The following is a 461,373-nucleotide window of genomic DNA, read 5'->3' as shown; positions in this document are numbered from 1 at the left end:
GATCGTCGCCGCGCCGGTGGCCGTCGCGGTTGTACACGTGAATGCCGTCGGCGCTGATCTGCACACGAAAATTCGGATCACGCACGCTGCGCGCCAGTTCGTCGATCTCTTGCGCGCTGTACGGAAACGGGCGTTTCGCGTGGACGGTCGCGAGTTCGGTGCTGATGCCCTTCGGCAGCACCTGTGCCGCGCGCGCCGCATGCATCACGCGGCGCGCGACATCGGCTTCGCGCAGCGCGCGCCGCGCATGCAGACTCACCGACGTCGTGAGCACCGCGCTGACGTGCAGTTCGGCCGCCATGCCGAGCAGCACCGCGTTGATGCCGCTCGTGTCAGCCTCGGTCAGCTCGGTCACGTTGCCGATGCCCATCATGATCGCGATGTCGGGATAGCGCTCCCGCAAGCGGACGTAGCGCGCAATCGACGCGGCCAGCCCGAACGGAATCGGATCGAGAATAGGATCGGCGAGAAACGCCCGGCCGCGCGCGCGAAGCGCGTCGATCGCGGCGTCGAGCGAGGCCGGATCAGCGGGTTCGCGCGCGACGAGGATCGGCGTCGACGGCACTTCGTCGGCGATCCACAGCGTGTCGAGGTTCAGGCTCATCAGATAGTCGGCGCCCGCGCGGCCGCCGCGCAGCAGTTCGTCGTCGCGCATGGAATCGACGCTCACCCGATACCCTTCGGCCTTCAGCCGCCGCACCGCGTCTTCGAGATGCGCAAACGGCGTATCCGGCAGACAGCCGATGTCGATGACGTCCGCGCCCTGGGCCGCATACTCGCGCGCGCGGGCGGCGATGCCGTCGAGGTCGAGCCGCGGCGCATCGACGATCTCGGCGAAAATCTCGGTGTCGTAGCGACGCAGATCGAACGGCTGCGCCTTGCGGCCGAAAAACTGCGGCAAGTCCTTGACTTCCTCGGGACCGCGTTCGAACGGCACGCCGTAGTGCGCGCTCAGCGCGTCGAGATCGCCGCGGCAGCGGCCCGGCACGATCACGCGCTGCGCGGCGAGCGGCGCGCTCACGCGGCGCTGGATCATCTCGGCGGTCATCAATGCGGCGACCTGCAAGCCGATCTCGCGCACCTCCCAACTGAACGGCGTCGGCGCCATGCCGTCGAGCACGCGCCGCAGGCTCGGTTCGGCAAGCCGGCCGGTCAGGAAGAGGAGGTGGTCCATGCGAGATCGAGCGTCGCGAGGCGTTGGGCGAGGGCGGCTTCGAGTTCGTCGAGCGAGCGCACGAGCGTCGTGTATTCGAAGCGCGCCAGACGCTCGACATTGTCGAGCTCGATCGCGCGTGGCCGCAGTTCGACCCACTCGTCCGGGCTATGCGTGATCACGCTCGGTTCGGTGTCGCATGCAAAGACGATGCCGGCGATGCATTGCTTGCCGGCCTGCGCGTACATATTGGTCGGCAGCGTATCGGAGATGCCGCAAGCGCATTTGGCGACCGTGTTGCTGGTGGCGGGCGCGATCACGACCGTGTGATAGATGCCGTGATACAGCATGCCGACCGGCACGCCGCTCGCGCTGTTGTCGCGCAGCACGCGGAAATGTTCGCGCAGCTTGTCGAGCGGCCAGCCGTAGAGCGGCAGCACTTCCTCGGCCGCCGCGGAGAGAAACAGATCGACGCGCGGCAAGCGCCGCGCGAGCGCGATCGATTCCTCGAGCATGTGTCCGGAGCCGGTCACGCACCACGCGAAGCGCGCGTCCGGTTTGAACTCGGCGAGATCGCGGGCGCCCTTGCGGGCCGGCTCGCTGGCGGACCCGGGGGACCGGGGGGACGACTCGGTCATGCGTCGAGATCGAGCGGCATGCCGTCGGGCGGCGAGCCTTCGTGCGACAGCCGGATATGCAGCCGGCGCATCTTGCGGTACAGCGTGTTGCGGCTGATGCCGAGCGCCTTGGCGACGTTGCTGACGTTCCAGCGATGCTCGTCGAGCAGCGACAGCACCGTTTCGCGCTCGTTCAGCTGGATCGCGTTCAGCGACGAGATGTCGGCCTCGTCGGCGAGCTGCCCGTCCATGTCCGCGTTCGCAAGGCGCAACGCGGTGGGCAGGTCGAGCACCGACGCGCGTTGCGTGACCTCGGGCGGCAGATGCTCGCAACGGATCGGCTCACCGTCTGACAGTGCGACCGCCATTTGCAACACATGACGCAGTTGACGGATGTTGCCGGGCCACGCGTAGGTCAGCAGCGCGTGTTCGGCTTCCGGCGTCAGGTCGGGCGGATCGTCGGTTTCGTTCGCGAGCAGATGATGGATCAGCGGGAGTTTGTCGACGCGCTCGCGCAGCGCCGGCAGATTCAGTTCGACCCCCTTGAGCCGGTAGTACAGATCCTCGCGAAACTGGCCGGTCTGCACGAGTTCGAGCAGATTGCGGTGGCTCGCGCTGATCAGCTGGAAATTGACCTTGACGGTGGTTTCGGCGCCGAGCGGCGTGACCTCGTGTTCCTCGATCACGCGCAGCAGACGCGCCTGTAGCACGAGCGGCATGTCGCCGATCTCGTCGAGAAACAGCGTGCCGCCATTGGCCTGCACGATTTTGCCGCGCCGCCCTTCGCGCTGCGCGCCGGTGAATGCGCCCGCGCGATAGCCGAACAGTTCGCTCTCGATCAGATTCTCCGGCAGCGACGCGCAGTTGACCGGCACGAACGGACCGTCGGCGTGCGGGCTGATGCTATGCAGCGCCTGCGCGAACACTTCCTTGCCGGTGCCGGTCTGGCCGCGCAGCACGATCGGAATCTTGCGCTGGATCACGCGCGCGGCCAACTGGATCTGCGAGGCCATGCGCGGGTCGCCGAATTCGAGGTGAGCGATTTCGTCGAGCTTCGGCGCGGGCGCGCGCTTTTCGTGTTTTTCCGGTGCGCTGCTGCGCACCGCGGAGTCGGAGACGAGCACGCGCGTCATGCGCCCGCTGGCGTTTTGCGGCGTCTGCGCGACGAGGAAAAAGCGGTTGGTCGCGTTCGCGCTGTAGACGGTGACCGGATGGAACGAACCGCGAATGCTGCGCGCGATCATGTCTTCGAGCGACGCATTGAACGCTTCCTCGATGCGCCGGCCGCGCAGTTCGGCGAGCGAGCGGAAGCCGAGCTGGAACAGCGCGCTGCGATTCGCGGCGAGCACGGTGCTGTCGTCGCCGACGGCGAGCTTGCCGCCGTGCAGCGTGCCGACGAATTCCGGGCGGCTGTGGAAATGGATCATATTGGCGTGCCGGTAGCGCGCATCGAGCAGACGGTTCTCGATCATCTGCCGCGACATGCCGACGAGCACCAGCGAGTGCTGCTGCAGCAGCTTCGAGCGGCTCGTGACGTCGAGCACGCCGGCGATTTCACCGCCGTCGTCGAAGATCGGCGCGGCCGAGCACGTGAGCGACGTATAGCGCGGATAGAAGTGCTCGTGCTGACAGACCGCGATGCAGTCGCGCTCCGCGAGACAGGTGCCCATGCCGTTGGTGCCGGCTTCGCGTTCACTCCACAGCGCGCCGACGCGAAAGCCGTCGCCGGCGACCGCCTCGGCGAACGGCACGGACGACACCTGATGCACGATCACGCCGCCCGAATCGACGAGCACGACCGCGAGTTCGGGGTCGGCCAGTTGCTGATAGAGCGTCGTCATCTCGAGCTTCGAACACGCGATCAGATCGCCGAGCGCCTCGCGGCGGGCGCTGAGCTCGTACTCGGTGAGCACCGGTGGCGGTACGAAACGGGCGGGGTCCAGCTGGAATTCGTTGATGCAGCGCGTCCACGATTGAGCGACGGATTCGCTTGTCGGTCGGGTGGTCAACTGGTGGTTGACGACGTTTAGAACTTCCCGGACGTGCGTATTGCTATCAGCAAGCAACGACATGGGATCTGTCTCCGTTGCGTCATTTCGCACGCGTGAGTGCTTCGCACGCCGCGAATGCCGCTTTATCAAGCCTGTGTGTCTTCGGTGCGGCGAAATCTCGGTTCGCTTGCGCGCTCGCGACCGGCCCTGCTACCAGGCGGGTATTTAAAACTGTACGCCCGATACAACATCGGTTCAACAGAAAGTCACATTGGGTTTACCTCACTGTGCCCGGAATTTGCTTTTCTCGCTGCGTGACCGCCTGAGTGACCGCGTTATCCGGTTTGCACGTTGCATGCCTGTCGCAGCTTCGACACAGAGTGTGTCGCGCGCCGTTCAGTTCTACTGTTCTACTGTCCCGTTCTTCATCACAAGCTGTTCAATCATGGGCCGCGCCGCGGCGGAGACCATCATGGATCGTATCGATACTGTTCGCCTTGCCGCATTGTCCAGCCTCGGCGCGAATCCCGGCTCGCATGCCGGTGCGTTGCCCGAGCGGCTCGACATCGTATTCATCGAGAATTTCATCGGCCAGACGGTCGTCGGTATCGACAGCAGCGAGTTGCACGTTGCGCAACCGGTGCGCGTGAACCTCGCGATTGGCGTGCCCGCGATCCGCGCATGCACTACGGACCGCATCGAAGATACGGTCAACTACGCCGCCGTGCGCGAGGCGCTGCTCGCGTTATTCGCGTCGCATCGCGTGCGGCTGCTGGAGGCGCTCGCCGAGACGATCGCGCAACTGCTGATCGCCGACTTCGGCGCGCACTGGGTGCGCGTATCGCTCGCGAAACCGGCCAAGTTCGCCGACCTTGCGGCCGTCGGCGTGCAGATCGAGCGGCGTCGCGGCGATGGCTCGGCGGCGGGCGTGGGGCTCGCGCGTTACGCGTCGCTAGGCGAGGGGCTGGTGCCGAATTGAAAGGGGGCGCCTAGCTGGGGGCGCCTAGCCGGGCGCCCGGCGCGGTTCAGCCACCGTTCATTTCGCCACCGTCGAAGCTTTCTGCGGACCGAGTCCGCACGCCTGATACGCGCTGGTTTGCAGCGCGCGGAATCGTTTCGTTTGCGCCTTCGCGTGATCGACGCGGAACTCCGCGCCGCCTTCGCCGCCGAGCGTCGCGTACTTCGAGAAGGTGGACTGGTCGACGAATTCGTCATACGGCAACGACGCGGCCATCTTGTCGATCACGCACGAGCACTTGTAGACGTTCGCGAAATCGTGGCCGTTATCGTCCATGCAACTGAGCACGTACTCGACGCGGCCCTCGGTCGGATAGTTGTAGCCGTCCGCCCACGCGAGCGGCGCGGCGAGCACGAGCGACGTAAAGGCGAGAAGCGCGCGACATCTGTTGGTCATTGAATGCCTCTGCGAAAAGCATTGAAGCGGCTTCGCGAACCGCTGCGCGAGGTGCGTGTCTGGCGGCCGCGAGGCCCCGGGATGCGCGAGGAGACGGGGCCGGCAATGACGCCGCGAATAGCATCGCTAACGCCGCCGCTAACGGCGCCACGTCCCCTGCGCGAGCATGCGCGGTCAGTTCGGCGCGAACGGATGCGCGACGCTGCCCTTCTTCGCCACCACGTCGGCCGCGCTCGGGTCGCCGCTGACCGCGCGCTTGATCGCCTCGCGCGTCGCCTGGTAGTTGAACTGCTGGATCTTTTTGTCGTCCTCCGCCTGCCAGTGAATGAACACGCCGACGCAGAGGAACAGATCGTCGGCTTCTTCTTGCGGAATCGTGCCGTCCTCGACGCTGTCGGCCACCGCGAGCGCGACCGCGTGCTGCGCGGGCCCGAACATCTGCACGGCCTGCTTGGCGCCTTTGATCGTCACCTTGTTGAACAGGATCGTATTGGGCTTCGTGATGAGATTGGGCGCGACGACCGCGAGCAGCGACGTGAAGCCGTCCTTGTTGTTGGTGAGCGCGTGGCAGAACGCGGTTTCCGCAGCCGAACCTCGCGGTCCGATCAGCAAGTCGATGTGCGCGACCTCGTTGCCGTCTCCGACGAGCGACTCGCCGATCATGACGCGGTTGATCTTGGCCATTCTGTTCCTCCAATGAGTAGGTATGGACCTGCCGACGAGGCGCCGCCCGCGATCGTCCGGATAAGCATCGCGAGAGCGGTGCGGGATGCACGGCGGTACTAACTAACAGGTTCCGTGCCAGTCGTGTCCGGCCGGTGCGATCGAGGGCTCACCGCGCCCGCGATACAGCGCGCGACGAACAGCGTGGCCACCGCGAGATCGGCGCTCGTGCCGGGATTGATCGCCTGTGCCTTCAGTTTGGCGTCCCAGGCATCGAGCTGCGGATCGCTTGCCGAGCGGCGCGCGGCCGGCGGAGTGTGGTGCCAGCGCGCGTGCTGCTCGCGTGCCATCAACGTGACACTCTGCGCCAGCGCGAGCCCGTGCTTGCGCACAATGTGAGAGTCGGGCCAGCCGCCGAGGAACGCGAGAAACACGTTGAGCATCGCGCGTTCGGCTGGATTTCCGGGCGCAGTTTCGTGCGCCCGCGGCAAGGCTTCCTGATACGCGGCGAGGCCGGTGTCGAACAGGTCCGCGAAACCGTTCGCGTATTGCCGCGCGATGCTGTCGCGCTCGCTGGCGAGCCGCATCGCTTCGCGCAGGCCGACCGTCGGCGGCGCGTGGACTGACTGCTCGGGCGCGTCGCCGAGGCCGCCGGGGTTGGCGAGCGCGATCGCGCGGTAGGCCAGCCGTGCGTCGTCGAGGTCGAGGCTGCTCAGCACGTCGTCCGTGGCGGCACGCCACGTTTGCGCGGATAACGGCCGGTCGCCGGTTGCGTCGAGGGCCGCGGCGAGCGGCGCGACGAGCAGCACGATGCCGAGGTTGGTATTGCAGCCGACCGCCGCGCGGGTGCGCGTGACCGCGTCGAGAATGCGCTGCCCGACTTTGGCGCCGCGCGCGAATAGCGCGTCGAGCGACGCGTCCGCGCTGGCCAGGAACTGCGCCGCGTCCATGCCGTGTCCGGGGCTTTGCGTGCTGACGTTGCCGGGTTTCGGCGTGGTGACGTCGAGCGCGCAGGCTTCGAGGAAGGCCGCGCGCGCATGCTCGAAGGGGATCGCGCGAGTCTCGGGCATGGCACTCAAGCCCGGCGCGCCGCCGACTGCTCAGGCAATCCCGCGCTAGCGGCTGGCTCGGCCGGCTCGTTCGCGCGCCGCTGCGCGGCAAGCTTGCGATCGAGCAGATCGTCGACGAGCGCCGCCGCGACATCGAGCGGCACCACCGACTGCAACCCGCGCCACGCGGCCACGCCGTTGACTTCGAGCACGAGCGGCAGCGCGGCGTCGTCGGGGTTGGGGATCAGGTCCACGCCCGCGTAGTCGAGCCCGAGCGCGGCGGTTGCGCGTACGGCGGTCTGCGCAAGCGGGACCGTCAGTTCGGCGCTCTCGCAGCGCGCGCCTTGCGCGACGTTGTGGATCCAGCCCTTGCCGCCGCTGCGCCGCATCGCCGCAACGGCCTTGCCGCCGATCACCAGCACGCGCCAGTCGAAACCGGGCCGGCCGCTCGCGACGAAGCGCTGCAAGTAGGCCACCTGCCGATAGCGCGCGAGCGACGGCAACGGCGCGAGCAGCCCGCCGCGCGCGCCGAGCCGTTTGAGCCCGTGACCTTGCGAGCCGAACAGCGGCTTGAGCACGACCTGGCGGCCGGCGGCGGCTTCGCGCATCAGTACGCGTTGCGCGAACGCGGCGGATTCGACGGCCCAGGTGGCCGGTGTCGGTACGCCGGCGCGATGCAGCAGGAAGCTCGTCATCGACTTGTCGACGCTGCGTTCGATCGCGCGCGCGTCGTTGTAGACCGGTACGCCCGATTCGCGCAGCGCGTGCAGGATGCCGAGCCGCAGCGTCACCTGTTCGAAGGTGCCGCCGGCGATGCCGCGCACGAACACCGCGTCCGGCAGCGTGCGGCCGAAGCCCGGCACCACGAGGCCGTGCGGCAGCCACGTGGTGTCGATCCGGCAATCCGCGAGATCGACGCAACGCGCTTCGGCGCCGCGCGCGCGGAACGCTTTTTTCAGCCGGCCGGTGTGCCAGCCGGTTTCGTCGGTCATGATCGCGATGCGCAGGCCTGGCGTGATCATCGGCGCGCGACGGACTCGCCGCCCCACTGTTTGTGCAACAGGCCGGCGTCGACGCGGCCGCCATGATAGGTCGCGCCGCTTTCGAGGCTGCTGATCCACACCTCGGCCGGCGCGAACAGCGCGGGATCGATCTGGTAGAAGTCGAAGTTGACGGCCGTGAAGACGTCCGCGAACGGCCGGCCGTAGTCGCGCGAGTTGGCGGAGGGCAGGCTCTCGGCGAGACGTCGCGCGATCTCGTCGTGCACGACGCTCAGATGCACGCGGCCGCCGTACAGAATCGCGTCGTTGGTGCGGCCCATCGCCTGAATGCCGTCGGGCGCGGGCGGCGGCAGCGGCGCCGAGCCCGTGCCCGCGACGATCTCGTCGAGCGGCACGCCGAGCACGTGCACTTTGTGCAGCGCAACTTCGACGACCCGCGCGACCACCTGTACTGTTCCCGCGACAGAGTGTGTCGGCGTGACGATCAGCGTCAGGTGCTCGGGCGCGAGGCCGCAGTCGTGCAGCACCTTGTCGATCACCACCGGCGGCGGCAGGCGGTCCACTTCGAGCACCAACGCGCCGCGTTCGTGGCGGTCGCGATAGCCGAGCTCCTCGAATAGCGGCTCCTTGACCGCGAGCGCGCGCGCGGGCCCCGAGCCGAGCGAAAAGAACTTCTTGCCGCCCGTCTGCTCCCTGGTTGCCGACAGACTCCAGCCCGCGTACTGGCTGCCGAGACAGGCCAGCACCGGCGCTGACGTGCTGACCTCGAGCATCGTCGGCCACAACGGCGCGGCGTCGAAGTTCGCGCGTACCGCGACGCGGCCGAGACCGCCCATGCAGATGCGCGCGATCAGCACGCCCGCGTCGAGGCTGCCGCGTGCGTCCACACCGGCGTCGGCGATGACGGTGCCGTCGGCCGTGCGGGTGAGCGCGACGCCGAGTTGCGCCGCGTGATCGACGAGCCGTGCGACGAGGCGCTCGCTCAACGCGTTCACGCTCGGCAACGCGGCGGGCGGCGAGCCGTCAGTAATGGGCGTCGAGGCAGGCATGGTCGGTTTCATCGCAGGTTTCGATTCGTTGGACGACGCGTTCGTGCTGCGCATCGAGCGCGGCGCGCACCGCGTCCACCGATGCCGCTCGCACGTGCAGCGTACACACCGGCTGCCCTGCGTCGATGCGGGTGCCCGGCATCGGCACGTCGCGGCATTGCGGATCGCGCAGGCAGGCGTCGGAGAACGCCGCCGACACGCTGAACGGCCGCTGGGCGAACAGCACCCGCTGGCCGGCGCGCCAGCGCGGCTCGCGGGCGAGCGCGAGGCTCGCGGCCGACGGCGCGCGAGCGTGGCGGCATGCGTCGAGGTGGCAGGCGAGCAGGCCGGCTGGCCAGGCATCGGGCGACGCGGTTTCGTACAGCGTCATCGTCGATGAGGGGCGCGCGTTGATTTCGAGCACGTCGAACGAGGCACCGTCGGATAGGAAGTCGCAGCTGTTGATGCCGACGAGGCCGGTGCGCGCGCATAGCGCGTCGAGTGCTTGCTGCGCGTGCGCGATGAACGCTGGCGGCAGGTCGATCGGCCCGAGCGAGCCCGCGTGCACGAAGCGCAGATCGCCGATCGCGCAGATCAGTTGCTCGGCGAAACCAATCAGATGCGCACGGCCGCGCACGCCGATGAAAAGCGCCGAGAGCGGGCGGCCTTGGCCGATCCGCTGAAAGTAGCCGCGCGTCGAATCGGTCGCGGCGTCCAAGCGTAAAGCCGGTTTGATATGCGTGCCGCCGCAGCCATCCGCCCGCTTGAACAGCCAGCCCTCGGCCGTCGCGGGCCGCTCGAACGACACAGCCGGATGCGCAATGCGCAACGCGTCGAGCAGCGCGAAGAAACGCCGCGGCTCGCGCACGGCCGCGATCGCCTCGGCATCGTTGCCGAGAAAGCGCGGCAAGCCGGATTCGCGGCACAAGCGCGGCATCAAAGGTTCGAGCCCGCTGCCGCCGATCCAGCCGAGCAAACCGGGCAGACGCGCGACGCGCGCAAGCGTATCGACGAGCCGCGCGCGATCGAGCGCGAGCGCGCCATCACCGGCGCCAACGTCGAACCATAGCTCGGCGGCCTCGCGCGTGTCGCGGTCGCCGAAGATATCGAGCGCGGCGACGCGCAGGCCGGCGCGCGCCGCCGACTGCGCGAGCCAACGCGCGGACAAGCCGGCGAGCGCGACGAACGGCGCATGCGTGAGCGGGCGGTGCGACTTCATCATGGCCGCCTCAGCCCAGACCGGACGCGACCGCGCGGGCCTCGTCGTACGCTTGCGGGAAGCCGAGGTAGACCGGCTTGCCGCCCGTGCGCATGCGCATGAACAGGCGATGCTCGACCTGGTACTTGACGTTGCCGATCGCCAGCGCGCCGATGCCGATCGCACCCGCGTTCGGCACGCCGTCGATCGGCTTGCCGTCGTTCATCACGTTCACCCCGGCGATGCCCTCGGGCGGCACCGCGTTCACGTCGGCGGCGACGAGCAGGCGTTTCGCATGCGCGAGGTCCTCGCTGCGGACCACCTGCACGCCCGCGATCGCGGTGGCGAGTACGATTTCCGCGTCGGCGAGCGCGCCGCGCAGTTCGTCCGGCGTCGTGGTGCCGATGCCGTTGGTGACGATGCCGAAACGCTGGTTGAGCTCGGCCGACGCACCTAACGCGCGATTGCGGTCGTGATGACTCGCGATCGTCACGTCGGCGCCACGCGACGCGGCGATCGCCGCCGCGATGCGCCCGACCGCGCCGGTGCCGCCGAGAATCAGCACGCGCTTGCCGCCCAGCTCCACGCCGTGCTGCTTGCCGAGATGCCGCTCGACCAACGCGACGAGCGCGGCGGCCGTCGTGTACGAGCCGCTCGGATCGGCGAACACCGAGACTTCGAACGGCGGCACCATCGCCTTGCGTGCCGTGTCGAGCATATCGGCGGCCTGCATCACGTCGCGGCCGCCGATGAAGATGCCGGTGCGCGACACCCCCTTCGGGCCGCGCGAGAAGATCGCGTCCTGCGTCAGATTGGCAACCATTCCCGCTTCGACGTTGCAATACGGCACGATGACCTGATAGCCGGCGTCGGCGGCCATATTGACGTCGAACGGACTCATCTGCGGCGTGGCCGTGAACATGTGCAGGACATAGGGCCTTTCAATGGTTTCTGACATGGCAGGGGCTCGTTTCAGTGGCAATCTCGGGGACGGCGCAAGACCAGGCAATGTGCCGCGCGTGGCCGCGCGATGCGGGAGCGGCGGCGGGGGCGCGGCCGCGCATCATGCGGCGTCGATGCGCGGCGCGCGCGCCTCGGCGCCGCTGATCGCCGCGCCGCGATTGCGGCCCGCGACGACGCTGCATTCGATATGCGGCATCGCGCTCGTCACCGCGCGCGCGGTCGCGAGGGCGCGTTCGGCCTCGCGCGCGCTCGCGAGCACCGCGAAGCCGGTCGGTCCCCACGAGGTCTGGCCGATGCCGGCGGTGCGCTCGGCGGCGACCGCGCGCAGCACGTGCTCGACGTCGGGACTGGCGAACACGCCGCCTTGCACGCTCGCGAAGTATCCGCCGATGGTCTGCTGCAGTTCGGTGAGGCCGTGCGCGAACGGCGCGAAATTGTGCTCGGCGGCGCCGGGCAGGATCTGCATCAGCACCAGATGGCACAGATGCGCGGCGAGCCGCTGCGGGAACGGCGCGAGCGACGCGAGCGCGCTGCGTTCGTCGGCGCCGTGCAAGCCCTCGCGGCTGTTGTCGCTGACGAGCAGCACGCGCCACTGCTGCGGAAACGGCTGACGCGACAGCAGCGGCGGCACGCTCTGGCGCAGATCGCCGGGCGGGCCGCCATCGAGCAGCAGGCCGCCGCATTCGAAGCCGAGAATGCCGACGCCGGAGCGCGCGCCGCGCCCGAGCAGGCTGGCGAGCTCGGCGCTGGTCGCCGGCTGGCCGACGAGGCGCGTAAACGCGGTGCCCACGGCCAGCGCGAGTTGCGTGCCCGAACCGAGGCCGGTGTGAGCACGCGGCGCCTCCAGCACGTCGATCGCGAGCGTGGCGGGTCCGTAGGCAGCCTGGAGTCGCGCGAGACTCACCGCGATGCGCTCGCGCTCTGCCTCGCTCACCGCACCGCTGATTTGCTCGCGTTCGGCGAGCCGCGCTTCGATCCGCGTGCCGTGCGCATCGATGACGAGTCCCAGGCTGCCGAACGCGCGTCCGAGCGACGCGTTCGGATCGAGAAAGCCAAGATGCAGCCGCGCGGGCGCATCGATCGTGATGGGGGCGCGTGGCGGCAGGCGGCGGAGCTGAAGCGGCATCTCGAGTGTCCTCAGGTGTCCTTGCGGGTGCGCGAGACCGGGTTGGGCGAAGCGGCCCTGCAGATCCCGGCGGCAGCGCGCCCGGCGAGATCACGCGAAAGCCGTGCCAGACGCGCGCAACGGTTGCCGCAACCGGCTCGGCCCGCTGCAATCTTCAGGATGACCGGCCGCGCGCGGCGCGGTTTCGCTGCTGCGTGGACGCTGTGTGACGCCGAAGGCGCACTGTGTCACGCGCTGTTTCATCGGGCGACACGCGCCCGCATCAACTGCCTTGCGCGGGTTTCGGCGCGTCGTACTTGATATAGCGGAAGCGCTGATCGCCGGAGGGTGTGCCCTCGAGCGGGCCGTCTTCGAGGCCGGGCTGCCAGTGGACCACCGATTCGATCTTCGTCGCGAGCGCGAGGTCCTTGTCGGTGATGCCCTTCGCGCTGTGCGTCTTCAGCTTGACGGTCACGAAGGCGTACGAGACCGTCAGGTCCGGATGGTGCCATGCGGCTTCCGCCAGGTGGCCGACGGTGTTGACCACCATCAGCGTTCCCTTCCAGCCCTCGGTGCGGTATTTGCGCCGCAGCCAGCCATCTTCCAGATACCAGTGTTGCAGCGGGCCGACGAGACGCTGCTGGATCTCTTCGTCGGTATAGACGTGCTCGGTGCTTGCCATGGTGGTGGCTCCTCGAATGCGCGAATCGTTCGCCGAACGAAGCATCGTTGCAGGGGGACTGGCCCGTGCCGCGGCGGGTGACTCGCAAAGGACACGATTCGTATCACGCAAGTGACACAGTATGTGCCGCATCGCGTGACGCAACCCCTTCAGCTTACCGCCGTGCAAGGATTCGCGCGACGCCCGCGCGCCGCGCGTGCCTGAGCGTGCCGGGTCGCCGGGCTCGCACGGCCACCGGCGGCAAGCGTCGCTGCTATTCCGGCATGGAATATGCGTCGGCCGTTCATGCGTCGCGAAGCCCGACATCGAATCGGGATAGGGCGTTAATCGTTACCTGCACTCGAGAAGGCGCGTCGATGCGATGAGGTAGCGTGGGTCATTCGTGAGTTGAACGCAGGACAATTCTGGAGGAGACATGAACTTACGCACTGTGGTTCTTGGGCTCGCGATCCTCGCATCCGCAGCCTTTAGCTCTCTGGCTGCGCAGGCCGATTCGCAGCTCGACGGACTGATGAAAAATCCATCCAACTGGGCGGCCCAGGCGGGCGATTATGCGAATCACCGCTACAGCCCGCTCAAGCAGATCAACGAGAACAACGTCGGCAAACTGCAGGTCGCATGGACCATGTCGACCGGCGTGCTACGCGGCCATGAAGGCGCGCCGCTCGTGATCGGCGACACGATGTATGTCCACTCGCCATTCCCGAACAAGGTCATTGCGGTCAACCTGAAGGATCAGACGTTCCTCTGGCAGTACCAGCCGAAGCAGGATGAGCAGGTCGTTTCCGTGATGTGCTGCGACACCGTCAATCGCGGTCTCGCCTACGGCGACGGCAAGATCTTCCTGCAGCAGGCCGACACCAAGCTCGTCGCGCTGAACGCGAAGACGGGCGAGGTGGTATGGAGCGCGCAGAACGGCAATCCGAAAGCCGGTGAAACCAACACCAACGCGCCGCACGTATTCGGCGACAAGGTGCTGACCGGCATCTCGGGCGGCGAGTTCGGCGTGCGCGGCCGTCTGATCGCGTACGACATCAAGACCGGCAAACCGGCTTGGACCGCGTACAGCACGGGCCCCGACAACGACATGCTGATCGACCCGCAAAAGACGATGACGTACACCAACGGTCAGATGGTGCCGGTGGGCGCGGATTCGTCGATCAAGTCGTGGAAGGGCGATCAGTGGAAGCTCGGCGGCGGCACCACGTGGGGCTGGTATGCGTGGGATCCGAAACTCAACCTTGTCTACTACGGTACTGGCAATCCGGGCACATGGAATCCGACGCAACGTCCGGGCGACAACAAATGGTCGATGTCGATCTTCGCGCGCGACCTGAATACCGGCACGGCCAAATGGGTCTACCAGATGACGCCGCACGACGAATGGGACTATGACGGCGTCAACGAAATGATCCTGTCCGATCTGACGATCAACGGCAAGCAGGTGCCCGCGATCGTGCACTTCGACCGGAACGGCTTCGGCTATACGCTCAATCGCGAAACCGGACAGCTGCTGGTCGCACAGAAGTACGACCCGGCGGTGAACTGGGCCGACCGCGTCGATCTGCAAAGCGGCCTGCCGATTCGCAACGCGGCGTACTCGACGCAGGCGGCCGGGTCCGATCACAACGTGAAGGGCATCTGCCCGGCGGCACTCGGTTCGAAGGACCAGCAACCGGCGGCATACGATCCGAACTCGCATCTGTTCCTCGTGCCGACCAACCACGTGTGTATGGACTATGAGCCGTTCGATGTCGACTACGTGTCGGGACAGCCGTATGTCGGCGCCACGCTGTCGATGTATCCGGGCCCGAACGAGGGCAACGCGATGGGCAACTTCATCGCGTGGGACGCGAGCAAGGGCAAGATCGTCTACTCGAAGCCGGAGAAGTTCTCGGTGTGGTCGGGCGTGCTGGCGACCGCGGGCGGCATCGCGTTCTACGGCACGCTGGAAGGCTACCTGAAGGCGGTGCGCATCAAGGACGGCAAGGAACTGTGGCGCTTCAAGACGCCGTCGGGAATCATCGGCAACGTCTTCACGTATGAGTATCAGGGCAAGCAGTACGTCGGCGTGTACTCGGGTATCGGCGGCTGGGCCGGCATCGGCATGGCGGCGGGCCTGGAAAAGTCGACTGAAGGTCTGGGTGCGGTCGGCGGCTATCGCGAGCTCGCCAAGTACACCGCGCTCGGCGGCACGCTGTTCGTGTTCGCGATTCCTGGCGAAAAGAGCTGAACCAACGGCTGCAATGAACGGCTGGACGAGCGGGGCGGCCATCAACCGGCATGGCCGCCCCGCCAGCCTGGCAGCAGCAGTGAATCACCCCCGACCGTGCCCGTTTGGTGGATGCGCTGATCAAGCGCATCGGGCGCGGCTTATCTAAGATGGAGACATGTGCATGAAAGGCCGATCTATCCTGTTACTCACCGTGTTGCCCGCAGCGCTCGTGGTGCTGCCCGTCGGATACGCGCAGAACAATCCTTCGATTGCGCAGGTCGCGTATAAGGTGGTCGATGGCAGCAAGGTCGACAGTAATACGCTGCAGGGCTGGAAGACGTGGCGCGCGCTCGCGTGCGAACGCTGCCACGGCGCGCAGCAGCAGGGCATGGTCGGACCGTCGCTGATCGACGCGTTCAAGACGCTGGATAAGACCGAGTTTCATCGCACGGTGTTCGGCGGCCGGGTGGACAAGGGCATGCCCGATTTCAGCACGAGCCAGATGATGCAGAAGAACTGGGAAAACCTCTACGCGTATCTGAAGGGACGCTCCGATGGACAGATCAAGCCGGGCGATCTGCAGGCCATCGACGCAAAATAACGCCGCGCCGTCATTCTTACGGAGGCTCACGATGCGTGATAAGAGAAGCATGTCCGTGCATGTCGGCATCATCGCCGCCGCGCTATGCGGCGCGGCGCTCGCGAGCGCCGCGGTCCGGGCGGACGGCCCGGAGCTGCCGAACAACGACGGCGCGGACGGCGTGCTGAGAGTGTGCGCGGACCCGAACAACATGCCGTTGTCCAACGACAAGGGCGAGGGCTACGAGAACCGCATCGCGGCCCAGATGGCGAGCGATTTCGGCTACAAGCTCGAATACACGTACTTTCCGCAGCGCATGGGCTTCGTGCGCCACACCTTGCGCGAGAAAGAGGGCGGCAGCGACCGCTATCGCTGCGACCTGATCATCGGCGTGCCGAAGGGCTATGACATGACGTCGACGACGCAGCCCTATCTGCACTCGACCTACGCGATGGTGCTGCCTAACCGTCCCGAGTTCGCGAGCATCAAGACCCCCGACGACCTGCTCAAGCTGCCGCCCGAGCAACTCCACAAGCTGCGCTTCGGCATTTTTTCGCAGACGCCCGCGGTGGACTGGCTGCTCGGCCACAACCTGATCGACCAGGCGGTGTCGTACCAGGTGCAAAGCGGCGATCCGGCCGTGTACCCGGGGCAGATGATCGAACAGGACCTGCGCGCGGGCAACGTCGACGTGGTGTTCCTGTGGGGGCCGATCGCCGGTTACTTCGCGAAGCGCGCCGGCGACTCGGTCAAGCTCGTGCCGTTCCCGCCGGGGCCCGGTATCCGTTTCGACTACACGATTTCGATGGGTGTGCGTTACGGCGAGAAGGCATGGAAGGACAAGGTGGATCAATGGATCGGCGCGAATCACGACAAGATCGACAGCATCCTCGCGACCTACCAGGTGCCGATGCTCAAACCGATCGACGTGCCGGCGGCGAAGCCTGGCGACGCATCGCCATGACGCGCGCGCGCGGCGCATGGTTGCGCGCGGCACGCGCCGCGCTGATCGGGACGCTGTGCGTGCTATGCCTCGCGCCGGCCGCCGCGCGCGCGGCGAGCCCGGCCTCGGCACCGGGCAGCGACGACATCACGCCGGCCGAGCGGCTGATTTTTCTGACCGATCACCTGCACGGCGTCGCCGCGCAGACCGAGCTCGACTACGCGCTGATCGATTCCGGGCAGCCGTCGCGCAGCAACGATCTGGTCAAGGTGCTGGTGCTGAGCGAGAACAACGCAAAAGGCGATGCGCAGGTTTCCGACCATAGCGGCAGCGTGAACCTGCCTATCGGCGGCCTGCAGTGCAATCCGGCGATCATCTATTTTCTCGAACACGACATCGCGGAGATGCAGGGTCTCACCGGCGGACAGCGCCGCTATTTCCAGCAGCGTCTGCGTCTCGCGCTCGCCGCGGGGCCGCACATCGACAGCGTGCCGAGCGAGGTCGGCGGCAAACCGGTCAGTGCGCGGCGCATTGTCGTGCAGCCCTATCTGAACGATCCGAACGCGGAGCGCTTTGCGCAATACACCGGCAAGCGCTACACGTTCCTGCTCGCCGACGGTGTGCCGGGTCAGGTCGTGCAGATTCGCACCGACGTGCCGGGACCCAACAACGACTTCACGCATCCGGCGCATACCGAGTCGTTGAGCTTTCAATCCGCACTGAACAAGTTGCCGTCGCCGGGCAAGCTGCCGGCGAAACCGTCGAACGCGCCGCGGGCGAGTCGCTGAATTCCAATGCAGAACGCGACTTATGCGGCGAACCGGGTCAAGCTGAATTTCGTTCGCACGCTGACCCTGAGGCAGTTGCAGATCTTCGTCGTGGCGAGCCGCTATACGAGTTTCGCGCGCGCGGCCGAGGAACTGCATCTGACCCAGCCGGCGGTGTCGATGCAGATTCATCAGCTCGAAGATGCGGTCGGCCTACGCCTGTTCGAGCGCGTCGCGCGCAAGCTGACGCTGACCGAAGCGGGCGAGGTACTGACCCATCACGCGAGCCGCATTCTCGGCGAAATCAAGGATACCGAAGACGCGATGATGTCGCTCAAGCAGGCCGACAGCGGCTCGATCAACGTCGGCATCGTCAGTTCGGCGACCTACTTCGCGCCGAAACTGCTGGCGATGTACTCGCATCTCTATCCGAAGGTCGACGTGCACTTCTCGGTCGGCAATCGCGACGCGTTGCTGCGTTTGCTGCAGGACAACGCGATCGATCTCGCGATCATGGGCCGCCCGCCCCCCGAACTCGATACGACGGCCGAGCCGCTCGCGAACCATCCCCAGGTGGTGATCGCGCCGCTGAATCATCCGTTGTGCGGCGCGCGCCGCTTCGATTTGCAGGAATTGCGCCGCGACACCTTCCTGCTGCGCGAACCGGGCTCGGGTACCCGCATGGCTGCCGAGGTGATGTTCCGGCAGCATCTGTTCACGCCCGTGAAAACCATCACGCTCGGCAGCAACGAAACGATCAAGCAGGCGGTGATGGCGGGCATGGGCGTGAGTCTGATCTCGCTGCATACGTTGCAGCTGGAGTTGCGTACCGGCGAGATCGCGCTACTCGACGTGAACGGCACGCCGATCGAGCGCACGTGGCAGATCGTGCATCTGCGCTCGAAGCAGCTTTCGCCGACCAGCGTGATGTTCCGGCAGTTTCTGCTCGACCATGCGGCGCTGCATCTGGAGCAGGAATATGCGGCGTTTGCCGGGGTGTTTGCGAAACCGCCGGTCGGCGCGAAGCGCTAGCTAGCCTTCTATCTGCGCGACCGTCGATGGCACAGTCTGTACCCGGCTGCCGTGACAGGCTGCCAACTTTTCGGATTCAATTCAACGCTTGCGTCCCGTTGGCGTGACCGGCATAAACCGTGCTTGAACGGAAGGCTGGCGAGTCGGGAAACGCGCCGACCTTGGGGCGTCGTGCCAAGCAACGCCAGTCACCACGGAAGGGGATCGCAGCGATGGTTTCCGGCGAGCAGCTTCAGGACTGGCGTTCTCACGCCCAGCAGATCGAAGACGAAGTCGCGAGGGTCGTCGTCGGCCAGCAGCAAACGCTGAGGCTCATCAACGTCGCGCTGTTCGCCCGCGGCCACGTGCTGCTCGAAGGCGGCGTCGGCGTCGGCAAGACGACTGTGTTGCGGGCGTTCGCGCGCGTGGTCGGCGGCGACTTCGAGCGCGTCGAAGGCACGATCGATCTGATGCCGGGCGACCTCGTCTATCACACCTACGTCGATGCCGACGGCAAGCCGCGGATCGAGCCGGGCCCGCTGCTGCGCCACGGCGAGCAACTGACCACCTTCTTCTTCAACGAGATCAATCGCGCGCGCCCGCAGGTGCAATCGCTTTTGCTGCGCGCGATGGCCGAGCGCTCCGTGTGGGCGTTCGGCCGCGAACACCGCTTTCCGCACATGACCGTGTACGCCGACCGCAACAAGGTCGAGAAGGAAGAGACCTTCGAACTCGCGTCGGCGGCGCGCGACCGCTTCCTGTTCGAGCTGAATATGCCGACGCCGGCCGATGTGGACGCGCGGCGCAGCCTCGTGTTCGACACGATGTTCCATGACGTCGACGGCCTGCTGGCGCAACTGACGCCGTCGATCGTGCCGTGGGAACAGTTGAACCGGATCGGCGCCGCCATCCAGCAGGTTGTGCAGGCGAGCGAGACGATCGAGCGCTACGTGCTCGATATCTGGCAGGCGACGGAGACGCCGCTGCGGTTCGGCATCGCGCTCGACGGCGTCGACATGCAGCAGTTGATTCTCGCGGGCGCGAGTCCGCGCGGCATGAGCGCGCTGCTGCGGGCCGCGCGCGTGGTCGCGTGGCTCGCGGGCCGCACGCATCTGATTCCGGAGGACATCCACGAAGTGCTGCTGCCGGCGCTCGGGCATCGCGTGTTCTTCACGCCGATCTACGAGCTGCGCCGCCAGCAATTGGCCGAAGCGCTGATCGCGCGGATCGTCGCGAACGTCGCCGTGCCTCGCTGAACGCCCGCGCGCGCACCACGATGAACGGCACCGCGGAATTCCACTACCGTCTGCCGATGCGCGCGGCCGGCGCGCGGCCCGGCTCGCATCCGGGCTCGAGCTTCGGCTCGGGTCAGCAGTTCGCGATGCACGGCCGGCTGTTCGACTATCCGGACCCGCGCCGTCTCGATCTGCGCGCGAGCTTGCGCGCCGCGCGCGATGAGTGGCTCGTGCGCGTGCATTTGCAGCGCGTCGCGGTGCCGGTGTTCGTGATCGTCGACGTGTCGGGCTCGATGCGGTTCGGCAGCCGTCAAACGAAGCTGCAGGTCGCCGCCGATTTCGTCGAGGCGCTCGGCCATAGCGCGTTTCGGGTCGGCGACCGGCTCGGCATGCTGGCCTTCGATAGCGGCGAGCGCGACGATCTGTTCATGCCGGCGCGCACCGGCCGAGGCACCGGCACGCTGCTCGCGAGCATGTTGCGCGAATGCGCGAGTGATGCGGCGGATCGTCGGACGGGTGGTGAGGCCGATGGTCAGCCCGACGGTCAGGCCGACCGTCAGCCCGGGCGCGCGGCGGTCGAGGGCTTGCGGCGTTGCGCGATCCGTATCGCTGGACGCCAGGCGCTCGTGTTCGTCGTGTCCGACTTCCACTGGCCGCTCGCGCAACTGTCGCCGGTACTCGACATGCTGGTGCATGCGTGCGTGGTGCCGATGGTCGTGTGGGACGCGGCCGAGATCACGCCGCCGCAGCACGCGTCGCTGCTCGCCGTCAACGATGCCGAGTCCGGCGAGGAGCGTCGCGTATGGCTCTCCCGAGGCGTGCGCGAACGCTGGCGCGAAGGCGTCGCGCGCCGTCGCGACGAACTCGACGCCGGGTTCGATGCGCGTGGCATCCGGCCGTTTTATGTCGAAGGCGGGTTCGATCCGGAAGCAATGTCGCGCTACTTTCTGGAGATGACGGCGTGAGCGCGCGCGGCATGAGCAGTGGTGTCGCGCGGCGGGCGGCGATGCGCGTGCTGATTGCGTCGCTATGCGGCGCCGCGTGCGCGACGGCCAGTGCCGCCGCGGTGACCGCGCTGGTTCAGGAGCCGCGCGCGTTCGGTTATGTGCTCGGCGATGTGCTGACGCAGCGGGTGTTGCTGGAGGCCAACGGTCGCGACGTGGGCGCCGTCACGCCGCCTTCGGTCGGGCGCACGGGCGTGTGGCTCGAACGCCGGCCCGCGACGCTCGAAACCGACGACCACGGCCGCAAGTGGATGGTGATCGCGTATCAGGTGGTCAACGCGCCGCAGACGCTCACGCAGATCACCTTGCCCGCGTTGAGCCTGACGTCCGCGGCGGGCACGCAACTGCAGGTCGCCGAATGGCCGGCGAGCATCGGACCGTTGACGCCGCAAACGGCGTTCGCCGCGGGGGACTTGCAGCCGCTGCGGCCCGATCGTCAGGCGCCGATGCTGGATACGGCCGGCTGGCGTCGGCAGATCGCATGGGCGCTCGGCCTGCTGCTCGCGACGCTGCTCGCGTGGGCCTGCTGGTGGTGGGCGCGCAACCGGCGCGAATCGGCGCGGCTGCCGTTCGCGCGTGCGTGGCGGCGGATGCAACGGCTGCCGGAGGCGCCCGCCGCCGCATCGAGCGAGGCGTGGGTGTGCCTGCATCGCGCGCTGAACGAAACCGCCGGCCAGGTCGTGCATGCCGGCTCGCTATCCGCGTTGCTCGCGCGCGCGCCGTATCTGCAACCGCTGCGCGCGCAGCTCGAACGTTTCTATCACGCATCGTCCGAGCGCTTTTTCAGGCCCGCGCCGAATGCCTTCGAGAATCCCGGCGAGCTGTCATTGCACGGGCTGTGCCGTGCGTTGTATCGGGCGGAGAGGCGCCATCAGCGATGACCATCGGCCTCGACTTCGCCTTTCCGTGGATGCTGGTTCTGCTGCCGCTCGCCGCGCTGCCGCTGCTGCGGCGACGCAGCGACACGCTGGTGTTTTCGAGCGTCGCGTGGCTGCCCGCCGACGAACTCGGCCGCGTGGCCGGTTGGCTCGCGCGCGGCGGCGCGGCGCTGGCGATCGCCGCGATCGTCGTCGGGCTGGCGGGGCCGGGGCGCTCGCAGTTGCAGGTGCTGCGCACAGGCAGCGGCGCGCAGATCCTGATCCTGATGGACCGCAGCGCGAGCATGGACGAGCCGATGGGCAGCAAGGGCGTCGAGTCGCCGCGCGGCGACTCCAAGAACCACGTGGCGCGCGCGGCGTTGACGCGCTTCGTCGAGCAGCGGCCGAACGACCGGCTCGCGTTCATGATGTTCGGCACCAACCCCGTGCTGGCGATGCCGTTCACGTACGACCATCGTGTGATCGAGGCCGCGGTCGCGGCCACGGCGATTGGCCGCGGCATGCCGGACACCGAGCTCGATCGCGGCATGCTCGCGGCGATCGGGCAGTTCGACGGGCGCCTGTCGTCGGGGCGCCGCGCGATCGTGCTGGTCTCAGATGGCGGCGCGCTGCTCGACGAACCGATGCGCCGGCGCATCGAGTCGGGGCTGCGACGCAACCAGATCGCGCTGTACTTCATCTACCTGCGCAGCAGCGTCTTCAGTCCCGATCTGAACGCGAGGCTGCCCGTCAGCGCAAGCTCGGCCGAAGCGCAACTGCATCGTTTCTTTCTGACGCTCAGGACGCCCTACCGGTTATTCCAGGCCGAAGACCCGAAGGGGATGATGGCGGCGATCGCGGAGATCAACCGACAGCAGAACGCGACGACCACGTTCGTCGAGCATCTGCCTCGCCAGGACCTGAGTCCGTACTGTTTCGCGCTCGCGTTGTTCTGTTCGGCGCTGCTGGTGGTGCTGCACCAGTTGCAGCTCAGGAGCTGGGCATGAGGCGCACGTTGATCCACTCGCTGTTCGGCACCGCGGCGATCTGCTGCGCCGCGTGGGCCGCTTATGGCTTCGTTCGTCTGCAACACGCGCAGCGGATCGATCAGGCCATTGTCGCGACGAACGCCGCTTCGCGCGAGCAGCATGCCGGCGACGACGCGCGCGAGGTTCAGCTGGCCCGCGCGATCGCGCTGTCGAAAGCGGGCGCCTACGACGCGGCGGCGCGGCTTTACAACGGCCTGATCCCTGACGGAAGGCCGCCCGACGAAGTGGGCCGCGCCGCGCTGTTCGATCTCGGCAACCTGTACCTACGCGAGGGCGGCGGCGACACCGCGCAGGCGGTCAGGTCTGTCGCGATGCTCGGCGAGGCGAAGGCGCGCTACCGGCTTGCGCTGCGCGCGGCGCCCGACGATTGGGATGCGCGCTACAACCTCGAGCGTGCGCTGTGGCTTGCGCCGGAAACGCCGTCCACGCTCGCCGGTCCCGATGTGAAAGAGCAGCACAACGTCACACTGCGCGACCCGCAGAGCCAGGACTTGCCATGAGCCGCGTCTCGCGCAAGCGCGGCTTCGCAAGATGGCGGCACGCGTTGACGCCGCTTGCGCTGGTCGCGTTGATCGCGGCGGTCGCGATGCCGGAGGTCACGTTGCCGCGCAACACGTTCCACTACATCGTGACGTTCGATATCACGCAAAGCATGGACGTCGAGGACATGGTGCTCGACGGCGCCCCGGTCAGCCGGCTCAAATTCGCCCAGGCCGCGATGCGCGACGCGCTCGGGCGCTTGCCGTGCGGCTCGAAGGTAGGTTGGAGCGTCTTCACCGGGCAGCGGGTGCTGCTGCTGATGTCGCCGGTCGAAGTCTGCGGCAACTACGACGCGTTGCTCGTGTCGCTCGACGGCATCGACGGGCGCATGCGCTGGACCAACTGGAGCCGCATTGCCGAGGGCGGCGTCTATTCGGCCGTGCGCGTCGCGCAGCAGGTGAGCGGCGGCGCGGCCATCGCGTTCGTCACCGATGGGCAGGAGGCGCCGCCGGTGTCGGCGTCGCGCCCGCTGATGGAGGGCATCAACGCCGCGCGGATCAGGGGCTGGCTGATCGGCGTGGGCGGCGACCAGCCCGCCGCCATTCCGAAGACCGACGCGGGCGGCAACCGGATCGGCTTCTGGCAGGCCGACGATGTGATCCAGGCCCCGCCTGCGCCAGGCTCCGGTGGGCAGGCGCAAGCGCACGAGGAGTTGTCGGAATTGCGAGGCGAGTATCTGGCGTCGGTGGCGGGGCAGACTGGCCTCGATTATCGGCGCCTGCTGAACGTGACTTCGTTCGGCGATGCGCTGCTCGATGCGCGCTTCGCCCGACGCGAACCGGTGCCGACCGATCTGCGCTGGTGTCCCGCGCTACTCGCGTTGCTGCTGCTGGTCGCGCGCTTCATGCCCGATGCCGTTTTCGCATGGCCGCGCGGCTGGCCAAAGCGCATTCGAACCATCGTTTCGCTCGTTGCGCCGGCATTCAATGGCCGGCCCACGCGGGTCGACTGACTCCCGCAAGCGCGACCGTTGATGCTGCAACGGTTGAAGAGGCAGGCATCCAATCGAACCGCATGATCGCTTCGCGCACCTCGCAAGAGTTGCCGGGAGCGTTCGGCTCGCGCGGCTCGCGCCAGTCGCTTTTGCCGGTCTTGGGTGGCTGACAGCGCTGTCACGCATCGCCTCGCACATTGACCTACCGGTCCGCGAATGACTGACTACAATGTCTGAATGCAAGCGACGCTGTAAGACGCGCGGTTCGACCTGAGCGCCGAGTCATGTGACGTTTCAATTCCTTCACGGAGGCATGGATGACGTGCCAAAACGAGAGGGTTGTCGGAGCGATATTCATCGTGATGAGCGGCTACGCGTTTGCGGGCGGCCCCACCGGCGATGCGCCCGAACCAATGATGATGATGATGGCCAACATCGTCGCGTCGCCCGTCGAAGTCGTGCCGCCGATTCCCGAGCCTCGGCACTACTTCGAGCAGCAGCGCTATGCGATGGAGTATCAGGGCGATCAGGGCGAGCCGTTCTATCCGCAAATGCAGAACTTTTATAGCGTGGACGTGACGCGCGATGTCCAGCTCGGTACCGCGAAGGCGCTGGCGTCGTCAGGACCGGAGTTCGCACCGGTGTCCGAACCCGGTGCGCGGACTGCCGCGCAGGATGCTTCGAATCCTTTGCACCTGGGCCCATCGACCGCGCCGCAAGTGTCCATCGTTCAGATGAACAGCTCAGTATTGTCGATCGGTGCGTCACCGCAGCGACGCTTATCTTTGACGATCAACGACTGGGTGTTCTCCGGCACCGCGCGCGTGGCGATTCTGCATTCGCACGATACGGGCGCGACGCTCATCGTCAAACATCGCTTCTAAGCGATGTCGAGCGGGCGTGCTTCGCGCGCCCGCCGAGGACGTCACGTCGACGAAAAACGCTCGCGATACACCTGCGGCGCCACGCGCAGCTGACGCACGAAGCTGCAGCGCATGGTTTCCTCGCTGCCGAATCCACATCGCGTCGCGATCCGTTTAATCGACCAGGACGTTTCGCTCAGCAAGCGCTGTGCCGTTTCGATGCGCAGCTGCTCGACCGCGCGGGCGGGCGTGCGGCCCGTTTGCGCCTTGTAGTGGCGCATGAAGCTGCGCTCGCTCATATGAAGCCGTCGCGCGAGCGCGGGGACCGACAGGTCGGACGCGAGATGCGATGTCATCCAAGCATGCAATTCGCCGAAACGGTCGTCGGCATGTTGCAGCGAGAGCGTCGCGCTGAATTGCGACTGACCACCCGGCCGCTTCAGAAACACGACGAGTTCGCGCGCGACCTCGAGCGCCAACGCGCGTCCGTGATCTTCTTCGAGCATGGCCAGCGCGAGGTCGATACCGGCCGTGACGCCCGCCGATGTCCAGATCGCGCCGTCGCGAATGAAGATCGGATCGGCTTCGACATGCAGTTGCGGATACGCCTGCGCGAGTTCGTCGCAACGCCCCCAATGCGTGGCGACGCGCCGGCCGTCGAGTAGCCCCGCCTCGGCCAGCAGGAACGCGCCCGAGCAGACCGAGGCGACGCGTCTGCAATGCGGCGCCTGGCGCTGCGTCCAGCGGATCAGACGACGATCGGCCAATGCCTCGCGAATGCCCCAGCCGCCGGGAACGATCAGCGTATCGACCGGCGCCTTCACCGAACGTAGCGAACCGGCAAGCACCGCGAGGCCTGACGACGACGTGACGGGCCCGCCTTCGGCTGCCACGACGTGTGGCGCGTAGAGCGTGTCGAGCCCGCGCTGCGTGACGAGTTCATTGGCGGAAGCGAATACCTGCAGTGGACCGCTGACGTCCAGCAATTGCATGTTGGGGAACGCGAGCAGCACGATGGAGCGGGGAGGGCTGGACATATCGTGTAGGTAGTGCTGGGAAAGAGAGCGCGCGTGCCTGGCAGAAACCAAGGGGTGAATGGCAGTCTTGCCAAAGACTACCCGCATAGAATCGATCCGTCCATCTGGAAACAGTGGCCAATGACGTGTTTCGATCTCTCTTCGATTAAGGCATCGCTATGAACCTGCAAATCGGTTTTCTGGTGTTTCCGAAAGTACAGCAACTCGATCTGACCGGCCCGCATGACGTGCTCGCATCGTTGCCGGGCGCCACGATGCATCTGGTCTGGAAGACGCGGGACCCCGTAGTGTCGAGCAACGGGCTCGTGCTGACGCCGAGCACGACTTACGAAAGCTGCCCGCCGCTCGACGTGATTTGTGTGCCGGGCGGAAGCGGCGTGACCGACCTGTTGCAAGACGCGCAAACGATCGACTTCGTACGCCGCCAGGCCGCGAGCGCGCGCTACGTGACGTCGGTGTGCACCGGTGCGTTGCTGCTTGGCGCGGCCGGTTTGCTGCGCGGGCGGCGCGCGACGACTCACTGGGCATTCCACTCGCTGCTGGAGCCGCTCGGCGCAATACCGACGCATGCACGCGTGGTTCGCGACGGCAATCTGATTACCGGCGGCGGCGTGACGGCGGGCATCGATTTCGGCTTGACCGTGGCGGCCGAACTGGCGGGCGTCGAAGAGGCACAGGCGATTCAGCTCGAACTCGAATACGCGCCGGCGCCGCCGTTCGATGCGGGCGATCCGGCGTTGGCGCCGCAAGCGGTGGTCGAGCTGGTCCGGCAACGGTCGGCTGAAGGCCTGGCCGCGCGGCGTCGGATCGTGATGGAAATCGCGCGGAGACAGGCTACCTGATCGCGAGCCCTGCATACGGTTGGTGCGGGCCTTCCATTAAACTGTATGGCTCTACCCCTTGTCCGACAGCCGGATCGATGCGATGAAGTCCTGCAAATTTGCCCGGGAGCCCTCCCGATGCGCGTAGGCAAGCCCGTCAAGGCACTGCCGCAGCCGTCATGCGACTACTGCGGCAACCGTGCATTGCTCGCGCGTTACGGCGACGAGTCGTACCCGTATCGCAGCGATCAAGGGCCGCTGTGGATCTGCACCGCATGTCAGGCGTGGATCGGCGTTTATTCGCGCAGCAAGCACAACCTGCCGCTCGGCCGCCTCGCCGACGCAACGTTGCGCGAGGCGAAGAGCAAGCTGCACGATGCGCTGGAACCGCTCGTTGCGGGGAAGGTGCGCCGCGATGGCGTCAACGCGTTCGAAGCCCGCGCGAAGGCGATCCGGTGGGTGGCAACCGAGCTTGGCTTCGATCCTGTCCCAGCAAGCATTCACGCGTTCACGCCCGAGCAGTGCGAGCAGGCGTTGCGTTATGTCGAGGGTTTTATCGAGGCTCGGCGTGCGCGATAGCTAGCGCGACGTCCCCAGCCGATCAGTTCCTTCCGTTCCTTCCGATATCCGCGTCATTCCGCCTTCCCCGCGGCTTTCCACCGCCACCAAAAAGTGCCATTGAATCTACTTTTTGTGTAGGGACGCCTGTCCCAACCTCTCCTATTCTTACGCCATCGAGACGACACGTCCTACGCTGCGACCCGTATCCCGCAGCGCGCGACGATCAATCCACAGGAGAGGATGTTGACCAAGAAAGTCCCGCTCAAGATCGCGATCGCTGAGCATCCGCACACGTCGGCCATTCGTAACCGGTCCATCCCTATCGAAGGCGTCGACGCCGAGTTCGTCACCGTCAAGCCGCAAATCGGCGCGTTCCGCCGCATGGTGCGCGACGTCGAATTCGACGTTTGCGAACTCGCGCCGACCACCTACATCATCGCGCGCGCTTATGGCGCGCCGTTCGTCGGCTTGCCGATCTTCGTCGTGCGGCGTTTTCATCACGGCGGTCTGCTGGTGCGTCCGGACGCGGGCATCAATACGCCGAAGGACCTCGAAGGCAAAAAGGTCGGCGTGCGCGCCTATTCGGTCACGACCGGCGTGTGGACACGTCAGGTGCTCATCGATGAGTTCGGTCTCGACTCGTCGAAGGTCACGTGGGTCGTCGACGACGAAGAGCACGTGACGCAACTGAAGCTGCCGTCGAACGTCGTGCACGCGCCGCAAGGCAGCTCGCTCGCGCAGATGATGGCGTCGGGCGAACTGTCGGCCGGAGTTGCCGCAGCCGCCGGTATCGGCCGCACCGGCGCGCCGACGGGTGGCTGGCAGGAAGTCGAGGCCGATTACCCGGATCTGCTGCCGAACGCGACCGAACTCGAAACCGAGTACTACGCGCGCACCGGCGTGTATCCGATGCACGGCACGATCGTCGTCAAGGACTCGGTGCTCGCTGCGCATCCGTGGATCGCGAAATCGCTGTTCGATGCGTTCGCGCAGGCGAAAAAAGAATGGCTCGAGGGTCTCGATGCGGGTGAGGCGACGAGCGCAAGCGACAAGAAGTATCTCGAACTGCGCAAGATCGTCGGTCACGATCCGCTGCCGTACGGTCTGCATGAAAACCTGCAGACGATCGAAACCCTCGAAGCAACCGCGTTCAAGCAGGGTCTCACGCCGCGCCGCATGTCGATCGACGAGCTGTTCGTCGACCCGCTCGCCCGCTAAGGCGCAACACCACTTATCGCCGACCCGGCGATTCGAACGGAGACACCATGATTATCGATTGCCACGGTCATTTCACGACCGTCCCGGCTTCCTTTCGCGCCTGGCGCGCCAAACAGGTCCAGTTTGCGAACGACCCGGCCAATGCGCCCTCGCGTGATGGCGCCTATGTCAGCGACGACGAGATTCGCGAAGCGATCGGCAACGGCCAGCTCAAACTGCAGCGCGAGCGCGGCAGCGACCTGACGCTGTTCTCGCCGATCGCGGGGCTGATGAGCCACCATCTCGGCAACGAACGCACGAGCCTCGAGTGGGCCGAAGTGTCGAATGACCTCGTGTACCGCGTGACCGAACTCTACCAGGACAACTTCGCACCGGTCTGCCAACTGCCGCAATCGCCGGGCGTCGCGCCCGCGAATTCGATCGCCGAATTGCGCCGCTGCGTCGAGCAACTCGGTTTCGTCGGCTGCAATCTGAACCCGGACCCGAGCGGCGGCTACTGGACGGGCAAGCCGATGACCGACCGCGAGTGGTACCCGCTGTACGAAGCGCTGGTCGATCTCGACGTACCGGCGATGATTCACGTCGCCGCGTCGTGCAATCCGTGTTTCCACGGCACTGGCGCGCACTATCTGAATGCGGACACGTCAGTGTTCATGCAGATCCTGCAATCGGACCTGTTCAAGGATTTCCCGACGCTGCGTCTCGTGATTCCGCACGGCGGCGGCGCGGTGCCGTATCACTGGGGCCGTTATCGCGGCATGTCGCTCGAAATGCGCGAGCGTCCTCTGGAAGGTTTGCTGAACAATATTTTCTTCGACTCGTGCGTCTATCACCAGCCGGGCGTCGAGCTGCTGACCAAGGTGGTTCCCGCGGACAACGTGCTGTTCGGCTCGGAGATGATCGGCGCGGTGCGCGGCAAGGATCCGGCAACCGGACATTACTTCGACGACACGAAGCGCTATATCGACGGCTGCGCGGCGCTGAGCGACCAGGATCGCCACAAGATCTTCGAAGGCAACGCACGGCGGGTTTATCCGCGCCTCGATGCGCGTCTGAAAGCGCGCGGCAAATAAGCTCGAGCGCAGCACGTTTCGCGGCGCAAGCCGCATGCAATGAGCAAGATACCGAGGCATTCATGACTTCCTCAATCGTTGATATTCACCCGCACATCATTTCCGACGACGAGACCCGCTATCCACCCGCGCCGCTGTTCGGCAAGCGCTCGGAGTGGTCGAAGGAACGGCCGACCACGGTCGAAACGCTGATCGCAGCGATGGATGCGGCCGGCGTCGCCAAAGCAGCGGTGGTTCACTCGTCGACCACGTACGGTTTCGACAACAGCTACGTGGTCGACGGCTGTGCAAAATACGCGGACCGTCTGGTCGCGGTCGGCTCGGTCGACGTGCTGGACCCCGATGCGCCGGCACGCATCCGCGCATGGGTCCAGCGCGGTCTTGCGGGCCTGCGTCTGTTCACCGGCGGCAGCACGAAGGAGTTCGATCCGAGCGAGCTCGACGATCCGCGATCGTTTCCCGCGTGGGAGCTCTGCGGCGAGCTTGGCCTGCCAATGTGCATCCAGACCGGACCGATCGGCTTGCCGCAGGTCACCGCGCTCGCACGGCGCTTCGCTAACGTGCGCATCGTCCTCGATCATCTCGGGCGTCCCGAGGTCGCGGACGGCGCCCCCTATGCGAAGGCGCAGAGCCTGTTCGACCTTGCGTCGCTGGAGAACATCTATCTGAAGCTGACGCCGCGCATTTTCGGCGACGTAAAGAAGGAGAAGGCGAGCGCCGAGACCTTCTTCCCGCGCGTGGTCGAAGCATTCGGCGCGCAACGGATGGCGTGGGGCTCGAATTATCCGACCTCGCCGGGCACGCTCGCGGACATTCTCGCGACCGCGCAAGCCGGCCTCGCAACGCTCGACGATGAGGACCGCGAGTGGATTTTCGGCAAGACCGCGCAGCAGCTTTATCCGGCGCTCGCCTGAGATTCGGCGCTATCCGGGCCGGCCGCCCGTGAAGGGGTGCATGGTTCGCGGCGGCATGCATGCAGCATTCAATCAAACTGAAGAGAACAAACAGATGGAGACGGGCAAACCTGAACGACGAGGAATCACGAACCGCTGGGCGGTGCTTGCGCTTCTTGCAATCGGCGTGCTGATTTCGTTTGTCGATCGCACCAGCATTTCGTCGACGCTGGCGGACGCGAATTTCATTCGGCACTTCGCGCTGACAGACGTCGATCGCGGTTGGATCAACGCGGCGTTCTTCTGGTCGTACGGGCTGTTTCAGGTGCCGATGGGTTGGGTCGCCGACCGCTACGGCGTCAAATGGCCGTATGCGATCAGCTTCACGCTGTGGTGCATCGCCACGACGATGATGGGCCTCGTGACCACACTCGGCGCACTCGTGCTGATGCGGCTGATTATCGGCGTGGCCGAGGCGATCGTGATACCCGCCAGCTATCGATGGATTCGCAATAACTTCGACGAACGACAAAACGGTCTCGCCGTCGGCCTGCTAGCCATGGGTAATAAGTTCGGCCCCGCGCTCGGTGCGCCGATCGCAGCCTGGATCATCGTCACTTACTCGTGGAAGCTGATGTTCATCGTGACGGGTCTCGCCGGCTTGATCTGGCTCGCGCCATGGCTGCTGCTGGTGCGCAACGATCTGCCGACCAAAGCGGACCTCGCGCAGGCAAATCGCCGCGCTCGCACCGTGACCTTCGGCAACATCCTGTCGAGTCCGGTCGTGTGGGGCGGCATGATCACGAACTTCTGCTATGGCTACTTCACGTTCTACTGCATGACGTGGATGCCGGCCTATCTGGTCGAGCAACGCGGTCTGTCGATTTCGCGCTCGGGGCTCTTCACGTTTTTCAGCTTCGCTGGAATCGCGATCGTCGCGGCTCTCGCGGGCTCCGCTGCCGATCTGATCATTGCCCGCGGCAAGGATCCGATCCTGGTCCGCAAGATCTTCACCGTGACCGGGTTCGTTGGTGGCTGCAGCGTACTGCTCGGTGCGTATGCGCCGACGCTGCAGATGGCGCTGTTCTGGAATGTGTTTTCCCTCTCGCTGCTCGGTTTCGTCACGGCGAACAATCTGGTGCTGTCGCGCCTGACCTTGATTCCGAGGCAGGCAATCGGGCTCGTCACCGGGGTTCAGCAACTCGCGACCAGTCTTGCGGGCGGCGTGGCGGCGAGCCTGTCGGGCTGGCTGCTGCACGTGAGCGGCAGCTACGACCTGCCGATGATGGTGATCCTCGGATTCCTGCTTGTCGGCGCGATGGCGACGATCGTCCTGTACCGCCCTGAATGGTCACCCAAGGTGACCGAGGCACCGAGCAGGTTGCGGCAGGCCTAACACTCGTAGCAGGGCCGGCATATGGCGGCCTCTGGACATATTCATTTTTTGAGAAACGCACATGGCGAAGATCGTATTCGGGATGGCGGTGCCGCACAGCGGCATGCTGGGCCAGGCCCCGGAAGACTGGCTCAAGAACGGGGAGCGCGACCGCAACAACCCGGAACTGTGGTATCGCAATCGCACGTGGACGTACCCCGAGCTCGAAGCGCATCGCGAAGCCGCGTTCGAGCAGTACCTGACGCTCGAAGAGCGCACCGCGCGCGCCGCCCGCTGCCGTAGCGCGCTCGACACGATGGCGGCCGCGTATCGCGAAGCGAACGTCGACGTTGCGATCATTCTCGGCAAGGACCAGAAGGAGATCTTCACCGCTTTCTCCCCGTCGATCGCGATCTATAGCGGCGCGCAAGTGCACAACGGTCCGCCACAACGTTCGGTCTATGCACCCGATCATCATGTGACGCACGACTGCCATCCGAAGCTCGCGACTTACCTGATCGGGTACTTCCAGAATGAGGGCTTCGATCTGACCGATCTGTTCGCGTGGCCCGACAACGTGTGGATGAAGCCGTTGCCCGAGTACCCGGTGGTACCGCACGCTTACAGCTTCGTGTATCACCAGATCATGGGCGACAACCCGCCGCCGCACGTGCCGGTCATCATGAATTGCTTCTATCCGCCGACGCAACCGTCGATGTCGCGTTGCATCGAATTCGGCCGCGTGTTGCGCGACGCGATCCATGCATGGCCTGACGACGTACGGGTGGGCATCTTCGCGTCGGGCGGCCTGTCGCACTTCGTCAACGACGAAGAGTTCGATCACCGCATCATGAAGATGCTGGCCGACTACGACTATGACGGCCTCGCGGCGGTGGACAACCGTTCGTACCAGTCGGGCACCTCCGAGATCAAGCTGTACGTCAGCGTGATGAAGGCGGTACAGGAGACCGGCGCTGAAATGACGCTGGTCGACTATGTGCCGTGCTGGCGCACGCCCGCCGGCACCGGCGAAGGCATGGGCTTCATGTACTGGAAAGCCGCCGACTGATCTGGCTTCACCTTCTAATTCTCGCGTTCACCAGAGAGCAACATCATGAGCGAAAACCGTCTCAACGGCATCATTCGCGCGTTCGAATCCGGCAAGCCCGCATTCACCGCATTTTCGAAACTCGACAAGCAGACCGCGATCGACATGAGCGACGCGCCTTATGACGGCATCGTGTTCGAGATGGAGCACAACCCGTACGACGTGTCGGCGCTGGGCGACGCTTTGCAGTACATGCTCAATCGCAAGGCGATCGTCGAAGCCGGTTCGGTCGCGCCGCGCGTCACGCCGATCGCGCGGATTCCGGCCAATGGCGCCGAGATGAATCAGGCGTTCGCCAAGCAGGTGCTCGATCGCGGCGTCTACGGCGTGGTGTGGCCGCATGTCGCGACGGTCGAACAGGCTTATAACGCGGTCGCGTCGTGCCGTTATGCGCGGCCGAAAAACGCGCCGCTGTACGAGCCGAAAGGCGTGCGCGGCGACGGTCCCGCAACCGCCGCGCGCTACTGGGGCTTGAGCATGGCCGACTACTACCGGAAGGCCGACGTGTGGCCGCTCGCGCCGGAAGGCGAAATCCTCGTCGGACTGATGTGCGAAAGCACCGAGGCGATCGAGAATCTCGACGACATTCTGTCGAACGTGCCGGGCATCGGTTTCATTCTGATCGGCGAGGGCGACCTGAGCCAGGAGCTCGGCCATCCGCGCGATTACGAACACCCGATCGTGGTCGACGCGATGCGCAAGATCGTCGACACCTGCCACAAGCACGATGTGGTGGTCGGCAATCCGCACGTGAACGCGAAGAACCACAAGCGGTTGATCGAAGAGGGCTACCGCTTTCTGATGTCGGCGCCGCTGCGCAGCTATGGCGTGGTCGGCATGGCGCGCGAGATGGCGGGGTATTGAATGAACGGAGCCGAAAGCCTCGTCGATACGCTGACGGATCACGGCGTCGACATCTGTTTCGCGAATCCCGGCACCTCGGAGATGCACTTTCTGAAGGCGCTCGACAATCCGCGCATGCGCAGCGTGTTGTGTCTTTTCGAAGGCGTCTGCACGGGCGCCGCCGACGGCTATTACCGGATGAAGGACACGCCCGCATCGACGCTGCTGCATCTCGGACCTGGTCTCGCGAATGGGCTGGCCAATATTCACAATGCCAAGCGCGCGTCGTCCGGCATGGTCAATATCGTCGGTGAGCATTCGGCCGCGCATCTGAAATACGATCCGCCGTTGATGTCCGATATCGAAGGCCTCGCGCGGCCGCTCAGTCACTGGGTGCGTCGCGTCGAATCGCCGCGCGCGGTCGCGTGGGACGTGGCCGCGGCGGTGAGCAAGGCGAGCGGGTATCCGGGGCAAATCGCCACGCTGATTCTGCCCGGCGATGCGTCGTGGCAGGACGCGGGCGAAACAGTCTCACTGCCGAAGCTGCCGGTCGCGCAGCCAGGCAAGCCCGAGGCCGCGCGCGTCGAGCACATCGCGCAGGTGCTGCGCTCGGGCGAGCCCGCGCTGATCGTGCTGGCCGGCCGTGCAACGCGCGGCCGCGCGCTCGAACTCGCGGGCAGGCTGAAGGCGGCGAGCGGCTGCCGTCTGGCGACGCAGTTTTTCAGCACGCGCATCGAACGCGGCGCGGGGCGAGTGATGCTCGAACGGATTCCATACGCGGTAAACGCGGCGGTCGACTACCTGAAGGGCTTTCGCCACATCATCACGGTCGAGACGACCGAGCCGATCGCCTTCTTTAGTTACCCGGACAAGCCGAGTCTGCTGAAGTCGGCCGGCACCAGCGTGCATGCGCTGGCGGAAGTGGGCGAGGACGGCACGGCCGCGCTCGACATGCTGGTCGAGGCACTCGGCGCGACCAGCACGCAAGCCGTGTTGCAGCAGCGCGCGAACGCCGACGCGCCCACCGGCGCACTGAGTCCCACGAGCATCGCGCAAGCGCTTGCCGCGGCGTTGCCGGAAGACTGCATCCTCGTCGACGAATCGCTGACCACCGGCCGCGAGACGATGGGCCTGACCGTCGGCGCTGCGCGTCACGACCTGATCAACAACATGGGCGGCTCGATCGGCTACGGCACGCCGGTAGCAACCGGCGCCGCGCTGGCGTGCCCGGAGCGCCGCGTGTTCTGCATGGTCGGCGATGGCAGCGCGATGTATACGATCCAGTCGCTGTGGACCCAGGCACGCGAGAGCCTGAACATCACGACGATCATCTTCGCCAACAACAGCTACGCGATCCTCAAGGCCGAGTACGCCAACATGGGCGCTGGCGCGCCGGGCGAGCGCGCGCTCGCGATGATCGACATCGACCGTCCGCGCATCGGCTGGCTCGCGATGGCGAAGAGCATGGGTGTACCGGCCGTCGCCGTCGACACGGCGGAAACTTTCCACAAGGCCATCGCCGATTCCGTGCATGCGGCCGGCCCGTGTCTCATCGAGGTGAGACTGTAATTTCGTTCAAGCATAAGGACCGACATTCATGACGACGACGCAAACGGCGGTGCCGACGCTGCGCACCAATCTGGCCGACTATCCGGTAACGAAGGCAATCAGAGACGGGCGCGTGAGCTCGAACATCGTCACGCTCGACTTCTGCGGACCGACGCCCGCGCATAACGGCTTCAAGGCGATGGTGCGCGAAAACGCGTTCGATGCGGGCGAACTCGCGATCGTCACGTTCCTGCAGGCGAAAGCCTACGGCAAGCCCTATGTGCTGCTGCCGACGCCGATCTCGGGCCGCTTTCAGCATCATTGCGCGGGCTTCAACATCGACTTCGGCCATCTCGATCCGAAGGACATCGAAGGCAAGAAGGTCGGCGTGCGGACCTATACGCAGACCACCGCGCTGTGGATTCGCGGCATTCTGCGCCACGAATACGGCGTCGATCTCGACAAGGTCACGTGGATGACGCTCGGCGACGGCCACCTCGCCGAGTATCGCGATCCGAACCACTGCGTGCGCCTGCCCGCCGGTTCGTCGATCCCGCAGATGATGATGAACGGCGAGCTCGCCGCGGCGCTGCTCGGCGAAGACATGCCGAAGGACGAGCGTGTGCGCACGCTGGTGCCCGATGCGCAGAACGCCGCGAAAGCGTGGTTCGCGCGGGAGGGCGTGGTGCCGGTCAATCACATGTTCGTCGTCCATCAGGATCTGTCGAAGCAGCGCCCGGAGGTCGTGCGCGAGTTGTACCGGATGATCGTCGAGAGCCGCACACAAACCGAAGGCGGCACGCCTGCGGTGTTTCCGCCCATCGGTCTCGAGCAGAACCGCAAGGGGTTGCAATTGGCCATCGACTGGGCGCTCGATCAGAAGATCCTGCCGCATCGTTTGTCGGTCGATGAATTGTTCGACGATGTGACGGGCAGCCTCGGCTGACGATCGTATTCGGCGACGCCGATCAGAAGCCGCATGACGACCAGTGCGGCCAGTGTCGTCACCATGCCGGTCGCGGCCGCGGCGACGCACCACAGCACGAAGCAGATGGCGTACGGCCATTTGACGCCGTAGCGGTCAACGATCCAACCCATCGGCATCTGCACGAGGCCGTAAGACCAGAACACCGCCGAGTTGAGCCCGCCTCGCTCGACGCTCGTCAGCGCAAACTCGCGCACGAAATGTTAGTCCGCAAGCGCCGCGGACAGACTCGTTCGATCGATAAAGGAAATGAGCAGGCCGAGCGCGAGCAGCACGAGAATGGCCCACGGGTTTTCGCGGGCGCACGGTGGCCTTGATATGTCTTCCATGTTTCGTTCTCTTGCCAAGTCGATTCGGGTCGGAAAAACCCGATGAGAATGTACGCGATGCACGCGTGAATGCCTTTACACAAAAATGATGTTCGCTGGCACTTTTTAATTAGAGAGGGACGGTGGTCGCAGCCGTTGCCTGCGTGCATCGCCAGAAAAAAAATGCCAGTGAATCTGACTTTTGTGTAAGGACGCGGTGCATGGCATCCCATATTCTTGGCTCCGGCAGCGGGCTATCGCTGCTTCGCTCGTGTAGGTACGCCAACAAAATGATTTAGATAAAAGCATCGGTATTCCGATGTGTATAAAAATGGAGACGTCGCATGAAAAGATTGATCACTCTCGCATCGGGCGCAGTCCTGTTTTGCGGTTCCGCTTCCGCCGTGTTCGCGCAGTCGTCGGTCACGCTCTATGGCGTGCTCGACAATGGCCTGGCCTATCAGAGTTCGAGCGGCAAAGGTTCGACGATCCGCGCGGTACCCGGCGGCCTTTTCTCGACGCGCTTCGGCTTGAAGGGCAGTGAGGATATCGGCGGCGGACTTCACGTCAATTTCCAGTTGGAGCAGGCCTTTTCCGGTCAGACGGGTGCAGCGACAGACCCGACGAAGGCCTTCAATCGTCTGGCCTTCGTCGGCCTGTCCGGTGGCTTCGGAGAAGTGCGCTTCGGCTTGCAAAACTCGCCGCAATACGACGTGCTGCAGGCGGCAATGGATCCGTCCTGGGTTAAGAGCATTGCTTCGCCGATGAATAACTTCAACGCGCTGATCATCCGCGCAAACAACGGTATTTCGTACTACACCCCAACGTTCGGCGGGCTGAATGCCAAGTTCATGGTGGCATTGCGCGATCCAGCGACCGGAGGGGGCAATGGGATTGGCTTCTACAACGCAGTCGTCCAGTACGGCAACGGACCGTTGAACGTCGCGGCCGGCTACGAACGAGGCGACGAACCAGCCATCGGAGGGGGGGGGAGCTATGCGCTGGCGGGCGGTGCTGCCGCGGGTCCTGGCGCGGTACTGAGCGTGTTCAACGCGGGCGCTTCGTATGCGATCGGCGCCAACCGCGTCTGGCTGGCCTACCACACGGAGAATCTGACCCATACGCCGAAATACATGCAGCACGACGTCTATCAGATTTCCGACTCATACCAGATCGACCCATTTGCGCTGGTTTCGCTGATGTACGGTTACTTGCACGATCGCACGGGGAAGGGCAACAATGCGCAGCAATTAGGTCTGCTTTTCGAGTACGCCCTGTCCAAATCGACCGAGCTCTATACAGCGGCCGGCTTTCTGCAGAACCGGAATCAGGCGGCATACACGCTGTCGGGCACCGCGTATTCGGGCCTTGCGGTCACTCCCGGCACCGACACGCGCGGCGTCGGCGTCGGCCTCGTACACAAGTTCTGAGGCCACCGCGTAAAGTCGCCGGCTCGATGTATGGCTGGAAATGCCTGGAAAAATTCGCCCGTTTCCGCGAGTCTTTCCACAGTGCTAGGATGATGCCCGAAGGCTGGGGCGGTTTTCTTGGTGACCAGGTAAATACTTTGCCGCGTTGGCAAATCATCGAGCAGACAACCGCTCCGGCCTCGGCACCTCTTACAAGCACTGCATGCCGAGCGCCGCAGCGGTTCTGTCGCGTCTCGGCGGCCGCCGATTTTCCGCAGCGGGCCGCGATTGCCATGAAGGCCGCGAGCGCGAGCGAATCGGCCGTCAAGGAGACTGTATGACACACAGCGCCGCGGCAAAACACCAGCCCAGAGCGATCGCGAAGGCGAAACGGACCACCGTGCCCAAGGTCCGCTTATACGTGGAGCGTCCCGAAGCGAAGAACTGGTTCGTGCACGTCGGACACGTAACCGACCGTGGCCGCTGGCGCACCGAGCCGCACGCGCATCCCGCTTACGGTCAGGTGATTTTCGTGCGGAGCGGACGCGGCGTGATGAATCTCGAAGGCGAGAGCGTACCGTTCGAGGGCCCGTGCGCGTTGCTGCTACCCACCGAATGCGTGCACGGTCTCGACTACGAAGTCGACGCTGACCGCTGGGTCGTGACGATCGAGGTCGCGTATCTGACGCAGATCAACGCGAAGCTGCGCGAGTTCATCGCGCTGTGGGAGGCACCGCGCGTGATTCCGCTCGCCGGGTCCAGCGATGCGGGCATGGCGTTCTACAGCCTCGTCGATAGCCTCAAACTGGAAGCCGAATCCGATGCGCTCGGCCACGTGGTCGGCACCGAAGCGCTGCTGACCACGCTGCTGCTGAAACTCGCGCGCGCAACGCCGCTCGAGCAGGCCGCGAACGAAAGCGCGACGCGCAACGACATGCGCCAGGTGGACCGCTTCCGCAAACTGATCGACGAGCATTACCGCGAGAATCTGACGCTGCAGGACTATGCGTCGATGATGGCCGTCTCGCTCGTGCAATTGCGCGCGGCCTGCGCGTCCGCATCGGAGCAAAGTCCGACCAAGATGATTCACGCGCGCATCATCGCGGAGGCCAAGCGCAACCTGATTTTCGGCGACATGTCGGTCGAGCAGATCGCGTTCGGGCTCGGCTTCGCGGACGCCGCGTACTTCACGCGTTTCTTCCGCAGGGAAGTGGGCCAGGCGCCGAGCCAGTTTCGCGTCGCGGCGCGGCAGCAGCCGAACCGTTAGCGCGTGGCGACGAGCTCGCGCCAAAGTCGTTTTCGATAAGTCCAGGCGAATCGACTTTTTGTGCAGGGACGACCAACGGCGATTCGACTACGCTTGGTCGATCGCTCACATCGCCTGCGTCTTGACGTTCATCGAATATGACCCGGTCGTTCCAGCAGAATCACGCCGCGCGGCACGCGCTGACGACGGCGTGCGCCGCGCTGACTTTGTCGGCGGGCATGGTCGGCGCACCGCTGCGCGCCGCGAAGGTACCGGCGCCCGCGCAAACTGAATTCGTTTATATCGGCACGCTGCACAAGCAGATCAGCGCGCTGCGCTTCGATGCCTCCACCGGCGCACTGACCGCGCTCGGAGCCGTTGCGGAAGGGCCGAAATCGACGTGGGTCTCGGCGTCGCCGCACGCACCGGTGCTGTATGCCGTCGACGACGACAGCGCTAAAGAAGGCAGCATCACCGCGTACGCGGTCGATCAGCACAACGGTTCGCTGAGCCCGCTCGGCGTGGTGCCGACGGGCGGACGCGGCACCACCTTCCTGCGCTTCGACGCACCGTCGATGACCTTGCTCGGGGCGAATTACAACAGCGGCTCGGTATCGAGCGTCGCGGTCAATGCGGACGGCAGCGTCGGCCCGCTCGTCTCGACGCTCGCGGAGACTGGCGACGGCCCGAACCGCCGCCAGGCGAGCGCGCATGCACACGGTGTCGCAATCGATCCATCCGGGCGCTACGCGCTGGTTGCCGATCTCGGCGCGGACCGCGTGTTCGTCTATCGCTTCGATCGCGCGACGCATGCGCTGTCGCAGGACGATGGCACGCGCGCGGCCACCTTCGTCGCGCCGCCCGGCAGCGGGCCGCGCCACCTCGAATTCTCCGCGAACGGACAGTTCGTTTATCTCCTGACCGAGTTGAGCGCGGAAGTGATGGTGTTGCGCTGGGATGCGACGCAAGGCACGCTGACGCACGTGCAATCGCTGCCAATCAGCAGTGATGGATTCGACGGCGTGAAAAGCGGCGCGGAAATCACGCTCGGTCGTGACGGGCGTTTCGTGTATGTCGAGAATCGCGGGGAAAACGCGCTGGTCGTCTATCGTGTGAAGGCGGACACGGGCAAGCTTTCGCTCGTGCAGCGTATCGCGTCGGGCGGCGACAAGCCGTGGGGCTTCGGCATCGATGCGTCCGGGCGATGGCTGCTCGTCGCGAATCAACGCAGCGGCAAGGTCAACGTCTTCAGCATCGATGCGGCGTCGGGCAGGTTGGCGGACACCGGAGAATCGGCTGATGTCACCGACCCGTCGAGCGTTGCGTTCGTCAAGTAGCCGGCTAGCTCTGCAGCAGTACCTCCCACGGCGCGGTCAACCACCACGGTCCATCGAAAAGACAGCACCCCCCGACGCGTTACAACATCGGGTTTATCACTCCGGCAGATAACCGTATAGCATTTCCTTCGTTGGCAGCGCGCGCGCGGGCCGGTACATTCGTCGCACTGACCGCGCCATTAGGCGCCCGCTGAAGAGTTTCGACGAAGAGAGTCCTGTAATGACTACCGGTGATGCTGTCGCCCCTGCCGCGCAATCCTTCGAGATCCGCGCGTTCGATGCGCCGCTCGGCGCGGAAGTGGTCGGACTGGATCTCGGCCAGCCGCTCCGCGACGACGATTTCGCGCGAATCCACCGCGCGCATCTGGACTATCACGTTGTCGTGTTTCGCGACCAGCGCATCACGCCGGAACAGCAGATCGCGTTCAGCCGCCGCTTCGGCCCGCTGCAGATTCACGTGCTGCATCAGTTCGGTCTGCCCGGCTATCCCGAGGTGCTGGTCGTCTCGAACGTCATCGAGAACGGCAAGCCGATCGGTCTTGGCGACGCCGGCCACTACTGGCATTCCGACCTGTCGTACAAGGACAAGCCGAGCCTCGGCTCGTTGCTGCACGCGCAGGAACTGCCGGCCGAGGGCGGCGATACCGTGTTCGCGAACATGCATCTGGCGTGGGACACGTTGCCCGCGCATCTGCGCAGCGCAGTCGAAGGGCGCAGCGCGGAGCACACCTATCTGGCCAAATACGCGGAGTTGCAACAACGCAGCCCGTGGCGGCCAAATCTGTCGGCCGAGCAGATCGCGCAGGTGAAACCGGTCGTGCATCCGATCGTGCGCACGCATCCGGAGACGGGGCGCCGCGCGCTGTTCGTCAGCGAGCACTTCACGACGCGCGTGATCGGTTTGCCGGAAGACGAGAGCAAGGCCTTGCTCGACGAACTCTTCGCGCACAGCGTGCGGCCCGAGCATCTGTACCGGCATCGATGGGCCGAGCACGACATGGTGTTCTGGGACAACCGCTCGGTGATGCATCTCGCCGCCGGCACGCCCGATCATCTGCGCCGCAAGCTGTATCGCACCACGATCGAGGGCGACGTGCCGTTCTGAGCGCGACGTTTTCGATCACCACGACACCCATCACACCGCACGCCGACTGGAGTTTCAATGCCGAGCCGATTTCGCCCGACCGCCGCACGGCCGTCGTTTGTCCGCCGTTTGACGGCATGCCTGCTGAGTCTGTCGATCGGTGCGGCGGGCGTCGCCGTCACGGCTTCCGCGCATGCCGAGGGCGAGCTTCGCGTGGCCGAGCAATTCGGCATCGTGTATCTGCTGCTGAACGTGGCGCGCGATCAGCGTTTGATCGAAAGCGAAGGGCGCAAGCAGGGGCTCGACATCAAGGTCGACTGGATCAAGCTGTCGGGCGGCGCGGCGGTCAACGATGCGTTGCTGTCGGGCGCGGTCGATGTCGCCGGCGGGGGCGTCGGCCCGCTGCTGACGATCTGGGATCGCACGCATGGCAAGCAGAACGTGAAGGGTGTCGCGTCGCTCGGCAATCTGCCGTACTACCTGGTGAGCAACAATCCCGACGTGAAGACCATCGCGGACTTCACGCAGAAAGACCGCATCGCGTTGCCGGCGGTCAATGTGTCGGTGCAATCGCGAGTGCTGCAATACGCGGCCGCGAAGCGCTGGGGCGACAAGGAATATGACCGGCTCGACAAGTTCACCCAGGCCTTGCCGCATCCCGACGCGGCCGCGGCGATCATCGCGGGCCGCACGGAAATCACCGGGCATTTCGGCAATCCGCCGTTCCAGGAGCAGGAACTGGCCGCTAATCCTCATGCGCATATCGTGCTCAATTCGTACGATGTACTGGGCGGACCGAGTTCGGCGACGGTTCTCTATGCGACCGAAAAATTCCGCCACGACAACCCGAAGACGTATCGCGCGTTCGTCGATGCGCTCGCCGATGCGGCGAAGTACGTCAACGCGAGTCCGCAGGGCGCGGCCGATATCTATATCCGCGCCAATCAGTCGAAGATCGATCGCAACCTGCTCGTGAAGATCATCACGAACCCGCAGGTGCAGTTCAAGATCGTGCCGCAGAACACGTTCGGGCTTGCGCAGTTCATGTATCGCGTCGGCGCGATCAGGAACGAACCGTCGTCGTGGCGGGACTATTTCTTCGACGATCCGGCGACGGCGGCGGGGAGCTGAGCATGACGCAAGCTAACTGGGCGGGAGCGCTTTGATGGTGGCCAATCCCACGATGGTGTTTCCGCATCACGGCGCAGAGAAAGCCGCGGCAACCAGCGGCAAGCTGCTCGCGGTCGAGAACGTGAACCTCGAATACCGCACGCGCGAGCGGATCGTGCGCGCGACGCACGACGTGAGCTTCGACGTCTACGGCGGCGACCGCTTCGTGCTGTTGGGCCCGTCGGGTTGCGGCAAGTCGACGCTGCTGAAGGCGGTGGCCGGTTTCATCGAGCCGCGCGCGGGCAGCATTTCGCTCGACGGTGAGCGCGTGCGCGGACCGGGCGCCGATCGCATCGTCGTGTTTCAGGAGTTCGACCAGTTGCCGCCGTGGAAGACGGTCGTGCAGAACGTCGCGTTTCCGCTGCGCGTCGCAAAGAAGCTGTCGAAAGCCGAAGCCCACCAACGCGCGCTGCACTACCTCGACAAGGTCGGGCTCGCCGCGTTTGCGAATGCGTATCCGCACACGCTGTCGGGCGGCATGAAGCAGCGCGTCGCGATTGCGCGTGCGCTCGCGATGCAGCCGCGCGTGCTGCTGATGGACGAACCGTTCGCCGCGCTCGACGCGCTGACGCGCCGCAAGATGCAGGAAGAACTGCTGCGGCTATGGGAAGAAGTGAATTTCACGCTGCTGTTCGTCACGCATTCGATCGAGGAGGCGCTGATAGTCGGCAACCGGGTTCTGCTGCTGTCACCGCATCCGGGCCGCGTGCGCGCGGAGCTGAACAGCCATCAATATTCGCGAGACAGTTTCGGACGCGCTGATTTTCAGCGCAGCGTCGCGCGGATTCATCACCTGCTGTTCGACCAGACGGACGCCGTGCAATGAGTACGCCCGCCCGCTTGCGGCCGCCGGTGCGCGACGAATACGAACGCCCGCTCGAAGCGCCCGGCGAGCTCGCGACCGAAGCGCCGTTGCCGATGGCCAGGCGGGTCTTCGCGCACGGCTGGCTGCGCAAGACGCTGATCGCGTTGGTGCTGATCGTCGTGTGGGAAATCGCCGCGCGCGTGATCAACAACGATCTGCTGCTGCCGACGTTCGGAGCGACCTTGACCGCGTTCGTGCAAGGCGTGTGGTCCGGCGAGCTGCTCGCGAAGACGGCGGTATCGATGTCCGTGCTGCTGCGCGGCTACGTGCTCGGCGCCGGGTGCGCGTTCGTGCTGACCTCGCTCGCGGTCTCGACACGCGTGGGCCGCGATCTGCTGTCGATGCTCACCGCGATGTTCAACCCGCTGCCGTCCATCGCATTGCTGCCGCTCGCGCTGCTGTGGTTCGGGCTCGGCACCGGCAGCCTGCTTTTCGTGCTCGTGCATGCGGTGCTGTGGCCGCTCGCGCTCAATACCTATTCGGGTTTTCAGTCGGTGCCCGCGACGCTGAAGATGACCGGGCGCAATTATGGTCTGACGGGTCTGCGTCATGTGTTGCTGATCCTCGTGCCGGCGGCGTTGCCGTCGATCCTGGCCGGCCTGCGCGTGGGCTGGGCGTTTGCATGGCGCACGCTGATCGCCGCGGAACTCGTGTTCGGCGCGAGTTCGGGCAGCGGCGGGCTCGGCTGGTACATCTTCCAGAATCGCAACGAGCTGTATACGGATCGCGTTTTCGCGGGGCTTGCCGCGGTGATCGTGATCGGTCTGCTGGTCGAACATCTGGTGTTCGATACGCTCGAACGCGTCACCGTGCGGCGCTGGGGCACGCAACAGTAGCGCATTGCGGCGGCGCAAATTTCCGGTTGCGTCCGTCGCTGGCGTGGACTACAAATTTAAGGTTACGCGCTGGCTCGATTGCTGGCGGGCCGGGCTTCCGTTCAGAACCGTTCAGAACGACAGGGAGAGTGCCGTCATGGGAATGCGCCCCGATCCTACCTTTCATGCATCGCCGAAGCTCGCGATGGATGCGCCGGCGGAAGAATACGCGTACACGGTGCTGCTGAGTCCGGATTTTTCTCAGCCCGACGCGCTCGCCGTGATCGACGTGAAACCCGGTTCGCCGACCTATAGCCAGGTGGTCCACACGGTGCCGGTGCCGAACAAGGGTGACGAGTTCCATCACTTCGGCTGGAATGCATGCTCGTCCGCGCTATCGCCGTTGACGGGCCACGCGTTCCTTGAACGACGCTATCTGATCGTTCCGGGCATGCGCTCGTCGCGCATCTACATCGTCGACACGAAACCGCATCCGACCCAGGCGAAGATTCACAAGATCATCGAGCCCGAGGAAATCTTCCGCAAGACCGGCTATTCGCGTCCGCACACCGTGCATTGCGGACCGGAGGGCATCTACGTGAGCACGCTCGGCGGTGGCGGCAAAGACGGCACCGACGGGCCACCCGGCATCTTCATCATCGACTGCCAGACATTCGAGGTGCTGGGCCGCTGGGAGATCGAGCGCGGCGCGCAGGAAAAGCATTACGACTTCTGGTGGAATCTGCCGCGCGATTACATGGTGTCGACAGAATGGGCGCTGCCGCCGCAATTCGAAAACGGCATCGTGCCCGAAGACCTGCTCGCGAACCAATACGGCCACCGCGTGCACTTCTGGGATTTGCGCGCGAGGCGCAACGTGCAAACGCTCGACCTCGGCGCGAATCATCAGATGGCGCTCGAAGTGCGGCCCGCGCACGATCCGAGCCGCGAATACGGCTTTATCGGCGTGGTGGTCGATACCACCAATCTGGAAGGGTCGATCTGGACCTGGTGGCGCGAAGACGGCCGCTTCCACATCGAAAAAACCGCGACCATTGCGCCCGAGCCGGCGCACGCCGACGAATTGCCGCCGCTGCTGCAAGGTTTCGGCGCCGTGCCGCCGCTCGTCACCGACATCGATCTGTCGATCGACGATAAATTCCTCTACGTCTCCTGTTGGGGCACCGGCGAGATGCGCCAGTACGATGTGACCGAACCGCGCAAGCCGAGATTGACGGGCTCGGTGCGCATCGGCGGCATCGAACGTTGCACGCCGCATCCGAACGGCAAAGCTTTCACCGGCGGTCCGCAGATGGTCGAGATCAGCCGCGACGGCAAGCGCATCTACTGGACCAACTCGCTCTACTCGACGTGGGACGACCAGTTCTATCCGGACGGTGTGCCCGGCGTGCAAGTGATGGCGCATGCCGACCCCGATGGCGGTCTGACGCTCGCCGAAGATTACTTCGTCGAGTTTCCGGCCGGCTACCGCGCGCACCAGATCCGCCTCGAAGGTGGCGACTGCTCGACCGATTCGTTCTGCTATCCGTCGGTGGGCGTTTGAACGGCGCGGTGTCGCCGCAAGCGGTACTGTGGCTGGCCGTGCTCGCAAGCGGTGTGTATCACGGGCTTAATCCGGCGATGGGATGGCCCCTCGCGGTGTCGAACGCGCTGATGCAGCGGCGCTCGCAAGCGCTGTTTGTGGCGCTGTGTTACCTCGCGGCGGGGCACGCGCTCGCCATCCTGCTGATGATGCTGCCGTTCGCGATGCTCGCGAGCGTGCTTGCATGGCAGCGCCAGATGCAGATTGGTGCGAGCCTGCTGGTGATCGGCTTCGGCCTGGTGTTGCTGATGCGCCGGCGTCATCCGCGTGTGCTGGCGAGAATTCCGCCGTCGCGGCTCGCGTTATGGTCGTTTGCGGTGGCGATCGCGCATGGCGCGGGCTTGATGCTGGTGCCGATCTACCTCGGTCTGTGCCGCGCGGACGACATCGACAGCGCGCACAAAGCCGCCCAAACGCTGATCGAAACGAGTCTGCGCATGGCGCTGTCGGTCTCCGCCGCGCATGCGGCTGCGATGACGATCGCGGGCGGCGTGCTCGCATGGCTCGTTTATCGCTACCTCGGGCTTAGGTTCGTGTCGCGCAGCTGGTTCAATCTCGATGCGCTGTGGGCGTCGAGTCTGATTCTGGTCGGGGGCGTGTCGCTGGCGTTGAATGCGGCGGCGGCGGGTTTTTCCGGGTGATCTGGAGGCGGCCGATGCGGTCGCGGGCACACCGTATGCTGCGGAGTGCAGGTGCAGGAACGCGAGTGCGTGCGGGTCCTGATTTTTCCTGTCGTCACCTAACCCGGAGAAGATCATGCCGCTGAAGAGAGGTACCTCGAAAGAGACCGTGTCGCACAACATCAAGACTGAGTCGAAGCATGGCAAGCCGCACAAACAGGCTGTCGCGATCGCATTGAATCAGGCGCGCAAGTCGGGCGCGAAGATTCCGAAGAAGAGCGGCAAATAAGCCGCTTCAGCACGCGCGGTCGCACCCATGACCGACAGGCCGCCGAAAAAGCGCGCGCAGGGCGACGCGCAATCGGAGCAACCGGATGTCGAACCCGATCAGCATCCGGCGAAGCTCGACGATTGCCGCCGTTGCGCGCTCTGGCGCAACGCGACGCAGGCCGTACCCGGTGAAGGGCGGCGGCATGCGTCGATCGTGCTGGTTGGCGAGCAGCCCGGCGACATGGAAGATCTGCAGGGCAAGCCCTTCGTCGGGCCGGCCGGCGCGTTGCTCGACAAAGCGCTCGAAGAGGCGGGCGTGAAGCGTACTGACGTGTACGTGACGAACGCGGTCAAGCACTTCAAGTGGATTGCGCGCGGCAAGCGTCGCTTGCACAAAACGCCCGCGCAGCGCGAACTCGATGCGTGCAGCTATTGGCTCGACCAGGAACTCGACATGCCGGATGTGCGGGTGGTCGTCGCACTGGGCGCGACTGCATTGAAAGCGGTTCTCGACGATTCGCACGCGCGCTTGCAGGACGCGTTCGACAAGACGCTCGAGCGTGGCGAGCAACACGTGGTCGCGACCTACCATCCGTCGTTTGCGCTGCGCGCGCCGGACCCTGAAACGCGTCGCGAGGTGTACGAGCGAATCGTCGCGGCGCTGCGCACCGCACAGAAGCTGGCTCACGGCGGCAAGCGCTCGGGCTCAGGTTAGCGCCGGCGCTTGCGTCGCTTGTAATCCGAGGTCGCTCATCAGTCGTTGCGCGTCGAAGGGCGCGCGCGCTTTGACATCGTTGTCGAAATAGCAATAGACGTCTCGCGCCGCTCGGCGACGTGGCGCGCGTTGCGGCGCGATCAACCGCGCGTCGGGCGGCTGCGAGCCGCTGCGCCATGCATCGAGCCGCTCGGACCATCGTTGCAAGGCTTCGTCGCCATATGAGCCGGAGTATTTGGCTTCGCTGCCGTGCAGGCGGATATAGACGAAGTCGGCCGTCAGATCTTCGGCGAACGGCCAAGGTTCGGTGGAATCGGAAACGACGAGCGCGACGCCGTATTGCCGAAGCAAGGTCACGAACGCCGGATCGACGAAGCTCGCGTGGCGCACTTCGACCGCGTGACGCAACGTGCGCTTGCGATCGATCTCGACGTAAGGCGTCTTGACGCGCTGATCGTGCTGCTTCGCGAGCGCCGATGCGCTCGCGGTGTCGGGCGGCAATTCGCGCAGAAAGCGCTCCATTGCCGCGGGCTCGAAGCGGAAGGACGGCGGAAATTGCCACAGGATAGGACCGAGCTTTTCGTTGAGCGCGAGTAGCCCTTGTGCAAAGAAGTTCGCGATGCCAACGCGCGCGCTCGCGTCGCGAAACCGCAGCATATGCGTCAGATAACGCGCGCCTTTGATGCCAAACACGAAACCGTCGGGCGTTTGCGCATACCAGCGCTGCCAGCTATCGAGCGATTGAAGGCTGTAGTGTGTGCCATTGATTTCGATCGTGCCAAATAGCGCCGACGCGTACTCTAATTCCGCTGCATGTTTGAGATCCTTGGGGTAAAAGCTGCCGCGCCACCCTTGATAGCGCCAGCCGGAAATGCCGATACGCACGTTGCCGGTTTTCTTCATTCGCGCGTCGACTCGGGCGGAATGGGGTTCTTGTCCTGCGCGGACTCGAGCGCGTTCTCCGACCCGGCATGCTTTTGCCGTTCTTTCTCGTCGTTTCTGCTTTGCTCCGTGTCCGTCGGCGTGGCGACGCGTTTGCGCGGGCTCGAAGGTTCGTCTTTCGTGCCAGAGCCGCGGGAATCTTTTGAAGTGCTTTCCATGATGTTCTCCTGCACTGTCCGGTTCCGAAGCAACGGCTCGCTGCGTCATTGAATACGCGCGATTTCCTTCGCGACCGCGGCCGGGCTGTCGAAATTGTGGTCGGGCAGACGGCCGACCAGATCGATGATGTCGGTATTCGCCTGATTCTTGCGCGCCTGCTCGACCAGCTTTTCGCGCGTGGTCGGGTAATTGGCGCCACTGAGTGCTTTTTCGACGTCAGCGGGATTCGGCTGGCCGGGGTGACGATGATCCTGCGAATGGGCGGGGTGCTGTGACATGGTTCCTCCTTGAATGAGTACATCACGACTGCGCGCCTACCGGTAGATGTCGCATATGTCGTGCCTCGGCGCATGCGTTGAACCGCTGATAGCCTTCGGCGTCTTTTCCAGCGGCAAACGGTGAGGAACGCGGCTTGCGCGCAGCCGGCAGGTAGCGCCGCTGACACGCGGTCTTTCAAGGAGGCCATCATGAGCACGATGCTCGCTTATCGCATTCACAGCTTCGGGGGTCCGGAGGTGCTCAAGGCCGAGAAGATCGATATCCCCGAACCTGGCGCCGGCGAAGTGCTGGTGCGCGTGCGCGCGGCCAGCGCCAATCCGGTCGACCTGAAGACGCGCTCGGGCCAGTACCCGTTGATCCGCGAAGACAAGCTGCCCTATACGCTGGGGCGCGATTTCTCCGGTGTGGTCGAACGCGTCGGCCCGGGCGTCGCGCAATGGCGCGGTGGCGAGCAGGTGTATGGCTTCGTTGGCCAGGGGCAGGGCGCCTACGCGGAATTCGTCGTCGTGCCCGCGAGCGCGCTAGCGCGTGCGCCGGAAAAGCTCGATGCGGTGAGCGCGGGCGCCGTGCCGCTCGCCGCGTTGACCGCATGGCAGGGCCTGTTCGATCACGGCTGCCTCGAAGCCGGCGGCCGCGTGCTGATTCATGCGGGCGCGGGCGGCGTGGGTCATTTCGCCGTGCAGTTCGCCAAGCAGAAGGGCGCGGAAGTGTTCGCGACGGCGTCTGGCGACGGCATCGCGTTCGTGCGCTCGCTCGGCGCGGATCGCGTGATCGACTATCACGTGCAGCGCTTCGAAGACGTCGCGCGCGACATGGACCTCGTGTTCGATCTGATCGGCGGCGACACGCAGCGCCGCTCGTGGTTGGCCGTGGCGGCGGGTGGCGCGCTGATCTCGACGCTCAACGAGCCGTCGCAGACCGAGGCGTCGAACCACGGCGCACGGGCTGCGCGTTATACCGCTCGACCCGACGGCCGGCAATTGACCGAGATCGCGGCGTTGCTCGACAAAGGCAGCGTGCGTGTCGCGCTCGCCGAACGGTTTGCGTTCGATGCGACGGCCAAGGCGCTGGAACGGCTCGCGAAAGGCCACGTGCGCGGCAAGATCGTGGTGGACGTGGCGTCGTAGCGCGCAGAGCGCTCGGTGCTAGTTCGAATTCGCGTCGTCGCTCGCACTGCGCAGCGGCGCGCGGCTCTGGTCGTTATTCAGATGCACGAACTTTCTCAACAGCCTCAATAGCTCTCGCGCATCCTCGTCTCCCATGCCGTCGAGCAAACCGTGATTGAGTGCGTTAACGCCGGGAACCAACTCATCGAGCAACTGTTCTCCAGCCGGCGTCAGCAATAGACGACGCTGACGGCGCGGCAGAACTTCGCGCACGATCCAGCCTTTCGCTTCGAGCCGCACCGCGATATCGGCGGTGGTCGACGTGTCGAGACCGACCCGCTGCGCGAGCGTGACCTGATCGAGGCCGGGCAATTCCTGCAGCATCCGGAGCACCGCATACTGCACGGGCGTCACCTCCCGCCCGATCAGATCATGAAACATGGACACGGAAATCTGATGCGCGCGACGGATCAGATGGCCAGGCTGGTCGTACAGATCGATGCTGATCGCGGAAGTGCTGGTATCGGTTGAAGTGGCCATATTGATTCGGAAGACCGCGCGCCTTTTCGCTGCGAATGGAAACGGCGAAGCGGCCTTCGTGTTACCTGATTGAAAGTTCGTCTAGGGGAAAACCTTCATTTAAGCATTAAAGGCGCATTGAGTACACTGAATCGCAATGAGTGTACTGAATGAATGCGCGGATCGATAAGGAGTGAAGCCGACATGTTCCCGAGGAATGCGTGGTACGTCGCATGTATGCCCGACGAAGTCGCGGATAAGCCGCTGGGCCGGCAGATTTGCGGCGAGCCGATGGTTTTTTATCGCAACGCGGACGGCGCCGCGGTGGCGCTCGAAGACTTCTGTCCGCATCGCGGCGCGCCGCTGTCGCTCGGTTTCGTGCGCGGCGGCACGCTCGTGTGCGGTTATCACGGCCTCGAAATGGGCTGTCAGGGCAAGGCGACCGGCATGCCGGGGCAACGCGTCAACGGCTTTCCGTCGATCCGCAGCTATCCGGTGATCGAGCGTTACGGCTTCGTCTGGGTGTGGCCCGGCGATGCGGCGCAGGCCGATGCGGCCAAACTGCATCACCTGGAGTGGGCGGAGAGTGCCGAATGGGCGTATGGCGGCGGCCTTTATCACATCCGCTGCGACTACCGCCTGATGATCGACAACCTGATGGATCTGACGCACGAGACCTATGTGCATGCGAACAGCATCGGGCAAAAAGAAATCGACGAAGCCGCGCCGAAAACCGTGGCCGAAGGGGACGTGGTGCGCACCAGCCGTTTCATGGAAAACGTCGCGGCGCCGCCGTTCTGGAAAATGGCATTGCGCGGCAATGGTCTCGCCGACGACGTGCCGGTCGACCGCTGGCAGATCTGCCAGTTCACGCCGCCGAGTCATGTGCTGATCGAGGTGGGCGTCGCGCATGCCGGGCATGGCGGCTATCATGCGCCGGCCGATAAAAAAGCGTCGTCGATCGTGGTCGATTTCATCACGCCGGAAACCGAAACGTCGATCTGGTATTTCTGGGGCATGGCGCGCAATTTCCGTCCCGACGATGCTGCGCTGACAGCAAACATCCGCGAAGGGCAGGGAAAGATCTTCAGCGAAGATCTGGAGATGCTCGAACGTCAGCAGCAAAACCTGTTGCGCTGGCCCGAGCGCAAACTGCTGAAACTCAATATCGATGCGGGCGGTGTGATGTCGCGTCGCGTGATCGATCGTCTGGTCGCGCAGGAACGCGCGGAGACGGGCGTGCCCCACGCTGAAGCGACGCATGTCATGCCGGTGCGGACGGCCACATGAACCATCCTGTGCTGAATGTAGTGGTCGCGCGCCGGCGCAATGAAGCGCCCGGTATCGCGAGCTTCGAACTGGCGAGCGAAAACGGTCAAGCGTTGCCCGCTTTCGAGGCCGGCTCGCACGTCGACGTGCATTTGCCCAATGGGCTCGTGCGTCAGTACTCGTTGTGCAACGATCCGCGCGAGACGCATCGCTACCTGATCGCGGTTCTGCGCGACGAAACGGGACGCGGCGGATCGAAAGCGGTGCACGATCGGCTCCGCGAAGGCGATCGCCTGCGGATCAGCGCACCGCGCAATCGTTTCGCGCTCGCTGACGATGCAGCGCATCACCTGCTGCTCGCGGGCGGTATCGGCGTGACGCCGATTCTTTGCATGGCGGAGCGGCTTGCCGCGAACGGCGCTTCGTTCGACATGCACTATTGCACGCGCTCGAAGGAACGCACGGCATTCGCCGAGCGTCTCGCGCAGGCTGGGTTTGCGAAGTCGGTCCAGCTTCATCACGATGACCATCCGGGCGGCTCGACGTTCAATATCGATCAGACGCTGAGCCATGCGCCGAACGGCACGCATCTCTATGTGTGCGGCCCGCGCGGCTTCATGGACTTCGTGCTCGAGCGCGCGCGGGCCAAGGGCTGGCCGGAACACAGGCTGCACTACGAGTTCTTCGGCGCGCCCGCGAATCCGGCGGCGACAGGCGGCAGTTTCCAGGTGCGCATCGCGAGCACCGGCGCGACGATCGACGTGCCGCCGCAATGCACGGTCGTGCAGGCGCTGGCCGCGCATGGCGTGGAAGTCATCACGTCGTGCGAGCAGGGCGTGTGCGGGACCTGTCTGACGCGCGTGTTGTCCGGCGAGCCGGATCATCAAGATTCCTATCTGACCGACGAGGAACGAGCGGCGAACGATCAGTTCCTGCCGTGCTGCTCGCGCGCGAAATCGCCGCTGCTGGTGCTGGATCTATGACCTTTTGCGGTACCACGCGCGTGCCGCCCGTCGTACCGCTTATTGCGCCTTCCCCTTCCCATCTGACGAACTCAGCGTGTGGACACTCAACGCTGGATCGTGCGCAATCGATTCTTCGGAGAACGGGATCAGCGCCCATTGTTGGGCTGCGTAATCGCGCGTGCCGTCGGCATAGTGCGGCGACGCCGGATCGTCCGATTCGGATGGCGCGAGCAGCGTGCGGGCGATCACCCCATCCTTGGCGAACCACACGATCTGAAGATACGTGTCGCCCATTGGCTTGACGTTCATTGAATAGCCGCTCGCATCGAATGGATGAGCGGCACACGCCGCGGTGAAATAGCCGCCCGTGTCGCAACCCCCGAATAGCGGAATGCGTTCGTGGTCGCGTTGCACATAGAGTGCCGCACTGCGCGGCGCATCGATCGCGATGCCGGCGCGTTGCAGTGCCGCGAGCGCGTCATGCAGCGCGGCGGCGAGCTTCGCCGGATCGGCGGCGATGCCCGCGGGCGTGGTCAACGGCTTCGCGCGATCGAACGGCACCGCGTATAGCTGCGCAGGCGGAATAGTCAGCAGACGTCGCCACAGTTCATCCCACAAGGTGGCACCCACCGCGCCGGCCGCGGCCGTATCGTCCCATGCGGCGAGTACTTTGCACGCGGCGCGCTGTTGGTCGGCGTTCGGATCGGCCGGCAGCGCCGCGAGCGCGTCGCTACTGCACACACGGTCGAGCACCGGCTGCTTGAACAGCAACGCCGACATCGAGCGGCTGTCGAGCGCGGCGCGGCCGAGCGCATCGGCGCTCACGCCATGTGGATCGTTCTGCAATTGCGCGGCAATCATATGGCCGAGCCGTGTGCGCAACGACTGCGGCGTGCCGGTCGGACCGATGATCTTCGCGTAGCCGGTCATCGGCTCGGCCGGGTTGCTGAGCCAGTAACTGTCGTTGAAATTGCCGAGATAGTCGCGCCGAAGCAGCGACGGCATCTGCGTGACCGGCAACGCGCGATGCAATACCGCTCCCGGCTCGTCGCGCCAGTCGCAGTCGCTGCGCGAAGCGTCCAGGACCGGCACGCCGGGCAAGGCCTGCGCCATTGCCTTACCGACCGGCGGCGTGCAGCGCTGCGCGAGTTCGTCGGGCACGTCAGGAATCGCGCCGATATCCGCGTACGAGACGCGCGGATCGTCGCGGCCGATCGCGAGCGTGTCGACCCACGGCATAGCCGCGTTCTTCTTCTGGATACGGATGAAATCGTCGAGCGAACTCGCCTGATTCCATTCGAGGAAGTTTTCGAGCACGCGGAAGTTGTCCGTGTTGATATCGCGCAGCGCGAACGCCTGCTGCGCATTCCACGCGAGCGCGGGCGACATCGGGCCGAGATTGACGAGCGGGCCGAAGCGCGAGCGGTACATCGTGCGTGACACCGTATGCAGCGAACCGTCGGGCGCGAGCACGTCGACGTTCACGCGCGTCGGCGTCATCGCTTCGCTGCTGCCGTCGACCTGATACCGGGTCGGCGCGCCAGGCACGAGCGTCAGCTTGAAGAGACCGAAGCGCTTCGCGGTGGACACGGTATGCGTCCACGCGATGTTGTCGTTGAAGCCGATCATGATCAGGGGCACGCCCAGAAACGACACGCCACTGACGTTCAGCTTGCCCGGAATAGTGAGTTGAGCCTGGTAGAAGCGATCGGGGCCGGTCCAGAACCAGTGCGGATTGCCAAGCAGCAGCGCGCTGCCCGTATGCGTCGCGTCCGCGCCGAACGCGAGCGCGTTGCTGCCGATGCCCGCCTGCCCGCCGAATTCGGCAAGCGGTGCGTCGACGGGGACGACGTCATCGTGCAACGCGCTTTGCGGCGGCACCGGTACGGCCTGCGGCGGTCGTGCGGTCGCGATCGCATTGATGAAGCGCGCCTCGCCGCCTGCCAGATTGGCCGCGTACTGTCGCCGATAGACGTCCGCGATGTTGATCTTGCCGAGCCACGGCGCCGTGCGACAGGCCGTATGCGCGCCCGGAAAATCGCCGTGCTCCAGATCGACGACGTAGCGGTTATAGCCGGCGACGAAGCCGTCGATCAGCGCGCGAATCTCGTCGGTCTGGCTTTTGCGGTAACGCGCGATGGCCGCGTCGTCGACGATGAAACGGAAGAAAAAATCCGAGTTCAGATTGTCGGGCTGGCCGAATGTCGCGCCGAGCGTGGGACGCGCGTCGGCGCCGAAAAAGCGCGAGCGTTCGCCGCGATAGGTAACGAAGCTCTCGGCCATCGTGCACAGATTGTCTTGCGCCTGCGCGTAGCCATATCCGTAGCCGAGGCTGTCCCAGTCGTCGGCTTTGATGTGCGGGATGCCGAGCGCGGTGCGGCGGATGTCGGCGCGATAGGGGCCGGTGTGCGCGACGTTGTCCGTATCCGGGCTCGCGCAGCTTTGCAAGGCGACCGCGACGGGAAGGACGATGAGCGGGGCGACGAGGCGGCGGAGCAGGGAGACGTTCGAACGCATGGGCCTTTTTTTCCGGTCGGCGGACGTTGAGCGGTGACGGGCGTGCGAAGAAGATTGTGAATCATCGCCGTTTAGGCGTGCTCTGATTTCTTTCGAACCGTCAGTTAGCTATTAATGTCGTGTGGCTAGAAGCAGTGGTGCTGCATGCCGGTCATAGTCATCGACGAACGTTGAATCTACAGCGAGAAGCTATACCGTGCCTGATGAAATTTTTGTCTGCAAGATCAAGACGTCGCGGTCGGTTCCCGCCAGGCTGATTATCGTCACCCTGACTGTGATTCTCGCGCTGGCGGCGCTCGGCTATCGAACCGCGGCCAAGCAGATGACAGAAGCCACTTTTCATGATCAGAGATCGGATGACGGGAAATACATCGCCCGGTATGCATACCTGCCCGCGACCGCATTGCCTTGAGGCTCTACCGGCCTGCTACGAAGGAATTGCTTGCCGAGCGAGTTTATCGATATCCGGAGCGAATCAGGCTTTTCTGGACAGAGGACTCTTTGATATACGACACGTCGGCGGAAGGCGACGATGGAAAAATTGAGCTACCGCCGCCGTGGTGGGACCGTGTCAAGGCAAAGCTAAGCTAGCCGAGCGAAGCCCGCTGGGCGGCGGGCTTCGGGGAATCTTTTGGTGCTGACGCAGCGACTATTTCCACCGGAGATGGCTAGTCGCCAACTTTTCGCTGACCGCGCTTCATGCACCACCGGAAAACCAGCACGACTGCCGCGAACCCTAGCACGATAGCGGCCGACGACATGAAGAATGCCAAGTCGGATTCCTGATATGCCGTCGTGACCCCGTACATGCGAACCGCCCATTTCCATATCGGATTCGAAAAATTCAACGGCGCTTCTGGATACATCATCCACCACAGCGCATTGACAACGATTGCGAACAGTAAGTTCAAGCCGACCGAGACGCAGATGAGGAATTTTTTCATCTCACAATCACTTCACCGTACGCTTTAAGTTCCGATCCAGGCACGGATACTTTCGGCGTGTTGATAAATATAGAACGTATATGATGCCAGTCTGCGAGTTGGTCGATAGTGATGCAGCCCTCGCTTTTCCCCAATCGTCCCTTCGGATGCAATCGGAATTGGCCACGAATGATGCCGTCGCATAAGAGTTTGTCGTCGTCAATATGGCCGTCGATAGCGTACAGCGCGAACCATTCGCTCTTGTTATTGCGATTCAGATTAAGCCGCTCTTTCCACGGGCCGAGAGCGCCTCCGGATCTTCTGTCAAAAATATAATACGTGCCCGCGGGGATAGCACCATACGTCGGCGTGCACGTTCCCGCCGCTTTATTGATATAACTCCCTTGTCCAGAGTATGCAGGAAACGATAGGGCGCCAATCCGAAATTCACTCATTGGCTTGCCATTTAATTCGAACGAGCATTGAAACATCAGTCCTCCAGATCGACCGATAAAAGTCAACTAATGGATAATCAAGTTGTGCCGAGCGCGCATTTTAAAGGCGATTTATTTTGAGAAGGCTAATATCAAAATAAAAACTTGCGGCAGCAATCCACGTCTCTGCAACGACTGGTTGACGCATTCCGATAACCGAGCGAATGCGCCCTTCTGCTGACATGCCGCAGTCAGCGCGAACCTGCCCCCGCACCCGCGCTATTCGCGGCCTGATTTTTGCTGACCTGCTTGGGCGTCGCTTCGGTCGCAGGAGACGACGCGTGTTGAAAGCTCATCACGATCAGCGGGGTCCTCAGTGACAGCAGCGGCAGCATCCGGAACGTCAAGGCGGCGCATCACGCGCGGCAGCGTCACGTGGTTACCAGCGCTGGCTGTCGCTTCCGCGCACGCCGCCCACGCGAACCCGGTGGCGCCGCTGAACTACTTTCTGCACGCGGCAGGCCCGGCGGCCCGTCCGACGCTGTACCTGGGCTGGGTCTTCACCGCGATCGTCATACTGGTCACGCTGATCGTCGCCGGCCTGTTGATCGGCGCGATGGTCCGCAAGCGTCCCGCGGCGCAACCGGACGCGCTGAGCGCCGAGCCGGGCGGCATCCGCTGGGTGTTCATCGGCACCGCCGTGTCGTCGGTCGTGCTGCTGGCGATGCTGACGTATGCACTCATCACGCTCGAATCGGTCGCGTCGCCGGCGTCGTATCCACACTTGACGATCACGGTGACCGCTTACGACTGGTGGTGGAGAGCCGATTACAGCGGCGATCCGAATCCGGCCCGCAACTTCACGACCGCGAACGAGATTCATATTCCGGTCGGTGAGCCAGTGAAGATTCAGCTCAAAAGCGCGGACGTCGTGCACGCGTTCTGGGTGCCGCAACTCGCGGGCAAGACGGAAGCGATTCCCGGGCAAACCAACGAGCAGTGGATTCAGGCGGACGGTCCAGGCATTTATCGTGGGCAATGCTCGCAGTTCTGCGGCGCGCAGCACGCGCATATGGCATTCGAAGTGATCGCGCAGGACGCCGCCGCGTTCAACGCCTGGCGCGACGCACAGGGACGCGCGGCCAGCGTGCCCACGGCGGACGCAGCGGTGTCGGCGGGCCAGCATCTGTTCGAAGAGCGCTGCGCGGGTTGCCACACGATTCGCGGCACCAAGGCCACCGGCCTGCAGGCGCCCGATCTGACGCATCTCGGCTCGCGTCGCATGATCGCGGCGGGCGCACTGAGCAATACACCCGACCATCTGCTCGACTGGATCGAGCACGCGCAGCGGATCAAACCCGACGCATTGATGCCCAGTATCGCGCTGACCACGCGCGAGGCCGCCGCGTTGTCGGCGTATCTCGCGACGCTGCATTGAAGCGCACAGCAATCGAGGAGCCCGTTCAATGTCCGATCATCCCGCTTCCTCTTCGATGCCCGCACTGACCCGCACGCCGCGGCGCGGCCGCGTGGTGCCCGGCAGCGAGCAGGAAAAGCGCCTGCGCGAAATCTGGGAGTCGCGACCCGGCTGGCGCGGCTGGTTCTCGACGGTCGACCACAAGACCATCGGCCTGCGCTACCTCGTGACCGCATTCGTGTTTCTGCTGATGGGCGGCGTCGAAGCGCTGATCATGCGCATCCAACTCGCGCGTCCCAACGCGACGGTGCTCACGCCTGAACAGTACAACCAACTGTTCACGATGCACGGACTGACGATGATCTTTCTGTACGCACTGCCTGTTCTGTCGGGCTTCTCGAACTATCTCTGGCCGCTCGTGCTCGGCGCGCGCGACATGGCTTTTCCGCGCTTGAACGCGCTGTCGTACTGGGTGTTCCTGTTCGCCGGCATCTTCCTGTATGCGAGTTTTCCGACCGGCCAGGCGCCGGACGCGGGCTGGTTCAACTACGTGCCGCTGTCAGGCCTCGAGTACAGCAACGGCCCGAACATCGACGTGTACGCGCTCGGCATGGTGCTGCTCGGCATTTCCACGACGGTCGGCGCGATGAACTTCGTCGTCACGCTGCTGAGGATGCGCGCGCCGGGCATGTCGCTCGATCGCGTGCCGGTGCTGGTGTGGGGCACGCTGACCGCGTCGGGCGGCAATCTGCTGGCGGTGCCGTCGGTGAGCCTCGCGTTTCTGATGCTGTGGATGGACCGCCGCATCGGCACGCATTTCTTTGACGTGCTCAATAGCGGGCGGCCCTTGCTATGGCAGCACCTGTTCTGGATTTTCGCGCACCCGTGGGTCTACGTGGTCGTGTTGCCGGCCATGGGGATCGTGTCGGACGCTTTGCCGGTCTTTTGCCGCCGGCCGCTGGTGGGGTATGGGCCGGTCGCGTTGGCGACGGTCGCGACGATGGTGATCGGCTTTGCCGTGTGGATTCACCATATGTTCGCGACCGGTATCCCCGCGCTTGCGTTGTCGTTCTTCGGCTCGGCCAGCATGATCATCGCGGTGCCGAGCGCGGTCGCGACGTTCGCCTGGGTGGCGACGATCTGGACCGGCCGGCCCGTGTATCGCGTGCCGTTCCTGTTTTTCGCGGGCTTCGTGCTGCTGTTCGTGATCGGCGGTGTCTCCGGCGTAATGACGGCCGCCGTGCCGTTCGACTGGCAACTCACCGACACGTATTTCGTCGTGGCGCATCTGCACTATGTGCTGCTCGGCATCAACGTGTTTCCGGTGATCGGCGGCATCTACTTCTGGTTTCCGAAATTCACCGGCAAGATGACGAACGAGCGTCTCGGCAAGCTCGCGTTCTGGGTGCTGTTCATCGGCTTCAACGTCGCGTTCTTCCCGATGCATATCGCGGGGCTGCTCGGCATGCCGCGCCGCATGTACACATATCCCGCCGACATGGGCTGGAACACGGTGAATCTCGTCACGTCGCTCGGTTCGTTCGTGTTTGCGGCCGGCGTGCTGCTGTTTCTGATCGATATCGCGGTGAGCCTGAAACGCGGCAAGCTCGCCGGCAATAATCCGTGGGATGCGCCGACGCTCGAATGGTCGGTCAGCTCGCCGCCGCCGCCGTATAACTTCGCGGTGGTGCCGACGCTCGCGAGCCGGCACCCGCTGTGGGAGGGCCGAATCGAGGAGCCGGGCGCCGCGAATCAGACGCGCTCGCAGCTCGACGAAGGCTATCTGCTCGCGCAAGGTCGAGAAGCGCTGGGCACGACCGCACTCGAGGCGAGTCCCGACGTGATCCTGAAGATGCCCGAAGATTCGTACGCGCCGTTCTGGCTCGCGGTCTTCGCCGCGCTGCTGTTCGCGGGGCTGGCGTTGACCGCCTGGGTTTTCGTGGGTGCGATGCTGGCCGGCTGCGCGGTCTCGATCATCGCGTGGCTGTGGCCCGAGCGCGCGCTGATCCAGCGCGAGCCGGTCGCGGTCGAGGATGCGGGAGGCTGACATGAGCGATGCGCTGGATCTGAATCGCTCGTCGAGCGAACCGGACGAAACCACGCGTCCGTTGCCGGTCGGCAGCGCGGGCGAGCGATCGAGCGGCTGGTGGGGCTGCTTCACGCTGATTACGACCGAAGGGGCGCTGTTCGGCTATCTGATCTTCTCGTATCTGTATCTGGCGTCGCAGAGCCAGCAGCATTGGCCGCCCGAGGGCTTGCCCAAGCTCGGGCTCGGCGGCGCGAATACGATCATTCTGCTATCGAGCAGCGTGTTCGTCTGGTTCTGCGAGCGCTGCGTGCGTCGGCGGCGGTTGCGGCTGGGTGTCGCGTCGATGGCGGTCGGCATCGTGCTGGGGTGCATCTTCATGGGCATCCAGTTGCGCGAATGGCACAACCATCCGTATGGCCTGACCTCGCATCTCTATGGCTCGTTGTACTTCACGATTACCGGCTTTCATATGGCGCACGTGCTGGTCGGCATCGTCGTGCTGACGCTTTTGCTGATCTGGACCGCGCTCGGCTATTTCGACGACAAGCGCTGCGCGGCGCTGTCGATCGGCGGGCTGTATTGGCACTTCGTCGATGTCGTGTGGCTGTTCATTTTCAGCACGCTCTATCTCACGCCCTATCTGTTCCGGGAGTGGTCATGACGACGGTGCACAGGGACTCGCGCATCTCGATGCCTTACGTGCTGATCGGTCTGTTCGCGGCGCCGTTCGCGTGGATGTTGCAGATGATGTTCGCGGAAACGCTCGCCGCACAGGCCTGCTATCCGTACAACCATCCGCTCGGCGCACCGCTGGTGCCGTGGATGCGTCCTGCGATCGTCGCGCTCGGCGCGCTGTGTCTGATCGCGGGCGCCTTCGGCACGTGGCTCGCGTGGCGCAATCTTCGCCGCGTCGGGCCGCTGCAACTGGGCGCGCTGAACCGCGAGCGCCGCACGCGTGCCGAACTCGACTGGTTTCTGACGCGCGTCGCGGTGATGTGCAGCGCGCTGTTTCTGTTCGCATTGATCGCCACGGACATCGCGATCGCGATCGTGTCGCCGTGCAGGTGGTGGTGATGAAGCACGACCTGTTCCACTCGGTCAGCTTCGCGATCGCCGCCGCATGCGCGCTGGCGATAACCGCGACGGCAAACGCGGCCGCGGGCGACGCCACCGCGAACACCGCAAGCGCATCCACGGACGCCGCGCAGGTCGCGCGCGGCGCATACCTCGCCAAAGCCGCCGATTGCGCCGGCTGCCACACGGCCGCGCCTCGCGTCGCGCATCCGGGCGCGGCGCCAGTCGCTACGCCGCCGTTTGCGGGGGGCCTCGGCATCGGATCACCGTTCGGCACCATCTATACGTCGAACATCACGCCAGACCCGCAATACGGCATCGGCCGTTATAGCTATGACGACTTCGCGCGCGCGGTGCGCGAAGGCATTGCGCCCGGTGGCAAGCGGCTTTATCCGGCGATGCCGTACCCGTCGTTCGCGAAGATTACCGATGACGACATGCACGCGCTGTATGCGTACTTCATGCACGGCGTGCAGCCGGTCGCCGTGCCGGCCCCGCCAACGCGCTTGCCGTTTCCGTTCAACCAGCGCTGGGTGTTGATGTTCTGGGACTGGGTGTTCGCGCCGAAAAGCCAGTTCAAAGCCGATCCGAAACGCGATGCGCAATGGAATCGCGGCGCGTATCTGGTGCAATCGCTCGGCCATTGCGGCGCCTGCCACACGCCGCGCGGACCCGGCTATGAAGAGCGCGGCTATGACGGGTCGGCGTCGGCCTATCTGACCGGGGGCACCAACGATCACTGGTTCGCGGCGAACCTGACCGGCGACGAGGGCTCGGGGCTCGGCCGCAGTTCCGCGACCGACATCGTCGCGTTCCTTCGAAACGGCCACGGTGACGGACTCATCCCGTTCGGCAGCATGGTGCAAGTCGTCGAAGACAGCACGCAGTACCTGAACGACGACGATCTCGCCGCGATCGCCGCGTATCTGAAGAGCCTGCCGCCACGCGCGCCAAGCGGCTATTTCAATGCGCGCTCGAGCGCCGCGCAACAAACCGTGCAGGCGCTGAAAACGGGGGATGTCGAAAGACCCGGCGCGGGCATTTACGCGTCATATTGCGCGCGCTGTCATCAGATGGATGGGGCCGGGGTGCCGCAAAAGTATCCGCGCCTCGCGGGCAACCCCGCGGTGTTGTCGGCGTCGAGCGTGTCACTGGTGCGCTTGCTGGTCGAAGGGGGGAGCAGTCCTCATACCGAGTCGGGACCGAAGCCGCGCAAGATGCCGTCTTTCGCCGGCAAGCTGACGGATACCGAAATGGCGCGCGTGCTCACGTTTGTTCGAAATACATGGGGAAATACGGCTCGACCGGTGACGCGAAACGACGTGTCGAGCGTGCGCGACGCATTGCATAAATAAGCGCCGACTGGCCTGGTTATGCGGGGTTGCGCCGCATCCCACGCGGCGCCGTTCCCGTTAGCCCATGTGCAGACCGCCGTTCAGCGAGAAATCCGCCCCGGTCGCAAAGCCCGCCTCATCGGACGCGATCCACGCGACGATCGACGCGATTTCATCCGGCGTGCCGAGACGCCGCACCGGAATCGTCGCGACGATTTTTTCCAGCACCTCCGGGCGGATGGCCTTGACCATGTCGGTGCCGATGTAGCCCGGCGACACGGTGTTGACGGTCACGTTCTTGGTGGCCACTTCCTGCGCGAGCGACATCGTGAAGCCGTGAATGCCGGCCTTGGCCGTGGAGTAGTTGGTTTGCCCGAACTGGCCTTTCTGACCGTTGACCGACGAGATATTGACAATGCGCCCAAAGCCTCGTTCGACCATGCCCTCGATGACCTGCTTGGTCACGTTGAACAGGCTCGTGAGATTGGTGTCGATCACCGCTTGCCAGTCTTCGTACGTCATCTTGCGGAACATGCCGTCGCGCGTGATGCCCGCGTTGTTGACGAGCACGTCGACTTCACCGACCTCATTCTTGACCTTCTCGAACGCTTTCGTGGTGGATTCCCAATCGGCGACGTTACCTTCCGATGCGACGAAGTTGTAGCCGAGCGCTTTCTGTTCTTCCAGCCATCGGGCTTTGCGCGTCGAGTTCGGGCCGCAGCCCGCGATGACGGTGTAGTTCTCTTTATGCAAGCGCTGGCAGATGGCGGTTCCGATACCACCCATCCCGCCGGTTACATATGCAATTCGATTTGCCATAAGTCCTCCTTGTTTAGCGTGAGTTGGAGCGAATTTGATTGGAGGATGAAGCTATTATTGGCAGCCGCCAACGAGCGGCACGATGGGCATTTTCACCTAGGGGTTAACTGCCGAATCAGGAGGGTGGAATCGTTGCTTGACGGCGCAATGATTTGCGTTGATTGCGGCATGAGCGCTTTGCGAACTCCGCGCGGCCCGATCCCGCCGGCCGGCCTGCTGTCCTTGCCTGCGCGCCGTCTTCCTCTTACCCTTGGCGTTGGCCTTAAGTAGGTGCCCCGGACACAGTGCAAGAGACTGCCTGCACGATCGCCGATTCGGGGCGCATAGCCGTCCATCGTTCCTGCGTCTATTTGCGTGATCATCAGAGGCACATCGGGATGACTGATTATCTTGCTGACATCGATCCCGGCGGATTGAACTTCGTCGGGATCTTCGGGCTGTTGATCGGCGGCCTCGCGCTGTTTCTTCTCGGTCTGGAGTTCCTGACCGGCGGCCTGAAGGCGATCGCGGGATCGAGACTGCAGTCGCTGATCGGCGTGCTGACCGCGAACCGGTTTCGCGGCGTGGTGGCGGGCGCCGTGGTGACCGCGCTGCTGAACTCGTCGACCATCACGACGGTACTGATGGTCGGCTTCGTGTCCGCCGGCCTGATGACGCTGGCCCAGGCGGTGCCGATGATCATGGGCGCGAACATCGGCTCGACCATCACCGCGCAGATCATCGCCTTCGACGTTTCGCGTCTGACGCCATTCATGCTGGCGATCGGCTTCGTGCTGCACGCGTTCGGTCCGCGCGAGCTGCTGCGGGAGATCGGCCGGGTCGTGATGGGGCTAGGGCTGCTGTTCATGGGCATTCAGCTGATGGGGGAGGCTACGCATCCGCTGCGCACGTACCAGCCGTTCATCGACGCGATGCAGGACATGCGCAATCCGCTCGTCGGCGTCTTCGTGGGAGCGGTCTTCACCGCGATCGTGCAAAGCTCGGCGGCGACGCTCGCGATCGTCATTGCGTTGAGCGGCCAGGGCTTGATGCCGCTCGAAGCCGCCATCACGCTGATTCTCGGCGCGAATGTCGGCACCTGCGGCACCGCGTTGCTCGCCTCGATCGGTAAGCCGCCGGAGGCGGTGCAGGTTGGCGTCGTGCATCTGGTGTTCAATGTGCTTGGCGTAGTGATCGCGCTATTGCTCATTCCGCAGATGGCGGAGTTCGTGCGCTGGATATCGCCGTCGCATCCGGAACTGCAAGGTCTCGCGCGGCTGTCGGCCGAGGCGCCGCGCCAGGTCGCCAACGTGCATACGCTTTTCAGTGTGGCGAACACGCTGCTGCTGATCTGGTTTACCGGCCCGATCGCGCGGCTCGCGCAATGGGTCGTGCCGAAACGAGCGAAGCCGGCCCAACCCGCGGGCGACCCGCGGTATCTCGACGAGTCGTCGTTGACGGTGCCGGCGCTCGGACTGCAACGCGTGCGTATCGAATTGACGCGGCTCGGCGCGCAGGTGCTCGAGGTCGTGCAACGCGGCTCGCAGATGGTGTCGACCGGCACGATGGAAGAGATCAATCAGATGCTCGATCAGGACAAGGAAAGCGACCGGCTCGCCTTCGAGATTCTTCAATATATCGGCCGCTTATCGCAGGGGCAGCACTCGGAGGACGAAGGTCAGCAGATCGTCGGCTATACGCAGGTCACGAGCCATCTGGAGAGCATCAGCGGCATTGTCGGCACCACGTTGATGACGGTCGTGCAGCAGCGAATGGCGCAGCAGATCGACCTGCTGCGCCTGCGCGATGCGGCGACCACGCAGTTTTCCGAGGCGGTCCTTCGCAATCTCGAGCAGGCGATCGGCACGATCCAGGCGCCCGATCCGGAGGCGATCGCGCGGGTGATCGACGCGAAAGCCGGCATCGACAAACTCGCCGCGACCGCGCGGCAGGTCGTGCTCGCGAAGCTTCAGCTGGCGGACAAAGCGGACGTGGTCACGTTCCGGGTGGCCATGGACCTGATCGAGCAGGGCCGGCAGATCGCGCAGTTTGCGCGGGCCATTGCGAAAAACGTCGCGGCGTTTCAGTAGCTTCTATCGGGCGCCGGGATCATCGATCGATAGATTCACGCGGAAGTGATCGCCAGCACACGGACGTTCGCGTTGCGCGAGCGCTAAAGTTTCTACGTGTCATCCTCGTGACAGGCTTTCACGGAGAGTGGGATTGCCCGCCTGCTGTGCGGGCTTTTTTTCGCTTCGCGCGCATTGTGGTATCGGTAGTGAATTAACACACATCGCGTCCGGAATTTGATAGCCTGTTTCGCAGCAGAGCACTGAACTCAAGGAGGGATTCACGATGATCAGGTGGCTTGCTAACTGGGCTTCACAACATGCTCCTACTCCCGAGAAACAGGCCGAACGCGCGCTGAACAACTTGCGCATGGAACTGTTTCAGGCCGAACAGCTCGTGCTCGACGCACATCTGCGTGCCGATTACTACCGGGCTCGGCTGACCTTTCTCGAAGAGGTCACGAGAAAGGGCATCGAACAGGTATCGGACGAACGCAAGGCGCCTCAAGAGCCTCCCCAGCCGTTGCGGCCGGGACTCAAGCTCACTGCGGCCCAATAGCCGCGTGATTGCATCGCAATGTGTTCCGTCACCCACGTTTCGACACGTGGGTTGACGGCGCTTCGCTCACAGCGAAACGCCTGCTTCGTCCTGCTTAACTTGCCAGATCGGGCGGCAGCTTGCCGCCGTTTGCCGCGAGCGCCTGCATCACCTGCTTGTGCAGCCAGATGTTCATGCTCGCCGAGTCGTTCATGTCGCCGCTGTACTTCAATTCCTGCGCAAGTTGCTTGCGGTGGTCGAGACTGCTGTCGACGCCGAGCGCTTTCATCGTGTCGACAATCGACGTGCGCCAGTTCAACGTCTGTCCGCTTTCGCTGACGAGTTGATCCATCACGGCGGCCACGTCGACGTCGGTCAGCGGTGCAGGCGCAGCGGGAGCATTGGGCGTCGCGGCTTGTGCGGCGGCCGGGTCGGGGGTCGGCTCCGTCGCGGGGGCAGGTTGGTCCGGCTTCGCTTTGCCGAACAGCTTGTGCACGATGTCACCAAAAATACTCATTTCCGAAATCTCCGCGGTTGAATGACGAATGCGAGTGGGGGCACTCGCAGGACATAGCCCTACTATGCTACGCGATGTACCGCGGTGAAAAACGTAATATTTTGTCAAACGTGACCTGAAGGGCGGCTTCACCCTTCAGGCCATTCGCGAATACTTGTCGAATCAGAAGTGCGTATGCAAGCCGACGCGTGCGATCGCCTGGATCTGGCCGCTCGACGCGCCGTTCGCGCTGTTCATGCCGTTGATCTGCGCGAAGCCGCCCGAGCTTGCGCGCTGATAGAGACCCATCAGATAAACACTGGTCCGCTTCGACAGCGAGTAGTCGACGATCGCCGCGAGCTGGTGAGCATGATTATTGTCGACGACCGAATTGCCCTTCATGTACATATACGACGCGCCCGTGGCCAGCGCCGGTGTGAACCGGTACTGCGCACCGACCGAGCCTTCATAGACCGAGCCGCCATTCGCCGAGTTGTGCACGGTCGTGAACAGCGCGTTGGTGAACCACGCGCCGAATCGGTAGTGCGCGCCGAGACCCCAGTTGCGCACGCTGACCTGCGGCGAGCCCGCGGTGTAGTACTTCACGTTCGTATAGGCGGCGTTGGCGCCGAAAGAATTCGCCGCATAGGGAATTGCCCGTTGTTCAACTGGTACTGGTTCACGAGTTCGAAAATGGCCTTGGTGCCACCACCGAGATCTTCCGAACCTCTGATGCCCCACAGGTTCGGGCCGTTGACGCCGTCATCCATCTTGACGTTGCTTTTGCCTCCCTGGTTGCTCACATACGTCACTCCGGTATCCATGAGGCCGAAGAGCGTGACGCTGCTTTGCGCATGCGCCGCAGTCGACATCAAGGTACTCGCGAGAACGGCGAGCGCGATCTGCGTCTTCTTCATCGAAACGATCTCCTTTTATATTTAGTTTTGCCAAACGAAGCCGTATAGCTGTGCCGCCTTGGTGGATCACGAAGGTCTCAGTTGGTCTTCGTGATGCAAAACAAGCCGGGCACCGGTGAACGGGGCTCAATATAGTCGGCGCGATGTTCATGAGGAAGTGGCGCGGCCGCTCCGAAAAGCGCAACTGATCGAACAGTAGGCTGTCAGCCATCGCGGGGTTTACGCGAACTCGAACAGCGGCGCGCTGATTGCATCATTTCCTGGTATGTGTCGTAGTTCATTGAAAGTAAAAAGTTTTATGTTTGCGTCGGATCAACGCGACGTTTACTAGTCGCCACGCAAAAAGAATAAAAGGCGAAAGAATTGCAATGATCACGACGACGGGCCGATAAGCAAAACAGAAGGCTCTTTGCGTTGATTCGCAAAGCGAGCGGACATAGCGGTTGGTTCACGCCACAACATGGCACTACCCGCGATCGACGTCTCGTTCTTCTCTACATGAGCCCACGCACGGATGATCGGGTTGTCGTTGCAAGGGGATTACAGAAGTACTCGAAAATCTCGGCGCGACTCATCGCGATCCAATGCATTTCAATCTGTTTCTTTTCGCATCTAAAAAAGTTATGGCGGGCGGTCGCTCAAGATGTCGACGCACGGTCGAGTCGGCTCGCGTCGCTGTGCGTCAGTCCTTGTGTCATCGGCTCGAGCGGGTGCCGAGCATCGTCTGGATCGACGAGCCGGCGTATCGGAGAGCCGCCGATATCGCTGATCCTTGTGGTTAACCCGCGATTTCTTGTCATTCACCGTCTGGCTAACTTCGCGACGAAGACGTTTCTGAGCGCCGAAGTACTAAAAAGAGGAGATGTGAATCCATGAAGGTGAAGACATGCGTCGCTCATCGCGAATGCGTGATGCGCATCGCGAGCACACGCACCGGTCCAGTAGCGGACCGCGACAACCACGCAGGAGAACAAATATGAGAACGCTGCAATCCCTGAAGTTGCTGTCGGGTATCAAGGCGCGCAGCGTTTCTGTGCTGACGTTGATCGCGGTTTGCGCGACTGCCGCGATCGTCGCCGCATGCGGCGGCGGAAGCAGCGGCGGCGCGCTCACCTACACGCCGCTGTCGGTCGTTCAGCCCGTCGTCGATTGCTCGAAGCTCACTTCGATCGATATCACCGACATCGGCGGTGCGGGCAGTTCGATTAGCTCGGCGAGCGTGACCAACGCAACGGTCAACGGCGCGACGGTCGCGTTCTGTACCGTTAAGGGCACGCTCGCTCCGTCGAATGCATTCGAAGTCGCGCTGCCGGTCAGCACATGGACGCAGCGTTTCGCGGAACTCGGTTGCGGCGGTTTGTGCGGCAACCTGAGCGATCCGACCCAGCAAAGCTCGTTCAGCTTCTCGTATCAGTGCCCGCTGGTGCAGCAAGGCGGCTTCGTGACGGCGGCGACCGACATGGGTCACACAGGCCAGGATTCGAGCTGGACGACGGACCCGCAAAAGCAGGCCGACTTCGCGTATCGCGGCCAGCACATCACGACGCTAGCCGCGAAAAAGCTGATCAGGGCTTATTACGGACAGACGCAGAAGTACTCGTACTTCATCGGCTGCTCGGACGGTGGCCGCGAAGCGCTGATGGCCGCCCAACGCTACCCGACCGACTACAACGGTATCGTCGCGGGCGCACCGGCCGCGCACTTCCAGATCCAGAACTCGCTGTATCACGGCTGGAGCGTGAAGTCGCAGAGCACGACCGGCACCAGCGCCGGCAATGCGATTTTGTATGCCGACAAGGCCACGCTGCTGCACAAAGCCGTCGCTGCTGCATGCGGCGGCGGCAGCGGTGCGGCCGACGGCCTGATCGCCGATCCGCGTACCTGCCATTTCGACCCTGCGACGATCCAGTGCGCGAGCGGCGCGACGAGCACCAGCAACTGCCTGACCACTGCTGAAGTCACGACCGCGAAGGCGATCTACAACGGCCCGACCGATGCGACGACCGGCGAGTACATGCTGGCGGGTTCGCCGCTGTATGGCTCCGAAGCGAACTGGATCGGCGTCGAAGTGCCGGCGACGAACTCGACGGATGCACCGGTTTCGGTGACGAAGCTGTTCAGCTATTCGATCGTGACGGGCGCATACAACCTGATCTTCACCGGCTCGCCGACAATGCCCACCATCGACACCTTCGGCTATCAGGACGCCAGCTTCTACACGACTTACCTGAAGGCGAACCATTCGTTCATCGACGCGACGAGCCCGGACCTGTCCGCGTTCAATGCTGCCGGCGGCAAGCTGATCCTGTGGCACGGCTGGGCTGACCAGCACATCTCGCCGCTGTTCACGATCCAGTACTACGAGGCGATGCAGAACGCGATGGGCGCGTCTGCCGTCGACCAGTTCGCGCGTCTGTATCTGGTGCCGGGTGTCGGTCACTGCGGCGGTGGCGAAGGCAACCCGAATATCGACCTCGTGTCGAAGATCACCGGTTGGGTCGAAGAAGCCAAGGTGCCGACTTCCGTGATGACGTATCAGACCGATTCATCGAGCAACGTGACGGCGTCGCGCCCGGTCTATCCCTACCCGGCGGTCGCGAAGTACACCGGTTCGGGCGACTGGCACAACGGCGCGAACTACACGCAAGGCGCACCGCTCTACACGGCATCGTCGCGTACGTGGGCCGGCTCGAGCTTCTACGCGCCCTATACGCCGACGACACGCGGTGTCGCGGCACCCTGAGCCGAGTAGCCATTCCATGCGAGTTCGTTCCCGGCTCATCTGTTCTGTTTATCGCGGTGCCCGCAAAGCGCGATTCGGCAAGCCCGCGCCCAAGGGCCTTGGATTTAGCTCGAGCTCTTGCCCAACGGGCCTTTGCGCAAATCGCCCCAGCTTCGCCGGCGCTATGCGGAACGGCGAAAACGCGGATACTCGCCTCGACCTGTGGTTAACCCGCGCTTTGGCGCGCGAAAGACGAAACGTACCGTCACGGCAGCAACTTGAGTAACGCGTGCAAGGAGCCATCGTCACGATGGTTGCAGGGCCGACGTAGTTTGCGGAGCAGCCCGCTTCGGGCGCGCGACGAGACCAATGAAGGAGACAGGAGATTTCTGATGACGAGTACTACCCGCGGTAACAGGATCGATATCAAGGCGTTCATCGACGAACGGTCTATTTCGCCCTACCAGTGGCTATTGGTCGTGCTGTGCTTTCTGATCGTGACCGCCGACGGCATGGACGTCGCGATCATGGGTTTCGTCGCGCCGTCCATCATTCATGAATGGGCGATTTCGCGCCCGGAATTCGGGCTCGTCATGAGCGCGGCGCCGATCGGTCTCGTGATCGGCGCATTGTTCGCGGGGCCCGCGTCGGACCGCATCGGCCGCAAGCGGGTGCTGATCACGTCGGTGTTTCTGTTCGGCGTGTTCACGATCGCGACTGCGTTCACGCAATCGCCGTTTTCAATGGCGGCGCTGCGTCTGCTGAGCGGTATCGGCCTCGGCGCCGCCATGCCGAACTCGACGACGCTGCTGTCCGAGTACGCGCCGCAACGCAAACGCGCGCTGCTGATCACCGTGATGTTCACGGGCTTCAATCTCGGCTCCGCATTGATCGGCTTCGCAGCCGGCTGGCTGATTCCGACTCACGGCTGGCGCTCCGTGCTGATTTTCGGCGGCGCGCTACCGCTCGTGCTGATTCCGTTCCAGGTCTGGCTGCTGCCTGAGTCGGCCCGTCTGCTCGCGGTGCGCGGCGCGCCTGCGCAGCGCATCGGCAAAGTGCTTGGCCGGGTGTGCGGCGCGCACTTCGCGGGCAATGAAGTGTTCGTGTCGAACGAACCGCCGCTGCCGACTCGCAAGCCGATCGGCGTACTGTTCTCGCAAGGTTATGGCTCGATGACGATCGCGCTGTGGGTCACGTATTTCATGGGTCTGCTCGTGATCTATCTGCTGACCGGCTGGCTGCCGACGCTGATGAAGGATGCGGGCCTGTCCGTCACGACCGCGGCCAACGTCACGGCGATGTTCCAGATCGGCGGCACGATCGGCGCGATCCTCGTCGGCTGGATCATGGACAAGGCACGTCCGGCGCCGGTCATCAGTGCCGCATATATCGGCGGCGCACTGTGCGTGCTCGGGCTCGGCTACATCGGCGCGCTGTCGTCGTCGCTCGCACTGCTCGTGTTTGCCGCGGGCTTCTGCATGAGCGGCGCGCAAACCGGCCTGAACGCCTTTGCGCCCGGCCGCTACCCGACCGTTGCGCGGGCGACCGGTGTGAGCTGGATGCTCGGCATGGGCCGCTTCGGCAGCATCTTCGGCTCGGCGATCGGCGGCGCGCTGCTCGGCCTCGGCTGGCAGTTCGGCGCGATCCTGGCGATGCTCGCGATCCCCGCTACCCTGGCCGCGATCGGCATCCTGGTGAGCCAGCGCGTAGCCGGCGAGGAAACGGTGGCGCAGCCGAATATCGCGCATTGACGCAGGCACGAACGCGGCGCGCGAGCGTTCGGCGTGCGCCGCCGGTCTAATTCATCTACTGAGGAATCATGGTGATCATCGACATTCACGGCCACTACACCACCGCGCCCAAAGCGTTGGAGGCGTGGCGCAACCGCCAGATCGCAGGCATCGGAAATCCGTCCGGAATGCCCATGGTGTCGGAATTGGAGATTAGCGACGACGAGCTGCGCGAGTCGATCGAACGCAACCAGTTGAAGCTGATGCGCGAGCGCGGCCTCGATCTGACGATCTTCAGTCCGCGCGCGAGTTTTATGGCGCACCACGTCGGCGACTTCGAGATCTCGAGCACGTGGGCCGCGATCTGCAATGAACTGTGCTATCGCGTAAGCCAGCTGTTTCCCGAGAACTTCGTGCCGGCCGCGATGCTGCCGCAAAGTCCGGGTGTCGATATCGCCACCTGTATTCCTGAACTGGTCAAATGCGTCGAGCAGTATGGCAATGTCGCGATCAATCTGAATCCCGATCCGTCGGGCGGTCACTGGACCAGCCCGCCGCTGTCGGAGCGCTACTGGTACCCGATCTACGAGAAGATGGTCGAATACGACATTCCCGCGATGATTCACGTGAGCACGAGCTGCAATGCGTGCTTTCACACCACGGGTTCGCACTACCTGAATGCGGATACCACCGCGTTCATGCAATGCCTGACCTCGGACCTGTTCCGCGATTTCCCGACGCTGCGTTTCGTGATTCCGCACGGCGGCGGCGCGGTGCCGTATCACTGGGGCCGTTTCCGGGGCCTCGCGCAGGAACTGAAAAAGCCCTTGCTGAAGGACCATCTGCTGAACAACGTGTTTTTCGACACCTGTGTCTATCATCAGCCGGGCATCGATCTGCTCACGCGCGTGATCCCCGCGGACAACATCCTATTCGCGAGTGAGATGATCGGCGCCGTGCGTGGCATCGATCCGGAAACCGGTCACTATTTCGACGACACGAAGCGCTATATCGAAGCGGCGCATGTCGACGTAGAAGCGCGTCACAAGATCTACGAAGGTAATGCGCGGCGGGTCTATCCGCGTCTCGATACTTTGCTGAAAGCGAAGGGGCTGTAACCATGTATGAAATCGGAGTCGTCTATCGCAACGTCCAGCGCGCGGATGCGGACGTTGCCGCGAAACTCGGCACGCTCGGTTCGGCCACTGTGCACGAAGCGATGGGCCGCACGGGCCTGCTCAAACCATATATGCGGCCGATCTACGCCGGCGCGCGCGCGAGCGGCACGGCCGTCACGGTGCTGCTGCAACCGGGCGACAACTGGATGCTGCACGTCGCGGCCGAACAGATCCGCCCCGGCGACGTCGTTGTCGCGGGCGTCACCGCGGAGAGCACCGACGGTTACTTTGGCGATTTGCTCGCAACCAGCTTCAAGGCACGCGGCGCGCATGCGTTGATCATCGACGCTGGCGTGCGCGACATCAGCGTACTGACCGAAATGAACTTCCCGGTCTGGAGCAAGGCGATTTCAGCGAAGGGCACGGTCAAGGCGACGCTCGGCTCGGTGAATATTCCGGTGGTCTGCGCGGGCGCACTCGTTACGCCGGGCGACGTCGTCGTCGCCGATGACGATGGCGTGGTCGTGGTGCCGGCGGCCGCCGCGCAAGCGGTGTTGGACAAGGCCGCGGCGCGCGAGGCCAACGAAGCCGGGAAGCGCGCGAAACTCGCCTGCGGCGTGCTCGGTCTCGACATGTACAACATGCGCGGGCCGCTCGAGCAGGCCGGGCTGCGTTACAAGGACTGACAGGCGTGGTGGCAGTGTTCAACGCTCGAGCCGCGCGCGCGCCGATCACCGGCATTTCGTCGATGGCCACGCGCGAGGTGCTGGCCGAACTCGCGGCGTCATACGAGCGGCGCACCGGGCAGCGCGTCGCGATCGAATCGGTCGGCGGCGTCGAAGCGGCGCGCCGTGTCGAGGATGACGAAATATTCGATGTCGTCGTGCTCGCGGCGGACGCGATCGAGCGGCTCGTGGTGGCGGGCTGCGTCGATGCGACGAGCCGGGTCGGGTTGGCGCGCTCGGGCATCGCGGTCGCGGTCGCGGCCGGAGAAACGCGCCCGGACATCGCGACCGAAGCGGCGCTGCGAGACGCAATTCTCGGTGCGCGCAGCATCGGTTATTCGACGGGGCCGAGCGGCACGCATCTGCTGAAGCTGTTCGAACGCTGGGGCATCGCCGGGCAAATTGCGTCACGCCTCGTGAGGGCGCCGTCCGGCGTACCGGTCGGCAGGCTCGTCGCGCGCGGAGAAGTGGCGCTTGGCTTTCAACAGATGAGCGAATTGATTCACGTGCCGGGCATCGACGTGCTCGGCGAGCTCCCGGCCGCCGTCCAGCTCATGACGACTTTCACCGCCGCGCTCTGCACGGCGGCGCGCCAGCGTCAGGCGGCGCAGGCGCTGCTGGCGTTTCTGGCATCGCGCGAGGCCGACGGCGCTAAGCTGCAAAACGGCATGTCGCCGGCTTGATGGCTCCCGGCGCTCGCCGCGCGGTGAACCGATCTACGAATGCGCGCCCGCTCAGGCGAGCAGCTTGCCCCACTGGTAATCGACGCTGTCTGGCGTGAAGGGCAGCACGCCCGCGCCGGGCGTAAACGTCAGCTCGCCGAAATAAACGCGATCGTCCGGCGCATACAGATCGACGCGCACGTAGTCGAAGTCTTCGCACAGGCGGGCCGCGACGTCGAGTACGGCCTGTAGATGCCGTGGGCGCGGAGCGGGCGCCGCGCTGCGCTTGTAGTCGCCGATCGCGATATCGAGGTGATTCCAGTCGATGTCGTACACGTCGCCGTGCGTCGCGTTACCGAATCGATCCGAGATCACGAGGATGTAGATGATCGGCCGACCGGGACGGCCGCCGAAGCAGTGCAGCTTGAAATCCGCCGGAATCTGGCCGCGCTGATCGAGCAGCAGTTGCTCGAAGAAAACGCGTGCCTTGATCTGCCGATAGTGCCGCTCGCGCCCTACGTAATAGAATTCGGCGCGCAGCCATTGGTCGGCGAGCTTCTTCAGCTTCTCGAACGAGGTCTCCGATTTGTTTCTCACCAGTTCGACGTAGCTGCTACCGTGATTGGCTTTCATCACGAAAGCATCGGGGAGCGCATCGAACACGTCAGGCGTGAATGCATCGGGCGCTGCGATCAGCGGTATCAAATGCTTGTCGCCGATCTTGCGGGCAACGTATTCGCGCACCAGCAGCTTGTCGGTCAGATCGATATAGCGCGGATCAGGATGAAGATTGCGCTGCAGGATCTTCTCATTGAACGTCACGGGACGAATCAGGTTCGGATAGCGGCCAATGCATTTGTGATGTAACAGGCTTAGAAAAAGGGCGTCCGGCAACAGCGTTTTCGCCGCTTCCTTGAGCTTTCTTACGGTGGAGGGCGATTGCCGGTGCAATGAATGCGCGCCGCCGTGCAACCCCGGCCGTTCGCCGGGCGCAGCTGAGGCGATATCGCCGCTCCGTAGGGCGGCCATGTTGTCCTGGGTGACGGCCGTGTCATTGGTGGCCAGCTCGGCGGATTTTATGATCGTCATGTTGTTATCCTTTGCGATCGAGTCGACGGGTCGTTCCCGGAGTAACCGGCAACCGAAAATTAAAGCGTCAGCGGCGCCTGCCGCAACATCTCCGTCGCGGCGCTCCAGCTTTCCTCCGGCGTCAGCCAACGTTCGTCCGCATCCACATGCTGTTGCGCGCGGAATTGCGTCGGCGACATGCCGTAGCGTTCCTTGAATAGCCGGCCGAGTCGATTGCCGTCGCCCATTCCGCAGCGGCGCGCGATCTTGTCGACCGGCAAATCGGTGTTCTTCAGCATCGAGCGAACGATCTCGAAGCGTGTGCGCAGCAGATATTCGAGCGGCGTCATGCCGAACTCGCATTTAAAGCGACGCTGGAAGTTGCGCTTGCTCATTGCCACCGATTCGGCGGCCTGCGCAACCGAAATAGCCTTGCTGTAGTTCTCCTTGATCCAGCGCGCCGCTTCGCGAATCTTCTCCGTCGTCGTCGTGATGTTGCCGTCGTCGAATTCCGAGCGGTTTTTCTCGGCGTAGCCGGTTTGCAGGATGCGGCCGATCTTGCGGGCCGTGTCGGTATTGATATCGCGTTCGATCTGCGCGAGCGCGAGATCGGTCGGCGTCACGTTGCTTTGCGTGCGCGCGGCGTCACCGCTGTCATCGAACAGAAATATCGGCACGATCGATTGCAGTGGATCGTTGCAGACGACTGCAAGATTGGCGCCCTGTTGCATGCCGAAGGATGCGATCGAGCCTTGCAGCGAGATCCACGACAGAAAGCGGTCGTTGGATTCCGCCACTTCCGTGACGTCCCGGCACGCGACGAAGAACGCGTGGAAATCGGCGAGGCAGTAACGTTCGAGTCCTTGCGTCCAGATCGATATGCCCGAGGAACTGGTGACGAGACCGCCGCCGTCGGACACCACGGTAAACCGGTATGGCGCCTCTTCGCCGGCCGTTCTCTTGCACTCGTTGGCAAGCCTGAACGCGTCGCCGATCGCGCCGGTACTTGCCATCGAACAATCCTGAAAGACGAATAGACCAATGTGCTTCATCACGCGAGCTTCTCCAGTCAGGAAAATCTACGCATTGAGATTAGCGCAATGAATTGGGCGAGACGAGCTTGGCCGGCAGGCGCGGGTGTTTTGGCGTAATCGTCAGGATCGCAGAAATTCTTACCTCGCTATTCGCTCGAATGCGTGCTACCAATTAACGTTGCGCGGCATTTTTTTCTCGATCTATTAGCCCGATTCTTGCAAGCGAAAAGCACCGGGATCAGCGGAATGCGCCGAGTGGCATGGATTCGGCGCAATTAGCGGGTTAATAGCGCCATTCCTTGCACGTCGACCGTGCAATTCGCGTTCTGTCGCGATGAACGGCGGCTGCCGTATAACTCTGTTACAGCAATTGCAGATCGCAACAAGCCTTTCTGGCTTCTGTTTCATTTGTAAAAGGCTCAACGTTATCGGCCAATAGCACCCTACTTTGGGCCGCCGGCGAATGCGTCGATCCTTTGCGGACTATGCTTCACCGCAACATCGAGAGAGAAATTGTCAATCGCGGATTACGTGAATGGCGGGCTTCGCGTTCCCTGATTCGTGAGAAGAACAATCGGCAATGCCACGGTGGATAAGCAATAGGTGTATAGCTTTCCGTGCTTCGAGAGGTCCCGAACGCGGCTCCCCGACCTAACCCGACACAGCACGTCGCCTCGCCGTGCTGCCAGCCAATCGAGGGCCAATCCGCCCGGCGGCATAAATGGCGACGTGGCGACGCAAAGCGATTGCCGATCGTTTTGTTTCATCAACCTGCAAGGATCAGACCGGTGGATTACTATCCGCAAAACTCGCTCTATCCCGCTGTTGATACCGAGCGCAGACAACTCAGTGTCAGCGGAATGCTCACGCTAATGCGCGACCACGTCTGGGAGATCGTGGTGACGACGGTCGTCGTCCTCACGCTCGCTGTCGCGTATCTACTGATTGCCACGCCTATCTATTCCGCCGACGTAATCGTTCGCGTGGACCCGCCTGAACCGAACGCGCTCGGCCTCGCGTTGCAGAACCAGGAACTATTGCCGCCGCCGACGCCGTCGTCGGTCACTGAAATGGCGGTGATGGAAAGCCGGTCGGTCTTGCAGCCGGTCATCGACCAGTTCCGTTTCGACATTTCGGTGAAGCCGCACAAGTTTCCGGTGCTGGGCGACATTGCCGAAAAATTCGCTACGCCGGGGCAGCCTGCCGCCCCGTGGCTGGGGCTGAAATCGTTTGCCTGGGGCGGCGAGCGCCTGCAGATCGCCGCGCTGGACGTACCGCGCGAACTGGAGGAAGAGAAGCTGACCTTGACCGCGCTCGAGAACGGCGCTTACGAACTGCACGGCCCGTCCGGCGAGTTGCTGGCGACCGGCACGGTCGGCGTACCGCTCAAACAGAACGGCGTGTCGATGCTCGTAAAGGAACTCGACGCGCGGCCGGGCACGAAATTCGAAGTGATCCGCTGGAACGAGCTGGACGCCATCAAGCGCTTTTCAGGTCTGATCAAGATCGGCGACAAGGTGAAGGATTCCGGGCTGATGCAAATACAGTACCGCGACAAGAGTCCGGACAAGGCCGCGGCCGTCGCCAATGCATTGGGACAGCAATACCTCGCATCGGCAGTGGCGAGCCGGCAAGCGAACGACACGCAGACGCTCGCGTTTATTAACGGCGAACTTCCGCGCCTACTCGGTGATCTGCGAAAAGCCGAGGAAGCGCTGAAGAACTACCGCTCTCGCTCGCAATCGATGCAGCCGACCAACGAGGCGCAAGCCTATTTGCAGGGCGGTCTCGATCTCGACAAGCAGATCGCGGCGCTGCAATTGCAGCGCACGCAACTGCTGGAGCGCTATACGGCGCAGAGCCGATGGGTACAGAACGTCGACGAGCAACTGACGCAACTGAAAGAAGCGAAAGCGAAATTCTCGGATCATTTCAACGGCATGCCGGCGTCGGAGCGCGCGAGCGTCGATCTGATCCGCGCGCAGAAGGTCGCGGAGACGGTTTACCTCGGCATGGTGCAGAAGGCCGAGCAACTGCAGGTGCGCCGCGCCAGCACGACCGGGGGCGCGCATATTCTCGACCAGGCGATCAGACCGCATATGCCGGTCATGCCGCAGCCGATTCTCGTGCTCGGCGGTGGCTTGGTACTCGGTATCGTGTCCGGCGTCGTGCTGGTCTTCATGCGCCGCCACGTGATGATCGGCGTGACGGATCCGCGCTACGTCGAGCGTCAGATGAGCGTGCCGATGTTTGGCGAAATTCTATTCAGCCATCAGCAACTTCTGCTCGATCGCGATGCGACGGCGGGACGCAAATCGCTGCCGGCGATGGCCGGGCGCGCGCATCCGCCGGCGCCAAGGGGCGCGCACGAGATTCTGCTCGATGCCGGCGGGCAGAGCAGGATTCTCGCCGCGCGCTTTCCGCACGACACGTCGGTCGAAGCGCTGCGCAGCGTACGGACCGCCGTCGCGCGCGATCTCGCGCATGCGCGCAACAACATCGTGATGATCATCGGACCCACGCCGTCCGCCGGCAAGAGCTTCGTCGCCGCGAACCTGGCGATCCTGCACGCGGAAATCGGCTCGCGCGTGGTACTGATCGATGCCGATATGCGGCGCGGTCATCTCGCCTCGCTATTCAACGAGAGCAATCGTGGCGGTCTTTCGGAAGTGCTGTCGGAACGCTTGCCGCTGCGCAATGCGTTGCGCGCGACGCCGATCGACGGACTGACGTTCCTGTCGTGCGGCGTGCGCCCGGAGAACCCCGCCGCGCTGTTGATGAAGCCGCGCCTGAAGGACGTGCTCGAGCGGCTGTCGAGCCAGTTCGATCTGGTGATCATCGATACGCCGCCTTTCCTGGCGGTCACCGACGCATCGATCGTCGCGAACGAGGCGGGTGCGTCGCTGCTCGTGTTGCGCTCGGGCATGCAAAGCGAGGAAGAGATCGCCGACACGATCAGAAAGGTGGAGCGCGCCGAAGGGCGCATCGCGGGCGCGGTGTTCAACGGCATTCCGCTGCGTCGAAGCACCAAGAATTACGGCTATGAAACCAACTATGCCAGCGATTTCGGCGAAAACGACGTCGCGCCGCCAGCGCCGCGCGGCGCTTGAGCTTGTGAAAACTTCAACGCGGTAAAGGGCATTCGCGATGGCGTAAAACGGAGAACCAGATGGCCTTTGCAATCAACGGCAAGTTTACTTCGCAGCCCGTCACGGGGGTTCAACGCGTTGCGTATGAGCTGACGAGGGCCATGCAGATGCGCGCCGCGCCCGGTGACGAACCCGAGGTGTTCGTGCCGCAAAACGCGGTCGAGCCGGGGGCGCTGCTCAAACCGCAACGGCGCTTTCCGTGGCTGCGCGGTACGTTGTGGGAGCAGATCACGCTGCCCATCGCCGCACGCGGGCTCACGCTGCTGAGTCTGTGCAATACGAATCCACTATTCAAGCACGGTCAGATCGTGATGGTTCACGACATGGCCGTCTATGACGTACCGCAAGGCTTCTCGAGGAAATTCCGGCTCTGGTATCGCATCTGTTTCGCGCTATTGCCGCGCACGCATCCCATCGTTCTGACGGTGTCGACGTTTTCGAAAATGCGTATCTGCCATCACCTGAAGATCGACGAATCGCGTGTGAAAGTGGTGGCGCCCGGCGCGGATCATCTTGATCGGATCGTCGCCGACCCCTCGGTGCTGCAACGGCTCGAATTGAACAAGGACGCTTATTGCGTGATCGTCGGCAGTCTCGACCCGCGCAAGAATCTGCGCGGCGTGCTCGAGGCGATCGCGCGCCTGGGGCATCTGAGCGACGTCAAATTCGTCATTGTGGGAAACAAGAATCCGCGCATCTTCAGCAGCGCTGGCGTGGAGCACCCTGTTCATTCGCGCCAGGTCGTGTGGGCCGGTTTCGTGTCGGATGCGCAGCTGAAGGCACTGTACGAGAGCGCTGGGTGCCTCGTGTTTCCGTCGCTGTATGAAGGGTTCGGGCTGCCGCCGCTGGAAGCGATGTATTGCGGCTGTCCGGTCATCGCGTCCGCGCGCACGTCGATACCGGAAGCGTGCGGGGACGCCGCGATGTACTGCGACGCGACGTCCGCCGACGACATCGCCGCAAAGATCGCGCAGATGATGACCGACGCCGATCTTCGCCAACGTTACCGTAGCGCAGGGCTGCGACATGCGCGGGAGTTTCGCTGGGAGCGCGCGGCGCAAAAGGTGCTCGAAATCCTCGATGTCAAGACCGGCGAGCGGCTGGCCGAACTGACGCCGCGCGCGTCGGCGAGCTAGCGACGGGTGGCCACCAACATGGATCGCGCGAAGACTCGTCCCGGTAGAAGACGCGCATTGCACACGCTCGCCGCGTTGGCGGCGGGTGCGGCCGCGCCGTTATCGACTATCAGGCCCGCTCTCGCATTGATGCCCGACGCGGCGCCCGCCAAGGCGCGCGCTCGCATGATGACCGATCTGATCGGCACCAACGGCTGGGCCGGATCGGCCGCCGACATCGAGATGTGGCGAGCGATGGGCATCAGCTGGGGGCGCGACACGGTCGGCCCTGGTCAACGTGATGGGCCGGGCATGCCGATGCGCATCGACAAAACCAGCTCGGCGTTCGATAGCGATCTGCCGTCGGCGTTGTTACGAAATGAGCGCAATGGAATCGGTTCGCTGCTGATGCTCGGCTTCACGCCGAGATGGAATGCAAGTGTGCCGGGCGACAGCAATTCGGCACCGCGCGACGTGGACGCGTGGAAGCGGTATGTCGACGCGGTAGTGCGCAAGTATTCGGCGCCCCCTTATAACCTGCGCTATTTCCAGATCTGGAACGAGGCCGCCGGCAAATTGTCCGGCGGCTTGCCGCAGTCGGTGTTCTGGCACGGTCCGGAATTCAGCAAAGACGAAAAGCGCTCGAAACCGTATGAGCGCGCGATGCAGGATTACGTCGAGCGCATTCATATTCCGGCGGCACGCATCATTCGCAGTTATCGCGCGTATGTGGTCTATGGCGGCTGGCCGGACCAGGGCGGCCTCGATAACTTCCACCGCTGGCTCGAATACCGCAGCCCGGTACTGAAAGAGCGCATGCTCGATTGGGTCGACTACATCGACACGCATTATTTGCCGGTCGCCGATATGGAATCGCTGTATCAGCAGTACGTGAAGAACGGTCCCGCGCGCGGCATCTGGCAAACGGAGATCGGCAACGAGTACATGAAAGACCCGCATTACTTGCCGCGTTATTTCTTCGACTTCGCGGTGTGGGCGCTCGGCAGGAATTGGGACGATCCGGACAAGTACCTGTCGATGATCTATCACTGGGACGGTTATGAACCGTTTCGTCTCACGCATCCCGGTCCACCTGAACGAACCTACAACGTTTCGGGTCGAAGCTTGATCGTGTTGCATCAAACCGCGGGTGGGCCTCTGGCGAGTTTTTCGAAGCCGCTGCAATGCGGTCCGGGTGTTGCTGCGAACGCCTTGCTTTCCGGCAAGGACCTCGTGATTCAAGTGAGCAGCAGCGCGGGCTGGCAGAGCATTTCCATCGGCGGGTTGCAGGCGCTGCGCGCGCGCCCGGTACAGGCCGATTTCATCGATGCGCTGAGCGGCGAGGCGAGCGCATCGGGCAATGTTGCATTGAGTTGGGACAACGCTTTGATGAACGTGCGATTCAAGGTGCCCGACCAGGTGAACGGGGCGGGTAATAACCCGCCCAAACATCTGGCTTACCTCGTGGTGCGTCGCGCGACGCAGACAGTGGCGTAGCGATATTTCGCGAGCTTGACGGCCGCCGGGAACCGGCGGAGCGAACCTGACGGATAGCGTTGACACATCATGAAACAAGTCACCATTGCGATTTGCAATTACAACTACGAGCGCTATCTGGCCGCGGCGATCGACTCGGCGCTCGCACAGGATTATCCGGCGACCACGGTCATGGTCGTGGACGATGGCTCGACCGACGGTTCGCGCGCAATCATCGGAAGCTACGGCGATCGCGTGCTGTCGCTGTGCAAGAAAAATGGCGGACAGGTGTCCGCCTACAACCATGCAATCGCATCGCTCACCACCGAATACGTGATCTTTCTCGATTCCGACGACGTGCTGTACCCATCCGCGGTCACCGAGGTCATGCGCTTTTTCGACAGCGGCGAGTGGGCCAAGGTGCAATTCCGGCTCGATGTGATGGACAACCAGGGCGCATTGACGGGGGCCTACGTGCCGAACAGCGAGCCGCCACACGACTGCGGCAGGCTGTTGCGCCGCGGTTGGCTGTATCCGTCGCCGCCCGCGTCTGGCAACGCTTACCGGGTGAGTGCGCTCAAGCAGATCTTTCCGGTTCCCGAAGAGGGCGTGAATCGCTATGGCGCCGACTTTTACGCAATCTATGGCGTCGCGCTGGCGGGACGAATCGCCACCGTGTCGAAGTCGCTGGGCGGCTACCGGGTGCATAACGCGGGCAGTGAAACCGTGTCGTTCGCGAACTCCGAACAGCTGACGAAAGCGCCGCGCGCGTTCAACATGCGCTGGGCCATCCTGCGCAATATTGCCAAAGTCCGGCTCGACATAGAACTACCGGCAACGTTTCTCGACTTCTCGCACGAGAAAGCGACATTTTGCTCTTCCGTTTATCGGGCCACGCTATTCACGCGCTGGCACTGGATGCTGCGCAATTCGCGCGGCTATCTGCATACGATCATCGCCAATCCATTCTGGAGCCTGAAGAAGAAGCTCGGCACGCTCGCACTGTCGAGTCTATGTCTCGTGCCTTACTCGCCGCTATCGGATTTCGCGGTGCGTTATATCGCGAACCCGCTTGCGCGTCGTCGCGTCGCCGGACGCTGAGGCGAAGGAGGACGGCATGGATAGACGGGCGAGCGCAAATGTAATCGCGTTTATGTACGGCGGCTACCTGGTGAGGTATGCGTATCTTCTCATCGTCGTGCCGTTCTATGGAAGAGTTCTGGGTGTGGCGGAGTATGGCCGGGTGCTCGCGTCGATGTCGCTGTCGAACGTGATATGGATGCTCGTCAGCTTCGGCTTCACCTTCGTCGGCATGCGCGAAGTGGCGAAAGCGCAGACGCCGCAGGAATCCAATGCGATTTACTCGCTGCATGTCAGCGCGCGCCTGGTGCTCGCGGTGATCGGCGCGGGCATCGGCATCGTGGCGACGTGGAGCTCGCCGGTATTGTCGGAGCAGCCTCTGATCGGGCTGCTCGCGACCTTGCTCGGCATCGTGCAGGCACTCAATCTCGGCTGGCTCTATCAGGGGCGGCATTACTTTCGCACGCCGATCATGATCGAAGTGTTCGGCTTCGCGCTGAGTCTCGCGCTGGTGCTGACGCTCGTCAAAGGACCGGACGACGCCGTATGGGTGCTGGCGAGTTTGCTGATCGCGGCGATCGCGTCGGCGATCGTTTCTTATGGTTTGGCGACATGGCAAATCGGTTTGCCGCGTCTCAGGTTTTCCGGCGTCGTGCCGCTCGTGCGCAACTCGACGATGCTGTTCTGCTATTCGTCCGGCTCGGTCGTGCTGACGGCATCGTCGACCTATTTGCTGACCTTGTTTTCGACTCCCGCGCAGGTCGGCTATTTCGGCGCGGCGGAGCGTTTCGCGACGATCGGATTGGGCCTGATGTCCCCCGCAGCGCAAGTCTTTATTCCGACGATAACGCGGCAACTCGCGCAGGGCGACAAGGCAGGCGCGCATGTCACGACGCGGCGTGGCGCCATGCTGCTGATCGGCTATGGCGTACTCGTGTTGTGCGGCGCGTTGACGCTTTCGCCCTTCGTGTTGCCGCTGATTCTCGGCGCTGCGTTCGAGCCGAGCGTGCACGTGTTGCAGGTATTTGCCTGGATGTTCCCGTTCGCCGCCTTCAATGAGTTGGTCGCGTTCTATGTATTCGTGCCGCGCAGGAAAGACCGGGTGCTCGCGATTGCCGGGGTCGCCGCGGCGCTCGTCAATCTCGCGTCGGCACTGGTGCTTGCGCCGCGTTTCGGCGCGACTGGCATGGCGTCTGCTCGGGTGATCGGCGAAGCGGCGCTGTCGGTGACGCTGCTGAGCGTCCTGATTCGCCTCGAACTGATCAGCCTGCTGCCCGGCGCCGAGAAGGCACTAGCGCGGGTGCGGGTAGTGTGTGGGTTTCGTACGCAGGCGGGCGGCGCAAAGGACGACTGAAGTAGCGCGTGGGTGTGCGGGAGTCTGGTTGGTTTGTCACGAGGAGGTCGAAGTGAAAGTCGCTATTGTTCACGATTGGCTGGTAGTGTCCGGCGGCGCCGAGAAAGTATTGAAGAACATCATCGAGTGCTTCCCGGATGCGGACGTCTTTTCGATTGTCGATTTTCTCGAAGACCGCGAATGCGTGAAAGGGAAGTCCGTCAACACGTCGTTCATCCAGAAGATGCCATTTGCGCGAAGACGATACCGCGCCTATCTTCCATTGATGCCGATCGCTATCGAGCAGGTGGATCTGTCTGGCTACGATCTCGTCATTTCGAGCTCGCACGCGGTCGCCAAAGGCGTGTTGACCGGGCCGAACCAGGTGCATATCAGCTACATCCATTCGCCGATCCGCTATGCATGGGATCTGCAACACCAGTACCTGCGCGAATCTCATCTCGACAGAGGTCTGCGTTCGGCCTTGGCGCGCGTGCTGCTTCATTACATTCGAGGCTGGGATTCGCGTTCCGCGAACGGCGTCGATCATCTCGTCGCGAATTCTCAGTTCATCGCGCGGCGCATAAGAAAAGCCTATCAGCGCGAAGCGACCGTGATCTATCCGCCGGTCGATCTGGCGAATATGCCTATTGGTACGGAGAAAGAGGATTTCTACGTAACGGCGTCGCGCATGGTGCCTTATAAGCGCATCGATCTGATCGTTCAGGCCTTCTCGCAAACCCCTGAACGCAAGCTGGTCGTGATCGGCGACGGTCCCGAGATGAAGAAGATCAAATCGGTGGCCGGCGACAACGTCGAGATTCTCGGCCATCAGCCGTCCGGCGTGCTGGTCGATCATTTGCGGCGTGCGCGCGCATTCGTGTTCGCGGCGGAAGAAGATTTCGGCATTTCCGTGGTCGAAGCGCAGGCATGCGGCACGCCGGTGATCGCCTTCGGCCGCGGCGGCGCGCTTGAATCGGTGGTGGGATTGCCGCTAGAACGGCCCACCGGGGTTTTCTTCGGTGAGCAAACCAGTGCGTCCTTGCTCGAAGCCGTTACCCGGTTCGAGAGCAACGCAGCATTATTCGACGCACGCGTGTGCCGCAAGAATGCCGAGCGCTTTTCGTCGGAGAACTTCAAGAAGGCGCTGATGGGCTTCGTCGACGCGCGGCTTCCGTACGCTTGCGTCGAACAGTTTCTTCCGTATGCGCCGAGTCAGTCGCTGCCGGCCGAAGAGCGTCACCTTGCCGACGTTACGCCCTGAGTCGGGCGCTGGGGCACGGGCTGGGGCTGTGTAGCTCGCGTACCCACGATGCCCGCTTCGCGCGCGCCGCGCGCGCCGGGCCTGAATGCGCTGAGCGCCAGCGGACGCGCGGCGAGCAGCAGCGAGATCACCAGAGAAAGAATCAATACATTCGACGGCGTGACCAGCCGATGCTCGGTTGCCGACATGACCAGCAGGCAAACCGAGGAAATCTCGACGAAGCGGAACGCCGCGAACTGACGGCCGCCCTCGACCAACGCGGCATACGCCGCCCCCTGCTTGCTCCACTCGATCAGCCTCCAGAAGAACGCGAGGATCAGCGTCAAGCCCACCACGCCGAGCTCGGCGAGGATATTCAGGTACGAGTTGTGAGCATGCGAGTCGCTGTGCTCGATCACCATGTCGGACGGCACCGCGAACAGATGGAAGTACGAAGTGAGGCTGCCGATATGGTCGTCGAAGGAGCCGAAGCCGAGACCGACGAGCGGACTTTGTTCGAAATACGCGAGGGCTCGCGGCCATAACCACTCATAGCGAATGTTGAGGTTGTTGACCTTGGCGTCATTCGCGTGAATCGCGAACGTATAGCCCATGTAGTCGACGTTCGACTCGGTATGGTAGATCGCGATTGCGAGCGAGGCGAGCAGCAGCGCGGCGATGAGCGTGCCGAGAATCCAGCGCTTGCGGCCAAAGTACAGATAGGGCAGAACGGCCGCCGCGCCGAGCAGCGAGCCGCGGCTATAGGTCGAAAACAGCATCAGCGCATTCAACGCGAGCAGCGCGATCAGCAGCTTGCTGCGTTTTTGCAGGTAGCAGGCTACGCCGAGACAGAACAGCATCGCCAGAAAGCCGCCGGCCGCGTTGCGGGCGATGAAGTAGCTGCCGAAACTGTCGGCGGGGTGAGCGAAGATGCTGAATAGTCCGTTGTCGGCGATGTAGTAGGCGTACATCGGCAAATTGATGGCGACGGCGAAAATGAACAGCGCGCGCATCACTTTGTTCAGATCCCAGCGGTGCGCATACACGCAACCGGCAAAAATGGGCGCATAGGAGACGAAAAAATTGCCGTCGCGTCGATAGAATTCGAAATCGACGAAAGAGTGCGGATCATAGAGCAGCGTCGAGACGATCGCGAGCACCGTGAAAGCGATGAGCGGCGTGATGAACGCGGGGTAGCTGCGGCCATAAAAGCGCCATGCGAGCAATAGCAGCGGGACAAAGCCGATCGCACAGATGGGCACGAAGTTCGTGACCGTCATGAAAAGTGCGAGTAGCGAAATATAGGCCATTGCAACTCCAGAAAGCGGATGGCACGCCGGTTGGGGTTGTACCCATGGCTCGATGATGGCGAGATTTGGGAGAAGCGGAAAACTCACAGTACGGCCGCGCGGAATCACACCGTTTTATCTTTGACATGAATGCCACGGGACGTTCATTAAACGGTAGCACGTGTCAGCGCTTATTTCCAATCGTGCACTTCCCCTGCAATAGAAGTGCAAGCTCGTTCGCAGGTTTGCTAAATGCGGTCCGCGAGCGCCGCCAAAACTTCCGCGCTTCGCGCCAGATGCGGTGCGTCGCAATGCGGCCTAACTATGATGAATTCATCGGGGCACGATGTCGACCAGATTCGATGACGTCGTTGCCGCATTCGTTCTTTCGGGTTCACTCGCTTTCCGGTCGTCGTTGTCGAGCAGACCACTGCGCTCCGGCCAGTCAGCTTCCGTACTTCCGATCGAGCCGGATTCGCCGTCGGCGCTGCGTCTTTTCGCTGCGAACCGGACTGCTGGTTCGGTCCGGTCGACGCGGACGCTCTGTCAATACATCACATGAGACGGTATTTGCGTGGATCGCGGCGCACTGCGTTATGCGGTGTCGTCCGGGGAGAGACGTTCCCGAGCCGGTTTCAATGCGAAGGAGTTAGCGATGGGCAAGCTTACCGCGGCAGCAGCTGCGACCGATGTCGAAACGATAGCGCAGGATTTTGCCGAGGCGGAGTGCCCGACGCTCGTGCAGGTGATTCTCGCCGGTGGTTCCGGCACCCGGTTGTGGCCGGTGTCGCGCGAACAGTTTCCAAAGCAGCTGATCGACCTGATCGGAAATCAGACTTTGCTGCAAGCGACCATGGGGCGCATGGCGGGCTTCGATGGGGCATGGAACATCGCGGCCAATCCCGTGATCGTCTGCGGCACCGAGCATTATTTCGCTACTTATGAACAGGCCCGCGAAATCGGCGTGAACGCGCGGATCGTAGTCGAGCCCGCGCGTCGCGACACGGCACCGGCACTGACGCTTGCGGCGCTGACGGCATGCGCGCAAGACGAAGACGCGATTCTCGTCGCAATGCCCGCCGACCATGCGATCGCGCATCTCGATGCGCTTCATCATGCGCTCGACATCGCCGCGACGCATGCGCGCGACGGCGCCATCGTCACGCTAGGCGTGCCGCCAGAGCGGCCCGACACGGGCTTTGGCTATATCCGACTCGGCGATGCGCTGCCCGACGGCGCACGCCGCATCGAGCGCTTCGTCGAGAAGCCCGCGGCGGAACTCGCGGCCCAGTACATCGCGTCGGGCAGTTACTGGTGGAATAGCGGCATCTTCGTCGTGCGCGCGTCGGTGTGGCTATCGATGATCGAGCAGTTTCAGCCGGACATGCATGCGGCCTGCGCTCAGGCGTGCCGCGACGCGAAGAAAACTGAAGAATGCGTGATGCCGGACGCCGACGCGTTTCTGCGTTCTCCGTCCGACTCGATCGACTATGCGGTGATGGAACAGCTTGGCAAACCGGAGTCGGCGTTTCGCGGCGTGGTGGTGCCGCTCGTAGCGGGTTGGTCCGATCTCGGCTCGTGGGATGCGGTATGGCAAGCGATGGACAAAGACGACTGCGGCAACGCCGCGAGCGGCCGCGTGCTGTTCGAAGGGGCCACCGCGACATATGCGCGCTCGCAAGGGGGCAGGCTTCTCGCCTGCGTCGGCACCCACAACATGATCGTGATCGAAACCGACGACGCGGTGCTCGTTGCGGATCGATCGCATGTGCAGGACATCAAAGGACTCGTGTCGCGGATCAGACGCGAGAAATCTCCTGAAGCCGATGCGCACAGAAAGGTCCGTCGCCCGTGGGGCTTTTACGACTCGATCGATCATGGCGAGCGCTTTCAGGTGAAGCGCATCGTCGTGATGCCGGGCGGCCGACTGTCGTTGCAGATGCATCATCATCGCGCCGAGCATTGGGTGGTGGTCTGCGGAACGGCACTCGTCACGCGCGGAGAAGAACAGTTTCTTCTCGGCGAAAACGAATCGACCTACATCCCGTTGGGCGTTCGCCATCGGCTAGAAAATCCGGGCCGCGTGCCGCTGCAGATCATCGAGGTGCAGTCAGGTACGTATCTCGGCGAAGACGACATCGTCCGTTTCGACGACAAGTACGGACGCTGCGGCTGATGGTGCGACGAAGTCGACCTGATACGTGCTATGAGGGGGCTGTGATGCGATTGCTAACCGGTCTGCTGGCGAGAATATTCGATGTCGCGATGATCGTGGGGGGCGCTTTCGCGGCCTCGCAGATCCGCTTCGACGGCGGCTCGCAACGTAGCTTCTACTTCGCGTTCGTCGCTTTCGCCGCGGCGTTCGCTCTCGCGGTTTTTCCGGTGCTCGGTGTCTACGAGTCGTGGCGCGGCCGCTCGAAGCGAGCGCTTGCGAGCCACGTGGCGCTCGGTTGGTTGGTCGTGCAGGCTTGCGCGATGGCGTTGATGTTCTCGCTGCACCGGATCGACTTCGTGTCGCGGCTCTGGTTCGTGTACTGGACCGGCATCTCCGGCGCGGCGATGATGGCCGGCCGGATGGTTACGCATGCGCTGCTCGGCCGCATGCGCCACGCCGGGATAAATTTGCAACAGGTCGCGGTGGCAGCGTGCGGCGAACACTGCGATGAGATCATTCGAAAGATCGAGATGTCCCCTGCCGCCGGCTTTCGCGCGAACGCGCTGTATAACCTCCATCCTGGCTGCTGCATTCCGCCGCGCGCGTCGGTCCCGGTTTTCGAAGAGCAGGGCGAGTTCGCTCGCTACGTGCGGGAACAGCAGATCGGCGAGGTGTGGCTGGCGCTGCCGCTCACCGAAGAGCGCGCGATTCTCAAACTGGCCGCGGAGTTTCGCAACGATCTGATCAATGTGCGCTTTATGCCCGACGTGCGCACGCTTGCGCTATTCGAAGGCAGCATGACGGAGTTGCTCGGCTTGCCGACGATCAATCTTGCCGCGTCGCCGCTGCCGCCGAATGCGCTGGTGCAGAAAGAACTGTTCGACCGTCTGTTCGCGCTCGTCGCGTTGATCGCGATCTCGCCGATTCTGCTGGGCTGTGCGCTTGCCGTCAAATTGACCTCGCGCGGGCCGGTATTTTTCAGGCAGCGCCGCAAAGGCGCCGACGGCCGCGTATTTACGATTTACAAGTTCCGTACGATGCGCTTGCACGAGCAGAAGCCGGGCGTTCTCGAACAGGCCACGCGCGACGATCCACGCATCACGACCGTCGGCGCGTTCCTGCGCCGCACGAGTCTCGACGAATTGCCGCAGTTTTTCAACGTGCTGCGCGGCGATATGTCGGTGGTGGGTCCGCGTCCGCATGCGCTCGAACACGACGATCTGTATCGGGACATCGTATCGGGCTATATCCACCGTTATCGGATCAAACCCGGCATCACCGGCTGGGCGCAGATCAACGGATATCGCGGCGAGACCGATCGCCTCGAAAAAATGGAAGGCCGTGTCGCACACGATCTGTACTACCTGCGCAACTGGTCGTTCTGGCTCGACGTGAAAATCATTCTGGCCACTATATTCAAGGGGCTTCATCATCCAAACGCATACTGAGCATGATGCTATCTGGGGTTGAGAATGTGGTGAGACGATCGGTGAAGCGGGTCTCGCTGTACCGCTTTCACCATGATCACGATTTGCAGGCGCGAAAAATTCTGCAGCGACTCGAAAGCAGATACGGCAAGACCGATCCGAATAACCTGCGGCTCGCCGACGCGTATGCGCGAGACGTGTTCGGCGACCCGGTCTATGCACCCTGGCTGCGTGTTTATGCGGCGTTTTGCGGTACGTTCAAGGAAGGCTGGATCCCGGACAACTACTACGGCATCGTCGTCGTGCCGCATATGCAAGGCTGGTACGGCAAGATTTCGAGCCTGAAGCCGATTTCGCGGCTGATTTTCGACGACGACGAATTGCCGGACGTCGCGTACTTTGCCAATGGCCTGTTCTTTACGGACCAGAGCGTCGTGGTGCCCGAGCGTGATCTGAAAGACGTCGTGTTCGAGCATGCCGAGCGCGTCGTATTCAAGCTCGACGGCTCGGGACAGGGTAAGGGCGTCTATTTCTTCGACCGCTCCAACTTCGACCCCGCGGTCATCCGGTCGCTCGGCAATGGCGTGATTCAGACGTTCATCGTCCAGCACAGTCTATTCACTGCATTTGCTTCGAAGCCCGTGGCGACGTTGCGGTTCACCACCGTGGTGGACGACGCCGGTCGCATTTCCATTCGGGCCTGCTACCTGCGGCTCGGCCGAGCGGACGATACGCATGTGCTGAGCGATCGCGAGATCTGCGTGCCGGTCAAGCTCGAAACGGGCGAACTGTGCGACGACGGGTATATGAGTGACTGGGGCGCGGTGGACGCGCATCCGGACTCGGGCGTGCGCTTTGCGGGCGTGAAGATCCCATGTTTCGAGAATTGCATGGCCACGGTGCTACGCCTGCACAGGAGGATTCCGTTTGTGCGCTGCATCGGCTGGGATGTCACGGTCGATGCGAACGACCAGGTCAAGGTGATGGAGTGGAATGGCAAGCACAACGACGTCAAATTCAGTGAGGCTACGCAAGGTCCGTGCTTCGCGGATCTGAAGTGGGAACGGCTCAGGTCGGAACCTGAGTGTGCACGGGTGCCACCGGGCTGAGCAGGCAGGCCAACATAACGCAGCGGGAGACGCGACGTGAGCGAACAGTTATGGTGCGTCCACATCGAAGGACTGAACGACTTCATTGCCGTCGATTCAGAGGAATCGGCGCGCTACGAGGCATCGGAGATCAATGCGTATATCGATCGTGCCGACAGAAGCTCGCGTGCCGCCAGCTTGCGCGCGGTGGCGCTCGAATGGCCGTTTAGCGCCGACGCTCACGCAACGGCGCTCGATAACGACTGGCACGATTTGCAACGTATGCCACACCGCCAGCAGACCCTGGCGCGCTCAGGTGGCGGACTGTCGAATCTCGCGCGACGCTTGGGAGAACTGCTGGGCGTCACGCGCGCGGGCAAGGACGATGCATGAAGCGAGGCTAACGCAAACCGCGTTATGCGGGCAGAGGCACCTCTTCTATCAGATCCGAGCCCGCCCCAGTGATGGTGGCGGGCTCGGGTCACGGTTTGCGTGGCAGCGGCGCGAAATGTTCTCCGTCACGCCGATTGGTGACGACATAGCCATCTCGCTTGCGTAACTTCATAAAGAAGAGCACCGGCGCCGTATTCGGATCGCCGCCGCATTCGGGCGTATGTTTCTCGTGAACGGCGACCATGAAATAGCTCTTCTCGTCTGATACGTCGAACAACAGGCATTGGGTGCGGTTGGAGGATAGGTGGTGAGTTTGGGCAACTTCCGCTGCCCGGTCCGCTGCCTGATCCGCCGTTGAGATCGCCCGCTCGGATGCCATCGCATGCGCGCTGGCGAGCAGCAGGCCGAAGGTCACTAATCGTGCTCTCATATGGCTCCTGAAAACCCCACAACGGGGCCACCAAGCTACACTCGACAGTCAACGGTCGTCTATGGGCCGAGGATGAAAGCGATAACCCCCGGTGATCGCTGTATCCAAACAATTCATTAGTCAACTATCACCCGGCTTCTGATAATGTGCGCACAAAACAGCTCATAGCGGACGCCAACGTCGGAGCATCGGCGCCGGCTCGCACAACAATCCGGAGGAGACGATGCTGCGACCCAAGGTCAGCCGGGCGATTCTCGCGCTCATGTGCGCGATGTCGTTCATCTTGTATCTCGATCGCGTCAATCTGTCGGCTGCGGCCGGACTGATCCGCGACGATCTGCATCTGAGCAACACCAACGTCGGCCTCGTGTTCGGCGCTTTCGCGTACACCTACGCGCTGTGCCAAGTGATTGGCGGCTGGGTCAGCGACCGCTTCGGCGCGAAACGCACGCTCGTGACCTGCGCGAGCATCTGGATTGTCGCGACGGTCGCGACCGGCTTCGCGGGCGGGCTCATGTCGCTGTTCGGCGCGCGGCTGCTGCTCGGCATCGGCGAAGGCGCGGCGCTGCCCGCGCAGGCGCGGGCACTGACCAACTGGTTTCCTTCGAACCGACGCGGCTTCGTGCAAGGCCTCACGCATTCGTTCTCGCGGCTCGGCAATGCGATCACGCCGCCGCTGATCGCGCTGCTGGTCGCATATTCGTCGTGGCGTGTGTCGTTTTTCGCGGTGGGCGCGCTGACCTTCGTGTGGGTCGTGGTCTACGCATGGTATTTCACCGACGACCCGCGCAAGCATCGCCACATGACCGCGGAGCAGGAATCGCAATTGCCGCCGGTGCGCCAATCCGCGGTCGACGCGACCCGCGAGCCGACGCCGTGGCGGCGTCTGCTGAAACGCATCGCACCGACGATGCTGGTCTACTTCTGCTACGGCTGGACCGGCTGGCTGTTCTTCACCTGGCTGCCCACGTTCTTCATGCACGGCCGCGGCCTCGATCTGAAAAGCTCGGCGATGTTTTCCGCGGGCGTGTTTCTGTCCGGTGTGGTCGGCAATACCGCGGGCGGTGTACTGAGCGACCGCGTGCTCAAGCGCACGGGCAACGTCGTCGCCGCGCGCCGCAACGTGATCATCTGCGCGTTTCTCGGCGCCCTGGTGTTCCTCGCGCCGGTGATGGTCGTGAAGTCGCTGCCGGTCATGGCCGCGTGCATGAGCCTGTCGTTCTTCTTCCTCGAAATGACGATCGGGCCGGTCTGGGCCGTGCCGATGGACATCACGCCGCGGCACGTCGGTGTCGCGAGCGGGCTCGTGAATGCGGGCTCGGCGGTTGCGGGAATTTTCACGCCGATTGTGTTCGGTGTGATCGTGGACCGCACGGGCAGCTGGACACTGCCGTTCGCGGGCTCGCTCGGATTGCTCGCGCTCGGCATCGTCGCGACCTTCTTCATGCGGCCGGACATTGCGCTCGACACCGCAGCCGCTCAAACGGACATGAACGCGAGCGGCGAGCTGCGCTTCGCCGAAAACCTCACGCCGCGCGAATCGAATCGATGACCAGCTGCATCGCTGGCGTGATGCGCCGGTTCCTGCGCAGAATCAGCCCATACGGTGCGAGCCGGCCGCGCAACGGCGTGGCGATCGCGGCGATCGCATCGAGCGCGACGTAGTATTGCGCGACCGAACTCGGCAGCACCGCGAGCATGTCCGAATCGCGCAGCAACGACAGCGTGGTCAGAATCGACGACGTCTCGACGGTGCTGACCGGCGGCGCGACGCGCGACTCGCGAAAGGTTTGATCGATGATCTGGCGCATTGGGCTCGGATGCGGCTGGATGATCCACGGATAACCCGCGAGTTGCGCGAGCTTCGGCCGCCTGCTCATTTGCGCGGCCGGATGATCGGGCCGCACGACGATCGACAGCGCCTCTTCCGCCAACGTCTCGAAGCTCAGGTCGAGCGCCGGAAAACCGTCGGGAATGCGGCCAATCACGATATCGAGCTGATCCTGTTGCAGCGACTGCACCAGCACGTCGCTGGTGTCGATCGTGACCGCCATCTGCAGGCGTGGATGCGCTTCCTTCAGCTTGACGATCGTTTGCGTCAGCAATTCGGGCGACGGCGCCATTACCGCGCCGATCCGAACCTTGCCGATGTCGCCGGCCTCGATGCCGGCCAGCTCCTCGCGCAACTCGTCGAGATCTTCAAACACGACGCGCGCATAGCGCATCACGGCCTCGCCGAAGATCGTCGGCTCCATGCCGCGCGCGTGGCGCACGAACAGCGAGACGCCGAGCGTGTCTTCCAGTTCCTGCAAGGCCTTGGTCGCGGCGGGTTGGGTCATCGCGAGGTCGTCGGCGGCGCGCCGCAGCGATGCCATCTCCGACAGTGCGACCATCAGTTGCAGATGACGCAGGCGCAAGCGTTTGCGAATGGTGGAGGCGGGCGGGATCATGAGCGATAACTTTAGCGAATCGGCCGATTCGAATTATTCAGTGGTCAGTTATCGGATAGTTTCGCACACTAGCGGTTATCGCACGACGGCGATCGCAACGCCGTTCGGCTCGACAAGACAAAACTGGAGACGACGCATGACGATGACCGCGAGCCCCGCGCTCGATAGCGCAATTGCCAAAGCGCGCACGAGGCTGCTGCCTTTTCTGATCCTGATGTACGTGCTGGCGTTCATCGACCGCGCCAACGTCGGCTTCGCGAAGAACGTGCTGCAGGCCGACACCGGCCTGAGCGATGCCGCGTTCGCCTTCGGCGCCGGCATTTTCTTCGTCGGCTACGCGCTGTTCGAAGTGCCGAGCAATCTGCTGATGTACCGCTTTGGCGCGCGCGTCTGGATGAGCCGCATCATGGTCACGTGGGGCATCGTGTCCGCGTGCACCGCATTCGTCGACAGCGCAACGAGCTTCTATGTGCTGCGCACGCTGCTGGGCATCGCTGAAGCGGGTTTCTTCCCCGGCATCATCCTGTTCCTGTCGAACTGGTTTCCCGCCAAAACGCGCTCGCAGACGATGGGTATGTTCTATTTCGGCTTTCCGCTCGCGCTGCTGCTCGGCAGTCCGATCTCGGGTCTGCTGCTCGATGCGGGCAACCCGTTCGGTATGCATCCGTGGCAATGGCTGTTCGTCGTCGAAGGTCTGGCGGCGTCGGTGGTGGGTGTCGTCGCTTACTTCTATCTGACCGACCGGCCCGTGCAGGCGCGGTGGCTTGATGCCGAACAGCGTGACGCACTCGATCACGCGTTGCGCCAGGAAGACCGCCAGAAGCTCGCGCATGGTCCGGCTTCGGTGCTCGCAGCGCTGCGCGATTCGCGCGTGCTGTTCTGCGGGCTGATCTACTTCGCGGTTCAGATGAGCGTGTACGGCGTCGTGTTCTATCTGCCGACGCGCATCGCCGGGCTCACGAGCGGCCACGTCGGCGTCGAGGTGGGACTGCTGAGCGCGATCCCGTGGATCGCGGCGATCGTCGGTACGTTCTGCGTGACGCGCTACGCCGACCGCCACGGTCATCACCGGATCTGGGCCGCGGCGATGCTCGCGCTCGCGGCGTTCGGGATTGCGGCTTCGGCGATGACCTCGTCGGTCGCGCTGGCGATTGCCGCGTTCTGCTTGGCGGCTATCGGGTTCGTGTGCGTGCAGCCGCTGTTCTGGACGTTGCCGACCGGTTACCTGGGCGGCGCCGCCGCCGCCGGCGGCATCGCGTTGATCAATTCGATCGGCAATCTCGGCGGTTTCGTCGCGCCGAATCTGAAAGGGCTGGCCGAGCGCGTCACGGGCTCGTCGCAGGCAGGCATGTTCTCGCTCGCGGTAGTGGGACTGATCGGCGCATTACTGCTGCTGAGCTTCCGCTTCACTCGTGCCGCCCATTCCGTCTCTCATCGCAAGGGCCCGCTCGGCGAACGCACGGGCCACTGACTCACCGACTCTCTGAAGGAAATCGTCGAACATGAAAATCAAGCATATCCGTACGCGCGTTTTCGAGTGGAAAGGCAAGGTCGTGCCGCCGCAATCGCATTTCTGCACGAACGCGGTCGATATTCTCTACGAGCGCGGCGATGCGATGGGTTCATTCCGCTTTCACGGCTGGCTCGTCGTCGAAGTCGAATGCGACGACGGCACCGTGGGTATCGGCAATTGCGCGCTCGCGCCGCGCATCGCGAAACAGATCATCGACGAATACCTCGCGCCGATCGCGATCGGCGAAGACCCGTTCGACAACGAATACATCTGGCAGAAGATGTATCGCCGCACGCTCGCATGGGGCCGCAAGGGCATCGGCATGGCGGCGATCTCCGCGCTCGATATCGCGCTGTGGGACATCATGGGCAAGGCCGTGAACAAGCCGGTGTTCAAGCTGCTGGGCGGGCGCACCAAAGAAAAGATCGGGTGCTATGCATCGAAGCTCTATAACAACGACGATCGCGATGCCTTCCTCGGCGAAGCGCAAGGCTATCTCGACAGCGGCTTCACCGCGATGAAGATGCGCTTCGGCTACGGTCCGAAAGACGGCCCGAAAGGCATGGCGAAAAACATCGAACAGGTGCGCCTGTTGCGCGAGCTGGTCGGCGACGAAGTCGACATCATGCTCGAATGCTATATGGGCTGGACGCTCGAATACGCGCGCAGAATGCTGCCGCGCCTCACCGAATTCAATCCGCGCTGGATCGAGGAACCGGTGATCGGCGACGACATCGAAGGCTATCAGGAACTCAAGAAGATGAATCTGATGCCGGTGTCGGGCGGCGAGCACGAGTTCACGAGCTATGGCTTCAAGGATCTGCTCGAACGCCGCGCGATCGACGTGATCCAGTACGACACGAACCGCGTGGGCGGCATCACGGCGGCGCGCAAGATCAATGCGATGGCCGAAGCGTGGTCGGTGCCGGTGATTCCGCACGCGGGACAAATGCATAACTATCACCTGACGATGGCGAGTACCGCGAGCCCGATGTCGGAGTTCTTCCCGGTGTTCGACGTCGAAGTGGGCAACGAATTGTTCTACTACATCTTCGAGGGCGAGCCGCAGCCGGAAAATGGCTATCTGCAACTGTCGGACGACGTGCCAGGCCTTGGCATCACGCTGAGCGACAAGTACCTCGCCGATTTCAACATCGTCGAATGAGCGGACAGACCCGAGGAAAGCACATGAAGCCACGCATCGCAGTACTTCTTGGCGACCCCGCCGGCATCGGCCCCGAGCTGATCGCACGTCTGTTCGCGCAGCAGGCGAACCGGGCGCGCGCGGAGCTGTTGATCATCGGCGACCGGCGCGAGCTGGAGACCGGCATGAAGATCGCGCAGCAGCGTTTCGATTACGACGTGGTCGAGGATGCGCAGGCCGCGTTTGAAGGCGACGGCGTGCCGTCGCTGCTCGATTTCCGGCTGCCCGGCGAGCAGCCGTTCGAACGCGCGGTGGCGACCGAGCGCGGCGGCCGCTACAGTCTCGCCGCCTTCAAACAGGCGCTCGCGCTAACGCAAAGCAACTTCACGCAAGGCATGCTGTTCGCGCCGGTCAACAAGACCTCGCTGCATCTGGCCGGCATGGAAACCGGCGACGAGATGGAATGGTTCGCGAAGCAGCTCGGCTACACAGGCGGCTTCTGCGAGTTCAACGTGCTCGACGAGCTGTGGACGTCGCGCGTGACCTCGCATATCGCGTTGAAGGACGTCAGCGCGAAGTTGTCGGAGGAGCGCATCGTGGGTGCGGTGCAGCTGATTCACGACGGCCTGAAGCGCGCGGGCCATCCGTATCCGCGTATCGCGGTGTGTGGTTTCAATCCGCACAACGGCGACAACGGCGCGTTCGGTCGCGAGGAGATCGACGTGATCGCGCCGGCCGTTGAAGCCGCACGCAAGCTCGGCTACGACGCGCAGGGACCGTTTCCGGCCGACACGATCTTCGTGCGCGCGCGGGACCAGAAGGCGTTCGACGGCGTCGTCACGATGTATCACGACCAAGGCCAGATTGCGATGAAGCTGATGGGTTTCTGGCGCGGCGTGACCGTGCATGGAGGCTTGCCGATTCCGATCGCGACGCCCGCGCACGGCACCGCTTTCGACATTCACGGTCAGGGCAAGGCCGACGTCGGCGCGACGCAGAAGGCGTTCGACATCGTCACGCGCATGGCGACGCAGCGCGTGAGCTAACGCATTACCGCTTCTTGCGCGGTCCCGTCGATGCGCGCACGACGAGCTCGGGCGGCGGCCCGAGCACCATCGACGGCTGCCGCTGCGGCGTCTGGATCAAACGGATCAGACTCTCGATCGATAACTGCGCGACAGCCGCGGTTTGAATGGCTACCGTCGTCAGCGCGGGATGCACCTGATGCGCGAGTTGAATGTCGGTGATGCCGATCACCGACACATCGTCGGGCACCGAACGGCCGAGCGTGATCAACGCCTGGATCGCGCCGATCGCGAGCAGGTCGTTGGTCGCGAAGATCGCGCTCAGTTGCGGGCGGTTCGCCATCAGCTCCATGCAGGCGGCGAAGCCGGCGTCAATCGAATCGCGAATCTGCAGCACCGCGGCCGCGTCGGCTTCGATGCCGGCCGCGCGCATCGCCGCGCGAAAACCGTTCGAGCGCGCGTCCTGCAAACCGCCGCAGCCGTCTCCGATCAGCAAGCCGATCTCGCGATGGCCGAGTCCGAGCAGATGCCGCGCGGCCAGCTCGCCCGCGCGCGCGAAGTCGACCGCGATGCACGGTAGCGCGGGCGGCGACTCCGGGTGCTCCCACATGGCGAGCAGAATCGGCGCGCTATGCGTGGCCGACGCGCACAGGTCGTTGATCGTGATGTCGGTGTTCATCACGAGCACGCCGTCGGCGAGCGTGCCGGCAATCTGGTTCAGATACGCGCGGCCGATTTCCGCATCGTCGTCGGTATTGCAAACCATCAGGAAATGGCCGGTCTTGCGTGCCGTGCGCTCGGCGGCCAGCACGAACTCCGGGTAAAACGGGTTCGAGATATTCGACAGCATCAGCGCGAGCGTCGACGAACGCCCTTCGGCGAGCGCGCGCGCATTCAGGTTCGGCCGATAGCCGAGCTCGGCGATGGCCTGCAGCACACGCTCTGCCGTTTCCGGGCGGACTTTCTCGCGATTGCGAAGCACGTTGGAGACGGTGGCGGCGGTAACCTGCGCGCGTTTCGCGACTTCGGACAACGTGACCATGTCGGTTATCCCATATTGAGGGAGGATGCTTCAAATGTTGCAAATGGCCTGCGACGTTGCTAACTTTCTGGAAAACCTAACGGAGACACCGCCATGACTTTTTCCGTCGAACCCGAATTTAAGCGATTAAATAGCTGCGGCGCAAGGCCCGGACGTTTTATTTCGGCGAAAATTTAAGCGGTTAAATCAAGGTGGCGCAGCATGGCGACGATTCGTTTGAGTGATGTGCAAAAAGCCTACGGCGATCATCCGCCGGTGGTCCGACGCGTAAATCTGGAAATCGAACAGCACGAGTTTTGCGTGTTTCTTGGCCCCTCGGGCTGCGGCAAGTCGACGTTACTACGGATGATCGCCGGTCTCGAAGACCTGAGTGAAGGCGAACTGCATATCGGCGGGCGACTGGTCAACGATGTCCCGGCCGCCGAGCGCGGCGTCGCGATGGTGTTCCAGAGCTACGCGCTGTTTCCGCACATGACCGTGTTCGACAACATGGCATTCGGATTGAAGCTCGCGAAGCAGCCGAAGGACGTGATCGAACGCAAGGTGCGCGAAGCCGCGCGGATTCTGCAACTGGACGGTCTGCTCGAGCGTCATCCGAAAGCGCTGTCGGGCGGGCAGCGGCAGCGCGTCGCGATCGGCCGCGCGATCGTGCGCGAGCCGGGCGTGTTTCTGTTCGACGAGCCGCTATCGAATCTCGATGCCGCGCTGCGCGGCCAGACGCGCGTCGAAATCGCGCGTCTGCATCAGCGCTTCGCGAACGCGAGCGTCGTCTATGTGACGCACGACCAGGTCGAAGCGATGACGCTCGCCGATCGCATCGTGCTGCTGCATGCGGGCGCGGATGCGGAGCGCTTCGGCAGCATCGCGCAGAGCGGTGCGCCGCTCGAGCTGTATCACCATCCGACGTCGCGCTTCGTCGCGGGCTTTATCGGCTCGCCGCGGATGAACTTCATCGAGGCGACTGTCGAATCGATCGAGCCGGCACGCGTAACGGTGGCGCTTGCGGCGGGCGCGGACAAGCTGGTCGCGCACGTCGATGGGCAACGGTTGCAACGCGGCCAGCGCGTCACGCTCGGCGTGCGCCCCGAGCATCTGCGGCTCGACGGCGAAGAGCAGTTCATTCAGTGTTCAACCGTGCTGTCGGAGAGGCTGGGCGAGCACAGCTATATTCATGCGGACCATGCGGGCGGCACCTTGATCGCGAAGGCGCCCGGCGATACGCCGCTCGGCGCGGGCGCGCGCATCCGCGTGCATGTTCCGCCGGCTGCTTGCCATCTGTTCGACGAACAGGGACTCGCGCTGCGGCGTAGCACGTTCGAACCGGAACGCGTGGCCGCCTGATCGATCGTCGACGGCGGACCTGCGTCGATGGTTCGCCTCACTGAATTCCGCCATAGAGCGGGTTACATCGCCGGCCACGCTGCGTTGCCGGTCAACAAGGTAGACAAGGAGACATAGATGATCGCTCTTCGCCTTCGCCGTTTTGCACAGGTGTCGATCGCCGCGGCCGTGGTGGCCGGCGCGCTCGGCAGCGCCGCAGTCGACGCGGCCACGCTGAACGTCAACGTATCGGCGCGTGGTAATCAGCGCTCGACCTGGCAGGACGCATTCGACCAGTTCAAGAAAGCCAATCCCGACATCGACCTGAAAATCACCTACGTGACGGAGGAAGCGTACAAGGTGCAGATGGGCGGCTGGCTCGCCACCGATCCGCCTGACGTCGTGTCGTGGCACGACGGCGAACGGATGGCCTATTACGCGCAACGCGGTCTGCTCGAGGATCTGAGCTCGGACTGGGCGAAGAACGGCTGGTCGCAGCAGTATGCGTCGGTCAAGGAAGCGTCGACGTACAAGGGCAAGCAGTATGCGGCGCCGCTTGGCTATGACGCGTACGGCTTCTTCTATCGCAAGGATCTGTTCGAGAAGGCCGGCATCAAGAGCGAGCCTAAAACGTGGGACGAACTGCTCGAAGCGAACAAGAAGCTGAAGGCGATCGGCGTCGCGCCGATCGCGGTGGCCGCGCGCGATAGCTGGACGCTGGCCGCCTGGTTCGACTATCTCGATCTGCGCATCAACGGCAACGAATTCCACCAGAAGCTGATGGCCGGCGAAATTCCATACACCGATCCGCGCGTGAAGAAGGTCTACACGACGTGGAAGACCCTGCTCGACAATCACGACTTCATCGAGAACGCGCTGTCGTACGACGTCGATTCGATCGGCCCGATCCTCAACAACGGCAAAGCCGCGATGATGCTGATGGGCACCTTCTTTTCGGCGAGCTTCCCGCCGTCGATTAAAGATCAGATCGGCTTTTTCCGCTTCCCGGTGATCGACGCAAATGTGCCGATGGCCGAGGATGGTCCCGTCAACGTACTGCTGGTTCCGGCAAAGGCAAAGAACAAGGCCGACGCGCGCAAGCTGCTAGCGTTCATGGAGACGCCGAAGATCAACGCCGAACTTGCGAAGGGCTGGGGAACCTTGCCGTCGAACAGCCAGGCGGCGCCGCCTGAAGATGCGATTTCGAAGGTCGGCTTCCAGACGCTCGCGAACACGAAGGGCGGCATCGCGCAGTTCTACGATCGCGATATGCAAAAGGAAATGGCCGACGAAGGCATGAAGGGCATGCAGCAGTTCTATAGCGATCCGTCGCAACTCGACAGCGTGCTCGCTCGTCTCGAAGCGACGCGCAAGCGCATCTACCAGAAGTAAGTCCCGCCGCGCCGGCCGCGTGATCGCGGCCGGTTTCAGGGCCCAGATTCCGCCTTCGATTTCCGACGAGGCCGTTCCATGTCTCATACCGCAGTGCGCCGCCTGCCCGCGGCGCGGCACCGTCGCGTCTCGACGACGCGCCGTCATCAGCATCGCGCCGCGTTTTTCTTTCTGCTGCCGGGCTGCGCGTTATTCGCGCTGTGCGTGATCTATCCGATCATCAGCAGCATTTCGCTGAGCTTCTACCACTGGGACGGCATGACGCCGAAGACCTTCGCGGGTCTCGCCAATTACGTCGAGCTGTTCCAGTCCGATACCTTCTACACGGCGCTGAAGAACAATCTGATCTGGCTCGCGCTGTTTCTGCTCGCGCCGCCTTTGGGTCTGCTGTTCGCGCTTTATCTGAACCAGCATGTGCGCGGCATGCGTGTCGTGAAGTCGCTGTTTTTCGCGCCCTTCGTGTTGTCGGGTGTCGTGGTGGGTCTCGTCTTCAGCTGGTTCTACGACCCGACGTTCGGGCTGCTGCGCTTGATCGTCGGCCGTGGCATTCCGGTGCTCGGTGATCCCCACACGGTCACGTTCGGCATCATCTTCGCCGCGCTGTGGCCGCAGGCGCCGTTCTGCATGATCCTGTATCTGACCGGGCTCACCGGTATCAATCCCGAAGTGGTCGAGGCCGCGCGCATGGAAGGCGCGCAAGGGCTACGACTGCTGTGGCACGTGATCCTGCCGCAATTGCGGCCTGCCACCTTCATGGCGGTGGTGCTGACCGTGATCGGCGCGCTGCGCAGCTTCGATCTGATCGCGGTGATGAGTGGCGGCGGTCCGTTCGACAGTTCCACCGTGCTCGCCTATTTCATGTACGACCAGGCGATCAAGTATTACCGCGAAGGCTATTCCGCCGCGATTGCGGTCGTGCTGTTCGCGATCATGCTCGTCTATATCGTGTTCCATCTGCGCCGCATGCTGCGCGAGGAACGCTGATTCCCTGAACGTCAGGAGTACAAGGTCATGTATCCGCTTCCCGTCGAACGCTGGAAACCGCTGAATCGCACCCTTTACAAGGCCTCGCTGCCGCTCGCGCTGTTTATCTGGCTGCTGCCGATGCTCGCCGTGCTGTTGACGTCGATCCGCTCGACCGACGAGTTGTCGCAAGGCGATTACTGGACGTGGCCGAAACACTTCGCGCTACTGGAGAACTACGGCACCGCGCTCACGCAAACGCCGATGCTGCATTACTTCGCCAATAGCGTGCTGATCACGGTGCCGTCTGTAGTCGGCGCGATCGTGCTGGCGTCGATGGCGGGCTTCGCGTTGGCGACGTACCGCTTTCCGGGCAACACGGCCGTGCTGTTCGCGTTCGTCGCCGGCAATTTCGTGCCGATCCAGATCCTGATGATTCCGGTCCGCGACATGGCGCTGAAGTTCGGCCTGTTCAACACCGTATGGGCGCTGGTGATCTTTCATGTGTCGTTTCAAACCGGCTTTTGCACCTTGTTTCTACGCAACTTCATCAAGCAACTTCCGTTCGAGATGATCGAGGCCGCGCGTGTGGAAGGCGCGGGCGAGTGGACGATCTATCTGCGTATCGTGCTGCCGCTGATCCGCCCCGCACTCGCCGCGCTCGCGATCCTCGTATTCACGTTCGTGTGGAACGACTACTTTTGGGCGCTGTGCCTCACGCAAGGCGACGAGGCCGCGCCGATCACGGTGGGCGTCGCGGCGCTGAAAGGGCAATGGACGACCGCGTGGAACCTCGTCGCGGCGGGCTCGGTGCTGGCTGCATTGCCTTCGGTGCTGATGTTCTTCGGAATGCAAAGGCACTTCGTCGCCGGACTGACCTTCGGGGCGAGCAAGGGATAAACGGCGCTTGAAACACGATTGAAACACGATTGAAACGACGGTTCGACGTCAACTCACCACGAGACTCTCACATGCAATTTGGTGTCTGCTACTACCCGGAACAATGGCCGCGCGCGATGTGGGCCGACGACGCGCAACGTATGGTCGAACTCGGCATCACGCATGTGCGGATCGCCGAATTCGCGTGGAGCCGCATGGAGCCGCGCGCCGGCGAATACGACTGGCAATGGCTCGACGAAGCCGTCGAAACGCTCGCGAAAGCGGGCCTGAAACTCGTGCTCGGCACGCCGACCGCTGCGCCGCCGAAGTGGCTCGTCGATGCGCATCCGGACGTGTTGCCGGTGCGCTCGGACGGCACGCGCTGGAATTTCGGCTCGCGGCGTCACTACGATATGTCGAGCGCCACGTACCGGCGTGAATGCGTGCGCATCGTCACCGCGATGGCCAGGCGCTATGGACGGCATCCGTCGATCGTCGCATGGCAGACCGATAACGAACTCGGCTGCCACGACACGGTGCCGAGCTATTCGGCCGCGGCGTTGCAGCGCTTTCACGCGTGGCTGGCGCGGCGCTACGAAACGATCGGCGCGTTGAACGACGCGTGGGGCAACGTGTTCTGGAGCATGGAGTACCCGTCGTTCGACGCGATCGGCCTGCCGACGCTGACGCCCACCGACGCCAATCCGATCCATCTGCTCGACTTTCGCCGCTTCATGTCCGACGAGGTGGCGAGCTTCCATCGCGAGCAGATCGACGTGTTGCGCGAGCACGCGCCGAATGCAGACATGTTGCACAACTTCATGGGCTTTTTCACGACCTTCGATCACTATCGCTTCGCCGCCGACAACGCGATCGACGTCGCCGCATGGGACAGCTATCCGATCGCGCGCACCGAATCGATCGGGTTGCCGCTGGAGCAGAAGGCGCGCTTCGCGCGCACCGGGCATCCCGATGTATCGGCGTTCGATCACGACCGCTACCGGGGCATTGGCGGTGGCCGCTTCTGGGTGATGGAGCAGCAGGCCGGTCCGGTGAACTGGGCGTCGTGGAATCCGGTGCCCGCGCCGGGCATGGTGCGGCTGTGGGCATACGAGGCGTTCGCGCATGGCGCGGAGCTGGTGTCGTATTTCCGTTGGCGCCAGTGCCCGTATGCGCAGGAGCAGATGCACTCCGGGCTCAATCTGCCCAACAACGAACTGTCGCCCGGTGGCCTCGAGGTGCAACGGGCCGCGCGTGAAATCGCGGGCAGTGCCGTTCTCTCGACGCTCGCCGCGCCCGCGCCCGCGGCGACCGCGCTGGTATTCGACTACGACACGCAGTGGATGTTCGACATCCAGCGCCATGGCAAGAGCTTCGACTATCAGACGCTCGCGTTCGACTACTACGAGTCGCTGCGCGAACTCGGACTGGATGTCGATATCGTGTCGAGCCGCGCCGATCTGTCGGGCTACCAGCTAGTCGTCGTGCCGAGTCTTGCGGTGATCGACGCCGCGCTCGTCGAGCGGATCGCGCGTTCGAACGCGAAATGGGTGTTCGGTCCGCGCAGCGGCTCGAAGACCGACGCGTTCGCAATTCCCGGCAATCTGCCGCCCGGCGCGTTGCAGCGCGTGCTGCCGATGCAGGTGCTCGAAGTCGAGACGCTGCGGCCGACGCTGGCGCCCGCGCTGTCGATCGACGGCACGGAGGGTCACGCGCTGAACTGGCGCGAGCATGTGCGCGCCAATGGCGAGACCCGCATTGCCGCGCGCTTCGACGATGCGTGGCCTGCGTTGCTGACGCACGGCAACGTGCGCTACGTGGCCGGCTGGCTGTCGCATGAACTGCATCGCACGGTGTTGCGGCAGGCGGCGCACGAGGCGGGCCTCGATACGCAACTGCTCGCCGACGGGCTGCGGCTTCGCCGCCGCGGCGGCCTGACCTTCGCATTCAATTTCGGCGCGCAACCGGTGCAGGCGCCTGCGCCGCGCCATGCGACGTTCGTGCTCGGCGAGCCCCGGCTGAATACCGGCGACGTATGCGTGTGGAAGGACGCGTGACGCGGCGTGGTTTTCACGTCGGGAACTCAACCAGGGAGGAAGTGGCAGAAACAGCCTGAAAACTCGCAGTTCAAGACTCGTAGGTTGCAACGGACGCATCAAACCAGGACCAGGCGGCGCGCACAGAGCCGCCATTCAATCGATGGAGGATGACGGATGAACCGAAGAGAAATGCTGGGATGGCTGGCGGGCGCCGCAGCGGCGGCGGGTGTCGGTGCGACGCTCGGCGCGCCCGCTGTTGCAGGGGAACAAGCGGAGGTACCCGCAAACGCCCCCGCGCAGGACGCCGCCGCGCGCGCGAACCGTTTCGCGATGGGCGCGGATGTCTCGACGTTGCTCGAACTCGAAGCGAATGGCGCGAAGTACTACGAGCATGGCGAGGCGCACGACTGCCTGCAGATTCTGAAAAGTCACGGCGTCGATTCGATCCGTATCAAGGTGTGGAATGACCCCGGCAATCCCGACTTCTTTCCGGCCAATCAGAGTCCCGCGGCCGGCTGGAACAACGCCGGGCACGTACCCACCCTCGCGCGCCGCGCCGCCGCGCTCGGCCTGCGCATTCTGATCGACTTCCATTACAGCGACTGGTGGGCCGATCCGGGCAAGCAGTACCCGCCGCACGCCTGGGCCGGCAAGGACATCACCGAGACCTGCGCGTTGTTGTCGGCGTACACGTCGAATGTGTTGCAGATGCTTGAGCGCGACGGCGTGCATCCCGAGTGGGTGCAGATCGGCAACGAGATTACCGGCGGCATGCTGTGGCCGCTTGGCAAGTACGATCAGCTCGATAACCTCGCGGCACTGCTGAAGGCCGGGCACGATGCGGTCAAATCCGTCGATGGACGCATCAAGGTGATGCTGCATATCGACAGCGGCGGCAACAACGCGACGAGCCGCTGGTGGTTCGACAGCATGACGCAGCGCGGCGTCACATTCGACGTGATCGGCTTGTCGTACTACCCGCAGTGGCAGGGCTCGTTCAGCGACCTGCAGGGCAACGTGAACGACCTCGCGACGCGCTACGACAAGGACGTGATCGTGGTCGAGACCGCGTATCCGTGGACCACCAGCGACGGCGATTCGGAGCCGGACTCGATGACCAATGTCGGCACCTCGCCGTACCCGCAGACGCCCGCCGGGCAGGCGCAGTTTCTCGGCGCGGTGACCGACATCGTGAAGGCGATCCCCGACGGCCACGGCAAGGGCGTGTTCTGGTGGGAGCCCGAATGGATTCCGACGCCGAACGTCGGCTGGAAAGTCGGCGCCGGCGATCAGTGGGACAACAACACGCTGTTCGATTTCCACGGCAATGCGTTGTCGTCGCTGGATGCGTTCCGGCGGCCCTAGCGTTGGTCACACGCCGGCATCACGGTGCCGGCGCAGCCTGCCCCTTGTGCCGACTCACGCACGCCGACGTGATCGCCATGCTCGCCTGATCGGGCGTCATGTGCGGCGCGTCGGGGCGGTAGAGCTTTTCGATGATCGCGTCGACGGCCGCGCGATCGGACGGGTCTGTGTAGTAGCGGGCGGCCTGATCGAGCGCCTGGGCTTTGGTCTTCTTGTGGGTGCGCCACGACGCGACCTGACCGGCGATGTCGCCGAGCGCGAAACATTGATCGCTGACGCTCTGCGCGACGGCCGGAGCGGCCGGCAGCGCGACGCACAACGCGACGAGCGCGGATATGACTACGCGTTTCATTACCTGAATCCTGAGATGAGACGGCGGCGGGCGCGGGAACGGCGGTGGCCGCCGGTGCCGGGCTGCGCGCGGATGAATAGCTGCGTAGTGTATCGGCAAGCGCCGCGCGGTGCATTTTGCAGGCGTGGATCACCGTGCCGCAGGAGCCAAACAGAAAAGCCGCGCTGCGAATCGCAGCGCGGCTTGGGATCACCACTCGATCGAACCCGTTATCGGTCCGTTAGCGCGCACGCGCCATCGCCCGCTCAGTGCCCGAACGACTCCGCTTTCGACGCACCCGCTTCGGCCACGTGGGGCCGTGCGGCCTGCTTGATCAGCAGCGCGACGCACGACAGCAGACCCGCGACCGCGATCGTCGCGAAGATGCCGCCGAACGAAAAGTGGCGGCGCGCCAGTTCGGCGACGAGGAAAGAGCCCGCGATGCCGCCGAAGCGGCCGACGCCGAGCATCCACGCGACGCCCGTGCCACGGCCCGCGGTCGGGTAAAACGCGGCGGCGAGCGCCGGCATCGACGATTGCGCGGTGTTCATCAGCACCCCGGCGACAAACACGATCAGCACGAGCGCGCCCACGTTGCCGGCCGCCTGACCGATGAAGTACACGCTGACGGCGGTCAGTGCATAGCAGACCGCGATGACGCGGTTCGCGTTGAAGCGGTCCATCAGCACGCCGGCCAGCACCGCGCCGACGCCGCCGAGCGGGAACAGCGCGGAGATCAGCGTCGCGCGTTGCGGCGTGAGGCCGGCGTCCTTCAGCAGGATCGGCATCCAGTTAATCGACGCGTAGAAGATCACGAGGCCCATGAAGTACGCGAGCCACAGCATCACCGAGCCGACGATGTACGAGCGCGACAGCACGACGCCGAGACCCTTGCCGCCGGTTTGCGGCGCGGTTTCGGTCATGATGAAACCGGCGGCTTGCACCGCGTCGCCCGAAATGCGCGCGAGTGCCGCGCGAATCCGTTCGGCCGGCTTGTTATTCGCAACCATGTAGCGGACCGACTCCGGCATCCTGGCGAGCAACAGCAGCAACAGCAGCAGCGGCGTGACACCGCCGAGGATCAGCACGCTGCGCCAGCCGAGATGCGGAATCATCCACGCGGCGAGAAAACCGCCGAACGCGGCGCCGAGCGGAAAGCCGCAGAACATCAGGTTGATCACGGTGGCGCGGCGTTTGTCCGGGCAGTACTCGCCCATCATCGTCACCGCGTTCGGCATCGCGGCGCCGAGGCCGACGCCGGTGATGAAGCGCAGCACGGTCAGTTGGTCGATGCCGGTCGAGAACGCCGACGCGAGGCAGGCGACGCCGAATAGCAGCACCGAGCCGATCAGCATCGAGCGACGCCCGAGACGGTCGGACAGCGGCCCCGAGCCGAGCGCACCGCATGCTAGGCCGAACAGCGCGGCGCTCAGTACCGGCGCGAGCGCGGGCTTGTCGATACCCCATTCGGTGATCAGCGAAGGCGCGATGAAGCCGATCGCAGCGGTGTCAAAACCGTCCAGCAGGACGATGATGAAGCACATGAAAAAAATCAGCCACTGGAACGGCGAAAACGGATGCTCGTTGATGAAGGTTTGAACGTTCACAGCGGGGCTGCGGTTCATGATGGTCTCCTGACAGCGAAAGGCACGCCACGACGAGCTATTCTTGTTAAGACTGTACGCCGTCTGACGGCGGCGCATGATGCCTGCGCCCGGGCAAACGGGCTCTGCTTCGGCAATGAATCATACCCGGACGGATCGGCTTGACGGAACCGCGCCGGGCGGGGCATTTGTTCGCATATAGAACGGTGATTCTTCTTGCGAACGCGCGCCACTGTAAATAACGAGATGGATTGGGTCAACGGGGGAATACCCGGCATACGCAAAGCCGGCGCTGGCGGAAGGCTTCGATCGGACGCGCCTGATCAGCGCGCGCGCGCTCGCATCGCCCAATACCGGTTGCCGAGAAAGCCGACGATGACGTAGACGGGAATGCCGCACAGTTGAGCGAAGTACGGCGCATGTGTGAGATGCAACACCGAAACCATCGTGGCGAGGTTGGCCAGATAGGAGATCAGCACGACGATCAGAAAGCGGATGGCGGTGTGCCGCGTTGCCGCCGTCTTGAACGTGTACTTGCTGTTGAGCGCGAAGCTCAATGACACTCCGATGGCGTAGCCGACTATATTGGCGACCACGGGAATAGCGCCCGCCGCTTGCACGATGAAGATAATCACGGCCGAGATCGCCGTATTCAGGCCGCCAACCAGCAGATACTTGATGAACTGGCGAACGGGTTCGGTACGCGGGGCGGTCGTGCGCAGATCGTTCATTGAAACACCGCCTTCATGCGGCACTCGCGTAGACCGCGTATTGCGCGCCGAGCGGAACGTGGGTCAGATATTTTTCGAGCGGACGAAGTTTCGCCAGCAGGTGAGGAAAGAAAATCCGGAAGCGCACGACGACGTCGGAAAAGCCGGCATCGAGGCACGCCTGTTTCATGTTGCGCGCGGTGATCAGTTTCGCGTTCACGTCGAACTCGCAGGTGTTGACTGCCCTGACGGTTAGCGGGTTCAGCGGATTGTGCTCGAAGATGACGACCGTGCCCCGCGGACCCACGACGCGCTTCAGCTCGCCTAGCAAATGAACATGCTCGGCGTGATCGATGTGATGGAACACGCACATCGCATAGGCGAGATTGAATTCGCCCTGCTCGAAAGGCAGCGTGTGGCCGTCGAAGTGGACGAAGCGCGACGAACCGGGGAAGCGGCTTTGCGCGACTTCCAATGAACGCTCCGATACGTCCGCGCAGGTAAGCTGTGCGCTTGGCAAATAGCGCTTCACCCACGGAATCGACGTGCCTACGCCCGATCCGAAATCGAGCATGCGCGCGGGCAGCGCATCGCGTCGCGCCATCTCCTCGGCGATATCGCGAATCTTGTACTCGGCGAAAAATTCCGGCCCTTCTCCGGATGCCGCGATGTTACGGGCGTGCAGCGAAAGATATTCGTCAGCAAAGCTGTCGAACTCGGCTTTGTCCATGTTGTTCATCCTCACCGCAAAACATCGGTTGCAAAGGCCAGTGGGGAAACGATCGGGCGTGACGGTTCATCTATTGCCTATTGCCGCCACGACACAATCATACGGGACCGTGAGAACAATCGCATTTCCTTGCATATCGATCATGGTCGGTTGACGATGGGTCAGTAAAAAATGGGGGTCGTATTTCCCGCGTGGTAATTCCGTCGCGGCTCCAATTTGACCTTTTCCGATCGCTTAGTGTTTTTCGGACAAACAGGTCCTTATCCTTGCCTGTGATCGGCGATGCGTACTAATGTCCAAACAGGTTAAACGCCGGACTCTGCGCCTGACTCTGGGTCGAGCCAGCTACAGAATGGGGATTTGCCTATGACGACGATGAATCTCGTCGTACCGTGCTACAACGAAGAAGAGGTACTTTTCGAGACGAGTAAGCGGCTTCTGGCACTTCTGGAGCGATTGATCGAAGCCGGCGACATCAGTAACGAAAGCCGCATCACGTTCATCGACGACGGTTCCCGCGACCGGACCTGGTCAATCATTGAAGCGCTGCATGCGCAGAACGCCCGCTGCGGCGGCATCAAACTGTCGCGCAATCGCGGCCATCAGAATGCGCTGCTTGCCGGCCTGATGACGGCTCAGGGCGATGTGCTCGTCAGCCTCGACGCCGATCTTCAGGACGATATCGAAGCCATTCCGCGCATGCTCGCGGAATATCGGTCGGGCGCGGAAATCGTCTTCGGGGTGCGTCACAAGCGGACGACGGATACGTTCTTCAAGCGCGTCACCGCGCGCAACTACTACAAGCTGCTCAGAACGTTCGGCGTCGAGATCCTGCCGGGCCACGCGGATTTCCGGCTGATGAGCCGCAAGACCGTGGAAGCGTTGCGCCAGTTTCAGGAAGTCAATCTTTTCCTGCGCGGCATTATTCCGCTGCTCGGATTCAAGACGGCGATCGTCGAATACGAGCGCGCTCCGCGCTTTGCGGGCGAGAGCAAATACCCGCTTAGCAAAATGCTCGTTCTCGCGCTCGACGGCATCACGTCGTTCTCCGCGGTCCCCCTGCAATGGAGTACGCGCATCGGCGCATTGCTGGCGATCGGTTCGCTGGGCTTCGGCGCATGGGCCGCGTATGCGCGCATCTTCACCAACCTCACCGTGCCCGGTTGGGCTTCGACGGTGATTCCGATGTATTTTCTCGGCGGTATCCAGTTGCTCTTCCTCGGGGTGATCGGCGGCTACATCTCGAAGACATACGCCGAAACCAAGCAGCGTCCTCGTTTCATCATCGAGCAAACCTTATGAATTCTCCCGTCGATCGTTCCGCGCCGGCGAGTGCCGGTGTCGACGCGGCGTCCGCAGGCGCGCTGTTTTCGCGCTCCGGCCGACTCGCCGCAATTCTCCCGCGCGTGCTTTTCATCGTTACCGTGCTGTATGGCGGAGCCTTGTTCTGGATCGCACCGCGTCCGCCGTTGGTCGACTTGCCGCAACACGCGGGACAGGTGATGTTGCTGCGCGATCTGCTCGAGCATACGTCGCCCTGGCAAAACCTCGTGCAGCTCAATTTGCTAACGCCGTACCTCGTCGGCTACGGCCTTGCGCTGCCGCTCACGTATCTGATGCCGATCGGCGCCGCGCTCAATGGCGTGCTGATGCTCGCGTACTTTGCGTTCGTGGCGTCGTGCGTCGGCTTTCGCCGGTATCTGGGCGGCGATCCACGGCTCGACTGGCTGTTCGTGCCGGGATTTTTCGGCTTCGCCTTCGTGTGGGGCTTCTATACGTTTCTGGTCGCGACACCGTTGGGCATTCTGTTCATGTGGCTCTCGCACGACTATGCGAAGGCGTCGTCCGTCAGGAAGGGCGTATGGATGTTCGTTGCGGGCACCGCGCTGTTCTTCTGTCACGGGCTCGTGTTTCTGTTCTCGATGGTGATCGGCGCGGGCTTCGTGCTCTTCAAACAGAAGACCCTCGCGCGCAAGATACTCGCGCTCGCGCCGTTCGTACCGCTCGGCGTGCTGTGCCTCGCGTATATGTGGTGGAGCCGCGCGACCGATCCGCTACTCGGGCAGACGGTGCCCGGCGTAGACGTCTTCAAATGGGGCTTCGACCTGGCGCGGGTGCTCTCGCTGCCCGTCTACGTGTGGGGCATGAACAAAAGCGTGGCCGCGTATTTGCCGCTCGTCGCGCTGATGTTCGCCGCGCCGTGGCTGTGGCGCAACAGGATCAATCCGGATCGCTCGGTCATCGTGCCGATGCTCGCGGTGGCGTTTGTGTGGTTCCTCGTGCCCGGCACGGCGCTGAAGACGGCGTACCTGTATCACCGTTTCGCGGTGTTTCTGCTGCCCGCCTATGCGTTCATGTTCTGCGCGCCGCAAACCTCCGCGAGCGACGCTCGCCGTGCGTCGTCCGGTTCGGCCGGGGGCGCGCTGCTTGGCGTCGGCGTGCAAGCGCTGATCATCGCCGGGTGCTGGATCTTTTTTGCGGATCAGACGATTCGCTTGCATCGTTTCGCCGTCGAAAATGCGCCGCTGGACGAGCTGCTGTCGCGGACCGAACCGAATCAACGCGCGCTGAGCCTGATTTTCGATCGCGCGAGTCCCGCATACCGGAGTCCGGTTGCGTACGAGCACCAGTCGCTGTGGTATCAGGCGGAGAAACACGGTTTCGTCGATCCGAACTTCGCGACTTACGTGCCGCAGATCGCGCGCTTCAGGCCGGGCATGATGCCCATCGCCCCCCTGACGCTCGAACACGATCCGGGACGTTTCGACTGGACCAGGGACAATGGCCGGCAGTACCGCTATTTCTTCGTTCGCAAGGAAGGGCCATTGCCGAATAATTTCTTCGCCAATAGCGAATGCGATGTCGAGCTGGTGACGCACGAGGCCGAATGGTCGCTCTACGAGCGGCGCAACTGTCGCTAACGGCGCATCAGGGTTACGCCGTCATCACTTCGCGTCGAAACGATTACTGCGCGGGCAGTCGCCTCGCGCGTTGGGGGGCCTTCCCCTCCCTTCAGCGTCGCTTCGATCGCCTTCAGGATCGCGTCGTGCGCTTCGCGCGCTTTCCAGTCAGATGGGCGACGGCCCAAAATGAACTGCATCGCGCTTCAAGTAAGGCGAGCGGTGGTAAATTTGTTTGCCTCTGGGGCGGCGAGCAAGTTGTCAATCGCTGTCACCGGGGCATTTATTTCTTGGGAGATAAGATGGCAGCAGATACCCCGCGCGCAAACGACGCAATGAAGATGAGCGCTGAAGGTTACGCCGCACTCAGGGTCAACGAGGGCGTGGTCATGCACTACTACAACGATGCGCCCGTCAACGGAAACTGCACATGGGGCGTGGGAACGCTGGCGCACCTCGGGCCCTGCACGCCTGGGGAGTTGCAGCGCGCGGTCTTGCCGGAACAGGTGAACGCTATCTTAACGGCCCGCGTTCACGACGCCGAGCGGCTCGTTAGGGCAACGGTCACCGAGCACCCGCTGACACAAGCGCAGTTCGACGCGGCGGTCTCTTTCGCATATAACTCGACAAATCGGAATACGCGAGAGACGTTGGACCCTGCAAATCGGGGCGATATGGAGGGTGTCGCGCACCATATGTCACTCAATGTAATGGTGACCCCGCGCGATCGGCGAGGGCGCCCGATTGGGCCGCCGCGCAGGAGTCGGGGACTCGCGAATCGGCGAGTGCGTGAATCGGCGCCTTTCAGGATGCAGCGGCCGTGACGCTCAAACCACTATATCTAGCGCTGATCATTTGCTTGACTGCGACCACCTGCTTCGCGACCGAGCCGACGGCCACCCCCTCATCATTCAATGGAAAATGGACCGTTACCGATGTGGTTGGATACAGCGATGTTTCCGGAGGCATACCGGAGGCAAAAAAGCTGCTTGGCGCCGTCTTGAGCATATCGACCGGTCAGATGGAATTTGCGGGCGAGCGCTGCCGTCCGCACAACGGTTTCAGCGTTCGCACGGTCGATACCGCGCCGAAGCTGAAAGACTATTACGGCATCAACCTCGAAGATACCGGCTTGCCCGCGAAGACCCTACTGCTCGACAGCGACAATTGCGCGGCCATATTCCGTATGGATGCGCATCGCGTCGTGTTCGGCTGGAACGGCGTGATCGTACGAGCAGTCAGACCGTAATCATCTCGGACGAAAGGGCTAGCAAAGCTTTTCGATCGTCTATCGCGAGGCGTCCCGATCCGGCGTTCCGGCGCAGCGCTTCAGACCCCGCCCCAAGCCTAACGCCCCGAATTCAGCTTGCGCCACAACGTCGTCTTGCTGATGCCCAACGCGGCGCAAGCCGCATCGCGATCGCCGTCGTGAACCGCGAGCACCGCGCGGATTTCATCGGCTTCGATATGACGGCTGCGCTCGCGCAGCGTCAGCGCCGCCGGCTTCGCGCTCGCGATGGGCTCGACGATCTCCGGCGCGATTGCACGCAGCATGTCGCGCGTGACGAGCGCCGCGCTTGCATCCGTATCCGCATCGCTATCCGCCAGCTCGACCGCGATCCGCTCGATCACGTTCTGCAACTCGCGCACATTGCCCGGCCACGCATAGCGCCGCAATGCCGCGCCCAAACCCTCGAGCATGCGCGCGGCGGTAGCCGCGTCGGGCACGCGTGCAGCCAGCCTCCGCTCGCGCGCAGCCGCCTGGCGCAACAGCTCGGCGGCGAGCGGCAGCAGGTCGTTCGGCCGTTCGCGCAGCGGCGGCAACGCGATGCTGAGAATGTTGAGCCGGTAATACAGATCGGCGCGGAAACTGCCGGCGGCAACGCTGTCGGTTAGCGCGCGATGCGTCGCCGCGACGACGCGGATATCGACGCGCATCGGCTCCGTCGAACCGAGCCGCACCACCTCGCGCTCCTGTAATACGCGCAACAGACGGCTTTGCAACGGCAATGGCATCTCGCCGATCTCGTCGAGAAACAGCGTGCCGCGATGCGCGACTTCGATCAGCCCCGCCTTGCCGCCCTTGCGCGCGCCGGTGAACGCGCCTTCCTCGTAGCCGAACAGCTCGCTTTCGAGCAACGCCTCCGGAAACGCGCCGCAGTTGATCGCGACGAACGCGAAGTCGCGCCGCGCGCTCAGTTGATGCATGCTCTGCGCGACCATCTCCTTGCCGGTGCCGCTCTCGCCGAGAATCAGCACGGTCGCGTCCGACCTCGCATAACGCGTGACCAGCGCGCGCACCCGTTCGATCGATGCCGACGCGCCGACGATATCGTCGAGCCGGTAACGCGCGGTGAACTGCTGCACGCGTTGACGCGCACGCAGCGTGCGATCGAGCCGCTCGACCGCGCGCGATTCCTGAAACGTCAGCACGGTGCCCGCCGCCGCGCCGGCGCTCGCGAGCGGCCCCCGATGCACGACATAGCTCGCGCCGCGCACCGTGCAGAAGCTGTCGCCGTCGGCATCCGGCAGACTGCCCGCGAGGTCCGGCGCGAGATCGTGCAGCGCGCGGCCGGCCGCCTTCGCAGCGTCGATGCCGAGTACGCTCGCGAGACGCTGGTTCATAACCTCGACGCGGCCTTGCGCATCGAGCGCGACCACGCCGTCGCGCAGATGTTGCAGCAGCGTGTCGAGCCGCTGACGTCGCACGGTTTCGCGGCGCGTCGCCTGCGCGACTTCGAGTGCGGTGTCGAAGCCGGCGCGCACCGACGCGCGCGAGTACAGAAATACCGCCCCCATACCCGCGCTCGCGGCGATGTCGGTGACCAACCCAGGTCCGACCACGACGTCGATGCCGCGATCGCTGAGATCGAGCACGACGCTCTCGGCGTCCTGCGCCGACTGATACGACGCGAACGTGACGTCGAGCGCGTATGCGGCGGCGAAGCGATGCACTTCGTCGGGCGTGTCGCCGTGCGTGACGAGCGCGACGCGCGCGCCTTCGCGACGCGCGCGCGCGAGCGCATGCATCACGTCGTAGCCGGTCGGGTTGATCCGCACGACCGGCACCGACACCCGCGTCTTCAGATACGCGCCGTTCGAGCCGCCCGCGAGCACGACGTCGGGACGCGCGGCGCCCGCGGCTTCGATTTCGCGCACGGCGTCTTCGAAGGCGTGCGACACGATGCGAACATCCGCGCGTTCCACATATTCGCCGGCGATGTCGAAGAACAGATCGCGTAGGCGGCTGATGCTGAGCGCCCAGACGCGGGGACGCTGCGGCGGTTCGTAAAGAGGCGTGCTCACGGTCGGCGGCTCGCGGCGGGGTAGGGTAGGTGTCTATTATGCGGGTATTCATTGCCGGATTGAAATCCGCAATTTCATTTATGAAATGCGATGTGCGGCGTCTGGCACGATCGTTTGGCGAGACCGGCGTCAAATCATGCACTTAGCCGGCGGTCCGCGGCATGGCCCATTCTTTGCTCACAAGGTGGTCCAGTTGAAACAGTGGCCACATTCCAACCCGTTCCGGAGACGATCAATGAGCGAAGCAGACAACAGCACGCCGAACGCAGGCGCTTTCAAGCCGAAAAAATCCGTCGCACTGTCCGGTGTGACCGCGGGCAACACCGCGCTGTGCACGGTCGGCAAGACCGGCAACGATCTGCACTATCGCGGCTACGACATTCTCGATATCGCTAGCGCGTGCGAGTTCGAGGAAGTCGCGCATCTGCTGGTGCACGGCAAGCTGCCGACCCAGGTCGAACTGGGCGCGTACAAGACCAAGCTGAAGTCGATGCGCGGGCTGCCCGCCAACGTGAAGGCCGCGCTCGAATGGATTCCCGCCGCCGCGCATCCGATGGACGTGATGCGCACCGGCGTGTCGGTGCTCGGCACCGTGCTGCCGGAGAAGGACGATCACAACCTGCCCGGCGCGCGCGACATCGCCGACAAGCTGATGGCCTCGCTCGGCTCGATGCTGCTGTACTGGTATCACTACTCGCACAACGGCAAGCGCATCGAAGTCGAAACCGACGACGATTCGATCGGCGGCCACTTCCTGCATCTGCTGCATGGCGTCGCGCCGTCGAAGGCGTGGGTCGACGCGATGCATGTGTCGCTGAACCTGTATGCGGAGCACGAGTTCAACGCGTCGACGTTCACCGGCCGCGTGATCGCGGGCACGGGCTCGGACATCTACTCGGCGATCACCGGCGCGATCGGCGCGCTGCGCGGCCCGAAACACGGTGGCGCCAATGAAGCCGCGTTCGAGATCCAGTCGCGCTACCAGACGCCCGACGAGGCCGAAGCCGACATCCGCCGCCGCGTCGGGAACAGGGAAGTCGTGATCGGCTTCGGCCATCCGGTGTACACGATCTCGGACCCGCGCAACAAGGTGATCAAGGAAGTCGCGAAAAAGCTGTCGAAGGAAGCCGGCAATCTGAAGCTGTTCTCGATCGCCGAGCGGCTCGAATCGGTGATGTGGGACGCGAAGAAGATGTTCCCGAACCTGGACTGGTTCAGCGCGGTGTCGTATCACATGATGGGCGTGCCGACCGCGATGTTCACGCCGCTGTTCGTGATCTCGCGTACGGCGGGATGGAGCGCGCACATCATCGAGCAGCGCGTCGACAACAAGATCATCCGGCCGAGCGCGAATTACACCGGACCGGACGATCTGCCGTTCGTGCCGCTGGCGAAGCGCGTTTGAGCTGAGCTGCGAGCTAAACTACCCGCACTATCCGGCCGGCCGCGCGAGTGAAGCGCCGCCCGACGCCGCCGGCATACTGTCCGGCGGCCGCTAACCGTCCTGTCCCTACGTCATGAATACTGCCAACCGCAAACGCCTTCCGGGCACCGAGCTCGACTTCTTCGATACGCGTGCCGCGGTCGATGCGATCGAGCCCGGCGCCTACGACAGGCTGCCGTACACGTCGCGCGTGCTCGCCGAAAACCTGGTACGCCGCTGCGATCCGGTGACGCTGATCGCTTCGCTGAAACAGATCATCGAGCGCAAACGGGAGCTCGATTTTCCATGGTTCCCGGCGCGCGTCGTGTGTCACGACATTCTCGGCCAGACCGCGCTCGTCGATCTGGCGGGTCTGCGCGATGCGATCGCCGCGCAAGGCGGCGATCCGGCGCTCGTGAATCCGGTGGTGCCGACGCAGCTGGTCGTCGATCACTCGTTGGCGGTTGAATGCGGCGGTTTTGATCCCGACGCGTTCGCGAAGAATCGCGCGATCGAAGATCGCCGCAACGAAGACCGCTTCCATTTCATCAACTGGACCAAGCGCGCGTTTCGCAACGTCGACGTGATTCCGCCGGGCAACGGCATCCTGCATCAGATCAACCTCGAGCGCATGAGCCCGGTCGTGCAGGTGAAGGACGGCGTCGCGTTTCCCGACACACTCGTCGGCACCGACTCGCATACGCCGATGGTCGACGCGCTCGGCGTGATCGCGATCGGCGTCGGCGGGCTCGAAGCGGAGAGCGTGATGCTCGGCCGCGCGTCGTACATGCGACTGCCCGACATCGTCGGCGTGGAGCTGAGCGGCAAGCCAGGCGAGGGCATCACCGCGACCGACGTGGTGTTGTCGTTGACCGAATTTTTGCGCAAGCAGAAGGTGGTCGGCGCGTACCTCGAGTTTTACGGCGAAGGCGCCGCGAACCTGACCCTGGGCGATCGCGCGACGATCGCGAATATGGCGCCCGAGTTCGGTGCCACCGCCGCGATGTTCTACATCGACGAGCAGACTATCCGCTACCTGAAGCTGACCGGCCGCGACGACGAGCTCGTCCGACTCGTCGAAACCTATGCGAAGCAAACCGGCCTGTGGGCCGATACGCTGAACCACGCCGAGTACGAGCGCGTGCTGAAGTTCGATCTGTCGAGCGTGGTGCGCACGCTCGCCGGGCCGTCGAATCCGCATCGCCGCTTGCCGGTGTCGGAGCTGGCCGCGCGCGGCGTCAGCGGCAAGGTCGAGAACGAGCCGGGTCTGATGCCGGACGGCGCGGTGATCATCGCGGCGATCACGAGCTGCACCAATACGAACAATCCGCGCAACATGATCGCGGCCGGCCTCGTGGCACGCAACGCGAACCGGCGCGGACTCGTGCGTAAGCCGTGGGTCAAGAGCTCGCTCGCGCCTGGCTCGAAAGCGGTCACGCTGTATCTGGAAGAGGCGGGGCTGCTGCCCGAACTCGAACAGCTGGGCTTCGGCGTGGTCGCGTATGCGTGCACGTCGTGCAACGGCATGTCCGGCGCGTTGGACCCGGTGATCCAGAAGGAAGTGATCGAGCGCGATCTGTATGCGACCGCCGTGCTGTCGGGCAACCGCAACTTCGACGGCCGGATCCATCCGTACGCGAAGCAGGCGTTTCTCGCCTCGCCGCCGCTCGTGGTCGCCTATGCGATCGCGGGCACGATCCGCTTCGACATCGAGAAGGACGTGCTCGGCGTCGATGCCGACGGTCATGCGGTCACGCTGAAAGATCTCTGGCCGTCGGATGCGGAGGTCGATGCGATCGTCGCGGCGAGCGTGAAGCCGGAGCAGTTTCGCAAGGTGTATGAACCGATGTTCGCGCTCTCCGCCGACACTGGCGCGCAAGCCGATCCGCTGTACGACTGGCGCGAAGAAAGCACTTATATTCGCCGTCCGCCGTACTGGGAAGGCGCGCTCGCCGGCGAGCGCACGCTGAAGGGCATGCGCGCGTTGGCCGTGCTCGGCGACAACATCACGACGGATCACCTGTCGCCCTCGAATGCGATTCTGCCCGACAGTGCGGCCGGCGAATACCTGACGAAAATGGGCTTGCCCGAAGAGGACTTCAACTCGTATGCGACGCACCGCGGCGATCACCTGACCGCGCAGCGCGCGACCTTCGCAAATCCGACGCTGAAGAACGAGATGGTGCTCGAGAACGGCCAGGTGAAGGCCGGTTCGCTCGCCCGCATCGAGCCCGAGGGCAAGGTCACGCGCATGTGGGAAGCGATCGAAACGTATATGGAGCGCAAGCAGCCGCTGATCGTGATCGCGGGCGCCGACTATGGCCAGGGTTCGTCGCGCGACTGGGCAGCGAAGGGCGTGCGGCTGGCGGGCACCGAAGCGATCGTCGCGGAAGGCTTCGAGCGGATTCACCGCACGAACCTCGTCGGCATGGGCGTGTTGCCGCTCGAATTCAAGCCCGGCGTGAATCGTCTGACGCTCGGCATCGACGGCACCGAGACGTTCGAGGTGATCGGCGAGCGCAAGCCGCGCGCCGACCTGACGCTGGTGATTCATCGCCGCAATGGCGAGCGCGTCGAAGTGCCGGTGACCTGCCGGCTCGATACGGCCGAAGAAGTATCGATCTACGAAGCCGGCGGCGTGCTGCAGCGTTTCGCACAGGACTTTCTCGAGTCGACCAAGGCAGCAGCCTGAACAAAGCAGGGGGATGCGGCTCGACGCGCCGCATCCCTCTTCATCAAAGAACACGTCACCTCAGGACACTTTCATGGCGCAGCTTCCCCAGATCAAGATTCCGGCCACCTATATGCGCGGCGGCACCAGCAAGGGCGTGTTTTTCCGTCTGCAGGATCTGCCCGAGGCCGCGCAACGACCCGGCGCCGCGCGCGACGCGCTGCTGATGCGCGTGATCGGCAGTCCTGATCCGTACGGCAAGCAGATCGACGGCATGGGCGGCGCGACGTCGAGCACCAGCAAGACCGTGATCATTTCGCGCAGCAGCCGGCCAGATCACGACGTCGACTATCTATTCGGGCAGGTGTCGATCGATCAGGCGTTCGTCGACTGGAGCGGCAATTGCGGCAACCTGTCGGCCGCGGTGGGACCGTTCGCGATCAGCGCCGGCCTGCTCGATGCGAGTCGCGTGCCGCGCGACGGCATCGCGATCGTGCGCATCTGGCAGGCCAATATCGGCAAGACGATCATCGCGCACGTGCCGATGATGAACGGCGCGGTGCAGGAAACCGGCGACTTCGAGCTCGACGGCGTGACCTTTCCGGCCGCCGAAGTGCCGCTCGAATTCATCGATCCGGCCGCCGACGAGGAAGGCGCGGGCGGCGCGATGTTCCCGACCGGCAACCTCGTCGACGACCTCGAGGTGCCCGGCGTCGGCACATTGAAGGCGACGATGATCAACGCGGGCATCCCGACGATCTTCGTCGACGCCGAAGCAATCGGCTACAAGGGCACCGAGTTGCAGAACGCGATCAATGGCGACGCGAAGGCGCTCGCGATGTTCGAGACGATTCGCGCGCACGGCGCGCTGCGCATGGGGCTCATCGAACATCTCGACGAGATCGCGACGCGGCAGCACACGCCGAAGGTCGCGTTCGTCGCGAAGCCGGTCGATTATGTCGCGTCGAGCGGCAAGCCGGTGCGCGCGGGCGACGTTGACCTGCTGGTTCGCGCGATGTCGATGGGCAAGCTGCATCACGCGATGATGGGCACGGCCGCGGTCGCGATCGGCACCGCGGCGGCGATCGCGGGCACGCTCGTCAATCAGGCGGCGGGCGGCGGCGCGCGCGAGTCGGTGCGCTTCGGACATCCGTCGGGCACGTTGCGGGTCGGCGCGCAGGCGAGTCTCAAGGACGGCGAGTGGGTCGTCACGAAGGCGATGATGAGCCGTAGCGCGCGCGTGTTGATGGAGGGGTGGGTCAGGGTGCCGCCGCTCGGCTGAGCGACGTCGATGTCGGCCAACGTCAGCGGCACCGAAGGCTACGCGCAGCAGGCCGAAACGCTGATCGGACGATGGCGGACGCTGTCGTTTGCGGACCGGCATGGGCCGATTCTCGAGTGGATACCGCAGGCGCCGTCGCGAATCGTCGATATCGGCGCGGGCATCGGCACGGACGCGGCCGCGCTCGCGGCGATGGGGCATACGGTGGTCGCGGTCGAACCGGTCGACGCATTGCGCAACGCGGCACGCCAGATGCATCCGTCCACGCGCATCGAGTGGCTCGACGATAGCCTGCCCGAGCTGGCGGTGCTGCTAGCGAAGCGCGCCAGCTTCGACGTGGTCATGCTCACTGCCGTCTGGATGCACCTCGACGCGTGTCAACGCCAACGCGCGATGCCGCACATTGCGTCGCTGCTGCGCGACGGCGGCGTGCTGATCATGTCGCTGCGGCATGGACCGGTCCCCGCCGGTCGCCGCATGTTCGACGTCGCGCCCGAAGAGACGATCCGGCTTGCGAGCGCGCAAGGCCTGCGACTCGTGCGCGAGTTGCGCACCTCGTCGGTTCAACAGGTCAACCGCCTTAGCGGCGTGACGTGGACGCGGTTAGTGTTCCGGTAATCCGCGATCCAGGCGCTTCGCATCCACCGCATTCGCCGATGCGAAGCGTCCTCTACAATGGCCGCTCGACACCGGCGCCGCTCCCCATCCACTGCTGGCGGCCGGCTTGGAACCGTCGCCCAGGAGGCACCATGCAGAACGGGCTGGACGCCGACGCAACGAATTCCGGCGACGCGGCGCGAGAGCGCGCGCGCGCCAAACGCGCGGTGCTCGTGATCGCGATTGCGCAGCTGCTCGGTACGTCGTTGTGGTTCAGCGCGAACGGCGCGATGCGCGATCTGCAGATTGCCTGGCACCTGAGCGCGTCCGGTATCGGCTGGCTGACCAATGCGGTGCAGGCCGGCTTCATTGTCGGGACCTTGCTGTCGGCGACCACCGGACTCGCGGATCGCGTGTCGGCGAGCAAGGTGTTCGCCGTCTGCGGCGTGCTCGGCGCGACCTTGAATGCGCTGTTCGCCCTGTGCAGCGGCGGGCTCGCGTCGGCGCTCGTGTTTCGCTTCGGCGTGGGCGTCGCGCTCGCGGGCATTTATCCGCTCGGAATGAAGCTGCTCGTCACCTGGGACCCCCGTCGCGCCGCACAAACGCTCGCGTTGCTCGTCGCGATGCTGACGCTCGGCACGGCGTCGGTGCATGCGATTCGCGCGTTGCTGTCGGGCGTGCCGTGGCAAACCGTGGTGCTCACCTCGTCGGTGCTCGCGGTGATCGGCGCGGTGCTGGTGTTCGCGCTCGGCGAGGGGCCGCACGCTCGGCGCTCGGGCAACCGCCGCTTCGGTTTGTCGGCGGGCGTCGGCCAGGTCGTGCGCATCAGCGAGTTTCGCGCGGCCGCGCTCGGCTATTTCGGTCACATGTGGGAGTTGTACGCGTTCTGGACGCTGACGCCGCTGCTCGTGCAGCGCGCGTTTGCGAGCGGCGCGCCCGCGGCACCGGGCACCGTCGCATTGTGGTCGTTCCTGATCATCGCGATCGGTGCGCTCGGCTGCCTGTTGGGCGGCAAGCTGAGCAAATCGGTCGGCAGCGCGCGTACCGCCGCTTTCGCGTTGACGATCTCGGGCACGCTGTGCGCGATTTATCCGCTGACCACCGCGCTCGGCACCGCCGTGCAGCTCGCACTGCTGCTCGTGTGGGGCATCAGTGTGATCGCCGATTCGCCGCAGTTTTCGGCGCTGTCCGTCAAGGCTTGTCCCGCCGACAAGATCGGCGGCGCGTTGACGCTGCAAAACAGCTGCGGCTTTTTCCTGTCCGCATGCTCGATCCTATGGTCGACGAGCGTGTTTCATGCGCTCGACGTGCGCGTCGCGTGGCTGCTGCTGCCAGGGCCGATCATCGGTCTGATCGCGATGACGCCGCTGTTGCGCAAGCAGCCACGCTGGTGATGCTCGCGGTGCGTTACTTGCCGCCGTGCTTCGCCTGCCAGCGCTGCATGAACGCGATCTCCTCATGCTGAGCCTTGATGATATTGCGCGCGAGCCGCTTGATCTCCGGGTCTTTGCCGTATTTCAATTCCGCCTGCGCCATGTCGATCGCGCCCTGATGATGCGGGATCATGTGCGCGACGAAATCCCGGTCGGCGTCGCCGGTGTATTCGGGGGCGCTCATGTCATGCATCATGCGCTCGTCTGCGGCCTTGAAGGCTTGCGTCGATGCGCCCGCGTCCGCCTGCGCCGAATTCGCCATGTTCATGCCGGGCATGCCCTGAGCTTGCGCGTGAGCGGGCAGAGCCGCCGCCGCGCATGCCAAACCGCCAAATACACAGAGAGCGCGCAACGCGCGAAGGTTTTTCATATTGGTTTTCCGTTGATGAAGAGGGGGCGACGTGCTCCGCGCGATTCTAACGGGCACGTCGAAGATCGTGGCGCTTCCCACCGTGGTAAGGTCAAGCGAAGCAAAGCCATGCACGCCTATAATCAGACGCAACCGCATGACCCATCGAGCATCATTGGCCGCATCACTTACGCAACGAGGTTGACGGCATGTACATCGCGATGAACCGCTTCAAGGTGGCGCCCGGCTCCGAGGACGCCTTCGAACATTTGTGGACCACGCGCGACACCCATCTGAAAGAGGTGCCGGGCTTCGTCGAATTCCATTTGCTGAAGGGCCCCCGCAAGGACGATCACGTGCTCTATTCGAGCCATACGATCTGGCGCGACTATGCATCGTTCGAGGCATGGACGAGGTCCGACGCGTTTCGCGCCGCGCATCGCAGCGCCGGCAACGAAAACCGGGTGCTGTATCTCGGCCACCCGGAATTCGAAGGCTTCGAAGTCATCCAAACCGTCAAGTAGCGCGATAGTCGCGCCGCGCATGCGTGCCACTCATCGAGGAACGAAACATGAAAGCCATCCGAATCGGTTCGCCCGCCACCGTCGATAGCCTCCAACTCGTCGATCTTGCCGATCCCGGTCAGCCCGAGGCCGGGCAAATTCGCGTGCGCATTCGCGCGAGTTCGTTGAACTACCACGACTACGGCGTCGTCTGCGGCAACCTGCCGGCCGAAGCGGGACGCATTCCAATGGCCGATGGCGCGGGCGTCGTCGAAGCGGTCGGCGCAGGCGTGCGCGAATTCAAGGCCGGCGATCACGTGGTGTCGTGCTTCTTCCCGCACTGGGAAAACGGTTCGCCCGCGATCGGCGATTTTTCGACCACCCCCGGCGACGGCGTCGACGGTTACGCGCGCGAAGTCGTCGTGGTGCCGAGCCACTACTTCACGCATGCGCCGGCCGGCTACAGCCACGCCGAAGCGGCGACGCTGACCACGGCGGGGTTGACCGCGTGGCGCGCGCTGGTCGTCGATGGTCAGTTGAAGGCGGGCAGCAGCGTGCTCGTGCTCGGCACCGGCGGCGTGTCGATCTTCGCGTTGCAGATGGCGAAGGCGATGGGGGCGTCGGTGATCGCGACGTCGTCGTCGGATGCGAAGCTCGCGAGGTTGCGCGAACTAGGCGCCGACCATGCGATCAACTATCGCGACAATCCCGAGTGGGGCAAAGAGGTGCGTCACCTGACGAATGGGCGCGGCGTCGACCACGTGATCGAAGTGGGCGGTCCCGGCACGCTGCCGCAGTCGATCACCGCCTGCCGCATCGGCGGGCATATCGCGCTGATCGGCGTGCTGACCGGCCGCGCGGGTGAGGTGCCGACCGCGCATCTGATGGCGCGGCAGCAGCGCTTGCAAGGGTTGATCGTCGGCAGCCGGCACGATCAGATAGACATGGTGCGCGCGCTGGAGACGACCGGCGTCAAGCCGGTGATCGACAGCACGTTCGAGCTCGACAGGCTCGCCGATGCGTTCCGGCACGAGGCATCGGGTGCGCATTTCGGCAAGATCGGCGTGACGATCTGAGCATCGAACACTCGCGCGCGGCCCCGCATGGCGCGCGCGACGGTTCTAGCTCAAATGTCCGTCGCGAGGTCCGCGAAACCGACACGCGTCGCTTCGCAAGCCTGCGTGAATCCTTCGTCGTAACTCGTGAAGAACACCGTGTGCGTCGTGCCGAGCGTTCTGAACAGCTCGGCGAGCACCGCGCGCGCGGACGCGTCGAGTCCGCCGGCCGGTTCAATCGTTGCGTTGATCGGCCCGGATATTCACTAGACGGGCGACGCTGGCCGGGACCGTTCCCGGCATCATCCAGATGCAGCGCGCATATCTGTCAATTGTTGACAGATTTTCAGTCGCATCTGATAGATGATATGTCATCGCCGGTGTGACACTGAGAAGCTTCAGAAAGCACGTTCCGATACGGAAGGTCCGCGGCGCACGTCATGGTTCTTTCGCGGATCTTGATAAGTTGTGCGTATAAAGAATGAACTAGAATATTTTCAGGCTGGTCTACAGCCGGTTGCGGGGCATGCTGGTTGCGGTTGCTGAAACCGCTAGTGCATCGGGCAGGATGGACTCGGGCGAAACCACCGGCCAGCGTCCGGCGCATCGTATTTCACTGCTCATCTCGTTGTTCCCGATGCGTCATGCGGCGTTTGCCGCACTGATCGTCTCTGGCGCGTCGGCTTCGCTCGTTGAGGCGCAGGTGGTCGGCGCGGGCGCGCATGCGCCCACTGTCATCCAGACGCAGAATGGCCTGCCCCAGGTCAACATCAACAAGGCGTCGAATGCGGGTGTTTCGGTAAATACGTATTCGCAGTTCGATGTGCAGAAAAACGGCGCAATCCTGAACAACTCGCCCGTTATCACGAACACGCAACTCGCAGGACAGATAAGTGGTAACCCGAATCTTTCGCCGGGCCAGTCCGCGCGGATCATTCTCAACCAGGTCAACAGCAATTCGCCCAGCCAGATGCGCGGCTATCTCGAAGTGGCGGGCAACCGGGCCGAAGTCGTCGTGGCAAACGGTTCGGGGATCGTGGTCGATGGCGGCGGCTTCATCAATACCACGCGCGGCATTCTCACCACCGGGACACCTATCCTCGGCGCGGACGGCAACCTGAACGGTTTTAACGTGACAGGTGGCAACATTACTGTCCAGGGTGCGGGCCTGAATGCAACAAACGTCGATCAGGTGGACCTGATTGCGCGTGCAGTGCAGGCGAATGCTGCGATCTACGCGAATAACCTGAATGTCATCACCGGCGCGAATCAGGTCAGTCACGACACGCTCGCAGCGACCCCGATTGCCGGCGATGGTGCCGCGCCAGGCGTGTCCATCGACGTGAGCCAGCTTGGCGGCATGTACGCGAATCGTATCGTGCTGGTCAGCAATGAACACGGTGTCGGGGTGTCCAATGCAGGCGTGATCGCCGCCCAGGCGGGTGACCTGACGCTCTCGACGCAGGGCAAGCTGGTTCTGGCCGGCAAGACAAGCGCGAGCGGCAATCTTGCGGTGTCAGCGGCGGGCGATGTAGACAGCAGCGGTTCGACCTACGCGCAGCGGAACCTGACCATCAGTGCGGGGAACGTCACGTCAACCGGCACGCTCGGCGCGGGGATCAATGCGAATGGCAGCGTTGGCCAGGACGGCGATCTGAACCTGAACGCGGCAGATACCCTTTCCGCAACAGGCCAGAACATCGCGGGTGGCAATGCCACGTTTCAGGGCAACAGCGTAACGCTTACGGGCAGCCAGAGCACTGCTAACGGCGCGCTCACCGTTTCCGCCGCACAGACGCTCGACACCAGTGCGGCGACGCTGAACGCGACGCAGCTGTCGCTGGCGGCAGCGAACCTCACCAACCACGGCGGCACGCTCACGCAGACCGGCACCGGGCCGACAACCGTCAATGTATCCGGTACGTTCGACAACACGAACGGATCGCTGGCGACGAACAGTTCCAGCCTCACGCTCGCGCCCGCTGCGCTCATCAACGACGGCGGCAGGATGACGGATTCCGGGACCGGCACCCTGTCCATTGCCACCGGTTCGCTGTCGAACAACGCGGGCACCATCGCCACGAATGGCTCGCTGGATGTCCACGGGGGCGTGGTATCGAACCGGGGCGGGACGCTCGCGGGGCAATCGTCCGCGACCTTTCAGGTGGCCTCGCTCGATAACGGCGCAGGCGGCTATGTCGGCGCACGCGACGTATCGATAACCGGCACGGGCACGCTGAACAACGTGGGCGGCACCGTGCAGGCCGACGACGTGCTCGGCGTGTCAGCGCAGAGCGTTGCGAACGATGGCGGCACGATTGCGAACGGCGGCACCGGGGCTACGACGGTGAGCGCCAGCGGCGCACTCACGAACACCGGCAACGGACTGATCGGCGGCAACGGTGATGTGTCCGTCGCGGGAGGCAGCGTCAACAATGCGGGCGGTACGCTCACCGCATCCGGCGCGACGACCATCCGGTCCGGCAGCATGCTCGACAATTCAGCGGGTCTGATCCAGGGCAACGGCAGCGTATTGGCCTCGGCATCGGGCGCGCTCGTCAATGCCGGTGGCCAGATCGAATCGGACGGCGCGGCTACGATATTGCGGGTGTCGGGCGCATCGGTGGACAACACGAATGGCCGTATCGCCAATGTCGGCACAGGCGCGACGACCATTAGCGCGGCAACCATCACGAACGCCAACACGGGCGGCTTGAGCGGCGCTGGTACGATCGGCGGCAACGGTGACGTGACTGTGAACGCGCAGACGCTGTCGAACACGGACGGCGCACAGATCCTGTCAGGTCACGACCTGACGCTGAACGCGACGCAGTCGGTGAGTAACACCGGCGGCACACTCGCGGGTGCGAATCACCTCACGCTCGACCAGGCTGGCGCGACGCTCGTGAACCAGAATGGTTCGATCCACGCCAACGGTGCGCTCGGTCTGAACGTGGCGACGCTCGACAACACGTCGGGACGGATCGGCAATGACACCGGTAGCGGCGGCACCGTTGCCATCACGGCTGGCACGCTGGCGAACCAGGGCGGCGCAATCGGCAGTGACCAGGACCTGAGTGTCACGACGAACCAGCTGACCGGTGATGGCCGCATCGTGGCGGGCCGTGACGGCGCAGTCACCATCAATGGCGACTACACGCTCGACACCGCCACCCTGATCCAGGCGAATCACGATCTGAGCTTCACCACAGCAGGCAGCTTCACGAACCGGGGGACGCTCGGCGCGGTCAACGCGCTCACGGTGAACGCCGCGAACGTGGACAACCAGGCGGGCGCGGACCTCAATTCGGCCAGCACCACCGTCAATGCGGCGAACGCGATCACCAATGAAGGCCGCATCGAGGGCGACACCGTTACGACGAATAGCGCGACTCTGACCAACGCCGCCACCATCATCGGCAACACGGTCACGCTGAACGGCAGCCAGTCTATTGTCAACACCGGGGCCGCCGCCGTCATGGCCGCCGCTTCGCAACTGAACCTGTACTCGCCCGGCGATATCTCGAACACCGGCGGCGCGAACCTGTTCAGCCTGAGCGAGATCAACATCGCCGCCGACGCGACGCGCGACGGTAACGGTCTGCTCGCGAACCGTAGTCATTCAGTCGCCAACGACCAGTCCACCATCGAGGCGCAGGGCAATATCGAGGTCGCGACGCAGACGCTGACGAACTCGCGGCCCGCGCCCACGGTTGAGACAGTGACAACCGATGTTGAGACTGAACACCAGACCAAGCGCGACAAGTACATCATCTGTCCGACCGGTGGTCCGATTCCGGCCTGCTCCAATCCCACCTGGAGCGATGGCTACAGGAATCCGCTCGACGCAACGTTCAGCGCCTCGCAGATCATGTCGCAGACCTCGGGGCCGAATGCGACCGACAACGTGCTGGTCGTCAACGTCAACGGCCAGCAACAGACGATCTGGTACAACACACTGACGAAGAACGCTGACGGTTCGGTCACCGTCAACTACTGGGACGACTACAACCCGAACCTCAACTACCTGCCATCGACCGAATACCCGACGTTTAGCGGTGGACATAATGGCTATCAGGTCGTCGAGGTCGCGAGAGACACGACGACCACCACGCAGCAGGACCAGGTAACCGGTCCGCAGGCCCAGCAGGCGCAACTGCTGGCGGGCGGCAACATGACGCTGGCGAACGTCGGTACGCTCAACAACAGCTACAGTGCTATCGCAGCGGGCGGCTCGATCCAGATCGGCGCCAGCCGGCAGGACGGCGAGATTGCCAACGGCAGCGGCAATTACGGCGGCACGCTGGTGAACAACGCCGGGCAGACGCTGTACCAGTACCAGCGCCAGGACATCGTTTCCACCTTTGCGTGGAACCTGGACACCAGCCAGGACCGGCAGACGGTGACGGAACCCTCCATCGTCCTGACGCCTGTGGCGATCGGTGGCACGGGCGGCACGATCATCGCGAATAACACGGTCCGGATCAGCGGCACGGACATCAACAACACGAACGTGGCGGCGGCGAACTCCGCGACCGGGGCCACCGGTGGCACGCTGGGCGCTAACCAGGTTCTGACAGGCCCGCACGTCAAGGCCCCGCAGACGGTCGCGAGCAGCACCGGCAAGCTGAACATCACGTTGCCAAAGAGTGCTCTCTACACGTATCAGACTGCGCCCGGCGCGTCGTACCTGGTCGTCACCGACCCGCGCCTGACCAGTTATACGAATTTCATCTCATCGGACTACATGCTCGGCCAGCTTGGGCTGAACCCGCAGAGCGTCGAGAAGCGCCTTGGCGACGGCATGTACGAGGAACAGCTTGTCCGCGAGCAGATCACGCAACTGACAGGCCGCGTCTATCTGCAAGGCTATACGAACAACCTGGACGAGTATCAGGCGCTGATGACGAACGGCGTAAACGTTGCGCAACAGTTCGGGCTTGAGCCCGGTATCGCGCTGACGGCCGCGCAGATGGACGCGCTGACGAGCGATATCGTGTGGCTGGTCAGTCAGACCGTCACGCTGCCCGATGGCAGCACGCAGCAGGTGCTCGCGCCCGTTGTCTATCTCGCGCAGACCCACGCGAACGACCTGCAACCGACCGGCGCACTGATTTCGGCCGATGACGTCGAGATTCATGCAACCGGCAGCACCACGAACAGCGGCGTGATCAAAGGCGGTACGCAGACGGTCGTGAGCGCCACCGATATCCTGAACCGTGGCGGCACCATCGGCAGCAGTGGGACGAACGGCACCACGGTCGTAGCCGCGACGAACGATGTGGTCAATGCGTCCGGGATGATCAGCGGCAACCGCGTTGCGGTGCTGGCGGGCAACAACATCATCAATACGACGCTGGTCGACACCGTGGGCGTGAGCAACGCGGCCAGCGACAGCAGGATGAGCACCACGCTGCTCGGCGCGCAGGGCACGATTGCGTCGAGCGGCGACATGGTGATCGCAGCGGGCAATGACCTGACCACGCACGGCGCGAATATCACCGCAGGCGGTGACGCGCAGATCACGGCAGGACATGACATCACGGTTGACGCGGTGCAGTCCACAACGTCGCAGTCCGGGATGCAGAACGCGCAGCACCATTGGGATGCCAGCAGCACGGTCAACGAGACGAGCGCGGTCACGGCGGACGGCAGTCTTGCGATGCAGAGCGGCAACGACACGACGCTCAGGGGCGCGACCGTTGCGGCGGGCGGCGACCTGGCGGTGGTCGCGGGCGGCAACCTGACGGCTACCACGGTGACGGACACCGCCACTTTCAACAACGTTGCCACCGACGGTCCCTCCCGCAAGGAGGTTGACCATGCGTACGACGAGCGGGCGGTGGGCACGACCTTTACCGCAGGCGGCAATGCGACGCTTGGCGCAGTCAGCACCGACGCCAGCAAGGGCAATGTGACGCTGACCGGCTCGACGCTCACGACGGGCGTAACGAACGGCATGGATAACGGCACAGGTGCGGCGACCATCGCGGCCACCGGTAACGTGACGCTCAATCAGGCCCGCGAAGAACACGACAGCTATCAGGCGGTCCAGTCGAAGCGCGGCAGTATCGTTAGCGGTTCGACCACCGACACGATGCAGGCCACGCAGGCCAATATTGGCGTCGCGAGCACCGTGTCGGGCGATACCGTGACGGTGCAGGCGGGGCGCGACCTGACCATTCAGGGCAGCAACGTGGTCGGGACAAACGATGTGAAGCTTGGCGCGGCGGGCAACGTCAATATCACGGCATCGCAGGACACGCAGCAATCGCAGAGCGACTATAGCAAGCGGGAATACGGTTTCCTGTCGGGCCTGAATCCGCTGAACCAGCTTGACGGCGGCTTGCAGGGCTACACCATTGGCACGCGCACCACCACCGATGCGCAGCAGGCGACGCAGGTCGCGAACAATGGCAGCATGATCGGCTCGCTGAACGGCAACGTCACCGTCACGTCCGGCAATGACCTGCATGTGACGGGCAGTACGCTGCACGCAGGCAACGACCTGAATCTCGCGGGCAAGACCGTGACGATCGATGCCGCGCAGGATACCGCGACGCAGAACGAACAGCAGTCATTCAAGCAGACGGCGATATCTGCGGGCGTGAGCAACCCGGTCATTGCGGCGGTGCAGACCGCGAACCAGATGCGCAAGGATGTGAAGCAGACGAACGGCGACGCGCGGCTCGATGCCCTCGCCGCTGCGACGACAGGGCTTGCAGCGAAGAACGCCTATGACGCCGTGATGAGCGATCCGACAGCGGTCGGCGGTGTGGGTATCAATGTGTCGCTCGGCACCAGCCACAGCAACAGCAACTCGGCGGCATCGTCCGCTACGGCGCTGGGCAGCACCATATCGGCAGGACACAACCTGAATATCGCGGCCGGTGGTGCAGGAGCCGATAGCAACATCAATGTCACCGGCAGCAACCTCACCGCAGGCAATAACGCGACGCTCAATGCCGAAGGCGCCATCAACCTTCAGTCCGCACAGAACACCAACAGCCAGCAGAGTACCAACAGCGGATCGAGCGCGAGTATCGGCGTGACGTTCGGCGTCGGCAAATCGAACGGCATCTCGTTCCAGGCAGGTGTCTCGGGTACGAAGGGCAATGGTAACGGCAGCGATACGACGTGGACCAACACACACGTCAACGCAGGCAACACGCTCACGCTGCAATCGGGCGGCGATACGAACCTGAAGGGCGCGGTGGCTGATGGGCAGCAGGTGATTGCCAATGTGGGCGGGAACCTGAACATCGAGAGCTTGCAGGACACGAGCACGTACAACTCGAAGCAGCAGAGCGGCGGAGTGTCGGTGAGCGTGTGCGTGCCGCCGATCTGCTATGGCGCATCGAGCGTGGCCGGCAACATCAGCCAGCAGAAGATGAACAGCGACTATGCGAGCGTGACTGAACAGTCGGGCATCAGCGCAGGCGACGGCGGCTTCCAGATCGATGTGAAGGGCAATACGGATCTCAAGGGTGCCGTGATTGCCAGCAGCGATGCAGCCGTTCAGAGCGGCGTCAATAGCCTGACGACGGCGACGCTCACGCACAGCGACATCGAGAACACCGCTGAATACAGTGCGCTGTCGGTTGGCATCAGTGGAGGCTATGGCGGCGACATCGGCAAGAGCCAGGCCGGCAAGGCGGATAACACCAATCCGGTGCCCGGCACAACGTTGCCGAAGAGTGGTGGTCTTTCGATGGCGCCCCCGATTGTCATGAGCGCGTCGGGTGACGCGAGCGGGACGACGAAAAGCGCGATCAGCGGCGGTACCATCACGGTCACCGATGGCGCGAAACAGCAGCAGCTGACCGGGCAAACGGCTGAGGAAGCGGTTGCGGGCATCAGCCGGGATACGTCGGATACGCTGGGGTCGGTCGCGCCGATCTTCGACAAGAACAAGATCGAGGCCGGCTTCGATATCACCAGCCAGTTCATCAATCAGGTTGGCACGTTCGTGAACAACCGGGCGAAGGAAGCGGATGCCGCGAAGGCAGCGGCCAGTGATCCTAACCTGACGCCGGAACAGCGCGCGGCGGCGCAGCAGCAGGCCGACCAGCTCACCGCCGAATGGGGGCCGGGCGGGAGCTATCGGCAGGTGCTGACCGCGCTGACGGTGGCGGCGGGCGGCAACGTGACGGGAAGTGCAGGCCAGTTCGCGCAGAGCGCGACGGTGGCGTATCTGCAGGAGCTTGGCGCGAACGGGGTCAAGCAGATCGCGGACTATCTGGACAAGGACAGCACGGCCGCTGGTGAATCGGCACGCGCGGCACTCCATGCCATTGTCGGATGCGCGGGGGCAGCGGCGAGCAGCCAGAGTTGCGGCGCGGGCGCGATGGGGGCGGCGACAAGTTCGCTGCTCGGTACGTTGCTGGCACCGACCGATGGAATGTCAGCGGAAGACCGCCAGGCGCGGGAGAATCTGGTGACGAGTTTGGTAGCCGGGATCGCGGCTGCTGGCGGCGTCAACGCGGCGACGGCGACCGGCGCGGGACAGATCGAAGGGGAGAACAACCAGTTTTCCGTTGCGGTGCCTGCGGCGAGTTCGGCATTGCCGGGGTGGCTGGTGGCACTTGGCAAGCTGCCTGGCTTCAAGGGGGAAACGGCCAGCAAGGGCGATGGTGTGATCGCCGATCCTGCCACCGAGCTTGATCCGACGATCAAGGCGGATACGCCGATGACGACGCCTTCGGGGTCGGGGGTGATCGACGACATATTCAAGATGCCGCCGGTTGTGGATGTGGCTAAGGGGCTGGTTGACTATGTTATTACGGCGGTCGGTGGGTCGGATTCGGGTAAAGCCACAAACACGGATAACAATTCGCTTTTGGACCCGAAAGCAGAAAACCATGTGCTTTACGGGGACGGGCCTACGTCTGGCGGACACCTCTCCGGCGTTGGCAATCCCGGCAAGTCAGAATTTCCTGCAACATGGACGCCGCAGGACATTACAAACGCAATCTCGGATATTGCTACAGACCCGAGCACAGCCTGGTCGAAGCCTGCGCCGGGGAATGGTTACGTAACAGGCACTGGTACGATCAACGGCGTTGACATTAAAGTCGTCGTCGACCCCGCTAAAGGTCGAATCGTGACAGGCTATCCGACAAACTTGCCGAGGAACCCGAAATGAACTCGCTCTCTAACAATGCGTTGATTGAACACAATCTGACTTTCATTCTCAGCGAGATGAAGGCTCAGCCGGAAGTTGCTCAACACTATCCCCCGAATGGATTGACCTATGACGAACATTTGTCCCAGATCCACGAGTTCATCGCTGACGCTGGGGAGTATGGCCTCGCCTACGAATACGTCGTGGGAGCGCTGGAAAGCATTCCGTTCAGATTAACCGGCGCGGCAGCGGTAAAGCTCCTGGAGATCGGATTGCTAATGGGGTTTAAGTCCGAGCACGAAATAGACAAGCGCTTTGATAGGCGTCCGTAGAGATAGGTTTTGATACGGAGCGGTGATTGGCAGTCTGCTGGCACCGACCGATGGAATGTCAGCGGAAGACCGCCAGGCGCGGGAGAATCTGGTGACAAGTCTGGTAGCCGGGATCGCGGCTGCTGGCGGCGTCAACGCGGCGACGGCGACCGGCGCGGGACAGATCGAAGGGGAGAACAACCAGTTTTCCGTTGCGGTGCCTGCGGCGAGTTCGGCATTGCCGGGGTGGCTGGTGGCACTTGGCAAGCTGCCTGGCTTCAAGGGGGAAACGGCCAGCAAGGGCGATGGTGTGATCGCCGATCCTGCCACCGAGCTTGATCCGACGATCAAGGCGGGTACGCCGATGACGACGCCTTCGGGGTCGGGGGTGATCGACGACATATTCAAGATGCCGCCGGTTGTGGATGTGGCTAAGGGCTGGTTGACTATGTCATAACTGCGGTGGGCGGTGACGGTGACAGCACTCGCCAGTCGAATCCAACCAAGGCCGATAGTCCCGTATGGCAGGACTTGCAACCTGCTGGGAACGGCGTCAAAACGGACGGCAGCCGGTTTTACGAGTGGGACTACACTCACAACGACATCGAAGTCTATGACAAACGAGGACGTCACTTAGGGTCAGCAGACCCTGTTACTGGTGACCTGAATAAACCTGCTGTCCCCGGCAGGAAATTGAATCGGTGAGCAATTGGAAAAACGTGACCTGCTTGATGATCTGATCGCCCGTCGGCTAACGCCTGACGAGGCAGAGCAAGTCTATGACTGGTACATGGACAAGCTAACCGCAGCCGATCCTCCCGTCGTTGAGATGTTGGGATTTTCAAAGAAGGAGTGGACTGCGCACGCGCATGGGGCGCCCTTCGAGGTGATAGCTACGTGGCGAGCACATGGCTGGCCGGACCGATGCTTTCGATGCGGCAGAGAAATCGTGCCGGAAAACTATGGGTGGTTTCCACGCGAACATGAAGGTGTATATGGACTAAGGCACATTGTTTGTCCAACGAAAGATGAAACGAGCTGACTGGATATTCGCTTTGCAGCCCAACGACAATTCACCGTGCGACGGTGACGAACGCGGCGCAGATCGAAGTAGAGAACAATCAGGTTTCGATTCTTGCACCGAAGAAGAATCCGCTGAGCACAGATCTGGTGAAGACGTTCTGTGCAACAGGTAAACGTTTCAAAGATTCCAATTGATGTAATGCGAGCTCTCGGATTCAAAGGAAAGTAAATGCTATCTGGAAACCCTGACACGTTTGCAATTTGGTGCGATGCGGTTGATCCATGGTCAACGCCTGACTTCGCAAACGGGTGCTTCGGCTACTTCATGGGAGGTGGGCTAATTTGGTCTGGTCGATCAACATTGGGAGTTGATCTGAGCATGCTTTCCCGATTGCATTGCATGAAAAATTCTGTTGAAGACGCAGATCTTTTTCATCGATCACAGCAGGACGCCTATCGCGAGCTTTGTGCGCGTGCATTTCCATCAATGGATTCCGATGCGGCAGACAGTGACTTCAATCATCTTGTGTCAGCAGAAAGTCTTTCGGACGATGGAAATTATGTTTTCCTGATTGAGTATGCTGGTTTGGCAAAGCTGATTTACGGATTCCAAGAAAATTCAAGCGAAATTGGCGAAGTCATCTTGGCGCGGTGAATTTCAGTCCGTGGTTCGCGATGTACTTACAAAATGCCCTAAAGAATTCAACGCTGGGGGGTGCTAGCCTTTCGTTAGTTCGGGGTATGGGGCTGGGAATGCGATCTTTAATAGTGGAAACAACGATGCCGGTTCCAGTACATCGAACGAAGGTAACAGCAGTGGCAACGCGGGCTTCGAAACTTCTAATCTTGAGAACAAGCTAAAAGGCTATCTGTTAGGGGAGTGTCAGAATTTCCGTGTTCAAGGCGGGTTGAGAATCACACGAATGGATCCGGTGATGAGCAATTACTGCGTTGAAATATTTAAACATATCCTGATAGACGGTGATTAATTGAAAGAATATGCAAGTGTGCGGTATGGCCTTTCTGGACTTGTAGCATTACTTATGGCTGGCTGCTCGATAAATCAACCCGTAAATGAGAGATATTCTGTATCAAAGATATCTACTCCCGACATTGGGATGGGAATCGTATTTGGCAAGCGTTGCGAGGGAGGATTTTTTTCAGTAAAAAATGTTAAAACAGGTGAGGAGACGGGATATACGGGTAGCTACCCTGACAGGGACTCAGTTTTCGCGATGCAACTTCCGGCGGGAGAGTATGTAATTCAACAGATCTCAACCGGCGCATACCGACCTATGATTTCAAACAATCCAGTTCGGTTTATGGTGTCGGCTGGAAAGACGGTTTACATCGGAACGCTGATCAAAAGCTGGTCCATTTTTAACAACTCTTTTCTCAACAAGGTTCCAGAAAAATATAAATGTGACGGCGAAAAGCAGTATGTTGTTTATGAGGCGAAATATCATATCCCCCCAAGCGCTTTTTGGATGGGGCTAAAAAATGATACGACACCGGATTGGGCTTCAGTATATGTTTCTAATTACGTGAAAGGAGTTTTGCCGGAGATTCATACGAAATTTCCAGATCTGGATTTGTCACAATTCGAAGTGAGACTTATGAAATAAAGAGCAAAGTGTTTAGTTCAAACACCATAGATCGGTAATTGTCGGATTGAGGGAGAGAACAACCAGTTTTCCGTTGCGGTGCCTGCGGCGAGTTTGATGCTAAGTTGATATATGGCTTCAACGATGACCTTTCAAGTGTTCGAGAGATTTCGCCAAAGCGGGGAGAGTTTCAGCCGTTGCACTCGACGCAGCCAGAAAGTGGCATAACCCATAGTAATCGGAACAAAACAGATTTTTCAACGCCGCAGGGGCTTGCCTAGTCCGCTGGCGCGTGAAGCGCAGAATCGGGATTTGAACAACCAATGAAAATGAGAAAAAGGCTGGCGGCCCTGCCGCTCACGGCCCTGGCATCGCTCGCCTTCGCGCAGCAAACGCCGACGCCCACACCAGCGGACAAAGCAGCCGCGGCACGCGCCAGCGCCGAGCAGAACCAGCAGGTTGAGCAGCAACGCAATGCGCAGGAACGAAACGCGACTGTCAACGCGCCTTCGGTGCGTTCGACGGTTGAGCGCGCCTCTGTCTGGCCCGAACTACCGGCTGAAACGCCGTGCTTCCGCATTGACTCGTTCGTACTCGACGTGCCCGCAACGCTGCCGGATGCAGTACGCAAACAGGGCGCATCCGCGTTGCCGCTCGACCGCTTCGCGTTCGCCCGCGAATGGCTCGACCATTACACGGGGCAATGCGTCGGCAAGGCAGGGCTCGAAACGCTCACCAAGGGATTGCAGCAGGCTATCCTGAGTCGCGGCTACATCACGACGCGCGTGCTGCTGCCCGAACAGGACCTGTCCTCCGGCACGCTCAAGTTTGCACTGGTGCCCGGTGTCGTGCGTGCGATCCGCTTCGCCGACCCCGCCGTGCGCGGCACATGGAAAACCGCCTTCCCGGCCCGCGAGGGTGACATGCTGAACCTGCGTGACCTCGAACAGGGACTCGAACAGATGAAGCGCGTCAGCAGCCAGGACGTGGACATGAAAATCGAACCCACTGACGTACCTGGCGAAAGCGATGTGGTCGTGACGGTAAAGCGCGCGAAGCCGTGGACGGTGGTCGCGTCGGTGGACAACTCAGGCACGCGCGCGACCGGCAAGCTGCAAGGCAACCTGAGCCTTGGCCTCGACAACCCGTTCGGGCTGAACGACATTTTCAACGTGGGTGTGAGTCAGGACCTCGAATTCGGCGACAAAGGTCTCGGTTCGCACGGCTGGAACGGTTCCTATTCGATTCCGTGGGGCTACTGGACCGGTACGCTGTCGGCCTATACGAACACGTATTACCAGCAGATCGCAGGCGCGAACCAGACGTTCGTTTCAAGCGGCAATGCACAGACGGTGGACTTCAGGCTACAACGCGTACTCATGCGCAGCCAGAACAACGTACTCGGCGCGCAGTTCAGGCTCACGAAGCGCTTCGGTGAAAGCTTCATTGAAGACACCGATATCCCGCAGCAGCGGCGCAACAACACGTTCATCGAGGCGGGGCTTACCGATCGCCACTACTTCGGCGCATCGCAGTTCGACGGCAGTCTCGCTTACCGTCAGGGTGTGGGCGGCCTCGGGGCGACACCGGACTTCTATGAGAACGGCCCGACTTACCGCTTCCGCATGGCCGTCCTCGACGCGAACCTGTCGGTGCCGTTCAGGATCGCAAGCCAGCCATTGCGTTACGTGACGAGCGTGCACGGGCAGTTCACGAACGACACGCTGAACTATATCGATGACCTGACCATTGGCAGCCGCTACACGGTGCGCGGCTTCGACGGCGAAACGATGCTCGCGGCCGAACGCGGCTTCTTCTGGCGCAACGAGGTGCAGCTACCGGTTGGATCGACGGGGCAGTCACTTTACGCAGGTATCGACTACGGCCGTGTGTTCGGCCCGAGCGCGGCGTATCTCGCCGGTACGCAACTGGCGGGCGCAGTCATTGGCGTAAAGGGCAGCGTATCGGCCAAAGCCGGCGCGCTCGCCTATGACCTGTTCGCCGGGACGCCGATCTACAAGCCGTCGGACTTCCCCACTGCGCGCGTGACGGTCGGTTTCCAGTTGACTGCGCAGTTCTGATCACGCTTTCACGTGGACTGTACTGGCTGTCGTCTGCCCGGCCAGAGTCATTCCAAAAAAAGGAAGCGCCATCACTTCCTGTACATCGAACCCGTACCGCTTGCACAGATCGTCAAACGTACTGCCTGACAAATCACGGTGCAGCAGATCGGCCAGGGCAGGGCAGCCGACCGCGTGGGCAAGAGCAGCTTATGACCGCGCGACTCGCAGCCCGACGACTATGCACGATGAGGAGTGGTCCTTTTCGTCTTCCGCGCCGTTACGCCGACGCCGACGTCTGCAGCAAAAACTCCACCATCCGATCGCACACGCGTTCGAACATCTGCTCTCCCGTCACAGTCGGGCAGCCGCGCGCGCGCGCCGCTTCGGTCAGTGGCGTGAGCGGCGGTTTCGTTACGACGTCGCCGACAAAAGTCGTGGCCGGCAAACGCGCGACGTCGATCGGCAACGGATCGCTCGCACGCATGCCGAGCGGCGACGCGTTGATGACCACGTCGTACGTCGTCCAGTCGAGGTCGGTAACCGCGCCCCGCGCCGCGCCGCGGCCAAGCGCATTGAGCCGCGCGGTCAGCGACCCGGTGCGTTCGACGTCGCTGTCGCGCACAGCGAGCGAGCCGACGCCGCGCTGAATCAGCGCATGCCCGATCGCCGAACCCGCGCCGCCCGCGCCGACCAGCAGCGCACGTCTGCCCTCTAGGTCGCAGCCCGCGGCGACGAGCGCGGCGACGAAGCCGGTGCCGTCGAACATGCCGCCGTGCCAGCCGCCATCGGCGTTGCGGCGCAGCGTGTTGACCGCGCCGAGGAACGCGGCTTCTTCGGTGAGCGTCGCGCAATAGCTCGTGGCGCTGAATTTGTGCGGCACTGTGACGATCGCGCCGTCGACGTTGCGCATCGGCGCGATGCCCGCGACAAACGCGGGCAGATCGGCGGGCGCGACGTGCGCGGGCACCACCAGTGCATCGCGGCCGGCCGCGCGCAATGCGGCGGTGACGCCCGACGGCGAGCGCACCTGCGCAATCGGATCGCCGACGATGAAATACACGCGCGTCGCGCCACTCAGACCGGCATCGAGCGACGCCGCGAACGCAGAGGTTTCAAGCTGTTGCGTAGTCGAATCGCCTGAAATGGGCGCCCTTTGCATATTCCCGCGTTAACCGTTCGCTATTTTTCACATCATTGCTTCTGTCTAAATCGACTTTGTTGAGTAATTCTGACTGATTTTAATTGGGGTGCGGTTAGATATAGACATTTAAAAATAGGTAGCGCTTTTTACGCTGATAAACTGTGCGCCGGAGCCAATGCTGCGACGCCTCGCGCGCGTTCGCCGCGTCACCGTTCCGGCGTGTCGACGGCCGGATAGACGGTAAAAGCAGGCTTTCTCCGCGAATTGACAGACGCGCACCGCCGGCATACTGCCATCGGCCAACGCGGCTCACCGGGACGCACTTGCTGTCGTCCTTCTGGATTGTCCTCTACGCCGCGTTCGTGCGGCGCTTCGCCTGAGCCGATTTACCGCAGACTCCGCCTTCCGATTTCGACAGGTAATTGACAGACAGCTTGACTACGTAAGGGCTTGTTCAAGTCCGCATTTTGGAAATGACTCATGAAGCCGGGAAATAATTCGCTTGTCAAAAGACGCGCACGCAAATTCGCGGTGGCGGCTGTGGCGGTGCTGCTTGCGGTGCTGGTCGGTTGGGGCGTCTGGTATGCCCAGCATCGCACCGAGCCGCAGGCGCCGGCGTTGAGCGGCGTCGCGAGCCAGATGCGTCAGGACGCGTCCGCGTGGACGCACGAAGAGAAAGACGCATCGACGATGCTGCGCGACATTCGCGCCGCCAACGTTGCGGCGATCGGCGTGAGTCCCAACGCGATTCTCGTGTCGCTGCGCGACGGTTCAAAGTACTTCGTCACCGATCACAACGCGACCTTCTCGCACGCGCTGCTGTTGGGCGAGCGCTCCGATGCCGCTGCGTATCAGCTGGTGTGGCTGCCCGACGTCGACATCCACAACGACGGCGCGCGCTGGACCCTGCTGTTCGAGCAGTTGCGCGACGCGTTGAGCGTACTGCTGCCGCTCGTGTTGATCGGCGGCATGGCGTGGTTCATGAGACGCGAGATGAAGGGCGGCGCGAAGCTGCTCAGCGAAACGCCGACGCTGCGTTTCGACGATGTGATCGGCGCGAACGAAGCGAAGGCCGCGCTCTCCGACATTCGCGGTTACCTGTCCGATCCGAAGCAATTCTCGGCGCTGGGCGTGCGCGCGCCGTGCGGCATCCTGATGGTCGGCGCGCCCGGCGTCGGCAAGACACGGCTCGCGCAGGCACTGGCCGGCGAATGCGGCGCGAACTTCATTTCGATCACCGGCAGCTATTTCAGCGCCAAATACTACGGCGTCGGCATCCAGAAGGTTCGGCACCTGTTCGAACTCGCGCGCAAGAACGCGCCGACGGTCATCTTCATCGACGAAGCGGATGGTCTTGCGAAACGCACCGACACCGGCGGTGGTCCGGTCGAAGCCGAAAGCAACCGGATCATCAATCAGTTGCTCGCGGAGATGGACGGTTTCGAATCGAACGAGGGTGTGATCGTCGTGGCCGCGACCAACCATCCCGACAATCTCGACGAAGCGTTGCGCCGCCCCGGCCGTTTCGATCGCACGGTGCAGGTGCGTCTGCCGGATCGCGAAGACCGCGCGAAGATTTTCCGTTTCTACGCGCAGCGGCTCAAGTCGAAAGCGGCGGATATCGACTACGACCAGCTCGCGCGTTTGACGACTGGACTGTCGCCCGCCACCGTCGCGATGGTCGTGAATCAGGCGGGGCTGATCGCGCGCAAGGCGGGCGATAACGAAATCGCCGCGAAGCACTTCATGGAAGCGATCAAGATCGCGCGCATCGGCGACGTGAGCGGCGCGGAGCGCGCGCTCACCGAGGACGAGCGCAGGCGCATCGCGGTGCATGAGGCAGGGCACGGCCTGGTCGCCGCGCTGCTGGGCACCGGCGTGCTCGAGGAAGTGACGATCCTGCCGCGTGGCGGCGCGCTTGGCGTCGCGCTGATCACGAAGGCGCAGGACAAGCACCTGTACCGCGAAACGGAAATTCGTAACGAGATCCAGGTGCTGCTCGGCGGACGCAACGCGGAGGTTCTGATGTTTTCCGAAGCATCGAGCGGCGCCGCGTCGGATTTGCAGGAGGCCTCACGTATCAGCCTCGACATGGTGTCGAAGTTCGGCTTCAACCGCGACGGCGATCTGTTCAGTCTCGCGGCGCTGCCGTCGCAGTACGCGGGCCTGCAAATGAAGAGCGCGATCGAGCATGCGAACGTGCTGCTCAAGGAACTCAACGAACTTTGCTACGGGCTACTGCACGCGTACGAGCCGGTACTGCGCGACATTTCAGACCAGTTGCTCGAGCACGAGACCGTGCCTGGGGAAACGGTCTATCGGCTCATCACCGAGCACAAGAGCACGCTGGTGGAGATCGTGCATGAGCCCGCGGCGGCTTGACGGACGTTTCAACGCGCTACGCGAAGTCTGAGAGCCCCGGGTCGGCTACGCCCGGCGGCGCCACCTCGCGTCTGTACCGCGAGAGATCGAGCGACTGCAGGCTCGCCCCGAGGATGCCGTTCAGGCGACCTCGGAAGTCACCTTCTGCGCCGCTTTCAATACCGGTTCGCTGCGCGCCTTGAGCCGCAGAATCGGCGCTTCGATCAACCGCCACGACAGCAATGCGATGCCAAGCGAAATCGCAAACGACGCGACGACACCGAGCGCATGTGCCCACGTCGGCACGGTGCCACCAAACCACGCTTCGGCATGACGGTTACGCGTCAGATCGGGGATCAGGTTGTGATACAGGTAGAAGCCGTAACTGATACGCCCAAGACCGGCGAGCCAACGCGTCTGCAGCAGACCGATCACAGCGGCATTGCGGCAACATGCGATCGAAGTCACGAGCGCCGCAATACCGAGCCCGTACGTTGCGCTGATCGCCGTAAACGACAACGGATTGTCGAGCATGTTCCATCTCGGCTCCGCCGCGCACAAACCGATCACGACCAGACTCAGCGTGAACAACGTCACGCCATGACCGAGCCAGGCACGCACGCGGCCGCGGTCGTCCGCGATCACCTGACCACCGACGCCGCCTAACGCGAGCAACCAGACATTGCTCAACGGGTGCGTGTAGATCGTGATCTCGTCCCAGTGCGCGGCGCGCATCGCGAACAACGCAGCGAGGCCGAGCGCCACGATCGCCCAACATGCCGCTCGATGTCGCCTCGTCGCGAGCAGCAGTAACAGCGGCGCGACCACGAGATAGAACTGCTCCTCGATCGCGAGGCTCCACAAGTGCGAATAGCGGCCTGGCCAGTAGCGCAGCACCGAGCCGATCCAGATGTTCGACAGGTACGCGAAGTGAAACGGCATGCCGCTCGCGAGTTCCGGATTCGCGAGGCCGAAGGCCATCAGCCCGCACATCACGACGAGCATCAGGTAATAAATCGGAAAGATGCGCACCGTGCGACGAAAAAGAAAGCGCCTGAGTTCAACGCCGAAGCGGCTGTCGCCCGATTCGATGCGCGCGCGCTGCGACGACAGGATGCCGATGATCAGAAAGCCGCTCAGCGCAAAGAAGATCCAGACGCCGAGATGCCCGATCTCGCCGATGCCGCCGAATAGCCGGTGCTGCAGAAACACCATCAACACAGCGATCGCGCGCAATCCATCGAATCCGGCAATTCTGTTTTTCATAAACCCCTATTCGCAAAGCGGCGGAAAAGCACGAAAACATCGTACGGGGAAAAAAGAGCGAAAAAAATCGCACCGCGTGCCCGATGATTTATTTTCGCATCTCACGTCCGCCCATCAATACGGGCGTCCCGGTTTCGTGCATGAAAAGCCGCAAAACTTGCCGCGCTTTCGTTAAGGACGCACCGAGTCTTACCAGTCGCCGACGTCTCGATTTCAGATTGCCGTGGCGAAAGCGAACATCAAAGGCGACTTGTCAGCGCCCTGGCCCGCGGCATACGTGATGGTTGGGAACGGTCTAGTCTTTGTGGTGCGCCCAGGTTTGGGCCGCTGATGCGTGGCCATTCACGCCTTTGCGTGCCGCCGGCGCGCATCCTTCTGGAAGACGAATGGAAAATCCTGGCCACGGTCGTGGACGATCGGTCGAAGTCGATTTCTTTCGCGGTGTCGTGCTCATCGTCATCGTGCTCGATCACATTCCCGGCAGCACGCTCTCGCACCTGATGCTGCACGCGTACGCGTTGTGTGATTCGGCCGAGGTGTTCGTCTTTCTCGGCGGCTATGCATCGGCGGCGGCGTACACGGCGGTGCTTGCGCATCGCGGCGAAAAGGCGGCGCAGCGGCGCTTCGTCAAACGCAGTTGGGAGATTTATCGCGCGTATTTGCTGACGGCGATGCTGACGCTCGTGTCCGGCGCGATTCTCGCGCTGCTCGATCTGAATCGGCCGATGGTAGAAATGACCGGCTGGCTGCCGTTTGCATCGCAGCCGTGGCGCGAGGCATTCGATATCGCGCTGTTGCGCCGGCAACCGTACTTGTCTAGCGTGCTGCCGATGTACGTGCTCTTCGCGCTCTGTGTGCCCGTGATGGTGCCGCTCGCGCGTCGCTCGGCATCGCTTGCGCTTGCCGTGAGCCTCACGGTGTGGGCAGTCGCGCGTCCGCTTGCCGCGTTATTCAGCATTGACGATGTCGCCGGCTGGGCTTTTAATCCGTTTGCGTGGCAGCTGATGTTCGTGTTCGGCATTCTGTGCCGCGTGCAGCCGGCTAGCGAACGTTTTCATGCGAGCCACACCGCGCAGTGGTTCACGCGCGTTGCGGTCGTCGCGGTGCTTGCCTTCGCGATCGTCAAACTTTTCGTGCTGACGCAGCCTTTGCCCGGCACGCACAAGCAGAATCTTTCCGTGGAACGTGTGATCAACTTCATCTTCATCGCGTGGCTCGCCGCCCAGTTCGTGCGGATGGGCAGCATCGCGTGGCTCGCGAGACGGCTGCCCGCGGTGGTGACGGTCGGGCGCACCGGGCTCGTGTGCTTCGTGACCGGCACGCTGGTGTCGTTGATCATCGACACGGCGATGCCGCATTCGTTTCATGGTTTTCGCGGCGTGCTGGCCGGGCTCGGCGGCGACCTCGCGGCAATCGGCGCGCTGCTGATGATCGCGCGCGGCTGGAGCGGCCGGAAGGGGCAGCAGCCGGGCGCGCATGCGAACAGCGCGGGTTACGGATGACACGGCGCGAGCGCGTCGCGCGCATCACGACCACGATGCGCACGACGGGCAGGCTCGTTGGGCTCGCAACCGTGATGAGCGTCGCAGCGCTCGCGTGGCTCGCGATGCATCGCACGGCCGCGATAGCCAAACAAACACCGTTCGCGATGCACTGCGCGGAGTTCGCCGGCATGTGGCTGTCGCCCGACCTGATCGAGATGCCGACGGCCGGCGCGCTGGTCGAAACTGCGGCGATGGTCGAGGCGAGCGCGCCGGGCAATCAGCAAGGCGGCGAGTATTGCCGTATCACGGGCCGCATCAAGGCACTGAATCCAACGACGCCCGATATCCGCTTCGACCTGAATCTGCCGCGTCGCTGGAATGGCCGCGCGTTGCAGATCGGCGGCGGCGGGTACGACGGCGTGATCGTCAGCGGCATCGGCGTGATGCCGTTCTCGCCGGATCGCGCGCCGCTCGCGCAAGGCTATGCAACCTTCGGCGACGACTCAGGGCACGTCGGCGATTCGTCGCTCGCGCAGTTTGGTCTCGTCGATGAAGCGGTGACGAATTTCGGCTACGCGCATCTGAAGAAGACGCACGACGTCGCGCTCGCGTTGATCGCGCGCGCGTACGGCGGGCCGCCGCAACGCATGTATTTCGCCGGTGGCTCGACGGGCGGCCGCGAAGGCTACACGGTGATGCAGCGCTTCCCTGACGACTACGACGGCGTGATCGCGAATTCGCCCTCGCTGAATTTCTCCGGCGTGCGACTGATCGGCGTGAAGCTCGGCCAGGCCGAATACGGCAGACCCGGCGGCTTCGTGCCCCCGGCGCTGCTCGAACGCGTCTATCAACGAACGCTCGAGGTATGTGACCGGCTCGATGGCACGGCGGACGGCATCGTCAGCGACGTCGAAGCGTGTCGCGCGCACGAATCGCAAATCATCGATTCACTGCGTTGCGCGCTGCACACCTCATCGCACGATGCGTGTCTGACCGACGCGCAAATGGCCACCTTGCTGGTGATGCGCGATGGGCTGTCGCTGCCGTATCGGCTCGCGTGGGACGTGAGCGGCTATCGCGGCTATAACGTGTTCCAGGGCACCCGGCTGACGGGCGCGCTCGGGCTCGCGCATCAACCGCAGCGTCAAGCGGCGTTGAGCTTCTATGCGAACGGCTATCTGTTCGCGCAAGGCGACGGCTACCTGCGCTTCTTCGTCGCGCGCGATGCGCATTTCGACTCGTTGACGTTCGATCCGCAACGGCCCGGCAAATATCGCGCGCAACTGCTCGGGCTGTCGGCCACGATCGGCTCGATGAACCCGGACCTGTCGCGCTATATCGCGCACGGCGGCAAGCTGCTCACGCTCCAGGGTCTCGCCGACGAAGTGATCAGCCCGAATCAGACAATCGCGTATCACCACGCGCTGGTCGCGCGCAACGGCCAGGACGCGGTCGATCGATTCATGCGGCTCTACATGGTGCCGGGTTTTCAGCATGGCAACGGCGCGTTCATTCCATCGGTCGATCTGCTCGGCGCGCTCGACGCGTGGGTGACGCGCGGCGTCGCGCCCGAGACGCTGACGGCCACCGACCTCGCCGCGGCGACGAATGGACGCTCGCGGCCGCTGTGCCGCTATCCGACGTTCCCCCGCTATGTCGGCAAAGGCAATGTAAATCTGGCGAGTAGTTTTATCTGTGCGCAGCCTTGACGTGTGAGTCGTCGCAGCACCGGTGCGGACCAGCGAACCGCGCAAGAAGGCAAGAAGACGGCGACGCGGCAACTCCCGATGCCGCGTCGCCTTGGCGAAGCTCGACCGCCGTTACTGCCCGTTCTGCATCGTGCCGTTGTTCATGCCGTTGCCGGTCCCGCTGCGCGTGCCGTTGTTCATGCCATGGCCCGTGCCGCTCGTCGAACGATTGGTCGTTGCGCCGTTCGGCGTTGCGCCGGTGCCGGTGCCCATGCCGCCGCCGGTGCCGGTCACACCCGGCGAACCATAGCCGGAGCCGGTGTTGCCCGGGGTGCGCACCGAGTTGGGTCCGACGCCTGGTGTGGCCGTGCCGCCCGCGCCGCCCGTCGTGCCGCCGCCGGCGCCGATGCCGGTGCCGCCCCCGCCGCCGGCCCCGCCGCTCATGCCGCCGGCAGCGCCGCCGCCGGCGCCTCCCGCACTACCGCCAGCACCGCCACCCGCGCCGCCGCCCGCCTGCGCGTAGACGCCGCCCGACAGGGCCATCACGAGCGCGGAAGCAAAAATCGTTCTGGTCATGCGTTTCATGATTCACCTCCACAAATAGGGTTGATGTCACGCAAGCGCCTGGTCGCTCGCATGACTGAAGCCGCAAGGGATGTGCCTCGGGCGTGCTTCGAGGTCGCTGAAGAACCGCTTGCGCGCGCTGCACGCTTTGGCACTTTCCATTACATTGCGGTTGCGGCGCGCCCGTTCGCGCCGTTTCCTGCCATTCAACAGCGGTGTTTGCCATCGTCGAGTCCATGCAGCCAATCGTTTCGGTCACGAATCTGTCGAAAACCTATGCCAGCGGTTTTCAGGCACTGAAGAACATCAATCTGGCGATCAACCGTGGAGAAATCTTCGCGCTGCTCGGGCCCAATGGCGCGGGCAAGACCACGCTGATCAGCATCGTCTGCGGCATCGTCAACGCGAGCGCAGGCAGCGTGACGGTGGACGGCCACGACATCGGCGCCGACTACCGCGCGGCGCGCTCGCTGATCGGCCTCGTGCCGCAGGAGCTGACCACCGACGCGTTCGAAACCGTCTGGGCCACCGTGTCGTTCAGCCGCGGCCTGTTCGGCAAGCGGGAGAACCCTGCTTACATCGAGAAAGTCCTGCGCGACTTGTCGCTATGGGACAAGCGCAACAACAAGATCATCACGCTGTCGGGCGGCATGAAGCGGCGCGTGCTGATCGCGAAGGCGCTGTCGCATGAGCCGCGCGTGCTGTTTCTCGACGAACCGACCGCCGGCGTCGACGTCGAGCTGCGGCGCGACATGTGGAAGCTCGTGCGCTCGCTCGCCGCGAGCGGCGTGACGATCATCCTGACCACGCATTACATCGACGAAGCCGAGGAGATGGCCGACCGCATCGGCGTAATCAACGCGGGCGAGATCATGCTGGTCGAAGAGAAGACCGAGCTGATGCGCAAGCTCGGCAAGAAGCAGTTGACGCTGCAACTGGACAGCCCGCTCGACGAGGTGCCGGCTTCGCTCGCCGGCTACGGGCTTGCGGTCGCGAACGGCGGCAACGAACTGACCTACACCTATGAAGGCGAGGGCGGCCGCACCGACATCATCGCGCTGCTGAAATCGCTCGACGACACGGGCATCCGCTTCAAGGACCTGCACACCACGCAGAGTTCGCTCGAAGACATTTTCGTCAGCCTGCTGCGAGGGGACCAATGAACATCTACGCAATGCGCGCAATCTACAAGTTCGAAATGGCGCGCACGTGGCGCACGCTGATGCAAAGCATCATCGCGCCGGTGATTTCCACTTCGCTTTACTTCGTCGTGTTCGGTTCGGCGATCGGCTCGCGTATCAAGGAAGTCGAGGGCATCAGCTACGGCGCGTTCATCGTGCCGGGGCTGATCATGCTGTCGCTGCTGTCGCAAAGCATCGCCAATGCGTCGTTCGGGATTTATTTTCCGCGTTTCACCGGCACGATCTACGAGCTGCTGTCGGCGCCCGTATCGTATCTGGAGATCGTCGTCAGCTATGTGGGCGCGGCCGCCACCAAGTCGATTCTGCTCGGGCTGATCATTCTGGCGACCGCTGCGCTGTTCGTGCCGTTGCAGATCATGCATCCATTCTGGATGGTGCTGTTTCTCGTGCTGACGGCCGTCACGTTCAGTCTGCTCGGCTTCATCATCGGCATCTGGGCCGACAGCTTCGAAAAGCTGCAACTGGTGCCGCTCCTGATCGTCACGCCGCTCACGTTCCTCGGCGGCGCCTTTTACTCGGTGAACATGCTGCCGCCGTTCTGGCACGGCGTCACGCTGTTCAATCCGATCGTCTATCTGGTTAGCGGCTTTCGCTGGAGCTTCTACGAGCTGGGCGACGTCGACGTCGGCCTCAGTCTCGCCATGACACTGCTTTTCCTCGCCGTGTTCCTCGTGATCGTCGGCTGGATCTTCAGGACCGGCTATCGCTTGAAAAGCTGATAAGACCGCGCGATCGGCAGAGGGCGCGACAGCGAACAGCCGTCGCGCCCTCTTGATCGATGCGCGGTGACGCCAGCTACGACAGATACGCCTGCGCGACATTGATCAACTGCACGCGGTTGCGCACATTGAACAGTTGCCGCAAGCGCCGCAGATGGTAATCGACGTTATGCGGTGACAGCCCGAGGAAATACGCGATTTCCTTGTCACGCTGTCCCTGCACGACCGCCTTCAGCACCGCATGCTGCAGCTTGCTCAGCGCGACGCGCTGCTGCTGCGTGGGCGCGATGCCAATCACGCTTTTCGCGTGCATCAAGATGAACTCGTGAATCGTATGCGCGAACATCAGCGTTTCCGCAACGATCGATTCGGTCATCCAGCGCGGGTTGCCGATCTCCGAGTTGAAGCACAGGCTCGCGCTCAGCTCCGGCTCGGGCAGCGGCATCTGCGTGAGAATGCCGCTTTTGCGCCCGGTCGCCTCCAGCATGTCGATCAGGGCGCCGAGCCGCTCACTGCGCAACTGCGCGCGCGGCAGGTCGGCGCGCAGATCGGCGGTATTCCACAGAAACGGCATGCCGGTCGGCGACGCGAGCGTGACGCGCGGGTCGAGTTCGAAATAGCGCTCGCGGAAATAGCGCGCGAGCCACGCCTGCGACTCGTAGCTCGTCAACACGAACATCGTCTTGTGATGCGACGACGTGCGCGTGGCGGTATAGCTGAACGAGTCGAAGCCCAGCTGCCTGATGCGCTGGCGCACGAACTCCATGCGGTCCTGCGCGCTGCCGAACCGTCCCAGCGGACTGATCAGCGGCGCGGCCCGGCGCGCCGCGGGCGACGGCGTGCCGATCTCCTCCTCGGTGAACAGAGTCAGGAAGCCACTGCGCGTCGCACCATTCGCGGCGCGCACAGACGTCTTCGATGCTTCAGCCGCGTGGGCTGAATTGGCGGCGTGCCGCGCGCCGGCCGGGTAAGCCGGTTGGGCGGACGCCGCTCTCGGGTTTGCTGCCGACGCGTGCCCGGCTTCGCCTTGCGGCGAGCCGGTCAGCCATTGCGGCAGCGTATCGCATTCATGTTCCATGAAACGGTAGCTCCGGCGTTCTAAACGCGTGAAAGACGACAACCTCAATGATTAGCGATTTCGTGAAATGTCGGTAGCCGGTTCCTTGCTATCATTTTTGCGATCTTGCGCTGACAGTGGACCGGCAATACAGGTACGGCGGCGCTTCTCCTTCCATACGGCACCTCCTTCGAAGGGATGTGATGGCACGAATTCCCCAACTCACGACGACGCTCGCCTACGATCGCTACATGGCCGGCCAGCGACTCGTGTCGAGCGTGGATCGCGAGTGGCGGCATCTGGTGCTGCGCTCGTATCTCGAGCCGGCGCGGCAAGACCTGCTCGAAGCGCCCGGTTTGCGCGACTTCACGCTGATGACGCTCGCGAGCGGCGCCGAGCATCTCGAACGCAACCTCGGCGGGCGCTGGCAAAGCGCCGATATGCGCGTGAACGACCTGTGGTTCGTGCCGCCCGCGCCAATCTCGTGGCGCTGGCATTCGCTGAGCGACGAGCCATTGTCTACGCTGCACGTGCACATCGAGCGCGATTTGATCGACAGCGTCGCGCAACAGCTGGGGCTCGACGCGTCGCGCGAACTGTCGCTCGGCGACGCGATGCGCTTCAACGATCCGCTGATCGCCGCGCTGCTTGCCGCGCTGCATCGCGCCGCCCGCGATCCGGCCGATTCGCGTCTGTATGTCGATACGCTGGTTCATGCTCTCGCCGCGCACCTGCTGCAGCACTATTCGGGCGGCAACGGCGCGCGACGCGGCAGCGCGACGTGGACCGAACGGCTGGTGCCGCGCCGGATTCGGCGAGTGACCGACTACATCCGAGCCAATCTCGCCGAAGATCTGGCGATCGCCGAACTGGCCGAGCAGGCCGGCCTAAGCAGTTTTCATTTTGCTCGGGTGTTTCGCCGCGAAACCGGGGAGACGCCGCATCAGTTCGTCACGCGCTTGCGGCTCGAGGAAGCTGCCAGGCTGCTGCGCGCGACGGATCGAACCGTGCTGCAAATTGCGCTCGAAGTTGGCTTCGAGAATGCCAGTCATTTTTCCGTGCAGTTCAAACGTGGCTATGGCGCGACGCCGCTCGCCTACCGACTGCGCGGCTGATACGCACGCCGGCTGCGACGGCGAGCCCTTGTTCCAATCGGAATCACGCACTTGCGCAGTGTGCGTTGCATTGCGCAGCTTGCAAACTACGAACTTTCGTGGCGGCGCGTCGTGAAAACTGGCATGGCCGCTCGCGCAAGCCTTTGCCGCTGGGCCGGCCGTCCGCAACCGATCTGGTCTAACTGGCCTGACCGGCGCGCGGGCAACTGTACCTGTCGAATGCTTGCATCGGACGACAGAATCGAATCGCCTTTCGGACCTCACACACAGGATGACACGCTCGATGACCCGACTCAAAATGACCGCCTGCGGCCACACCTTTATCGCCGAAACGCACCCCGATGCGCCCCAGACCGTGGCCGCGTTCCTGGCGCTTCTGCCGTATCGGCAGAAGCTGATCCATGTGCGCTGGAGCGGCGAGGGTTGCTGGGTGCCGCTCGGCGAATTCCGGCTCGAAACCGACGGTGTCGCGGTCGGCTTTGAGAATCACACGAGCCATCCATCGGTCGGCGACATCCTGTTCTATCCGGGCGGCTATAGCGAGACCGAGATCATCCTCGCGTATGGCTCGTGCTGCTTCGCGAGCAAGCTGGGGCAGCTTGCGGGCAATCATTTTCTGACGATCGTCGAAGGCAAGGAAAAACTGCGCGAACTCGGCACCAAGGTACTCTGGGAAGGCGCGCAGGAAGTGGTGTTCGAGAGGCTTTGAGCCGGGCGGCATCTCTTTGCTGGGCATAGGCGATGCTGGTTCGAAGAGCTGCGTGCGATCCGGCACCGATCACGCGCGCGACGTACTCGACACCGTCTGGACCGCCCGGCGAGGAGCAGCAAATGCGAGGAATAAATGACAAGGTATGCGCTGTAGTTTTTGCCATATCGACCACGTTGCTCGCGGCCTGTGGCGGGGGCGGCAACGGCGGTGGCGGGCCGGGTAGCGGCAGCAGCACGACGAGCGGGCCGGCCGGTGGCGTCAAGCTGCAGGTGGTGTCGTTCGGCGACAGCCTATCGGACGTCGGCACCTATGCACCGCTCGCGAGCGCCGTGAACGGCGGGCGATTCACGACCAATCCCGGCCAGATCTGGGCTCAGGACGTCGCGCAATATTACGGCGATACGCTCAGCGCGGCGTTCACGATCGATCTCACGCACAAGCTGAGTGCGCAAAGCGGCTTCGGTTATGCGGAAGGCGGCTCGACGGTGGCGACACCGGCGAACCAGTACGAATATCTGAGCGACGTCATCGGCGACATCGAAATGCCTGTGAATCAGCAGCTGTCGAGCTATCTGAGCGCTCACGGCAGCTTCAACGCCAATCAGCTCGTGCTCGTATGGGCGGGCGCGAACGATGTGCTTCGCGCCGGCAACCTGCCCGCCGCGGCGCCGATCGTGCAGGCGGCGGCCACGACGCTCGCCCAGCTCGTCGGACAGATCGTGCAGAACGGCGGCGCGCATGTGGTGGTGATCAATCTGCCGAATATCGGGCTATCGCCGAAGGGGCTCGCTTCGGCCGATGGTGGCGCGAACCTCACGCAGTTGTCGCAGCTTTTCAACGGCACGTTGAATACCGCGCTGCAAAGCGATGGGCTGCAGTCGAAGGTGATCGAGGTCGATTCGTACACGTGGACGAATCAGGTCATCGGAGATTTTCAGGCGAACGGTTTTTCGGTGTCGAACACGGGGCAGGCCTGCGATCCGAGGAAAACGCCCGATGACACCGCGCTGCTATGCTCGCCGGCGACCTATGTGACGGCCAATGCGGATCAAACGTACATGTTCGCCGATGACCTTCATCCGACGACGCATATGCACGCTTTGTTCGCGCAGTTCGTCGAGCAGCAGATCGCGCGTAGTGGGTTGGGGCGGTGACGGGGGGCGGTGAGACTAGCGACGCGGCACGCTATCTGCACCCCGCCCTCAACCAGGCCGGGGTGCGCATGACATCAGATCATCACTTGAACAACTTCGTCGCCTGCGACAACGTATTGATCACGCCCCACGCAAGCGGAATCATCACGTACAGCCAGAACACCACCAGCTTCGCCTTGCTAGTCGGATGGACGGTTTGAACGGTCGACATACGGATCTCCTCACGCGCCTTTGGCGACTTGTGCATCGGTCATGTGGTGCTTTGCATCCACGCGCTTGACCAGCAGGTTGCAGATAAAGCCGATCACCAGCAGCACCGCCATGATGTGCACGGTCATCGTGTACGCGTCCGCTTTCGCGACGCCGTTCGCGACTTCATACGCGCGGATGTAGTTGACGAGCACCGGACCCGCGACGCCCGCCGCGGCCCACGCTGTCAACAGACGCCCATGAATGCCACCGACGAACGTCGTGCCGAACATGTCGGCGAGATAGGCCGGCACCGTCGAGAAGCCGCCGCCATACATCGACAGGATGATGCAGTACGTCAGCACGAACAGCGCAATCTGCCCGTTCGTGGCAAAGCTGGGCACGAGGTAGTACAGCACCGCGCCGAGTACGAAAAAGATGTAATACGTGTTCTTGCGACCGACCCAGTCCGACGCCGACGCCCAAACGAAACGCCCACCCATGTTGAACAGCGACAGCAGCCCGACGAAGCCGGCAGCCGCCGCCGGCGTCACCGTGTTCTTGAAGCTCTCCTGGATCATCACCGAGGCCTGGCCGAGAATACCGATGCCAGCCGTCACGTTCAGGAACAGCACGAGCCAGATCAGATAGAACTGCGGTGTCTTCAGCGCCTGATCGATATGCACGTGGTTGAGCGAGATCAACCGGTTCTGCTTGGCCGCGGGCGGTGTCCAGCCGGCCGGCTTCCAGTCGGCGGGCGGCACGCGGATCGCGAGCGCGCCGATCGTCATCGAGATGAAGTAGACGATGCCGAGCACGACGAAGGTCTCCGCGACGCCGACGCTCGTCGCGCTATGAAAGCGGTTCATCAGCGCAACGGACAACGGCGCTGCGATCATCGCACCGCCGCCGAAGCCCATGATCGCCATGCCGGTCGCCATGCCGCGGCGGTCCGGAAACCAGCGGATCAGCGTCGATACCGGCGATACGTAACCGAGCCCCAGCCCGATGCCGCCGATCACGCCGTAGCCGAGGTACAGCAGCACGATCTGATGCAGATACACGCCGAGCGCGGAGACGAGGAAGCCGCCGCCGAAACAGCATGCGGCCGTGAACATGGTGCGGCGCGGGCCGACGTGTTCGAGCCATTTGCCCGCGAATGCGGCCGACAAACCGAGGAACACGATCGCAAGCGAAAAGATCCAGCCGAGCGCGGTCAGCGACCAGTCATCGGGCGCGGACTGCGTAATACCGATCACTTTGGTCAGCGGTCCGTTGAACACCGAGAACGCGTAGGCCTGACCGATGCATAGATGCACGGCGAGCGCGGCGGGCGGGACCATCCAGCGCGAAAAACCGGGCTGCGCGATCGTGGCCTGCTTGGAAAAGAATGGGGCCGAGCCTCGTTGGCCGCCCGGTTCGCTGATACTGCTCATAGTGGGTCTCCTTCCTTCCGGTTGTTCTGTTGACGGCGCGCCGTGGCCCATTTTCCGGGGCGGCGCAGTGTAACGCGCCGAAGCCGTCTCGTCATCGCTATATGTATTTATATTTCATATGACGCGTGCTCACACACCCGAAGTCGCGCCTGGCTCGACAATAGGACGTGGACGACGGCTTCGCAATATGAACTGCGCAGTCATAAGGTGCGATCCTGGGGAAGTACGGGGCCGAACGTGAAGCGCAAGTCGCGATGCAAAGCGAGCGGGCCGGCGCGGCCTGTTCGCCGCGCCGGCCCGTCGCTCGTCGACGGCGAATTCCGCCGGTGTCAGTCGATGTTGCGTCCGGTCTTCATGCGTGCTGCGACGAGCACCGAAATCAGACAGCCGATGGCCAGATACGCGGCTACCGGATGCCACGAGCCGCCCGCGAAGCTGACCAGCGCGACCGCGATGAAGGGCGTGAAGCCGCCGCCGACCACGCTCGCCACCTGATAGCCGACGCCCGCGCCGCTATAGCGGTACTCGGTGCCGAACAGCTCGGTGAACATCGGCTGCTGAACGCTGACGACCATGTCGTGCGCGATGTTGGCGAGCATCACCGCGAATACGACGATCCATACGGTCGAACGCGCTTCGAGCGCGACGAAGAAAGGTACCGCGCTGAACACGCCGACCAGCGCGCCGATCATATAGATGCGACGGCGACCGAAGCGGTCCGCGAGCCACGCGAAGCACGGAATCGTCACGCAGCTGAGTGCGCCGACGACGAAGCCGATCGTCAGGAAGAACTCGCGCGGCATGTGCAGGTTCGCGGTCGAGTAGCTCAGCGCAAACGCGGTCACGATGTACATCGTGAACAGCTCGGCGAGCCGCAGCGCAATGATCAGCAGAAACGCCTTCGGATGGCGCAGCAGCGCTTCGACGATCGGCAGGCGCACGCGGCGCTCGCCATGCTGGCCGACTTTCTCGACGAACTCTTGCGACTCCTCCATGCTCGAGCGGATCCACAGCGCGATCAGCACCAGCACGACGCTGAACAGGAACGGTAGACGCCAGCCCCAGCTGAGGAATGCGGCGTTGTCCATCGAGCGGCTGATCAGCGCGACGAGTCCCGTCGACAGCACGAGCCCGACGCCGTAGCCGACCTGCACGCCGCTGCTGTAAAAGGCCTTCTTTTTCTCGGGCGCGCTTTCGACGGCCATCAACGCCGCGCCGCCCCATTCGCCGCCGACCGCGAAGCCCTGGATCGCGCGCAACGTGACGAGCAGCACCGGCGCTACCCAGCCGATCGTCGAAAACGCCGGCAGCAGACCGATCGCGGCCGTCGACAGACCCATCATCATCACAGTGAGCACGAGCATGCGCTTGCGTCCGAGCCGGTCGCCGTAGTGACCGAACACGAAGCCGCCGAGCGGGCGAAACAGGAAGCCGACGCCGAAGGTCGCGAACGCGGCGAGCGTGCCCATCGCCGGGCTAACCTTGGGGAAGAATTCGGCGTTGAACACGAGCGCGGCGACGATGCCATATAGCAGGAAGTCGTACCAGTCGACCACGGCGCCGATGAAGCTGCCGAGTGCGGCCTTGCGAGCCTGACTGCGCGAGTTGCGGTGAGTGGCCACGGCGGCCTGCGGATGGGTCGTGCTCATTAGGTCTCCTCGGATTTGCGGTATTCGAACGGTTCGCGCCGCGTTGCCAATGGGTTTGAACGTCCGGGAAGGTTAATGACCCGATGCGAATTCCACAATCCGCGCGATCGTAAAGTGCGCGGTTATCGCACGCGGCTGCGCGCATAGCGCGCGTTTTGCGCGTTAACACCGACCGCTTTGGAGCTTCGCGATGAGTTGTGCCGGCGGATCCACCGGAGTCTGCGCGGCGTGCTAACGTTGCATGTAGTCTCCGAACAACGCGCATTGATATACTACATACCGAATATTGAAAAATGCGGCGCCGCAGCATATGATTGAGGATCTATTTTTCAATCGTCTGGAGTTACACGTGGAATTCGTGCACCTCGCGCTGTTCGCCGTTGCTGTCGTTGGGTTGGGCTGTGCCGCCACCGTTGTGCTGACCGACTGGATCCCCGAATCGGTTGCGGCGCTTGCATCGCAACATGGCCGCTTCGTGGGGCTGAGCGAGCAGCGCGGCAAAACAGCGGCGCCGAATCGCGCGCGTGTTCAAGCAGAGGCGATGAATGTCGTCAGAATTTCCAACTGAAACAGTGGCCACCCCGTTGACCCTGTCGCTGCAGCCAATCGGCGCGAGTGCGAGCTTGCGCGACCAGGCGTATGCGATGCTGCGCCAGGCCATCGCCGACGCGGACATATACCAGAATCGCGAAGAAATCCGTCTCGACGAGCGCGTGCTCAGCGAATCGCTCGGCGTGAGCCGCACGCCGGTGCGCGAGGCGATGACACTGCTCGAACAGGAGGGTTTCCTGCGCATGGTGCCGCGGCGCGGCATCTACATCGTGCGCAAGAGCAAGCGCGAAATCGTCGAGATGATCCAGATGTGGGCTGCGCTCGAAAGCATGGCCGCGCGCCTCGCCACGCTGCACGCGACCGACGAGGAAATCGGCCGCTTGCGCCATATGTTCGACAATTTCCGCGATACGACGCCGGCCGAGCATATCGCCGAGTATTCGGACGCGAACATCGCGTTCCATCAGGCCATCGTCGAGCTGTCGAAGTCGCAGATCATCCTCGACACGATCAAGAACATCTTCATCCACGTGCGCGCGATCCGGCGCATGACCATCTCGCAGAGCGACCGGGCCGCGCGCTCGATCGTCGATCATCTGCGCATCATCGAGGCGCTCGAGAAGCGCGATACCGAACTCGCCGAGCGGCTCACGCGCCAGCATTCGCTCGACCTCGCCGCGTTCGTCGAAGCCAATTGCGATTTCCTCGATTGATGGCGGCGTAGACGCCTGATTACCTGCGGATTCAACAAGCCCGTGGTGTTCATTCACTGCGGGCTTTTTTACGTGCGCGCGCCTCGCGCGTCTCGCTGGCTGCTGCGGCGGCGCATGAAGGACAAGGGCGCGCTCGCCGCACTGCGGGATAAACCGCGCTTGACGGCGTCAAAAATATGGTATGTGATATATCAACACTACCATTGCGTACCTGACTGACGAGGAGACGACCATGTCCGCAGTTGTTTCAACCCTGAGTCCGGCCACGGCCACCACCACTGCCGACGACACGCTGAAGCAAAAGGCCCGCGACGCGGGCGTCGTGTCGGGTGGCCACCTGGTCGCGAAGGCGCTGAAACACGAGGGCGTCGACACGATCTTCACGCTGTGCGGCGGCCACATCATCGATATCTACGACGGTTGCGTCGACGAAGGCATCCGCATCATCGACGTGCGTCACGAGCAGGTCGCCGCGCATGCGGCCGACGGCTACGCGCGCCAGACCGGCAAGCTCGGCTGCGTGGTGACGACCGCCGGTCCCGGGTGCACGAACGCGGTGACCGGCATCGCCACCGCGTTCCGCTCGGAAAGCCCGATCCTGCACATCGGCGGGCAGGGCGCGCTCACGCAACACAAAATGGGCTCGCTGCAGGACCTGCCGCACGTCGACATCATGGCGCCGATCACGAAGTTCGCCGCGAGCGTGTCGAGCACCGAGCGCGTCGCGGACATGATCTCGATGGCTGCGCGCGAGTGCTTCAACGGCGCACCCGGTCCCGCCTACCTGGAAATTCCGCGCGACGTGCTCGACCGCGAAGTCGACGCGGCGCGCGCGATCGTGCCGCAGCCGGGCCGCTATCGCGCGTCGACGAAATCGATCGGCGATCCGCGCGACATCGAGAAACTCGCGGACCTGCTGGTCGATGCCGAACGGCCTGCGATCCTGTACGGTCAGCAGGTGTGGACCGCGCGCGGTCACGAGGAAGCGATCGCGCTGCTGCGCGGCGTCGAGATTCCCGGCTATTTCAACGGCGCGAGCCGCGGGCTGCTGCCGCCCGGCGATCCGCATCACTTCGATCGCACGCGTTCGCAGGCGTTTGCGAATGCCGACGTGCTGATCGTGGTCGGCACGCCGTTCGATTTCCGCATGGGCTACGGTCGACGTATCAGCAAGGAATTGACGCTCGTCCAGATCGATATGGACTATCGGACGGTCGGCAAGAATCGCGATATCGATCTGGGCCTCGTCGGCGATCCGGGCGCGATTCTCGCCGCGGTGCTGCAAGCCGCGAGCGGTCGACTCAAGGACGACAAGCGCCAGGCGCGCCGCAAATGGATGGCGCAGTTGCGCGACGCCGAGGCGAGCGCGACCGAAAAACTGATGCCGCTATTCCGCTCGAACAGCACGCCGATTCATCCGTATCGCGTCGCGTACGAACTCAACGAGTTCCTGTCCGACGACACCGTCTATATCGGCGACGGCGGCGACGTCGTAACGATCTCCGCGCAAGCGGTGCGGCCGCGCCGCCCGGGGCAGTGGATGGACCCGGGCGCGCTCGGCTCGCTCGGCGTCGGTACCGGCTTCGCGCTCGCCGCGAAGCTCGCGCATCCGCACAAGGAAGTGCTCTGCTATTACGGCGACGGCTCGTTCGGTATGACAGCGTTCGACATGGAAACCGCGAACCGCTTCGGCGCACCGTATCTCGCGGTCATCGGCAACAACTCGGCGATGAATCAGATCCGCTACGGCCAGCTTGCCAAGTACGGCGAAGAACGCGGCAACGTCGGCAATCTGCTCGGCGACGTGCCGTTCAGCAAATTCGCCGAAATGCTCGGCGGCTATGGCGAGGAAGTGCGCGATCCCGCGCAGATCGCGAGCGCGCTACAGCGTGCGCGCGAAGCGATTCATCGCACCGGCCGCTCGGCGGTAGTCAACATCTGGGTCGACCCGCGCGAATACGCACCGGGCACGAAGAACCAGACCATGTACAAATAACCCTCATCGTTCAGGAGATACGACATGGCCAAGGCACTCGACGGTGTGCGCATCCTCGATTTCACGCATGTGCAATCGGGGCCGACCTGCACGCAATTGCTCGCATGGTTCGGCGCGGACGTGATCAAGGTGGAACGGGCAGGCGCGGGCGACATCACGCGCGAGCAGCTGCGCGATATCCCCGACGTGGATAGCCTGTACTTCACGATGCTCAATCACAACAAGCGCTCGATCACGATCGATACCAAGCACCCGGAAGGCAAGCAGGTGCTCGAAGCGTTGATCCGGAAATGCGATGTACTGGTCGAAAACTTCGCACCGGGCGCGCTCGACAGGATGGGCTTCAGCTGGGAGCGGATTCAGGAATTGAACCCGCGCATGATCGTCGCGTCGGTGAAGGGTTTCGGCCCCGGTCCTTACGAGGACTGCAAAGTGTATGAAAACGTCGCGCAATGCGCGGGCGGCGCGGCGTCGACCACCGGCTTCGACGACGGGCCGCCGGTCGTGACCGGCGCGCAGATCGGCGATAGCGGCACGGGTCTGCATCTCGCGCTGGGTATCGTCACCGCGCTTTATCAACGCACGCACACCGGACGCGGCCAGCGCGTGCTCGCGGCCATGCAGGACGGCGTGCTCAATCTGTGCCGCGTCAAACTACGCGATCAGCAGCGGCTCGACCGCACCGGCGTGATGAAAGAGTATCCGCAATACCCGAACGGCACGTTCGGCGAGGCGGTGCCGCGCGCGGGCAATGCGTCGGGCGGTGGGCAGCCTGGCTGGATTCTGAAGTGCAAGGGGTGGGAGACCGACCCTAACGCCTACATCTACTTCATCACGCAGGCGCCCGTGTGGGCGAAGATCTGTAACGTGATCGGCAAGGAGGAGTGGGCCACGGACCCCGCCTATGCGACGGCCCCTGCGCGTCTGCCGCGATTGAAGGAAATCTTCGCCGAGATCGAACGCTGGACGATGACGAAGACCAAGTTCGAGGCGATGCAGATCCTGAACAAACACGACATTCCCTGCGGCCCGATCCTGTCGATGAAGGAAATTGCCGAGGAGCCGTCGCTGCGCAAGACCGGCACGATCGTCGAAGTCGATCATCCGAAGCGCGGCAAGTATCTGAGCGTGGGCAATCCTATCAAGCTGTCCGACAGCCCGACCGACGTCAAGCGCTCGCCGCTGCTTGGCGAACATACCGATGAAGTCATGGCGGAGCTCGGTTATTCGACCGAGCAGATCACGGCGCTGCGCACGGCTGGCGCGATCTAGGAGCGAGGCATGCAGACGTGGATGCGGTTCATGTCGGGCGATGGCGGCATCGTGTTCGGTCGTGTCGAAGGCGCCTATCTGCACGAGTACGAAAGTCTCGCGCAGCCGGTGGCGACCGGCGCGGTACTGTCACTGCGTGCATTGACGCCACTGGCGCCGTGCGCGCCCGGCAAGATCGTCGCGCTGTGGAACAACTATCACGCGCTCGCGGCGAAGCTCGACAAACCCGTGCCGACGCATCCGCTGTTTCTGCTGAAACCGGCGGCGTCGGTGATCGGCGCGGGCGAGCCGATCCGCCGGCCGCGTCACTACGCGGGAAAAATCGTCTACGAAGGCGAGCTCGGCATCGTGATCGGCAAGCGTTGTCGCGATGTGGATATGCAGCAAGCGGAGGCGGCGATCTTCGGCTACACGCTCGTCAACGACGTCACCGCCGCTGATTTGCTCAACGAGAATCCGCATTTTCCGCAGTGGTGTCGCGCGAAGGGTTTCGATACGTTCTGCTGTGTGGGTCCGGCCATCGTCTCCGGTTTCGACTGGCGGGCGGCGCGCTTGTTGACGACGCTCGATGGCGTCGAGCGTCAGAACTATCCGCTTGCCGATATGGTCTTTTCGCCGGCCGAGCAGGTGAGTCTGATCTCGCAGGATCTGACGCTCGAACCCGGCGACGTGATCGCGTGTGGCACCTCGGTGGGCGTGGGGTCCATCAGGGACGGTGCAACGGTGTCGATCACCATCGATGGGATCGGCACGCTGACCAATACCTTGAGCGCGGCGAAGCGTGACGAGCCACAGCGATTGGGCGATACCGCGAAGGTCGTTTGACGAAGAACGGGCCGCGCAGCCGTGCGCTGGTGCCGTTCGCATCACGGAGGATCACGCATGCCGCAAGCCTGTGGGAGTGCCGTGTGGATGGATCTGTCGTTGCTGCTCGCCGTGGCCGTCAGCATTGCGTTGGTCGCGGTGCTGACGCGCAGCAGGCCCCGGATGGTTGCATTGCTGGGCGGCGGCATGGGTTTGGCGGTCATGTCGACAGGTTTCACGCGCTATCTGTCGGCAGCGGCGTGTGAGAACACCGAGCGCATCGAACTATTTGCCGCCGTATCGATTGGCGCGCTGATCTTCGCAACCTCCGCGATTACGCTCTGCAGGTTGCACGGCGTGTTGCAACTCGATGCAGTCGCACGGCCGGGACATCACGTCGTCAATCTGTTTTCGCTGCTGTTGTGCGGATGGCTCGGCTACGGCTTCATCACCGAACACGCGCAGCCGGATGGACTCGCGGCCTTGCTCGCAGCGGGCGCGCTGGCGATGGCAATGGGCGCGCATCTGATGCTGAGCCGGGAGTACTCGGTCGATCCCCCTCACAGGGCGGGACGCGACGGGTGCGCACTGCGCACGCATTCCTTCGCCGCGCGCAGCGATGGCGTGACGATCGGCAAGCCGGGCCTGCTCGCGAACATCGAGTGGCATGGCGGCGACGAGCAGAGGTGGGCGCTTCGCGAGGTCGTGCCGTCGACGATGGGTGTGAGCACCTACGCAGATCGAAGAGGAGGGCGGGACGGTAGACGCGGCAATGGCCGGCAGCGCGACTGTGCCCGCAAATGTACGCACAAGCGGCCTGCTCATTTCACTACGCGCGCTGATCAATGATGATGCATGCGACGCTGACGGAGCGAATTGCCAGTAGCGAAGACGGCGGGACGATGATCCCGCCGCCCGAGTCTTCGGCAGTGCTTTTATTCACCGACTGCCGGCGCGAATTCGCTATAGTACTGCGTCTTCCTGTGCAGAATCAGTTGCGCGAGAAAGTCGGCATCGTACGCGCGATGCAGGTGACTGTGATAGCGCTCGATATAAGCGGTGATTCGCGCCAACTCGCCGTTGAACTCTTTGAGCATGTCGAATGTGGCGCGATCCCACCGAAACCTCAGCCCAAGGTCACTGAAGGCAGCATTGTAGGCGCTCAGATGCGCATCGTCGGGATGGTCTTCGTGGTCCGCCGCGGCTGTGCGAGCGTTGCGTGTGGTGATGCGGGATTCAACCGGAGCGTGGTTCATGATCGGCCTCCTCGGCTCGCAAGTGAAAGAACTCGCTTGCAGCATAGAAGTCGCGATCGATTTGCAATAGTTAAAGTTTTATTGGCTTTCCATAGCTTACGGCTTATGCACGGTCAATTCCTTCACGCGCGTGATCTTTTCGATCAGAGCGGCGCCTTCTTCCATCAGGAAGCGTTTGAAGGCGACGGCAACCGGCGGCAGACGTTTATTCTTCCTATGCACGACGTACCAATTGAGCATGACCGGGAAGCTCTCGACGTCGAGCACGACCAGATGCCCCAGTTGCAACTCGAGGCTGATCGTATGGGCGGACAGAAACGCGATGCCCATTCCGGCAATGACCGCCTGCTTGATCGTCTCGGTGCTCTTGATCTCCATGGCAATCTTCAGATTGGACAGGCGGCCGGCGAAACCTTCTTCCATCGAATTCCAGGTATCGGAGCCGCGTTCGCGCACGATGAACGCTTCGTTCGCGAGTTGACTGAAGCGGATATTGCGCTTGTGAGCAAGCGGGTGGGTGGGCGCCGCGACGATCACGTAGGGATGCGGCGCGAACGGTTCATTGGTCGCGTCGGTCTCGTGCGGAGGACGCACCATCACAGCCAGGTCGGTCTGATTGGTCGCCAGTTGATGCAGCAATTCTTCGCGGTTGTGCACCGCGAGATTCAGATCCACACCGGAATAGCGACGCGTGAATTCGGCGAGAAGCCGCGGGAAAAAATAGTCGCCGGCGCTGATGACAGCGACATTCAGCTTTCCGCCGGAGACGCCCTTCAACTGACTCATCGCTTCGTCGACTTCATGGAACTGCTGCATGATCGCGCGGCTGTAATGGAGCATTTCGGTGCCGGCCGGCGTCAGATAGATCTTTTTGCCGAGTTGCTCGAACAGAGGCAGCCCCGCATGTTCCTCGAGTTGCCGAACCTGGGTGGAGACGGCCGGCTGAGTCAGATGCAATTCCTCGGCAGCGCGCGAAAAACTCAGGTGGCGTGCCACCGTTTCAAAGACCTTCAGCTGCCGCAGCGTTGCGTTGCGCATCGTCATGGTCAATGTATAAGGAACTGTGAATCGACATAATAACAAACTTTAATTATGCGTAATTCAGCAATGACCCTAGCATGAAACGTATAAGAAGCCGAATTGCCGCTACTGTAATGCGAGGGTTAACGCATAGATATGGGGTTGGCGGATTCAAAAGCTGGGAATAAGCTGCAATGCTTACCGCGTGAAACGTCGTTCTGGTCCGAAAAAAGCAAAAACTTGATCGAAGAGGAATTCGGGCGCTCGCGGAAAAGCACCAAAAGCATCAAGTCATATCTTCCCCGAATAGCGAGCTTTCGGGTCATAACGATAAGGCGGGACGCATCCAGCGCGGCGCGTAGCCGGCTGCACTAAATATATAGTGGAGACAAGGCTCATGGACGATATCACCCAGCAATCGACGACCCGCAATTCCTGGCGTAACCGATGGTGGCAACTCGTCATCGGCATGGTGTGCATGGCGCTGGTGGCGAATCTGCAATATGCGTGGACGTTATTCGTGGCTCCCATGCATGCGCGGCATCACTGGAGCGAGGCGTCGATCCAGCTCGCGTTTTCGATCTTCATTCTGACGGAGACGTGGCTCGTGCCGTTCGAGGGTTGGCTCGTCGATCGATTCGGGCCCCGCCCGGTGGTGGCAGCCGGCGCCGTATGCGCGGGTTTGTCGTGGATTCTCAATTCGCATGCGACGACACTTGGCATGTTGTATTTCGCCGCGGTGATTGGCGGGATAGGCGCGGGCGGTGTGTACGGAACATGCGTCGGCAATGCGCTCAAATGGTTTCCCGACCGGCGCGGTCTCGCGGCGGGTTTGACGGCGGCGGGCTTTGGCGCAGGCGCGGCGCTGACGGTGATTCCGATTGCGAACATGATTACGCGCCGCGGCTATGAAGACACGTTCCTGTTCTTCGGCATCGTGCAAGGCGTCAGCATTCTGCTGCTCGCAATGCTCCTGACCCGGCCGATCCTGCGTCAGCAAGGGGCACGCAAGAGCCGCTTCGCGGTCTCGAAAGTCGATTTCACCTCGCGCCAGATGATCAAAACGCCGGTGTTCTGGGTGATCTATGCGTCGTTCGTCGCGGTCGCGGCGGGCGGTTTGATGGCGACCGCGCAGATCGGACCGATCGCGAAAGACTGGGGCATAGCGCGCATTCCGATGTCGGTCTTCGGCGCGACGTTGCCGCTGCTGACTCTCACGCTGTCGATCGACAATATCTTCAACGGCTTGACGCGTCCGTTGTCCGGCTTCATTTCCGACAAGATCGGCCGTGAAAACACGATGTTCGTGATCTTCATCGGCGAGGGGCTCGCGTTGCTCGGCATGATGCAGTTCGGCACCAATCCGTATGCGTTCATGGTCTTTGCCGCGCTGATCTTCCTGTTCTGGGGCGAGATCTTCTCGATCTTCCCGGCGACTTGTGCCGATACGTTCGGCAGCAAGTACGCGGCCGCCAATGCGGGCACGTTGTACACGGCGAAGGGCACGGCATCGTTGCTGGTGCCGATCGCGTCGGTACTCGCGGCGACGGGCGGCTGGAACCTCGTCTTCATCGTCTCGGCCGTCATCACGATCACAGCCGGCGTTTGCGCGAAGTTCATACTCGAGCCGATGCGCAGGCGTTGGATCGAATCGCACAATCAACCTCCTCAGGGCGCGCTGGCCGTCGCGGGACACGGCAATGGCAACGCGTCGCGAATGAGTCACTGGCCCGAGCAGACCGGCGAATAAGGTGAGCGTCGCGCACCCGGAACCGACCTCATGAATGTTTCGCTGCAGCAGCTCAAGGTATTCGTCGCAGTCGCGCGCGAGCGGAGTTTCACGCGCGCGGCGCGCGAGTTCGATCTGACGCAGTCGGCCGTGAGCCGTTGCGTGCGCGAACTGGAGGATGCGGTTGAACTGAAACTGTTCGATCGCACGACACGCCAGGTCGAGCTGACGAATGCGGGCGCGAGCCTCGAGAGAAGAATTGGCCGGTTGCTCGATGAAATCGAATTGACGCTGGTGGAGGAGCGCGCTGCTTATGACGGACACACGGGCGTCGTCGTATTCGCGAGTAGTCCGGTGTTGTCATCGAGCTGGGTGCCGCGGGCTTTGGCGCAGTGTGCGTCGATCTTTCCCGAGCTGATCGTGTCGGTCAGGGATCAGCCTCAAAGCAGCGTGCTGGCTAGCGTCGAGCAGGGCGAAGTGGATTTCGGCGCGGTCTGCGTGACCGAATCCATGGATAGTCCTCTATTACATGCTCAAGTACTTTTCACTACGCCACTGCACGCGGTGCTTCCCGCCACGCATCCGCTGGCGCGGCACGACAGCATCGGCTGGCGCGGGTTGCGCGAATGTCCGCTGATCACGCTGAATGCGGATACGGGCGTGCGCGCCGCGCTCGGACCGGTACTCGCCGCGAACGAATTGACACGCCGGCCATTGCAGGAACTCGGACATGTCGCGGCGGTAGCGCGCATGGTCGAATTGGGTCTTGGTGTCGGCGTATTGCCTGTCGATCCGCATTGGCCTTCGCCGGGCGCTTCACTGGTGAGTCGTCCACTGGTGCCCGAAACGACGTTGACGACCGTCCTCGTGCACCGCCGGAATCGCTCGCTTCGTCCCAATGCGGCGGCTGCGTGGGCGCAGTTCGTCGCGTCGACGACTGATCTGCGCGCAGCCAGGCCCGTTGCCGGAAGCGTAGATGGAGCGCCGGCCGAAACGCTTGCGTAACGCGCGGCATTCGATCGATGCGCCGAGCGTCAGCCACCTAACGTCCTACTCAAGGAGCTTCATAATGGAAATCCAGACCGACCTCAGGCAACATGACCTGCTGATCGACGGCAAGCGGGTGCCGCCAGGCACCGGGGAATATTCCGTCGATATCAATCCCGCGACCGAGGAGCCGATTGCACGGGTCGCGCAAGGCAGCGCCGCCGACGTCGATGCCGCGGTGCGCGCCGCGCGCGGCGCATTGAAGGTATGGAATTCGATTCGGGCCGCCGAACGCGGCCGCATCCTCCAGCGGCTCGCGGGCCTGATGCGCGACAACTTGGAAGAACTCGCCGCGCTCGAAAGTCTCGACGGCGGCAAGCCGATTGCCGCGGTAATGCGTCAGGACGTGCCCGCCGCGATCGATACGGTCGAATACTACGCAGGATGGTGCGACAAGATCAACGGTCAGGTGGTGCCTACACGTCCCGATGCATTGACCTATACGCTGCGCGAACCCGTCGGCGTGGTCGCCGCAATCGTGCCCTGGAATTTTCCGCTGATGATCGGCATGTGGAAGATCGCGCCCGCGCTCGCATGCGGCTGCACGCTCATCGTCAAGCCAGCCGAGATCACGCCGCTCACTGCGCTGCGCATCGGCGAGCTGGCGCTCGAAGCGGGCGTGCCGCCGGGCGTGCTCAATATCGTCACCGGCAAGGGCAGCGTGGTGGGCGACGCGCTGGTCTCGCATCCCGGCATCGACAAGGTCACATTCACCGGCTCGCCTGCGGTCGGGCGAGGCATCCTGCAGGGCGCGGCGGGCAACTTCAAACGTGTGACGCTGGAGCTCGGCGGCAAGTCAGCCAACCTGATCTTTGCCGACGCGAATCTCGACAATGCGGTGCGAGCCGCGGCCTCCGGCGTGTTCTTCAACACGGGGCAAGTGTGTTCTGCCGGATCGCGGATACTCGCGCATCGCGACGTGTATGACGAAGTGGTCGAGCGTTTGACCAAGCGCGCGAAGTCGATCAAGGTGGGCGATCCATCGCTGCGTGAAACGTCGATGGGGCCGCTGATCTCCGCCGCGCAGATGAAGACCGTATTGGGCTATGTCGAGACAGGGCGTTCGGAAGGCGCGTCGCTCGTGACCGGCGGCGCGCGCGTCGGCGATCGCGGCTTCTTCGTCGAGCCGACCGTGTTCGCGAATGTCGAACACGAGATGCGCATTTCGCAGGAAGAAATCTTCGGGCCCGTGGCGAGCGTGATCCGTTTCAATGACGAAGCGGACGCGATCCGAATCGCCAATGGCACATCGTATAGTCTCGCGGCCGGCGTGTGGAGCGCGGACCTGAGCCGCGTGCATCGCGTGGCGCGTGACCTGAGGGCGGGCACGGTGTGGGTCAACACCTACGGCTATACGGACGTGCGTTTGCCGTGGGGCGGTGCTGGCGATTCAGGCTTTGGTCGCGAGCATGGCGACGTCGCGATCGAAAACTTTACGGAACCGAAGGCGGTGTGGGTGGCGATCGATCAATAACGTCTGAAGCAAAAAAGGATCGGGTGCATCGCATCCGATCCTGTGGGTCGTGCTGAAGACGAAAAGAAGAAGATCGCATACCCGCTCAATTGCCCTGTAAGGCCATCTTCTCGCGCAGCTTGATCAGTGCGAGGACGACGTCGATGGTCGGCGTCGGTTCCGCCACGAGTCGGCCCATTTCCTGGACGACGGTCAACAGAGGATCGATTTCCATCGGCCGACGGTTCTCGAGATCGACGAGCGTCGATGTCTTGTGTGCACCGACCGCGCCCGCGCCATCAATACGCTTTTCCACGTCGACACGAAAGTGCACACCGAATTGATCCGCAATGCGCTTCGCTTCGAGCATCATCGTGCGGGAAACCGCCCGGGTGCCAGGGTCGCTCGTGAGTACATCGAGCGTTGCGTGCGTCAAAGCGCTAATCGGGTTGAAGCACAGATTACCCCATAGCTTGAGCCAGATTTCGTCACGGATGTTGTCGCGGATTGGCGCTTCGAATCCGGCCGCCTGCATGATCTCGTGCAATTGCTCGATGCGCGAAGTACGCTCGCCACTCGGTTCGCCAATGGGAAACTTTTTGCCGTACACATGTTTGATCACCCCCGGTTCGACGATTTCGGCCGCCGGATAGAGTACGCAGCCGATCGCGCGCTCGGGTCCGAGCTTCGTCCATTGCGAACCATCGGGGTCGACGCTGGCGAGGCGAGTGCCGGCAAAGCGTCCACCGTGTTGATAGAAGTACCAATACGGAATGCCGTTGACGCCGGTAACGATGGCCGTGTGTTGGCCGAGCAGCGGTTGCATCGCATCGACCACGCCAGGCAGCGAATGCGCCTTGAGCGTGACGATCACGAAGTCCTGGACGCCGAGTTCGCGCGGATCGGACGTGCAGCGCACCGGCGCGCTGAAGGTTTCGCCATCCATGATGAGGCGCGCGCCGCGTTCACGCATGGCCGCGAGATGCGGACCGCGCGCAATGAAACTAACGTCCGCGCCGGCGCGTGCCAATTGCACGCCCATTAAACCGCCAATCGCTCCCGCTCCGAAGATGCAGATCTTCATGATGTCGCTCCGTGACGATGAAAAAGCCGTCTGCCCAATGCCGCATTGCAGTGCTTCGCGGCCGGTCCCGGTTCGAGCATAAGGCGGAGCGACGAATGCTGATAGTTAAAGTTTGTCCGTCGATGTATTAGCTATTCGTTATGACAAAGGCCGCGAGACGAATGCTGCTTCGACTCCCGGAGAGCCTCGATACCCTAGCCGCGCCGAACCAGCAGAAAGCTCATGCCGATCGCCGCGAGAAAGCCGCCGCAGCAGCGATTGAACCAGCGGCGGATCTTCGCGCGCATGAGCCATTTGCCAAGATACATGCCGGCCCACGAATACAAGGCAATCGCGACCCATTCGAGTACCAGAAAGCTCGCGCCGAGCACGGCGAATTGCGGCAGTATCGGCTGCGCGACGTCGACGAATTGCGGCAGGAACGCCGTAAAGACCAGGATCGCCTTCGGATTGCCCGCTGCCACGAAGAACTCGTGCCGCGCAATTCGCGTGAGCGCGGCGTCCTGGGGTTGCGACGTATCGATTGCGGGGGCGTCGCTGCGCCACAACTGGATCGCGAGCCAGATCAGATAGGCGGCACCCGCGACTTTGATCGCGAGGAAGATCCACTCGGACGCGTGCAGCACGACCGCGAGACCGGCCGCGGCGAGCGCGAGCATCACCGCGAAGGCGAGCAGCCGGCCGGTACCGCCGACGAATGCCTTGGTGAAGCCATGACGCGCTGCCACGTTGATCGAAAGCAGGTTGTTGGGCCCGGGTGCGATATTGATGGCGAAGCAGGCGGGCAAAAAGAATAGCCAGGCGGTAAGGGACATGACGGCTTGGATTCCGAACGGGAGATCACGATGAATCGCTCGCGATGCGTTACCCGGATTGTAGCGAATCCGCACCGCGCGTTCAGTTCACCGCCTTGATAAAGCCGGGATCGCCGATCAATGTAGCGACGCTGAGCTTCACCGTGTCTTCGATCGCGATCGTGTTGCTGGTGAATTTCGGTGATTTCTGCTTTACGGTGCGCGTGGCCGTGTACATGACTTTCCGGGTCGCCGCATCGATGACCACATAGCGCATCCGCAGCGTCCACAGCGCCGGTGAGCGCGTGTCGTCCGCCGTGAAGGCTTCGATGCTGCCGCTGAGCACACGTTTGTTGTCGTCGATACGAAAACCGGCCACACGCAGGCTATTCGCGACGCCATTGCGCACGACAAGGCTGATGTCGTCCTTCAGCACGAGCCCGCTCACCGCGGTATTTTCGATGCGGTTCGGCGAGATACGACCGTCGCGCGCGGGCAGATACGCGAACTCGCGCGCGGCGGCGACGCTGAGCGATCCGGTGCCGTGGGACTTTGCATGCATCGCGCCGGCGCTGCTGTTCAGGCCGAACCATGACCACGAGCACGCTGACAGCAGTGTGGGCAGCAGTACGGCGCCGCAGCCTTTGAGCACGGCGGATCTCAACGGCGAACCCGCAGTGGCCATGCGTGAGAAAGCGGCGGTCGAAGTCAGAGGAGGTGCCCTTTTAAGTGGAGTCATCCCGGTGGAGAACAGCATGGTAGCAGTGAACCGGAGCGTCGAGCTTCGGACGCGCCCCGCGGCATAGCTTGCCGATCCGGGCAGCGAGCCACGCATCGGGGCCGGCGAGCCCGCCATCATACCGGGCCGCGGTGGCGGTGGACATCGCGGCTGCGCCCAAGGCGCACCGAGCCGCTCAGAAGAAGCCCGCCTTTCCCTGCGTGATATCGATCAGCATTCGGCGTGCATCGTCGAGAGCATTGGCGGGCACGCGCATCGTCATCTTCACCAGCATGCCGTAGGCGCTGTCCGCGAGCGCATAGCCTTCGGCGTCCATCCATCGGCGTACTTTGGCTTCGTCGGCATAACTCACTTCGACGCCCAGCGAAACCTGAGCAATCCTCTCGACGCGCGGCGCGTCGAGCAGCGCCGATGCGATCGCATCGGTGTACGCGCGCACCAGACCGCCCGCACCGAGCTTGACACCGCCGTAATAGCGCACGACGGCCGCGAGCACGCCGTCGAGATCGTGATGCCGCAGCACTTCGAGAATCGGCCGGCCCGCGGTGCCGGAGGGCTCGCCGTCATCGGACATGCCCGCTTGGCCGCCCGCAAGCAGTGCCCAGCACACATGCGTCGCGGCGCGATGCTCGTCGCGCAGACGCTGCAGTTCGGCCATCGCGGCATCGCGATCGGCGACCGGTATCGCATACGCGATGAAGCGGCTCTTGCGAATCTCGAGTTCCGCGCTCAGCGGCGCGGGCAGGGTATAGGTGGGCAAGGCGGAAACGTCGGTGATTGAAAAGAAGCACGCGGTACGCGGCGCGATCTCCGTCATGGTAACGGATCGTCCGTGCCAGCGAGGCGCGCACGGAACGTGCGCGGGTTCGTCTACAATGGTCCGCTAAGTGCGCGTCCACCATTTCGATGCCGCGCGGCGCAAGGAGACGACATGCTTGACTTATCCACGCTGGGGACTTTCGTTGCCGTCGTGCTCGGGCTCTTTCTGATTCCCGGTCCCGCCGTGCTGCTGGTGTTGACGCGCACCATGCATGGCGGCCGCAAAGCCGGCATTCTGACCGGCCTCGGTATCGCAGCCGGCGATTTCGTGCATACGCTGGGCGCCGCAATCGGCCTCTCCGCGCTGCTGATGACGTCCGCGTTGGCCTTCAATGCGGTGAAATTGGTCGGTGCCGCGTATCTCGTCTATCTGGGCATTCGCGCATTGCGCGAAAAGCAGGCCAGTGCGCATCTGCCGGTCGTCGCGCCGGTGTCGGGATCGAAGGCGTTCTTGCAGGCGATTCCCGCCGAGGTGCTGAACCCCAAGACCGCGCTGTTTTTCCTCGCATTTCTGCCGCAATTCGTGCGTCCCGAACATGGCTCGACGTTTGTGCAGTTCGCGACGCTCGGGCTGATTTTCGTTGCCATGAGCGCGCTTTATACGACGCTGATCGTCCTGACGATGCGGCCGTTGGGCAAACTCGTGAAGCGGTTGACGTGGTTGACGCGCTGGCAGAACAAGATCATCGGCGTGATGTTCATCTCACTCGGCCTGCGCGTCGCGGTGCAGACCCGCTGAGTGCCGGGAGGCGGCGATGAATGACGATGCGGCTTCGACGGCGCGCGCAGTCGAGTTCTGGTTCGACTTCGGCAGCAACTACAGCTATCTGAGCATGATGCGTATCGAAGCGTTGGCGGCGGCACGCAACGTGACGATCGTCTGGCGGCCGTTTCTGCTGGGCCCGGTATTTCGCCAGCTCGGATTCGAGAATTCGCCCTTTGTATTGCAGAAAGAAAAAGGCGCGTATGTGTGGAAAGACATGGAGCGTCAATGCCGCAAATACGGCATTGCACTCACGCGTCCCAGCACGTTTCCGCGCGCGGCGCTTCTGGCGATGCGCATCGCGCTGCTGGGTGCGAACGAACCGTGGATCGGCGCCTGGTGTCGCCGGATCATGCAGTTGAATTTCGTCGACGATCGCGACATCGGTTCGATGGATGTCGTCAGCGACGCGCTCGACTCTGTCGGCTTACCCGTGCACAGTGTGATCGACGCCGCGCAAAGCGACTCGAATAAGCTCCGTCTGCGGGAGCAGACCGAACTAGCCATCAATAAGGGGATCTTCGGCGCGCCGACGTTTTTTGTCGGCGATGAGATGTTCTGGGGTAATGACAGGCTGGAGGACGCGTTGGACTACTGCGACGCGATCGCGGCGCGCCATTGAACGTCAGATAGCGCGCTCAATCAGCTTGCTGACAGAAGCGCCGGCCCGGTACATGAGAGACCACGGCCTGAGCAATTTCGAGTGGAGTACTTTCGGCGGGAACGACACGACGGCTCGATTCGGGCGCGTGCTTCATCGTCCATTCGACGAGCCGGTATGAACGGCCCCAAGGCGGTTGCAGCGGATCGGAGACCTTGCAGGAATGAATCTGGCGAGTCCATTCATGGCCGGGCATCGCACGCAGGTGTTCGACTACCATCTCTTCAACCATGACGTACCTCCTTCTTATCGTGCGGCCGACTGTTTTTGGCCGCGTTTTTGGCACCCCTGAAGAAAAAGCGCCGCCGATGATCTGGCGGCTCAACAGGGGATGAGCGCCATGGTTGCAGGGAACAATTAAGCGAAACTTAAGAACCGCAATCATTACGCAAGCGGGTCTCACTGCGTGTAAGCGAGTGCAAGTGAATGCAAGCGCGAACCGACAAGACGCGCGCGAACGCTCGCATGCCGGCCAACGCGTCGCGAGGCTGCCCTCAAGACCCGGACCGACCGGCCGTTATCAGGAGGGTTGGGGCGTCGACCCGCTACGCCTTCAGGGCCGCCCTGCTGATACCGTGACGAATCTCGCCCCAACGCCGCTTTCAGAACGTCGAGATGCGTTTGATCGGCGCGCAGGACTTCGCGGCCGCAATCGCGTCGAGGCACAGGTCGAGGATGCGGGCGACGAGCAGCGCTGAGCGCTTGCGACGGGCACTATGCTTCAAACCCCCGCTGCATCCGGCGGCACGCCAAGCAGCTGCAACGCGCCACCCATCACGCCGCTGAACACGGGCGCCGCCACCGTACCGCCATAGAACGCCTTGCCCGCCGGGTCGTCGATCATCACGGCGACGATCAGGCGTGGATCGCTCATCGGCGCCATGCCGACAAACAACGCGCGGTGGCGGTTCTTCGCGTAGCCCGCGCCGATCTGCTTGCGCGCGGTGCCGGTTTTACCGCCGACGCGGTAGCCCGCGACCGTCGCCGCACGTCCGGTGCCGCCTTTGCCCGTGGCCATTTCGAGCATGTTGCGGATCGCGCGTGCGGTGCCGGGTGTCGTGACCGGCACGGTGCGATCGACGAACGACGCGGGGTCGTCCGCATCGAGCGGCTCGCGCAGCAGGCTCACTCGTTGCAGCGTGCCGTCGCCCGCATAGGCGGTGTAGACCTGCGCGATTTGCAGCAACGACACCGACAACCCGTAGCCATACGCCATCGTCGCCTGCTCGATCGGGCGCCAGCGTTTATACGGGCGCAGCTTGCCGGCGGCCACACCCGGGAAGGGCAGCTCAGGCTTGATGCCGAGCCCGTATTGTCGATACTTGGTCCAGATCGTCTCGGCCGGCAGGTTCAGCGCGAGCTTCGCGAGCGCGATATTGCTCGACTTCTGCAACGCCTGGGCGACCGTCATCGCACCGTGATTCGACGTGTCGTGAATCACGGCGGGGCCGATCCGATACCAGCCCGGCGCGGTATCAATGATGCTTTGCGGCCTGACTTTGCCTTCGTCGATCGATAGCGCGACGACGAGCGGCTTGATCGTCGAGCCCGGTTCGAACGTGTCGATCACCGCGCGGTTGCGCAGTTGCTGGCCGGAGAGGCGCGTGCGGTCATTCGGATCGAAGCTCGGGTAGTTGGCGAGCGCGAGGATTTCGCCGTTGCGCGCATCGAGCACGACCACGCTGCCCGCTTCGGCGCGGTGCTGCGCGATCGCGGCTTTGAGTTGCGTGTACGCGAGTTGCTGGATGCGCCGGTCGATCGTCAGCTGGATCGTCGCGCCGTTGCGCGCGGGCACGAGCGGCCGCGTCTCCGAGATCACGCGGCCGAGCCGGTCGCGGATCACTTCACGCTGGCCGGGCACGCCTTGCAGCTGCGCGTTGGCGGCGAGTTCGACGCCTTCCTGGCCGTTGTCCTCGATGTCGGTGAAGCCGACCACGTGCGCGGCCGACTCGCCTTCCGGATAAAAGCGTTTGGTGTCGGCGATCTGCGTGATGCCGGCGAGTCCGAGACGCGACAGATGCGCGGCGGAGTCGGCATCGACCTGGCGCTTGAGCAGCACGAAGCTGCGCTCGCCGCCCAGACGCCGGTGCAGTTCCGCGAGCGGCAGATCGAGCAGCTTTGCGAGCGGCGCGAACGCGCTTTCGTCGACGAGCTTCGGCGAGGCCCAGATTTCGTAGGTGGCGAGGCTGACCGCGAGCATCGAACCATTGCGATCGACGATCCGGCCGCGCGTCGCGTCGAGTTCGAGGACGCGCTGATAGCGCTTCTGCCCTTGGTCGACATAGAAGTCCTGAGTGACGACCTGCACCCAGAACGCGCGGACCGCGAGCGTCGCGAACCCGACGAACACCAGCAGCACGATCAACTTCGATCGCCACGCGGGCAGTCGCGCGTCGAGCAGCGGGTTCTTCGCGGCTACAGCGTAAGGATCGTGCGACGACGGTTTTTTCTGGCGGATCATGGGCGGCGAGCGGTGCGGGCGATACGTTGCTTCGATTGAACGAGGCCGCCAGAACGTCGAGGCCTGGCGGCAAAGATTGTCGCCAGGCCGATTGTAATTAAAACGTAATTTGAATGCGAGGATCGCGAAAGGCGTCGCGTTTGGATCGGAGTCAGCGCGAGCCGCGGCGAAGCCGAAAATGAAAAACCGCGCGGACTTGCAAAATCCGCGCGGCTGATCGATTCGATTCAACCTCAAGCCGGCAACGCGAAACTCGCAATCGCGTCGCGCAACGCGCCGACCTGGTCCTTTAGCGAATGCGCGGCGGCGGCGGCCTCTTCGACCAGTGCCGCGTTCTGCTGCGTGACCTGATCCATCTCGCCGACCGCGCGATTGACCTGCTCGATACCCGCGCTCTGCTCGCGCGACGCGTGACTAATTTCTTCGAGAATCTCGTTGACTCGCCGCACCGACTGCACGATCTCGCCCATCGTCGCGCCGGCGTTGGCGACCAGCGACGCGCCGGTCTCGACGGTATCGGTCGAGGTTTCGATCAGCGCCTTGATCTCCTTGGCGGCCGTCGCCGAGCGCTGCGCGAGGCTGCGCACCTCGGCCGCGACCACCGCGAAGCCACGGCCCTGCTCGCCGGCGCGAGCCGCCTCGACGGCTGCATTCAGCGCGAGGATGTTGGTCTGAAACGCGATGCCGTCGATCACGCCGATGATGTCGCCGATCTGCCGCGAACTCGCGGTGATTTCGGCCATCGTGCGCACCACGTCGTCGACCACGCGGCTGCCGCGCGTCGCGACGTTGGCGGCGTCGCCCGCGAGTTGCGCGGCCTGGGTTGCGCTGTCCGCGTTCTGCTTCACGTTGACCGTCATCTGATCCATGCTCGACGCGGTTTGGACGAGCGCCGCCGCCTGCTCCTCGGTGCGCTGCGACAGGTCGGTGTTGCCCGCGGCGATTTCGTTCGCGCCGACGTTGATGTTCTCGGTGCCCTGACGCACGCGCGAGACCGTGTCGACGAGTCCCGCCTGCATCGTGCGCAGCGCATGCAGCAGGCTGCGGTCGTCGTGCGGTTCGACCGGCACCGGCGTCGCGAGATTGCCTTGCGCCATGAGCCGCGCGTGCTCGACCGCCACTTCGAGATCACCGCCGAGCGAGCGGCGGATGCTGCGCAGCACGACCAGCATGACGACCGTGGCGAGCGCGCCGAGCGTCACCGTGATCGCGAGCCAGCGCAGCAGGTTGCGGTAGAACGCGCTTTGCAGGTCATCCATATACATGCCGGTCACCAGATACCAGTCCCACGGCGCGAAGTGCATCGAGTAGCTGGTCTTCGCGACGGGCTGCTGGCTGCCGGGCTTGGACCACAGATAATCGACGAAGCCGCCGCCGTCGTGATTGCCCGCGTTGACGATGTCGACGAACAGATGATTGCCCGCCGGATCGGTGAACTGCGCGAGGTTCTTGCCGATGAGTTCGGGCTTGATCGGGTGCATCAGCATGACCGGCTGCGAGTCGTTGATCGACAGGTAGCCGTCCTTGCCGTAGCGTATCGCGCCAAGCGTCGCGAGCGCCTGCTTTTTCGCGTCGTCCTCGGACAGCGCATGTTGCTGGGCAAGCGTGTAGTAGTGTCCGACGACGTGATTTGCCTCTTCGATCAGCGAGCGCAATTGTTCGCGTCGGTCGGAGAACATCGAGGCGCGGTTCTGCCACGCGCCGAACGCGCCGATCAGGATCAGGCCGACCCACAGAACGGCGATCATCGACGCCAGTTTTCGGTTCAGAGTCATAGCGATGGAATGGCTTTTGGCCAGTAAGGTCCAGTGAATGGCGAACGGGTGCCGCTCGCTGTGTTTACGGCGCGAAATCGCGTTGATCGAGGCAGGGGAAACCCGCTGTTTGGCCTCGCTATTCGTCTGATTAAAAAGCGGATTTTTGAAATTTCAGCGGCGATCTTTGCGCGCGTAATTGGAAAGGTCTCTGGTCCGTTATTCCGTCATTTCGATTGGCCGGTGATTATTCGCAAGTCGCCGCGATTGAAAAATCCGCGCGAATGTCGGCGTATAAAACGCCAGTACCAATCTCCGGATAACCTGTCCCAGCCAAACCCAGCAAGGCTTGCATCAACATCCCACAAAACGCCAATCAAATCCAAAAATCCCGTTAAATGGCGGTGCATGCATAAAAACGCACATTTTTCCAACTAAAAGCAACCACGAAAATCCGCTGCGACCTTCAAAGACTCGTTATAAAAAATTCCGCTATAGTCGCCCTTTTCCCGTTGCCAGCCGGGCACGGAAGAACGCCAATAAGCCTTCCGCCAGGAGTCCAGAAGAATGAATGCACGCGAACCCGCTTTCGTTTCCCAGTCCCGCAGCGCGCGCCTGCGCCAGATGCTCGTCAGCAGCGAACTTGAATTCATGATGGAGGCGCATAACGGCCTGTCTGCGCGCATCGTTCGCGAAGCCGGCTTCAAGGCGATCTGGGGCTCGGGCCTCGCGATTTCCGCGCAGTTCGGGGTGCGCGACAACAACGAGGCGAGCTGGACCCAAGTGGTCGATACGCTCGAATTCATGGCCGACGCGAGCGATCTGCCGATCCTGCTCGACGGCGACACCGGCTACGGCAATTTCAACAACGTGCGCCGCCTCGTGCGCAAGCTCGAACAGCGCGGCATCGCGGGCGTGTGCATCGAGGACAAGCAGTTTCCGAAGACCAACAGCTTCATCAACGGCGAGGCCCAGCCGCTTGCCGATATCGACGAATTCTGCGGCAAGATCAAGGCCGGCAAGGATTCGCAGAACGACGAGCATTTCTCGATCGTCGCGCGCGTCGAGGCGCTGATCGCGGGCTGGGGCATGGACGAGGCGCTGCGCCGTGCCGAAGCATACGCGCAGGCCGGCGCGGATGCGATCCTGATTCACAGCAAGCTGTCGCGCCCCGACGAGATTCTCGAATTCGCGCGCGAATGGGCCGGCCGCGCGCCGCTCGTGATCGTGCCGACCAAGTACTACAGCACGCCGACCGAGGTGTTCCGCGAAGCGGGCATCAGCACCGTGATCTGGGCGAACCATCTGATCCGCGCGGCGACCTCGGCGATGCAGGCGGTCGCGAAGGAAATCCATGCGAGCGAGACGCTCGTCAACGTCGATGACAGCGTCGCGACGGTCAATGAAATCTTCCGTTTGCAGGACGCCGACGAATACTCGGAGGCGGAAGACCGTTATCTGTCGAGCGGCCGTGCGGCCGGCTCGGCGGTCGTGCTCGCCGCGAGCCGCGGCAAGGGGCTGGAGGCGCTCACCGGGGATCGCCCGAAGGTGATGCTGCCGCTCGCCGGCAAACCGCTGCTGCGCTGGCTCGTCGACGCGTTCAAGAAGCAGGGCGTCAACGACATCACCGTGGTTGGCGGCTATCGCGCCGACGCGATCGATACCGCGGGCATCCGCCTCGTCGTCAATGAGCAGTATGCGCAGGCCGGCGAGCTTGCGTCGCTCGCGTGCGCGCTCGATCCGGGCGCGCCGCCCAAACAGAGCGGCGACACGGTCATTTCGTACGGCGACCTGCTGTTTCGCAGCTACATCCTGCGCGACCTGGTGGAAAGCGAGGCGGCGTTCAGCGTGGTCGTCGATTCGTCGCTGACCGACGCGGAAAACGCCAGCGTGCGTGATTTCGCGTGGTGCTCGGCCGCCGATGACCGCGGTCTGTTCGGCAATAAGATCGTGCTGCGGCATGTCGCGAGCGGGCGGGAGCAGTCGTCGGCGGCGAGCGCCGCGGAACCGCCGCATGGTCGCTGGGTGGGCCTGCTGAATGTGCGCGGCGCGGGCCGCGAGCGTCTGCGGGCGGTCATGCGCGAGTTGCAGACGCGCGACGATTTCGCGTCGCTCGACATGCCCGCGCTGCTGAACGCGCTGATCGAAGCGGGCGAGTCGATCGAGGTGCAATATGTGCACGGCCACTGGCGCGGCGTCAACGATCTCGACGATTTCCGTCGCGCGGGCGACTTCGCGCACACCCAGGCGCCGTTCGCGACAGCCGTCGGCGGCGGGTCGACAACGAACGATGCACACGGAGGCCCGCAATGATCGAAGCAGCACAGTTCGTCGAGGCGGCGCGCGAGCGCGGTTTCGACTGGTATGCGGGCGTGCCGTGCTCGTATCTGACGCCGTTCATCAACTACGTGTTGCAGGACGCGTCGCTGCACTATGTGTCGGCGGCCAACGAGGGCGACGCGGTCGCGCTGATCGCCGGCGTCACGCTCGGCGCGAAGCACGGCCGGCGCGGCATCACGATGATGCAGAACTCGGGGCTCGGCAACGCGGTCAGCCCGTTGACGTCGCTGACGTGGACCTTCCGTCTGCCGCAACTGCTGATCGTCACGTGGCGCGGCCAGCCCGGCGTTCCGGACGAGCCGCAGCACGCGCTGATGGGCCCGATCACGCCGGCCATGCTCGACACCATGGACATTCCATGGGAGACCTTTCCGACCGAGGCCGACGCGATCGGCCCGGCGCTCGATCGCGCAATCGCGCACATGGACGCAACCGGCCGCCCGTACGCGCTCGTGATGCAGAAGGGCAGCGTCGCGCCGTTCGAACTGAAGGACGGCGGCGCGCCCACGCGGCGCACGCCGGTCGAACCTCGCGCGCGCTTGCGCGAGCTCGCCACGAACCCGCTCGCGACGCGCCGCGACGCGCTGCAAAAGGTGATCGCGCATACGCCGCTCGACTCGACGGTGGTGCTCGCGTCGACCGGCTTTTGCGGTCGCGAACTCTATGCGATCGACGATCGCGCCAACCAGTTGTATATGGTCGGCTCGATGGGCTGCGTGACGCCGTTTGCGCTCGGCCTCGCGCTCGCGCGCCCCGACCTGCGCGTGGTCGCGCTCGACGGCGACGGCGCCGCGCTGATGCGCATGGGCGTATTCGCGACGCTCGGCGCGTACGGTCCGTCGAACCTCACGCACGTGCTGCTCGATAACGGCGCGCACGATTCGACCGGCGGCCAGGCGACGGTGTCGGCGCAGGTGTCGTTCGCGGGCGTGGCGGCTGCGTGCGGTTACGCGTCGGCGGTGGAGAGCGACGATCCGGCCGTCATCGACGAGCTGTTCGCCGCGCCGCCGCTCGACGGGCCACGGTTCGCCTCCCTCGCGATTCGCCGCGGCACGCCCGACGGCCTGCCGCGCCCGACCATCACGCCGCCCGATGTGAAGACGCGCCTGATGCGCCACATCGGCGCGATCTGAACCCCATGCCCGAAGGAGCGCCCATGCTGCTGCTCAATCCCGGCCCGGTGACGCTCACCGAACGTGTCCGCAACAGCCTGTTGCAGACGGATCTCTGCCATCGCGAGAGCGAGTTTTTCGACCTCCAGGAAGAGGCGCGCACGCGTCTCGTCGACGTGTACGGGCTCGACCCGAACGAATGGCAGGCCGTGCTGATGACGGGCTCCGGCACAGCTGCCGTCGAAAGCATGACGGCCGCGCTGGTGCCGCGCGACGGCAAGCTGCTCGTCGTCGAAAACGGCGTGTACGGCGAGCGCATCGCGCAGATCGCGACGCAATACGGGATCGCGCACGAAGCGCTGAAGCACGACTGGATGGACGCGCCCGATCTCGAGAAGATCGCGCGACACCTCGACGCGGACAAGTCGTTCACGCACGTTGCGGTGATTCATCATGAAACCACCACCGGCCGCCTGAACGACATCGCGGCGCTCGGCGCGCTGTGTCGCGAGCGCGGCCTGCGTCTGCTCGTGGACGGCGTCAGCAGCTTCGGCGCCGAACCGATCGATTTCGCGGACGCGAGCCTCGACGCGCTCGCCGCGACCGCCAACAAGTGCCTGCATGGCGTGCCCGGCGCGTCGTTCGTGCTGGTGCGGCGCGCGGCGCTCGCGCGCGCGGCGAGCCGCACCTACTACCTCGATCTCGTGCGGCTCGCGCGCTTGCAGGACCAGCGCAACACGCCGTTCACGCCGTCGGTGCACGCGTATTACGCGCTCGTCGAGGCGCTGCGTGAGCTCGCCGACGAAGGTGGCTGGCGCGCGCGTCACGCGGGCTACGCGGCGCTCGCCGAGCAGGTGCGCGCCGGGTTGGCGGCGCGCGGCATCGGCAGCGTGTTGCCTGCTGCGCAGTCGTCGGTGGTGTTGCGCGCGTACCGCTTGCCCAACGGTCTCGCGTATGCGCAACTGCACGACGCGCTGAAAGCGCGTGGCTTTGTGATCTATGCGGGGCAGGGCGGGCTGTCGGCGGAACTGTTCCGCATCTCGACGATGGGCAACATTGGCGCGGCCGATATCGACCGCCTGCTGCAGGGCTTCAGCGACTTGATGCGTTGATGCGGCCGCGGCGCGATGCGGTTGCGTCGCCCGCGGCTTCTCACACCGGATCCTTGTCCGGCGGTCCGTCGGGCCGCTGCGGCTCCTCGACATGATGCCCCGGCGACGGCGGCACCAGCGGATCGGCTTCCGGGTCGCGGTTCGGATCGGCGTTCGGGTCGGGAATCGGACTGGTGTGCATGGCGTAGCTCATTGCGTCACTGCTGCGGTTGAAATGCGCGAGTCCGGCGAGGCGGCTGTTACCGCCGATGCCCGCCGCCGCGTCGGTTATCTGTCTTCAAGCCTAGGCGTTCGACGCGCTTCCTGCTCGCTCCTTTTTGCTATTTTCTCGCGCGTTTGCGGCCGACGCTGAGCTGCCAGTAGCGCTCGGTCGCGAATACGTCGTCGTAATTGCCGGCGCCGAACGCGCGCAACTGGCTGGCGTACGCGTTGACCGCTTCGCGTTTGAGATGCGCGCGGCGCTGCACGTCGATCGTGTGGCCGGCGCTCGGCGTGGCCGGCGTCGCGACGATGCCGCGCTGCGCGAGATCGGCGAGCCGCGCCTGCACCGCGCCGGGCGTGAGCCGGTGAATCGCTTCCTCGTAACCGAACCAGTTCAGATGCGTGAGCCGCGGCAGGATCTCGCAGCACGCTTCGAACACGCGCGCGTGATCGTCGTGATGCAGGCCGAGCGGCATCAGCAGCGTGTTCGCGGTCGTGCGGTAAATCGTTTCCTCGAGCGCGGCCGCCATCTGATCGATCGACGGCGAATCGGCGTACTGACTGTCGCGGAACGGCATGCGCAGCGGAATCGCGTCGAGCACTTCGAGCGCGCGGTTGTCTTCGACCGTGCGTTCGTGGACCGCTTCATGCGCGTTCGCGAAGCCCGCTTTTTCGTCCCAGTCCGTGTGCATGTCGTGTTCGGGCGGCGCGGCGAACACGGTGCAGACGGCGGCGTCGGGATGCGCGGCGAGCAAGGCGCCGCAACTGAAGACGGCGTCGTCGAAGTGGGGCGAGACGATGAACAGGCGTGGGTTGGTTTCGCTCATGGGCTTGCGTGTGGAGGCGAAGTAAGCGTGGCGTCACCTCAGCTTAGGCGCAATCGGCCAGCCTTGCGCGCGAAACTTGCAACGGCTAGAGCGTGCGCAAATCCTCCGGCGTGTCCACGTCGCGCAAAATGCCGGGATCGTCGACGTCGATGCGCGTCAGCGCGTGCGAACTCAGCAGCGCTTTCGCGCCGGTGTCGCCGTCCAGCGCGAGCAGCGCGTCGCGATGCCCGCTGCCGAAGCCGACCGGATGGCCGCGCTGGCCGTCGTAGAACGGCGCGACGAGCGGCGCGCCGTTGCCGAGCGCGCGCGCTACCGCTTCGATGGTCGGCAGCGCGATGCGCGGCATGTCGGCGAGCGCGACGATCCAGCCTTCGGCGTCGTCGCTCGCGTCGATGCCGGCGGCGAGGCTCGAACCCATGCCGCGCCCGGCGCTCGCCGCAAACACGACGTCGCAGCCGGCATCGTTCAGCGCGCGGGCGAGCGCGTCGGAACCCGGCCGCACTACGGCGACCACCCGCGTCACGACCCGCAGCAGCCGATGCGCGGCTTCATGCGCAACCGGCGTGCCGTCGGGCAGCGGTGCGAGCAGTTTGTTGCGCAGCCCGTGCGGATCGAAGCGCGAGCCGACACCGGCGGCGAGCAACACGCCGGTGGCGAGCGAGGCGTAGGCCATCGGCGGATACCGGTAGACAGGAATGCCTCCGATTGTGCGATGCAACGAGGCGGGAGGCAAGCGGCAATCAAGCTGTCTTCCCGCCCGTTCAAGTCGGCACCACCTTGTCCAGCGTGATCGGCAGATCGCGCACCCGCACGCCGGTCGCGTGATACACCGCGTTCGCGACCGCCGCCACGACGGCCGTGATGCCGATCTCGCCGATACCGCGCACGCCGAGCGAGTTGATATACGGATCGGGCCGGTCGATGAACGTGATGTCGAACGTGCCGATATCGGCGTTCACCGGCACGTGATACTCGGCGAGGTTCGCGTTCGTGAAGCGTCCGTAGCGCGCATCGAGCGTGCTCTCCTCCTGCAGCGCCGCGCCGATGCCCCACACGATGCCGCCCATCATCTGGCTGCGCGCGGTCTTCAGATTCAGCACCCGGCCGACGTCGTACACCGCGACCACGCGCGGCACCCGGATCGTGCCGAGTTCGGCATCGACGTGGACCTCGACGAACACCGCGCCGAACGAGTGGAACGAGTACTTCTGCTTTTCGTCGCCGGGCTTCACGGTCGCGATCGCCTCGATCGGCTTGCCGCCCGAGCGCGCGATGATCGCCGCGGCCGGATCGCGTTTGTCGGGTTGCGAGCGGCTCACCACCCAGCCGCTTTCGACGGTGACGTCGCCGAGCGGCAAGCCATGCACGGGCGACGCCGCGTCGGCGAGCGCCAGCGCGATCAGCTGGCTACGCGCCTGGCTCGCCGCATCGCGTACGGCGGGCGACACGCTCGCCGCCGACTGCGAGCCGCCCGAGACCGGTGCGCGCGGCAGCGACGAATCGCCGAGCGCGAAGTGGATCTGCTCGGGCGTGAAGCCGAGCGCATCGGCGGCGACCTGAGTCATCACCGTATAGGTGCCGGTGCCGATGTCCTGCGTGCCCGATGCGACCACCGCGGTGCCGTCCGGCAGAATCTGCGCCAGCGCGGACGCCTCGCTGCGGTTAGCCGGATAGGTCGCGGTCGCCATGCCCATGCCGATCAGCGTGTTGCCCTCGCGCATCGAACGTGGCGCGTGCGGGCGGCGCGACCAGCCGAACTTCTCGGCGCCGATCTGATAGCACTCGCGCAGCGACTTGCCCGACCACGGCTTGTGCTCCTGTGGATCGGTGTCCGCATAGTTCTTCAGGCGCAGCGCGAGCGGGTCCATCTTCAGCGCGACGGCGAGTTCGTCCATCGCCGATTCGAGCGCGAACGAGCCGGTGGTCTCGCCCGGGGCGCGCATGAAGGTCGGCGTGCCGACATTGAGCGGCACGAGCCGATGCGTCGTCACCTGATTGGGCACCGCGTACAGCATGCGGGTGACCATGCAGCAGGTCTCGGTCCAATCTTCGATCATCGACGTGTTCGAGATGCTGTCGTGGCGCATTGCGGTCAGCGTGCCGTCGTGCCGGGCCGCGATCACGAAGTGCTGCTCGGTGCGCGGCCGCGCGCCGACCGGGCCGAACATTTGCGGCCGTTCGAGCGCGAGCCGCACGGGCCGCCCGGTTTGCCGCGCGGCCATCGCGCACAGCGACACGTGCGACCACGACGAACCCTTGCAGCCGAAGCCGCCGCCGATCAGCGGCGAGATCACGCGCACGTCGGACACCGGAATGCCGAGGGTCTTCGCGACCGCCTGCGCGGTGCCGCTCACGCCCTGGGTCGAATCGTAGAGCGTCAGTTGCGGGCCGTCCCAGCGCGCCATCGTCGCGTGCGGCTCCATCGGGTTGTGATGCTCGATCGGCGTCGTGTAAGTGACGTCGATATGCACATCGCCGCTTTGCATGCCGTCTTCGAAGCTGCCGCGCTGGGTGTCGGTTTGGCGGCCTTGCGGCCTGTCCGGCGCGTGCGCGTGCGCTTTGGCCTGCGTGAAGTCGAGCGTCGCGACGCCCGGCTGATAGGCGATGCGCAACTGGCGCGCGGCATCGGCCGCATGCTCGAGCGTATCGGCGACGACTACCGCGACCGGCTCGTTGCTGTAATGCACTTCGTTGTCCTGCAGAAGCGACAGATGCCTGCCGGCCGGCGGCGCGAGCGCGGGCCTTCCACCATTCGGCAGGCGCGGCGCGTTCCGGTACGTCATCACGAGCAGCACGCCAGGCAGGGCCTCGGCGCGGCTCGCATCGATCGACGCGATGGTGCCGGCCGCGATCGTGCTGGTCACGAGCACCGCATGCGCGAGTCGCGCCTCGGGGAATTCGGCTGCATAACGTGCGTCGCCGGTCACCTTCAGCAGACCGTCGACGCGATCGAGCGGTTGTCCGATCAGATTCATGCGACACCTCCTGCATAACCGGCGGCCTGATTGACCGCCCGCACGATCGCGCGTTGCGCGAGCCGGACCTTGAAGGCGTTGTCGCGGCGCGGCTGCGCGCCGCTCAACGCGGCCGCGGCGGCGTTCTTCAGCGTGGCCTGGCTGAGCGGTTGGCCACTCAGCATCTGCTCGGCCGCGTACGCGCGCCATGGTTTGTGCGCGACGCCGCCGAGCGCGATGCGCGCACTCTGCACGCGCTCGCCGTCCATCCGCAACGCGGCGGCGACCGATACCAGCGCGAACGCGTAACTGGCGCGGTCACGCACCTTCAGATAGTGCGAATGCGCGCTGAAAAGCGGCGGCGGCAGATCGACAGCCGTGATCAGCTCGCCGGGCTGCAACGTGGTATCGACGTCGGGCCGGTCGCCGGGAAGGCGGTGGAAATCGGCGAACGCGATCGTGCGCTCGCCGCTGGGGCCGCTCACGCGCACCAGCGCATCGAGCGCGGCCAGCGCGACGCTCATGTCCGACGGATTGACCGCGATGCATTGCGGGCTCGCGCCGAGGATCGCGTGCATGCGGTTGTGGCCGTCGAGCGCCGCGCAGCCGCTGCCGGGCATGCGCTTGTTGCACTGCATGAACGCGGTGTCGTAGAAGTAGCCGCAGCGGGTGCGTTGCAACAGATTGCCGCCGACCGTCGCCATGTTGCGCAACTGCGCGGACGCGCCCGCGAGCAGCGCCTGCGACAACAGCGGGTACTGCTCGCGCACCAGCGCGTGATTGGCCGCGTCGCTGTTGCGCACCAGCGCACCGATGCGGATGCCGCCGCCGGGCAGTGACGCCACCGAATCGAGGCCGCCGATGTGCGTGATATCGATGAGCCGCACCGGCCGGGCGACGCCGCCCTTCATCAGATCGAGCAGATTCGTGCCGCCGCCGATGAAGACCGCGCCGGGCTGCTGCGCGGCGCGTACCGCCCCGGCGACGTCGCCAGCGCGTTCGTACGAGATCGCATCCATGTCGGTCTCCGGTCAGGCGTTGTCGTGCGCGGCGCGCACCGCGGCGACGATGTTCGCGTACGCGCCGCAGCGGCAGATGTTGCCGCTCATGCGTTCGCGAATTTCGTCGTCGGTGAGCGCGGCGGGACGCGCGCGCACGTCGGCGCTCACGATGCTCGCGGTGCCGTTGCGGAATTCGCTGAGCAGGGCGGTCGCCGAGCACAATTGGCCGGGCGTGCAGTAGCCGCACTGGAACGCATCGTGTTCGATGAACGCGCGCTGGATCGGACTCAACGCGACGTTGCTCGCGAGTCCCTCGACGGTCGTGATGTTCTCGCCCTCATGCATGACCGCGAGCGTCAGGCACGAGTTGATGCGGCGGCCGTCGACCAGCACCGTGCAGGCGCCGCATTGACCGCGGTCGCAGCCTTTCTTCGTGCCCATCAGTCCTGCGTATTCGCGCAATGCGTCGAGCAGTGTCACGCGCGGCTCGAGCTGCAGCGTGTACGCGCGGCCGTTGACGCTTAATGTGACGGGGCGCGGCGGCACGGGATGGCTTTGCGGCGCGGGCGAGGCCGCGGCCGGCGCTTGCGTTTGGGCGCGCAGATGCGGCGCCGCACCGATCGTCGCGGCGGCTGCCGCCGATTGCAGGAAGCGCCGACGTGAAAGTTGTGAAGGCGTGGTGGTGCGTTCGGGGTTTGACTCTGGAGCGGGGGCGTCCCCGCCATGCTGACAGTCTGTAGGCGTGGTCATGACGATCTGTTGACTCCATTGAAAGGTCAATGCAGGCTGACGACGCGTCGATGTCCAACGCATCGCGTTGAAACAGAACTACGGCGAGCAATTTCGATGCCGTTGCAGCTACAACGGTATGAAAAACTCGCTGCAAGCGCAAAGCCGATCTGCGCAATAACGGCACGTCAATATGCGCAATGAACACCGGAAAGTAGTGCGGCGGGGGCGGGTATAGCGACTGCTAGTGTCGTTTGCTGCGGCGCTCGGTGCTGGCACGAACGCCGCGCCAACGTGGCCAACCGTTGCATTCTGATCGGAGAGCCGATGCAATTCGACTACAGGCATTTCCATATCGATTGCCGCGCGCATCACGCGGAGGACGGTGCCTACTACGCGCGCGCGAAGATCACGCGCGTGCCGCGGCGCAACGAGCCTTTCGTGTCGCACGATTCGGGCGATATCGACAGCTTCGCCAACGAAGCCGATGCGATCAGTTGCGCGCGCACCTGGGCCATCGAATGGTGCGACGTCGCAGCGCAATAGACGCGAACCGGAACCGAATCAGGCCGCGAGGGAGGCTCGACTATGGCGAAGCTGCGCATTGCGACGTTCAACATCAACGGTATCCGTTCGCGCCTCGCGGCGCTGTTGCAATGGCTCGAGCGCGAGGCGCCGGATGTCGTGTGCCTGCAGGAACTGAAGGCGGTCGATAGCGCGTTTCCAGTCGACGCATTGCGCGAGGCCGGTTATGGCGCCGTGTGGCAAGGCCAGAGCGCATGGAACGGCGTGGCGATTCTCGCCAAAGGCGATGCGCCGCTGGAACGGCGGCGCAGTCTGCCCGGTTTCGAAGACGACACGCATAGCCGTTACATCGAGGCCGCGGTCGGCGGCGTGCTGATCGTGTGTCTGTACTTGCCGAACGGCAATCCGCAGCCCGGCCCCAAGTTCGACTACAAGCTAGCGTGGTTCGATCACCTGATCGCGCACGCGGCGCAGCTCTACCAGAGCGGCCACCCGGTCGTGATCGCGGGCGACTTCAACGTCGTGCCGACCGACGAAGACATCTACAACCCGCGCTCATGGCTCAAGGACGCGCTGCTGCAGCCTGAGAGCCGCGAGCGTTATCGCAAGCTGCTCGCGCAAGGCTGGACCGATGCGCTGCGCACGCATTTCGGCGAGCAGCGCGTGTACACGTTCTGGGATTATTTCCGCCGTCATTGGGACACCAATTCGGGGCTGCGCATCGATCATCTGCTGCTGAGCGCCGATCTCGCGCCGCGCCTGCGCGATGCGGGCGTCGACCGCTGGGTGCGGGGCGAGCCGCATGCGAGCGACCATGCGCCGACGTGGATCGACCTGGAGATGGGCGCGGACCGCAGAAGGAAGAGCGGCTAGCGAAGCAGCGGGCGATCCGCTTACGGCCGATCGCCCGCTCATGCGACCGCTTGTGTGACTGCTCGCGCGATCGCTTCGTGCTTCGAATCGGCGCCTTCGCTCCCGGCGCCGTGCCTGCATCAGTCGTAGTCGCGACCGCCGCGCGACCACAGCGCGCCCATCACGAACCCGGCGAGTGCGACGACGGCCAGCGTCGTGAACGGGTTTTCGGCCGTCGCGTCGCGCACGAGGCTCGTCGTATTCGCGCATAACTGCTGCGCCTTGCCGCTCAATTCGCGCGCCTTGCCCGCCACCTGTTCGCTGGTGTCGCCCAATGCGTCGCCGACCGCGCTTTGCACCTTACCTGCGACCTCCTTTACCGTGCCTGCCGCTGAATTCGTGTTCATATGCGTCGCTCCCGTTGTCATATTTACGTGCGCGCGTGCTGCAATTGCAACGCGCCCGCACAAGGGCGCTGCGCAAGCCGCGCCGCTGCGGCGTCGGCCCGCGTCAGTGACGAAAAGGGGTGCAAGAAGTGCGCCCGGGCCTGGAATCTCAGCGCCGGCGCCTGAAATTGATGCCGACGAACACGGCCAGCAGCATCAGAAACCCGCCGAACAGCAGCGCCGCATTGACGAGTACCCGGCGCAGCCCGAGCGTGTCGACATCGATGAATGGATACGGATAAAAGTCCGACAGGCTGCCGCGCCAGAAGGTGATGCCGAGATAGGCGAGCGGATAGACGAGCCACAGCAGACAGTGGCGCAACCGCAAATGAAAGCGCGGCACGAACAGCACCCAGTACAGCGCGGCGAGCATCGGCAGCACACTGTGCAGCGACTCGTTGAGCAGGCGCCGGTAGGGCGACAGCGGCCACAGCCCGCGCAACAGCACGTTGTACGCAATGCCGACGAACACCATGTACGCGACGACCGCGGTGACGACCGTCGGCTGCCGAAAAAAGCGCACGAGCGGCGTGCGGTGCTTGCACAGCGTGATGCACGTGAAGCAGAACGCGCTGGCGAGCACCGTCAGATTGGTCAGGTAGCTGCTCATGCGCGCGAGCGCGTCGAACACGGTGAGCCCGCGCGCGAGCGTGCGATCGATCGTCAGGTCGGCTTGCGCGAGGATCGCTAGCCACGCGATGAGCGCAATGAGCGCCGCCAACGTCAACGACGGCACACTGGGCGTATGCAGCGGGAGCTCGGGCTCGCGCTGTGGAACGGGGGTAGGGCGCATGCGCTCGATTCTACGCGCGGCCATGCCGGGTGCGCGCGGAGTCGCGTCGGGTGCGTCGTCACGCATCGGCGCGCGCTTCGCGCAGCGTGACGAAACGCAGATGCCGCTCGCGCGCCGCTTCGATCACGCTCGGCAGCACCGCGAGAATCAGTGGCTGGCCTTCGATGGTCAGCGCGGCACTGCCATCGTGCAGCAACAGGATGTCGCGTGCGGCGAGACCAGCGAGCAGACGCCGTGCGACCACGTGAGGATCGCGCTCACGCGTATCGTAGCCGCGCCGCGTCCAGGCCGCGAGACGCAGATCGAGCTTGCGCAGCACCGGCTCCAGAAACAGATTGCGCAGGCCCGCGGGCGCGCGGAAGAACATCGGCCGCGCGCCGCTGACGGTTTCGAGCGTGCGTTGCGCGGCGGTGATCTCGCGCGTCAACGCGCGCGGAAACGTGATCGAAAACGTATGCACGTGCAGCTGCGAATGGTTTTCGAGCGCATGCCCGCGAGCGACGATCTCACGCGCGAGCTGCGGGTAACGCTCGACCTTCGAACCGATGCAGAAGAACGTCGCGCGCACGCCGAACGCGTCGAGCAGATCGAGGACTTGGGGCGTGACGATGGGATCGGGACCGTCGTCGATGGTCAGCGCGATCGCATCCGCGTTGCGCGGGCTCGCGGGCAGGCGGGTCCAGTTGGGTCCGAGCAGCGTCGTGCGCGGCAACAGCCCGATGATCGTGAAGAGCGCGTGGTTCGCGAGGATAGCGGCGAGCCACCACGGCCACGCGGCCGGCGCGACGGCCACGCCGATCAGCACGATCACGTGCCAGCCGATCGTGCCGTTGAGCAGTGCGGAGTTGCGGCTACGCGGCCAGCGGCGCGGCGGGTTCGGGCATTCATTCATCAAACGTGCTTCCGTTACGCCTTCCTCCGTCCCGGGAAGGCTGTGAATCTTGCGCGATGCGCAAGCGCGAACGATACCACCGTTGCGATCGTCGACGCGCCCGCGTTCGGTGGCCACGTAGTCGATGAAAGCGCGCTGAAAGACGTCGCGCGGTTTGCGATCGCCGATTCGCTGTTGTATGGTGCGGGGCGAAAAGCGGCGCGCATGGTGATGGCGATCGAACCGGTCGCCGCAAAAAGCGCGCGCCGAAACCTAACACAACGGGAGAGGCGTGATGTCGGAAACAGCAAACGGAAAAGTGGCACTGGTGACGGGCGCGGGCAGCGGCATCGGCCGCGCGTGCGCACTCACGCTCGCGCAGCATGGCTATCGCGTGGTGCTCGCCGGACGCCGCCAGGCCGCGCTCGATGCGGTCGCGCAGGAAGCCCAGGCGCTGCGCGGCGACGCACTCGCGGTAGCGTGCGACGTGACCGACGCCGAGAGCGTCGCCGCGTTGTTCGACACGATCCGCGCGCGCTTCGGCCGGCTCGACGTGCTGTTCAACAACGCCGGACGCAACGGCTCGCCCGTCGATCTCGACGAAGTCAGCATCGACGAATGGCGCTCCATCGTCGATACCAATCTGAACGGCGTGTTCCTGTGCACGCGCGCGGCCTTCGGCTTGATGAAGACGCAGAATCCGCGCGGTGGCCGCATCATCAACAATGGCTCGATCTCCGCGCACGCGCCGCGCCCGAACAGCGCCGCGTACACGGCGACCAAACACGCCATTACGGGACTCACGAAAGCGGTGTCGCTCGACGGCCGCAAGTACGACATCGTGTGCGGGCAGATCGACATCGGCAACGCGGCGACCGAGATGGCCGCGCGGATGGCGCGCGGTGTGCCCCAGGCGAACGGCGAGATCGCGGTCGAGCCGCTGATGGACGTGCAGCATGTCGCCGACGCGGTGCTGCAGATGGCGAACCTGCCGCTGTCGGCGAACGTGCAGTTCATGACGATCATGGCGAGCAAGATGCCGTTCGTCGGGCGCGGTTGAGCGGCGCGCCGCACCGCGAGGGGAGGCGGCGCGGGCTCGCGCGTTCAACTTATACTGGACGCTCCACCGCCTTTCCACGCAAAAGCCACGCGCCGTGCCCCGAGCCACACCCAGCGACGACCCGCCGCCGCAGCCGCCCGCGCGGCCCGATCTCGACGACTGCTGTCATAGCGGCTGCACGCAGTGTGTGTTCGATCTCTACGACGAAGCGCTCGAACGCTACGAGCTCGCGCTAGCTGCGTGGCAGCAGCGGCAGGCACACAAGGCGCGGCCAGCGCGGCGAGCGGACGCGAAGGGCGCGAAATCGGAGCCGCAAGCCGACGCGCCTCGCTCGACGCCGGCGCGCGGCAAACCGCGCCCCCGCCGCTGATTCACGCATGCTCTTGCACCGTCCCCGACATGACCGACCTTCAGCTCACGCCGACCGAACCCTTGGACGACCCGCACACGCTCGACGATCTGCATCGCTTCGTGCAGCGTCATCCACGCCTGTTCGTGCTGACCGGCGCGGGCATCAGCACCGACTCCGGCATCCCCGGCTATCGCGACGACAACGGCGCATGGAAGCGCTCGCCGCCGATCACGCTGCAGGAGTTCCTCGGCACGCTCGCGATGCGTCAGCGCTACTGGGCGCGCAGCATGGTCGGCTGGCCGCTCGTCGCGCGCGCGCAGCCGAATGCCGCGCATGTCGCGCTCGCGCGGCTCGAAGCGGCCGGTCACGTGCCGACACTGGTCACGCAGAACGTCGACGGTTTGCATCAGCGCGCGGGCAGCCGCGACGTCATCGAGTTGCATGGCGGTATCGACGGCGTGAGCTGTCTGAACTGCGGCATGCAGCATTCGCGCGCGCAGATCCAGCAGACGCTCGAAGCCGATAACCCCGCGCTGCTCGACGTCACGGCCGAAGCCGCGGCCGATGGCGACGCGCATCTCGCGTGGCACGATCTCGGCGGCTTTCGCGTGCCGGCATGCTCGAACTGCGGCGGGCTGCTGAAGCCGTCGGTGGTGTTCTTCGGCGAGAACGTGCCGAAGGCGCGCGTCGAAGCGGCCTCGCATGCGCTCGATGCCGCCGACGCGGTGCTCGTGGCCGGCTCGTCGCTGATGGTGTATTCCGGCTACCGCTTCTGCGTCTGGGCGCAGCGCCAGGGCAAACCGATCGCGGCGATCAACCTCGGCCGCACGCGCGCCGATCCGCTGCTGTCGCTGAAGGTGGCCGCGCCGTGCGGCGATACCTTGAGCGCGCTCGCCGGTCGGCTGGCTGGCGATTGAAATGAGTACATCGTGAGTACATCGCGCACGTCACCTTCAACACTCAAAAGCAACACGCGAGGCCGACCATGACCGACGCCCGGCAACATTCGCCATCCGCCGAACGCAATCGCGAACCGATCCTCGCCGTGCTGCGAGATGCGCTGCCGGCCGGCGGCCACGTGCTCGAAATCGCGAGCGGCACCGGCGAGCACGCGATCTGGTTCGCCGGCGCGCTACCGGGCCTCGACTGGCAGCCGAGCGATGCCGACGCGGCTGCGCGAGCATCGATTGCCGCGTGGACCGCGCACACCGGGCTCGCGAACGTGCGCGCGCCGCTCGCGCTCGACGTGCATCAGGCGGACTGGGGCGTCGATGCGCTCGACGCGGTGGTCTGCATCAACATGATCCACATCTCGCCGTGGAGCGCGGCGCAGGCACTGTTCGATGGCGCCGGGCGGCGGCTCGTCGACGGCGGCGTGTTGTTTCTGTATGGTCCTTACCGGCGCGGCGGCGCGCAGACGGCGCCGAGCAACGAAGCGTTCGATCAATGGTTGAAGAGTCGCGATCCGGAATGGGGCGTGCGCGACATGGAAGCGGTCGTCGCGCTCGGCGACGCGGCGGGGCTCACCTGCGAGCGGGTGGTCGCGATGCCCGCCAATAACTTCAGTCTGGTGTTCATCAAGCGGGCAGGGTAGCGGGTACATCGACGGGCCGCGTATTCGTCCATGCGGTCCGCCAAACCTCAGTCCGATCCAAAACCGAACCCGCCGCCCGCGCGGCGACGCGCGCACAATATCTGTCGCCACGCGCGAACAGGAGTGCGGCACGAGCACGGGCAGCCGCGTCCTTGCCGGCCATCAAGCGGCAAGCGCGCATTTCTTTTATCCTTTCACCCTCGACGCCGCGCCAGTGTTTTTGCAGCGCGGCGACACGACATTTTTTGGACTCTGGAGAATTCAAATGGGCAAACAGGCAATCGGCGTGGTCGGGCTGGCGGTCATGGGCCGCAATCTGGCGCTCAACATCGAGAGCCGCGGCCATGCGGTGTCGGTTTATAACCGTAGCCGCGCGAAAACCGACGAACTCATCGCCGAATATCCGGACCGCAAACTGGTGCCGGCTTTCACGCTGGAAGAGTTCGTCGACTCGCTCGAAAAGCCGCGCCGCATTCTGCTGATGGTCAAGGCCGGCGAGCCGACCGACGCGACCATTGCCTCGCTCAAGCCGCTGCTCGACAAGGGCGACATCCTGATCGACGGCGGCAACACGCATTTCACCGACACGATCCGCCGCAACCAGGAACTCGCGAAGGCGGGTCTGCATTTCATCGGCACGGGCGTGTCGGGCGGCGAGGAAGGCGCGCTGAAAGGCCCGTCGATCATGCCGGGCGGCCAGCGCGACGCGTACGACCTCGTCGCGCCGATCCTCACCGAGATCGCCGCGAAGGCGCCCGACGGCGAGCCCTGCGTCGCGTACATGGGACCGGACGGCGCGGGCCACTTCGTGAAGATGGTGCACAACGGCATCGAGTACGGCGATATGCAGTTGATCGCGGAAAGCTACGCGGTGCTGAAGCAGGTCGTCGGCTTGTCCAACGAGGAACTCGGCAAGGTGTACACCGAGTGGAACCAAGGCGAACTCGACAGCTACCTGATCGAAATCACGTCGAAGATTTTCGGCAAGAAGGACGACGAAACCGGCAAGGACCTCGTCGACGTGATCCTCGACCGTGCGGCGCAGAAGGGCACGGGCAAGTGGACCAGCCAGAACGCGCTCGACCTTGGCGCGCCGCTGCCGCTGATCACCGAAGCGGTGTTCGCGCGCGTGCTGTCGTCGCTGAAGACCCAGCGCGTGGCCGCGAGCAAGCTGCTCGAAGGTCCGCTGGCCAAGCCGCTCGAAGGCGCAAAGGAGGCGTTCATCGAATCGGTGCGCCGCGCGTTGTACTTCAGCAAGGTGATCTCATACGCGCAAGGCTTTGCGCAGTTGCGCGCCGCGTCGGAAGAGTACAAGTGGGATCTCGACTACGGCACGATCGCGAAAATCTTCCGGGCGGGCTGCATCATCCGCGCGCGCTTCCTGCAAAAGATCACCGACGCCTACTCGACGGACAAGGTGCTCGCGAACCTGCTGCTCGATCCATACTTCCGCGACATCGCGAAGAACTACCAGGCGGCGCTGCGCGAAGTCGTGGTGGCCGCGATCAACGCGGGTGTGCCGGTGCCGGCGTTCGCGTCGGCGATCGCGTATTTCGACGCGTACCGCTCGGAGCGTCTGCCCGCGAACCTCGTGCAGGCGCAACGCGACTTCTTCGGCGCGCATACGTTCGAACGCATCGACAAGCCGGGCAGCTTCCACGCACAGTGGAGTTGAGGGTTTCGAGGGTTTGAAAAACGGCCCGGCGCGCCATGGTCATAGGGCGTGCCGGGCCGTTTCTTCGTCTGGACCCGCATCTATAGGTTTAAAAAGCCCGGTCGACTATTGCGATAGGAACAATAGACTTTCGCTGACTTAAGGGTTTACCCTAGGTCACGACACCTCTACACTTGTTTTCAACCGCTGAGGGAAAAGCAGAAACCCGAAGCGCATCACAACAAGTCATTTGGAGGTTAATCATGAAGACTCTGATTTCCGCAGTTGCTATCGCCGTCGCCCTCGTTGTTCCGGTCGCTTCGTTCGCTCAAGCCAGCCAGCCGGTGACCCGCGCTCAAGTTCGCGCTGAACTGGTTCAACTCGAAAAAGCGGGCTACAACCCGACCGCTGACGACGCAACCTACCCGGCGAACATCCAGGCAGCGCAAGCCCGCGTCGATGCGCAACACGGCACGGACACCAGCGGCTACGGCGCTCCGGCTGTCGGCACCTCGCAAGCGGGCCACGCTGCCCTTCCCGCGAAGGCCGATCGCAACTCGGTGTACTTCGGCGGCTAATCGCAGTAGAAGTGTGCAGGTGCAGTGGGTAGTTGTAGTCTGCAGGGACGCCGCGTCGGGAAATAGCCCGAATGCGGCGGGCAAGAAAAAACGCCATCCAGTTCAACGGATGGCGTTTTGTCGTTTACAGGTCCCGTTGTGCGGCGGTTTCGCGTCAATGCAGCGTTCGCTGCCGCCGGCCGATGTCATCGAACAGCTCGCGGCTCGGCTCCAGCGCGAGCAGCCACGATTCGTCGTAGCCGCTCAGGTTGTCGAGCGCATCGCGCAGCCGCTCGATCGCCACCGCGGGCAGCTCGACGCTCGCCTCGACCCCGCTCGACAGCCTTGCGATGCTCGCCAGTTGCACGAGCGCATCGGCGGCCTCGGCGACGTCGGCGGCAAAGACCAGATGTGTGTTCAGCAGTTCGACGAGGCCCGGAGACGCGGCGACATCGTCGACGTTCAGTTGCACGGCCAGAAAAGTGGCTTTATTCATCCTCGATTCCTCCCAGAATCCCGACGGTGTGGTGAGCTCCGCGCGGCTTGACTGAGTATAGGCGATGGTCGATTGCCTGCAACGATCGGGCGAATCCGCCGCACCGGCTCGCTTGCGAAGTGCCGCGAGCCGCGCGACCTATAATAGGGCCAGCCGCGCCAGCGCCGTCGCCCGTGGGCAGACGGCGCTGGTCGCGTGGTCCGCGCGCTTGCCAATTGCTCATCGACCATGAAGATCATTCGCAGCAGAAGCTTTACTCCGTCGCGTGCCTGGGGCGCGCTCGAGATCGCGAACATGAACGGCATCACCACGCGTTTGCATTGGACCGACCAGCCGTACAAGTGGCACGTGAACGACGGCGAGGAGGTGTTTGCCGTGCTCGACGGGCGCGTCGAGATGCGCTATCGCGAAGACGGCATCGAACGCTCGACGGTGCTCGAAACGGGCGACGTGTTCTATGCGTCGGTCGGCACCGAGCACGTCGCTCATCCGCTGGGCGCGGCTCGCGTGCTCGTCGTCGAAACGCAGGGTAGCGTCTGAAGATGACGGCACGACAATTGCTATCGCGTCGATTGAACCGGGTTGAGACACACGTCGAGGAAAACCAAATGACACAACAATGGCAGCCGACGGGGATCCGCCTCCTGATGGCGGCGGTGCTCGGCGTGCTGATCGCCGGCTGCACGACGATGCCGTGGGAAAGCACGCCGTTCTACAGCACCGCGCCGTCGGGCACGACCAGCCTCGCGACGGTCCCGGTGCCCGCCGGCTACTACCGCGTGAATCCGGGCGATACCCTCTCCGGCATCGCTTCGGCGTATGGACGCAGCGCCCAGGAAATCGCCGCGTGGAACGGCTTGCCGGTCAACGCGGCGGTCGCGCCTGGCCAGGTGCTGCGCGTTTCGCCGCCGATGATCTCCGGCAGCGTGGTCGCGCCGCCGGCTGCGGTGGCGCCAGCCGCGCCGGGCGCGACCGCGAACCTGCCGCCGGGCGCCGTACCCGGTGCGCCGGTCGGCGCGGCCGCGCCGCAGCAGGGCATGCTTGAGTGGCCGTTGCGCGGACCGATCCTGCGCACGTTCTCGCCGGGCAAATCCAACGGCATCGTGATCGGCGGGCAACCCGGCGATCCGGTCAAGGCCGCGGCGACCGGCCGGGTGGTTTACGCGGGCAGCGGCATCGAAGCCTATGGCCCGCTCATCATCATCAAGCACAACGATTCGCTGATCACCGCGTACGGCCAGAACAGCCAGCTGCTCGTCAAGGAAGGCGACGCGGTCGCGCAAGGGCAGACGATCGGCGAGGTCGGTGTCGATAGCCGCGGCGTCGCGTCGATCCAGTTCGAAGTGCGCCAGAACGGCCAGCCGGTCGATCCGCTCCAGTGGCTGCCGAAGCCTGGCGGCTGAGCGTCCCGGTCGCGTCCGTCGACTCATCGCAGCGCGAGCGGCTGCCTTCCGGCGAGGCGCCGATTTTCGGCGCCGTCTGAATTGAAATACACTGTGTGGCTCGTTTGCCGGCGCGTGAGCGTTCCTTGCGGAGCGCACGCGGCCGGTTGCTTTACAGCCTGTCATTCATGGACGCACAGGGACACACAATGATCGATTTGCGCAGCGATACCGTTACCCGTCCGACTCCGCCGATGCTCGCGGCGATGTCGGCGGCCGAAGTCGGCGACGATGTCTGGGGCGACGACCCCACCGTATTGCGTCTGCAGGCCACGCTGGCCGAGCGCACCGGCAAGGAAGCGGGGCTGTTCTTCCCGAGCGGCACGCAAAGCAACCTCGCCGCGTTGATGGCGCACTGCGCGCGCGGCGACGAATACATCGTCGGCCAGCTCGCGCACACCTATAAATATGAGGGCGGCGGCGCGGCGGTGCTCGGCAGCATCCAGCCACAGCCGCTCGAAAACGCCGCCGACGGTTCGATCCCGCTCGAGAAGATCGCCGCCGCGATCAAGCCGATCGACGATCACTTCGCGCGCTCGCGGCTGCTCACGCTGGAAAACACGATCGGCGGCAAGGTGCTGCCCGCGCAGTACGTTACCGAGGCGACGCAGCTCGCGCGTGAGCGCGGCCTCGCGACCCACCTCGACGGCGCGCGCGTGTTCAACGCGGCGGTCGCGGCGGGCAAGCCGGTCGCGACGCTCGCCGAGCCATTCGATTCGGTGTCGATCTGCTTTTCGAAGGGACTGGGCGCGCCGGTCGGCTCGGTGCTGGTCGGCAGCCGCGCGCTGATCGACGTCGCGCATCGCTGGCGCAAGGTGCTCGGCGGCGGCATGCGCCAGGCGGGTGTGCTCGCGGCGGCGTGCCTGTACGCGCTCGATCACAACGTCGAGCGTCTCGCCGACGACCACGCGAACGCCGCGCATCTGGCGGCGGGGTTGCAGACGATCGAGCAGGTGAAGATGCAGTCGGTCGCCACGAACATGGTGTTCGCGCAGTTTCCGCAGCAGCATTGCGCGCCGCTCGAGGCGTGGCTCAAGGAGCGCGGCATCCTCACGCAGATGCTGTATGCGTCGCGCTTCGTTACGCACATGGACGTGTCGCGCGGCGATATCGACACCTTCATTGCCGCGGTGAAGGGCTATTTCGCGGCACGTTGATCGCGACGCATGGGTCGTAAGCGAGGCGGCTCGCGTGGTTGCCGCCTCGTCTTCCCGCACTGGCTTCAACTCGTGCGCGCTCGTTCGAGGCGCGCTTCATTCGGGCTTCATCCCTGGCTCACGCGCCGTCCGGCGCATATCTCACTTGACCGCCGCTTTCGCCTGCACGCCCGCGCGATGCGACGGCGCGAGCAGCCGCAAGCCGCTCGCTAGGCTCGCCGCGCCGGCGAAGAACGCGCCGAGGCCGAGCGCGAGCGTCGGCCCATGCTGGCGGCCGGCAATGCCGAAGCACAGCGCGACCAGGGCCGCGCCGGTCGCCTGTCCGAGCAGCCGAGCGGTCGCCACGATGCCGCTCGCGCCGCCGCTGCGCTCCGGCGGCGCGCTCGCCATCAGCGCCTTCAGATTCGGTGACTGGAAAAAGCCGAAACCCGCGCCGCAGATCGCCATACGGATGCCGATGTCGAGCACGTGCGGATGGGCGGGCAGCATCGCCAGCGAGGCCATCCCCGCCGACAGCACCGCGAGCCCGATCGCGCCGAGCAGCCCCGGCGGGTAGCGGTCCGACAGGCCGCCCGCGAGCGGCGCGGCGAGCGCGACCACGACGGGCCACGGCGTCATCAGGAAGCCGGTTTCGACCTGGCTGCGCAGCAGCACGTCCTCGAAATAGAACGGCAGCGACACGAACGCGAGGCCCTGCGCGGCGAACGAGCACACGGCCGTCACCGCCGACAGCGCGAACACCGGCCGCTTGAACAGATCGACAGGCAGCATCGGCGCGGGGTGGCCCGCCTCACGGCGGACCAGCAGCAGCCCGAACCCGCCGGCGATCGCCGCGGCGGTGAGCACGATCTGCATCGACGCGCGTTGCGCCGCCTCACCGAGCGCGAAGATCAGCGCGGCGAACGTGACCACGTTGAGCAGCGCCGCCACCGGATCGAGCGGGTGCCGGCTCTGCGCGGTATGCGGCAGCGCAGGCATCGCGAAGCTCAGCGCGAGTACACCGAGCGGCACGTTGACCGCGAACAGCCACGGCCACGTCGCGACCGACAGAATCAGCGACGCCACCGTCGGCCCGACCGCGAACGACACGCCGACGATCAGCGCATTGGTGCCAAGCCCGCGACCCAGCCGATGCGGCGGGTACAGATAGCGGATCAGCGCGGTGTTGACGCTCATGATCGCGCTGGCGCCCAAGCCCTGCACGATGCGCGCGGCGGCGAGCAGCGGCAGCGTCGGCGCCATCGCGCAGCCGAGCGAGCTCAGCGTGAACAGCGCGATGCCGCCGATATAGATGCGCCGATGTCCGACGATATCGCCGAGCGCGGCGAGCGGCAGCAGCGTCGCGACCATCGCGAGCTGATATGCGTTGATGATCCAGACCGAGGCGGCCGGCGCCGCGTGCAGGTCGCCGGCGATCGCGGGCAGCGCGGTGTTGGCGATGGCGGTATCGAGCGTGGCGAGCGCGACGGCGAGCATGATCGCGGCCATCGCGCGGCGGTTGGCGGCCGACATCGGGCCGTCGGCGGGGAGAATCGGCGTGGGGACGCCGACGGCGGGGCTGAGCTTATCGGACAAGGCGTGGCTCGTGGGGTTGGGCATGCCGGTGTCGGTCGCTTCGGAGAGGCGACGCGCTTGGGCGGCGGTTTCGTCGTGGATGAGGCGCGCGCGGTCGGTTCACGGCGGGTCAGTGTTGCGGCTTGTGCGGCGCAACGTCGCGATTGTTACAGAGACGGCACGATCGCGCAGGGAGGCGGGCAGGGACCGGGAGGCTGCTTGAAGATGAGGCGCTTTGATATCAGGGAAAGGCAACTAACCGTCAATCCCATCCGCCATCTCCGAATCGGCGCGCATACGACAGAACCGCCCGGCAGAACGGGCCTCCCATTCGATCACAGGACCAGGCTATTCGGGGTTTCATCCACCCGTCACGCATCGGAAAAATGAATCGATGTGCGGCATCGCAGATGCTTCGGGCGTACGCCTTCCAACCTGCTTTCGTCATCCGACTCACGCGCGCCGATGCCCACCCGGAGTGCCGCTGCCACGCAGCCTTGCACCGCGTCCGGGCGCCCGCCGCGGCTCGGTCGCGCGGCAGCGGGCGAGCTCGCCGGGCACGCCTTATGCGGCACCGTCCGCTCGCGCGCCGGTGTGCGCGAGTCCTAAAATGTCCTACTCTGTTTCTTTAAACCGCTCCGACAGGCACGCGCCTCCCGTCCGTCTCCAGTGCGGTTCGCGTCTGCCATGTCGAACTTCCCGGAGGCTTCGATGACAACCGTCGATCTGGAATTCGACCAGCTCAACAGTACCGTCGACGCGCTACGTCGCTCAATTTCGAATCGCATGATGTACGGCGTCGGCAAGGACGCCGTCACCGCTCACCCGCATGACTGGCTGCACGCGGCCGCGCTGGCCGTGCGCGACCGGCTCGTCGCCCGCTGGATGAAGACCACGCGCCTGCAATACGAGCAGGACGTGAAGCGGGTCTACTACCTGTCGATGGAGTTTCTGATCGGCAGAACGTTTTCCAACGCGCTACTCGCGCTCGGCATTCACGATCAGATGAAGGAGGCGCTCGCGAGCCTCGGCGTCGACATGGACGCGCTGATCGATATCGAACCCGACGCAGCGCTCGGCAACGGCGGCCTCGGCCGGCTCGCCGCGTGCTTTCTCGACTCGATGGCGACGCTCGGCATTCCGGGCTTCGGCTACGGCATCCGTTACCAGTACGGCATGTTCCGTCAGGAAATCGTCAACGGCGAGCAGGTCGAGGCGCCCGATTACTGGCTGCGCGCCGGCAATCCGTGGGAATTTCCGCGGCCAGAAATCAAGTACATGGTGCACTTCGGCGGCCGCACGGTGCAGCGCGGCGACAAGACCGAATGGATCGACACCGAGCATGTGAACGCGACCGCGTACGACACCGTGATCCCCGGCTACGCGACCGACGCGACCAACACGCTGCGCCTGTGGTCCGCGCGCGCGACCGAGGAACTCGACCTCGGCGCATTCAATCGTGGCGACTATCGCAACGCGGTCGACACCAAGAATATGTCGGAGAACGTGTCGCGGCTGCTCTATCCGGACGATTCGACGCCGGCCGGCCGCGAATTGCGACTGCGCCAGGAGTATTTCTTCGTGTCGGCGACGATGCAGGATCTGATCCGCCGCTATCAGCGCACGCACAGCACGTTCGGACGCTTCTCGGAGAAGGTCGCGGTGCATCTGAACGACACGCATCCGGTGCTGGCGATTCCCGAGCTGATGCGTCTGCTCGTCGACGAGCATCATGTGCCGTGGGACAAGGCGTGGAAACACGTGACGCAGATCTTCTCGTACACGAATCACACGCTGATGCCGGAGGCGCTCGAAACCTGGGATGTCGAAATGTTGTCACGCCTGCTGCCGCGGCATCTCGAGATCATCTTCGAAATCAACGCGCAGTTTCTGAAGCATGTCAGCGAGCACTCGGGCCACGACGCCGAGATGATCCGCCGCATTTCGCTCGTCGATGAATATGGGCAGCGGCGCGTGCGCATGGCGTATCTGGCGATCGTCGCGAGTCACAAGGTGAACGGCGTGTCGAAGCTGCATTCGCAGCTGATGACCCGCGACATCTTCGCCGACTTCGCGCGCATCTATCCCGAGCGCTTCACCAACGTGACCAACGGCATCACGCCACGCCGCTGGCTCGCGCAGGCGAGTCCGTCGCTGTCGCAGCTGATCGATGCGCGCATCGGCAAGCATTGGCGCAGCAATCTGTTCGAGCTCGAGCAGCTGCGCAATCTGCGCAAGGACGACGAGTTCGTCGAGGCGTTTCGCGAAGCCAAGCGACAGAGCAAGCTGCGGCTCGTGCACCGGCTCGCGCATCACACGAAGCTGCACTTCGATCCGGACGCGCTGTTCGATCTGCAGGTCAAGCGCATTCACGAATACAAGCGTCAGCTACTCAACGTGCTGCACGTGATCGTGCGCTACAACGAGATTCGCGCGAATCCCGAGCGCGACTGGGTGCCGCGCGTGGTGTTGTTCGCGGGCAAGGCCGCGTCCGCGTACCGGATGGCCAAGACGATCATCAAGCTGATCGGCGACGTCAGCGAGAAGGTCAATCACGATCCGCTGATCGGCGATCGGCTGAAGGTCGTGTTCGTGCCGAACTACGGCGTCAGCGTGGCCGAGCTGATCATTCCGGCGGCCGATCTGTCGGAGCAGATCTCGATGGCCGGCACCGAGGCGTCGGGCACCGGCAACATGAAGCTCGCGCTCAATGGCGCTTTGACGATCGGCACGATGGACGGCGCGAACATCGAAATCCGCGACGCGGTCGGGTCCGACAACATCTTCATCTTCGGCCACACCGCCGACGAGGTGGACGACCTACGCGCAAGCGGCTATCGGCCGCGGCGTATTTACGAGGAGAACGAAGCGTTGCGCACGGCGCTCGATCAGATTCGCTCGGGCTTCTTTTCACCGGACGATCCGCTGCGCTTTTCGGATATCTTTCACACGCTGGTCGACTGGGGCGACCACTACATGGTGCTTGCCGATTTCGACGCGTTCGCCAAGGCGCAGAACCAGGTGGATGCGCGTTTCGTCGACCGGCACGCGTGGGCGGAAAGCGCGATCGAGAACGTCGCGGGCATGGGGCAGTTCTCGTCGGATCGCACGATCGGTGAATATGCGCGCAATATCTGGCGCGTGAGTCCGCTCAGTCTCGATTGAGCGCGAGACGACGCCACCGTAGGGGTAACTTCAGGGCAAGCAAATCGAAAGCCGTGCGGGCTGATGCTGATCAGTGGCGCGCGGCTTGTCATGTTCGATCGTCGTCCCGCGTCATGCCTTCGTCGCCGCGGCCGCCGCCTTCGCCCGATGCACGGCCTCGCCGACCTGTTCGACGAACTCGCGATCCGTGCTCATCAGCGCCTCGCGCTCGCCGGCGGCCGTCTTGACCATCAGCCGATGCGTGACGTCCTGGGTCGCCCAGGTGAGCCAACCGACCACGATCAGCATCACCCCGCATACGAGTCCCGGCGCCGAGTGCAGCACGCCGCCGACGATCGAGCCGATCAGCCCGGCCACCGAGATCACGAGCGGCACGACCTTGTTCTTCTGCACGGTGACGACGTGCACGTCGACGATATCGCGCAGCGGGAAGACTTGACCCGCGGACGACAGGGCGTTGCGCGTGACCGACACGCCGCGATCGTTGAAAGGCGTTTCCATCGTTTCAATGCAAGGGTTGTGAAGCGCGCAGCGTAGCAGACTTCCTTGAGGTTCCTAAAGTTATGGACTTTTTTATCCTTTCGCAGGCCTGCAGAGCAAGGAGGCACGACATCGGTGACTAAAAAAATCAGTTGTTTAGCATCAGCCGGGTCGTCGGCCATTGCCGTCGTTAGAATGATCTCCGATCTACGTCGGCAATGCGGCGGACTGCTGACCGTGGCTCCGTTTGAGAGTTGAGCGGCGGCTTCCCACGTTAGCGAACTCACACTTTCGACCCACTGCGGCCCTTCGGCGAATATTTGCGAACGTCTCCGCCGTTCAAGAGCGGCCGTTCGGCTTGCTCAAACCGAGCCGCTTAAGCCGATCAATGGTCGGTCCCGTGCATGTTCACGAGAAGTAATCCCATTGGACATGCCGGTTGCGGGTCCATCCGCACCTCTAGCTGTCCACCAACGTTCACAGGTCTTATGTCGAAGACCGGACCGATGTCGGACCGACTACGGGTGGAACCGGTGCAAGAGTCCGTGTCGGCCCACCTTATGCGGCATTAGGGGTTTATACTTACCACGGCTTCTCATGTCTTCCCCGACAAGGATTCAGCCCGCCCACTTAGGCAGGCTTCAATGTTTACAAAGATCGGTTCGAACGCAACAGGACGCTCCCCATTCCGCCTTGCTCTAATCCTGGGGAAAGGTTCACACCGCAAAGCTATGTTCAGCCCTGTTGGTCTTTATATTGTCGGAATCATGTCGACCGCCGTGAGCGTACTCATATTGAGTTCGCTGTCCGGGATTCCTGGGCTGTACCGCTGGTTCGGTGCAAACATTCTGGCCGTGTCCGCATTGGTTGTTCTGACGTTGTGTGGCGCCTCCCCAACGCCCATGGCTATTCTCATATCCAGTGCGCTCCTTGCAGCCATCCCAATCGTAGCGCTGCAAGGTTTCAGAAAGTTTTTCGCCCTTCGCCCTTCGCAACCCCACGCGGTTGTGGCATACGTCATTCTGGTGATCGGCCTTGTTTACTGGACCTATGTTTCGCCGAACCCGGATGCCCGGATTATTTCGATGGCTGCCTTCGTTGGCTACTTTCGTCTATGTATCGGCTGGACGGTATACATCATGCGTCCTCCGCATCGGCCTCGGTACAGCTATCAATTCCTAGCCTTCGTCGCGGTGCTCGGAGGGCTCGTCTACATTGCTCGGGCGATCGTGACCGGTCTAGGCTGGGAACAGCACGCACACGTTCTAGACCTGACACCTATGAACGTCGCGTATATCGGCATCGGCATATTAACCTTGCCGTGCCTTTCGATAGGTGTAGTCATGCTCGCGTATGACCGCATGGCTGAGCGGATGGAGCGGCTGGCGACTGTTGATGATCTGACCGGAGCGCTCGTTCGGCGCGAGTTTATGGCTCGCGCCGAATTGCTGCTAGCGCATGCGAACCGTACAAGGTTGCGCCTGGCTGTTGCAATCCTTGATATTGACCATTTCAAGGCAATAAACGACGGACACGGTCACGCAGTCGGAGACAGCGCGCTGTTTCACTTCGCTTCCATCATGTCGAAGGGTATCAGGCGAGGCGATATTTTTGGGCGTCTTGGCGGGGAAGAGTTTGCGGTCCTGTTGCCAGAAACCTCCGGAGCAGACGCTGTTGCAATAGTTGATCGTTTGCGCCTGCAAATTGCCACGGCTGCGCTAGCCATCCCCGGCGGAGAAGTGGAGTGCACGTTCAGCGCTGGCGTCTCGGAATATGAGACGGGCGAATCGCTGAAAAACCTGATGGCGCGATCCGACGCGGCGCTTTATTCGGCAAAGGCTATGGGGCGGAATCGTGTCGTCGCAGCGGTCTCTGCTCGTGCTCAAACGTTCGGAGCCGTCACGGAAGCACCGAAGCCGAATTGACCAAATCTCTGAGAGCGGATGGCGGCCAGACGCTGATCAGCAGACATTCGCCAAGAGAATATGAAGGACCGTTCGTGGCCGATTGCACGCGCTGAACCATGATGTATAAAGCGGTCGCTGGTGGAGGACGACCTGTTTTCACCGACCGCTTACGGTGAAGTGAGAAGCCAGAACTTCAAGGCAAGCGCAGCGTTGTTGGCGTAAATCGCATAGGGGCCGTGGACGACGCGACATTCGTTTAAATGTGGCGTCTGCGCATCTGCGGCACAGCCGCTACGCCGGGCATGCTCAGAGTTGCCAGTCCGTTTATTGCCTGATCCGATTTCAAGGCACGCGCCTCGAGAAAAGATCGAATCGCGTGATCTTGCTCGCCGAAGTTCGGAACGTCTGCTTCGTGGTCGCGGGAGGTCAACCTGCTCCGATGTTTGCCTGGTTACCCGCTGGCCATGGCAGCGGGTACGCATGGGCTACCGATCACGAGCACCTGACACGAAGTCAAGTCGCTCGTGGCTGCGGCCCTCCCGCCTGGGCGATGGAACTTATCGTGCTGTGAGACGTGAACGGGCGGATGCTCACCAGGACGCGGCAGCCTCAGGGGTGGAAGAGGCTACGATTGTGACTGGCGCCGAGTTCGGTCATAAACAGTCGCGCGAACTTCTGGCAGTTGTTGTGCAGCAGCTTGTAGTTCGGCCCACACATCTGCCTCGTGTTGAGGAACGCCTGCTGCAGCGCCACCGCCGTCACGGATACCGGGTTAGGGCTGTAGGTATCGCTTTGGGTGTACCACTGGATATTTTTGGCCTCGTCAGTGGCGAATTCCACCGTGTCGTTGGCGCCCATCCACAAGCCGAAGTTGAGCACGATGAAGCCGTTGCTGCGGTTGCTGACGAAAATCTGGCTGTGATGAGTAATGGCGCCACGGGCGACTTTGCGCCACATGTGGTGGACGTTGCAAGGCGTGTTCGCGTTGACGAGCGCTTGGATGTGTCCTGCGATGCCACTCGTGTCGAGGCCGCCGCCACCAGCGTCAGAGTTCTGGCTGGACTCGCTGGGGGTCTGCGCACTTCTAGAACCGATACCAAACATGGAATATCCCTCCTTCAGTGGGCTTTCAATATTCTCGCTGTGCACGCTTCATTAGTCCGGTAATGCGGCGTCCAGCTAGTCTTCTGATCAGGAGTTTCAACTGTAGGTAACTTCCTCAACCAGTGCCAGACTGATCGATCCCGGATAAGGCGGCGCCACATGTGTATTCGGTGTTAGAAAAACAGCATGCAGGCGTCGGCTATTTACACTTTTTCATCGATCTGTTTAAAGCGTTCTTCTGACTGTCCGCACGCACGCCTAAGAGTTTTACCGATGACGTGCATCGATCAACTCAGCGGAGCGAGCGTCAGATACCGCGCCAACAGCCGCCGTTGCGGCGGCGCGCCCCCGAAAAACGGCTCGGGGTCGCAAGTACTCATTCGGTTTTCCGTGGGACGAGTCATTCGCGACCACCAGCCTGTGAATGACGGGAAAGCGCCCCATACCCGTCTGACCAGCACCTCCCGGTCTCTCCAGCAACAGCTCATCTGTTCCGAAAAACTCCCCTCAACAAACTCCCTGAGCTGGGAAATATCAGTGCGCGTAGGCCGCCGTCGTCTGCACCGACGCGGCCGAGCAGCGCCTGCGCGACCGGCAGCGGCACACGGTGCCACGCAGTGCGGGCAGACAGGCGGCCGGCAACGGGATGGCGCGGGGCCGGTGGCCCTTGCCCAGCACGTGCAGGGTCCACTGGCCGGCCTCGTCGACCTCAATGCGCGGCAGCGCCAGATCCTCATGCCACTCCAGTTCCGCGAGCCGCACGCCGGCGAAGCGGTACAGCGTCCAGATGGCTCGGCTTCGTGCCCAGACCGCGGACGGTACGTCCGTCGGCGCGTCACCGCCCGCGACCGCGTCGCAGTGGGCGAGCGCGGTGGCGGGCAGGAACCGCTCTAGGTTCACCTCCTGCGGCGGCCAGTCCCTCGGCCGGCTTGACGGTGAAGTAGCCCGTGCGGTGCCACCAGGCGAAGAGGCTGGAGACCGCGGCGAGAGCGCGGGAGACGGTGGCGGGGGGCGGCGCGCCGCACGTTGCCCGCTGCATCGGCATGTGGCGCCTGCAGGACGTCGCGGTACGCCATCAGATCCTGACGCGTCAGGTCGGAAAACGGTCCCAGGCGTTCGCGTGTGCACCAGGCCGCGAGCCGCCGGAGTTCCGTCACGTAGGCGCGCAGCGTGTGCGGCGAGGGCGAAGCCCGTTCGCGCAGGAAGAGTCGGACGGCCTGCATGTCATCGGTGACACCGAGCATGTTTGTCAGCGTGACCGGGTTGGCGAAGCGGCCCGTGCGGGCGAGCCACGGCGGCTCGACCCCGCCAGGCAGCCACGCCGCGTCCGGCGTGATCACGGCTGGGACCCGCGCGCTGTCCGGCACCGCGTCAGCCGCAGCCTCGCGGAAGCGCCGGCGGTGCTGCCGCAGGACGCGTTCGAGCACCGCCGCGGCGGAAGGCGCCGCGGCTTCGGGCACGACCCGCAGCAGCTGTTTTGACAGGCCATCTTAGCGCACCCGTTCGGCAGCCAGTTCGCCAGCATGCGTTCTGGCCGCTTGCGCAGCAGCCTCCTCGGCAGAGGCGAGTTGCGACTGGAGCTCCGCAGTCGCGGATTCGAGCAGGCGCGTTCGCCGCTGGAGCGCGCGGCTTTCGAGTCGTAATCCCAGCAGTTCCTCATTGCGCGCGGCCAGCTGGGCGTGCAGGTCGGCGAGTTCGGTGCGAAGCAGCTCCGTGCGCAGTTCGGCCTCGTGCCGCGCAGCGCCCGCGGTTTCCCTGGCCTGTTCCGCGTCCTGCCGCCCGCGGCCAGTTCGCCAGCGGCCTTTGGATCAGCCACCCTGCAGGCCGACTTGCCACTGCCTCGGCGCCATCGCCACGGACAGGCCGCGATGGAGGCGAACGACAGGATGGCGGTGGGCTGCGGACCAATGGCAAGGTTCTTTCGCAGAGGCGTCGACCGGAGTGTAGTCCGTGCGGTTGGCGACTCCAAGCCCGCGCTGGGTGCACCCGTGGACCACGTCGCCGACGTGGGTCGATCCTCGGGCTCCCGTTGTCGCGCGTCAAGCGAGTGGTACGAGCTATCGCCAGTTGAATCGATGAGCGGGCGGCATCAATCAGCGGCGCTGCCCTCCGAAGGAGGGTGGGTGTGCGCGCCTTCGATAGGGGTACCTGCCTGGCACTGGAGGTTGTGCTGTCCGGGCATCGGTCACCTCAACGGGGAAACCAGATGAACAAGCAGGAAACTTATCTCAATAGCGATGTTGAGCGATTCGTTTTCACGAAAAACTGCCACTTCAGTCTTGTCGCATTCGCGCAACCAATGCGAGCAAGCGCGAATTCATTTCCTCCGCCGGCAATTGCGCGAACCAACCGTGACCGGGAAGCAACCATTCGAAGCGATACGTGGCCAGCCTGCTCAGCGAATCGGTGAGTTCCGTCCATGAGTACCAGCACGCGTCCCTGAACGCGATGAGGTCCTTCTTGCGTGGGCTCCAGGCAAGTGAATCACCCGAGAACATCACGCGATCATCAAGCAGGTACACGACGCTACCCCGAGTGTGTCCGGGTACAGGGATCGCGCGAACGTTGATCGCAATGTTCGTTGCTGATCCGTCATCGAGCAGATCCGTAGCATATGGGGCAGCCGACGCGTCCTCCCGATGAATCCAGACGCGAGCACCGAATCGACGCGCATATTTGTCAGCGTCTGCGACGTCGTCGCTATGCGACAGCAGAATGTGCGCAATACCGCCAGCGCCGTCAAACCATTTCACCAGCTCCGCCGCATAGCGAGGGGAGTCGATCAGCAGATTGCCTTCCGGACGCGATGCAAAATAGGAATGCGCTCCGAACGACGACCGGGCGTTGAATCCACAGCGCCACACGTCCGAGGTGATCGGCTGTGGAAAAATCGCTGCGTTCGGGCGAGGCTGTTTTGTTTCACTGCGTACCGATGCCGTAGGACACACAAGCATCGCACGCCAGGCATCAAGTTGCTCTTCTGGCGTCGCCGGCTGCCGAACGAAGACACTCTTGTCGTTTCGTTCAACAATCAGCTCTGGCGCGACGTGACGCGATGCACCGCAATTGATGCACGCAGTATCGATGTACCACTCGCCTGAAACAGAGTCGGTATTACGTATGGGCTTCATTTGGTGCTCCTGGCCGATGTGCACATCAGTCGGCTCGACGATCGTCCGCGTGTGGCGGTTCTCGGAGGGGTTGTTACGACCATTAGGCTACGATGACGCGCATAGTCCATGCCTGGCACTTACCGTGCCCGATGGCTGAATCCGGCCGTCAGCGCGTCCACGACGAGTTGCACCGCTCGTGACGATTTGCGCCGGCTGGGACAGTAGCGATGCTCGACAAAGGTCGGAAACCAGTCTGCGAGGACCCAACTCAGCCGGCCAGCCTTGACGTGACCGTCGACGAGATCCTTCGGCACGTATGCAAGCCCGAAGCCGCCCGGCGCCGCGTCGACCATCGATAAACGTTATTGAACGTGAGCTGGCCCCCGACTCTGAAATCGTGCAGGACAATATGAAGACGGTGATCCTGAAGCGCGATGCCTATGGCAAGAAACGGCACCGATATCATCCTGGGTTCGCTGATTTCGCCAAACACCATGGGTTCGTGCCTCGCGTGTGCAAGCCATACCGCGCGAAGACGAAGGGCAAGGTCGAGCGTATGAATGGATACCTGCGCTACAGCTTCTGGGTTCCGTTAGTTTCAATGCTCGAACAGGCAGGACTCACAGCGGATTGCGGTCTCTGCAATGAGCGCGTCAGGCTGTGGCTGCGCGACGTCGTCAACGTTCGTGTGCACCGTACGACAGAGTGGAGTTTCGACACGTCCACTTGAGGAACGGAGGGCCCAAATGAATGCTGCGACATACGGACTGGATGTTGCAAAGCAGATCTTCCAGATGTACTGGGTCGACGCGCAAACCGGCGAGATTGCCGATCGACGCTTCCGGCGCGATGAGCTGATTACGTTTCTTGCACGGCGGCCGCCCTGAATCGCACCGCCCGAATCCTGCGCGAGCATCAGGCGGTTGATCGCACCAGGTGCCTGAGGGTCGTCACGCGTGGACACGAATACCGGCGCGCCGAGCGGCGTGGTGCGCGGATCGACGGCCACCGAGCGGCCCGCCGACAGCGGGCACGCCCAACGCGCCCAGCGGACCGTTCGGTGAATCGGGGATCACACGAAAGAACACATAGCTCGGATCCGAAACCGCATACGCGGGATGAGGTTTCGGCGTGGTCGTCGCCAGTGTGAAACCGCGCAGCAACGGCGAAGTGGGTTCGCCATCGTCACCGTCGGCGGGCGCCGCATTGCCTTCGTTGCTCGTAGCGGGCGCGCCGTCGTCACCGATGTCGACCTCCATCTCCATGCCGCGCACGACGAGCTTGCGCGCGCCGGCCGTCGCGTTGCCGCTGTGCGCGAGCGGCGGCAGGAACGGCCGGCCGTTCTGTTCCGCATAGGCGAAGCGGCGAATCGAGCCGTCGCTCATGCGGACCTTGCCCGCGCCTTGCAGCTGCATCGAGTACAACATCACGGGGTCGTCGACACAGGCGAGGATCGGCGCCTTCAGTGCGCCGCGCTCGATCTCGGCGCGGGTGCAGTACGGCACGATGCGCCCGCCATCGAGCCGCAGGCGAATCTTCTTGTCGCGGATATCCAGCACGCTATCGCGCAGGTCCAGCGCGTAGACGCCTTTGAGGTCGCCACTCGTCGTATCGCTGAGCGGGATCACGTTTCGTCCATCGATGCGAGCCGTGCTCACGTCACCTCGCGCGCGGTCCGGCAGGCGCCGCGCGTCGAGGTAGAGCATGTCGGCCGGCGTGCCATAGACTGGATAGAGGTAGGCGCCGCCGTACTGCCGGCTGCCATTGAGCAGCGGCTCGTAGTAGCCGGTCATCGTACCGTCGAGCGAGCGGTCGGGATTGCGGATCTGATACGCGTTGAAGTTGGTTTCGAAGAAACGCCGGATCGCCGCGACGTCGCCAACGTCCACCACTCGCGCGGCATTGCACGGGTCCGACCAGCCGCTGCGCGCGCCGAGCAAGGTGCAACTGCGGCGAAACGCTTCCCATGACGCGGTGACGTCGTCCGTGTCCCATCCGGGCAGGTCGGCGAAAACGATCGGCTCGTAGTAAGCGTGGCGCGTGGCGAAGCCGCCGCTCAACGCAGCCTCGGGACGCGGGTTATTCGAGCCGGTGGACGTGCCCGAGACCGTCGCGTGTGTCGTTATGAGAGCCGGCGTCGGCCCAGGCATCGTCGGCGGCGCGGGTGGCGATGCTTGCGCCGTCGGTGCCGCCTGCTCGACCGGCGATGTCGCGGTATGGCTCGCGTCCCCAGGATGACGCTGGTCGCGGGCGTGTTGCTCGCGCAAGCCGCGAGCGTGGCTGTCAGCGCAAGCAGGAGAAGCTGAGCCCTTTGCATGCGGCCTCCTTGCGGACCATCGCGCACGTCGCGCGCGCTAGGCTGGCGGCTTGACGGCATCGATGGTGAACGTGGCGGCGCCGAACGCGCCGGCGCAATCCGCCGTGCCTGCCGGGCAACGTGGCTTGCCCGCGAACGGCGAATAGCGCGGGCCGCGACGCGCGGCCGCTTGCTGCTGGGCATCAGCGGGGAATGACTGGAACGGCGCCGCGGACTTCAATCCACCGTCGGAAAAATCGCGCGGCGTCGTCGACACCATCGTCAGAAAGTGGTTGGGACCGGGCGGGTTGCCCGCCAGCATCGGCCAGCTGGCGCGCGGCAACGACAGCGTCTGACCGGCGGCGATCCGGTTGTTGCGATCGAGTCCGTTCGGAAACAGCATCAGGTACTGACCGTCCGGATCGACCATGAACACATACACGTAGCCCGCGCGGTTGCTGTCGAGTCTGAACTGCAGATAATCCTTGCCGATCGTGGCGGACGGGCTGCGCGGTGTGGCGGTGACCTGAATCAATGGATCGGCCAGCGTCACGATTCGATCGAGTTCGCTCGCGGGGGTGAAGGGCGTGAGGTTGTCCGCCTGCGCGGGTGGTGTGGCGGGCGCGGCAACCGTGGCGGGCGAGGCAGGAGCAACCGGGGCGACAGGGGCAACAGCAGCAACGGCTGCCGGGCTTTGAGCGGCATTGCCAGGCGTCGGCGCAGCCGTGTCGGCCGGCTTCGGCGAAGCCGTGTCGCGCGCATCCGTGCTTGCCGTGACAGCCGGGCTCGCTGCCGGTGGCGAATGCATGGCAAACCACGTACCGACCGCGGCGAGCGCCACGACGCAAACGACACCTGCTGCGATCAAGCGCGTGCGTTTCTTTTGACTACCGCCAGGCGCAGGAACGGCCGCTGTGCCTGGCTCATTGCGCTTCGCCTCGACTGTCGCGGCCGTCGTCGTTCGCGGCGCATTGGCACCCGCTGTCTCGACGGAAGCGCGAGTCGTGGGTTCGATCGACGCATCGGCGTCATCACGCGTATCGATGGCAATGCCCAGTTCGTTCGCCAGCGCCTGAACGCTTTGCGGGCGCTGTTCGGGGCGGACCGCGAGCGCATGGTCGATCGCGCGCAGGAACCGCTCGCTATAGCGGCCAGCCGCCGCCGTGGCGAGCGGCACATACGTGTCGCTCATCAGTCTGCCGACCGACGGCGGCGGCGTCTTGCCCTGAATCGCGAAATAGATGACCGCGGCGAGTGCGTACACATCGGTCCACGGCCCCTGTTTCAAGGCCGCCACTTCGGCATATTGCTCGACGGGTGCATAGCCGGGCTTCAGAATCACCGTCAAGGCCTGGGTCATGTCGCCGATCACGCGCCGCGCCGCGCCGAAGTCAAGCAGCACGGGGCGGCCGCTGCCCTTGAGCAGCATGATGTTGTCCGGCGCGATGTCGCGGTGATAGCACTGCGCCGCATGCAATACCGCCAGCGCTTCGAGCAGCGGCGCGAGCAGGGCGCGCAGCCATGCTTCATCGGGTGGGGCGCTCATGCGGCGCAAGCCGTCGCGCAGCGTCACGCCCTCGTAGTACGGCATCACCATGTATGCGGTGCCGTTGGCCTCCCAGAACCGGTACACCTTGACGAGCGAATGATGATCGAAGCGGGCGAGCAGCCGCGCCTCGTTGATGAAGCTTTTCAGGCCGGCGCGAAAGGTGTCTTCATGACGTTCCGAGCGGACCGACACTTCGGCCGCGCCGACGCGCGAGGCCAGCGCAGCGGGAATGTATTCCTTCAGCGCGACGTGACGTCCTAGCTGGGTGTCGTAGGCGAGATAGACGATACCGAAGCCGCCTTCGCCAATCAGCTCGACGATCTCGAACTCGCCGAGCCGTGTGCCGGCGGGCAGCGCATGTTGCGCGTTCGAACCCTGCGCGGCGGGGCGGGTGACGACTGTGCGATCGGCGTGCGCCGCTTCGGCGGGGTTCTGCTGGCCGTCCGGTCCGGACGCCCGTTGCACGATCACGGTTTTGTCGTCGGGGCTGCTCATCGGCTGTGGCTCCCTGGAGGGTACGACGGCAGAGCCCGGCACACGCGAGCGCCACCCTCACGCGCAGGCGCGTCCGTCTTTAAGACGAACGAGCGGGTCATTTTTTGAAATCAGGCGGGCGTGTGCCTGAACGGTGGTCCGCGTGCGGCCGCCGGTTTCAAAATCGGCCTGCCGGATTCGTCTATACGGTGTGAGTCAACCGCTGCGTGCAGCTTGCGGGTTGTACGCGCATTCCATCCCAGCCGCTCCCTTTTGCCTTCTTGCAGGAAGTTAAAGTGAACGAGCGCCAAGGCTTATCGAGCGCGATGGCACACCGGATCGATGCCGCGTGGATCGCGGGCGCGATTGTCATGGGCTCGATGCTGCTGGGCGCGGCGGGCAATACGCTGGCCGCTGGCACGTCCGCCGCCGCGGCGCGGCCCGCGAGCGCCGTGGCCCTTGCGCCCGAGTCGTTCGGCTTTCGTCAGGCCGACGAACGCGAACGCGACGCCGAAACGATCAACACGTTGACGGCCGAGGGACGTCTGCTGCTGTCGCGAGATCGCGTCAAACTCCCCGCCTACGACTATTGCAGCATGTCCGTCGCGGCCGCCGAGCGCGGCGACTTCCGCGACAGCGTCGATGCCGCGGCGCGCGCCCTGGTGGTGGCCGGGCAGACAAACAATGCGGATCTGGCGGCCCTGTCCAAACGCGATCTCGCGATCGCCTACAGCTATGCCGGCGACCTCGACAACGCCGAACGTTACGCCCGCGATGCGCTCGCTTCGACGCCGAAGGCGCCCGAGCAGGTCTTTGCTCCGGCCAACAAGGTGCTCGGCGATGTCGCGTTGCGCCGGGGCAAGCCGCAGCAGGCGCTGGCCGCCTACGAAGACGCGCTCACGACCGCCTCGCCGCGTTACAAACCGCTGGTGCTGATGTCGATCATCAACGCGCAGCTCGCCGAGGGCGATACGCCTGGCGCGCGCCAAACCTTCGATGCTGTCGGCGCACCGGCCACCGCGGAACTCGCGCCCGCCTACCGGCGCATCGAAGGCAATCTGCTGCTGGCCGAAGGCAAGCCCGAGGATGCGAAACACGCGTTCGAAGCGCTGTTGAGCCAAAGCGGCAATTCCAGCGACGCCAACTACGACCGCCTGTGGGCCCACGAAGGAATCGGCCGCGCCGACCTCGCGCTCGGCGACAAGCCGCATGCGCGCGATGCCTACCTGCTGGCCGTCGACGACTCCGAGAAAATCCGCACGCGGTTTCGCAGCGACGAGTTCAAGACGGCGCTGTTCGGCGACACGCAAACGGTATTCGAAGAGGCCATCGCGCTGACGGTCGAAGCCGGCGACTACGAGAGCGCGTGGAGTCTGTCCGAACGCAGCCGGGCGCGTGCGCTGCTCGACGTCGTGCGCAACCGCGTCGACGCCGGCGTCGACGACCGTCAATTGAACGGGCAGGTGCCAAGTCTTGCCGCGACGCGCGGCGCGCTCCGGCCCAACGAGGCGATCGTCGAATTTCATAGCCTGCCCAACGAGCTGATCGTCTGGGTGGTGCGCAACGATGGCCTGACCGGCCACACCTTGCCGGTTGCGCGCGCGGACATGGATGCCGCCGTGACCGACCTGCGCAATGCGATCGTGCGCCGGCGACCGGCCGCGCTGACCTATGGCGACAAGCTCGATGCGTTGCTGATCGCGCCGCTCGGCTTGCGCGCCAACGAGCGGCTCATCATCGTGCCGCACGGCGCGCTGCACTATCTGCCGTTTCAGGCGCTGCACGATGCCAATGGCTTTCTGATCGAACGTCATGCGATCGCACTCGAACCATCGGCGAGCGTCGCGATACAACTCGCGCAACGCCAGCAGAAGATCGCGAGCGATCTGGTCGCGTTCGGCAATCCGACCATCACACCTGCCTATGCGCTGCCAGGGGCCGAGGCGGAAGTGCAGGGCATCGCGCCGCTGTTCGCGCGCAACGAGGTGTTTCTGCATGGCGATGCCACGCGCCTGAGCTTTCGCGACAACGCGCCCGCCGGACGCGTGTTGCACGTGGCGACTCACGCCCAGGCCGACACCATCGATCCGTTGCACTCGAGCATCCTGCTCGCGCCCGCGACGCAGCCGGCCGACGGCCCGGACTCGCTGCTGGCGAAAGACATCTACAACCTGAAGCTCAACAACGTCTCGCTCGTCACGCTGTCGGCCTGCGAGACGGGGCTTGGCCGGATCGCGCGCGGCGACGAAATTCTCGGCTTCACGCGGGCGTTCTTCTATGCCGGCGCCACCAGCCTGATCGTGTCGATGTGGCCGGTCGCGGACGAATCGAGCGCGCTGACGATGCGCACCTTCTACGCGCAACTCGCACAAGGCCATGACGCGATCGACGCGATGCGCACCGCGCAACTGGCGGTGCTGCACACGCCGCGCTTCGCGCATCCGTTCTTCTGGGCGCCATTCGATCTGATGGGTGGCTGGCGTTTGACCATCGCGCGTCAGCAGCAGGGATGAACCAAACAGACCCTAGACCGATGAACAGACTCCGACTGATCGCCGCGGCAGTGTCCTGCAGTAGTGCGCTCGCGTGGGGCCAGACGCTGCCGAACGCGGGCAGCATCCTGAACCAGACGGCGCCGCGCGAGACCCGGCCGACGCCGCCGGGCGGCACTCAGGCGTTACCCACCGTGCCGCCGCCGGCGGCGCCCGTGACGGCGCCTGGCCCGACCTTCCTGCTGAAGAGCATCACGTTGAAGGGCAACGACACGATCGCCAGCGACGCGCTGCTTGCGCCCGTTCAGGACAAGCTCGGCAAGCAAACCAGTCTCGCCGGGCTCGAAGAGATTGCCGCGCGCATCACGCGGGTTTATCGCGATCACGGCTATCTGCTCGCCCAGGTGGTGATCCCGCCGCAGGACGTCACGTCCGGCAACGTCGAAATGAGCGTGCTCGAAGGGCGCGTCGGCCATGTGCGGCTCGACATCGCGGCCGGCACGCCGATCCGCGAAGACCTGTTGCGCGCGCGGGTCGCGCAGATTCCATTGGGCAAGCCGCTGCAGCAGCACGAACTCGAACGGACCATGCTGTTGCTGTCCGATCTGCCGGGTATTCAGGTCTCCTCGGCAATCGAAGCGGGCGAGGAGCCCGGCACGGTCGATCTGAGCGTCAACGTCGCGCCGGCCAAACGCTGGACCTTTGCGCTCGATGTCGACAACTTCGGGGCGGAGTCCAGCGGTACCTGGCGGCTCGGCGCGCTCGCTCGTCTGAACTCGCCGTTCATGATCGGCGACAACCTGGACCTGCGGCTGCTCGGCAGCGAACGCAGCGACACCCTTTACGGGCGCATCGGCTACGAAGCGCCGATCAATGCGCAAGGTACGCGCGTCGGGGTCGCGGTGTCGCGGCTCAACTATGCGCTCGGCCAGGAATTCGCGTCGCTCGATGCGCAGGGCGAGGCGACCGTGGTGGACTTCACGCTCACGCATCCGCTCGTGCGCACACGCAATCAGAGCCTGTTGGGGCGCGTCAATCTGGAGTATCGCGACCTGATCGACAACGTCGGCATCGTCGATCAGCACAATCCCAGATCGCTGGTGGAGGGCAGTGTCGGCCTGAGCTATGAAAGCCGCGACGCGCTGTTCGGCGGCGGCTTCAATAGCGCGGATGTCGAACTGTTGATCGGCAGTCTGCATTTCCGCAACGCGCAAGCCGAGGCGCTCGATGCCTCGCCGCTCGGACGCGACACGCAAGGCACCGAAGTGCGCGCCACTTTCTTCGCCAACCGCCTGAACGCGATCACCGAGCGGCTCAGCGTATTCGCCGGCGTGTCCGGCCAGTGGGCCGGAACCACGCTCGACAGTTCGTCGCGCTTCCTGCTCGGCGGCCCGCACGCGGTGCGCGCTTATTCGCCGTCCGAGGCACTGGTCGACGAGGGGTTCGTCGCCACCCTCGAAGGGCGCTTCGCGATCGATGCGCGGGCGACCGTGTTCACGTTCTTCGACTTCGGTACCGGGTGGTACAACGCCACGCCGCGTCCGGGCCAAGGGTCGAACATGATCACGCGCAGTGGCCTGGGTCTCGGCGCGTTCTGGGCCGCTCCGGGCGGCATTTCGCTACAGGGCACGGTCGCATGGCGCACGACCGGGCCCGATACGACCGGCAACGACAGGCTGCCGCGCTTTTATGTGCAACTGACCAAGACGTTCTAGCTGGCAACGAAACGCAACGAAGCGAGACGGAACGCAACGACAAGCAGCAGCAATCTGCGCCGAGGTGTGCGATGAACAAGCGATGCAATGTGCGGCCCGGGCATGTGAGCACGGTCGCCGGCGCGGTCGCCGCGTTGTTCGCGGCGTCGTATATGCCGCTCGCGCTCGCGAATCCGACCGGCGCCCAGGTGGTGGCCGGCACGGTCAGCATCAACTCGCCGGGCGCGGGACAGATGCACATCACGCAGGGCTCGTCCAATGCGATCGTCAACTGGAACGCGTTTTCGATCGGTAGCGGCGAAGCGGTCAGGATCTCGCAGCCGTCGGCTTCCGCCGCGCTGCTCAACCGCGTGACGGGCAACGACCCCAGCGTGATCGCCGGACGCCTGCGGGCCAACGGCAAGGTGTTTCTCGTCAATCCGGCGGGGGTGATCTTTGCGCCGGGATCATCGGTGAACGTGGGGTCGATGATCGCCTCGACACTCAATATCTCCAATGCCGATTTCCTTGCCGGCAACTTCCATTTCGTCGGCGCGTCGGCGGCGGCTCTCAGCAATGCTGGGTCGCTGACGGCGGCCGCGGGCGGCACCATCGCGTTGCTCGGCGGCACGGTCAGCAATAGCGGCACGGTCAGCGCAAAACTGGGCAGCGTCGCGCTGGGCGCGGGCAACGACATCACCGTCGACTTTGCCGGCGACGGTTTGACCACCCTGAAGATCAACCAGGGCGCGGCGCACGCGCTGATCGGCAATACCGGCACGCTGGCCGCCGACGGCGGCACCGTGGTGATGAGCGCACAGACGGCCGATGCGCTGGCGGGCACCGTCATCAACCAGCAAGGCATCGTGCGCGCGCAGAGCTTGAGCGAACATGACGGCCGCATTCTGCTCGACGGCGGCACGAACGGCGTGACAAAGGTGAGCGGGACGCTCGACGCCAGCGGCGGCGCGGGGCAAACCGGCGGCAGGATCGACGTGACCGGCTACGACGTGGCGCTGCTGGCCGGAGCGTACGTCGATGCGAGCGGCGACGCGGGCGGCGGAACCGTCCACTTCGGCGGCGGCCCGGCGGGTGCGGACCCCTCCGTTCGCAATGCCAATGCGATCTGGATGTCGCCGACCGCCAGCCTCCATGCGGATGCGCTCGCCGACGGCAATGGCGGCGACGTCGTGGCTTACAGCGAAACGGCCAGCCGCCTTTACGGCACGTTGACCGCGAAGGGCGGGCCGCAGGGCGGTAACGGCGGCTTGATCGAAACGTCCGGCAACACGCTCGACACGACCGGCATGAGCGTCGACGCATCGGCGGCGAAGGGTCAGGGCGGCAGGTGGCTGCTCGATCCGTTCGAGGTGGACATCGTGACGCAGGTGCCGGATGTCACCGCTGCGCCGGTCCCAACGCAAACCGCAGCCGATTCGAACACCATGACATTCGGGCCGATCACGGGTAGCACGTTCATCCTGAACACGGCGCTTACCGGTCCGCTGAGCCTCGGCACGTCGGTGACGGTACTGACAGGGACCGATCCGAACAACGGCGCGGGCGACATCGTCGTCGACGCGCCGCTCAACCTCACGACCGGCACGCTTCCCGCCACGCTGAAGCTGAGCGCGACGGGATCGGTGCTGGTCAACAACACCATCACGTCGAGCGCGGGGCCGCTCAGCCTCGTATTCGATGCGAACGTGGGCGGCACGAGTCCGCTCAGTCTGGTCTCGTTCCAGGGCGTCACGGTCAAGACCAACGGCGGCAGCGTGACGGTGGGAAGCGGTGGCGCGAGCCCGGTCCTGATCCAGAACTCGAACATCGACACCGCGGGCGGCGATCTGACGGTCACCGGCACGTTCCCGATCAATGGCGTGGCGATTGGCTATCTGATCACGTCGTCGTCGGGCATTTTCATCGACTCGTCGACCATTTCCACGGAGGGCGGCGTGTTCTCGCTGACGGGTGTCGCGCTGGGCCCGAACGCCAACGGTGTGGCGATCAACGGCACCAGCTCGCTCTCGACGACGAGCGGCGCGCTTCGCATCACCGGCACGGCAACCGCCGGCGGCGGAGGCAACGACGGCGTGATCGCGCAAGGTGACAATACGATTCAAAGCGGCAGCGGCGCGCTCACCATCAGCGGCGCCGGCAGTTCGAATATCGAGGATCAAGGCATTGGCGTGCTTCTATCCGGCACTTCAGCCAGCACGACGAGCGGGGCACTGAGCGTGAACGGCAGTTCTTCTGGCAGCAGCGCGATGGGCGTGTTCCTGACCGGCGGCGCCACGGTGGGCGAAGGTCCCGCGCTGCAGCCCGGGCTCAGCAGTTCCGGCGGCGCGATCACGGTCAACGGTAGCGTGACGCAAAGCGCGCAAGGGGGCTTGGGCGTCGAGATTCAGAACACCACAATCTCCAACACGACCGGCGCGATCGACGTGACGGGGAATGTCACCGGTACAGCCGCCGGCGGCACTTTCGCGGACGGCGTCTATTTTTATGGCACCACATTGAGCACCGGCAGCGGCGACATTTCCGCCACCGGAAGCGTGTCGTCGAACATGAACGTCAGCATCGGCCTCGACATGCATGGGTCGTCGGTCCAGTCGACGAGCGGCAACCTCAAGTTCACCGGACAAAGCGTGGGGGCCGCGGTGAACGGCGACTCGGTGATCGGGCTGATGTTCGAGAACACGCTATGCGTGGACTGCATCCAGACAGCCCCCGTATCGGTGACGACCGGCACGGGCTCGGTGAGCCTGTTCGGCAGCGGCACCGGTCCGTTCGTGCAGGGTGTGCTGATCACCGACGGCACGACGATCACGTCGACCAACGGCGGGGCGATCGATATCCGCGGCGCGGTGAGCGGCCCGGCCGGCAGCAGTCCGAACCTGCAGAACGACTATGGCGTGCTGATCGCCAATGGCGCGATCAGCGCGACCGGGACGCGTGCCACCACGATCGGCATCGCCGGTTCGACCACGACGTCCGATCCGGGCGTCGCGATCGGCCTTGCGGTGCCCGAGACCGAGCAGAGCGAGTTTGGGCTGATCAATCCGACCTCCATCGTCACCGGCGGCGGCGTGACGAGCGCGGTCGCCAATGCCACCGCCGACAACGTGACGATCTCGACGACGAATCCCGCTTCGATCGTGTTGCGCGCATTCAACGACGGCACGGCGAGCAGCCTCGCCATCACGCAGGCGATGCTGTCGTCGCCGGGCGGCGTGCTGTCGATCATGCCGGCGTCGGTGGACCCGTCGAGCTTCACGATCACCGCTCAGAACGCGACGCCGATCACGCTGCTCGGCACGGGCGGCGGTCTCAGCATCGACGCCCCGACTTTCTCGACCTTCGCGTCGATTCCCAGCATCGTGCTCGGGTCCAGCACGCAAACCGGGCGCATCACCGTCGGCGGGCAGTGCATATCGGGCGGCTCGACTTGCGTGCCCACACGTCCGGGCTTCGCGAACAATCTCACGCTGTCCAACCCGGGCGCGGGCAGTCAAGGGATCGCGCTGACCTACGGCATCTCGACTCCGGGCCAGACCTTGATGCTGCTGTCGGCTGGTCCCGTCACGGACCCTGGCGGCATCCAGGCCGCCGGGCTGATTCTCGCCGGCCCCGGTACCTTCACGCTGACCGATCCGCAAAACGACGTCGGCGTGCTGGCGATGTCCAACGCGGGGAGCGTCGACTTCTCGAACTCGCATGGCTTCGTGATCGGCCCGCTGACGAGCCAGACGTTCGACTCCGCCGCGAGCCAATTGAGCCCGATAAGCGTGACGAGATCGACGCTGTCCGGCAGCCTCGTCGCGACCGCTACGACCGGCAATATCGGGCTGGGCGCGAGCACGCCGTCCGCGACGGCTCCGAATACGAATCTGAACGCGGGCGGCTCGATCGATCTGGTGATGGAGAACGGCGTGTTCGTCGATGCGAACTCCGGAACACTTGGCGCAGGCAACGCATGGCGAGTCTGGGCCAGCACTTGGAGCGGCGAGACACGCGGCAGCGTGCAGCCGAACACCGCGCAGCCCAATTTCTACGGCTGCCTGTTTGGCTCGGGCTGTAGTTGGGGCGGCACGGTGCCCACCACGGGAAATCATTTCGTCTATGTCGCACGGCCGACGGTCACGGTCACCGCGGACGGCGCGACGCGCTACGTCGGCGCACCGAACCCGGCGTTCACCTACACGACGAGCGGCCTGATCAACGGCGATACCGCCGCGGGCACGTTGAGCGGCTCGGAAACGACCACGGCCACCCTGACTTCACCGGCGGGCGGCTATCGGATCGACCCGAACTTCACGTCCAGCGTGGGCTATATCGTCAACGAAGTGCCGGGCACGCTGACGGTGACTCCGTTTCCGAGCACGATCTCGAACCCGCAGGGCCCGATCCCCAATCCGGTCGCGCAAAGCGGTCTGCAGACGTTTTTCAGCAGCCAGGAGCAGACGTTCGTCTACGAAAACAATCTGCAGGGCACCAACATCTGCATCGGCTCGAACCAGCCGCTCTTCAGCACGACGCCGCTTGGCGAGAAACAGGACATCCTCGCGGTCGAATGGAAGCGGGTGCGTTCGCAGCCGAACCTGAACAGCTGCCTGCTGACGAACGCCCAGCACGGCTGCGGTGACTACTAGCGGGAGCCAGGCGAAGCGGGCGGGACGGGTGGCGCGGCGCCTGCGGGCGAATGCAGCGCGCGCAGTTGCGCGATGGCGGCCTCGGCGCTCGCGACGAACCGTTGCGAGAGCCGCCATGCTTCGACGACCTCCTGATGGACGGGCTGCTCCATGCCGAGGTGAATCCGGAAGAATCGTTCAGCGTGGATGGCGGGGTGGTAATGCTGGCGCACCCGCTTCGCGTCGATCAGCCGCCGGTTGCCGAACAGCCTGCTCAATGCCCACGAAAACGCGCCGTCTTCTCCGCCGACGCGACGAAAGAACGCGTCGAGCGGAAACCCGCCCAGCGCGCGATACACCGCCCGCCGGATCACGAGACTGCTCGGCACGGTGTTGCTGAGGATTGCGGCATATTTATCGAAATCGGCATGCTCGACGATCGCGCGCGGAAAGCCCGCATAGTCGACATCGAGCCGCACCGATGCCTCGCCCGGACAACGCTGCAGATAGCCACTCGCCGCGGCCAGCGCGCCGGGCAGATATTCGTCGTCGGCGTCGATGAATCCGAGCAGATCCTCGGTCGCGTGCATCGCGGCCCAGTTGCGCGCGGCGGCGACGCCGCCGTTTACATGCATGCGCAGTACCTGCACGCGCGCGTCGAGGCGGCCGTAATGTTGCGCGACTTCGATCGAAGCATCGGTCGAGCCATCGTCGACGACGATGATTTGCGCCGCCTCCGGCTGGATCAGACAGCTTTCCAGTGCGCGGCCAAGCGTGGCCGCCATCTGCAGACAGGGAATGATGATCGAGATCGGCATGATGCGAGCCCCGTTCCGATGCTGATTCGCTGCGTTACGCCTGTGCCGGGCCGGGCATCAATTGCGTCGCCTGGGCGTCGTCGTCGCCGACCCACACCGCGAACGCCGTGAAGTTGTCGTGATTCGTGCTGGCGCTCGCGCGCACCTGTTGCGCGAGCGCGTCGAGCCAGGCGCCGGGTGTCGCCGCATGGGCCAGCGCGTCGGCGATGCCGGCGTCGTCGGCATACTCCCACAGGCCGTCCGTGCAGATCAGGAAAGCGTCGCCTTCATGCAGCGGGAAAGTACCGTCGACGCCCGCAATGGAGAGTGCGTCGCGCGTGCCCAGCGCCGCATACAGCACGTTGCGGCGCGGATGATGACGCATCTCCTCCTCGGCGAGCAGCCGCGCGTCGACCATCTGCTGAACCATGCTGTGGTCGCGCGTGCGCGCGCAGATCTCGCCGTGGCGGAAACAGTAGAGGCGGGTGTCGCCGCAATGGGCCCACGCGGCCGTCGCGCATTCGCGGTCGATGGCGAACACCACGGCCGTCGAGCGCATGTCTTTTTCGTTGCCTGTGCCGCGCAACTGTTCTTCGACGATGTTCTCATTGGCATGCGTGAGCGCGCTGATCAGCCGGTCGCCCGTCGGCGGCAACTCGGCAACGGTCAGGTAGCGCAAATCCGCCAGCACCGAAGCGACCACGAGGCGCGAGGCGGTGTCGCCGCCGCCGTGTCCGCCGGCGCCGTCGGCGACGACGCAATAGTAGAGCCGTTCGCTCGACCAGTCGCCGAACGAATCTTCGTTGCGCGGGCGGTCGCCCCGGTCGGTCAGGCTCGCGGTGGCAAGTTGCACCGTTGACCTCTCATATGCTCGTGGTCTGTCGAGCTCATTCCTGTGCGTGCGACTGCGCGGACAGAATGCCCAGAACCAGCAGGATGACGATGCGATTGCCCGGCGAGATGTCGATGCCGAGGTTGTGCTCGATCCATCGGCCGATTTGCGTGCGGGCGAAGTCGGCGGGTATCGAGCCTTTTTTCAGCGTGACGCCAAGCTTGCGTGCCCGGTAGTGATACGACGCGATGCCGTAACGCGCGGCCACCTGCGACAGACCGCCTTTCTCGTTCGACAGCCAGCCGAGACTGCCGGCGAGCAGCATGCGGTCGGCGTCGTCGAGCGAAGCGATGAAATGCGACGCGGATTCGCGTACCTCGGCTTCGTGCAGACCGTATTGCAACAGGACCGAGCCGATCGGATCGGGATGAAAAGCCGTTTGCCGGTCGATTTCGAGCATCACGTCGCCTTCGTCGAGCGACACGTTGCGCTGATGGCTCGCGCTGCGCAGACAGTCGATCAGATAGCGGCGGAAATAGGCGCACACGGCATGGCTGGTCGAAGGCGCGCTGTGCAGCGGGAAGGTGGGCGATGCCGTCGGCGCGGTATCGAGGCGGAACACCTTGAGATAGAGGAACTGCGAGATCAGCTCTTCCTTGTCCTCGCCCAGCGCCTGCAATTCCGACGGATGATAGCCGGTCAGCGCGCGGCGCACGATCGTATAGATCGACGCCATTTCGTCGTGGCTGAGGCAGGTGCGGCGTTGCCACAGGTCGGGCAGTGCGCTTTCTCCAGCGTGGTCGGCAATTGCAGCGCTTTGGATATCTGCCACTTTTCACCCCGAAGGTGGTGAGCCCGCTTCTTGAGGGCGGAGCCCGGCTGCTGACACTACCCATTTCGCCGCGTTTGTAGTGCGCCGGCTTCCTGTCCCCAATGAATCCGGCACTCGCTTTTGCCGCCGTATCGGGCAGATTGCGTATGCCAAACGCTTGCAATACCGGCAATTCCGCCCTGCAACCGGCGCGTGATTGGAAAACAGACTTAGTCTATTGGCACGTTTTATTTATTACAAGTTAAAACTTAATATGTTATTCACCGCCTTGACGGCGGGTTCTATCGCTATCAGGACTAACCCTAAACGTCATGTAAGCGCCTACCGGCAATCCGGGAGGTCAAAATTTTTAAAAAATCCGAGCAGCTGATTCGTTTACCTAGGCGTCGGGATCCCGCCAATCGACCGTCCTGAAAGGGCGCGCTGGGAGGTCGTAAGACGACTGTCCGAGCTTGTGATTGGTAATGGTGTCGGAACGAAATGTTAAAACGTCTTAAGTGTTTATGGAGTTGAATGGTATTACATATACTACTTCGCTTAATTAAACAAAATCCGTTTCTATTGCTATCCGGCTTTGATTTTCCGGGCTGCGTGCTATTCTCATATCGGATTGCCGCCGAGAAAGGACAACGTTCGCTAAAAACATCGCAATAGCTGGCGAAGGCAGTCTAATTAGAGTTAACACGTATTTCCGGGAACGTTGATTCCCGGCGGGCAAGGGCAACCCGTACCGGTCACTTACGGTGCGTCGAGACTACTCATCCGAGACCGATACCAGAGATGGCCACGCTTCTCGCGGGCGAAATGCTTGCCGACATATCAGCTGCCAGTCCATGCGGGGACGACCTCGAGTACGACCCTGACTTCCTTGCGCTCGAGCAGGTCGTCCACGGCAAGCCGGAGGTGCAGTTCGGCGAGACCATGGTCGCCGCCACGCCGCCTGACTGGAAAGTGGCCGAAGCGCTATCTTTCGATCTGCTCGCAAAAGGCCGCGACTTGCGCGTCGCGGTACACCTGGCGCGCGCGCTGCTCAATCGCCGAGGTTTCGCCGGCTTCGCCGAGGGCCTCGCGCTCGTCGAAGGCCTGCTCGAACAGCGCTGGGACCATGTCTATCCACAGCTCGATCCCGACGACGACAACGATCCGACCGCTCGCGTCAACGCGCTCGCCGCCCTCGTCGAACCGTCCGGCATGCTGGTGGACGTGCGCGACGCACCGCTCGCGTCGTCGCGCGCGCATGGTGACGTCAGCTTGCGCGACATCGAATATGCGACCGGCGAAGTGCCGCTGCCCAAGGGCGTCGAGGCGGCGTCGCTGAGCTCGATCGACGCGGTGATCGCCGACGCCCACGAAGACGCCGCCGAAGCGCACACGGCCTTGCTCGCGGCCACGCATAGCGCGATGCGCATCGAGACGGTATTGACCGAGCGTGTCGGCGCGGCGCGCTCCATCGATCTGTCGCCGCTATCGAGGCTGCTGCGGCGTGCGGCCGACTTTCTCGGCGAGCGTCTCGATGTCCCGGACGGAGCGCCGCAGGCATCGCCGAACGGCGACATGACCCCGGGCGAAAGCGCCGGCGCGGCGCCGGCACTCGTGCCGCTGTCCGGGGACATCACCGACCGTCAGGACGTGATCCGCATGATCGACAGGATCTGTGCGTACTACGAGCGTCACGAACCCTCCAGCCCGGTGCCGCTGCTGCTGCTGCGCGCGCGCCGGCTGGTCGACAGGAGCTTCATGGAAATTCTGCAGGACCTTGCGCCGGAAGGCGTGCGCCAGGCCAGGCAGGCCGGCGGTATCGAAAACGAGTAAGCAGTCAGGCGGGGATAGGCTTTTTCGCTTCTAGCAACGCCAGTCATGCGCCGCGCTGCTCGCGGCCGTGAGGCGTCAACCAGGGGAATGGTCGTGGCCAAGGAAAGCAGCCAGAAATTCATCGCGCGCAATCGAGCGCCGCGAGTTCAGATCGAGTACGACGTCGAAGTCTACGGGTCGGAGAAAAAGGTCAATCTGCCCTTCGTCATGGGCGTGCTGGCCGATCTCTCTGGTCAGCCGGCGGACCCGCTCGCGCCGGTGGCGGATCGAAAGTTTCTCGAGATCGACGTCGACAACTTCGACGAGCGTCTGAAGTCGATGAAACCGCGCGTCGCCGTGCAGGTGCCCAACGTGCTGACCGGTCAGGGCAACCTCGCGGTCGACATGACCTTCGAGAGCATGGACGACTTTTCGCCCGCGGCGGTCGCGCGCAAGGTGGACGCCTTGTCGAAGCTGCTGGAGGCGCGCGGCCAGTTGCAAAACCTGCTGACCTATATGGACGGCAAGACCGGCGCCGAGGAGCTGATCGCGAAACTGCTCAACGATCCTGCGTTGCTGCAGTCGTTGGCGTCCGCACCGAAGCCGCAGCAATGAGCGTGATCTACAGGGGAGTCTGACCATGGCTGAACCTAGCACCCAAGGGCAAGCGCAACCCGGCGAGGCGTCGCTTGAAACGAGCGATTTCGCGAATCTGCTGCAAAAGGAATTCAAGCCGAAGAGCGAGAAGGCGAAGGAAGCCGTCGAGACGGCGGTGCGCACGCTCGCCGAACAGGCGCTGCGCGATACGAACGTGATTTCGGGCGATGTGCTCGCGACGATCGAATCGCTGATCGCGCAGATCGACGAGAAGCTGACCGCCCAGATCAATCAGATCATCCACTCGGAAGAGTTCCAGAAAGTCGAGAGCGCGTGGCGCGGCTTGCACTACCTGGTCAACAACACCGAGACGGACGAGACGTTGAAGATCCGCGTGATGAACGTATCGAAGGGCGATCTGTACAAGACGCTCAAGAAGTACAAGGGCACCGCGTGGGATCAAAGCCCGATCTTCAAGAAGCTCTACGAAGAGGAATACGGCCAGTTCGGCGGCGAGCCGTATGGCGCGTTGGTGGCCGATTATTACTTCGACAACAGCGGGCCCGACGTCGATCTGCTGACGCAGATATCCAGGATCTCGGCCGCCGCGCATGCGCCGTTCATCGCCGGCGCCGATCCCGCGGTGATGCTGATGGATTCATGGCAGGAGCTGGCCAATCCGCGCGACCTGACGAAAATCTTTCAGACGCCTGAGCATGCCGCGTGGCGCTCGCTGCGCGAATCCGAGGATGCGCGTTACGTCGGTCTCGCGATGCCGCGTTTTCTCGCGCGCGCGCCGTATGGCGCCAAGACCAATCCGGTCGAGGAATTCGATTTCGAGGAAGACACGGCCGGCGCGGACAGCGGCAAATACGCATGGGCCAATGCCGCCTATGCGATGGCGAGCAATATCAACCGCTCGTTCAAGATGTACGGCTGGTGTTCGCGGATTCGCGGCATCGAGTCGGGGGGCGCCGTCGAGAACCTGCCGGTGCACGCGTTCCCCACCGACGACGGCGGCATCGACATGAAGTGTCCGACCGAAATCGCCATTAGCGATCGCCGCGAAGCCGAACTCGCGAAGAACGGCTTCATGCCGCTCGTGCACAAGAAGAACTCCGATTTCGCCGCCTTCATCGGCGCGCAATCGCTGCACAAGCCCGCCGAGTTCGAAGACCCCGATGCCACCGCGAACGCGAACCTGGCCGCGCGTCTGCCCTACCTGTTCGCATGCAGCCGCTTCGCTCACTACCTGAAGTGCATCGTGCGCGACAAGATCGGCAGTTTCAAGGAGAGGGACGACATGCAGCGCTGGCTGCAGAACTGGATCCTTCAGTACGTCGACGGCGATCCGGCGCACTCGACGGAAGAGTCCAAGGCACGACGCCCGCTCGCGGCCGCCGAGGTGGTCGTCGAGGAAGTCGAAGGCAATCCCGGTTATTACACGTCGAAGTTTTTCCTGCGTCCGCACTACCAGTTGGAAGGCCTGACCGTATCGCTACGGTTGGTTTCGAAGCTTCCGTCCGCCAAGGCGGCATGACGGAAATCCCCATTGAATGACGAATTGCTTTGAGCGGAGAAGAAGATGGCCATCGACATGTTCATGAAGCTGGGCGATATCAAGGGCGAGTCGCAGGACAAGACCCACAAGGAAGAAATCGAAGTGCTCGCGTGGAGTTGGGGCATGAGCCAGAGCGGCACGATGCACATGGGCACGGGCGGCGGCGCCGGCAAGGTGTCGGTGCAGGACCTCACATTGACCAAATACAGCGACAAGGCGAGTCCGCCGATCATGGCAGCCTGCGCCAAAGGCACGCACATCGACACGGCGTTGCTGACGGTGCGCAAGGCAGGTGGCGACAATCCGCTCGAGTACTACAAGATCACGTTGAATGGCGTGCTGGTCAGCTCGTATTCGACCGGCGGCTCGGGCGGCGAAGAACGCTTCACCGAGAACGTCACGCTCAACTTCGAAAAATTCCATGTCGAGTACCAGCCGCAAAACGCGAAGGGCGAGAAGGAAGGCGGGGTGGTCGAAGTGAAATGGAACATCCCCGCCAACGCGACTACCTGATCGGCTGACCGCAAAGGGCGACTGCACTGCGGCGGTCCTGCCGTCGCAGTGCGGCGGCGGGTGGGACGACTCGAGCCAGACCGGAGCGAACCGGCATGAACGCAGAAGGATGCTTGCGCGAAGGCGATCTCGACGGATGTCTGCGCGAATTGCAAAAGCAGGTTCGCAAGGATCCGTCGAAAGCCGCCTATCGCGTCTTTCTATTCCAGGTGCTCGCGGTGACGGGCGCCTGGGATCGCGCATTGACGCAACTGAACGTCGTCGGCGAACTCGACGCGGCCGCGTTGCCGATGGTGCAAACCTATCGTGAAGCGTTGCAATGCGAGGCGCTGCGCGAAGCGGTGTTCAAAGGCGAGCGCGCGCCGCTGATCTTCGGCGAGCCGACCGGCTGGCTGGCGTTGCTCCTCGAGGCATTGCGGCTCGACACCGCGGGCGATAGCGGCGCGGCGGCCGCCGCGCGCGCGCGGGCGCTCGACGAGGCGCCCGCCACCGCCGGCGCGTTGAACGGCGAACCGTTCAGGTGGCTCGCCGACGCCGACAACCGGCTCGGCCCGACACTCGAAGCCGTGCTGAACGGCCGCTATTACTGGATTCCTTTTTCGCGCATCAAACGGATCGAAATCGAGCCGCCGTCCGACCTGCGCGACCGCGTCTGGATGCCGGCCGTTTTCACGTGGGCCAACGACGGCGAGGCCGCCGGTCTGATTCCCGCCCGCTATCCGGGCACGCTCGCCGAGCCGAATCGAGCGTTGTGGCTCGCGCGCCTGACCGAATGGATCGGTGACGATCCCGTGCTCGCACGGCCGGTGGGACAGCGTATGTTCGCCTCCGATGCGAACGACTACGCGCTCTTCGACGTGCGCACCATCGAACTGACGAGCGGCGACGCGCCTGCCAAACAGGACGGCGCGGCCGTGCCGGATCATGGCTGAACTGACCGCGCGTGATCGCCTGCAACCGTCGCTGCTCGACCGGCTGACCGATCTCGAACCGGAGGCGAAGCAGGAAGCGCGCGAGCGGCGCGTTCTGTCGATGCGCGCGCTGCGCGAAAGTGTGCAGCGCGATCTCGGTTGGCTGCTGAACGCGAATGGCCTCGCGTCGGTGCAGGATCTGAGCGGCTATCCGTATGTCGCCACATCCGTGATCAATTTCGGCCTGCCGGACATTGCCGGCAAGACCGCCTCAGGCATCGATCCGTCGCGGCTCGAACGGCTCGTGCGCGATGCGATCTGGGCGTTCGAGCCGCGCATTCTGCGCGACACCGTGCGGGTCAGTTCGATGCAACTCGAAGAGACGACCGGGCGCCACAACACCGTGTCGTTTCTGGTGGAGGGCGATCTGTGGGCGCAGCCGTATCCGGAGCGGCTCTACTTCAGGACCGAACTCGACCTGGAAGTCGGCGAAATCCGCGTGATCGACCAGGGCGGGCCGCGCTGAAGCCATGAATCCAGACCTGATCAAATACTACAGCCAGGAACTGCAGCATCTTCGGGAGATGGGCGGCGAGTTCGCGCGCGAATTTCCGAAGATCGCCGGGCGCCTCGGACTGGAAAACCTCGAATGCGCGGACCCCTACGTGGAGCGTCTGCTCGAAGGCTTCAGTTTCCTCGCGGCGCGCGTGCAACTGAAGATCGACGACGAGTTCCCGCGCTTCACCCAGCATCTCGCCGAGCTGGTATACCCGCATTACCTCGCGCCCACGCCGTCGATGGCCGTGGTGCAGATCCAGCCGGACCTGACCAGCTCCAATCTCGCCGACGGCGTGCGGGTTTCACGCGGCAGTACGCTGCGCAGCGTGCTCGACAGGAACGGCTCGACGCGCTGCGAATACCGCAGCGCGCACGAACTGACGCTTTGGCCGCTCGAAATCACGGAAGCGCGGTTTTTTACGCATGCGGGCTCGCTCGGTGGCATCGACAGCACGCTGCCGGCGAGCATGGCGGCGGGCGCCGCTATCAAGGCCGGCCTCAGGCTGCGCCTACGCGCCACCGCTGGTCTGAGAATCAACCAGCTGAAACTCGACCGGCTAACGCTGCATCTGCGCGGCGCGGACGGGATGGCCACGCGTATCCACGAGCGTCTGCTCGGTTCGGTGAGCGGCGTCGTCGTGATGCCGGCCAAACGTCCGGCGTCCTGGCATGTGCAGTTGCCGGCGAGCGCGCTGCGGCCGCTCGGGTTTGCCGACGATGAAGCATTGCTGCCGGTCAGCCGGCAGTCGTTCCCGGGCTACCGGCTGTTACAGGAGTATTTCGCGTTTCCGCAGCGCTTCATGTTTCTCGCCATCGACGGTTTGCACGCGGCGTTGCGGCGTTGCGCGGACACCGAAATCGAAGTCATCGTGTTGCTCAAACGCGGTGATCCGCTGCTCGAACAATCGCTCGATGCCAATAATTTCGCGCTGCATTGCACGCCCGCGATCAATCTTTTTTCGCGGCGTACCGATCGCATCGCGCTGTCGGACGAACAGTTCGAATATCACGTGGTGGCCGATCGCACCCGGCCGATGGACTTCGAGATCTATCAGATCGAGAGTGCGACCGGCTATAGCGCGGGCGCCGGCGGCGAGCAGCGCTTCGAACCGTTCTATCACGCGCGCGATCTCGGCGCGACGTATCGCGCCGGCGCGTACTACCAGGTGCGCCGCGAAAAACGTCTGCCGTCGGCGCGTCAGCATGAGCGCGGCCCGCGCACGAGCTACCTCGGCAGCGAGATGTTCATCGCGCTGGTGGACGCGAGCAACGCGCCGTTTCGCGCTGACCTGCGGCAACTCGGCTTGCAGGTGCTGTGCACGAATCGCGACCTGCCACTGACGATGCCGGTCGGCGTCGGCCCCGCCGATTTCACGCTCGATGTCGAAGCGCCGGTGCAAAGCGTGCGCTGCGTGAGCGGCCCGAGCCGGCCGCTGCCGTCGTATGCGCACGGGGCCGTGGCGTGGCGGCTGTTGAGTCACCTGTCGTTGAACTACTCGTCGCTGCTCGATAACGATGCACAGGAGGGCGCCCGCGCGCTGCGCGATCTGCTGAGTCTCTACTGTCCCGCCGACGAGATCGCGAGTCAGCGGCTGATCGAGGGCGTGCGCTCGATCGATTCGCGCTCGGTGACGCGACGCTTGCCGGGCGCCGGGCCGATCGTATTCGGCCGCGGTCTCGAAGTGACGCTGACGCTCGACGAAGCCGCGTTCGAAGGCGCCGGCGCGTTTCTGCTCGGTGCCGTGCTCGCGCAATATTTCGCACAATACGTATCGATCAATTCGTTCACCGAGACCGTCGTGAAGACGCTGTCGCGCGGCGAGATCATGCGCTGGCCAGCGAGGGTCGGACAATGCCGGACGCTCTGACACTGTTGCGCCGGCTCGAAGACGATGCGCGCCGCTTCGACTTCTTCCAGGTCGTGCGGCTGCTGGAGAACACGTACGCGGACAAGCCGCGCGTCGGCGAGTCGATGCAGCCGCGCGACGATGCGATCCGTTTCGTGCAGGAACCCGAACTGGTTTTCCATCCGACGACGCTCGGTGACTTCACCCCGGCCGGCGAGCATCACGCCGCGCGCCTCGCAGTCAAGTTCTTCGGCCTGCTCGGGCCGCATGGTCCGTTGCCCACCCATCTGACCGAGTACGCTCGCGACCGCGCCCGCAACGCGAATGATCCGACCTTCGCGCGCTTTCTCGATGTCTTTCACCACCGGATGGTGTCGCTGTTCTATCGCGCGTGGGCCAATGCGCAACCGGCCGTGAGTCTCGACCGTCCGGGACGCGATCGCTTTTCCTTTTATGTCGGCAGCGTGTTCGGGCTGGGCGAGCCGACGCTGCGCGAGCGCGACGCGGTGCCCGATTTCGCCAAACTGCACTTCGCCGGATTGCTGAGCGGGCCGACCCGTCCGGCCGCCGGTTTGAAACTCGTGCTGGCGCGTTTTTTCGACCTGCCGGTCGACATCGAACAGTGGGTCGGCCATTGGATGACGCTGCCCGCGAATTCGTTGTTGCGCCTGGGCGCAGCGGACGGTTCGGCCGCACTCGGCGTGTCGACGCTGCTCGGCGCACGCGTCTGGGATTGCCAGCATAAATTCCGCATCGTCATCGGCCCGTTGAGCCGCGCTGATTACGAGCGCTTCCTGCCGGGCGGCGAGAGTCTGAAGCGCCTCGTCGACTGGGTGCGCAATTACGCGCGCGACGGGCTCGATTGGGATCTCCGGCTGGTGCTGAAACAGGAGGAGGTGCCACGCCTGAAGCTCGGGCGCCACACGCGGCTCGGTTACACCACCTGGACGCTCGGCCACCCGGCGCGCGGCGATCAGCGTCAGCTGGTGTTGCGGCCGACCGGTCCGGACGGCCGTTCACGGATTGCCGCGGCGGCCCGCGAGGCGTCCGCGGCGGCGCCGCCATCGACATCATCGAGGGAATAGAAAAATGGCCGAGATCAAACGGGCAGCGTTGTTCGGCAAGCTGAACAAGCTCGGATTCCGCGCAATCGAGAGCGCGAACGTGTTTTGCAAGTTGCGCGGCAATCCTTATATCGAGCTGTCGCACTGGTTCCACCAGATCCTGCAACTGCAGGACTCCGACCTGCACCGCATCATCAAACACTACGGGCTCGAGCCTTCCGCGTTGGCGCGCGATCTGACCGAAGCGCTCGACCGTCTGCCGCGCGGTTCGGCTTCGGTGACCGACATCTCGTCGCAAGTCGAGGAGGCGGTCGAACGTGGCTGGGTGTTCGGCTCGCTGATGTTCGGCGAGTCGCAGGTGCGCACCGGCCATCTGGTGGTCGGCCTCTTGAAGACGCCATCGCTGCGCAACGGGCTCTACGGCATCTCGCGTCAGTTCGAGCGCATCAAGCTCGATTCGCTCGTCGACGAATTTCACAGCCTGCTGCGCGAGTCGCCGGAAGCGGCGCTGAACGCGAGCGATGGTTTTCGGGCGGGCGGCGCGCAGCGCGAAGGCGGCGCCGCGGACACCACGGGCGGCCCGGTGCCGGCCGCCGCGCTGGGCAAGCAGGAAGCGCTGCGGCGCTTCACCACCGATCTGACCGAACAGGCGCGCAACGGCAAGCTCGACCCGATCGTCGGGCGCGACGAGGAAATTCGCCAGCTGATCGACATCCTGATGCGCCGCCGCCAGAACAATCCGATCCTGACGGGCGAAGCGGGCGTCGGCAAAACCGCGGTGGTAGAAGGCTTCGCGCAGCGCATCGCGGCGGGCGACGTGCCGCCGTCGCTGCGCGACGTTCAGTTGCGCACGCTCGACGTCGGTCTGTTGCAGGCGGGCGCGAGCATGAAGGGCGAGTTCGAGAACCGCTTGCGGCAGGTGATCGAGGAAGTGCAGGCGTCGGAAAAGCCGATCATCCTGTTCATCGACGAAGCGCACACGCTGGTCGGCGCGGGCGGGGCGGCCGGCACCGGCGACGCGGCGAATCTGCTGAAGCCGGCGCTCGCGCGCGGCACGCTGCGCACGGTGGCCGCGACCACGTGGGCCGAATACAAGAAGCACATCGAGAAGGACCCCGCACTGACGCGGCGCTTCCAGGTCGTGCAGGTCAGCGAGCCGGACGAGACCCGCGCGATCCTGATGATGCGGGGCGTCACCTCGACGATGGAGCAGCACCACAAGGTGCAGGTGCTCGACGAAGCGCTCGAAGCCGCGGTACGTCTGTCGCATCGCTACATTCCGGCGCGGCAGTTGCCCGACAAGGCGGTCAGCCTGCTCGACACCGCCTGCGCGCGCGTGGCGGTCAGCCAGCATGCGACGCCCGCATCGGTCGACGATTCGCGCAAGCGGATCGTCGCGCTCGAAACCGAACTGGCGATCATCGGCCGAGAAAGCGCGGTGGGCGTCGACACGCGGGAGCGTGAAGCCGCCGCGGCGGAAAAGCTCGCCGCCGAACAGGCGCGTCTCGCCACGCTCGACGCTCGCTGGCAGGCGGAGAAAGAACTGGTGACGCGGATTCTCGCGCTGCGCGCGCAACTGCGCGGCGAGACCGGCAAGGTGGAAGGCGCGGCGCAAGTCAGCCGCACGAACGAAGCGAACGAAGCGAACGACGCTGCCAACCAAACGGTAGACGAAACAGCGGCCACCGGCGAGACTGACAACCCCGCCAGCGACACCGCGACGCGCGAAGCGCGGCTCGCCGAACTGCGCGAGTTGCAGGCGCAGCTCGCGCAGCATCAAGGCGAAGATCCTCTGATCCTGCCGACCGTCGACCAGCAGGCGGTCGCCTCCGTCGTGCAGGACTGGACCGGCATACCGGTGGGCCGGATGGTCCGCAACGAAATCGAAAACGTCCTGAAGCTCGCGGAGAACCTGAACCGGCGCATCATCGGCCAGGCTCATGCGACGGAGATGATCGCGCGGCGCATTCAGACTTCGCGCGCGGGTCTCGACAATCCGAACAAGCCGATCGGCGTGTTCATGCTCGCCGGCACCTCCGGAGTCGGCAAGACCGAGACCGCGCTGGCGCTCGCCGAGGTGCTGTATGGCGGCGAGCAGAACGTCATCACGATCAACATGAGCGAGTATCAGGAAGCGCATACGGTGTCGTCGCTGAAGGGCGCGCCGCCCGGCTACGTCGGCTACGGCGAAGGCGGCGTGCTGACCGAGGCGGTGCGCCGCCGTCCATACAGCGTGGTGCTGCTCGACGAGGTCGAGAAGGCGCATCCCGACGTCCACGAGCTGTTCTTCCAGGTGTTCGACAAGGGCTGGATGGAAGACGGCGAGGGCCGCGTGATCGACTTCAAGAACACGCTGATCCTGTTGACCACCAATGTCGGCACGGATCTGATCACGAGCCTGTGCAAGGATCCGGAGCTGATGCCGGAGCGGGAGGGTATTGCGAAAGCGCTGCGCGAGCCGTTGCTGAAGGTGTTTCCGCCGGCCTTGCTGGGACGCGTCGTGGTCATTCCGTACTTTCCGCTGTCCGACGAGATGCTCGGCGCGATCATCCGGCTGCAGCTCGGCCGGATCGAGAAACGCATCCGGGTGTCGCACAAGATTCCGTTCAGCTACGACGACGACGTCGTGAAGCTGATCGGCAGCCGCTGCACCGAACTCGAAAGCGGCGGACGCATGATCGACGCGATCCTGACCAATACGCTGTTGCCGCGCATCAGCACCGAGTTTCTGACGCGCATGATGAACGGCAGCCCGGTCACGAAAGTGCAGATCGGCGCGCGCGACGGTGAATTTCTCTATACGTTCGATTGATCGAAAGCGGAGGATGCCTTCTTATGCCGCAACAAGTCAGCATGGGCGCGACGCTGCAATGTTCGTTTGGCGCGGCGCCGTCGACGCTCGTGGTCTTGCCGGTCAACCGGGTGATGGGCGAAGGGCCGCCCGCGGCCAACATCATGGATCATATTCCGCTCGTCAACATCATGCCGTTCGGCGTGTGCAGCTCGCCCGCCAATCCGACCGTCGCCGCCGCGACGGCGGCGGCGTTGGGCGTGCTGACGCCGATGCCGTGCATTCCGGCCACCATGACGCCGTGGACGCCGGGCGCGCCGACCGTGCTGCTCGGCAACCAGCCGTCGCTCGACAACGTGTCGACCTGCATGTGCAACTGGGGCGGCGTGGTTACGATCGTCAATCCGGCGACAGTCAAGACGATGATTCCGTGACATGACCACGCAAAACCCGAACCGACACGTCACCGTCAGTTGCGCGCCTGCCGGCGAGGAACTGCTGTTTCTGCATCTGAGCGGCACCGAGGAGTTGGGACGCCTGAGCGAATGGCGGCTCGATCTGCTTGGCAAGCGCAACGATGTGCAGGCCGGCGATCTGCTCGGGCATGACATCTCGATTGCGCTGTCGTTGCCAAAGGACGGCGAGCGGCAATTCAACGGGATCGTCACGGCGTTCCGGATCGTCGCACCGGGCGACAACACCCGCAACCGCATGGCGCGCTATGAAGCGGTGGTGCGTCCGCGGCTGTGGCTGCTCACGCGCGCGTCGCACAGCCGCTTTTTCCATGAAAAGAGCGTGCTCGATATCGTGACCGGCGTGCTGCAGGACTACAACATCGACGTCAGCAATAAATGCCAGGCGACCTATCCGCCGCTGCAGCACTGCGCGCAATACCGGGAGACCGATTTCGCCTTCGTGAGCCGCCTGATGGAGCACGAGGGCATGTACTACTACTTCGAGCACAAAGGGGGCAAGCACACGCTGGTGTTGACCGATTCGAGCGACGTTCACGGACCGATCGAACACTATGCGTCCATTTCGTACGATGCGTGGTACGAGCCTTCGAACGAGAAGGAATGCGTGTATGCGTGGAGTTCGGGCGCGGAATTGCAGACCGGCAAGTACGAAGTCAACGACTACGATTTCGAAAAGCCCACGTTGAGCAATCAGCAAGGCCTGCTGTCGCGCGCGACGCGGCCGAAAGTATACGATCCGCCGGTGTACGCGATGCAGGAACATCTGAGCGGCCACGCGCAGTCCAGCGATGGCGACCGCTATGCGAAGGTCGGCATCGAGATCCGTCAGGCGCGCAACGACAGCATTTCGGGCCGATCGAGCGCGCGCGGCATCTGGCCAGGCGGTCAGTTCAAGCTCGAGAATCACGCCTGCGATGCGCAGAACCACGAGTATCTGGTGGTCAGCGCCGCGTACGAGATCAATTCGGATGTCTATGTGTCGACGGTGCGCCACGATCCTTCGCTGCCGCTCTTCGACTGCGCGTTCACCGCGTTGCGCAAGGAAAACCACTTCCGCTCTGAGCGGCTGACGCCGCAGCCGGTCGTGGCGGGCCCGCAGACCGCCATGGTGGTCGGCCCGGAGGGCGAAGAAATCCTCACCGATAAATATGGCCGCATCAAGGTGCAGTTTCATTGGGAGCAGTTTGCTCCGCCGGCCGATGCCGACGAGCGCATGAAGCGGTGCTGGGTGCGGGTATCGCAGAGCTGGGCCGGCAAACGCTGGGGCACGTTCTTCTTGCCGCGGATCGGTCAGGAGGTGGTCGTCGAGTTCGTCGAGGGCGATCCGAACCGGCCGCTCGTGACCGGTTGCGTCTACAACGCAAACACGATGCCGCCGTACGAACTGCCGGCCAATCAGATGTTCTCGACGCTGAAGAGCAATTCGACCAAGGGCGGCAGCGGTTTCAACGAAATGCGTTTGGACGACGACAAGGGCAGCGAGCAACTGTTCTTCCACGCCGAGAAGGACCACGAGACCTGGGTCAAGAACGACATGCTGAGTAACGTCGGCAACGACCGGCATCTGAAAGTGACCGGCAACGAGTTCGTGGCGATCACCGGCGCGCGCCACGACGCCGTGACGGGCGACCAGAACGCCCAGGTCGATGGCAACGCGTCGCTGAGGGTCGGACAGAAGTTGCAGGAAAACGTCGGCATGGACTATGCGATCGACGCCGGCATGAATATCCACATCAAGGCGGGCATGAACATCGTGATCGAAGCGGGTGCGAGCATTACGCTGAAGGCGGGCGGCGCCTTCGTGGTGGTCGGGCCGGTCAGCGTGGCGGTGTCGGGCACACCGATCCTGCTCAATTCGGGCGGCTCGGCGGGCTCCGGCAGCGGCTCGTCACCGACCGCGCCGAGCGCGCCCAAAGACGCCGACGACGGAACCAAAAAAATCAAATCGTGAGTGATGCACCTGACCGCTCGTGGGGAGCTAAGTGAACTATCCGATTCTTTCGCTGCGGGTTGCGCGATTCAACGACGAGACGCTGGCCGAGCCGATCGCGATCGCGTTCGGCCCCGCCGGAGGCACGATTGGCCGGGCCAACGACTGCACGCTGGTGCTGCCCGATCAACAACGCGCGATCTCGCGCGTTCACGCGCGCGTCGAGTTTCGCGGCGGCGATTATCTGCTGTGCGATCTGGGCAGCAATCCGAGCGTGCTGAATCAGCGCGCGTTGGGCGGCACGCGCGAGGCGCGGCTGGCGGACGGCGACCGTCTGCTGATTGGTCCGTATCTGCTCGAGGTGTCGATCGGCGAGCAGGCGGCCGGCGTGCGCGGTCTGACGGGCGGGCGTGATCCGCTGAGTGCCGCGCAGGTGCTCAGTGGACCGTTGCCGGCCGATTCGCAAGGCGACGCGTTGCAGATCGGCGCGCTCGATCCACTCGGGCAGCCGGGCTTCGGCAAACCGCAGCGGATCTCGTCGGGTCCGGGCTTTGCGGGCTCGGAAAGCGATCATGTGTCGCCGGAATTGCAGGCGTTTTCGGCGCCGCAAGCGTCCCGGCCCGACCCCGGCCGGCCTGCCACACCCACGGGGGGCATTCCGGCGGACTACGACCCGCTCGCGGATGCATTGGCGCAATGGGAAACGCCCGCGCAGCCGGGCAGCGGCTCGCCGGCCGCGTCGCATCCTTCGCACGAGTTGCCGGGGTGGCCCACTGCGCCCGCTCCGGCGGCCGCGCCTTTTGGCGGCCCGACCGGCTTGCCGCCGGGATTGCTCGATCCCGGCGCCGCAGGGTCGGCGGTGACACCGTTCGATGATCTGTTCGGGATACCGACGACGCCGTCGACGCAGTTTGCGCCGTCGACCCCTTTGGCCCCCGTGGTGCCGGTGGTCGTGCCGGTGGTCGCGCCGCAGACCGCCACCGCGCGGGTGGCTGTACCTGGCGCGGCGCCGGGGCCGTCGTCCGCTGCGCAGCCCGCTTTGGAGCCCGTTGCGCAGCAGCTTCAGCAGCCGGCTCCGTCCGCGGGCCCGATCACGTCAGCGCCTGCCGCGCCAGCGCCGAGCGCCCAGCCGGCCCCGGTTCGCCACCCGGCCGCCGCCACTTCCGCGAGCCAGAACCCAGCCACCCTGCAGGCGCTGCTCGAAGGCCTCGGCCTCGATCCGTCGCGCGCGCCGAACCTGCCCGAAGCGGAGTTCGCGCGTCTGATCGGCACGATGCTGCGCGACGCGCTGCGCGGCACGATGGGCGTGCTGCGCGCGCGCTCGATGACCAAACGCGAAGCCCGTCTCGACACGACGATGATCGTCGCGCGCGACAACAATCCGCTCAAGTTTTTCCCGGACGTCGACAGCGCGCTGGCGCAGATGCTGACTGGCCGCTCGGCCGGTTATCTGCCGCCCGACGACGCGCTCAGGCGCGCCTTCGACGATATCGAGGCGCACGAGCTCGCGGTGCTCGCCGGCATGCGCGCGGCGCTCGCGCACGTGCTCGGACGCTTCGATCCCGCTTCGATCGAAGCGCAGCTGAAAGACCCCGGCGCGCTCGAAAAAGTGCTGTCCAACCGCAAGGCGAAACTGTGGGATCTGTTCGTCGAATTGCAGGAGGCCGTCACGCGCGAAGCCGACGACGACTTCCAGAGGCTCTTCGGTCAGGCGTTCAATGACGCATACGAGGCCCAGATCGACGAACTGCGTGCGGCCCGCGAGCGTCAGCCGAAGCATCCCGCCGATCCCACCTAGAAACGTTTGAACGAGACAACATGTCCTGGAACAGTAAAGTCATCTGGTCGGAGGGGATGTTTCTGCAGCCCCAGCATTTGCAGCAGCACGACCGCTATCTGCAGCGGCAACTGGAGACGCGCGCGGCCGGCCTGCGTCCGTACAGTTGGGGCTTTACCGCGCTGGAGATCGACGAGTCGCTGCTCAAGCTCGGCAAGCTCGCGCTGCTGTCGTGCTCCGGCGTGATGCCGGACGGCACACCGTTCGATCTGCCCACCGACGATGACTTGGCCGAACCGCTGGAGATTCCCGAAGGCACGCGCAACGTGCTGGTCCAACTGGCGCTGCCGGTGCGCAGGCCGGGTGTCGCCGAAACCTGCAACGAAGCCAGCGAGGAGAACTTCGCGCGACACCGTGTCACCGAATTCGACGTCAGCGACAGCAACGATCCGAATGCCGGCGCGGCGTTGCTGCAGATCGGCAAACTGCGCGTGCGTCTCGCGCTCGCCCCCGAAGTGGCGAATGCCTACACCGCGCTCGGCGTCGCGCGCGTGCTCGAGCGACTGCCCGACAACCGAGTCGTACTCGAAAACGACTACAGCCCGCCGTGTCTCGACTATCGGGTGGCGCGCCGTCTCGCGGCGTTCGTCGACGACCTCGTGGGCCTTCTGCATCAACGCGGTGAAGCGCTGGCCGGACGCCTTGCACAGCCCGGCGTGACGGGCGTCGCGGAAGTGGCCGATTTCCTGTTGCTGCAGTTGATCAATCGCCACGAGCCGCTGGCCGCGCATCTCTCGACGATGACCGGTCTGCATCCCGAGTCGCTGTACCAGGTGGCGGTGCAGTTGGCCGGCGAGCTGGCGACCTTCAGCCAGGCGTCGAAGCGGCCGCCGGCGTATCCGGTGTATCGCCATGAGTGGTTGCGCGAAACCTTTGCGCCGGTGATCGACGACATTCGCGCGTCGCTGAGCATGGTGATGGACCCGCACGCCGTGGCGATCCCGCTCGAAGAGCGCAAGTTCGGCTTGCGCGTGGCGATCGTGCCGGACAAGACGCTGTTTGCCGGCGCCACCTTCGTGCTTGCGGTGCGCGCGCAAATGCCGGCCGAGCACATCCTGACCGGCTTCGCGCCACAGGTGAAGATCGGCCCGATCGAACGCATTCGCGATCTCGTCAATCTGCAATTGCCGGGCGTAGGCCTACGCGCGTTGCCCGTGGCGCCCCGGCAACTGCCGTTCCATGCGGGCTTTACCTACTTCGAACTCGATCGCGGCAACGAACTGTGGAAGCAGTTCGGGAATTCCGCGGGCATGGCGTTGCACGTCGCCGGCGACTTTCCCGGACTGACGATGGAGTTCTGGGCAATTCGCCGCTGATGCATTGATTGAGGAAGTTCATCGTGAGTCCAGACGAACCGCGTGGCCCCGCCGACGATCCCGGCGCGACGATTCTGATTCCGACACCGGGCGGCGCGCGGGCGGCGTTCATGGCGGCCGCGGCAACGCCCGCGCCGATGCTGCCCGCTGGCGGCGGTCTGAATCCGCTGCTGCGCGCGGCCAACCCGCTGATCGAACTGGCGCTGCCGTTGCGGCAGTTGCCGACCCATCCGAATGTGGAAGACCTGCGCAACCAGCTGATGCAAATGGTGCGCAACTTCGAGACGCAAGGCCGCGCCAACGGCATCGACGACGAGAAGCTCGGCGCCTCGCGCTATTGCCTGTGCACGTTCCTCGACGAAGCGGTCGCCAGCACGCCATGGGGGGCGGGCTTGTGGGGCAGCCGCAGTTTGCTGGTGACGTTCCACAACGAGGCCTCGGGTGGCGAGCGCTTTTTCCTGATCCTGCAGCGTCTCGCGCAGAACCCCGCGGCCAATATCGACGTGCTCGAATTGATCTACGTGATTCTCGGCCTCGGTTTCGAAGGACGTTACCGTCTGATCGACGGTGGCCGCACGCAGCTCGACACGATCCGCGAACGCCTCGAACAGATGATTCGCGGCCAGCGCGGCGCGGCCGAACGCGATCTGTCGCCGCACTGGCTGCCGGTCAAGGTCGAACGAAAGCCGTTGCTGCAACTCGTGCCGTTGTGGGTCGCGGCGGCAATCGCCTGCCTCGTGCTGGTGATCGTCCATCTGTCGTTGAGCTTCAGGCTCAACGACATGTCCGACCGCGTGTTCGAAGCGCTGCACGGCATCCGCGTCGCGCCGGCTCCCGTGCTCGCGTCGAAGCTGGCGGCGGCGCCCAAACCTGCGCCGAAGCTATCGCAGTTCCTCGCGCCTGAAATTGCCCAAGGCCTCGTGCGTGTCTCGGAGTTGCCGGACCGGACTGTCGTCACGATCAATGGCGACGGCCTGTTCGGCTCGGGCAGCGCCGATCTGGCCGCGGGTTTCGTCCCGCTCATCCAGCGTATCGGCGACGCGTTGAAGGAAGTGCCGGGCAACGTGGTGGTCGCGGGTCACACGGACAGCCAGCGAGTCTTGTCCGCGCGCTTCCCGTCGAACTGGCATCTGTCGCAGGCGCGCGCCGAAGCGGTGCGCGACATGCTCGCGTCGCGGGCCGGCAACCCAGCCCGCTTCAGCGCCGAAGGGCGCGGCGACGCCGAGCCGATCGCACCGAACGACACCGCCGCGAATCGCGCGCGCAACCGCCGCGTCGATATCACGGTGCTGGCGCCGGGAGCGGCATCGTGAAGGCCTTCGGGATGAGTCCGTCGCGGGTGGCGCAGGGGAGCCGGATATGAAAATCTTTGGCTGGCTCAGACGAGCCATTGTGCTGTCGTTGCTCGGCGTGCTCGCGCTGTCGCTGATCGTGTGGGTCGAGGGGCCGCTCGTCGCGTACGCGGGCCATGAGCCGTTCGAAAGCAACAGCAGCCGCTGGGCCGTGATCATCGTGTTGCTGCTGGTGTGGGCGGTGTACTGGAGCGTGCGCTGGATCGCGGTGCGTCTCGCCAACATCAAGTTCACTCGCGTGGTGGCAGAGGGACCGGCCGAGCCCGCGCCGGGCAAGAAAGAATCCGAGGCCGACGTCGCCGCGTTGAAGCAGCGTTTCGAAGCCGCCATGGCGACCTTGCGCAAGGCGCGGGTCAAGGGTCGCTTCGGTAGTCAGTACGTGTACCAGTTGCCGTGGTACATGTTCGTCGGCGCGCCCGGCACGGGCAAAACCACCGCACTATTGAACTCCGGGCTCAAGTTTCCCCTCGCCGAGCGGCTCGGCAAGCAGTCGATCGGCGGCGTGGGCGGCACGCGCAATTGCGACTGGTGGTTCACCGACGATGCGGTGCTGCTCGATACCGCGGGCCGCTTCACCACCCAGGATAGTTTCGCCGAAGCCGATCAGGCCGCGTGGGCCGGCTTCCTGCAACTGCTGCGCAAGTATCGGCCGCGCCGGCCGCTGAATGGCGTCATCGTGGCCTTGTCGACGCGCGACCTGCTGCAACTGTCCGACCCGCAGCGCGCGCAGCAGGCGCAAGCCGTGCGCGAGCGTCTCAGGGAACTGTACGGCAAGCTCGGCATGCGTTTTCCGGTCTACGTGATCGTGACCAAATGCGATCTGCTCGCGGGTTTCGCGGAATTCTTCGACGACCTCGGCCGCGACGAGCGCGAACAAGTCTGGGGCATGACGTTCCCGTTCACCGAGCGAGGCTCACCGGACGACGCACTGGCCGCATTTCCCGCCGAATTCGACGCGCTGGAAAAGCAGCTGCAAGCCCGCGTGCTGCACCGTATGCAGCGCGAGACCGATGTGCGCCGGCGTGCGCTCGTCTATGGATTTCCGCAGCAGTTCGCGGGTCTGCAAGCCACACTGAAAAGCTTTCTCGACGAAACCTTCAGTACCTCGCGCTTCGAGGAGTCCGCGTTGCTGCGCGGCGTGTATTTCACTAGCGGCACCCAGGAAGGCCGGCCCATCGATCGCGTGATGAGCGCGGTGGCCTCGGCGCTCGGCTTCCAGCAACAGGTCGTGTTGCCCGACCCGGCGAGCGGGCGCGCGTACTTCATCACGCGGCTGCTGCGCGGCGTGATCTTCGAGGAAGCCGGACTCGCGGGCGTGAACCAGAAGCTGGAGCGGCGCCGCGCCTGGTTTCAGCGCGCCGCGCTGGCGGCGATCGGCATCGTCACGGTGCTGGCGCTGGTTCTGTTCTTCGTCAGCTATCAACGCAATCGCGCTTACGTCGCCGATGTTCGACAGCACGTTGCCGGGTTGCAGAAGCTCGCGCAGACCACCCAGCCGGGCGACAACCCGCTTGCGCTGCTGCCGCTGCTCAATGCCGCGCGCGACCTTCCCGGCGGTTACGCGGACCGCGACAGGAGCGTGCCGTGGCTGTCGCGCCTCGGCCTTTATCAGGGCGACAAGCTCGGCCTCGAAGCGCAGACCAGTTATCGGCGGCTGTTGCGGCAGACCCTGTTGCCTCTGGTCGTGAGCCGCATGGAAGAAGAATTGCGCCGCGGTGACGCGAACAATCCCGACTTCCAGTATGAAGTCTTGCGCGCATATCTGATGCTGGGCGATTCACTGCACTTCGACGCCGACTCCGTGCGCTTGTGGGCCGATGTCGATTGGCGCCGCGGGCCGTTGCGCGATGCCAACGACGATCAGCGCAACGATCTCGACGGCCATCTCGCCGCGCTGTTCCAGCCGGCGCGCTTCGATGCGTCGCTGCCGCTCGACAAGGATCTGATCGCGCAGGCGCGCGCGACGCTCGCCAAAATGCCGCTGACGCAGCGTCTGTTCAACCGCGTCAAACGCGATCTCGAACAGAGCAGACTGCCGGAGTTCAGCGTCGCCTACGCGGCGGGGCGCAATGCCGCGCCGGTGCTCGTGCGCAAGAGCGGCGCGCCGTTGACGCGCGGTGTTTCAGGCGCGTACACGCGGGCCGGCTATCAGAAGTTCGGCCAGTTGCGCGACGCGGCGGTGATCGATATCGCAAAGGACGATTGGGTGCTCGGCCGTCAGGAATCAGTATTGACGCTGAACGGTATCGAGGATCTGAAGGCGGGCATCACCCGGCTTTACTACGACGAGTACATCCGCCAGTGGGACGCGTTGCTCAACGATATCGACGGGGTGCCGTTCGACGGCGTGCAGCAGGGGGCACGCGTGGCGAATGTGCTCGCGGCGCCCGACTCGCCGCTGCGCTCGCTGATGCTGGCCGCGGCGCAGGAAACCACGCTGGGCAGCACCAAAACGGGCGGTTCGCTGACGGAGCAGGGCGTTGCCGCGTTGACCAACAAGCTCGATGCGGCCAAAAAGCGCCTCGAGAGCGCGCTCGGCAACCAGCCGGAAGACGCGGCAGCGCCCGCGCCGGCCGAACTCAATCCGGTCGACGCGCATTTCCAGGCGCTGCACGAACTGGCCGGCAAACCCGGCGCACCGGGCCCGGCTCCGCTGGACGCGCAACTCGCCGCGCTGAAGGACGCCGCGACCTATCTGGAGGCCGCGGACTCGGCGCGCCGTCAGGGCTTGCCGCCGCCGCCCGGCGATGCGTTGAACAAGCTCAAGCTGGTGGCCCAGGGGGCGCCGCCGCCGCTTGCGACGGTGGCCACCAGCGTCGCGAGCGGGGCGGGGTCGCTGATGGTGGGCGGCGAGCGGGCGCGCCTGAACGCGTTGTGGCAGGCGAACGTGGCGCAGCTGTGCCGGCAGGCGCTCGACGGTCGCTATCCTCTCGTGCGCGGCTCGACACGCGACGTCGCGCCCGACGATTTCGGCAGGCTGCTGAGCCCAGGCGGCCTGATCGACGATTTCTTCCAGAAGAATCTGGCAACGATGGTCGACATGTCGGGACCGCAGTGGAAATGGCGCAGCGGCGTCGATACGCTCGGCATCCCGGTCGAGGTGCTCGGCCAATTCCAGCGCGCCGCGCAGATCCGCGACGCGTTCTTCCGGGCCGGCGGCCGAGACGTGTCGGTGCGCTTCACGGTGAAGCCGCTCACCATCGATCCATCGATTACCCAGTTCACGCTCGACATCGATGGGCAGCAAATGGTCGTCAAACCCGACGCGCCGCAATCGATGGTGTTCCAGTGGCCGAGCGGCAAGGGCACCGGCCAGGCGCACGTCGAGTTCACGCCGGCGGGCAGCGCACCGGCGGCGCGCGCCGACGGACCGTGGGCACTGCTGCATCTGATCGACGATGCGCGTCTGCAACCCACCGCGCAACCCGACCGCTTTCGCCTGAGCTTCGACTCGGATGGCCGGCGCGCGGAGTTCGAACTGGCAGCCAGCAGCATCGTGAATCCGTTTCGCCGTGCCATGCTCGAACAGTTTCGCTGTCCGGATCGGCTATGAGTGGCGAGCTTGCGCAGGAGCCGACATCCGGGCCCGGCTTCTTCGGCAAGGTGCGCACGCATGGCGACTTCGTGGGACGGCGCTTGCCAATCGAGTTCGTCACGCGTTGGGACGAGCGCTTGCAGGAAGGCATGTTACTGGCGCGGCAGCGCTTTGGCGCGCAGTGGCTGGAACTGTATCTGAATGCCCCGGTGTGGTGTTTCGTGCTGGGCGCGGGTCTGTATGGCACGAGCGCGTGGGCGGGCGTTCTGACGCCGGGCGTGGACCGTGTGGGGCGTTATTTTCCGTTCACGATCGCTGAGGCGATCGATGGCGCCGAACTCGCACGGCGACTGGCCGATGCGCAAGGATGGTATGACCGCTTGGTGGCGCTCGCATTGTCGACACTGACGCAGGAATTCGCCCTCGATGCTTTCGACGCGGCGTTGCGAGCCGAGAGCCTGTTCAATGGGGATCGCGCATCGACGCCGTGGCGGCTCGCCATCCCTGATGCGGCCGACGGCGGATTCGCCACTTTGCTCGAACAGACCGTCGCCATGGGACACGCGGTCTGGTGGAGCGACGGATCGCCGGCCGTGCCGGCTTCGGCGAGAGTTTCCGCGGGCACGACGACCGGCTTGCAGTTCGCGAGTCTGCTCGACGTCGGCACCCAAGAGTGGGATTCGGTGATCGACGTCATTTCGAACCCGGGCGCACAGCAACGGCATCACTGACGTCGCCGCCGCGGGTAAGGGTAAGCGTTTCAAATTGACTTCTCATCATTCGTCTTTAAAGGATGAGGCTGTCATACGCCGGTTCGCGCCGGTGTTCGCCGACGGTCCGCAAAGGGGCGCTGGCGGCCTCACCGCAACTCCATTCTGCGGAGATCGCCGTATGTCACGCCTGACCCCTCCGTCTTCCGCACGACGCATTCCGGGCGGCGTTCTGTCCGCCACGCTGTGCTTGCTCGCATTGCTGTGCACGGCCTCGCGCGCAGCCGAACCGGTCCTGAACGAGCAGGACATCAACGAGCAGTCGGTGACGCGCGCGCTCGAGCCCGACCTGTCGAGCGAGTCGGGCGAGAACGTCGTGACGCGCGGCTTCGTGCTGTCGAACAAGCCGCCGTCCGCCGCGCCGCGCCCCGCGCCCGCGAGAAAACCCGCCGCACAAATACTGATCACGTTCGCGACCAATTCGGCAATGCTCACCGACAGCGCGAAGGCCGCGCTCGACAAGGTCGCCGGTGCATTGCAGTCGGAGAAACTCGCGGCGTACCGGTTTCGCGTCGAAGGGCATGCCGATCCTCGCGGGTCGCCCGATGCCAACATGAAGCTCTCCGAAGACCGTGCGGCCGCGGTGGTCGAATATCTGACGCGGAAGGACGGCATCGCGGCGGAGCGGCTTTCGTCGCTCGGCAAAGGTTCTTCCGATCCGTTGAACAAGCGCAATCCGACGGCGCCCGAGAACCGTCGGGTGACGATCGTCACGGTCACGGATTAGGCGCTTTCAAGGTTGCCGCCGATGACACGTTATCGCGTGTATTGCGACGTGGCGACGGGTGTGGCGCTGCTGTTCGCGTGCGTCACCACGATCGCGCTCGCCGCGGGTCCGCAGGACTCGAACAACGCCGCCGACAGACCCGCGGCCGTCGACGACGACACCGGAGCGGTGCGTTTGCCGCTTGCCCGGCTCGCCGCCGCGTTGGCCCCCGACGCGCGCCTCCAACTGTTCACCGTGACGGACCAACCCGGCCTCCATGTGATGCAGGCGGCCAGCCTCGAGCAACAGGGCGCGATGTTCACGCGCGTGGTGGCATTGCTCGAACGCCGCGATATGCCGCGCGACCGCGTGGTGTCGGCGGCGGCGATCGCGGCTCACGCGCGGCGCTTTGGCACCGACCCCGCCGGGCTGACGGCGGGCAACAACTTCAGCACGGAGGAGTTGACGCATTTTTTCGAACTCGCGCGTGAGCAGGGCGTGGTGCTGAACCAGGGCGAGCGCACGTTGCAGACGATTCTCGTGCGATGGCGTTTGATTCGCGAGGAGCAGGGAACCTGGAAAGCGGCGAACGCACACGATTTTCTGATCACCATTCCCGGGCTGGGTCGCGCGCGAGGCGGCGAGACGATCGACGCCACCGTCAGGGCCGCGATCCTCAGTCACGAATTGGGCCATTGGCAGTACTTTTCGGACGGCGCCTACGCACATGTGTGCCGTGCGTTCTGGTGGCAGGTATTGAGCTTCGAGGAACGCGCGGAGTTGACCCGGCAACTGGAGAATCTCGGCTACGACCCGAGCGACCGGATCGTGATCGATGAGATGCAGGCCTATTTGCTGCATACGCCTGCGCGCTATATGCCGATCATCGACACGCCGGGACCTGGCGGCGTCGATGTCGGCAAGGTGCGGCGGCGCTTGCAGGAGGCGGTCGCGAGAGCGGGCGGATAGCAAGGACGAAGCGAACCGCGCGACACACGCTGTCGAGGTGACGCATGACGGATTACGCAGAACTCAACCGCATTTTGCCGCGCCTGTCGCACGCGCATGCGACGGCTGCGTTTAGCGACGAGGTGGCCCCGCTGCTGGTCGCCCTGTGGGCTGATGATTATGTTCGGCGCGTGGCATCGTGCGAATTGCTCGAAACTTCCGTCGGCCAGTTTTCATACCTGTTCGATATGACGACCGAGCGCCTCATTGCAGCGTGGGGAATCAGTCAGGGAAAGAGTGCGGTGCCGCGCAAGGAAATCGCGACGCGGATGCGCGGACATCCGCTCGCCAACGGCGGGACCTATCACCGGGGGCACGCCATTCCGCACACGCTCGGCGGCTCGACCGATATCAACCTCGTGCCGCAGCTGGGTAAGATCAATTCGGGGCCGTTCCAGGCGTTGGAACGACTGGCGGTCGGCCATGCGGGAGCGCTTTACTTCACCTACTGGCTGTACGGGCCGGGCAATAGTCAGGTGCCCGTTGGCGTGGAGCAGGGGCTTCTGATGCCGGGGGCGACTGCGTGCACGTTCAAGCTGGCGACGTTTGCGAATTGAGGCAAGCGCGGCGGTCCGCAAAAAACAACGCGATGCGCGTCTTTTTGAAAGCCGCGCGCCGCGATTGGGGAAATGCGCCGTGTGTCGGCCTTCGTCGGTGAACCCCTCGACGAATCGGACCGTCTACGATAAACAGTACCGCAGACACCGACGTAACGGACCCCGATGATGCCATCCGCTCGCCGTTTCCTCATCATGCTGGCGTCAGCCTTCCTGCGCGCACGCGCGGGCGGCGCGCTGGCGCTGTTTGCGTCGGCGGTGCCGCTCGCCCACGCGGACATCGTCGTCTCGTTCGCCGAGAGTCCGGTGTCGGTGATTCGCGGCGCCTCGCTGTATCGGCCGGGCGAAGGCGCCAGGCTGCGCGACGACGACATCATCGAAACCGACGCCGGCAAATCCGCGCAGCTCGAAGACGGTGCGGGGACGCTGATCGCGCTCGGGCCGCAAACGCAAATACTGCTCAAAACGCCGTCGGCGCCGCAAAACGCCGCGGCAGGGCCGCTGCGAATCACGATGCTGAGCGGCTGGCTCAAGGTTGGCTGCAAGGTGAGCGCAGGCGCGCAACCGCCGCTGTCGATCGAACTTCACGGCCTCGACATCAAACCTTCAGGCAATGGTCCGTGGTCGGTCGTCGCGATGACCACCGGCGAGCGCGCCGCAATCTTCGCGGAGTCCGGGGACGACGCGATCGTCGTCGTTCGCGCCCCCGCCCAGGTGCCCAGGCAAATCCTGCACGCGGGCCAGTACCTCGAGCGACATGCCGACGGGCCCCTGCGCGCGCAAGCGCGGCCATCCGCGGAGTTCATCGGCACGATGCCGCCAGGCTTTCGGGACCCGCTGGTCGGGGTGGCGGGACGGCTCGCGAGCAGGCACGAAGTTGCCGCGCCACTGCGCGCCGTCGATTACGCCGACGTCTCCGACTGGCTCACGAGCAGCGTCAGCGAGCGTGCCACCTTCGTCAAACGCTTTGTGCCGCGCCTGAAGACAGCGGCCTTCCGCGCGCAGATCGACGCCCATCTGGAGGTTCTGCCGGAATGGCGGCCGATTTTGCATCCGCCGCCGCCACGCCCGGCGAGCGAGCCACACAAAAGGCCCGCGCAAGCGCCGCCGCTAGCGCGTCCGGAATCCGGCGCCGGATCGTTGTATCGGGATAAACCCACGCCGGACGACGCCGACGACGCGCATTGACATACCATGCACCACCAAGGCGTTGACTCCCTTGCAACCATTCGCGCGGAGCGCCCATGAACCTGTCGTTGACTCTGAAGTTCAATCTCGCCTTCCTCGTCGTGTTCGCCGCGGGATTCGCCGCGACGGGTTTCGTGGCCGACCGGGTGTTGCGGGAAAACGCGGTGCAGACAACCGTGCGCGACGCGAGCCTGATGATCGAAGCCGCCACCGCGGCGCAGAACTACACGTCCGATCAGGTGACGCCGCTGCTTGCCACGCAGATCAAATACGCGTTCGTCCCGCAGTCGATTCCTGCGTATTCCGCCGTCGAGAGCCTGCTCGCGATCCAGAAGAAGTTTCCGGGCTTCTCGTACAAGAGCGCGATGCTCGATCCGACCAACCCGCGCGACCGCGCCACTGACTGGGAGACCGATGTGATCCGGCGCCTGCATGATCACCCCGAATTGCCCGAACTGATTGGCGAACGCGCGACGCCGTCGGGCCCCAGCCTTTACATCGCGCGGCCCACCCGCATCGACTCGGCCGCGTGCCTCGAATGCCACAGCACGCCCAGCGCGGCGCCGCGCACGATGATCGACAAATACGGGCCGGCGAACGGCTTCAACTGGCCCCTGCATGAAACGATCGGCGCGCAGGTCGTGTCCGTGCCGATGTCGCTGCCACTGGGACAGGCGCACAGCGTCTGGCGCACGTTCATGCTGTCGTTCGCCGCGGTGTTCGGATGCGTGCTGATCGCGCTGAACCTGATGGTGCATTTCCTCGTGACGAAGCGGCTCAAGGCTTTGTCGCGCGCGGCCGACGAAGCCAGCCTCGGCAAGCTCGACACCGCATCGTTTTCGACGCGCGGCGGCGACGAAATCGCCTCGCTCGCGGTCTCGTTCAACCGCATGAAAACGAGTCTCGTCGAAGCGCTGCGGATGCTGGGAGCGTAAGCTGGCGTGATCGGCCAGGCGCCCCTCGACCGGAACCCGAATGAGCAACGAAGCAACGCCTACGCGCATTGGCAAGTACCGGATCGACCGCGTGCTGGGGACGGGCGCCATGGGCGTCGTCTATCTCGCGTTCGACCCGCACCTGGAAAGACCGGTGGCGCTGAAAACCGTGCGTCGCGAACTGCTCGCCGGCGAGGACACGAGTGGCGACATGCTGCTGCGTTTTCGCAACGAGGCACGCGCGGCCGGTCGGCTCGCGCATCCGAACATCGTCACGGTCCACGATTTCGGCGAAGACGGCGGTACGGCTTATATCGTGATGGAGTACGTCGCCGGGCATGGCCTCGATACATTGCTGGTGCCGGGCCACGCGTTGCCGCTGTCGGAGGCTTTCCACTGGCTCGCGCAACTGCTCGCCGCGCTCGCGTATGCGCATGAGGCCGGCGTCGTGCACCGCGATATCAAGCCGGCGAATCTGCTCGTCACGGCGGCGGGGCTTCTGAAGGTCGCCGATTTTGGCGTCGCGCGCATCGGCTCATCCGCCACCTCGTCCGGGTGGATGATCGGCACGCCGAGCTACATGTCGCCCGAGCAGTTCGAGGGCGAATCGGTCGATGCCCGCGCGGACCTGTTCTCGGCCGGCGTCGTGCTGTACCGCATGCTGACCGGCCGCCAGCCGTTCGTCGGCTCGCCGGCCACGATCAGGCAGAAGATCATCAAAGATGCGCCGGCCCGGCCATCGGAAATCGTCTCCGCGTTGCCGCCGGCGCTCGACGCGATGGTCGCGAAAGCACTCGCGAGGCGGCCGGACGACCGCTTCGGTTCGGCCGCGGAATGGCTCGCGAGCTTGAGGTCGTTGGCCGTCTCGCCGGCGGCGGCCGACGATGACCGGACTATCGTGACGCCGTCCGTGTATTGGTCCGCGTCCGCTTCCTTGCCAGCGCATGCGACGGGCGTCGGCCCCGCACCTGTGCCCGTGCCTTCGGCGCCGCCGAGTTGGCCGCCTGAGATGCTCGCGCGCATCGAACGCCAACTCGCGACCCAGATGGGCCCGCTCGCGAGCCTTCTGGTGCGACGCGCGGCCACCCAGACGAACGACCTGCCGACGCTCGGCGCGCAGCTGGCGGCGGCGTTGCCGGACACGGCGCGGCTTGAATTCGAGCAGGCCTTCGCGCGGCTGACGGCTGGCTTGCCCGATATGTCGACGATGACCTCGTCATCGCCGGGCTCACGCGTCGCGACGGCTGCCGCAAAGGTATCGGCTGTATCGCCCGCGAGCGCCGCAGGCACGTCACCAGACAGTGCGATCGATCAGGCCAGCATCGATGCCGTCGCCGTTAAACTGGCCGTCTATCTGGGACCGATCGCTAAGATGATTGCCAGTCGCGAGGCGCGGCATGCTGCGAATTTCGACGAGTTCGTCCAGCGGGTCGAGGACTGCATCACCGACCCCGCGCAACGCGGTCGATTCCGGCACGATGTCGATTCATCCGGTTAGCCCACAGCGCCGATGGAGAGGCCGGCAAGCCTCTCCGTGACCGGCTTCACTGCACGCAGGTAAACGAGCTCGCGCGGTTCACGGGCTCCGGTGCAAATAGCGCGGAGGTGAATCGGTTAAGGTGTCGGGCTGAACGAATTGAGAGCCGACGATGAGCAAACTGAAGAACCTGGGCGAACTGTTCGCAGGCCGTCACTTTGACCGCGATGTGATCATTCTGTGTGTTCGCTGGTACCTGCGCTACAAGCTTAGCCTGCGCGATCTGGTCGAAATGATGGCGGAACGGGGTCTGTCGCTGGCGCACACGACGATCCTGCGCTGGGTGCGGCGCTTTGCGCCGGAGTTCATCAAACGGTGGAACCGCTTTGGCAGGCCCACCGGGCAGTCGTGGCGTGTCGACGAGACTTACCTCAAGCTGCGCGGCAAGTGAGCGTCACCTGCTTGCGATCTTCACCTTCTATGAATCGCTTCATCCGGTCACCCATGCTGAACGAGTTAATCCAGTCTAGGTGATCAGCATGTGTTCACACAAGCTCGACCCATAGGCGTCCGCCTGGTGCGAATCAGAGCGTTCGACCTTTGCACTCGACCGGTACGAAATCCGTTCACCGGCCCGGCGTACCGACTGGAACCGTACGACGTGCGGCCGGATTCCGCTGACGCAGCGCTTCGGTTGTTTCGCCGGAACCGTCCGCGCGCCAGCCCGGCGGTAGGATCACGAAGCTGACCGCAGTCCACACGCTGCCCGCCGATGCGATATCACGGGCGAGGCTGACCCAGTGCTCGAATTCGACGACGAGCGGATTGTGAGAGCGCGTCGGTGTCGTGAGACCGTAGCGGCACGGGTCATCGGCGCGTTCTTCGACATACGTGCCGAACAAGCGGTCGAATACGACGAGTACACCACCATAGTTCGCATCGAGATAATCGACGTTCGAGGCGTGGTGCACGCGATGCGCGGATGGCGTATTGAACACGTATTCGAGCCAGCCGAGTTTCGGCGTCCACGTGTTATGCAGCCAGAACTGATAAAGCAAATTGAAGCTCAGCGTCGCCAGCACGATTTCCGGACGCACGCCAAGCCACACGAGAGGCGCGAAAAACATTGCCGAGCCGGTTAGCTTGCCGGTCAGGCCGAGCCGGTAAGCCGATGATAGCGTCAGCTGGTTCGGCGAGTGGTGAACCGCATGCGTCGCCCAGAAAAAACGGATGCGGTGCGACGCGCGGTGGTACCAGTAATAGCAAAACTCCTGGCCGATAAAGAGTAGGAACACCATCAGCGCGCTGTTGAGCGTGACGGTAAAGATCCGGTGATCCCAGGCGAGCGCAAAAATGGGCGTCGCAAGCGAAAGCGGCAGCAGCGCGAACAGCTTGCGGCCGGCCAGATCGGCCAGCGATATCCACACTTCATGCCAGTCGAAGGGCGTGGCGCTATTGCGCTGACTGCGGGTGAGCACGCACGCCTCGATCAGCGAGACGCCAACGACGAACAGAGTTACACAAAGTGCGATTTTTCCAGAGGTAAACATGATGGGCGGATAACGGGTTGATGGGACGCGTCGGTTCGGGAAAACGCCGCTATCACGTCAGGTGAAGCTAATGTAGTGGGCTGCCCGGCTAAAAACCATGCGGAAACTATGTCGCCAAATGTCATGAAGTTCCGGCCGCGATGGCGGGCCGACGGCACCGGGCGCTGGCGGCAGGTTCGCTGATCGGCTGATCGGCCGATCCGGCCTTTCGAGCCACGCAAATGGTTTGCCGAACTTGAATGACCGATCTCAGAAAAATCGAATAGACGCCGACGACCCTGAGGTGACTGTCGGCATACCGAAGCATCAACGGCTCATCGCAAAGTGGAGCGGACATTCGTTTGGCGAAGGCCACAAACGGGTCATCGGCCTTAGCTGACGTTGGCAGGTGATACGCTCAGCGGCCGGAAGCATCGCGCAATTCTATTGATTTGCGCGGTCATAAGGACAACAACGACGAACTTGCGATTGCGCTCATTGTGCGTGGGATCGGGCGGTTGGCTTGCGCCGGCATGCAGCTCAATTAGGGTTAACCCACTCAGAACTGTGCCGCAAACTACATACAGTTCTTGCATGCGAGCTTGCTTCAGACGCGGGGGCATCGCCGCCCAGGGTCGTCTGGCGGTGTTTCCTCAGTATTGAGGGCGCTGTCAAGTTAAAAGACTGACGACAAGGTAGCCGAGAGGAATCGCTCATGCTCAAAATGCGGACGGATCTTGGGTGAGATCAGTGTAGCGATGCCATGCCTCAAAGCGCGCGGCGAGCTGCTTTCGGTAGAGTGACGCCCGAAGCAGATGTCGTTTGATCGCGAAGTGTTGCCGGATCAGGCCGAAGCTCGACAGGAAAGCCTGAGTGCGGTCAGGATCACGGAAGCCTCGCATGCGCCGCTTGCGTTCACGCGTGGGCTGATGACTATTTTCGGCCCGGTTGTTCACCCGGGCACCAGCCTTGACCAAGACATGTTTGACGGTGGCGAGCTCAGGTATTTCGGCCTTCGCTGCCGGATAGCTGCGCAACTGGTCGGTCACGATCTTGCGTGGCACCTCGGAACAAGAGGCCAGCACGCGCTTGAAAAACCGCCTGGCTGCGGCCTTGTCGCGACGCTTCTGCAGCAGGACATCGAGTTCGGCGCCGTGTTGATCAACTGCCCGCCACAGCAGGTACGGTTCGCCGCGCAGCGTTACGAACACCTCATCCACATGCCAAGTCCTGCCGGGGTTGCGCCGACCTGCTTTGACACCATGTGCAAAACCAGGCCGAACTTCTCGCCCCAGCGTCGAATCGTCTCATAGCTGACGGTCACTCCGCGCTCGAACAGTAACTCCTCGATGTCGCGCAGGCTTAACTGGAACCTAAAATACCAGCGCACCGCGCAACTGATGACGACGCCCGGAAAGCGATGGCGGTGATAGAGAGGCTTCGAGTTCTTCATCGTCTGACTCTGCCTGCATATCTGGTTGCCGTGACAACGCCCTTCGCGCTAATAGGTAGTTTCCCGGTTGACACCCGCCAACGAAGGCGCCAATGGGCCGGCCAGCAGTGCGGGTTGACGAAAATGAAGCCGCCCATCCGGCAACAGCGGGCTACAACTTCGGAAAAGCCCGGTGTTCCATGTACCGCAATGCGCAAAAAAAGCCGCAGACATCGCTGCGGCCGAAACACACACGCAACGCATTGGGGGCGCTGACGTGGCAATAATTGTATAGGCCCGGGCCAAAGAAGCCATCGGGTATATCGTCTGCATATTGGCCGCCAGCGCTTTGAGCCCTTGTCGTCACGACTTTGCGGATGCCACTCGTAAACCACTGTTGCAAAGGCGCCAGGGAGTCATGTCGGTGACATCTTGCGGTGTCTGTTATCGATGCCGGAAGCGGCGATGCTGGTGAAAAGCGGATGGCCCGCATGAGCGGGCCATCCGCTTCAAACCATTCGACGACCCGCGCCTACATCGGCTGAATGTTCGATGCCTGCTTGCCCTTCTGGCCTTGTTTCACTTCGAAGCTCACCTTCTGGCTCTCTTGCAGCGATTTGAAGCCGCTTCCCTGGACTTCAGAGAAATGTGCGAACAGGTCTTCTCCGCCATCATCTGGCGTAATGAATCCGAAGCCCTTCGCGTCGTTGAACCACTTGACTGTACCTGTTGCCATTTTGCTGAATTTCCAAAGAGACGTGTTGTGTTGGACGCCGGTCAGCTGGACGGCTGACTCGAGCCATTCCGGTTTTACCATGGCGGATTGACGGCCGACAACCAGGGGCATCGGCACATGGAGACTTCTGTCGCATTTCGTTGGTCCGCAACATGTCATGCTGATGGCGAACGGAAGGAGCGAAGGTGGCCGCCAGAAGGCTGCTGACTGGCCTGTTGCCGGCCCCGAAGGGAACCCTGCGAAATCTGTTCGGCGGCTAACCCAACCGAGGGGAAGTTTCAGTATCAAACAGGCCAGGCGAAGACGCCGCAAAAGCGACATGAGGTCGGCTCTCAACGAAGAGCGTTCGGGCAACCACGGTCCGTGCCAGACTGAGAGGTGAGTCGCCGACGACCAGCGACATCAAGCAGGCGCTTTGCTACCATCGACTAGCCGTAATTGCCTGCCCGCCCGGGCCACTTTCTTGAAGGAGGTTGAGATGGACGTGCCAGTCACTGAAGAACAAATCCGAATCCTTGCTTTCTATCTGTGGGAGAAGGACGGCTCTCCCGAAGGGCGCTCGGACGAGTACTGGGAGAAGGCTCGACAGCAGTTGGGTGCGGACCAGCCACCGGCAGCATCTGAGGGCGACACAGCAGCCTGAGCGGCGCGCGCCAATGGAATTGCGGGCGCCAGAGCAGGGGTCCCTTACGCGCCTGTCTTGGCAACTGACCGGACGGTCTCAGGTACCCCGACAGTCCGGGTGTCGCTTTGCTCCTTACCAGTTCGAGTGCTTTATCCGCCAGTGAGCCAAAGTCGGCGGCGCTCCGCTGCCTCGCAACGGTGTCATATCTGCTGGCGGGCCCCCGGCTGTTCAATTCACGCTGCTTCCAAGCGGTACCTGACCTCATCGTCTGCAGAACCGCTCGCTGGTAGTCTAAAGCCAACCCTTCACCATCGTGACTCGCCATAGCACGAACGTGAGCAGGGCCGCTGATACGGTGGTAAATGGAGGCACGTCACTGGGCGCATAAGCCAGCCTCGTCAAATCATCGTTTATGTCGATAGCCTCACCCGGGAATGTGGCGTCGTCAGCCTTCGCGTCTATTCAAACGACACGGCGCACACGCTTGTCTCAGACTATGCGCGAGTTGTCGGGCAGCTCGCGCCGCCGCTGAGCCTCGCCGGCGCCGTGCACGCCATGACCGCGATGTTCGCCTCTGAAAGGAGAGGTCGATAACAGCCAGGCGTAGGAATAGCTAACCCACGCCATGGCCAACAGCGGAACAGAAATTGCACTATTCAATGCAGCGGGTCGGACCCATCCGGGTTACAGCTTCGCTTTGCATACGAGGGAGACCGTCATGCGAGTCGCTGCGAGAGGATTCTTGTTTTCTGCGTTAGTTCTGAGCTTATCTGGTGCCGCCTACGCGCAAGGTGCGGGAGCGGGTGGTGGGGGCGGCGCGGGTGCAGGCCAGGGCGGCACTGGAATGGGAACGCCGAATGCAAATGGGACGACGGAGTCACCATCTGGCGCGTCTGGCGCAAACACGATGGGAAAGTCGGGCGACATGTCGCAAAAGCAGATGAAGGCGAAGACGCAGAAGAAAGGAGGAATGGATGCGCCTGCGTCGGGCAGCGGTATAAAGAAGGCCTACTGACAGCAGATTGCTGATGGGACGTACCCCTGCAACCGAGAGGTAAGCTCCCGCTTAGGAAACCGGGGAGGAAGCGGACATGAGTGAATACAGAACGCGCGCCTCCGGCTTCTGCATCGTCGCTGCGGTTATCCTGGTTGGCCCGGCTTTACTTCCGCCGGCCTTTTCCCAGGACGCTAGCTTCCGGACGTCAGGCCAAGCAGCCGGTGTCAGCGCGCTACGACATATTCAGGCACGCATCACGGGGATAGACACGCTACACAACAGCGTGACCTTGCGCGACACGCGCGGCGAAATGGCCGTGATTGAAATCAGCCCAGACGTCACAGAATTTCACTTGCGGGACACGGTGAAATCGCATATGGAAACGCAATTCCGACGCATCTGGCCAGGGCCGCATCGAGTGGCATCCGCGAGCGACTCGAAACCGAACTTATGCAGCCAACACAGGATGGCGAAGCCAATTCGACCCGAAGCGTGGAGTTGCTGGCGACGGTGCTAAAAATCGACCGGAAGAAACGGGAGGTCACATTGCGCGGCCCGACTCTAACTGAGGAATTCGACGTTGCCCCAGATTGTTCTCTTGGTCTAAAAATCGGTGACTCCGGTCCGCGCGAAATTCGTCGCTGCCCGCGCAACTTCGGTTGCGCGGGTTGGGACCGCTCCTCAGTAAGGTGCTGACCGGTGACACTCCTATCTGTCGAAATGGTGCGCAACGCGCCGGTCGCGCAGCCGTCGATGCGCGCGTGAGGCCCGCACGAAGGAAATGAGTCGAGACACAAGCTGTCAAGGCTTCTTGGCGACGCTATATCTGCCCTATCCTTGACCACAATGGAGTGAGCGCAATCGCGTCGTCAGCCTGTTCTGGGACGGGTACGCTCGCCCGCAAGTGCGCGATTCGTGAATGTCGTCGAGTCGGTTCTTCAGTGGCATGACGCAGCTCATCCTCCAGGATAGTGGCTACGCTTGCGCAGATGCTGCGAAGTGGGCAATTGACGGCTAGTTCACCGAGCGCAATCAGCATTTCACGGGACTCCGCAACGCGCAGGCAAAGCAATCTGGCGACAGGAGCAGACAACGAGTGAGTTTTCGGCGGCGAAAAATTGCAAGGACCCGGGATACCAAGGAATGGGACAAACATCGACGTGTGTTCCTCCCACTACTGCACGAATATCAATAGCGACAATGCGCAGGCGGCCCGTGGGGCGAAGTCGGCCGATGGTGATGGCGCATCGATGGCGGCAGCGGTCTGCATCTTCATGCGAGGTGGCTGTGCACCCGGTCCCTGCAAGACCCGCGTACTGCAGGCGCGACCTGCGAAGACTGCGCGCTTTTTCCAGCAGATGCTCGGGGGCCGTTTTGCGTTGCGAACCGCAAACAATCAGCGACCCAAGGCACGAACTATGCGCCACCTAAGGACATGTGGGCGGCAGACGCTTGCACGAGACATCTTCTTCCCGGGGGAGCCATGAAAGTCATCGGTAAAACATTTTGCGCTTCAGTTCTCGCGGTCGCCCTGTCGGCCGTAGCATACGCACAAGCCGGCGGCACCGCTGCGGGGACGGCAACGCCCGGTGCCGGCGCCGGTTTGACGAAGGCCCCGAACGGCAAGGCAGACGGTCCTCGGGATGTCACTGGCAATGGCGTCGGTGAAGCGCGCAGTAGCCGGTCGACGGGACATTCGAACCGCGGCAAGGCCAATGGTCTGAATATGGGTACCCGGAGTGGCGCGAACAGCGACGTCAACCGACCACGGAACGGCCCCGGGCAAAACAGCCAGTAGCAGTGACAGCGGGTTGCACGCGGCGTCGACACCGCTCCAGGCTCACGTCGACGCGACACCGCCGCCTTTCGACTACGCAACTGGCGATTCGCTGCCGCGATAAATGAGCGACGGACGCGCGAAGGGCCAAGCGTCGCCAGAACAGCGCAGCCGTTCTGATGGTCCAGCAGGAACCGCGCGACACTACCAGTTCCGACGGGCCTCGCGGGCCGCGCGCCACGCGTCAAGTCACTGGCGACTGTCGCGTCGTTCGGGCGCACCGTAACTTCACTGCGCTTCTGCCGTACCGCGTCCGCAGGACGCGTGTCTCTCCAGGGCGTTGTCACCTTACCGTGGCGGTCGCGTAAGATGTCGCGATGAAAAAGACGAACTCGCTCTATCACGGTCACCGCTTTCCCGCCGCAGTCATCAGTTTCGCGGTGCGTTGGTATTTCCGCTTCCAACTGAGCTTGCGCGATATCGAGGAATTGCTGTTCGAACGCGGCGTGGTGGTGAGCTACGAGACGATCCGCCGATGGTGCGACAAGTTCGGCGTGGGCTTCGCGCATCGCGTCAAGGTTGCGCGCCGCAAGCCGGGCAGCATCTGGCATCTCGATGAGATGTTCGTGACGCTGCGCGGTGAGCCATACCTGCTGTGGCGGGCCGTCGATGAGCATGGTGCCGAACTCGAGATCCTGTTGCAGAAGCGGCGTGACAAGGCTGCAGCCAAACGTTTCTTCAACCGCGTACTTCGCTCATGCCCGGTGCCGCGCAAGATCGTGACCGACCAGTTGCGCAGCTACCCGGCCGCAAAGGCCGACATTCCGGAATTGGCGAACGTCAAACACGTCTTCGTTAAAGCCGCGGCGCGCGTGAATAACCGAGCGGAGAACAGCCACCAACCTACGCGGGAACGCGAGCGTCGCATGCGGGGATTTCGCGACTGCAAACGCACGCAGGCATTCCTCTCGTGTTTCGGTCCGATACGGCAGCATTTCACGCTCAAGCGGCATCTGCTGCGTGCTTCGCTCTATCGCAAACACCTCGCGGCCCGATTCGCTGCGTGGCATGAATTCACCGACCTCACCCAGAATCCGTCGAATGCTTGCTGAGCAATGATGACCTCTGCCACCATTTCGTCTCGCTACCGGCAAGTTGACAAAGCCCGAGGTGAGCATGTCGGACATCGCACTCGGCCAGCAGCCGGCCTAGGTGGCGCGAGTAGCCAGGCACGCTGTAGTCGAAACGTTCAGCTTTGTCCGCAGCGCCGAAACCCGGCATGTCCATGGCGACGGCGCGGCCGAACCGTGCACGAAAACGACAGCCCTCGTCGGCTCCGCGCGGCCCAGCCTCCAACAGGGGAGAGCGGATCCCGTCGACGCGGACTGATGTCTCTTTCATGCGTCTCCAGGGTGGCAAATGTAAACCGACGCGAACCTGCCGGTCAGACCGGCGCGTCGGGTTGCGCAGAGCGCGCGGCGGGCTGTCGCAGATCGACCCACGCCGCCCTTACCAGAGCGCCGGGGGAAAGGAATTTGGCAGGACCGATAATGCGTGCGCCAAAGGCATGCAGATGTCTTGACGCTGCAGTGTCCTTCGCGGCAGCCGAGAAAGTGAGCCGTTCGATGGCGTTGAATCCATGCCGGCGCGCATAGTCGAGAATCAGGAAGCGATGGCCGCGGAGTTGGCGTGAAACACGTTTTGCATAACGCTGCAGCGCGGGCGAAATCGGGCGCCCCTGCCGTAGCGCGGGGGTAAGCGTGTCAACCAGCCATTCCGCCGTCTGGAATGCGAAGCCGCAACCGACGCCCCACAGGGGATCGATACTCATCAGCGCATCGCCGACGAACGCGACGTTACCGACCGCAGCTGGCCGCCACAGATTCGGATAGTCCTTGACAAGCAAGGCGTTACCGACCGGCTCGGCGGCGGACAGATCAGGGGCATCGGGAAATCCGGCCATGCTGCGCTCCAGTGCCTCGCCCGGCTCGGTGCGAAAGCCGTCGAGCTTGTCCTTGGTCGCCATGTAGGCAATCACTGTGACGCCGCCGTCGTTGGGAAACACGTAGCCGATCTCCGGACCGCGCAACCACATTTGCGAGCAGGTTCCGCGCCGCAGTGTGACGCCGCGGTAAGCGCGAATTGCGCCGAAGCGGCTGTTCTCCGAGGATGCGGGCTGGATGCCGGTGAGCGCCGCCAGCGGCGAGTTTCGCCCGTCCGCGCCAACGATCAGCGGGGCTGAGACCACGCCCGTGCGGCTCCCACCGAGCTCGACACCACTGACGACGCCGTCCTGCTTCACCAGCGCGCGCACACCGCAGCCGAACATGGTTGTGACACCTGGGGTATGCGACGTCAGTTGCCGGAGGATCGGATCAAGGGTCCGGCGCTGAATGTTGTACCCGAAGACAGGTTCACCATTCTGGTCGAGCGGCGCGACGTCACCGGTCCAGCCATAGCGGGTCCAGATATCAACGCCATTTCGCAACCCACCGGCGTCCTCAATCAACTGGTCAAGACCCAGACGCCGCAGGGTGGGCGTGGCCGACGCCTGGATGAAATGCGTGCATAACTGCTTGAAAGCCGCGATGTCGGCGTGGTGTTCCACAAGCGCGACATGCAACCCGTCCAACGCGAACAGTCGCGCGGCGGTACAGCCAGCGAGCCCTGCACCGATGATGACGACATCAAACGCTTCCTGTTGCGTCGGCGGGGCCAGTAGTGGCGCCTCATCGCCGTCGACCGTGTTGTTGTTCACCTTTCTTCTCGCCCGAACTCATGCCCGCACAAGGGGCAGACTTCAATCAGTATAGGCGGCGCTTGTGGGATGAACTATCGACAGCCAAGAAATCTGCATCGCCTGGCGAATAACAAAATTGGTCGAACTCGGCCGGTCGCGATCGTCGCAAAGCGCCCTTGGAAGGTCGTCATGCGTCGTAACCGGCGTAACGCGGCGGCGTTCCGCCTTGAGCGCGAGCAACTCACGGATCTGCCGTTAAGACGCACCACTGACTTCGTCGAGGAAGAAGCACGCGTTACACGCTGCAGCACCTTCACAGTACGCGGCATCCTGTACAGCGCGCCGTCGCGCCTGATCGGTCACCGCCTGAAGGTGCGCGTGTACGGTGACCGGCTCGACTGCTATCTGTCGGGCGCGCTGGTGCATAGCACCTCACGCGGCTCGCGTGCCGGCGACAACCGCCGCGCGCTGGATTACCGGCACTTCATTGAGAGCCTCAAACGCAAGCCACAGGCCTTCAAGGGGCTTGCGTTTCGGGACGAGCTGTTTCCGCGTGAGGCCTATCGCCGGACGTGGGATCAGCTGGAGGCGAGGCTGACGCAACGCGAAGCGTGCAAAGTCATCGTTGGATTGCTTGAACTCGCCGCGCTGGATGGCGTCGAGGCCGTCCTGGCAGCGCGCCTCAACGCATTGCTGGTTGACGGCGAGCTGCCGGATCTGAAGGCGTTGCGTGAGGAGTTGCGCCTCGTCACGCAGATTGCCCCGTCGTCAGCGTCGAGATGCCCCCCGTAAGCAGCTATGACGATCTGCTGGGCAAGGAGGTCGCATGAGCACGCCCGCTTACGATGCTGGCCGTCTTGCCTTGATGCTCAACGAACTGAGCCTGCCGACCATCGCCCGCCTGTGGCCCGAGTTTGCGGAGCGCTCCGACAAGGAGGGCTGGCAGGCCACGCGGCTGATCGGCGCACTGCTCGAACACGAACTGGCCGAGCGAGCCAAGCGGCGCATCGAACGACACCGTGCTGAGTCGCATCTGGGATCCAACCAAGACGCTTGCGACCTTCGACTTCAGCACTGACGACTTCGCCGCGAGGCAGTCGCGCGAGGTCGTGAGCCGATTGCATTGCGTCAAGGAAAATCATACTTTGCCTGCACGGATTGGCTAAGATGGCGCAGAGTCGCGCGCGCTTCGGATGATGACCAAGCCTTGCCGCCACATGATGCGCGGCGGCGTCGCGCCGGGAAAACAGAAAACGTGGTCACGCTCCCGCTCGGAGGCCATTCATGACTATTGGCGTCTATGCCACGCTGGTCGCGACGTCGCTCGTGCTACTGCTCGGCGAAAAACTCGTGCAGTGGATCGGCGTGCTACGGACCTATTCGATTCCGGCGCCGGTGGCGGGCGGTCTCATCGTCGCGGTCGGCGTGCTGCTCACGCGCATCACCGCGCACGTCGAGGTCAAGTTCGATTCGACGATCCAGGCGCCGCTGATGCTCGCGTTTTTCTCGACGATCGGTCTGAATGCGCATCTATCTAGCCTGAAGGCGGGCGGACCGGTGTTGATCCGCTTTCTCGCGCTGGTCAGCGGGTTGCTGATCCTGCAGAACGCGGTCGGCATCGCGCTCGCGTTCGCACTCGGCGTCGATCCGCTGCTTGGGATTCTCGGCGGTTCGGTCACATTGTCGGGCGGTCACGGCACCGGCGCCGCGTGGAGCCAGGTGTTCACCGAGCGTCACGGGCTGGAATCGGCGACCGAAATCGCAATCGGCTGTGCGACGTTCGGGCTCGTGATGGGCGGCGTACTCGGCGGTCCGATCGCACGGCTGCTGATGCGGCGACTTAGCGCCGACGAACTGCTGAGCGTCAAGCAGCGCGCAGAAGAAACGCTGATCTTCGAGGAGCCGAAGGCGCAGCAAGCGACCACGCCGGCCGCGATCATCACGACGCTCGCGCTGATCTCCATCTGCCTCGCGGGTGGCGAGGTGGTGGCCGACTGGATCGCGGGCACCGTGTTCGAATTGCCGACTTTCGTCTGCACGCTGTTCATCGGCGTGATCCTGAACAACGTGCTCGCGCTCGGGCGCGTGCGGATCGACCAGCACGCGGTCGCGCTGGTCGGCAACGTCGCGCTAGCGCTCTTTCTCGCCATGGCGTTGATGCGTCTCGATCTCTGGGAGCTTGCCGGGCTCGCGGTGCCGATCGTCTCGATCCTCGTTGCGCAGACACTGCTGATGGCGCTCTACGCGGTCTTCATCACATTTCCGGCGATGGGCCGCAACTATGACGCGGTCGTGTTGTGCGCGGCGCAATGCGGGCTCGGCCTCGGCGCCACGCCGACCGCGATTGCAAACATGCAGGCGATCACGAACCGCTTCGGCCATTCCCATATCGCGTTCCTGATCGTGCCGATGACGGGCGCGTTTTTCATGGACCTCGTCAACGCGATCATCATCAAACTGTTTCTCGCGCTGCCGTTTTTTCATTGAGCCGCGGTGGCATTGGCAGATCAACTCAAGCAAGCACATACCATGAGCGATCAACACAGCAACAAGCCGGTCGGCTTCGCGAAAGGCCTGACCAACTACGGCGACCGCGAGTTCAGCGTGTATCTGCGCCGCACGTTCGCGAGTTCGATGGGCTATAGCCGCGAGATGCTGGACCGGCCGATCGTCGGCATCGCACATTCGGCGAGCGGCTTCAATAACTGTCACCGGCATTTCCCCGAGATGATCGAGGCGGTCAAGCGCGGCGTGCTTGCGGCCGGTGGTCTGCCGATCGAGTTTCCGACCATCTCGCTCGGCGAGACGTTCCTGACGCCGACGAGCCTGAAGTTCCGCAACCTGATGTCGATGGACGTCGAGGAAATGACGCGCGCGCAGCCGATGGACTCGGTCGTGCTACTCGGCGGCTGCGACAAGACCGTGCCCGCGCAGCTGATGGGCGCGGCCTCCGCGAATCTGCCCGCGGTGCAACTGGTTGCGGGGCCGATGTCGACCAGCCGGCATCGCGGCGAGCGGCTCGGCGCGTGCACCGATTGCCGGCGCTTCTGGGCCAGATTCCGCGCGGCGGAAATCGATGCGCAGGAAATTGATATCGTCGAACGGCGGCTCGCGTCGACCGCGGGCACCTGCGCCGTGATGGGCACCGCGAGCACGATGGCGATCATCGCTGAAACGCTCGGCATGATGCCCGCGAACAGCGCCGCGTGTCCCGCGGTCGATGCGGACCGTCTGCGCATAGCGGAAGAAACGGGACGCGTCGCATTCGATCTGATCGCGAAGCCCATCCTGCCGAGCGAGATCATCACCGCGCGGTCGGTCGAGAATGCGCTGCGCGTACTGCTCGCGATCGGTGGCTCGACGAACGCGATGATTCATTTGACCGCGATCGCGGGTCGTGTCGGCGTGAAGGTCGATCTGCGGCGGCTGAACGAACTGAGCGACACCACGCCGGTGCTCGTCAACCTGAAGCCGACCGGCGATCACTATATGGAAGACCTGTACGCGGCGGGCGGCGTGCCGGCGATCCTGCGCGAGATCAAGCATCTGCTGCATCTCGATTGCCGCACCGTGACCGGTGAAACGCTCGGCGAGCGGTTGCGCGACGTGAGCTGGGTCGATCATACGGTGGTGCGGCCGTACGCGCAGCCGGTGCGCGAGAGTGGCGGCCTCGTCGCGCTGTTCGGCAACCTCGCGCCGCGCGGCGCGCTATTGAAGCGTTCGGCGGCCGATCCGAAGCTGTTCGAGAAGGAAGGGCGCGCGGTCGTGTTCGAATCGCTCGAAGACCTGGCGAAGCGCATCGACAGCGACGAGCTCGATGTGAGCGCCGACGATTTTCTGGTGCTGCAAAACGCGGGTCCCACCAGCGAATCGGCGATGCCCGAAGCCGGTTATCTACCGATTCCGGCGAAGCTCGCGCGCGCCGGCGTCAAGGACATGGTGCGGATGTCGGACGCGCGCATGAGCGGCACGGCGTATGGCACCATCGTGCTGCACATCACGCCCGATGCGGCATCGGGCGGCCCGCTCGGGCTCGTGCGCAACGGCGATCGCATTCGCTTGAGCGTTGCGAATCGCTCGCTCCAATTGCTCGTGCCGGACGAAGAACTCGAGCGGCGCCGCGCCGCGTTGCCGGCGCGAACGCAGGCGCCGGCGAAGCGCGGCTATGCGAAGTTGTACGAGCAGGAAATTCTGCAGGCCGATGAAGGTTGCGACTTCCAGTTTCTCAAGTGAGCGAGCTCCCATCAACGAACAGGATTGACACGGTCATGAGCGATCAACGACACCCCGCACCCGACAGCACCGCCGCGCGCGTCGCGTTATGGCGTGCGCTGCACGTGCAGGCCGATGCGCCGCCGCACGTGCTCGAAGACGAAGTCGGCTTGCAGTTGCTGGCACCCGCCGAAGACTGGCGCAGCCGCGGCGACATGGACCCGCGGTTCACGCGGCCGTTTCGCGCATCGATCGTCGCGCGCGCACGCTTTATCGAGGATCTGGTCGTCGAACAGGCCGGGCGCGGTGTGGGTCAATACGTGATTCTCGGCGCCGGTCTCGACAGCTTCGCGCAACGCCGGACCGACATCGCGTCGCGGCTCACCGTGTTCGAAGTCGATCCGCCGGGACCGCAAAAATGGAAGCGTCAGCGGCTGAGCGAGCTTGGTTTCGGTGTACCGGACTGGCTGCGTTTCGTGCCGGTCGACTTCGAAGCGGGCGATAGCTGGCGGCAGCGTCTCGTCGCCGAAGGGTTCGACGAAAGCAGGCCGGCCGTCGTCGTATCGACCGGCGTCAGCATGTATCTGACGAAGGAGGCGAACGCGGCGACGCTGCGCGACGTGGCTGGGCTCGCGCGTGGCTCGACGTTCGCGATGACGTTTTTGTTGCCGCTGGAGATGGCGGACCCGGACGTGCGCCCCGGACTCGACATGGCGGAGAAGGGCGCGCGTGCGAGCGGTACGCCGTTCGTCAGCTTCTTTACGCCGCAGCAGATGATCGCAATGGCGCATGAAGCCGGATTTGACGAGGCGCGGCATGTGTCCGCGGCCGATCTGACGCAGCGCTACTTCGCGGGTCGCACGGATGGGCTGCGCCCGCCGGCCAATGCCGAGGAATTGCTGGTGGCGAACAGTTAGGGGCTTGTGCGGTGTGTGATCCGGCGACGGCACAAAGCGCGTTCTCACGCCGGCGGCTGAGTCTTGAATGCGCAATCGCTTCCCCCGCGCGGCTATAATCGCGCTCGAATCTGCCCAGGGAAGTCTACTCATGAAAAAGATCGCTGCCTTCGCACTCGTCGCCTGTGCACTCGCTGCCTGCTCGTCCCCGGAAAAGCAGGCGCAGCGCGTCCAACAGGAGATCCTTCATAGCGAACCGAACCTCGCCGCCGCGCAACGCGACGCGGTGATCGATTGCACGCCGGCCAATTGCGATGCCGCCTGGGCGGCGACCAAGCGCTATATCGAGCAGCATTCCGACACGCACGTGATCCGCGCGGATGCGATCGCGATCGATACCGACGTGCCCGACGATTCGGGCAAAGCCGCTTTCTCGGCGACCCGCGCGGACAAGAGCACGGGCGGCGCGACGCTCTCGCTGTTCGCGCAGTGCCGCGGCATGTATGGGCCCGACAGCGAGAAGGGCTCCGACTATGACGAGTGCGCCGACAAAATCCTGAAGACTCAGAACGGATACGTGCCGTACCTTCGCTCGCACGCGTCGGCGCAGTAGGCGCCAGGCTACCGACACCGCGCGACCCAATCGCTGACACTCACCTAACGATTCGCTGAACCATCGCCACGACGCGACGCGACGCGCTATGCTGATGCGTCTTCGCCTCGCGGAACGACCTCATGCACGCTCCTGGCGCCACCGTGCCGATCTCGCTCGTCAATGGTTTCCTCGGCAGCGTCGGGACGCGGCAGGATATCGTCGACCGGCATCTGTCGGCCGCGAACATCCCGCGTGCGCTGCTGGACCAGCCTGGGGCGCGCGTCACCGAGGAACAGTTCTCGACGCTCTATCGCGCGCTCGCGATTGAACTCGACGATGAAATGCCGGGCGTCTTCTCGCGGCCGCTGCGCAGCGGCGCGCTCAAGTTTCTGTGCCTGAGCCTGCTGGACGCGCCCAATCTCGAAACCGCGATGCACCGGTTCAGCCAGTTCTTTCATCTCGTGCTCGACGACTTCCGCTTCGAGTCGCGCCGGGGAGAGCTCGTCGCGAGTCTGACGCTGCAGCCAGGAAGCTCGGGGGCACAGCCCGGCGTACTGGGCCAGGAATTGATGCTGAAACTGGCCCATGGGATTGCGTCGTGGCTCATCGGCCAGCGGATCGCGTTGTTGCAGGTGCAGTTCGCCTTTCCCCGTCCGCCTCACGCGCTCGAGTATCTGTATCTGTTTCCCGGACCGGCGAAGTTCGACTGCCCTCAGACCTCGATGCAGTTCAGCAGTACCTATTTCGACATGCCCGTGCGCCAGCGCAAGGCGAACCTGCGCAGGTTTCTCGCTCGCGCGCCCGAAGACTGGATCTTCGTGTCGTTCAACGAGCAGCTTTTCAGTCATCGCGTGCGGGAATATCTCGCGTCCCGGCTGCCCGACGTCCCGACCATCGAAGAGGCGGCCGAAGGCCTGCACTGTTCGGTCAGAACGCTGTGCCGCCATCTCGCCGCCGAGGGCACCGCGTTTCAGGTGCTCAAGGACGAACTGCGCCGTGACATCGCGATCCAGCGACTGACAGGCACGCGCGAGCCCATCGCCATCATTGCGGGCGACGTCGGCTTCGGCGACCCCACCGCGTTCCACAGAGCGTTCCGTCACTGGACGGGCAGCACGCCGGCGGCCTATCGCCGGGGTGGCTGATCTCGCCATATCAATGCGTCGGCGACACGCGCCGACGCGGCTCCGACGCGCCACCCACCCCCTCCGGCGTGGCCAGACATGTCAATAGATCGTCCGGTTTGGACAACCGGATAGAACCTCTCCGGCGCTACGATTCATCCCTACGTTACCCCGGCCGCAGCGCCGCAAGATGGGTGACATTCCCTACGTACTATCTGATCGGAAGAATGGCAATGAGCTACGTCGCGCCTCTCAAGGACATGTTGTTTGCAATGACGGAACTGGCCGGCATCGACCAACTGTCGGGCTTGCCCGGCTGCGAGGACGCGACCGCCGACACCGCGCGGGCCGTGCTCGAAGAGGCCGCGCGGCTGCACGAGGGCGTGCTTGCGCCGCTGAACGTCGACGGCGACCGCAGCCCGAGCACCTGGAAGGACGGCGCGGTGAGCGCTACGTCCGGTTTCAAGGACGCGTTCCGGCAGTTCACCGAAGGCGGCTGGCAGGGTTTGCAACATCCGTCTGAATACGGCGGTCAGGACCTGCCCAAGCTGCTGTCGACGCCCTGCATCGAAATGCTCAACGCCGCCAACCTGTCACTGGGACTATGTCCGCTGTTGACCGACGGCGCGATCGAAGCGCTGCTGACGGCGGGTAGCGAAGAGCAGAAGCAACGCTACGTGCCGAAGCTGATCTCAGGCGAGTGGACCGGCACGATGAATCTGACCGAGCCGCAAGCCGGCTCCGATCTCGCGCTCGTGCGCACCCGCGCCGAGCCGCAAGCCGACGGCTCGTACCGGATCTTCGGCACGAAGATTTTCATTACCTGGGGCGAGCACGACATGACCGAGAACATCGTGCATCTGGTGCTCGCACGCGCATCCAACGCGCCCGAAGGCGTGAAAGGCATTTCGCTGTTCCTCGTGCCGAAGTTCCTCGTCAATGAAGACGGCTCGCTCGGCGAGCGCAACGACGTTCACTGTGTATCGATCGAACACAAGCTCGGTATCAAGGCGAGCCCGACCGCGGTGCTGCAGTTCGGCGATCACGGCGGCGCGATCGGGCAGCTCGTCGGTGAGGAGAACCGCGGTCTGGAGTACATGTTCATCATGATGAATGCTGCGCGCTTCGCCGTGGGGGTGCAGGGTGTGGCCATCTCGGATCGCGCGTACCAGCAGGCCGTCGCGTATGCGAAGGAGCGGGTGCAGAGCCGCCCCGTCGATGGATCGGCGAAGCAGCCGGTCGCGATCATCCAGCACCCGGACGTGCGGCGGATGCTCTCGACCATGCGCGCGCTGACCGAAGGCGCACGCGCGCTGGCCTACGTGGCGGCGTCGCATTGCGATCTCGCGCATCGTCATCCGGACGAGGCGACGCGGGCGCAGCATCAGGCGATCTACGAATACCTGGTGCCGATCGCGAAGGGCTGGAGCACAGAGATGTCGCTGGAGGTGACGAGCCTGGGTGTGCAGGTGCATGGCGGCATGGGCTTCATCGAGGAAACCGGCGCCGCGCAGTACTACCGCGACGCACGCATTCTGCCGATCTACGAAGGCACGACGGCGATCCAGGCGAACGACCTCGTCGGCCGCAAGACCATGCGCGACAACGGCGAGGTGGCCGGGTTGCTGCTCGGGCAGATCGACATGACATTGGCCGGACTGCAAGCGCATGCCTCGTACCATTCGAGCGCCGCCTTTCAGGCGATGCACCGGCATCTGTCCGCCGGCCGCCAGTCATTGAACAGCGCGGTGCGCTACGTCATCGAGCACGTCAAAAGCGACCCGAACGCGGTGTTCGCGGGCAGTGTCTCCTATCTGATGCTCGCGGGCATCGTGCTCGCGGGTTGGCAAGTCGCACGGTCGCTCGTGCTCGCGGCCGACAAACGCGACGAAGATCCGGCTTTCTATGACGCGAAGATCGCGACCGCGCACAGCTACGCGACCCAGGTGCTGCCTCGTGCAGTCGCGCTCGAAGCGGCGATTTGCGGCGCTCGCGACGGTGAAGGCGCATTGGCGCTGCGCGAAGACCAGTTTTGATCGATCAAGAGACGTGATGTGCCATTTAAAGCGGTAGGGCTCGGCCCTATCGATATGGAAGGAGAGTGTTGTGAGAGTTCTTGTAGCAGTCAAGCGAGTGGTCGACTACAACGTGAAGGTCCGCGTGAAATCGGACGGCACGGGCGTCGACATCGCGAACGTGAAAATGTCGATGAACCCGTTCGACGAAATCGCGGTGGAAGAAGCCGTGCGTCTGAAGGAAGCGGGCGTCGCGACCGAAGTGATCGCGGTATCGGCCGGTGTGACGCAGGCGCAGGAAACGCTGCGCACCGCGCTCGCCATCGGCGCGGACCGCGCGATCCTGATCGAGTCGAACGAAGACCTGCAGCCGCTCGCGGTCGCCAAGCTGCTCAAGGCGCTGGTCGACAGGGAACAGCCGCAGCTGGTGATTCTCGGCAAGCAGGCCATCGACGACGATTCGAACCAGACCGGCCAGATGCTCGCCGCGCTCGCGAACCTGCCGCAGGCGACCTTCGCGTCGAAGGTGGTGGTTGCAGACGGCAAGGCAACGGTGTCGCGTGAAGTGGACGGCGGCGCCGAGACGCTATCGCTGAAACTGCCCGCTGTGATCACCACCGACCTGCGCCTGAACGAGCCGCGCTACGTGACGCTGCCGAACATCATGAAGGCGAAGAAAAAGCCGCTGGAAACGCTCAGGCCCGAAGAGCTCGGCGTCGATGTCACGCCGCGTCTGAAGACGCTGAAAGTCGCCGAGCCGCCGAAGCGCGCCGCCGGTGTGAAGGTGCCGGACGTGAAGACGCTGGTCGGGAAGCTGAAGAGCGAAGCCAAGGTGCTGTGAGGAGACAGGGCAAATGACGAATCTGGTAATCGCAGAACACGACAATGCGTCGATCAAGGCCGCGACGCTGAACACGATCGCGGCGGCACAGAAGATTGGCGGTGATATCCACGTGCTGGTCGCAGGTCACAACGCGCAGGCCGCAGCAGACGCAGCCGCGAAAATCGCCGGCGTCGGTAAAGTGCTGCTCGCCGACGCGCCGCAACTGGCCGAAGGCCTCGCGGAAAACGTCGAAGCGACGGTGTTGACGCTGGTGCAGGATGCGGCGAAGCACTACACGCACATCCTCGCGCCGGCCACCGCCTACGGCAAGAACATCGCGCCGCGTATCGCCGCGAAGCTCGACGTCGCGCAGATCAGCGACATCACGGCAGTGGATAGCGCCGACACGTTCGAGCGTCCGATCTACGCAGGCAATGCGATCGCGATCGTGCAATCGGCTGATCCGATCAAGGTCATCACCGTGCGGACCACCGGTTTCGACGCAGTGGCGGCGGAAGGCGGCAGCGCAGCGGTCGAGAAGATCGAGGCGGCAGCCGACGCAGGCATCTCGCAGTTCGTGAGCCGCGAAGTGACGAAGCTCGACCGTCCGGAACTGACGAGTGCGAAGATCATCGTGTCGGGTGGCCGGGGTCTGGGCAGCGGCGAGAACTACACGAAGGTGCTGGAACCGCTGGCCGACAAGCTTGGCGCGGCGCTCGGCGCGTCGCGCGCGGCCGTCGATGCGGGCTTCGTGCCGAACGACTATCAGGTCGGCCAGACGGGCAAGATCGTCGCGCCGCAACTGTATGTCGCGGTGGGCATCTCGGGTGCGATCCAGCACCTCGCGGGCATGAAAGATTCGAAGGTGATCGTCGCGATCAACAAGGACGAAGAAGCGCCGATTTTCAGCGTCGCGGATTACGGTCTCGTTGGCGATCTGTTCACTGTCGTGCCGGAACTCGAGCACGCTCTGGGCTAACCGCATCCAGCACAGGGCAAACACCTGCCCAGCAAGTGGAACAATCATGAATGAGCTTAACGGATACGATTTCGAAGACCTGCGACCGGGCATGAGCGCCCATTTCGCCAAGACCATCACGGAGGCGGACATTCTGCTGTTCGCGGGCGCGTCGGGCGACATCAACGCGGTGCACATCAACGAGCAGTTTGCGCAAACGACACCTTTCAAGGGGCGCATCGCTCACGGGATGCTGACCGCGAGCATCATCTCCGCGGCGATCGCGGGGCGGCTGCCTGGCCCGGGCACGATCTACCTCGGTCAGACCCTGCGTTTCAAGGCGCCGGTTCGACCCGGCGACACCGTTCAGGCCGAAGTGACCGTCAAGGAACTGATTCACGACAAGCGCCGCGTGGTGCTGTCCACCGTTTGCACGGTCGGCGGCAAGGTGGTGATCGAAGGCGACGCCGTGGTGATGCCGACCTCGTGCGCCGACCGCGTCGAGGCGAGCGCGGTTTGCGCCGTCGCCAACAGATGACAGGGAGTCGGCCATGAGAATGCCATTTAGCATGCCACACGAGTTGTCCACGGGCTGGGTCAACGCCGGCTTCGATTTCTGGCGCATTTCGCCCGTCATGGATGGACAGGTTACGACGGCGCTCGACGCCGAGCGCGCTGACATCGATACCAACGGACTCTTCGCGCGAGGCACCGCGACGCACGCGAGCACCCAGTACCTGCAGCAGCAGGCGGAACTGTGGGGCGACGCCGTCGCCGGATTGATCGGCGCGCGGCCGGCATTGAAGTCGGTCGCCGAGCCGGAGCACGGAGACCGGCGGTTTCACGATGGCGACTGGTCCAGCAATGGCTGGTACAGCCTTCTGAAACAGAGCTATCTGATCAATGCCCGGGCGCTCGCGGAACTCGTCGAGGCGAGCGCGCTCGATGAAAAGGGCAAGCACAAGCTGCGCTTTTTCACGCGTCAGTTCATCGACTTCGCGAGCCCCGCGAATTTCGCCGTGACGAATCCCGAGGTCATCCGGGCGGCGGTGGAATCGGGCGGATCGAGTCTGCTCGCGGGCTTGACGCATCTGCTCGACGACGTGGGCAACGGCTCGATTTCGATCACCGATCAAAGCGCGTTCGAAGTGGGCCGCAGCGTTGCCACATCGAGCGGCGCGGTGGTCTATGAAAATGATCTGTTCCAGCTGATCCAGTACGCGCCGCTGACGCCGACGGTGGCTGCAAGACCGCTCCTGATCGTTCCTCCGTGTATCAACAAGTTCTACATTCTGGATCTTCAGCCGGAAAACTCCTTCGTGCGCTTCGGCTGCGAGCAGGGGCTGACCGTGTTCGTGGTGTCCTGGCGCAATCCGCAGCAGGACATGGCGCAGACCACATGGGACGCCTACCTCGAGGACGGCGTGATGCAGGCGATCAGCGTCGCGCGTGCGATCAGCCGGGCCGACAAGATCAACGCATTAGGCTGGTGCGTGGGCGGCACGATGCTGTCGTCGGCGCTGGCGATCATGCGTGCGAACGGCGACGACTCCGTCGCGAGCCTGACGCTGTTGACGGCGCTGCTCGACTTCAGCGACCCGGGTGATCTCGGCGTCTTCATCGACGAGCAGGGCGTGTCGATGCGCGAGCAGACGATCGGCGGCGGTGGCCTTTATCCCGGGCGCGAACTCGGCTTCGTCTTCCAGTCGCTGCGTGCCAACGATCTGATCTGGCCGTATGTCGTGAATAACTACCTGAAAGGCAAAACCCCGGCTGCGTTCGATCTGCTGTACTGGAACGCGGACACGACCAATTTGCCCGGCCCGATGTACAGCTACTATCTGCGCAACATGTACCTCGAAAACAGTCTGCGCGTGCCGAACAAACTGACGTGTTGCGATACGCCCGTCGATCTCGGCAACATCGATATGCCGAGCTATCTGATGGCGGCCGACGAAGATCACATCGTGCCGTGGCGATCCGCGTATCGATCCACGCAGTTACTGGGCGGTCAAACCGAGTTCGTGCTGGGGGCAAGCGGCCATATTGCGGGTGTGATCAATCCGGCGTCGAAGAACAAACGCAGCTACTGGACCAACGATACCTGCGACGAGACTGCCGACGGCTGGCGCGCAACGGCGGTACAGCGGCGCGGCAGCTGGTGGAATCACTGGATAGACTGGGTCAAACAGCATTCCGGCGAACAGATCGAGGCGCGTGCGAAGCTCGGCAATCGAAAGTACAAGACCATCGAGAGCGCGCCGGGCCGGTATGTGAAGCTTCGTGCCGCATGACCGGATGGCGATCATTTCGAACGGCTCGCGCGCCAGTCGCGCGGCGTCATATGGAAGCGAGACACGAACCAGTTCGTGAACGATCCCTGTTGCGCGTACCCGAGAAGCGCCGAGATCCGTCCGATCGGATAGCTGGGATTGCTCATGTAGCGCACGGCAAGTTCTCCGCGGACTTCCTCGACCTGATCCGAGAAGCTGGTCCCCGCCGAATTCAACTGGCGTTGCATGGTGCGTACGCTCAGACGCAAATGACGGGCAACCAGCTCGGCGTTCGCCTGCTCGAGCGGCAGCAGCAGGTAGATCGCCTTGCGCACTTCGAGCGCGGCCGATTCCGGTCCGGTCACGTTCAGCGGAGACGCAAGGCTCTCCGCATAGCGGACGAGTTCAGGGTCGGCTAGCGGATTCGGGTAGTCGAGATCGGCGCTCGCGCAAACGAAGCCGTTGAAGTCGCTGCGGAACTCCAACGGACAGCCGAAGAAGCGCCGATGAAACGTCAGGTCCGCGGGCGCCCGGTGCGTGAAATGGACCTCGCGCGGTTTCCAGAACTTGCCGAGCAGCGCGCTGGAGTGCCGCGCGAGAACACCGAGCGCCAGCTCGATCGCCTGCGTTGTCGGGGTACCCGATTCGACGACGAGTTCCTCTCGAATGGTGACCGTTTCGTCCGCGTCCTCGACATAGACCGCCAGCGCTTCGTTCAGCAGATGACGGTATTCGGCCGCGGCCAGCAGCACTTCGCGCAGCGTGCGTTTGTGCGCGAGCAGGACATTGATCACGCCGCTGCCGAAGGTCTGCCGCGTTTGCGCCATTTGCAGCGCGAAAGTTGGGCACGAAGCCTTTTCGGCCGTCATTTCCAGCAGCCGGCAACAGGCGGCGGCCGGTACGCGATCGTCCGGATTTGCGAGCGCGCCGGCATCGATGCCGGCCTGCTTGGCGAGCTCGACCGGATTCAGTCCGAGCCGTCGCGTCACTTCGAAATAACCGCTCATGGCCACCGACGCCACCATCGTTTCCATCGTCGTTTCTCCGTACGAGTCACACGCGGGGTAATTTTCTAGTCATTAAACGCTTGCTTCGCGCACAGATTGGTGTTAACGCGCAGTGGCACGAATGGCTAAAAGGATGGCGCCCAATCATAAAAGTGTAGCGCGCGATTGCCGTATCGTGGGTACATGGCGTTCGAAATGTTCCAGCGAATTCGAAGCGACTTCGCGATATCGGAACAGCGTCACCCCAAAACTGGACGGAGGCAAACAAATGCAGTTTCTCGACGATTCGCTGCACCCTGAGAATCAGGACAAGGTAGTCATCACGACCGCGCCGTACGGCCCGGAATGGATGCCCGAGGACTTCCCGGAAGACATCCCCGTCACCATGGACGAGCAGATCCAGAAGGCCGTCGATTGCTACAACGCCGGCGCCACGGTGCTGCACCTGCATGTGCGTGAACTGGATGGCAAAGGCTCGAAGCGCCTGTCGAAGTTCAATGAACTGATCGCGGGTGTGCGTGCCGCGGTGCCCGACATGATCATTCAGGTCGGTGGCTCGATTTCGTTCGCACCGGAAGACGACGGACAGAGCGCGAAGTGGCTGTCCGACGACACGCGCCACATGCTGGCCGATCTCGAACCGAAGCCCGATCAGGTGACGGTCGCGATCAACACCACGCAGATGAACATCATGGAGCTGCTCTATCCGGAGTATCTGGAAGGCACCTCGCTGTCCAACCCCGCGTTCATGAGCGCCTATAGTGAAATGACCGTTCCGGCTGGCCCCGCATGGGTCGAGGAGCACTTGCGCCGCCTTCAGGCGTCGGGGATCCAGCCGCACTTCCAGCTCACCGGCATCCACGCGCTCGAAACGCTCGAGCGCCTCGTGCGCAAGGGCGTGTACAAGGGACCGCTGAACCTGACGTGGATCGGTATCGGTGGCGGCTTCGACGGCCCGAATCCGTTCAACTTCTTCAACTTCGTGCATCGCGCGCCGGATGGCTGCACGCTCACCGCCGAGTCGCTGCTGAAGAACGTGCTGCCGTTCAACATGATGGCGATGTCGATGGGCCTGCATCCGCGCTGCGGTATCGAGGACACGATCATCGACCAGCGCGGCAAGCGCTTCACGTCGGTGCAGCAGATCGAGCAGTGCGTGCGCGTCGCGCGTGAACTGGGGCGCGAGATTGCCACTGGCAAAGAAGCGCGCGAGATCTATCGTATCGGTGTGCAGTACGAGACGATCGACGAGACGCTCGTCGCCAACGGCATGGCGCCGAACCGCAAGACCGGTGTCAGGAATCTGCCGCTGCGCGCGGCGTGATCGCCGGGAGCCCGGACCGACGCGTAAGCCGAGGCCGGGCTTCACGGGCAGCGCTCCCCGGCGCATAGCGGGCAGCCGGTAGCGGAATCCATAACAGGTCGTCGGCCCTCGCGGGCAAGGCGGCCGCCAAGGCGTCAGCCTGGAAGGAGACAGAACCATGCTCATTCAGCATGCTGGGCCCACGACGGGCGAAGTTTCGGTAGCACAGACGGGCGTGCGCGCTTATGCATGGGTGGTGTTTGCGTTGACGGTCGGGTTGCTGCTGTCCGACTACATGTCGCGGCAAGTGTTGAATGCGGTGTTTCCGCCGCTCAAGGCCGCATGGCATTTGTCCGACGCGCAACTGGGTTCGCTCAGCAGCGTAGTCGCGCTGATGGTCGGTGTGCTCACGTTTCCGCTGTCGGTGCTCGCCGACCGCTGGGGCCGCGTGAAGAGCATCGTGCTGATGGCGGCGATGTGGAGTCTCGCGACGGTGGGCTGCGCGGTCTCGACGAGCTATGGCCAGTTGCTGCTTGCGCGTGCCTTCGTCGGTATCGGCGAAGCAGCTTACGGTAGTGTCGGCATCGCAGTTGTCCTGAGCATTTTCCCGGTGCGGCTGCGCGCCACGCTGACCGGCACCTTCATGGCGGGCGGCGCGTTCGGCTCGGTGCTGGGTATGGCCCTCGGCGGCGCGGTGGCGGCTCACCTCGGCTGGCGTTCGGCATTCGGCGCAATGGCGGCGATGGGGATCGTGCTGGTCGCGATCTACCGCCTCGTCGTCACCGAAAAGCGTCTTGTGCCGCTGCAGCCGGCGAGCGTGACGAGGCAGGCGCAATCGCGCGGCGTGTGCATGAGCCTGCGCGCGCTGATGCAGGGACTGTTCTCGACGAAGTCCGTGGTGTGCGCTTATGTGGGCAGCGGCCTTCATCTGCTGGTTCCCGCCGCTGTGTGGGCGTGGTTGCCGAGCTTCCTGAATCGCTACTACGGCATGGCCACCGGCAAGGCCGCGATGTGCGCTGCGGTGTTCGTGCTGGTAACCGGGGTGGGCATGGTGGTGTGCGGAAACCTCGCCGACCGGCTCAGCAAGAACGCCCGGGAACGCAAATGGGTCGCCGCGATCGCTTTCTGCCTCGCCTGTTTCGTCCTGCTCGCGATTGGCTTCCAGATGCCCGCGGGGCCGTGGCAACTCGTCGTGATCGGTGCCGGCATGTTCTTCTGCGCCGGCGCGAGCGGCCCGTCGGGCGCGATGGTGGCGAACCTCACGCCGCCGACGATTCATGCCTCGGCGTTTGCGACTCTGACGCTCGCGAACAACCTGCTGGGCCTCGCGCCGGCGGCTGTCCTCACCGGCATTGTCGCCGATCGGATCGGGCTGCTGGGCGCGTTGCAACTGGTGCCGTTCGCACCGCTCGTCGCGGCTGCCGCATTCATGATCGGCAAACGGAACTACTCGGGCGACCTCGATCGTCTCAACGCCCTGCGTGAGCGGGCCGCAGGCTGACATCACGGCGCGCCGCGCGGACGGCATAGTGAACAGAACCTGTCACGCCGCCGCGGGCGCAACGAACTCTGCAGATTGCAGATCTTGTAAAGAATTGGAGATTCGACATGGCAAAGGCAGTTCGCTTTCATGAAACCGGTGGTCCCGACGTCCTGCGCTACGAGGACGTCGAAGTGGGCAACCCCGGCCCCGGACAGGTTCGCCTGCGCCATCAGGCGGTGGGCCTCAATTTCGCCGACACCTATTTCCGCAGCGGCCTGTACCCGGTCGCGCTGCCCGCGGGGATGGGCGTGGAGGCCGCGGGCGTGGTCGAAGCCGTTGGCCCGGACGTGATGAACGTGGCAGTGGGCGATCGTGTGACCTACACGGGCTTTATCAACACGCTCGGCGCGTATAGCACCGAACGCCTGATTCCGGCTGCGCCGCTGATCCGGCTGCCCGATGCGATCGACTGCGAAACGGCGGCCGGCATGACCATGCGCGGCCTGACCGCCGCGTATCTGATGCGCCGCATTCACGACTTCAAGGTGGGCGACACGATCCTTCTGCATGCCGCCGCCGGCGGTGTCGGCCTGATCGTTTCGCAATGGGCGAAGCTGCTGGGCTTGACCGTGATCGGCACGGTTTCGACCGAGGCCAAGGGCGAGGTGGCCCGCGCTCACGGCTGCGAGCACATCATCAACTACAGCCGCGAAGACGTCGCCAAGCGCGTGCGCGAACTGACCGATGGCGTCGGCGTGAACGTGGTGTTCGACAGCGTCGGCAAGGATACCTTCGAGGCCTCGCTCGATTCGCTGAAGCGCCGCGGTCTGATGGTTTGCGTCGGTACGGCTTCCGGCCCGATTCCGCCGTTCAATCCGCAATTGCTGGCGATGAAGGGTTCGCTCTATCTGACCCGCCCGGCGCTCGCGGACTACATCGCCGACCCGGTCGAGAAGAACGATCTTGCCGGCGAAATCTTCGAACTGATCGCGTCGGGACGCATCAGCATCGAGGTCAATCAGCGTTATGCGCTCGAAGATGCGGCGCAAGCGCATCGGGATCTGGAATCGCGCAAGACGACGGGTTCGTCGGTCTTCGTGATCTGAGGAGCGAGTCATGCGAGTCGAACCATTGACGTACTCGATCGGCGCCGAACTGACCGGGGTGAATCTCGCCCATGCGATCAACGACGATGGCCTGTTTGCCCAGATCCGCTCTGCGCTGCTCAAGCACCGGGTTCTGTTCCTGCGCGACCAGGACATCACGCGCGCCGAACACCTGGCGTTTGCGCGCCGCTTCGGCGAACTGGAAGACCATCCGGTCGCGGGCAGCGATCCGGAGCATCCGGGTCTCGTGCGCATCTACAAGACCCCGGAGCAGCCCAACGACCGCTACGAAAACGCGTGGCATGCCGACGCCACGTGGCGCGAAGCGCCGCAGTTCGGCGCCGTGCTGCGCTGCGTGGAGTGTCCGCCCGTCGGCGGCGACACGATGTGGGCGAATATGGTCCTCGCCTATGAGAATCTGCCGGCGCACGTGAAGACGCAGATCGCGGACCTGCGCGCGCGCCACAGCATCGAGGCGAGCTTCGGTGCCGCGATGCCGATCGAAAAACGTCTCGCGCTGAAGGCGCAGTTTCCGGACGCCGAGCACCCGGTCGTGCGAACGCATCCGGAGACGGACGAGAAGGTGCTGTTCGTGAACGCCTTCACCAGCCATTTCACGAACTATCACACGCCCGAACGCGTGCGTTTCGGACAGGACGCGAATCCGGGCGCGGGCGATCTGCTGCGCTATCTGATCAGCCAGGCGTACATCCCCGAGTACCAGGTGCGCTGGCGCTGGCAGAAGAACAGCATCGCGATCTGGGACAACCGCAGCACCCAGCACTATGCGGTGATGGACTACCCGCCGTGCCATCGCAAGATGGAACGGGCCGGGATTATCGGCGACAAGCCGTACTGAACTGGCACGTAGCTTCCCATGAATTACGAATTGACACCGACCATTCTGATGGTCCCGGGCCTGCGCGACCACGTCGCGGAGCATTGGCAAACCCTGCTGCAGCAACGGCTGCCGAAAGCGCTCTCGGTGCCGCCGCTCGAGCACGACAAGCTCAGTTGCGCGGCCAGGGTCGCGGCGCTCGACGCCGCGCTCGCGAGGATCGACGGCCCGGTACTTCTGGTCGCGCATAGCGCGGGTGTGATGATCACCGTGCATTGGGCGGCGCAGCACAAGCGCGAGATTCACGGTGCGCTGCTCGCGGCGCCCGCGGACCTCGAAACGCCGATGCCGGCGGGCTATCCGGAGCTGGATACGCTCGAACACAACGGCTGGTTGCCGATTCCGCGCGAGCCGCTGCCGTTCCCGAGCATCGTCGGTGCTAGCCGCAACGATCCGCTCGCGCGGCACGAGCGTGCCCAGGACATGGCTCAGGACTGGGGCAGCCGCTTCGTCGATCTCGGCGAAGTGGGGCACCTCAACCCCGCTGCGGGCTTTGGCGAATGGCCGATGGCCGAGACGTTGATTCGCCGGTTGGTACTGATGTGACGCGGCCCGCGCCGGATCAGAAGGAGTCTGGGATGTCCCGTCAGAGCGTGGTGGGTGTTGCCGGCGAGCTCGCGCCGGGCCAGCGCAAGCTGGCCTTCATCGAAGGTCGCAGCATCGTGCTTTTCAACATCGACGGCACGCTTCACGCCGTCGACAACGCCTGTCCGCACAACGGGGCCTCGCTCGCGAGCGGAAAGCTGGAAGGCTGCATGTTGCGCTGCCCGGCGCACGGATTGAGCTTCGACGTGCGCACCGGCTGTATGCCGGGAACAGGCGGATTGAGTGTGACGACCTTCCCGGTCGGAATAGTGGATTCAAAGGTGGTGGTGAGTATCGACGAGCCGAACGCGACGCCCTCGCAGGCGCGAGCCGGCAGCGCGACAACGTAGGACGGCCAGGCCGGCTATGAGACGCCACAACCAATCAGGAGACGGAAAGATGCAAGGCTTGATGATGCAGCAGTCGCTGCTGGTCTCCGCGCTGCTCACGCACGCGGAGCGCCATCACAGCGAACAGGAAATCGTGTCGCGACGCGTGGAAGGGGACGTCCATCGTTATTCGTATCGGCACCTCGCGCAGCGCGCGCGCCGCATGGCCAACGCGCTGTCGACGCTCGGCGTCGCCCGGGGCGAGCGCGTCGCGACGCTCGCGTGGAACGGCTATCGTCACATGGAGCTGTATTTCTCCGTGTCGGGTTCCGGCTCGGTGCTGCATACGCTGAACCCGCGGCTGCACGTCGACCAGCTGGCGTACATCATCGAGCATGCGGAAGATCGTGTTGTGTTCTTCGACCTGACGTTTCTGCCGCTGATCGAGAGCGTCGCGCCGCAGGTCAAGAGCCCGAAGATATTCGTGGCGATGACCGATCGCGCGCACATGCCGCAAACAAGCGGCATGAACGCCATGCTGATGTGCTACGAGGACCTGCTCGATCTTCACGACGACGTTTTCGAGTGGCCGGTGCTCGACGAGAACAGCGCGTCGTCGCTGTGCTACACCTCGGGCACCACCGGCAATCCAAAGGGCGTGCCGTATAGCCATCGCTCGACGGTGCTGCACACCTACGCGGCGGCGCTGCCCGATTCGCTGAACTGTTCCGCGCGCGATGTGATCCTGCCGGTCGTGCCGATGTTCCATGTGAACGCGTGGGGACTGCCCTACGTCGCCTGCATGGTCGGCGCGAAGCTCGTGTTTCCGGGGCCGGCGCTCGACGGCAAGTCGCTCTATGAACTGATCGAAACGGAACACGTGACGCTGTCGGCCGGCGTGCCGACCGTGTGGCAGGGATTGCTCACGCATGTCGATGCGATGGGCGGGACCTTCTCGTCGATGCGGCGCACGGTGATCGGCGGCGCGCCGTGTCCGACCGCGATGACCGAGGCGTTCCAGCAGCGCCACCAGGTCGAGGTGCTGCACGCGTGGGGTATGACCGAATTGAGCCCGATCGGCACGGTCTGCAGTTTCAAGGCGCATCAGCAGTCGCTGCCGATGGCGGAGCAGTACACGATTCAGGCGAAGCAGGGACGCGCGCTGTTCGGCATCGACATGAGGATCGTCGGCTCTGACGGTAATGAATTGCCGTGGGACGGCGAGAGCGCTGGCGATCTGCAGGTGCGCGGTCACTGGGTCACGCAGCAGTACTTCGGCGCCGACGTCGAGTCGCCATTGTGCGACGGCTGGTTTCCAACCGGCGACATCGCGACGATCGACCCGCACGGCTTCATGCAGATCACCGATCGCAGCAAAGACGTGATCAAGTCGGGTGGCGAATGGATCAGTTCGGCGGCCATCGAAAACGTCGCGTATCTGCATCCGGAAGTCTCGATGGCCGTCTGTATCGCCGCACGGCATCCGAAGTGGGACGAACGGCCGCTGCTGCTGGTCGTGAAAAAGCCGGGCAGCGATCTGGCCAGCGACGAACTGCTGTCCTTCTTCAACGGCCGGGTCGCGCGCTGGTGGACACCCGATGCAGTGGTGTTCGTCGACACCGTTCCTCTCGGCGCGACGGGCAAGGTGCTCAAGAACCAGTTACGCGATCAGTTCGGGGATTACTACCTGCCGGCCTGACGGGTCGCTGTCGCAGCAACGCAGTTCGATTCACGCAACAAGGCGACCGGGTGAACCCGGCGCTCACATAACCACCAATCATCTGGAAGCGACCGCGGCATGGCTTTTGTGCCAACGCCGGTATGCGGAGGAGACACAATGAAATTGAAGTCAAGCAGCGCTATCGCGTTGGCTGTTTTGGCCACGGCGGCTCATGCGCAATCGTCGGTGACGCTTTATGGCGTAGTCGATACGGGGCTGCTGTATCAGAGCACATCGGCGGCGACCTTTCTGCCGCACGCGCCGAACACGGGCAAAATTTATCAGCTGAAGGACGGCGGTATCTATTCGAGCTTCTGGGGTGTGAAGGGAAGCGAAGACATCGGCGGCGGCTACAAGATCAACTTCAAGCTGCAGGGTACGTTCAACACTGCGAACGGCAAGTTCGGCCTGTCCGACACGCCGGGCGTGACCGCGATCTTCAATCAGTTCGCGACAGTCGGCGTGTCCGGGCCCTTCGGTACCTTCGACGCTGGCCGGCAGATCGTGCCGATGATCTACGCGATGGCGGAAACCGACGTCCGCGGCGCGCAGTATTTCGGCAGTATTCTGACCGCGTGGCTGGGCGTCAATCAGGCGGCCGGCTGGCCCGGCACCAGCACGAACGCGCCGATTGGCGCGCTGTACGACAGCAACGCGCTCGTCTACAACTCGCCGAAATTCCATGGCGCGTCGCTTGCGCTCGAGTACGCGCCGGGCGGCGTCGCCGGTCATTTCCAGGGCGGTACGCGCGAGTCGGCCGTGCTCAAGTATTCGAACTACGGTCTGAATCTGTCCGCGCTGTATTACAACGGCCACGATACCAACCCGTATCCGATCACCTACCCGGCAGCCCCCGCTATCCCGGCGACCGGGCTTGCGAACAACCGTTTCTACTATTTTGGTGCGATGTACACGATCGCCGGATTTTCGGTGTCGGCCTCGTACGGCGCCGGCAAGAACCCGGCGCATAGCAACACCGCGGATTTCGAAATGATCTCGGGGGGCCTCGGCTACCAGATCAATCCGCGTTTCAAGATCACGTCCGGGTACTACTACCTGAAAGACAAGAACAACTCGGCGAACCATTCCAGCGAAATCGCTGTGGGTGCGGAATACAACCTATCCCAGCGCACAAGGGCGTACGCGCAAGTGGGTTACGTCGACAACAAGGGAACCATGAACCAGACCATCGTCTATGGCGCCCCGGTTGCGCCTGGCGTGTCCACCACGGCGGCCATGATCGGCATCCGTCACAGCTTCTGATCAAGTGATCAATAACAAATGGAGTATTCGATGAAAAGCATTCAGGCACGCGCGTTGGCGATTGCCACATTGATTCTGGCCGCGTCCGGCAACGCATGGTCGCAGCCGGGCCAGGCGGCCAGCGCACCTTCGGGCACGCCGGGCACACCCGGGATGGAAGCTAACGCCGCATCGCCTGTCAGCGCAAGGAAAGCCAATCGCGCGCTGCGTCGGCAGGTGTATGCCGCGATCGGCAAGCACAAGGAGATCAGCGCCGGAAATATCAGCGTGACCGCGAGAGGTAGCGTGGTGACGTTGAATGGCACCGTGACCGACGCTTCGCAGGTCAATCAGGTTGCGGAGATCGCCAAAGGCGTTCCCGGGGTGACTTCGGTGATCAACAAGCTGACCGTGCAAAAACCGTTGGGCGGGATGTAAAGGGCTCACGCATCGGCGGAGTCAACGCGAGGCGACCACCATAACAAGCCACCACCTGTCGACCAGCGTTACTACGAGCGGCATTGACTTCGCCAGGAACATTTTCCAGATCCACGGCGTGAACGGGCACGCCAAGGCCGGTTGAAGAAGCGGTTCAAGCGATCGTATCAGTTCAAATCGATCTCCACCCGCCGGTTTTTTGCGCGTCCGCTTGCGGACGTATTCGGCGCAACTGGATGTGCACTGCCGTATCCGTTGACAACGAATTGCCGCGACTTCAGTCCGCGGCTTTGCAGATACTGTGCGACGCTCTGCGCACGCTGTGTCGATAATTTCTGGTTGTAGGCGTTCGATGCCGTCGCGTCGGTATAGCCATTCACCGTGACGGTGTCGAACGTCGTGCCTGCGGCAGTCTTGATAAGCGCGTCGAGGCGCAGACGAGCATCGGTCGTGAGCGTCGCCTTATCGAGTTCAAAATTTGCATCGGCGCTCAACGAGAGCTTCTGTGGCGGCGTGCGTGCCGGAGCGGGGACCTGCGTGACGGCGGTGGGAGCAGCCACCGGCGTGGGGGCTGTGAGCGGCGCGGTCTGCGCGACAGGCGCTGTTCCGCACTGGAATGTCAGCGTGCGCGCATCGCGATGGCTTCCAGCAGCAGCAAGCGGCGCAATCTCCTGCGTCGGACGCATGGGGTTCTTGCCGCAGATTTCACGGGCCTTCGAATAACAGGTGTCCTGGCTCGAGAACAGTCCCTCGCAACTCACCTGAAACGCTTTTTGATCATTCGGCAGATTGATCGAGTAGGCACTGAATGTGGGCCCTGACGCGGCGGAACATCCCGCAAGCGCTACGCTAATCAGCAGCGCCGCGCCGAATTTTTGTGTCGTGTCAAATTTCATGGATATTGAACCTCATCGGTATTCTTCTTTGTCGACAGGGATTCACGTCAGGTTCGTTGCATCGCTAAGTTTGACGTTGCTGGTTGGTCTCCTGCGCGCGAGTTCGTGAACTCTAGCCGGGTTGATGCCTTCTGATTGCCACACTTTGTGAACCTGTTTGGCGAGATTTTCCGGTAAGCGATTTAGCGAAACATTCAACCACAGACCTTCGCGACGCAAATCTGAAGTTCTGTCAAACATTGCGGATTTACGTCAGTTATCCGAATAGAGTTAACGCGTGCTTCACAGCCTCGCGAAAAGCGCTTACCTTACGCTCAAAAGATCGCCTCGCCTTGCACAGGCGCTTCAGCGCTGCAATTTCAAGAGAACAAAAATGAAGAGCATCGATCTCGTCAAATCAGTTGATGCGGTATTTTCCGATTTGAACCGGCAGTGTCTTGCGGAGCAAATCGGCCTGTCGTCGGAAATGCTCGGGAGGGTCACGACACTTGCCAGTCCCGCGCTGATTGCGTCGCTGATGGCGGGTGCGGCGACACCCGATGGTGTGAGGGCCGTATTCTCCGCTGTCACGTCGCCCGAAGCGAATGCCCGTATCGAAGAGCAATTCCTGCGGCTGTGTAGTGCTTCGTCGAGTATCAAGGATCTTGAAACGACCGGCGAGTCGCTCTTCGTGCATGCTACCGGCAGGCGAATCGCGCTGACGAGTGATCCGATCGCGCGTCAGAACGGCATACCGGCTCAGGCTGCTCATGTCATGACCGCGCTGGTCGGTTCGGTGCTGTTCGGCGTGCTCAAACATCACGTTCTACTCGAACAAGGAACGTTGGCCGGACTGCCTGTGTTGCTCGGCGATCAGTTGCCAGTGGTATCGCGGCATTTGACCGATCGCGTCGCCGAATCGATCGGATTCGATAATGCTGGCGATTTCACTCGGTCGATTGCCGGCAAGCTCGAATCAGCGGCGGCACATATGATGCAACCGGTGGCTGAAGATGAAAACGCACTCCGACGTTCCGCACTTGCCGCGCCGCACGGCGTCGCGGCGCCGGTAGCCGGAGCGAGGTCTTCGCGCAGAGGCATATGGCTGCTGTTTGCCGTGTTGGCGGCCGCACAGTTCGGCCTTTTCGCCTATGCCCATTTCCACGGACAGAGGATGGGGGCTAAGCCGACCATGTCGTCGAATGATTCGACCCATGGCGTCGTTGCGCCCTCGATCGCGTCGGCCACGGCTGGCGTCGTAACGCGACCGGATGCGGCTTCATCCGTGCCTCAGGGATCCGCGGCCGCACCGATGGCAGCATCAGGAAGTGCAGCGTTTGCCCCGGGGACTCATGCTGCATCGGAAGCGGCTTCAAATCTGGCGGCGAACGCGTCCACAAGAAGTGGCAGGCTCGCATTTAGCGTCAATCAAGCTGGCGTACCTTCTTTAACGGGTACGCTCAGTAGCGATGCGGAGCGGCAAACGCTTATTGACGCGTTGAACCGAAAATTTGGTGCCGGACGCTTCGCCGCCGATCTGAAAGTTGACGCGAGCCTGCGCGCAACCGACTGGCTGGCGCACGTCGATGAACTCTTGTCGTTGATGGCTTTGCCTGGCGCCGAAATTGGAATCGACACGCAGCGCATCGAGCTTGGTGGGGCGGCTGCGAAAACATCGCTCGGCTGGCAGCAGCGCTTGCAAAATGTGTTCGGTCCGTCCTGGGAAATCGGTCAGTTCAGTGCGGATAAAGCCGTTGATCTCGCCACGCAGTTGTTTTTGAGCACGATGGTGAAGCTGCTCAATGCGGGCGATGCGTGCATCGGTCCGGATGTCGCCAAAGTGCTGAACTTGCAGGTCGTCGACTTCGCGGCATCTAGTGGGCATATCCCCTTATCCGCGAGAGAGAACCTTGCCGAGTCCGCGCAGCTGCTTAAGGCATGTTCTGACAATGGTCATCCGGTGGCACTCGACATCAACGCCTATTCCGATAACGTCGGCGATGAGCAGGCCAATCGGCTGCTTTCGCAAAAGCGTGCGGACGCGGTGCGGGCTTTTTTTATCGAGGCGGGTGTCACGCCGGACCTCTTGACGGCGCGCGGCTATGGTTCAGCGACGCCAATCGCGAGCAATGCGACGGCTGGAGGTCGCTTTGCGAATCGCCGTGTCGAATTTGTGCTGGCGCAAGCGTCGGCTAGATAACGGATTGTGTGGGAATCGGGTATTTTTCCGAAGCCAAACGAAAAGTTGCCTTGATCTGTCGAACCTGACAACAAGGCACCCGATGTCACAATTCTTGGCAACCCCCACGTAGGTCTCCAGTTACATTCCGTTGCAAGTGTTCTGACCAAGCATTGTGAGCACTGAAACCAGACTGGAGCTATCAATGGCAAGCCCGCATCGGGTCCAAGTGACCCTTTCGTTTCACCCGGAAGATTACGCCGCATTCAAGGTGGCCGCGCGAGCTACCGGTCTTGACGAGTTGTCGTTCGGCGTTCTGGCAGTCCATCGCGAGGCGCGTCGCGTGTTGGCCGAAGAACGGCACACTCGCGAAACCGTTCCAAACGATCACCAAATTTTTTGATTGGCGAAGGTGCGCGGCATGACTGCATGGTGTGCAGAGGATCTTCTCTATCTACGCCTCGGCACCGAGACGCCGACTTGGTTTCTTGCCGCGGATGACGACATGCTGTTACTCGCGGCCGGCCACAGCGAGCAACGCGTCGGGGTTCGACTCAGCAGTGTGCAGTTGGAGAAGATACGCATGGCGAGAGGCGGTGTAGTAAAAACTGCGATGGGCGTGATCATTCTTGGGGCGCATTTTCGACTGTATCTGGTGGGCCGGAAAGTCAACGATCATGTGTGGCAAGGGAAAGCGTCCAATGATGCTAATTTTCTCCATATGGCGCGCGCCGCGGAGGAGTCGATTGCCTATCCACGGATAGCGGTAGATGCCGTAACGGCGCCCTGGAAATGGTGAACGGCGATGAGCGCAAAAAAAATGAATGAGTCAGAGACGAAAACGATCTTGGAACTGCATCATCGACTTCAAGCGATGGAAGCGTGGGTCACATCAAAGCCTGCCATTGTGACGGGCGTGCAAGGGGTGAGGATGATGCGCCTGGTTGCACTGATGTCGGGCGATGCATTCCGGTATGTGCTTGCGGGGACGAGACCAAAAGGGCGCTGGTGCTAGTGTGCGCCGGGGGAAATTGCACCTGCCAGAGATCGACAGACTGTGCCGTTCACAAAGCCGTGCAAACGCTTTATTCGAGAAAAGTTGATACATGCGAACTGAAGTAACTATTCAACCCGGGTTACCTGCGGCAAACAGATTCGCGCGCTGGACAGACGAGGTTGACGGCATGTCGGGTCTTGGCAAGCGCTGGATCGTGTCGTTCGCCGTCGGGGCGGTTTCCCTGTCACTGCTGTTCGCGTGGGGATTTCTCCATTTGATTCTCGCGCTGATATTTCCGAAGTAGGTGGCTGCGGTGTTGTCCAACGAAGAAAGTCTCAGATTGCTCAGGTTGGTTTATCACCGCCAGATCCCGTGGACGAAGAAACCGAAGAAACTGGTTACGCTTCGCAACCTCGGACTTGTTGAGATCCAGCGCTTGCCACCCAGAGTCCACGCGAGAGTTCCTGAACCCATCGACATTGCGATCCTGACCGAACCGGGGCAGGAAGAATTTGCGCGTCTCGAGAAAATGGCTTCGCTTCCAGACTGGCAGTGGACGGGGTTGCTCGCGTATCAGGTGAAACCCGAAACTTTACTGTGAGTCAACCTGTGAGGTGGGCGGGGTTGAGGATATATAAGCGAGGTAGAAAGCGCTAATGAGTGATGCCGTGTCTCGCGATCAGCCGGTCAATCTGTTCGGTGCTAATCGGCTCTGAAATGTAGTAACCCTGGCAATCTATATGTCCGACTGTCATGGCCCATGCAAACTGCGCCGCCGTCTCGATGCCTTCGATGACAACGCGTTTGCCGAGGCGCTGCCCGAGCTGCACGAGCGATTCCACTACCACTTTTGAATCGGCGTTGTCCTGAATATCGCGCATGAACTTGCGATCCAGCTTGAGTGTATCGACGCCAAGCCGATGGAGAACGGCAAGCGACCAGCACCCCGAGCCGAAGTCGTCGATTGCGACGCTTACGCCGGATTCCCTGAGAGACTTTACCGCCGACGCAAGCGTGTCGATCGAACCGGGATCGGTGTTTTCGGTGAGTTCGATCTGCAACCGGGACGCATTCAGCGAGCGGGTGCGAAGCAGGGTGGATAGCTTGTTTGTAAACCCGGGGCGGCCAATTTCTCTAGCGGGAAGATTGACCGCTAGAGAAAGCGTGTCGTACCCGCGGGTTGTCCAGTCAGCCAGCGTCTGGGTCGCTTCGGCGACGACGAAATCCGTGAAGCTCGCGGTTAGCGGGGAGTCTTCCACAAAGTGGATGAACGCATCTGGTGTGAGAACCCCGCGTGCAGGATGGCGCCATCGCAGCAGTGATTCGAAGCCAGACAGCCGGCCTTGCTGCAGTCGAAGTTTGGGCTGATAGACGAAGAAGAATTCCCGTCTGGCTAGTCCGCGCTCCGCGTCGCCGATTGTGCAGGAGTTGCAAATGTTCGCGGCTATGTGTTCCATGGCAATCTCTGATGCACGTGTGTTGCAGGCCTCACATCGGGCGAACCGACGTTCGTGCCGTTTATCGACGAACTGTTCCGACAATGGAATCGTACTGAACTATGTCGAACGGGTTGTGAATTATTGAAACGTGGCGCATCAATGAAGCATGCGTTTCATGGTCTTCCCATTCCGGCGGTTCACTTTCTGTGACGCGTTGATCCACGATGCCTTCTACCATTCACTCACTGGAAAACTGGGAAGGATCGTGCATTCAACGTATTTGGCTGAAAGGTTTTTTGGGGGCGTGACATTGGGCGTCCTCGTCGGATGGTTCGTCTCCGCCGGAGTGGATCATTGGAAGTTGACCTTTTCCATCGGTCACGGATTCGCGTTGCGACTGGCGCTGAAGGCTGTCGCTTCGGCCTGTTTGCTGTTGCCGAGGCCCTTGTTGCTGAAGACGGTTTTGCGGTCTCGGCGTAGCGTGTTTACTCGTGACGAGCATGTGCGCGCAATGCTGATGGGGCGCGTCGTCGGTCTGGTTGGTGGTATCTGGGTCGGTGCGACAGTGAACAGCTTGCTTGCTTGAGTGTTTTGTTCCGGATGGCGAGTAAGCGTGCGGCGGCAGTGTTCGCGGGTGGCTATTCCGAGCTCGATCAAAATTTTCGATTGCAGTACCGCGCGCCGATTTTAACTATCCGGTCCACGAATGTTGTGAATGTTTGTGAACTCGAGCGATATTGCGCGCCAAGTGTCTCGAAACGGCGAATCCGGAAGAATTGACGTGACTTCAGTATTTTCAAGCTGATACATATGCGCGTCGATAAGGAGATATTCAGAGATCGGGGCGAGAGTTAAGTGCTTTCATAAGATTCAGTCAGTTTTCAATTCGTTCACTCACATACACGCAAGTTTCCAGAATCCACATGATGGTCGGAGGGTGGGTTTGCGTTGCCCTGGCGGAGATCTTCGTCTCCGCGGGGATGAAACTCGCAACGAGGATTGAAGTTGGGGCAGGCGAAAAGCAGGGCGTGGGGCGCTGCGTGCGCAGATACCCGAGGGCATCAAGGCATGTCACAAATATTCGCAAAGCGGGTTAAGGCGATCGATATGCTGACCAATATGTTCTTTGGGTAATGAGATTGCCTTGAAAGGAATTCGGCAACGAATTCCGCGTGATGGGGTTGGCGAAGGGATCTCATGTGTTCTGTCGAGGCCGTAGTGAACCCGGATCGAAGAGTTGCGGATGATCGGGTGAGAGAATAGGGTGGGCAATAAAGAATGAACAAGACATACCGATCGATCTGGAACGAATCGCTGGGGGCTTGGGTTGCAGTGTCGGAAATCGATTCTGCAAGGGGGAAGCCCAAAAAGTCAAAGTTAGTTCGTGCTACCGCCTTGGCAATCGTGGCTTTAGGTGCGCAGGGACATAGTGCTTATGCACAGTACTCTGCAGGGAATGGCTCAGCGTCGGTAATTGCTAGTGTCGCTATTAGTGCGCCTGGTGGAGTTGCTGCTACAGCGAATGCGACTTATGCGACCGCAGTTGGTGGCCAGACTGACGCCATTGCGAGTGGGGCAACGGCTGTCGGTGCCGGGAGTACGGCCAGTGGTGTGTGGGCTACGGGACTCGGGTTTCTGAATGTTGCGTCGGGTTCGGGTTCGACTGCGATTGGCAATTACTCAACTGCAAGCAACATCGACTCGATAGCCATTGGTAGTACCGCTGTAACAAACGCTGCGAACGCTATAGCCATTGGTAGTACCGCTCAAGCAAATGGTCTGGACGCCATTGCGATTGGCCTTGGGAGTGTTGTCACTAGTAGTGCGACTTGGGCAGTGGCTATTGGCGTTCAGAGTACTGCTTCGGGTGTATCGGCTGTCGCGCTTGGAACTGTAGCTGTTGCGTCAGGTAGTCAGTCGACGGCTCTTGGATACCACTCGACAGCAAATGTTGCCAATTCGGTCGCGCTCGGCTCGAGCGCCAGTACGACCGGTACCGCGACGACGGCCACCGGCGGAACCGGCACGGTCAGCAGCGCGACAATCGGTGGGACCACGTTTGGGTCGTTCGCCGGCTCTAATGGCGCTGCCGGTGTCGTCAGTGTTGGAGCGGCGGGGGCCGAGCGGCGCATACAGAATGTGGCCGCGGGGCTAGTCGGCGCAAGCAGTACTGACGCGGTAAATGGCAGCCAGTTGTATTCGGTCGCGAGTACGGTGGACTCACTGTCGACGTCGACGTCGACGGGCCTGAGCTCGCTGTCTACCGGTTTGAGCACGACGAATAGCAACGTCACCCTGCTGTCGACATCGGCGTCGACGGGGCTGAGTTCACTGTCTACCGGTTTGAGCACGACGAATAGCAACGTCACGCTGCTGTCGACATCGGCGTCGACGGGGCTGAGTTCACTGTCTACTGGTTTGAGCACGACGAATAGCAACGCCACGCTGCTGTCGACATCGGCGTCGACGGGCCTGAGCTCGCTGTCTACCGGTTTGAGCACGACGAATAGCAACGTCGCGCTGCTGTCGACATCGGCGTCGACGGGGCTGAGTTCACTGTCTACCGGTTTGAGCACGACGAATAGCAACGTCACGCTGTTGTCGACGTCGGCGTCGACGGGCCTGAGCTCGCTGTCCACCGGTCTGAGCACGACCAACAGCGCTGTCTCGTCGCTGTCGACTTCGACGTCCACCGGCGTTGCGTCCTTGTCGACGGCAGTTTCAAATTCGGTTCAATACGACGACGCGTCGCATGCGAAGGTCACGCTTGGCGGTGCGGGCTCGAGCACGCCGGTGACGCTGACTAACGTCGCCGCCGGCGTGAATCCGACCGATGCGGTCAATTTCGGCCAATTGACGTCGCTGTCCACTTCGACGTCGACAGGCCTTAGTACGGTGCAGAGCGGCGTGGATTCGCTGTCCACCGGCGTCAGCTCGCTGTCGACGTCGACCTCAACGGGTCTCAGCACGGCGCAAAGCGGCGTGACTTCGTTGTCCACCGGCCTGAGCACGACCAACAGCAAAGTTACCTCGTTGTCCACGTCTACATCGACGGGCCTCAGCACGGCACAGAGTGGCGTGAATTCGTTGTCCACGGGTTTGGGCTCGCTGTCGACATCGACCTCGACCGGCATTGCGTCGCTGTCCACCGGCGTTGCGAACGCGGTCCAGTACGACGACTCGACGCATAGCAAGGTTACGCTCGGTGGCGCGGGCGCGAGCACGCCGGTAACCCTGACTAATGTCGCAGACGGCGTGAACGCGGCCGATGCCGTCAATTTCGGGCAGCTGACTTCGTTGTCCACGTCCACCTCGACCGGCCTGAGCACGACGCAAAGCGGTGTGACGTCGCTGTCCACCGGTTTGAGCACGGCCAACAGCAAAGTCACCTCGTTGTCCACGTCCACATCGACGGGTCTCAGCACGGCGCAGAGCGGCGTGACTTCGCTGTCGACAGGCCTGAGTACGACCAATAGCACGGTTACGTCGCTGTCGACCTCGGCTTCGACAGGTCTGAGCACGGCGCAAAGCGGCGTGACTTCGCTGTCGACGGGCCTGAGCACGGCCAACAGCACCGTTACGTCGCTGTCCACCTCGGCTTCGACCGGTCTGAGTACGGCGCAAAGCGGCGTGACTTCGCTGTCGACGGGGCTGAGCGCGACCAATAGCACGGTTACGTCGCTGTCGACTTCAGCTTCAACCGGTCTGAGCACGGTACAAAGCGGCGTGACGTCGCTGTCCACTGGCCTGAGCACGACCAATAGCACGGTCGCTTCGCTGTCGACGTCGACCTCGACCGGCATCTCGTCGCTGTCGACGGGCATCGCGAACGCGGTCCAGTACGATGATCCGTCCCATACCAAGGTCACGCTGGGCGGTGCAGGTTCGAGCACACCGGTGACGCTGACCAACGTCGCCGCCGGCGTGAACCCGACCGACGCCGTCAACTACGGCCAGTTGACCTCGCTGTCGACCTCGGCTTCGACCGGCCTCAGTACAACACAGAGCGGTGTGAACTCGTTGTCCACGGGCGTGAGCTCGCTGTCGACTTCCGCCTCGACCGGCATCGCTTCGTTGTCGACGTCGGCCTCGACGGGCATCAGCACGGTACAGAGCGGCGTCACTTCGCTGTCGACAGGCCTGAGCGCAACCAACAGCACGGTCACGTCGTTGTCGACTTCCGCGTCGACCGGCATCGCTTCGCTGTCGACCTCAACCTCGACCGGTATCAGCACGGCACAGAGCGGTGTGACTTCACTGTCCACGGGCTTGAGCACGACCAATAGCGCGGTCACTTCGTTGTCGACCTCCGCGTCGACCGGTCTGAGTTCGCTGTCGACCTCGACCTCTACAGGCATCAGCACGGTGCAGAGCGGTGTGACGTCGTTGTCGACCGGTCTGAGCACGACCAACAGCACGGTCACGTCGTTGTCGACTTCTGCGTCGACCGGTCTCAGCTCGCTGTCCACGTCGACCTCGACCGGCATCTCGTCGCTGTCGACGGGCATCGCGAACGCGGTCCAGTACGATGATCCGTCGCATACCAAGGTCACGCTGGGCGGTGCAGGTTCGAGCACACCGGTGACGCTGACCAACGTCGCCGCCGGCGTGAACCCGACCGACGCCGTCAACTACGGCCAGTTGACCTCGCTGTCGACGTCGGCGTCGACGGGCTTGAGCACGACGCAAAGCGGTGTGACTTCACTGTCGACCGGGCTGAACACGACCAACAGCACGGTCACATCGCTGTCGACGTCGGCGTCGACCGGCCTCAGCACGGCACAGAGCGGGGTCAACTCGCTGTCCACGGGCGTGAGCTCGCTGTCGACTTCCGCCTCGACCGGCATCGCTTCGCTGTCGACGTCGGCCTCGACGGGCCTCAGCACGGTACAGAGCGGCGTCACTTCGCTGTCGACCGGCCTGAGCGCGACCAACAGCACGGTCACCTCGTTGTCGACATCGGCTTCGACCGGCATCGCTTCGCTGTCGACTTCTGCGTCGACCGGCCTGACTTCGCTGTCGACGTCGGCATCGACCGGCATCAGCACGGTACAGAGCGGCGTCACTTCGCTGTCGACAGGCCTCAGCACGACCAACAGCACGGTCACCTCGTTGTCGACATCGGCTTCCACCGGCATCGCTTCGCTGTCGACCTCTGCGTCGACCGGCCTCAGCTCGCTGTCCACGTCGACCTCGACTGGCATCTCGTCGCTGTCGACGGGCATCGCGAACGCGGTCCAGTACGATGATCCGTCCCATACCAAGGTCACGCTGGGTGGTGCAGGTTCGAGCACTCCGGTGACGCTGACCAATGTCGCCGCCGGCGTGAACCCGACCGACGCCGTCAACTACGGCCAGTTGACCTCGCTGTCGACCTCGGCGTCGACGGGCTTGAGCACGACGCAAAGCGGTGTGACTTCACTGTCGACCGGCCTGAGCACGACCAACAGCACGGTCACGTCGCTGTCGACATCGGCCTCGACCGGCCTCAGCACGGCACAGAGCGGTGTGAACTCGCTGTCCACGGGCCTGAACTCGCTGTCGATCTCCGCGTCGACGGGTCTCTCGTCACTGTCGACGTCGGCCTCGACGGGCATCAGCACCGCGCAAAGCGGCGTGAGTTCGCTGTCGACCGGCTTGAGCACGACCAACAGCAACATGGTTTCGCTGTCGAATTCCGCTTCGACTGGCCTGAGTTCGCTGTCGACGTCGGCCTCGACCGGCCTCTCTTCACTGTCGACCTCGACGTCGACCGGTATCAGCACGGCGCAGAGCGGCGTCAATTCGCTGTCCACGGGCGTGAGCTCGCTGTCGACTTCCGCTTCGACCGGCATCGCTTCGCTGTCGACGTCGGCCTCGACTGGCCTCAGCACGGTACAAAGCGGCGTCACTTCACTGTCCACGGGATTGAGCACGACCAACAGCACGGTCACGTCGTTGTCGACCTCCGCGTCGACCGGCCTGAGCTCGTTGTCGACCTCGACCTCTACAGGCATCAGTACGGTGCAGAGCGGTGTGACGTCGTTGTCGACCGGTCTGAGCGCAACCAACAGCACAGTTACGTCGTTGTCGACTTCCGCCTCGACGGGTCTGAGCTCGCTGTCGACCTCGGCGTCGACCGGCCTGAGCTCGCTGTCGACTTCGACCTCGACGGGCATCAGCACGGCACAGAGCGGCGTGACTTCGCTGTCGACGGGCCTCAGCACGACCAACAGCACGGTCACCTCGTTGTCGACCTCGGCTTCGACCGGCATCGCTTCGCTGTCGACCTCCGCGTCGACCGGCCTGAGCTCGCTGTCGACGTCGACCTCGACGGGCATCAGCACGGTACAGAGCGGCGTGACTTCGCTGTCGACGGGCCTCAGCACGACCAACAGCACGGTAACCTCGTTGTCGACATCGACCTCGACCGGCATCGCTTCGCTGTCGACCTCGGCGTCGACCGGCCTGAGCTCGCTGTCGACGTCGGCCTCTACAGGCATCAGCACGGCACAAAGCGGCGTGACTTCGCTGTCGACCGGCCTGAGTTCGCTGTCGACGTCGACCTCGACCGGCATCTCGTCGCTGTCGACGGGCATCGCGAACGCGGTCCAGTACGATGATCCGTCGCATACCAAGGTCACGCTGGGTGGTGCAGGTTCAAGCACACCGGTGACGCTGACCAATGTCGCCGCCGGCGTGAACCCGACCGACGCCGTCAACTACGGCCAGTTGACCTCGCTGTCGACCTCGGCGTCGACGGGCTTGAGCACGACGCAAAGCGGTGTGACTTCACTGTCGACCGGGCTGAGCACGACCAACAGCACGGTCACGTCGCTGTCGACGTCGGCCTCGACCGGCCTCAGCACGGCACAGAGCGGGATGAACTCGTTGTCCACGGGCCTGAACTCGCTGTCGACCTCCGCGTCGACGGGTCTCTCGTCACTGTCGACTTCTGCTTCGACCGGCGTGAGCTCGTTGTCGACGTCGGCTTCGACGGGCATCAGCACGGTACAAAGCGGCGTGACTTCGCTGTCGACCGGGCTGAGCGCGACCAATAGCACGGTCACTTCGCTGTCGACGTCGGCTTCGACCGGTATCGCTTCGCTGTCGACTTCCGCCTCGACCGGTATCAGCACCGCACAGAGCGGCGTCAATTCGTTGTCCACGGGTCTGAACTCGCTGTCGACGTCGGCCTCGACCGGCCTCTCTTCACTGTCGACCTCGACTTCGACCGGTATCAGCACGGCGCAGAGCGGCGTCAATTCGCTGTCCACGGGCGTCAACTCGTTGTCGACGTCCGCTTCGACCGGCATCGCTTCACTGTCGACGTCGACCTCGACGGGCATCAGCACGGCACAGAGCGGCGTGACTTCACTGTCCACGGGATTGAGCACGACCAATAGCACGGTCACTTCGCTGTCGACCTCCGCGTCGACCGGCCTGAGTTCGCTGTCGACGTCGGCCTCGACGGGTCTGAGCACAGTACAAAGCGGCGTGACATCGCTGTCCACGGGGCTTGGCTCGCTGTCGACTTCCACTTCGACCGGCATCTCATCGCTGTCGACCTCGGCCTCTACCGGCATCAGCACGGCACAGAGCGGCGTGACCTCGCTGTCCACGGGGCTGAACTCGCTGTCGACTTCGGCTTCGACCGGCATCTCATCGCTGTCGACCTCGGCCTCTACCGGCATCAGCACGGCGCAGAGCGGCGTGACCTCGCTGTCCACGGGTCTGAGCTCGCTGTCGACGTCGGCCTCGACCGGCATCAGCACGGTACAGAGCGGCGTCAATTCGCTGTCGACGGGCTTGAGCACGACCAATAGCACGGTCACGTCGTTGTCGACTTCCGCCTCGACCGGCATTGCTTCGCTGTCGACCTCGTCGTCCACGGGCATCAGCACGGCACAAAGCGGTGTGACTTCGCTGTCCACAGGCCTGAATTCGCTGTCCACGTCGACCTCGACCGGTTTGAGCTCGCTGTCGACGTCCACGTCGACGGGTATCAGCACAGCGCAAAGCGGCGTGACCTCACTGTCCACCGGCGTGAGCTCGCTGTCGACCTCGGCTTCGACGGGCATCAGCACCGCACAGAGCGGGGTGACTTCGCTGTCCACAGGTCTGAACTCGCTGTCGACTTCGACGTCGACCGGCCTCTCGTCGCTGTCGACGTCGAGCTCGACGGGCATCAGCACGGCGCAAAGCGGGGTGACTTCACTGTCCACGGGTCTGAGCTCGCTGTCGACGTCGACCTCGACCAGCATCTCGTCGCTGTCGACCGGCGTCGCGAACGCGGTCCAGTACGACGATCCGTCGCATACGAAGGTCACGCTGGGCGGCGCGGGCTCGAGCACACCGGTGACGCTGACTAACGTCGCCGCGGGCGTGAACCCGACCGATGCGGTCAACTTCGGGCAGCTGACCTCGTTGTCCACCACTGCGTCGACGGGCCTCAGCTCGGTGCAGAGCGGCGTGAACTCGTTGTCGACGGGTCTGAGCACGACCAACAGCACGGTCACGTCGCTGTCGACGTCGGCCTCGACCGGTCTGAGCTCGCTGTCGACGTCCGCTTCGACCGGCATCAGCACGGTGCAAAGCGGCGTGACTTCACTGTCCACCGGCGTGAGCTCGCTGTCGACTTCGACGTCGACCGGTATAGCGTCGCTGTCGACGTCGAGCTCGACGGGCATCAGCACCGCACAAAGCGGAGTGACTTCGCTGTCCACAGGTCTGAGCTCGCTGTCCACTTCGACCTCGACGGGTCTGAGCTCGCTGTCGACCTCGGCCTCGACGGGTATCAGCACGGTGCAAAGCGGCGTGACTTCCTTGTCCACCGGCGTGAGCTCGCTGTCGACCTCGGCTTCGACGGGCATCAGCACGGCGCAAAGCGGTGTGAATTCGCTGTCGACGGGCCTGGGCTCGCTGTCCACTTCGACGTCGACCGGTTTGAGCTCGCTGTCGACGTCGGCCTCGACGGGTATCAGCACGGTGCAAAGCGGCGTGACTTCACTGTCCACCGGCGTGAGCTCGCTGTCGACCTCCGCTTCGACGGGTATCAGCACGGCGCAGAGCGGTGTGAATTCGCTGTCGACGGGTCTGAGCTCGCTGTCCACTTCGACGTCGACCGGTTTGAGCTCGCTGTCGACGTCGGCCTCGACCGGCCTCAGCTCGCTGTCGACGTCGACGTCGACGGGTCTCAGCACCGCACAAAGCGGCGTTAATTCGCTGTCGACAGGCTTGAGCACGACCAACAGCAACGTGGTTTCGCTGTCGACATCGGCCTCGACCGGTCTGAGTTCGCTGTCGACGTCCGCTTCGACGGGCATCAGCACGGTTCAAAGCGGCGTGGCTTCGCTGTCCACCGGCGTGAGCTCGCTGTCGACTTCCACGTCGACCGGCATCGCGTCGCTGTCGACGTCGAGCTCGACGGGTATCAGCACCGCACAAAGCGGTGTGACTTCGCTGTCCACAGGCCTGAATTCGCTGTCGACCTCGACCTCAACCGGTCTGAGCTCGCTGTCGACGTCGGCCTCGACGGGTATCAGCACGGTGCAAAGCGGCGTGACTTCCTTGTCCACCGGCGTGAGCTCGCTGTCGACCTCGGCTTCGACGGGCATCAGCACGGCACAGAGCGGGGTGACTTCGCTGTCCACAGGTCTGAACTCGCTGTCGACTTCGACGTCGACCGGCCTCTCGTCGCTGTCGACATCGAGCTCGACGGGCATCAGCACGGCACAAAGCGGGGTGACTTCACTGTCCACGGGCCTGAGCTCGCTGTCGACGTCGACCTCGACCAGCATCTCGTCGCTGTCGACCGGCGTCGCGAACGCGGTCCAGTACGACGATCCGTCGCATACGAAGGTCACGCTGGGCGGCGCGGGCTCGAGCACACCCGTGACGCTGACTAACGTCGCCGCCGGTGTGAACCCGACCGATGCAGTCAACTTCGGGCAGCTGACCTCGTTGTCCACCACCGCGTCGACGGGTCTCAGCTCGGTGCAGAGCGGTGTGAACTCGTTGTCGACGGGTCTGAGCACAACCAACAGCACGGTCACGTCGCTGTCGACGTCAGCCTCGACCGGTCTGAGCTCGCTGTCGACGTCCGCTTCGACCGGCATCAGCACGGTGCAAAGCGGCGTGACTTCGTTGTCCACTGGCGTGAGCTCGTTGTCGACTTCGACGTCGACCGGTATCGCGTCGCTGTCGACGTCGAGTTCGACGGGCATCAGCACGGCACAAAGCGGTGTGACTTCACTGTCCACGGGCCTGAACTCGCTGTCCACTTCGACCTCGACGGGTCTGAGCTCGCTGTCGACCTCGACGTCGACGGGCCTCAGCACCGCGCAAAGCGGCGTCAATTCGCTGTCGACAGGCTTGAGCACGACCAACAGCAATGTGGTTTCGCTGTCGACGTCGGCCTCGACCGGTATCGCTTCGCTGTCGACGTCGGCTTCGACCGGCCTCAGCACGATACAGAGCGGCGTAACGTCGCTGTCGACAGGCCTGAGCACGACCAACAGCTCGGTCACCTCGCTGTCGACGTCGACCTCGACCAGCCTCTCGTCGCTGTCGACCGGCGTCGCGAACGCGGTTCAGTATGACGATCCGTCGCATACGAAGGTCACGCTGGGCGGCGCGGGTTCGACCACGCCGGTGACGCTGACCAATGTCGCCGACGGCGTGAACCCGACCGACGCTGTCAACTTCGGCCAGCTGACCTCGCTGTCGACATCCACGACGGCGGGCCTCAATTCGCTGTCGACGGGCCTGAGCACGACCAACAGCAATGTCGTGTCGCTGTCGACCTCGGCCTCCACGGGCCTCAGCACGGTGCAGAGCGGTATGACGTCGCTGTCGACGGGGCTGAGCACGACCAACAGCAACGTGACCGCGCTGTCGACCTCGACGTCGACGGGCCTCAGCACGGTGCAGAGCGGCATGACGTCGCTGTCGACCGGGTTGAGCACCACCAACAGCAGCGTGGCCTCGCTGTCCACTGGTTTGACCACGGCCTCGAGCAGCGTCACGGCGCTGTCGACCGGCATCGCCAACGGCACGGTCGGCCTCGTGCAGCAGGCAGGCGGCGCACCGGGCAACGGGGTCATCACGGTGGGCGCGCACACGGGCGGCACCAGCGTCGACTTCACCGGCACTTCGGGCGCTCGCCAGCTGACCGGCGTCGCCGCGGGTACCGCGCCGACCGACGCGGTGAACGTGAGCCAGTTGCAGGCGGTGGCCTCGGTGGCGAGCGACGCGGTGCTGTACGACAGTCCTGCGCACAACAGCGTGACGCTCGGCGGCGTCGGCGCAGGCTCGGCTGTCACGCTGACCAACATCGCCGCGGGCAAGGTCTCCGCGACCAGCACCGACGCGATCAACGGCAGCCAGCTGTTTGCGCTCGAAACGCAAATCAGCACGCTGGGCAGCAGCGGGCTGGGTGCGCAGGTCCCGCCGGATCAGCAGTCGACGGTCAGTTCCACGCCGTTGAAGGGTGTCGCGGTGAACTCGAGTGAGCCGGCAAGCGCGACGGGAACGGAATCGGCAGCGCTCGGCGGCAATTCGACCGCGAGCGGCAGCAAGAGCGTCGCGGTGGGCTCGGGCGCGACGGCAAGCGGGCCGAACTCGGTGGCGCTCGGCGCCGGCTCGGTCGCCAGCGAACCGGATACCGTGTCGATCGGCTCGCCAGGCCATGAGCGGACACTCACCAACGTGGCGCCGGGCGTGAACCCGACCGATGCGGTCAACATGTCGCAGTTGAACTCGGTTCAGCAGGGCGTGAACGCGCTGGCGCGGCAGGCTTACTCCGGTATCGCGGGGGCGACTGCTCTGACGATGATTCCCGAGGTCGATCCTGGCAAGACTTTGTCAGTCGGGATCGGTTCGGGGAACTACAAGGGCTACTCGGCGGTTGCGATCGGTTTCACGGCGCGCATTACCGACAATCTGAAGCTCAAGGGCGGCGTCAGTACCAGCTCGTCGGGCACCGTGTACGGGGCGGGCATTGGCTATCAATGGTAAAGGCGGGTATCGCGAGTTCCAATGAAGGAGCGGATATGAGCTTGATGGATTACACCGATCGTTTTGTCACCAATCTGTTGGCCGGAGGATTGGTGACATGCTGGACGATGTCCGTCGTCAGCTATTTCGACTGGTTCGACGACGGCGTCGCCGGCATGACGCCGGAAGTCACCCAGCTATGTCTGGTCGTGTTGCTGACTAGCGTCGTCCTGTTTGTCCTGCCGTGGCTCTGGCGTATATCGATGCGCGCGGCGCGCACCTCCCGCCTCGGCGTGCAGCCGCATGCCGGCGCGTGGGGAGGCCGTGCGAGCGGTGCGGCGTTAGGCCTAGTCGCCGCAGTGTCGATCGTCGCGCAGTTGAGGTGACCGGCATGCCGACGCAACCACGCAGCGGGATCAGCCATATGGCGTCATTCGTCGAGCGGATCGAGGAACTGACGACGCAGGGTGATCTCGTCGGTGCGTGGCGTCTGCTCGACGCGCACGGCGCTTTGCACGCTGGCGAATCGGGTGTGGCGTCGGCCACCGCGCGGCTCCTGCGTCTGCGGGGACGTCATGCCGAAGCGCGTGAGTTGCTGGAACGCACGCTGTCGGATGCGCCTGATGACGCTCGCGTGATGATCGAACTCGCGTATGTTGCGCGGGATCTGGGTGAGCGCGAAGTGGCCCACGACTGGTTCGAGCGCGCGTACCGCGACAGCGCGCAGGGCGAGCCATGGGTGCTGGACTGGATCGAACTGCTGCGCGACCTGAGCCGGCTCGACCTCGCGCGGCGTCTTGCCGTGACGTATTGCGAACGCGTGCCTTCAGACGCGCGCGGCTGGTTTCTGTTTGGCCTCGTGTGTCAGCTCGACAAACGGCATGACCTCGCACTCAGCGCTTACGAGCACGCGATGCGGCTCGATCCGACCGTGCCGATGCTGCGCAACAACATGGCGGCTGCCTACATCGACACGCGACGTTGCGACGACGCGCAAGCGCTGCTGAAAAACGTGCTTCGCGACGAGCCGGGCAATGCATTGGCATGGACCAATCTCGGCACGGCGCTATTGTTGAGCGGCGATCCCGCCGCGGCACAGGTGGCGGCCGAGCGCGCCTGCGCGCTCGCGCCCGATTATCCGGTTGCGCTCAGTTGCTATACGAATGTGCTTAGTGAGCTACAGCAGTGGGACATGGCGCTCCATGTTGCGCAGCGCGCGGCGCAGCGTGAGCCGGCCAACATGTCTCATGCGTGGGCGCTCGCCATGCAGCAACTGCTGCGCGGCGACTATACGGCGGGCTGGCTCAACCATGAAGCGCGCTGGGACGGTTCCCCCGAGCTGAGCGGTACCAGTCCGAATTGGTCGATGCCGCGTTGGAGCGGGCAATCTCTGGCGGGCAGGACGCTCCTTGTGTGGAGCGAGCAGGGCCATGGTGATGTCCTTCAATTCGCGCGATTCCTGCCGCTCATGGCCAGCAACGTCAGGCAGGCCGGCGGCAAGCTGATCTTCCTCTGTTATGCGAGCCTGCTGACGCTGATGCGACGCAGCCTCGGCGACGAAGTCGAGACCATCATCCCGCATGATCAGCCGCTTCCCCCGACTGGAATCGACTATCACCTGCCGCTAGCGAGCCTGCCTTTGACGCTAGGCGTGATGCCGGATCAACTTCCCGTTGCGACGTCTTACCTCCACGCAGATCACGTCAAGGTCGATGCGTGGCGTGCGCGCCGTGAGCGGGAAACGGCCAGGCTCAAGGTCGGGCTGGTGTGGAGCGGCGGTCGCACGCACCAGCGCAACCCGTTGCGCTCGGTCGACCCGCTTGCCCTTGCGCGCGCGCTCGGCGCGGTACAGGACGTCGATTTCGTCAGCGTGCAGCTCGGCGCTGCCGATGAAGCCGCGGCCATGCGCGAGGCGGGGTTGCGGTTATCCGATCCCAGCGGGGAACTCGCATCGTTCGACGACACCGCAGCCTTGCTCCGCAGCCTGGATCTGGTGATTACCGTGTGCACGTCGGTCGCGCATCTGGCCGGCGCATTGGGCGTACCCGCATGGGTATTGCTCGATGTCAGGCCGCACTGGGCCTGGATGCTCGAACGTCGCGACAGCCCGTGGTATCCGTCGATCCGGTTGTACCGGCAACGGGACTATGGCCAATGGGAGCCGGTGCTGGCGCAGGTCGCGCACGATCTCGCGGCGCTGGCCGGGACAGCCCCGCTGCCGCCGGCTCAAAGGGCGGGCGCATGACGAATTCCGGCGAAGCCATCTTCCGCGCGGCGTTCGACGCGCATCAAGGCGGCCATCTTCTGGAGGCCGAAGAGGGTTACCGGCGTGTGCTCGCGCACGAGCCCCGGCATGCCGATGCGCTGCATCTGCTGGGACTGGTCCATGCCAGCCGGCGGGCATTGCCCGAGGCAGCGGCGTTGATGCAGCAGGCGATCGCAATCGCTCCGTGCGCCGTCTTTTTCAGCAATCTGGGCGATGTGTTGCGTCAGCAGCGGCTAGTCGCCGACGCGGAGGCCGCATGCCGCCATGCGATCGAGTTGCAGCATGACTACGCGCCGGCCCATTTCAACCTCGGTATGCTGCTCATGGAATTGGGGCGCAAGGACGACGCGGAATGCGCGCTTCGTCAGGCCTTGGCGCTCGATCCGGCGTCGAACGACGTATTGAACAACCTTGGCTTCCTGCTCAACGACATGGGGCGTGTCGATGAGGCCGAGACCGCATACCGTCGCGCGATCAGCAACGATTCCGGCTACTTTCACGCTCGCTACAACCTCGGGTTGCTGCTGTTGCGTGGCGGGCGTTTTGTCGACGCGGAACAGCAATTGCGCTGTGCGCTCGAGATCGCCCCGAAGCACGTCGATGTTCTCAACGATCTCGGTACCGCACTGCGCGAACAGCATCGTTACGACGAGGCCGAAGCGATGTACCGGAACGCGCTGCAGCAGGATGCCGATTTCGCGGATGCGCGCTGGAATCTGGCGCTGGTGTTGCTGGGCCAGGGACGATACGCGGAAGGCTGGCCGCATGCGGAGGCTCGCTATCATCACCGCCGGACGACTGCCGATTCGGTTCCCGATCCAGGCTATCCGCAGTGGCAGGGCGAACCGTTGGCGGGCAAGTCGCTCGTGATATGGCACGAGCAGGGCCTTGGCGACACTATCCAGATGGCCCGCTACGCACCGCTTCTTAAGGCGCGTGGCCTGAGCCGTCTCACGGTGCTCTGTCCCGAGCCGCTGAATGCGCTCATGACGACCGTTGAGGGCGTCGACCGGGTGGTGAGCCACACCGGCGAACTCGAAGCGCACGACTTCTGGTCGTTCAGCATGAGCCTGCCCTTGCGGGCCGGTACGACGACCGGAAACATTCCCGCGCATCTGCCTTACGTTCACGCGCCGGCTGACAGGATGGGGCGATGGCGTACCCGGTTGTCCGCGGGCGGGTTCAAGGTCGGACTCGTGTGGCGCGGATCGGTCGAGCATGAGCACGATGCTGAGCGCTCGTTGCCGGGCCTGCTGACGCTCGCGCCGCTATGGTCGGTGCCCGGCGTCACGTTCGTGAGCCTGCAGAAAGGACCGGCCGAAAACGAGCCAGCCAGCCTCGCCGCGCAATTGCCGATGGTGTGCGCCGCGGCTGATCTGATGGATCTCGCCGACACGGCGGCCGTCATCAGCCAGCTTGACCTGGTGATATCCGTCGATACCGCGGTCGCCCACCTCGCGGGTGCGCTGGGCAAGCCCTGCTGGGTCCTGCTGAACAGGCCGTGGACCGACTGGCGCTGGATGCACGACAGGACCGATTCGCCCTGGTATCCACAGGTGATGCGTCTGTACCGGCAAGCGAGCCCCGGAGATTGGAACGAGGTCATCGCACGGGTGGCGATCGCGCTGGAGCAGTGGATCAACAGCACGGCGGCGTCCCGATCATGAGCGCGATATTCATCGGTTCGATGCCACCTCGAATCCGTTCGGCCCGTGTCGGCCGACCGAACCGCAAACCTTCACGGCGAACGAAGGTTCGTCACATCGCGTAGAGATCTGAATCGTGCGTATCGGAATTTCCGTTCTTAGTCGTCATGGGCAGAACATCTGGGAAAACGGTCTTGGCCAGAATGTCTTCTTTCTTGCCGAACTGTTTCAGCGCCTGCCATTCGTGCAGTCGGTGCGATTGATCGACGTCGGCGATCACGGGGTGATGCCGCCGCAGATCGATCTGGCCACGCGCGATCTGAGGCTGATCAAGCTGCGCGAGGCCACCGACGAGGTGGATGTGATCTTCGAAATGGGCGGCGCACTCGATATCGAGTGGCTCGACCTGATGCGCGCTCGTGGCAAGAAGGTGGTGTTTCTCTGCTGCGGCCAGCCGTATGTCAACCTCGTCGAGCCCGCTGTTTTTTCGAAGCCCTCGTACTCGACCCGCTACGATCGTTGCGACGAAGTCTGGCATCTGCCGAAAGACGCCGCCTATGCGCCGATGCTGCGCCTGCTGAACCGCTGCGACGTGCATGAGGTGCCGTTCATCTGGCATCCGCAGTTCGTCGCGCAGCGCGTGCGGGAAGTTGAGGCGCTCGGCTTGCGCTACGGTTTCGACGCGCTCGACACCGCAGGCACGATGGACGATGCGCTCGCCGCCGGCGCGCGCCGTGGTCTGCGCGTGGCGATTTTCGAGCCGAACATCTCGGTCGTGAAGAACTCGGTCGTCTCCATGCTGGTTTGCGATGAAGCTTACCGGGCGAATCCCGGCGCGGTGCACGCGATGCACGTGCTCAACACGTTGCATATGAAAGACCATCCCACGATGCTCTATCTGGCGAATTCGCTGGACCTCGTGCGTCAACACAAAGCCACGTTCCACGGCCGGCACGACATTGTCGGCTTCATGGTGCAGCATGCCGACGCGATCGTGTCGCATCAGTGGCAGAACGACCAGAACTACAGCTACCTCGACGCGCTCTACGGCGACTATCCGCTGATTCACAACTCGCCGTGGCTCAAAGAGGCGGGCTATTACTACCACGGCTTCGATGCGCGCGATGGCGCCGCGCAATTGCAGCGCGCGGCCTCCACCCATGCGAGCGAGATCGACGATTACCGCGCCCGCTCGCAACGCGTGTTTGCCGAAGTCGATCCATTCAGCCAGCACAATCTCGACGCCTATGCGGCCAGGCTCCTGCATCTGTGCCGTAACACGACATTTGCTGATTCCGCGAGCCGCCCATGAGTAGCCAACCCAATCTCCATTCGGTCCCCCGCAAATTGCGGGTGGGCGTGTCGATCTTCGTGCGCAAGGGCGAGCAGTCGGTGTGGGAAAACGGCATCTACCAGAATTGCATTTTTCTGGTGATGCTGCTGATGCGCTCGCCGCTAGTCGAAGCCTCCTATCTCGTGGCCGGAGGAGGCGATGGCGGCCCCGAGGACGCGCGAAATTTTCTGGCAGATTCGCCGGTACCGTTGATCGATATGGACCAAGCGGCCGCGACCCTCGACGTGATGATCGAAATGAGCGCGCAGCTGGCGCGCGAGTGGGTCGTGGCATTTCGCGAGCGCGGCGGCAAGATCGTATCGATGCGAGTGGGCAATGACTATGTGATCGATATCGAGCGCATGATCTTCGATAAGTCGCATGGATTGTTATTGACGGCCGCGCCATATCACGAGGTCTGGACGCTGCCTGAGTACGAGAACACCTGTGTGCCGTATTACGCCAGTACGTTCCGCTGTCCGGTGCGCGTGATGCCACATTTGTGGAGTCCGGTGATGCTCGAGCGCGAAGCGTCGCGTCTGCCGGAGGGGCTCAGCTTCGGCTACGAGCCTGGCCGTCACCGCTGGCGCGCCGGTTTGTTCGAGCCCAACATCTGCATGGTAAAGACGAGCTTCATTCCGCTGCTCACCTGCGAAGCGGCGCATCGTGCGAATCCGGACATGATCGAAAAGGTGTGGGCATACAACACGTTCCATTTAAAGGAGCACGTCAGTTTCAACGGCTTCGTCCGCAGCCTCGATATCGTGAAACATGGCCTGAGTTCGTTCGAAGGGCGCTTCCCGTTTTGCCGCGTGGTCTCGGAGCATGTCGATGTGGTCGTGAGCCATCACTGGGAAAACGCGCAGAACTATGTCTACTACGAGGCGCTGTACGGCGGCTATCCGCTGATTCATAACTCGCATCTGATCGGTGATTGCGGATATCGCTATCACGAGTTCGATTGCGAGGAGGGTGGCCGGGCATTGCAGCGGGCGTTCGCCGAGCACGACACGCATGTCGATTCCTACCGGCGCACGGCGAATGCATTCCTGCGCGGACTCGATCCCGAGAACGACGACAACGTGCGGCTATACGGCGATGCATTGGCCGCGCTTTATGAACGAGCGTGAACGGGCCGGAACACGTCCCCCGCTATTCCTTTATACGACTACACCTTCATACACCGGGAGCATGCTTTGAAACACGTCACCGCGATCTTCAAGCTGGCGGCCGTTTGTGCACTGACCATGTCGGCCACACTGGCCGCAGCCGCGCAAGGTAACTCGGCTGACGAGCTGCTGAAGGATGCCGAGCACATCTTCGAGCAGTTCGACTCGAACCGGTACGCCGAGGTCTGGCAGGATGCGGCGCCCTTCGTCAAGGCGAAAATTCCGCAGGACCAGTTCGTCAAGACAATGAACGACGCTCGTCACACGCTGGGAGCGGTGACACGGCGTGGCTGGTCGTCGGTCACGCGCATCCAGTCGATTGGCGTCTCCGGAATGCCCGATGGTCTTTATGCGAATGTGGACTCCACATCGACACTCGCCAATGGCCACACGGCTTTCGAACTGTTGAGCTTTCAGTTGGGAGCCGACGGGCAATGGCACTTGACCGGATATACGCCGCGTCTGACCCAAGCCCAACCCCAAGGCGCGGCGAGCGCCGGTACGAAATGAGCGGACTGCGCATCGGCATTACGATCGGACTGCACCACGCGGGCGAGGTGCTGTGGAACAACGGCATCAAGCAGAACGCCGTGTTCCTCGCCGAGGCGTTGCGGCATTGCCCGCAGGTGGCCAGTGTCGTGCTGGTCAATACCACGGCGGTGCCGGTTACGGCAGCGTTGCCGTGGGATCTCGCCCGTTATCCCACGGTCGGCTTCGAAGCCGCGAAAGATTCGGTGGACGTACTGATCGAACTCGGCGGGCAGATCGACGGCGCGCAGACCGATTACCTGAAGCAGCGCGGCGCGCGCCTCGTCTCATATTGCTGCGGGTTCGAATACATTCACGCGATGGAGTCGGTGCTTTTTCGCAGACGGCTGTGGGGTGAACATCTGTTCGTCAATCAGCGTTACGACGACATCTGGGTCATTCCGCAGGTTGCGCATATCAGCCAGTCCTACTTCGAGGTCTTGCGACGTCAGACCGCCCGCGTCGTTCCGTTCGTGTGGAGTCCAATGTTTGTCGATGAACGCGTCGCCGCCATCGAACACGCCGGACAATACCAGCCGCGTCCCGGTCCGAAGCGTCTGAGCGTGATGGAACCGAATATCAACGTCGCGAAGTTCTGCCTGTATCCCGCATTGATTGCTGAGCTTGCTTATCGCGAGCGGCCCGAGTGCATCGCTATTCTGCAGGTGACCAATGCGGAGGCGATCGCAACAGAAAGCCTGGAATTCATCGCGTTACTCAATCAGCTGGATATCGTGAAGGAGCATAAGGCGGTGTTTCTCGGGCGTCACGACACACCGGCATTCCTTGCCGCTAATACTGACATCGTCGTGTCGCACCAGATGGAAAATCCGCTTAACTACTTCTACCTGGAAGTGTGCTGGCAAGGCTACCCGCTGATACACAACGCGTCGCTCTGTGAGGATCTTGGCTACTACTATCGTGACAACGACGCCAGCGAGGGCGCGCGACGCGTCATCGAGGCCATCGACACACACGATGCGCAGGCGTCGTCGTATCGGGCGCGGCAACGGACATTGATCGACCGATATTTGCCGGAAAACGCGCAACTGGTCGCAACCTACGCCGCGCTGCTCGCCGAGCTGATGACGCGCCCATGTCGCTGACGGGTGTGCATCGATCAGTGCTTCACGATGTTTCGATTTACTTTCTATAACCTTACGTCAACCCCCGTCGTGATCGTCATCTCGCGACAACGTTTGCGATGGTATGAGCGAGGGCGGCCTCCACCCCGCCGAATCGATCCCCGCCCCCCATAAGGGGGGCTATCTTGCCGATGGCCACGCGTTATCTTGAAATTCAGAAGTTCACAAAATTTATGTGGAACGACGGTGTTTGTTGGGGACGCAAGCCCGAACATTCGCCGGATGTCTTTCCCGGAAGGGAGTTTTCGCGCCTACTCGACCCGGCCATCCATGTAGGGGGCCTATCGCGCACTCCGGTTCGTTCCGCCGGATGCCGAATTCGCTGGTCGATCGGCTCGAGAGAACGAGGTGATACATGAATATCCTGTTGGTAGAAGATGATCTTGCGCAAGCTGCGGCGGTCGAAAAAGCCTTGCAGCAATCGGGGCACACAATCAGCCGGGCCGATTCTGGCGAGAATGCGGTGCGCTTTCTCAAGGCCAATCAAGTCGATCTCGTGGTGCTCGACTGGCAGTTACCTGGAATGACCGGATTCGAGGTCCTGCACTGGATACGCAGCAATCTGGGTCGTGAACCGGCCGTGCTGTTTCTGACGAGCAGAGTGCTGGAGGTCGACATCGTGCGCGCGCTCGAAGCGGGAGCGGACGAATACATCGTGAAGCCGTTCCGCGCGATCGAACTGGTTGCCAGAATCGGCGCCCTATTGCGTCGCACCTGCCGGAAGGAAAATATCGACAACGCGATCGCCGTCGGACCCTACGTCTTCGATGTGGAGCGGCGCAACGTCTCGCTTCGTGGCAAGACAATAGAGTTGACGGCGAAGGAATTCGACGTCGCCGCGTTTCTCTTCGCCAACGTGGGGCGCGCGGTCTCCAGGGACCTGTTGGCCAAACTTGCCTGGGGACGCGAACTCGACAGCACGTCGCGCACGGTAGACACCCATATCTATCGGCTGCGCAGAAAGCTGTCCTTGCACTCGGAAAACGGCGTGCGCCTGAGTACCGTCTATACGCACGGATACCGCCTGGAAGAGGTCGTGGTGTGTAGCGTGGCGAGCGAAGCGCCGGTCAGTGCGGCGCCGGAAGAGCGCGCCGAGCCGAACCCTTGGCTCGCGCCGGCGGCCTAGCGCAGCGTCGTCCGGGACTTCGGATCGGATCAGGGAGCGTTTGCTTGCGTCTGCTCCGAAGCCGGCCCTGCATCGGCAGGCTGTCGCGGGCTCCGCGCGCGGCGCGCGCCATCAGCTCGTTATGCGACGGAACGCTCTAAGAGCACGGGCCGGCAACGCTACCTGGACCCGGAAAATTGTTCGGCTATGTCTGTGATTCGGCGCTGCACGATATGGTTCATCCAGTCGGTTGCATCCGGGTTGGTGGCGGCTGTCAATCCTCGTGTCACCGCAGTGGCGGGTCGTTCGTCGGGCCAATGTCCAAACGACGCATCCTGGTTGGCGCCGCTCATCGACGGTAGTGCCGACAGGTGTCGATCCGCGGCGCGATCACGCGCGTGCGGCCGATGCGCGGCCTCGAGGCGGGTGTGCCCGCCCATCGAATCCGACGGTAGCCATGAGTGCTGCGCTGCCTGACGGTCATGCTGTCGATGTTTGCGTGACACGTCAGACGTGCCGTTGCCAACCGGTTGTGGTCTGGCGCGAACGAGCTTCGTTTTCATCGTGATCCGCGCAGGCATGCGATGCGTTTCAATCGCCACGGGTAGCGCCGTGCTGCGCGGCGGCGGGGCTTGCTGGCTGAAGAGTTTGCGGGGCGCCACCGCTCGCTGCCTCGCCGGGTCTGAGACGACATCAGCATGAAACCGGGATTCACGTAGCGGAGGATGACTCAGCGCGATCCACGCGCAGACGGCGACCCCACCAATCAGAAACGCAGGTCCGGCGAGTGCACGCCGACGCGCTTTCGAATGGCGAGACGAGGATGGCTCATCCGTCACGACGTCCGTGCAAGGTTCCTTCAGTGTGAGAGCAAAGACGGGATTCTGCTCAATGCGCCGCGGTTCCCAGCAAAGTGTCTGGACTGCTGTATAAAGCGCGTCGCGTTGCGCACAAAGAAGAATCCCGGAGGATAACGGCTTCCACACATATGCGGATACAGGTGGGCAGTGGCGTGGCCATGCTAATGGCACAGCGCTTCCGATACGCGTAGGGAAGACTATCGTCGGCATCAGCTACTTTTCAATATCTGACATTCAATTTATACGTGTGCCAAACGATATGCGGCATCAGCAATGCATACCGTCAGATGCTGCTCAAGCGATTCAACGCTAGCAAGGAATGGTTCTAGAGACTGTAGCGCTCATGGTCCAGTCATATCGTGCGTGCAGTCGAATCGTGAGTAGGTGGCGAGGTGGTTGATGCAGGCCCGAAGGTATCAGAAGGCCCATAGCGCGATGTGAATTTTTTAAAAGTCGACGTCATTCGCGATTACTCCGCTTCCATTTCCCGATCCACTTCTGTTGCCCGCTTCCGTTGCAATTGGCGCCGCCACTTCGTTGTTGCCCGCGCCAGCGGCACCTCAAAGGGGCTGTCGCTTGCACTTCGGTGCTGTCGTTAATTTTCCATGAACGTGGGCACGGTGACGGCCCAACCGCGAACGCGATCGGAGATTACAATGGGAAGATTGTTACGGCATCCTGCCGTTTTGACCTCGCTCCAATGAACGCATCCGAACGTATCGACGAATTGATCGCAGGACTCACCGACTGGCGCGGCGCAACCTTCGCTCGCATCCGTCAATGCGTGCTCGCGGCGGACCCGGACATCGTCGAGGAGTTCAAATGGATGGGCAGCCCGGTCTGGTCGCGCGCCGGCATGATCGCGGTCGCCAACGCGCACAAAGGCAAGGTCAAGCTGACCTTCGCGCACGGGGCGGGCCTGGCCGACCCGGACGGCTTGTTCAACGCGGGCCTCGAAGGCAACGCGCGGCGCGCGATCGACTTTATCGAGGGTGACGAAGTCGACGAGCGCGCACTGAAAGCGCTGGTGCGCGCCGCAATCGACTACAACCAGAGCCACCTGAAGAAGAACGCGCGCGGCGCGAAACCGAAAGCTCACAGTAAGAAGGAAAGCGGCGGGGAGGCAAATACTGACCACGCCTGATGCCGGCACAGCTCGCCCGCGCGATTGCCGCGCCCGCCCACCGCGCCTTCAGCACCGGCCAGATCGATACCAGAACTGATATCGATATCACCAAAAATATAATTGGAAAGATATCAACCCGGTCCGTACACTGCACCATCCCTGGACACTGAGCGGCAAGCTTGCGCCGTAGCGCCACGCGGGCCGCTTCAGTCAAATTGGCCGGTGAGGGTCCGGCACATGCATCAAGGACCTAGCATGTCGGAAAAAAAGCGGAAATTGCGCTCGGCCGAGTGGTTTGGCACGGCCGACAAGAACGGCTTCATGTATCGAAGCTGGATGAAGAATCAGGGCATTCCCGATCACGAGTTCGACGGGCGTCCCGTGATCGGCATCTGTAACACGTGGTCTGAGCTGACGCCGTGCAACGCGCACTTTCGCAAGCTCGCCGAGCACGTGAAGCGCGGCATCTACGAAGCGGGCGGCTTTCCGGTCGAGTTCCCGGTGTTTTCGAACGGCGAATCGAACTTGCGTCCGACCGCCATGCTCACGCGCAACCTCGCGGCGATGGACGTCGAGGAAGCAATCCGCGGCAATCCGATCGACGCGGTCGTGCTGCTGACCGGTTGCGACAAGACCACCCCCGCGCTGCTGATGGGCGCGGCGAGCTGCGACGTGCCGGCGATCGTCGTGACCGGCGGCCCGATGCTGAACGGCAAGCTCGACGGCAAGAACATCGGCTCCGGTACTGCGGTGTGGCAGCTGCACGAATCGCTGAAGGCCGGCGAGATCGATCTGCATCAGTTTCTGTCTGCCGAGGCGGGCATGTCGCGCTCCGCGGGCACCTGCAACACCATGGGCACCGCGTCGACGATGGCCTGCATGGCCGAGGCGCTCGGCACCTCGCTGCCGCATAACGCGGCGATTCCCGCGGTCGACTCGCGCCGCTACGTGCTCGCGCATATGTCGGGCATCCGCATCGTCGAGATGGCGCTCGAAGACCTGAAGCTGTCGAAGATCCTCACACGCGAGGCGTTCACGAACGCGATTCGCGTGAATGCGGCGATCGGCGGCTCGACCAATGCGGTGATTCATTTGAAGGCGATCGCGGGACGCATCGGTGTCGATCTCGAACTCGACGACTGGGTGCGCATCGGCCGCGACACGCCGACGATCGTCGACCTGATGCCGTCGGGCCGTTTCCTGATGGAAGAGTTTTATTACGCGGGCGGCCTGCCGGCCGTGCTGCGCCGGCTCGGCGAAGCGAATCTGCTGCCTCATCCCGGCGCGTTGACGGTCAATGGCAAGTCATTGTGGGACAACGTGAAGGATGCGCCGAACACCAACGACGAAGTGATCCGTCCGCTCGACAAGCCGCTCGTAGCCGATGGCGGCATCCGCGTGCTGCGCGGCAATCTCGCGCCGCGCGGCGCGGTGCTGAAGCCGTCGGCGGCGACGCCCGAGTTGCTCAAGCATCGCGGACGCGCGGTCGTGTTCGAGAACCTGGAGCACTACAAGGCGCGCATCGTCGACGAGGCGCTCGACGTCGACGCGAATTCGGTGCTGGTCATGAAGAACTGCGGGCCGAAGGGTTATCCGGGCATGGCCGAGGTCGGCAACATGGGCCTGCCGCCGAAGCTGCTGAGGCAGGGCGTGAAGGACATGGTGCGCATTTCCGATGCACGCATGAGCGGCACCGCATATGGCACCGTGGTGCTGCACGTGACGCCGGAAGCGGCGGCCGGCGGCCCGCTCGCCGCGGTGCAGGACGGCGACTGGATCGAACTCGATTGCGACGCGGGCACGCTGCACCTCGACATCAGCGATGCCGAACTCGCGCGCCGTCTCGCGCAGCATGTGCCGCCGCAGCCGCCGGAAGGTGGCGGTTACCGGCGCCTGTATATCGATCACGTGCTGCAGGCCGATGAAGGTTGCGACCTCGACTTCCTCGTTGGATGTCGCGGCGCCGAGGTGCCGCGCCATTCGCACTAACGCGCCGTTGCCACGGCAACGGCTCGGCTGATGACCATTCGGGCGATGCATTCGTGCATCGCCCGAATTGCTTTTGGGTGGGTTGGCGTTAGCGGCCGAGGTTGTCGAGCGCGTCGAGCACGAGTCCGAAAAACTCGTTCGCCGCGGCCGGATTCAGCCAGCGCACGACCACCGTGATGCGCCGCTCCGGTTCGACCCACGTGAACGAACTGCCTGCGCCGACGCCGAAATAGCTCGACTCCGGCACGTTCGGAAATACCTTGCGTCCGGTATTGAGCCACACGAGGTACCCATAGAACGGCGCGATCGCGCACGGCATGCGCATGCGCGCGATCCATTCGGACGACAACACGCGCTGGCCATTCGCGATGCCGTCGTCGAGCAGCATCTGCGCGACCTTCAACTGGTCGTTCGCGCTGACGGACATGCCGCCGCCCCAGTGCGTGCCGCCCGGCACCGACTGCATGCGTCGCCCATCGATCTCGACCCACGCGTTGTCGTAGCCGACCCATTGCCAGTTTTCGCTTGCGCCCGAAGGCCGCATGATCGCTTCGCGAAACACCTCGGGCAGCGGCTGACGGAACAGATGCAGCAGCGCGAGCGAGAACTGGTTGATGCGTACGTCGTTGTATTCCCAGTAGGTGCCCGGCCGTTGCAGCGGACGCAGCTCGCCCTTCTTGCCATCGGGCGGCGCGGCGAAATTGACCGCGCGGTAGTGGTCCGCCTGATCCGACAAACCGAAGTACGTGCCGCGCCATTCGCTCGTTTGCTGCAGCAGATGCGCCCAGCTGATCGGCGCGTTGTGTTCGTCGTCGAAGCCGATGTTGGGCACCCGCACGCGCACCGGTTCGTCGACGTCGGGCAAGAGGCCGCGATCGTGCGCAACGCCGGCGAGCAGCGCGAGGTACATCTTCGCGACGCTGAAGGTCAGATCGGCGCGATCCGGCTCGCCCCAGCTCGTCAGCACGCGGCCGTCGACGGCGATTGCGCCGGACACCGGCCCACGATCATGCACTGGACCAAGCAGCGTGTTCCATGGCGGCGGGTCGTTCACGTGCACACCCCATGCGCCACCCACATGGCGGTCCCAAAGCGATTCATGATCCACCGCGAACTGCACGGCTTGCTGCAAACGGTCTTGCATGGATAAGTCCTGTCGGTTCAACGAAGCCCGCGAGGCGCGAGCTCAGCGTGCGTGCAGTCGCACGCGCGCCCACGTCACGGTGAAAAGGCTGATCACGGCCGCGAGCATGAGATAGAGGCCGGGTGCGAGATTATTGCCGGTCGCCGCGATCAGCGCAGCGACGGCGAGCGGCGTGAAGCCGCCGAACACGGTGGTGCCGATGTTGTAGCCGAGCGCCATGCCGGTCGTGCGCGTGCGGGTCGGGAACAGCTCGGACATCAAGGCCGGAATCGGCGCGAAGTAGGTCGCCTTCAGTAACGCGACCCACATGACCGCGGCAAGCAACGAGCCGAGCGACGGGCGCGCGTTCATCAGCACGAAGGCCGGATAGACGGTCGCGAAAAACAGCACGCCGGCGCCGAGCATGATGCGCACGCGGCCCACCTTGTCGGACAGATGCCCGACGATCGGCGTGAGCACCATCATGATCAGACCGGCGACGAGCGTCGCGATGAAGCCCGACGACGGCGCGAGTCCGAGTTGCCGCGCCGCGTACGTCGGCATATAGAGCAGCATGTAGTTGGCGGTGGTCGTCAACACGAGGGCGCCGATCGACACGAGCACGCGTTCCTTTTGAGTCGCGAGCAGTTCGCGCACCGGCGAGGCGGACTTTTCCGCGCGCTCGAACTCCGGCGTTTCGTCGATGCGGCGGCGGATATAGAACCCGACCGGACCGATCAGCATGCCGAACAGAAACGGAATGCGCCAGCCCCAGCCTTCGAGTTGGGCGGGCGTCAGCGTGCTCGTCAACACCGCGCCGAACAGCGACGCGAGCAGCGTGCTCGCGCCTTGGCTCGAGAACTGCCAGCTCGCCATGAAGCCTTTGCGCGCCGGCGCATGTTCGATCAGAAACGCGGTCGAGCTGCCGAACTCGCCGCCGGCCGAGAATCCCTGCAACAACCGCGACGCGAATACGCCGATCGGCGCGAGTATGCCGATCGCCGCATACGACGGCATCAGCGCGATCATGGCGGTGCCGAGCGTCATCATCCCGATCGACAGCGTCAGCGATGCTTTGCGGCCTTTGCGGTCGCTGAACGAGCCGAGCACGAGCGCTCCGATCGGTCGTGCCAGATACGACAGCGCGAAGGTGCCGAGCGTGAGGAGCAGCGACACGGTGCGGTCGTGCACCGGAAAAAAGGTGCGCGACAGCACCGCCGCGAAGTAGCCGTACACGATGAGATCGTAAAACTCCAGCGCGTTGCCGATCGAGGTCGCGAGAATCAGCCGCGATACGCTCGAGCGCGAGGCGTGCGGCGCGAGCGCGTCGGCGGTGGTGACGGAGTCCATGCTCATGACGAAGTCCTCTGGCGGCGTGTGGAGGCGCGCCGGCAGCGTCGCGTGGGCGGAGCGGGCGCGGGGTTCGAAGCGTGTGACCCGATCTTGGCGTGGACGATATTGATGGACAATTACAATATTTGGCAGATATCGTTGCCGAAACGGCAAAGCAAACTAGCGATGACTCAAATCGATAACACCGCGCTGCGCTATTTCCTCGAAGTCGTGCGCAGCGGGTCGCTCAGCAAGGCGTCGGAGAATCTGTATGTCGCGGTATCGGCGCTGAGCCGGCAGATCGCGAAGCTGGAAGAGGAGCTCGGCGCGGCACTGTTCGAGCGGCGTCCGCGCGGCATGGTGCCGAGCGACGCCGGGCGGTTGCTCGCCGACTATGCGCGGCGCAACCTGCTCGACGCGGAGCGCGTGACCGAGGAGATTCGCGGCTTGAGCAACGGCGGCCGCGCGACGATTCGCGTCGCGAGTTCGGAAGGCGTCGCGCCGCATTTTCTGCCGCTGGTATTCGCGCGCTTTCTGCGCATGCATCCGGCCACGCATTTTCAGCTCGACGTATCGGCGCCGTCCATCGCGACGCAGCGCGTGCGCGACGGCACTACCGATATCGCAGTGTGCTTCAGCATGGCGCCCGAACAGGACATCAACGTGCTGCATTCGCAGCGCGCGCCGATCTTCGCGCTGGTGCGGCGCGATCATCCGCTGGCGATACGCGATTCCGTCTCGCTTGCCGATCTGCTGCCGTGGCCGCTTGCGATCAACGGCCCGGGCGTGACGATCCGCCAGCTATTCGATATCGCATGCAGTCTCGAAGGGCTCGTGTTCGATCCGGTGTTCGTCAGCAACTATCATGCGGCGCTGCACAGCTTCGTGCTGCAAACCGACGCGGTCACGATTACAGGCTTGCTGACCGTGCGCGGCAGGCTCGAGGCGGACGGCTTTGCCGTGATACCGATCAGTAATCCCGAGCTTCATCAGCGCACGCTGCAGGTGCAGACGATGGCGGGGCGCACGTTGCCGCGCGTGATGCAGGCGTTCGTCGAATGGCTGACGGGTGCGATCGAGAATCCCGCGTTGCTCGACTGAGTTCGCGCTGCAAAAGAAAAACGCCCGGCAGGGCGTTTTCCATCGATTCAGCCCGGCGGGGACCCAGGGGGTTCCCCACCGCGAAGCGTCTGCTTAGAACTTGTGACGCAGACCGACACGGAACGCGAGCTGGTTGTCGGCGCCGACGCCCGACGTGCTGAAGTAGCTCGCGCTCGAACCGATCTGGGCCTGCAGATTCTGCGTGCCGTTGTGGCCCGACGCGATCTGGTAGATGCCCAGCACGTAGACGTCCGTGCGCTTCGACAGCGCGTAGTCGCCGCTCAGGTTCACCTGGTTCCAGTGACCGGCGTTCGCGCCGCTCAGGTGCATGTACGTGTAGCCCGCGCCTGCCGTGATGGCCGGCGTGAATGCGTACTTCGCGCCTGCTTCGTAGGCCGCGAAGGTGGTCGACTGACCCGAGATCGGTGCGAGGCGCGTGTTCGTGTACAGCGCCCACAGCGTCGCCGGACCGAACGCGTAACGGCCGCCAACGCCGACCGTGCGCAGATCCTGGATCTGGCCGGTGCCGATCGTCGGGAAGCTCACGTTAGCCAGCGACGTCGAGAAGGCCGGCGATGCCTGGCCCGGGTAACGAATGTCCGTGTACGCTGCGCCGATACCGAACGGGCCGTTCGCGTAGTTCGCGCCGAAGCTATAAGCGCGCGACGAACCCGCGACCGGGGCCGTCGTCGTGCCCGTAGCCGGCGTGCCGGCAAAGCCGCCAGCCGTGTTCGAGAAGCCGTACATCGCGCCGAACGTCAGGCCGGCGAAGTTCGCGCTGCTGAACTTCACCGAATTGTTGATACGGCTCGACGTGAGCTGATCGACGTCGTTGATGTGGTACGCGTAGTTACCCGCGACGGTCTGGCCGCCGGTCGCGTAGTTGGAGCCGAGGTAGTCGGTCGAGAACGAGTACTGGCGACCGAAGGTCAGCGAACCGACGTTGTTCTGTGCCAGACCAACGTACGCCTGGCGGCCGAACATCGCGCCGCCCTGGCCGGCGGTGCCGTTCGCGCTGCTGAAGCCGTTTTCCAACAGGAACAGCGCCTTCAGGCCGTTACCGAGGTCTTCCGTGCCACGCAGGCCCCAACGGCTGCCCTGCGCGACGCCATCGTCGTACTTGGTCAGGCTGCTGTGGCCGGTGGCCGTTTTCGAGTTGTTCACGTAGCTGATGCCCGCGTCGATCAGGCCGTACAGCGTGACGCTGCTTTGTGCGTGAGCGGCGGTGGCGAAGACGGCGAGCGTGGCGGCGGTCAGGATTTTTTTGTTCAAAACACTTCTCCGGTTAGGAAATTTTCGCAATCGCGACGCGCTGCTCTGCGGCAACATCGCGCGATGGCCGGGAATTTAAGGGAACGCTGAGTAAGGGATGTGACAGTGAAAAAATGTTTTCACGGTGTCGTGTCGGCGCGACACTTTGCCGGCGGAGGCGGGGTCGATCGACCCTGAAGTAAGGCGGGGGACGGTGGCGGCGGATCGCCCGCCGGGCGGCGGGCGATCGGTTGCTTCAGTTCAGATGCGTGCGTCGAAAATGCAGTTACATCGGCGGCTGCGAGGGGATCGACAGTCGCAGCGGCTAGGGCGTCAGTTGCTCAGCAACGAGCCGCTGCGGAACGGCGTTGCGCCGGCAATGCGCGCGAACTCGAGGCCGGCCGTGGCGAAGCGCGCCAGATGCCGCGCGTACAGCACGCCGGCCACGGTGCTTTTGATCGTGACGACGCGGTCCGTCAGCGGATCGACGATGTCCGCGATTTCCTTGCCCACGTCCACCCACGCGCCGACCGGGCAGCGATAGACGAGCACGCCGCTGATCGGCGCGACGAGCGGCTCGGTGCCCGCGAGCGGCGTCGCCGCGAATTCGAGCGGCGGCAGCGGCGCCGGTTCGCCGTGGATCACGCCGCGCGAGGTCAGATAGTCGATGATGGCCTGTGCGTCTTTTTCGGCCAGCTCGTAGGACACGTCACGCTGGCCGCGCAGCTCGATCGTGACCGAAATTCCGCCGTTCGGGATCGGGAAGCGCTCGCCGAAACGGCTGCGTAGATCCGACCAGCAGAAGCTGTGGATTTCGTCGAACGGATTGCCGACCGAGTTCAGCGCGAGCAGCGACGCCTTCGCGTCCAGGTAGCGCGCGAGCGGCTCGACTTCGGGCCACAGGTCCGGATTGGTGTACAGGTGCAACGCTGCTTCCCAGTCGCAATGCAGATCGAGCACGACGTCGGCGTCGTACGAGAGCTTTTGCAGCGCGAGGCGCTGCGAGCCGAGTTCGGTGGTCGGCTGCTGCGCGTCGAGCGCTTCGCGCATCGCCGTGCGGATGGCGGCGCGGTTCGCGTCGATGTCGCCGCTCAGACGCGACTCGATGACCGGCAGCACGAGTTCGGCGAGGTCATAGAAGTTGCGGTTGAAGTTTTGCGCGCTGCCGGTTTCGAAGCGGCCGAGCATCTGGCCGAGCAGATGCTGGTTCAGGCCGATCGGATTCGGCACCGGCACGACCACGACTTCCCCGCGCAGCTTGTCCGCGGCTTCAAGCGCGGCCAGCTTGCGGCGCAGCGACCACGACACCAGCATGCCGGGCAGCTCGTCCGCGTGCAGCGACGACTGGATATAGATCTTCTGTCCGCCGCCGGGACCGTAGTGGAAACTCGTCAGTTCGCGGGCAGTGCCAAGCGACGGGGCAATCAGCGGATGGGTCTGGGTTTGCATGGTTTTGGCTTCGCGGCCCGTTCCGGAGCAGCCGCGCTAGGTAGTTGATTGCAAGGGGAAAGATACGCGCCGGCTGCGCGCGGAGTCCGCGTGCGCGGGCGACGGCAGCCTGTCTCGCGTCGGCCGCGTTTGGCACGATCTTAGCCGATATGCCACACGATGTGGCTTGATGCGGCTTGATGTGCAACCGCAAAACAAAACGGGCTCCGCGTCGCGGAGCCCGTCTCTGGCAAGCTGCCGGCGCGCCGTGCGGCGCGCGCGGGCGGTTTAGCTGCCGTACACGTCGAAGTCGAAGTACTTCTTCTCGATCTTCTTGTAGGTGCCGTCCTTGATCATGTCGGCGATCGCCTTGTCGACCTTCGCCTTCAAATCGGTGTCTTCCTTGCGCATGCCGATGCCGGCGCCGTTGCCGAGGATCTTCGGATCGTCGAGGTCCTTGCCGACGAACGTAAAGCCCGCGCCGCGCGGCGTCTTCAGGAAGCCCTGCTCAGCCTGCACCGCATCCTGCAGTGCTGCGTCCAGACGGCCCGAAATCAGGTCGGCGTAGACCTGGTCCTGGTTCTGATACGGCACGACTTTCGCGCCCTTCGGTTCCCAGTAGGTCTTCGCGTAGGTTTCCTGGATGGTGCCCTGTTCGACGCCCACCGTTTTGCCCTTCAGCGATTCAGCGGTCGGCATGATGCCCGAGCCCTTCTTCGCGACGAGGCGGGTCGGCGTGTTGAACAGCTTCGACGAGAAGGCAATCTGCTCAGCGCGTTGCGGCGTCATCGACATCGACGACAGCACGCCGTCGAACTTCTTTGCCTTCAGTGCCGGAATCATGCCGTCGAAGTCGTTTTCCACCCACACGCACTTCGCGCCGACGCGCTTGCAAATTTCGTTGCCGAGGTCGATATCGAAGCCAACGAGCTTGCCGTCCGCGCCTTTCGACTCGAACGGGGGATAGCTGGCATCAACGCCAAAACGGATCGTCGACCAATCTTTAGCGTGTGCGCCAATCGAGACGGTGGCAAGCAGAGCAACCGTCAAAGCCGCTAGCAGTTTCTTCACTGTTTTTACTCCTCGGTGTAGTTCAATTTCGCCCTCGACGGTTGTGCCGCCTTGGGACGCCCAGCGCGTCTCACGACCGGGCTTCTGGTCAGGCTGCAAGCCCAGGTGGCCTGCAACGCGCGCCAAGCTTATCAGTTCAAAAATATTGGGAAGCTAGGAAAACACCGGATGGCGCAGGAGGAAGCTCTCTAGAGTAACGCTTGCGCGCAAGCCGGTGCGACCGGATCGTACACGGTCGGGGGAGTTTGCGTAACGCGGGTGTAATGCGCGAGCGGTAATACGGCGGGTGCGCGAGCGTAATCGACTGCATTTACAACCGGTTTCTCGCGAGTTTTGCCGAAAGCCGGTTTGAAACGCGAGTTTGAAACGCGGACGGATGATTAAAGCTCGCGCCTGAAATTGCCGTTAATTAACCGGAGCGTTGGGATCATTGCATTACACGTCATCGCCAACGCCCGACATTTGTTCGCCGCCATTTCGAAGCGGTGTAAAAACGCGGGCTTTGGCGCTATGATCGATGCTCCCTGCGCTGGACGGCGTCCGCCGCGCGGGGCGGATCGCTCTGAGGCAGGTCGTCGTCGGACAGCCGTCAAGATTCAAATGCCGCGCGTTTGCGCTCGCTCAAAAGGCCTTTCTGCTCAACGGTGTCATTTATGCGCACGATGTTCACGGCGGATCAAACAGGCTCTTCCAAACCGGCTTTTAAGCGACCAATCGCGAGCGCCGGTGCGCAGGCTGGCGCGCCATTATTTCAGCGCCGGTTTTTGCGCGGTTTTTCGTCGATCTTTGCATCGGGATTTTCATCGATTGGCGGATCCGGATTTTGGTGCGCCGTTTTGTGCGGGGTTTTACCCCGCGTCTTGCGCTTCGTGATAGGGGCATTCCTGTGCGCCGGTTTCGGCGCGGCGGCGCCCGCCGCGGCCGCCGACAAAGTGCTGCACGTGCTGGCGTGGCCCGGCTATGCGGATCCGGACGTCGTGAAGGCGTTCGAAACGCGCTATGGCGCGAAGGTCGAGGTCACGCTCGTCGATTCGGACGAGGCGCTGTGGGCGCAGATGCACAGCAAGGGCACGCCGCCGTTCGACGTACTCGCCGCCAATACCGCGGAAATTCGCCGCTACACGCAGGCGAATCTGCTCGCGCCGCTCGATCTCGCGAGTCTGCCGAACACGAAGAAGCAGTTGCCGCGTTTCCAGGCACTCGGTGCGATCGACGGGCTGACGTCGGCGGGCAAGGTGTACGCGATTCCGTTCACGTATTCGTCGATGGGACTCATCTACGATCGTCAGCAGATTCCGGTGGCGCCCCATTCGATGCTCGAACTCTGGAACCCGCGCTATCGCGGCAAGGTGCTCGACTTCAATAGTGCGCAGCACAACTTCTCGTTCACCGCGCTCGCGCTCGGCTATCCGCATCCGTTTGAACTCGACTCCGCGCAGATGCGCACGATCGCGCACAAGCTCGTCGATCTGCGCCGCAACCTGCTCACCTATTACACGCTGCCCGAAGAGGCGACCGCGTTCTTCATCCAGCACAAGGTCGCGCTGATGTTCGGCAACTACGGCACGCAGCAGGTGCAGTTGCTGCGGCGTGCGGGCGCGGACGTCGGCTATGTGATTCCGGACGAAGGCGCGCTCGCGTGGCTCGATTGCTGGTCGATGACGCGCGCGGCGAGCGACAAGCCGCTCGCGCTCGCGTGGATCAACTACATGCTCGAACCGAGCGTGAGCGCGTTGCTCACGCAGCGCCAGGGACTCGCGAATACGCTGAGCGAGCCGGCCGAAGGCAGCGCCGACGCGCACATCGTCTGGCTCAGTCCGGTCGAGGATATCGAGCGCCGCGAGCAACTGTGGGCGCGGATCGTGTCGGGCGACCGTTCGGAGCGCTTCTGATGCTGCGCCGCGGCCTGACCTTCAAGCTATCCGTGCTGCTCGCGTGCATCGGCGTGCTGGCGTCGGGCGCGACCGGCTATTACGCGTATCGCGCCAATCGCACGATGCTCGTCAACGAAGCCGAGCACAGCCTGCAGACTTCGACGGAGCTGCTCGGCCAGCGCATCGCGGTATCGATCGACGACGTCGCGGCGGACGCGCTCGTGCTCGCGACGATGCCGTCGTCGGTAATCGTCGCGCAGACCGACGACGGCATCGGCCCGAACCTTGCCCGCGAGCGGCTCGCGCAGGTGTATTCGAGCTTCATGCTGCACCACGCGGAGTATCTGCAGATGCGGCTGATCACGCGGCAGCATCACGGGCTCGAGGCGATCCGTTTCGATCGCGACAGCGACGGTCTCGTGCGGGTCAAGGGTGACGGTCTGCAGGAAAAAGCTCAATTCCCCTACGTGTTCGAAACGCTCGCGTTTTCGCCGGGCCGCATCTACACGTCACCGATTTCGGTCAATCACGAATCCGGCACGCATGCGGCGCAAGGCAAGCCGACGCTGCGCCTAGGCACGCCGATCGCGGACGCGCGCGGCGCGGTGGTCGGCGTGGTCGTGATCGACATCGACCTGGCCGGCATGCTGCGGCGTTTGCAGAGCGATCTGCCGAGCGACTATCAGGTCTATCTGGCGAACGAGTGGGGCGACTTCCTGGTTCATCCCGACGCGTCGAAGACCTTCGGCTTCGACCGCGGCCGGCGCGTGCTGATGCAGGACAGCTTCCCGGTCACGAAGCAGCTGTTCGAGCAACGGCAGAGCGAGGTGCTCGTCAACGGTCTCACCGGGTCCGGCGAGGCGGCCGGGCGCGTGCTCGCGTTCGTGCGGCGGCCGTTCGGCGGTTCGGAGGGCAATCGCTTCATCGTGCTCGGTCTCGCCAAGCCGCTCGAGGACGTGTTGAGCGGTGCCAATCAGCTCGGCTCGCGGATCATTCGCATGGTGCTGGTGTTCAGCGCCTTGTCGGTACTGCTGGCGATCCTGTTCGCGCGGGCGCTGACCAAGCCGCTGCATCTGCTCGCGCATGCGGCGACTCACCTGTTCGCCGAGCACGCGATGCACACCTTGCCGCTCAAACGCACCGACGAAATCGGCGTGCTCGCGCGCTGCTTCGAGCGTTTGCGCCGCGAAATTCGCGCGCAGATGGATGCGCTGCACAGCAAGCAAAGCGAGCTCGTGCATCTGGCCTCGCACGACGTGCTGACCGGCTTGCCGAACCGCATGCTGTTCATGCAGAAGCTCGAAAACGCGATCGACGAGGCAAGATTTCGCCGCGAAGGCCTCGCCGTGCTGTTCGTCGACCTCGACGGCTTCAAGCAGATCAACGATCAGTTCGGTCACTCCGTCGGCGACAAGGTGCTGGTCACGATCGCGCGCCGTCTGAAGGACGTGCTGTACGCCGCGGACGTGGTCGCGCGGCTCGGCGGCGACGAATTCATCGTGCTGATCGAAGGGCCGCGCGCGGCGGAAGTCACGCCCGCGATCGCCGCGCGCATCATGGATGCGCTGAATGAAACGCTGAGCGTCGACGGCAATAGCATGACGGTCGGCGCGAGCATCGGCATCAGCGAGTTCCCGCACGACAGCGGCAATGCCGAGGAACTACTGCTGAATGCCGATGCCGCGATGTATGCGGCGAAATCGGGCGGACGTTGCGCGTATCTGCGCTATCGGGATCTGCTCGCGGCGCGGCTCGACGAACAGGCTGAGCAGGCGCGGGAGCTTGCCCGCGCCCAGCTCGCCCAGGCGCAGGCCGCGCGCGATGCGACCGAGGGGCGCGAGGCGGAGCCCACCGCGTGACGCGGTTTTGTCCGGATCGATGAGCGCTTTCGCCTGTGTCGCCTTGCGTTGTCGAACCGAGACGCAGGCGCGCCCAAATAACCCACTCACACGATCCGCACTCCGCCGCGATAAGTCGCGCGCGGCACCGGCAGCTTGTCGAGCATCGTCACGCGCACGAGGTCGGCGCGCAGACCCGGTTCGATCGCGCCGCGATCCGTGAGGGCCGCGGTGCGCGCCGGTTCGGCCGAGACGGTTGCCATCGCGCGCGGCAGCGACCAGCCCGCTTTTTCGACGAGATCGAACACCGCGGTCAGCAAGCTCGACGGCACGTAATCCGACGACAGAATGTCGAGCAGATCCGCGCGCGCGAGTTCGAGCGCCGACACGTTGCCCGAATGCGAGCCGCCGCGCACGATGTTCGGCGCGCCCATGATCGTCGCGATGCCGTGCTCGCGCGCGGCTTGCGCGGCGATGCGCGTGGTCGGGAATTCGGCAAGCACGATGCCCTCGGCCTTCGCCTGTTCGACGTGCTCGATCAGCGTGTCGTCGTGACTCGCGACCGGAATGCCGAGCCGCCCGCAACGCTCGACGATCTCGCGACGGTGCGCATCCGCGTAACGCTCCTGTTCGACCGCAAGCTCGGCGAGCGCGGTTGCGACGCGCTCGTCGCTCATCCTGCCGTTACGCTCCTGGTAGCGGCGCCATTGCTCGCGGTCGTGCCATTGGCGCTGGCCCGGCGTATGGTCCATCACCGACGCGAGCCGCAACAACGGATGCGCGCAGAGCGAATCGAATACCTCGAGCACGTCGGCGGTCGCAATCTCGCAGCGCAGATGCAGAAAGTGCTCGGCGCGCAGCAGTCGGCGTGTGGACAGCCGCAACAACGAATCGGCGCATTGCGTCTGCACGTCGCGGTTACGCAGACCGACGTTCGAGCGCGAACCGATCGCCAGCGCGTCGAATACCGTCGTGATGCCGGCCGCGGCGACCTGTGCGTCGTGGATCACGAAGGCCGCGTCGGTATTCCATTCGACGCCGGGACGCGGCACGAGGTGCTTCTCGAGGTTGTCCGTATGCAGTTCGATCAGACCGGGCAGCAGATAATCGCCGTCCCAGTCTTCGGCGTCGCGCGCCGAACTCGCGCCGCGGTCGACGTCGCGAATCACGCCGTCTTCGACGCGCACCGTGCCAATGAATTCTTCGTCTCGCGTCACGATGCGAGCGTTGCTAATCAACATCGACTTGCTCCGTAGTCAGTCGGGACTGGTTTCAGCTTAGTGCCGCAGCGGCGGGCGCAGTTCCAGGCGGCGCGTCGCGACCTTGTTGCGGGTCGCTTCGTCGTGAAAGATACCAACGATCGCCGCGCCGCGCTGGCGCGCCTCGACGATCAGATCGGCCACCACGTCGCGGTTTTCCGCATCGAGCGAAGCAGTCGGCTCGTCGAGCAGCAACAGCGGATGGCCGGCGATCAAACCGCGCGCGATGTTCACGCGCTGCTGCTCGCCGCCCGAAAACGTCGCGGGCGCGAGCGGCCACAGGCGCTCGGGCACGTTCAGCCGCGCGAGCAATTCAGCGGCGCGCGCCCGGGCTTCGGGTTCGCCGACGCCGTGCAACAGCAGCGGCTCGGCGACCAACGCGAGCGTCGGCACGCGCGGAATCACGCGTAAAAACTGGCTCACGTAGCCGACCACGCTACGGCGCAGGCGCAGCACGTCACGCGGTTCCGCACCGCTGATCATGACAGGCCGGTCTCGATCGCTGGTGTCGCGAATCGCGATCGAGCCGGCGCTTGCCAGATAGTTGCCATACAGACAGCGCAGCAGCGTGCTCTTGCCCGCACCGGACGGCCCGACCAGCACCACGCATTCGCCGCGCTCGACTTCGAGCGACACGTTCGCGAGCGCGTCGATCCGCACGCCGCCCTGGCCGTGCAGCGTGAAGGTCTTGCCGATGCCGGCGGCGCGCAGCATCAGCGCCGCGTTGTCGGCGAAAGCACGCTCGCTGTGGCGCGCATCGCTGCCTGCGTCGATGACTACCTCAGTGGATCGCATGTGTGAGCCTCAAACCGGCAGAACCGAGGAAACCAGCGTTTGCGTATAAGGGTGCTGCGGATCGTCGAGCACCTGATCGGTCAGGCCGGCTTCGACGACTTCGCCCGCCTGCATCACCATGAGCCGATGCGCGAGTAGACGCGCGACGCCGATATCGTGCGTGACGATCAGCACCGACAGATGCAGCGTCGAGCTCAGCGTGCGCAGCAAATCGAGTAGGCGCGCCTGCACGGACACGTCGAGACCGGCGGTCGGTTCGTCCATGAACACGAGACGCGGACCCGTGACGAGATTGCGCGCGATCTGCAGACGCTGCTGCATGCCGCCCGAAAACGCGGCGGGGAATTCGTCGATGCGGGTCGCGTCGAGCTCGACGCGTTCCATCCATTGCGTGGCCGTACGGCGAATTTCGCCGTAGTGGCGCGCGCCGACCGCCATTAGCGGCTCGCCGATGTTGGCCCCGGCCGATACGCCGCTGCGCAGGCCGTCGCGCGGATTCTGCTGCACGAAGCCCCACTCGGTGCGCATCAGCAGACGGCGGCGCGGCTCGGACAGCGCGCGCAGATCGAGCGAGTCGCCGTGCGACGCGGTGTAGTGCAGCGAGCCGCTATCGGCCTCGGTCTTCAGCGCCAGCGTGTTGAGCAGCGTGGTCTTGCCCGAGCCCGATTCGCCGACGATGCACAGCACCTCGCCCGGATACAAGTCGAAACTCACGTTGCGGCAACCGTTGCGGCCGCCATATTGTTTGGTGAGCGCGCGTGCGCTCAGAAGCGGCGTCATGCGGATTGTCCTTCGCGCGCGGTATCGGGCAGCGGCGCTTGCGGTTCGATGTCGCCATCGCCGCGCCGCTCGTAACAGTAGTCGCTATCCGAGCACACGAACATGCGCGTGCCCGCATCGTCGACGATCATTTCGTCGAGAAAGCTCTCCTTCGATCCGCACAGCGCGCATGCATGCTGCCACTTCTGCACGTCGAACGGATGATCGTCGAAGTCGAGGCTGCGCACCGGCGTGTAAGGCGGAATCGCGTGGATGCGGCGCTCGCGGCCCGCGCCGAACAGTTGCAGCGCGGCGTTCATATGCATCTTCGGGTTGTCGAACTTCGGGATCGGCGAGGGCGAGCTCAGATAGCGATGATTGACGATCACCGGATAGTCGTACGTGGTCGCGATGCTGCCGTGATGCACGATGTCCTCGTACAGCTTCACGCTGATCAGGCCGTAATCGGCGAGCGCATGCAGCTTTTTGCATTCGGCGACGCGCGGTTCGAGCCGGTACAGCGGCTCGGGCATCGGCACCTGATAGACGAGGATCTGCCGCTCGGTCAGCGGCGTTTCGGGAATCCGGTGCCGCGTCTGGATGATCGTCGCTTCGCTGGTGTGGCGCGTGGTCGCCACGCCCGTGGTGCGCGCGAAGAAGCGGCGGATGTTGACCGCGTTGGTGGTCTCGTCGGAGCCTTGGTCGATGACCTTCAGTGTGTCCGTTTTGCCGATGATGGCGGCCGTCACCTGGATGCCGCCGGTGCCCCAGCCATACGGCAGCGGCATTTCGCGCGACGCGAACGGCACCTGGTAGCCCGGCACGGCGACTGCCTTGAGCAACGCGCGGCGCAACATGCGCTTGGTCTGCTCGTCGAGATACGCGAAGTTGTAGCCGTGCGCGGCGCTGTCGTAGGACGTGTTTGCGAGCGCGGTGTCGGGCGCGTTCATGCTGCTTGCTCCTTGTCGGCGGCGTTGGTCGTCGCATCGTTGCTTCGATGCTGCGCGCGCAGACGCCGCACCAGTTCCAGCTCCGCCTGAAAGTCGACGTAATGCGGCAGCTTCAGATGCTGCACGAAGCCCGACGCCTCGACGTTATCGCTGTGCGAGAGCATGAATTCGATGTCCTGCGTCGGTGACGCGAGCGTTTCGCCGAGTTCTTCGGCGCGCAACGCGCGATCGACAAGCGCCATCGCCATCGCCTTGCGCTCCGAGTGGCCGAACGCGAGACCATAGCCTTGCGTGAAGGTGGGCGGCACCGCGCTGCTGCCCGCGAACTGATTGATCATCTGGCATTCGGTGATGTCGATATCGCCGATGTCGACCGCTTCGCCGAGTTCGTCGAGGTCCATATCGAGCGCGATCGTGCCGAAGCGGATCTCGCCCGCGAACGGATGCGAGTGCGCGTAGCCGCGTTGCGTCGCATAGCCCATCGCGAGCAGAAAGCCCTCGTCGCCGCGCGCGAGATTTTGCAGACGCGTCGCGCGGCTCGCCGGAAACGCGAGCGGTTCGCGCGACAGATCGCCGGGTTCCGCGCCGTCGGGTGTCGGGCGCTCCTGTTCGATCAGGCCTTCCTTGTCGAGCAGCGACACGACGCGTGGCATCGCGTCCGGCGCGAGCGGTTGTTGCGGAGCCGGCGCGCTGTCTCGCGTCACCTCCTGTTGCGCGCCATCGGCTTCGGCCAGCAACGCGAAATCGAGCAGACGCTGCGTGTAATCGTAGGTCGCGCCGAGCAGCTGACCGCCGGGCAAATCTTTGAAAGTCGCCGAGATGCGCCGCTCGACCTGCATCGTTTCGGTGTCGATCGCACGCGTATAGCCGAAGCGCGGCAACGTGGTGCGGTACGCGCGCAGCAGGAAGATCGCTTCGACCAGATCGCCGGCCGCCTGCTTGATGGCGAGCGCGGCCAGCTCTTCGTCGTACACCGAGCCTTCAGTCATCACGCGCGCGACCGCGAGTCGCAACTGCTCGCGAATCTGCGCGACGCTCAGTTCGGCGATCTGCGTATCGCCGCGGCGCGCTTTGTCGAGCAAGCGCCACGACGCTTCGATCGCGCGTTCCCCACCTTTGACGGCGACGTACATCAGTTCACCTTCGCTTCGGTTGTGCGCGGCAGGCCGATCACGCGCGGGCCGCAAACCAGATAACAGTCGATGCCGCACGGAAACAGCGGTGCGAGCATCGCGCGTTCTTGCCAGAACCGCGCGGGAAGACCGACCGGCGAAATTGTTTCGGTGTCGCGAATGCCGGGCCCGCTGAGGGTGACCGGTGTGCCGCCGCTCAGCGCGTCGACGCGGATCAGCAGCGTGGCCGACTGTTCGGGCGACTCGGCGCTGCCGGGCGCAAAGCTTTCGAGCGACGGTAACGCGTCGGCATCGTGCACATACACGAAGGCGGCCGCGGCGGGCGCATCGACGAGCGGCGCGCCGCTATGGAAACGCAATGCCGACGCGAGCGCGGTATCGGGCTGCGCGAGCCAGACCGGCGTCGCGTAGTCGCACAGCGTCAGCAGCGCCGCGAACGCGGCGGGTTCGACCGGCGTGTTGCGCGACTCGGGCAGCACGTCACGGATCGCGCCGATCGTGCCGGGCCGCGACAACGTGTCGAGCAGCGTGCGAAACACGGCCTGGCTATCGTGGACCGGGTCCGCGAAACCTGGCGTCAGCGTGGACAACGCAATCGGTGAATGTTCCATCAGTCGCCTCGCACCATCGTGAAGAATTCGACGCGCGTCGCCGCGGCATCCTGTTGCCGTTGCGCGCGCCGCGCTTGCTGCTGCGCGGCGAACGGCTCGATCAGCTGGCGATGCACGCTGTCGTGATGCTCGGGCATCTGCAGCAAAGCATCGGCGAGAGCGGCAAGTTCGGCGCGACGGCGGTCGCGTCCCAGATGGCAGGCCACGCCGACGGTGGCTTCGGCGTCGCTGCCGGCATGCAGACGCAGCGTGGCGCGCGTGACCGTCGCTTCGCCGAGATTGAACGGATCGCCGCTGCCGCCGATCCGTCCGCGCACCATCGCGAGGCCGATTTCAGGAGCGCGCAACCAGTCGTACGCGGGGGTGGGGCGGCCTTGCAGCGCGCGCTGCAGCGCGGCTTCGAGGTCGGCGCGCGGCGTGCGCGCCAGCACGGCCATCCAGGCGCGCCGCGCCGCCGAAGACACGGCCGGCAGCGGCGAAGAGGGCGGAACGGAACTCGGGCTCATCGGCTTTCCTGTCGATCCAGCGAGTGGGCATTGAAGCATTGATTCATCTAAACGTCTAGACGTTTACACGCGTAGTTGTCTGGACTGTCGTACGCGGCTGACGTTTCATATTTCCATCACGGCTCGCGCACTACAATGCACGTGACGGCGATCATTTGAACCGAAGGGAATGACAGCACCATGACATCGAACGACAGCGCGGCACCGGCCACGACGCTCGAACGCGGCGCGGGCGTGGCCGTCTGGAGACAGATCGAACAGATCCTGGCCGCCGAGATCGCGGCGAGTGGGTTCGGCGACGAAGGGCGCTTGCCGAGCGAGGGCGAGCTGGCGAAGCGCTTCGACGTCAACCGCCACACGGTGCGTCGCGCGATGCTCGGCCTCGCCGCGCTCGGCCTCGTCAGCGTCGAGCAGGGGCGCGGCACGTTCGTGCAGCCCGGCGCGATCGACTATTCGATCGGCCGCCGTACGCGCTTCACCGAAAACCTGCGTCAGCAGCATCACTCGCCCGCGGGCACGATGCTGTCGGCCGCGCGGGTCAAGGCGGAGCCCAGCGTCGCGAAGGCGTTGGGTCTGCGCGCGGGCGCGGCCGTGTATCGCATCGAATCGCTGAACGCGTCCGACGGCGTGCCGCTCACGTTCGCGCGCAGCTGGTATCCGGCCACACGTTTTCCGGATCTGCCCGAGGTGGTGCAACGCCTCGGTGGCACGACGAAGGCGCTGGCCGAATTCGGCGTGGACGATTATCTGCGCAAGTGGAGCCGCATCGGCAGCGTGCTGCCCGAGCCCGAGGTCGCGCGGCGGCTCAACATCAACCGTCAGCAGCCGGTGCTGTGGGTCGAGAACGTCGACGTCGATCTGCAAGGCACGCCGGTCAAATACGGCTTCACGCATTTCGCGGCCGACCGTGTGCAACTGCTCGTGGAGCACGACCTGTGAGCGCACTCGCATGGAATGCCGACGCGCGCTTCGCGCTGTACTACGCGCCGTCGTGCGAATCCGCGTGGTGGCAGGCCGGCTCGACATGGCTCGGCCGCGATGCGCAAAGCGGCGAGCGCTGTGCGCAGCCGCAGCCGCCGGGATTGACGCGCCCGCTCGCCGCGTTGACCGATGCGCCGCGCCGCTATGGCTGGCATGGCACGCTGGTCGCGCCGTTCCGGCTCGGCGCCGGGCTCACGCAGCACGACGTGCTGGCGGCCGCGCGTGGCTGGGCGCTCGCGCAGCGGGCGTTCACATTGCCGGTGGAAGCGGCCACGCTCGGCGACTTCGTCGCGTTGCGTCCCGCGAATGCAGATGGCGAGACGCGCATTCGCGAACTCGCGTCGAGCGCGCTGCAGTCGCTCGACGGGCTGCGCGCGCGACCGTCGGCGGCCGATCTCGAGCGCCGGCTCGCCGCGCCGCTGAGCGACCGCCAACGTGCGTTGCTGCTGCAGTGGGGCTATCCCTACGTGTTCGATGAGTTTCGTTTTCATATAACGTTGTCCAGTTCGCTCGCCGATGCCGACGAGCGCGCGACGCTGCTCGCATGGTGGCGTGAGCGCACGCCCGCGCTCGGGCCGCTCGCGATCGATCAGGCCGCGCTGTTCGTCGAACCGGCGCCGGGCGAGCCGTTCGTGCTGTGGCAGGCGCTGCCGTTCAGCGACGGCGCGCAACCCGGTGATCGCAACGACAGGCAGCAACACGAGGTGAGCAGCCAATGACAGGGCGTTTGATCTATGTGATGGGGCCGTCGGGCGCGGGTAAGGACTCGCTGCTGCAATTCGCGCGCAAGCGCCTTGCCGGCGAGCCGGTCCTGTTCGCGCATCGTTACATCACGCGGCCGAGCGGCAATGGTGAAGTGCACGTGGCACTGAGCGTCGAGGAGTTCGCCGCGCGTTCGGTGCTCGGCCTGTTCGCGCTCGAATGGTCGAGCCATTCGCTGCGCTATGGCATCGGTATCGAACTCGATGCGTGGCTTGGGCGCGGCTGCACGGTGGTCGTCAACGGCTCGCGGCAGTACGTGCAGCAGGCGCTCGCGCGCTATCCACGCGCGGAAGTGGTGCACGTGAGCGCCGCGCCGCATATTCTCGAAGCGCGGCTCGGGGCGCGGGCGCGCGAATCGGCGGAGCAGGTCGCGGCGCGGCTCACCCGGCGCGCGCCGTTTGCGTTGCCCGCCGGCGTGCGCTGTACGACGATCGACAACTCCGGCGCGCTCGAAGCAGCGGGGCAGGCGTTGATCACGGTGCTCAAGGAGCGGGTGAGCGTGTAGCGCAAGTACACGCTCATGCTCACGCTCATGTGGGCAAGCGGCCTATTGCACGCTTCCCATCCGCTCCCGCGTCACTTGCCGCAAACAGGCGACGAACTGCTGCACGGCCGGCGTCGGCAGCAGATCGCGTCGCGAGATGATGCTTAGATCGTAGTTCGGCAGCGCGTCTTCGATCTGCGCGACACGAATGCCGAGCGGCGCGACCTTCTGCGCGAGCGGCCGCGTGAAGCAGCTGATCACGTCGGTCTGCGACACGAGCCCGAGCGTCACCGCAAACGACGACGGCGCGCGCAACAGCCGCTTCGGCACCGGCAGGCCATGTGCGCTGAACATCGCCATCATCACGCTGTGCGGGAAATGATCGGCGCCGACCGTGACGATCCACTCGGCGTCGAGCAGTTCGGACAGACGCGTGACGTTCGCGAGCGGATGGCCGGCGCGCATCGTGACGACGAACTGCGTCGAGTACAGCGGCACCTGCACCAGATCGCTGTCCAATGCCTGGACGTGATGGATCGCCGCGAGATCGAGCGCGCCGTTGCGCAGACGCGCAAGCGCGTCGGGCACCGTCACTTCCTCCAGATGCAGATCGACGAGCGGCATCTTCTCGCGGAAGCTCGACACCGCATGCGGCAGCACCGTCAGCGCCAGCGATGGCATGGTGCCGACGCTGACCTTGCCGGCCAATTCGCCCTTCACCTGCTCGACGGCCTCGACGGTGCGGCGCATGTCGCCGAGCAACTGCTCGGCGCGCGGCAACAGCGCGAGCCCGCACGCGGTCAGCTCGATGCCGCGCACGCTGCGCACCATCAGCTCGGCATTGAGCGCGCTCTCCAGTTCGCGAATCGTATGAGTGACGGCCGGCTGCGTGACGCCGAGTTCGCGCGCGGCGGCGCGCAAGCTGCGGTGATGCGCGGCGGCGACGAAGGCCTGCAACTGCTGCAGCTTCATAAGGGTGGGCCCCTATATAAGTTTCGTTAATCGGGGTCAAAAAAATAGCATCTTATTCGAACAAAACGGCGTGGCTATAGTGCGAGGCTACTCACTGGAGCCCTGCCCGCTATGAACGAGACCCCGCGTTTGACCGAAGTGTCCGATCTGGAGCCCGCCGCCGCGAGCCTGCGCGAGATTCGCCATCACATTCATCACCATCCCGAACTCGCGTACGAGGAAGTGCAGACGGCGGCGCTCGTCGCCGACAATCTCGAACGGTGGGGCTGGCAAGTCACGCGCGGGGTCGGCAAGACCGGCGTGGTCGGCACGCTGAAAGTCGGCGCGGGCAAGCGCAGCATCGGCATTCGCGCGGACATGGACGCGCTGCCGATCATCGAGCAGACCGGTCTGCCGTACGCGAGCGGCACTCACGGCAAGATGCACGCGTGCGGCCACGACGGCCACACGACGATCCTGCTAGGCGCCGCGCAACGGCTCGCGGCCACGCGCCATTTCTCCGGCACCGTGCATCTGTATTTCCAGCCGGCCGAGGAAAGCGGCATTGACAGCGGCGCGCTGAAGATGATCAACGACGGCCTGTTCGAGCGCTTCCCGTGCGACGCCGTGTTCGGCCTGCACAACCATCCGGGCGCGGAGCCGGGCACGCTGCTGTTCCGCAAGGGGCCGTTCATGTCGGCGGGCGACAAGGCGATCATCACGATCGAAGGCGTCGGCGGCCATGCGGCGCGTCCGCATCTGACGGTCGATCCGGTCGTGGTGGCCGCGAGCATCGTGATGGCGCTGCAGACGATCGTCGCGCGCAACGTCGACCCGTCGCAGCCAGCTGTGGTGACGGTCGGCTCGATGCACGCGGGCACCGCGAACAACGTGATTTCAAGCAGCGCGCGGCTCGAACTGAGCGTGCGCTCGTTCAGCCCCGAGGTGCGCGCGTTGCTGAAGAAGCGCATCACCGAGCTGGCCGAATCGCAGGCCGCGAGCTATGGGGGCACGGCGAACGTCGAGTACATCGAAGGGTATCCGGTCGTCATCAATACGGACGCCGAAACGGATTTCGCGGTGCAGGTCGCGCGCGAGCTGGTCGGCGAGGCCAAGGTGGTCGAGCAGACCGACATCCTGATGGGCAGCGAGGACTTCGCGTTCATGCTGCAGAAGCGGCCGGGCACGTTCCTGCGCATCGGCAATGGCGTCGGCGAGGACGGCTGCATGGTGCACAACCCGCACTACGACTTCAACGACCGCAGCCTGCCGATCGGCGCGGCGTTCTGGGCGCGGCTGGTGGAGCGCTATCTCGCGCACTGAGCGATCGGAGCAAACGCCGCGCGGCGCGGGTTCGTCAGCCCCGCCGCGCGACCATCTCCGAGACCGTCTGCGCGGCTTGCTGCAGCGGTTCCAGAAACGCCTTCACCATCTGTTTGGCCGAATTGCGCTGCGCGTTGCCGCTGATGTTCATCGCGGCGATCACACGGCCTTGGCGATTGCGAATCGGCGCGGACAGCGAAATCAGGCCGCCTTCGAGCTCCTGATCGACGATCGCCCACCCTTGGCGTCGCACCTGCTCGATCAACTTCTTCAACTCTTCCTTGTCGGTGACGGTGCGCGGCGTGTGCGCGTAGAGCGGCGTCGAGTTCAGCGTTGCGTCGAGCGTCTCGTCGTCGAGCGAGGCGAGCAGCACGCGGCCCATCGACGTGCAGTACGCGGGCAGGCGGCTGCCGATCGACAGGTTGATCGTCATGATCTTGTGAGTCGGCACCCGCAGCACGTAGACGATCTCGGTGCGATCGAGCACGGCCGCCGAGCAGCTTTCGTGCACCTGCGCCGACAGGCTCTCCATCACCGGTTCGGCGAGATTCCAGAACGGCATCGAGGTCAGGTACGCGAAGCCGAGGTCGAGAATCTTCGGCGTCAGACGGAACAGGCGCCCCTCGGCTTCCACGTAGCCGAGCGTTTGCAGGGTGAGCAGGATCCGGCGCGCGCCGGCGCGCGTGAGGCCGGTCGCCGCGGCGACGTCGGTGAGCGTCTGTTCGGGGCGCGTCGCGTCGAATGCGCGGATGACCGCGAGGCCCCGCGCGAACGACTGCACGTACGAGTCGCCCGGTTTCTCCGGGGCCGGTTCGGCGTTGGCGGGCGCGACGGAAGACGGCGGCAGGGCTTTGCTCATGGACCTTGATCGTGGTGTCGGAAAAGTGCGCACGAAGGACGCGCGACGCGCGTTCGTTTCGATGCGGAGCCGCGTTTTGCGTTGCGGCGCAAAGGCGAGACGATAGCTTAAGCCTTCTATTTCGCCAAATGACGCTTGGGCCTTCATCAAGCTTAGGGTTTGCGTGGATGCGATTCGCGCTTCAAATTTGTATGATGACCCGATAACCAGATCACTTCACGGCAACCCATCCCACCGGTTCACCATGTTCGACAAGATTCCCGCGCGTGCGATGAGCGACACCGTCGCGCAGCAACTGCTGAAACAGATCGACAAGGGCACCTTCGCGCGTGGCGCCAGGCTGCCGACCGAAGCCGTGCTCGCGCAACAGTTCGGTGTGAGCCGCACGGTGATTCGCGAGGCGCTGTCGCGGCTGAAGAACGAGGGGGTGGTCGAGCCGCGCCAGGGTAGTGGCGTGTTCGTCGCCGGGCACGGCGCGATCCGCCCGTTGCGGATCGACTATGCGGAAGCCGTCGAACCGGGCTCGGTCGTGCAGATCCTCGCGCTGCGCCGCGCGATCGAGGCGGAGGTCGCGTCGGAAGCCGCGATGCGCCGCAGCGACGCCGACATGGCGGCGATCGACGCCGCGCTCGAGCGCATCGAACGGGCGGTCGCCGACGGCGAAGACGGCGTCGCCGAAGACGTCGCCTTTCATCGGGCGATCGCGGCGGCGACGGGCAATCCCTATTTGCTGAAGACGTTGAGTTTCCTCAATCAGTACCTTGAAGCGGGCACGCTCGTTACGCGCCGCAACGAGGCGCTGCGCGAGGACTTCTCGCGGCAGGTGCGCGACGAGCACGCGGCGATTGCCGCGGCGATTCGTGGCAGCGATCCGATGGCGGCACGCATCGCCGCGCAGACGCATCTGTACAACGCGGCGCGGCGGCTTGCCGAGGCGGGCATCGTCTGACGCGCCGAGTGCGCGCGGTGATGGCGACGCGCGCGAACCCACGAATGCCGCACCAATCCTTAGAGGTCACGCATGTCGAGAAATGTCGGTGTCATTGGTTTGGGGGCCATGGGGCTCGGCGTCGCGCGCTCGCTGTTGCGCGCGGGCTTCAAGGTCCACGCATGCGACTTGCGGCGCGACGTGCTGCAGGCGTTCGTCGATGAAGGTGGCGTCGGCTGTGCGACGCCCTCGGATCTCGGCGCGCATTGCGAGGTCGTGATCACGCTGGTCGTGAATGCGGCGCAGACCGAAGCCGTACTGTTTGGCGAGCAAGGCGCGCTCGCGGCGATGAAGCCGGGCGGCGTCGTGATCTCGAGTGCTACGGTCGCGCCGGAATTCGCGAGCGATCTCGGCAAGCGCGTCGAGGCGGCCGGTCTGCTGATGCTCGATGCGCCGGTGTCGGGCGGCGCGGCGCGCGCCGCGTCGGGCGAAATGACGATGATGACGTCCGGTCCAGCAACCGCTTACGCGGCGTGCGAGGACGTGCTCGGCGCGATCGCCGGCAAGGTGTATCGGCTCGGCGACGCGCATGGCGTGGGCTCGAAGGTGAAGATCATCAACCAGCTGCTGGCCGGCGTGCATATCGCGGCGGCCGCCGAGGCGCTCGCGCTCGGCCTTCGCGAAGGCGTCGACCCGGACGCGCTGTACGACGTGATTACGCACAGCGCGGGCAATTCGTGGATGTTCGAAAACCGCGTGCCGCATATTCTCGCGGGCGATTACACGCCGCTGTCGGCGGTCGATATTTTCGTGAAGGACCTGGGCCTCGTGCTCGATACCGCGCGTCGCACGAAATTTCCGCTGCCGCTGTCGGCGGCAGCGCATCAGATGTTCATGATGGCGTCGACGGCGGGCCACGGTGGCGAAGACGACTCGGCGGTCGTGAAGATTTTTCCCGGCATCGAATTGCCGGCGAAGCAATAGGCGAGGGGCGGGTCATGACGGCTCGAACGAACCCCGCGTTGCTCGGCTGCATCGCCGACGATTTCACCGGCGCCACCGATCTCGCCAACATGCTCGTGCGCGGCGGCATGCGTACCGTGCAGACGATCGGCGTACCCGCATCTGGCGAAGCACTCGACGCGGACGCGCTCGTCGTCGCGCTGAAGTCGCGCACGATCCCCGCCGCCGACGCGGTCGCGCAATCGCTGGCCGCGCTCGCCTGGCTGCGCGCGCAAGGCTGCCGGCAATTCTTCTTCAAGTACTGCTCGACCTTCGATTCGACCGATGCGGGCAATATCGGCCCGGTAACCGATGCGTTGCTCGATGCGCTGTGCGTCGAGTTCGCCGAGCGCGCGTCGTTGACGATCGCCTGTCCCGCGTTTCCCGAGAACGGCCGCACGATTTTTCGCGGTCATCTGTTCGTCGGCGATGCGCTGCTCAACGAGTCGGGCATGGAAAACCATCCGCTGACGCCGATGCGCGACGCGAACCTCGTGCGCGTGCTGCAGCGGCAAACTCGATCGAAGGTCGGACTCGTGCGTTACGACGCACTCACACAAGGCGACGCGGGCGTGCGCGCCGCATTCGACGCATTGCGCGCCGACGGCGTGCGCATCGCGATTGCGGACGCGGTGTCCGACGCCGATCTGCACACGCTCGGCGCGGCCTGCGCGGACCTCGCGCTGATCACGGGCGGCTCGGGCGTCGCGCTCGGCTTGCCGGCCAACTTCCGGCGCGCGGGTCTGCTCGGCAAGCCGAGCCATGCCGCGCAATTGCCGCGTGTCGAAGGTTTGTCGGCGGTGCTCGCGGGCAGTGCGTCTAAAGCGACCAACGCGCAGGTCGCCGCATGGTGCGCGACGCGGCCCGCGTTCCGCATTGATCCGCTCGCGGCGGCGCGCGGCGAGGACGTCATCGGCGAGGCGCTCGCGTTCGCGCAACAGCGCTTCGTGCACGCGGAGCCGGTGTTGATCTATGCGACCGCATCGCCCGACGAAGTGCAGGCCGTGCAGCGCGAACTCGGCGTCGACGAGGCCGGGCATCTGGTGGAGATGACGTTGGCATCGATTGCGCGCGGCCTGCGCGAGTTCGGCGTGCGCAAGTTCGTCGTCGCGGGCGGCGAGACCTCGGGCGCGGTCGTGCAGGCGCTCGACGTGCACATGCTGCGCATCGGCGCGCAGATCGATCCGGGTGTGCCGGCCACGGCGACGACGGGCGCCGAGCCGCTCGCGCTTGCGCTGAAGTCCGGCAACTTCGGCACGACCGACTTCTTCGACAAGGCGCTGCGCCATCTCGACGGAGCCTCGCAATGAGCGGCGCGCCGGCACTTCACACCGCCACCGAAGCGCGCGTGCGCGAGGAAATCTGCGCGGTCGGCGCGAGTCTGTATCAGCGCGGCTATACCGTCGGCAGCGCCGGCAACATCAGCGCGCGGCTCGACGACGGCTGGCTGATCACGCCGACCGACGCGTGCCTCGGCCGCCTCGACCCCGCCGACATCGCCAAGGTCGACGCGGATGGCCATGCGGTGTCGGGCGCCAAGCCGTCGAAAACGCTCGCGCTGCATCGCGGCATCTATGCACGCAACGCCGACGTGCGCGGCATCGTCCACACCCATTCGACGCATCTAGTCGCGTTGACGCTCGCGGGCGTGTGGAGCGAAGCGGACGTGTTGCCGCCGATCACGCCGTACTACGTGATGAAAGTGGGACATGTACCGCTGATTCGCTATCGACGCCCGGGCGATCCGCAAGTCGCCGCGCAGATCGCCGCGCTGGCCGATCGGGTGCGCGCGGTATTGCTCGAACGTCTGGGGCCGGTGGTGTGGGAGCGCTCGGTCGCGCATGCGTCGTATGTGCTCGAAGAACTCGAGGAGACCGCGCGCCTGTGGCTGATGACCAATCCGCGGCCCGCGCCGCTCGACGCCGCCGCGATCGAAGCGCTATGTGCCGCGTTCGGCGCGCGCTGGTAGCGGGGGCGTGACCGATGAACGCCGCGCACCTTATCGCACTGTCTTAAAGGAACTGCCGCCATGCCTCGCTTCGCCGCCAATCTGTCGATGATGTACAACGAACACGCGTTCCTCGACCGTTTCGCCGCCGCCGCGCGCGACCGTTTCAACGCGGTCGAATTCCTGTTTCCGTACGAGTTCCGCGCGAACGAACTGAAGGCACGGCTCGACGCGCACGGCCTCACGCAGGCGCTGTTCAATGCGCCGCCCGGCGACTGGCACGGCGGCGAGCGCGGCCTCGCATCGCTGCCGGGCCGCGAGGACGAGTTCCGCCGCGGCGTCGACACGGCGCTCGAGTACGCGCGCGTGCTCGGCAATCGCAAGCTGCATGTGATGGCGGGGTTGATCGCCGGCGATCGGGCGGGCGAAACGCAGCGCAACACGCAACGCGACGTGTACCTGAACAATCTCGCCTATGCCGCGCGGGCCGCGCAAGCCGATCAGATCATGGTCGTGATCGAGCCGATCAACACGCGAGACATACCCGGCTATTTCCTCAATCGGCAAGACGACGCGCAGGCGATCTGCGCCGAAGTGGGCGCGCCGAATCTGAAAGTGCAGTTCGATTGCTATCACTGCCAGATCGTCGAGGGCGATCTCGCGATCAAGCTCAAACGCGATATGGCCGGCATCGGCCATATCCAGATTGCCGGCGTGCCGGAGCGGCACGAGCCCGACATCGGCGAACTGAACTACCCGTACTTGTTCGATCTGATCGATGCGCTCGGCTACGACGGCTACATCGGCTGCGAATACCGGCCGCGCGCGGCGACCTCGGCGGGGCTGGGCTGGCTGAAGCCTTATCTCGACGGCGCGTCGACTCTTTCCGACAACCACTGACGGATACGTCATCATGAAAGTACTCATCACCGGCGGCGCCGGTTTTCTCGGCCAGCGCCTCGCGCGCGAACTGCTCGCGCGCGGCGCGCTGAAAGATGCGCACGGCGCACCGCAAGCGATTACCGGGCTGGTGCTGCTCGACGTCGTGCGCGCCCACGATTTCGGCGATGCGCGCGTGCGCACCGAAGTCGGCGATATCGCGGAGCGCAGCGTGCTCGAACGCGTGATCGACGCTCAAACGTCGGCGATCTTTCATCTCGCCGCGATCGTCAGCGGCCAGGCCGAGGCGGACTTCGATCTCGGCATGCGCATCAATCTCGATGCGTCGCGGCTGCTGCTCGAAGTCTGCCGTCAGCGCGGGCACCGACCGCGCGTCGTGTTCACCAGTTCGGTCGCGGTCTATGGTGGCGATCTGCCTGCGGTCGTGCGGGACGACACCGCGCTGAACCCGCAGTCGTCGTATGGCGCGCAAAAGGCGATCGCGGAACTGCTGCTGAACGATTATTCGCGGCGCGGTTTCGTCGACGGCCGGGTATTGCGGCTGCCGACCATCAGCGTACGGCCGGGGCGGCCGAATGCGGCGGCTTCGTCGTTTGCGAGTGGCATCATCCGCGAGCCGCTCAATGGCGAGGAGGCCGTGTGTCCGGTCGCGGGTTCGACGCGGCTATGGCTGCTGTCGCCGCGCAAGGCGATCGACAGCCTGATCGCCGGCCTCGAACTCGAGGGCGCCGCGCTCGGCAAGCAGCGCGTGCTGAACCTGCCGGGCCTGTCGGTCAGCGTCGACGAAATGATCGCGGCACTGCGCGAGGTCGCGGGCGATGCGGTGGCGAGCCGCATCGTACGGCAGCCCGACGAGCGCATCGAGCAGATCGTCGGCAGTTGGCCCGGTGCGTGGGATACATCGCGCGCCGAACGGCTCGGGCTTGCGGCCGAGCGCAGTTTCGCGGAGGTGATCCGCGGCTACATCGCCGATGAGGGAATCCAGGTTCGCTGAAATCCGCTCTCCGCGTATCCCCTGGTGTCGCCCGGCACGGCTGCGGCTGTGCTTGACATGCTTTCGCGGCCACGCCTATCATCGAGCCTGTTTTGTTCGATATATGACCGGACGTTCGTGTATAGAACACAAGGCCGGGCGAGTCGTCGAGCCGAAGCCCATCGTTCACGATCCTGCGCTAAGCTGGTCCGACGTGAGGGCCGCCGCGCCGCCTTCATGTGCAGCTTCCCGCCCGCGGCCGTTGGCCACCCGATGCCGCAGCGCATCGAACCGGCGTCATCGGTGTAAACCCGGCGCGCGGCACAGCGCACGCAGCATCTCAACTGGAGACATCCCATGACCGAAGCATTCCTGTGCGACGCGATTCGCACCCCCATTGGCCGCTATGCGGGTTCGCTGTCGTCGGTGCGCGCCGACGACCTGGGCGCGGTGCCGCTCAAGGCGTTGATGGAGCGCAACAAGAACGTCGACTGGACCGCGATCGACGACGTGATCTACGGCTGCGCGAACCAGGCCGGTGACGACAACCGCAACGTCGCGCGCATGTCGCTGCTGCTCGCGGGCTTGCCGAAGGACGTGCCGGGTTCGACGGTCAACCGCCTGTGCGGCTCGGGCATGGATGCGATCGGCATCGCCGCGCGCGCGATCAAGTCGGGCGAGGCCGCGCTGATGATCGCCGGCGGCGTCGAAAGCATGAGCCGCGCACCGTTCGTGATGGGCAAGGCGCCGACCGCGTTTTCGCGTCAGGCCGAGATTTACGACACGACGATCGGCTGGCGTTTCGTGAACCCGCTGATGAAGAAGCTGTACGGCGTCGACTCGATGCCGGAAACCGGCGAAAACGTCGCGACCGACTACAACATCAGCCGCGCCGACCAGGACGCGTTCGCGCTGCGCAGCCAGCAGAAGGCCGCACGCGCGCAACGCGACGGCACGCTCGCACAGGAAATCGTCGGCGTGACGATCGCCCAGAAGAAGGGCGATCCGATCACGGTCACGCAGGACGAGCATCCGCGCGAAACGAGCCTCGAAACCCTCGCGAAACTGAAGGGCGTCGTGCGTCCGGACGGCACGGTCACGGCCGGTAACGCGTCGGGCGTGAACGACGGCGCGGCCGGGTTGCTGCTCGCGAACGAAGCAACCGCGCAGCGCTTTGGGCTGACGCCGCGCGCCCGCGTGCTCGGCATCGCGACGGCCGGCGTGGACCCGCGCGTGATGGGCATGGGTCCGGCACCCGCGACGCAGAAGCTGCTCGCGCGTCTGGGCATGACGATCGACCAGTTCGATGTGATCGAGCTGAACGAAGCGTTCGCCTCGCAAGGCATCGCGGTGCTGCGCGCCCTCGGCGTCGCCGACGACGATCCCCGCGTGAACCCGAACGGTGGCGCGATCGCGCTCGGCCACCCGCTCGGCATGAGCGGCGCGCGTCTCGTGACGACCGCGACGTATCAGCTGCAACGCACGCAGGGCCGCTTCGCGATATGCACGATGTGTATCGGCGTCGGCCAGGGCATTGCGATCGCGATCGAGCGCGTGTGATGCGAGCGTTGTCTTAGCGCGCGGTTCCGTCCTCGCGCTATGTTTGCGGGTCTCGGCGCAAGCTGAATAGTCAAAAGCAGCAGGGCCGGCGTGTCGTCGAGACACGCCGGCCCTTTGTTTTGGTTGCGCCGTGCTTTCGCTGGAACGCAGCCGTTATGACGCCGCTTCGACCGTCAGATGCGTGACCTCGTGCACTTGCGCGAGCCGCGCGCGGATCGTCTCCGCGGTGACGCCGCCGTGCGTGCGAACACTGACGATCGCGGCTCGCGCTTCCGGGCCGATCTGCCAGACGTGCAGATCGGCGATTTCGGCGTCGCCGTGCGAACCGAGGATTTCGCGGATTTCGCCGGCAACATGCTCGTCGGTTTTATCGAGCAGCACGCTGGCCGTGTCGCGCATCAGCGTCCACGCCCAGCGCGCGATGACGATTGAACCGACGATGCCCATCAGCGGGTCCAGCCACACCCACTCGAGATAGCGGCCGGCCAGCAGGGCCACGATCGCCAGCACCGAGGTCAGCGCATCGGCGAGCACGTGCACGTAGGCGGAGCGCAGGTTGTTGTCGGACCCGTGCGCATGGCCGTGATGATGGTCGTGATCGTGATGCCCATGGTGCGCATGGCCGCCCGACAACAGCAACGCGCTGACGATGTTCACGACCAGCCCGATCGCCGCAATCACCGCTGCTTGCCCGAACGCGACACCGGTGGGATGGATGAGCCGGAACGCCGATTCGATGCCGATGCCCAGCGACACCAGCGCGAGAATCAACGCCGAAGCGAAGCCGGCAAGCTCGCCCACTTTTCCGGTCCCGAAGCTGAAAGCGCGGTTTGCCGCGTTGCGTCTCGCAAACGCATACGCGAGCGCCGCAATTCCCAGCGCGCCGGCGTGCGTCGCCATGTGGAAGCCATCGGCGAGCAGCGCCATCGAGCCGGTCATGTAGCCGGCCGCGATTTCGCCGACCATCATCGCAAGGGTGAGTGCGACGACGGAACGGGTCCGGCGTGCGTTTTCGTCGTGCGAACTGCCGAGAAACGAGTGCTCGTGCTTGTAGATCATGTTGTCAGTCATAGAAACCCACTTCGAATAACGGCGAATGCGCTTCAATCAGTCGTCTTTGTGTTCACTCAGATGCGACATAGCCGCATCATACTGTTTGCTGTCGCGGTTCGAAGGGCGGATGTCGATGCGCGGGCATGAATGCTGCGGGGCGCGAAGCGATTGCGCGCGGCGCGCATGACCGACCGTCAAGCCGTCTTGAAGCCTTGCTCGAGGAGAACGCGGATGAGAACAGCGACGCTAGCTGCAGCATGGGTCGTCGCGGTGGCGGCCGCGGCCTCGCCGGCGCGCGCCCAGGACGACATGGCGAGCACCGCGCAAGCGGTGCTGAGCGCGGCGCAGCCGGTGCATATGACGGCGGAGATCGTCGCCATCGATGCGGGCAACCGCTCGCTGACACTGAAGGGCCCGCACGGCGACGTCGCGATCGTACTCGTCGGCCAGCAGGTTGCCGCCTTCGATCAGCTGAAGATCGGCGATCGCGTCGACGTGCTGTACAAGAATGCGTTGCTCACCAAAGTCGACAAGGCAAGCGGCGCGGGCAAGGGGATTCGCGAGCGGGCCGACAGACAGAGCTACAGGCCGGCGTCGGGCGGGTACGAGGCGGCGCGGCAGACCGAGGTGTTCGCGACCGTACTGAAGATCGATCGCAAGCAGCGCCTCGTCACGCTGCGCGGCGCGTATCAGACGCAGACCTTCGAAGCCGCGCCCGATGTGGATCTGCGCGACATGAAGGTCGGCGATACCGTGCACGCGGCGTTCGTGTCGGCCGCCGCCGTGCAGGTGACACCGGTCGGGCAGTGACGGGGGAAGGGCGCGGCAGTGGTCGTGCGGCCGCGTTCGCTAAGCACAGTATGTCGAAATATGTCGCGGCTCCCGCCAAATGCCCGCTAAGCCTTGCCTGACGGGCGCGCATCGCGGTGAAACCGCGCGACATATCTTCCGTGATGATTTCCGCGGTGTGTCCTTCTATAGTCCGTTCGTCGCCACGCGGCAGTGACGCAAGTGGCCCGAATCCAGCAAGGACATACCGTGAAAAATCATTCGTTCGCAGGTTCCGACAAGGTCTGCCGCGGCGTGGCGCGACGCGCGCTGCGCAAGGCGCTGCTCGGCGCGGCCGCCGCCGTATTCGCGCTCGGCAGCGCATCGGCGTTCGCGTGGTCAGGTCACGGCACCGCGTACACGTCGCGCGGCGTCTATAACGGCGCCCACTCCGGCTCCTGCGGCGGCGGTAGCTGCTCGCATGCGGGCGGTGTGGCCGGTCCGTATGGCGGCTTCGCGAGCAACACCGGCACGCTCACGCGCACCGCGCCCGGCCAGTTCTCGAACTCGGGAACCGCAACGGGCCGCTACGGCAATTCGGTGCAGCATTCCGGCGACACCAGCTGCGCGGGCGGCTCCTGCTCGCACAACGGCACGCTGAGCGGCCCCGACGGCAAAACGGCGACGACGTCCGGCGACGTGACGCGCACCGCGCCGGGCCAGTACTCGTCGTCGGGCTCGATCACGGGGTCGAACGGCAATACGGTCGATCATTCCGCGTCGACGAATTGCGCCGGGTCGACCTGCGCGCGCTCGGGCACGGTGGCGGGCCAGAACGACAACAGCGTCTATCACTCGGGCACCGCGACGCGGGTCGCACCCGGCGTCGTGACGACGTCGACCAGCGTGACCGGCACGCAGGGCCACACGGTGACATCGAGCGGTACCGTGGTAACAGGCGGCGTGGTGGTCGCGGGCGGGACGACGACCGGCACGACCGTGGTCGTCGCGCCGAAGCCGGTGGTGGTCGCGCCGCCGCCTGCGACGGTCATCGTGCCGCCGCCGGTCGTCTACGTGCCGCCGAAGCCGGTCGTGGTGACGGCCCCGCCGGTCTACGTTGCGCCGCCGGTCGTGCTTGCGCCTCCGCCCCCGCCGCCGGTTGTGTACGTCGCGCCGCGTCCGGTGTATGTCGCGCCGCGTGCTGCCGTCTGGGTGCCGGGCCATTGGATCGGGCGCGTGTGGGTGCCGGCGCATTGGGCCTGACGATGAGCGCGGCGATGCGAATCCGAACCTGCGTCGAAGCATGGCGATCCCGTCGCGCGATGCGCTACCCGGGAGCCGGCGTGGCTGCATGGCGCGCGCTCGGTAACGCGGCTGCGCTGGCGACGATCATGATTGCAACACTGCTGGCGCTAAACGCGTACCTCGAGCGAACCGACGACCTTCGCGCGACTCCCGCCACCCGCGCAGCGAGCGACTGTTCCGCGCGCTACGCCGCGTTGCTCGATCTGGCCGAACTCGCGCGGCGTGACGGCAAATCGTCCGAGATGGTCGTGCGTGGATTGAGCGAGCGTAACGGTGCGATGAGCGAGTGTCTACCGGCGGGCCGGGGCAGATCTGCACCGCAATCACATTGAACGGTCGGCAGCGCGTCCAGACGCATGCGGCGTTGCTCGGGCAAGCGAGCGGTATGCAGAGGGATCAAGCGATGGATCGGCTCACTGCATGCGCAACGGAAACCGGATTTCGAACGTGGTCCCCACGCCTTCGCACGACGCGAACTCGATTTGCCCATCGAGCACCCGGGAGAGCTCCTTGACGATCGCGAGCCCGAGCCCGGTGCCCGGAATGTCCTTGCCGGCCGCGCGCTCGAACTCGTCGAACACGCGCTCGGCGTCGGCCGGCGCAATGCCGATGCCGCTGTCGGACACCCGCATGGACCAGTGTTCGGCGCCATGCGTCGCGAAGCGGAATTCGACCTGCCCCGACTTCGTATATTTGATCGCGTTGGACAATAGATTGAGCGCGATCTGCTTGAGCTTGAGCCGATTCGACGTGACGATCGGCAGCGTCGCGTCGAATGAGCTGCGCAACGCGAGCCCCTTCGCGTCGATCGACGGCCGCGTCGACGCGACCAGTTCGTCGAACAGCTCGCGCAAATCGACGTCTTCAAGCACGAGCGGCGCCGAGTCGCCAAGCACGACCGAGTACTCGACCGTCTGGTCGACCAGTTGCTTCATGTCTGCAGCCTGGCGCTTCGCGAGCGTCAACGCGGCATCGGCATTCGACGGCGCTCGCTCGATCAGTTGCAGCGCGATCGAAAACGCATTGAGGAAATTGCGCAGATCATGCGCGACGCAGCGCGTGATGTGCATGCGCGATTCGTACAGATCGCCGACCAGCCGCTGCTTGAGCGTCAATTCGTGATTCGCGCGTTCGAGCCGCCCCGTGTATTCATCGATCGTGCGATCGCGTTCGGCGACGACTTCCTTGATCGACGCATAGGTAATCACGCTGAATGCTTCGGCGATCAGGCGCCGCGCGCGGCCCTCGTGGCGGCGCGTGCACGTCCTGTCGCGTTCGACGAATTCTTCGAGCGCTTCGGCGAGCACCTTGTGAAAGAGGTCAAGTTCGCGCACCAGCTCTTCGATCCGGTAACCCTGGCGCCAGCGCACCTTGCCGTGCTTCTTCGCGTCGCGTTCGATCAACGTTTCGACGCCTTCCAGATCTTCCGCATCGAGCACGACGCACAGTTCTTCGAGAATTTCCGGCAGGTGGTCGGCCAGTTGCTGGTAGGTGAGCTTGTCCGCTTCGGGGAGATGGGCGTCGATAGAGACGGCATGCATCCATTGCCGCGTCAGGCGGCCGCGCTCCGCCCGGATGAAGTTGGCGAAATTGCGCAGCGGGCCTACGCGTCTGTCGATCATGATGGATACCGGGATGGAGTTTAGACAACGTATAAACGCACGAACGGTTCCGAACGCCTCGATTTGCGCGGGCAGCGCGAGCCTGTTTCGCCGTCGGTCGGCCAGGCGACCCGATGCGCGCCGGCAACCGCGTCATTATCCGCGTAATTGCCGTCTGTGTAACAGGTCTCGCAAGACTCTCATCAGACAGCAAGCACATTCCGTCTGCAATCCATGATGTTAGGGATTGCGCGCCACGGTGCCGATACGGCACGAGTCGCCGTTGCCGCAGTCGTTATCACACTAACTGCGTGTCACATCATGACTGACGAGATCCGCTGAATCGGCCTTCAGGAAATCGACGAAGGCGCGCAGCGGCGCGGGCACATGACGATGGCCCGGATAGTACAGAAAAGGCCCTGAAAAGCGCTGCCACCAGGGTTCGAGGATCGCTTCGAGCGCGCCGCTGTCCAGATGCGGCCGCAGCATCTCTTCGAACAGATGGACAATGCCGAGGCCCGCGATCGCACCGCTGACCGCGAGGTCGATCGCGGCGCCCGGCCGCACCAGCAGCGGTCCGGTCGGATTCACTTGCAGCAGTTCGCCATCGCGCTCGAAGTACCACGTCGGCATCGCGCCACTCGCGAATTGTCCGCGCAGGCATGCATGCGCGAGCAGTTCGCTGGGATGCCCGGGGCGGCCATGTGCGTCGAGATACGCGGGCGACGCCGCGGTCGCGAAGCGCTGCACGCGCGCGCCGATCGGCACCGCGATCATGTCCTGCTCGAGGCGTTCGTCGTAGCGAATGCCCGCATCGCAGCCGATCGACAGCACATCGACGAAGCCATCCTCGACCACCACTTCGATGCGAATATCCGGGTACTTCTTCAGAAAGCGCGCGAGCACGTCGGGCAGCACGATGCGCGCGACGCTCGACGGCACATTGAGCTTGAGCGTGCCGGTCGGCTTGTCGCGAAAGCCGTTCAGCACATCGAGCGCCGCTTCCATTTCGCCAAACAGCGGCGTCAGCTTCTCGATCAGACGCAGCCCGGCTTCGGTCGGCGCGACGCTGCGCGTGGTGCGGTTCAGCAGCCGCAACCCGAGCCTGGTTTCGAGGCGCCGCACCGCGACGCTCAGACTCGACGCCGACACCCCGCTCACGCGCGCCGCATCGCGAAAGCCCCCGGCGCGGGCGACCGAGACGAAGGCGGCCAGATCGTTCAGTTCCATTAGATTGACTGTGCAGAATTTTGAACAACCCGTACACGTTAGACCCGTTTATTCAACAACGCAATTCCGGGATACTGCCGCTCATCACTTAAGGAGAACGTCATGCCGAATTTCAGCTCCATCGACACCTTCGCGCTAGCCGGCCGCCCGGTGCGGCGCATGGGCTATGGCGCGATGCAACTGGCCGGCCCCGGCGTGTTCGGGCCGCCGAAAGACCGCGATGCGGCGCTCGCGGTGCTGCGCGAAGCGATCGCGTCGGGCGTCGACCACATCGATACCAGCGATTTTTACGGGCCGCACGTGACCAATCAGCTGATCCGCGAAGCGCTGTACCCGTATCCGCGCGATCTGACGATCGTCACCAAGGTGGGCGCGGTGCGCGACAGCGCCGGCGCGTGGCTGCCGGCGCAGGAGCCCGCCGATCTCGAGCGCGCGGTGCACGACAATCTGCGCAACCTCGGTCTGGACGCGCTCGATGTGGTCAACCTGCGCGTGATGGGCAACGTGCACGAGCCGAGCGAGGGCTCGATCGAAAAGCAGGTCACGGCGCTCGCCGAGCTGCAGCAGCGCGGGCTCGTGCGTCATGTCGGTCTGAGCAACGTGACGGCCGCGCAGATTGCCGAGGCGCAGCGCATCACGAAGATCGTGTGTGTGCAGAACCACTACAACCTGGTGCATCGCCACGACGACGCATTGATCGATGCGCTCGCGAAGCAGGGCATTGCCTACGTGCCGTTTTTCCCGTTGGGTGGCTTCACGCCGATTCAATCGTCGGAACTGTCGGAGCTTGCGAAGACGCTCGGTGCGACGCCGATGCAGATCGCGCTCGCGTGGCTCTTGCATCGCGCACCGAACATTCTGCTGATTCCGGGCACGTCTTCGGTTGGCCATCTGCGCGAAAACCTGCAGGCGGCGCAGTTGAAGCTGAGCGACGAGGTGCTCGACCGACTGGATGCGATCGGCGCTGAAAAGGGCTGAGGGTCGGCTTAGACATTGCGGCGTGGCTCAAATCGATGCCGCAATGAACTCCCGCAACCATTGATGTCCGGGATCGCGATGCACCCGCTCGTGCCATAGCATCGCCATCTCATAGCCCGGCACCTCGACAGGTGGCTCGACCATCCGCAGCGCGTGCGAGCCGCGCACGAGGCGTGCGGGCAGCATTCCCACGAGATCCGTGCTGGCGAGCACCGATTGCATGAACAGGAAGTGCGGCACTGACAGCACGACCTTGCGCGCAAGCCCCACCTTCGCGAGCGTCTCGTCGGTGACGCCGACAAAACCGCCGCCGTCGGGCGACACGATCACGTGTTCGAGCTTGCAGAACTGCGCCAGGGAGGGCCGGCGCTTCAGCTTCGGATGACCCGCGCGGCCGACCAGCACATAGCGCTCGGCAAACAGCACGCGGCGGCGCAAGCCTTCGGGCGCGCCTTCGCTCGTATGAAAGCCGATATCGATGTCGCCCAACTCAGCCTGGCGCGCGAGCCGCGGCGGCGCCGCCTCGACGATCGCGAGACGCGTGCCGGGGGCCACCGCGCGTAGACCGGCGAGCATCGGCAGGATGATCGTCGACTCCGCGTAGTCCGTTGCGGCAATGCGCCAGGTTTGCGTCGCCGCGGCTGGATCGAACGGCTTGGTGGGCGCGACCGCGCGTTGCAGCGCGTCGAGCGCTTCGCGTAACGGCTCGCGCAACGCCTGCGCTTTCGCGGTGGGCCGCATGCCGCGCGGTCCAGGCAACAGCAGCGGATCGCCGAACACGTCGCGCAGTTTCGCCAGATGAACACTGACCGACGGCTGAGACAAGCTCAGCCGTTCGGCGGCACGGGTCACGTTGTGCTCTTCGAGCAGCACGTCGAGCGTGACCAGGAGGTTGAGATCGAGCCTTCTGAGATTAACCACCGCAATACCTGACATGTTGGGAATTCATTTCCAATATACCCCGGCGATGTCTATCGTGACTGTTTTCAGCCACCAAGGTCCCATCATGAACGTGCTTATCATCTATGCGCATCCCGAACCGAAATCGTTGAACGGTTCGCTGAAGGACTTCACGGTCCGGCATCTGGAACGCGCCGGCCACACGGTCCAGCTGTCCGATCTGTACGCGATGAATTGGAAAGCGTCACTCGATGCAAACGATAGCAGCGAGCGTCACAACGGCGAGCGTTTCTTTCCATCGCTCGAATCGAAGCATGCGTTCGAAAACGGCTTGCAGAGCGAAGACATCGCGCGAGAACAGGACAAGCTGACGTGGGCCGATGCGGTGATCCTGCAGTTTCCGCTGTGGTGGTTCTCGATGCCGGCAATCATGAAGGGCTGGGTGGAGCGCGTCTATGCCTACGGTCTCGCGTATGGCGTCGGCGAGCATTCCGATGCGCGCTGGGGCGAGCGTTATGGCGAGGGCCGTTTCGCGGGCAAGCGCGCGATGCTGGTCGTCACGACGGGCGGCTGGGAGTCGCACTACAGCGCACGCGGCATCAACGGTCCGATCGACGACGTGCTGTTCCCCATTCAGCACGGCGTGCTGTATTACCCTGGCTTCGATGTATTGCCGCCGTTCGTCGTCTATCGCGCGAGCCGCGTCGACGAGGCGAAGTACGCCGAGCTCAGCGATGCGCTCGGGCGGCGGCTCGACGCTCTGTGGACGACGCCGCCGATCGCGTTCCGGCCGCAGAATGGCGGCGCGTATGCGATTCCCGCGCTCACATTGCGGGACGACCTCGCGCCGGGGCGGGTGGGATTTGCCGCACACGTCGACGATGAGGGCGTAGAGACAGCAACGGAAGCGGACGAAGCGACTGAAGCCTGACTGGAACGTATGTTTCGCTGAAATTTGGTTGTAAGTCGCCATTGCTAGAGTCGTCGACGGACATAGGCCGAGGCATACCGGGGCGGTTTTCTTCGGATGCCTGACGAATGTAAGCAGCCGTAAGCAAGCGCAAGGGCGATCCACCATGAACCCAGTCCATACGTTCTGGCTTATTTTGATGCTGATCGCCCCGCCGACGTGGGCGTTCCAGTCGCGCGTCGTCAATATTCCGAGCGCGGCGATGCATCGCACGTTCGAAGCAACCGTCGTGCTGCCCGACCAATACGCGCGTGGCAGCCAGGCGCCGCGCTTTCCGGTCGTCTACGTGCTGCACGGCTCCGGCGGCGATTACACGGACTGGACCGCGAATTCGCGTATCGGTAAGCTCGCCGACCGCTATCACGTGATTCTGGTGATGCCCGACGGCGGGCACGAAAGCTGGTATATCGATAGCCCGGTCGACCCGCGCAGCCGCTACGGAACCTACGTGGGCACCGAAGTGGTCGCCTATATCGACAGCCATTTCCGCACGATCGCGACGAAGCAGGCGCGCGCTATCACGGGCTTGAGCATGGGAGGATTCGGCGCGCTACGTATTGCGCTCGACCGGCCCGACGCTTTCGGCGCGGCGGGCAGCATGAGCGGCGCGGTGGACCCGCGCCGCAGCGAGGGTGAGCCGGGCATCGAACGTGTGTTCGGCGACCCGATGCAGTATGCGGACTTCTGGAATCGCGTAGCGATCGTCGCGAGTGCGGAAGATTTCGGCCGTGACCATATCGCGCTGACGATCGATTGCGGCGCGAGCGACTCGCTCGTGCAGTCGAACCGCCTGCTGCACGAGCGGCTCGTCGAACTCGGCGTGCCGCACGGTTACGCCGAGCGGCCCGGTGGCCATACATGGAAGTACTGGTCGAACGCGGTCAAATATCAGGTGTCGTTCTTTGCCGGCACGTTCCGGCAGGCGGCGCGCGACATGCGTGACGCGCGCGCCGCGGCCTGACTGGCGAACGGCTGCGAGGTTTAATCGATCCCGTGAAACACCGCGTCGTCCGGACCGAGGTAGGCCGGTGGGCGCCACGCGGCATCGCGCATCGAATGCTGGACCTGCTTGTCGACACCGAGCAGCACCGCGAAAATCGCCATCCGCACCGGGATGCCGTTGTCGGTTTGCCGGAAAATCGCGAGCCGCGAGTCGTGATTGAGATCGGTGCTCAGATCGTTCGCGCCGGGGCGGCTGTCGCGCGGCAGCGGGTGCATGATCAGCGTGTCGGCGCCGCACACGCTGTCGACGAGCGCCTGGTTGATCTGGAAATCGGGCGTGTAGCCCTCGAACGATTCGTTCGTGAAGCGCTCCTTCTGGATGCGCGTCGCGTACACGACGTCGGCGCCGCGCAGACCGGTGTGCAGGTCGTGCGTTTGTTCGATCACGTGAGCGTTGCGTGAGATCTGCTCGATGATGTAGCCCGGCATTTCGAGCATCGGCGGGGAGATCAGCGTGAATTTGATGCCGCGATACAGTGCCAGTAACTTCACGAGCGAATGCACGGTCCGTCCGTACTTCAGGTCGCCGACCAGCGCGATATGCGCGCCGTCGACGATCTTGCCGAGACGCGAAAACTCGCGCTGGATCGTGTAGAGATCGAGCAGCGCCTGGCTCGGATGTTCGCCGGGACCGTCGCCGCCATTGATCACCGGCACGTTGGTCGCGCGCGCGAATTCGGCCACCGAGCCTTGCTCCGGGTGGCGGATCACCAGCGCATCGACATAGCCGCTCATCACACGGCTGGTGTCGTAGATCGATTCTCCCTTCGCCATCGACGAAAACGTGAAGCCGGTGGTGTCGCACACCGAGCCGCCGAGTCGGCAGAACGCCGCGCCGAAGCTGACACGGGTACGCGTGCTCGCCTCGAAGAACAGATTGCCGAGCACCGCGCCTTCGAGCACGCGTGAGATTTTGCGGCGCTGCGCGATCGGCTGCATGATGTCGGCGACGCGAAACAGCGCCTCGACCGCGTCGCGCGAAAACTGATCGACCGACAGCAGTTGCGGTTTGCCCTCGAACAGCATCTGGCTCGCGAGTGATTGCGAATCTACGCTTTGCGTATATCCTTCCCCCGGCTCGCTGCTCGCGACGATCTCCGACACGAAGCGCTCGACGATTTCCGGCATCGCCCGCGATTCTTGCGAGTCGTCCGGCAGCAGCCACGTATCCAGCGCCCGGCGCGACACGCCGATACGGTTCGCGAACGTGTCGCGCGTCATGTTCAGGCGACGCATCGCATCGCGTAGGAAGGCTTGTTGCGGAACGCTCATCAGGGCACCTGTCGCAAATTTTGGGGCGAGGGAGTAAGGCAGCACAACGCGGTGATATACGCGGTGCGTATATTAGTTTGCCGCGTGCAGAAGTCAAGCGATTTTGTCGGCGGGCCGGCATGCGGCTCGACTTCGAGCTCTTCACGACGATGTCCGCGGGTGGGAGCGAAGCGATCGCGGCGTCGACGCATTGGCGGCCGAGCGTTTCGTCGCGCTGAATCTCGCGTTGAGGAGGGGAAGAGGTCAGACCAGATCGATCCCGTCAGCGTCGGCGTATGGGTATGCGCCCATGGGCAACCGGTCCAAACCGCGCTTCGCCTACGCGGTCATCATTCGCGCTCTGAGCATTTCGCCGAAGTCGTCGGCGCTGATCGGCTGGCCGAGCAGGAAGCCCTGCATCTCGTCGCACATCATCGAGCGCAGCTTGTCGAGTTGCGATTGCGTTTCGACACCCTCGGCGACCACGTCCATTTCGAGCGAGTGCGCGAGCGCGATGATTGCCGACACGATCGCGCTGCCCGCGGTGCCGTTCGCGTCGAGACCGTGGGTGAAGAAGCGGTCGATCTTCAACTGCTTCGCCCGGAAGCGCTGCAGATACGCGAGGCTCGAATAACCGGTGCCAAAGTCGTCGATCGAGATGTCGAAGCCGCACTGCTGGAACGCGCGGATCACTTCGACGGTGCGCGCGGCGTCCTGCATCGCGACGGTCTCGGTGATTTCAAACATGATCTGCTCGCACGCGACGCCCTCGGCACTGACGATGTCGAGGATCGTCTCGACGAGCTCCGGCTGCAGCAATTGACGCGGCGACAGGTTGATCGCCACCTTCATCGTCGGCAGGCCCTGTTCGATCCAGCCGCGAATGCGCCGGCAGGTTTCGCGCACGACCCAGTAGCCGATCTGCACGATCTGTCCGGAACGCTCGGCGACCGGGATGAATTCAAGCGGCGTCAGCGCGCCCAGCTCGGGATCGTGCAGACGGATCAGCGCCTCGGCGCCCGCGAGCGCGTCGCCGCCGCCATGAAACTTCGGCTGGAACATCAGCGAGAAACGATCGTTCGCGAAGGCTTCATGCAGCACCTGCTGGATCTTCAACGTGCGCGTCGCGGCCTCGTTCATCGCGCGTTCGAAGAAGCGGTAGGTGCCGCGGCCGGCGCGCTTCGCTTCGTACATCGCGGCATCCGCATGCTTGAGCAGCGTCTCGACGCTGTCGCCATCGCGCGGATAGAGCGCAATGCCGATGCTCGGCATCACCTGCAGCGGTTGTTCGTCGCTCCAGGTGCCCTGGCGCATCCGCTCGAGCACGCCGTCGGCGAGCGCAGCCGCGTCGGCGGCGGACCCGAGCTCCTCCGCGAGCACGACGAACTCGTCGCCGCCGAGCCGCGCGACGGTGTCGCTCGAACGCACGCATTGCTGCAGGCGTTGCGCGAACGCGGAGAGCACCGCATCGCCGGCCGAGTGGCCGAGCGAATCGTTGATCGTCTTGAAGCCGTCGAGATCCATGAACAGCACTGCGAACGTCGTACGCTGGCGGCGCGCGCCGCTAATCGCGCGTTCGATCCGCTCCGTCAGCGTCGCGCGGTTCGGCAGGCCCGTGAGCACGTCGAGCGTCGCGAGGCGCACGATCTGGCCGTTCAGCTTCGACACCGCGCCGAGCAGGAGGGTGGTACGCACGTCGAAGCGGGTCAGCATCAGCGTGACGATCAGGACCGCGAACGTGAGCAGGATCACCGAGGTGGCGAGCCATTGCGCGTGCATGCCGTTGGCCGCGCCGCAGATCGCGCCGGGCGCGAAGTCGGCGGCGGCCATGCCGGCGTAGTGCATGCCGCTGATGGCGATGCCCATCACCAGCGCCGCGGCGAGACGTTTGCTCGCGATATGGCGCTGCTGTTCGTTGCTGAGCGCGCGCGCCATCCACAGCGCGGCGCTCGACGCGCCAACCGCGATTGCGATCGAGGCCGCGAACCATCCCGGTCGGTAGTGGATCGCGGGCGCCATGCGCAGCGCCGCCATTCCGGTGTAATGCATGCCGGCGATACCGATGCCCATCACCACGCCGCCCGTCAGCAGCCGGCCCGGCGTCAGGCGCTGCTGGGTCGTCAAGGAGAGCGCCAGATACGAGGCGCCGATCGCGAGGGCCAGCGAACAGGCGGTTGTTGCGAGGTCGTAGCCGAGCGGGATCGGCAGCGAGAACGCGAGCATCGCGACGAAGTGCATCGACCAGATGCCGACGCCGAGCGCCAGCGCGCCGCCGAGCCGCCATGCATGCCGCCGGGGCGCCGTGGCGAGCAGAAAGATGCGGCCTGTCAGATTGAGCGCGGTGTATGACGCGAGGGTCGCGACCGCGAACGAAATCGTCACGAGCCAGAAATTGTAAGAACTCTGCATATTGGGTCCGCGCGGAGGAGTCCGGCGGACATGTTATCGGCAGTTTTTCAACTTTGTTGAACTTATTTGAGATTTGCTGTCACGGCACGAAACGGGTGCGCGGTCGTCGGCCGATGCCGCGCTGGAACGCGTGTGGGGTGCGGGCAGGCTATGCATCGGAGCGCGGATCGGACGCCGAATCGGCGTCGTGACGGCTCAGCGCGAAGCCCTCGTCGAGCCAGCCGGTGATGCCGCCTGCCATCAGCTTGACGGACCGCCCGAGCTGGGCGAGCCGCAGTGCGCCGCGCGCTGCACCGTTGCAGTGCGGGCCCGCGCAGTACGTAACGAACAAAGTGTCCAGCGCATAGGCCGCGAGCTTCGACGCGACGATCTTGCCGTGCGGCAGATTGAGCGCGCCCGGCAGGTGTCCCTGCGTGAACAGCGCGGGACTGCGTACGTCGAGCAGCACGAAGCCGGGCGCGCCGCTCGCTAGCGCGGCGTGGACGTCGGCGCAATCGGTTTCGAAGCGCAGCGACGCGTGAAAGTGCGCGAGCGCCGCGGCGCTGTCGGCGGCGGGGATCGTGGTGACGGCGTTCGGGGCGGCGGTGTGTTTGTCGTAAGTCATGGCAAGGAACGGTTGAATTGACGAGTGGTCTGGCGCGCGCGTTTCAGGCCCGACGATTGTGGCGCGTGGCGGGGCGACGGATAAGTGGCGTGATCGTCAATCTTCGGTAACATCGCGCCATGCACAATCATCTCGTCGTCGCGCTGGCCTACGACCGGCTCTGCACCTTCGAATTCGGCTGCGTGACCGAACTGTTCGCGCTCGAGCGGCCCGAACTCGGCGTGCCTTGGTATCGCTTCGCGGTCTGCGCGGGCGAGCCCGGTCCGATCCGCGCGGCGGGCGGCATTACGCTGGCCGCGCCGTACACGCTGAAGCTGCTCGCGAGCGCCGACACGATCGTGATTCCGGGTTGGCGCGATGCCGACGAAGTGCCGCCGGCCGCGCTGCTGCGCAAGCTTCGCGCGGCCTACGAGCGCGGCGCGCGGCTCTGTTCGATCTGCTCGGGCGTGTTCGTGCTGGCGGCGGCCGGCGTGCTCGACGGCAAGACCGTGACCACCCACTGGCGCTACGCCGACAAGTTGCAGCAGCGCTATGCGCACCTGCGCGTGCAACCCGATGCGCTGTATGTCGATGAAGGTCAGGTGATCACGTCGGCGGGATCGGCGGCCGGGCTCGACATGCTGCTGCATCTGGTGCGGCGCGATCATGGCAGCGCCGTCGCGAATCGGGTCGCGCAACGGCTCGTGGTGCCGCCGCATCGCGAGGGCGGCCAGGCGCAGTTCGTGCCGCGCCCGATGCCGCACGACGAAGGCGGGCGTGTCGCGAAGCTAATGGACTGGCTGCGCAGCCATGCGGCCGAGCCGCATACGCTGCGCTCGCTCGCCGGGCGCGCGGCGATGAGCCCGCGCACGCTGCAACGGCAGTTCCGCGACGCAACCGGCATGGCGCCTTATGAATGGCTCGTCAGGGAACGCGTCGCCATCGCGCGTGAGTTGCTCGAAGCCGCGACGCCGCTGCCGATGGCGCGTGTCGCCCAGCTGGCGGGGTTCGGGTCCGAGGAATCGCTGCGGCGGCATTTTCGCCGGCTCACGTCGACGAGTCCGGGCATGTACCGGCGCAGGTTCGGTGGGCAAGGGTGCTAGTCGCGAACTGCCCGCGACGCTTATCATGCAGGCGGATAGGCATGCATCGTCGTCGTAGTCGTTTCAGTCCGCCAGCGTTCCCAGACTCTCAGCAAAAGAAAAAACGCGCGCCATGCCAAACGTACTGAATCATGCCGAGCTCGTGTTTCTGCTGTCGTTCATATCGATGTGGTTGGCGGCGCGCATCGGCGCCACGATATTGCGGCGCGTCGGAACCATCGCCGACGATGCCCGCGACGACTTCAGCGTGATCCAGACCGCGACGTTGACGCTGCTCGCGCTGATCATCGGCTTTACGTTCTCGATGGCGGTCGGCCGCTACGACCTTCGCGAACATTATGAGGAAGAGGAGGCGAGTGCGATCAGCACCGCCTACCTGCGCGCCGACCTGCTCCCCGCCGCCGATGCGGCCGCCGTCCGCGCGTTGCTCGTCAAGTACCTCGACGTGCGCGCGCTGTTCTACACGACACGCGATGCGCGGGAACTCGACAGAGTCGACGCGGACACCACGCGCCTGCAACAGGAAATGTGGACGAGGGTCAGGAATGCAGCGGTCGCTCAACCGACGCCGATCACGGCGCTCGTGGTGAGCGCGATCAACGACGTGCTGAACACCCAAGGCTACGCGCAGGCCGCGTGGTGGAACCGCATCCCGTATGCAGCATGGGGGTTGATGACGCTCATCGCGATTGGCGCGAATCTTCTGGTCGGCTACGGCGCGCGAGCACTGACGGCCGGCGCTGGCTTGCTGCTGGTCGTGCCGCTCGTGGTGGCGCTGGCGTTTTCGCTAATCGCCGATATCGACAGCCCGCGTGGCGGCATGATCCATGTGCGCCCGGTCGATCTGCAGGCGCTGGTGAGTTCGCTGCATCCGAGGTGAACCCGCATCGAATTCGCGGTGCGCCGAACTCACGGCAGCAGGCATGGCGCTCACGACGAGCTGGCTCATCCAACGGAACCGCTATGTCCGATATCACAAACATCATCGCCAGTTTCAACGCCGGGCGCGACCCCGAACGGCTCGCGATGAAATACAAAGCCATGCGCGGTTCGCCGTTCGTGTTTCTGCGCGGCACCTGTCATCTGTTCTACGAGCGTCTGCCGCGCGCGAAGGTGCTCGACGATGCGCCGCACGTGTGGATCTGCGGCGATATGCACTTCGAAAACTTCGGCAGCTACAAGGGCGACAATCGCCTCGTCTACTTCGACAACAACGACTTCGACGAAGCCTGTCTTGCGCCGGCTTCCTACGAGCTCGTGCGTCTGTTGACGAGCGTGCTGGTTGGCGCGGCCGATCTCAAGCTGAGCCGCGCCGAGGCGCTCGCGCTTTGCCATACCGCGCTCGATGCCTACAGCGCCGCGCTCGCGGACGGCAAGTCGCGCTGGATCGAAGCGGAGACCGCGACCGGCATGGTGCGCGATCTGTTCGTCGCGCTCGCCAGCCGCACGCGCGCCGCGCATCTGGACCGCCGCACTGTGCTCAAGGGCAAGACGCGCATGCTGAAGGTCGACGGCAAGAAAGCGCTACCCGTCAGCGACGAACGGCGCGCGGCGGTCGAGCAGTTCATGCAGCGATTCGCGCTGACGGAGCCGAACCCCGAGTTCTACCGCACGCTCGATGTCGCGCGGCGCATCGCGGGGACTGGCAGCCTGGGTGTCGATCGTTATGTGATTCTGGTCGAGGGCAAAGGCTCGCCGGATGGCAATTACCTGATCGATCTGAAAGAGGCGCTGCCGTCGTCGGTGAGTGCGCACGTGAAGGTAACGCAGCCGAAGTGGCAGACCGAGGCGCAGCGGGTCGTCGAAGTGCAGCGGCGCAATCAGGCGGTCTCGCAGGCGTTTTTGCACGCGGTCGAATTCAACCAGCGCTCCTATGTGCTGCGGAGTTTGCAGCCGTCGGAAGATCGTGTCGCGCTTGCCGACTGGGGCGGCAAGCTGCCGCGGCTCGAGGAAGTGATCAACAACATGGCCCAGTTGAGCGCGTGGGCGCAACTGCGCAGCGGAGGACGGCAGAAGTCGGCGATTGCGGATGATCTGATCGCGTTTGGCAGTCGGCGCGATTGGCAAATGCCGTTGATCGAGCTTGCGGCGCAGTGCGCGGCGCAGGTCGCGGCGGATTGGAAGGCTTATCGCGAAGCTTATGATCGAGGGGCTTTTGAGGCGAGCGGCACGGGCAAGTGAAGCGTTGTCTGGACGCCGGCGCGGACAACGAATTCTTGCGGGAAAGAAACGCGCGTCACTCCGGTGGCATCTGCGACGCACTGGTTTGCGGCTCGCAAGGCAAAGCCGCATCATTGCTTCAGCCATCGGATTCGCCAAACGGGAACCGGGCCAAATAGCGTGTATAGTGAGGCATCCCTTTGTCGGAGAGCGTTGTCATGTCGGTACTGCAACTGGGCTCCTACAAGGGGTTCGAACTTTATCCATTGGTCTTTTCGCGCCCGTTCGCCCGGTTTGACGCGCATTCCAGGTATTCGGAAGGCTACGACGTTGCGGTACGCATTTGTCGTGTCGGAGCAAGCGATAGCCGTGTGTTTCGGCTTCAGTTGCGAGACTCCGTCGCCGACTTCGGAGTCGCTAGAAGGACTGCCTATCAACGCGGCAGGGACATCATCGACGGAAAGGTCGATGGCGCATCCGTTGCCGACTTATAACCAGCTCACCTATCAACAGCGACGAAAATCATCAACATGATGGATGTGCGGTGAACCGCGTTGTTCGAGGCGAGCTCAAGGATTGATTTGACTACGATAACTCCGAAGGTAGATGAACCGCTTGAGGTCGCGCTGCGCCGCTTCCGTAGAGCCATAGAGCACACCGGTTTGATCAAGGAACTGCGAGCTCGGATGTCTTATGAGAAGCCGACGGCCGAACGCAAGCGTAAGAAGGCAGTGGCTGTCGCCCGTCAACGACAACGCATTCGGCGGTCGAAACCGCCAAGGAAACTGTACTGAGCGGGTTCGGTTTGCGTCCCGACGGAGCGCCGCGAGCGGGAAACGGCTGCGTCGGGCAATGTCCTCAGTCGGACGCCGAAGACAGTCGTTTGACCGTTCGCACGCAAAGTGTTAAAGTCGTGGCGAAGTTCAAGAAGTCTGAGTGCTGCTCATCAATAGTCCCGTTCCCCTCCGCGGTATTCGTTGTCCATTCCCTCCTTGACGCTTCTTCTGCTCCTCGCCGGAGCTAACTTTATTTATTTTCTCAAGGATTCTTCATGGATACCGGTACTGTAAAGTGGTTCAACGACAGCAAGGGCTTCGGCTTCATTACCCCCGACAATGGCGGCGATGACCTCTTTGCTCACTTCTCCGAGATTTCGGGCGACGGTTTCAAGAGCCTCGCTGAAAACCAGAAGGTAAGCTTCGAAACGAAGCGTGGCCCCAAGGGTCTTCAAGCCGCCAATATCAAGCCGTTATAACGGATAACAGGTCCGGTGTCCCCGCGAGGACCCGGACTGCAGCTTTCGTCTTCGTGGCACCCGCCTCCCACTCCCTGGCGCTTTCCTGAAGCGCCAGTCTCGTCGCCAGACACTATCCCTTCTGGCGCCAGCGACGCACGCAATCCCCAACGCAAATTGCCGCGCCCTTGATGGCGCCGTGTGCAGTCGCGCATCGAAAATTAAAATGCAAAAAACACCTATTGAGAATTACCACGGCTACGCCGTTCACCCATCCGCGCACCGCATGTCTGACGGTTATTTCTCGTCGAACCTGGTGCTCGAGCGACCGTGCACATCGTCCGGAACGGCGCGCTACCAGTTCTATTCGCTCGAATATTTCTCCGACGAGCACGAAGCGATTCGTCACTCGCACCGGTGGGCGCACAAATGGATTGACGGTCGCGGCTGAGCGCCCTTGGTCCTACACCGCCGCAACACGCTTTCATTCGATCCGCTCAACCCATTGACTGCGCCAACCCGGTGCCTCGAACGGATCCGCAAAATACTGGGTCTCGTGGACGACCTTGCCTCCGCGGAACTCCATCATGCTGACCGTGTACGCGATACGCCCCTGATAGTTGATGGTGTACTCGGTTATCCAGAGATTGCCGTCGCCTTGAATTCGCCTGACGTCGAAACCCGATGGCTTGCCGGGATGATGAGCGCGCAGTGCCTGCAAATTGATTCGGCCGCGAATTCGCTCGCCTGATTGGGGGTAGTCGCAGATCGCATCGTCATCGTAGATAGCGTGCTCGGCGTCGAGATCGCCGTCCGCCGACGCTCGCCAGTGTGCGTTCAAGGCTTCACGCAGGGCTTCTTCGTTCATGCAGTGTCTCCAGATCCAGGTGTGCAATCGACCGGCCGCAAGTGGTGGCCGCATCGACATTCTCCCCCTAGCGGCATAATCCGCGTCGTAATTGACCTTCCGAAGCCGGTGGAATGCGCTCGCCTGCAACGTTGCTCGCCGGGGTCACGTCATTCGGACTGCCGGCCCGCTCCTGACAGCCGAGACAGCCGCTTGCCGTTCCCTTTCTTGTGAAGTCTCCGAAGAGAAGGCGAGCGCTCAGTGAGCATCGGTGACATTTCATTCTCCGCATGCCGCGCGCCCACGAACTGCTGCCTGAATTGAACCGGTGTCATGTCTTTCGCGGCTTTGAACTGCCGATTGAAATTCGCCACGTTCGAAAATCCGGACCGCGTCGCAATGACGGAAACGGGCGCTAGCGTTTCCGTCAACATCCGGCACGCGTGTCCGATTCGCACGCGCGTCACGTATCGCCCGACGCTCTGGCCAAGATGCTGCGTGAAATGCCGCGTCAACGAGCGCTCGGAAAGCCCCGACGCCTTGGCAAGCGCAGAAAGTCGAAGCGGATGCGCGAACTGCGTTTCGATCAACGCGAGCACGCGGTTGATCTGATCGGATTCATGGCCAGTCGGCGCGCCGGACCGCGCATCGAATGCGCTCGGGGACGTAAGCGGCGTGGCGGGAAGCTGCGACAGCAAATCCAGCACGTCGAGCACCGCCTGCAAGCGTTCGCGCGGTTTGTCGGACAGCAGGCGCTCGAGGTGTTCGCGCATGCGCGTCCCGGCACCGTCCCCGAACGCGAGGCCACAGGCCGCTCTGCGCAACACGTCGCATAGTCCGTTGTATTCGGGGCAGACATCGGCGAGTCGCCGCACCCACGCGCCGTCGAACCATACGACGATCGCGACTTGCGGGTGCGCCGCGTCGATCGAGCGGTTCGAGGCCCACGTGTGCGGCAGATTCGGCGGAACCAGCACGAGATCGTCGGCGCCGTAACTCGCGACGGAGTCTCCGATATACCGCTTGCCCTGACTGTTCATCGTCAGCGTCAGCTCGTACTCGGGATGGTGATGCCATTCGAAAGGGATGCGGGACAGCCGGCGGTGGTAAACCCTGACCGAACAGTCCCGACCAAAATCCACGTGCTCTAAAGCGGCTTTCATGTCCGGAATCGTCAAATCTTTGACCGGATAGTATCACGCGGGCGTCGCTCGTTCGCGTACGCTTCATGCATCAGAAACCACATGGAAACGATGCAATGGCCTTGCAAATCGACGACCTGCCGGCAGCCATCCGTCGCGCGAAGCGCGAACTCCGCGAGATGCTGCCGAGCTACCGTGAAGTGTTCGCCGACGTCGAAGCGGCGATGACGAAAGAGGCGGAGCGAATCGCCACGCTGCGTGAGCGCGACGAGCCGGTCATTCCGGAAATCCAGTTCGCCGACATCGTGGCGAACCGCATCACCGACGAGCAGATCGCGTCCGTCAAGGCACGCGGCGCCTGTGTGATCCGCAACGTGTTCGACCGGTCTCGCGTCGAGCAATGGGATCAGGACATCGCCGAATACGTCGAGCGCAACAACCTCGACGCAAAGCTGCTGAATCGCGCGGAAGACAAGTACTTCGGTCAGCTCGCCTCGAGCAAGCCGCAAATCTACGGTGTGTACTGGTCGAAACCGCAGGTGCTCGCGCGGCAGTCGACCGAGCTCACGCAGGCCCGCGTGTTTCTGAACCGGCTGTGGCGCACCGAAAGCGAAGGGGGCGTGCATTTCGATCCGAACCATGTGCCGGTGTATGCCGACCGCCTGCGTCGTCGGCCGCCCGGGTCGGAATCGCTCGGCTTGTCGGCGCATTGCGACGGTGGTTCGGTGGAGCGCTGGATCGAGTCGAATTTCCGCAAGGTGTATCGCCACGTGTTCTCGGGCCGCTGGCGCGACTACGATCCGTTCGATGCCGCATGGCGAACCGAGGTCGAGGAGATCGCTTCGCCGGCCGTCTGCTCGATGTTCCGCACGTTTCAAGGCTGGACCGCGCTGACGCCGCAGGGTCCCGGCGACGGCACGCTGCAATTGGTGCCAATGGCGAACTCGATGGTCTACATCCTGATGCGCGCGCTTCAGGATGATGTTGCCGAAGACGATCTGTGCGGAGCGATGCCCGGTCGCGCGCTGTCGATCAAGGCCGAATATCATGCGCCGCTGTTTCATGCGCTGTCGTCGATTCCGCTGATGCAGGCGGGCGACACCGTGTTCTGGCACAGCGACGTCATTCACGCGGTCGAGGACGCGCATCGCGGCAACGGCTATAGCAACGTGATGTATATCGCTTCGCTGCCGGCCTGCGCGAAGAACGATGCGTATCTGAAGCGGCAGCTGTCGAGCTTTCTCGATGGCAACAGCCCGCCGGATTTTCCGGCCGATCACTTCGAAGTCGATTTCGTCGGGCGCGCGACGGCAGACGATCTCACTGAGCTTGGCCGTTCTCAAATGGGCTTCGGTTTGTGAGCGAAGGATCTGGCCGCCTCGGGATCGGGAGTAGAACTTGCTGCTAGATCGGTCACAGCAACGAAATTAGGAGGACCGGCCATGGCCACCACACCGAACAAAGACGACAACCCGATACGGCCCGATCAGTCCGACGTCGTGCAGACGGATTTGCCCGACGTCGGTCCGTCGCAGGACCCGGATGAGCCGCCGCTCGATCCCGACCTCGACCCCGATCGCGAGGACGACAAGCCGTAGTCGAGCGCATTCGCCCGAATGATCGCGATGGGCGAGGCCCAATGCTTGACTTTCATTGGATAGCCAGCGGCGAGGAGCGACGGCAATGCAGCCACGCAGTCGCCAGGCGATTTGCGTCGCATCGCCTCGCTCCCCTTATAATCCGGCATGACTTCCACTCCCCATGCAGCCACCCGACGAGCGGAACCGCCCACGCGATTCATCGGTTTGCCGATTCCGCGCACTTCAGCGGCCGTTTCGCCTTCCACGCATTTTGAACGCACGCGCCACGAGCCGCACTGGCCGGTCGTATGAAAATACCGAAACGGCTTGCGCCGCTGCTCGACGAGGGACTCATCGACGAGGTGATCGGCCAGTTGATGAGCGGCAAGGAAGCAACGGTCTACGTCGTGCGCAGCGGCGACTCGATGCGTTGCGCAAAGGTCTACAAGGACGCGAAGCAGCGCAGTTTCCGGCAGGCCGCGTCGTATCGGGATGGCCGCAAAGTCAAGAACAGCCGGCAGGCGCGTGCGATGGAAAAAGGCACGCGCTATGGCCGCCAGATGCAGGAAGAGTTGTGGCAAAACGCCGAAGTCGATGCACTCTTCCGGCTCGCCGACGGGGGCGTGCGAGTGCCGCGACCCTATATTTGTACCGATGGCGTGTTACTGATGGAACTGGTGGTCGACGCAGCGGGTGACGTCGCGCCACGCCTGAGCGACGTCGATCTGACCGAAGCGCGCGCCCTCGAACTGCACGCTCTGTTGCTCAACCAGGTTGTCCGCATGCTCTGCACCGGTGTAATTCACGGCGACCTCTCCGAATACAACATCCTGCTGGCAGTGGATGGACCGGTGATCATCGACCTGCCTCAGGCCATCGACGCAGCCGCCAACAACGAAGCCGCGTCGATGCTCAAGCGTGACGTCGACAACCTGGCTGCGTACTTCGGACGGTTCGCACCGCAACTTCTCAGCGCGGATTACGGTACGGAGATCTGGGCGTTATTCGAAGCCGGCGGGCTGCACGTCGATGTCAAATTAACCGGCCGCATCGAACTCGACACGCGACCTGTCGACCTCGATGGCGTGCTGCAAGAACTCGAAGAGACACGTCTTTACGAAGACGCGCGAGTGCGGCGACAACAGGACATGGCAGGGTAGTCCTGCGCCCCTCGCCGTCGACCCGCAGGAACCGGACGATTGAATTCAGACGGCGCCTGGAGCAAGCGTCTTAAAAAGCAAACGTGGATCGAAGGGTTTTTCGCAGCGGGGATATCCGGCGTACGCGGGGTCGAGCGCGTCCGCCCCGTATCCGGTCGTAAAAACAAAACGGACGCCGCGCTCGGCGAGCCAGTCGGCGATCGCGTATGACTTTTCGCCGTGCAGATCCACATCGAGTACCGCGCCGTCGAATTCGTCCTGATTGGCTTTGACGTATGTCAGCGCCTGGTCGAACCAACCAATCGGCCCTACGACCTTTGCCCCGGCCTCTTCGATCAGGCCGCACAGCGCCTGCGCGACGGAGAAGTCGTCCTCGACGACAAGTATCCGGCGTCCCCGTAGTTCCGTACCCTGTCCCATCCGTCCCTCAAGTCTCGTCATCAGCAAAGCGGCGCTTTCGCTCGAAAGGCATTTCGATCCGGCATGCAACACCTTCGTCACCGAAAACCATTTGTGCCTTCGCCCGCAACGAATACGCCAACGCCTGTTCGATCAACTGTCGTCCGTATCCACGCTTCGAAGATTCGGGCGGGACGGCAAGACCGCTCTCCCGCCAGTCGAACACCAGCAAGGACTGGTCCTGCTGTACGTTTTCAACGCGCCACCTGATATCGAGCCGGCCCTGGTTGTCTTTCAGCGCCCCGTACTTCGTTGCGTTCGTCGCGAGTTCATGGACGGCCAGCGCGATGTTCTGTACACACTCGAGACCGAGCGGAACGCTCGGACCGGTGACAGTAATATTGTCAGCGTCGACCCCGGCAATCGTCTCGATCTCCATGCGCACGATATCGCCCAGATCGATACGTTCGCTCGTGGCCTTTCCAAGCAGGCCCTGCAGACGTCCCAGCGCACGCAATCGCGAGATAAAAGACTCGAGCTGCGGCTCTTTCTGCAACGTCTGCCGCGCGATCGACTCGACCAGAGCGAGGAGATTGCGTGTGCGGTGCTGGAGTTCCGCAATGAGCATCTTCTGGCGGGTCTCGGCCTTGGTAAGGCCTGTGATATTGAGAAACGTGACTACGACCCCTTCCGGTCGACGGTCACCGTTCCGGTAGGGCGCGAGACGCACCAGATAATTGGTCGCCTTATCGTTGGTATCGATACGGCGTTCGATCACGCCGCCTTCGTTCACCGCGCGCGCGATGTCGCGGTCCAAGTGTGGCATGTGCAATTGACTCGCCAGATCAGTGATGGGTCGCCCACGGTCGACCGGGCGGATATTGAACACTTCCGTCATGGCCGGCGTGAAGCTGCGAATCACCAGATGCTTGTCCAGAAACACCGTGGCGACCGCCGTGCTCTCGAACAGGTTCTGCAGATCGCTGTTCGCGCGATCGAGCGCTTCGATCTTTCCGTTCAGTTCGCCGTTGACCGTGTGCAGTTCTTCGTTGAGCGAGACCAGTTCCTCCTTCGACGCTTCCAGCTCTTCGTTGGTGGACTGCATCTCCTCGTTGACCGAAACCAGTTCTTCGTTAGACGACTTCAGCTCCTCCAGCGCGGTCTCGTATTCTTCGATCGTGGATTGGAGGCGCTCGCGCGTTTCGCGCAGTTCCTGTTCCATCTGCACGGCCGTCCCGTCATGAGCGGCATGCGCGCGACTCAACGCTTCTTCACGACTCAGGACCGGCCCCTGATCAATGAATAAAATCAGGTAAAGCGGCTCAACGCCGGGCCGGCTGCTCAGCGGCTCGATCGTGACAGTGACGATTTGTACGCGACCGTCGTCTTCCTCGACGGGTATGCCCTCATGTGTTACCGGACGCCCGGACTCCACGGCTTCCCGGAACACAGTGCGCAGTTCGAGGCGGATGCCCTTTCGCGCCATGCTAAATATCTGCCGCGAGGGCATCCCAGCGGGCGGTTCAAGATATTTGCCGGTGCGCGCGGAGTAATACGTGACCTCACCGTCACGATTGACCAGCACATGGGGCGGGGAAAATCGCTCCAGCACGTGTGCGTCAACCATCTGGCGAAGGGCCGCGCCGCCGGCTTCTGCGCGCCGCGCCGCCAAGTCGCCCGCGTGTCCCGCGCGCATCGATGGGACCATGAGCGGCAGGCGCGCGTGCGGCGCCGCAACCGAGCGGCGACGGAAGATGCGATGCTTTTTCTCGACCGGCGCAAAGAGGTCCTCGAACTGGCTGACACTTTCCGAGGTGCCAAGAAACAGGTAGCCGTCGGGGCGCAACGCGTAGTGAAACGTCGGAATGACCTGCCCCTGCACGTCCTGGCCGAAATAGATCAGCAGGTTGCGGCAGGACACCAGATCAATTCGTGAAAAAGGCGGGTCACGAATGACGCTATGTGGGAAGAAGATGCACAGGTCGCGCACCTCTTTGGCCACGACATAGCTCGCACCGTCGGGAACGAAGAAACGGTCGCGGCGCTCCGGGGATACGCCCTCGAGCGACTGCCTGGGATATTTGGCGGCGCGCGCGACCGCAAGTGCATGTTCGTCGATATCGCTGGCGAAGATCTGCACCCGGGGCGCAATGGGAAGCTTGTCCATGTGTTCGCGCAACAGGATACCCAGCGAGTAAACCTCTTCGCCGGTCGCACAACCTGGCACCCATATGCGTACTACATCGTCCGCGCCGCGCTCTTCGAAGAGACTCGGGATCACCAATTTCGCGAGGTTCTCAAAAGCTTCCGCGTCGCGAAAGAAATTGGTCACGTTTATCAGCAGGTCGCGGAACAGTGCGCCGACTTCCTGGGGATCGTGTTGCAGGCGTTCGACGTACGCGTCCACTGCTTCGACCTGGATCACCTGCATACGGCGCTGCACGCGACGCATGAAAGTCTTGGTCTTGTAGCCACTGAAGTCGTGGCCAAGCTGGCTTCGCAGGATGCCGTAAATTTCCTTACGCGCGTCGTCGAGCTGTTGCTGGTCCGCCGCATTCCTCGCAATGGACGCAATATCGTCCAGCACATAGGTGCTACGGGCAAACTCAGCAAGCTTCGCGCCCATCTGTTCGACAGGGACGGCAAAGTCGATGAGGCCTGTGGCGATCGCGCTCTCGGGCATGCTCGGATGCTGAGGCCCGAAGCCGTCGGCAATCTGCGCCATGGTGAGACCACCATGTTCCTTGACCGCCTTGACCCCGAGCGTTCCGTCGGAGTCGCCACCGGACAGGACGATGCCTACCGCCAACTCGCCCCGGTCGTTGGCCAGTTCGCTGAAAAAGATATCAATGGGCTTGCGTTCGCGCCGGCCCGTCTGTTGCGCGCGAACCCGGAGATGGGCATTCTCGATGCCGAGAATGACATCGGATGGCAGCACGTAGACGTTGTTTATTTCCACCTGCATACCGTCCGCCGCCACATGAACCGGCAGTGCCGTGTATCGTGCCATGATCTCGTGCAGCAGACTTTCGCGCTCCGGGCCCAGATGCGTCACGATGATCAGGGCGACACCGGGGTCAGCGGGCAGTCCGCGAAAGAAGCCGTCGAGCGCTTCTATCCCTCCCGCAGAAGCGCCGACGCCGGCAACGGGAAACCTCAACAGGGCACTCATGAGCCGCTCCGCCGCAGTTGCGCCGCGCCATGTGGGGTGACCGGTCCGCTGCCTGTGTCGGTCGACTTGGCAACGTCCCCGTTGGACGGCTGCGGGTCCGAAAACTGCGTTTCCAAAAGCCTAAGCGCTTGTCGGACTACCTCGCTCGCGGTGCGATATCTGCCGGAGGCTACCTGCTCGGCGACGAACTCACACAGGTGTTCCGTCAGCGACACACTCACCGCGTATTTGCTCGACATTGTTGATCCTTCGAAGGGTATGGATCGAGGGTACTACCTTGTCACACCCGCGTCTATCGGCGCATGTCGGCACGAAACGGCAACTTCGTTACCCACGTCAGGCGCCACCCGAGCGGTAGCTGGCAAGCAATGCAGAGCAGCGCTCGCGCAGGAAGGCATGCAACGCGTTGATCGCCGGGGTCAGTTGCGCACGGTGAGCACAAATCAAGTGCAGCGGCGAAGGCTCGCAATACTCCGGCGGAAATAACTCCACCAGTCGCCGTGCCTTCAAATCGTCGATGAGGTCCAGTCGCGACTTATAGACGAGGCCTTCTCCGGCTATCGCCCAGCGACGAACCGCATCCGCATCGTCGCTGATGCGATTGCCCGTCACTGCCACGGTGCGTTCGCCGCCAGGCGGGGTAAAGCGCCAGCGTTCATGGATCTGCTCGCTCCAGACATACCGAAGACAGTTGTGCCGCCGCAGGTCGTCAACTTTAGCCGGTGCGCCATGCCGTTCGACGTACGCCGGTGCGGCGCACAACGCGCGTCGGTTGTTGTCGACCAGCTTCATCGCCAGTAGAGACGAATCAGGCAGCGCCCCATAGCGCACCACGGCATCCAGCGGCTGCCGGATGAGGTCCGCCGCACGGTCGCTCATTTTCAGGTGCAGCGACAAACCCGGGTGCCGGTGCTGAAATTCATCCAGCCACGGCAACAGCAGGTTGCGTCCAAAGTCAGACGGAGCGGACAACCGCAGAGGACCGGACAATGCGCCGCGGCCGTTCGCTAACGCCTGTTCGCCTTGCTCGCGCGCGCCAACCATGATTCGCGCGTGAGGCAGATAGCGCTCCCCGGCCTCCGACAGCTGCATGCTGCGCGTCGAACGCGTGAACAGGCGGGCGTCCAGCGCCTTTTCGAGCCTCTGCACCGAAGCGCTCGCATGTCCGGGTGCGATGTTGAGCTGGCGTGCCGCCTCCGAGAAGCTGCCGGCGTCCACCGTGTGCACGAAGATCTCAATGTCATCCAGCCGGATCATTTTCATCGAAATGCGGAAAGTGTTTGGGCGCAGCGGGTGTTTATCCGCATATCGCCGAAAGATACCATAGCCGCAATGCAACGTCGGAGATCACTTGTATGAAAGCGATTGGCTTCTATCGGAACCACCCCATCGACCACCCGCAGGCACTTCAGGACATCGAACTGCCGACGCCGGAACTGCGCGACCACGACCTGCTGGTGGAAGTCAAAGCGGTATCGGTCAACCCCGTCGATACCAAAATCCGGCGCCGTGGCGATATTCCGGAAGGCAGTGCGCGCATCGCCGGCTGGGACGCAGCGGGAATCGTCCGCGCTACCGGTCCGTTGGCCACGCGCTTCAAGTCAGGCGACCGAGTGTGGTACGCCGGTGACATTACGCGGCCGGGCTGCAACAGCGAACTGCACGCAGTGGACGAACGCGTCGTCGGACCCATGCCGACATCGCTGGACTTCGCGCAAGCCGCGTCGTTGCCGCTGACAGCGATCACGGCCTGGGAGCTGCTGTTCGATCGTCTACGTGTTCACGCTGCCGAGCCAACCGACGACAACGTGCTGCTGGTAATAGGGGCAGCTGGCGGCGTCGGCTCCATTCTTACCCAACTGGCGCGCGAGCTGACTGGCGTGACCGTCGTCGGCACCGCCTCGCGACCGGAAACCCGCGAGTGGGTGCTGGCTCATGGTGCTCACCACGTTCTCGATCACCGTCAGCCTTGGGCGCCCCAATTGGCCGCGCTCGGCATCGAACACGTCACCCACGTTGCCGGTTTGAACGACAGCGCCAGCTATGTGCCGCAAATCGCCGCGGTGCTGCGCCCGGAGGGCCAGTTCGCACTGATCGACGACCCGGTGGGGCTGGATATCGGGCCGTTCAAGGCGAAATCGATTTCGATTCACTGGGAACTCATGTACACCCGCGTGATGTTCACCACCGGCACCATCGCACGCCAACACGCGTTGTTGCGCCGCGTGGCGCAGCTGGTCGATCGGGGCGACCTCAAGCACACCCTGACCCGACGCATTGACGGCATCAACGCCGCCGGTCTGGCCGAGGCGCATGCACTGGTCGAGGCGGGCAACATGATCGGCAAAGTCGTCGTCGCCGACCGCTGAACTTTCTGACAACGAGCATCAACATGACATTACCGATCATCAGCGCGGCAACGATCAGCCTCGACGCCGCGCAAGCATTGCTGGCCGAGGCGCGCCGCGCCTGCGCAGCGCGCGGATTCGCCGCGACCATCGCAATTACCGATGCGGGAGGTCACCTGCGCGCATTCGAGCGCGCGGATGCCGCCCCATTCCTGACGGCTGACGTTGCCATCGACAAGGCATGGACCGCCGCCTCGTTCGGCATCGCCACGCATCAATGGAACCAGTACATGGCCGAACCCGCGATTGCCCCGCTGGCGCACCATCCGCGTCTGACGCCGGTCGGCGGTGGGGTACCACTTTTCCATGAAGGGCGTTTGGTGGGGGGCATCGGCGTTTCTGGCGGAACCTCGGTGCAAGACCATGAGGCCGCCGAGGAGGCGCTGCGTAATTTAGGGTTTGTGTGATGAGCCGGGACTGCCAAAGGGCGCTGTGGCAACCGCCTGTCGAGCCGTGCGGCGAGCCTTAAGCTGCCGCCGAGACGGGTCCGCAGAAATTCACCTGCTACGCTGCCGTTCTGGTCCGGCCCTCCGCCGGACGGCTTGCCGCCACAGGTTCTTCCCCTGCTGTCCTCGCGCGTAACGTAACCCTGGTGAGCGTACGCAAAGAACGGCGCGGTGACACCCCCAACGCTCCCGCAGTAGGCCGTCCTCTGGTAGCGGAGTTGGGGAGCCGCGCTGAAGTCGTTACCCGGGTTCCAACCGTTCCATGGTGGGCCGTGCGCACGCGGGCGGCGGACAAAAGTCTCTCACCGCTTGCCACCTCACGGCGCTTTGTTCGCCTTGATGCGCCTCGCATCACGCTCGGCCGGATGTCAGAAACCCCTCCAGACAAACCCGGATTGCTGCGGTGATTCGCCCGCTGCTATCGTTCGCTGGTCAGTGTGGAAGCGCTTCCACTCAAGCGTTCACCGCAGGCTCGAACGGGAGCGCCTCGCGCTTCATCACACCCGGTTCAACGACCTCATTGCAGGAGAGAATCCGTGGAAAACGATGCATCGGCAGTCATCGACGCAGGCCATTCAAACGCTCACGGCGATCCGCATGTCGATCCCTTCACGCCACCCGCCGATTCGTCGCTGTGGCGCCAGGACTTTCTGCTCGGCGCGGCCACCGCGTCGTATCAGATCGAAGGCGCGGTCGATGAAGACGGCCGCCTGCCGTCGATCTGGGACACGTTCTCGGCCACACCCGGCAAGGTGTTGGCCGGCGACACCGGCGCCGTCGCGTGCGATCACTATCATCGCTGGCAACAGGACGTCGATCTGCTCGCTGGCCTCGGCCTCGAAGCGTACCGGCTGTCGACCGCGTGGCCGCGCGTGATGGACGAAAACGGCGCGCCGAACCGCAAGGGGCTCGACTTCTACAAGCGCCTGCTGGGGCGGCTCAAAGAAAAGAACATCGCGACTTTCGTCACGCTGTATCACTGGGATCTGCCCCAGCATCTCGAGGATCGCGGCGGCTGGCTCAATCGCGACACCGCGTACCGATTCGTCGATTACGCGGACCTGATGAGCCGCGAGCTGCACGGTCTCGTCGATGCGTGGGCGACACTCAACGAGCCGTGGTGTTCGGCGTACCTCGGCTACGGAAACGGCCATCACGCGCCCGGACTCTCGAACCTGCGTTTCGCCACGCAGGCCATGCATCATCTGCTGCTCGCGCACGGTCTCGCGCTTCCGGTGCTACGCGCGAACGATCCGCGCTCTCACAAGGGCATCGTCGCGAACGTCGGACGCGGTACGCCCAATAGCGACAGCGCCGCGGACCGTCGCGCGGCCGAGCTGTTCGAAGTTCAGCACAACGCGTGGATTCTCGATCCGCTGTTCAAGGGCGAATATCCGCAAGACCTGTTCGAACTGTGGCCGGGCACCGAGCCGCTCGCGCTCGACGGCGACATGCAGACGATCAATACGCCGCTCGATTTCCTCGGCATCAACTACTATTTCCGCACCAACGTGGCGAGCGATGGCGGGCACGGCTTCAAGGATGTGCCGCTCGACGGCGTCGAGCGCACGCAGATGGGCTGGGAGGTTTACCCCGACGGTCTTCGCGATCTGTTGACCGGTTTCAAGGATACCTACGCCAATCTGCCGCCCATCTACATCACCGAGAACGGCATGGCATCGAACGACCAGGTGATCGACGGCCGCGTCGAGGACACGCAGCGCATCTCGTTCCTGAAGCGCCATCTCGCCGCGGTCGATCAGGCGATCAAGGCGGGCGTCGACGTGCGCGGCTACTTCCTGTGGTCGCTGATGGACAACTTCGAGTGGGCTTTCGGCTATGAGCGGCGCTTCGGCATCGTTCACGTCGACTATGAAACGCAGAAGCGCACGGTCAAGCGCAGCGCGGAGCTGGTGTCGAAATTCATCGAAGATCGCAACGCGCAAGCGCAATAAACACAACTAGAACGACGCAACAACGATGTAAAACCGGGTGGAGCTGGTTGGTATTTCGAGTTGACACACGGGCCAGGAGCCCGGAGGAGACGGAATGAACAGCAACAGAATGGTCTTGCGAGGCGTGGTTGCGGCACTGGCGCTGTATGGCGTCGTCGCGCAGGCAGAGCCGCTCAAGGCTAACGTGATTCACTGGTGGACCTCGGGCGGCGAATCGGCCGCGATTCGCCAGTTTGCCGACGCGTACGACAAGGCCGGCGGCCAATGGGTCGACAACGCGGTCGCCGGCGCGGACCAGGCCCGCTCCACCGCGATCAACCGGATCGTCGGCGGTGATCCACCCACCGCCGCCCAGTTCAATACGTCGAAGCAGTTTCACGATCTGATCGACCAGGGACTGCTTAACAACGTTGACAACGTCGCCGCGAAAGAAAACTGGAACGGCATTTTCCCGCAGTCGATTCTCGACAGCATCCGCGTGAAGGGTCATTACTACGCGGCGCCGGTCGACATTCACATGCCGGCCTGGTTCTTCTACTCGAAGCCGGTGTTCCAGAAAGCGGGCATCGCGAGCGAGCCGAAAAGCTACGACGAATTCATCGCCGATCTCGGCAAGCTGAAGACCGCCGGCGTGATTCCGCTCGCGTTCGGCGGCCAGCCGTGGCAGGAGAAGATCACGTTCGACGCGGTGCTCGCGGACGTGGGCGGCCCGGACCTGTATATGAAGGTCTATCGCGATCACGATCAGAACGCGGTCAAATCGGATGCGTTCAAGAAAGTGCTCGTATCGTTCAAGCGGCTGCACGATTTCGTCGATCCGGGCTCGCCCGGCCGCAACTGGAACGACGCGACCGCGCTCGTGACCTCGGGCAAGGCCGGCGTACAGATCATGGGCGACTGGGCGAAGGGCGAGTTCGTCGCGGCGAATCAGGCCGCGGGCAAGGACTTCGGCTGCTTCCCGGGCTTCGGTCCGCATTCGCCGTATCTGGTCGCGGGCGACGTGTTCGTGTTCCCGAAGACCGACAACGCGTCGGCGATCAAGGCGCAGAACCTGCTCGCCACGGTGATGACCTCGCCGTCCGCGCAGGTCGCGTTCAGCGCGAAGAAAGGCTCGATTCCAATCCGGCCTGACGTGGACGAAAGCAGCCTCGACATCTGCGCGAAGGAGGGCATCGCGATCATGAAGGACAAGTCGCGCCAGTTGCCGAATCCGGAAATGCTGCTGTCGCCGGATACGCAGGGTGCGCTGACCGACGTCGTGACGAACTTCTGGAACAAGAACGAGTCCGTCGACGACGCGCAGAAAGCCTTCGCCAGCGCATTGAAGGGTTAAGCCTGCCATGCACGCGCTCAAGCTGCCAGCCGAGGGTTCGAACCCACACGGCAACTCGCAACCCAAGCCGCGACATAAACCGCTGAACCGGCGGTTTTCGATCGCGGTCTGGCTGGCCTTGCTGCCGATGCTGCTGACCGTCGTGTTCGCGTACCTGGGCACGATGGTCTGGACCGCGCGCGTGTCGCTCAGCAATTCGCACACGTTTCCGTCGAACGACTTCGTGGGCCTCACGCAGTATGTGCGGCTCTTCCACAACGATCGCTGGCTCGTGTCGCTGCAGAACATCGTGATCTACGGCGCGTGTTTCATCATCGCGTGCATGGTGATCGGTTTGCTGCTGGCGATCTTCATCGATCAGCGCGTGGTGGCGGAAGGCGCGTTGCGCACGGTGTTTCTGTATCCGTACGCGATGTCGTTCGTCGCGACTGGGCTCGTCTGGCAATGGATTCTGAATCCCGCGCTCGGCGCGCAGCAGGTGGTGCGCAATCTCGGCTTCACGCATGCGCGCTTCGACTGGATCGTCGATCAGGACTGGGTCATCTACACGATCGTGATCGCAACCGTGTGGCAGGCGTCAGGCCTCGTGATGGCGCTGATGCTCGCGGGCCTGCGCGGCATCGACGAGGAGCTGTGGAAAGCCGCGCGCATCGACGGCATTCCGCGCTGGCGCGTCTACGCGAGCATCGTGGTGCCGATGCTCGGACCGTCGATCTCGACCGCGTTCGTGCTGCTGTTCGTGATGGTCGTGAAGCTGTACGACGCGGTCGTCGCGATGACGCAGGGCGGCCCCGGCACCGCGAGCGAAGTGCCGGCCAAATTCATCATGGATTATTTGTTCGGGCGCGCCAACATCGGCCTCGCGTCGGCGGCATCGATCGTGCTGCTCGCGACGGTGCTCGCGATCATCGCGCCGTTCTTCTATGCACGCAGCCGCGCGGCGCTGCGCGGGGAGAGGGGATGAACACGCTCGATTCCACGCTCCAGGGCGGCATGCCGCATCGCGCCCGCACGCGGCCTCGCCGCTCGGCGTTCTCGCCGGCGCGTCTTGGCATCTACGCGTTTCTGCTGAGCGCCGCGGTGTTCTTCCTGTTGCCGCTCTACGTGATGCTGGTCACGTCGGTGAAGCCGATGAGCGAGATCCGCCTCGGCAATCTGCTCGGCTTGCCGATGCATTTCACGCTCGACGCCTGGCGCGCGGCGTGGCAGTCGGCCTGCACCGGGCTCGATTGCAACGGCATTCGCGTCGGCTTCTGGAACTCGGTGCGGATCGTCGTGCCGAGCACGGTGCTGTCGATCGCGGTCGGTGCGGTGAACGGCTACGCGCTGTCGTTCTGGCGGCCGCGCGGCGCGGGTCTGTTGTTCGGCGTGCTGCTGGTCGGCGCGTTCATTCCGGTGCAGGTGATGGTCTATCCGCTGGTGCGCGTGCTCGCCAGCGTGCATCTGTTCAGCTCGCTGCCGGGCATCGTGCTGATCCATACGATGTTCGGCATGCCGGTGATGACGCTGCTGTTCCGCAACTACTACGCGTCGATTCCGCAGGAGCTTTTCAAGGCCGCGCGTATCGACGGCGGCAGTTTCTGGCGCATCTTCTTTCAACTGATGCTGCCGATGTCGACGCCGATCATCGTCGTCGCGCTGATCATGCAGGTCACGAACATCTGGAACGACTTCATTCTGGGTCTCGTGTTCGCCGGCACGAACAATCTGCCGATGACGGTGCAGTTGAACAACATCATCAACACGACGACCGGCGAGCGGCTCTACAACGTCAATATGGCGGCGACCATCCTGACCTCGATGGTGCCGCTCGCGGTTTATTTCATTTCGGGCCGCTGGTTCGTGCGTGGCATCGCGTCGGGCGCCGTCAAGGGGTAGGGCATGGCAAACATGGCTAATACGATCGACGCGGCCGGCGTGCCGGGTGCCGGCGCGGACGCTCACCCGGACGCCGCGGCGCTCACGCATCCCGCCAACGTGGCGATCCGCAATCTGACGATTCGCCTCGGCTCGAACACCGTGATCGAGAACCTCGGTCTGGACGTGCTCGCCGGCGAGTTCGTCGTGCTGCTCGGGCCGTCGGGCTGCGGCAAGTCCACGCTGCTGCACAGCATCGCGGGCCTGATCGACGTCAGCGACGGCAGCATCGAGATCGCCGGCGAGGACATGACGTGGGCCGATCCGAAGGATCGCCGCATCGCGCTCGTGTTCCAGTCGTACGCGCTGTATCCGACGATGAGCGTCGAGCGCAATCTGTCGTTCGCGCTGCGGATCAACGGCACACCGAAGGCGGAAATTGCGCGGCGCGTCGCGCGCGCGTCGGAGATGCTGCAACTGGGGCCGCTACTCAAGCGCAAGCCGTCGCAGTTATCGGGCGGACAGCGGCAGCGCGTCGCGATCGGCCGCGCGATCGTGCGTGAAGCCGACGTGTTCCTGTTCGACGAACCGCTGTCGAACCTAGACGCGAAGCTGCGCACCGAGCTGCGTCGCGAACTCAAGCAACTGCATCAACGCCTCGGCGCGACGATGATCTACGTGACGCACGATCAGGTCGAGGCAATGACGCTCGCCACGCGCATGGCCGTGATGCGCGGCGGCGTGATTCAGCAGTTCGGCACGCCGGCCGAGGTGTATGCGCGGCCGAATAACCTGTTCGTCGCGACGTTCCTCGGCTCGCCGGCGATGAATCTGCTGAAGGGCACGCTCGAGACGCGCGACGGCGCGTTTCAATTTTGCACCGCGCACCTGCGCATCGACGTGTCGGCGTACGCGTTCAACGAGGCGCCCGCAGAGGGTGTGCGCTGCGTGCTCGGCGTGCGAGCCGAAGACGTGCATGTCACGCCAGCCGCTAGCGAGCGCGCAAAAGTTTCGCTGGTGGAGCCAATGGGCAACCACCGCGTGATCTGGCTCGACTATCATGGCGAACAGATCGCGTCGATCGACCAGACCAAAGCGCCGATTGCGGAGGATGACACCGTGGCGTTTTCGTTCGACGCCGCGCATGTCTCGCTATTCGACGAAGCGAGCGGCGCGCGCTTATAACGCCGCAACGCGTCACGCGCCAAGCGGCTCGTCGAGACAGGCTTGATGGAGAACCGCGTGGCAACACTCAAGGACGTTGCGGAACTGGCCGGCGTGGGCATGTCGACCGCCTCACGGGCCATTTCCGGCAAGGGACCGATTTCCGCCGATGCCGCGGCGCGCGTGAAGGCGGCGATCGAGGCGCTGAACTTCCGCCCGTCGTCGATCGGCAGGGCGATGGCGACGCAGCAGCTTGGCATCATCGGCATCTTCGTGCCGACCTTTTTCGGTTCCTACTACGGCACGATTCTGAAGCAGACCGACACCGAGCTGCGCGCGGTGGGGCGACATGTCGTGGTCGCGACCGGCTGCGGCGAGGTGTCGCCGCGCGAGCAGGCGATCGAGGCGGTGCGCTTTCTGATCGGCCGCGACTGCGACGGCGTGGTCGTGATCAGCCACGATCTGCACGACGAAGATCTGATCATGCTGCATGACATGCATCCGAAAATGGTGTTCCTGAATCGCGCGTTCGAGCAGTTGCCGCAAGCGTCGTTTAGCGCGGACCATCGGCGCGGCGGCGAACTCGCGGCGCGCACGCTGCTCGATCATGGACATCGCGACATCGCGGTGATTGCCGGGCCCGCTACCGCGTCGGACAACGTGATGCGGATCGACGGCTTTTTCGCCGAGCTTGCGCGGGCCGGCATTGCGCGCGACGACGTCACGCTGATCGAATCCGACTTCTCACCCGAAGGCGGCTACGAGGCCGCGCAGAGACTGCTCGATACCCAGCGGCGCGTGACGGGCCTGTTCTGCGCAAACGACACGATGGCGGTCAGCGTGCTGGCGCGCTTTCACCAGGCGGGCATTGCGGTGCCGAACGACATCTCCGTGATCAGCTATGACGACGACTACTCGGCCGCGTATGCGGCGCCAGGGCTCACGTCGGTGCACATTCCGACCGCCGAGCTGACGCAAAACGCGGTGCGCTGGCTCATCAACCAGTGTTACGGCACCACGTGGGAGATCTTCCGCGAGTTTCCGCTCAGTGTGACGATGCGCGAATCGGTCGGGCCAGCGCCGATCGCGAAGAAAAGCACGCGCGGCGGGCCCCGCTAGGCGCGCTGGTCCGATTGCCGCCTACCAATATGACCGTCTTTTAAGGCCGCCGTAATCATTCGCAATAGTGCTTTGCAGTTTTTCCTCATCAAACTTGTTCAGAATTTCTTTACACTTGCCGGTAACAAGATGTTACGGGGTGAGTGTGATGCTGGCCATCTTTTTGATCGTCTGTCCCATCTGCATCGCTGCGCTGTTCGGTTTTGCGTGGCATGTGGATCCGCAGACAGGGCAATTCAAACGTTAGGTCTTCGCGCGTCTTGGCCACGGCGACGCCGTGGAAAATTCCGCTCTCAGATCGGCGCGTCGTTAGCCTGTCGTAACTTTTTAAAAAGCAATCGTTTGCTTTCTTTCGATCTGCTTTCCCGCTTTCGTTTTCGTCAATAGCCCGCGCGACATTTCGTCAGGTCTTGCCTTGGCGTGCCGGTTCGCGGCACGATGCGCGATTACCTTCGTTTTGGGTCAGCATCGCGTATGCAAGCCTCTCTGCAGAAAATAGCGGCACGTGCCAGCGTACTGAAGGGCGTTCTTCCTTTGAGCCGGGTCGCGGCCGCGCGCGATGCGCTGGCCGGGGTGCAGCTCGCGTCGATGGATATTCCGCAGGTGCTCGGTTATGCGCGCATTGCCGGCATGCCGGCCGTCACCGGACTCTACACCGTGTTCCTGCCGCTCGTCGCGTTCGCGTTCTTTGGCGCGTCGCGGCACCTGGTCGTCGCCGCAGATTCGGCCACCGCGACGATCTTCGCGAGCCGGCTAGCGACGATGGCGCCCGCGTCGAGCGTCGAATACGCGGCGCTCGCGGCGATGGTGGCGCTGCTGACGGCCGCGCTGCTGCTCGTCGCGCGGATCTTCAAGCTCGGCTTTCTCGCCGATTTCCTGTCGCGCACGGTGCTCGTCGGCTTTCTTGCCGGCGTCGGCGCGCAGGTCGGCATCGCGATGCTCGCCGATATGGTCGGCGTGCCGGGACATGCGGCGAGCAGCCTGAATCAACTGCTGCTCGTTGTGCGCGGGAGCGCGCAGATCAATCGACCCACGCTGGCGATCTCGCTGCTCGTGGTGGCCGCGATTCTCGTCAGCAAGCGTTTCTGGCCACGCTTGCCGGTGCCGTTGATCGCGGTCGTCGCGGGCATTGCCGCGAGCGACGCGTTCGGTTTCGCCGCGCACGGCATTTCGATTCTCGGGCCGGTGGAAGGCGGCTTGCCGCCGCTGCGGATTCCGTCGGTGACGTGGCAGCAGATGCTCGATCTCGTGCCGGTCGCCGCGTCGTGCTTCGTGATGATCGTCGCGCAAAGCGCCGCCGCGAGCCGCGTATTCGCCGAGCGCTATCACGAGTCGGTCGATACCAACGCGGATCTACTCGGCATCGCAGCCGCCAATGCGGCGGCGGCGTTTTCCGGTGCGTTCGTCGTCAACGGCAGCCCGACGCAGACCGCGATGGCCGATCGCGCCGGCACGCGCAGCCAGTTCGCACAGCTCGTGTTCGCGGCGGTCGTGGTGGTCGTGCTGCTGTTTTTCAGCCGCTATCTGCAGTATCTGCCGCACTGCATTCTCGCGAGCATCGTTTTTACGATCGCGATCGGGCTGGTCAATGTGCGGTCGCTGTTTTCGATTCGCCGCGAAAGCCCCGGCGAATTCTGGCTAGCGTCGATCACGGCGGCGGCGGTCGTGCTGATCGGCGTCGAGCACGGCATTCTGGTGGCGGTTGCGTTGTCGTTGCTGCGTCACGTGCGGCACAGCTACCGCCCGCACACGATGATGCTCGCACCCAACGGCGACGGCATGTGGGTGCCGGTGCCGGCGGTGCCCGGCATGGAGACCGCGCCGGGGTTGATCGTCTATCGCTTCGGCGCGGATCTGTTCTATGCGAACGATCATTTTTTCGTCGACGATACGCGCCGGCTGATCGACCGCGCACCGAACCCGGTGCGCTGGTTCGTCGTCGATGCGAGCGCGATTACGGACGTCGATTATTCGGCGGCGCGCTCAGTCGGCGAGTTGTGCTCGGCGCTCAAGCGCAATGGGGTCGAGGTGATCTTTGCGCGGGTGAATCGTTATTTGCGCTCGGATATGGATCGGCATGGGATTACACCGATCGTCGAAGAGCGCTGTATTTTCGGCACGCTGCATGAGGCGCTGAGCATGGCTGGAGTGGAGAAGCCGCATGAGCAGGTGAAGGGGGCGCCATGACGGGTCTAGCGGTCAAGAAAACGGGTTCCGCAGACCTTCCTTAACTTCATGTCCCGGTTTGTCCGATAGGAAGCGAAGCCCAAAGAACTCACAGGCGACGAACCGTGGTCCCTCATCGAACCGTTGCTATCGGTGCGGGCGCTCCTTGTTCAGATAGTCCGCAAACCCTGCATACCCGCGCCGCGCCAGCGATGCGTTGGTTAGCAGCGCCGAATCCAGAATGTCCAAATGGTCGCAGCACAACGCGGCGCCACCAACGTCTGGAGTCGTGAACTTGAGCGTCGGTTGCCCCAGATACTCGCGCAGATGGTCAACCGAAGCACCCGTCATCGCAAAGTTCTCCGGGGTAATGAATGCGCGAGCGTCATCGCCACATAGCCGACTAGTACGAGTTGAAACGCTACCGGCAGCATGACGGCAAGCGCTGCGGATGCCAGCATCGGAACGGACTTCAGAAAGATGCCTGCGGCAAGCGGCAGTTCACCGGAAGCGAAGGGACGCTGAACAAGTCTGCGGTCCGAAAGCCGTCGCAAGGCGACTCTTGCGCGACAGCGGCCCAAAATAAGGTGATCTTGGCCGATATGATGGAGAGTCGCACGGGATCGTTATGAAGAGACAGATGGTCCGGTGTTCGACATGGAAGCGAGAAAACCGTCAAATGAGCGATTCCATTGCCTAAGATCAAGTTACGCGCCCCGTGAAGAAAGCACGGCGGCTCGCGAACGGTTTCGTTGTCGCGCATCCTTCCCGCGCGACCTTTCCACAAGGAGATTACGATGAAAGCAGACGACGCGGGCGACGTTCGGGCCTTCGTGCAAACGGCGGAGCAGAGTGGCGAACATGTCTGGGTAATCACGCTGGTCGACTTTGGGGCTCGTGAGGTCAAACGCTCGCTCGTTTCGGACGAGACGTATGCGACGCCCGCCGCTGCGAGAGATGCCGGGGAGGCGCATTTGAAGGCACTCGCGCAAGACCGCTAGGCCCACTCACTCCTGCGCTGTTTTCGAACGCGGACGTACTAACGTTGCACGATAAGCAAACGGGCGGTAAAGGGGCGAAATAGGACCAAAGTTCATGGCCAATACGCAAGGACCCACCGGATCGCCGTTTGCGGTGTCCGCCGAAGCGGGCGGCTATCACATCACGCGCCCACAAAATGCAAGCGATGTGATCGAGCTGGTGAAAAAGCGCAGTATTCAGATCGTCGATCTTAAATTCACCGACTTGCCGGGACTTTGGCAACATTTCTCGATCACGCTCCCCGAAGTTCACGACGATCTCTTCAGCGCCGGCATCGGTTTCGACGGTTCATCGATCCGCGGCTTTCAGGAGATTCACGAGTCCGACATGCTGCTCAGGCCTGACCCGGCCACTGCCTTCGTCGACCCGGCTTGTGGCACGCCGACCCTGTCGATCATTTGCGACGTCGTCGATCCGGTGCTGCGGCAGCCGTATTCGCGCGATCCGCGCTACGTCGCGAAAAAAGCGGAGGACTATCTGCGCCAGACCGGCATCGCGACGACGTGTTATTTCGGGCCGGAGCTGGAATTCTTCATCTTCGACTCGATCCGCTTCGGCCAGGATCAGCACTGCGGCTACTACTACATCGAGTCGGGCGAGGGTGACTGGACCACCGGTCGGGACGAAGGCGCGTACGGCGGTGGCAATCTTGGCTACAAGCAGCGTTATAAGGAGGGCTATTTCCCGGTGCCCCCTCACGACACGCTGCAGGATATCCGCTCGGAGATCGCGCTGACGCTCCAGCAGGCAGGCGTACAGATCGAAGTGCATCACCACGAAGTTGCGACCGCAGGACAGAACGAGATCGACATGCGCTTTGCGACGCTCACCCGGATGGCCGACAACGTGATGATCTACAAGTACATCTGCAAGAACGTCGCGCGTCGGCACGGCAAGGTCGCAACCTTCATGCCGAAGCCGCTGTTCGCCGACAACGCCAGCGGCATGCATTGTCACCAGAGCCTGTGGAAAGACGAACGGAACCTCTTTTACGACGCGGCCGGCTGGGCGCTGACTTCCGACATGTGCCGCTGGTACATCGGCGGATTGCTCCAGCACGCCCCCGCGCTGATGGCTTTTTGCGCGCCGACGACGAATTCCTACAAACGCCTGGTGCCGGGGTATGAGGCGCCCGTCAATCTGGCGATGTCGCAGCGCAACCGTTCCGCCGCCGCGCGCATCCCGATGTATTCGGATTCGCCGAACGCGCGGCGCGTCGAATTCCGCTGTCCGGACCCGTCGGCCAATGCATATCTCGCTTTCGCGGCGATGCTGATGGCCGGCCTCGATGGCATTGAAAACAGGACCGATCCCGGCGCGCCGCTCGACCGCAATATCTACGATCTGCCGCCCGAAGAAGCCCGCAATGTGCGGCAGGTGCCGGGCTCCCTCGACGCGGCGCTGGCAGCGCTCGAAACCGACAACACGTTTTTGCGCAAAGGCGATGTCTTCACCGACGACGTGATCCAGACCTGGATCGACTACAAGCGCAGTCGCGAGATCGACACGATCAAATTGCGTCCGCATCCATGGGAGTTTTATCTGTACTTCGATGTCTAGGAGATTAAGCGAGGCCGTCACGCTAAAAACATGGGCCTCGAACCCGAGCGGTGTCGACAGTTTTGCTAAGTTGCCGCGTGATCGCCTCAGCGCGCAACCCTATATAACGGGAGCGGATGCGATCGTCTCGCGACTCAATCATCCGCGAAAAAATGGCCGAGGCAGAAACAGCCAGCCGCGAGCGCGGCGCCCAGCACCGCGACCGTATAAGCGAGCCTGACACCGTGCCACAAGCTATCGAACCATTGATGCAACTGCGCCATCAGCACCGCCGCGTTGCCGCCGATTTGCTGTAGCTCGGTCTGATAACGCGGATCGGCCATGCTGTACATGGCGACCGCGCTATCGGGCGGCGGGGCGCTGACGTCAATGAGCACCGCGGCGACCAAACTGACGACGAGAATTGCCGCGCCGGAGAAATAGAACCGCTTTTGCAGCGGCGAGCGGCGAGTCGAGGAGGGTGCGTCGTGATCGTTGCCGTTCATCGCCTGGTGGGTGGGGCGCTTGCAGCCGTCGTTGATGGAGCGGAACCTCCAGTATCGCAGAGCGCGGCCCGCAGGCGACGGGGCGCGCCCGACTCACCTCAACTCTTCGACGTCAACAATTTGATCCCCGCCATTGCGAACATCACCGCGAGCGAGCCATCGAGCCAGCGCCGGATCGACGTATAGATGCGGCGCGCGGACGCCGTCGAAAACAGCATCGCGTAGCTGCTGAACACAGTCGCGCCGATCATCATGCAGCCGAGTACGACGGGCAGCACGTGCGCGGCGCCGTGCTGCGGCGACATCGCGAGCGACACGATGGACAGCCAGACGAGCACCGCTTTCGGATTCGTGAGATGCAGCAAAAGGCCGCGCAGATAGAGCCGCCCGAGCGGTTCGTCGACGCGCGCCACGCTCGCGGCCGGCTTGTCGGCGCTGAACGCGGAGCGCGCGGACTTCAAGCCGAGCCACAGCAGATACAGCCCGCCCGCGATCCGGATCGCGACGAGGCATTGGGAGTAGCTGGCAAGCACCGCCGACAACCCAAGCGACGCGAGCAGCGCCCATGAGAACGAGCCCGACACCACGCCGAGCGCAAACACCAGCGCCGCGCGCCGGCCCGCGCTCATCGCGAGCGACATGATCGCGAGATTGCTCGGCCCAGGGCTCGCGGTGCCGACGAAATAGGCGCTGTAGGCGATCAGGACGTCGGCGGTGAGCAGAGGGCTGGCGATCATGGCGGGCACAAGTAAGGGCGGGCGCGTGCTTCGCAACGCAATGCAACGCGACGCGACGCGACGTGCCACACGGTCGGTTGAATGAAGCGACGATTCTGCGCGCCGTCGCGCGCAGCGCACAGATACAGTTGCGCGTTCGGCTGACAGGACACTGAATCGAACCGTGTCGAACGCGCGTGCGAAGCGCTCAGCCGCCCGCCGCGCCCGCAATACAGTCCGCCAACGCATCGGCGACCACCGGCCGGCTATGCCGCGGCCGCAGCACGAGCCCGATCTCACGCTCGAAGGTCGCATCGCCGAGTTCGAGTGCCACGACGCTCGCCGGCCATTTGTCGAGCCCGGCCGTGTCGGGAATCAGCGCGACACCCATGCCGCGCGCCACCAGTTGCACGATGGCCTGCAATTCGTCGAGCTCGACGGCGTCGCGCACGCCAAGGCGCGCGCGACGCAGAAAGCGGTCGACGAGCCGTCCGCCGAACGACGCGCGGTCGTAGCGGATGAACGGCTCGCTGCGCAGCAGTTCGCGCCACGAGCGGCCGCCGCGGGCGAGCTTTTTGGGCGCGAGCAGCACGAACGGTTCGGCGACGAGCGGGCGCCATTCGAGCTCCGACGGCGGCGCGAACGGCGGCTTGATGATGACGGCCAGATCGAGCTCGCCCGAGTCGACCTGGCCGAGCAGCGCCAGCGATACGCCCGGCACCACGCGAATCCGCCAGCCGGGACGGTCGTCGCGAAAGCGCGCGAGCGCGTCGGCGAGCAGCGACACCTGCGCCGACGCAATCGCGCCGATTCGCAGCATGCCGCTTTCGGCGGCGCCACCGCTGCGCTCGGAGAGCCGCGCGTATAGCGTCATCATTTCCTCCGCCAGCGCGAGCGTTTCGCGGCCCGCCGCGTTGAGCGTCGCCGAGCGGCCGGTGCGGTCGAACAGCTGGAAACCGAGTTCCTCCTCGAGCCGCTGCATCTGTGCGCTGACGGCCGATTGCGTGAGCCCGATGCGTGCGCCCGCCCCGGAAAACGTGCCGTACTGGCTGACGGCGATGAAGGTTTTCAACTCGTTGAGCATGATCGATCAATCGATTTTGGTGATGGTCAGATCAAATATATATCGTTTCTCAACATTTTTATTCATGGTTAAACTGACTCTCATCGCACGGACTGTCGGTCGCGATCGCCGGTCATATCAAACCCCATACCCACTCAGCGAGTCTTTCCATCATGAGCGTTGCCCAAACCGTTTTGCCGCCGTTCCACCTGGCGTTTCCTGTTCATAGCCTTGCCGCCGCGCGCGAGTTTTACGGCGAATTGCTTGGCTGTCCGGAAGGGCGTAGTTCGGACGCCTGGGTCGACTTCAATTTCTACGGCCATCAGATCGTCGCGCATCTGGCGCCGGACGAAGTCGGTCATCGGCATACGAGCGCGGTCGACGGCGACGCGGTGCCGGTGCGCCACTTCGGCGCGGTGTTGTCGATGGAGCAATGGCAGGCCGCCGCGGACAAACTGCAGAAGGCCGGCATCGAATTCATCATCGAGCCGCACGTACGCTTCAAGGGCGAGGTCGGCGAACAGGCGACCATGTTCTTCCTCGATCCGTCGGGCAATGCGCTCGAGTTCAAGGCGTTCGCCGATATGTCGTCGCTGTTCGCCAAATAAGCGAGCGTTGATGCCAACCGGCAAATAGTTGCATGTAAAAGGCCGGTCGACCCTCCAGGTCGACCGGCCTTTTACATTGAAGCGCATGGCCGCGCGGAGCAGAATGGCATATCGCGCGAATCGATCTGAAAGCATGTTTCATCCTGTTTCGAGCGAAAGCCGTGCCGCGCATCAGCAAACGTTCCATTAACTGCGCGCAAATTTAAACACCAAACGTTTGCCCGGTGCCTAATTCGACGCAAGTCCGGCGATTGTCGTTAGCCTTCGAAAATCGCGCGTCACCTTTCAACAAGCTTCCTGACAATTTCGCCATTTTCGCGCCATGCAGGCGTTGGTGCGACCGATCTAGCATAAGCGCAGATTCAACCCCTTCCTCCACCCGCATTCTCTCTGGCCCGTTTCAATGTGGATCGTCAACGTAGCGCTTAAGCGGCCATACACGTTCATCGTGATGGCGATTCTGATCGTGCTGGCGACGCCCTTCGTGCTGTTCACCACGCCCGTCGACGTGCTGCCGGAAATCAACATTCCGGTCGTCAGCATCATCTGGACGTACACCGGGCTGTCGGCCGAGGACATGGCCAACCGCATCACCTCGGTCAACGAGCGCAGTCTGACCACGACGGTCAACGACATCGAACATATCGAATCGCAGTCGCTCCCCGGCATCGCGATCCTGAAGGTGTTCCTGCAGCCGAACGCGAACATCCAGACGGCGATCGCGCAGACGGTCGCCGTCGAGCAGGCGCAGTTGAAGCAGATGCCGCCTGGCGCCACCGCGCCGCTGGTCATCAGCTACTCGGCCTCCAGTATTCCGGTGATCCAGCTCGGCCTGTCGAGTCCGAAACTCTCGGAGCAGGATCTCAACGACACGGCGCTCAATTTCCTGCGTCCGCAACTCGTGACGATTCCGGGCGCGGCGGTGCCCTATCCGTACGGCGGCAAGTCGCGGCTGATCTCGGTCGACCTCGATACGCGCGCGCTGCTCGCCAAAGGACTGACGCCGGCCGACGTGGTCAGCGCGTTCAACGCGCAAAACCTGATTCTGCCCACCGGCACGGCCAAGATCGGCCCGAAGGAATACACGATCGACATGAACGGTTCGCCGCCGACGTTGGAAGGCCTCAACGACATTCCGGTGCGCACCGTCAACGGCGCAACGACCTATCTGCGCGAAGTCGCGCATGTGCGCGACGGCTACTCGCCGCAGACCAACATCGTGCGGCAGAACGGCCATCGCGGCGTGCTGATGTCGGTGCTGAAAAACGGCAACGCCTCGACGCTGTCGATCGTCGATACGTTGAAAGGCATCTTGCCGGCCGCACGCGCGGCGCTGCCGCCGGATCTGCAGATCACCGCGCTGTTCGACCAGTCGGTGTTCGTGAAGGCGGCGGTGCAGGGCGTAGTGCGCGAAGCGCTGGTCGCCGCCGCGCTGACCGCTGCGATGATCCTGCTGTTCCTCGGCAACTGGCGCAGCACCTGCATCATCGCGATCTCGATTCCTCTGTCCATTCTGTCGTCGCTGATCGCGCTGCACGCGCTCGGACAGACCATCAACATCATGACGTTGGGCGGGCTCGCGCTCGCGGTCGGCATTCTGGTCGACGACGCGACGGTGACGATCGAGAACATCGAGCGGCACTTGCGGCTGGGCACGAATCTGCACGATGCGATTCTCGACGGCGCCGGTGAAATCGCGGTGCCGGCGCTCGTGTCGACGCTGTGTATCTGTATCGTGTTCGTGCCGATGTTCTTCCTGACCGGCGTCGCGCGCTATCTGTTCGTGCCGCTCGCTGAAGCGGTGGTGTTCGCGATGCTCGCGTCGTACATTCTGTCGCGCACGCTCGTGCCGACGCTCGCGATGCTGCTGATGGGTCATGCGCACAAGCCGAAGACGGGCGCGAAGCCGAATCTGATGATGCGCCTGTATCACCGCTTCGACGCCGGCTTCGAGCGCATGCGCGCGGCCTACATCGTGATCCTGAGCAGCCTGCTCGTGCGTCGCAAGATGTTCGGCGCGCTATTCCTCGGTTTCTGCGTGCTGTCGATGGGCCTGTTCTTCACGCTCGGCGAAGACTTTTTCCCGAGCGTCGACGCCGGCGATATCCGCTTGCACATGCGCGCGCCGACCGGCACGCGTATCGAGGAAACGGCGCGGCTTGCCGACGAGGTCGAAAAGGTGATCCGCGAAGTCGTGCCGCCGAGAGAACTGGGCACGATTCTCGACAACCTCGGCTTGCCATATAGCGGCATCAATCTGTCGTATAGCAACGCGGGCACGATGGGCACGCTCGACGGCGAGATCCAGATCGCGTTGAACGAAGGCCACAAGCCGTCGCAGATCTACATGGACAAGCTGCGCACGATCCTGCCGCAGCGCTTCCCGGGCGTCGAGTTTTTCTTCCAGCCGGCCGACATCGTCACGCAGATCCTGAACTTCGGCCTGCCCGCCGCGGTGGACGTGCAGATTACCGGCGCAAATCAGCAGGGCAATCTCGACGTCGCGCGCAAGCTGCTGAAGCAGGTAAGGCTGATTCCCGGCACCGTCGACACGCATATCCAGCAGAAGCTGGATGAACCGGTGATCGATCTGCATATGGACCGCACGCGCCTGCAACAGCTGAACCTGACCGCGAACGACGTCGCGCAGAACGTGCTCGTTTCGCTATCGGGCAGCTCGCAGACGTCGCCCGGCTTCTGGATCAACAACAGGAACGGCGTCGAATACAAGGTGGCGGTGCAGACGCCGCAGTATCAGGTATCGTCGATCGACGAACTGTTGCGCACCCCGGTGTCGGCCACGATGAACGGCCCGACGCAACTGCTCGGCAACCTCGTGCAGGTCTCGCCGCGCAGCCAGTTCGCGGAGGTCACGCATTACAACATCCGGCCGGTGATCGATCTTTATGTAAGCGTTGAAAAGCGCGATCTCGGCAGCGTGGCGAATCAGGTCGACCGGATCGTCAGCGAGGTGCGCGGCTCGCTGCCGCGCGGCAGCTCGATCACCGTGCGCGGCCAGGTACAGACGATGCGCAGTTCGTTCTTCGGGCTCGGCATCGGTGTGGCGATGGCGATCGTGCTCGTGTACCTGCTGATCGTCGTCAACTTCCAGTCGTGGATCGATCCGCTGATCATCGTCAGCGCGTTGCCGGCGGCGCTGGCCGGCATCATGTGGATGCTGTTCCTGACCGGCACGCATCTGAGCGTGCCGGCGCTGACCGGCGCGATCATGACGATGGGCGTCGGGACCGCGAACAGTATTCTGATGGTGGCGTTCGCGCGCCAACGGCTCGCGGCCGGCGCACCGCCGCTCACAGCCGCGCTCGAAGCGGGCGCGAGCCGGATCCGTCCGGTGCTGATGACCGCGTTCGCCATGATCATCGGCATGATTCCGATGGCGCTCGGTATCGGCGAAGGCGCCGAGCAGAATGCGCCGCTCGGCCGCGCGGTGATCGGCGGATTGCTGTTCGCGACCGTGTCGACGCTGTTTTTCGTGCCGCTCGTGTTCGCCGGGATTCATTCGTGGCTCGCGCGCCGTGACAAGAACGGCAGTGGCGACGATGGCGGCAACGGCGCTGCCAATGACGGTGATGGCGGCCCAAGTGGCGGCCATACCGGCAGCCCCGCGCCGGAACACAGCAGTGCGGCGACGCCCGCGTAGAAGTTAAACGATGGTTGACTGAGATGACAGAAAAAACTCATGCATCGCTAGCGATCCCCACGCGGGAAGCCGAACAGGGAGAGCACCTGCTGCCGCCGCGCCATCGCGAATGGAAGCGCGCGAAGATCGCGATCCTGATCGTGCTCCTGCTGCTGGCGATAGGCGCGTTGCGCACCGTGATCGCGAACGTGCTGCAAAACCGCGAAGTCGCGGCGATCGCGCGGCAGAACGCCACGCAGTACGTGAACGTCGTTACGCCGACGCAAACCGACGGCGGCGGCGACACGCTGCTGCCGGGCACGTTGCGCGGCTATGTCGAGTCGCCGATCTATGCGCGCGCGACCGGCTATCTGCTGCACTGGTACGCCGATATCGGCACGCACGTGAAGCAGGGGCAACTGCTCGCCCAGCTCGATACGCCGGAAATCGATCAGGAACTCGCGCAGGCTCTCGCGCAGCGTCAGCAGATCAATTCGAGCCTCGCGCTCGCAAAGAGCTCGCTGGAGCGCTGGCAGCAGTTGCGCCAGCGCGATGCGGTGTCGCAGCAGGAGCTCGACGAACGGCAAAGCACCTACACGCAGGACGTCGCGAATCTCGCGGCCGCCGATGCGAACGTCAAGCGTCTGCAGCAGCTGGAATCGTTCAAGCGGATCGTCGCGCCGTTCAGCGGCGTGGTCACGCAGCGCAACGTCGACGTCGGCGATCTGATCGACGCGGGCAGCGGCACCAGCCGGGCTCTGTTCGCGCTCGCGCAGTCGGACCCGCTGCGTGTCTACGTGCAGTTGCCGCAGGCGTATGCGCAGAACGTCAAGGTCGGGCAGAAGGCCGTGGTCACGCAGGCCGAGCTGCCGGGCCAGCAGTTCAACGGCACCATCACGCATGTTTCCGGTGCGATCGACGTGCCTACGCGTTCGTTGCAGGTCGAAGTGACGCTGCCGAATCCCGACGACAAGCTGCGCCCCGGCGCCTATGTCCAGGTCGCGGTGCCGGCCGCCACCCATGCGCGCCTCACGGTGCCCGGCAACGCGCTGCTGTTTCGCGCGGAGGGTCCACGCCTCGCGGTCGTCGATGCGAAGGGCAACGTCAGCTTGCACAAGGTCGTGATCGCGGTGGACCTCGGACAGCAACTCGAAATCGAAAGCGGTATCGCGCCGACCGATCGCATCATCATCAACCCGAGCGATTCGATTGCCGACGGCGATCACGTGCAGGTGCAGCCGCCGCAGAAGAACGCCAAGGGGGCGTCGTGATCGGCGCGGCTTTACGCCGGGCGCCCCCGCGCAGCGCCGCTTTCGCTGCGCTGAGCGCTGTCGCCGGCGCGGCGTTGCTCGCCGCGTGCACGGTCGGCCCGGACTACCGGCGGCCGCAGGCCGAGGTGCCGCCCGAATGGCATACCGATTCGTTCTGGCGCGTCGCCGCGCCGTCGCATGCACCGCTCGCGCCGGACTGGTGGACGAGCTTCGCCGACCCGACGCTCGCGACGCTCGAAACCCAGGCGCTCGCGCAGAACCAGACGCTCGTCGCGGCGAGCGCGCACTACGAGCAGGCGAAGGCGACACTCGCGAACGTCAGCGCGCAGCGCGTGCCGGAAGTCGATCTCGCCGCACAGGCAGCGCGCTTCCGTATTTCCCATGACCGGCCGCTGACGAACTACGCGACGCCGACCGAATCGACGGTGCAGAACAACCTCCAGCTCGGGCCGACGATCAGCTACGACACCGATCTGTTCGGCCGCATTCGTCGTCAGGTCGAGGGCGCGCAGGCGTCGGCCGAACAGTCGGCGGACGATCTCGCGAACGCGCGCCTCGTGCTGACGACCGATCTCGCCACCGACTACTTCTCGCTGCGCGAGCTCGACAACGAGATCGACGTGCTGAACCGGTCGGTGAAGCTGCAGCAGAAAGCGCTCGATTACGTGAACACCGAGCACGATCTGGGTTCGGTATCGGGCCTCGACGTGCTGCAGCAGAAATCTCAGCTCGATTCGACGCGCGTGCAGGCGCAACTGCTGCTGAATCAGCGCGCGCAATACGAGCATGCAATCGCCGCGCTGGTCGGCGTGCCGGCCCCGCAGTTCGCGATCGAGCCGCAGGTGCTCGACATCCAGCCACCGACGGTGCCGCTCGGCGTGCCGAGCGACGTGCTGCAACGGCGGCCCGACGTCGCATCGGCGGAACGCGCGATGGCGGCCGCGAACGCGCAGATCGGCGTGGCCAAAGCCGCGTTCTTCCCCAGTCTGACGTTGACGCCGGGCATCGGTTGGCAGAGCACCGAGTTCGCCAATCTGCTGAGCGCACCGACGCTGATGTGGACGCTCGGCGCGACGGTCGGTCAGGTGATCTTCGACGGCGGGCGGCGCGCGGCGAACGTCAAGTACGCGAGCGAGGGCTACAAGGCGACCGAGGCGAATTATCGGCAGACCGTGCTGAGCGCGTTCCAGCAGGTGCAGGACGGCATCACCGGACTGTCGGTGCTCGACGGCGCGGCGAAGCAGTCGCGCGAGGCGATCGGCGATGCGCAGCGGCTGCTGTCGCTCGCGAACGATCGCTATTCGGGCGGTCTCGTCGCGTATCTGAACGTGATCGATGCGCAGGAGTCGCTGCTGACGAGCGAGCGCACGGATGTGCAGATTCGCGGCCAGCAGTTGACGCTGTCGGTGGCGCTCGTGAAGGCGCTTGGCGGCGGCTGGGAGAGGGGCGCGCAAGACGGCGCACTGGCCGCCCGGCAGCAAGACACGCCGGCTCCCGCACGCTGAATCGCACCGCCGAACTGCCATGCCGATGCGGTGAGATCGGCGCGGAGAACGAGGGGCGTTCGTATAATGCAAGGTTGACAGCCAGTAATGGCAAGGAACGGGACGCGGATGAAATTGCTGATCGTTGAAGACGAGCACAAGGTAGTGGACTACCTGCGCTCCGGTTTGACCGAGCAGGGCTGGGTCGTCGACGTCGCGCTCGACGGCGAGGAAGGCATGCATCTGGCCACCGAATTCGACTACGACGTGATCGTCCTCGACGTGATGCTGCCCAAACGCGACGGCTTCAGCGTCCTGAAGGCGCTGCGCATGCGCAAGTCGACGCCGGTCATCATGCTGACCGCGCGCGATCACGTGAACGACCGCGTGCGCGGCCTGCGCGAAGGTGCCGACGACTACCTGACCAAACCCTTCTCGTTCCTCGAACTCGTCGAGCGTCTGCATGCGCTCGCGCGCCGCACGCGGTCGCAGGAGTCCACCTTGATTTCCGTCGGCGATCTGTTCGTCGATCTGATCGGCCGCCGCGCGACGCGCGACGGCGTGCGCCTCGACCTGACCGCGAAAGAGTTCCAACTGCTCAGCGTGCTCGCGCGCCGTCAGGGCGACATTCTGTCGAAGACCGCGATTACCGAGCTGGTATGGGACGTCAATTTCGACAGCCACACGAACGTCGTCGAAACCGCGATCAAGCGGCTGCGCGCGAAGCTCGACGGCCCGTTCCCGTCGAAGCTGCTGCACACGGTGCGCGGCATGGGCTACGTGCTCGAAGTGCGCGAAGAGGCCGAGACATCATGAACCGTTCGATTGCCCGCCGTCTGGCGTCGATGTTCGCGCTGGTCGCGCTGTTCGTGTTTACGCTCGTCGGCACGGGGCTCTTTCTGGTGCTGCGCACGCAGCTCGAACATCATCTGCGCGAGTCGCTCGACGATCGCACGCAAATCGCGCGCATCATCGTCTATCACGCGGTGACGCCCGAAAGATGGCGAACGTGCCGCGAAAAGCTCACCGACATGACGCCGCACGACGGCAGCACCGTGTACTCGGTGACCAGCGCGGACCCGAACTATCACTTCGGCACGCCGGTGCACGGCACCGTCACGAAGAGCTGGTCCGGCGGCTACGAGCGCATCGCGCCGGCGGGCGGCGGCCCCGACATGCTGACCTCGACGGTGACCTTGCCCGCCAATGCCGCACGGCCGCCGGTGCAGTTGCAGGTCGCGTCGAGCTATTCACCGAACCTGCGCACGATGCGGGTGTTCGGCTCGGCGCTCGCGGCGCTGTCCGCGCTCGGCAGTCTCGCGGTGCTGCTGCTCAGCTACTCGGTGACGCGCATCGGTCTCGCGCCGCTCACGCGTCTGACGCGCGACGCGTCGGCGGTCAGTCCGAACAACCGCTCGCAGCGGCTCAATACCGCGTCGCTGCCGCTCGAACTGAACGACCTCGCGAACTCGTTCAACGGCGCGCTCGAACGGCTCGACGGCGCGTACGGCCGCCTCGAATCGTTCAACGCGGACGTCGCGCATGAACTGCGCACGCCGGTCACGATCCTGATCGGCCAGACCGAGGTCGCGCTGACGCGCAACCGTTCGGTCGACGATCTGCGCCACACGCTGCAATCGAATCTCGAAGAATTCGAGCGGATGCGCACGATCATCAACGACATGCTGTTCCTCGCGCGCGCCGATCAGGGCGAACGCGCGACCGGGCTCGTCGAGGTGTCGCTCGCGGTCGAAGTCGCGCACACGTTGGAGTTTCTGGAGATTCCGCTCGAAGAGGCGCGCGTGCATGCGCAGTTGCACGGCGATGCGGTTGCGCGCGTGAACCGCTCGCTGTTCGGCCGCGCGTGCACCAACCTGCTGATGAACGCGATCCAGCATTGCGAGCCGGGCGCGTCGATCAGCGTGACGATCGGGCGCGGGGAAGGACCGATGCGCAACCAGGTGCGCGTCGCCGTGGCGAATCCGGGCGAGCCGATCGCGCCGGATGTGCTCGAACACTTGTTCGACCGCTTCTATCGCGCGGAAGTCTCGCGCACCAATAGCCGCGAAAACCACGGGCTCGGGCTCGCGATCGTGAAGGCGATAGCGGAGATGCATCGCGGCACCGTCTCCGCGCACAGCGCGAACGGCATCAACACGTTCTCGTTTTCGCTGGCGGCGTCGGTGATGTCCGCGTCGGGCGACGTGCCGGCCGTCCGCGCGAACCCCAATGCGACTGGCGTCGCCGCCGACACCGCCTATTCGTCGCTCGCGAAGGGCAAGTCGGCCTGAACCGGCAGGCGCGGCTTGAGCGCCTGTTCGCTCGCCGATGTCAGCGTGCTGATACGCACGCCCAGCAGCCGCAGCTTGCGGTTCAACTGCACGCGTCGCAAACAGTCGGTCGCCGCGCGGCGGATTTCCGTCGCATCGGCGGTCGGTTCGTCGAGCGTCAGGTCGCGCGTGACGGTGCGGAAATCGTCGTAGCGCAGCTTGATGCCGATCGTGCGGCCCACGTAGCCCTTGCGCACGAGGTCCTCGGCGACGCGTACGCACAGCCCCGTAAACGCGCTCGATAACGCCGGCCGGTCATGACGCGGATGCAGGTCGCGCTCGAACGTGGTCTCGCGGCTGATCGACTTCGGCTCCGATTCGACCACCACGGGCCGCTCGTCGTGACCGTGCGCGATCTCCATCAGCCACGCGGAATAGCTGCGCCCGAAGTTGTCTTGCAACAAGCCGGCGTCGGCGGCGGCCAGGTCGCCCACCGTCGCGAGGCCGAGCGCGGTCAATTTCTCCGCGGCCTTCGGGCCGATGCCGTTGACCTTGCGCACCGGCAGCGGCCACACACGCAGCGGTATGTCGGCTGGGGTGAGGATCGTCAGGCCGTCGGGCTTGTCGAGCTCGGAGCCGATTTTTGCGAGCAGCTTATTCGGCGCGATGCAGATGGAGCACGTCAGCCCGGTGGCCTGATGAACAGCCTCCTTGATGCGCCGCCCGAGGTCGTCCGCTGCGCCCGGCACGTCGGTCAGCTCGATGTAGATCTCGTCGATGCCGCGATCCTCGATGCGGTCCGTGAACGTCCTGACGGCCGCCTTGAAGAGGCGCGAGTAGTGGCGGTATGAATCGAAGTCGGTCGGCAGCAGGATCGCGTCGGGCGCGAGCGCGGCGGCCTTCATCATGCCCATCGCCGAAAACACGCCGAGCGCGCGGGCCTCGTAGGTCGACGTGGTCACGACGCCGCGCCCCGCGTAATCGCGCAGCTTCGCGAAGCGCTTGCTGCCATCTTCGAGGACCTCTGGCGCGCTGTTGCGGCCGCCGCCGATCACCACGGCGCGGCCGCGCAGCTCCGGATAGCGCAGCAGTTCGACGGATGCGTAAAACGCGTCCATATCGAGGTGCGCAATGCGGCGGGATGGCGAATTCATGGGTTGAAGCGGGCGATGGCAATAAACGGGAGCTGTGAAGGCGCGCGTCGAGATGGCGCCAGCCCGTCATGGTACCTTGCCGCGCCCGCCGCCGGTCAGGGCCGCCGCGGCCCGCCGCGCGCGCGGGTCGCGTGGCGCGAGGCGCGCTGCGCTTACTGCTTGATGCCTTCGGCCTGGATATGCAGCGTGGTCTTCATGTTGAAGCCATACGCCTTGCCGTAGTCGATGCCGAAATCGTCGCGATTGAACGTCGCGACCGACTCGGTGCCGCACACTTCGCGCTTGAGCATCGGGTGCTGGATGCACTTGAACGATTCGATCTTCAGGTTGACCGGCTTCGTGACGCCGTGCAGCGTCAGCGTGCCGATCACTTCGACCGGCTTGTCGCCGTCGAAGCGGATCTGCGTGCCCTTGTAGGTCGCGGTCGGAAACTTCGCGGTGTCGAAGAACTTGTCGCCGACCAGTTCCTCGTTGAGCTTGTCGTTGCCTATGCCAACCGAGCTCAGGTCGATCGTCGCCTCGACCGTGCCGGTCTTCGCCGCGCGATCGAGCACCACGGTGCCGCTGCTTTTCTTGAACTTGCCGCGCCAGATCGACAGGCCGCCGAAGTGGTCGGTCTCGAAGCTCGGCGACGTGTGCGTTGGATCGAGCAGATAGGTTTCGGTGGCGGCCATCGTGTTGAACGACAAGGCAGCGGCGAGCGCGCCGGCGGCGAGCAGGAAGGGTTTCTTCAAGTTGGACTCCAGAGGTCGAGGGGTAAGGCGGTGCTGCGGCGTTGTCGGTTATTTCTTCGCCGCGACCAGATGAAATTTGATGAGGACTTCGTCGGCGACCACCGACGTGTCTTTCCATTCGCCAGTGCCGACGTCGAACTGCGTGCGCTTGATCGGCAGCGAGCCGTCGAAAGTTTGCGTGACGCCCTGGCTCGCGATCACGACCGGCACGACGACCATTTGCGATTTGCCCTTGATCGTCAGCTTGCCGGTCACCTTGTACTGGTTGCCGCCGGCCGGCGCGATCGAGCTCGACACGAAGGTCGCGTTCGGGAAGGCGCCGCTGTCGAACCATTCCTTGCCTTGCGCCTGCTTGTTGTAGTCGTCGGCGCCGAGGTCGTAGCTCGCGGTGTCGATCGACACGTTCGCGCTGCCCGCGGCCGGCTTCGCCGGATCGAAATTCAGTTGCGCGGAGAACTTCCTGAACTTGCCGTCGACGGGCACGTTCATTTGTTTGGTCGTCGCGATGACGCTGCTTTTCGCGAGGTCGACGTCGGCGTGCGCGAGCTTCGCTCCGAGCAGCGCAAGCGCCGCGAAAGAAGCGAGCGCCGCGCGATGAGCGCAATGATAAAAGGGTGTCTTCATGATGGTACGCATCCTATCCGAGCTTCGCGGCCCGATTGCACACCGCGAGGAATTTGATTGCCAACAAGTCGTAGCCAATCGGCGAGGACGATGGCTTTCCTGAAGCTGTCATGTCGTTATGCACGGGTCTTCAGAAACGGCACCATGCGCGCGAGCAATCCGTCGCGATCCACGAACTGATGCTTGAGCGCCGCCAGCACGTGCATGATCACGAGCATGAGCAGCGTGTAGTTCAGCAGCACGTGCACCGCGCGCAGCGTGGTCTTCAGCGCCTGATCGGGACCGATGATCGTCGGCAGCGGCACGATGCCCAGATACACGACCTGAATGCCGGCCGCCGAGCTGTAGAAGTAGCCGGACAGCGGAATCGCGAGCATCAGCAGATACAGCAGACCGTGCACCAGATGCGCGGCGGCCTTCTGCCACGCGGGCGTCGCGACATCGAGCGCGGGCGCGCGGTGCGTCGCGCGCCACAGCACGCGCAGCAGCGCGAGCGCAAACACGGTCACGCCGATCCATTTGTGCCACGAGAAGTACTTGAGCTTCGTCGGCGTGAAGCCGGGGATATCGGTCATGATCCAGCCGATGTAGAAGCCGCAGATCATCAGGGCGGCAATCAGCCAGTGCAGCGCGATTGCGGCGCCGTGGTAGCGCGTGGGACTGAAAGCGCGTGTTTGCATCGTGTTCTATCCGTTGCTCGCGAGAAGCCGCGTGAGGATGCGGATAGTAGGGACGCCAATTGAAACTGAATAGGCGGGTGCGGGGGAACAGATCGTTGTCGCGGTGATGTTAATCGCGTAAGACATGGGTGACGAACCGCATACGCATTCAACGATACGCGCATGAAGGCACCCTCACTGCCAGGTGCCGGTCGCTGTCGTACCGCCGTACCGCTGTGGTAACTTGTTGCCCCGAACAACAAGAGTGCCGCGCTTTGCGCAGCCACCGAAATAACCCATTATCCAGGCCTAAGCCGTGAATTCCGTTTTCCTTTCCTGGGGTATTGCCGCGCTCGCCACTACCGGTGTGATCACGCGGCCGTTCAAATGGCCTGAAGCCGTGTGGGCGGTCGCTGGGGCTGTGCTGCTCGTCGCGCTCGGCCTGTTGCCGCTGCATCTCGCGATCGAAGCGATCGGCAAGGGCACCGATGTCTACCTGTTCCTGTTCGGCATGATGCTGCTCTCCGAAGTCGGCCGCCGCGAAGGGCTGTTCGACTGGGTCGCGGTGCTCGCGGTCAATCACGCGCGCAGTTCGCCGCGCAAGCTGTTCGTACTCGTGTACCTGTTCGGCGTCGTAATCACCGCGTTTCTTTCCAACGACGCAACCGCCGTGGTACTGACGCCCGCCGTGTTCGCGGCGGCGAAGAAAGCGAAGACACCGCCGCTGCCGCTGCTGTTCGTCTGCGCGTTCGTCGCCAATGCGGCGAGCTTCGTGCTGCCGATTTCGAATCCGGCCAACATCGTGCTCTACGGCAATCACACACCGCCGCTGGGACCCTGGATGCTGCGCTTCACGCTGCCCTCGGTGCTGTCGATCGCGGCGACTTTCGTGATGCTGCGCTGGACCCAAGGCGAGGCGCTCGCCGGCGTCTGCGAGGCGAATCTCGAGGCGGTCGAGCTGTCGGCGAGCGGGCGCGTCGCGCTCGCGGGCATCGCGGTGACAGCCGGCGCGCTGCTGACGGTCTCCGCATACGACATTCAGCTCGGCCTGCCCACCGCGATCCTCGGCACGCTGACCGCGCTCGTCGTGCTGATCAAGGAGCGCAGATCGCCGCTGCCGATGATTCGCGAAATTTCGTGGAACGTGTTGCCGCTCGTCGCCGGGCTGTTCGTGCTGGTCGAGATGCTCGACCACACCGGCGTGATCAACAGCTTCGCGGGCGAGCTGCGGCGCGCGACCGAACACAACGAAATGGCCGCGGCCGGGTGGGCCGGCGCGAGCATCGCGTTCCTCAGCAATCTGATCAACAACCTGCCTGCCGGCTTGATCGCGAGTTCGACCGTGATGCAGGCGCATAGCCCCGAGCGCGTGATCGACGCGCTGCTGATCGGCGTCGACCTGGGACCGAACCTGTCGATCACCGGTTCACTCGCGACGATCCTATGGCTCAACGCGATTCGCCGCGAAGGCGAAGACGTCAGCTTTATGAAGTTCCTGAAGGTCGGCGCGCTGGTGATGGTGCCCGCACTCGTGCTGGCACTTGGGGCACGGATTCTAACCGGCTGATCGGGCGTCAGACCCGCGCGACATCAGCACGGGTTTGCCGGACGAGCCGACACGCGTCGCGCCGGTGAGCTGTTCCAGTCGCGCGCCCACCGAGCGCAGTCTCGCTTCGAGCAGGGCGACGCGCGCGCGTTGCGCGGGCACCATCGAGGAACGACTCAGCGCATGCAGCCGACGATGCCAGTACGACAGCGGAAAACGGTCGCGTGCTGAAAGTGCGTTGAAAACGAGCTCGAGATGGGCAATTTCCTTGTCGATATTTAGGTAACTCATTGCACAGTCCGGGAAAAGAAGGGTGGAAATGGGCGCGCGAACGTAAAAAACGGCAGCAAACTTCGTTCCATCCCGCCTAGATATAGTCAATATCGGCCGTGACGTGCATAGCGTCACATCCTGCGCGCGAGGCGCGGCGCGCACTGGTAAGAAGCGCCAAAATCGATGCAAGCTTTACGCGCGGCATCTCACGCGCCGCGGCCGTCGTCTACCTTTCAACGACACAACGGGAATTGACCGGGCGTGCGCGCGACGCGCTTGTCCTATGCTGAGTGAACGGCGCGGCCCGGCCTGATGGCGCGCCGTCAATGTCGTGCGGCGACGACGGTCGCTGCGGCCAACGGAACGGCGGCTGGCGGTGCCGACACATACATCGGATTGATCGGCACCGGGTAGTGAACCGGCCGCGGCGGCGGCGCGTAGACCACGATGGCCGGCCAATACACGACGACTCTCGCGTAGGCGGCGGAAGAGCAGGCAAGACCGATGGCGGTGAAAGTCGAGGCGCAGGCGAGACGAAAAGTCATTTGGGACCCCTGAGATGTTGAAAGCCGATGGACGGCAGACGCAACGATAAGCAGCAGGCCGGCAAAACGGAACCGCAAACTCGTTTCATTCGATGTCACGCTGCCTTGACATGATTCGACATGATTGTTGGATTGCGATCGCGCTGCGTCTGACCAAGAATTCGGCCTGTCATCGAAACGGATCGCGGCACTCAGGCAGGCGACGGTCGATGCTTCAAGCGAAGGAGTCAGTCATGAAGAAGTTGCTCGTCACCGTCCTGCTGTGCTGTGCGTCCACCGTCACATTCGCTCAGGCCGCCGCGCCGCAAGGTGCCAGTCAGCAGCGGATGGAGCGCATCGAGCAGCAGTTGCAAACGCGCTTTTCGAACGCGAACACCACGCACGACGGCAAGCTCACCCGCGACCAGGCGGCGTCCGGCATGCCGATGGTCGCGCGTCATTTCGATGAGATCGACACGCAGAAGACCGGCTACATCACGTTGCCGCAGATCGAGGCCTTCATGGTGGAACGCGGGGCCGCGCACTGAGCGGCGCGGACTTCGAGGAGCTTGCGGATGGAACGCCCCGCCAGGATCATCGTGCTCGACGACGAAGCCGAGTTGCGCAACATGCTGCTGCGCTTTCTGCGCGGTCACGGCTTCGACGTGCGCGCGGCCGAGGACGGCAAACGTCTGAATCGCTATCTGGAGCGCGAGCCGTTCGACCTGCTGATACTCGATCTGATGATCGGCGAAGAGGATGGTCTGGAGATCTGCGCGAAGCTGCGCGCGCAAGGGCAGACCTTACCGATCCTGATGCTGACCGCAAAAGGTGATCCGCTCGATCGCGTGACGGGCCTCGAAACCGGCGCCGACGACTATCTCGCCAAACCGTTCCTGCCGCGCGAGCTGATTGCGCGAATCAACGCGCTGCTGCGCCGCCAGAAGATGGCCGCGGGCGACGTCACGGTGACTTCGCAGCGCGTGCGCTTCGGCGACTTCACGCTCGACGTCGGCAAGCAGGCGCTGTCGCGCGCGGGCGAGCCGCTCGACATTCATTCCGCGCAGATGCTGCTGCTGATTGCCCTCGCGTCGTCGCCGAACCGCGCGGTGAGCCGCGACAACCTGCTCGCGCGAGCGCGAGGGCGCGACCATGACGCGCTCGATCGCAGCATCGACGTACAGGTGCTGCGGTTGCGGCAGATCGTCGAGGACGATCCGGCCAAACCGCGCTTCATTCGTACCGTCTGGGGCGTCGGCTATATGCTCGTCGCCGATGTCGAATCATGACGCGCTGGCTGTCGCGCACCTTGCTGCCTCGCACACTGCTCGCGCGCAACATCGCGCTGTTGATCGCGCTCGTGATGCTGAGCCAGATCTGCTCGATCGTCGTGCTGCTGCATTACGTGCAGCGGCCACGCGTCGAGCGCGCGGCGGCCGTGTTCGCGACCTACGTGAGCACACTCGACAACCTGCTCGCGGCGACGCCGCCGGCCTCGCGCACCGCGCTGAGCGCACGTCTCGACGCGCGCGAGGATCTGCCGCCTGAAGCGACCACCGCGCCGCCGCACGATTTGTTGCGCGCGTATCGCACCTATCAGCGCGGTTTGTTTCTCGACAGCCTGCGGAAGCATCTGCCCGCTGATATGCCGGTGCGGTGGCAGACCGAGGGCGCGCAGCGGCTGTGGATTCGCATGCATGGGCCGGCTGCCGGCTCCCACGACGCCGCGGGGTCCGCGGCGAGCGCGCCATACTGGATCGCGCTGCCGATTCCCGAGGACGCGCAGGGCAGCGGCCTCGAAGCGGCAATCTTTCTGTCGTTGGGTCTCGGCCTGCTTGCCGCGCTTGCCGGCTATGCGATCCAGCTACATCTGAACGAACCGTTGCGCGAGCTCACGCAAGCTGCGCGGCGTGTAAGCGCCGGCGACTCGCCCTCGCCATTGCCGACCGACGGCCCCGCCGAAATCGCCGCCGTGAGCGGTGCTTTCAATCAGATGACGCGCGCGTTACAGGACGCCGAATCGACGCGCGCGTTGATGCTTGCGGGCATCTCGCACGACATCCGCACGCCGTTGACGAAGCTGCGCCTGTCGATGGCGATGGCGATGCCGCAGGGGGCCGACAGCAGCTTCGTGATCGCGGCCGAATCGTACCTGGATCAGATCGAGAGGATCCTGCAGCAGTTCATGGACTACGCGGGCAGCGGCGAGCGCGAGGAGGCCCGGCCCGGTGATCTGAACGCACTGATCGAACGGCTCGCAGGCGACTTCGCGGGGCTCGGACACGAATTCGAACTGTCGCTGGGCAGCTTGCCGGCGGTGCGATATCGGCCGACCAGCATGATGCGGCTCCTGATGAACCTGATGCAGAACGCGATCGTCTATGGCGGCAGCGGGCTTGCGGTGCGCACGTGGGCGATGCAAGACGCGGTGGCGGTCGCGGTCGGCGATCGCGGCAAGGGGTTGACGGCGCAGGAGTTGGAAAACCTGAAGGCGCCATTTCAGCGCGGCCGCAATGCGCGTGCGCACAGCGGCGGCACGGGGCTGGGGCTGTCGATCGTCGAGCGGATCGCGCGGCTGCACGGCGGCGGCCTGCAGTTTCATGCGCGCGACGGCGGCGGCCTCGAAGTGTGGGTCGTCTTGCCGGTCAAGGCGGCATAACCGCAAAACGGCGTGACGGCGTGACCCTTGCCGTTCACTCCCGATCGAGCCACGCGTCGAGCCCGACGCGAAACGCGACGCCTGCGATCACCGGCACCGTGAGCATCAGGATGATGCCGAAGTTCGGGATCTCGTCGCCGTACATGACCGGGTTGTACAGCACGACGCCCGACACGATCGCGAACGTCACGACGCCAATGGCGACCATCAGGAGATTGCGCACGGACAGCGACAGCGTTTTGCGCTTCGCCTTGTGCGCCGTGTCGTGAGCGCCGGGGACTTCGTCGTGTTGGGCAGGCATGATGGTTCTCGTGGCAAATAATGCAGCATCGGAAGCGGTCGCGGTGGGCACCGCGCCCGGCATCATAACCGGGCACCCATCCTTACTCACAATATATGCCATTCCACGCCGTACGATTTCAGGCCTCGGCTTCGGGCCGCGCGTCGGGCGCCGAATCCGCGCAAGATGCCCCGAAGCGAGCCGCGATCGGGCCGGCGTTCCGGCTGGCGACAAGCAAGCCATGGCGGCCCACGCCTCGTCTTTGGGCTAGGACGCCGCTTGCGTGTGATCGAGCCATGGCGCGAGCGCGTGTCGCAACTGCGCGATATCGAGCGGCTTGCCGAGCATCCGCGCGCCCGGAATCGCTGCTTCGATCTCGGCGTTGCAACCGTAGCCAGACACAAGCAGCACGCGTATTTGCGGCTGCACGCGCAGCACCGTGCGAGCGAGTTCGTCGCCGGACATACCGGGTAGCGTGAGGTCGGTCAGCAGCACATCGTAGTGTTGCGTGGTGGCGAGCAGCAGCGCAGCTTCGGCGTTCGCCACCGCGGTGCAAGCGAGGCCTAGCGCGCCGAGCAGTTCGCCGAGCGCCTCGCGCGATTGGGTGTCGTCCTCGACGAAGAGCACGCGCGCTGCCTCGTGGGCGACACGCGGCCGCCGATCCTTCCTCGTCTCTTTCTGGGGTACTTTGTTCAACGCCTCCTGCGGCGCGTTCGCCTTCGTCGCGCCATGCGTGTGCGCGCTTTCGTACGCGGCGGGTGGCACGCACGCGGCGATACGCGCTTCGCGCATCTCGGCCGCGTGGTCCGCGCGAAGAACGTTACGCACCATACGGGCAAGATCGTCGCGCCGGTAGGGCTTGGGCAGCAGCGTGATACCGGCGTCGATCTTGCCGTGGTGGACGATTTCGTCGCGCGTATAGCCCGATGTGAACAGCGTGGGTACCGGCGGCGTGCGCGCGGCCGCGCGTTGCGCGAGCTCGACGCTCTTCAGTTTGCCGGGCATCACGACGTCGGTGAACAGCAGATCGATCGGCACGTCGCTGTCGATGAACTCGAGCGCCGCGTCGCCGTTCGGTGCGGTCAGCACCTTGTAGCCGAGCTGCGCGAGCATCTCGACGGCGGTTAGCCGCACGTCGGCGTCGTCCTCGACGACCAGTATCGTTTCGCCGCCGCCGACCGACGCCGCGCTGCTGTCGATGGTCTCGGGCGTCTCCGCCTCGCAGCAGCGTGGAAACAACAGGGACACTGTGGTGCCGCGTCCCACTTCGCTTTCGATCGACACATGTCCGCCGCTTTGCCGCACGAAGCCGAACACCATGGAGAGGCCAAGGCCGGTGCCGTGGCCGTCGGGCTTGGTCGTGAAGAACGGCTCGAACACGCGCTGCAGGACTTCGGGCGGCATGCCCGAACCGGTGTCGGCAACCGACAACTCCACATATGCGCCCGGTGACAGATCCGGCTTGCCTTGGCAGAAAGCGGCGTCGAGCACGCGGTTGGTCGCGCGCACGGTGAGCAGGCCGTCGGCACGCATGGCGTCGCGTGCATTGATCGCGAGATTGAGCAGCGCGTTTTCCAGTTGATTGCGGTCGACCTGCACGTTCCACAGATCGTCGCTGAACACCGTGTCGATCCGCACCGTCTCGCCGAGCGCGCGGTGCAGCATCTCGCTCATGCCGGTCAGCAGGCGGCGCGGATTCAACACGGTCGGCGACAGCGGCTGACGTCGTGCGAATGCGAGCAGATGCGCGGCAAGCTTCGCGCCGCGTTTGACGGCATCGGTCGCGGCGCATAGACGCCGCTGCGTGACAGGGTCGTCGTCGGCTTCGGCGGCGAGCATCTGCAGATTGCCGTTGATCACCTGCAGCACGTTGTTGAAGTCGTGCGCGACGCCACCTGTCAGGCTGCCGATCGCTTCCATCTTCTGCGCTTGGCGCAGCTGTTCCTCGGCGAGCGCGCGCGCCGCGATCGAATCGGCGACGCGCTGCTCGAGTGTTTCGGTTAACTGAAGAAGTTGCTGTTCGGCGATTTTGCGGTCGTGAATGTCGATCAGCACGCCCGGAAAGCGCGTCGGCTCGCCATATTCATCGTACTGGCAGCGGCCGTTCGCCTGCACCCACATATAGCCGCCGTCAGGCCGCCGGATTCGGTACTCCGCGCGAAACGGCTCGCCGCTGCGGATCGCTTCGGCTGTCAGGCGGTCGTTGAGCGCCTGGTCGTCGGGATGGATCATCTGCGTCGCGGCGTCGCGCGCGACGCCCTTCGACGCTGTGTCGCGCGCAAACAGGAAAGTGCGCGCGAAACGTTCGTCGCCGCTGACCTCGCCCGTGCGCAGATCCAGCACCCAGGTGCCGAGCACGGCGCCGGTGTTCAGCGCGAGCTGCAGGCGTTCGTTGGTCTCTTGCAGATCGGTTTCAGCTTGCTGTCGCAGGCGCTCGGTCAACACGCGCCCGGTGGTCTCGACGACCATCGCAAGCACGCCGGCCGGCGCGCCGCGATCGCCCGCGACCGGGCTGTAGTACAGATCCATCCACACGTCTTCCGGCTTGCCGTCGCGCAGCAGTACCAGCGCCTTGTCGCGATATGACAGCGTACCGCCCGCAAGGCAGGTGAGCATGACCTGATGGTTGAAGTCGGCGACTTCGGGCCAGCCCTCTTCGACCGGACGGCCGAGCAGATAGGGATGCCGGCCGCCCGCGAAGACCGCATAGGCGTCGTTGTAGATCATGTAGCCGGGCTCGCCCCACAACAGCACGAGCGGCACCGGCGAGGCGAGCATCAGCTGGACCGTCGAGGTCAGACTGCGCTGCCAGTGTTCGATCGCGCCGAGGGTGGTCGGGCGCCAGTCGAATTCGCTGATGCGTCGCGCCATCTCGCCGCGCCAGCCGGCGCAGCCGTAGTCTTGTGCCGGAAAGGGCATGCCGCGCTCCACCTGATATCACGTCGGAAAGTGTTGGCTCCTGACCGAAGCTTCGAAGGCTTCACGCGCGTCGCGCAGCCTTCGAAACGCCAATTTATTGTAGGGCACAACGCCGTATCGTTGATGCATCGCAGATGCCTGTTCGGGAGGGCGTGAATGCGCGATTTGTTGCTGGTCAAGCCGCGCAGATGGCGGTGCGCGCCGAATTTATATATCGTCGTACGTTAGCCATCAATGTTTGCCCAACGTTTGCCGATAACCATGGGCGGAGTGACCGGAAACCCAGCTGACCAGCCTTCTATGTCTACCATCCCGACGCAGCACCAGCCCCAGCCGAGCCTGCGCGAGCGCTTTCACCGGCGCTCGCTCGAGCATCAGCGGCCGCTTTCCCTTGTGACGATGGGCTTCACGGTGCTTGCTTTCCTGTGCATGGTAGCGGCGCGCGAGCTGGTCGGCGCTCCGTCCGCGCCGCTCGGCTACCGGTTGCTGTGCGCGCTCGTGCTCGCGCTGCTGGTGCTGGCGATCCCGCGCACGAAGTCGACGGCGCTGTTCGGCGCGATCGGCGTCGTGTACATGCTGGTGCTGGTCGGCGGGGTGGTGCTGAATGCGCGCGGCCTCGTGGATCCGCTGGTGTGGCTGTTGCCGGCGCTCGTCGTGATACCGATCTGCGCGGCGCCGCTGTGGCTCACGCCCATGCATTTCGTCACCGGAAACGCGCTGTTCTATGCAGTGGCCATCGCGCTGCTGCTCGGCAACACTCATTCGCGCGAGGTCGACGCGGCAGTATGGACGTGGGTCATCGTGATCGGCGCGCCGAGCGCGGCGGTGTTCCATTTCAGCTTCTACCGTTTCAGGCGCAATCACTTTCTGCTCGAGAGCCAGCTCGCGCAGCTCGCCGCGACCGACCCACTGACGGGCCTTCAAAACCGCCGCGCGTTCGTCAAGCACGCGGAGGGGCGCCTCGAGACGCGAGCGCCGGGCGCGCAGATCAGCGCGATCTTTCTCGACATCGACAGCTTCAAGTCGCTCAACGACCGCTTCGGCCACGCGGTCGGCGACCATGCGCTGTTCCAGGTCGCGCAGGTGCTGAAGGACGCGGTCGCGCTTTACCATAGCGCGAGCCGCATCGGCGGCGAGGAGTTCGCGTTGCTGCTCGACGACGACCTCGCCGGCGCGCTGCGACTCGCGGAGCGGCTGCGCGTCGACATCGCCGCGATCGAGCGGCCGGACGGCTATCTGACCGCTAGCTTCGGCGTCGCCGAGCACCGGCCCGGCGAAAGCTTCATGGTGCTGCTCGATCGCGCGGACGAAGCGTTGCTGCGCGCGAAGCAGACCGGCCGCAACCGGGTCTGCGCGGCGCGCGCGCTGCCGTTCGACCCGCTGCAGCCACCGTTCGACGACGGGTTCGCGCCGCACGCCGCAGGCAACGACCCGAGCGCGGCGCGTTACCGCTGGGAAGACTTCTATCTGATCTCGCACTTTCAGCCGCTTTACAGCCTGTCGCATCAGAAGCAGGTCGGTTTCGAGGCACTGCTGCGCGGCGAGCAGGGCGACGGCACGCTGGTGCCGCCGATCGTGATGTTCGCGCCGAAGCCGTCGAGCGACGAAGGCGCGCTCGACCGCGCGAGCCATGCGGTGCATCTGGGCAACGCGCGTCGGACGCTGCCCGGCGATGCGTGGCTGTTCCTGAACATCCTGCCGGCCACCTTCGTCGCCGACGGCTACGCCGATCAGTTGACGACGATCGTGCGCGCCGCCGGGCTCGAACCCGAGCGCGTGATTCTGGAGATCCTCGAATCGCATGGCGGCAGCGTCGACGACATGTCGCGCGCGGCGGCGCGCTACCGCCAGCACGGCTTCCTGATCGCCGTCGACGACTTCGGCGCGGGCCAGTCGAATCTCGACCGGCTGCTGCGGATCCGGCCGGACATCGTGAAGCTCGACGGCGAGCTGATTCGCGCGACCACGCACGGCACCCAGCAGCCTATCCTTCCGAAGCTCGTGTCGCTGCTGCATCAGGCGGGGATGCTGGTGGTCGTCGAAGGCGTCGAGACGGCCGAGGAGCTGATTCTCGCGGTCGAGTCGAATGTCGATTTCGCGCAGGGCTATCTGCTCGGCCGGCCTGCTGCCGAGATCGCGCCGCCCGAGTCGGTGCACCGCCAGATCGACGATGCGTTCGACGTGATCGCGCAAGGCCGCGCGCACCAGCATGCGCTGTTCGAATCCGAGGTCGAGCCGTACCGGCTCGAGCTACGGCGCGCGGCCGACGACTTGCGCGCTGGCGTCATGATGGACGATGCGTTCGCAACGCTCGCCACCTTCGCGCGTTGCATCAGCTGCTTCATTCTCGACGAGACCGGCCGCCAGATCGGTCACGAGGTGCGCGGGCCCGCATGGTGCAAGGACGCCGCGTCGCTGCAGCCGGTTGCCAATCCGCGCGATGCGCGCTGGGATCACCGGCCGTACTTCCGCAATGCGGTGCTGCTGCCCGGCGAGGCGATCACCAGCAATCCTTACCTGTCGCTCGCGAGTGGGCGGCCGTGCATCGCCGTGACACTGGCCGTGCAACTGGGGAGCGGGCGCTGTGTGATGGGGGTCGAGCTGGACTGGTCGGCGCGCGGGTTGCCCTGGCCGGCGGGGGAGTAGGGCGTCGTGGCAGGTCGGCGTGTGCGCGCTGATCTCGCCGTGAAACGTATCATTGAGGCTTACGGGAAAACCCGCGACCAACCAGCAAGCCTATTGACCTTACCAGCCGTAAAACCGCTGCCACTCGACGCTGCTGCCGTCCGGCGCGACCGCGTGATACTCGGGGAACTGCGCGCCGGTCGCGCACGCGTGGTTCGGCAGAATGCGCAGTTTCATGCCGATGGGAAAGCGCTGTGTGATGTCCCCGGTCTGTGCGCCGGCTTGCCGATCGGCTCGAGCCGCCGCAAGAATCCCGTGCTCCTGGTTGGCGCCGCTCACGACATAACCGGGCAGCAACGTGCCATTGAGCAGGCACGGCTGTCCATAGCCGAAATCGTGCGACTGCCGCGACGTGCCGCGATCGCGGCTAAGCGCCATCCAGCCCGCGTCGAGGATCGCCCAGCCTTTGTCTTCCTGATGACCGATCACGGTCGTGAGTACGCTCAGCGCGATGTCGTCGAGCGTGCAGACGCCCACGTTGCGCATGACCAGATCGAACAGCACGTAGACGCCGGCTCGCACCTCGGTGACGCCTTCGAGATGCCGCGCGGCGAGCGCGGTCGGCGTCGAGCCGACACTCACGGCCGGGCACGCGATGCCCGCTGCGCGCAACCGCTCGGCGGCGCGCACGCAGCCCGCGCGTTCCTGCTCCGCGAGTGCGGCGAGCGCTTCGTGCGTATCCAACTCATAGCTCGAACCCGCGTGGGTCATCACGCCGCCGACCTTCACGCCGTTCTCGTGCAGAATCCGTCCAACGTCGAGCAGAGCTTGCTGTTCGGGCTGGATCCCCGAGCGATGTCCGTCCGTATCGACCTCGATCCAGACCTCGAACGATTCGCCGTGCTGGTCGCCGAACGCGGCGATCGCCGCGGCAGCGCTCGGATTGTCGACCACGAGCTTCAGATCGCAGCCTTGGCGGCGCAGCGCGAGCGCTCGCGGCAGCTTCGACGGGACCATGCTGACGGCGTACAGGATGTCGTCGATGCCGGCCGCGAAGAACGCTTCCGCTTCCTTCAGCGTCGACACCGTGATGCCGCGCGCGCCGGCGGCGAGCTGCGCGCGCACGACGTCGATGCACTTGGTGGTTTTCACGTGCGGCCGAAACGCGACGCCGAGCGTATTCATCTGTGCCTGCATCCGCGCGATGTTTTTCTGCATCCGCGCGACATCGATCAACGCGGCCGGGGTTTCGATGTGTTCGAGTTTCATGCTTGCACCTGAAGAGCGAGGCGAGGTTGGAGATTCAATGCCGACGATCGCGGCCAAAGCCGGCGAGCCACGGCACCAACCCGTCGAGCGATGCCACTTCGAGCTCGGGCGCCTGCGCGCCCGCGACGAGAGGCAGGCCGACGTGGTTGTGCCAGTAGGTCCGCAAACCGACGGCCGCGGTGCCGAACATGTCATAGCTCGACCCGGCGACGAACGCGGCGCGCTGCGGCTCGACGCCGAGCTTGGCGAGCGCGAGGCGATAGGGTTGCGGGTCCGGCTTGTAGACGCCGGCTTCCTCGGCGGTGACGATCGCGTCCCAGCGCACGGGCAGCAACGCGGCGGCCTGCGAGCCGAGCCGTGTCGAACAGTTCGTGACGACCGCGAGCTTGCAATGCGGCGCGAGCGCGCGCAACGCGTCGAGCGCGCCGGGCCACGGCGTCAGGTTCGGCCAGTCCGCTTCGAGCGCGCTCGCGGCCGATGCGGGTAGGCCGACTTGCGCGGCCGCCTCGCGTACCAGTTGATCATAGGGAACGTAGCGGCCGCAGCCGTATGTCAGACGCAGATACGCGGCACGCCATGCGCGGCCCGCTTCGTCGGAGCCCGCCGCGCGGTTCCATGAAGTCCACGAGTCGAGCAGCGCGGTCAGCAGGTCGAACAGGACCGCGTCGGGGTAGGTTGGGGCGTCGGTGGAATGGGCGGCAGCAGTCATGATTGCATGTAACCGGCTGTTGACGATGAGTCGATTATAGGTTTCTGTCGGTAAGTCAGCGTTCAGTACAGTTGATTCTAAGATTCAGGCGGACTGAATCGTCGCCGCCACGGCGGCGACGGCCTGAAGCGGCCTTGCAGATACTGCATGAAATGGCGGATGCGCGCAGGCAGTCCCGCACGCTGGTGCGTGAGCGCGATCACGTTCGCGTCGGGCGCTTTCCAGCCCGGCAGCAGGCGCACAAGTCTGCCCTTTGCGAGGTCGTCGGCGACATCCCATTCGGAACGCAGAATCACGCCGCGCCCCTCGCAGGCCCATTGGCGGATCACGTCGCCGTCGTTGCAGCTCAGATGCGCGGACACGCGCACACTGCGGCGCGTGCGGCCTTTGCTGAACTGCCATAGCGATACGTCCTCGTTGTTTTCGCGCAGGACGATGCACGGCAGCCGGCTCAACGCATCCGGCGATTCGGGCTCGCCGATTCGCCTGACGAGCGCGGGCGCCGCGCAGACGAAGCGCGCGTTCGGCGCGATCGTATAGCCGACCAGGTTCGACAGCGGCAGCTCGCCGATATGCACGACGATATCGAAGCGATCGAGCGTGTCCGTCAACGGCCGGTCCGATAGCGTCAGCGCGACGTCGATATCGGGGTTCTGCTGCTGGAACTCGCCGATCAGCGGCGCCAGATGGCGTCGCCCGAAACCGAGCGGCGCATTGATCTTCAGCGTGCCGACGAGGCCGCCGCGGCGGGTTTGCAGATCGTCGAACAACGCGTCGAACTGCTCGATCAGCTCGGCGCCGCGCTCGCACAGCAGCAGGCCTTCGTCGGTGAATTGCAAGCGGCGCGCGCTGCGGTTCACCAACTGCGCGCCGAGCTTCTTTTCGAGTTGTTGCAAGCGCTGCGTGACCGCCGACGGCGACAGCGCGAGTGCGCGCGCGGCAGCGACCAGGCTGCCGCTCGCGCGCAGCGTAAGCAGGAAGCGGATATCGGCCGAATCGTTCATGGGTGCAATGTGGGTGCAAGACGGGAGCGTGGAATCTCGCAGCATAATGCGTGCGGATCGATCACAGGGTAGAGTGGCGCTTCCGGCCAATTGATTCGAACCTTTGGAAGAGAAGTCCCATGCCGTTGCCCCATGACTCGTCCGCGAACGACGCCGCGCCCAACCGTGCGTTGAAACAGGCGGTGTTTCTGCATACGGGCTGGCGCAGCGCGGGCACGTGGGTGTGGTCGCGGCTTCGCGAACTCGAGCGCGCGGCCGGTTTCTACGAACCGCTCAGCAACGTGCTCGCCGATCTCATGCCCGCCGACGTGTCCGCCTCGCGTCCCACCTTGACCTCGGGACACCCGCCGCTCGCCGCGCCGTACTTCGACGAGTACCGGCCGTTTCTGCGCGAAGACGCGCGCGGCGTCGCGGGTTACGACAGGCGCTTCAGCATCGATCGCTTTACGCGCGAACCGGATGCGACATTCCCGTTGCTGCAGGCCTATCTCAGCGCATTGAGCGAGCACACGATCGAGCACGGCCGCGTGCCGGTCTTCAAGTTCTGCCGCACGGGCGGCCGTCTGCCGTGGCTGAAGCGCGCGTTCGCGCGGGCGCTGCATGTGGGCGTGCTGCGCAATCCCGCGTCGCAGTTCGCGTCGGGTTGGTTGCTGCGGCAGCAATGGAGCAATGCGTTTTTTGTCGCGGCGCCGTTTCGCGTGCTCGGTCTGAATCAGACGGACCCGCTGGTGCGCGAAGTGATCGGCGTGTGCGGCGTGCGTCTGCCGCCGTTGCCGTCGATGCCCGATGACGCGTATGCAGTCGCGTGCGAGCAGTTCGCGCGCACGGTGGACAGCGACAACGCGTATCGCGCGTTCATTGCGTTGTGGATGCTTTGCGCGCTGCGCATTGGCGAAGGCGTCGATCTGCTGATCGATATGGACCGGCTCGGCGAGTCGCGCGATTATGCGAGCGATTTGCGCGCCGCGTTCCACGCGCAATGCGGCTTGTCGCCCGACTTCACGAGCGCGCGCGATCTGGTCGTTGAAACGCGGCGCAGCGCGGCGCGCATGACGGGCATCGACGGCGGCGCGCTGCGCGCCGTGCACTCCGCAGCGCTGAAATTTCTGAAGGCGCAGGCGGGCATCGACGCTGCCTTCGTCGAGGTGGTCCGCCAGAAGATGGTGCTGGCGAACGAGCTCACCGAAACGTGGCGCTAGCCGTGCGCCGCCAGCACCGTGCGATCAGCTGCCGCGCGCAGCGGGCTCAAGCAACGGCCTTTTTCGCTTTGGCCATGCTCTGCGCGCGCATTGCGTCGTAGCTGAGCTTGTCGATCGGCACGACGTTCTTTTCGCCGAGGTCGCTGAGCCGCACCCGGAAGGTCTCACGCGCACTCCATGCGGCGATCGCGCAGACGATCGTGATGGCAAACGTGATCGCGCCGATCGTCAACGGCACGTTGTGCGATCCCGGCGGCGCGACATAGGCGAACAGGGCCGGCAGCAGCGCGGTGATCGTCGTGCCGATGTTCTGGCCGATCGCCATCGCGGAGACGCGTGAACGCGTCGGGAACAGTTCCGGGTAGAAGCTCGGGAAGATCGCGTTGTAGCCTTGATAGATGACGCCCCACATCAGGATCGACATCACCAGCGCGAGCGGCACGTTGCGAATGCTGATCGCGTACAGATACGCGAAAGAAAGCAGCCCTGCACCGAGCGAGCCGACGATGATCGGCAGACGCCGCCCGATCCGGTCGGACAGATTGCCCACGTACGGAATCACCAGCACCGCGACGATGTTGCCGATCACCGGGATCCACAGATACAGGCTCTTCGAAAAGCCGACGCCGTAAGCCGGCTGCACCGCGTATGCCGCGCCGAAAATCGTCGCGACGACCGGGATCACGTTCATCAATGAGCACAGCACGACGCGCAGCATGTCGCGCCAGTTGTACTTGAACGCTTCGACGATCGGCGAGCGCGGGACGCCGCCGCTTGCGCCTTCCTTCTCGAACGCGGGCGTTTCCTCGACTTCGCGGCGGATGATGTAGCCGGCGATCAGCACGACCGAGCTGAGCAGGAAAGGAACGCGCCAGCCCCACGCGTTGAACGACTTGTCGTCCATGAAGTAGGCGAGTGGCAGGAATATCGCGGCGGCGAGAATCTGGCCGGCCTGCACGCCTTGCAACGTGAAGCTTGCGTAATAGCCGCGTCGCCCGAAGGGCGCGTGTTCGAGAATCATCGAGCTGGCGCCTGAGATTTCACCGGCGACCGCGAAACCCTGGATCAGCCGCAGCACGACGAGCAGCAGCGGCGCGAGAAAGCCGATCTGCGGATAGGTCGGCAGCAGACCGACCGCCATCGTCGATAGACCCATCAGGAACATGCAGAGGAGCAGGACGTTCTTGCGCCCGTGGGTGTCGCCCCAGTGACCGAGCACGAGGGCACCGATAGGCCGCGCGACGTAGCCGACGCCGTAGGTTGCGAGCGATGCAACGATCGCAATCTTAGGGTTGCCTGAAGGAAAGAACAGCTGGGGAAAGATCAGCGCGGCGGCCTGCGCATAGATGAAGAAATCGTAGTACTCGAGTGCCGAGCCGATCCAGCCGCTGGCGGTTGCCTTGCGAGCCTGCGAGTGATGCCCGCTGCCTGTCGATGCGTTCGGTTGCATGACGTCTCCTGAATGGGATGTTTTTGTCAGCTTCTATGGCTGAATCATTTGCATCCTTAAACGGGCGCCGCGCAAGCCAGGATTTTCCTGCTCTCGTTGCCGCAGTGCGGCAAGTGCTGCGGTGCACAACCGGTGCCGTTGGGTTCAAATACGCTGATGGCGCACAGCGTGAGCGGACTGTGAGCGGCGCTCACACGCTCGAAGCCGCATCCTCTTCCGCCTCGTCCAGCTCGCTGCGCCGAACCGTCGTGACGGAGTCGGGAACGACCGTGGCGGTCACGGGCCGCGGGTCTTCGATGCTGTAGCGCAGGCGCCAGCCTTCGCGATAGAAGCGCAGTTGCCGGTATCGCATCAGATAGATCAGACCGACGAGCGCCGCCCCGAATCCCGACGCCGCGCCGACGCCGAGCGCCCAACGCGGGCCGAAATGGTCGGCGACCCAGCCGACTACCGGCGCGCCGAGCGGTGTGCCGCCGAGCGCGATAGCGAGCAGAATCGCGATCACGCGCCCGCGCATCGCGGGCTCGGTGGTCAGCTGCACCAGGCTATTAGTCGAGGTGGTGAAGGTCTGGGTCGACACGCCGATCGCGACCAGCACGATGCCGAACAGCACGTAGTTCGGCATCAGCGCGGCCGCCGTGCAGCCGACGCCGAACATCGCGCCGGCGCCGAGCAGCAGCCCGATCGTGGGACGCGCGCGGCGCGCGGCGAGCAATGCACCGGTGACCGAGCCGATCGCCATCGTCGAACTGAGCACGCCGTACTCCCCCGCGCCCGCGCGGAACGCGGTGACGGACATCGTCGAGATGAAGATCGGGAAGTTCAGGCCGAAGGTGCCGATCAGGAACAGCATCAGCAGCGCCGCTTTCAGATCGGGGCGCGTCCACACATATTTGAAGCCTTCGACGAAACTGCCGCGCGAACGCACATTGCGCGGCTTGACGTGCAATTGGTCGAGCCGCAGCATGCGCAGCGCGCCGAGCACCGCGACGAACGACAGTGCGTTGATCAGAAACACCCAGCCGCTGCCCACCGACGCGATCAGCAGACCCGCGACCGCCGGCCCGAGCATGCGCGCGGCGTTGAACGACGTGGAGTTCAGCGCGACCGCGTTGGCGAGGTCGCGTTCGCCGACGAGGTCGGAGACGAAGGTCTGCCGCGCGGGGGAATCGAACGCGGTCACGCAGCCGAGCAGCCCCGCGAACAGGTAGACCTGCCATAGCTGCACGAGCCCCGTGACCGTGAGCAGACCGAGCGCGAGCGCCAGCGTGCCCATCGCCGCCTGGGTCGCGAACAGCAGCTTGCGGCGATCGAAGTGATCGGCCGCGTAGCCGGTGAGCGGCAGCAGCAGCATCTGCGGGCCGAACTGCAGCGACATCACGATGCCCACCGCCGTCGCGTTGTGATGCGTGAGCTCGGTGAGCACGAGCCAGTCCTGCGCCGTGCGCTGCATCCACGTGCCGATGTTCGAGACGATCGCGCCGCTCGCCCAGACACGATAGTTGAATATACGCAGCGAACGGAAGGTGGTGCTCACGGCAGGGGTCCGACGAGGCGTTTCAGCAGATTGACGCCCGTCGCGAGTTGTTGCTGTTCGGCCGCCGTGAAACGCGTTTGAATCGTGCGATACAGCCAGTCTTCGCGCGCCGCGCGGCTTGCCTTGACCCTCTTGCGAAAGGACGGTGTCAGCGACAGAACCGTCTGCCGTCCGTCGTTGGGATCGGGCGCGCCGCTGACGAGCCCGGCGGCTTTCAATGCCGCGAGCGTTTCTCCCATCGACTGCGGACGCATGCCATGCGCGCGCGCGAGTCCGGTGACCGTGGCGGGGCCGTCGCGTTCCAGCAGGTTCAGCACCTGCACCTGCGACGGCGTGAAGTCGCCGACATGCGACTCTTCGCGCAGACGCCGGCGCAGCTTGCCGGCCAGCACGCGCAGGTCTTCGGCCAACGTATGAAGTTGTTCCGGCGTAACCGGGGGAGCGGATTTGCTCATGCGATGACATGATGTGAAGGCCACCTGATAAGGTTACCTTCGCACCTTGTCCGGGTCAAGTTTTGAAGTGGCGGGCCGGCGGACGCCCGCGTGGACACGACGACTTCAACGCGCGCGCATCCGCCGGTTGAAAAAGCGCCATATCGCGCCGCCGGCCAGCATCGCGCCGCCGAGTGCGAGGCCCAGCAGCACCAGCGAGCTCAGATGTTCGCGCACCACCGGCACGTTGCCGAACAGATAGCCGGCCGTAATCAGCGAGACGACCCACAGCGCCGCACCGGCGGTGACGAAGGCGACGAAGCGCGAGAACGTCATACGCGACACGCCCGCGGCGAACGGCGCGAAGGTACGCACCACGGCGATGAAGGGCGACAACAGAAAGGTCAGGCGGCCGCGCGTCTCGCTGAAGGCATGCGCCCGGCGCAGCGCATCGCGATTGAGCCAGTAGTAGTTGCGGGTGTAGACCTTGTCGCCGACCGCGTGGCCGATCGCATATCCGACGATGCTGCCGGTCACCGTGGCGACGAACAGCACGGGCGCGATGATCCACACGTTCAATCCGCCCGTGGCCGCGAGCGCGCCGCAAATGAAGATCAGCGGGTCGCCGGGCAGAAAGAATAGCGGCAAAAAGCCGTATTCGACGAACACGACGACGAACAGCAGCGCGTAGATTGCCGTTCCGAATTGCACGATCAGCGCGCTCAGGTGCTGGTCGAGGTGCAGCGCGATCTGCAGCACGTTCATCAGGTTCATCTTGGCATGGGCCTCGGGTGGCATTCGGATTTGATGAGTGTAGTCCCGCGCGCGCGTGTGCAGGGCGTTTGCGCGAGTTCACGTCGTTTGTCGCTTGCCGAGGTTGCGGCGCCGATGTCAAACTCGGACGGCCCTCATCAGATGCAACGCCATGCCGAACGACCCCGACATCACTTTCCGTTTTGCCGCGCCACGCGACGCCGAAACGATTCGCGCAATCGAATTGGAAGCGGCCCTACGTTTCATCAGCGTCGGCATGGCTGGCATTGCCGACGCCCCGCCTATGGCGCACGAGATCGCCCAGCGCAAGATCGAAGCGCGCGAGATCATCGTCGCGCTCGACCAACACTGCACCTGCGTGGGCTTCGTGATGTTCGAGCCGCAGCCCGCGCGCATCTACATTCAGGAGCTCGACGTGCTGAGCTCGCACGCGGGCAGGCGCATCGGCGCGGCATTGATCGAAGAGGTCGCGCGAATCGCGCGCATGCGGCAACTGCCGCAACTCGTGCTGTCGACGTATCGCGAAGTGCCGTGGAATGCGCCGTACTATCGACGGCTCGGGTTTCGCGACCTGGAGATCTCGGAGCTCGACGCGGCGTTGCTCGCGCGGCGCGACGCGCACATCGCACGCGGGCTCGATGAATCGAAACGGGTGTTCATGCGGCGCGATCTTGTCTAGCGCACAAAAAAACGGCGGGCGTGACCGAAATCCAGTCACGCCCGCCGCTTTGCTTCGTCGGTTCATCCAGCGGACAAGCGCCCGCTGATGCTGCCGATCACGCCGTTTCCAGCGCCGGATAATCGGTGTAGCCGGCCTCGCCGCGCGCATAGTACGTCGCGGGAACCGGCTTGTTCAGCGGCGCGTCTTCCGCGAAGCGCCGCACCAGATCCGGATTCGCGATGTACAGCTGCCCCCAGGCTACCGCATCCGCTTCGCCCGCGTCGAGCACCCGTTGCGCGGTTTCCTTGGTGAACTTCTCGTTCGCGATGTACGGGCCGCCGAACGCCTTTTTCAGCTGCGGGCCGAGGCGGTCGTCGCCGAGCGCTTCACGTGCCGCGATAAACGCGATCTTGCGTTTGCCGAGTTCGCGCGCGACATAGCCGAATGTTGCGGCCGGGTCGGAGTCGCCCATCGTGTGCGCGTCGCGGCGCGGTGCGAGATGCACGCCGACCCGGTTCGCACCCCACACGCTGATGCACGCGTCGGTGACTTCGAGCAACAAACGCGCGCGGTTTTCGATCGGACCGCCGTACGCATCGGTACGCTTGTTGGTGCTGTCCTGCAGGAACTGGTCGAGCAGATAGCCGTTCGCGCCGTGCACTTCGACGCCGTCGAAGCCCGCTGCCTTCGCGTTTTCGGCGCCCTTGCGGAACGCTTCGACCACACCGGAGATTTCATCGAGCTCGAGTGCGCGCGGCGTCACGAACGGACGCTCGGGACGCACGAGGCTCACATGACCGCCCGCCGCGATCGCGCTCGGCGCGACCGGCAGCTCGCCGTTCAGGAACATCGGGTCCGAAATGCGGCCGACGTGCCACAGCTGCAGGAAGATCCTGCCACCCGCGTCGTGTACGGCCTGCGTGACGCGCTTCCAGCCTTCTACCTGCTCTTGCGACCAGATGCCCGGCGTCTCCGCGTAGCCGACGCCTTGCGGCGTGACCGATGTCGCCTCGCTCAGGATCAGGCCGGCGCTCGCGCGCTCGGCGTAATAGCGTGCCATCAGCGCGTTCGGCACGCGGATTTCCTCGGCGCGCTGACGCGTGAGCGGCGCCATGATGATGCGGTTCGGCAGGGTGATATCGCCAATTTGCAGTGGATCGAAAAGAGTCGGCATAAGAGTTCACCTTTGGCGGCGGGTAGGACCCGAGCCTAAAAAAACTGCGTGAAAAAGGAAGCGCGGCGACGCGAATGCGGCGCTCAGAGCGTCGTGTTCATGTATTCAAGGAATGCCTGAATGACGGCCTCGTTGCGTTTGAAAAACACCCATTGACCGACCCGTTTCGACGTGACGAGTCCAGCGCGCTGCAACGCGGCCAGGTGCGCCGACACGGTGGACTGTGACAGGCCGCAGCGCGCGTCGATCTTGCCCGCGCACACGCCGTGATCGAGCGGTAGCTCCTGATCGGCGAAATGCGCGTGCGGCTCGCGCAGCCAGCCGAGAATCTCCCGGCGGACCGGGTTGGCCAGCGCTTTGTGAATCGCGTCGAAATCGGGCGTCATAGGGATGGGTTCAGGTGATTCGACATCCGACACGCCTGACGGCGTGCGCGGAATGCATCGCTACAAGACGAATCATATATCGGAATTAGACGATATGTGTAAAGGCACTACTGCAAATGAGGGCGATAGGTGCGGACATCGTCGCGTCGCGTGTTGGATGAAAACTTCGGTGACAGAGTTTTCGATTGACTTTCGCGGTGAAGTCGATCGGCTAAAAAAGATGCGACGATTCGCATAACGTGAAGGTAAACCCTTGGGCACTCATACGTCGAGGTGGCTATGATGGTGATGTCCTATTTCAATGACGTTAACGATATGGTCGCTTCCGAAATTCGCGTCATCCTCGCTGATGACCACCCCATGATGCTGATCGGTATCGAGCACGAGTTCGCAGAGGTGAGCACGATTCGGTTGGTAGGGACAGCCAGGAACTCGACTGAACTGATCGCGCTTCTCAACAGCAAACAATGCGACGTCCTGGTATCCGATTACGCCATGCCTGCGGGCGACTACGGTGATGGACTCGCGCTGTTTTCGCTGATCAGGCGCCGGTATCCTGATATCAAGATCGTGGTTCTAACGATGCTGGATAACCCCGCCGTAGTACGTGCGCTCGTGATGCAAGGCGTAACGTGCATCGTGAGCAAGTCCGATGCTGCCACTCACCTTATCCCCGCCGTTCACGCCGTGCATCACGGCGGCAAATACTATTCGCCGACCATCAACGAGATCGTTCAGTCGATCGACTGGAACCGCCGTGGCAGGGGTTCCTCGAATGTCCTGAGCCAGCGTGAATCGGAAGTTGTGCGTCTGTTTGCGTCGGGCCTGACGGTAAACGAGATTGCGGAACATTTGAGTCGCAGCAAGAAGACCATCAGTACTCAGAAATCGAAGGCGATGGAAAAGCTCGGCATCGAGCGAGAAATCGATCTATTCCGATACGCGTTGGAAAATGGAATGGTGACTTCTTCGCAGAAAAATTCGGACAGTCCTCCCTCCACAGAATGAACATAGGAACCGATCCCGCGCTTTCAATGTAACGAGTCGCATCGGCCGTACGATGCTGGATGATTCCTTGCGTCCGTGATTTCGGTCCGCCATGCCATCACAGAGCACAGATTCGAGCAGGCATGAACGCGTGGTTCACACGCTCGGCGGCGACTCGCGCATTGATGAGCCGAGCACGCTGAATCGCTATCAGCGGACGCTCGTCATGGGGGCGGGCGTCGCGCTCTCGTTTGTTCTCGTGTTGTTAACCGGCGTGGTGCTGAAATCGACGGTCACCGACTACATCCAGGATCGCTATACCGATTTCACTCTCCGGCAGACTCGCCTGCAGCTGGAGTTTCTCGAGCGGGAAAGAACGCTGAGAGCCGCCATCCTCCATGAAGAATCGGCTTGGGGCAAGCGAGCACCGCCACCCGCTGCTCTCATCGACGAGTTTTCCACGCAGCATGGGCGAGCCGTTCTGCAGAGGCACAGGAATTTCGACGCGGTGATGATGCTTGGCGATGTTGGCCCCTCGCGGCCCGCATCGGATTTCGCGCCGTATCTGGCGCTCAGCGTTGATTTTGACTATCGTCTCGGCGCTTGGGCCAAGGTGCAGACCAATGCCGTATCGGGCTATTTCTATTCGCCCGACCGGCGCTTCGTCGGAATCGTTCCTGCTCCGGCATCCGGCGATGTGCTCAAGCGGAGCGGCGCGAAAGACGTCCACGAGCTTCTCGGTCGCATTGCACCGGACATTGGCGACCTGGCGGACCCAGCGGTAGTTGAGCGGTTGCGTGAGGACACGGGTGCGACCTGGTTCCCGCCAGCCACCGATCCGTTTAGCGGGCAACCCGCCATCCGTCTGGTCATGCCGGCCTTTAGCGAGGGAAAGATCTTCCTCGTCGCTGTCCGCAAGATTTACGTAGAGCCCCTGATCGAAAAGCTTACCGGCGGGCGCTACGATGAAGGATCGCTGCTGCTCGATTCCGCCGGTAACGTCATCCTCAGCACAGCCAAGCCGGGTACCGGCACCGCGCTGACACAACGGATTCTCGATTCCCGTCCGCAAGCGATGCAATCCGCCGAAGAGATTCATCGCTATCGAAATGGACTGTTCATCGCTAGTGCGGAGGTAACGAACTCCGGCTGGACGCTCGTTTATGCATTCACGTGGCGCACGATTTTGCGTGACATAGGGGCACGCCTCGCGGTCTACGTTGCAGCAATGCTACTGGTCGTCGGTTTCATGTGGTTGCTTTTGTTGATGCTCGACCACAAGCTGTTCAAGCCCGACTACGAACGTTCGCAGCGCGTATTCGAAAGCGAAGCGTTGAACCGCACGATGGTTGCCGCAGCACCGTCCGGATTCGCGCTGCTGTCCTTGGAGCAGGCCGACGTTTTGTTGCAAAGCAACCTGATGCGGACCTACGAATCGAACACGCATCCGGATGAACCAAGCTTGCACGCGCGCTTGGTCAGTCTCTATGACCGCAGCCCCGGCGCACCCGCGTGGCAGTCCGATCTGGAGATGCCGCTCAAACTCGCCGACGGCCGCGTGAACGATCTGCTGGTGAGCATGGTGCGCACCCGGTATCGCGGGAAAGACGTGCTGCTTTGCAGTTTTTCCGACATCACGACGCTGAAGAACACGGAGCGCAAGCTGGACGAGGCGCGTGCGGCAGCGGACGCCGCCAACCAGGCGAAATCGGCATTCCTCGCGATGATGAGCCACGAAATACGCACGCCACTGAATGCCATTCTCGGCAACCTCGAGTTGCTGGGACGTACGCCGTTGTCACCATCGCAGCAGGAGCGGCTCGGGGTTGTGACGTCGTCGTCCACTGCGCTGCTCGCGATCATCAACGACATTCTCGATTTTTCGAAGGTCGAGTCCGGGCAGATGACGCTCGAGTCGATCAGCTTCGATCTCGGTCAGGTGATTCGACAGGTGGGCGCGATGTTCGAACCGGTTGCGCATGCGAAGGGACTCGACTTCGACTGCATGATTGACGATGCGCTCGCGCCGCACTATCTGGGTGACCCAACCCGAGTCCGGCAGATTGCGGTCAATCTGGTCAGTAACGCGATCAAATTCACTGCCACGGGCGAGGTACTGCTCGAGGTTTATTTGAAGGACGACACGGCCGTCTATTCTCCAATCGTCATTGGCGTGAGCGACACCGGCATCGGCATGACGCCGCAGCAGCAGGAGACGCTATTTCATGCGTTCACACAGGCTGATTCTTCGATTGCCAGGCGCTATGGCGGAACAGGACTCGGACTCGCGCTCTGTCTGCGCCTGAGCGAATTGATGCATGGCACGATCCTCGTGAAGAGTGAGTTGGATGCCGGCAGCACCTTTGTCGTGACTTTGCCGCTTGCCGTGAGTACAGGCCCATCGGTCGGCGCCCCAGCAGATAGCAAAGCCGAATGGGAGTCCGCCGGGGTCGACGCACACGCCATTCACATCCTCGTGGTCGACGATCAGCTCGCCAACCGTGAACTGATCGTCGCGCAACTTGCTACGCTTGGGTATGAGGCCAATATGGCCGATAGTGGCGGGGCGGCATTGCGGCGCTTTAACGAGCGCCACTATGATCTCGTGATGACCGACATCAACATGCCGGGGATGGACGGATATGCGCTCGCGCGGTGCCTGCGCGACCAAAGCGCGACAGTGCCGATCATCGCGATCACTGCGCATGTGGCAGCAGAAGAGCGCGCGCGATGCACGAAAGCCGGGATCGACGAAGTCCTGCTCAAGCCGGTCCTGCTTGGCATCATGGATGCGACGGTGCGGCGGCTGGTCAGCGAGGCCGGCAAGCGCCCCGCCACTGATACCGCGGCCGGGCGCGACATCTCGCACGGGCCATTGCCCGAGGCTATCCATGCGGCGATGATCCAGGGGCTGCGGGAATCGCTCGAGGCGCTATCTGTCGCCCTTGACCTTGGCGATATGAAAGCGGTGCTCGCCCATCTTCATTCGGTGCGCGGCTCCTTCGCGATGATCCAGGAGGCCGAAGTGGCCAATGCGTGCGCTCGGATGGAAGAGCAAGCCAGGAATCGCGACGTTGCTGGCGTCAAGGACGGGCTCGATCGTTTCGAACCACTTGCTTATTCGACGCTCGCGCGGCGAGTGATGAACGCACGGTCAGAGGCGTGAGTTTTTTGCCGCTCGCCGACCGCGGTCGATTGCTCAATCGCTCAGCGCGTCCCGACGATCGCGCCGGCCGTTCGCCGACGCGTAATACCGCTCCAATGCGTCGGTCGAGCGCGCGCCCAGTGCGAGGATCTGCGCGAGCCAGTCGGTTTCCAATGGCCATTCACCGGCGATCACGCGTGGATAGATCTGCCGCGCATAGCGATGCAGCGCCTTCGCGCCGATGTTGCCGCTGACACCGAGCAGCGCGTGCAAGCTCACGTGCGTCGCCTTGATATCGACGGCCGCGCGGTTTGCCGCGAGCCGCGCAACGAGCGAACGAATCTGTTCGACGCCGTTCAGGAACGATTCGTCGAGCAGATCGAGCGAGACCAGTTCCTCGAGGTGCGGTTCGTCGAGCAGCTGTTCTTCGGCGAGTGTCGCGGACGCGGGTACGCTCGCAGCCGGCGTCAAAGCCACCGGGGTCGCCGCAAAATCCGTTTGCACTGTTGCGCCCGCGGTTTGCGCGATTCCGTGGGGCGCCTGCGCAAGCGGCACGCCGCGCGTGCCGCATTGCCGCGCAAGGCATGCATACAGCGAGCCGGCCTGCACGGGCTTGATCAACACCTCGTTCATGCCGGCCGCAAGGCAGGCCTGCACCGCTTCGGTGTCGGAATGACTGGTCAGCGCGATGATCGGCACCGTCGCATACGCATCGGTGCGCGCGCGGATCGACTTGGTCGTGTCGATGCCGCTCATGCCCGGCATGTTCATGTCCATCAGGATCGCATCGATAAAGCCGTCTTCGTGCAGCCTGGTCAGCACCGCCTGACCGTGATCGGCCTCGACGACGCTCGCGCCGCAGCGTTCCAGATACGCCTTCGCGACGAGCCGGCTGTAGGTGTCGTCGTCGGCGATCACGAACGTTCTGCCGGCGAAACCGTCGGGCGGTTCGCACGACTGATGCGTTGCGCCGTTTTCGAACAGGGCCTGCACCGCGGTAATCAGCTCCTGCACGCTCGAGGTCTTGCCGATGATGTCGTCCATGCCCGCGCGCCTGGCGCGCAGCCGTACCGCGTTGCCCGGCTCGGCGGTATAGGCGGCGATCAATACGTTGCGGTTCGGGCAATCGCGTGCGGCACGGATGCGCTCGGTGCTCGCGTAGCCGTCCATGCCGGGCATGCTGATGTCCATCAGCACGAGGTCGTACAGCGGCGCGCGCCGCAAGGTGGCGAGCGCGAGCTCGCCGCTCGATGCCTCCGTGACATAAGCGCCGGCCTTCGTCAGCACCCGACGGGTGCGGGCGCGCAGGGTGTCGTCGTCATCGACGACGAGCACGCGCCTGGCCTTGAACGCCGGCATCGCGCGTTCGAACAGACGCCGCTCATGCTCCGCGACCTCGTCGGCTGCCACCGGCGGAAAGCGCAGCGTGAACGCGGTGAACTTGCCGGGTTCCGATTCGCAGTCGATGCTGCCGCCGAACGCGCGCATCGCGCGCTGGCAGTAGGCGAGCCCGAGCCCGGTGCCGCCCGAGTTGCCGGCCGTGCGAAACGGCTCGAACAGATGCTGGAGGATCTCCGGCGCGATGCCCGGGCCGGTGTCGCGCACGATCACCGAGTCGTGGTCGACGGTCAAGGTCAGCGTCGCCTGCGGATGCGCGACGATGTGATGCAGCGCGTTCTTGATCAGGTTAAAGAGCGTGAACAGATAGACCGTCTCGTCGACCTTGAACACGAAGTCGCGCCTGACGACGAGGCTGACCTTCGCGCGTTCCTTGTCGTTATCGAAGCCGTATTCGGCGAGCGCCTTGCGCGTGGTCGCGGCCGCATGCAGGTAGCTGAGGCTGTCCGGGCGGATCGATTTCGCGCTGACTTCGTCGAGCGTCATCGCGATGATGCGCAGGCCGCGCTCGATCGACAATTGCCCCTGCGCGAGATGGTTGTACATCAGCGAGGCCGTGCCGTCCGTCAGCGTGGGCGCCGTGCCCGCTTCACTCGCCGCCGGCAGCGCTTCCTCGACGCGGTCGAGCACGTGCCGCAACTGGCTCAGCGGATTACGCATCTCGTGCGCAATGGAACCCGCGAGCGCCTGCAACGCACGGTTCTTTTCGACGAAGATGCGTCCCTTGCTGATCGCGTGACTGAACGCCATGCTGCACAGTACGACCACCGGCAGCAGCGCGAGATTGGACTTGTCCTGCGCACTGAGAACGACCGGCGTCGGCGCGCTCAGCACGCCTGCGAGCCCGCCGGAAAACACACCGATTCCGATGCAGGTCATCAGCAGCAGCGGGTTGTCGATACAGAGCGCCAGAATGAAGATCATCATGACCTCGGTCATCATCCACATCGTGGAGAAACCGTTTCTGACGGTCAGGAACGTGCAGACGAACGGCAGCACGTAGATCAGGCAGCAAAGCCAGTAGATCAGCAGCGCGGGGTTGTAGCGCCTGGGCCAGCGCGCATGGAACAGCAGCGGAACGCAGACGGCCGCCGCGCTGAGCCGCAGCAGCAGGTTATCGTAGGGCTGCGGAAGGATGTAGGTCCAGACGACGTAATAGATGGGGTGGCACAGGAGGCCGAGTGCGCCGCCCCATCGGATCGCGAACCTGCTTCTTTCCAGCATATCCCGCATGCTTTCGCGCGGTATCGCCATCAGGCCTCCGAGTACATTAGGACCCCATCATTTCATGCGAATTGCATTGTTCTGCTGCGACAGCTTCGGCGAGCGAATCGCCGTTCTTGCCGTGGAACGGTCCGACCGAAAAGCCGTACTTCTTCAGGAGACCATGAGTATAAGAGACTGACCACACGGGCGGACTGCCGATGATGAAATCGGATGCGATGCCTTCCTGCCACGCCGAATAACCTTCGGCGAAACAGGTATAGCAGTCGCGCGTGGACGGCAGCCTGAACGGGAACGCGGTGTCGAGTCCAGCCGGACCACGCGCAAAGCATTCAATATAGAGCGTCTGGCCGCGAGAAGCGAGTTCCGCTTCGACGCTTGCCGCGCGCGGATGCGAGTCGTCGATCCAGAATTGCGCGCGTTTGAGATCGGCGGCGCTCAGGTAGGGCACGCTCGTGCTGCTCGCGAGAATCGCGCCGTCGAAGTCCGGCAGCGGCGTGTCGGGGCTGAAGGTGTGGACCGACACTTTCGATTTGCCGAGCAGGTCCGACGCGAGGAGTTCCTTTGCCTGATCGATCAGCAGGTTGATCTTGTCCGGCAGATCGATCAGCACCAGTTCCTTGGGCGCATCCTTGTACAGCAGATACTTCGCGACAGTCGTGCCGAGCCGGCCGGCCGCGCCGAACAGCGCGAGCTTCGTGTTGCCGGGTTCGAGGTCGAGCTGTTCGCAGCAATGCATCGCCCAGTCCTTCAGCATCGCCGCGGTCGCCGCGTGCCCGGTGGTAATGTGCGGCGGCTTGACCGGCCGCGGCAGTGCGCCGTAGTTGCACGCATATGGCGTCGACGCGCCCATCGCGACCATGTTCAAGCCCGCCTTTCTGGCGAGTTCCAGCGCCGGAAAGAATTGCGTTTCCCGAAAACGCTTGATGCCGCGCGGGCTGCCGAGCCACATTTCCAGCGGCACCGGGCAGGCGATATTCGCGCCGATCACCTGCGAGCCTGAATAGATCGGCGATGCGATGAAAGGCTTGGTGTTCCACAACTCCTGTTCGAACGATTCGCTTCGTTTGCGTACGTTATGAAAAGAAAATGAAAGAGTTTCCCAGTCGGTCGCGTGAAACAGAAAACCGACTCCCCCTTGACGGGCCGGCAGGCTATCGCGGATCTGCTCCGGGCAAATTTCGTGTTTGAGCTCGAGCGGTGCACTATTCCGATGCAAAAGAAGTCCGGTCGGCTCGTCTGAAGTGGTTGACACGTCTTTAAGGAGAGCGTTTTTCATTGGTTTTTCCTTGGTTCTGAATAGACGCTGGAAAAGTCAGCGCGCGGCGTGGCCGGCCGGTTTGACCGGCAACCTGCCAACTCTAGAGAAATCCGCGCCTGTGTGCCCGTCTGTTCGTGCACACAGCATTGAAGAGCGGATGAGTAAGAACTGCCCGCCGGGTGGGGATCGGCTTTGCGCGAACTTCTCAAAGGAATGGCGGCAGGACTTTCGGTGCATGACGGCGCGTCGTGCGCCGTCATCGAATGGCAACAAAGGCCGTTCGGCGGTCTTTTATCGGATATCGGGCGAACTGCAGGTTAGCGTGTGATGCTATAGCCGATTCGCGCCATCCAGCGGTGCTGGTTGTAGTCGAGAATGTCCTCCCCATAACCGGAAAAGAAGCCGAGCCACAGGTACCCGCCCCAGCGGCTATTGATCAGCTTCGCCAATGGATAGGTAAACTGCGTATCGATGCTGCCTTTGCCGCCCCGCGTTCCTTTGCGCAGTGTCGTATCCAATTGCCAGCCGTCGTGACTGCCGTATATGAGCCGCAAGTCCACATAACCGCGATACTGGGTGATGTCGTGGTTTTCGCCGGCGATGTGCGCATAGTAATAAATCTTCGGCGCGACGGTCAGATGGTAGCCGTTGAGGTCACCGAAATCCCAGATCGGCTTGACGAACAGAATGTCGATGCCGCGCGACTCGGGACCGTCGCGTCCATTGGATTCGTGTTCGTAGCCGGCCATCATGCCCATCCTGCTCCACCACTTGCTCTTCCAGCCGGTGTCTTCGAGGTAGTAGAAGAGCGACGGCTTATAGCTCGTGTCGCGAAATGGTGACGAGTACTCGCGGATATCCCACAGCGAGGTTTGCGTATAGGCGAAATACAGGTTGTCCACCAAACCACGCGAGCGCGGATCGTCTGGAATGACGAGGCGGAACTTGAAGCTCAGCTGAAATTTCGCGAGGTTGTCGCCATTCGAGCCATCGGCGAAATACGTCGGTTCGTAGGCTGAGAAGCGGCTCAGGAAAGTGTTGATTTGCGGCACCGGCGCATCCGGTCGCGACGGTGCGGGCGACGACGCGATCGGGCTCGTCGACGATGGTTCGCCGCTTGCCGTGCCCGCCGCCGTTGCCGGATGTGTAGCGTCGGCCGACGCGAGCGCCGCGTCTTTACCGGCGTGCGGCGGACGCGTCAGCAGCACGTATGACGGCGACACGTCGAGTTCCGGCACGTCGATCTGCATTGCGCCGCGCGCCCATTCGGGCCACGTGCCGGTATAGCGGATCGCCTTCAGCTCGCCGGCGGCGAGCTTCAGATGATCGGGCGCGCCGCTTTCGCGCGTGAGCGCCAACCGGTGCGGTATCACGTCGGTATTGCTGATCGCGATGTTCAATAGCACCGGCACGTCGACTTCCGTGCCGCCGGGCTGATCGCCGGCATAGACGATCGTCACTTCGAGCGGATTGCTCGATAGCGCCTCGCGCGGCGGACGCAAGACGGAAACGCCAGCGACGCTATACGGGCAGTAGCTGGCGAGCATCAGTGCGCTGATGCAAATCGATAACCGGGGGAGTAGCTTCGGAAACGCGCTATAAAGCGGATTTGAAGATAATCGGGAAACGTCCGAGCGGCGGCTGCGCACGGCGCACTGGCGGTTCTTCACGCGAGACATCAATCGATTCTGCACACGGAGCTCCTATCGGTCTACGAGTTCAGGTCGCAATGAAACGATCGCGTTAAAGCGCGCAACTGAGTAGAAAATCAGGACCGGCGTGTTTCATTGGGAAACGGCGAGGCATGCCGGTTCCCGCTATCCGGCATTCGCCCATTCTGCCAGTGCGATTACCTCTTGCGTGAGTGGAAAAAGGAATCAACAGCGCTGTCTGAGCAAATAGCGGCGCGAAGTATTGGAACTGCACGGCTTTCGTTGCATTTGCGCAACGAAGATTTAAAGATTAAAGCGCGCGTCAATCGCGACCTGAATTGCGCATCAATTGGCGATTCGCTTTTGCGTCGATTCGTTGCGCGGCCAATGGGACGGCTGAATGCTTTCTTCAATAAGCGAATTTGCGGTATTGCTCCGGCGCGGCCGCATTGTCGAGTTCGCTCACGCGCGGCATATGGCGCAGCAGGCGCTTCGCGCGTGGCGCCAATTGCTGATAGACGGCGTCGGGTACGTCGATGTGCACTTCCGGTCTGAAGTACCAGCTGCGGCTATAGCCGATCACGACCATCGGACGCGGCAGCTCGGTGCGATTCGGCGTGCCGCGATGGAGCGCGCGCACATCGCGAATCATCACGTCGCCGAGTTCCATCGTGATCGCATGCAACGGCAGACGGCCGTCGCGCCATGCGTTCAGCGCGTCTTCGGCGCGCATCCGGTGGGTGCCGAGCGTCGTTTCGAATGGGCCGTTCTCGAGCGTGACGTCGCATAACGGGAAGTTGACCGCGAGCTGAAACGACGGGGTTTCGGCTTCGCCGTCGAACAGCGCGGGGGTGTCGCGATGAATGTCCTGATACGTTGAGCCGTTCAATGGCGTGTCGGTGGCGAGTTGGCACATCACGGGGTCGTCGCCGGCCACGCGCTCGACGATGCCGAGCACGTCCGGATCGCAGAAGATCGACGGGTCGGCGAATACGCCAGTGAACGGCAGCGTGATGTAGTGCCGGTTTTCGCCGCGCACGGCGGTCGCCTGCGCGGCGATCTGCTGTTGCAGCAACGGCGCGAACGCGTCGCGCCAGGCGAGCAGCGTCGCCTGCGGGAAATGCTTGCGCAGAACGACCATGCCGTCGCGTTCGAATGTCGCTGCATAGTCGTCGAGTTGTTCGGTCGAGAAGCCACCCACGGTTGTCTCCTTTGTCGAATCGTTGCGTTGCGGTTGCCTGGCGATGCGTCGGATACGGGCGATATGCGGCTCATTGCATCGGCGAGACGAGCAGCGACACCGGCACGCCATGACAATCGACCTCCGCGAGGACCGTCGCGCCGAGCTCGGTGCCCACCCTGATGCGCGCGTCGGACGGACGCACGCCACGCTCGATGTGCAGAATGTTCAGTGGCCAGGACGGCCGCGTCAAGCGCTCGTGCGCAAACGCGCCGAGCCACAGCGGTGCCGTGGCGCTGCCGTTGTCGACCGCGAAGCCGCTCGGCCAGAAGCGCAGCACGTCGCGTTCCTCGCGCGATTGGCCCGGCCGCATGAACACCAGCGACGACGGCACGCCGTTGTTCAGCTTCGGCAGCACCGGCAGCGACACGGCCGCGACGTCGGGCGTGGCGAGCGACAGCAGGCTGTGCGGGGACAGGTCGGTGCCCTCGACCCAGCCTTGCGCGCGCAATTGCTCCCGTATCGATGCGGGCTCCGACACCCATTGCAGCGTCAAAGGCTCCTTGCGATCGCCGCCCATGTCCGAGCGAAAGCACGGCAGGCGTTTCCACCCGGAGAGCTTCCACTGCGTTTGCGTGAGCTGCACGGGCGGCGGTTGCGGCGCGCTGTCCGGCGGCGTCGGCATCGCGACGCCGAGCTGCAGGCCGACGCTGAGCGCCACGACCGCGAGCACCACGAGCGGCATGAAACGGCGTTGCGGCGGCGGCTGCGGATGCCGCCAGATCGCCGTCAGCGCGATCAGCGAGACCCACACAGCGGCGAGCGCGGCGCCGCCGATCGCGTCGGACACCCAGTAGCGGCCGAAGTAGACGCCCGCGAGCGCGACCACGATCACGACGATGATGCTCGCCCCTGCAACCAGCACGCCTTCGAGCTTGCCGACCCGGCGCGCGAGCAGAAACGCGAGAAAGGCATAGACGATTACCGCCGCGGCGACATGATTGCTCGGGAACACGAAGTGGCTCGTCATCAGTTCATTGGGCGGGGCCCGGCGCATCGCGAATTGCAGGCCGAGAATCAGCAGTTGCGAAAACCCGACCGCCGCGAGCCAGTAGGTGATCGTGCGCCAGCGCCGCTCCCACGCCATCCACACGGCGACCATGACGATCAGCGCGAGCAGCGTGATCCCGCTGCCGAGCGTCGCGAGGGCCGCGAGCAGCGTGTCGCCCCATGGCGTGCGCACGGATTGCAGGAAGTGATAGACGGACAGGTCGATGGTGGTCAGCGGATCGCCGCTGACCACATCTTCGAGGACCCCGAAAAACAGCGCGCCGGCCATCAGCACGATCAGCGACGTCACGAGCAGATGGGTCGCATCGGGTGTTTCGGGGTCGAGCATGCGGCGCGCGACACGCCCGAGCGGCCCCCGATGGCGGCATGCCCAGCGGCCGAGATGACGGCCCGCCGCGCTCGACCACGCATTCGCGTGCGACACCAGAAACCCCGCGCCGCGAAAGCTGAGCCACACGATGCACACCAGCATCGCGAGGATCACGACGAGCCGGAACGACACCGCGCCCGCGAGCAGCACCGACGCGCCGAACGCGACGCCGGGCAGGATGTGCGCGGGCGCCCACAGCAACGCGGAGAGCAGGTTGATCGCGAAGAAGCGCAGCGGCCGCATGCCCATCATGCCGGCGACGACCGGCACGATCGCCCGCAAAGGACCGATGAAGCGGGCGAGCACGACGCTCTTCGCGCCGTGCTTTAGAAAGAAGCGCTGACCCGCGTCGAGCATGCCCGGATGCGTGCGAAGCGGCCAGAGAATGACGATGCGCTCCTTGTAGCGATCACCGAGCCAGAAGCTGGCGCCATCGCCGGCGACCGCCCCGACGATTGCCCACACGAAGACCCAGGCAAGGCTCAGCGCGCCAGTGCCCGTCAGGGCGCCGGCGAGGAACATCGCGGTGCTGCCGGGAATGAAGGTGCCGATGACCGCGATCGCTTCGAGAAAAGCGGCGAGGAACACGACCGCGAGCATCCACGTCGCGTGGCCGGCGAGCAGATGCAAAAGTTGGATGTAGGCGTGCTCCATCGTGCACGATCGGCCGTTCGGGCGTAACGACCGATCATAACGCGCACGGACACGCCGTGGGCGCGGGCGGAAGCGGCGTTGCTGCATCGGTCGGGCGATCGGCTCAGAATAGATGCCGTGGCTCGACGGATCGATGTGCTTTGGGGGTGGTTATGAAGACAGCAACAGGTGGGATCGTGCGGTTGGCGTTGCTTGCGGCACTGTTGGCGGTTGGAGCGGTGGGAGTGGTACAAGCCCAGCAACTGGGCAATTCTGGCAGTAGCCGGAACGGAACCAACGCGGGCACTGGCGCGGGCACCGGCAGCGCGGCTGTCGGCGGCGCGATGGGCATCGGTACCGGCGTCAGTCCCAGTGCCATGCCGGGGCCAGGCATGTCGGCGGGTGGCGCGTATGGCCTCGGCTCCGGTGGCGCGACCGGCTCGGGTGCCGCGCTCAACAACATGCGCGCGAACGGCACGGCGCTCTACATGAATCCCGACCCGCGCGCGCCGAACGTGACCGGCCGCGCAGCGCCGCCGCGCTAGTGCGGCGCTATAGAATGCAGGTCCGTCCGACAAAGGGGAAGCGAATGGCACACGGCGAGCACAAGTACCACGTATCGGTGCAATGGACCGGCAACCGCGGCACCGGCACGTCCGGCTATCGCGACTACGACCGCGATCACGTGATTTCTTCTGACGGCAAGCCCGACATTCCAGGCTCGTCCGATCCGGCGTTTCGCGGCGACGCGACGCGCTGGAACCCCGAAGACCTGCTGGTCGCGTCCGCGAGCGCGTGTCACAAGCTGTGGTATTTGCATCTGTGCTGTGACGCGGGCATCGTCGTGCTCGACTATTTCGACGACGCCGAAGGCACGATGCTCGATACCGCGCAGGAAGGTCGCTTCTCGCAGATCGTGCTGCGCCCGCGGGTAACGATCCGCGCGGGCGGCGATGTCGACCTGGCCACGCATCTGCATCACGTCGCGCATCAGAAGTGCTACGTCGCGAACTCGGTCAACTTTCCGATTCTCTGCGAGCCGGTGGTGGAGACGGACGCAAGGTAACGCACAACCGGCGGCGCGAAGCGGGCGAGGCGCGCGGCGCGCGGGCGCCGGTTAGACGCCGGTCATCCGCTCGCTAGCGCTCAACGATTGCCGTCGAGCAGATCGCCAAGTAGTTCGTCGAATGCGGCCTGCGCGTCTTCGAGCTCCTGCAGCGCGGCGTCGAAAGTCTGCAACGCGAATTGCGAGGGTTTGCCGCTGCCGGCCGGCGGGAATTGCGATTGCAGCGACGCGAAGGCCGTCTGTACGCGCCTCGTCGCGCTCAACACGCGTTCCATTGCGGCGGTTTCTTCGGCTCGCGCCTTGTCGTGATCCATGAGAACTCCGTGGTCGTCGGATTGCGTCAAAACGGCTCGCGCCGCTTCAAAAAAGGACTAAAAGGCGTGACTATGCCACGTTCGCGCTCAGGTCAGCGGCAGACCGCCATACGCTTTCACTTCGCGCAACGATAAGGCCGATTCCACCGACGTCACGCCCGGCAGGCCGCGCAGCTCGTCGCGCATGAACGTGCCGTAGTCGTCGAGGTCGCGCGCGACGATCTGCAGGATGTAGTCGGCGCTGCCCGACACGTTGTGGCACGACAGGATGCGCGGGATCGCCTGCACCTCGCGCTCGAAGCGGGTCGCCACCACGCGGTCGTGCACCGCGAAGCGCACGTGCACGAATGCGATCACGCCCAGACCCAGCGCGGCGCGCGACAGCACCGCGCGATAGCGGTCGATATACCCGTCGTTCTCCAGGCGTTTCAGGCGCCGTGCGCACGGCGTTTCGCTGAGGCCGACCGTGTCGGCGAGACGCGCATTCGACATGCGGCCGTCGTTTTGCAGCGCGGCGAGAATCGCGCGGTCGGTTTTGTCGAGATCGGCGGCGGACATAGTGGGAGGGTGGTTGTTGCCGGTTGGTGGAAAACGCCAAGAGATAGCTAGATATTAGCGCATTGCGCTATTGGTGGACGCGGTGGAACGGAAAATCGCCAGCAAACCCTCGGCATCCGAGAGCAACATGGAGGCTCGAACAACAAGGATGCTCCGATGATTTCCGCTCATCTGCTGGCCGTCTACGTGGCTGCCTTGATCGTCGTTTATGCGGTGCCTGGGCCGGACATGGCGCTGATTCTGCAAACCAGCATTGCGCGCGGTGTGCGCAGCGGCTTCGCGGCCGCCGCGGGGCTCGGCGTGTCGCGCGCGACGCACGTGACGCTGTCGGCATGCGGGATGGCCGCGCTGCTGCGCAACGCGCCGTGGCTGTACGACGCGGTGCGCTATGCCGGCGCGGTCTATCTCGCGTGGGTGGGGATTCAGATTTTCCGCTCACCCGGGTTCGCGTTGCCCGCCGGTTCACGCGGCAGGCAAGCGGCCGAGGCGCCGCGAGTGGAACCCACTGCATCGAGCGACGCGCGCAGTGCGGCGCGACCGTTGCGGACCGCGTTCGTCAAAGGTCTGCTGACCAATCTGCTCAACCCGAAGGCGCTACTGTTCTGCTCGGTGCTGTTGCCGCAATTCGTGCGGCCGGAAGCGGGCCCGGTGATGTGGCAGATGGTCGAGCTCGGCGTCGTGCTGCTGGCGATCGGCGCCTGCTTCGACGCGTTGTATGCGATCGGCGCCGCGCGCATCGCCAACTGGATGCGCGCTCATCCGTTGGCGCAGACGATCCAGCGGTGGACCTTTTCGGCTGCGTTGATCGGCTTCGCGCTGCGCCTTTCGCTGGATTGAGACTCGGGATTCACGCAAGCGGGCGACCGGCGCCCTATGGCTGTTGCGGCCAGCCGCGGCAAGCCTCGCGCTGACGCTGGCTGGCATCGCGGTGATCGGCTTCCAGCCGCGCCTCGCCGCGCGATCGACGACCCGCCCGCTCCCCTTTACTGCTGCATCCCGCCCAGATAGTCGAGCTTGCCGAGCTCCACACCGTTATGACGCAGGATGTCGTACGCGGTCGTCACGTGGAAAAAGAAGTTCGGCAGCACGAAACCGAACAGATACGACGCTCCCGTGAATTCGACCGAGCCCTGTCGCAATTTCAGCGTGACCGTGCGGCCTTCCGAGCCGTCGATCTGGGCCGCGTTGAATTCCTTCAGGTAATCGATCGTCTTCTGGATACGGGCCCGCAGTTCGTCGAAACTCTGCTCGACATCCTCGAACTTCGGCGGCTCGACGCCGGCCAGGCGCGCCGCGCATCCCTTCGCGGTGTCGCTCGCGATATACACCTGGCGCACCAGCGGCAGCATGTCTGGCGCGAGCCGGGCATTCGTGAACACCGCCGGCTCGATCTGCTTCGCGGCAGCGTGCGCCTCGGCTTTGCCCAGGATAGCCTGCAGGTTCGTGAGACCGCGAATCAGCACAGGCAGGGATGCTTGATACATCGAAATTGACATGGGTTCCTCTGATTTCTCGATCGTGCGCGCAGACGGCGCGCGCGGCAATGAAACGGCGGGAATGCCGCTTCAGCATCATAGCGTGTCGCATCCACGCCGCGCATCGGCCGTTCGGACGACTGCCGCTCGCGCCGGAACTGTGTTCGAATGCCTTGGTCGGACGGTGGGACGAAGTTCTTGAACAACCCCTGCCGCGTATCGCCAAACGATGCGCCCCACGCAGGCGCGTGGCGTGCTTGCCCGGCGCCACGCTAACAGGAGAGTCGACACTATGGTTACCAAGCATGCATTGCCGGGCAGCGAGCGGAAGGTCGAGCAGGGCACGAAGGTCATCGGGCAATGCGATCCGGCCGAGCGGATCGACGTCTTCGTGATGCTGCGCCGCCAGCAGCAGGCGCAGTTCGATGCATTGATGAAACGCATCGAGGCCGGCGACGCTAGCGTGAAGCCGCTGTCGCGCGAGGCGCTCGCGAAAGACTACGGCGCAGCGCCCGAGGACATCGCGAAGGTCCGCGCGTTCGCGGCCGCGCACGGACTCACCGTCGCGCGCGAAGATCCTGCGGCGCGCTCGGTGCTGTTAAGCGGCACGATCGCGCAATTCCAGAGCGCGTTCGAGGTCAAGCTCGAGCGCTACCAGCACCACGCGGCCGGCCAGTTCCGTGGCCGCAGCGGCACGATCAGCGTGCCGGACGATCTGCATGGCGTCGTCGAAGCGGTGCTCGGGCTCGACAACCGGCCGCAGGCGCGGCCGCACTTTCGCATCCGCCCGCCGTTCGTGCCGGCGCGCGCTCAGCAGGAGTCGTACACGCCGCCGCAACTCGCGTCGCTGTACCAGTTTCCGCAAGGTGACGGCGGCGGCCAATGCGTCGGCATCATCGAGCTCGGCGGCGGCTACAACACGTCCGACCTGAAGACCTATTTCTCGAACCTCGGCGTGAGCGAGCCGACCGTGACCTCGGTCGGTGTCGATCAGGCCGGCAACAAGCCGAGCGGCGACCCGAACGGGCCGGACGGCGAGGTCACGCTCGACATCGAGATCGTCGGTGCGATCGTGCCGCGCGCGACCATCGCCGTGTACTTCACGCAGAACAGCGACGCCGGCTTCATCGACGCGGTGAGCCGCGCGGTGCACGACACGACCCACAAGCCGTCGGTGATCTCGATCAGCTGGGGCGCGCCGGAATCGGTCTGGACCAGCCAGTCGATGCAGGCGCTCAACAGCGTGCTGCAGTCCGCGGCGGCGCTCGGCGTGACGATCTGCGCGGCTTCGGGCGACAGCGGGTCGAGCGACGGCTCGAGCGGCGGCGACGAGGTCGACTTCCCGGCGTCGAGTCCGTACGTGCTCGCCTGCGGCGGGACGCACCTGAGCGCGTCGGCTTCGGCGATCACGCGCGAGGTCGTGTGGAACGACGGCCAACTGGGCGGTGCGAGCGGCGGCGGAGTCAGCACCGCGTTTGCGGTACCCGCGTGGCAGCAGGGTTTGTCGGCCACGTCGGCGAGCGGCGGCAGCCAGCCGCTCCGCGGGCGCGGCGTGCCGGATGTCGCGGGCGACGCATCGCCATTGACCGGCTACGAGGTGTTGGTCGACGGTGCGCAAACGGTGGTGGGGGGCACCAGCGCGGTCGCGCCGCTGTGGGCGGCGCTGATCGCGCGCATCAACGCGGCGAAGGGACAGCCGGCCGGTTTCGTCAACCCGAAGCTGTACAAGGCGCCGGGCGTGTGCAACGACATTACGCAGGGCAACAACGGCAGCTTCGCGGCGTCGAAGGGGTGGGACGCCTGCACGGGACTGGGCAGTCCCAATGGCGAGAAGGTGGCCGGCGCACTATAGTCTGCAACACGGCACAAAGCACAACGACAAGACGTAAGAACGAGGACGCACGGCACGTAAAACGAACCCTTGGAGCGAACATGACGAATACAGAATCAGCTTCCGGTAGTCAGCATTCGCCGCATAACACGCATGCCGTCGCCTCGGCAGGCGCGCCCACCGCCACGAGCGCGCCGCACAAGGCCGGCGACCAGCCGTTTTTCGATCCGGTCGCCTACGGCAACGGCCCCGACGATTCGGTTACCGAGACAGCCGAGACGGCCGCGATCACGCATCATTCGCTGACGATCGGCGGACACCAGATCAACTACACGGCGACGGTGGGCCATCTGGTGATCGTCGATCCGAGTAGCTCGCAGCCGTCGGCGAGGATGTTCTACGTCGCGTTCACGCAGGACAACCAGAAGGAAGAAACGCGGCCGGTCACGTTCTTCTATAACGGCGGACCGGGGTCGTCGTCGGTATTCGTGCTGCTCGGCTCGTTCGCGCCGCGCCGCATCAAGACGTCGATGCCGGGTTTCACACCGCCCGCGCCGTATTCACTCGAAGACAATCCGGACAGCCTGCTCGACAAAAGCGACCTCGTGTTTATCAACCCGGTCGGCACCGGCTATTCGGCGGCGATCGCGCCGAAGAAGAATCGCGACTTCTGGGGCGTCGATCAGGACGCGGATTCGATCAAGCAGTTCATCAAGCGTTTTCTGACGAAGAACAACCGCTGGAATTCGCCGAAATATCTGTTCGGCGAGTCCTACGGCACCGCGCGTAGCTGCGTGCTGGCGTACCGGCTGCACGAGGATGGGGTCGATCTGAACGGCATTACGCTGCAATCGTCGATTCTCGACTACACGCAGTCGGGCAATCCGGTCGGCGCGCTGCCCACGGCCGCCGCCGACGCCTGGTATCACAAGAAGCTCGGCGTCGCGCCGCGCCCGACCGATCTCGGCGCCTTCGCCGAGGAGGTCGCGCAGTTCGCGCGCACCGACTACCTGGCCGCGCTGCGCAAGTTTCCGACTACCGACTCGGCGACCGTCGAAAGACTCAGCGAATACACGGGCATCGACAAAACGACGTTGCTCGCGTGGAGCATCGACATCGCGGGCTACGACAGCCGCGGCAATTCGCTGTTCCTGACCACGTTGCTGAAGTCGCAAGGCCTCGCGCTCGGCGCCTACGACGGCCGCGTGACCGCAATCGACACCGGCATCGCCGGCAAGATCGACCCGAACTCCGGCGGCAACGATCCGACCATGACCGCGGTCACCGGCGTCTACACGACGATGTGGAACGTGTATCTGAACGAGCAGTTGAAGTACACGTCGAACTCGTCGTTCACCGACCTCAACGATCAGGCGTTCAAGTACTGGGATTTCGGCCATGTCGATCCGACCGGCGCGCAAAAGGGCGTCGACTCGCAAGGCAACATCGTTCTGTACACGGCAGGCGACCTTGCGGCCGTGATGGCGCTCAATCCAGACCTCAAGGTGCTATCGGCGAACGGCTTCTTCGATTTCGTCACGCCGTTCTATCAGACCGTCCTCGATCTGCAGCAGATGCCGCTGCTCAGTCAGCAGGTGCGGCAGAACCTGTCGGCGCGGTTCTATCCGTCGGGGCACATGGTCTATCTCGACGGCGGTTCGCGCACCGCGCTGAAAGCCGACCTCGCCAAGATGTACGAAGAGACGGTGTCGAACGCGCAGGCGCTCGGGCGGATCCGCGCTTTGCAGGCGCGGGTTGCGAAGTAGCGGCGGAAAGCTGCACGCTGGCCCGGCGAATCGCTCGGGCCAGCGCGCAGGCATGCGCGGCTTTTGTACCTATCCATATTGAATGTGTTTTAATTGCCTGGCGAATTGAACTACCGCGTGCCGCCGCCGGCGCGCTGACGAATGAACGCAGGCATCGCACACACGCATCGGCGCGGTCTTTCCCGCGACACTACCCGCAGCAATGACGCGGCCAACGCGCCGCGGCTCGCGCGCAAGCGCGTCTTTGGCAGCCGCGTACGCGCGACGCATCGTGCGCTGCGCGTCACCGTCGGCGCGCTGCTCGCGCTGTGCATCGGGAACGCCGTCGCGCAACAGAGCGCCGTGCTCGACGACCGCGTGACCCAGCAGTCGATCGGCCAAACGATTTGCCGCCCCGGGTATGCGGAAACCGTTGCGCCGCCGTTCGACGACCTGATAGCGCACAAGGATCGCATGCTAGCCGCGCGCGGCATCGACCCGGATGACGGCGCCGCGTTCGCGCTGGACCGGCGCGTGCCGATCGTGCTCGGCGGATCGCCCGATGCGCCGGCCAATCTCGATCTATTGCCGTGGGCCGGCCCGCAGGGCGAGCGCCGTAAGGCACGCGCGGCCGCGATGCTCAAGCGCTGCGTCTGCGAAGGCAAGCTGAGTCTCGCGCAGGCGCAAGCGGCGATCGTCGGCAATTGGTCGGCGGTGTATGCGGGCTTTGGCCAGGCGTCCTGCGACGTGAACCGGCTCGACGTCGCGACCGGCGACGTCGACGGCGACAGCGAGGACAGCCTGCGCGGCGACACGCATGAGCGCGAGCGCGCGCGTTGAGCGCGTCGCGCGGTCATGAATCCGCACGCTTGCGCGTCCTTGGCCGAACAACGGTTCGCTGCCCCTTACTTTTTCGGAGAAACACGATGACCCATTCCCGTCTCGCTGCTCTTGCGCTGACGATCGGCTGCCTGAGTGGCAGCGCCGCCGCGCTTGCCGCCGTGCCCGCGCATTGCGCGCGCGCCGATGCGCTCGAGATTCGCGGCGACGTGCCCGCAGCGCTCAGCTTCGACGTCTATCGGCAGCTGCGCCCGCTGGATGCGCAGCGCATCGCGCTGTTCCAGGCCGCCGGCGAAGTGAAGCGTCTGCCCGATGGCCAGCCGGTGTGCCAGATCGCCGACGACGGTGTCGACGATCCTTCCGCGGTGCTGGTCCGTCTGCCGCAGGGCAAGAATGCGTGGTGGGTGAGCGCGGCGAACGTGCAAGCGGCGGACTGAACGACGCGAGCAGCCCGACCGGGATGTCTCGCCGTTGTCGACGACACTGCATGCAGTGTGTCCGATGCCGAAGCACGCTATGCTGACAACAGCACGAAATTCGCATAGGAGATTTGAACGATGGCCTTCTACTTGTCATGGCTCGCGATGGGGTTGGCCGGTGCGACCGGCGTCGTCGCGCTTCGCGCACTGGCCGCGGCTCAGGCGAAGCAGCGTGCCGCGCTGCGACCGGTGCGTGTCGCAAGCCCGCAGCGTCGGACGAACCGCCAGGCGCGGCGAGGGTAGGCCGCATGAACCTGACCGTGCGCAATATCGCCGAATCGTGCAGCGAGCAGGACGTGCGTGAATTTCTCGAGCGCGAACTCGGCCGCTACGCGAAACACGTCGAGGTGGTGGACGCCGGCAAGCCCGGCGCCTACGCGACGGTCGAGCTCGATGCGAGCGTGCCGTATGTCGGCGACGTGATCGCGCGGCAGATTCACGGCAAGCATCTGGGCGGCCAGCCGCTCGAAGCGAGCGCCGATCTGTTCAGCGACGAACCGCCGGCCGAGCAGTAAGCGCCGTAGGCCGCGTAGTAAGCTCGCTTTTTTCGAAGGCGGTGGACATGTGCGACGACGCGCGCATGCCTACCGCCTTTGTTCGTATCGGAGCGCCGTAAGCAGGCGGACTGCGCTGAAACGCGGATTAACGAAGATTGAAACTGTGGTGAAGAACGGTTTGAGTCTTGGGATACACCGAGGCTTTCGGCGGTCCTGCGATTGAATCAATCGCGTCTCGCTTTTGGCTTCATTTTTCGATGCGGTTTTAATCGCGAATTAATTGCCTTTTCGCCGATACGTCGCCTGTCGAAAATATCCAATCGTTTTGAAGAGATCGAAGGCTTGATGGTATTTTCGTCGACACGCGTCAATCCGCTGAGTAAGATCGATCGTTCCGAACGCCGTAGGGACCGGGCGTGCAATCAATAATAATCATGTTTGCTCCAAGACGCGATGACATACCCAGATCGGCCTGGCCAGTGCGGATGGACCCGCCTGAGGATTTTCGCGTGGCTTTGCGCAGGCATCGTGTCGAGTGCCGGCGCGGCGGCGCTCGATACCGCACAGTCGCCTGCGTTGCCGGCATCCGCGGCGCATGCGGTGACGCCGGGCAATCCGGCCAAAGCGTGGCATAGCGCGAGCCGGCCGCTGGCCACGATCGACGCCGCCACTGTCGCCGCGCCCGACGCGGCCGGCGTCGTCGATCCGCGCCGCGCGTTCCTGCTACGCGAGGTATTCGCGCAGGAGGTGACGCGCCGGCTCAAACTACCCGCCGCCCAGCAGCGCGCGTACGCCGACCGTCTGCAGACGGCGCTCGATGAAAACGAGCTCGGCAATCTGTCGGGCGAGTACGTGGTGCTCGTCGATCGCAATCCGAACGTGCAGGCGCTCCTGATTTACTTCCGCCCGGCGCCGGCCGATAGCTGGCAGATGATCGGCGCATCGCCGGTATCCACCGGACGGCCCGGCGAGTACGACCACTTCGTCACGCCGCTCGGCGTGTTCGAACATACGCCCAACAACATGGATTTCCGCTCCGAGGGCACGCAGAACGAAAACCACATCCGCGGCTATGGCCGGCGCGACATGCGCATCTTCGATCTCGGCTGGGCGCAGGGCGAACGCGGCTGGGGCAAGGGCGGCATGTCGCAGATGCGGTTCCAGATGCACGCCACCGATCCCGAACGGCTGGAGCCGCTGCTCGGCATTCGCCATTCGAAGGGCTGCGTGCGGATTCCCGCGTCGCTGAACACGTTTCTCGATCACTACGGGATTCTCGACGCGGAATATGCGCAGTTGGTCGATTCCGGCCAATCGCTGTGGGTGCTGAAAAGCGATCGGCAGATCACGCCGTGGGCGGGGCGTTATATCGTCGTGGTCGATTCGCAGCGCAAGAGCCGGCCGGTATGGTCGCCCGCACCGGGCGCGCTTGCGCGGGCCAAAATGCCCGCGCGCGCGGATACGGCGGACTGACGGACGCTGCGTCGCCGCCCGATGCCCGTTACGATCTCGCCAACAGCACGCCAGCCAGCGCGAGCGCAAACCCGACGATCTGCACCGGTAGCAGCGTTTCGCCGAACCCCAGGTAGCCTTGCAGCGCGGCGAGCGGCGGCGCGAGAAACAATAGCGCCGTCGCGCGCGCCGCATCGCCGCGCCGGACCATCCAGACCAGCAACGTGACGCTGATGCCGGACAGCATCACGACGCCCCACGCAAGCGATGCCCACAGCGCCGACGACGCGATCCAGCGATGCTCGCCGAGCGCGAGCGCCAGCACCGCCGCGACGATCGCCGCGCCGAAGTTCTGCACGGCGCTCGCGCTGCGAATGTCGGCCTTGGCGAGCGAGGTCTTCTGGAACAGCGTGCCCGCGGTGATCGCCCCGACCGCGACGATCGATATCAGCACGACCAGCCACGCGGGTGCGTTGCCGTGCGTGGGCGTGGGCGAGGTCGCGGCAACGAGCTTCGGCGCGAGCACCAGCACCACGCCGGCGAGGCCGAGCGCCATGCCGCTCCAGCCGCGCCGCGACAAGCGCTCATTGAACAGCCGCGCGGCGACGGCGGCCGTCGCGAGCGGCTGCAGCGCGCCCAGCAAGGCCATCACGCCGGCGCTCAGACCTTGTGCGACGGCCCAGTAGCCGGCGCTCAGATAGACGCCTTGCAGCAGCGCGCCCGCGGCCAGGTGCTTGCCGAAGTCGCGGCCCGTCGGCCAGGCCGCGCGCGCAACGAGTGCGGCCAGCGCGAACACCAGTGCGGTGCCGCCAAAGCGGGCGAGCAGAAACAGATTGGGATCGGCGTAAGGCGTGATCGCGCGGGCGACCACGAAACCGGTCGACCAGAGCACGACGAAGACGGCGGCAACAAAGGTAGCGAGCATCGAAAGGGGCATTGAGGCGGGCATTGAAGCGGACGGCGCGAAAAAGCCGCCATGTTGGCGGCCCAGGCGGCGCGCGTCTTGTTCGAAGCTGCAACGCCGCCTCGCGACCGTCACCACGCGAGCAGCGTCATCCCCGCCCCGAGCACGCCGCCACAGACGACGCACGCCCACACCAGCCAGCGCGTGCGCCGGTATTCGCGCGCGAGATCCGCGAGCAGTTGCGCGTCGTGCTGCGGCGCGCCGGTGCGCTCGTGCTGCTGCAGATAGCGCACCGCCAGTTGCGGCACGCGCGGGAGCATATGCGCGAGATGCGGCAGCTCCTGAGACAGTCGCTTGAGCCAGCCACGATGACCGAGATCGCGTCGCGCGATATCGGCGAGCACGCCGCGCGCGATGTTCCATGTATCGACGCCCGGATGCAGCGCCCGCGCGAGCATCTCCGCCTGCTGGAACGAGCGCTGCGCGGTCGCGAGCTGGCCGGGCACGTGGCCGTCGAACGGCTGCACGCCGTGCAGCAGATGATGAAACAGCGAACCCGCCGAGCGAGCCTCGGGCGCAGCCGCGAAGTGCGCTTCGGCGCGCGTGCGCAGCTCGGCTTCGAGCGTCTCGGTGCGCGTGTCGGGCGGCACGTGGCCGGCCTCGCGATGCATGTCGGCGAGTCGCCCGTAGTCCTGGTCGAAGAGGGCGGTCGCGCCGTGCACGAAGAACTCGCGTTCGCCGCTCGACAGCGTCGCCATGATCGAGAACTCCGCGAGCACGAGGCGCCCTAGCGTGTCCGGCTCGATGCTAACGCGCACGCGGCGGGCATCGAGCGTCGCGTGGAAGAAGCCATGCTCGAATGCCTGCTCGGTGACCACCTCGACGATATGTGCGGCGAGCGGCGCCAACTTGATGCCATGCGCATGCAGGCCGGGCAGGTCGCTCGCGGGCAGCGTGTTGATGCGCTGCATCGTCAGCGTGTGGTCGGTGCATAGCTCCCAGATCACGTCCGGCACCAGGACGCGCTTGTCGCCATCGAAATGGTGGCCGGTCTGGCTCAGGTTCGCGGCTTCCGCGCGCAGATCGAAGCGGCGCAGGATGTCATCGGTGAAGGTTTGTGCGAGCGCGCGCAACTGCAGCCGACGTGCGACGCGCGACAGCTTTTCGAGCCAGCGCGCGACCCAGCGCAACAGCGCAAGTTCATCGCCGATCTGTTGCAGCTGCTGCGCGCGCACGAGCTTGACTGCGACTTCGTGGTGACCTTTGATCGGCACCGCGAGTCGCGCGAAATGGGTCTGCTCGGCAAAACCGCTGCGTACCGGCACGAGGTCGACCGCGCTGAACAGCTCGGCGAGCGGCCGGCCGAAAGCGCGCGTCAAGGCCAGCGCGGAGTCCTCCGGCGACAGCGGCGCTTCCATGTGATCGATTGCATCCAGCGCGTCATGCAGCGTGGCGCTCGCGAGCTCGGGGCGTCCGGCGAGCGTCTGCGCGAAGCGGCTCGCGAGCGGACCGAGTGCCGGCAGCAGACCCTGCAACTGCTCGCCGCTGCGGCCGGACGCATGCACGCGGCCGATCAGCTCGATCATCCAGTGCAGTTTGTGCTCGGGCGGGGCGGCGAGCCAGATCAGGCGCGCGCCGTAACGCAGCGCGTGGAACAGCAGCAGTAGACGGCGAAACAGTGGCGGCATTGGCGGTTCGGTTGACGGGCGAGGCGTTGTGCGCAGGATCCGGCCGGGCGGCGGCGTTGCGTTCGCCGCGTGGCCGGCGAGTCCAGCCGTCAAGGTTAGCAGGTCGGCGCGATGGCCGGCGGGTTCGCGCGCAAGGGCGGCTCGAGGCAACCTGAGCGCGCCATCAGGTGCCTTGAACGCCCCTGCGCGCCAGCCGTCACCGACAACGTGTAGTACGCGTAATACAATACGGCGGCCCTTCCTCAACCACGGCGAACCCCAAGCGCGCCGGCTTCCGGCCTTCACAGATGCTCGCAGAACAACGTCATCAATACATCCTCGCGCAAGTCGCAAAGAACGGCGCGCTGTCGGTCGCCGAACTGGTGCGCGAACTCAACGTATCGCGCGAAACGATTCGCCGCGACCTCAACGCGCTGGCCGGCCGCGGCCTGCTCGTGACGACGCACGGCGGCGCGTTGTCGAGCGATCGGCGCGAGCCCGATCTCGATACGCGCGAAACCGAGAACGCCGGCGCCAAGCGCGCGATCGGCGAGCGCGCGGCCGAGTTCGTGCCGGACGGCGCGTCGCTGATCATCGATTCGGGCAGCACCACGCAGGCGGTCGCGCGGGCGCTGCTCGACCGGCATCGGCTGACGGTTTACACGAACGACTGGCGCATCGCGCTGCTGCTCGGCCGGCGCAACGACAATCGCGTGACGCTGCTCGGCGGCGAGCTGTCCGATATCGAGGACGCGACCTTCGGCCTCGACACGGTTCAGCAGCTCACGCAATACCACGCCGATTTCGCATTCATCGGCGCGGGCGGGATTTCGCCGGACGGCTATCTGACCGACTACGGCCGCATGGCGGCCGAAGTGCGCAGCCGCATGATCGCCGCGGCCGACATGGTGGTGGTCGTCGCCGATCATTCGAAGTTCGGACGCGTGACGCCGGTGCGCATCAACGGCATCGAGTCGGCGCGTTATCTGGTCACCGAGCTGGCGCCCGAGCGCACGCTCGCCAAGGCGATCACCGCGCATGGTCCGGAAATTCTGATCGCATGAGATGGCCGCGCGGGAAGGCGGCCGCGCGAGCCCCGGCTCCGCCGGCACCGCCGCCTCCGGCGCACCCCTCTGCAATTTCTTCGACGCACCCTGCATACATCGTCATTTTCGCCATGTACGATCCACACGGGATCGGCGCGTAGCGCGCGGGGTTCCATCGGTCGCCTTGAGTTGGCAATTTGTGTCTTCTTTTGGAGTTCGGCACGATCGTCACCGCCATGTCATCGAAACCTGTGATTCTTGCCGTGCCCGTTCCGGCGCGGCAGACGGCGCGAGTGTCGTGGGCGGGCTGTCAGTCAAGCTAGGCGAAAAGCGGCAAAGTTGTCGGCAATCTGCAATCCCACGGAGACCGGCGCGGCAACCGCAGCGGGCAACACGCAAGCGGCGCGTGCCGCCGTTCAATCACTACAGGTATGGGTCATCCCCGACCGTCTGGTTTTTAGCCTTTCGGAGAGAGCGACATGAAAAAGACGAATTCCCTTCACGCCGCGGCCGGCCTCGCGCGCAGACTGCTGCCGGCGCTCGTCGCCGCGGCGGCGTTCGGCGGTGCCGCGATGCCGGCGCATGCGGCCGACGCCGTGGTGCTGTACACGGCCGACGGCCTCGAAAATCTGTACAAGGATGTGCTGCCGGCCTTCGAAAAAAAGGAAGGCGTGAAGGTCAATATCGTCACGGCGGGTAGCGGCGAAGTCGTGAACCGCGCGACCATCGAGAAGGATCAGCCGAAGGCCGACGTGCTCGTCACATTGCCGCCGTTCATCCAGCAGGCCGACCAGAGCGGTCTGCTGCAGGCATACCAGAGCGCCAACTACAAGAACGTGCCGGCCATCGCGAAGGCGCCGAACGGCGCGTGGGCGACCTTCGTGAACAACTACTTCTCGTTCGCGATCAACCCGGAAGTCACAAAGACCCAGCCGAAGACTTTCGCAGATCTGCTGCACCCGGACTTCACCGGCAAGGTTGCCTATTCGAATCCGGCGACCGCCGGCGACGGCATGGCGGTGATCATCCTGACCTCGTCGCTGATGGGCGAAGACCAGGCGTTCGACTTTCTGAAGAAGCTCGAGCAGAGCGCCAAGTTCCACACCAAGGGCACGGGCTATCTCGACGTGCTGCTCTCGCGCAACGAAATCGCGGTCGCCAACGGCGATCTGCAGATGGATCTCGACGACGCGGCCAACGGCGGCCTGTCGCTGAAGCCGGTGTTCCTCGCCGCTACCCCCGGCGGTCAGCCGACCACGTTCCAGCTGCCGTACGCGATCGCGCTGATCAAGAACGGCCCGAACCAGCCTGAAGGGAAGAAGCTGATCGACTATCTGATGTCGACGCAGGTGCAGTCAAGGGTGCCGGACATCTTCGGCATTCCGGGGCGCAGCGACGTGCCGCTCGCGGGCAAGAACGGCGAAGCGGTGAAACAGGCGATCAGCGGCGTCAAGCTGATTCCGGTCGACTGGAACCACGTGATGACGAAGAAGGCCGACTGGACCGCGCGTTGGAAAAGCGACGTGATCGGTTCGTCGGGCAAAGAGACCGAAGTGGTCAAGCCGAAATAAGTCACCCAATAAGCCAGCCAACAGGTGAGCGACGCAAGCAACGTTTGACGTCGTCGATTCAGGCGGCGCTTCGCGCGTACCGCGCGGCGCCGCATCAGCATTAATTCCGTTGGAGGACGATCCCGGTGAATACGGCCAGTCTCGCTCACCCCACTGCGCCTGGCGCTGAGCTGGATGCGCTCGACGCCGCGCGTTCGGACGCGCCGGGCGGCGTGCAGATCGATCACCTGACGGTGCGCTTCGGCGCGCGCACGGTGCTCGACGATCTGTCGTTGACCATCGAGCGCGGCGAGTTGCTCACCGTGCTCGGCCGCAGCGGCTGCGGCAAGACGACCTTGCTGCGCTTCATCGCGGGCTTCATCGAGGCGGACGGTCTGGCCGGCACGCTGACGGTGGCCGGCCGCGATCTGACCCACGTGCCGCCGCACAAGCGCAATCTCGGTCTGCTGTTCCAGAGCTACGCGCTGTTTCCGCATCTGACGGTGTTCGAGAACGTCGCGTTCGGTTTGCGCGCACGGCGTATCGCGGCACGCGACGTCGCGCGCCGCGTCGCCGACGCGCTCAAGCTCGTGCAACTGGGCGATGCCGGTCACGTGATGCCCGCGCAACTATCGGGCGGCATGCAGCAGCGCGTGGCGCTCGCCCGCGCGCTCGTGATCGAGCCGGACGTGCTGTTGCTCGACGAACCGCTGTCCGCGCTCGACGCCAATCTGCGCGCGTCGGTGCGCTCCGAACTCAAGTCGCTGCATGAGCGCCTGCCGAATCTGACGATCGTCTGCGTGACGCACGATCAGGACGACGCGCTCGTGCTGTCCGACCGCACGCTGCTGATGCGCGATGGCCGTATCGCGCAGCTCGGCACGCCGCAGCAGCTCTACGACACGCCGGCCGACGGCTTCGTCGCGCGCTACCTCGGCGCGGCCAATCTGCTGCCGCCGCAGGTCGCGTTCGGCATGGACGACGCGCGCTACAACGAACGCGAACGGCTCGCGTGTCTGCGTCCGGAGGTGCTGCGCATCGTCCCGCTCGGAGAAGGGCAGTTGCACGGCGCCATCGCGTCGGTCGAATGGTATGGCGCGGCCTTGTCGGTATCGGTCGTGCTCGATGCGTTGCCGAACGACCCTGTGCTCGTCGCGATGCAGCGCGGTCACGGTGTGACGCCGGAGAAAGGCGCGCGTGTTTCCCTGCGTTACGAGGCTAACGATGTCGTCCTTATCAAGCCCTGATACGCCTGGTCCGCTGGGCCTTGCCGGGCAAGCCGAGGCCGACGCTGCCGCGCGCCGTCTCGCGAGCGCCGCGGCCCATACGGCCGCCGTGAAGCGGCGTGAGCGCCTCGCGCAATGGCATCTGCTGTTCATCGCGGTCGTGGTGCTCGGACCGCTCGTCATCTATCCGCTCGTGCGGCTCGTGATGCTGAGTCTGACCGACGCGCATGGCTTGTCCGGCCACGCATACGCGACGTTCTTCAGCAACCCCGAAACGCGCGGCGTGATCGGCACCACGCTCGGCATCCTGTTCGCGAGCGCGAGCCTCGCTTCCCTGCTCGGCGTGGCGCTTGCGTCGCTGCTCTTCTTCAAGCCGTTTCCGGGCGCGCGCATGGTCACGCGCTTTCTCGAACTATTCGTCGCGTTTCCGTCGTTTCTGGTCGCGTTCACGCTGATCTTTCTGTACGGCTCGCAGGGTTCGGTCAGCATCGGGCTGCAGCGGCTCTTCAATCTGCAGACGCCGCCGCTCGATTTTCTGTTCGGGATCGGCGGCGTGATTCTCGCGGAGGTCGTGTTCTACACGCCGTTCGTCGTGCGACCGACGTTGGCATCGTTCGCGTTGCTCGACCAGCGGCTGATCGAGGCCGCGCGCAGTCTCGGGGCGAACGGCGCGATGGTCGCGTTCAAGGTGATCCTGCCGCTCGCGTGGCCGGGTATCGCGGCAGGCACGATCCTGTGCTTTCTGCTAACGCTCAACGAGTTCGGCATTCTGCTGGTGCTCGGCAGCGCGCATCTGATCACGCTGCCGGTCGCGATCTATAGCGCCGCCACCGTCGATCTCGATCTGCCGACCGCCGCCGCCGGCGCGGTCGTGATGCTGCTGATGTCGTTGTCGCTGTACGCGTTGTACCGGCGCGTCAACAGTCGCAAGGTGAAAGGAGCCGGCCATGGCCGTTGAACTCGATCCGACCGTGCTGCCGGTCATGCATAAGAAGGGTCGCGCGGTGCGGCACAGCTTCGCGGTGCGCGTGCTGGGCAGTCTGTTTCTCGGCTTCGCCGCGCTGCTGTGCTTCTGGCTGTTCATGCTGCCGGTGCTGGTGGTTGCGCTGTCGAGCGTCGCATCGCACTGGTCCGGCACGATCCTGCCCGACGGGTTCAGCATGCGCTGGTTCGAACGCCTCGGTTCGAGCGACTTCGACGCGCTGACGACCAGCCTCGAGCTCGGCATGGGCGTCGCGGTGCTTGGCACGATCCTCGGTCTGTGGCTGGCGCTCGCACTCGAAGGACGCGACCACCGCGGCCTCGGCGCCATCGTCGACACGATCGCGATGATGCCCAACGGCGTGCCGAGCGTGGTGCTCGGGCTCGCGGTGCTGATCGCATATCACAAGCGGCCGCTCGATCTGTCGAGTTCGGCGGCGATCGTCGTGTTCGTGCAGCTCGCGCTGGTGCTGCCGTTCTGCTACCGCTGCGCGGCCGCCGCGCTGCGTCCCGAGCTGACTGCGCTGCGCGAAGCGGCCGCGAGCCTCGGCGCACCGCCGTCGATGGTGCTGCGCCGCGTCGTGTTGCCGCAACTGGTGCCGGCGATCCGCGCGAGTCTCGCGCTCGGCTTGGCGCTTTCGCTCGGTGAACTGGGCGCGACGCTGACCGTCTATCCGCCGGGCTTCGCGACGGTGCCGATCGTCGTCGTCGGGCAGGTGGAGCGCGGCTATTACCTGCCGGCTTCCGCGCTGTCGCTGATTCTGCTGCTGGTCTCGCTGGTCGCGCTGCTGCTGATCGCGGCGCGCGCTCCCCGACGCCGGCTCGACTGACCCCGCTGAGCCGACTGACCGGCGGGCGATTGCCGTGATTTGCACACACGCCACAACCGGTCAGCATCGCTATCGATGTGGCAAAATCCGTCAAAATGACTGAATATATGCACTCCGATTCCGTCGATCCGTTCGACGTCGTGCGCCGCCATTCGCTGACGACGCTGGTGCGCGACGAGATCGAGCGGCATATCGTCGACGGCACGCTGGCGCCGGGTGACAAGCTCAATGAAGCCGACTGGGCGGCACGGCTGCAGGTGTCGCGCGGGCCGGTGCGCGAGGCGTTTCGCGCGCTCGAGCAGGCGGGGCTCGTGCGCACCGAGAAGAATCGCGGCGTGTTCGTGCGGACGGTGTCGCTCGCGGAGGCGGACGAGATTTACGCGGTGCGCGCGGTGCTCGAAGAGGCGGCGTGCCGGATGCTGGCTGCGCGCATCGACGCGGGTAAGCTCGCGCTGCTGCGCGACTGGGTCGATGCGATGCGCGCCGCACTCGCGTCGCGCGATCACGATGCGTATGCGCGGGCGAACGTCGCGTTTCACGATGCGCTCGTCGCAGCGGCGGGCAACACGAAGTTGTACGACACGTATCGCAGGCTCGTCAGCGAGTTGAACCTGTTTCGGCGAGCGGCGCTGGTCGTGCGGGGCGACGCGATGGCGTGCTCGCTGGCCGAGCATCGCGCGATTCTGACCGCGCTCGCGTCGCGCGATGCGGAGCAGGCCGCGCAGTTGATGCGCGCGCATGTGCAGGGCGGGTTGCAGCGCGCGCATGCGGCCTGTGCGGTGGCGGCCGATGCGGCGCACGAGCCGCGCGCCCCGGCAGCAGCAGGCGCGGCTGGCTCGCGCGGGCGATGACGCTTTGGCAATGACAACCCCGGTAATGGAAAACCACGCGATGACACACCCCGAGCAACGCATGATCGAAGTCAACGGCCGGCGCTACCGGCTGCCTTCGCAGCCGACGGTGGTCGTCTGTGTCGACGGTTGCGAGTTTGCTTATCTTGAAGCGGCGGTCGCGGCCGGCGTCGCGCCGTTCATCGGTTCGATGCTCGAGGGTGGCGCGGCGTTTCGCGGCGACTGCGTGATTCCGTCGTTCACGAACCCGAACAACCTGTCGATCGTGACCGGCGTGCTGCCGTCCGTGCACGGCATCTGCGGCAACTACTTCTGGGACGCCGACGCGAACAACGGCGCGGGCGCGGCGGTGATGATGAACGATCCCGCCTACCTGCGCGCGCCCACGCTGCTCGCGGCCGCCGCCGATGCGGGCGCCGCGGTCGCCGTCATCACCGCGAAAGACAAACTGCGCGGGCTGCTCGGCTGGCAGTTGAAGGGCATCTGCTTTTCGGCTGAGAAAGCCGACAAAGCGACGCGCGAGGAAAACGGCATCGACGACGTGCTGCAGCTGGTTGGCCTGCCGTTGCCGGACGTGTATAGCGCGGGGTTGTCGGAATTCGTGTTCGCGGCCGGCGTGCGGCTTGC

The 461,373-nt window shown here is 64.0% G+C and carries 400 protein-coding genes and 10 pseudogenes (2 of these 410 running past the window's edge); 267 read left to right on the top strand and 143 right to left on the bottom strand.

Annotation, left to right across the window (positions count from 1 at the left end; all coding sequences use genetic code 11):
* The 3 genes in view from BJG93_RS26615 to BJG93_RS26605 are tightly spaced (each overlapping or abutting the next) and all read right to left on the bottom strand, a layout consistent with a single transcriptional unit that may run on beyond the window.
* Positions 1 to 1,174, bottom strand: the 5' portion of a protein-coding gene (locus BJG93_RS26615) for a DUF6513 domain-containing protein (RefSeq protein ID WP_027195072.1). The gene continues 209 nt to the left of window position 1, outside the view; only the first 1,174 of its 1,383 coding nucleotides appear in the window; its start codon is at positions 1,172 to 1,174; its stop codon lies off the left edge, out of view.
* The gene (locus BJG93_RS26610; protein ID WP_027195071.1) at positions 1,153 to 1,791 is read right to left on the bottom strand and encodes a flavoprotein; all 639 of its coding nucleotides are present in this window, start codon (positions 1,789 to 1,791) and stop codon (positions 1,153 to 1,155) included. Before BJG93_RS26610 ends, BJG93_RS26615 begins: the two co-directional genes overlap by 22 nt.
* Entirely contained in the window at positions 1,788 to 3,842 is a 2,055-nt protein-coding gene (locus BJG93_RS26605) for a sigma-54-dependent Fis family transcriptional regulator (RefSeq protein WP_027195070.1), read from the bottom strand. Before BJG93_RS26605 ends, BJG93_RS26610 begins: the two co-directional genes overlap by 4 nt.
* A 391-nt stretch (positions 3,843 to 4,233) precedes the next feature.
* Here BJG93_RS26605 and BJG93_RS26600 point away from each other — a divergent pair, with 391 nt between their 5' ends.
* On the top strand, positions 4,234 to 4,740 hold the full coding sequence (locus tag BJG93_RS26600) for a dihydroneopterin aldolase (RefSeq protein WP_027195069.1): 507 nt from the start codon (positions 4,234 to 4,236) through the stop codon (positions 4,738 to 4,740).
* 57 nt (positions 4,741 to 4,797) lie between these two features.
* On the opposite strand, the gene BJG93_RS26595 is transcribed toward BJG93_RS26600, so the two are convergent.
* The 9 genes from BJG93_RS26595 to BJG93_RS26555 form a co-directional block, all read right to left on the bottom strand.
* Positions 4,798 to 5,175, bottom strand: a complete 378-nt coding sequence (locus BJG93_RS26595; protein ID WP_027195068.1) for a hypothetical protein — start codon at positions 5,173 to 5,175, stop codon at positions 4,798 to 4,800.
* A 174-nt stretch (positions 5,176 to 5,349) separates the two neighbouring features.
* Positions 5,350 to 5,859: a formaldehyde-activating enzyme gene (fae, locus tag BJG93_RS26590; protein ID WP_027195067.1), complete on the bottom strand. Its 510-nt coding sequence runs from the start codon at positions 5,857 to 5,859 to the stop codon at positions 5,350 to 5,352.
* A gap of 98 nt (positions 5,860 to 5,957) precedes the next feature.
* Positions 5,958 to 6,908: a triphosphoribosyl-dephospho-CoA synthase gene (locus BJG93_RS26585; RefSeq protein WP_027195066.1), complete on the bottom strand. Its 951-nt coding sequence runs from the start codon at positions 6,906 to 6,908 to the stop codon at positions 5,958 to 5,960.
* A 5-nt stretch (positions 6,909 to 6,913) separates the two neighbouring features.
* Positions 6,914 to 7,909: an ATP-grasp domain-containing protein gene (locus BJG93_RS26580; RefSeq protein ID WP_027195065.1), complete on the bottom strand. Its 996-nt coding sequence runs from the start codon at positions 7,907 to 7,909 to the stop codon at positions 6,914 to 6,916.
* Positions 7,906 to 8,949 carry a methenyltetrahydromethanopterin cyclohydrolase gene (mch, locus tag BJG93_RS26575; protein WP_027195064.1) on the bottom strand — a complete coding sequence of 348 codons (1,044 nt, stop codon included), beginning with the start codon at positions 8,947 to 8,949 and terminating at the stop codon, positions 7,906 to 7,908. The genes BJG93_RS26580 and mch overlap by 4 nt, the downstream gene beginning before the upstream one ends.
* Complete coding sequence (locus BJG93_RS26570; RefSeq protein WP_027195063.1) at positions 8,912 to 10,135, bottom strand: ATP-grasp domain-containing protein; 1,224 nt, start codon at positions 10,133 to 10,135, stop codon at positions 8,912 to 8,914. Before BJG93_RS26570 ends, mch begins: the two co-directional genes overlap by 38 nt.
* 10 nt (positions 10,136 to 10,145) lie before the next feature.
* Positions 10,146 to 11,072, bottom strand: coding sequence for an NAD(P)-dependent methylenetetrahydromethanopterin dehydrogenase (locus BJG93_RS26565; RefSeq protein ID WP_027195062.1), 927 nt, complete (start codon positions 11,070 to 11,072; stop codon positions 10,146 to 10,148).
* A 105-nt stretch (positions 11,073 to 11,177) separates the two neighbouring features.
* Positions 11,178 to 12,203 carry a beta-ribofuranosylaminobenzene 5'-phosphate synthase family protein gene (locus tag BJG93_RS26560; RefSeq protein ID WP_027195061.1) on the bottom strand — a complete coding sequence of 342 codons (1,026 nt, stop codon included), beginning with the start codon at positions 12,201 to 12,203 and terminating at the stop codon, positions 11,178 to 11,180.
* Positions 12,204 to 12,465: 262 nt separating this feature from the next.
* On the bottom strand, positions 12,466 to 12,864 hold the full coding sequence (locus tag BJG93_RS26555; RefSeq protein ID WP_027195060.1) for a 4a-hydroxytetrahydrobiopterin dehydratase: 399 nt from the start codon (positions 12,862 to 12,864) through the stop codon (positions 12,466 to 12,468).
* A 415-nt stretch (positions 12,865 to 13,279) separates the two neighbouring features.
* Between BJG93_RS26555 and BJG93_RS26550 the strand changes: the two genes are divergently transcribed.
* The 12 genes from BJG93_RS26550 (at position 13,280) to BJG93_RS26495 (ending at position 24,883) form a co-directional block, all read left to right on the top strand.
* A complete protein-coding gene (locus tag BJG93_RS26550) occupies positions 13,280 to 15,097 on the top strand; it encodes a methanol/ethanol family PQQ-dependent dehydrogenase (protein ID WP_027195059.1) in 1,818 nt (605 codons plus the stop codon).
* 163 nt (positions 15,098 to 15,260) lie between these two features.
* On the top strand, positions 15,261 to 15,680 hold the full coding sequence (locus BJG93_RS26545) for a c-type cytochrome (protein WP_027195058.1): 420 nt from the start codon (positions 15,261 to 15,263) through the stop codon (positions 15,678 to 15,680).
* A 31-nt stretch (positions 15,681 to 15,711) separates the two neighbouring features.
* Positions 15,712 to 16,623, top strand: a complete 912-nt coding sequence (locus tag BJG93_RS26540; protein ID WP_027195057.1) for a substrate-binding domain-containing protein — start codon at positions 15,712 to 15,714, stop codon at positions 16,621 to 16,623.
* Positions 16,620 to 17,390: a hypothetical protein gene (locus BJG93_RS26535; RefSeq protein ID WP_027195056.1), complete on the top strand. Its 771-nt coding sequence runs from the start codon at positions 16,620 to 16,622 to the stop codon at positions 17,388 to 17,390. Before BJG93_RS26540 ends, BJG93_RS26535 begins: the two co-directional genes overlap by 4 nt.
* Before the next feature lie 6 nt (positions 17,391 to 17,396).
* Positions 17,397 to 18,401, top strand: coding sequence for a LysR family transcriptional regulator (locus tag BJG93_RS26530; RefSeq protein ID WP_034477936.1), 1,005 nt, complete (start codon positions 17,397 to 17,399; stop codon positions 18,399 to 18,401).
* Positions 18,402 to 18,613: 212 nt separating this feature from the next.
* Positions 18,614 to 19,636, top strand: coding sequence for an AAA family ATPase (locus tag BJG93_RS26525; protein WP_027195054.1), 1,023 nt, complete (start codon positions 18,614 to 18,616; stop codon positions 19,634 to 19,636).
* 20 nt (positions 19,637 to 19,656) lie between these two features.
* The gene (locus BJG93_RS26520) at positions 19,657 to 20,580 is read left to right on the top strand and encodes a DUF58 domain-containing protein (RefSeq protein ID WP_027195053.1); all 924 of its coding nucleotides are present in this window, start codon (positions 19,657 to 19,659) and stop codon (positions 20,578 to 20,580) included.
* An 11-nt stretch (positions 20,581 to 20,591) separates the two neighbouring features.
* Positions 20,592 to 21,500 carry a calcium incorporation protein MxaA gene (locus BJG93_RS26515; RefSeq protein WP_407675323.1) on the top strand — a complete coding sequence of 303 codons (909 nt, stop codon included), beginning with the start codon at positions 20,592 to 20,594 and terminating at the stop codon, positions 21,498 to 21,500.
* Positions 21,497 to 22,483 carry a vWA domain-containing protein gene (locus tag BJG93_RS26510; RefSeq protein ID WP_027195051.1) on the top strand — a complete coding sequence of 329 codons (987 nt, stop codon included), beginning with the start codon at positions 21,497 to 21,499 and terminating at the stop codon, positions 22,481 to 22,483. The genes BJG93_RS26515 and BJG93_RS26510 overlap by 4 nt, the downstream gene beginning before the upstream one ends.
* Positions 22,480 to 23,025 (top strand): hypothetical protein, encoded by a 546-nt coding sequence (locus BJG93_RS26505; RefSeq protein WP_027195050.1) that lies wholly within the window; start codon positions 22,480 to 22,482, stop codon positions 23,023 to 23,025. The genes BJG93_RS26510 and BJG93_RS26505 overlap by 4 nt, the downstream gene beginning before the upstream one ends.
* Positions 23,022 to 24,017, top strand: coding sequence for a vWA domain-containing protein (locus BJG93_RS26500; RefSeq protein ID WP_027195049.1), 996 nt, complete (start codon positions 23,022 to 23,024; stop codon positions 24,015 to 24,017). Before BJG93_RS26505 ends, BJG93_RS26500 begins: the two co-directional genes overlap by 4 nt.
* Before the next feature lie 299 nt (positions 24,018 to 24,316).
* Positions 24,317 to 24,883 (top strand): hypothetical protein, encoded by a 567-nt coding sequence (locus BJG93_RS26495; RefSeq protein ID WP_027195048.1) that lies wholly within the window; start codon positions 24,317 to 24,319, stop codon positions 24,881 to 24,883.
* A gap of 41 nt (positions 24,884 to 24,924) precedes the next feature.
* Here BJG93_RS26495 and BJG93_RS26490 read toward each other — a convergent pair whose 3' ends face one another.
* Positions 24,925 to 25,899: a GlxA family transcriptional regulator gene (locus tag BJG93_RS26490; RefSeq protein WP_027195047.1), complete on the bottom strand. Its 975-nt coding sequence runs from the start codon at positions 25,897 to 25,899 to the stop codon at positions 24,925 to 24,927.
* Positions 25,900 to 26,057: 158 nt separating this feature from the next.
* Here BJG93_RS26490 and BJG93_RS26485 point away from each other — a divergent pair, with 158 nt between their 5' ends.
* From BJG93_RS26485 to BJG93_RS26440, 10 genes are all read left to right on the top strand, one after another.
* Positions 26,058 to 26,741 carry a DJ-1/PfpI family protein gene (locus BJG93_RS26485; protein ID WP_027195046.1) on the top strand — a complete coding sequence of 228 codons (684 nt, stop codon included), beginning with the start codon at positions 26,058 to 26,060 and terminating at the stop codon, positions 26,739 to 26,741.
* Positions 26,742 to 26,858: 117 nt separating this feature from the next.
* Positions 26,859 to 27,299: a zinc-finger-containing protein gene (locus BJG93_RS26480; RefSeq protein ID WP_027195045.1), complete on the top strand. Its 441-nt coding sequence runs from the start codon at positions 26,859 to 26,861 to the stop codon at positions 27,297 to 27,299.
* A 222-nt stretch (positions 27,300 to 27,521) separates the two neighbouring features.
* Positions 27,522 to 28,499, top strand: a complete 978-nt coding sequence (locus tag BJG93_RS26475; protein WP_027195044.1) for an ABC transporter substrate-binding protein — start codon at positions 27,522 to 27,524, stop codon at positions 28,497 to 28,499.
* 47 nt (positions 28,500 to 28,546) lie between these two features.
* Positions 28,547 to 29,572: an amidohydrolase family protein gene (locus tag BJG93_RS26470; protein WP_027195043.1), complete on the top strand. Its 1,026-nt coding sequence runs from the start codon at positions 28,547 to 28,549 to the stop codon at positions 29,570 to 29,572.
* A 62-nt stretch (positions 29,573 to 29,634) separates the two neighbouring features.
* Entirely contained in the window at positions 29,635 to 30,486 is an 852-nt protein-coding gene (locus BJG93_RS26465; protein WP_027195042.1) for an amidohydrolase family protein, read from the top strand.
* Between the two features lie 55 nt (positions 30,487 to 30,541).
* Positions 30,542 to 31,861 carry an MFS transporter gene (locus BJG93_RS26460; protein WP_231337524.1) on the top strand — a complete coding sequence of 440 codons (1,320 nt, stop codon included), beginning with the start codon at positions 30,542 to 30,544 and terminating at the stop codon, positions 31,859 to 31,861.
* A 61-nt stretch (positions 31,862 to 31,922) separates the two neighbouring features.
* Positions 31,923 to 32,909 (top strand): DODA-type extradiol aromatic ring-opening family dioxygenase, encoded by a 987-nt coding sequence (locus BJG93_RS26455; RefSeq protein WP_027195040.1) that lies wholly within the window; start codon positions 31,923 to 31,925, stop codon positions 32,907 to 32,909.
* A 45-nt stretch (positions 32,910 to 32,954) separates the two neighbouring features.
* Positions 32,955 to 33,812, top strand: a complete 858-nt coding sequence (locus BJG93_RS26450; RefSeq protein WP_027195039.1) for an HpcH/HpaI aldolase family protein — start codon at positions 32,955 to 32,957, stop codon at positions 33,810 to 33,812.
* Positions 33,813 to 35,360 (top strand): acetolactate synthase large subunit, encoded by a 1,548-nt coding sequence (locus BJG93_RS26445; RefSeq protein ID WP_027195038.1) that lies wholly within the window; start codon positions 33,813 to 33,815, stop codon positions 35,358 to 35,360.
* Positions 35,361 to 35,388: 28 nt separating this feature from the next.
* On the top strand, positions 35,389 to 36,285 hold the full coding sequence (locus BJG93_RS26440) for a substrate-binding domain-containing protein (RefSeq protein ID WP_027195037.1): 897 nt from the start codon (positions 35,389 to 35,391) through the stop codon (positions 36,283 to 36,285).
* Here the strand turns inward: BJG93_RS26440 and BJG93_RS26435 are convergent.
* Together BJG93_RS26435 and BJG93_RS36135 are read right to left on the bottom strand one after the other, a co-directional pair.
* A complete protein-coding gene (locus BJG93_RS26435; protein ID WP_027195036.1) occupies positions 36,216 to 36,521 on the bottom strand; it encodes an MFS transporter in 306 nt (101 codons plus the stop codon). The genes BJG93_RS26440 and BJG93_RS26435 overlap by 70 nt on opposite strands.
* 6 nt (positions 36,522 to 36,527) lie before the next feature.
* Positions 36,528 to 36,653 (bottom strand): hypothetical protein, encoded by a 126-nt coding sequence (locus BJG93_RS36135; protein ID WP_269217464.1) that lies wholly within the window; start codon positions 36,651 to 36,653, stop codon positions 36,528 to 36,530.
* Between the two features lie 323 nt (positions 36,654 to 36,976).
* Here BJG93_RS36135 and BJG93_RS26430 point away from each other — a divergent pair, with 323 nt between their 5' ends.
* From BJG93_RS26430 to BJG93_RS26375, 12 genes are all read left to right on the top strand, one after another.
* A complete protein-coding gene (locus tag BJG93_RS26430) occupies positions 36,977 to 38,062 on the top strand; it encodes a porin (protein WP_027195035.1) in 1,086 nt (361 codons plus the stop codon).
* A 26-nt stretch (positions 38,063 to 38,088) separates the two neighbouring features.
* A complete protein-coding gene (locus BJG93_RS26425; protein ID WP_027195034.1) occupies positions 38,089 to 38,382 on the top strand; it encodes a hypothetical protein in 294 nt (97 codons plus the stop codon).
* Complete coding sequence (locus BJG93_RS26420) at positions 38,379 to 39,308, top strand: helix-turn-helix domain-containing protein (RefSeq protein ID WP_027195033.1); 930 nt, start codon at positions 38,379 to 38,381, stop codon at positions 39,306 to 39,308. The genes BJG93_RS26425 and BJG93_RS26420 overlap by 4 nt, the downstream gene beginning before the upstream one ends.
* A gap of 137 nt (positions 39,309 to 39,445) precedes the next feature.
* Positions 39,446 to 40,624 (top strand): lactonase family protein, encoded by a 1,179-nt coding sequence (locus BJG93_RS26415; protein WP_051374240.1) that lies wholly within the window; start codon positions 39,446 to 39,448, stop codon positions 40,622 to 40,624.
* Positions 40,625 to 40,844: 220 nt separating this feature from the next.
* Entirely contained in the window at positions 40,845 to 41,729 is an 885-nt protein-coding gene (locus BJG93_RS26410; protein ID WP_027195031.1) for a TauD/TfdA dioxygenase family protein, read from the top strand.
* Between the two features lie 57 nt (positions 41,730 to 41,786).
* Positions 41,787 to 42,839, top strand: coding sequence for an ABC transporter substrate-binding protein (locus tag BJG93_RS26405; protein WP_027195030.1), 1,053 nt, complete (start codon positions 41,787 to 41,789; stop codon positions 42,837 to 42,839).
* Positions 42,840 to 42,873: 34 nt separating this feature from the next.
* Entirely contained in the window at positions 42,874 to 43,704 is an 831-nt protein-coding gene (locus tag BJG93_RS26400) for an ABC transporter ATP-binding protein (RefSeq protein ID WP_027195029.1), read from the top strand.
* A complete protein-coding gene (locus BJG93_RS26395; protein WP_027195028.1) occupies positions 43,701 to 44,579 on the top strand; it encodes an ABC transporter permease in 879 nt (292 codons plus the stop codon). The genes BJG93_RS26400 and BJG93_RS26395 overlap by 4 nt, the downstream gene beginning before the upstream one ends.
* Positions 44,580 to 44,715: 136 nt before the next feature.
* Entirely contained in the window at positions 44,716 to 46,122 is a 1,407-nt protein-coding gene (locus BJG93_RS26390) for a selenium-binding protein SBP56-related protein (RefSeq protein WP_027195027.1), read from the top strand.
* A complete protein-coding gene (locus BJG93_RS26385; RefSeq protein ID WP_027195026.1) occupies positions 46,119 to 46,802 on the top strand; it encodes a hypothetical protein in 684 nt (227 codons plus the stop codon). The genes BJG93_RS26390 and BJG93_RS26385 overlap by 4 nt, the downstream gene beginning before the upstream one ends.
* 115 nt (positions 46,803 to 46,917) lie before the next feature.
* Complete coding sequence (locus BJG93_RS26380; protein WP_167544166.1) at positions 46,918 to 47,070, top strand: DUF6496 domain-containing protein; 153 nt, start codon at positions 46,918 to 46,920, stop codon at positions 47,068 to 47,070.
* A 27-nt stretch (positions 47,071 to 47,097) separates the two neighbouring features.
* Positions 47,098 to 47,766, top strand: coding sequence for a UdgX family uracil-DNA binding protein (locus BJG93_RS26375; RefSeq protein WP_027195025.1), 669 nt, complete (start codon positions 47,098 to 47,100; stop codon positions 47,764 to 47,766).
* On the opposite strand, the gene BJG93_RS26370 is transcribed toward BJG93_RS26375, so the two are convergent.
* From BJG93_RS26370 to BJG93_RS26360, 3 genes are read right to left on the bottom strand one after another with little or no spacing between them, the layout of a single operon-like run.
* Positions 47,758 to 48,669 carry a DUF72 domain-containing protein gene (locus BJG93_RS26370; protein ID WP_027195024.1) on the bottom strand — a complete coding sequence of 304 codons (912 nt, stop codon included), beginning with the start codon at positions 48,667 to 48,669 and terminating at the stop codon, positions 47,758 to 47,760. The genes BJG93_RS26375 and BJG93_RS26370 overlap by 9 nt on opposite strands.
* The gene (locus tag BJG93_RS26365) at positions 48,666 to 48,881 is read right to left on the bottom strand and encodes a hypothetical protein (protein WP_071336611.1); all 216 of its coding nucleotides are present in this window, start codon (positions 48,879 to 48,881) and stop codon (positions 48,666 to 48,668) included. Before BJG93_RS26365 ends, BJG93_RS26370 begins: the two co-directional genes overlap by 4 nt.
* Before the next feature lie 30 nt (positions 48,882 to 48,911).
* A complete protein-coding gene (locus BJG93_RS26360; protein WP_027195022.1) occupies positions 48,912 to 49,145 on the bottom strand; it encodes a DUF2795 domain-containing protein in 234 nt (77 codons plus the stop codon).
* Between the two features lie 189 nt (positions 49,146 to 49,334).
* On the opposite strand from BJG93_RS26360, the gene BJG93_RS26355 reads away from it, so the two are divergent.
* Positions 49,335 to 50,273, top strand: a complete 939-nt coding sequence (locus BJG93_RS26355; protein ID WP_027195021.1) for an NADP-dependent oxidoreductase — start codon at positions 49,335 to 49,337, stop codon at positions 50,271 to 50,273.
* A gap of 18 nt (positions 50,274 to 50,291) precedes the next feature.
* On the opposite strand, the gene BJG93_RS26350 is transcribed toward BJG93_RS26355, so the two are convergent.
* A complete protein-coding gene (locus tag BJG93_RS26350) occupies positions 50,292 to 50,792 on the bottom strand; it encodes a MarR family winged helix-turn-helix transcriptional regulator (protein ID WP_027195020.1) in 501 nt (166 codons plus the stop codon).
* 183 nt (positions 50,793 to 50,975) lie between these two features.
* On the opposite strand from BJG93_RS26350, the gene BJG93_RS26345 reads away from it, so the two are divergent.
* Entirely contained in the window at positions 50,976 to 52,061 is a 1,086-nt protein-coding gene (locus BJG93_RS26345) for an aromatic ring-hydroxylating oxygenase subunit alpha (RefSeq protein ID WP_027195019.1), read from the top strand.
* Positions 52,058 to 53,023 carry a PDR/VanB family oxidoreductase gene (locus BJG93_RS26340; RefSeq protein ID WP_027195018.1) on the top strand — a complete coding sequence of 322 codons (966 nt, stop codon included), beginning with the start codon at positions 52,058 to 52,060 and terminating at the stop codon, positions 53,021 to 53,023. The genes BJG93_RS26345 and BJG93_RS26340 overlap by 4 nt, the downstream gene beginning before the upstream one ends.
* 39 nt (positions 53,024 to 53,062) lie before the next feature.
* On the opposite strand, the gene BJG93_RS26335 is transcribed toward BJG93_RS26340, so the two are convergent.
* Entirely contained in the window at positions 53,063 to 55,522 is a 2,460-nt protein-coding gene (locus tag BJG93_RS26335; protein ID WP_027195017.1) for a penicillin acylase family protein, read from the bottom strand.
* A 196-nt stretch (positions 55,523 to 55,718) separates the two neighbouring features.
* Here BJG93_RS26335 and BJG93_RS26330 point away from each other — a divergent pair, with 196 nt between their 5' ends.
* A complete protein-coding gene (locus BJG93_RS26330) occupies positions 55,719 to 55,934 on the top strand; it encodes a hypothetical protein (protein WP_027195016.1) in 216 nt (71 codons plus the stop codon).
* A gap of 256 nt (positions 55,935 to 56,190) precedes the next feature.
* Here the strand turns inward: BJG93_RS26330 and BJG93_RS26325 are convergent, their stop codons facing one another.
* Together BJG93_RS26325 and BJG93_RS26320 are read right to left on the bottom strand one after the other, a co-directional pair.
* Positions 56,191 to 56,466: a hypothetical protein gene (locus BJG93_RS26325; protein ID WP_027195015.1), complete on the bottom strand. Its 276-nt coding sequence runs from the start codon at positions 56,464 to 56,466 to the stop codon at positions 56,191 to 56,193.
* Complete coding sequence (locus BJG93_RS26320) at positions 56,463 to 56,936, bottom strand: DUF2778 domain-containing protein (RefSeq protein WP_082194514.1); 474 nt, start codon at positions 56,934 to 56,936, stop codon at positions 56,463 to 56,465. The genes BJG93_RS26325 and BJG93_RS26320 overlap by 4 nt, the downstream gene beginning before the upstream one ends.
* A 358-nt stretch (positions 56,937 to 57,294) precedes the next feature.
* Between BJG93_RS26320 and coxB the strand changes: the two genes are divergently transcribed.
* Genes coxB through BJG93_RS26295 form a run of 5 tightly spaced genes read left to right on the top strand, consistent with a single transcriptional unit; the run spans position 57,295 to position 62,754 of the window.
* On the top strand, positions 57,295 to 58,317 hold the full coding sequence (gene coxB / locus BJG93_RS26315; RefSeq protein ID WP_027195014.1) for a cytochrome c oxidase subunit II: 1,023 nt from the start codon (positions 57,295 to 57,297) through the stop codon (positions 58,315 to 58,317).
* Positions 58,318 to 58,345: 28 nt separating this feature from the next.
* The gene (ctaD, locus tag BJG93_RS26310; protein WP_027195013.1) at positions 58,346 to 60,343 is read left to right on the top strand and encodes a cytochrome c oxidase subunit I; all 1,998 of its coding nucleotides are present in this window, start codon (positions 58,346 to 58,348) and stop codon (positions 60,341 to 60,343) included.
* A gap of 1 nt (position 60,344) precedes the next feature.
* Positions 60,345 to 60,986 (top strand): cytochrome c oxidase subunit 3, encoded by a 642-nt coding sequence (locus tag BJG93_RS26305; protein WP_027195012.1) that lies wholly within the window; start codon positions 60,345 to 60,347, stop codon positions 60,984 to 60,986.
* Positions 60,983 to 61,399 carry a hypothetical protein gene (locus BJG93_RS26300; protein WP_027195011.1) on the top strand — a complete coding sequence of 139 codons (417 nt, stop codon included), beginning with the start codon at positions 60,983 to 60,985 and terminating at the stop codon, positions 61,397 to 61,399. The genes BJG93_RS26305 and BJG93_RS26300 overlap by 4 nt, the downstream gene beginning before the upstream one ends.
* Positions 61,399 to 62,754 carry a c-type cytochrome gene (locus BJG93_RS26295; RefSeq protein WP_034478448.1) on the top strand — a complete coding sequence of 452 codons (1,356 nt, stop codon included), beginning with the start codon at positions 61,399 to 61,401 and terminating at the stop codon, positions 62,752 to 62,754. Before BJG93_RS26300 ends, BJG93_RS26295 begins: the two co-directional genes overlap by 1 nt.
* Before the next feature lie 57 nt (positions 62,755 to 62,811).
* On the opposite strand, the gene BJG93_RS26290 is transcribed toward BJG93_RS26295, so the two are convergent.
* The gene (locus BJG93_RS26290) at positions 62,812 to 63,552 is read right to left on the bottom strand and encodes a 3-ketoacyl-ACP reductase (RefSeq protein WP_027195009.1); all 741 of its coding nucleotides are present in this window, start codon (positions 63,550 to 63,552) and stop codon (positions 62,812 to 62,814) included.
* A gap of 377 nt (positions 63,553 to 63,929) precedes the next feature.
* Between BJG93_RS26290 and BJG93_RS26285 the strand changes: the two genes are divergently transcribed.
* Positions 63,930 to 65,621, top strand: a complete 1,692-nt coding sequence (locus BJG93_RS26285) for a Na/Pi cotransporter family protein (RefSeq protein ID WP_027195008.1) — start codon at positions 63,930 to 63,932, stop codon at positions 65,619 to 65,621.
* A gap of 265 nt (positions 65,622 to 65,886) precedes the next feature.
* Positions 65,887 to 66,159 (top strand): hypothetical protein, encoded by a 273-nt coding sequence (locus BJG93_RS26280; protein WP_027195007.1) that lies wholly within the window; start codon positions 65,887 to 65,889, stop codon positions 66,157 to 66,159.
* A 94-nt stretch (positions 66,160 to 66,253) separates the two neighbouring features.
* Here the strand turns inward: BJG93_RS26280 and BJG93_RS26275 are convergent, their stop codons facing one another.
* Together BJG93_RS26275 and BJG93_RS26270 are read right to left on the bottom strand one after the other, a co-directional pair.
* Positions 66,254 to 66,655 carry a DUF3597 domain-containing protein gene (locus BJG93_RS26275; RefSeq protein WP_027195006.1) on the bottom strand — a complete coding sequence of 134 codons (402 nt, stop codon included), beginning with the start codon at positions 66,653 to 66,655 and terminating at the stop codon, positions 66,254 to 66,256.
* A 162-nt stretch (positions 66,656 to 66,817) separates the two neighbouring features.
* Positions 66,818 to 67,551, bottom strand: a pseudogene (locus BJG93_RS26270) (porin).
* A 976-nt stretch (positions 67,552 to 68,527) separates the two neighbouring features.
* Between BJG93_RS26270 and BJG93_RS26265 the strand changes: the two are divergent.
* The 5 genes from BJG93_RS26265 (at position 68,528) to BJG93_RS26245 (ending at position 74,529) form a co-directional block, all read left to right on the top strand.
* The gene (locus BJG93_RS26265; protein WP_027195005.1) at positions 68,528 to 70,294 is read left to right on the top strand and encodes a tannase/feruloyl esterase family alpha/beta hydrolase; all 1,767 of its coding nucleotides are present in this window, start codon (positions 68,528 to 68,530) and stop codon (positions 70,292 to 70,294) included.
* Between the two features lie 371 nt (positions 70,295 to 70,665).
* Entirely contained in the window at positions 70,666 to 72,024 is a 1,359-nt protein-coding gene (locus BJG93_RS26260; RefSeq protein ID WP_027195004.1) for an MFS transporter, read from the top strand.
* A 71-nt stretch (positions 72,025 to 72,095) separates the two neighbouring features.
* Complete coding sequence (locus BJG93_RS26255) at positions 72,096 to 73,121, top strand: amidohydrolase family protein (protein ID WP_027195003.1); 1,026 nt, start codon at positions 72,096 to 72,098, stop codon at positions 73,119 to 73,121.
* 2 nt (positions 73,122 to 73,123) lie between these two features.
* The gene (gene ligK / locus BJG93_RS26250; RefSeq protein ID WP_027195002.1) at positions 73,124 to 73,807 is read left to right on the top strand and encodes a 4-carboxy-4-hydroxy-2-oxoadipate aldolase/oxaloacetate decarboxylase; all 684 of its coding nucleotides are present in this window, start codon (positions 73,124 to 73,126) and stop codon (positions 73,805 to 73,807) included.
* 5 nt (positions 73,808 to 73,812) lie between these two features.
* Positions 73,813 to 74,529: a substrate-binding domain-containing protein gene (locus tag BJG93_RS26245; protein ID WP_034477922.1), complete on the top strand. Its 717-nt coding sequence runs from the start codon at positions 73,813 to 73,815 to the stop codon at positions 74,527 to 74,529.
* Between the two features lie 51 nt (positions 74,530 to 74,580).
* On the opposite strand, the gene BJG93_RS26240 is transcribed toward BJG93_RS26245, so the two are convergent.
* Together BJG93_RS26240 and BJG93_RS26235 are read right to left on the bottom strand one after the other, a co-directional pair.
* Positions 74,581 to 75,597, bottom strand: a complete 1,017-nt coding sequence (locus BJG93_RS26240; protein WP_027195000.1) for an ATP-grasp fold amidoligase family protein — start codon at positions 75,595 to 75,597, stop codon at positions 74,581 to 74,583.
* A gap of 59 nt (positions 75,598 to 75,656) precedes the next feature.
* The gene (locus BJG93_RS26235) at positions 75,657 to 76,589 is read right to left on the bottom strand and encodes a GlxA family transcriptional regulator (protein ID WP_174566117.1); all 933 of its coding nucleotides are present in this window, start codon (positions 76,587 to 76,589) and stop codon (positions 75,657 to 75,659) included.
* Between the two features lie 809 nt (positions 76,590 to 77,398).
* Between BJG93_RS26235 and BJG93_RS26230 the strand changes: the two genes are divergently transcribed.
* From BJG93_RS26230 to BJG93_RS26205, 6 genes are all read left to right on the top strand, one after another.
* The gene (locus BJG93_RS26230) at positions 77,399 to 79,720 is read left to right on the top strand and encodes a polysaccharide biosynthesis tyrosine autokinase (RefSeq protein WP_027194998.1); all 2,322 of its coding nucleotides are present in this window, start codon (positions 77,399 to 77,401) and stop codon (positions 79,718 to 79,720) included.
* Between the two features lie 59 nt (positions 79,721 to 79,779).
* On the top strand, positions 79,780 to 80,895 hold the full coding sequence (locus BJG93_RS26225) for a glycosyltransferase family 4 protein (RefSeq protein WP_027194997.1): 1,116 nt from the start codon (positions 79,780 to 79,782) through the stop codon (positions 80,893 to 80,895).
* Positions 80,896 to 80,913: 18 nt separating this feature from the next.
* A complete protein-coding gene (locus tag BJG93_RS26220; RefSeq protein ID WP_174566116.1) occupies positions 80,914 to 82,371 on the top strand; it encodes a hypothetical protein in 1,458 nt (485 codons plus the stop codon).
* A 69-nt stretch (positions 82,372 to 82,440) separates the two neighbouring features.
* Positions 82,441 to 83,451 (top strand): glycosyltransferase family 2 protein, encoded by a 1,011-nt coding sequence (locus BJG93_RS26215; protein ID WP_027194995.1) that lies wholly within the window; start codon positions 82,441 to 82,443, stop codon positions 83,449 to 83,451.
* A gap of 16 nt (positions 83,452 to 83,467) precedes the next feature.
* Complete coding sequence (locus BJG93_RS26210; protein ID WP_027194994.1) at positions 83,468 to 84,784, top strand: oligosaccharide flippase family protein; 1,317 nt, start codon at positions 83,468 to 83,470, stop codon at positions 84,782 to 84,784.
* A 52-nt stretch (positions 84,785 to 84,836) separates the two neighbouring features.
* Entirely contained in the window at positions 84,837 to 86,027 is a 1,191-nt protein-coding gene (locus BJG93_RS26205; protein ID WP_027194993.1) for a glycosyltransferase family 4 protein, read from the top strand.
* Here BJG93_RS26205 and BJG93_RS26200 read toward each other — a convergent pair.
* A complete protein-coding gene (locus tag BJG93_RS26200; protein WP_027194992.1) occupies positions 86,003 to 87,316 on the bottom strand; it encodes an O-antigen ligase family protein in 1,314 nt (437 codons plus the stop codon). The genes BJG93_RS26205 and BJG93_RS26200 overlap by 25 nt on opposite strands.
* A gap of 634 nt (positions 87,317 to 87,950) precedes the next feature.
* Between BJG93_RS26200 and BJG93_RS26195 the strand changes: the two genes are divergently transcribed.
* Genes BJG93_RS26195 through BJG93_RS26180 form a run of 4 tightly spaced genes read left to right on the top strand, consistent with a single transcriptional unit; the run spans position 87,951 to position 92,358 of the window.
* A complete protein-coding gene (locus BJG93_RS26195; protein ID WP_027194991.1) occupies positions 87,951 to 89,471 on the top strand; it encodes a mannose-1-phosphate guanylyltransferase/mannose-6-phosphate isomerase in 1,521 nt (506 codons plus the stop codon).
* Positions 89,472 to 89,515: 44 nt separating this feature from the next.
* Entirely contained in the window at positions 89,516 to 90,898 is a 1,383-nt protein-coding gene (locus BJG93_RS26190; protein WP_027194990.1) for an undecaprenyl-phosphate glucose phosphotransferase, read from the top strand.
* Positions 90,899 to 90,900: 2 nt separating this feature from the next.
* Entirely contained in the window at positions 90,901 to 91,986 is a 1,086-nt protein-coding gene (locus BJG93_RS26185; protein WP_082194512.1) for a sugar-transfer associated ATP-grasp domain-containing protein, read from the top strand.
* A 36-nt stretch (positions 91,987 to 92,022) separates the two neighbouring features.
* Positions 92,023 to 92,358: a hypothetical protein gene (locus BJG93_RS26180; RefSeq protein ID WP_027194988.1), complete on the top strand. Its 336-nt coding sequence runs from the start codon at positions 92,023 to 92,025 to the stop codon at positions 92,356 to 92,358.
* Positions 92,359 to 92,446: 88 nt separating this feature from the next.
* On the opposite strand, the gene BJG93_RS26175 is transcribed toward BJG93_RS26180, so the two are convergent.
* Positions 92,447 to 92,788, bottom strand: coding sequence for a hypothetical protein (locus tag BJG93_RS26175; RefSeq protein ID WP_063828902.1), 342 nt, complete (start codon positions 92,786 to 92,788; stop codon positions 92,447 to 92,449).
* 223 nt (positions 92,789 to 93,011) lie between these two features.
* Here BJG93_RS26175 and BJG93_RS26170 point away from each other — a divergent pair, with 223 nt between their 5' ends.
* Positions 93,012 to 94,340, top strand: a complete 1,329-nt coding sequence (locus BJG93_RS26170; protein WP_027194987.1) for an MFS transporter — start codon at positions 93,012 to 93,014, stop codon at positions 94,338 to 94,340.
* Here BJG93_RS26170 and BJG93_RS26165 read toward each other — a convergent pair.
* Complete coding sequence (locus BJG93_RS26165; RefSeq protein ID WP_027194986.1) at positions 94,315 to 95,238, bottom strand: LysR family transcriptional regulator; 924 nt, start codon at positions 95,236 to 95,238, stop codon at positions 94,315 to 94,317. The genes BJG93_RS26170 and BJG93_RS26165 overlap by 26 nt on opposite strands.
* Before the next feature lie 136 nt (positions 95,239 to 95,374).
* Here BJG93_RS26165 and BJG93_RS26160 point away from each other — a divergent pair, with 136 nt between their 5' ends.
* Genes BJG93_RS26160 through BJG93_RS26150 form a run of 3 tightly spaced genes read left to right on the top strand, consistent with a single transcriptional unit; the run spans position 95,375 to position 98,941 of the window.
* Positions 95,375 to 96,709: an MFS transporter gene (locus tag BJG93_RS26160; RefSeq protein ID WP_034477907.1), complete on the top strand. Its 1,335-nt coding sequence runs from the start codon at positions 95,375 to 95,377 to the stop codon at positions 96,707 to 96,709.
* A 31-nt stretch (positions 96,710 to 96,740) separates the two neighbouring features.
* A complete protein-coding gene (locus tag BJG93_RS26155; RefSeq protein WP_027194985.1) occupies positions 96,741 to 97,916 on the top strand; it encodes an L-rhamnonate dehydratase in 1,176 nt (391 codons plus the stop codon).
* A 23-nt stretch (positions 97,917 to 97,939) separates the two neighbouring features.
* Positions 97,940 to 98,941 (top strand): 4-hydroxythreonine-4-phosphate dehydrogenase PdxA, encoded by a 1,002-nt coding sequence (locus BJG93_RS26150; protein WP_027194984.1) that lies wholly within the window; start codon positions 97,940 to 97,942, stop codon positions 98,939 to 98,941.
* Between the two features lie 4 nt (positions 98,942 to 98,945).
* On the opposite strand, the gene BJG93_RS26145 is transcribed toward BJG93_RS26150, so the two are convergent.
* Entirely contained in the window at positions 98,946 to 99,962 is a 1,017-nt protein-coding gene (locus tag BJG93_RS26145; RefSeq protein WP_027194983.1) for a LacI family DNA-binding transcriptional regulator, read from the bottom strand.
* A 201-nt stretch (positions 99,963 to 100,163) separates the two neighbouring features.
* Here BJG93_RS26145 and BJG93_RS26140 point away from each other — a divergent pair, with 201 nt between their 5' ends.
* From BJG93_RS26140 to BJG93_RS26115, 6 genes are all read left to right on the top strand, one after another.
* A complete protein-coding gene (locus tag BJG93_RS26140) occupies positions 100,164 to 101,303 on the top strand; it encodes an ABC transporter ATP-binding protein (protein WP_027194982.1) in 1,140 nt (379 codons plus the stop codon).
* A gap of 117 nt (positions 101,304 to 101,420) precedes the next feature.
* On the top strand, positions 101,421 to 102,674 hold the full coding sequence (locus BJG93_RS26135; protein ID WP_027194981.1) for an ABC transporter substrate-binding protein: 1,254 nt from the start codon (positions 101,421 to 101,423) through the stop codon (positions 102,672 to 102,674).
* Between the two features lie 78 nt (positions 102,675 to 102,752).
* Entirely contained in the window at positions 102,753 to 103,658 is a 906-nt protein-coding gene (locus BJG93_RS26130; RefSeq protein ID WP_027194980.1) for a carbohydrate ABC transporter permease, read from the top strand.
* A 27-nt stretch (positions 103,659 to 103,685) separates the two neighbouring features.
* On the top strand, positions 103,686 to 104,537 hold the full coding sequence (locus tag BJG93_RS26125) for a carbohydrate ABC transporter permease (protein ID WP_027194979.1): 852 nt from the start codon (positions 103,686 to 103,688) through the stop codon (positions 104,535 to 104,537).
* A gap of 71 nt (positions 104,538 to 104,608) precedes the next feature.
* On the top strand, positions 104,609 to 106,573 hold the full coding sequence (locus BJG93_RS26120; protein ID WP_027194978.1) for a beta-galactosidase: 1,965 nt from the start codon (positions 104,609 to 104,611) through the stop codon (positions 106,571 to 106,573).
* A gap of 156 nt (positions 106,574 to 106,729) precedes the next feature.
* Positions 106,730 to 107,920: a glycoside hydrolase family 53 protein gene (locus tag BJG93_RS26115; RefSeq protein WP_027194977.1), complete on the top strand. Its 1,191-nt coding sequence runs from the start codon at positions 106,730 to 106,732 to the stop codon at positions 107,918 to 107,920.
* A gap of 19 nt (positions 107,921 to 107,939) precedes the next feature.
* On the opposite strand, the gene BJG93_RS26110 is transcribed toward BJG93_RS26115, so the two are convergent.
* The 4 genes from BJG93_RS26110 to BJG93_RS26095 all read right to left on the bottom strand — a co-directional run bounded on the left by BJG93_RS26110 (position 107,940) and on the right by BJG93_RS26095 (position 111,295).
* A complete protein-coding gene (locus BJG93_RS26110; protein WP_027194976.1) occupies positions 107,940 to 108,272 on the bottom strand; it encodes a hypothetical protein in 333 nt (110 codons plus the stop codon).
* Between the two features lie 245 nt (positions 108,273 to 108,517).
* The gene (locus BJG93_RS26105; RefSeq protein ID WP_027194975.1) at positions 108,518 to 109,876 is read right to left on the bottom strand and encodes an MFS transporter; all 1,359 of its coding nucleotides are present in this window, start codon (positions 109,874 to 109,876) and stop codon (positions 108,518 to 108,520) included.
* 302 nt (positions 109,877 to 110,178) lie between these two features.
* Positions 110,179 to 110,586 carry a GtrA family protein gene (locus BJG93_RS26100; protein ID WP_051374236.1) on the bottom strand — a complete coding sequence of 136 codons (408 nt, stop codon included), beginning with the start codon at positions 110,584 to 110,586 and terminating at the stop codon, positions 110,179 to 110,181.
* A gap of 13 nt (positions 110,587 to 110,599) precedes the next feature.
* Positions 110,600 to 111,295, bottom strand: coding sequence for a class I SAM-dependent methyltransferase (locus BJG93_RS26095; protein WP_027194973.1), 696 nt, complete (start codon positions 111,293 to 111,295; stop codon positions 110,600 to 110,602).
* Between the two features lie 366 nt (positions 111,296 to 111,661).
* Between BJG93_RS26095 and BJG93_RS26090 the strand changes: the two genes are divergently transcribed.
* The 4 genes from BJG93_RS26090 to BJG93_RS26075 are packed head-to-tail and all read left to right on the top strand — an operon-like array spanning position 111,662 to position 115,444.
* Positions 111,662 to 112,597 (top strand): glycosyltransferase family 2 protein, encoded by a 936-nt coding sequence (locus BJG93_RS26090; RefSeq protein WP_027194972.1) that lies wholly within the window; start codon positions 111,662 to 111,664, stop codon positions 112,595 to 112,597.
* Positions 112,594 to 114,216: a glycosyltransferase family protein gene (locus BJG93_RS26085; protein ID WP_027194971.1), complete on the top strand. Its 1,623-nt coding sequence runs from the start codon at positions 112,594 to 112,596 to the stop codon at positions 114,214 to 114,216. Before BJG93_RS26090 ends, BJG93_RS26085 begins: the two co-directional genes overlap by 4 nt.
* Positions 114,150 to 115,019 carry a lysozyme gene (locus BJG93_RS36530; protein WP_407675307.1) on the top strand — a complete coding sequence of 290 codons (870 nt, stop codon included), beginning with the start codon at positions 114,150 to 114,152 and terminating at the stop codon, positions 115,017 to 115,019. Before BJG93_RS26085 ends, BJG93_RS36530 begins: the two co-directional genes overlap by 67 nt.
* Positions 115,016 to 115,444, top strand: coding sequence for a hypothetical protein (locus tag BJG93_RS26075; protein WP_027194968.1), 429 nt, complete (start codon positions 115,016 to 115,018; stop codon positions 115,442 to 115,444). Before BJG93_RS36530 ends, BJG93_RS26075 begins: the two co-directional genes overlap by 4 nt.
* 98 nt (positions 115,445 to 115,542) lie before the next feature.
* On the opposite strand, the gene prpR is transcribed toward BJG93_RS26075, so the two are convergent.
* Complete coding sequence (gene prpR, locus BJG93_RS26070; protein WP_027194967.1) at positions 115,543 to 117,501, bottom strand: propionate catabolism operon regulatory protein PrpR; 1,959 nt, start codon at positions 117,499 to 117,501, stop codon at positions 115,543 to 115,545.
* A gap of 235 nt (positions 117,502 to 117,736) precedes the next feature.
* Here prpR and prpC point away from each other — a divergent pair, with 235 nt between their 5' ends.
* The 5 genes from prpC to BJG93_RS26045 all read left to right on the top strand — a co-directional run bounded on the left by prpC (position 117,737) and on the right by BJG93_RS26045 (position 124,868).
* The gene (gene prpC, locus BJG93_RS26065; protein ID WP_071336610.1) at positions 117,737 to 118,906 is read left to right on the top strand and encodes a bifunctional 2-methylcitrate synthase/citrate synthase; all 1,170 of its coding nucleotides are present in this window, start codon (positions 117,737 to 117,739) and stop codon (positions 118,904 to 118,906) included.
* 112 nt (positions 118,907 to 119,018) lie between these two features.
* Complete coding sequence (gene acnD, locus BJG93_RS26060; protein ID WP_027194200.1) at positions 119,019 to 121,616, top strand: Fe/S-dependent 2-methylisocitrate dehydratase AcnD; 2,598 nt, start codon at positions 119,019 to 119,021, stop codon at positions 121,614 to 121,616.
* 73 nt (positions 121,617 to 121,689) lie between these two features.
* Positions 121,690 to 122,877, top strand: a complete 1,188-nt coding sequence (gene prpF, locus BJG93_RS26055; protein ID WP_027194199.1) for a 2-methylaconitate cis-trans isomerase PrpF — start codon at positions 121,690 to 121,692, stop codon at positions 122,875 to 122,877.
* Positions 122,878 to 122,886: 9 nt separating this feature from the next.
* A complete protein-coding gene (locus tag BJG93_RS26050; protein WP_027194198.1) occupies positions 122,887 to 123,495 on the top strand; it encodes a class I SAM-dependent methyltransferase in 609 nt (202 codons plus the stop codon).
* Positions 123,496 to 123,626: 131 nt separating this feature from the next.
* On the top strand, positions 123,627 to 124,868 hold the full coding sequence (locus tag BJG93_RS26045) for an MFS transporter (protein WP_027194197.1): 1,242 nt from the start codon (positions 123,627 to 123,629) through the stop codon (positions 124,866 to 124,868).
* 13 nt (positions 124,869 to 124,881) lie between these two features.
* Here the strand turns inward: BJG93_RS26045 and copM are convergent, their stop codons facing one another.
* Complete coding sequence (gene copM / locus BJG93_RS26040) at positions 124,882 to 125,277, bottom strand: CopM family metallochaperone (protein ID WP_027194196.1); 396 nt, start codon at positions 125,275 to 125,277, stop codon at positions 124,882 to 124,884.
* Between the two features lie 188 nt (positions 125,278 to 125,465).
* Between copM and BJG93_RS26035 the strand changes: the two genes are divergently transcribed.
* Together BJG93_RS26035 and BJG93_RS26030 are read left to right on the top strand one after the other, a co-directional pair.
* Complete coding sequence (locus tag BJG93_RS26035) at positions 125,466 to 125,780, top strand: antibiotic biosynthesis monooxygenase family protein (protein WP_027194195.1); 315 nt, start codon at positions 125,466 to 125,468, stop codon at positions 125,778 to 125,780.
* A 47-nt stretch (positions 125,781 to 125,827) separates the two neighbouring features.
* Positions 125,828 to 126,835, top strand: coding sequence for a zinc-dependent alcohol dehydrogenase family protein (locus BJG93_RS26030; protein WP_027194194.1), 1,008 nt, complete (start codon positions 125,828 to 125,830; stop codon positions 126,833 to 126,835).
* A 50-nt stretch (positions 126,836 to 126,885) separates the two neighbouring features.
* Here BJG93_RS26030 and BJG93_RS26025 read toward each other — a convergent pair.
* Positions 126,886 to 127,050: pseudogene (locus BJG93_RS26025) on the bottom strand (ABC transporter ATP-binding protein); the annotation flags it as partial.
* A 290-nt stretch (positions 127,051 to 127,340) separates the two neighbouring features.
* Here BJG93_RS26025 and BJG93_RS26020 point away from each other — a divergent pair.
* The 7 genes from BJG93_RS26020 (at position 127,341) to BJG93_RS25995 (ending at position 140,957) form a co-directional block, all read left to right on the top strand.
* A complete protein-coding gene (locus tag BJG93_RS26020; RefSeq protein ID WP_083421014.1) occupies positions 127,341 to 135,959 on the top strand; it encodes a hemagglutinin repeat-containing protein in 8,619 nt (2,872 codons plus the stop codon).
* Positions 135,956 to 136,270, top strand: coding sequence for a hypothetical protein (locus BJG93_RS26015; RefSeq protein WP_034477119.1), 315 nt, complete (start codon positions 135,956 to 135,958; stop codon positions 136,268 to 136,270). The genes BJG93_RS26020 and BJG93_RS26015 overlap by 4 nt, the downstream gene beginning before the upstream one ends.
* Positions 136,271 to 136,325: 55 nt before the next feature.
* The gene (locus BJG93_RS26010) at positions 136,326 to 136,706 is read left to right on the top strand and encodes a hypothetical protein (RefSeq protein WP_063828891.1); all 381 of its coding nucleotides are present in this window, start codon (positions 136,326 to 136,328) and stop codon (positions 136,704 to 136,706) included.
* A 5-nt stretch (positions 136,707 to 136,711) separates the two neighbouring features.
* Positions 136,712 to 136,954, top strand: a complete 243-nt coding sequence (locus tag BJG93_RS36525) for a colicin E3/pyocin S6 family cytotoxin (protein ID WP_407675306.1) — start codon at positions 136,712 to 136,714, stop codon at positions 136,952 to 136,954.
* Positions 136,955 to 137,501: 547 nt separating this feature from the next.
* The gene (locus BJG93_RS26005) at positions 137,502 to 137,927 is read left to right on the top strand and encodes an Imm42 family immunity protein (RefSeq protein ID WP_231337523.1); all 426 of its coding nucleotides are present in this window, start codon (positions 137,502 to 137,504) and stop codon (positions 137,925 to 137,927) included.
* A 334-nt stretch (positions 137,928 to 138,261) separates the two neighbouring features.
* The gene (locus BJG93_RS26000) at positions 138,262 to 138,897 is read left to right on the top strand and encodes a hypothetical protein (RefSeq protein WP_154671678.1); all 636 of its coding nucleotides are present in this window, start codon (positions 138,262 to 138,264) and stop codon (positions 138,895 to 138,897) included.
* A 302-nt stretch (positions 138,898 to 139,199) separates the two neighbouring features.
* On the top strand, positions 139,200 to 140,957 hold the full coding sequence (locus BJG93_RS25995) for a ShlB/FhaC/HecB family hemolysin secretion/activation protein (protein ID WP_027194192.1): 1,758 nt from the start codon (positions 139,200 to 139,202) through the stop codon (positions 140,955 to 140,957).
* A gap of 259 nt (positions 140,958 to 141,216) precedes the next feature.
* Here the strand turns inward: BJG93_RS25995 and BJG93_RS25990 are convergent, their stop codons facing one another.
* Positions 141,217 to 142,098 carry a shikimate dehydrogenase family protein gene (locus tag BJG93_RS25990; protein WP_034477116.1) on the bottom strand — a complete coding sequence of 294 codons (882 nt, stop codon included), beginning with the start codon at positions 142,096 to 142,098 and terminating at the stop codon, positions 141,217 to 141,219.
* A 462-nt stretch (positions 142,099 to 142,560) separates the two neighbouring features.
* Here BJG93_RS25990 and BJG93_RS25985 point away from each other — a divergent pair, with 462 nt between their 5' ends.
* The gene (locus BJG93_RS25985; RefSeq protein ID WP_027194190.1) at positions 142,561 to 144,462 is read left to right on the top strand and encodes an ATP-dependent metallopeptidase FtsH/Yme1/Tma family protein; all 1,902 of its coding nucleotides are present in this window, start codon (positions 142,561 to 142,563) and stop codon (positions 144,460 to 144,462) included.
* Positions 144,463 to 144,582: 120 nt separating this feature from the next.
* Here BJG93_RS25985 and BJG93_RS25980 read toward each other — a convergent pair whose 3' ends face one another.
* The gene (locus tag BJG93_RS25980; protein WP_027194189.1) at positions 144,583 to 145,707 is read right to left on the bottom strand and encodes an acyltransferase family protein; all 1,125 of its coding nucleotides are present in this window, start codon (positions 145,705 to 145,707) and stop codon (positions 144,583 to 144,585) included.
* A gap of 386 nt (positions 145,708 to 146,093) precedes the next feature.
* Here BJG93_RS25980 and BJG93_RS25975 point away from each other — a divergent pair, with 386 nt between their 5' ends.
* Together BJG93_RS25975 and BJG93_RS25970 are read left to right on the top strand one after the other, a co-directional pair.
* The gene (locus BJG93_RS25975; protein ID WP_027194188.1) at positions 146,094 to 147,209 is read left to right on the top strand and encodes an OpgC domain-containing protein; all 1,116 of its coding nucleotides are present in this window, start codon (positions 146,094 to 146,096) and stop codon (positions 147,207 to 147,209) included.
* Positions 147,210 to 147,244: 35 nt separating this feature from the next.
* Complete coding sequence (locus BJG93_RS25970; RefSeq protein ID WP_231337598.1) at positions 147,245 to 148,900, top strand: tannase/feruloyl esterase family alpha/beta hydrolase; 1,656 nt, start codon at positions 147,245 to 147,247, stop codon at positions 148,898 to 148,900.
* A 111-nt stretch (positions 148,901 to 149,011) separates the two neighbouring features.
* On the opposite strand, the gene BJG93_RS25965 is transcribed toward BJG93_RS25970, so the two are convergent.
* Entirely contained in the window at positions 149,012 to 149,464 is a 453-nt protein-coding gene (locus BJG93_RS25965) for a hypothetical protein (protein ID WP_027194186.1), read from the bottom strand.
* Between the two features lie 215 nt (positions 149,465 to 149,679).
* Between BJG93_RS25965 and BJG93_RS25960 the strand changes: the two genes are divergently transcribed.
* Positions 149,680 to 150,606, top strand: a complete 927-nt coding sequence (locus BJG93_RS25960) for an ABC transporter ATP-binding protein (RefSeq protein WP_027194185.1) — start codon at positions 149,680 to 149,682, stop codon at positions 150,604 to 150,606.
* The gene (locus BJG93_RS25955; RefSeq protein WP_027194184.1) at positions 150,603 to 151,364 is read left to right on the top strand and encodes an ABC transporter permease; all 762 of its coding nucleotides are present in this window, start codon (positions 150,603 to 150,605) and stop codon (positions 151,362 to 151,364) included. The genes BJG93_RS25960 and BJG93_RS25955 overlap by 4 nt, the downstream gene beginning before the upstream one ends.
* A 76-nt stretch (positions 151,365 to 151,440) precedes the next feature.
* On the opposite strand, the gene BJG93_RS25950 is transcribed toward BJG93_RS25955, so the two are convergent.
* The gene (locus BJG93_RS25950; protein WP_027194183.1) at positions 151,441 to 152,442 is read right to left on the bottom strand and encodes a helix-turn-helix transcriptional regulator; all 1,002 of its coding nucleotides are present in this window, start codon (positions 152,440 to 152,442) and stop codon (positions 151,441 to 151,443) included.
* 182 nt (positions 152,443 to 152,624) lie between these two features.
* Between BJG93_RS25950 and BJG93_RS25945 the strand changes: the two genes are divergently transcribed.
* The 3 genes from BJG93_RS25945 to BJG93_RS25935 all read left to right on the top strand — a co-directional run bounded on the left by BJG93_RS25945 (position 152,625) and on the right by BJG93_RS25935 (position 155,402).
* Positions 152,625 to 153,536, top strand: a complete 912-nt coding sequence (locus tag BJG93_RS25945) for a helix-turn-helix domain-containing protein (RefSeq protein ID WP_027194182.1) — start codon at positions 152,625 to 152,627, stop codon at positions 153,534 to 153,536.
* 283 nt (positions 153,537 to 153,819) lie between these two features.
* Positions 153,820 to 154,245 (top strand): DUF3830 family protein, encoded by a 426-nt coding sequence (locus BJG93_RS25940; protein WP_027194181.1) that lies wholly within the window; start codon positions 153,820 to 153,822, stop codon positions 154,243 to 154,245.
* Positions 154,246 to 154,367: 122 nt separating this feature from the next.
* A complete protein-coding gene (locus BJG93_RS25935) occupies positions 154,368 to 155,402 on the top strand; it encodes an SGNH/GDSL hydrolase family protein (protein WP_027194180.1) in 1,035 nt (344 codons plus the stop codon).
* Between the two features lie 82 nt (positions 155,403 to 155,484).
* Here BJG93_RS25935 and BJG93_RS25930 read toward each other — a convergent pair whose 3' ends face one another.
* The 3 genes from BJG93_RS25930 to shiA all read right to left on the bottom strand — a co-directional run bounded on the left by BJG93_RS25930 (position 155,485) and on the right by shiA (position 158,676).
* The gene (locus BJG93_RS25930) at positions 155,485 to 155,613 is read right to left on the bottom strand and encodes an MFS transporter small subunit (RefSeq protein ID WP_027194179.1); all 129 of its coding nucleotides are present in this window, start codon (positions 155,611 to 155,613) and stop codon (positions 155,485 to 155,487) included.
* 10 nt (positions 155,614 to 155,623) lie between these two features.
* A complete protein-coding gene (locus tag BJG93_RS25925) occupies positions 155,624 to 157,027 on the bottom strand; it encodes an L-lactate MFS transporter (RefSeq protein WP_027194178.1) in 1,404 nt (467 codons plus the stop codon).
* A 329-nt stretch (positions 157,028 to 157,356) separates the two neighbouring features.
* Entirely contained in the window at positions 157,357 to 158,676 is a 1,320-nt protein-coding gene (gene shiA, locus BJG93_RS25920) for a shikimate transporter (RefSeq protein ID WP_034477107.1), read from the bottom strand.
* A 349-nt stretch (positions 158,677 to 159,025) separates the two neighbouring features.
* Between shiA and BJG93_RS25915 the strand changes: the two genes are divergently transcribed.
* The 6 genes from BJG93_RS25915 (at position 159,026) to BJG93_RS25890 (ending at position 164,862) form a co-directional block, all read left to right on the top strand.
* Complete coding sequence (locus BJG93_RS25915; RefSeq protein WP_027194176.1) at positions 159,026 to 159,244, top strand: hypothetical protein; 219 nt, start codon at positions 159,026 to 159,028, stop codon at positions 159,242 to 159,244.
* Positions 159,222 to 159,941, top strand: coding sequence for a GntR family transcriptional regulator (locus tag BJG93_RS25910; RefSeq protein WP_027194175.1), 720 nt, complete (start codon positions 159,222 to 159,224; stop codon positions 159,939 to 159,941). Before BJG93_RS25915 ends, BJG93_RS25910 begins: the two co-directional genes overlap by 23 nt.
* Before the next feature lie 232 nt (positions 159,942 to 160,173).
* Entirely contained in the window at positions 160,174 to 161,937 is a 1,764-nt protein-coding gene (locus BJG93_RS25905; RefSeq protein WP_027194174.1) for a thiamine pyrophosphate-binding protein, read from the top strand.
* A gap of 24 nt (positions 161,938 to 161,961) precedes the next feature.
* Entirely contained in the window at positions 161,962 to 163,209 is a 1,248-nt protein-coding gene (gene frc, locus BJG93_RS25900; protein WP_027194173.1) for a formyl-CoA transferase, read from the top strand.
* A gap of 9 nt (positions 163,210 to 163,218) precedes the next feature.
* Positions 163,219 to 164,034 carry a fumarylacetoacetate hydrolase family protein gene (locus BJG93_RS25895; protein ID WP_027194172.1) on the top strand — a complete coding sequence of 272 codons (816 nt, stop codon included), beginning with the start codon at positions 163,219 to 163,221 and terminating at the stop codon, positions 164,032 to 164,034.
* A gap of 57 nt (positions 164,035 to 164,091) precedes the next feature.
* Positions 164,092 to 164,862, top strand: a complete 771-nt coding sequence (locus BJG93_RS25890) for an NAD(P)(+) transhydrogenase (Re/Si-specific) subunit beta (RefSeq protein WP_027194171.1) — start codon at positions 164,092 to 164,094, stop codon at positions 164,860 to 164,862.
* Positions 164,863 to 164,948: 86 nt separating this feature from the next.
* On the opposite strand, the gene BJG93_RS25885 is transcribed toward BJG93_RS25890, so the two are convergent.
* Positions 164,949 to 165,269 (bottom strand): HAD family hydrolase, encoded by a 321-nt coding sequence (locus BJG93_RS25885; protein WP_027194170.1) that lies wholly within the window; start codon positions 165,267 to 165,269, stop codon positions 164,949 to 164,951.
* A 96-nt stretch (positions 165,270 to 165,365) separates the two neighbouring features.
* On the bottom strand, positions 165,366 to 166,313 hold the full coding sequence (locus BJG93_RS25880) for a LysR family transcriptional regulator (RefSeq protein WP_027194169.1): 948 nt from the start codon (positions 166,311 to 166,313) through the stop codon (positions 165,366 to 165,368).
* A 373-nt stretch (positions 166,314 to 166,686) separates the two neighbouring features.
* On the opposite strand from BJG93_RS25880, the gene oxlT reads away from it, so the two are divergent.
* From oxlT to BJG93_RS25865, 3 genes are all read left to right on the top strand, one after another.
* The gene (gene oxlT, locus BJG93_RS25875; RefSeq protein ID WP_027194168.1) at positions 166,687 to 168,039 is read left to right on the top strand and encodes an oxalate/formate MFS antiporter; all 1,353 of its coding nucleotides are present in this window, start codon (positions 166,687 to 166,689) and stop codon (positions 168,037 to 168,039) included.
* Positions 168,040 to 168,069: 30 nt separating this feature from the next.
* Positions 168,070 to 169,023, top strand: coding sequence for a LysR family transcriptional regulator (locus tag BJG93_RS25870; protein WP_034477101.1), 954 nt, complete (start codon positions 168,070 to 168,072; stop codon positions 169,021 to 169,023).
* A gap of 64 nt (positions 169,024 to 169,087) precedes the next feature.
* Positions 169,088 to 170,539 (top strand): aldehyde dehydrogenase family protein, encoded by a 1,452-nt coding sequence (locus tag BJG93_RS25865; protein ID WP_027194167.1) that lies wholly within the window; start codon positions 169,088 to 169,090, stop codon positions 170,537 to 170,539.
* An 85-nt stretch (positions 170,540 to 170,624) separates the two neighbouring features.
* Here the strand turns inward: BJG93_RS25865 and BJG93_RS25860 are convergent, their stop codons facing one another.
* The 4 genes from BJG93_RS25860 to BJG93_RS25845 form a co-directional block, all read right to left on the bottom strand.
* A complete protein-coding gene (locus BJG93_RS25860) occupies positions 170,625 to 171,602 on the bottom strand; it encodes a 2-dehydropantoate 2-reductase (RefSeq protein ID WP_027194166.1) in 978 nt (325 codons plus the stop codon).
* Positions 171,603 to 171,796: 194 nt separating this feature from the next.
* Positions 171,797 to 172,417, bottom strand: coding sequence for a LysE family translocator (locus tag BJG93_RS25855; protein ID WP_027194165.1), 621 nt, complete (start codon positions 172,415 to 172,417; stop codon positions 171,797 to 171,799).
* A gap of 82 nt (positions 172,418 to 172,499) precedes the next feature.
* Complete coding sequence (locus tag BJG93_RS25850; RefSeq protein WP_034477097.1) at positions 172,500 to 173,081, bottom strand: hypothetical protein; 582 nt, start codon at positions 173,079 to 173,081, stop codon at positions 172,500 to 172,502.
* 229 nt (positions 173,082 to 173,310) lie between these two features.
* Entirely contained in the window at positions 173,311 to 173,952 is a 642-nt protein-coding gene (locus BJG93_RS25845) for an IMPACT family protein (RefSeq protein WP_034477093.1), read from the bottom strand.
* Positions 173,953 to 174,066: 114 nt separating this feature from the next.
* Between BJG93_RS25845 and BJG93_RS25840 the strand changes: the two genes are divergently transcribed.
* Positions 174,067 to 174,693, top strand: a complete 627-nt coding sequence (locus BJG93_RS25840) for a LysE family translocator (protein ID WP_027194162.1) — start codon at positions 174,067 to 174,069, stop codon at positions 174,691 to 174,693.
* Between the two features lie 16 nt (positions 174,694 to 174,709).
* Positions 174,710 to 175,339: a 2-hydroxychromene-2-carboxylate isomerase gene (locus BJG93_RS25835; protein WP_027194161.1), complete on the top strand. Its 630-nt coding sequence runs from the start codon at positions 174,710 to 174,712 to the stop codon at positions 175,337 to 175,339.
* Positions 175,340 to 175,355: 16 nt separating this feature from the next.
* Here the strand turns inward: BJG93_RS25835 and BJG93_RS25830 are convergent, their stop codons facing one another.
* The 4 genes from BJG93_RS25830 to BJG93_RS25820 form a co-directional block, all read right to left on the bottom strand.
* Entirely contained in the window at positions 175,356 to 175,610 is a 255-nt protein-coding gene (locus BJG93_RS25830; protein ID WP_018424737.1) for a DUF2866 domain-containing protein, read from the bottom strand.
* Between the two features lie 370 nt (positions 175,611 to 175,980).
* A complete protein-coding gene (locus BJG93_RS36130) occupies positions 175,981 to 176,103 on the bottom strand; it encodes a hypothetical protein (RefSeq protein WP_269217463.1) in 123 nt (40 codons plus the stop codon).
* Complete coding sequence (locus BJG93_RS25825) at positions 176,100 to 177,839, bottom strand: peptidoglycan D,D-transpeptidase FtsI family protein (RefSeq protein ID WP_027194160.1); 1,740 nt, start codon at positions 177,837 to 177,839, stop codon at positions 176,100 to 176,102. The genes BJG93_RS36130 and BJG93_RS25825 overlap by 4 nt, the downstream gene beginning before the upstream one ends.
* Before the next feature lie 233 nt (positions 177,840 to 178,072).
* A complete protein-coding gene (locus BJG93_RS25820) occupies positions 178,073 to 179,614 on the bottom strand; it encodes a methyl-accepting chemotaxis protein (protein ID WP_027194159.1) in 1,542 nt (513 codons plus the stop codon).
* A 33-nt stretch (positions 179,615 to 179,647) separates the two neighbouring features.
* Here BJG93_RS25820 and BJG93_RS25815 point away from each other — a divergent pair, with 33 nt between their 5' ends.
* The 4 genes from BJG93_RS25815 to BJG93_RS25800 all read left to right on the top strand — a co-directional run bounded on the left by BJG93_RS25815 (position 179,648) and on the right by BJG93_RS25800 (position 184,157).
* Positions 179,648 to 180,031, top strand: coding sequence for a hypothetical protein (locus tag BJG93_RS25815; RefSeq protein WP_154671677.1), 384 nt, complete (start codon positions 179,648 to 179,650; stop codon positions 180,029 to 180,031).
* Between the two features lie 129 nt (positions 180,032 to 180,160).
* On the top strand, positions 180,161 to 181,906 hold the full coding sequence (gene aepX, locus BJG93_RS25810; RefSeq protein WP_027194158.1) for a phosphoenolpyruvate mutase: 1,746 nt from the start codon (positions 180,161 to 180,163) through the stop codon (positions 181,904 to 181,906).
* Positions 181,903 to 183,066 (top strand): phosphonopyruvate decarboxylase, encoded by a 1,164-nt coding sequence (gene aepY, locus BJG93_RS25805; protein WP_027194157.1) that lies wholly within the window; start codon positions 181,903 to 181,905, stop codon positions 183,064 to 183,066. The genes aepX and aepY overlap by 4 nt, the downstream gene beginning before the upstream one ends.
* Before the next feature lie 23 nt (positions 183,067 to 183,089).
* Positions 183,090 to 184,157, top strand: coding sequence for a 2-aminoethylphosphonate aminotransferase (locus BJG93_RS25800; protein ID WP_027194156.1), 1,068 nt, complete (start codon positions 183,090 to 183,092; stop codon positions 184,155 to 184,157).
* A gap of 40 nt (positions 184,158 to 184,197) precedes the next feature.
* On the opposite strand, the gene BJG93_RS25795 is transcribed toward BJG93_RS25800, so the two are convergent.
* From BJG93_RS25795 to BJG93_RS25770, 6 genes are all read right to left on the bottom strand, one after another.
* Positions 184,198 to 184,350 carry a hypothetical protein gene (locus tag BJG93_RS25795; RefSeq protein ID WP_167544165.1) on the bottom strand — a complete coding sequence of 51 codons (153 nt, stop codon included), beginning with the start codon at positions 184,348 to 184,350 and terminating at the stop codon, positions 184,198 to 184,200.
* Between the two features lie 127 nt (positions 184,351 to 184,477).
* A complete protein-coding gene (locus BJG93_RS25790; protein WP_027194155.1) occupies positions 184,478 to 185,185 on the bottom strand; it encodes a PIG-L deacetylase family protein in 708 nt (235 codons plus the stop codon).
* An 85-nt stretch (positions 185,186 to 185,270) separates the two neighbouring features.
* Positions 185,271 to 185,858 (bottom strand): nucleotidyltransferase family protein, encoded by a 588-nt coding sequence (locus BJG93_RS25785; protein WP_027194154.1) that lies wholly within the window; start codon positions 185,856 to 185,858, stop codon positions 185,271 to 185,273.
* A gap of 88 nt (positions 185,859 to 185,946) precedes the next feature.
* Positions 185,947 to 188,160 carry a xanthine dehydrogenase family protein molybdopterin-binding subunit gene (locus BJG93_RS25780; protein ID WP_027194153.1) on the bottom strand — a complete coding sequence of 738 codons (2,214 nt, stop codon included), beginning with the start codon at positions 188,158 to 188,160 and terminating at the stop codon, positions 185,947 to 185,949.
* Complete coding sequence (locus BJG93_RS25775) at positions 188,157 to 189,158, bottom strand: FAD binding domain-containing protein (RefSeq protein WP_027194152.1); 1,002 nt, start codon at positions 189,156 to 189,158, stop codon at positions 188,157 to 188,159. Before BJG93_RS25775 ends, BJG93_RS25780 begins: the two co-directional genes overlap by 4 nt.
* 12 nt (positions 189,159 to 189,170) lie before the next feature.
* Positions 189,171 to 189,890 carry a (2Fe-2S)-binding protein gene (locus BJG93_RS25770; RefSeq protein ID WP_027194151.1) on the bottom strand — a complete coding sequence of 240 codons (720 nt, stop codon included), beginning with the start codon at positions 189,888 to 189,890 and terminating at the stop codon, positions 189,171 to 189,173.
* A gap of 306 nt (positions 189,891 to 190,196) precedes the next feature.
* Here BJG93_RS25770 and BJG93_RS25765 point away from each other — a divergent pair, with 306 nt between their 5' ends.
* Both BJG93_RS25765 and BJG93_RS25760 read left to right on the top strand, forming a co-directional pair.
* Positions 190,197 to 190,415 carry a hypothetical protein gene (locus BJG93_RS25765; RefSeq protein ID WP_027194150.1) on the top strand — a complete coding sequence of 73 codons (219 nt, stop codon included), beginning with the start codon at positions 190,197 to 190,199 and terminating at the stop codon, positions 190,413 to 190,415.
* Positions 190,416 to 190,457: 42 nt separating this feature from the next.
* The gene (locus BJG93_RS25760) at positions 190,458 to 191,267 is read left to right on the top strand and encodes an exodeoxyribonuclease III (protein ID WP_027194149.1); all 810 of its coding nucleotides are present in this window, start codon (positions 190,458 to 190,460) and stop codon (positions 191,265 to 191,267) included.
* A 119-nt stretch (positions 191,268 to 191,386) separates the two neighbouring features.
* On the opposite strand, the gene BJG93_RS25755 is transcribed toward BJG93_RS25760, so the two are convergent.
* The 3 genes from BJG93_RS25755 to BJG93_RS25745 form a co-directional block, all read right to left on the bottom strand.
* Positions 191,387 to 191,653, bottom strand: coding sequence for a CsbD family protein (locus BJG93_RS25755; RefSeq protein WP_027194148.1), 267 nt, complete (start codon positions 191,651 to 191,653; stop codon positions 191,387 to 191,389).
* 148 nt (positions 191,654 to 191,801) lie between these two features.
* Positions 191,802 to 192,485, bottom strand: a complete 684-nt coding sequence (locus BJG93_RS25750) for a Pr6Pr family membrane protein (protein ID WP_027194147.1) — start codon at positions 192,483 to 192,485, stop codon at positions 191,802 to 191,804.
* A 58-nt stretch (positions 192,486 to 192,543) separates the two neighbouring features.
* On the bottom strand, positions 192,544 to 193,377 hold the full coding sequence (locus BJG93_RS25745) for a polysaccharide deacetylase family protein (protein WP_027194146.1): 834 nt from the start codon (positions 193,375 to 193,377) through the stop codon (positions 192,544 to 192,546).
* 274 nt (positions 193,378 to 193,651) lie between these two features.
* Here BJG93_RS25745 and BJG93_RS25740 point away from each other — a divergent pair, with 274 nt between their 5' ends.
* The 6 genes from BJG93_RS25740 (at position 193,652) to BJG93_RS25715 (ending at position 198,594) form a co-directional block, all read left to right on the top strand.
* Entirely contained in the window at positions 193,652 to 194,416 is a 765-nt protein-coding gene (locus tag BJG93_RS25740) for an SDR family oxidoreductase (RefSeq protein WP_027194145.1), read from the top strand.
* A 94-nt stretch (positions 194,417 to 194,510) separates the two neighbouring features.
* On the top strand, positions 194,511 to 194,786 hold the full coding sequence (locus BJG93_RS25735; protein WP_027194144.1) for an oxidoreductase-like domain-containing protein: 276 nt from the start codon (positions 194,511 to 194,513) through the stop codon (positions 194,784 to 194,786).
* 29 nt (positions 194,787 to 194,815) lie between these two features.
* Positions 194,816 to 195,685, top strand: a complete 870-nt coding sequence (locus BJG93_RS25730; RefSeq protein WP_027194143.1) for an NAD-dependent protein deacetylase — start codon at positions 194,816 to 194,818, stop codon at positions 195,683 to 195,685.
* 68 nt (positions 195,686 to 195,753) lie between these two features.
* Positions 195,754 to 196,362, top strand: coding sequence for a DUF938 domain-containing protein (locus BJG93_RS25725; protein ID WP_027194142.1), 609 nt, complete (start codon positions 195,754 to 195,756; stop codon positions 196,360 to 196,362).
* A 265-nt stretch (positions 196,363 to 196,627) separates the two neighbouring features.
* Positions 196,628 to 198,037 carry an NADP-dependent phosphogluconate dehydrogenase gene (gene gndA, locus BJG93_RS25720; RefSeq protein WP_027194141.1) on the top strand — a complete coding sequence of 470 codons (1,410 nt, stop codon included), beginning with the start codon at positions 196,628 to 196,630 and terminating at the stop codon, positions 198,035 to 198,037.
* A 242-nt stretch (positions 198,038 to 198,279) separates the two neighbouring features.
* A complete protein-coding gene (locus BJG93_RS25715) occupies positions 198,280 to 198,594 on the top strand; it encodes a DUF4148 domain-containing protein (RefSeq protein ID WP_027194140.1) in 315 nt (104 codons plus the stop codon).
* Positions 198,595 to 198,748: 154 nt separating this feature from the next.
* Here the strand turns inward: BJG93_RS25715 and BJG93_RS25710 are convergent, their stop codons facing one another.
* On the bottom strand, positions 198,749 to 199,069 hold the full coding sequence (locus BJG93_RS25710; protein WP_027194139.1) for a hypothetical protein: 321 nt from the start codon (positions 199,067 to 199,069) through the stop codon (positions 198,749 to 198,751).
* 228 nt (positions 199,070 to 199,297) lie between these two features.
* On the opposite strand from BJG93_RS25710, the gene BJG93_RS25705 reads away from it, so the two are divergent.
* The 3 genes from BJG93_RS25705 (at position 199,298) to ltaE (ending at position 201,668) form a co-directional block, all read left to right on the top strand.
* Positions 199,298 to 199,609, top strand: coding sequence for a cupin domain-containing protein (locus BJG93_RS25705; RefSeq protein ID WP_027194138.1), 312 nt, complete (start codon positions 199,298 to 199,300; stop codon positions 199,607 to 199,609).
* 68 nt (positions 199,610 to 199,677) lie between these two features.
* A complete protein-coding gene (locus BJG93_RS25700) occupies positions 199,678 to 200,472 on the top strand; it encodes a peptidoglycan DD-metalloendopeptidase family protein (RefSeq protein ID WP_071336608.1) in 795 nt (264 codons plus the stop codon).
* Positions 200,473 to 200,660: 188 nt separating this feature from the next.
* Complete coding sequence (gene ltaE, locus BJG93_RS25695) at positions 200,661 to 201,668, top strand: low-specificity L-threonine aldolase (protein ID WP_027194137.1); 1,008 nt, start codon at positions 200,661 to 200,663, stop codon at positions 201,666 to 201,668.
* Between the two features lie 141 nt (positions 201,669 to 201,809).
* Here the strand turns inward: ltaE and BJG93_RS25690 are convergent, their stop codons facing one another.
* Complete coding sequence (locus tag BJG93_RS25690; RefSeq protein WP_174566129.1) at positions 201,810 to 203,180, bottom strand: MFS transporter; 1,371 nt, start codon at positions 203,178 to 203,180, stop codon at positions 201,810 to 201,812.
* Between the two features lie 753 nt (positions 203,181 to 203,933).
* Here BJG93_RS25690 and BJG93_RS25685 point away from each other — a divergent pair.
* On the top strand, positions 203,934 to 206,387 hold the full coding sequence (locus BJG93_RS25685) for a glycogen/starch/alpha-glucan phosphorylase (protein ID WP_027194135.1): 2,454 nt from the start codon (positions 203,934 to 203,936) through the stop codon (positions 206,385 to 206,387).
* Positions 206,388 to 206,498: 111 nt separating this feature from the next.
* Here BJG93_RS25685 and BJG93_RS25680 read toward each other — a convergent pair whose 3' ends face one another.
* Positions 206,499 to 206,888 (bottom strand): DUF6232 family protein, encoded by a 390-nt coding sequence (locus BJG93_RS25680; RefSeq protein WP_027194134.1) that lies wholly within the window; start codon positions 206,886 to 206,888, stop codon positions 206,499 to 206,501.
* A 623-nt stretch (positions 206,889 to 207,511) separates the two neighbouring features.
* On the opposite strand from BJG93_RS25680, the gene BJG93_RS25675 reads away from it, so the two are divergent.
* Positions 207,512 to 208,792 (top strand): GGDEF domain-containing protein, encoded by a 1,281-nt coding sequence (locus tag BJG93_RS25675; RefSeq protein WP_231337522.1) that lies wholly within the window; start codon positions 207,512 to 207,514, stop codon positions 208,790 to 208,792.
* Between the two features lie 591 nt (positions 208,793 to 209,383).
* Here BJG93_RS25675 and BJG93_RS25670 read toward each other — a convergent pair.
* From BJG93_RS25670 to BJG93_RS25650, 5 genes and pseudogenes are all read right to left on the bottom strand, one after another.
* Complete coding sequence (locus BJG93_RS25670; RefSeq protein ID WP_027194133.1) at positions 209,384 to 209,878, bottom strand: hypothetical protein; 495 nt, start codon at positions 209,876 to 209,878, stop codon at positions 209,384 to 209,386.
* Between the two features lie 534 nt (positions 209,879 to 210,412).
* Positions 210,413 to 210,778 carry a hypothetical protein gene (locus BJG93_RS25665; RefSeq protein WP_027194132.1) on the bottom strand — a complete coding sequence of 122 codons (366 nt, stop codon included), beginning with the start codon at positions 210,776 to 210,778 and terminating at the stop codon, positions 210,413 to 210,415.
* The gene (locus tag BJG93_RS25660; protein WP_027194131.1) at positions 210,775 to 211,338 is read right to left on the bottom strand and encodes a site-specific integrase; all 564 of its coding nucleotides are present in this window, start codon (positions 211,336 to 211,338) and stop codon (positions 210,775 to 210,777) included. The genes BJG93_RS25665 and BJG93_RS25660 overlap by 4 nt, the downstream gene beginning before the upstream one ends.
* Before the next feature lie 813 nt (positions 211,339 to 212,151).
* Complete coding sequence (locus BJG93_RS25655) at positions 212,152 to 213,009, bottom strand: MBL fold metallo-hydrolase (RefSeq protein WP_027194130.1); 858 nt, start codon at positions 213,007 to 213,009, stop codon at positions 212,152 to 212,154.
* A gap of 119 nt (positions 213,010 to 213,128) precedes the next feature.
* A pseudogene (locus BJG93_RS25650) lies at positions 213,129 to 213,382 on the bottom strand (LysR substrate-binding domain-containing protein); the annotation flags it as partial.
* On the opposite strand from BJG93_RS25650, the pseudogene BJG93_RS25645 reads away from it, so the two are divergent.
* Together BJG93_RS25645 and BJG93_RS25640 are read left to right on the top strand one after the other, a co-directional pair.
* Positions 213,383 to 213,694 (top strand): annotated as a pseudogene (locus BJG93_RS25645) (IS21 family transposase); the annotation flags it as partial.
* Between the two features lie 43 nt (positions 213,695 to 213,737).
* Positions 213,738 to 213,872 (top strand): annotated as a pseudogene (locus BJG93_RS25640) (IS110 family transposase); the annotation flags it as partial.
* 69 nt (positions 213,873 to 213,941) lie between these two features.
* Here the strand turns inward: BJG93_RS25640 and BJG93_RS25630 are convergent.
* Both BJG93_RS25630 and BJG93_RS25625 read right to left on the bottom strand, forming a co-directional pair.
* Entirely contained in the window at positions 213,942 to 215,258 is a 1,317-nt protein-coding gene (locus tag BJG93_RS25630) for an MltA domain-containing protein (protein WP_051374157.1), read from the bottom strand.
* Between the two features lie 87 nt (positions 215,259 to 215,345).
* The gene (locus tag BJG93_RS25625; protein ID WP_034477070.1) at positions 215,346 to 217,331 is read right to left on the bottom strand and encodes a serine/threonine-protein kinase; all 1,986 of its coding nucleotides are present in this window, start codon (positions 217,329 to 217,331) and stop codon (positions 215,346 to 215,348) included.
* Positions 217,332 to 217,606: 275 nt separating this feature from the next.
* On the opposite strand from BJG93_RS25625, the gene BJG93_RS25620 reads away from it, so the two are divergent.
* The 3 genes from BJG93_RS25620 (at position 217,607) to BJG93_RS25610 (ending at position 226,148) form a co-directional block, all read left to right on the top strand.
* On the top strand, positions 217,607 to 219,823 hold the full coding sequence (locus BJG93_RS25620) for a CHAT domain-containing protein (RefSeq protein ID WP_231337521.1): 2,217 nt from the start codon (positions 217,607 to 217,609) through the stop codon (positions 219,821 to 219,823).
* A 20-nt stretch (positions 219,824 to 219,843) separates the two neighbouring features.
* The gene (locus BJG93_RS25615; protein ID WP_027194126.1) at positions 219,844 to 221,517 is read left to right on the top strand and encodes a ShlB/FhaC/HecB family hemolysin secretion/activation protein; all 1,674 of its coding nucleotides are present in this window, start codon (positions 219,844 to 219,846) and stop codon (positions 221,515 to 221,517) included.
* A 71-nt stretch (positions 221,518 to 221,588) separates the two neighbouring features.
* Entirely contained in the window at positions 221,589 to 226,148 is a 4,560-nt protein-coding gene (locus BJG93_RS25610; protein ID WP_027194125.1) for a beta strand repeat-containing protein, read from the top strand.
* On the opposite strand, the gene BJG93_RS25605 is transcribed toward BJG93_RS25610, so the two are convergent.
* Genes BJG93_RS25605 through BJG93_RS25595 form a run of 3 tightly spaced genes read right to left on the bottom strand, consistent with a single transcriptional unit; the run spans position 226,145 to position 228,588 of the window.
* Entirely contained in the window at positions 226,145 to 226,945 is an 801-nt protein-coding gene (locus tag BJG93_RS25605; protein WP_231337520.1) for a glycosyltransferase family 2 protein, read from the bottom strand. The genes BJG93_RS25610 and BJG93_RS25605 overlap by 4 nt on opposite strands.
* Positions 226,946 to 226,979: 34 nt before the next feature.
* Positions 226,980 to 227,777 carry a PP2C family protein-serine/threonine phosphatase gene (locus BJG93_RS25600; RefSeq protein ID WP_027194123.1) on the bottom strand — a complete coding sequence of 266 codons (798 nt, stop codon included), beginning with the start codon at positions 227,775 to 227,777 and terminating at the stop codon, positions 226,980 to 226,982.
* A gap of 34 nt (positions 227,778 to 227,811) precedes the next feature.
* A complete protein-coding gene (locus BJG93_RS25595; protein ID WP_051374156.1) occupies positions 227,812 to 228,588 on the bottom strand; it encodes a hypothetical protein in 777 nt (258 codons plus the stop codon).
* Between the two features lie 780 nt (positions 228,589 to 229,368).
* Between BJG93_RS25595 and tssA the strand changes: the two genes are divergently transcribed.
* The 23 genes and pseudogenes from tssA to BJG93_RS25480 all read left to right on the top strand — a co-directional run.
* Positions 229,369 to 230,400, top strand: coding sequence for a type VI secretion system protein TssA (gene tssA, locus BJG93_RS25590; RefSeq protein WP_027194121.1), 1,032 nt, complete (start codon positions 229,369 to 229,371; stop codon positions 230,398 to 230,400).
* An 87-nt stretch (positions 230,401 to 230,487) separates the two neighbouring features.
* Positions 230,488 to 230,994 (top strand): type VI secretion system contractile sheath small subunit, encoded by a 507-nt coding sequence (gene tssB / locus BJG93_RS25585; protein ID WP_018422997.1) that lies wholly within the window; start codon positions 230,488 to 230,490, stop codon positions 230,992 to 230,994.
* 25 nt (positions 230,995 to 231,019) lie between these two features.
* Positions 231,020 to 232,516 (top strand): type VI secretion system contractile sheath large subunit, encoded by a 1,497-nt coding sequence (tssC, locus tag BJG93_RS25580; protein WP_027194120.1) that lies wholly within the window; start codon positions 231,020 to 231,022, stop codon positions 232,514 to 232,516.
* Positions 232,517 to 232,561: 45 nt separating this feature from the next.
* The gene (locus tag BJG93_RS25575; RefSeq protein WP_027194119.1) at positions 232,562 to 233,050 is read left to right on the top strand and encodes an Hcp family type VI secretion system effector; all 489 of its coding nucleotides are present in this window, start codon (positions 232,562 to 232,564) and stop codon (positions 233,048 to 233,050) included.
* A 95-nt stretch (positions 233,051 to 233,145) separates the two neighbouring features.
* Positions 233,146 to 233,982 carry a type VI secretion system accessory protein TagJ gene (locus BJG93_RS25570; protein ID WP_027194118.1) on the top strand — a complete coding sequence of 279 codons (837 nt, stop codon included), beginning with the start codon at positions 233,146 to 233,148 and terminating at the stop codon, positions 233,980 to 233,982.
* Positions 233,975 to 234,487, top strand: a complete 513-nt coding sequence (gene tssE / locus BJG93_RS25565) for a type VI secretion system baseplate subunit TssE (RefSeq protein WP_018422993.1) — start codon at positions 233,975 to 233,977, stop codon at positions 234,485 to 234,487. Before BJG93_RS25570 ends, tssE begins: the two co-directional genes overlap by 8 nt.
* Positions 234,488 to 234,491: 4 nt before the next feature.
* Positions 234,492 to 236,387: a type VI secretion system baseplate subunit TssF gene (gene tssF, locus BJG93_RS25560; protein WP_027194117.1), complete on the top strand. Its 1,896-nt coding sequence runs from the start codon at positions 234,492 to 234,494 to the stop codon at positions 236,385 to 236,387.
* Positions 236,372 to 237,451: a type VI secretion system baseplate subunit TssG gene (gene tssG / locus BJG93_RS25555; RefSeq protein ID WP_027194116.1), complete on the top strand. Its 1,080-nt coding sequence runs from the start codon at positions 236,372 to 236,374 to the stop codon at positions 237,449 to 237,451. The genes tssF and tssG overlap by 16 nt, the downstream gene beginning before the upstream one ends.
* Positions 237,452 to 237,455: 4 nt before the next feature.
* Positions 237,456 to 240,242: a type VI secretion system ATPase TssH gene (gene tssH, locus BJG93_RS25550; RefSeq protein WP_027194115.1), complete on the top strand. Its 2,787-nt coding sequence runs from the start codon at positions 237,456 to 237,458 to the stop codon at positions 240,240 to 240,242.
* Between the two features lie 23 nt (positions 240,243 to 240,265).
* Complete coding sequence (locus BJG93_RS25545) at positions 240,266 to 240,655, top strand: DUF4280 domain-containing protein (RefSeq protein ID WP_018422989.1); 390 nt, start codon at positions 240,266 to 240,268, stop codon at positions 240,653 to 240,655.
* 1 nt (position 240,656) lies between these two features.
* Positions 240,657 to 242,648 (top strand): type VI secretion system Vgr family protein, encoded by a 1,992-nt coding sequence (locus tag BJG93_RS25540; protein ID WP_027194114.1) that lies wholly within the window; start codon positions 240,657 to 240,659, stop codon positions 242,646 to 242,648.
* A 31-nt stretch (positions 242,649 to 242,679) separates the two neighbouring features.
* A complete protein-coding gene (gene tagH / locus BJG93_RS25535; RefSeq protein WP_027194113.1) occupies positions 242,680 to 244,425 on the top strand; it encodes a type VI secretion system-associated FHA domain protein TagH in 1,746 nt (581 codons plus the stop codon).
* Between the two features lie 20 nt (positions 244,426 to 244,445).
* Positions 244,446 to 245,780, top strand: coding sequence for a type VI secretion system baseplate subunit TssK (gene tssK / locus BJG93_RS25530; protein ID WP_027194112.1), 1,335 nt, complete (start codon positions 244,446 to 244,448; stop codon positions 245,778 to 245,780).
* A 23-nt stretch (positions 245,781 to 245,803) separates the two neighbouring features.
* The gene (locus BJG93_RS25525) at positions 245,804 to 247,093 is read left to right on the top strand and encodes a DotU family type VI secretion system protein (protein ID WP_027194111.1); all 1,290 of its coding nucleotides are present in this window, start codon (positions 245,804 to 245,806) and stop codon (positions 247,091 to 247,093) included.
* A gap of 46 nt (positions 247,094 to 247,139) precedes the next feature.
* Complete coding sequence (tssM, locus tag BJG93_RS25520) at positions 247,140 to 250,685, top strand: type VI secretion system membrane subunit TssM (protein WP_027194110.1); 3,546 nt, start codon at positions 247,140 to 247,142, stop codon at positions 250,683 to 250,685.
* Positions 250,682 to 251,398: a type VI secretion system-associated protein TagF gene (gene tagF / locus BJG93_RS25515; protein WP_051374155.1), complete on the top strand. Its 717-nt coding sequence runs from the start codon at positions 250,682 to 250,684 to the stop codon at positions 251,396 to 251,398. The genes tssM and tagF overlap by 4 nt, the downstream gene beginning before the upstream one ends.
* A 160-nt stretch (positions 251,399 to 251,558) precedes the next feature.
* Positions 251,559 to 252,164 (top strand): OmpA family protein, encoded by a 606-nt coding sequence (locus BJG93_RS25510; protein ID WP_027194109.1) that lies wholly within the window; start codon positions 251,559 to 251,561, stop codon positions 252,162 to 252,164.
* A gap of 21 nt (positions 252,165 to 252,185) precedes the next feature.
* Positions 252,186 to 253,112 carry a hypothetical protein gene (locus BJG93_RS25505; RefSeq protein ID WP_027194108.1) on the top strand — a complete coding sequence of 309 codons (927 nt, stop codon included), beginning with the start codon at positions 252,186 to 252,188 and terminating at the stop codon, positions 253,110 to 253,112.
* A gap of 44 nt (positions 253,113 to 253,156) precedes the next feature.
* A complete protein-coding gene (locus BJG93_RS25500) occupies positions 253,157 to 253,708 on the top strand; it encodes a DNA/RNA non-specific endonuclease (protein WP_027194107.1) in 552 nt (183 codons plus the stop codon).
* Between the two features lie 165 nt (positions 253,709 to 253,873).
* Positions 253,874 to 254,896 carry a hypothetical protein gene (locus BJG93_RS25495; protein ID WP_027194106.1) on the top strand — a complete coding sequence of 341 codons (1,023 nt, stop codon included), beginning with the start codon at positions 253,874 to 253,876 and terminating at the stop codon, positions 254,894 to 254,896.
* Positions 254,897 to 254,952: 56 nt separating this feature from the next.
* Complete coding sequence (locus tag BJG93_RS25490) at positions 254,953 to 255,831, top strand: c-type heme family protein (RefSeq protein WP_027194105.1); 879 nt, start codon at positions 254,953 to 254,955, stop codon at positions 255,829 to 255,831.
* Positions 255,832 to 255,871: 40 nt separating this feature from the next.
* Positions 255,872 to 257,329: a serine/threonine-protein kinase gene (locus tag BJG93_RS25485; protein WP_027194104.1), complete on the top strand. Its 1,458-nt coding sequence runs from the start codon at positions 255,872 to 255,874 to the stop codon at positions 257,327 to 257,329.
* A 151-nt stretch (positions 257,330 to 257,480) separates the two neighbouring features.
* Positions 257,481 to 257,753: pseudogene (locus BJG93_RS25480) on the top strand (IS6 family transposase); the annotation flags it as partial.
* Between the two features lie 181 nt (positions 257,754 to 257,934).
* On the opposite strand, the gene BJG93_RS25475 reads toward BJG93_RS25480, so the two are convergent.
* The 3 genes and pseudogenes from BJG93_RS25475 to BJG93_RS25465 all read right to left on the bottom strand — a co-directional run bounded on the left by BJG93_RS25475 (position 257,935) and on the right by BJG93_RS25465 (position 261,005).
* Positions 257,935 to 258,858 carry a sterol desaturase family protein gene (locus BJG93_RS25475; protein WP_034477058.1) on the bottom strand — a complete coding sequence of 308 codons (924 nt, stop codon included), beginning with the start codon at positions 258,856 to 258,858 and terminating at the stop codon, positions 257,935 to 257,937.
* Between the two features lie 698 nt (positions 258,859 to 259,556).
* A pseudogene (locus BJG93_RS25470) lies at positions 259,557 to 260,290 on the bottom strand (IS6 family transposase).
* 511 nt (positions 260,291 to 260,801) lie between these two features.
* Positions 260,802 to 261,005, bottom strand: a complete 204-nt coding sequence (locus BJG93_RS25465) for a cold-shock protein (RefSeq protein ID WP_027194102.1) — start codon at positions 261,003 to 261,005, stop codon at positions 260,802 to 260,804.
* A 478-nt stretch (positions 261,006 to 261,483) separates the two neighbouring features.
* On the opposite strand from BJG93_RS25465, the gene BJG93_RS25460 reads away from it, so the two are divergent.
* Together BJG93_RS25460 and BJG93_RS25455 are read left to right on the top strand one after the other, a co-directional pair.
* Positions 261,484 to 261,648, top strand: a complete 165-nt coding sequence (locus BJG93_RS25460) for a DUF2934 domain-containing protein (protein ID WP_071336681.1) — start codon at positions 261,484 to 261,486, stop codon at positions 261,646 to 261,648.
* Between the two features lie 3,133 nt (positions 261,649 to 264,781).
* Positions 264,782 to 265,516 (top strand): IS6 family transposase, encoded by a 735-nt coding sequence (locus BJG93_RS25455; RefSeq protein WP_027194100.1) that lies wholly within the window; start codon positions 264,782 to 264,784, stop codon positions 265,514 to 265,516.
* 332 nt (positions 265,517 to 265,848) lie between these two features.
* On the opposite strand, the gene BJG93_RS25450 is transcribed toward BJG93_RS25455, so the two are convergent.
* A complete protein-coding gene (locus BJG93_RS25450) occupies positions 265,849 to 267,162 on the bottom strand; it encodes an NAD(P)/FAD-dependent oxidoreductase (RefSeq protein ID WP_051374154.1) in 1,314 nt (437 codons plus the stop codon).
* A 165-nt stretch (positions 267,163 to 267,327) separates the two neighbouring features.
* On the opposite strand from BJG93_RS25450, the pseudogene BJG93_RS25445 reads away from it, so the two are divergent.
* From BJG93_RS25445 to phaC, 12 genes and pseudogenes are all read left to right on the top strand, one after another.
* Positions 267,328 to 267,974, top strand: a pseudogene (locus BJG93_RS25445) (Mu transposase domain-containing protein); the annotation flags it as partial.
* Positions 267,971 to 268,217, top strand: a pseudogene (locus tag BJG93_RS25440) (ATP-binding protein); the annotation flags it as partial. The pseudogenes BJG93_RS25445 and BJG93_RS25440, both read left to right, overlap by 4 nt.
* 211 nt (positions 268,218 to 268,428) lie before the next feature.
* The gene (gene gltS, locus BJG93_RS25435) at positions 268,429 to 269,631 is read left to right on the top strand and encodes a sodium/glutamate symporter (RefSeq protein ID WP_027194098.1); all 1,203 of its coding nucleotides are present in this window, start codon (positions 268,429 to 268,431) and stop codon (positions 269,629 to 269,631) included.
* Positions 269,632 to 269,673: 42 nt separating this feature from the next.
* The gene (locus BJG93_RS25430) at positions 269,674 to 271,377 is read left to right on the top strand and encodes a dihydroxy-acid dehydratase (RefSeq protein WP_027194097.1); all 1,704 of its coding nucleotides are present in this window, start codon (positions 269,674 to 269,676) and stop codon (positions 271,375 to 271,377) included.
* A 35-nt stretch (positions 271,378 to 271,412) separates the two neighbouring features.
* Positions 271,413 to 272,273: a class I SAM-dependent methyltransferase gene (locus BJG93_RS25425; protein WP_027194096.1), complete on the top strand. Its 861-nt coding sequence runs from the start codon at positions 271,413 to 271,415 to the stop codon at positions 272,271 to 272,273.
* Between the two features lie 130 nt (positions 272,274 to 272,403).
* Entirely contained in the window at positions 272,404 to 272,865 is a 462-nt protein-coding gene (locus tag BJG93_RS25420; RefSeq protein WP_027194095.1) for a hypothetical protein, read from the top strand.
* 122 nt (positions 272,866 to 272,987) lie between these two features.
* A complete protein-coding gene (locus BJG93_RS25415; RefSeq protein ID WP_027194094.1) occupies positions 272,988 to 273,992 on the top strand; it encodes an AraC family transcriptional regulator in 1,005 nt (334 codons plus the stop codon).
* A gap of 212 nt (positions 273,993 to 274,204) precedes the next feature.
* Positions 274,205 to 276,007: an acyl-CoA dehydrogenase gene (locus BJG93_RS25410; RefSeq protein WP_027194093.1), complete on the top strand. Its 1,803-nt coding sequence runs from the start codon at positions 274,205 to 274,207 to the stop codon at positions 276,005 to 276,007.
* A gap of 70 nt (positions 276,008 to 276,077) precedes the next feature.
* Positions 276,078 to 276,827 (top strand): electron transfer flavoprotein subunit beta/FixA family protein, encoded by a 750-nt coding sequence (locus BJG93_RS25405; protein WP_027194092.1) that lies wholly within the window; start codon positions 276,078 to 276,080, stop codon positions 276,825 to 276,827.
* A 13-nt stretch (positions 276,828 to 276,840) separates the two neighbouring features.
* Complete coding sequence (locus tag BJG93_RS25400) at positions 276,841 to 277,788, top strand: electron transfer flavoprotein subunit alpha/FixB family protein (protein WP_027194091.1); 948 nt, start codon at positions 276,841 to 276,843, stop codon at positions 277,786 to 277,788.
* 46 nt (positions 277,789 to 277,834) lie between these two features.
* Positions 277,835 to 278,305 (top strand): MaoC family dehydratase, encoded by a 471-nt coding sequence (locus BJG93_RS25395; protein ID WP_027194090.1) that lies wholly within the window; start codon positions 277,835 to 277,837, stop codon positions 278,303 to 278,305.
* A 13-nt stretch (positions 278,306 to 278,318) separates the two neighbouring features.
* Positions 278,319 to 280,061, top strand: a complete 1,743-nt coding sequence (phaC, locus tag BJG93_RS25390; RefSeq protein ID WP_027194089.1) for a class I poly(R)-hydroxyalkanoic acid synthase — start codon at positions 278,319 to 278,321, stop codon at positions 280,059 to 280,061.
* An 11-nt stretch (positions 280,062 to 280,072) separates the two neighbouring features.
* Here the strand turns inward: phaC and BJG93_RS25385 are convergent, their stop codons facing one another.
* The gene (locus BJG93_RS25385) at positions 280,073 to 281,074 is read right to left on the bottom strand and encodes an AraC family transcriptional regulator (RefSeq protein WP_027194088.1); all 1,002 of its coding nucleotides are present in this window, start codon (positions 281,072 to 281,074) and stop codon (positions 280,073 to 280,075) included.
* A gap of 241 nt (positions 281,075 to 281,315) precedes the next feature.
* Between BJG93_RS25385 and BJG93_RS25380 the strand changes: the two genes are divergently transcribed.
* The 9 genes from BJG93_RS25380 to BJG93_RS25340 all read left to right on the top strand — a co-directional run bounded on the left by BJG93_RS25380 (position 281,316) and on the right by BJG93_RS25340 (position 290,151).
* A complete protein-coding gene (locus BJG93_RS25380; protein WP_027194087.1) occupies positions 281,316 to 282,371 on the top strand; it encodes a BKACE family enzyme in 1,056 nt (351 codons plus the stop codon).
* A 157-nt stretch (positions 282,372 to 282,528) separates the two neighbouring features.
* A complete protein-coding gene (locus tag BJG93_RS25375) occupies positions 282,529 to 283,851 on the top strand; it encodes an MFS transporter (protein WP_027194086.1) in 1,323 nt (440 codons plus the stop codon).
* A 107-nt stretch (positions 283,852 to 283,958) separates the two neighbouring features.
* The gene (locus BJG93_RS25370) at positions 283,959 to 284,939 is read left to right on the top strand and encodes a quinone oxidoreductase family protein (protein WP_027194085.1); all 981 of its coding nucleotides are present in this window, start codon (positions 283,959 to 283,961) and stop codon (positions 284,937 to 284,939) included.
* 10 nt (positions 284,940 to 284,949) lie between these two features.
* On the top strand, positions 284,950 to 285,798 hold the full coding sequence (locus tag BJG93_RS25365) for a TauD/TfdA dioxygenase family protein (RefSeq protein ID WP_027194084.1): 849 nt from the start codon (positions 284,950 to 284,952) through the stop codon (positions 285,796 to 285,798).
* Between the two features lie 18 nt (positions 285,799 to 285,816).
* Entirely contained in the window at positions 285,817 to 286,383 is a 567-nt protein-coding gene (locus BJG93_RS25360) for an RBBP9/YdeN family alpha/beta hydrolase (RefSeq protein WP_027194083.1), read from the top strand.
* 32 nt (positions 286,384 to 286,415) lie between these two features.
* Positions 286,416 to 286,772, top strand: a complete 357-nt coding sequence (locus BJG93_RS25355; protein WP_027194082.1) for a Rieske (2Fe-2S) protein — start codon at positions 286,416 to 286,418, stop codon at positions 286,770 to 286,772.
* A gap of 49 nt (positions 286,773 to 286,821) precedes the next feature.
* A complete protein-coding gene (locus BJG93_RS25350) occupies positions 286,822 to 288,450 on the top strand; it encodes a 3-(methylthio)propionyl-CoA ligase (RefSeq protein WP_027194081.1) in 1,629 nt (542 codons plus the stop codon).
* A 138-nt stretch (positions 288,451 to 288,588) separates the two neighbouring features.
* The gene (locus tag BJG93_RS25345; RefSeq protein WP_027194080.1) at positions 288,589 to 289,734 is read left to right on the top strand and encodes a porin; all 1,146 of its coding nucleotides are present in this window, start codon (positions 288,589 to 288,591) and stop codon (positions 289,732 to 289,734) included.
* Positions 289,735 to 289,764: 30 nt separating this feature from the next.
* The gene (locus BJG93_RS25340; RefSeq protein ID WP_027194079.1) at positions 289,765 to 290,151 is read left to right on the top strand and encodes a BON domain-containing protein; all 387 of its coding nucleotides are present in this window, start codon (positions 289,765 to 289,767) and stop codon (positions 290,149 to 290,151) included.
* A gap of 167 nt (positions 290,152 to 290,318) precedes the next feature.
* Here BJG93_RS25340 and BJG93_RS25335 read toward each other — a convergent pair whose 3' ends face one another.
* Positions 290,319 to 291,047 carry an OmpA family protein gene (locus tag BJG93_RS25335; RefSeq protein ID WP_051374153.1) on the bottom strand — a complete coding sequence of 243 codons (729 nt, stop codon included), beginning with the start codon at positions 291,045 to 291,047 and terminating at the stop codon, positions 290,319 to 290,321.
* A 373-nt stretch (positions 291,048 to 291,420) separates the two neighbouring features.
* On the opposite strand from BJG93_RS25335, the gene BJG93_RS25330 reads away from it, so the two are divergent.
* The 5 genes from BJG93_RS25330 to BJG93_RS25310 all read left to right on the top strand — a co-directional run bounded on the left by BJG93_RS25330 (position 291,421) and on the right by BJG93_RS25310 (position 294,803).
* On the top strand, positions 291,421 to 293,226 hold the full coding sequence (locus BJG93_RS25330; protein WP_027194077.1) for an OmpA family protein: 1,806 nt from the start codon (positions 291,421 to 291,423) through the stop codon (positions 293,224 to 293,226).
* 184 nt (positions 293,227 to 293,410) lie between these two features.
* Entirely contained in the window at positions 293,411 to 293,608 is a 198-nt protein-coding gene (locus tag BJG93_RS25325; RefSeq protein ID WP_027194076.1) for a hypothetical protein, read from the top strand.
* A gap of 18 nt (positions 293,609 to 293,626) precedes the next feature.
* Positions 293,627 to 294,004, top strand: coding sequence for a hypothetical protein (locus BJG93_RS25320; protein ID WP_154671676.1), 378 nt, complete (start codon positions 293,627 to 293,629; stop codon positions 294,002 to 294,004).
* A 307-nt stretch (positions 294,005 to 294,311) separates the two neighbouring features.
* Complete coding sequence (locus BJG93_RS25315; RefSeq protein WP_167544164.1) at positions 294,312 to 294,506, top strand: hypothetical protein; 195 nt, start codon at positions 294,312 to 294,314, stop codon at positions 294,504 to 294,506.
* Positions 294,507 to 294,515: 9 nt separating this feature from the next.
* A complete protein-coding gene (locus BJG93_RS25310) occupies positions 294,516 to 294,803 on the top strand; it encodes a hypothetical protein (protein ID WP_231337519.1) in 288 nt (95 codons plus the stop codon).
* 52 nt (positions 294,804 to 294,855) lie between these two features.
* Here BJG93_RS25310 and BJG93_RS25305 read toward each other — a convergent pair whose 3' ends face one another.
* Positions 294,856 to 295,659 carry an EAL domain-containing protein gene (locus BJG93_RS25305; protein ID WP_051374151.1) on the bottom strand — a complete coding sequence of 268 codons (804 nt, stop codon included), beginning with the start codon at positions 295,657 to 295,659 and terminating at the stop codon, positions 294,856 to 294,858.
* A 157-nt stretch (positions 295,660 to 295,816) separates the two neighbouring features.
* Between BJG93_RS25305 and BJG93_RS25300 the strand changes: the two genes are divergently transcribed.
* The 11 genes and pseudogenes from BJG93_RS25300 (at position 295,817) to BJG93_RS25220 (ending at position 316,830) form a co-directional block, all read left to right on the top strand.
* Positions 295,817 to 296,227 carry a hypothetical protein gene (locus BJG93_RS25300; protein ID WP_154671674.1) on the top strand — a complete coding sequence of 137 codons (411 nt, stop codon included), beginning with the start codon at positions 295,817 to 295,819 and terminating at the stop codon, positions 296,225 to 296,227.
* Positions 296,228 to 296,919: 692 nt separating this feature from the next.
* Positions 296,920 to 305,583: pseudogene (locus tag BJG93_RS36515) on the top strand (ESPR-type extended signal peptide-containing protein); the annotation flags it as partial.
* A gap of 282 nt (positions 305,584 to 305,865) precedes the next feature.
* A complete protein-coding gene (locus BJG93_RS25260) occupies positions 305,866 to 307,638 on the top strand; it encodes a YadA family autotransporter adhesin (RefSeq protein WP_231337597.1) in 1,773 nt (590 codons plus the stop codon).
* Positions 307,639 to 307,673: 35 nt separating this feature from the next.
* Complete coding sequence (locus BJG93_RS25255) at positions 307,674 to 308,003, top strand: hypothetical protein (RefSeq protein WP_027194071.1); 330 nt, start codon at positions 307,674 to 307,676, stop codon at positions 308,001 to 308,003.
* Positions 308,004 to 308,008: 5 nt separating this feature from the next.
* The gene (locus tag BJG93_RS25250) at positions 308,009 to 309,862 is read left to right on the top strand and encodes a tetratricopeptide repeat protein (RefSeq protein WP_231337516.1); all 1,854 of its coding nucleotides are present in this window, start codon (positions 308,009 to 308,011) and stop codon (positions 309,860 to 309,862) included.
* Complete coding sequence (locus BJG93_RS25245; protein ID WP_051374142.1) at positions 309,859 to 311,550, top strand: tetratricopeptide repeat protein; 1,692 nt, start codon at positions 309,859 to 309,861, stop codon at positions 311,548 to 311,550. Before BJG93_RS25250 ends, BJG93_RS25245 begins: the two co-directional genes overlap by 4 nt.
* Positions 311,551 to 311,665: 115 nt before the next feature.
* Positions 311,666 to 312,841, top strand: coding sequence for a DUF2827 domain-containing protein (locus tag BJG93_RS25240; RefSeq protein ID WP_027194070.1), 1,176 nt, complete (start codon positions 311,666 to 311,668; stop codon positions 312,839 to 312,841).
* Positions 312,838 to 313,992, top strand: coding sequence for a DUF2827 domain-containing protein (locus BJG93_RS25235; protein ID WP_027194069.1), 1,155 nt, complete (start codon positions 312,838 to 312,840; stop codon positions 313,990 to 313,992). Before BJG93_RS25240 ends, BJG93_RS25235 begins: the two co-directional genes overlap by 4 nt.
* A 66-nt stretch (positions 313,993 to 314,058) precedes the next feature.
* Positions 314,059 to 314,541 carry a DUF4019 domain-containing protein gene (locus tag BJG93_RS25230; protein WP_231337515.1) on the top strand — a complete coding sequence of 161 codons (483 nt, stop codon included), beginning with the start codon at positions 314,059 to 314,061 and terminating at the stop codon, positions 314,539 to 314,541.
* Complete coding sequence (locus BJG93_RS25225) at positions 314,538 to 315,665, top strand: DUF2827 domain-containing protein (RefSeq protein WP_027194068.1); 1,128 nt, start codon at positions 314,538 to 314,540, stop codon at positions 315,663 to 315,665. Before BJG93_RS25230 ends, BJG93_RS25225 begins: the two co-directional genes overlap by 4 nt.
* A gap of 394 nt (positions 315,666 to 316,059) precedes the next feature.
* A complete protein-coding gene (locus BJG93_RS25220; protein WP_027194067.1) occupies positions 316,060 to 316,830 on the top strand; it encodes a response regulator transcription factor in 771 nt (256 codons plus the stop codon).
* Positions 316,831 to 316,988: 158 nt separating this feature from the next.
* Here the strand turns inward: BJG93_RS25220 and BJG93_RS25215 are convergent, their stop codons facing one another.
* On the bottom strand, positions 316,989 to 317,411 hold the full coding sequence (locus BJG93_RS25215) for a hypothetical protein (protein WP_154671673.1): 423 nt from the start codon (positions 317,409 to 317,411) through the stop codon (positions 316,989 to 316,991).
* A 958-nt stretch (positions 317,412 to 318,369) separates the two neighbouring features.
* On the opposite strand from BJG93_RS25215, the gene BJG93_RS25210 reads away from it, so the two are divergent.
* Together BJG93_RS25210 and BJG93_RS25205 are read left to right on the top strand one after the other, a co-directional pair.
* Positions 318,370 to 318,813, top strand: a complete 444-nt coding sequence (locus BJG93_RS25210) for a DUF1801 domain-containing protein (protein WP_027194066.1) — start codon at positions 318,370 to 318,372, stop codon at positions 318,811 to 318,813.
* Between the two features lie 237 nt (positions 318,814 to 319,050).
* Positions 319,051 to 320,784 (top strand): IlvD/Edd family dehydratase, encoded by a 1,734-nt coding sequence (locus BJG93_RS25205; RefSeq protein ID WP_027194065.1) that lies wholly within the window; start codon positions 319,051 to 319,053, stop codon positions 320,782 to 320,784.
* An 88-nt stretch (positions 320,785 to 320,872) separates the two neighbouring features.
* Here the strand turns inward: BJG93_RS25205 and BJG93_RS25200 are convergent, their stop codons facing one another.
* Positions 320,873 to 321,928 (bottom strand): serine hydrolase domain-containing protein, encoded by a 1,056-nt coding sequence (locus tag BJG93_RS25200; protein ID WP_027194064.1) that lies wholly within the window; start codon positions 321,926 to 321,928, stop codon positions 320,873 to 320,875.
* 42 nt (positions 321,929 to 321,970) lie between these two features.
* The gene (locus BJG93_RS25195; protein WP_027194063.1) at positions 321,971 to 323,263 is read right to left on the bottom strand and encodes an MFS transporter; all 1,293 of its coding nucleotides are present in this window, start codon (positions 323,261 to 323,263) and stop codon (positions 321,971 to 321,973) included.
* A gap of 171 nt (positions 323,264 to 323,434) precedes the next feature.
* On the opposite strand from BJG93_RS25195, the gene BJG93_RS25190 reads away from it, so the two are divergent.
* Positions 323,435 to 324,340, top strand: a complete 906-nt coding sequence (locus BJG93_RS25190; protein ID WP_027194062.1) for a LysR family transcriptional regulator — start codon at positions 323,435 to 323,437, stop codon at positions 324,338 to 324,340.
* A 93-nt stretch (positions 324,341 to 324,433) separates the two neighbouring features.
* Here the strand turns inward: BJG93_RS25190 and BJG93_RS25185 are convergent, their stop codons facing one another.
* The 3 genes from BJG93_RS25185 to BJG93_RS25175 all read right to left on the bottom strand — a co-directional run bounded on the left by BJG93_RS25185 (position 324,434) and on the right by BJG93_RS25175 (position 328,090).
* A complete protein-coding gene (locus tag BJG93_RS25185; protein ID WP_027194061.1) occupies positions 324,434 to 325,612 on the bottom strand; it encodes a porin in 1,179 nt (392 codons plus the stop codon).
* Positions 325,613 to 325,924: 312 nt separating this feature from the next.
* Positions 325,925 to 327,040: a succinylglutamate desuccinylase/aspartoacylase family protein gene (locus tag BJG93_RS25180; protein ID WP_027194060.1), complete on the bottom strand. Its 1,116-nt coding sequence runs from the start codon at positions 327,038 to 327,040 to the stop codon at positions 325,925 to 325,927.
* Between the two features lie 267 nt (positions 327,041 to 327,307).
* On the bottom strand, positions 327,308 to 328,090 hold the full coding sequence (locus tag BJG93_RS25175) for an ABC transporter substrate-binding protein (RefSeq protein WP_027194059.1): 783 nt from the start codon (positions 328,088 to 328,090) through the stop codon (positions 327,308 to 327,310).
* A 653-nt stretch (positions 328,091 to 328,743) separates the two neighbouring features.
* Here BJG93_RS25175 and BJG93_RS25170 point away from each other — a divergent pair.
* Both BJG93_RS25170 and BJG93_RS25165 read left to right on the top strand, forming a co-directional pair.
* Positions 328,744 to 329,982, top strand: coding sequence for an extracellular solute-binding protein (locus BJG93_RS25170; RefSeq protein ID WP_407675305.1), 1,239 nt, complete (start codon positions 328,744 to 328,746; stop codon positions 329,980 to 329,982).
* Positions 329,982 to 331,823: a diguanylate cyclase domain-containing protein gene (locus BJG93_RS25165; RefSeq protein ID WP_027194056.1), complete on the top strand. Its 1,842-nt coding sequence runs from the start codon at positions 329,982 to 329,984 to the stop codon at positions 331,821 to 331,823. The genes BJG93_RS25170 and BJG93_RS25165 overlap by 1 nt, the downstream gene beginning before the upstream one ends.
* Before the next feature lie 86 nt (positions 331,824 to 331,909).
* On the opposite strand, the gene BJG93_RS25160 is transcribed toward BJG93_RS25165, so the two are convergent.
* The 7 genes from BJG93_RS25160 to phnG are packed head-to-tail and all read right to left on the bottom strand — an operon-like array spanning position 331,910 to position 337,815.
* Positions 331,910 to 333,043, bottom strand: a complete 1,134-nt coding sequence (locus tag BJG93_RS25160; RefSeq protein ID WP_027194055.1) for an alpha-D-ribose 1-methylphosphonate 5-triphosphate diphosphatase — start codon at positions 333,041 to 333,043, stop codon at positions 331,910 to 331,912.
* 36 nt (positions 333,044 to 333,079) lie between these two features.
* A complete protein-coding gene (gene phnL, locus BJG93_RS25155) occupies positions 333,080 to 333,856 on the bottom strand; it encodes a phosphonate C-P lyase system protein PhnL (RefSeq protein ID WP_027194054.1) in 777 nt (258 codons plus the stop codon).
* Positions 333,857 to 333,865: 9 nt separating this feature from the next.
* Positions 333,866 to 334,636 (bottom strand): phosphonate C-P lyase system protein PhnK, encoded by a 771-nt coding sequence (gene phnK, locus BJG93_RS25150; protein ID WP_027194053.1) that lies wholly within the window; start codon positions 334,634 to 334,636, stop codon positions 333,866 to 333,868.
* Positions 334,633 to 335,565, bottom strand: coding sequence for an alpha-D-ribose 1-methylphosphonate 5-phosphate C-P-lyase PhnJ (locus BJG93_RS25145; RefSeq protein WP_027194052.1), 933 nt, complete (start codon positions 335,563 to 335,565; stop codon positions 334,633 to 334,635). The genes phnK and BJG93_RS25145 overlap by 4 nt, the downstream gene beginning before the upstream one ends.
* Positions 335,562 to 336,698 (bottom strand): carbon-phosphorus lyase complex subunit PhnI, encoded by a 1,137-nt coding sequence (locus tag BJG93_RS25140; protein ID WP_027194051.1) that lies wholly within the window; start codon positions 336,696 to 336,698, stop codon positions 335,562 to 335,564. The genes BJG93_RS25145 and BJG93_RS25140 overlap by 4 nt, the downstream gene beginning before the upstream one ends.
* Positions 336,698 to 337,309 (bottom strand): phosphonate C-P lyase system protein PhnH, encoded by a 612-nt coding sequence (gene phnH / locus BJG93_RS25135; protein ID WP_027194050.1) that lies wholly within the window; start codon positions 337,307 to 337,309, stop codon positions 336,698 to 336,700. The genes BJG93_RS25140 and phnH overlap by 1 nt, the downstream gene beginning before the upstream one ends.
* The gene (gene phnG, locus BJG93_RS25130) at positions 337,309 to 337,815 is read right to left on the bottom strand and encodes a phosphonate C-P lyase system protein PhnG (protein WP_027194049.1); all 507 of its coding nucleotides are present in this window, start codon (positions 337,813 to 337,815) and stop codon (positions 337,309 to 337,311) included. Before phnG ends, phnH begins: the two co-directional genes overlap by 1 nt.
* Before the next feature lie 180 nt (positions 337,816 to 337,995).
* On the opposite strand from phnG, the gene phnF reads away from it, so the two are divergent.
* Genes phnF through phnN form a run of 3 tightly spaced genes read left to right on the top strand, consistent with a single transcriptional unit; the run spans position 337,996 to position 340,063 of the window.
* Complete coding sequence (phnF, locus tag BJG93_RS25125; protein WP_027194048.1) at positions 337,996 to 338,754, top strand: phosphonate metabolism transcriptional regulator PhnF; 759 nt, start codon at positions 337,996 to 337,998, stop codon at positions 338,752 to 338,754.
* Positions 338,751 to 339,515, top strand: a complete 765-nt coding sequence (locus BJG93_RS25120) for a DUF1045 domain-containing protein (RefSeq protein WP_027194047.1) — start codon at positions 338,751 to 338,753, stop codon at positions 339,513 to 339,515. The genes phnF and BJG93_RS25120 overlap by 4 nt, the downstream gene beginning before the upstream one ends.
* Positions 339,512 to 340,063, top strand: coding sequence for a phosphonate metabolism protein/1,5-bisphosphokinase (PRPP-forming) PhnN (phnN, locus tag BJG93_RS25115; RefSeq protein WP_027194046.1), 552 nt, complete (start codon positions 339,512 to 339,514; stop codon positions 340,061 to 340,063). Before BJG93_RS25120 ends, phnN begins: the two co-directional genes overlap by 4 nt.
* A gap of 42 nt (positions 340,064 to 340,105) precedes the next feature.
* Here the strand turns inward: phnN and BJG93_RS25110 are convergent, their stop codons facing one another.
* On the bottom strand, positions 340,106 to 341,014 hold the full coding sequence (locus tag BJG93_RS25110; protein WP_027194045.1) for a LysR family transcriptional regulator: 909 nt from the start codon (positions 341,012 to 341,014) through the stop codon (positions 340,106 to 340,108).
* A gap of 111 nt (positions 341,015 to 341,125) precedes the next feature.
* Between BJG93_RS25110 and BJG93_RS25105 the strand changes: the two genes are divergently transcribed.
* Entirely contained in the window at positions 341,126 to 342,316 is a 1,191-nt protein-coding gene (locus BJG93_RS25105) for a M20 aminoacylase family protein (RefSeq protein ID WP_027194044.1), read from the top strand.
* A gap of 34 nt (positions 342,317 to 342,350) precedes the next feature.
* Here the strand turns inward: BJG93_RS25105 and BJG93_RS25100 are convergent, their stop codons facing one another.
* Positions 342,351 to 343,175, bottom strand: a complete 825-nt coding sequence (locus tag BJG93_RS25100; RefSeq protein ID WP_027194043.1) for an IclR family transcriptional regulator — start codon at positions 343,173 to 343,175, stop codon at positions 342,351 to 342,353.
* Between the two features lie 244 nt (positions 343,176 to 343,419).
* On the opposite strand from BJG93_RS25100, the gene BJG93_RS25095 reads away from it, so the two are divergent.
* The 7 genes from BJG93_RS25095 to pcaF all read left to right on the top strand — a co-directional run bounded on the left by BJG93_RS25095 (position 343,420) and on the right by pcaF (position 350,486).
* A complete protein-coding gene (locus tag BJG93_RS25095; RefSeq protein WP_027194042.1) occupies positions 343,420 to 344,124 on the top strand; it encodes a FadR/GntR family transcriptional regulator in 705 nt (234 codons plus the stop codon).
* 72 nt (positions 344,125 to 344,196) lie between these two features.
* The gene (ltnD, locus tag BJG93_RS25090) at positions 344,197 to 345,087 is read left to right on the top strand and encodes an L-threonate dehydrogenase (RefSeq protein ID WP_027194041.1); all 891 of its coding nucleotides are present in this window, start codon (positions 344,197 to 344,199) and stop codon (positions 345,085 to 345,087) included.
* A gap of 14 nt (positions 345,088 to 345,101) precedes the next feature.
* On the top strand, positions 345,102 to 346,415 hold the full coding sequence (otnK, locus tag BJG93_RS25085) for a 3-oxo-tetronate kinase (protein WP_027194040.1): 1,314 nt from the start codon (positions 345,102 to 345,104) through the stop codon (positions 346,413 to 346,415).
* The gene (gene otnC, locus BJG93_RS25080) at positions 346,412 to 347,074 is read left to right on the top strand and encodes a 3-oxo-tetronate 4-phosphate decarboxylase (protein WP_027194039.1); all 663 of its coding nucleotides are present in this window, start codon (positions 346,412 to 346,414) and stop codon (positions 347,072 to 347,074) included. Before otnK ends, otnC begins: the two co-directional genes overlap by 4 nt.
* A 60-nt stretch (positions 347,075 to 347,134) precedes the next feature.
* Complete coding sequence (gene otnI / locus BJG93_RS25075) at positions 347,135 to 347,953, top strand: 2-oxo-tetronate isomerase (RefSeq protein ID WP_027194038.1); 819 nt, start codon at positions 347,135 to 347,137, stop codon at positions 347,951 to 347,953.
* Between the two features lie 13 nt (positions 347,954 to 347,966).
* The gene (gene denD / locus BJG93_RS25070) at positions 347,967 to 348,947 is read left to right on the top strand and encodes a D-erythronate dehydrogenase (protein ID WP_027194037.1); all 981 of its coding nucleotides are present in this window, start codon (positions 347,967 to 347,969) and stop codon (positions 348,945 to 348,947) included.
* A gap of 336 nt (positions 348,948 to 349,283) precedes the next feature.
* Entirely contained in the window at positions 349,284 to 350,486 is a 1,203-nt protein-coding gene (pcaF, locus tag BJG93_RS25065) for a 3-oxoadipyl-CoA thiolase (protein WP_027194036.1), read from the top strand.
* A 153-nt stretch (positions 350,487 to 350,639) separates the two neighbouring features.
* Here pcaF and dmeF read toward each other — a convergent pair whose 3' ends face one another.
* Positions 350,640 to 351,557 (bottom strand): CDF family Co(II)/Ni(II) efflux transporter DmeF, encoded by a 918-nt coding sequence (dmeF, locus tag BJG93_RS25060; protein WP_027194035.1) that lies wholly within the window; start codon positions 351,555 to 351,557, stop codon positions 350,640 to 350,642.
* A 213-nt stretch (positions 351,558 to 351,770) separates the two neighbouring features.
* On the opposite strand from dmeF, the gene BJG93_RS25055 reads away from it, so the two are divergent.
* The 3 genes from BJG93_RS25055 (at position 351,771) to BJG93_RS25045 (ending at position 353,944) form a co-directional block, all read left to right on the top strand.
* Complete coding sequence (locus BJG93_RS25055; protein ID WP_027194034.1) at positions 351,771 to 352,349, top strand: hypothetical protein; 579 nt, start codon at positions 351,771 to 351,773, stop codon at positions 352,347 to 352,349.
* A 228-nt stretch (positions 352,350 to 352,577) separates the two neighbouring features.
* Positions 352,578 to 353,570 (top strand): hypothetical protein, encoded by a 993-nt coding sequence (locus BJG93_RS25050; protein WP_051374141.1) that lies wholly within the window; start codon positions 352,578 to 352,580, stop codon positions 353,568 to 353,570.
* Between the two features lie 14 nt (positions 353,571 to 353,584).
* Entirely contained in the window at positions 353,585 to 353,944 is a 360-nt protein-coding gene (locus BJG93_RS25045; RefSeq protein ID WP_231337514.1) for a hypothetical protein, read from the top strand.
* Between the two features lie 81 nt (positions 353,945 to 354,025).
* On the opposite strand, the gene BJG93_RS25040 is transcribed toward BJG93_RS25045, so the two are convergent.
* Together BJG93_RS25040 and BJG93_RS25035 are read right to left on the bottom strand one after the other, a co-directional pair.
* Positions 354,026 to 355,234, bottom strand: a complete 1,209-nt coding sequence (locus tag BJG93_RS25040; protein WP_027194032.1) for a sensor histidine kinase — start codon at positions 355,232 to 355,234, stop codon at positions 354,026 to 354,028.
* Positions 355,235 to 355,516: 282 nt separating this feature from the next.
* Positions 355,517 to 356,443 carry a LysR family transcriptional regulator gene (locus BJG93_RS25035; RefSeq protein WP_027194031.1) on the bottom strand — a complete coding sequence of 309 codons (927 nt, stop codon included), beginning with the start codon at positions 356,441 to 356,443 and terminating at the stop codon, positions 355,517 to 355,519.
* Between the two features lie 102 nt (positions 356,444 to 356,545).
* On the opposite strand from BJG93_RS25035, the gene BJG93_RS25030 reads away from it, so the two are divergent.
* Positions 356,546 to 357,421: an aldo/keto reductase family oxidoreductase gene (locus BJG93_RS25030; RefSeq protein WP_027194030.1), complete on the top strand. Its 876-nt coding sequence runs from the start codon at positions 356,546 to 356,548 to the stop codon at positions 357,419 to 357,421.
* 27 nt (positions 357,422 to 357,448) lie between these two features.
* Here the strand turns inward: BJG93_RS25030 and BJG93_RS25025 are convergent, their stop codons facing one another.
* Positions 357,449 to 358,357 carry a LysR family transcriptional regulator gene (locus tag BJG93_RS25025; RefSeq protein ID WP_027194029.1) on the bottom strand — a complete coding sequence of 303 codons (909 nt, stop codon included), beginning with the start codon at positions 358,355 to 358,357 and terminating at the stop codon, positions 357,449 to 357,451.
* Positions 358,358 to 358,427: 70 nt separating this feature from the next.
* On the opposite strand from BJG93_RS25025, the gene BJG93_RS25020 reads away from it, so the two are divergent.
* Positions 358,428 to 359,252 (top strand): NAD(P)H-dependent oxidoreductase, encoded by an 825-nt coding sequence (locus BJG93_RS25020; RefSeq protein ID WP_027194028.1) that lies wholly within the window; start codon positions 358,428 to 358,430, stop codon positions 359,250 to 359,252.
* 145 nt (positions 359,253 to 359,397) lie between these two features.
* Entirely contained in the window at positions 359,398 to 360,252 is an 855-nt protein-coding gene (locus BJG93_RS25015; RefSeq protein ID WP_027194027.1) for an alpha/beta hydrolase, read from the top strand.
* 20 nt (positions 360,253 to 360,272) lie between these two features.
* On the opposite strand, the gene BJG93_RS25010 is transcribed toward BJG93_RS25015, so the two are convergent.
* The 3 genes from BJG93_RS25010 to BJG93_RS25000 form a co-directional block, all read right to left on the bottom strand.
* A complete protein-coding gene (locus tag BJG93_RS25010; RefSeq protein ID WP_027194026.1) occupies positions 360,273 to 361,565 on the bottom strand; it encodes an aspartate carbamoyltransferase in 1,293 nt (430 codons plus the stop codon).
* Positions 361,566 to 361,883: 318 nt separating this feature from the next.
* Positions 361,884 to 363,953: a putative bifunctional diguanylate cyclase/phosphodiesterase gene (locus BJG93_RS25005; protein WP_027194025.1), complete on the bottom strand. Its 2,070-nt coding sequence runs from the start codon at positions 363,951 to 363,953 to the stop codon at positions 361,884 to 361,886.
* 148 nt (positions 363,954 to 364,101) lie between these two features.
* Positions 364,102 to 364,557, bottom strand: coding sequence for a rhodanese-like domain-containing protein (locus BJG93_RS25000; RefSeq protein ID WP_027194024.1), 456 nt, complete (start codon positions 364,555 to 364,557; stop codon positions 364,102 to 364,104).
* 119 nt (positions 364,558 to 364,676) lie between these two features.
* Here BJG93_RS25000 and ftrA point away from each other — a divergent pair, with 119 nt between their 5' ends.
* The 7 genes from ftrA (at position 364,677) to BJG93_RS24965 (ending at position 369,484) form a co-directional block, all read left to right on the top strand.
* Positions 364,677 to 365,639, top strand: coding sequence for a transcriptional regulator FtrA (gene ftrA, locus BJG93_RS24995; protein WP_027194023.1), 963 nt, complete (start codon positions 364,677 to 364,679; stop codon positions 365,637 to 365,639).
* A gap of 112 nt (positions 365,640 to 365,751) precedes the next feature.
* Positions 365,752 to 366,519, top strand: coding sequence for a hypothetical protein (locus tag BJG93_RS24990; protein WP_027194022.1), 768 nt, complete (start codon positions 365,752 to 365,754; stop codon positions 366,517 to 366,519).
* 83 nt (positions 366,520 to 366,602) lie between these two features.
* Entirely contained in the window at positions 366,603 to 367,820 is a 1,218-nt protein-coding gene (locus BJG93_RS24985) for a DUF2252 domain-containing protein (protein WP_027194021.1), read from the top strand.
* A gap of 197 nt (positions 367,821 to 368,017) precedes the next feature.
* Positions 368,018 to 368,293, top strand: coding sequence for a hypothetical protein (locus BJG93_RS24980; protein WP_027194020.1), 276 nt, complete (start codon positions 368,018 to 368,020; stop codon positions 368,291 to 368,293).
* Positions 368,294 to 368,380: 87 nt separating this feature from the next.
* The gene (rpsU, locus tag BJG93_RS24975) at positions 368,381 to 368,593 is read left to right on the top strand and encodes a 30S ribosomal protein S21 (protein WP_082194464.1); all 213 of its coding nucleotides are present in this window, start codon (positions 368,381 to 368,383) and stop codon (positions 368,591 to 368,593) included.
* Between the two features lie 257 nt (positions 368,594 to 368,850).
* Positions 368,851 to 369,054 carry a cold-shock protein gene (locus tag BJG93_RS24970; RefSeq protein WP_027194019.1) on the top strand — a complete coding sequence of 68 codons (204 nt, stop codon included), beginning with the start codon at positions 368,851 to 368,853 and terminating at the stop codon, positions 369,052 to 369,054.
* 205 nt (positions 369,055 to 369,259) lie between these two features.
* On the top strand, positions 369,260 to 369,484 hold the full coding sequence (locus tag BJG93_RS24965; protein ID WP_027194018.1) for a hypothetical protein: 225 nt from the start codon (positions 369,260 to 369,262) through the stop codon (positions 369,482 to 369,484).
* A gap of 33 nt (positions 369,485 to 369,517) precedes the next feature.
* Here the strand turns inward: BJG93_RS24965 and BJG93_RS24960 are convergent, their stop codons facing one another.
* Together BJG93_RS24960 and BJG93_RS24955 are read right to left on the bottom strand one after the other, a co-directional pair.
* Positions 369,518 to 369,901 carry a nuclear transport factor 2 family protein gene (locus BJG93_RS24960; RefSeq protein WP_027194017.1) on the bottom strand — a complete coding sequence of 128 codons (384 nt, stop codon included), beginning with the start codon at positions 369,899 to 369,901 and terminating at the stop codon, positions 369,518 to 369,520.
* A 149-nt stretch (positions 369,902 to 370,050) separates the two neighbouring features.
* On the bottom strand, positions 370,051 to 371,043 hold the full coding sequence (locus BJG93_RS24955) for a helix-turn-helix domain-containing protein (protein ID WP_034477293.1): 993 nt from the start codon (positions 371,041 to 371,043) through the stop codon (positions 370,051 to 370,053).
* Between the two features lie 95 nt (positions 371,044 to 371,138).
* On the opposite strand from BJG93_RS24955, the gene BJG93_RS24950 reads away from it, so the two are divergent.
* The 3 genes from BJG93_RS24950 to BJG93_RS24940 all read left to right on the top strand — a co-directional run bounded on the left by BJG93_RS24950 (position 371,139) and on the right by BJG93_RS24940 (position 373,762).
* Entirely contained in the window at positions 371,139 to 372,383 is a 1,245-nt protein-coding gene (locus tag BJG93_RS24950) for a DUF1479 domain-containing protein (protein ID WP_027194015.1), read from the top strand.
* Between the two features lie 81 nt (positions 372,384 to 372,464).
* Positions 372,465 to 372,620 (top strand): hypothetical protein, encoded by a 156-nt coding sequence (locus tag BJG93_RS24945; protein WP_167544163.1) that lies wholly within the window; start codon positions 372,465 to 372,467, stop codon positions 372,618 to 372,620.
* 290 nt (positions 372,621 to 372,910) lie between these two features.
* Entirely contained in the window at positions 372,911 to 373,762 is an 852-nt protein-coding gene (locus tag BJG93_RS24940; RefSeq protein WP_027194014.1) for a PA4780 family RIO1-like protein kinase, read from the top strand.
* Between the two features lie 45 nt (positions 373,763 to 373,807).
* Here the strand turns inward: BJG93_RS24940 and BJG93_RS24935 are convergent, their stop codons facing one another.
* The 4 genes from BJG93_RS24935 to BJG93_RS24920 form a co-directional block, all read right to left on the bottom strand.
* Complete coding sequence (locus BJG93_RS24935; protein WP_027194013.1) at positions 373,808 to 374,182, bottom strand: response regulator; 375 nt, start codon at positions 374,180 to 374,182, stop codon at positions 373,808 to 373,810.
* Between the two features lie 7 nt (positions 374,183 to 374,189).
* Positions 374,190 to 377,333, bottom strand: coding sequence for a CheR family methyltransferase (locus BJG93_RS24930; RefSeq protein WP_027194012.1), 3,144 nt, complete (start codon positions 377,331 to 377,333; stop codon positions 374,190 to 374,192).
* The gene (locus tag BJG93_RS36510) at positions 377,330 to 377,572 is read right to left on the bottom strand and encodes a type II toxin-antitoxin system ParD family antitoxin (RefSeq protein ID WP_034477033.1); all 243 of its coding nucleotides are present in this window, start codon (positions 377,570 to 377,572) and stop codon (positions 377,330 to 377,332) included. The genes BJG93_RS24930 and BJG93_RS36510 overlap by 4 nt, the downstream gene beginning before the upstream one ends.
* Before the next feature lie 97 nt (positions 377,573 to 377,669).
* Positions 377,670 to 378,590: a LysR family transcriptional regulator gene (locus BJG93_RS24920; RefSeq protein WP_027194011.1), complete on the bottom strand. Its 921-nt coding sequence runs from the start codon at positions 378,588 to 378,590 to the stop codon at positions 377,670 to 377,672.
* A 98-nt stretch (positions 378,591 to 378,688) separates the two neighbouring features.
* On the opposite strand from BJG93_RS24920, the gene BJG93_RS24915 reads away from it, so the two are divergent.
* The 9 genes from BJG93_RS24915 to BJG93_RS24875 all read left to right on the top strand — a co-directional run bounded on the left by BJG93_RS24915 (position 378,689) and on the right by BJG93_RS24875 (position 389,802).
* Entirely contained in the window at positions 378,689 to 379,702 is a 1,014-nt protein-coding gene (locus BJG93_RS24915; protein WP_027194010.1) for a zinc-binding alcohol dehydrogenase family protein, read from the top strand.
* 23 nt (positions 379,703 to 379,725) lie between these two features.
* On the top strand, positions 379,726 to 380,148 hold the full coding sequence (locus tag BJG93_RS24910; protein WP_027194009.1) for a GlcG/HbpS family heme-binding protein: 423 nt from the start codon (positions 379,726 to 379,728) through the stop codon (positions 380,146 to 380,148).
* Between the two features lie 575 nt (positions 380,149 to 380,723).
* Complete coding sequence (locus BJG93_RS24905) at positions 380,724 to 382,142, top strand: GH1 family beta-glucosidase (RefSeq protein ID WP_027194008.1); 1,419 nt, start codon at positions 380,724 to 380,726, stop codon at positions 382,140 to 382,142.
* A 94-nt stretch (positions 382,143 to 382,236) separates the two neighbouring features.
* Positions 382,237 to 383,475 carry an ABC transporter substrate-binding protein gene (locus BJG93_RS24900; RefSeq protein WP_027194007.1) on the top strand — a complete coding sequence of 413 codons (1,239 nt, stop codon included), beginning with the start codon at positions 382,237 to 382,239 and terminating at the stop codon, positions 383,473 to 383,475.
* Positions 383,476 to 383,482: 7 nt separating this feature from the next.
* Positions 383,483 to 384,439: a carbohydrate ABC transporter permease gene (locus BJG93_RS24895; RefSeq protein ID WP_027194006.1), complete on the top strand. Its 957-nt coding sequence runs from the start codon at positions 383,483 to 383,485 to the stop codon at positions 384,437 to 384,439.
* Positions 384,436 to 385,353: a carbohydrate ABC transporter permease gene (locus tag BJG93_RS24890; RefSeq protein WP_027194005.1), complete on the top strand. Its 918-nt coding sequence runs from the start codon at positions 384,436 to 384,438 to the stop codon at positions 385,351 to 385,353. Before BJG93_RS24895 ends, BJG93_RS24890 begins: the two co-directional genes overlap by 4 nt.
* 3 nt (positions 385,354 to 385,356) lie before the next feature.
* Positions 385,357 to 386,517 (top strand): ABC transporter ATP-binding protein, encoded by a 1,161-nt coding sequence (locus BJG93_RS24885; protein WP_027194004.1) that lies wholly within the window; start codon positions 385,357 to 385,359, stop codon positions 386,515 to 386,517.
* A 45-nt stretch (positions 386,518 to 386,562) separates the two neighbouring features.
* Positions 386,563 to 387,615 (top strand): LacI family DNA-binding transcriptional regulator, encoded by a 1,053-nt coding sequence (locus BJG93_RS24880; protein WP_027194003.1) that lies wholly within the window; start codon positions 386,563 to 386,565, stop codon positions 387,613 to 387,615.
* Positions 387,616 to 388,089: 474 nt separating this feature from the next.
* Positions 388,090 to 389,802: a SulP family inorganic anion transporter gene (locus BJG93_RS24875; RefSeq protein ID WP_027194002.1), complete on the top strand. Its 1,713-nt coding sequence runs from the start codon at positions 388,090 to 388,092 to the stop codon at positions 389,800 to 389,802.
* Between the two features lie 126 nt (positions 389,803 to 389,928).
* Here the strand turns inward: BJG93_RS24875 and BJG93_RS24870 are convergent, their stop codons facing one another.
* Positions 389,929 to 390,132, bottom strand: coding sequence for a hypothetical protein (locus BJG93_RS24870; protein WP_027194001.1), 204 nt, complete (start codon positions 390,130 to 390,132; stop codon positions 389,929 to 389,931).
* 446 nt (positions 390,133 to 390,578) lie between these two features.
* Here BJG93_RS24870 and BJG93_RS24865 point away from each other — a divergent pair, with 446 nt between their 5' ends.
* The gene (locus BJG93_RS24865) at positions 390,579 to 390,782 is read left to right on the top strand and encodes a hypothetical protein (protein ID WP_027194000.1); all 204 of its coding nucleotides are present in this window, start codon (positions 390,579 to 390,581) and stop codon (positions 390,780 to 390,782) included.
* A gap of 94 nt (positions 390,783 to 390,876) precedes the next feature.
* Positions 390,877 to 392,382, top strand: a complete 1,506-nt coding sequence (gene glnA / locus BJG93_RS24860; RefSeq protein WP_027193999.1) for a type I glutamate--ammonia ligase — start codon at positions 390,877 to 390,879, stop codon at positions 392,380 to 392,382.
* A 134-nt stretch (positions 392,383 to 392,516) separates the two neighbouring features.
* Here the strand turns inward: glnA and BJG93_RS24855 are convergent, their stop codons facing one another.
* The 3 genes from BJG93_RS24855 to BJG93_RS24845 all read right to left on the bottom strand — a co-directional run bounded on the left by BJG93_RS24855 (position 392,517) and on the right by BJG93_RS24845 (position 394,667).
* On the bottom strand, positions 392,517 to 392,867 hold the full coding sequence (locus tag BJG93_RS24855; RefSeq protein ID WP_027193998.1) for a hypothetical protein: 351 nt from the start codon (positions 392,865 to 392,867) through the stop codon (positions 392,517 to 392,519).
* Between the two features lie 98 nt (positions 392,868 to 392,965).
* Complete coding sequence (locus BJG93_RS24850) at positions 392,966 to 393,604, bottom strand: LysE family translocator (RefSeq protein ID WP_027193997.1); 639 nt, start codon at positions 393,602 to 393,604, stop codon at positions 392,966 to 392,968.
* A 187-nt stretch (positions 393,605 to 393,791) separates the two neighbouring features.
* A complete protein-coding gene (locus tag BJG93_RS24845) occupies positions 393,792 to 394,667 on the bottom strand; it encodes a LysR family transcriptional regulator (RefSeq protein ID WP_027193996.1) in 876 nt (291 codons plus the stop codon).
* Positions 394,668 to 394,819: 152 nt separating this feature from the next.
* Here BJG93_RS24845 and BJG93_RS24840 point away from each other — a divergent pair, with 152 nt between their 5' ends.
* From BJG93_RS24840 to BJG93_RS24815, 6 genes are all read left to right on the top strand, one after another.
* Entirely contained in the window at positions 394,820 to 395,254 is a 435-nt protein-coding gene (locus BJG93_RS24840) for a VOC family protein (protein WP_027193995.1), read from the top strand.
* A gap of 403 nt (positions 395,255 to 395,657) precedes the next feature.
* On the top strand, positions 395,658 to 398,915 hold the full coding sequence (locus BJG93_RS24835) for an efflux RND transporter permease subunit (RefSeq protein ID WP_027193994.1): 3,258 nt from the start codon (positions 395,658 to 395,660) through the stop codon (positions 398,913 to 398,915).
* Between the two features lie 23 nt (positions 398,916 to 398,938).
* The gene (locus BJG93_RS24830) at positions 398,939 to 400,165 is read left to right on the top strand and encodes an efflux RND transporter periplasmic adaptor subunit (RefSeq protein ID WP_027193993.1); all 1,227 of its coding nucleotides are present in this window, start codon (positions 398,939 to 398,941) and stop codon (positions 400,163 to 400,165) included.
* Positions 400,165 to 401,670, top strand: coding sequence for an efflux transporter outer membrane subunit (locus BJG93_RS24825; protein ID WP_051374173.1), 1,506 nt, complete (start codon positions 400,165 to 400,167; stop codon positions 401,668 to 401,670). The genes BJG93_RS24830 and BJG93_RS24825 overlap by 1 nt, the downstream gene beginning before the upstream one ends.
* Before the next feature lie 108 nt (positions 401,671 to 401,778).
* Positions 401,779 to 402,465, top strand: coding sequence for a heavy metal response regulator transcription factor (locus BJG93_RS24820; RefSeq protein ID WP_018424874.1), 687 nt, complete (start codon positions 401,779 to 401,781; stop codon positions 402,463 to 402,465).
* Positions 402,462 to 403,940: a heavy metal sensor histidine kinase gene (locus BJG93_RS24815; RefSeq protein ID WP_027193991.1), complete on the top strand. Its 1,479-nt coding sequence runs from the start codon at positions 402,462 to 402,464 to the stop codon at positions 403,938 to 403,940. The genes BJG93_RS24820 and BJG93_RS24815 overlap by 4 nt, the downstream gene beginning before the upstream one ends.
* Here the strand turns inward: BJG93_RS24815 and dinB are convergent.
* From dinB to BJG93_RS24795, 4 genes are all read right to left on the bottom strand, one after another.
* Complete coding sequence (gene dinB / locus BJG93_RS24810) at positions 403,907 to 405,073, bottom strand: DNA polymerase IV (protein WP_027193990.1); 1,167 nt, start codon at positions 405,071 to 405,073, stop codon at positions 403,907 to 403,909. The two genes, BJG93_RS24815 and dinB, sit on opposite strands and share 34 nt — an antisense overlap.
* A gap of 152 nt (positions 405,074 to 405,225) precedes the next feature.
* Positions 405,226 to 405,807 carry a YceI family protein gene (locus tag BJG93_RS24805; protein WP_027193989.1) on the bottom strand — a complete coding sequence of 194 codons (582 nt, stop codon included), beginning with the start codon at positions 405,805 to 405,807 and terminating at the stop codon, positions 405,226 to 405,228.
* Between the two features lie 48 nt (positions 405,808 to 405,855).
* A complete protein-coding gene (locus BJG93_RS24800) occupies positions 405,856 to 406,431 on the bottom strand; it encodes a YceI family protein (protein ID WP_027193988.1) in 576 nt (191 codons plus the stop codon).
* Between the two features lie 116 nt (positions 406,432 to 406,547).
* Positions 406,548 to 407,111, bottom strand: coding sequence for a cytochrome b (locus tag BJG93_RS24795; protein WP_027193987.1), 564 nt, complete (start codon positions 407,109 to 407,111; stop codon positions 406,548 to 406,550).
* A 295-nt stretch (positions 407,112 to 407,406) separates the two neighbouring features.
* Here BJG93_RS24795 and BJG93_RS24790 point away from each other — a divergent pair, with 295 nt between their 5' ends.
* The gene (locus BJG93_RS24790) at positions 407,407 to 408,657 is read left to right on the top strand and encodes an arsenic transporter (RefSeq protein WP_027193986.1); all 1,251 of its coding nucleotides are present in this window, start codon (positions 407,407 to 407,409) and stop codon (positions 408,655 to 408,657) included.
* Here the strand turns inward: BJG93_RS24790 and BJG93_RS24785 are convergent.
* Together BJG93_RS24785 and BJG93_RS24780 are read right to left on the bottom strand one after the other, a co-directional pair.
* Complete coding sequence (locus tag BJG93_RS24785) at positions 408,646 to 408,927, bottom strand: hypothetical protein (RefSeq protein WP_027193985.1); 282 nt, start codon at positions 408,925 to 408,927, stop codon at positions 408,646 to 408,648. The two genes, BJG93_RS24790 and BJG93_RS24785, sit on opposite strands and share 12 nt — an antisense overlap.
* Positions 408,928 to 409,232: 305 nt before the next feature.
* Complete coding sequence (locus tag BJG93_RS24780) at positions 409,233 to 409,454, bottom strand: hypothetical protein (protein ID WP_231337513.1); 222 nt, start codon at positions 409,452 to 409,454, stop codon at positions 409,233 to 409,235.
* Positions 409,455 to 409,687: 233 nt separating this feature from the next.
* On the opposite strand from BJG93_RS24780, the gene BJG93_RS24775 reads away from it, so the two are divergent.
* The 3 genes from BJG93_RS24775 to BJG93_RS24765 are packed head-to-tail and all read left to right on the top strand — an operon-like array spanning position 409,688 to position 412,092.
* Complete coding sequence (locus BJG93_RS24775) at positions 409,688 to 409,981, top strand: EF-hand domain-containing protein (protein ID WP_027193984.1); 294 nt, start codon at positions 409,688 to 409,690, stop codon at positions 409,979 to 409,981.
* Between the two features lie 27 nt (positions 409,982 to 410,008).
* Positions 410,009 to 410,722 (top strand): response regulator, encoded by a 714-nt coding sequence (locus tag BJG93_RS24770; protein WP_027193983.1) that lies wholly within the window; start codon positions 410,009 to 410,011, stop codon positions 410,720 to 410,722.
* Positions 410,719 to 412,092, top strand: coding sequence for an ATP-binding protein (locus BJG93_RS24765; RefSeq protein ID WP_027193982.1), 1,374 nt, complete (start codon positions 410,719 to 410,721; stop codon positions 412,090 to 412,092). Before BJG93_RS24770 ends, BJG93_RS24765 begins: the two co-directional genes overlap by 4 nt.
* Before the next feature lie 34 nt (positions 412,093 to 412,126).
* On the opposite strand, the gene BJG93_RS24760 is transcribed toward BJG93_RS24765, so the two are convergent.
* Entirely contained in the window at positions 412,127 to 412,393 is a 267-nt protein-coding gene (locus tag BJG93_RS24760) for a hypothetical protein (protein ID WP_027193981.1), read from the bottom strand.
* A 246-nt stretch (positions 412,394 to 412,639) separates the two neighbouring features.
* Positions 412,640 to 415,291: a response regulator gene (locus tag BJG93_RS24755; protein WP_027193980.1), complete on the bottom strand. Its 2,652-nt coding sequence runs from the start codon at positions 415,289 to 415,291 to the stop codon at positions 412,640 to 412,642.
* A 300-nt stretch (positions 415,292 to 415,591) separates the two neighbouring features.
* Between BJG93_RS24755 and BJG93_RS24750 the strand changes: the two genes are divergently transcribed.
* Positions 415,592 to 417,937 carry a bifunctional diguanylate cyclase/phosphodiesterase gene (locus BJG93_RS24750; protein ID WP_027193979.1) on the top strand — a complete coding sequence of 782 codons (2,346 nt, stop codon included), beginning with the start codon at positions 415,592 to 415,594 and terminating at the stop codon, positions 417,935 to 417,937.
* A gap of 99 nt (positions 417,938 to 418,036) precedes the next feature.
* On the opposite strand, the gene BJG93_RS24745 is transcribed toward BJG93_RS24750, so the two are convergent.
* From BJG93_RS24745 to BJG93_RS24735, 3 genes are all read right to left on the bottom strand, one after another.
* Positions 418,037 to 419,185 carry a DSD1 family PLP-dependent enzyme gene (locus BJG93_RS24745; protein WP_027193978.1) on the bottom strand — a complete coding sequence of 383 codons (1,149 nt, stop codon included), beginning with the start codon at positions 419,183 to 419,185 and terminating at the stop codon, positions 418,037 to 418,039.
* 34 nt (positions 419,186 to 419,219) lie between these two features.
* Positions 419,220 to 419,894: an HAD family hydrolase gene (locus BJG93_RS24740; protein WP_027193977.1), complete on the bottom strand. Its 675-nt coding sequence runs from the start codon at positions 419,892 to 419,894 to the stop codon at positions 419,220 to 419,222.
* Positions 419,895 to 419,971: 77 nt separating this feature from the next.
* Entirely contained in the window at positions 419,972 to 420,898 is a 927-nt protein-coding gene (locus BJG93_RS24735; protein ID WP_027193976.1) for a LysR substrate-binding domain-containing protein, read from the bottom strand.
* A 119-nt stretch (positions 420,899 to 421,017) separates the two neighbouring features.
* On the opposite strand from BJG93_RS24735, the gene BJG93_RS24730 reads away from it, so the two are divergent.
* Positions 421,018 to 422,097, top strand: coding sequence for a hypothetical protein (locus BJG93_RS24730; protein WP_027193975.1), 1,080 nt, complete (start codon positions 421,018 to 421,020; stop codon positions 422,095 to 422,097).
* A 46-nt stretch (positions 422,098 to 422,143) separates the two neighbouring features.
* Here BJG93_RS24730 and BJG93_RS24725 read toward each other — a convergent pair whose 3' ends face one another.
* From BJG93_RS24725 to BJG93_RS24710, 4 genes are all read right to left on the bottom strand, one after another.
* Positions 422,144 to 423,547, bottom strand: a complete 1,404-nt coding sequence (locus tag BJG93_RS24725) for an MFS transporter (protein WP_027193974.1) — start codon at positions 423,545 to 423,547, stop codon at positions 422,144 to 422,146.
* 190 nt (positions 423,548 to 423,737) lie between these two features.
* Positions 423,738 to 425,084: an MFS transporter gene (locus tag BJG93_RS24720; RefSeq protein ID WP_027193973.1), complete on the bottom strand. Its 1,347-nt coding sequence runs from the start codon at positions 425,082 to 425,084 to the stop codon at positions 423,738 to 423,740.
* Complete coding sequence (locus BJG93_RS24715) at positions 425,081 to 425,539, bottom strand: MarR family winged helix-turn-helix transcriptional regulator (RefSeq protein WP_027193972.1); 459 nt, start codon at positions 425,537 to 425,539, stop codon at positions 425,081 to 425,083. Before BJG93_RS24715 ends, BJG93_RS24720 begins: the two co-directional genes overlap by 4 nt.
* Before the next feature lie 105 nt (positions 425,540 to 425,644).
* The gene (locus tag BJG93_RS24710; protein ID WP_027193971.1) at positions 425,645 to 426,292 is read right to left on the bottom strand and encodes a VTT domain-containing protein; all 648 of its coding nucleotides are present in this window, start codon (positions 426,290 to 426,292) and stop codon (positions 425,645 to 425,647) included.
* Positions 426,293 to 426,443: 151 nt separating this feature from the next.
* Between BJG93_RS24710 and BJG93_RS24705 the strand changes: the two genes are divergently transcribed.
* Entirely contained in the window at positions 426,444 to 426,971 is a 528-nt protein-coding gene (locus tag BJG93_RS24705) for a GNAT family N-acetyltransferase (RefSeq protein WP_027193970.1), read from the top strand.
* 97 nt (positions 426,972 to 427,068) lie between these two features.
* Here the strand turns inward: BJG93_RS24705 and BJG93_RS24700 are convergent, their stop codons facing one another.
* Entirely contained in the window at positions 427,069 to 428,127 is a 1,059-nt protein-coding gene (locus BJG93_RS24700) for an alkene reductase (RefSeq protein WP_027193969.1), read from the bottom strand.
* An 83-nt stretch (positions 428,128 to 428,210) separates the two neighbouring features.
* Positions 428,211 to 428,513 (bottom strand): ArsR/SmtB family transcription factor, encoded by a 303-nt coding sequence (locus BJG93_RS24695; protein ID WP_027193968.1) that lies wholly within the window; start codon positions 428,511 to 428,513, stop codon positions 428,211 to 428,213.
* A 288-nt stretch (positions 428,514 to 428,801) separates the two neighbouring features.
* On the opposite strand from BJG93_RS24695, the gene BJG93_RS24690 reads away from it, so the two are divergent.
* Positions 428,802 to 429,521 (top strand): response regulator transcription factor, encoded by a 720-nt coding sequence (locus tag BJG93_RS24690; protein WP_027193967.1) that lies wholly within the window; start codon positions 428,802 to 428,804, stop codon positions 429,519 to 429,521.
* Between the two features lie 130 nt (positions 429,522 to 429,651).
* A complete protein-coding gene (locus tag BJG93_RS24685) occupies positions 429,652 to 432,666 on the top strand; it encodes a response regulator (protein ID WP_027193966.1) in 3,015 nt (1,004 codons plus the stop codon).
* Between the two features lie 33 nt (positions 432,667 to 432,699).
* On the opposite strand, the gene BJG93_RS24680 is transcribed toward BJG93_RS24685, so the two are convergent.
* From BJG93_RS24680 to BJG93_RS24660, 5 genes are all read right to left on the bottom strand, one after another.
* Positions 432,700 to 435,297: a response regulator gene (locus BJG93_RS24680; protein WP_027193965.1), complete on the bottom strand. Its 2,598-nt coding sequence runs from the start codon at positions 435,295 to 435,297 to the stop codon at positions 432,700 to 432,702.
* Between the two features lie 16 nt (positions 435,298 to 435,313).
* Positions 435,314 to 436,546, bottom strand: a complete 1,233-nt coding sequence (locus tag BJG93_RS24675; protein WP_051374140.1) for a hypothetical protein — start codon at positions 436,544 to 436,546, stop codon at positions 435,314 to 435,316.
* A 299-nt stretch (positions 436,547 to 436,845) separates the two neighbouring features.
* On the bottom strand, positions 436,846 to 438,075 hold the full coding sequence (locus BJG93_RS24670; protein WP_027193963.1) for a phospholipase A: 1,230 nt from the start codon (positions 438,073 to 438,075) through the stop codon (positions 436,846 to 436,848).
* A gap of 514 nt (positions 438,076 to 438,589) precedes the next feature.
* Positions 438,590 to 439,381: a phytanoyl-CoA dioxygenase family protein gene (locus BJG93_RS24665; protein WP_027193962.1), complete on the bottom strand. Its 792-nt coding sequence runs from the start codon at positions 439,379 to 439,381 to the stop codon at positions 438,590 to 438,592.
* A 70-nt stretch (positions 439,382 to 439,451) separates the two neighbouring features.
* Entirely contained in the window at positions 439,452 to 441,455 is a 2,004-nt protein-coding gene (locus tag BJG93_RS24660) for a bifunctional DedA family/phosphatase PAP2 family protein (RefSeq protein WP_027193961.1), read from the bottom strand.
* Positions 441,456 to 441,679: 224 nt separating this feature from the next.
* Between BJG93_RS24660 and BJG93_RS24655 the strand changes: the two genes are divergently transcribed.
* A complete protein-coding gene (locus BJG93_RS24655) occupies positions 441,680 to 441,979 on the top strand; it encodes a hypothetical protein (RefSeq protein ID WP_231337512.1) in 300 nt (99 codons plus the stop codon).
* 44 nt (positions 441,980 to 442,023) lie between these two features.
* Positions 442,024 to 442,500 (top strand): OsmC family protein, encoded by a 477-nt coding sequence (locus BJG93_RS24650; RefSeq protein ID WP_027193959.1) that lies wholly within the window; start codon positions 442,024 to 442,026, stop codon positions 442,498 to 442,500.
* 80 nt (positions 442,501 to 442,580) lie between these two features.
* Here BJG93_RS24650 and BJG93_RS24645 read toward each other — a convergent pair whose 3' ends face one another.
* On the bottom strand, positions 442,581 to 442,814 hold the full coding sequence (locus BJG93_RS24645) for a hypothetical protein (protein ID WP_027193958.1): 234 nt from the start codon (positions 442,812 to 442,814) through the stop codon (positions 442,581 to 442,583).
* A gap of 87 nt (positions 442,815 to 442,901) precedes the next feature.
* Complete coding sequence (locus BJG93_RS24640; protein ID WP_027193957.1) at positions 442,902 to 443,372, bottom strand: Lrp/AsnC family transcriptional regulator; 471 nt, start codon at positions 443,370 to 443,372, stop codon at positions 442,902 to 442,904.
* Between the two features lie 156 nt (positions 443,373 to 443,528).
* Between BJG93_RS24640 and BJG93_RS24635 the strand changes: the two genes are divergently transcribed.
* A complete protein-coding gene (locus tag BJG93_RS24635) occupies positions 443,529 to 444,209 on the top strand; it encodes a LysE family translocator (protein ID WP_027193956.1) in 681 nt (226 codons plus the stop codon).
* A gap of 146 nt (positions 444,210 to 444,355) precedes the next feature.
* Here BJG93_RS24635 and BJG93_RS24630 read toward each other — a convergent pair whose 3' ends face one another.
* Positions 444,356 to 444,868, bottom strand: coding sequence for a DUF1993 domain-containing protein (locus BJG93_RS24630; RefSeq protein ID WP_027193955.1), 513 nt, complete (start codon positions 444,866 to 444,868; stop codon positions 444,356 to 444,358).
* Positions 444,869 to 445,139: 271 nt separating this feature from the next.
* Here BJG93_RS24630 and BJG93_RS24625 point away from each other — a divergent pair, with 271 nt between their 5' ends.
* The 7 genes from BJG93_RS24625 (at position 445,140) to BJG93_RS24595 (ending at position 451,712) form a co-directional block, all read left to right on the top strand.
* A complete protein-coding gene (locus BJG93_RS24625; protein ID WP_027193954.1) occupies positions 445,140 to 446,699 on the top strand; it encodes a S53 family peptidase in 1,560 nt (519 codons plus the stop codon).
* An 80-nt stretch (positions 446,700 to 446,779) separates the two neighbouring features.
* Positions 446,780 to 448,444 (top strand): S10 family peptidase, encoded by a 1,665-nt coding sequence (locus BJG93_RS24620; protein WP_027193953.1) that lies wholly within the window; start codon positions 446,780 to 446,782, stop codon positions 448,442 to 448,444.
* A gap of 141 nt (positions 448,445 to 448,585) precedes the next feature.
* Positions 448,586 to 449,263, top strand: coding sequence for a hypothetical protein (locus tag BJG93_RS24615; protein WP_027193952.1), 678 nt, complete (start codon positions 448,586 to 448,588; stop codon positions 449,261 to 449,263).
* Positions 449,264 to 449,349: 86 nt separating this feature from the next.
* Positions 449,350 to 449,700, top strand: coding sequence for a hypothetical protein (locus BJG93_RS24610; protein WP_027193951.1), 351 nt, complete (start codon positions 449,350 to 449,352; stop codon positions 449,698 to 449,700).
* 120 nt (positions 449,701 to 449,820) lie between these two features.
* Positions 449,821 to 449,985: a hypothetical protein gene (locus tag BJG93_RS24605; RefSeq protein ID WP_167544162.1), complete on the top strand. Its 165-nt coding sequence runs from the start codon at positions 449,821 to 449,823 to the stop codon at positions 449,983 to 449,985.
* A 5-nt stretch (positions 449,986 to 449,990) separates the two neighbouring features.
* Positions 449,991 to 450,257 (top strand): hypothetical protein, encoded by a 267-nt coding sequence (locus BJG93_RS24600; RefSeq protein ID WP_027193950.1) that lies wholly within the window; start codon positions 449,991 to 449,993, stop codon positions 450,255 to 450,257.
* 435 nt (positions 450,258 to 450,692) lie between these two features.
* Complete coding sequence (locus BJG93_RS24595) at positions 450,693 to 451,712, top strand: L,D-transpeptidase (protein WP_027193949.1); 1,020 nt, start codon at positions 450,693 to 450,695, stop codon at positions 451,710 to 451,712.
* Positions 451,713 to 451,740: 28 nt separating this feature from the next.
* Here the strand turns inward: BJG93_RS24595 and BJG93_RS24590 are convergent, their stop codons facing one another.
* Both BJG93_RS24590 and BJG93_RS24585 read right to left on the bottom strand, forming a co-directional pair.
* Positions 451,741 to 452,616 (bottom strand): DMT family transporter, encoded by an 876-nt coding sequence (locus BJG93_RS24590; RefSeq protein ID WP_027193948.1) that lies wholly within the window; start codon positions 452,614 to 452,616, stop codon positions 451,741 to 451,743.
* A gap of 110 nt (positions 452,617 to 452,726) precedes the next feature.
* Positions 452,727 to 454,283: an ABC1 kinase family protein gene (locus BJG93_RS24585; protein WP_027193947.1), complete on the bottom strand. Its 1,557-nt coding sequence runs from the start codon at positions 454,281 to 454,283 to the stop codon at positions 452,727 to 452,729.
* 287 nt (positions 454,284 to 454,570) lie between these two features.
* Between BJG93_RS24585 and BJG93_RS24580 the strand changes: the two genes are divergently transcribed.
* From BJG93_RS24580 to phnA, 7 genes are all read left to right on the top strand, one after another.
* The gene (locus tag BJG93_RS24580; protein WP_027193946.1) at positions 454,571 to 455,326 is read left to right on the top strand and encodes a DeoR/GlpR family DNA-binding transcription regulator; all 756 of its coding nucleotides are present in this window, start codon (positions 454,571 to 454,573) and stop codon (positions 455,324 to 455,326) included.
* Between the two features lie 461 nt (positions 455,327 to 455,787).
* Entirely contained in the window at positions 455,788 to 456,879 is a 1,092-nt protein-coding gene (gene phnS / locus BJG93_RS24575; RefSeq protein ID WP_027193945.1) for a 2-aminoethylphosphonate ABC transporter substrate-binding protein, read from the top strand.
* Positions 456,880 to 457,004: 125 nt separating this feature from the next.
* The gene (gene phnT / locus BJG93_RS24570) at positions 457,005 to 458,105 is read left to right on the top strand and encodes a 2-aminoethylphosphonate ABC transport system ATP-binding subunit PhnT (RefSeq protein ID WP_027193944.1); all 1,101 of its coding nucleotides are present in this window, start codon (positions 457,005 to 457,007) and stop codon (positions 458,103 to 458,105) included.
* Positions 458,083 to 459,042, top strand: a complete 960-nt coding sequence (locus BJG93_RS24565; protein ID WP_027193943.1) for a 2-aminoethylphosphonate ABC transporter permease subunit — start codon at positions 458,083 to 458,085, stop codon at positions 459,040 to 459,042. Before phnT ends, BJG93_RS24565 begins: the two co-directional genes overlap by 23 nt.
* Positions 459,032 to 459,895: a 2-aminoethylphosphonate ABC transport system, membrane component PhnV gene (gene phnV, locus BJG93_RS24560; protein ID WP_027193942.1), complete on the top strand. Its 864-nt coding sequence runs from the start codon at positions 459,032 to 459,034 to the stop codon at positions 459,893 to 459,895. The genes BJG93_RS24565 and phnV overlap by 11 nt, the downstream gene beginning before the upstream one ends.
* 95 nt (positions 459,896 to 459,990) lie before the next feature.
* A complete protein-coding gene (locus BJG93_RS24555) occupies positions 459,991 to 460,746 on the top strand; it encodes a phosphonate utilization associated transcriptional regulator (protein WP_071336602.1) in 756 nt (251 codons plus the stop codon).
* Positions 460,747 to 460,771: 25 nt separating this feature from the next.
* Positions 460,772 to 461,373 carry the start of a phosphonoacetate hydrolase gene (gene phnA / locus BJG93_RS24550; RefSeq protein ID WP_027193941.1) on the top strand. Its footprint extends 679 nt past the window's final position, so only the first 602 of its 1,281 coding nucleotides appear in the window; the start codon lies at positions 460,772 to 460,774; its stop codon lies off the right edge, out of view.

The organism is Paraburkholderia sprentiae WSM5005 (assembly GCF_001865575.2).
Classification (GTDB): domain Bacteria; phylum Pseudomonadota; class Gammaproteobacteria; order Burkholderiales; family Burkholderiaceae; genus Paraburkholderia; species Paraburkholderia sprentiae.
This window is presented reverse-complemented; position numbering and strand designations above follow the sequence as displayed.

Coding starts and splice junctions, on each gene's coding strand:
- BJG93_RS25300 (WP_154671674.1), top strand. CDS start 295,817: ATGGTCTTCCCATTCCGGCGGTTCACTTTCTGTGACGCGTTGATCCAC.
- tssA (WP_027194121.1), top strand. CDS start 229,369: ATGGCCACGCTTCTCGCGGGCGAAATGCTTGCCGACATATCAGCTGCC.
- BJG93_RS25035 (WP_027194031.1), bottom strand. CDS start 356,443: ATGGAACTGAACGATCTGGCCGCCTTCGTCTCGGTCGCCCGCGCCGGG.
- BJG93_RS25330 (WP_027194077.1), top strand. CDS start 291,421: ATGAAGAGCATCGATCTCGTCAAATCAGTTGATGCGGTATTTTCCGAT.
- BJG93_RS26585 (WP_027195066.1), bottom strand. CDS start 6,908: ATGCCCGAGACTCGCGCGATCCCCTTCGAGCATGCGCGCGCGGCCTTC.
- BJG93_RS25775 (WP_027194152.1), bottom strand. CDS start 189,158: ATGGATGCGATCTCGTACGAACGCGCTGGCGACGTCGCCGGGGCGGTA.
- BJG93_RS25850 (WP_034477097.1), bottom strand. CDS start 173,081: ATGGCCACTGCGGGTTCGCCGTTGAGATCCGCCGTGCTCAAAGGCTGC.
- BJG93_RS25970 (WP_231337598.1), top strand. CDS start 147,245: ATGCGCACGACGGGCAGGCTCGTTGGGCTCGCAACCGTGATGAGCGTC.
- BJG93_RS25170 (WP_407675305.1), top strand. CDS start 328,744: ATGCGCACGATGTTCACGGCGGATCAAACAGGCTCTTCCAAACCGGCT.
- BJG93_RS25780 (WP_027194153.1), bottom strand. CDS start 188,160: ATGAATCTGATCGGACAACCGCTCGATCGCGTCGACGGTCTGCTGAAG.
- BJG93_RS24885 (WP_027194004.1), top strand. CDS start 385,357: ATGGCAAACATGGCTAATACGATCGACGCGGCCGGCGTGCCGGGTGCC.
- BJG93_RS26335 (WP_027195017.1), bottom strand. CDS start 55,522: ATGCGTTCGAACGTCTCCCTGCTCCGCCGCCTCGTCGCCCCGCTCATC.
- BJG93_RS26600 (WP_027195069.1), top strand. CDS start 4,234: ATGGATCGTATCGATACTGTTCGCCTTGCCGCATTGTCCAGCCTCGGC.
- BJG93_RS24695 (WP_027193968.1), bottom strand. CDS start 428,513: ATGACGCCCGATTTCGACGCGATTCACAAAGCGCTGGCCAACCCGGTC.
- BJG93_RS24840 (WP_027193995.1), top strand. CDS start 394,820: ATGAGCGTTGCCCAAACCGTTTTGCCGCCGTTCCACCTGGCGTTTCCT.
- tssC (WP_027194120.1), top strand. CDS start 231,020: ATGGCTGAACCTAGCACCCAAGGGCAAGCGCAACCCGGCGAGGCGTCG.
- BJG93_RS25410 (WP_027194093.1), top strand. CDS start 274,205: ATGAGCTACGTCGCGCCTCTCAAGGACATGTTGTTTGCAATGACGGAA.
- BJG93_RS24755 (WP_027193980.1), bottom strand. CDS start 415,291: ATGCCCTTTCCGGCACAAGACTACGGCTGCGCCGGCTGGCGCGGCGAG.
- BJG93_RS24930 (WP_027194012.1), bottom strand. CDS start 377,333: ATGAGTGCCCTGTTGAGGTTTCCCGTTGCCGGCGTCGGCGCTTCTGCG.
- BJG93_RS25160 (WP_027194055.1), bottom strand. CDS start 333,043: ATGTTGATTAGCAACGCTCGCATCGTGACGCGAGACGAAGAATTCATT.
- BJG93_RS25855 (WP_027194165.1), bottom strand. CDS start 172,417: ATGTCCCTTACCGCCTGGCTATTCTTTTTGCCCGCCTGCTTCGCCATC.
- BJG93_RS25990 (WP_034477116.1), bottom strand. CDS start 142,098: ATGCAAAGGGCGCCCATTTCAGGCGATTCGACTACGCAACAGCTTGAA.
- BJG93_RS26405 (WP_027195030.1), top strand. CDS start 41,787: ATGCCGAGCCGATTTCGCCCGACCGCCGCACGGCCGTCGTTTGTCCGC.
- BJG93_RS26305 (WP_027195012.1), top strand. CDS start 60,345: ATGAGCGATGCGCTGGATCTGAATCGCTCGTCGAGCGAACCGGACGAA.
- BJG93_RS24625 (WP_027193954.1), top strand. CDS start 445,140: ATGGTTACCAAGCATGCATTGCCGGGCAGCGAGCGGAAGGTCGAGCAG.
- BJG93_RS26540 (WP_027195057.1), top strand. CDS start 15,712: ATGCGTGATAAGAGAAGCATGTCCGTGCATGTCGGCATCATCGCCGCC.
- BJG93_RS26350 (WP_027195020.1), bottom strand. CDS start 50,792: ATGGCCACTTCAACCGATACCAGCACTTCCGCGATCAGCATCGATCTG.
- BJG93_RS26545 (WP_027195058.1), top strand. CDS start 15,261: ATGAAAGGCCGATCTATCCTGTTACTCACCGTGTTGCCCGCAGCGCTC.
- BJG93_RS25945 (WP_027194182.1), top strand. CDS start 152,625: ATGGCACGAATTCCCCAACTCACGACGACGCTCGCCTACGATCGCTAC.
- BJG93_RS25790 (WP_027194155.1), bottom strand. CDS start 185,185: ATGAGCGAAACCAACCCACGCCTGTTCATCGTCTCGCCCCACTTCGAC.
- BJG93_RS26145 (WP_027194983.1), bottom strand. CDS start 99,962: ATGGTCACGTTGTCCGAAGTCGCGAAACGCGCGCAGGTTACCGCCGCC.
- BJG93_RS25980 (WP_027194189.1), bottom strand. CDS start 145,707: ATGAAAAACAGAATTGCCGGATTCGATGGATTGCGCGCGATCGCTGTG.
- BJG93_RS25885 (WP_027194170.1), bottom strand. CDS start 165,269: ATGAACCACGCTCCGGTTGAATCCCGCATCACCACACGCAACGCTCGC.
- BJG93_RS24600 (WP_027193950.1), top strand. CDS start 449,991: ATGAACCTGACCGTGCGCAATATCGCCGAATCGTGCAGCGAGCAGGAC.
- BJG93_RS26510 (WP_027195051.1), top strand. CDS start 21,497: ATGACCATCGGCCTCGACTTCGCCTTTCCGTGGATGCTGGTTCTGCTG.
- BJG93_RS26100 (WP_051374236.1), bottom strand. CDS start 110,586: ATGAACGATCTGCGCACGACCGCCCCGCGTACCGAACCCGTTCGCCAG.
- BJG93_RS24705 (WP_027193970.1), top strand. CDS start 426,444: ATGCCGAACGACCCCGACATCACTTTCCGTTTTGCCGCGCCACGCGAC.
- BJG93_RS24610 (WP_027193951.1), top strand. CDS start 449,350: ATGACCCATTCCCGTCTCGCTGCTCTTGCGCTGACGATCGGCTGCCTG.
- BJG93_RS24865 (WP_027194000.1), top strand. CDS start 390,579: ATGAAAGCAGACGACGCGGGCGACGTTCGGGCCTTCGTGCAAACGGCG.
- BJG93_RS25540 (WP_027194114.1), top strand. CDS start 240,657: ATGACCACGCAAAACCCGAACCGACACGTCACCGTCAGTTGCGCGCCT.
- BJG93_RS25235 (WP_027194069.1), top strand. CDS start 312,838: ATGAGTAGCCAACCCAATCTCCATTCGGTCCCCCGCAAATTGCGGGTG.
- BJG93_RS26340 (WP_027195018.1), top strand. CDS start 52,058: ATGAACCATCCTGTGCTGAATGTAGTGGTCGCGCGCCGGCGCAATGAA.
- BJG93_RS24605 (WP_167544162.1), top strand. CDS start 449,821: ATGGCCTTCTACTTGTCATGGCTCGCGATGGGGTTGGCCGGTGCGACC.
- tssM (WP_027194110.1), top strand. CDS start 247,140: ATGAAAATCTTTGGCTGGCTCAGACGAGCCATTGTGCTGTCGTTGCTC.
- gltS (WP_027194098.1), top strand. CDS start 268,429: ATGACTATTGGCGTCTATGCCACGCTGGTCGCGACGTCGCTCGTGCTA.
- BJG93_RS25895 (WP_027194172.1), top strand. CDS start 163,219: ATGCAGACGTGGATGCGGTTCATGTCGGGCGATGGCGGCATCGTGTTC.
- BJG93_RS25380 (WP_027194087.1), top strand. CDS start 281,316: ATGCAGTTTCTCGACGATTCGCTGCACCCTGAGAATCAGGACAAGGTA.
- BJG93_RS25375 (WP_027194086.1), top strand. CDS start 282,529: ATGCTCATTCAGCATGCTGGGCCCACGACGGGCGAAGTTTCGGTAGCA.
- BJG93_RS25045 (WP_231337514.1), top strand. CDS start 353,585: ATGCGAATCCGAACCTGCGTCGAAGCATGGCGATCCCGTCGCGCGATG.
- BJG93_RS26450 (WP_027195039.1), top strand. CDS start 32,955: ATGAGCGAAAACCGTCTCAACGGCATCATTCGCGCGTTCGAATCCGGC.
- BJG93_RS26355 (WP_027195021.1), top strand. CDS start 49,335: ATGAGCACGATGCTCGCTTATCGCATTCACAGCTTCGGGGGTCCGGAG.
- BJG93_RS25610 (WP_027194125.1), top strand. CDS start 221,589: ATGAACAAGCGATGCAATGTGCGGCCCGGGCATGTGAGCACGGTCGCC.
- BJG93_RS24745 (WP_027193978.1), bottom strand. CDS start 419,185: ATGAAACTCGAACACATCGAAACCCCGGCCGCGTTGATCGATGTCGCG.
- BJG93_RS24585 (WP_027193947.1), bottom strand. CDS start 454,283: ATGCCGCCACTGTTTCGCCGTCTACTGCTGCTGTTCCACGCGCTGCGT.
- BJG93_RS26455 (WP_027195040.1), top strand. CDS start 31,923: ATGGCGAAGATCGTATTCGGGATGGCGGTGCCGCACAGCGGCATGCTG.
- aepX (WP_027194158.1), top strand. CDS start 180,161: ATGAATGCACGCGAACCCGCTTTCGTTTCCCAGTCCCGCAGCGCGCGC.
- BJG93_RS26200 (WP_027194992.1), bottom strand. CDS start 87,316: ATGGCCTATATTTCGCTACTCGCACTTTTCATGACGGTCACGAACTTC.
- BJG93_RS26185 (WP_082194512.1), top strand. CDS start 90,901: ATGATGCTATCTGGGGTTGAGAATGTGGTGAGACGATCGGTGAAGCGG.
- prpF (WP_027194199.1), top strand. CDS start 121,690: ATGGCGCAGCTTCCCCAGATCAAGATTCCGGCCACCTATATGCGCGGC.
- BJG93_RS25370 (WP_027194085.1), top strand. CDS start 283,959: ATGGCAAAGGCAGTTCGCTTTCATGAAACCGGTGGTCCCGACGTCCTG.
- BJG93_RS25010 (WP_027194026.1), bottom strand. CDS start 361,565: ATGAGCGTTCCGCAACAAGCCTTCCTACGCGATGCGATGCGTCGCCTG.
- BJG93_RS25950 (WP_027194183.1), bottom strand. CDS start 152,442: ATGGAACATGAATGCGATACGCTGCCGCAATGGCTGACCGGCTCGCCG.
- BJG93_RS25485 (WP_027194104.1), top strand. CDS start 255,872: ATGAGCAACGAAGCAACGCCTACGCGCATTGGCAAGTACCGGATCGAC.
- ftrA (WP_027194023.1), top strand. CDS start 364,677: ATGCACAATCATCTCGTCGTCGCGCTGGCCTACGACCGGCTCTGCACC.
- BJG93_RS25245 (WP_051374142.1), top strand. CDS start 309,859: ATGACGAATTCCGGCGAAGCCATCTTCCGCGCGGCGTTCGACGCGCAT.
- glnA (WP_027193999.1), top strand. CDS start 390,877: ATGGCCAATACGCAAGGACCCACCGGATCGCCGTTTGCGGTGTCCGCC.
- BJG93_RS26260 (WP_027195004.1), top strand. CDS start 70,666: ATGACGAGTACTACCCGCGGTAACAGGATCGATATCAAGGCGTTCATC.
- BJG93_RS25210 (WP_027194066.1), top strand. CDS start 318,370: ATGAACGCATCCGAACGTATCGACGAATTGATCGCAGGACTCACCGAC.
- otnI (WP_027194038.1), top strand. CDS start 347,135: ATGCCTCGCTTCGCCGCCAATCTGTCGATGATGTACAACGAACACGCG.
- BJG93_RS25105 (WP_027194044.1), top strand. CDS start 341,126: ATGAACGAGACCCCGCGTTTGACCGAAGTGTCCGATCTGGAGCCCGCC.
- phnG (WP_027194049.1), bottom strand. CDS start 337,815: ATGAGCCCGAGTTCCGTTCCGCCCTCTTCGCCGCTGCCGGCCGTGTCT.
- BJG93_RS25960 (WP_027194185.1), top strand. CDS start 149,680: ATGCAGCCAATCGTTTCGGTCACGAATCTGTCGAAAACCTATGCCAGC.
- BJG93_RS26160 (WP_034477907.1), top strand. CDS start 95,375: ATGACGATGACCGCGAGCCCCGCGCTCGATAGCGCAATTGCCAAAGCG.
- BJG93_RS25455 (WP_027194100.1), top strand. CDS start 264,782: ATGAAAAAGACGAACTCGCTCTATCACGGTCACCGCTTTCCCGCCGCA.
- BJG93_RS25675 (WP_231337522.1), top strand. CDS start 207,512: ATGTTTACAAAGATCGGTTCGAACGCAACAGGACGCTCCCCATTCCGC.
- BJG93_RS25395 (WP_027194090.1), top strand. CDS start 277,835: ATGAATGAGCTTAACGGATACGATTTCGAAGACCTGCGACCGGGCATG.
- BJG93_RS24590 (WP_027193948.1), bottom strand. CDS start 452,616: ATGCTCGCTACCTTTGTTGCCGCCGTCTTCGTCGTGCTCTGGTCGACC.
- BJG93_RS26605 (WP_027195070.1), bottom strand. CDS start 3,842: ATGTCGTTGCTTGCTGATAGCAATACGCACGTCCGGGAAGTTCTAAAC.
- BJG93_RS25400 (WP_027194091.1), top strand. CDS start 276,841: ATGACGAATCTGGTAATCGCAGAACACGACAATGCGTCGATCAAGGCC.
- ctaD (WP_027195013.1), top strand. CDS start 58,346: ATGTCCGATCATCCCGCTTCCTCTTCGATGCCCGCACTGACCCGCACG.
- BJG93_RS36510 (WP_034477033.1), bottom strand. CDS start 377,572: ATGTCGAGCAAATACGCGGTGAGTGTGTCGCTGACGGAACACCTGTGT.
- BJG93_RS24985 (WP_027194021.1), top strand. CDS start 366,603: ATGTCCGATATCACAAACATCATCGCCAGTTTCAACGCCGGGCGCGAC.
- BJG93_RS26010 (WP_063828891.1), top strand. CDS start 136,326: ATGTCAGCGGAAGACCGCCAGGCGCGGGAGAATCTGGTGACAAGTCTG.
- tagF (WP_051374155.1), top strand. CDS start 250,682: ATGAGTGGCGAGCTTGCGCAGGAGCCGACATCCGGGCCCGGCTTCTTC.
- BJG93_RS25760 (WP_027194149.1), top strand. CDS start 190,458: ATGGCGAAGCTGCGCATTGCGACGTTCAACATCAACGGTATCCGTTCG.
- BJG93_RS26280 (WP_027195007.1), top strand. CDS start 65,887: ATGATCAGGTGGCTTGCTAACTGGGCTTCACAACATGCTCCTACTCCC.
- BJG93_RS25000 (WP_027194024.1), bottom strand. CDS start 364,557: ATGACTTACGACAAACACACCGCCGCCCCGAACGCCGTCACCACGATC.
- BJG93_RS25340 (WP_027194079.1), top strand. CDS start 289,765: ATGAAAAGCATTCAGGCACGCGCGTTGGCGATTGCCACATTGATTCTG.
- BJG93_RS26225 (WP_027194997.1), top strand. CDS start 79,780: ATGGCCTTTGCAATCAACGGCAAGTTTACTTCGCAGCCCGTCACGGGG.
- BJG93_RS26110 (WP_027194976.1), bottom strand. CDS start 108,272: ATGAAACGCGTAGTCATATCCGCGCTCGTCGCGTTGTGCGTCGCGCTG.
- BJG93_RS26220 (WP_174566116.1), top strand. CDS start 80,914: ATGGATCGCGCGAAGACTCGTCCCGGTAGAAGACGCGCATTGCACACG.
- BJG93_RS25680 (WP_027194134.1), bottom strand. CDS start 206,888: ATGGAAACGCCTTTCAACGATCGCGGCGTGTCGGTCACGCGCAACGCC.
- BJG93_RS24710 (WP_027193971.1), bottom strand. CDS start 426,292: ATGAACCTGATGAACGTGCTGCAGATCGCGCTGCACCTCGACCAGCAC.
- BJG93_RS26530 (WP_034477936.1), top strand. CDS start 17,397: ATGCAGAACGCGACTTATGCGGCGAACCGGGTCAAGCTGAATTTCGTT.
- BJG93_RS26580 (WP_027195065.1), bottom strand. CDS start 7,909: ATGATCACGCCAGGCCTGCGCATCGCGATCATGACCGACGAAACCGGC.
- BJG93_RS26265 (WP_027195005.1), top strand. CDS start 68,528: ATGAGAACGCTGCAATCCCTGAAGTTGCTGTCGGGTATCAAGGCGCGC.
- BJG93_RS25845 (WP_034477093.1), bottom strand. CDS start 173,952: ATGACGGAGATCGCGCCGCGTACCGCGTGCTTCTTTTCAATCACCGAC.
- pcaF (WP_027194036.1), top strand. CDS start 349,284: ATGACCGAAGCATTCCTGTGCGACGCGATTCGCACCCCCATTGGCCGC.
- BJG93_RS26410 (WP_027195031.1), top strand. CDS start 40,845: ATGACTACCGGTGATGCTGTCGCCCCTGCCGCGCAATCCTTCGAGATC.
- BJG93_RS26170 (WP_027194987.1), top strand. CDS start 93,012: ATGCTGCGACCCAAGGTCAGCCGGGCGATTCTCGCGCTCATGTGCGCG.
- BJG93_RS24980 (WP_027194020.1), top strand. CDS start 368,018: ATGTCGGTACTGCAACTGGGCTCCTACAAGGGGTTCGAACTTTATCCA.
- BJG93_RS25020 (WP_027194028.1), top strand. CDS start 358,428: ATGAACGTGCTTATCATCTATGCGCATCCCGAACCGAAATCGTTGAAC.
- BJG93_RS24815 (WP_027193991.1), top strand. CDS start 402,462: ATGAACCGTTCGATTGCCCGCCGTCTGGCGTCGATGTTCGCGCTGGTC.
- BJG93_RS25890 (WP_027194171.1), top strand. CDS start 164,092: ATGCCGCAAGCCTGTGGGAGTGCCGTGTGGATGGATCTGTCGTTGCTG.
- BJG93_RS25745 (WP_027194146.1), bottom strand. CDS start 193,377: ATGAATGAATGCCCGAACCCGCCGCGCCGCTGGCCGCGTAGCCGCAAC.
- BJG93_RS25220 (WP_027194067.1), top strand. CDS start 316,060: ATGAATATCCTGTTGGTAGAAGATGATCTTGCGCAAGCTGCGGCGGTC.
- BJG93_RS25905 (WP_027194174.1), top strand. CDS start 160,174: ATGTCCGCAGTTGTTTCAACCCTGAGTCCGGCCACGGCCACCACCACT.
- BJG93_RS24875 (WP_027194002.1), top strand. CDS start 388,090: ATGCAAGCCTCTCTGCAGAAAATAGCGGCACGTGCCAGCGTACTGAAG.
- BJG93_RS24800 (WP_027193988.1), bottom strand. CDS start 406,431: ATGAAGACACCCTTTTATCATTGCGCTCATCGCGCGGCGCTCGCTTCT.
- BJG93_RS25705 (WP_027194138.1), top strand. CDS start 199,298: ATGAAGATCATTCGCAGCAGAAGCTTTACTCCGTCGCGTGCCTGGGGC.
- BJG93_RS25730 (WP_027194143.1), top strand. CDS start 194,816: ATGACCGACCTTCAGCTCACGCCGACCGAACCCTTGGACGACCCGCAC.
- BJG93_RS24935 (WP_027194013.1), bottom strand. CDS start 374,182: ATGGGACAGGGTACGGAACTACGGGGACGCCGGATACTTGTCGTCGAG.
- BJG93_RS26425 (WP_027195034.1), top strand. CDS start 38,089: ATGTATGGCTGGAAATGCCTGGAAAAATTCGCCCGTTTCCGCGAGTCT.
- BJG93_RS26300 (WP_027195011.1), top strand. CDS start 60,983: ATGACGACGGTGCACAGGGACTCGCGCATCTCGATGCCTTACGTGCTG.
- BJG93_RS25055 (WP_027194034.1), top strand. CDS start 351,771: ATGAGAACAGCGACGCTAGCTGCAGCATGGGTCGTCGCGGTGGCGGCC.
- BJG93_RS24820 (WP_018424874.1), top strand. CDS start 401,779: ATGAAATTGCTGATCGTTGAAGACGAGCACAAGGTAGTGGACTACCTG.
- BJG93_RS25140 (WP_027194051.1), bottom strand. CDS start 336,698: ATGTACGTCGCCGTCAAAGGTGGGGAACGCGCGATCGAAGCGTCGTGG.
- BJG93_RS26155 (WP_027194985.1), top strand. CDS start 96,741: ATGAAAATCAAGCATATCCGTACGCGCGTTTTCGAGTGGAAAGGCAAG.
- BJG93_RS25825 (WP_027194160.1), bottom strand. CDS start 177,839: ATGATCCGCCAGAAAAAACCGTCGTCGCACGATCCTTACGCTGTAGCC.
- BJG93_RS25575 (WP_027194119.1), top strand. CDS start 232,562: ATGGCCATCGACATGTTCATGAAGCTGGGCGATATCAAGGGCGAGTCG.
- BJG93_RS25505 (WP_027194108.1), top strand. CDS start 252,186: ATGACACGTTATCGCGTGTATTGCGACGTGGCGACGGGTGTGGCGCTG.
- BJG93_RS26460 (WP_231337524.1), top strand. CDS start 30,542: ATGCATGCAGCATTCAATCAAACTGAAGAGAACAAACAGATGGAGACG.
- BJG93_RS24770 (WP_027193983.1), top strand. CDS start 410,009: ATGGAACGCCCCGCCAGGATCATCGTGCTCGACGACGAAGCCGAGTTG.
- BJG93_RS24965 (WP_027194018.1), top strand. CDS start 369,260: ATGCAAAAAACACCTATTGAGAATTACCACGGCTACGCCGTTCACCCA.
- BJG93_RS26285 (WP_027195008.1), top strand. CDS start 63,930: ATGACTGATTATCTTGCTGACATCGATCCCGGCGGATTGAACTTCGTC.
- BJG93_RS26210 (WP_027194994.1), top strand. CDS start 83,468: ATGGATAGACGGGCGAGCGCAAATGTAATCGCGTTTATGTACGGCGGC.
- BJG93_RS25785 (WP_027194154.1), bottom strand. CDS start 185,858: ATGGCCTACGCCTCGCTCGCCACCGGCGTGTTGCTCGCCGCCGGTGTC.
- BJG93_RS24740 (WP_027193977.1), bottom strand. CDS start 419,894: ATGACTGCTGCCGCCCATTCCACCGACGCCCCAACCTACCCCGACGCG.
- BJG93_RS25870 (WP_034477101.1), top strand. CDS start 168,070: ATGAATGTTTCGCTGCAGCAGCTCAAGGTATTCGTCGCAGTCGCGCGC.
- BJG93_RS25690 (WP_174566129.1), bottom strand. CDS start 203,180: ATGTCGGCCGCCAACCGCCGCGCGATGGCCGCGATCATGCTCGCCGTC.
- BJG93_RS24845 (WP_027193996.1), bottom strand. CDS start 394,667: ATGCTCAACGAGTTGAAAACCTTCATCGCCGTCAGCCAGTACGGCACG.
- BJG93_RS25355 (WP_027194082.1), top strand. CDS start 286,416: ATGTCCCGTCAGAGCGTGGTGGGTGTTGCCGGCGAGCTCGCGCCGGGC.
- BJG93_RS26495 (WP_027195048.1), top strand. CDS start 24,317: ATGACGTGCCAAAACGAGAGGGTTGTCGGAGCGATATTCATCGTGATG.
- BJG93_RS24645 (WP_027193958.1), bottom strand. CDS start 442,814: ATGGATCACGACAAGGCGCGAGCCGAAGAAACCGCCGCAATGGAACGC.
- BJG93_RS24595 (WP_027193949.1), top strand. CDS start 450,693: ATGACATACCCAGATCGGCCTGGCCAGTGCGGATGGACCCGCCTGAGG.
- BJG93_RS24940 (WP_027194014.1), top strand. CDS start 372,911: ATGAAAATACCGAAACGGCTTGCGCCGCTGCTCGACGAGGGACTCATC.
- BJG93_RS26520 (WP_027195053.1), top strand. CDS start 19,657: ATGAACGGCACCGCGGAATTCCACTACCGTCTGCCGATGCGCGCGGCC.
- phnK (WP_027194053.1), bottom strand. CDS start 334,636: ATGACGCCGCTTCTGAGCGCACGCGCGCTCACCAAACAATATGGCGGC.
- BJG93_RS25205 (WP_027194065.1), top strand. CDS start 319,051: ATGTCGGAAAAAAAGCGGAAATTGCGCTCGGCCGAGTGGTTTGGCACG.
- BJG93_RS25955 (WP_027194184.1), top strand. CDS start 150,603: ATGAACATCTACGCAATGCGCGCAATCTACAAGTTCGAAATGGCGCGC.
- ltaE (WP_027194137.1), top strand. CDS start 200,661: ATGATCGATTTGCGCAGCGATACCGTTACCCGTCCGACTCCGCCGATG.
- BJG93_RS25670 (WP_027194133.1), bottom strand. CDS start 209,878: ATGTTTGGTATCGGTTCTAGAAGTGCGCAGACCCCCAGCGAGTCCAGC.
- dmeF (WP_027194035.1), bottom strand. CDS start 351,557: ATGACTGACAACATGATCTACAAGCACGAGCACTCGTTTCTCGGCAGT.
- BJG93_RS26515 (WP_407675323.1), top strand. CDS start 20,592: ATGAGCAGTGGTGTCGCGCGGCGGGCGGCGATGCGCGTGCTGATTGCG.
- BJG93_RS26095 (WP_027194973.1), bottom strand. CDS start 111,295: ATGGACAAAGCCGAGTTCGACAGCTTTGCTGACGAATATCTTTCGCTG.
- BJG93_RS26565 (WP_027195062.1), bottom strand. CDS start 11,072: ATGTCAGAAACCATTGAAAGGCCCTATGTCCTGCACATGTTCACGGCC.
- BJG93_RS25685 (WP_027194135.1), top strand. CDS start 203,934: ATGACAACCGTCGATCTGGAATTCGACCAGCTCAACAGTACCGTCGAC.
- BJG93_RS24680 (WP_027193965.1), bottom strand. CDS start 435,297: ATGGCGATACCGCGCGAAAGCATGCGGGATATGCTGGAAAGAAGCAGG.
- BJG93_RS26135 (WP_027194981.1), top strand. CDS start 101,421: ATGATCGCTCTTCGCCTTCGCCGTTTTGCACAGGTGTCGATCGCCGCG.
- BJG93_RS26235 (WP_174566117.1), bottom strand. CDS start 76,589: ATGGCAAGTACCGGCGCGATCGGCGACGCGTTCAGGCTTGCCAACGAG.
- BJG93_RS25495 (WP_027194106.1), top strand. CDS start 253,874: ATGATGCCATCCGCTCGCCGTTTCCTCATCATGCTGGCGTCAGCCTTC.
- BJG93_RS24855 (WP_027193998.1), bottom strand. CDS start 392,867: ATGAACGGCAACGATCACGACGCACCCTCCTCGACTCGCCGCTCGCCG.
- BJG93_RS25820 (WP_027194159.1), bottom strand. CDS start 179,614: ATGACTCTGAACCGAAAACTGGCGTCGATGATCGCCGTTCTGTGGGTC.
- BJG93_RS25860 (WP_027194166.1), bottom strand. CDS start 171,602: ATGAAGATCTGCATCTTCGGAGCGGGAGCGATTGGCGGTTTAATGGGC.
- BJG93_RS25095 (WP_027194042.1), top strand. CDS start 343,420: ATGTTCGACAAGATTCCCGCGCGTGCGATGAGCGACACCGTCGCGCAG.
- BJG93_RS26195 (WP_027194991.1), top strand. CDS start 87,951: ATGGGCAAGCTTACCGCGGCAGCAGCTGCGACCGATGTCGAAACGATA.
- BJG93_RS26400 (WP_027195029.1), top strand. CDS start 42,874: ATGGTGGCCAATCCCACGATGGTGTTTCCGCATCACGGCGCAGAGAAA.
- BJG93_RS25545 (WP_018422989.1), top strand. CDS start 240,266: ATGCCGCAACAAGTCAGCATGGGCGCGACGCTGCAATGTTCGTTTGGC.
- BJG93_RS26415 (WP_051374240.1), top strand. CDS start 39,446: ATGACCCGGTCGTTCCAGCAGAATCACGCCGCGCGGCACGCGCTGACG.
- BJG93_RS26360 (WP_027195022.1), bottom strand. CDS start 49,145: ATGTCACAGCACCCCGCCCATTCGCAGGATCATCGTCACCCCGGCCAG.
- BJG93_RS26020 (WP_083421014.1), top strand. CDS start 127,341: ATGCTGGTTGCGGTTGCTGAAACCGCTAGTGCATCGGGCAGGATGGAC.
- BJG93_RS24920 (WP_027194011.1), bottom strand. CDS start 378,590: ATGATCCGGCTGGATGACATTGAGATCTTCGTGCACACGGTGGACGCC.
- BJG93_RS26115 (WP_027194977.1), top strand. CDS start 106,730: ATGAACCGAAGAGAAATGCTGGGATGGCTGGCGGGCGCCGCAGCGGCG.
- tssE (WP_018422993.1), top strand. CDS start 233,975: ATGGCTGAACTGACCGCGCGTGATCGCCTGCAACCGTCGCTGCTCGAC.
- frc (WP_027194173.1), top strand. CDS start 161,962: ATGGCCAAGGCACTCGACGGTGTGCGCATCCTCGATTTCACGCATGTG.
- BJG93_RS25655 (WP_027194130.1), bottom strand. CDS start 213,009: ATGAAGCCCATACGTAATACCGACTCTGTTTCAGGCGAGTGGTACATC.
- BJG93_RS26445 (WP_027195038.1), top strand. CDS start 33,813: ATGAACGGAGCCGAAAGCCTCGTCGATACGCTGACGGATCACGGCGTC.
- BJG93_RS25365 (WP_027194084.1), top strand. CDS start 284,950: ATGCGAGTCGAACCATTGACGTACTCGATCGGCGCCGAACTGACCGGG.
- BJG93_RS24735 (WP_027193976.1), bottom strand. CDS start 420,898: ATGAACGATTCGGCCGATATCCGCTTCCTGCTTACGCTGCGCGCGAGC.
- BJG93_RS25025 (WP_027194029.1), bottom strand. CDS start 358,357: ATGTCAGGTATTGCGGTGGTTAATCTCAGAAGGCTCGATCTCAACCTC.
- BJG93_RS26130 (WP_027194980.1), top strand. CDS start 102,753: ATGTCTCATACCGCAGTGCGCCGCCTGCCCGCGGCGCGGCACCGTCGC.
- BJG93_RS25930 (WP_027194179.1), bottom strand. CDS start 155,613: ATGTCGACCGTTCAAACCGTCCATCCGACTAGCAAGGCGAAGCTGGTG.
- phnV (WP_027193942.1), top strand. CDS start 459,032: ATGGCCGTTGAACTCGATCCGACCGTGCTGCCGGTCATGCATAAGAAG.
- prpC (WP_071336610.1), top strand. CDS start 117,737: ATGAGCGAAGCAGACAACAGCACGCCGAACGCAGGCGCTTTCAAGCCG.
- BJG93_RS24970 (WP_027194019.1), top strand. CDS start 368,851: ATGGATACCGGTACTGTAAAGTGGTTCAACGACAGCAAGGGCTTCGGC.
- phnS (WP_027193945.1), top strand. CDS start 455,788: ATGAAAAAGACGAATTCCCTTCACGCCGCGGCCGGCCTCGCGCGCAGA.
- BJG93_RS25335 (WP_051374153.1), bottom strand. CDS start 291,047: ATGAAATTTGACACGACACAAAAATTCGGCGCGGCGCTGCTGATTAGC.
- BJG93_RS25615 (WP_027194126.1), top strand. CDS start 219,844: ATGAACAGACTCCGACTGATCGCCGCGGCAGTGTCCTGCAGTAGTGCG.
- BJG93_RS25305 (WP_051374151.1), bottom strand. CDS start 295,659: ATGGAACACATAGCCGCGAACATTTGCAACTCCTGCACAATCGGCGAC.
- BJG93_RS25005 (WP_027194025.1), bottom strand. CDS start 363,953: ATGCAGAGTTCTTACAATTTCTGGCTCGTGACGATTTCGTTCGCGGTC.
- BJG93_RS24780 (WP_231337513.1), bottom strand. CDS start 409,454: ATGACTTTTCGTCTCGCCTGCGCCTCGACTTTCACCGCCATCGGTCTT.
- shiA (WP_034477107.1), bottom strand. CDS start 158,676: ATGAGCACGACCCATCCGCAGGCCGCCGTGGCCACTCACCGCAACTCG.
- BJG93_RS26295 (WP_034478448.1), top strand. CDS start 61,399: ATGAAGCACGACCTGTTCCACTCGGTCAGCTTCGCGATCGCCGCCGCA.
- BJG93_RS26535 (WP_027195056.1), top strand. CDS start 16,620: ATGACGCGCGCGCGCGGCGCATGGTTGCGCGCGGCACGCGCCGCGCTG.
- BJG93_RS26345 (WP_027195019.1), top strand. CDS start 50,976: ATGTTCCCGAGGAATGCGTGGTACGTCGCATGTATGCCCGACGAAGTC.
- BJG93_RS26470 (WP_027195043.1), top strand. CDS start 28,547: ATGATTATCGATTGCCACGGTCATTTCACGACCGTCCCGGCTTCCTTT.
- BJG93_RS26480 (WP_027195045.1), top strand. CDS start 26,859: ATGCGCGTAGGCAAGCCCGTCAAGGCACTGCCGCAGCCGTCATGCGAC.
- BJG93_RS25910 (WP_027194175.1), top strand. CDS start 159,222: ATGTCGTCAGAATTTCCAACTGAAACAGTGGCCACCCCGTTGACCCTG.
- phaC (WP_027194089.1), top strand. CDS start 278,319: ATGAGAATGCCATTTAGCATGCCACACGAGTTGTCCACGGGCTGGGTC.
- BJG93_RS25465 (WP_027194102.1), bottom strand. CDS start 261,005: ATGGCAACAGGTACAGTCAAGTGGTTCAACGACGCGAAGGGCTTCGGA.
- tssK (WP_027194112.1), top strand. CDS start 244,446: ATGTCCTGGAACAGTAAAGTCATCTGGTCGGAGGGGATGTTTCTGCAG.
- tssH (WP_027194115.1), top strand. CDS start 237,456: ATGGCCGAGATCAAACGGGCAGCGTTGTTCGGCAAGCTGAACAAGCTC.
- otnK (WP_027194040.1), top strand. CDS start 345,102: ATGACGGCTCGAACGAACCCCGCGTTGCTCGGCTGCATCGCCGACGAT.
- oxlT (WP_027194168.1), top strand. CDS start 166,687: ATGGACGATATCACCCAGCAATCGACGACCCGCAATTCCTGGCGTAAC.
- BJG93_RS24555 (WP_071336602.1), top strand. CDS start 459,991: ATGACTGAATATATGCACTCCGATTCCGTCGATCCGTTCGACGTCGTG.
- BJG93_RS24870 (WP_027194001.1), bottom strand. CDS start 390,132: ATGACGGGTGCTTCGGTTGACCATCTGCGCGAGTATCTGGGGCAACCG.
- BJG93_RS26105 (WP_027194975.1), bottom strand. CDS start 109,876: ATGAACCGCAGCCCCGCTGTGAACGTTCAAACCTTCATCAACGAGCAT.
- BJG93_RS26390 (WP_027195027.1), top strand. CDS start 44,716: ATGGGAATGCGCCCCGATCCTACCTTTCATGCATCGCCGAAGCTCGCG.
- mch (WP_027195064.1), bottom strand. CDS start 8,949: ATGAAACCGACCATGCCTGCCTCGACGCCCATTACTGACGGCTCGCCG.
- BJG93_RS25925 (WP_027194178.1), bottom strand. CDS start 157,027: ATGAGCAGTATCAGCGAACCGGGCGGCCAACGAGGCTCGGCCCCATTC.
- BJG93_RS24775 (WP_027193984.1), top strand. CDS start 409,688: ATGAAGAAGTTGCTCGTCACCGTCCTGCTGTGCTGTGCGTCCACCGTC.
- BJG93_RS24650 (WP_027193959.1), top strand. CDS start 442,024: ATGGCACACGGCGAGCACAAGTACCACGTATCGGTGCAATGGACCGGC.
- BJG93_RS25425 (WP_027194096.1), top strand. CDS start 271,413: ATGAGCGATCAACGACACCCCGCACCCGACAGCACCGCCGCGCGCGTC.
- BJG93_RS24890 (WP_027194005.1), top strand. CDS start 384,436: ATGAACACGCTCGATTCCACGCTCCAGGGCGGCATGCCGCATCGCGCC.
- BJG93_RS25180 (WP_027194060.1), bottom strand. CDS start 327,040: ATGCAAACCCAGACCCATCCGCTGATTGCCCCGTCGCTTGGCACTGCC.
- BJG93_RS26015 (WP_034477119.1), top strand. CDS start 135,956: ATGAACTCGCTCTCTAACAATGCGTTGATTGAACACAATCTGACTTTC.
- BJG93_RS24660 (WP_027193961.1), bottom strand. CDS start 441,455: ATGGAGCACGCCTACATCCAACTTTTGCATCTGCTCGCCGGCCACGCG.
- BJG93_RS25750 (WP_027194147.1), bottom strand. CDS start 192,485: ATGCGCCCTACCCCCGTTCCACAGCGCGAGCCCGAGCTCCCGCTGCAT.
- BJG93_RS25195 (WP_027194063.1), bottom strand. CDS start 323,263: ATGAGCATGGACTCCGTCACCACCGCCGACGCGCTCGCGCCGCACGCC.
- BJG93_RS24730 (WP_027193975.1), top strand. CDS start 421,018: ATGCCGTTGCCCCATGACTCGTCCGCGAACGACGCCGCGCCCAACCGT.
- phnL (WP_027194054.1), bottom strand. CDS start 333,856: ATGCGATCCACTGAGGTAGTCATCGACGCAGGCAGCGATGCGCGCCAC.
- ligK (WP_027195002.1), top strand. CDS start 73,124: ATGTATGAAATCGGAGTCGTCTATCGCAACGTCCAGCGCGCGGATGCG.
- BJG93_RS25100 (WP_027194043.1), bottom strand. CDS start 343,175: ATGAGCAAAGCCCTGCCGCCGTCTTCCGTCGCGCCCGCCAACGCCGAA.
- BJG93_RS24900 (WP_027194007.1), top strand. CDS start 382,237: ATGAACAGCAACAGAATGGTCTTGCGAGGCGTGGTTGCGGCACTGGCG.
- BJG93_RS25740 (WP_027194145.1), top strand. CDS start 193,652: ATGTCGGAAACAGCAAACGGAAAAGTGGCACTGGTGACGGGCGCGGGC.
- tssG (WP_027194116.1), top strand. CDS start 236,372: ATGCCGGACGCTCTGACACTGTTGCGCCGGCTCGAAGACGATGCGCGC.
- BJG93_RS24945 (WP_167544163.1), top strand. CDS start 372,465: ATGGCCACCACACCGAACAAAGACGACAACCCGATACGGCCCGATCAG.
- BJG93_RS25030 (WP_027194030.1), top strand. CDS start 356,546: ATGCCGAATTTCAGCTCCATCGACACCTTCGCGCTAGCCGGCCGCCCG.
- BJG93_RS25385 (WP_027194088.1), bottom strand. CDS start 281,074: ATGGAAACGATGGTGGCGTCGGTGGCCATGAGCGGTTATTTCGAAGTG.
- BJG93_RS26555 (WP_027195060.1), bottom strand. CDS start 12,864: ATGGCAAGCACCGAGCACGTCTATACCGACGAAGAGATCCAGCAGCGT.
- BJG93_RS26500 (WP_027195049.1), top strand. CDS start 23,022: ATGAGCCGCGTCTCGCGCAAGCGCGGCTTCGCAAGATGGCGGCACGCG.
- BJG93_RS25360 (WP_027194083.1), top strand. CDS start 285,817: ATGAATTACGAATTGACACCGACCATTCTGATGGTCCCGGGCCTGCGC.
- ltnD (WP_027194041.1), top strand. CDS start 344,197: ATGTCGAGAAATGTCGGTGTCATTGGTTTGGGGGCCATGGGGCTCGGC.
- BJG93_RS26150 (WP_027194984.1), top strand. CDS start 97,940: ATGAAGCCACGCATCGCAGTACTTCTTGGCGACCCCGCCGGCATCGGC.
- BJG93_RS26440 (WP_027195037.1), top strand. CDS start 35,389: ATGACGACGACGCAAACGGCGGTGCCGACGCTGCGCACCAATCTGGCC.
- gndA (WP_027194141.1), top strand. CDS start 196,628: ATGGGCAAACAGGCAATCGGCGTGGTCGGGCTGGCGGTCATGGGCCGC.
- BJG93_RS25015 (WP_027194027.1), top strand. CDS start 359,398: ATGAACCCAGTCCATACGTTCTGGCTTATTTTGATGCTGATCGCCCCG.
- BJG93_RS26035 (WP_027194195.1), top strand. CDS start 125,466: ATGTACATCGCGATGAACCGCTTCAAGGTGGCGCCCGGCTCCGAGGAC.
- BJG93_RS24785 (WP_027193985.1), bottom strand. CDS start 408,927: ATGAGTTACCTAAATATCGACAAGGAAATTGCCCATCTCGAGCTCGTT.
- BJG93_RS25500 (WP_027194107.1), top strand. CDS start 253,157: ATGACGGATTACGCAGAACTCAACCGCATTTTGCCGCGCCTGTCGCAC.
- BJG93_RS25430 (WP_027194097.1), top strand. CDS start 269,674: ATGAGCGATCAACACAGCAACAAGCCGGTCGGCTTCGCGAAAGGCCTG.
- BJG93_RS24615 (WP_027193952.1), top strand. CDS start 448,586: ATGAACGCAGGCATCGCACACACGCATCGGCGCGGTCTTTCCCGCGAC.
- BJG93_RS26550 (WP_027195059.1), top strand. CDS start 13,280: ATGAACTTACGCACTGTGGTTCTTGGGCTCGCGATCCTCGCATCCGCA.
- BJG93_RS25145 (WP_027194052.1), bottom strand. CDS start 335,565: ATGAACGCGCCCGACACCGCGCTCGCAAACACGTCCTACGACAGCGCC.
- BJG93_RS26375 (WP_027195025.1), top strand. CDS start 47,098: ATGACCGACAGGCCGCCGAAAAAGCGCGCGCAGGGCGACGCGCAATCG.
- BJG93_RS24640 (WP_027193957.1), bottom strand. CDS start 443,372: ATGTCCGCCGCCGATCTCGACAAAACCGACCGCGCGATTCTCGCCGCG.
- BJG93_RS25700 (WP_071336608.1), top strand. CDS start 199,678: ATGACACAACAATGGCAGCCGACGGGGATCCGCCTCCTGATGGCGGCG.
- BJG93_RS24895 (WP_027194006.1), top strand. CDS start 383,483: ATGCACGCGCTCAAGCTGCCAGCCGAGGGTTCGAACCCACACGGCAAC.
- BJG93_RS24960 (WP_027194017.1), bottom strand. CDS start 369,901: ATGAACGAAGAAGCCCTGCGTGAAGCCTTGAACGCACACTGGCGAGCG.
- BJG93_RS24880 (WP_027194003.1), top strand. CDS start 386,563: ATGGAGAACCGCGTGGCAACACTCAAGGACGTTGCGGAACTGGCCGGC.
- BJG93_RS25975 (WP_027194188.1), top strand. CDS start 146,094: ATGGAAAATCCTGGCCACGGTCGTGGACGATCGGTCGAAGTCGATTTC.
- BJG93_RS25510 (WP_027194109.1), top strand. CDS start 251,559: ATGTCACGCCTGACCCCTCCGTCTTCCGCACGACGCATTCCGGGCGGC.
- aepY (WP_027194157.1), top strand. CDS start 181,903: ATGATCGAAGCAGCACAGTTCGTCGAGGCGGCGCGCGAGCGCGGTTTC.
- BJG93_RS36135 (WP_269217464.1), bottom strand. CDS start 36,653: ATGGAAGACATATCAAGGCCACCGTGCGCCCGCGAAAACCCGTGGGCC.
- BJG93_RS25625 (WP_034477070.1), bottom strand. CDS start 217,331: ATGAGCAGCCCCGACGACAAAACCGTGATCGTGCAACGGGCGTCCGGA.
- BJG93_RS26165 (WP_027194986.1), bottom strand. CDS start 95,238: ATGATCCCGCCCGCCTCCACCATTCGCAAACGCTTGCGCCTGCGTCAT.
- BJG93_RS24565 (WP_027193943.1), top strand. CDS start 458,083: ATGTCGTCCTTATCAAGCCCTGATACGCCTGGTCCGCTGGGCCTTGCC.
- BJG93_RS25830 (WP_018424737.1), bottom strand. CDS start 175,610: ATGGTTGAAGAGATGGTAGTCGAACACCTGCGTGCGATGCCCGGCCAT.
- BJG93_RS24765 (WP_027193982.1), top strand. CDS start 410,719: ATGACGCGCTGGCTGTCGCGCACCTTGCTGCCTCGCACACTGCTCGCG.
- BJG93_RS25325 (WP_027194076.1), top strand. CDS start 293,411: ATGGCAAGCCCGCATCGGGTCCAAGTGACCCTTTCGTTTCACCCGGAA.
- BJG93_RS25415 (WP_027194094.1), top strand. CDS start 272,988: ATGCACGCTCCTGGCGCCACCGTGCCGATCTCGCTCGTCAATGGTTTC.
- BJG93_RS36530 (WP_407675307.1), top strand. CDS start 114,150: ATGCGATGTCGAGCTGGTGACGCACGAGGCCGAATGGTCGCTCTACGA.
- BJG93_RS26140 (WP_027194982.1), top strand. CDS start 100,164: ATGGCGACGATTCGTTTGAGTGATGTGCAAAAAGCCTACGGCGATCAT.
- BJG93_RS25110 (WP_027194045.1), bottom strand. CDS start 341,014: ATGAAGCTGCAGCAGTTGCAGGCCTTCGTCGCCGCCGCGCATCACCGC.
- BJG93_RS24675 (WP_051374140.1), bottom strand. CDS start 436,546: ATGAAAAACGCTCTCCTTAAAGACGTGTCAACCACTTCAGACGAGCCG.
- BJG93_RS25200 (WP_027194064.1), bottom strand. CDS start 321,928: ATGCAAGACCGTTTGCAGCAAGCCGTGCAGTTCGCGGTGGATCATGAA.
- BJG93_RS25710 (WP_027194139.1), bottom strand. CDS start 199,069: ATGAATAAAGCCACTTTTCTGGCCGTGCAACTGAACGTCGACGATGTC.
- BJG93_RS24630 (WP_027193955.1), bottom strand. CDS start 444,868: ATGTCAATTTCGATGTATCAAGCATCCCTGCCTGTGCTGATTCGCGGT.
- BJG93_RS26610 (WP_027195071.1), bottom strand. CDS start 1,791: ATGACCGAGTCGTCCCCCCGGTCCCCCGGGTCCGCCAGCGAGCCGGCC.
- BJG93_RS25315 (WP_167544164.1), top strand. CDS start 294,312: ATGCGAACTGAAGTAACTATTCAACCCGGGTTACCTGCGGCAAACAGA.
- BJG93_RS26240 (WP_027195000.1), bottom strand. CDS start 75,597: ATGACGATCATAAAATCCGCCGAGCTGGCCACCAATGACACGGCCGTC.
- BJG93_RS25490 (WP_027194105.1), top strand. CDS start 254,953: ATGAACCTGTCGTTGACTCTGAAGTTCAATCTCGCCTTCCTCGTCGTG.
- BJG93_RS25940 (WP_027194181.1), top strand. CDS start 153,820: ATGACCCGACTCAAAATGACCGCCTGCGGCCACACCTTTATCGCCGAA.
- BJG93_RS25995 (WP_027194192.1), top strand. CDS start 139,200: ATGAAAATGAGAAAAAGGCTGGCGGCCCTGCCGCTCACGGCCCTGGCA.
- phnF (WP_027194048.1), top strand. CDS start 337,996: ATGACATCGAACGACAGCGCGGCACCGGCCACGACGCTCGAACGCGGC.
- phnN (WP_027194046.1), top strand. CDS start 339,512: ATGACAGGGCGTTTGATCTATGTGATGGGGCCGTCGGGCGCGGGTAAG.
- BJG93_RS24830 (WP_027193993.1), top strand. CDS start 398,939: ATGACAGAAAAAACTCATGCATCGCTAGCGATCCCCACGCGGGAAGCC.
- BJG93_RS26380 (WP_167544166.1), top strand. CDS start 46,918: ATGCCGCTGAAGAGAGGTACCTCGAAAGAGACCGTGTCGCACAACATC.
- BJG93_RS25320 (WP_154671676.1), top strand. CDS start 293,627: ATGACTGCATGGTGTGCAGAGGATCTTCTCTATCTACGCCTCGGCACC.
- BJG93_RS26190 (WP_027194990.1), top strand. CDS start 89,516: ATGCGATTGCTAACCGGTCTGCTGGCGAGAATATTCGATGTCGCGATG.
- BJG93_RS24725 (WP_027193974.1), bottom strand. CDS start 423,547: ATGCAACCGAACGCATCGACAGGCAGCGGGCATCACTCGCAGGCTCGC.
- BJG93_RS25345 (WP_027194080.1), top strand. CDS start 288,589: ATGAAATTGAAGTCAAGCAGCGCTATCGCGTTGGCTGTTTTGGCCACG.
- BJG93_RS25350 (WP_027194081.1), top strand. CDS start 286,822: ATGCAAGGCTTGATGATGCAGCAGTCGCTGCTGGTCTCCGCGCTGCTC.
- BJG93_RS26475 (WP_027195044.1), top strand. CDS start 27,522: ATGTTGACCAAGAAAGTCCCGCTCAAGATCGCGATCGCTGAGCATCCG.
- BJG93_RS25965 (WP_027194186.1), bottom strand. CDS start 149,464: ATGAAACGCATGACCAGAACGATTTTTGCTTCCGCGCTCGTGATGGCC.
- BJG93_RS24990 (WP_027194022.1), top strand. CDS start 365,752: ATGCCAAACGTACTGAATCATGCCGAGCTCGTGTTTCTGCTGTCGTTC.
- BJG93_RS24760 (WP_027193981.1), bottom strand. CDS start 412,393: ATGCCTGCCCAACACGACGAAGTCCCCGGCGCTCACGACACGGCGCAC.
- BJG93_RS26050 (WP_027194198.1), top strand. CDS start 122,887: ATGTCGGCCAACGTCAGCGGCACCGAAGGCTACGCGCAGCAGGCCGAA.
- BJG93_RS26320 (WP_082194514.1), bottom strand. CDS start 56,936: ATGTTTCAATGCTCGTTCGAATTAAATGGCAAGCCAATGAGTGAATTT.
- BJG93_RS25865 (WP_027194167.1), top strand. CDS start 169,088: ATGGAAATCCAGACCGACCTCAGGCAACATGACCTGCTGATCGACGGC.
- BJG93_RS25985 (WP_027194190.1), top strand. CDS start 142,561: ATGAAGCCGGGAAATAATTCGCTTGTCAAAAGACGCGCACGCAAATTC.
- BJG93_RS26175 (WP_063828902.1), bottom strand. CDS start 92,788: ATGAGAGCACGATTAGTGACCTTCGGCCTGCTGCTCGCCAGCGCGCAT.
- BJG93_RS25880 (WP_027194169.1), bottom strand. CDS start 166,313: ATGACGATGCGCAACGCAACGCTGCGGCAGCTGAAGGTCTTTGAAACG.
- BJG93_RS26325 (WP_027195015.1), bottom strand. CDS start 56,466: ATGAAAAAATTCCTCATCTGCGTCTCGGTCGGCTTGAACTTACTGTTC.
- BJG93_RS24700 (WP_027193969.1), bottom strand. CDS start 428,127: ATGCCGACTCTTTTCGATCCACTGCAAATTGGCGATATCACCCTGCCG.
- BJG93_RS24750 (WP_027193979.1), top strand. CDS start 415,592: ATGTCTACCATCCCGACGCAGCACCAGCCCCAGCCGAGCCTGCGCGAG.
- BJG93_RS25770 (WP_027194151.1), bottom strand. CDS start 189,890: ATGACCACGCCTACAGACTGTCAGCATGGCGGGGACGCCCCCGCTCCA.
- BJG93_RS24620 (WP_027193953.1), top strand. CDS start 446,780: ATGACGAATACAGAATCAGCTTCCGGTAGTCAGCATTCGCCGCATAAC.
- BJG93_RS26505 (WP_027195050.1), top strand. CDS start 22,480: ATGAGGCGCACGTTGATCCACTCGCTGTTCGGCACCGCGGCGATCTGC.
- BJG93_RS24670 (WP_027193963.1), bottom strand. CDS start 438,075: ATGCTCGCCAGCTACTGCCCGTATAGCGTCGCTGGCGTTTCCGTCTTG.
- BJG93_RS24850 (WP_027193997.1), bottom strand. CDS start 393,604: ATGATCGCCAGCCCTCTGCTCACCGCCGACGTCCTGATCGCCTACAGC.
- BJG93_RS25250 (WP_231337516.1), top strand. CDS start 308,009: ATGCCGACGCAACCACGCAGCGGGATCAGCCATATGGCGTCATTCGTC.
- BJG93_RS26005 (WP_231337523.1), top strand. CDS start 137,502: ATGCTATCTGGAAACCCTGACACGTTTGCAATTTGGTGCGATGCGGTT.
- BJG93_RS24715 (WP_027193972.1), bottom strand. CDS start 425,539: ATGAGCAAATCCGCTCCCCCGGTTACGCCGGAACAACTTCATACGTTG.
- BJG93_RS26525 (WP_027195054.1), top strand. CDS start 18,614: ATGGTTTCCGGCGAGCAGCTTCAGGACTGGCGTTCTCACGCCCAGCAG.
- BJG93_RS26290 (WP_027195009.1), bottom strand. CDS start 63,552: ATGGCAAATCGAATTGCATATGTAACCGGCGGGATGGGTGGTATCGGA.
- phnH (WP_027194050.1), bottom strand. CDS start 337,309: ATGGAACATTCACCGATTGCGTTGTCCACGCTGACGCCAGGTTTCGCG.
- BJG93_RS25800 (WP_027194156.1), top strand. CDS start 183,090: ATGCTGCTGCTCAATCCCGGCCCGGTGACGCTCACCGAACGTGTCCGC.
- tssB (WP_018422997.1), top strand. CDS start 230,488: ATGGTCGTGGCCAAGGAAAGCAGCCAGAAATTCATCGCGCGCAATCGA.
- BJG93_RS26490 (WP_027195047.1), bottom strand. CDS start 25,899: ATGTCCAGCCCTCCCCGCTCCATCGTGCTGCTCGCGTTCCCCAACATG.
- BJG93_RS25255 (WP_027194071.1), top strand. CDS start 307,674: ATGAGCTTGATGGATTACACCGATCGTTTTGTCACCAATCTGTTGGCC.
- BJG93_RS26370 (WP_027195024.1), bottom strand. CDS start 48,669: ATGAAGAAAACCGGCAACGTGCGTATCGGCATTTCCGGCTGGCGCTAT.
- BJG93_RS25475 (WP_034477058.1), bottom strand. CDS start 258,858: ATGTTTACCTCTGGAAAAATCGCACTTTGTGTAACTCTGTTCGTCGTT.
- BJG93_RS26570 (WP_027195063.1), bottom strand. CDS start 10,135: ATGAAGTCGCACCGCCCGCTCACGCATGCGCCGTTCGTCGCGCTCGCC.
- BJG93_RS26085 (WP_027194971.1), top strand. CDS start 112,594: ATGAATTCTCCCGTCGATCGTTCCGCGCCGGCGAGTGCCGGTGTCGAC.
- BJG93_RS24580 (WP_027193946.1), top strand. CDS start 454,571: ATGCTCGCAGAACAACGTCATCAATACATCCTCGCGCAAGTCGCAAAG.
- BJG93_RS25755 (WP_027194148.1), bottom strand. CDS start 191,653: ATGAACACGAATTCAGCGGCAGGCACGGTAAAGGAGGTCGCAGGTAAG.
- BJG93_RS24635 (WP_027193956.1), top strand. CDS start 443,529: ATGATTTCCGCTCATCTGCTGGCCGTCTACGTGGCTGCCTTGATCGTC.
- BJG93_RS26595 (WP_027195068.1), bottom strand. CDS start 5,175: ATGACCAACAGATGTCGCGCGCTTCTCGCCTTTACGTCGCTCGTGCTC.
- BJG93_RS26465 (WP_027195042.1), top strand. CDS start 29,635: ATGACTTCCTCAATCGTTGATATTCACCCGCACATCATTTCCGACGAC.
- BJG93_RS26090 (WP_027194972.1), top strand. CDS start 111,662: ATGACGACGATGAATCTCGTCGTACCGTGCTACAACGAAGAAGAGGTA.
- BJG93_RS24910 (WP_027194009.1), top strand. CDS start 379,726: ATGACATTACCGATCATCAGCGCGGCAACGATCAGCCTCGACGCCGCG.
- BJG93_RS24795 (WP_027193987.1), bottom strand. CDS start 407,111: ATGCAAACACGCGCTTTCAGTCCCACGCGCTACCACGGCGCCGCAATC.
- BJG93_RS24690 (WP_027193967.1), top strand. CDS start 428,802: ATGTCCTATTTCAATGACGTTAACGATATGGTCGCTTCCGAAATTCGC.
- BJG93_RS24955 (WP_034477293.1), bottom strand. CDS start 371,043: ATGAAAGCCGCTTTAGAGCACGTGGATTTTGGTCGGGACTGTTCGGTC.
- BJG93_RS24915 (WP_027194010.1), top strand. CDS start 378,689: ATGAAAGCGATTGGCTTCTATCGGAACCACCCCATCGACCACCCGCAG.
- BJG93_RS26275 (WP_027195006.1), bottom strand. CDS start 66,655: ATGAGTATTTTTGGTGACATCGTGCACAAGCTGTTCGGCAAAGCGAAG.
- BJG93_RS24835 (WP_027193994.1), top strand. CDS start 395,658: ATGTGGATCGTCAACGTAGCGCTTAAGCGGCCATACACGTTCATCGTG.
- BJG93_RS26420 (WP_027195033.1), top strand. CDS start 38,379: ATGACACACAGCGCCGCGGCAAAACACCAGCCCAGAGCGATCGCGAAG.
- BJG93_RS25840 (WP_027194162.1), top strand. CDS start 174,067: ATGCTTGACTTATCCACGCTGGGGACTTTCGTTGCCGTCGTGCTCGGG.
- BJG93_RS26030 (WP_027194194.1), top strand. CDS start 125,828: ATGAAAGCCATCCGAATCGGTTCGCCCGCCACCGTCGATAGCCTCCAA.
- BJG93_RS26120 (WP_027194978.1), top strand. CDS start 104,609: ATGCAATTTGGTGTCTGCTACTACCCGGAACAATGGCCGCGCGCGATG.
- BJG93_RS25225 (WP_027194068.1), top strand. CDS start 314,538: ATGAGCGGACTGCGCATCGGCATTACGATCGGACTGCACCACGCGGGC.
- BJG93_RS25570 (WP_027194118.1), top strand. CDS start 233,146: ATGAACGCAGAAGGATGCTTGCGCGAAGGCGATCTCGACGGATGTCTG.
- BJG93_RS26560 (WP_027195061.1), bottom strand. CDS start 12,203: ATGCCGCTTCAGCTCCGCCGCCTGCCGCCACGCGCCCCCATCACGATC.
- fae (WP_027195067.1), bottom strand. CDS start 5,859: ATGGCCAAGATCAACCGCGTCATGATCGGCGAGTCGCTCGTCGGAGAC.
- BJG93_RS25935 (WP_027194180.1), top strand. CDS start 154,368: ATGCGAGGAATAAATGACAAGGTATGCGCTGTAGTTTTTGCCATATCG.
- BJG93_RS26215 (WP_027194995.1), top strand. CDS start 82,441: ATGAAACAAGTCACCATTGCGATTTGCAATTACAACTACGAGCGCTAT.
- BJG93_RS26485 (WP_027195046.1), top strand. CDS start 26,058: ATGAACCTGCAAATCGGTTTTCTGGTGTTTCCGAAAGTACAGCAACTC.
- dinB (WP_027193990.1), bottom strand. CDS start 405,073: ATGAATTCGCCATCCCGCCGCATTGCGCACCTCGATATGGACGCGTTT.
- BJG93_RS26045 (WP_027194197.1), top strand. CDS start 123,627: ATGCAGAACGGGCTGGACGCCGACGCAACGAATTCCGGCGACGCGGCG.
- BJG93_RS25795 (WP_167544165.1), bottom strand. CDS start 184,350: ATGAGCTACGCCATGCACACCAGTCCGATTCCCGACCCGAACGCCGAT.
- BJG93_RS25040 (WP_027194032.1), bottom strand. CDS start 355,234: ATGATCGACAGACGCGTAGGCCCGCTGCGCAATTTCGCCAACTTCATC.
- copM (WP_027194196.1), bottom strand. CDS start 125,277: ATGAAAAACCTTCGCGCGTTGCGCGCTCTCTGTGTATTTGGCGGTTTG.
- otnC (WP_027194039.1), top strand. CDS start 346,412: ATGAGCGGCGCGCCGGCACTTCACACCGCCACCGAAGCGCGCGTGCGC.
- denD (WP_027194037.1), top strand. CDS start 347,967: ATGAAAGTACTCATCACCGGCGGCGCCGGTTTTCTCGGCCAGCGCCTC.
- BJG93_RS26395 (WP_027195028.1), top strand. CDS start 43,701: ATGAGTACGCCCGCCCGCTTGCGGCCGCCGGTGCGCGACGAATACGAA.
- BJG93_RS25420 (WP_027194095.1), top strand. CDS start 272,404: ATGAAAAAGATCGCTGCCTTCGCACTCGTCGCCTGTGCACTCGCTGCC.
- BJG93_RS25605 (WP_231337520.1), bottom strand. CDS start 226,945: ATGCCGATCTCGATCATCATTCCCTGTCTGCAGATGGCGGCCACGCTT.
- BJG93_RS26125 (WP_027194979.1), top strand. CDS start 103,686: ATGTATCCGCTTCCCGTCGAACGCTGGAAACCGCTGAATCGCACCCTT.
- BJG93_RS25165 (WP_027194056.1), top strand. CDS start 329,982: ATGCTGCGCCGCGGCCTGACCTTCAAGCTATCCGTGCTGCTCGCGTGC.
- BJG93_RS26430 (WP_027195035.1), top strand. CDS start 36,977: ATGAAAAGATTGATCACTCTCGCATCGGGCGCAGTCCTGTTTTGCGGT.
- acnD (WP_027194200.1), top strand. CDS start 119,019: ATGAATACTGCCAACCGCAAACGCCTTCCGGGCACCGAGCTCGACTTC.
- tssF (WP_027194117.1), top strand. CDS start 234,492: ATGAATCCAGACCTGATCAAATACTACAGCCAGGAACTGCAGCATCTT.
- BJG93_RS25460 (WP_071336681.1), top strand. CDS start 261,484: ATGGACGTGCCAGTCACTGAAGAACAAATCCGAATCCTTGCTTTCTAT.
- BJG93_RS24950 (WP_027194015.1), top strand. CDS start 371,139: ATGGCCTTGCAAATCGACGACCTGCCGGCAGCCATCCGTCGCGCGAAG.
- BJG93_RS25765 (WP_027194150.1), top strand. CDS start 190,197: ATGCAATTCGACTACAGGCATTTCCATATCGATTGCCGCGCGCATCAC.
- BJG93_RS25835 (WP_027194161.1), top strand. CDS start 174,710: ATGAATGACGATGCGGCTTCGACGGCGCGCGCAGTCGAGTTCTGGTTC.
- BJG93_RS25715 (WP_027194140.1), top strand. CDS start 198,280: ATGAAGACTCTGATTTCCGCAGTTGCTATCGCCGTCGCCCTCGTTGTT.
- BJG93_RS25725 (WP_027194142.1), top strand. CDS start 195,754: ATGACCGACGCCCGGCAACATTCGCCATCCGCCGAACGCAATCGCGAA.